We start from the raw sequence: 461,373 nt of genomic DNA on the forward strand, positions 1-461,373 counted from the left end.
TTTTGGATCAAGATTTTTTCGAAGTATTTTTTTCAAAAGGCCAAATGTGTCTTTCACCCGCCACCTTACCGAATGCACTCCCTCAAATTCCTGGATTCGATTTGCGATGGCGCTCCCATGCAATACTAATGATTTGCGTGCCGCCTCGTGACTCGTTGCGATAGCAAGGAGTTCATCCCAGTCGAGCGCCGACTGCGCCCATTCATTTTCCGTGTAACCGGCCTCAATAAGAAATTCTTCTAGGTTCATTTTGAAAGACATTGCTCGCTCCACTTTCAGATTGAATGGACTATAGAGCAGTTTTGAAACTTTATCGGGGTCGACTTCCATTATGAGCATTGCTGAATCTTCTCCTGCTGGAGAAAAAACCTTCGAAAAAGCACTTATCCCCCTCCCGCCAACGGGCCTTACGTACACTTTTTGTGCAAGTCGAAAATAGTGCAAACGATCCTCCAGCCCAAGCCAGCCGCGGGCGGGGAGGCATGCTTTCACATTTCACGGTTTGCAAATCTTGGAAGAAAGATGCAGCCAGCTTGCATAGCGGGTCCATGGATGGCCTTGGGCTGGCAGCCGCTGTAGCGCCCGGTTACGGCTGGGCCAGATAAAGCAAATCTAGATTTGAGCGAGTTTTCGATTTTTTGCTTGTTCCGGTTCGGGGCGTATGGACGGTTCTCCTGAGCCCGAGCAATCCAGCTGCAATACCCGGGAGCCGAGCGCTGCGGCCCTTCCCTGATGGTGGGAAGGCTTTCAAACAACTGCACTCGAATCGACCAGGTAAGCGGTCCTGATCCGGCATTAAAAAATTAGCTGAGCGGTCAGCGTTGTTTTTTCACGTACTCAACATGCCTATTTTCAGATGAGGGCTGGGAAAAAGGTAATTTTGGTAAGCGACGTATAGAAGCGGCCTGCAGCCCTTATGGCGCTTGGCTTTCCGTCATTACCTCAGAAGGTAATTTTAGGTAAGGCTGAAGGTAAGATTTTCTGAAGTGCCCGATTTTACTGGGTTTGACGCTGATGGAGGATTACCAAGTTGAAAGGTAATTTTCTAACCTATTCCTTACCTGATTATTACCTTTACTGAAACCTGCCAAAGCCGCTGCTTTAAAGGCTTCCAGCGGTTCCCAGTGCCCACATTACCAATATTACCTTTTTCCCATGGCTCAACATAAATCGCAAAAACGCCCGCTGCGAACCGTTTCTGCGCCCTGACGTGTTTTCTCTCTGGGACAGCCATGGGACAGATCTGGGACAGATTCTGGACAGGCGACCGGGCTGCAGCCCTTATAAACCGGGGGGGTAGGTTCGAAAAATCGAAAACGGGTAGTTTCGAATCTCTCCTTCACCGCCAAATTGAATAGCAAAAAACCCGACTTCGAAAGAAGTCGGGTTTTTTGTTTTCTGCGTGTTCGAAAATTGCTCGGGCATCATCTGCTGCGCGTCGATCGGCTCCGCGCGGGGGCCGGAATCCGGTTTTGTTGGCGTTGAACTATTGTACTGACCAGTTAGAATGGCCGCACTCATGGCTCTGCGTCACTCGCTGCATCAAAAAGGGTCGAGATTTATATTTCTGAGGTAGAGAGTAGTGGAACCGCTATTTGCAGTCGTTGCGACCACAGGATATTTGCTCCTCGTCGAGGTGCATTCCAGAAAAGTTATCCCGCTCGAGAACGAACGCACTGAATATTACGGCGTTTCATGGTTTCCGGGCGGCAAGGATTTTGTGCTCAGCCATTCTGGGCTGGATAACGTAAAGCTGAAGGATATCCAGACCTACGCTACCTCTGAAGTGGGATTTCTTTCGCACGGTAGTTTCCATTCCGAAACCTTCCTCTCGGAACCACACCAGTTGCTCTGCGCATCTGACGGTCGCGTGGTGTGTACCAACACCGGACGTAACGCGATCACTGTGGTCGACCTGGAAAAGCCCGGGCATTTTCAGGAAAAGCGGCTGAGCAACGTTCGCTGGGATCGTCTTTCACTGGAAGAAATCACCGGCGATCATCTGAATTCCGTATTCGAAAAAGATGGTCATCTTTATGTCATCGCTCACGGCCACCATAACGGTTCGTTAATGGCAGTACTGACTTATCCGGCGTTGGAGCTGGTCAGTGTCAAGCCCATTGAGCGACGTACGGGCCTGCACAATGTGTGGGTATCGGACGAGGGGCAGAAAATTGCCTGCCACAGCAATATCGGTGCGCTGATCGATCTGGAAAGCAATGAAGTTCTCTGGGAGTCAGGGAGTCCAATCTATACGCGAGGCCTGGCGGTCTCGTCCGATATCATGTTGGTGGGAGAAAGCCAGATGACCGGACGTGATTTGCGCCGCAGTTCCATGAGCGGTTTATGGGTTCTGGAACGGGGCACCTATAAAGCACTGGACTACATTTGCCTTGGTCCTTACGGCGCCGTCAACGAAGTCCGCCTGTTGAACGTAAAAGACTATGCACACCACGGTCATACTTTTCCGTTTGTATCGGAGTTGTTCGAGCGAAGTCTGTTCAACCGTAAGTCTGAAGAGCGTCTGGCTGCTTGCCAGCGTTCGAAAAACATTCAGCAGGAATGGGCGGGCGTCGAACTCGTCTATGGCGTGCCGAAGACACTTGAAGACGGCGGCAAAGAGGCCATCCTCGGTAACCTGTGTCTGATCAAGAAGATTGAAGACGTTTCGCAAGCACAACGTAGCCTGGCGTTCAGTTATTCGTTGGACACGCCATCTACCGATTCCCACGTTGCGGTGGTGACTTATCAGGGCAGTGGCGGTGACACGGATATGAACGCACTGCTGATACAGCCTATCAATGATGTCGAGGCCGGACTGGTACTTTGGACAAATGATGGCGCGCACTGGAATCCCGAGCCCGACGTGCAGATCACGGGACTTCCTCATAGCGGGGACATTCGCGTGGTAGCGAGTGAAGCAGGGCTGGAATTTTATCTGAATGACGAATGGCGTCTAACGGTAGACGCAGCCAGGCTGCCTTTTCTCGAGGGGTCATTGGGTATTCGCTGGATCGGTTCGACTGTCAGCCGGTTTATCGAATAACGGTCGATCATGATGTCTGGCCCGATCCATGGCTTTTGAGCGGCGAGTTGCCGCTGAAGACTAACGTGTTTGAACTCAGACTCTACGCGAGATGAGGATGCGTATGACAAGCGAAAAAAACAGCGTGCCTGAGAATGTCGTTTTGCACCCCACTCAAGTTGCTCCCAGTGATCGAGAGCGTGTCGTGGCGCAGAAGCCTTTTACCATTTGGTTTACCGGATTGAGTGGTTCAGGCAAATCGACGCTGGCGTTCGCTATTGAAAAAATGCTGATTGAAAGTGGCAAGCCTGCCTTCGTGCTGGATGGCGATAACGTTCGCCACGGACTTTGCAGCGACTTGGGTTTCAGTGCTGAGGATCGCTCCGAAAATATTCGCCGTATCGCTGAAGTAGCGCGTTTGATGAATGACGCGGGTATCACCGTGATGGTGGCATGTATCTCTCCGACCAGAGTGAGCCGTGAAAAAGCCCGATCCATCATTGGCGACGAGCGTTTTCTCGAGGTCTATCTGAATACGCCACTCGATGTATGTGAGCGGCTGGATCCGAAGGGGCTTTATCGCAAGGCCCGCGCTGGTCTGATCCCGGAGTTTACGGGGATCAGCGCACCCTACGAGGTGCCTGAATCTCCCGCATTGGTTCTCGATGCAAGCAAAATTTCAGTCTCGGCCTGCGTAGAGGAAATCGTCTCCAAAGCCAACGGTCTTGAGCGATAGGGCTCCAATTGTGTCACTGGGATGGGATCTTCCGCTCGTCGGAGATCATGCTTTGTGTACGGCTAGTCCCGGAATGACCGGCTAGTCTCAAAATCCTCGGAGGTCGATATTTTTTCAGGCAAAACAGTTTTGCCGGTATCGGCCCGGTTCCGCAGGGGAGAGGCTATGACAGGTCCGTATATCGAAGACGATGGCGCTGAGTTTTCATTCAACAACTGTGTGCGCTGCGGTCAGACGGAGTATCAGTCGGGTTTTGGCGAAGATCCGGTGAGCATCGGGAGAATCAAGTCCACAGCCCCTAAAGGGCCAAAAGCGAAATTCCTGCCCAAGGTCTCGGCAAGGGCGAGAAAGTGATTTCATCCCGTACCCCGTCACTGAACGGGGTTTTTTATGTGCGCAGGATTGCCTGCTGGAAATGCCTGCGGGGCGTTGACATTAATGTCGGTTTTTTTTCACAAACTTTTCACGTTGGTCAACGTAGGGTGAAGCCATCCGTTAGAAAGCAAGTCTCCAGCCCGTCTCCCCAGCGGGCTTTTTTTTGGCCGGCATAAAACCTTTTCCTTGATCGCGGTCCAATCGACGCTGTTGCCCGCGTCTGGACTTTCCTGCGCCGAGCGCATTAAATCCCGCTCCTTCTCGTCATCCCGTTTATTTGAGGTTTTCGTCATGCGTTTAACACTGCCTGCTCTGGTTCTTGGCCTTCTGGTTGCTCAAGGTGCGATGGCTGCCGGTGATGGCACCGCTGCGCTGGGCGGCGGCCTGGGTGGCGCGCTGGGCAACGTGGTCGGTCAGAAAATGGGCGGCAGCACCGGCGCCGTCATTGGTGCTGGCGTCGCGGGCGCAGCGGGCAGCGCAGTCGCCGCACGCAAGGGCAGTCGCACCAAAGCGGCGATCGGCGGCGGCGTCGGCGCGGCCGGTGGTTCGGTGATCGGCAACAGCCTGGGCGGCCGCAACGGCGCCACTATCGGCGCGGGCCTAGGCGGTGCAGCCGGCGGTGCCGTCGGCAGCAATCTGGGCAAAGGCCATAAGCGCCACTAATCCCGAACGCTGTCAGAAGAGGCCCGACTCGATATCGGGCTTTTTCATGGCTGAACGTTTCGTCCGAAATCATCTCCAATCTGCATACGCCCCGCTTGGGCGGACTGTCCCGATTCGGGAACTGCGAGGTTCATATGCGATTGTCATTATCTGCACTGTTTTTCGGCTTGGTCGTGGCGCAGGGCGCCATGGCGGCCGGAGATGGCACCGCTGCCGTAGGCGGTGGTCTCGGCGGTGCGCTGGGTAATGTGGTTGGTGGACAACTCGGCGGCAGCACGGGCGCCGCGGTCGGCGCGGGTGTCGGCGGCGCGGCCGGCAGTGCCGTCGGCGCGAACAAACGCAACCGCACCGAAGCCGCAATTGGTGGCGGTCTTGGCGCAGCAGGCGGTTCGGTCGTCGGCAATAGCCTCGGCGGCTCCACCGGTTCCGCTATCGGCGCGGGCCTGGGCGGCGCAGCGGGCGGGGCGGTGGGTAACAATCTGGGTGGCGATGACGATGGACATCATTCCGGGGGTCACAAGCACAAGAACAAACACAAAAATAAACATCGTTGATTGATCAACGAAAACCCGGCCTGGTGCCGGGTTTTTCGTGTCTGGCCGTCAGGAAGAGGAACGATTGGCGATAGGGCGTCTCGAACGTCATACATTCCATGCGATCAAGAGGTTCGCCATGACTCCTGAAACTGAAGGCAAAGAAGAGAAGGGCCCGAATGGGCTGCCGTTTATCAATGATCCAGGCAGTGAAGATCCTGGATCGGTGACGGATGATGCGAGGGTACCGTTGAATGATTCGGATGAGGCGGATATGGAGTATGAGGAGGATGGGGATGAGCAGTGAGAGGGGTTGAGTGTTTGAATGATGGTTTAAGGGCCTGACTCAGCAGGCCCTACAGAAAATCAGTTCCCCAGAACGGGACGTCGCTTCTTCGTGCTCTGATTTTTACAAAGTGATCATTGAGGTGCGGAAAATCGAAGTGGATATCTTGATCCGCAAATTCTTTCAGAGGTTCGAGAAGATCAGTGAGGTTTTTAAGAGTTGATCTGCGGCATAAAGGCCTGAGTCAGCAGGTGCTTAAGTCTCGTCTTAAGAGATTTTCCGGCGGGTCGATTAATACATAGAGGTCATCGGATGGCGACATTTTTTTGATTCTGCCTGAGCCTATATAACACTTGAACTCGCTCTCAAGAAAATTTATGTCAGTGTATTTTTTGTACTCTTCAGGCCTGTCGGCGGCGTACATATAAAGACGCCACACGTCAAAGCCGTCGATCATGTTGTTTGGACCGTAATCGAAATCTACTAACTCTGTGGGAAAATGGATAGCACTGTTGTAGCAGCATTGTTCCTTCTTCGACTTTGCTGAGGAAGCCTTTGATCAAGTCCTCAAGAGACAAAATGTCACCTGCAAAAAAGCTTTTGATTATTGAAAGCTCTAGAAAGGTGATTCTGTCAAGTACACACTTGGCTCTCTCAACCTTAATGATGATGTAGTGAATTTTAACTCTGACGACTTGGATGTGGCGTAAACAGAGTACCTATCCCCAATGAGTTGGATGGATAGGTTTAATGTTTCTTGCGTCGGGATGTTGGATGTTGTCAAACCTTTGACTTCACTGCACGTTATTCCGATCCGGCAAGCATTGTATCCTATGAGATTCCATTTCCTCGGAGGGGTATCTGGGATTTCCCTGATGTCAAATGCCAAGGTCAGCGTTGAAAGGTTATTGTCTATGTTCAGAGCGAATAACTTAATCTCTGAGATAGGTATATGTCTGCTGAATACCATATTAAAAAGTTTGCTGCCCTCTATTTCGTTCCAGTTTTTCACGGTGATCTCCTGAATGGGTAATGATCGCTTGTGTTTTTTACCTTGCCGTTCCGCCTGTCATCTGCAGGTCGCACATTTATGTGAGGGCCTTGATCTCCCCGGTTATTTATGTCCCCGTATTTATGGCCCGCGGAATGATCTTGGAGGATCAATATAAATCCATCCTCTCTGGTGTATTTATATTCTCTAGTTATGATTGGCATTCCACTACTGTCCAGGATGTTATTGCCTTTCCTATCCGTCATGTTGGCATAAGTAAATTGCTTCTGCTTGCCGCTGACCTCATCGATTTGAATGTCGGGCTGCTGCACTTTTGGTATTCCCGAATCAAGTTTTGCCTGCCTAAACGCGCCTCGCCGAGAAACCAGCGGGGGCTCGACTTCATTAGGTTTTGGACAGCCGATTGTTTTTCGGCCTTTTGAAGGGCAATTGGACGTCAACCCCAACGGATCCACCCACCCCGTCGGATTCGGCACGTACTGGTACTGGTTCAACCCGCCCGCGAGCTTCACCGGATCCGGCGTCAGGTACCGCCCCAACCTCGGGTCGTAATACCGATGGCGGTTGTAGTGCAGGCCGCTTTCAACATCGAAGTACTGCCCCTGAAAACGCAGCGGCTGGTCGAGGTAGTCTTCGCCGGCGAGGGTGACGGCGGCGACTTTGCCGTAGGCGTCGTATTGCGCGGACCAGACGATTTCGCCGCTGTAGTCGGTGAGTTCCTGCGGGGTGCCGAGGTGGTCGAGTTGGTAGTAGAACGGGCAGGCTTTTTTCGGGCCTTTGCCGTCGAGCAGCGCCAGTGGGCGAAAGGTGCCGGGTTCGTAGAGGAAGCTGCGGTATTGCGTCGCGCTGCTTTCGGCGACGAGGTGCTCGCCTTGCCAGAAGAACTCGGTGACTGCGCCATCGATGGTTTTGCGGATGCGCCGGCCGAAGGCGTCGTATTGGTAAGTGGCGGTCTGGCCGTCGGGACGGGTCAGGCCGATGAGGCGGTGCTGGCAGTCGTAGCGGTATTCGGTGACGAGGGTCTGGCCGTGGCCTCGGCGTTCGCGGATCAGGTTGCCGAAGGCGTCGTAGTCGTAGTGGCGATCGCCCTGCATCAGCAGGCGATTGCCTTTGATCTGCGCGAGGCCGGGGCGGTCCTGCATCAGCAGGTTGCCGGCCGGGTCGTGGGCGAAGGATTCGGGCAGTTCGTCGCGCGAATGGCGAACCCGAATCAATCGGTCAAGGGCGTCGTAGCCGTAGGTGCGCTGGCCGTGGCGGCTGTCGGCAATGTGCTCGAGATTGCCGTTGGCGCTGTAGGCATAATCGCGGCGGTACAGCGAGGCGCCGCGATGGCCTACGGCGTGGGCAAGTAAGCGGCCCTGATCGTCGTAGGCATATTCGCTGAGCAGCAGGCCTTGCTGACGTTGCTGCTCGCGACCGGACTGGTAGACATGGCGCGTGAGCGGCGTGCCGTTGAGGTCAATGGCCGACAGCGCACCGCCCTTGGCGTAGTGATAATCGAGCTTGCTGTTGTCCGGCAGGCGCAGGCGTTTGAGCTGACCGCAGGCGTCATAGGCGTAACGCAAGGTGCCCCAGCCCTGGTGCTCGGTGATCAAGCGGTCCTGACGGTCGAACTCGAAGGCCAGCGGATGGTTTTGCCCGTCATCGACGGCAACCAAGCGGCCGAGGCGGTCGTAGTCATAACGCACCTTGATCCCGTCGGGCAGGGTTTTGACGAGCAAACGTCCGGCCTTGTCGCGCTGGTAGTGGGTGATCAGCGATAAACCCTGCTCGCCGAACTCGGTCTTCTCCAGCAGGTGGCCATTGAGGTCGTAAACGTACGCGGTACGCCGCCCATCAAAACCGGTCTCCTGTCGGATCAATCCGGTCGGCGTGTAATCCAGGCGGTATTTTTCCCCCGACTCGTTTTCGATCTCGGTCAGCAGCAACCGCGCATGGTCATAGCGGTATTGCACGCGGGTGCCGTCGGGGTTGATGCGCCGCGAGACCAGGTGCAGGTCGTCGTCATATTCGTAGCGGGTGATGCGCCCGAGTTCGTCGCGTTCGGCGGTGATCTGGCCGTAGGCGCCGTAGCTGTAGGCCCGCGTGCTGCCCGTCGGAGAAGTCGTCAGGATCAGTCGGCCGGCCGCGTCCCACTGCTGACGGCTGACGACACCAAATTCGTCCTGGGTGGTAATCCGCCGGCCCAGCGCATCGTAGGAAAAACGCCGCACGCCGCCGTCCGGCAGGGTTTCTTCGATGAGCTGGCCGAGCTCGTTCCACACCCAGCGATGGCGGCTGCTGTCGGGGTAGCGCAGCGACAACAACTGGCCGCGCAGGTTGTAGTAGTAATGGGTGACCTGACCGTCAGGATCGACCGCTTCGGTGACCGCACCTTCGGCGTTGCGCCGATAGATCCACACCGCGTCGCCTCGGCAACGCTTGTAGAGAAAACCGTTGCGGTACTCGTAGGACGTTGGCGCCTCGTCCGGCGGAATCAGCGCGATCAGCCGTCCGACCTCGTCGTAGCGGTATTCGGTGACCGCGCCCAGAGCATCCTGCTCGGCGATCAAGCGGCCCTGCTCGTCATAGGCCTTGAGCTGCTCGCCGCCATCGGCCGCGACCTGACGCACCAGCCGTGCGCGCTCGTCGTGGACGTAGACTTCTTCGGTGCCGTCGACGTAATGCACGGTCACGCTGGCGTCGTCATCGTTCCAGACGTAGCGGGTGTTCATCTGCGAGAACGAGGCCCAGTGGCGCACGCAGCGCGCCGCCTTGCCCTCGCGTTGCCACTCCCAGAAAAAGCTCGCCCCACCGGTCAGCTGGCGCTGGAGGATGACGTGGTGGTCGTCGTAGTCGTAGCGCTCGCTGTCGCCCACCGCGTTGGTCGCGGTCAGCAGCCGTTGCCGGGCATCGAAGCGGTAGGTGGCGAGGTTCTGCTCGGTGCTCCACTCACCCTGCACGAACACCTGATAATCGACCGCCACCAGTTGCGCCCGGTCATAACGCAACAGCAATGAGCGCCCGGCGCCGTTGTCCAGACGCTGAATGCGGTCGGAGCGATCGCGTTGCAGCGTCAGACGATTGCCGTAGACGTCGCTGATCGCGGTCAGCCGGCCGGCGCGAAAGTGATAGAACCGTGCGCTGTCGCCGGCCATGGCGAGGAGCAGTTCTTCCGGTTCATCACCGAGAAAGATCGCCGCCCGCGACAGGCTGTTATGAATTGTTGGCCGTGCGACATTGGGCAGGGGAAAGCGGGTGCGGCGGTTCTCGTGGTCGATCCAGATCACGCCATCGCCGTCGAAGGCCAGCCGATGGGCCAGGGTATGGCTCCAGCCGAAACCCAGGCCGATGTCGATCTCGACGGCGCTGCTGCGGTACAAGCGGGTGAACTCGAAGGGCAGTACGCCATCGAGCACCGCGTCGGTCAGGGTCAGCAGTTCTTCGCCGGTGACCATCGACACCGGACAGCCGTTGGTGCAGGTGTTGGGAACACAGTCGGCGGCATCACCGTTGGGGTTTTTCGCCTGGTCGGGGGCGTCGTCGTGAGGCTCGTGGCGCTCAAGACGCGCCATGTTTCGGGATTTTTCCCGCGCGAGTGGCGCCGGGTTCGGCACGCTCAACATCACCGCGTCGGCTTGGCGAATGTTCAGCGGAATCGACGGGGTCGGCTTCAGCTGAACGTCCCGGGCATGAAACATCAGCGGCTTCAGCGTGCTCGCGTGCTGCTTGAGTTCCGGCGTCGAGGTCAGTTCAGCCAGGCGTAAAGCAGAAGCTGCGAGCCATTCCCGCGCCCGTGGCGACTTGATCCTGGCCAATACCTTGCTGCTCAGACTCAGCGATACGCCGGCACCGCCCGCCACGCGCATCAACAGGAAACTGATCAGCAACTCTGTGCGGACTTCGGCAACCACTTCGGCGAGGTATTGCGGCGGCAGCATCTTCAGCCAACTGGTGAACGCGGCCAGATGAATGAACAGCAACGGCTCGTCGCTGAGCATCAACAAGGCGTTGGCAATCGCCTCGCTGGAAGCCGCCAGCAGCGCCTCAAGCTCGACTTCGCTCAGGTATTCCAGGAGTTTTTCGCTGTGCGCCTGCAGATCGGCGAGGAGGGCAAACAGCTGTTGGATGTCATCCCAGACCCCGTTCAGGGCTTTTTCCAGACCGCGCCAGTCGGCCCGTTGCAATTGCCCGTAACGATCAAGAAAACCGGCGCTGGAAAACTCCATCCATGGCGGCTGGAAGCCTGTCCATTCGCCGCGCAGCCAGTTTTCCAGACCGGCGATGACACCTTCATAAGAGGCATACAGCGCGCGGACATGGGCGGTGGAAACATCGGGGAAGAAGGTGATGCGGTAGCGCTGGCCGCGCGTGCAATCGGTCACCTCGAGAATCCCGCTCGGGCCGATCGTATGGCGCAGTGGTTCGCCGAAGGTCTGCACGCCGTCGACTTCGCTGAGCAGCGGTTCGAGGGTTACCGGGGTGTCGCCGATCGGCACAAAGCGCGCCGCTTCAAACATGTGTACCAAGGTCAACGGCCCGTTGGCCGGACACATGACCACCGATGAACTGATGGGTGCGCGCGAGGTAATCGGCGCCCTCAGTTGCACGTCATTGCCAACCTTGAACACCTGCTCGATGTCCAGCGCCGTCCCGCTCCAGAACTGCTCGGCCCAGGTCTCGTAGGTGTTCCGGCACAGGCGGAACTCATCGATCAGCGCTTCGAAATCTGGCTGCTGGGGATTCAGGGCGGCCACCACCAGCAGTCCGATGCTGTTGTTCAGGGCCAGGAGCCGATCGGGTTGAAACATTCGCAGTCGCTCGCGCATAGGAAGAAACGGGAGCGCGGACTTTGCGGGGGATCAAAAATGAAAGAAGTCGGGGAAGTAGGCAGTGTCTGTAGGAGGTTTCGCTAAATGCGAAGAGCGCGTCGACGGGATTGCCCGTTGCTCAATGTCCATCGGCCTCGCTATGCTGCTGAACCCATTAATCAGATCCGCGTTGCGGCACGTTGCCTGTCGCCCGGGATGTCTTTGTTAACGGATCCGATGATGAATGCACCGCTGAAGACGTTCGGCCCGATCAAGGCCGTGATATTCGATATGGACGGTTTGCTGCTCGACACCGAGGGCATTTACACCGAGGTCACCTCGATGATTGTCGGGCGCTACGGGAAAACCTTTGACTGGAGCATCAAGCAGAACATCATTGGTCGCGGTGCCAATGACCTGGCCAATTACGTTGTGCAGGCGCTGGAGCTACCGATTACCCCGGAAGAATTCCTGCAGATCCGCGAGCCGCTGATGCGCGAGCGTTTCCCCAAGGCGCAGGCGATGCCGGGGGCCGAAGCGCTGGTGCGTCATCTCAAGGCGCATAACATCCCGATCGCGGTCGGCACCAGTTCGTCACGGCAGTCGTTCGGGCAGAAAACCACTTTGCACCGCGACTGGTTCGCGCTGTTCGATTTCATCGTCACGGCGGACGATCCGGAAGTCGGCGCGGCCAAACCGGCGCCGGACATCTTCCTCACCGCCGCCCGGCGACTGGGCGTTGCCCCCAGGGATTGTCTGGTGTTCGAGGATTCACCGTTTGGCGTCACTGCGGCGAAAGCGGCAGGCATGACCGCAATCGCCATCCCCGACGCCGCGATGGCCGATGAGAAATATGCTCACGCTGACGGCATTCTTCGCTCGCTGAAAGACTTCAGATCAAGCGCTTTTGGCCTGCCGACGCTGGAACTGGCCTGATCGCCCAGATAAAAACGCCGCCCTTCCTATAAAGAAGGGCGGCGTTTTTTCTTGCGGGTCTGTCAGGCGCCGAAACCGCCGTCGATGGTCAGGCTGGCACCGGTGATGTAGCCGGCTTCCGGCCCGGCGAGGTAGGCGACGAAGCTGGCGATTTCATCGGCAGTGCCGTAACGACCCACGGCCATCAGCGGGATCAGGCTCTCGGCGAAGTCGCCGTGGGCCGGGTTCATGTCGGTGTCGACTGGGCCAGGTTGCACGTTATTGATGGTGATGCCCCGTGGACCGAGGTCGCGGGCCAGACCTTTGGTCAGGCCGACCAGTGCCGATTTGCTCATCGCGTAGACGCCGCCACCGCCGAAGGGCATGCGGTCGGCGTTGGTGCTGCCGATGTTGATGATCCGCGAGCCTTCGCCCATGTGCTTCGCCGCTTCCTGCGAAGCGATGAACACGCTGCGCACGTTGATGGCCAGGGTCTGATCGAAGTCTTCCAGTTTGAAATCTTCCAGCGGCGCGATGGCCAGCACGCCGGCGTTGTTGACGAGAATGTCCAGACGCCCAAACGCTTCGACCGTGGCGCTGACTGCCTGGCGGATCGCGCCGGCATCGGCGCTGTCGGCCTTGATCGCCAAGGCCTTGCCGCCGTTGCCAGTGATGCTGTTCTGCAGTTCTTCGGCTTTTGCGGCGGAGCTGACATAAGTGAAAGCGACGGCGGCGCCTTCAGCGGCCAGACGTTTGACGATGGCCGCGCCGATGCCGCGCGAACCGCCTTGAATCAGAGCGACTTTGCCGCTGAGGTGTTGAGTGGTCATGTTCGATCTCCAAGTGTTCAAGGCGGAATGCCTTGGTGTTGGTGCCGAGTATCGGCGTGGCATCGACAACCGGGTAGACCATGATTGCTATAGTCTGTGTAAACCAGAAGTTTATAGTGGTGATCATGGAAACGTTCAGCAGTATCGAATGCTTTGTGCGCAGCGCCGAGGTCGGCAGCTTTGCCGAAGCCGCGCGGCGCTTGAGCCTCACCCCGGCGGCGGTAGGCAAAAGTGTGGCGAAACTGGAAGCGCGGCTTGGCGTGCGGCTGTTCCAGCGTAGTACACGCAGCCTGACGTTGACCGAAGCGGGGCAGCTGTTTTTGAGTGAGGTCAGCGCCAGCCTGACCACCATCCAGAATGCCGTGGCCAATCTGGCCAGCGCTGGAGGGCAGCCGGCCGGGACGCTGAAAGTGAGCATGGGCACGGTGTTCGGTCGTCTGTATATCGTGCCGCTGCTCGGCGAATTCTTGCGGCGTTATCCGGCGATCAACCCGGACTGGCATTTCGATAACCGTCAGGTTGACCTGATCGGGCAGGGCTTCGACGCGGCGATTGGCGGCGGCTTCGAACTGCCACAAGGCGTGGTTGCGCGCAGACTGACGCCGGCGCATCGGGTGCTGGTGGCGTCGCAAGGTTATCTGCAGAACCATGCGCGGATCGGCCATCCCGATGACCTCAACCTGCACGACGGCATCCTGATTCGCTCACCGCAGACCGGGCGTGTGCGCTCCTGGCAACTCACCCACCGCGATCAGCAACACAGCCCGCTGACGTTGCGGGCGCGGATGACCATGAGCGATTCCGAGGCGGCGTGCGCGACGGCGATGCAAGGTTTGGGCATTGCGCTGGTCAGCATGCCGTTTGCGGCCCTGTATCTTCAGGCAGGGACATTGCAGCGGGTGCTGCCGGACTGGTTTGTCGATGACGGCAACATTTCGATCTATTACGCCGAGCACAAATTGTTGCCGGGCAAGACCCGGGCGTTTGTTGATTTTGTGATTGAGCAGTTTGTTGAGCAGGGACTGGCGCGGCGGTTTAGTGCTGTCTGAGCCAGGCGTCAAACCGAGTTGCGGCTATCGCGAGCAGGCTCACTCCTACAATTGGAATGCGTTCCTCTGTAGGAGTGAGCCTGCTCGCGATGAACGATAACGCGGTCTATCGAGCAAACCGCTGCGCCCAGCCAATAATGTTTTTCGGCCGTGGCGTCGCATAAGTGCGCACCTTCGACGTGGACAACTTCAAGCGCACCAGCGATTCGGCGATCGTCACCGCCGCCGTAACCCCATCCACCACCGGCACGCCGGTGCGTCGGCGAATCTGCTCGTCCAGTCCGGCCATGCCGCCGCAGCCCAGGCAAATCACCTCGGCCTTATCCTGTGTAACCGCCAATTCCGCCTGCTGCACGATCGCTTCCAGTGCGCACTGCGGTTCATGTTCCAGCTCGAGAACCGCCAGACCACTGGCGCGCACCGAGGCGCAGCGATCCCACAGGCCGGACAATTTCAGCCTGTCCTCGATCAACGGCACGGTGCGATCCAGCGTGGTCACCACTGAATAGGCATGGCCGAGAAACATCGCTGTACTGGCCGCCGCATCGGTGATGTCCACCACCGGGACGTTGAGCAATTCCTGCAAGCCTTCGCGGCCATGCTCGCCGTAGCCGGCCTGGATCACGGCATCGAACGGTTGATCGTAGGCCATCACCCGGTCCATCACGGCGATGGCGGCCAGGTAGCTTTCGAAATTGCCTTCGATCGATTCGGCGCCGAAGTACGGCGTGAGGCCGACGATTTCGGTACCGGGGGAGGCGACGGCCTGCGCCGAGCGGGCGATGGCGTCGGTGATGGATTCGGTGGTGTTGACGTTGACCACGAGAATACGCATGGAAAATCCTTATTGCGGGCAGTGGTGCGGCCCGAAAACCGGGCCGCGAAGGGATCAGTGGCTGACGTTATCCACAGCGATGCATTCGCCGCTGACGTCGGCGTAATGCGTCTGGCGTTTGGCGATGATCAGGTAAAGCATGCCGGCGATTGCGGCACCGATCAGCCAGGAGAACGGCGAAACGCTGTGGAAACCGGGCACCAGCGCCAGGACGATGGCGATCAGCGCTGCAGGAATAAACGCCGCCACCGCGCGGAAATTGATGCCGCGGCTGTAGTAATAAGCGCCATCGGGGTCTTCGCTGTAGAGCTGCGGCACATTGATCCGGCCTTTGCGGATCAGCCAGTAGTCGACCATGATCACCCCGTACAGCGGGCCGAGCAGGGCGCCGAGGCCCGAGAGGAAGTAAACGATCACCAGCGGGCTGTTGTAGAGATTCCACGGCAGGATCAGCACGGCGATGGTCGCGCTGATCAGCCCGGCGCGGCGGAACGTCAGGTATTTCGGCGCGAGGTTGCTGAGGACGAACGCCGGGGCGACGAAGTTGGCCATGATGTTCACCGCGACGGTGACGATCAGAAAGGCCAGACAGCCGAGCACCAGAAAGAAGGTGTTGGGGATCGAGGCGATGATCTCGGTCGGGCTTTCGATGATTCGCCCGTTGATCTGGAACTGCGCGCCACAGAGCAGCACGGTAATCGCCGCGAAGACCAGAATGTTCACCGGCAAGCCCCAGAAATTTCCCACTTTGATGGTCTTGCGGCACGGCGAAGAACGGGCGAAGTCACAGAAGTTGAGGATCAGCGTGCCGTAGATCGCCAGCCACAACGCGCCGCCGGCAAAAATGTTGCGCCACATCTCGGCACCGGTCAGCGGCTCGCGGATCGACCAGGCGATGGTTGCATTGGCCTGGAAGTACATCCATGCGGCGAGCGCGGCGACCGTCAGCAGAATCACCGGCCCGGCAAACGCCTCGTAACGGCGCACCATCTCCATGCCGTAGGCGAGGATCGCCAGTTGCACCAGCCAGATCGCCACGAAGCACGCCCAGCCCAGGCTCGACAGGCCGAGAATCGAGTTGTGATCGTATTCGGCGAAGCCCGGATGCACGGCGGTCAGCAGGACGCGGAAGACCACTGAGGCGAGGTACGTCTGAATGCCGAACCAGGCGATGGCGATAACCGCCCTGATCAATGCAGGAATTTGCGCACCATGGATGCCGAAACTGATCCGGCTGATCACCGGAAACGGCACCCCGGTTTTCTGCCCCATGTAGCCGGACAGGTTCATGAAGAAGTACACCAACGCCGCGCCGATCCCCAGCGACAGCAGGATTTGCCAGCCGCCCAGGCCCAAGGCGTACAGGCCGATGGCGAACGAGTAGTTGGCAATGTTGTGCACGTCATTCGTCCACAGGGCGAAGATGCTGTACTGGCCCCAGCGCCGGCCCTCGGCTTTGGTCGGCGCCAGATCGCTGTTGTGCAGACGCGGGCTCAGTTGCAGAGGCTCGCTCAGTCCGTCGTGGGGCAACGGTCGGTCGAGCGTGGAGGAGGGCAGATTCAGCGCGATGTTATTCGAAAGACTTGTACGCATTCCGGCAGGCTCCTGACGTTCACCGCCGCGATGACTGTGCATGAGCACTCAGGCTCGACAAATCTTCGGCGCGGCGGTGAAACCATCACTAATTACGGGGCATCTGCAGCCTGTACGGGATAGGGCGCTTCAGGCTTGCGGATCGAAAGTGTGCATGTTCTGCAGTTTTGTATACAAAACATGTATGCGATAAAGCCAGATTTGTGCCAGATGCAGATCTAGCGGTAGCGCGGCTCATTTCGAATAGTTATCGATGGGTCATAAGTCGCTGAAAAAACGACGATATAAATTGATCGACTGGACAGGTATTTTTTTCAGGGGAGGGATTTTGCAGAAAGGCAGGCAGAGGGGATTCTGTTGGGGAATGTAACTTTTCAGGGCGTGAAAACTGAAAGTGCACACATAAATGGCACCGATGGTGACATTTCTGTGTACACATTTTTTCGAGTCGCATCAGATAACGGTAGGAGTGAGCCTGCTCGCGATAGCGGTGTGTCAGCCAATAAATTCTTCGACTGATATACCGCTATCGCGAGCAGGCTCACTCCTACAAGGGGACTTCATTCAGCAGGGGATCAAACCTTGCTCTTGCTGATGATATTCCCCGCATGCAGCCCGCATTCTTTCTGCGTGGCTTCTTCCCACCACCAGCGGCCTTCGCGCTCGTGCTGGTTCGGCAGCACCGGGCGGGTGCAGGGTTCGCAGCCGATGCTGATGAAACCGCGCTCGTGCAAGCTGTTGTAAGGCAGTTCGAGCATGCGGATGTAACCCCAGATCTCTTCGCTGGTCATCTGCGCCAGCGGGTTGAACTTGTACAGGGTGCGTTCCGGTGTCGAGAATGCCGTGTCGATTTCCAGTACCGCCACAGCGCTGCGAGTGCCCGGGCTCTGATCGCGGCGCTGGCCGGTGGCCCAGGCCTTGACGTCGGACAGCTTGCGCCGCAGCGGCTCGATCTTGCGGATGCCGCAGCATTCGCCATGGCCGTCCTTGTAGAAACTGAACAGGCCTTTTTCCTTCACGAACGGTTCGAGTTTCGTGTAGTCCGGCGAGACGATTTCGATGTCGATCTGGTAATGCTCGCGCACCTGCTCAATGAAGCGGTAGGTCTCCGGATGCAGGCGACCGGTGTCGAGGCTGAACACTTTGACGTTCTTGTTCAGCTTCCACGCCATGTCCACCAGCACCACGTCCTCGGCGCCGCTGAAAGATATCCACAAGTCATCGCCGAACTCGGCAAAGGCGAGTTTGAGGATGTCCTGCGCGGATTTGTTGGCATAGGTCGTGGCGAGTTCCACGACGTCGAACGTTGGGCTCATCAGGGCGGCTTCCTACAGGTCAGTGGCGCTCGGGCGCTCTATACGGGGCCGATGGTAACAAAAAGCTGCCGCGCCCGGGGCGTCCTCTGCGTTGCGCGCCTTATGTTCTAAGGCTAGAGTTCGGCCTCGCTCGACCCAATAATCACTACAAACGGGAGTGTCCTGTGGAAATTGCTTGCCTGGATCTTGAAGGGGTACTGGTACCGGAAATCTGGATCGCCTTCGCCGAAAAAACCGGGATCGACTCCCTCAAGGCCACCACCCGGGACATTCCCGATTACGACGTATTGATGAAGCAACGACTGCGCATCCTCGATGAGCACGGCTTGAAGCTCTCGGACATTCAGGAAGTGATCGCCACGCTGAAACCGCTGGACGGCGCGGTGGAGTTCGTCAATTGGTTGCGCGAACGTTTCCAGGTGGTGATTCTCTCGGACACTTTTTATGAGTTCTCGCAGCCGCTGATGCGCCAGCTGGGCTTCCCGACTCTGCTTTGCCATCGCTTGATCACTGACGAAACCGGGCGGGTGACCAGCTATCAGTTGCGTCAGAAAGATCCCAAGCGTCAGTCGGTGCTGGCGTTCAAGAGCCTGTATTACCGGGTGATTGCGGCGGGCGATTCGTACAACGACACGACGATGTTGGGCGAGGCGGATGCAGGGATTCTGTTTCACGCGCCGGACAACGTGATTCGCGAGTTCCCGCAGTTCCCGGCGGTGCATACGTTTGAAGAGCTGAAGCAGGAATTTCTCAAGGCTTCAAACCGCGACCTGAACTTGTAACCAATCCCTGTAGGAGCTGCCGAAGGCTGCGATCTCTGCTTTTAAAGATCAAAAGATCACAGCCTTCGGCAGCTCCTACAGGGGTTGTGTCATTCAGAGGTTTTGCAGGGTATCGAGCAGGATCCGCACTTTGGTCATCGACTCCTGATACTCCGCCTGCCAGTCCGAGTCGGCGACAATCCCGCCGCCGCCCCAGCAGCACACCTGTCCATCCTTGACCAGCAGACTGCGAATGGCGATGGAACTGTCCATCTCACCGCGCACGTCCAGGTACAGCAACGATCCGCAATACAAACCGCGCCGGGTCGGCTCCAGCTCGTCGATAATCTGCATCGCCCGAATCTTTGGTGCGCCGGTGATCGACCCGCCGGGGAAGCTGCCGGCGATCAGATCCAGCGCATCACGCTCTGCCGCCAGTTCACCGGTCACGCTGCTGACCAGGTGATGTACATTCGGATAGCTCTCCAGACTGAACAGCTCCGGCACGCGCACCGAGCCGATGCGGCAGGTGCGCCCGAGGTCGTTGCGCAGCAGGTCGACGATCATCAGGTTTTCCGCGCGATCCTTAGGGCTGGCCAACAGTTCGGCGGCGTTGGCGGCGTCTTCGGCTGGGGTCTGGCCGCGGGGGCGGGTGCCTTTGATCGGACGGGTTTCGACCTGGCGCTGGCTGACTCTGACGAAGCGCTCTGGTGACAGGCTAAGCACCGCGCCAGCGTCGGGCAGGCTCTGGAAACCGGAGAACGGCGTCGGGCAGGCTTGGCGTAATGCGCAATAAGCCAGCCAAGGATCGCCCTGGCATTCCGCGCGGAAGCGTTGCGCGAAATTGACCTGATAGCAGTCGCCAGCCTGGATGTAATTCTGAATACGCTCGAATGCCTGGCGGTAATTGTCAGCCGAGAGATCGGCCGTCATTGGCTGGTTGAGTTTGAACGGGGTCAACGTCTCAGCTGTGGGCCGGGTGAACAGAATCACCAGTCGTTGCCGTTCACTGTCAGCAAGCGATGGATGAAAGACCAATTGGCTGGTTTGCGCCTGGTGATCGCTGACCAGCGCCCATTCATACAAGCCGAAACGCGCATCGGGTAACTGCAGGTCATCCAGCGCCTCGCTTGGCAGGTTTTCCAGATGCCTGCCGAAGTCGTAGCTCAAATAACCGATCAGTCCGCCGGCGAACGGCAATTCGTACCCGGCAGGCAATTGTGCCTCACCCAAGCGGCTGAGGTTGTCGCGCAGGCGCTGGAGGAAGTGCGCACCGCTTTCGTCCGGCAATACCGCCAGTTGTTCCAGCGGCCAGGCGCTGAGCAAGTCATAACGCCCGCGTTCGGCGCTCGGCCGGCCGCTGTCGAGCAGCACGGCGCCGGGGGCGTTGCGGATGGCCGCGAAATAGTTGGCGGGATTGGCGCGGTAGGGCAGCGGATGTACGGAACAGGTCAACATGGGTGGGGCAGATCGGCCGTTGAGGCGGGGTGGGGATTGTAGTCCTCTGCGGGAATTGCTCCTAGAGGGGACGTCGGGTATTGGCAGATTGGCGGCAGGGTTGAGGCTAGTGTTGGCAGGAAGTCCGACTTCGCGAGCAGGCTCGCTCCCACAGGGTGGAATGCATTCCAATGTGGGAGCGAGCCTGCTCGCGAAGGCCGCGACCCGATTCTGGGTCAGCCCTCGACGGCAGGAATATGCCCAAACATCTCCTGAGTAAACGCCACCCGCTCCTCAGCCGATTCCGTCACGCCACGCGCCTTCAGCTCTTCCAGTCGCGCTTCCACCGCATGGGTGCGCAAAGTCAGTCCGCAATCGTTGGCAATCTGGATATTCAGCCCCGGCCGCGCATTCAGTTCGAGAATCAGCGGGCCTTTTTCCTGATCGAGCACCATGTCCACGCCGATGTAACCCAGTCCGCACAGCTCATAGCAGCCGGCGGCGAGTTTCATGAAACCATCCCAGTAGGGCAGTTGCACGCCGTCCACCGCGTTGGTGGTGTCGGGGTGTTTGGTGATGATGTTGTTCAACCAGGTGCCACGCAGCGTAAGGCCGGTCGCCAGATCCACACCAACGCCGATGGCGCCCTGGTGCAGGTTGGCCTTGCCGCCAGACTGGCGGGTCGGCAGACGCAACATCGCCATCACCGGGTAACCCATCAGCACGATGATGCGGATGTCCGGCACGCCTTCGTAGCTGATGCTTTTGAAGATCTGGTCCGGGGTCACGCGGTATTCGATCAGCGCGCGGTCGCGGTGACCGCCCAGCGAGTACAGGCCGGTGAGGATGCTCGAGATGTGGTGCTCCAGCTCTTCGTGGGCGAGGATCTTGCCCGACACCGTGCGGTAGCGACCTTCGAAACGGTCGGCGATGACGATGATGCCGTCGCCGCCTGCACCCTGGGCCGGTTTGATCACGAAGTCGCTGCGCCCGCCAATGATCTCGTCGAGCTTGTCGATTTCCTTCTCGGTGGAGATCACCCCGTACAGCTCCGGCACGTGAATGCCGGCGGCGATGGCGCGTTCCTTGGTGAGGATCTTGTCATCGACGATGGGGTACAGGCTGCGCTTGTTGTACTTGAGCACGTAATCCGCATTTCTGCGATTGATGCCCATGATGCCGCGCGCCTCGAGGGCCTTCCAGGTCTTCCAGAAACCGAACATCAGGCGTCAGCCTTCTTCAGGAAGGCCTTGAAACGCACCAGTTCGGTCAGGCGGTAGCCGCGATAGCGACCCATCGCCAGCATGAAGCCGACCAGAATCAGCAGGATCGCCGGGAACGTGAAGACGAAGTACACCAGCTCCGGCACGGTCATGATCAGGTGCGCCAGGGAGGCGGCGAACAGCGTACCGATCGCAACTTTCAGTGCATGGTTGGCGCCGCGTTCTTCCCAGGTGATCGACAGGCGTTCGATGGTCATGGTCAGAATCACCATCGGGAACAGCGCCACCGACAAGCCGCGTTCAAGCCCCAGCTTGTGGCTGAACAGACTGATCGCCGCGATCAACACCACGACAAAGGTCAGCACCACCGACAGGCGCGGCAGCATTTGCAGCTTCAGATGTTCGAGATACGAGCGCAGCGACAGGCCCAGCGCGGTGATCACCGTGAACAGCAGAATACCGAAGCCCAGCTGCGTTTCGCGGAAGGCGAGGGCGATCAGCACCGGGGTGAACGTGCCCAGGGTCTGCAGGCCGATCAGGTTGCGCAGGATCAGGATCACCAGCACGCCGATCGGGATCATCACCATGATCATGAAGGTTTGCTGGGTCTGCAGGGGCAAGCCGTACAGCGAGTAATCGAGGAAGTTGGCGTCAGTGTTTTCGTCGGTCAGCTTGGCCAGACGGATCGCGTTCATCTCGCTGTTGTTGAGGCTGAAGGTCACGTTGGCTTTCTTGCCGCCGTCGACGGTGATCAGGTTTTCGTCACCGGTCCACCACAGCAGGCGATCGGTCGGCAGGCCTTGCTCGCCGGTTTCCGGGTTGAAGTACAGCCAGTCGTTGCCGTTGAAGCTGCGCAGCCACAGTTCGGGTGTTTGTGGCTGATCGGCGACGAGGCGGATGGTGTGGACTTTCTCTACCGGGACGTGGGCAATGGACAACAGCAATTCAACAATTTTGGCTTTGTGCGAGGTCGACGGATCGCCGGCCAGCAGCAACTTCACATTATCGTCGTTGACGTTGTTGACCCGCTTGATCGCCTCGCCAATAAAGGTTTCGACGTCGGCCGAGTGTTGGCGGATCGGCGCGAGCAGGGCTTCGGCGGCGATTTTTTCCGGGCCTTCGATGACCATGCTGTCGCGGAAGGTCGGGCCTTTGACCTTGGATTTTTCTGCGGTATAGCGCTTGGTCAACACCAGGCGGTAATACAGGGTCTGGTTGCCCTTGGCACGCCGGGCCGACCAGGTCACCTTGCGGTTGCCGTCGACGCGGTTTACCGCGACTCCGTAGTTATTGGAAATGAAGCTTTCGTTGAGGCTGACGTAATCGCGGCTCAACGGCGGCACGAACATCTGGATTTTCACCGGATCCTTGGTGCTGGCAACGAACTCGACCTTGGCGTCGATGTTCCACAGGTCGTCGGTGGCGTCTTCGGTCACCGGGATGCCGAGCACGAAAATCTGATAGGCCGTAACCGAAACGCCCAGCAGCACCAGCACGGCGATCAGGATTTTCAGGTGGAAGGTTAGAGAACGCATGGAAATTACTCGGCGGTATGAGCGGCGATGGTGCAGGCAGGTTTGCCGGCAGCGTATTTAAGACTGGGGTCGACCAGCGCGTCGAAGCGTTTCAACGCCTCGGAGCCGATCAAGAGCGGGTATTGGAACGCACTTCGGTCGGTGAGGTTCACTTCGATGCTGCGCAATGCCGAGCCCATGCAGATATCCAGCTCGATCACCGGACGGGCGGTGTACTGCTTGCCTTCTTCCGGGTCGTAGTCGCCGGCGCGGCGCTTGATCTTGCTGACCCGCGCGAGCGGCCGTTCGATGGGGTGCGAATGCGCGGCATCGATCGCCAGGTAGAAACGTACCCAGGATTCACCGTTGCGTTTGAAGCGTTTGATGTCACGGGCGCTCAGCGAGGCGGTTTTCGCCCCGGTGTCGAGCTTGGCCGCGACTTCGAGATTGATGCCGTCAAGCGAAGCGTATTCGTTGAGGCCGTACACGGTTTTTTCCCCCGCGGCGGCGAGGCCGGGCAGGCAAAACAGAGCAAAAAAGGTGGGGAAAGGCTTGAGTCTCATAAATCCTGGTGCGCAGCGTTCCGTTATCGGTTCAGGTGCCCGCACAACCGTGCGCAAGCCCCCGCGTGTGCCTGGCAGCTTTTTATGGCAAGCCGTAGAAAGACCCGCAAATGCGGGCGGCATTCTAGCACGGTGGTTTTATGGCGCCAGCGCTTGGGGCAGCGTGTAGCAAGATCAAAGGATCGCAGCCTTCGGCAGCTCCTACAAAGGGGTGGCCTGCATTCTGTAGGAGCTGCCGAAGGCTGCGATCTTTTTAGGTTATTAGACGATTGTCGACAATACCTATTTATCCTTTGACTGATCACGCGATATTGGCTAGTTTTTGCCGCATTGGATTTAGAGGTGTCGACAATCATGCTGGATCAACTCGATCCCCCCGTCATCAGCGGCGACGATTCCGAGACGCTCTCGGAAAACGTTTTCCGGCGCATCCAGGCCGCTATCGTCAAAGGCGAAATCGCCCCCGGCAGCAAGATCTCCGAGCCGGAGCTGGCGCGCACCTATGGCATCAGCCGGGGGCCGTTGCGTGAGGCAATCCACCGTCTGGAAGGCCAGCGCCTGCTGGTGCGTGTGCCGCACGTGGGGGCGCGGGTGGTCTCGCTCAGCCATGCCGAATTGATCGAACTCTACGAGATCCGCGAATCCCTCGAAGGCATGGCCTGCCGCCTCGCTGCCGAGCGCATGAGCGTCGCGGAAATCGACGAGTTGCGCCGGGTTCTGGAAACCCACGAGCGCGATGCGGCGTTCCAGGCCGGCGTCGGTTATTACCAGCAGGAAGGCGATTTCGACTTTCATTACCGGATCATCCAGGGCAGCGGCAATCGCACGCTGACGCAGATGCTCTGCGGCGAGCTGTATCAACTGGTGCGCATGTACCGCATCCAGTTTTCCACCACGCCGAACCGCCCGCACCAGGCCTTCGCCGAACACCACCGCATTCTCGATGCCATCGCCGACCGTGACGGCGAGCTCGCGGAACTGTTGATGCGCCGCCACATCGGCGCCTCGAAACGCAACATCGCCCGTCACTACGAAGACGGCGCCCACAACCAGACAGCCACTGAACGAGGTGACTCATGAGTTCCAACCTGAACACGCCGGGCCAGCGCTTCCGCGATGCGGTCGCCAGCGAGCATCCTTTGCAAGTGGTCGGCGCGATCAACGCCAACCACGCGCTGCTGGCCAAACGCGCCGGTTTCAAGGCGATCTACCTGTCCGGTGGCGGTGTGGCCGCGGGATCTCTTGGCGTGCCGGACCTGGGCATTACCGGGCTGGATGACGTGCTGACCGACGTGCGGCGGATCACCGATGTCTGCGACCTGCCGCTGCTGGTGGACGTGGATACCGGCTTCGGTTCATCGGCGTTCAACGTGGCTCGAACGGTCAAGTCGATGATCAAGTTCGGCGCGGCGGCGATTCACATCGAGGATCAGGTCGGCGCCAAGCGTTGCGGCCATCGCCCCAATAAAGAAATTGTCAGCCAGCAGGAAATGGTCGATCGCATCAAGGCGGCAGTCGATGCGCGCACCGACGACAGCTTCGTGATCATGGCGCGTACCGATGCGCTGGCGGTGGAAGGGCTGGAGTCGGCGCTCGATCGCGCGGCTGCGTGCATCGAGGCCGGCGCTGACATGATTTTCCCGGAAGCCATCACCGAGCTGGACATGTACAAGCTGTTCGCCAACCGCGTGAAAGCGCCGATCCTCGCCAACATCACCGAGTTCGGTGCGACCCCGCTGTACACCACCGAGCAACTGGCCGGCGCCGACGTTTCCCTGGTGCTGTACCCGCTGTCGGCGTTCCGCGCGATGAACAAGGCAGCGGAAAATGTCTACACGGCGATCCGCCGCGATGGCACGCAACAGAATGTCATCGACACCATGCAGACTCGCATGGAGCTCTACGATCGTATCGATTACCACACGTTCGAGCAGAAGCTCGATGCGTTGTTTGCTGCGAAAAAATGATTGAAAGATCAAAAGATCGCAGCCTCGTTTCACTCGACAGCTCCTACAGGAACGCGGTCGATGTAGGAGCTGCCGAAGGCTGCGATCTTTTGCGAACAACACCGTAATTGCAGATTCCCTAACAAATTCAAAAAATTGGAGATAGCAATGGCCGAAGCAAAAGTACTCAGTGGCGCCGGACTCCGGGGCCAGGTTGCCGGGCAAACCGCTTTGTCCACCGTGGGCCAGGCCGGTGCCGGGCTGACCTACCGCGGCTACGACGTGCGTGAACTGGCCGCCGACGCGCAATTTGAAGAAGTCGCCTATCTGCTGCTGTACGGCGAGCTGCCGACCAAAGCGCAACTGGGCGACTACCAAAGCAAGCTGAGCAAGCTGCGCGATCTGCCGCAAGCGCTTAAAGAAGTGCTTGAACGCATCCCCGCCGACGCGCATCCGATGGATGTGATGCGCACCGGTTGCTCGTTCCTCGGCAACATCGAGCCAGAGAAAGACTTCTCCGAGCAGCGCGACAAGACCGACCGTCTGCTCGCCGCGTTCCCGGCGATCATGTGCTACTGGTATCGCTTCAGCCACGACGGCAAACGCATCGATTGCGTCAGCGACGAGCCGACCATTGGCGGCCACTTCCTGCATTTGCTGCACGACAGGAAACCGAGCGAACTGCACGTCAAAGTCATGAACGTGTCGCTGATCCTCTACGCCGAGCACGAATTCAACGCCTCGACGTTCACCGCGCGCGTTTGCGCCTCGACGCTGTCGGATCTGTACTCGTGCGTCACGGCGGCGATCGGTTCGCTGCGTGGTCCGTTGCACGGCGGCGCCAACGAAGCGGCGATGGAAATGATCGAGCGCTTCTCGTCGCCGGAAGAGGCGATCAAGGGCACCCTCGGCATGCTCGAGCGCAAAGACAAGATCATGGGCTTCGGCCACGCGATCTATAAGGACAGCGATCCGCGCAACGAGGTGATCAAGGGCTGGTCGAAAAAACTCGCCGACGAGGTCGGTGACAAGGTGCTGTTTGCGGTTTCCGAAGCCATCGACAAGACCATGTGGGAACAGAAGAAGCTGTTCCCGAATGCCGATTTCTACCATGCCTCGGCGTATCACTTCATGGGCATCCCGACCAAGCTGTTCACACCGATCTTCGTCTGCTCGCGCCTGACCGGCTGGGCTGCGCACGTGTTCGAACAGCGTGCCAACAACCGCATCATCCGTCCAAGCGCCGAGTACACCGGCGTCGAACAGCGCAAGTTCGTGCCAATCGAACGTCGCTGAGTGGTGAGCTGACCCGATCCTTGAAACCACCGCAAATCCCTGTAGGAGTGAGCCTGCTCGCGATGACGGACTGACATTCACCATCGATGTCGACTGATCCACCGCTATCGCGAGCAGGCTCACTCCTACAAGGAACGGTGCGATCTTGAGTCTGGCGTCAGCTCACCCTTTGAAATCACCGTGACCCGAGTCCTGACCCGATGAACACAGAATTCCGCAAAAACCTGCCCGGCACGCCGCTGGATTACTTCGACACCCGCGCGGCGGTCGAGGCGATTGCGCCCGGCAGCTATGACACCCTGCCGTACACCTCCCGCGTGCTGGCGGAAAACCTCGTGCGGCGCTGCGACCCGAGCACGCTGACCGCTTCGCTCAAGCAACTGATCGAGCGCAAGCGTGATCTCGATTTCCCGTGGTTTCCGGCGCGGGTGGTCTGCCATGACATCCTCGGCCAGACCGCACTGGTCGACCTCGCCGGCCTGCGTGACGCCATCGCTCTGCAGGGTGGTGATCCGGCGCAGGTCAACCCGGTGGTTCCGACGCAACTGATCGTCGACCACTCGCTGGCCGTCGAGGCGGGCGGTTTCGATGCCCAGGCCTTCGAGAAGAACCGCGCCATCGAAGACCGTCGCAACGAAGACCGTTTCCACTTCATCAACTGGACCAAAAAGGCCTTCAAGAACGTCGATGTGATCCCGCCGGGCAACGGCATCATGCACCAGATCAACCTGGAGAAAATGTCGCCGGTGATTCAGGTGCGCGAAGGCGTGGCGTTCCCCGACACGTGCGTCGGTACTGACAGCCACACCCCGCACGTCGATGCGCTGGGTGTGATCGCCATCGGTGTCGGCGGCCTCGAAGCCGAGAGCGTCATGCTCGGCCGCGCGTCGTGGATGCGTTTGCCGGAAAGTGTCGGCGTCGAACTGACCGGCAAGCTGCAACCGGGCATCACCGCCACCGACATGGTCCTGGCCCTGACCGAATACCTGCGCAAGCAGAAAGTCGTCGGCGCCTGGCTGGAATTCTTCGGCGAAGGCGCGGCGGCGCTGACCCTCGGCGACCGCGCGACCATCTCCAACATGGCCCCGGAATACGGCGCCACGGCGGCGATGTTCTACATCGATCAGCAGACCATCGATTACCTGAAACTGACCGGTCGTGAAGATCAGCAAGTGCAGCTGGTCGAGCAATACGCCAAATTGACCGGGCTGTGGGCCGACAGTCTGAAAGGCGCGCAATACGAGCGTGGTCTGAGCTTCGATTTGTCCTCGGTAGTGCGCAACATGGCCGGCCCGAGCAACCCGCACGCCCGCGTTGCGGTCTCGGAGCTGGCGGCCAAAGGCATCTCCGGGCAGTGGGATGACGTGCCGGGACAAATGCCTGACGGCGCGGTGATCATCGCCGCCATCACCAGTTGCACCAACACCAGCAACCCGCGCAACGTCATCGCCGCTGGCCTCTTGGCGCGCAACGCCAACAAGCTCGGCCTGACGCGCAAGCCGTGGGTCAAATCCTCGCTGGCGCCGGGTTCGAAAACCGTGGCGCTGTACCTCGATGAAGCGGGGCTGACCACTGAACTTGAACAGCTCGGTTTCGGCGTCGTGGCGTTTGCCTGCACCACTTGCAACGGCATGTCCGGCGCTCTGGATCCGGTGATCCAGCAAGAGATCATCGACCGCGATCTGTATGCAACCGCCGTGCTGTCCGGCAACCGCAATTTCGACGGGCGCATTCACCCGTACGCCAAACAGGCGTTTCTCGCCTCGCCGCCGCTGGTGGTTGCTTACGCGATCGCCGGGACCATCCGTTTCGATATCGAGAAGGATGTGCTGGGCGTGGTCGATGGTCGGGAAATTCGCCTCAAGGACATCTGGCCGAGCGACGAAGAAATCGATGCGGTGGTGAAGTCGTCGGTCAAGCCTGAGCAGTTCCGTCAGGTCTACATCCCGATGTTCGCCGTGCATGAAGACACCGGGCCGAAAGTCGCGCCGCTGTACGACTGGCGCGAGATGAGCACCTACATCCGCCGTCCGCCGTACTGGGAAGGCGCACTGGCCGGCGCCCGCCCATTGAAAGGCATGCGTCCGCTGGCGGTGCTGCCGGACAACATCACCACCGATCACCTGTCGCCATCCAACGCGATCATGCTCGACAGCGCTGCCGGCGAATACCTGGCGAAAATGGGCTTGCCGGAGGCGGACTTCAACTCCTACGCCACCCACCGTGGCGACCACTTGACGGCCCAGCGTGCGACGTTCGCCAACCCGAAACTGTTCAACGAAATGGTCGTGGAAAACGGCAAGGTCAAGCAGGGTTCGCTGGCCCGCGTCGAGCCGGAAGGCAAAGTGATGCGCATGTGGGAAGCCATCGAAACCTACATGGAACGCAAGCAGCCACTGATCATCATTGCCGGCGCCGATTACGGTCAGGGTTCGTCCCGCGACTGGGCGGCGAAGGGCGTACGTCTGGCCGGTGTCGAGGCGATTGCCGCCGAAGGGTTCGAGCGTATTCACCGCACCAACCTGGTGGGCATGGGCGTGTTGCCGCTGGAATTCAAACCAGGCACCAACCGCCACACCCTGGCCATCGATGGCAGCGAAACCTACGACGTGATCGGTGCGCGCAAACCGCGTGCGGACCTGACGCTGGTGATTCATCGCAAGAACGGCGAGCGCGTGGAAGTGCCGGTGACCTGCCGTCTCGATACCGCTGAAGAAGTGTCGATCTACGAGGCGGGCGGCGTGTTGCAGCGCTTCGCTCAGGACTTCCTCGAAGGGGCGGCGGTAGCCGTTTAAACAGGTTCAGCGGCCAATGTGTTCAGTCCCTTGGCCGCTTCAAAGGAGCAATCATGGCTCACGCACCACAGATCAAAATCCCTGCCACCTACATGCGCGGCGGCACCAGCAAAGGCGTGTTTTTCAGCCTCACTGTTCTGCCCGAAGCCGCGCAGGTGCCCGGCCCGGCCCGCGATGCGTTGCTGCTGCGGGTGATCGGCAGCCCCGACCCGTACGACAAGCAGATCGACGGCATGGGCGGCGCGACGTCCAGTACCAGCAAAACCGTAATCCTGTCGAAGAGCACCCGCGCCGATCACGACGTCGATTACCTGTTTGGCCAAGTGTCCATCGACAAGCCGTTCGTGGACTGGAGCGGCAACTGCGGCAACCTCTCGGCCGCGGTCGGCTCGTTCGCCATCAGCAACGGTCTGGTCGACGCCAGCCGCATTCCGCAAAACGGCGTGGCGGTGGTGCGCGTGTGGCAGGCCAACATCGGCAAGACCATCATCGCCCACGTGCCGATCACCAACGGCGAAGTGCAGGAAACCGGTGATTTCGAACTCGACGGCGTGACCTTTCCGGCGGCCGAAGTGCAGGTCGAATTCATGGATCCGGCGGCAGAGGAAGAGGGCGGCGGTGGCTCGATGTTCCCCACCGGCAATCTCGTCGATGAGCTGGAAGTGCCGGGTGTCGGCACGTTCAAGGCGACCATGATCAATGCCGGGATCCCGACAATTTTCGTCAACGCCGAAGACATCGGTTACACCGGCACCGAGCTGCAAGGCGCGATCAACGGCGATCCGAAAGCGCTGCTGATGTTCGAGACGATTCGTGCCTACGGTGCGTTGCGCATGGGCCTGATTTCCAATCTGGAAGAGGCAGCGAAACGGCAGCACACGCCGAAAGTCGCGTTTGTCGCCAAGCCTGCGGATTACGTGGCGTCGAGCGGTAAAGCGATTGCCGCGGGTGATGTGGATCTGCTGGTACGCGCATTGTCGATGGGCAAACTGCACCACGCGATGATGGGCACGGCCGCGGTGGCGATCGGCACAGCGGCGGCGATTTCCGGCACGTTGGTCAATCTTGCTGCGGGTGGGATTGAACGCACTGCCGTGCGTTTCGGCCATCCGTCGGGAACGCTGCGTGTGGGCGCTGAGGCGACGCTGGAAAACGGCGAGTGGGTGGTGAAGAAGGCCATCATGAGCCGCAGTGCCCGGGTGCTCATGGAAGGTTACGTCCGCGTGCCTGCTGACTCGTTCTGACTCGACATTTTACCCTCACCCCAGCCCTCTCCCAGAGGGAGAGGGGGCCGACCGAGGTGTCTTGCGTGGTACATCGACCTGAAAGACCGAGGCGATTATGGATTCAGCAGGGAATCGGCGATCTGGGGCGAGGAAGAAGTATCTACTGTGATTCGTCGACCACGCAGGTTGGCGATTATGGATTCAGCGATGGACTTTCAGGCCGGTGAACCTCCCCAGCATCCCCCAATCGGTCCCCTCTCCCTCGGGAGAGGGCTAGGGTGAGGGGCTACCCTCTGACACAACACAAAGAAACCAGACATCACCAACCATAAACCAGCCAAGCCCTTGAGGAAGACCCAACCACTCATTTCCCCGAACAGGAGAACCACCATGAGCGCCAACGTCGACCTGAACAACCGCCCCGACTACGACCATGTCCTGCAGGACATCGCCGATTACGTCCTCACCTTCAAGCCCGAATCCGCCGAAGCGCTGAACACCGCGCGCAACTGCCTGATCGACACGCTGGGCTGCGGTCTGCTGGCTCTGCGTTTTCCCGAATGCACCAAGCATCTTGGACCCATTGTCGAGGGCACGATCGTGCCGTTCGGTGCGCGAGTGCCCGGCACCAGTTACCGGCTCGACCCGGTCAAAGCCGCGTGGGACATCGGCTGCATCGTCCGCTGGCTCGATTACAACGACACCTGGCTCGCCGCCGAATGGGGCCATCCGTCGGACAACCTCGGCGCCATCCTCGCCGTGGCCGATCACCTGTCGCAGCAACGCATCGCCAACGGTGAAGCACCACTGACCCTTCGCGATGTGCTGGAAGCGATGATCATGGCCCACGAGATTCAAGGCGTGATCGCCCTGGAAAACTCTTTCAACCGCGTAGGACTCGATCACGTCATTCTGGTGAAAGTCGCTTCAACCGCCGTCAGCGCCAGACTGATGGGAGCCAATCGCGAGCAGCTGTTGGCGGCGCTGTCCCATGCCTTCGCCGACGGTCAGGCGCTACGCACCTATCGGCATGCGCCCAACGCCGGCTCGCGGAAATCCTGGGCGGCGGGGGATGCGGCGAGTCGCGGTGTAAGGCTGGCCGACATCGCCATGCGCGGTGAGATGGGCATTCCCGGGGTGCTGAGCGCGAAGCAGTGGGGCTTTTATGACGTATCGTTCAGCCACACCAACAACGATCTGGCGCTGAAGCCTGAGGGCAAACGCGCTTTCAGCTTTTCCCGGCCGTTCGGCAGTTACGTGATGGAAAACGTGCTGTTCAAGATCAGCTTCCCCGCCGAGTTCCATGCGCAGACCGCCTGCGAGGCGGCGGTAACCTTGCATCCGCAGGTGCGCAATCGCCTGCACGAGATCGACCGCATCGTCATCACCACCCACGAATCGGCGATCCGCATCATTTCCAAGGTCGGCCCGCTGGCCAACGCTGCCGACCGCGATCATTGTCTGCAATACATGACCGCCGTGCCGCTGGCATTTGGCAATCTGGTGGCCGAGCACTACGAAGACGACTTCCACAAGGCGCACCCGATCATTGATGTGTTGCGCGAGAAAATGGTCATCGTCGAAGAACCACGGTTTACCCGCGAATACCTCGAAGCCGACAAACGCTCGATTGCCAATGCCGTGCAGGTGTTTTTCAAGGACGGCAGCAGCACCGAAAACGTGGTGGTGGAATACCCGATCGGCCATCGCCGCCGTCGCGCCGAAGGCATTCCGTTGCTGGAGGACAAGTTCAAGACCAACCTCGCCACGCGTTTCGCTGGCCAGCGTTGCGCTGAGATTTTTGCGCTGTGCGAGGATCAGGCGCGGCTTGAAGCCACGCCGGTGCATCGATTCATCGACCTGTTTGTGCTCTGACAGACCGCGTTATCGTTCTTCGCGAGCAGGCTCGCTCCCACAGTCGTTACGATGCAGGTCCATTGTGGCAGCGAGCCTGCTCGCGAAGGCGCCAGATCAGGCGACGCCGGACTACTTGAACCGCCGCTCAACCCCTTTCTCCACGAGAATCTTCGCCGAAATCTCTTCCACGGAAAAATGCGTGGAATTGATGTGCGGGATGTTCTCGCGGCGGAACAGGTTTTCCACTTCGCGCACTTCGAATTCGCACTGGGCGTAGCTCGAATAGCGGCTGTTGGGCTTGCGCTCGTTGCGGATCGCGGTGAGGCGATCAGGGTCGATGGTCAGCCCGAACAGCTTGTGCTGGTGGGCGCGCAGGGCGGTTGGCAGGGTCAGGCGCTCCATGTCGTCTTCGGTGAGCGGATAGTTGGCCGCGCGGATGCCGAACTGCATGGCCATGTACAGACACGTCGGGGTTTTGCCGCATCGCGACACGCCCACTAGTATCAGATCGGCTTTGTCGTAATAGTGGGTGCGCGCGCCGTCATCGTTGTCGAGGGCGAAGTTCACCGCCTCGATGCGCTCCATGTAATTGGAGTTGTGCCCGATGGAGTGGGACTTGCCCACGGTGTAGGAAGAATGCTCGGTGAGCTCCTGTTCGAGCGGCGCGAGGAAGGTCGAGAAAATGTCGATCATGAAACCATTGGACGTTGCGAGAATCTCACGAATGTCCTGATTGACGATGGTGTCGAAGATGATCGGCCGAAAGCCGTCGGTTTCAGCGGCTTTGTTGATTTGTTGTACCATGGCCCGCGCTTTTTCCACGCTGTCGATGTAGGGCCGCGTGAACTTGCTGAAGGTAATGTTTTCGAACTGCGCCAAGAGGCTTTGACCCAGGGTTTCGGCGGTAATGCCGGTGCCATCGGAGATGAAGAAAGCAGATCGTTTCATTTGCACCTTGGGCCTTAGACTAATGAGCATTCTTGGATATGATAGGCGCGATTTGCCGGCCGCCATTGGCCCGCATTCTCACTTATTTTCCAGGTCCAGGCCATACAACCGGCCAAGGCTCCCCCGGGCCGCCGGTTTCTGAGCTTTTCCAACACAGTTAGTGGAGAGATCACCTTGGTAGAGTACGTAGTTTCCCTCGATAAGCTCGGCAAACACGATGTTGAGCATGTGGGGGGCAAGAACGCATCCCTGGGCGAGATGATCAGTAACCTGGCAGGCGCCGGTGTTTCGGTCCCCGGCGGCTTCGCCACGACGGCTCAGGCCTATCGTGACTTCCTCGAACTGAGCGGCCTGAACGATCAGATCCACAAGGCCCTCGACGCGCTCGACGTCGACGACGTCAATGCCCTGGCCAAGACCGGCGCACAGATCCGCCAATGGATCATGGACGCCGAGTTCCCGGAAAAACTCAACACCGAGATCCGCACCGCGTTCGCCGCGCTGTCGGCCGGCAACCCTGACGTGGCCGTGGCCGTGCGTTCTTCCGCCACCGCCGAAGACCTGCCGGACGCTTCCTTCGCCGGTCAGCAGGAAACCTTCCTGAACATCCGTGGTGTGGAAAACGTTATCCGCGCCGCCAAAGAGGTGTTCGCTTCGCTGTTCAACGACCGTGCGATTTCCTACCGCGTGCACCAGGGCTTCGACCATAAACTGGTCGCCCTGTCCGCTGGCGTGCAGCGCATGGTGCGTTCGGAAACCGGCACCGCCGGCGTAATGTTCACCCTCGATACCGAATCGGGTTTCCGTGACGTGGTGTTCATCACTGGCGCCTACGGCCTGGGCGAAACCGTCGTACAAGGCGCGGTCAACCCGGATGAATTCTATGTGCACAAGGGCACGCTGGAGGCCGGTCGTCCGGCCATCCTGCGGCGCAACCTGGGCAGCAAAGCCATCAAGATGATCTACGGCGACGAGGCCAAGGCCGGTCGTTCGGTCAAGACCGTCGACGTCGACAAGGCCGAACGCGCGCGTTTCTGCCTGACCGACGCCGAAGTCAGCGAGCTGGCCAAACAGGCGATGATCATCGAGAAGCACTACGGCTGCCCGATGGACATCGAGTGGGCCAAGGACGGTGACGACGGCAAGCTGTACATCGTCCAGGCGCGTCCGGAAACCGTGAAAAGCCGCACCCAGGCCAACGTCATGGAACGTTACCTGCTGAAAGAAACCGGCACTGTGCTGGTGGAAGGTCGCGCGATCGGCCAGCGCATCGGCGCCGGCAAAGTGCGGATCATCAAAGACGTTTCCGAGATGGACAAGGTCCAGCCGGGCGACGTGCTGGTCTCCGACATGACCGACCCGGACTGGGAACCAGTGATGAAGCGCGCCAGCGCCATCGTGACCAACCGTGGCGGGCGTACCTGCCACGCGGCGATCATCGCCCGTGAGCTGGGCATTCCGGCGGTGGTCGGTTGCGGTAACGCCACCCAGTTGCTGAAGGATGGCCAGGGCGTGACCGTATCCTGCGCCGAAGGCGACACCGGTTACATCTTCGAAGGCGAGTTGGGCTTCGACATCAAGAAGAACTCCGTCGATGCCATGCCGGAGCTGCCGTTCAAGATCATGATGAACGTCGGCAACCCGGATCGCGCTTTCGACTTCGCGCAGTTGCCGAACGCCGGCGTCGGTCTGGCGCGTCTGGAATTCATCATCAACCGCATGATCGGCGTGCACCCGAAAGCGCTGTTGAACTACGATGGCCTGCCGCAGGACATCAAGGACAGCGTCGACAAGCGCATCGCCGGTTACAGCGACCCGGTCGACTTCTATGTCGACAAACTGGTGGAAGGCATCAGCACCCTGGCTGCTGCGTTCACGCCGAAAAAAGTCATCGTGCGCTTGTCGGACTTCAAGTCCAACGAATACGCCAACCTGATCGGCGGCAAGCTCTACGAGCCGGAAGAAGAAAACCCGATGCTCGGCTTCCGTGGCGCTTCGCGTTACATCAGCGAATCGTTCCGCGACTGCTTCGAACTCGAATGCCGCGCGCTGAAGCGTGTGCGCAACGAGATGGGCCTGACCAACGTGGAAATCATGGTGCCGTTCGTCCGGACTCTCGGCGAAGCCAGCCAGGTGGTCGATCTGCTCGCCGAAAATGGCTTGAAGCGCGGCGAAAACGGTCTGCGCGTGATCATGATGTGCGAACTGCCATCCAACGCGATTCTGGCCGAGGAATTCCTCGAATTCTTCGACGGTTTCTCGATCGGCTCCAACGACCTGACCCAACTGACGCTGGGTCTGGATCGCGACTCGGGGATCATCGCTCACTTGTTCGACGAGCGTAATCCGGCGGTGAAGAAGCTGTTGGCCAACGCCATTCAGGCGTGCAACAAGGCCGGCAAGTACATCGGCATCTGCGGTCAGGGTCCTTCCGACCATCCGGATCTGGCCAAGTGGCTGATGGAACAGGGCATCGAAAGCGTGTCGCTGAACCCGGACACCGTGCTGGAAACCTGGTTCTTCCTCGCCGAAGGTCAGGCGCAGGCTTGATCAACATGTGAACGGGCCGCGTCCCCTGTAGGAGTGAGCCTGCTCGCGATAGCGTCATGACAGTCAGCAGTGATTCGAATGACACACCGCCATCGCGAGCAGGCTCACTCCTACAAGGGGCCGGGCCTTGAGATTGAAGTAGGGCGGGCTCCATCGGATGCCGCCCTTTTTTGTGCAAGAGCATTATGCAAAGCAGCAGCAACCTGTTTCCTGTCGCGCTGATCAGCGCCGAGCGGCGCGGCGATCTGAGCGAAGACGTCTATCGATTGAAACCCGGCAATAGTCCGGACTGGTCCGTGGAGATCGCTGTCACCCGCCTGGGCATGGCCGATGACTCGGCGCCACGCGGCGTGCCGGTGATCCTGTTGCATGGCAGCTTTTCCAATCGGCGTTTCTGGTTTTCCCCCAAAGGCCTCGGGCTCGGCGCGTATCTGACGCGGCTGGGCTTCGACGTGTGGATCCCGGAAATGCGCGGTCACGGCCTGTCTCAGCGTAACGAAGACTACCGGCGCAACCGCGTGGCCGATTATGCCCGCTACGATCTGCCGGCAATCGCCGCGTTTGTTCGCGAGCAGAGCGGACAGATCCCGCACTGGATCGGCCATTCTCTGGGTGGCATCACTCTGGCGGCCGCACTCGGTGGGGAATACCTTGGCGAACCGGCAGTGGCCTCGGCGGCGTTTTTCGGGACGCAGGTCAGCCGCACCTATTGGCCACTGAAGATTCCACCGGTGGAGTGGGGCGGGCGCTTTATTCTCAAGCGCTTCGCGCAATTGTCCGGCTCACGCCTCAAACGTGGCCCGGAAGATGAGCCGATCGGTCTGGCCATCGAAAGCATGCGCTGGTACGGCTTGTTCGGCCGCTTTGGCGACAAGGACAAGGATTGGTGGGCCGGGCTCGCCGAGGTTCAGGTGCCGGTGCTGGCCGTGACGGCAGCGGGGGATCATCAGGATCCGGCGTGGGCCTGCCGCAAGCTGTTCGAGCAGATCGGCTCCGAGCACAAGCAGTTCATCAACCTGGGCCGTGAGCAAGGCTTCTCGGATAATTTCGGCCACGTCGAAATGCTGGTAAGCAAAGCAGCGCAGGCTGAGGTGTGGCCGCTGGTGGCGCGCTGGCTGAGCGATCAGCAGACACCGTTGCCGGGGCAGGCAGCGAATCTGGCCGCTGCCGTCTGAGGGGCGTTCCGTTCGGCCTGGCTTGCGGCTAAGATATGACGCATTGTGCGGTTCCGGTCATATTTCGTGACTGTTTAGCGATTACGTTTCAGGGTTTGTTCAGGTTGCGTCAGCGACCATGGCATGGACTAAGGTAAACAGCGACCGCCGGAACTCGTCTCATCAGCATGCGGCATCCTTGATCGTCTTCCTTTTTACAGGAGTTTTTCGATGGAACATTACCTTACGCCTGATCTGTGCGACGCCTACCCGGAGCTGGTGCAGGTGCTGGAACCGATGTTCAGCAATTTCGGCGGCCGTGATTCCTTCGGCGGCGAAATCGTGACCATCAAGTGCTTCGAAGACAACTCGCTGGTCAAGGCGCAGGCCGATCTCAACGGTAAAGGCAAAGTGCTGGTGGTCGATGGCGGCGGTTCGCTGCGCCGCGCCCTGTTGGGCGACATGATCGCCGCCAAGGCCGCGCAGAACGGTTGGGAAGGGCTGGTCATCTACGGTTGCATCCGTGATGTCGACGTCATTGCGCAGACCGATCTCGGCGTGCAGGCGCTGGCCAGCCACCCGATGAAAACCGACAAGCGCGGCATTGGCGACCTCAACGTCCCGGTGACATTCGCCGGCGTGACGTTTCACCCGGGCCAGTACATTTATGCGGACAACAACGGCGTGATCGTTTCGCCGAGCCCGCTGAAAATGCCTGAATAAGATTTTCGACAAGGGATGCGGATGTTCGAGGAAGAAAACGCGCAGTGGGGGCTGGTGCATGCCCTGGTGCTGGACGGTAAGGGCGGTGCGCGTTCGATAGCCCGGACTGAACTCGACGATTTGCAACTGCAGGCCCATGAAAGCCTGTGGCTGCACTGGGATCGCAGCCATCCGCAGACCCGGACCTGGCTGCGCAAATCCAGCGGGCTCAATGAATTCACCTGTGATCTGCTGCTGGAAGAGAACACCCGGCCGCGGCTGTTGCCATTGCCGGACTCCGAGCTGCTGCTGTTTCTGCGCGGGGTCAATCTCAATCCAGGCGCCGAGCCGGAAGACATGGTCTCGGTGCGGATTTTCGCTGCTGCCCAACGCGTGATTTCCCTGCGTTTGCGCCCGTTGCGCGCAACCGATGAGTTGCTGGCGCTGCTGGGTGAGGGCAAAGGTCCTAAAACGTCCTCCGAATTGATGCTGTATCTGGCGCAGTTCCTCACCAACAAAGTGCAGGATCTGGTCACGTGCCTGTCGGAAGTGGTCGATGAAGAGGAAGAAAAACTCGACGCCGACGAACGGTACACTCCCGAGCATGGCGCCATTTTGCACATCCGTCGCAGAGCGGCCGGGCTGAAGCGTTTTCTCGCGCCGCAGCGGGATATTTTCGGACAGCTGACGCGGATAAAACTGCCGTGGTTCGTCGAAGACGATGCCGACTACTGGAACGAATTGAACAACAGTCTGACCCGCTATCTCGAGGAGCTCGAACTGACCCGAGAGCGCGTGGGGCTTGTGCTGGAGGCCGAAGACCGGCGTTTGAGCGTGCACATGAATCGCACCATGTACCGCTTCGGCATCATTACCTGCATCTTTTTGCCGATGAGTTTCATCACCGGTCTGCTGGGTATCAATGTCGGCGGTATTCCGTTTGCCGAAAGCCCTTATGGTTTCCTGATTGCCTGTCTGACGGTGCTCGCCCTGGCGTTCGGCCAGTGGTGGTTGTTCCGCCGTTTGCGCTGGGTGTGAACATGGCGCATGTGACCCGAGCAAATCTGCCCGCGTCTTTCACAGACATCACGAGAGGTGCGTATGCACGATCCGTTTGAACAGTCTCTACGCGACATGCTCAACGCCTCGCCGTCCAGCCGCGACGACGATGCGTGCCTGGGCCGCGTACTCAAAACCGCCAACCGCCAGGTCGGCGCCGGTGATCTGTTCAGCCTGCTGGGCCGCTGGCTGCCCGCGCTGATGATCGCCCTGAACAATGGCTCGGCGCATGTCTCGCCGGTTTCCCGTCTTCGTAAAACCACTGCTCGCACTGCTGATAAGGCTGATTGAATATGGAACTTGATCTCTGGACTCAGAGCCTCGTCACTGCAATGACTGCGTTGTGGACCAAAGTCGCTAATTTCATTCCGAACCTGTTCGGCGCACTGGTCGTGCTGCTGCTGGGTTTCGTCGTGGCCAAACTGCTCGACACCTTGCTCTCGAAATTGCTCGCCAAACTGGGCCTCGATCGGCTGATGGGCGGCACCGGATTGACCAAATTGATGTCGCGCGCCGGGCTGCAGGTGCCAATCTCGACATTGATCGGTAAAATCGTCTACTGGTTCGTTCTGCTGATTTTTCTGGTTTCCGCGGCAGAATCCCTTGGCCTTGAGCGAGTTTCAGCTACGCTGGACATGCTGGCGTTGTATCTGCCGAAGGTTTTCGGCGCCGCGCTGGTGCTGCTGGTCGGTGTCCTGCTGGCGCAATTGGCGAACGGACTGGTGCGCGGGGCGGCAGAAGGCGTAGGCCTGGACTACGCTTCCGGGCTGGGACGCATTGCGCAGGGGCTGGTGATCATCATCAGTATCTCGGTTGCGATCAGTCAGCTTGAGGTCAAGACTGACCTGCTGAACCATGTCATTGTCATCGTATTGATTACCGTTGGTCTGGCAGTTGCGCTGGCCATGGGATTGGGAAGCCGGGAAATCGCCGGTCAGATTCTTGCGGGAATCTATGTGCGTGAGCTGTACGAGGTTGGGCAACAAGTGCGTGTTGGCGAGGTCGAAGGCCAGATCGAAGAGATCGGCACGGTTAAAACCACATTGCTGACCGATGAGGGTGAGCTAGTCTCTCTCTCCAATCGGATCCTGCTGGAACAGCATGTGAGTAGCCGCTAAACCGGCAAACCCTGCTAATGTATGCCGCCGCAAAATGCCAGCCGAGGCTGGTTGTGGCGGACATTGACCTGACTGTCGGCACGACTTGTTTTGAATAAAGCCCAACCGCTATCCACGCGCTACGACCCCCGCGAGCTCTCTGATGAGGAGTTGGTCGCGCGCTCGCATACCGAGCTGTTTCACGTAACGCGCGCCTACGAAGAGTTGATGCGGCGTTACCAGCGAACATTATTTAACGTCTGCGCGAGATATCTTGGGAACGATCGCGACGCAGACGATGTCTGTCAGGAAGTGATGCTGAAGGTGCTGTACGGCCTGAAGAACTTCGAGGGGAAATCGAAGTTCAAAACCTGGCTTTACAGCATCACTTACAACGAATGCATCACGCAGTATCGGAAGGAACGGCGTAAGCGTCGCTTGATGGACGCTCTCAGTCTGGACCCTCTTGAAGAAGCGTCTGAAGAAAAGGCGCCGAAGCCGGAGGAGAAGGGTGGGCTTGATCGCTGGCTGGTGTATGTGAATCCGATTGACCGCGAAATTCTGGTGCTACGATTTGTCGCAGAGCTGGAGTTTCAGGAGATCGCAGACATCATGCACATGGGTTTGAGTGCGACAAAAATGCGTTACAAACGCGCTCTAGATAAATTGCGTGAGAAATTTGCAGGCATTGCTGAAACTTAGTTCAGCGCAAATATCTCTTACGTGTAGGCAAGTTCTGATAGACTTGCCGCCGAGTTGTCCCCCGGTTTGCGGGACTGCTTCACAATCACCAGATGGGGATTTAACGGATGAAACTGAAAAACACCTTGGGCTTGGCCATTGGTTCTCTGATTGCCGCCACTTCGTTCGGCGCTCTGGCACAAGGCCAAGGCGCAGTTGAAATCGAAGGCTTCGCTAAGAAAGAACAATTCGACAGCGCTCGTAACTTCAAGAACAACGGCAACCTGTTCGGCGGTTCGATCGGTTACTTCCTGACCGACGACGTTGAACTGCGTCTGGGCTACGACGAAGTGCACAACGTACGTGCCGACGATGGCAAGAACGTCAAAGGCGCTAACACCGCTCTGGACGCTCTGTACCACTTCAACAACCCAGGCGACATGATTCGTCCATACGTTTCGGCCGGTTTCTCTGACCAGAGCATCGACCAGAACGGTTCGAACGGTCGTAACCGTTCCACCTTCGCCAACGTTGGCGGCGGTGCCAAGCTGTACTTCACCGAGAACTTCTACGCCCGTGCCGGCGTTGAAGCTCAGTACAACATCGACCAGGGCGACACCGAGTGGGCTCCTAGCGTCGGTATCGGTGTGAACTTCGGTGGCGGCTCCAAACCAGCTGCTGCTCCAGTTCCAGCACCTGCTGAAGTCTGCTCCGACAGTGACAACGATGGCGTTTGCGACAACGTTGACAAGTGCCCGGACACCCCAGCCAACGTAACCGTTGACGCTGATGGCTGCCCAGCAGTTGCTGAAGTTGTTCGTGTTGAGCTGGACGTGAAATTCGACTTCGACAAGTCGGTAGTCAAGCCTAACAGCTACGGCGACATCAAAAACCTGGCTGACTTCATGAAGCAGTACCCATCCACCACCACTACTGTTGAAGGTCACACTGACTCCGTCGGTCCTGACGCTTACAACCAGAAACTGTCCGAGCGTCGTGCAAACGCCGTTAAGCAGGTTCTGACCAACCAGTACGGTGTTGAATCGTCCCGCGTTCAGTCTGTTGGCTACGGCGAATCCCGCCCAGTTGCTGACAACAAAACTGACGCTGGCCGCGCTGTAAACCGTCGCGTAGAAGCGCAGGTCGAAGCTCAAGCTAAGTAATTAGCTGCCGCTGATGGAAAAGCCCGGCTCAGGCCGGGCTTTTCTTTGTCCGCGATTTGGTTACGGAGCTTAAAGCGCTTGCACGCCGTACGCCGTGCAGGAGCTGCCGAAGGCTGCGATCTTTTGCTCTTGGGCAACAGCCGCCACTGCACCAATCACCAGAATCGCCGGGCTCTTCAACTCGAACGCTGAGGCATCCTCAGCCATCGCGCTCAGATCACTGCGACACTCCCGCTGATGCGCCAACGAGGCATTTTCGATCATTGCCACCGGCGTATCCGCCGCCATCCCTCCCGCCAACAGCTGGTCGCGAATCTCGCCCAGTTTGGCCACCCCCATATAGATCACCAGCGTCGTCCCGCCTTGCGCCAATGCCTGCCAGTTCAACTGGCTGTCATCCTGGGTGTGCGCGGTCACCAACGTCACCCCGCGCGCCACGCCCCGCAACGTCAGCGGAATATCGCACTGTGTCGCCCCGGCCAGCCCAGCGGTGATGCCGTTGACCAGTTCCACTTCAACACCGCGCTCGCGCAACCACTGCGCTTCTTCACCACCCCGACCGAAAATGCACGGGTCGCCGCCCTTGAGCCGCACCACGCATTTACCCTGACGGGCATAACGCAACATCAACCGATGGATAAATGCCTGCGGTGTCGAGCGGCAGCCGCCGCGTTTGCCGACGGCAATGACCCGTGCACCGGGGCAGTGCTCGAGCACGGCCTCGTTGACCAGATCATCGATCATCACCACAGCGGCTTCGCGCAGCGCGCGCACTGCCTTGAGCGTCAGCAATTCCGGATCGCCAGGGCCTGCGCCCACCAGCCAGACTTTCGCATTCATGGTGTTGTCCTCATTGAATGACCGCGACCGGCCGCGCTTCGGCAGCCAGCAGACGCTTGATTTCCGGCACGCAGGAACCGCATTGCGTACCGCATCGAAGAGTTTTTTTCAGGCCTTGCAGATCCAGGCCCTGGCGGATGCCGGCGCAGACTGCGTTGAGGCTGACGTTTTCGCAATTGCACAGCGTCTTGTCAGTCGCGATGGCGCCGACAGCGCCCGGCGGTGCGCTCATTGGCGCGAGGAGCCAGCGCCGCAGTTGCTGGTCGGCGCGGCCCTCCAGCCAAAGGCTCTGCAGCCAGTGCTGCGCCAGGGTTTCGCCGGCCAGGCGAATGGCGGTGATACGGCCATTTTCGATGCGCACCCGCTTGCCAATAGCGCGACGCGGATCGTCGTAAGCCAGAACCGGGCCATCCAGCAGCGACAGGCACCGGTCGATCTCGCCCAGTAACTGCGGATCCGGTGCCTCGGCGTGTGCCGCGCGTATCAACAACGCCGGCCGCTCCCGACCGACAAGGCTGAGGCTGACGTAGGAAAACGCCTCGCACAGCGGTCGTAGCGTCTCGAAATGCCGTTGAACATCACCCTCGATCAGAGCGAACAGTTGCCATGGCAGGTTGACTGCCTCCAGACGCACGCCGCTGTGCTTGAGCTCGGGTTGCTTGGACAGCGGATCGAATGCCGGCTGGGTCAGGTTGTTAACGCCGCCCTTGAGATAACGGTCACCCCAATGCATCGGCAGAAATGCCTGGCCCGGACGCACGCTGTCATCGCTGCCGACCGCGACAATCACAGCGCCACGACGGCTTTTCAGATTGATCAGATCGCCGGGCTGCAAACGATGCCGGCGCATCTCGTCCGGGTGCAGGCTCAGCACGGCTTCGCTGACGTGACCGAACAACTGCGCCGCGGTGCCAGTGCGGCTCATGCCGTGCCACTGGTCGCGCAGGCGCCCGGTGATCAGGGTCAGCGGGAAGCGCGCATCGCGTTGTTCCCTGGCGGCGCGATACGGCTCGGCAATGAACTGCGCGCGGCCATTGGCAGTGGGAAAAATGCCGTCGCCGTACAAGCGTGGCGTGCCTTGGCGGGCGCCGGCGGGGAAGGGCCATTGCTGCGGGCCGATCTCGTCGATCAACGCATGACTGATGCCGGAAAGGTCCATGTCGCGGCCTTGGGTCAGCCATTTGAATTCATCGAACAACTGCGAAGGCTGGTCGAAGGCGAACAGGCTCGGCTGCTGAGGACGCAGACGTTTCTCCAGACGCTGTGCGAAATCCACCGTGATCGCCCAGTCCGGCCGCGCTTCGCCCGGTGCGACAACCGCTTTGCGTACGTGGGAAATGCGCCGCTCGGAGTTGGTCACCGAGCCTTCCTTCTCGCCCCAACTGGCGGCGGGCAATAACAGGTCGGCGAACGCGGCGGTCTCGGTGGTGCGAAAGGCTTCCTGCAATACCACAAAGGGACAGGCCGCAAGCGCTGCGCGAACTGCGTTCTGATCCGGCATCGATTGCGCCGGGTTGGTACAGGCAATCCACAGCGCCTTGATCTTGCCGCTGCGCAGGTTTTCGAACAGTTCGATGGCGCTCAGCCCCGGCGCCTCAGGCAAGCTTTCCACGCCCCAATATGCCGCCACCTCGGCGCGATGTTCGGGGTTGGCGGCGTCGCGATGGCCCGGTAGCAGGTTGGACAGACTGCCGGTTTCCCGCCCACCCATGGCGTTTGGCTGACCGGTGAGAGAGAAAGGTCCTGCACCGGGACGGCCGATTTGCCCGGTGGCCAGGTGCAGGTTGATCAGCGCGCTGTTTTTCGCGCTGCCGGCGCTGGACTGGTTCAGGCCCATGCACCACAGCGACAGGAAGCTCGGCGCGGTGCCGACCCATTCCGCGCATTGCTGCAACTGCTCGATGCTGATGCCGCACAGCTGCGAAACCATCTGCGGGGTGTAGTCGCGCACCAGCGTTTTAAGTTCGCCGAGGCCTTCGGTGTGCGCCTTGATGAAATCGCGATCGACCCAGTCTTCCCACAGCAGCAGGTGCAAAATCCCATGGAACAAAGCGACATCGGTGCCCGGAAGAATCGCCAGATGCAGGTCAGCCAAATCGCATGTGTCGGTGCGACGCGGGTCAATGACGATGACTTTCATCTGCGGACGACGGGATTTGGCTTCCTCCAACCGGCGAAAAAGTACCGGATGGGCGTAGGCCATGTTACTGCCGACGATCATCACGCAGTCGCTCAGTTCTAGATCTTCATAGCTGCACGGCGGGGCGTCGGCGCCGAGACTGCGCTTGTAGCCGACTACCGCCGAGGACATGCACAGCCGCGAATTGCTGTCGATATTGTTGGTGCCGACCAGCGCCCGCGCGAGTTTGTTGAAGGCGTAGTAGTCCTCGGTGAGCAACTGCCCGGAAATGTAGAACGCCACGCTATCCGGGCCGTGCTCGGCGATGGTTTCGGCGAAGACGTTGGCGGCGTGTTCCAGTGCGCTGTCCCAGTCAGTACGGCTGCGCGCCAGGCCTTTGCCCAGACGCAGTTCCGGGTACAAGGCGCGGGCGGCGAGGTCGCCGGTCAGGTGCAGCGTCGAGCCTTTGCTGCACAGTTTGCCGAAGTTGGCCGGATGCGCCGGATCGCCGCTGACGCCGAGGATGCGCTCGCCGTCATGCTCGATCAGCACGCCGCAGCCGACCCCACAGTAACAGCAGGTCGAGGCGGTCGTCTGGCGGTTCATCAGACGGCGTCCCGCAGGGCCAGTTGCACCCGACCGTTCTCGACTCGCGCCGGATGGTGGTGGGCACAGCCGATATCCGGTGCCTGGGCTTCGCCGGTTTCGAGGTCGATCTGCCAGTTGTGCAGCGGACACGCCACACGTTTGCCGTAGATCAGGCCTTGCGATAGCGGCCCGCCCTTGTGCGGGCAGCGGTCATCAAGGGCGAAAACCTCATCGTCGCTTGTACGAAAAATCGCGATGTCACCTTTCGGCCCGGCAATGATCCGCGATCCGAGGGCGTTGATCTCTTCCAGCGCGCAGATATCGAGCCAGTTCATGCCGGCACCTCCAGGTTTTTCACAGGGATCACGTCGAATTCTTTCTTCAGTTGCGGCTGCGCCAGGCGTTCTTTCCATGGGTCCTGTTCGAACGACAGGGAGAATTGCAGGCGCTCGTTCAAGGCCTTGCGCCGCTCGGCGTCTTCGAGCACGTTTTTCTTGATGTGCTCCATGCCGACCCGTTGCAGGTAGTGCACGGTGCGCTCGAGGTAGAAGGCTTCTTCGCGGTAGAGCTGCAGGAACGCGCCGTTGTATTCGCGGACTTCTTCGGCGGTTTTCAGTTTGACGAAGAACTCGGCGACTTCGGTCTTGATCCCGCCGTTGCCACCGATGTACATCTCCCAGCCGGAGTCTACGCCGATAATTCCTACGTCCTTGATGCCCGCTTCCGAGCAGTTGCGTGGGCAACCGGACACCGCCAGCTTCACTTTGTGCGGCGACCACATGTTGAACAGGTCGTGCTCGAGCTCGATGCCCAGCTGCGTCGAGTTCTGTGTACCGAAGCGGCAGAATTCGCTGCCGACGCAGGTCTTCACCGTGCGGATGGATTTGCCGTAGGCGTGGCCGGACGGCATGTCGAGGTCTTTCCAGACGCCGGGCAGGTCCTGTTTCTTGATCCCCAGCAAGTCAATGCGCTGACCGCCGGTGACCTTGACCATCGGCACGTTGTACTTATCGGCCACATCAGCGATGCGCCGCAGTTCCGACGGGTTGGTCACGCCGCCCCACATCCGTGGCACCACCGAATAGGTGCCGTCCTTCTGGATGTTGGCGTGGGCGCGTTCGTTGATCAGGCGCGATTGCGGATCGTCCTTGGCTTCGCCGGGCCAGGTGGAAATCAGGTAATAGTTGAGCGCCGGGCGGCAGGTCGCGCAGCCGTTCGGCGTGCGCCAGTTGAGGTAGCTCATGGTCTCGGCGATGGTCAGCAGATGTTCCTGGCGGATCGCCTGGCGAATCTGCCCGTGGTTGAGATCGCTGCAACCGCAGATGGCTTTTTCGCTTTTCGGTTTGACGTCCGCCGCGCCACCCACGGTATTGATCAGGATCTGCTCGACCAGCCCGGCGCAGGAACCGCAGGAGCTGGCGGCCTTGGTGTGTTTTTTCACTTCATCGACGCTGAACAGACCGTGTTCCTGAATGGCCTTGACGATGGTGCCCTTGCACACACCATTGCAGCCGCAGACTTCGGCGCTGTCCGCCATGACCATGGCTTTGTCCTGGCCCTGATGTCCTACGTCGCCTAAAGCGTTTTCGCCGAACATCAAGTGATCGCGGATCTCACCGATGGCGTGATTCTCACGAATCTGCCGGAAATACCAACCGCCATCTGCCGTATCGCCGTACAGACAAGCGCCGACCAGCACGTCATCCTTGATCACCAGTTTTTTGTACACGCCGCCGATCGGGTCCGAGAGGGTGATGGTCTCGGTGCCTTCGCCGCCCATGAAGTCGCCGGCGGAAAACAGGTCGATACCGGTGACTTTCAATTTGGTCGAAGTCACCGAACCTTGATAGCGAGCGAAGCCGAGTTGAGCGAGGTGGTTGGCGCAGACCTTGGCCTGTTCGAACAACGGCGCAACCAGGCCGTAGGCGATGCCGCGATGGCTGGCGCATTCGCCGATCGCGTAGATGCGCGGGTCGTAGGTTTGCAGGGTGTCGTTGACCAGAATCCCGCGATTGCACGGGATGCCGGCCTTTTCCGCCAGTTCCGTGTTGGGGCGGATGCCAGCGGCCATCACCACCAGATCCGCAGGGATGATGTCGCCGTTCTTGAACTGCACCGAGCCGACCCGGCCATTGCCGGCGTCGTGCAGGGCCTGGGTCTGTTCGCACAGGCGGAAATGCAGGCCACGGGACTCCAACGCTGATTGCAGCAACTGGCCGCTGGTCTTGTCCAGTTGCCGCTCCAGCAGCCATTCGCCGAGGTGCACCACGGTGACGTGCATGCCGCGCAGCATCAGGCCGTTGGCCGCTTCGAGGCCGAGCAGGCCGCCGCCGATGACCACGGCGTGTTTGTGGGTCCTGGCGGTGTCGATCATGGCCTGGGTGTCGGCAATGTCGCGGTAGCCGATCACGCCCTGCAAAGTGTTGCCGGGGATTGGCAGAATGAACGGGGTCGAGCCGGTGGCGATCAGCAGGCGATCGTATTCGGCCTCGGTGCCGTCCTCGGCGATTACCCGGCGTTTGACCCGGTCGATCTCCACGACTTTGCGGTTGAGCAGCAACTTGATGTTGTTTTCCAGGTACCAGTCGAGGTCGTTGAGGACGATCTCTTCGAATGTCTGCTCCCCGGCCAGCACTGGCGACAGCAGAATGCGGTTGTAGTTGGTGTGCGGTTCGGCGCCGAAGACGGTGATGTCGTAGAGTTCGTCGCTCAGCTTGAGCAGTTCTTCCAGGGTACGCACCCCGGCCATGCCGTTGCCGATCATCACCAGTTTGAGTTTTTTCATCAGGTTCTCCGGGAGCTGCGGCTGGCCTCTGGTGGGCCGTCGGGCCTTGCTCGACAAATTTCGCGCAAACAAAAAAAGGCGTCCCGCTAGTTGCCTAGCGAGGACGCCTTTGTCCTGGTCCCGTTCTCTCGGGAAGCGCAGCCTTCGTCGTTGAAGGTTGGGCTTTATGTGTGGTGATTGGGGTAATGCAGTGGTTGTGCCAACTTGGGGATGCGCGGATTTATTGGGCTTTTCCTACAGCTCACGTACGTTTTCTGCACCGAATCGAGGCGTATTGCTCGTTCGTGGCGCGTTATCTATGGAGGGTTTGCGCTGCCAAGTCGGGCGCCATCGCGAGCAGGCTCACTCCTACAGGGGAACGCATTCCAAATTGTAGGAGTGAGCCTGCTCGCGATCGCCGCAACACGGTCTCAGCCATGAAACAACAAAACCAGCAGCACGATATTCCCCAGCAACGCCACCAAAGCCATGCTCCGCCAGACCTTCAACGGCTCCCGCTCCAGTAAAGGCCGGGGTCGCACGCTCAGGCTGCGGCGCTCACCCTGTTCCAGCACCAACAACCACTCTTCAGCGGTTTCAAAGCGTTGCTGCGGATCGGCTGCGACGCCGCGTTCCAGACTCTGCGCCAGCCATTCCGGCAAGTCCGGTCGATAGCGACTGGCACTGACCGGCACGCCAAACCGGGGCCGCTGGAAAGCTTCGATCTCGCCGTAGGGAAAATGCCCGGTGAGCAGGTAATAAAGGGTGACGCCAACTGAATACAAATCCTGCTGTGCATTCGGTGGTTCGCCGCGAAACGCTTCCGGAGCAATGAAGCTTGGCGTTCCCGGCAATGTCGCCGGCGCGTCTTCCGACAAGCCCGGGCAATAAGCCAGCCCGAAATCCAGCAAGCGCAGCTCGCCATCATCACCCAGCAGGAGGTTTTCCGGTTTGATATCGCGGTGCAGAATCTGCCGCCGATGCAACAGCCCCACCGCGCGCAGCAGGCGCTCGGCGATGTCCTGCCATTGCGCCAATGGCAGCGGGCCGCCGTGTTGAAACGCTACGGCCAACGTCGTCCCGGCATATTCGCGCATCACGTAGTACAAATGCTGACGCTGGGTGCAGGCATGGATTTGCGGAAAATGCCGGCCGGCCACGCGCTTGAGGAACCATTCCTCGGACAGCAGCGCTTGCCCGGCCTGTGGATCGTCGGCCAGGCGCGTCGGCAAGGTCTTCAACAGCCACCGCTGGCCGTGGCCATCGAGCACGCGATACAGCAGCGATTGCTGGCTCTGGCCGACGATGCTCTGCACCTGCCAGCCTTCGAACGCTTGTCCGGGTTTCAGCGCTGGCGGCAGCGGCCATTGCTGCAGTTGCACCAGCGCATCGCCGATGTTCGATTCGCCCAGCGCATCGACGCGCACCAGCAGGGCACTGGCGTTGTCCTGACTGCCGGCCAGATGCGCGGCGTTGACCAGAGTGTGCGCCGCGCTGTGCAGATCCGGCTGATCACGCAGAACCGCCGCGATTGCGGTATCGCCCAAGGTCGACCAGACGCCGTCGCTAAGCAGCACGAAGCTTTCGCCCTCACGCAGTTCGCCGTCGAGGAAGTCCAGCACCAGATGCTGATCGAGCCCGAGCGCACGTTTGAGCACATGCTGCATGCCCGGTTGCTCCCAGACGTGATCCTCGCTGATGCGCTGCAACCGCTCGGCATGCCAGCGATAGACCCGGCAATCGCCGACATGCGCGAGGGTGAAGCGCCGACCGCGCATCACCAGCGCGCTGACCGTGGTCAGCAGCGGTTGCCCGCCGCCATTGGCCTGCAGCCAGCGGTTTTGCGCGAGCAGCAATCGATCCAGCGCCTGGGCCACGCTCCAGGTTTCCGGCGTGGCGTAGTAGTCCAGCGCCAGCGCTTGCAAGGTCGAACGCGCGGCGAGGCCGCCGTCGGCGCATTGACTGACGCCGTCGGCGATGGCGAACAGAAAACCCTTGCTCAGCGCCAAGGCCGGCGCCGGTGTCACCGAACGCAGGGCGTCCTGATTGTCCGCGCGCGGGCCGATGGCGCTGGCTTCGGCGAAACTCAGTTGCAGGGCCATTGAAGCCTCAGACTCGCGCCGCCGTTACTGCCGCCGAACCCCAAGTGGTTCTCCAGCGACGCTTGACGCCGTGCAGGCCAAACCACGCCAACACACCGAGGCTGGCGAACAACCACAGCGCCAGTTGATAACTGCCGGTGCTTTGCTTGATCGCGCCCATGCCCGCCGCCAGGGCGAAGCCGCCAATACCGCCGGCCATACCGATCAGCCCGGTCATCACGCCGATCTCCAGACGAAAACGCTGCGGCACCAGTTGGAAAACCGCACCGTTGCCTGCGCCCAAACCGAGCATGGTGCAGACGAAAAGCGCCAGCGCCGCGTAGGAACTTGGCAGGTTGAAGCCGACGGCGGCGATGCAGATGGCGGCAACGGTGTACATCGCCAGCAAGGTGCGGATGCCACCGAAGCGATCGGCCAGCGCACCACCCAACGGCCGCATCAGGCTGCCGCCGAACACGCAGGCCGCGGTGTAGTAGCCGGCGGTCACCGGGCTCAGACCGTATTGATCGTTGAAGTAACCGGGCAGGGCGCTGGCCAGGCCGATGAAGCCGCCGAAGGTGACGCTGTAGAAAAACATGAACCACCAGCTGTCGCGATCACCGAGGGCCTTGAAGTAGTCGGCCATGGCTTTCGCTTTCGGCCGTTGCGGAGCGTTTTTCGCCAGCCAGGCAAACAGCACCAGAGTCAGGACCAGCGGGATCAGGGCAAATCCGAAAACGTTGCTCCAGCCGAACGCGGCGGCAATTACTGGGGCGAGCAGTGCGGCGAACACAGTGCCGGAGTTGCCCGCGCCGGCGATGCCCATGGCTTTGCCCTGATGTTCTGGCGGGTACCATTGCGACGCCAGCGGCAGGGCCACGGCAAACGACGCACCGGCCATGCCGAGGAACAGACCGAGGATCAGCGCCTGTTCATAACTGTGGATACCCAGTTTCCACGCGCCGAACAGTGCGCAGATGACGATGACCTGGCCGATCAGCCCGGCGGTCTTCGGCGACAGGCGATCGGCGAGCATGCCCATGGCAAAGCGCAACACCGCACCGGCCAGAATCGGCGTGGCGACGACGAGGCCGCGTTGCTGGGTGGTCAGGTGCAGATCGGCGGCAATTTGCACGGCCAGCGGGCCGAGCAGGTACCAGACCATGAAGCTCAGGTCGAAATACAGGAAGGCCGCGAACAGGGTCGGGGTATGGCCGGATTTCCAGAAGCTTGAATTCATCGCGCACCTCGGCTGAAAAGAGTCTCGAAAGGAGTCATGCACAGCAGGTGGAGCGCCTCACGGCCGCACCACCGGCCCCGTTCACTGGGGCCAAAACGCAAAAACGCCGCTACCTGATTCGCCGGAGGGCGAACGGGGTGAGCGACGTCTTTGTCGTAGGTGGGGCAACCGCCGTTGGTTACCTGTGCGGATTACATAGCGAGATTTGTGCCAAAAGCTGAAAAGCAAAAGCCCCTCACCCTAGCCCTCTCCCAGAGGGAGAGGGGACTGACCGAGGTGTCTGACGTCAAACATCGACCTGAACGACCGAGTCGATTATGGATTCACAAAAGAAATTGCAGGTCGGCGTATTTCCCGAGCATCCCCCAATCGGTTCCCTCTCCCTCCGGGAGAGGGCTAGGGTGAGGGGCTCTTCAGCGGTGAGAACGCCTCAGCCCAGCAACTCACTCATGGCAATAATCTGCTCCGCCACCTGAATCAGCTTCTGCTGCCGGCTCATGGCCTGGCGGCGCATCAGGGTGTAGGCCTCTTCTTCGTTGCAGTCCTTCATTTTCATCAACAAACCCTTGGCCAGTTCGATGCGCTTGCGCTCGGCCAGTTGCTGGTCACGGGCCTGCAATTGCGCGCGCAAGGCCTGGTCACTCTCGAAGCGTGCCATCGCCACATCGAGAATCGGCTGCAGACGCTGGGCGTGGATGCCTTCGACGATGTAGGCGCTGACCCCGGACTTGATCGCCTGACGCATCACGCCCGGGTCATGTTCGTCGGTAAACATCACGATCGGCCGTGGCTGGTCGCGGCTGACCAGCACCACTTGCTCCATGACATCACGGCTCGGTGACTCGGTATCGATCAGGATCACGTCCGGGCGCACCGTTTCGACGCGCGCCGGCAAGTCGATGGTCAGCCCTGACTCGTCGATCACCTCGAAGCCGGCCTCGGTCAGCGCCGCTTTCAGGCGGCCGACTTTTTTCGCAGTGTCGTTGATCAGCAGAATGCGCAACATGTTGGCGTCTCCTGTCAGCGCTGGGCGAGAAGGGGGGCGGCGTCGTTCAGGGCATGCAGTTTGAAACTGCGAGCATAGCCCGCCGGATCGCTGCCGTCCCAGACCTTGCCGTCGAGCAACTGGCTGCTGCGCAGGTCTGCATGGGCAGTTGCCACACCGACAGCGCTGGCGGCCTCGCGGTACAGATCCAGACGCTGAACCTTCCGGGCGACGGCCAGATAATCCGGATCCTCGCGCAGCAGACCCCAGCGGCGGAACTGGGTCATGAACCACATGCCGTCGGAGAGATAGGGCAGATTGACCTCGCCTGCGCCATGAAAGCGCAGCGCGTGCGGGTCCTGCCAGCGATTGCCGAGGCCGTCGGCGTAGTCACCCATGAAGCGCGGTTCGATGCACGCGGCCGGGGTGTCGAGGTATTCGGCGGCACTGAGCAATTGCGAGGTGCTGCGGCGATTCTCCGGGCTTTGTTCGATAAAGCGGCTGGCCTCAAGAATGGCCATGACCAGCGCCCGCGCTGTGTTCGGGTATTGCTCGACGAATTCACGGGTGCAGCCGAGGACTTTTTCCGGGTGGTCGGGCCAGATGCTCTGGCTGGTGGCTAAAGTGAAACCCAGATCCTGCTGCACCGCGCTGGCTGCCCACGGTTCGCCGACGCAAAAACCGTCGATGCGCCCGGCTTGCAGGTGCGCGACCATTTGCGGTGGCGGCACCACCACGCTGTCGACATCCTGCAACGGGTGAATGCCCTGGCTCGCCAGCCAGTAATAAAGCCACATCGCGTGGGTGCCGGTGGGGAAGGTCTGGGCGAAGGTCAGTTTTGCGCGGCTTTGGTGCACATGCCGATCCAGCGCTTCAGGACTGTTCACGCCAGCCTGCTGTAGACCATGCGAGAGGTTGAGACTCTGGCCATTCTGGTTCAGGCCCATCAGCACTGCCATGTCGGTCGGGGCGATCCCGCCGATGCCCAGGTGCACCGCATAAATCAGCCCGTACAGGCTGTGGGCGGCATCCAGTTCGCCGCTGACCAGTTGGTCGCGCAGGTTGGCCCACGACGCCTGCCGCTTGAGGTTCAGCGTCAGCCCGTAGGGCTGGGCGAAGCCCTGGGTGGCGGCGACCACCACCGAGGCGCAGTCGCTCAGTGCCATGAAGCCGAGATTGATCGCGCTCTTTTCCGGCGCATCGCTGCCATTGACCCAGGCCAGAGGCCCCATGGACGTTTCGTTCATACGCTACCTCAAAAAAAACGTCGTCCCGGATTCTGCGCAGGCAAAACCCGAGGACGACGCCATTGTCCTGGTCTGCGCGCCGTCATTGGTCGGCAGACTGATGAACAGGGCGGTGCAAGGCATATGCCAGTCACCTGATTCGTGCAGGCGCCTCGCGCCGGGGGACGATGCCCGGCTATAATCGCCGCCTCTTTTCGCCGCCCGAGTCATTGCCGCCCATGTACACCCTGGCCCGTCAGCTGTTGTTCAAACTTTCCCCGGAAACCTCCCACGATCTGTCGCTGGATCTGATCGGCGCGGGCGGACGTTTGGGTCTCAACGGCTTGCTGAGCAAGGCACCGGCGAAGATGCCGGTGACCGTCATGGGGCTCGAGTTCCCGAACCCGGTGGGGCTGGCGGCAGGTCTGGACAAGAATGGCGCGGCCATCGATGGCTTTGCGCAACTGGGTTTCGGTTTCGTCGAAATCGGCACCGTGACCCCGCGTCCGCAGCCGGGTAATCCGAAACCGCGGATCTTCCGCCTGCCGGAAGCCGAGGCGATCATCAACCGCATGGGTTTCAACAACCTCGGTGTGGATAACCTGCTGGCGCGGGTCGCTGCGGCGAAATACCAAGGCGTGCTGGGGATCAATATCGGCAAGAACTTCGACACCCCGGTCGAGCGTGCGGTCGACGACTACCTGATCTGCCTGGACAAGGTCTACGCCCACGCCAGCTACGTCACCGTCAACGTCAGCTCGCCGAACACTCCGGGCCTGCGCAGCCTGCAGTTCGGTGACTCGCTCAAGCAATTGCTTGCGGATCTGGCCACGCGCCGCGCCGAACTGGCGTTGCGTCACGGCAAGCATGTGCCGCTGGCGATCAAGATTGCGCCGGACATGACCGACGAAGAAACCGCGCAGGTGGCCCAGGCGCTGCTCGAAACCGGGATGGACGCGGTGATTGCCACCAACACCACCCTGAGCCGTGTCGGCGTCGAAGGCATGGAACATGGCGACGAGGCGGGCGGTCTGTCGGGGGCGCCGGTGCGTGAGAAGAGCACCCACACCGTGAAAGTGCTGTCGGGCGAGTTGGCCGGGCGCTTGCCGATCATTGCCGCGGGCGGGATTACCGAAGGCAAGCACGCGGCGGAGAAAATCACTGCTGGCGCGAGCCTGGTGCAGATCTATTCGGGCTTCATCTATAAAGGTCCGGCGCTGATTCGTGAATCGGTGGATGCGATCGCCGCATTGCGCTGATCCGTAGACACCACTGTTCCCTTGTAGGAGTGAGCCTGCTCGCGATGGCGGTCTGTCAGTCGCTGATGAAGTGACCGAAAGAAAGCTATCGCGAGCAGGCTCACTCCTACAGGTTTTGTGTATGGCACAAATAATGTAGCAGGCATAAAAAAGGGCTCCTCGAAGGAGCCCCTGGGCCGTAGCCCGCCGTCCGGGAGGGACGTGCGTGGTTAATTCAGTGCAGATTCAGATTGTCGTGTCGGAATAAATGCCCTGTGTCAGCCGACGGCGTGAAGTTCGTTGAGTCTGTGGATTCCCGCAGTGCCGGTCATACCGTCCCAGTTGTCGCCGCGTCCTTCTCGCCAGCCGTTGATCCAGGCTTGGCGTACCGACGGTAGAGTAAATGGGCAAAGCTCACGGGATTTGCCACCAACGCCATATTGATATCCGCGCAAAAATGCTCTTTCCAACGGATCACGCTTAAGTCTTCTCATAGGGTGTTTCCCTCACTTGTTGACTGTAGTGTCGCGTTGACCTCAATTGAGGTCTGGCAGAAAAAACCTGCCATCGTTCGGCTCGCTGCCGGCGTGGCGAGCCAAGGTGTTGACGCCGTTGCGACGTCAACCTGTGCTCAGTTCTAACCAATGAGTCACATCGAGGGAATGATCGTTTTGTCATAAGCACGTAACGGAAAGGATGCTATGGCGATAAGTAACCGCGTATTTATTCAACGATCAACGCGCAAACCCCGGTATGATCGGCGCCCCGCTGACCCGGCGGGTTAATCTTCAAGTGAGAATGACCCACGTTTGCGCTTGGGTACTATTCGACGAAGGGTCGCTTTCAGTCTTTTTGTTTCACCAACTTTTTTATCTGTCCCGGCATCTAAGCTCTTTTAACCCGAGCAGCGGGGATGGAACGGCACACCTTCGTGCCACGCGGGCGCTCTTTCAGAAAAGCGCCTGATTGAAAACCGGGTCGGCAATGCGTTGCCGGCCCACTAGCCAAAGGCTCTGGAATTACCATGTCCGATCGTTTCGAACTCTTCCTCACTTGCCCCAAAGGCCTTGAAGGCCTGCTCATCGAGGAAGCCGTCGGGCTTGGCCTTGAAGAAGCGCGCGAGCACACCTCCGCCGTGCGTGGCATGGCAACCATGGAAACCGCCTACCGCCTGTGCCTCTGGTCGCGCTTGGCCAACCGTGTGTTGCTGGTGCTCAAGCGTTTCCCGATGAAGGACGCCGAAGACCTCTACCACGGCGTGCTCGACATCGACTGGCAGGATCACATGCTCAGCGACGGCACCCTGGCCGTCGAATTCAGCGGCCACGGCTCGGGCATCGACAACACCCACTTCGGCGCGCTGAAAGTCAAAGATGCCATCGTCGACAAACTGCGCACCCCGCAGGGCGACCGTCCGTCGATCGACAAACTCAACCCGGACTTGCGCATCCACCTGCGCCTGGATCGCGGCGAAGCGATTCTCTCCCTCGACCTCTCCGGCCACAGCCTGCACCAGCGCGGCTACCGCTTGCAGCAGGGCGCGGCGCCGCTGAAGGAAAACCTCGCCGCCGCTATTCTGATTCGTTCCGGCTGGCCGCGTATTGCCGCCGAGGGCGGCGCGCTGGCTGACCCGATGTGCGGTGTCGGTACGTTTCTCGTTGAAGCCGGGATGATCGCCGCCGACATGGCGCCGAACCTGCGCCGCGAGCAGTGGGGCTTTACCGCGTGGCTCGGCCACGTGCCGGCGCTGTGGAAAAAACTTCACGAAGAAGCCGTCGAGCGCGCCGCTGCCGGTCTGGCCAAGCCACCGTTGTGGATTCGTGGTTATGAAGCGGATCCGCGACTGATTCAGCCGGGTCGCAACAACGTTGAGCGCGCCGGCCTTAGCGAGTGGATCAAGATCTACCAGGGCGAAGTGGCGACCTTCGAGCCGCGCCCGGATCAGAACCAGAAAGGTCTGGTGATCTGCAACCCGCCGTACGGCGAGCGTCTGGGTGATGAAGCCAGTCTGCTGTATCTCTACCAGAACCTCGGCGAGCGTCTGCGTCAGGCCTGCCTTAACTGGGAAGCGGCGGTGTTCACCGGTGCGCCGGATCTGGGCAAGCGCATGGGCATTCGCAGCCACAAACAGTATTCGTTCTGGAACGGCGCGCTGCCGTGCAAGCTGTTGCTGATCAAGGTCCTGCCGGATCAGTTCGTCACTGGCGAGCGGCGCACCCCGGAACAGCGTCAGGCCGAGCGCGAGCAAGCGGCCTACGACCAGACCCCGGACGAGCCGCAGGAACGCAAGTTCAACAAGAACGGCAACCCGATCAAGCCGACGCCAGCCCCGGCGCCGGTGATCGAGCAACCGCGCCTGAGCGAAGGCGGGCAGATGTTTGCCAACCGTCTGCAAAAGAATCTCAAGGCGATGGGCAAGTGGGTCAAGCGCGAAGGCATCGATTGCTACCGCGTTTACGATGCCGATATGCCGGAATACGCGATGGCCATCGACCTTTACCACGACTGGGTGCACGTTCAGGAATACGCCGCGCCGAAATCCATCGACCCGGAAAAAGCCTCGGCGCGTATGTTCGATGCGCTGGCGGCCATTCCGCAGGCGTTGAACGTCGACAAGAATCGCGTAGTGGTCAAGCGCCGCGAGCGGCAGAGCGGCACCAAGCAGTACGAGCGTCAGGCCGCCCAGGGCAAGTTCGTCGAGGTCAATGAAGGCGGCGTGAAGTTGCTGGTCAATCTCACCGACTACCTCGACACCGGCCTGTTCCTCGATCACCGTCCGATGCGCATGCGCATTCAGAAAGAGGCCGCCGGCAAGCGCTTTCTCAATCTGTTCTGCTACACCGCGACCGCCAGCGTGCACGCGGCCAAGGGCGGTGCGCGCAGCACCACCAGCGTCGATCTGTCGAAAACCTATCTGGACTGGGCTCGTCGCAACCTGTCGCTGAACGGGTTCTCGGACAAGAACCGCCTGGAGCAGGGCGATGTGATGGCCTGGCTGGAAAGCAGCCGCGACGAATACGACCTGATCTTCATCGACCCGCCAACGTTCTCCAACTCCAAGCGCATGGAGGGCATCTTCGACGTCCAGCGCGATCAGGTGCAGCTGATCGACCTGGCGATGGCGCGTCTGGCACCGGGTGGCGTGCTGTATTTCTCCAACAACTTCCGCAAGTTCCAGCTGGAAGAGAACCTCGCCGAGCGCTATGCGGTGGAAGAAATCAGCGCGCAGACCATTGATCCGGATTTCGCCCGCAATACCAAGATCCATCGCGCCTGGAAAATCACGGCTCGTTGACGTTTTGTCCCATTGGATCCACAGAGCCTTGATTTTTAAAGGCTCCGTGGATCCTGCGGTGCTGGCTAAATTAGTGGCTAATAGCTATAACTCACACACCGCCAATGGGGTTTTTCCCGGGAATCTGGCGTAGTGAGTTGTGCTTATGCCGTTGCACCCCGTGCGCCCGAAAATTCTCGGTTTTATCAGCGAAGACGTCTCAGCCTGGCTGGTCGCTTTGCTGGTATTGCTTGCCGGCGGGATTCTCACCGGGTTGCTTGCCTGGGGCACCCACAATCAGTTCCAGCAACAATCGCGTCAGCGCTTTCAGCTGCTGGCCAACGAACGCTACAGCCGCATCGCCGAACGCTTTCAGGACCAGGAGCAACGTCTCGATGGCCTGCGCCGGTTCTTCACCAACTCCGAATCGGTGTCCCGCGCCGAATTCGACGGTTACTCCCGACCTTTATTACTGCGCACCCAAGCCTATACCTACGCACCGAAAATCAGCGGCGCTGAGCGGGAGGCGTTCGAACAGCGTGTGCGTGACGAAGGCCTGAGCAATTTCACCATCCGCGAGCTGGACGCCAAGGGTGATCTGCAGCTGGCAGCACCACGCGACGCATACGTGCCGGTGCTGTACACCCAGACTCAGAGTCGACTGGCGCCGCCGCTGGGCTACGACTTGCTCGCCCAACCCTTGCGCCGTGAAACCCTTGAACGCGCCGACCGTCTCGGCAACCTGGTCGTGTCGCAACCGATGCATCTGGTCGGGATCGAGCCGGCCTATGCGCGTGGGGTGTTGTTGCTGGCGCCGGTCAATCGATCAGGCGAGTCACAGCCGTTCGGCTATGTGATGGCGGTGATCAGCATGCGCCAGTTGCTTGCCGACGGTCTACCCGATGCCCTGCACGATTACCTGTCGGTGCGCATTCTGGATCTGTCGACGCCTGATCAACATGAGGAGCTGTTCGAATCGACCAACGAGGCGGTGCCCGGCGATCTGGCGGCGACGCGTTTGCTGCGCATGGCCGATCACGACTATCAGGTCGATATCCTGCCAAGCTACGCGTTCATGCAGGCCAACCATTCTTCGGTGGGCAGTGTGATCATTCTGGGCGGCTTGCTCAGCGCGCTGCTCAGTGCCTTGCTATACGTGCTGGTCAGCCAGCGTCAGCGCGCGGTGCGTCTGGTCGAGGTGCGCACCCAGGAATTGCATGAGCGCGAGCAGGAACTGCGCGGCACCCATGGGCAGCTGCGCGGTGTGCTGAATGCCGCCACCCAGGTCGCGATCATCGCCACCGATCTGCGCGGAGTGATCAACACCTTCAACCCCGGCGCTGAACAGATGCTCGGCTACAGCAGCGCCGAAGTGGTCGGGCGCATGACCCTGGAAAACCTGCATTTGCCCCGAGAGCTGGCGGCGCGTTCGGCGGAGCTGAGCGCGCGCTACGGCAAAAGCATTCCGACCTGCCACGCGATGCTGGTCGAGGGCGGCGAAGTCGGCGGTCATGAAGCACGCGAATGGACGCTGGTGCGCAGCGATGGAAGTCATCTGCCAGTCAACATGCTCGCCACCCCGGTGCTCGACGAGCAGGGCTTGTGGGTCGGTCATCTGGCAATCTGTATCGACATCACCGAGCGCAAGCGCGTGCACGAAGTGCTGGCAGCACGCGACACGTTGCTGAAGAAGCTCAGCGCCCATGTTCCCGGTGGCATCTACCAATTCAAGATGGAATTCGATGGGCGCTTCAGTGTGATCTACGCCAGCGATGGCATCCGCGAGATCTATGAACTGGAGCCGGATGTCCTGCTGCTCGACTCCGAGGCGATCTTTAGCCGCATCCACCCGCAGGACGCGATTCGCGTGCGCTCATCGATCCGCGAATCGGCGGAGAATCTCAGCCCGTGGCGCGAGGAATACCGCGTGCAACTGCCTGAACGAGGCCTGCGCTGGGTGCGCGGCGAGGCGACACCGGAGGAGCTACCGGGTGGCGGGGTGCTGTGGCACGGCTACATCTCGGACATTTCCGACCTCAAGCGCGTGGAAGAAGAACTGCGTGCGTTGTCGATCACCGATTCGCTGACCGGCATTCACAACCGCCGCTATTTCCAGGAGCGCCTGACCACGGAAATGGCCCGGGTCGAGCGGGGCGGCGGCGAGTTGTCGGTGATCATGCTCGACATCGACCACTTCAAACGCATCAACGATCATTACGGCCACGCCGTCGGCGACCGGGTGCTGCAAGCGGTGTGCGAGCGCATTGGCCATCGCCTGCGCCGCACCGATGTGTTCTGCCGCTTGGGCGGCGAAGAGTTCATGGTGCTGTGCCCGGACATCGACGGCGAGCACGCGTACATGCTGGCAATGGAATTGTGGGAAGGCCTGCGCAGTACGCCGGTGGACGTGGTTGGCGTGGTCACCGCCAGTTTCGGCATCGCCAGCTGGCGCCCGGGGGAGGGTGCGGATGCGTTGCTGTTGCGCGCGGACTCAGGGGTTTATGCGGCCAAGCAGAATGGCCGGGATCGGGTTGAGCGGGAGATGACCTGAGCCGTCACATCGATCCCTTGTAGGAGTGAGCCTGCTCGCGATAGCGTCCGTCCAGACACATGTCAGCGTCTGATACACCGCTATCGCGAGCAGGCTCACTCCTACAGGGGTTTCAGCGTCGGTCAGAGGACCGAAGCGGTCTGCGGCAGTTTCGGCTGTTTGTACAGATCCAGCAGCACCTGATCGAGCACCGACGAGGCGCCAAACGGGGCCTTGTCGTTGAGGATCGCCACCACCGCCCAAGTATTGCCGTTGACGTCACGGCTGAAACCGGCGATTGCGCGCACGGTGTTCAGAGTACCGGTCTTGACGTGGGCTTCGCCGCGCATCGCCGTGGTTTTCAGACGTTTGCGCATGGTGCCGTCGGTACCGGCAATCGGCAGCGAGCTGATGTATTCGGCGGCGTACGGGCTGTGCCAGGCGGCCTGAAGCATATTGGCCATCTCACGCGCACTGACTCGCTCGGCCCGCGACAGACCAGAGCCGTTCTCCATCACCAGATGCGGGGCGGTGATGCCTTTCTTCGCCAGCCATTGACGGACCACGCGCTGCGCCGCCCGGGCGTCATCACCGTCGGCGTCGTTGCGGAAACGCTGGCCAAGGCTGAGGAACAGCTGCTGAGCCATGGTGTTGTTACTGTATTTATTGATGTCGCGGATGATCTCGGCCAGATCCGGCGAGTAAGCGCGGGCGAGCAACTTGGCGCTGCTCGGCGTCGGCGCCAGACGGTCCTTCCCCTGAATGCTGCCACCCAGCTCCTTCCAGATCGCGCGCACGGCGCCGGCGGTGTAGGTGGCGTGGTCGAGCAGCGACAGGTAGGTCTGCGAGCTGCAACCTTCACCCAATTGACCGCCAACGGTCACGGTCACGCTGCCATCGGCCTGCGGCACCGGGTTGTAGCGCACGCCGCCGGTGCATTGCTTGGAGGGCAGCGCCTTGACGGTGTTTTCGATACGAATGCTGGCAATCGGCGGCTCCACCGAAATCAACACGCGGCCACCGTCATTGCGTGCAACGAAGCGCAGGGCCTTGAGGTTGACCAGCAACGAATCGGGCTTGACCAGAAACGGCTTGTTATCGTCGTTGCCGTCATCGTTGAATTCCGGCAATTGCGGCTGCACGAAGAAGTTGCGGTCGAGGATCAGGTCGCCGGTGATCTGCGTGACGCCGTTGGCGCGCAGGTCGCGCATCAGCAGCCAGAGTTTCTCCATGTTCAGCTTCGGGTCACCGCCACCCTTGAGGTAGAGATTGCCGTTGAGAATGCCGCCGCTGAGGTCGCCGTCGGTGTAGAACTCGGTTTTCCACTGATGGTTGGGGCCGAGCATTTCCAGCGCCGCGTAGGTGGTGACCAGTTTCATCGTCGAGGCCGGGTTGACCGACACATCGGCGTTGAACACGGTCGGCGTGCCCGGACCGTCGAGCGGCACCATCACCAGCGACAGCGCAGTGGGCTGCAGCTTGCTGGCCTTGAGGGCTTTTTCGACGTTCGGGGTGAGGGAAGTGTTGATGGTGGCAGCGGAAACGGGCAGGGCCAAAGGCAGAAGAAGGCCAGCGAGAAACAGTGGACGCAACGATTTGATCATATGCAATAAAACCCTGCTGAAGAGGGGGAAAAAGACGAGGACATGGATGAAAAGGCCCTCAGTGGTCATGAAAGTGTCGGCATTATGCCCCAAGCTGTAACAGCTTGTGCCGTGTCAGGGCCGGCCAAGGGGTTATTTTTTTACAGGCGGTCGGCCGCAGCGGCCAGAGAGTCGGGCAATCGCCGGCTTAAACTGGTAAAGTGCCGGCCGTTATTACTTAAGAGGATTGTTCCAATGGCGACTAACCGTTCCCAGCGTCTGCGCAAAAAACTGTGCGTTGATGAATTTCAAGAGCTGGGTTTCGAACTGAACCTGGACTTCAAAGAAGACTTGTCCGAAGAAGCCATTGACGCTTTCCTCGAAGCATTCATCAAAGAAGCAATGGAAGCCAACGGTCTGGGTTATGTTGGCGGCGACGACTTCGGTCTGGTATGCCTGCAGAAGCGTGGCTCGGTCAACGAAGAGCAGCGCGCTGCCGTTGAAGCCTGGCTGAAAAACCGCTCCGAGCTGACCAAGTACGAAGTCAGCCCGCTGCTGGACGTGTGGTATCCGGAAAAGCCAATCAACGCGGCTAAGTGATACTGAAAAAACGGCGACCTTCGGGTCGCCGTTTTTTTTCGTCTGGGGTTTGGGTGTTCGACTTGGATTCAGTGGTGAATTCACCCCTCACCCCAGCCCTCTCCCGAGGGAGAGGGAGCCGATTTGTGGGCTTTTCAAGATATGAGTTCGACTCGGTACCTCATGTGGCGCACCTCTTCCAGACACCACGGTCAGTTCCCTCTCCCTCCGGGAGAGGGCTAGGGTGAGGGGCTTTTGATCTTAAGCTTTACGCCAATTCAAAATCACCAGCGTCACCACCCCCGCCACAATCCCCCAGAACGCCGAGCCAATGGAAAACAGCGTCAGCCCCGACGCGGTGACCATAAAGGTGATCAGTGCAGCTTCCCGTTCCTTCGCCTCGCTCATGGCGATGCTCAAACCATTGATGATCGAGCCGAACAGCGCCAGTGCGGCAATCGACAGCACCAGTTCTTTCGGCAATGCGGCAAACAGGGCCGCCAATGTGGCGCCGAACACCCCGGCAATCCCGTAGAACACCCCGCACCACACCGCGGCGGTGTAGCGTTTGTTGCGGTCTTCGTGGGCATGCGGGCCAGTGCAGATCGCCGCGCTGATCGCCGCGAGGTTGATGCCGTGGGAGCCGAACGGCGCCAGTAACAACGAGGCGATGCCGGTGGTGGTGATCAGTGGCGAGGCCGGGACGTTATAGCCATCGGCACGCAGCACCGCGATGCCGGGCATGTTCTGCGAGGTCATCGCCACCACGAACAGTGGAATGCCGATGCTGATGGTCGCCGCCAGAGAGAAATGCGGCGTAGTCCAGACTGGCGTCGCCACTTCCAGATGAAAGCCGCTGAAATCCAGCAGCCCCATGAAGCCCGACAGCGCGGTGCCGATCAGCAGCGCAGCGAGCACGGCATAACGCGGCGACAGGCGTTTGACCAGCAGATAGGTGAAGAACATCCCCAGCACCAGCCCGGTGCGGTGTTGCGCGGCGACAAAGATTTCGCTGCCGATCTTGAACAGAATCCCGGCGAGCAATGCCGCCGCCAGGGAAGCCGGGATCTTTTTCACCAGCCGTTCGAAGCTGCCGGTCAGGCCGCAAATCGTCACCAGTACCGCGCAGGTAATGTAGGCGCCGATCGCCTCGCCGTAGCTGACACCGCCCAGGCTAGTGATCAGCAACGCCGCGCCGGGGGTCGACCAGGCGATGGTGATCGGTGTGCGATAGCGCAGCGACAGACCGATCGAGCACACCGCCATGCCGATCGAGATCGCCCAGATCCACGAGGAAATCTGCCCGCTGCTCAGCCCGGCCGCTTGCCCGGCCTGGAACATCAGCACCAGCGAACTGGTGTAGCCGGTCATCATCGCGATGAAACCGGCGACGATGGCGGAAGGCGAAGTATCGGCCAGCGGGCGCAGGCGGGCGTGGGTGGCGTCGGTCATGACGGCGGTGTTCCTTATAACAATGGAGATGTCCCCTTCGACGCAATCCCCCTGTAGGAGTGAGCCTGCTCGCGATGGCGGTGTGTCAGTCGAATTATCGCTGAATGACACACCGCCATCGCGAGCAGGCTCACTCCTACAGGGGATAGTGCGTAGAAGGCGGATTCTGCGATCAAGCCTAAACTCAAACGTAACCTGCCGTTGCAATACAGCCGAAGTCGCAAACAGCCGTACAGTCGTGTTGCCACCATTCATTGTGTACAATCGCGCTGTTTTTTACGCGATACTTGCCAGCGACCTACTGTGCCGTATTACAGTCACGGTCTATTCGCCGCAGTTTTCCCGACTCGAGTGCCCATGAACGAACAGTTGCAACCCCTCAAGAAACAACCGCGAGCAGGCAAAGCCGGCCGCAGCGGGACCCAGGACGATATTGTCTACGCGCATATCTTCGAGGCCATCCTCGAACAGCGTCTGGCGCCCGGCACGAAATTGAGCGAAGAAGCGCTGGGGGAAATCTTCGGGGTCAGCCGCACCATCATTCGCCGCGCGCTGTCGCGTCTGGCCCATGAAGGCGTGGTGCTGTTGCGGCCAAACCGTGGCGCGGTGGTCGCCAGCCCGAGCGTTGAAGAGGCGCGTCAGGTTTTCCTCGCCCGGCGTCTGGTCGAACGCGCCATTACCGAATTGGCCGTGCAACACGCCACCGCCGAGCAGATCGCCGAACTGCGGCAGATGGTCAATGACGAACGCGACAGTTTCTCCCGTGGCGATCGCGGCGCCGGTATTCGTCTGTCAGGCGAATTCCACCTGAAACTGGCGGAAGCGGCGATGAACGCACCGTTGATCAGTTTCCAGCGCAGCCTGGTTTCGCAGACTTCGCTGATCATTGCCCAGTATGAAAGCGGCAACCGTTCGCACTGCTCGTACGACGAACACACTCAACTGATCGACGCGATCGAGAAGCGCGACGGCGAGTTGGCGGTGAACCTGATGATGCATCACATGGATCACATCGACAGCAAGCTCAATCTCGACGAGGAAGGTGCGTCGGATGACCTGCATGCGGTGTTCTCGCATTTGTTGCAGACCAAGAAGCCGGGTCGCTCGAGCGCCAAGCTCTGATCTGAAACCGAGTCGCGGCTTTCGCGAGCAGGCTCGCTCCCACAGGGGAATGCATTTCAAAGGTGGGAGCGAGCCCGCTCGCGAAGACAATCTGACCGCCAACAAAAATCCCCCGGGGCGTCCACCACCGGGGGATTTTTTATGCTTTGAAAAAACTCAGCGCTGATGCACCAACGCCCCCGCCGCATACGTCTGCGCAACCGTGCGGTCATCCCCCAGCGTCATCAACACGAACAACGTCTCGGCAATGTTCTTGGACTGCTTCAAGCGATAGCTGAGCAGCGGCGTGGCGTTGTAATCCAGCACCAGGAAGTCGGCATCGGAGCCCGGCCGCAGATTGCCGATCCTGTCTTCCAGGCGCAGCGCCCGCGCGCCACCCAGGGTCGCCAGATACAGCGACTTGAACGGACTCAATCGCGCGCCCTGCAGTTGCATCACCTTGTAGGCTTCGTTGAGGGTTTGCAGCAGCGAGAAACTGGTGCCGCCGCCGACGTCGGTGCCGAGGCCGACATTGAGCTTGTGCTTTTCGGCCATCGGCAGGTTGAACAGGCCGCTGCCGAGGAACAGGTTCGAGGTCGGGCAGAACGAGATTGCCGAGCCGGTTTCCGCCAGTCGCGCGCATTCGTCATCACACAGGTGCACGCCATGAGCGAACACCGAGCGCTCGCCGAGCAACTGGTAGTGATCGTAGACGTCGAGGTAGCCTTTGCGCTCCGGGAACAGCTCCTTGACCCATTCGATTTCCTTGAGGTTTTCGCTGATGTGGGTCTGCATGTACAGATCCGGATACTCCGTCAGCAGTTGCCCGGCGAGGGTCAGTTGTTCCGGGGTGCTGGTGGGGGCGAAGCGCGGCGTCACTGCGTAATGCAAACGGCCCTTGCCATGCCAGCGCTCAATCAGCGCCTTGCTGTCGACGTAGCTGGACTCGGCAGTGTCGACCAGATAGTCGGGGGCATTGCGGTCCATCATGACCTTGCCGGCGATCATGCGCAGGTCAAGCTTCTCGGCGGCCTCGAAAAACGAATTCACCGATTGCGGATGCACGCTGCCGAACACCAGCGCCGTGGTGGTTCCGTTGCGCAGCAGTTCCTTGATGAAGATGTCGGCGACTTCGTCGGCGTGGGCCTTGTCGCCAAACTGGCTTTCGCAGGGAAAGGTGTAGGTATTCAGCCAATCGAGCAATTGCTCGCCGTAGGAACCGACCATGCCGGTTTGCGGCAGATGGATGTGCGTATCGATGAAGCCCGGTGTAATCAACGCATCCTGATAATGGTTGATCTCGATATCCGCCGGCAGGGTTGGCAGCAGTTCGCTGGCGTGGCCGACGGCGCTGATCTTGCCGTCATCGACCACCAGCAGGCCATCCTCGAAATATTCATAGGAGGTTTCAATGCCGACCTCGGCAGGGTCGGCAATGCTGTGCAGGATGGCGGCGCGGTAGGCTTTGCGAGTCAGAGGCATGAGGGTTCTCTAATCAGTTTGAGGCTTTGAGTTTGGCCGCCTGACTGCGGCGCGAGGCGGGCAGCAGTCGGGCAATCGGTTCAGCGCGGGCACTGTGCTGGCCGAAATTGGCGTTGTAGGTGGCGATGATTTCGCCGGCGATGGAGATGGCGATTTCCACAGGCAATTTGCCTTTGACTTCGCCGATGCCCATCGGGCAACGCATGCGTTGCACTACGCTCGGGTCGAAACCCCGATCGCGCAGGCGGTGTTCGAATTTGGCGCGCTTGGTTTTCGAGCCGATCAGGCCGAACCAGGTGAAATCGTTGCGCTTGAGAATCGCCGCGGTCAGCTCCAGATCGAGCTGATGGTTGTGGGTCATGACGATGCAGTAGCTGCCGGCAGGCAGGTCATCGATTTCATCCACCGGCTCTTCGCTGACGATTTTACGCACGCCGTGGGGGATGTGTTCGGGGAACTCGGCCTCGCGCGAGTCAATCCAGCGCACCCGGCAGGGCAGGCTGGCGAGCAGCGGCACGAGGGCGCGGCCGACGTGGCCGGCGCCGAACACGGCAATCTGCGCCTGCACCTGGCCCATCGGTTCGAACAGCAACACCGTGGCGCCGCCGCAGCACTGGCCGAGGCTGGCGCCAAGGCTGAAGCGCTCCAGATGCGTGTCCTGCTTGCCGCTGGCGAGCATCTCGCGGGCGATCTGCATGGCTTTGAATTCCAGATGCCCGCCACCGATGGTGTCAAACAGGCGGTCGGCGCTGACGACCATTTTCGAGCCGGCGTTGCGTGGCGTCGAGCCGAGTTCTTCGATGATCGTCACCAGCACACAGGGCTCGCCCTGGTTCTGCAGGTCGGCGAGGGCGTCGATCCAGTTGTACATATGTCACCCCTACAACATCGTTGTCTGTTCGGGCCTCTTCGCGAGCAGGCTCGCTCCCACATTGGCAATGCATATCCCTGTGGGAGCGAGCCTGCTCGCGAATGGCCGCGCCTCGGTCCTAGAGCGGAGCCAGCTCGGTCTCGGCTTCTACAGCCTTTACCGCCTTCAACTGACGCATCTGCTCACACCCCCACAACACTCGCTCCGGCGTGGCCGGTGCGTCGATTTTCGGCTGATGCTGATAATCACCGAGGCTCGCCACCGCGTCCTTGATCGCGCACCACGCGGCGATGCCGAGCATGAACGGCGGTTCACCGACAGCCTTGGAATGGAACACCGTGTCTTCCGGGTTCTTGCGGTTTTCCACCAGCTTCACCCGTAGATCCAGCGGCATGTCCGCCACGGCCGGGATCTTGTAGCTGGCCGGGCCGTTGGTCATCAGCTTGCCTTTGTTGTTCCACACCAGCTCTTCCATGGTCAGCCAGCCCATGCCCTGGATGAAGCCACCCTCGACCTGACCGATATCGATCGACGGGTTCAGCGAGGCGCCGACGTCATGCAGGATGTCGGTGCGCAGCATCTTGTATTCGCCGGTCAGGGTGTCGACGATCACTTCGCAGCACGCTGCGCCGAAAGCGAAGTAGTAGAAGGGACGGCCACGGGCCTGACTGCGGTCGTAATAGATTTTCGGCGTCTTGTAGAACCCGGTGCTCGACAGCGAGACCTGATTGAAATACGCCTGCTGGATCAGCGCTTCGAACGTCAGGATCTGCTCGCGCACACGCACGTGGCCGTTGCGGAATTCGACGTCTTCTTCGCTGACCTTGTAGTGCCGCGCGGCGAACTCGATCAAGCGTTGCTTGATGGTCTGCGCTGCGTTCTGCGCAGCTTTGCCGTTCAGGTCGGCGCCGCTGGAGGCAGCGGTCGGCGAAGTGTTCGGCACCTTGTCGGTGTTGGTCGCGGTGATCTGCACACGGTCGATTTCCACCTGGAACACTTCCGCCACGACCTGGGCGACTTTGGTGTTCAGGCCTTGGCCCATTTCCGTGCCGCCATGATTCAGGTGGATGCTGCCGTCGGTGTAAATGTGGATCAGCGCACCGGCCTGATTGAGGAAACTCGCCGTGAAGGAAATCCCGAATTTCACCGGAGTCAGCGCCAGGCCTTTCTTCAGGATCGGGCTGTTGGCGTTGTAGCGACGGATCGCTTCGCGCCGCTCGGCGTACTGGCTGCTTTCTTCCAGTTCGGCGGTCATCTCTTCGAGCATGTTGTGCTCGACGGTCTGGTAGTAGTGGGTGACATTGCGCTCGGTCTTGCCGTAGTAGTTGGCCTTGCGCACCGCCAGCGGGTCCAGCTTCAAGTGCCGGGCAATCGCGTCCATCACTTCCTCGATGGCGACCATGCCCTGCGGGCCACCGAAGCCGCGATAAGCAGTGTTCGACGCGGTGTTGGTCTTGCAGCGATGGCCGTTGATGGTGGCATCGCCGAGGTAGTACGAGTTGTCCGAGTGGAACATCGCCCGGTCAACGATCGACGCGGACAGATCCGGCGAGCAGCCGCAGTTGCCGGCCAGCTCCATGTTGATCCCGTGCAGACGCCCGCTGCTGTCGAAACCAACGTCGTACTCGACGTAGAACGGGTGACGTTTGCCGGTCATCAGCATGTCTTCGACCCGTGGCAGACGCATTTTGGTCGGCTGGCCGGTGAGGTGCGCCACCACTGCGCACAGGCAGGCCGGGCTCGCGGCCTGGGTTTCCTTGCCGCCGAAACCACCGCCCATGCGGCGCATGTCGACGACAATTTTGTTCATCGACACGTCGAGCACTTCGGCGACCAGTTTCTGTACTTCGGTGGGGTTCTGCGTCGAGCAATAGACGATCATGCCGCCGTCTTCGGTGGGCATGACTGAGGAGATTTGCGTCTCCAGGTAGAAATGTTCCTGGCCGCCGATGTGCAGCGTGCCTTGAATGCGATGCTCTGCGGTGGCCAGCGCCGAGGCCGAATCGCCGCGCTGGTGGGTGTGGCTGTCGAGCACGAAGTGACGTTTGCGCAGGGCTTCGACGACATCCAGCACCGGTTCGAGATCTTCGTATTCGATGATCGCCGCCATCGCCGCTTTGCGGGCGGTCTCCAGGTCTTTCGCCGCGACCGCCAGCACCGGTTGGCCGACGAACTGCACGTCATCGATCGCCAGCAACGGATCGCCCGGCATCAGCGGGCCGATGTCTTTCAGGCCCGGCACGTCTTCGTGGGTGATGACAATGCGCACGCCTTCGAAGGCGTAGCACGGCTGCGTGTCGATGCTGAGGATTTTCGCGTGGGCGCGGTCCGACAGGCGTGCATACAGGTGCAACTGGTTGGGGAATTCCAGGCGGTCATCGATGTACTGCGCTTCACCGGACACATGCTTGGCGGCGCTGTCGTGCTTGACGCTGCGGCCGACACCGGTGGTCAGGTCCTGGGCGAACAATTCGGCCAGCTCAGCCTGGGTCTTCTCTACGACGTGATGGTTAGACATAAGCGGTCACCCGAGTCTCGATGTGCGGTGTTTGCAGTTCGATGAAGTATTTGCGCAGCAGATTCTGCGCGCTGAGCAGGCGATATTCCTTGCTGGCGCGGAAGTCCGAGAGCGGTGTGAAATCTTCGGCCAGCGCGGCGCAGGCACGCTCGATCACCGCGTTGGTGAAGGGCGCGCCTTGCAGCACGGCTTCGCAATGCGCGGCGCGTTTGGGGATCGCCGCCATGCCGCCGAAGGCCACGCGGGCGTCGGCGATCACCCCGTTTTCCACGCGCAGGTTGAACGCGGCGCAGACGGCGGAGATATCGTCGTCAAGACGCTTCGACACTTTATAGGCGCGGAACAACTGCTCGGCGCTGGCGCGCGGGACGATGATTTTTTCGATGAATTCGCTTTCCTGGCGCGCGGTGACGCGGTAGTCGATGAAGTAATCTTCCAGGTTCAAGGTGCGGCGGGTTTCGCCTTTGCACAGCACGATCTGCGCGCCGAGGGCAATCAGCAGCGGTGGCGAGTCACCGATCGGCGAGGCGTTGCCGATGTTGCCGCCGAGGGTGCCCTGGTTGCGGATCTGCAACGAGGCGAAGCGGTGCAGCAGTTCGCCAAAGTCCGGATACTCGGCGTTCAACGCTTCGTAGCAGTCGGAGAGGGCAGTGGCGGCGCCGATTTCGATGCGGTCGGCGAAGGTCTCGATGCGCTTCATTTCGGCGACGTTGCCGACGTAGATCATCACCGGCAGGGTGCGGTGGAACTGGGTGACTTCCAGCGCCAGATCGGTGCCGCCAGCGAGCAGCCGGGCTTGTGGGTAAGCATCATAGAGATCGGCCAGATCAGCGACGGTCAGCGGCACTAGGCAACGCTTGTCGCCGCTGTTGAGTTCTCCGATATCGGTCGGCGCGATGGACTTGAGGCGGGCGATGGTTTCGGCTTCACGGGCGTCGAACTGATCCGCTGGTTTGGCGCAGCAGGATTGTTCGGCGGCGGCGAGGATTGGCCGGTAGCCGGTGCAGCGGCAGAGGTTGCCGGCCAGCGCTTCGTGGGCCTTGGCCTGGTCCGGTGCATCGCTGTTCTTTTGCAGGGCGAACAGCGACATGACAAAGCCGGGGGTGCAGAAACCGCACTGCGAGCCGTGGCACTCGACCATGGCTTTCTGCACGCTGTGAAGTTCGCCCTTGTGCTTGAGGTCTTCGACGCTGATCAGTTGTTTGCCGTGCAAGGACGAGACGAAAGTCAGGCACGAATTGAGGCTGCGATAGCGGATGTGTTCACGTCCCGTGTCATCGGTCTGCAACTCGCCAACCACCACGGTGCAGGCGCCGCAGTCGCCGCTGGCGCAACCTTCTTTGGTGCCGGGCTTGCCCACGTGTTCGCGCAGGTAGTTGAGCACAGTCAGATTCGGGTCCAGGGCGTGCTCGCTACGGAGTTCCTGGTTAAGTAAAAACTGGATCACGGAAGGCCTCGCAGACTCATTATTGTTGTTAACCGACGTGGACCGAATTTAGCAGGTCTGACTTTTCGGTCAATGGTTTTCTGACTTAAAGGTCAGGAAAATCCGTTTCGTCGATCAACAGCGTGTCTATTCAGTATTGACCTTCATCGGTCACCGCGCTTTTTTGCGGGATTCGTGCCAAAAACCGCTGAGTGGGCACTCCGCCATGACCGTGCATTTGCGCTACACTGCGCCGCTTGTGCAGATCGATAGAGTTTGAAGGACAACCATGACGTTCAAGGCGCCGGACAGCCTCGCCGAGCAAATCGCTCACCACCTCGCCGAACGCATCATTCGTGGCGAAATGAAGCCGGGAGAGCGCATCCAGGAACAGAAGGTCACGCTGGCGCTCAACGTCAGCCGCGGTTCGGTCCGCGAAGCCTTGCTGATCCTTGAGCGCCGTCACCTGATCGCGATCCTGCCGCGTCGTGGCGCCCACGTTACCGAGCTGACGCCGCACAAGGTGCAGAGCCTGTGCACGCTGATGAGCGAGCTGTACATCCTGCTCGGCAATTCCGTGGCCAACGGCTGGCAAGTGCAGTCGGACATGGCGCCGTTCGTACAGATCCAGCAGCGCCTGACCGCCAATTACGAGCGCGGCGATATCCGCAGCTTCGTCGATGACAGCTTCGCGGTGATGCGCGCCGCCTATCCGTTTGCCAACAATCCGTATCTGCAGGAAACCGTCGAGAACCTCCAGCCGGCGATGAGCCGCGCCTACTTTCTCGCCCTCGAACAGCGCAAAGCGGAGATGAGCGAGTTCCTCGAGCTGTTCGAACGCTTGCTCGCTGCCGTGCTCGCCCGTGATTTGCCGCAGATCCGCATCGTGCTCACGGCGTACGCCCAGCGCAGCTGCGATCTGGTGGTGTCTGCGCTGACGGTTGCCTGAGCGTGCGGCTAAAGTGCATCAAACTGGCGGGGTTCAAGTCCTTCGTCGACCCGACCACGGTGAACTTCCCCAGTAACATGGCGGCGGTCGTCGGGCCGAACGGTTGCGGCAAGTCGAACATCATCGACGCCGTGCGCTGGGTGATGGGCGAAAGTTCGGCGAAGAACCTCCGTGGCGAGTCGATGACCGACGTCATCTTCAACGGCTCGACCAGCCGCAAACCGGTGAGTCAGGCGAGCATCGAGCTGGTGTTCGATAACTCCGACGGCACGCTGCTCGGCGAATACGCCGCCTACGCGGAAATTTCCATCCGCCGCAAAGTCACCCGCGACAGCCAGACCACTTATTACCTCAACGGCACCAAATGCCGTCGGCGCGACATCACCGATATCTTCCTCGGCACCGGCCTCGGCCCGCGCAGCTACTCGATCATCGAACAGGGGATGATCTCCAAGCTGATTGAGTCCAAGCCTGAAGACCTGCGTAACTTCATCGAAGAAGCCGCCGGCATCTCGAAATATAAAGAGCGCCGCCGCGAGACCGAGAACCGCATCCGCCGCACCCACGAGAACCTCGCACGCCTGACCGACCTGCGCGAAGAGCTGGAGCGCCAGCTCGAACGTCTGCACCGTCAGGCCGAGGCGGCGAAAAAGTATCAGGAACTCAAGGCCGAAGAGCGTCAGCTCAAGGCGCAACTGTCGGCCCTGCGCTGGCAGGATCTCAACGAGCAGGTCGGCCAGCGCGAGTCGATCATTGGCAACCAGGAAGTCAGCTTCGAAGCGTTGGTCGCCGAGCAGCGTAACGCTGATGCGGCCATCGAACGCCTGCGCGACGGTCACCACGATTTGTCCGAGCGCTTCAATCTGGTGCAGGGACGTTTCTATTCGGTCGGCGGTGACATCGCCCGGGTCGAGCAGAGCATTCAGCACGGCCAGCAGCGTCTGCGCCAGTTGCAGGACGATCTGAAAGAAGCCGAACGCGCGCGTCTGGAAACCGAATCGCACCTGGGCCACGACCGCACCTTGCTGCTGACTCTCGGTGAAGAGCTGGACATGCTCACCCCCGAGCAGGAAGTCACCAGCGCCGCCGCCGAAGAAGCCGCCGCTGCGCTTGAAGAAGCCGAAACCACCATGCACGGCTGGCAGGAGCAGTGGGACGCCTTCAACCTGACGGCTGCCGAACCGCGCCGTCAGGCCGAAGTGCAACAGTCGCGGATCCAGCAGCTGGAAAGCAGCATGGAGCGCTTGGCCGACCGGCAGAAACGCCTCGGCGAAGAACGTGCGTTGCTTTCAGCCGATCCGGAAGATGCGGCGATCATGGCGCTCAACGAGCAGCTCGCCGAGTCCGAAGCGACCCTGGAAGATTTGCAGACCAGCGAAGAAGCGCAGGTCGAAAAGCTCGAACAACTGCGTCAGGAATTGCAGCAGGCGTTGACCGCCCAGCAGCAGGCGCAGGGCGATCTGCAGCGGCTCAACGGGCGTTTGGCGTCGCTGGAAGCCTTGCAGCAGGCCGCGCTCGATCCCGGCACCGGCACTGCTGAGTGGTTGAAGGAACACAACCTCGCCGAGCGTCCGCGTCTGGCCGAAGGCCTGAAGGTCGAGGCCGGTTGGGAGCTGGCGGTGGAAACCGTGCTTGGTGCCGATCTGCAAGCGGTGCTGGTCGACGATTTCAGCGGCTTCGATCTGTCCGGTTTCACCCAAGGCGATTTGCGCCTGCTCAGCCCGGCCAGCGATGGCGTGCGGGTGGCGGGCAGCCTGCTGGATAAGGTAGAGGCGCAGATCGATCTGTCGCCGTGGCTTGGCCAGGTCCAACCGGTCGACAGCCTTGAGCAGGCGCTGGCGTTGCGCGGTCAGTTGAGCGCCGGGCAAAGCCTGATCAGCCGCGACGGCTATTGGGTGGGGCGACATTTTTTACGCGTTCGTCGCGCCAGCGAAGCGGAAAGCGGCATGCTCGCCCGCGGCCAGGAAATCGAAGACCTGCAACTGGAGCGCGAAGAGCGCGAAGCCACGGTCGAGGCCATGGAAACCCGTCTGCAAACCTTGCGTGCGCAACAGCGCCAGCAAGAAAACGGCCGCGAACATTTGCGTCGTTTGCTGCAAGACGAAGCGCGCCAGCAAGGCGAATTGAAAGCGCAGCTGTCCGCCGGCAAAGCCAAGGCCGAACAACTGACATTACGTCGAACCCGTCTTGATGAAGAACTGGTCGAGCTCGCCGAACAGCGCGAGCTTGAGCACGAGCAGGTCGGCGAAGCGCGCATGAATTTGCAGGAAGCGCTGGACGCCATGGCGCTCGACACCGAGCAGCGCGAGTTGCTGCTGGCCCAGCGCGACAGCCTGCGCGAACGCCTCGATCGCGTGCGTCAGGAAGCGCGGCAGCACAAGGATCATGCCCATCAACTGGCCGTGCGTCTCGGCTCGTTGCGCGCCCAGCATGACTCCACGCGGCAGGCGTTGGAGCGTCTGGAAATGCAGGCCGAACGCCTGACTGAAAAGCGCGAACAGTTGAGTCTGAATCTGGAGGAGGGCGAGGCGCCGCTGGAAGAGCTCCGCCTCAAACTCGAAGAGTTGCTCGACAAGCGCATGACCGTCGACGAAGAACTCAAGACTGCGCAGATCGCCCTGGAAGATGCCGATCGCGAATTGCGCGATGCGGAAAAACGCCGGACCCAGGCCGAACAGCAATCGCAGCTGATTCGCGGCCAGCTCGAACAGCAGCGCATGGAGTGGCAAGCCCTGACCGTGCGCCGCAAGGCCTTGCAGGACCAATTGCTTGAAGATGGCTACGATCTCAACGGCGTGCTCGCGACATTGACGGCGCAAGCCAGTGAACGCGAAGCCGAAGAAGAACTCGAACGCATCAACGCGCGGATTCAGCGCCTGGGCGCGATCAACCTCGCCGCCATCGATGAATACACGCAACAATCGGAGCGTAAACGTTATCTGGATGCGCAGGACGCCGATCTGGTCGAGGCGCTGGAGACCCTGGAAAACGTCATCCGCAAGATCGACAAGGAAACCCGCAACCGTTTCAAAGATACCTTTGATCAGATCAATGGCGGTTTACAGGCACTTTTTCCAAAAGTTTTCGGTGGTGGACGGGCGTATTTGGAACTGACGGGCGAAGATCTACTCGATACAGGGGTGACGATCATGGCGCAGCCGCCCGGGAAGAAGAACAGCACCATCCATTTGCTCTCCGGTGGCGAAAAAGCCCTGACTGCATTGGCCCTGGTTTTTGCCATCTTCAAGTTGAATCCGGCGCCGTTCTGCATGCTCGACGAGGTTGACGCGCCACTGGATGACGCTAACGTTGGACGCTACGCACGGCTGGTCAAAGAGATGTCGCAGACCGTGCAGTTCATCTACATCACCCACAACAAGATCGCCATGGAAATGGCCGAGCAGTTGATGGGCGTGACCATGCATGAACCGGGTTGTTCGCGGCTGGTGGCGGTGGATGTCGAGGAGGCGATGGCGATGGTGGACGCCTAGCGGCGGTGCTGCAGGTGACAAGCTCCAGGCTGCAGGTGGACGGCTTGTGGCTTGGCGCTTAAAGCTTGTAGCTGCGAAGCCTTTGATCGTGCTAGTTTAATGTCAATTTTTCGTATACGTGGGCAAAACGCCTGTCAGAACATAGAGTTGGCGCCACGTTTTAAAGCGGTTTACGCAGTGTAAACCCCTTATTTTTCAGCATTTTTTATAGAGGCACGGGATTACATGGAAATCGGTCTGCGCGAGTGGCTGATCGTCATCGGCATCATTGTGATAGCCGGTATTCTTTTCGATGGCTGGCGCCGTATGCGCGGCGGCAAGGGAAAGCTGAAATTCCGTCTCGACCGGAGCCTGTCCAATCTGCCGGACGAGGACACCAGCGCCGAGCTGTTGGGCCCGGCCCGCGTGCTGGACACGCACAAGGAGCCGCAACTGGACGAGCACGATCTGCCGTCGGTGAGCATGCCCAACCGCGAAGCCCGCGAGCCGCGTGAATCCGGTTCCAAACGTGGCAAGCGCGGCAGCAATGGCCCGGCGCAGGGCGACCTGAACCTCGACCTCGATCTGGACGGCGGTCCGAGCTTCAGCAGTCGTGATGACGATTTCGCCGAAGACAGCAAGCCTGCACCGGCCGTGGCGGAAAAAGATCAGCCGCAAGCCGAAGAGGTCCTGGTGATCAGCGTGATCTGCCGCGATCCGGCTGGCTTCAAGGGTCCGGCGCTGCTGCAGAACATTCTCGAAAGCGGTCTGCGTTTTGGCGAGATGGATATTTTCCACCGCCACGAAAGCATGGCCGGCAACGGTGAAGTGCTGTTCTCCATGGCCAACGCGGTCAAGCCGGGCATTTTCGATCTGGACGACATCGACCATTTCAGCACTCCGGCGGTGAGCTTCTTCCTCGGTCTGCCAGGCCCGCGTCATCCGAAACAGGCTTTCGACGTGATGGTCGCGGCAGCACGCAAGCTGTCCCAGGAGCTGAACGGCGAACTGAAAGATGACCAGCGCAGCGTGCTGACCGCACAGACGATCGAGCACTACCGTCAGCGCATCGTCGAGTTCGAACGCCGCGCGCTGACCCAGAAGCGCTAAGGCCAGAGCGCAGTTGTGGCGAGGGAGCAAGCTCCCTCGCCACAAGGTCTACCACCTTGAGCGACTATGATTAGACACTGGAGCAGCCTCGGCTGCTCTTTTGCTTTGTGAGAGAACACCCATGACCGCCGCCAAAACCCGCATTCTAGAGCTGCGCGCTGAGCTGGATCAGCACAACTATCGCTACCATGTTCTCGACGAACCGAGCATTCCGGACGCCGAGTACGACCGCTTGTTTCACGAGCTCAAAGCACTGGAAGCAGCCAACCCGGAACTGATCACCAGCGACTCGCCGACCCAGCGCGTCGGCAGCATGGCGCTGACTGCGTTCACTCAGGTGCGTCACGAAATCCCGATGCTCAGCCTCGGCAACGCCTTCGAAGAATCCGACATGCGCGAGTTCGATCGTCGCGTCAACGAAGGTCTCGACGTGCCGGCCGGCGATCTGTTCGGTGGTGGCGCGGCGGTGGAATACAGCTGCGAGCCGAAGCTCGATGGCCTGGCGGTCAGCCTGCTGTATCAGGACGGTCTGCTGGTACGTGGCGCCACCCGAGGCGATGGCACCACTGGCGAAGACATCAGTGTCAACGTGCGCACGGTGCGCAACATTCCTCTGAAGCTGCACGGCGAAGGCTGGCCGGCGACGCTGGAAGTGCGCGGTGAAGTGTTCATGTCCAAGGCCGGTTTCGAGCGACTCAACGCCTCGCAACTGGAGATCGGCGGCAAGACCTTCGCCAACCCGCGCAACGCTGCTGCGGGCAGTCTGCGCCAGCTCGATTCGAAGATCACCGCCAACCGGCCGCTGGAATTCTGCTGCTACGGCATCGGTCAGGTGTCCCACGACATTTCCGACACCCACATCGGCAACCTCAAGCAGTTGCAGAAGTGGGGCATGCCGATCAGTCACGAACTGAAGCTGGCCAAGGGCATCGACGAGTGCCTGGAGTACTACCACGACATCGGCGCACGGCGTAATGCACTCGCTTATGAAATCGACGGCGTGGTGTTCAAGGTCAACAGCATTGCCGACCAGCGTGAACTGGGCTTCCGCGCCCGCGAACCGCGCTGGGCGATCGCGCATAAATTCCCGGCGATGGAAGAACTCACCGAGCTGCTCGACGTTGAATTCCAGGTCGGCCGCACCGGTGCGGTGACTCCGGTGGCGCGTCTGAAACCGGTGAAAGTCGCCGGCGTCACCGTGGCCAACGCCACCTTGCACAACATGGACGAAGTGGCACGTCTGGGCCTGATGATCGGCGACACGGTGATCATTCGCCGCGCCGGCGATGTGATTCCGCAAGTGGTGCAGGTGGTCACCGAGCGTCGTCCTGATAACGCGCGCCCGGTCGCCATCCCTGAAAGCTGCCCGGTGTGCGGCTCGCATGTCGAACGCACGCAACTGGTCAAGCGCAGCAAGGGCAAGGAAACCTTCAGCGAAGGCGCGGTGTATCGCTGCGTCGGCCGGTTGGCCTGTGGCGCGCAACTCAAGCAGGCGATCATTCACTTCGTTTCGCGCCGGGCCATGGACATCGAAGGTCTGGGCGACAAGAGCGTCGAGCAACTGGTCGACGAAGGTCTGGTTAGTTCGCCAGCCGATCTGTATGCGCTGAAGTTCGATGACATCGTCGATCTGGAAGGCTTTGCCGAAGTCTCGAGCAACAAGCTGCTGAAAGCCATCGAAGACAGCAAGCAACCGAGCCTGGCACGTTTCATCTACGCCCTCGGCATTCCCGATGTCGGCGAAGAAACAGCCAAGGTGCTGGCACGTTCTCTGGGTTCGCTGGAGCGCGTGCAACAGGCCTTGCCGCACGTCCTGACCTACCTGCCGGATGTCGGTCTGGAAGTGGCGCACGAGATTCACAGCTTCTTCGAGGATGCGCACAACCAGCAGGTCATCAGCGAATTGCTCGGCCATGGTTTGCAGATTCAGGACCAAGGGGAGCTGGGCGCGGAGTTCGCCGCCAGTACCACGCTGGGCGGCTTGCTCGACAAGCTGCACATTCCTTTCGTCGGCCCCGGTGGTGCACAGAAACTGGCGGACCGCTTTGGCTCGCTGGAAGCGGTGATGAACGCTGACTGGCTGGACATGCGTCAGGCGCTGCCGGAGAAGCAGGCCAACTCGGTGCGCGAGTTCTTCGCCTCGCCCGAGAATCGCCAACTCGCCGAGCAGTCTGAGCAACAACTGCGCAATTTCGGCATGCATTGGCAGAGCGAGAAGAAAGTCGTTGAAGGTTTGCCATTGTCCGGCGAAACCTGGGTGCTGACCGGCAAGGTCGAACTGATGAGCCGGGATGTGGCCAAGGATCATCTGGAAAGCCTTGGTGCCAAGGTTGCCGGTTCCGTGTCGGCGAAAACCCATTGCGTGGTCGCAGGCCCCGGTGCCGGCTCGAAACTGACCAAGGCCAATGAACTCGGGGTCAAGGTCATGGACGAAGAAGCGTTTATCGCCTTCCTCAAAACCCACGGCGTCACCGTGTAAGGGATGCGCCGCTCTTGTGGCGAGGGAGCTTGCTCCCGCTGGGCTGCGGAGCAGCCCCAAACCCTTGCAGGCAAACCGCGGATGCTGGATTTGCGACCGAGCGGGAGCAAGCTCCCTCGCCACAACGGCGGTGTCATCGGGTAGCGCGCGGTATTCGGGAACGATGTTGTCTTGAGGATGATCTAGTCTTGGCCAGTCCCAGGGAGAGATCGCCATGCACCGCTTTTTCGAGCAGCTCAGTTCCCGCATCATCGCGCCGTTCGTGGCCGGATCCTCACGCAACAGCAAAGTCTGGCCGTGCCGTTGCGGCCAGTCGCTGTTCTTTCGCAACAGTCAGTGCCTGGCCTGTAACGCCTTGCTCGGTTATCAACCTGAACAAAGTCGCCTGACCTCGCTGCAGCCTGGGCCGGAAGAGGGCACCTGGACACTCGACGTCGATCCCGACGCCGGCCTGTTCCGCCGCTGCGCCAACCTCGACATGCCCGCCGCCTGCAACTGGCTGCTGCCGGCCAACGATCACGACACTTTGTGCATCGCTTGCAGCCTCAACCGCACCATCCCCGACCTGTCCGTCCCGGAAAACCCCGAGCGCTGGCGCAAGGTCGAGATCGCCAAGCGTCGACTGGTCGCGCAATTGATCACCCTCGGCCTGCCGGTGATCGCGAAAACCGTGGATGAAGAAACCGGGCTGGCGTTCGACTTCATCGGAGTCGACCTGCAAGGCAACGCACCAATGACCGGTCATGCCAACGGTCTGATCACTCTCGACATCCAGGAAGCCGACGATGCCCATCGCGAGCAGGTCAGGGCGCAGATGCACGAGCCCTATCGCACGCTGCTCGGGCATTTTCGCCATGAGGTCGGGCACTATTATTGGGATCGCCTGATCGCCAACGGCCCCTGGCTCGGCGCATTCCGCAACCTGTTCGGCGACGAGCGCGCCAGTTACGCCGAGGCGCTGGACCGGCATTATCAGCAAGGCGCACCGCTGGACTGGCCGCAGCATTACGTCAGCGCCTACGCGACCATGCACCCGTGGGAAGACTGGGCGGAAACCTGGGCGCATTACCTGCACATGATGGACGCCGTAGACACTGCGCTGGGTTTCGGCATGAGCGCGCGGGAAATGGACTTCGATTACCAGCCGTTTCCGACCAGCACCCTGTACGACCCGGAGCACCCCGGCGGGAGCGCGTTCCTGTCATTCGTCAACGCATGGATCGAACTGGCCGGCATGCTCAACGAACTGTCGCGCAGCATGGGCCAGCCGGATTTCTATCCGTTCGTACTGCCGGCCGCGGCGATCGCCAAGCTGCACTTCATTCATCTGGTGATCCAGCAGGCGGGCGGTCGTGCAGACGAAGTTCTGGCCCTGTAGGAGCTGCCGAAGGCTGCGATCTTTATGTCCTTGAACCCGTTCATGTTTTTAATCTGCAACCAACGGTTGTAACTTCATCTCAGACAGGTACAATGGCGCGGCTCGCCGACAGGCAAGCGTCGTTATGGTGACCCCATCGGTCCCCCCGCAACGATTACCCGTGAACCTGGTCAGATCCGGAAGGAAGCAGCCACAGCGGGAACATTGTGTGCCGGGGTGTGGCTGGTGGGGGCACCACCTTAACGAACCACCGAAGGCTTCAGACAGAACTGCATGGGTTTCGCCCACTGCGGTTTTTTTATGCCTGTGATTTGGCTTTTGGCGTTGATCTGCTATCAGAAACGCTCAGATCAGCAGCGCAGCGTCCCGTTGGCCGTGCGGCTGTCGAAGCTGAACAGTGGCATACTCCCTCGCCTGGCATCGAGAGGTAAGGCAAGTGGGTGAAATTGACGATCTGACTCGGGAAAAACTGCGCGAATGGCAGTTGCGTCGCCTGGAAGTCAAGGAACAGATGCAGGAACAGCCCGAGCGAACGCTGGAGCTGTCGCGCTTGCTCGACCTGATGGATGAAGAGCACGCCGCGATTCTGGCGGCTTCGACCGTGTTCAACGCGGTTGAAGAAACGGCGCAGCCGGTCGCGGTGCAGGACCAGCCCGCCGCTGAACCGAGGGCCGGCCAGTACGACCTGCAATTGCACGCCAGCGCTCAAAGCCCTGAACACTTGCGCAAACTGCTCGAAATGGCGCTCTACGAAGTGCAGGCACAGATCGATGCGGGCTCGATGACTGACTGCGCAGCTCGACGCGGCATGTCCGGCACGCTGGGCGACTACTCCTTCGAGCTGCGGATCCACCCCGAGGCCGGCAGTGAGGGATGCTTGCCGCCCACCCATGAACTGCGCGACGAGAATGACCAGGACTGATCTGGTGTTGTGTCAAAGCCCAGGCGGCGAGGTTGTATGCACCCGGAACATTTTGATTTGGCCACCCCGGTACTTCTACCGATTACCCATGATGCATGTACGGCGTTGTTGCAGCCCGAGGGTGAAGCGGCACTGGCCGATCTGACTGACCCGGAACTGGCGGCGGTGCTGGTTATCCAGAACCTCGCCCAGGCCACGGAGCAGGATTTGAGCGCCAGCGCGGCAGAGAAAATTCTCGCCAGACTCATTGACTGGTCCGTCACCTCCCGGCGCTCTGGATCGACGGGACTGATTTCAGAGGCGCGGCGATTGTTCGATTCGCGCAAACTGTATTTCGGCCTCAATGCGCTCAAAGGCTTGAACCTGCGGTTTCTCATGGCTGACGAAGTCACTGCGCAGGAATACCTGTTGCCTGACGGGCAATGGGATGTCGACTACAAGATTCGCCATCAGAAACAGAACAACCCGTTCAGTCAGCAAATGGTCACGCCTCGTGAGCGTGAGCACTGGTTAAGCGCCGCGCAGGACAAGCTGCTGCGGACCTTTCGCGCCAATCTCGACGAAGACCTGCACGTGCAGGGCTATGCGGGCATCGGCAAGAGTTACATGATCAGTACGCTGATCGAATGCCTGCGCTCGAAACGCACCCTGGTGCTGGCGCGCACCCCGGCGAAACTGGCGACGTTGCGCAAACACATCACGCAAGTGCACAACACCGAGATCGGTCAGACGTTTTTCGACTTTGCCCAGGCCCAGCTGCTTGGCCCACGGATGCACAGGGCCGGGACGCCAGCACGGATCCCGAGCAAGCAGGCGCTGGCGCAGGAACTGAATATTTTTGGTTTCCGCCACCATGATGGGCCGGGCACGCTCGAGGTCTGTCTGCGCGTGCTGGAGCTGTATTGCGCGTCAAGATACCACACGCTGTCCGCCAGGCATCTGCCACATTTCCAGCAGCCCTTGACCGCCGCAGACTCGCAGGCACTGCTGGAGTATTCCAGTCGCCTCTGGGTGTATCTGGAGGCCAACCCGGCCTGGGCCAGCCAGAGCGGTTTTCAGACGTTGTTGATGATCAAGCGCGCCAGTCTGGCCGGTTGCCGCGTCCCGCCGCGCTACACCCATGTGATCATCGACGAAAGCCAGGATGTGCCGGCGTCGCTGCTGCAGATTATCGAACGCGGGCAGCAGGTGCTGATCACCCTCGGCGATGAATATCAGCAGGCCAAGGGCGAGCCGCTCAAGCGCAAGCGTGAGGTCCGCCAGAGCGATATCTGCTATTCGGTGCGCTCGGGACGCAACGTCGAGCGCCTGGTCAACCCGCTGATTTCGCGCCACACGCAGAAGAGCAAAGTGCCGTTTGAAGGTGCTCGCCATGCGGACGTCGATATCGAGTACTACCCGCAAGCCTTCGTGCCGCCGGAGGGTTGCGTGGTGCTGACTGCGTCACCGTGGGACACGATGATGTGGGCCATCCACCTGCATGATTCCAGTTGCGCCTTTAGTTTTCCCGACAGGGAAGCGCAGGACGACATCAAGCATTTCATGACCACCGCCATCGAGCTGTTCCGCCGCGATTTCTACAGCGCCGGGTCCAGCGAGAAAGGGCCGCACCCGTTTTTCAGCGACATGGCCGACTGGCAGCAGGTGCGTGAGACCCATCGTTTCGACGAGGCGTTTTTGTGGATCGAAGCGCAACTGCAAGAAGGCTTCATGATTGCCGACCTGACTCGACTGAGCCAGAAGATCATCGACCCAGGCAAGGCCTGCCTGTTGATGATGGCCGAACGGGCCGGTGGCATGGAGTTCAAACGGGTGCTGTTGACGCGGGCCTTGCTCAGCAATGAGAAATTCAAGGACGCCTATGAGTTCGATCAGCGCATCTGTGCCGTCTACATCGCCATCTCCCGCGCCCGACAACAGCTGTACCTGCCTTACGACGTGGTCGAGTGGATCGACTTTCACGATTACCAGAAATTCCGCGAATCGCACGGCTATTGATATCCACCTGTAGGAGTGAGCCTGCTCGCGATAGCGTCCGGCCAGCCAATCATCATTTGACTGATACACCGCTATCGCGAGTAGGCTCACTCTCACAGGGTTATGGGGTGTGTTCGGAGGTGCCGGTGTAGAGCCGGATGATCTCGTCTATCTCGCCGGACATTTTCATCCGCAGCAACGTGCGCAGAATCCGCTGCACCGGCACCTTCGGGTCGTTCCTCACATAGCAGCCGATATGCTGTTCCTGCAGCACCGCGACCCCTCGCAACTGCTGCTCCGGCAGCAGGCGCTGATTGATCCAGTCCAGCGTCCACTGATTGCTCACCGCGTAGCGATAACGGCCGGCGAGGAGCTTTTCCAGCACCTGTTCCTGATTGCGCGCGTCTTCGCGTTGCAACCGGTCGGTGTTGAACAGTGGTTGCAGGGTCGGGTAGCTGTAACCGAGGACGGTGCCGATGGCCTGGCGCGGCAGATCGGCGGGATTGATCTGCGCCGATTGATCTTCGCGGCTCACCAGCAGGTCGCGCTGAAACCACAACGGCACGCTCCAGATGTAATCGCCGGACTGATTCGGCAGCCACGACTGTGCGGCATAGCAGCGCACGTCAATGTCGCCGTGTTCCATTGCGCTCTGGACCCGCGCGCGCGGCAGGACGATGAACTGCGCCGGCGCGCCGACCTGGGTCGCCAGGCTGAGGAGGATGTCGTGCAGGATGCCCTGGGTCGGCCTGCCGCTTTCCAGTTGCACCATCGGCATCGCCCAGCTGTCCGGCACGGCGAAGCGCAACGGCGCTTGCGCTGCCATCGCGTTGAGGCTGATTCCCAGCAATGCCCCCAGGGCCCACCGCATAAACGCTCCGGTCATTCGCCGTCCCGAGCCGATAAAAGCCTCTGCTGATGCAGCTTAGCCATATTAGACGAGGACACCGGATGCAATTTTGCCCTTGCTCCGCTAGCATTAGCCGCTTCTGCTTCCTTCGCTGCGACGGTTTTCGATGAGTTATCAGGTTCTTGCACGTAAATGGCGTCCGCGCTCGTTCCGCGAAATGGTCGGCCAGACCCATGTGCTCAAGGCTCTGATCAATGCCTTGGACAGCCAGCGGCTGCACCACGCCTATCTGTTCACCGGGACGCGCGGGGTCGGCAAGACCACCATCGCGCGGATCATTGCCAAGTGCCTGAACTGCGAGACCGGTATCACCTCCAGCCCCTGCGGCGAATGTTCGGTGTGCCGCGAGATCGACGAAGGCCGTTTCGTCGACCTGATCGAGATCGACGCCGCCAGCCGCACCAAGGTCGAAGACACCCGCGAACTGCTCGACAATGTGCAGTACGCGCCAAGCCGTGGGCGCTTCAAGGTCTACCTGATCGACGAAGTGCACATGCTTTCCAGCCATTCCTTCAATGCGCTGCTGAAAACCCTTGAAGAGCCGCCGCCCTACGTCAAGTTCATCCTGGCGACCACCGATCCGCAGAAACTTCCGGCAACGATTCTTTCGCGCTGCCTGCAGTTCTCCCTGAAGAACATGACGCCCGAGCGTGTTGTCGAGCATTTGACCCACGTGCTCACGGCGGAAAACGTACCGTTTGAAGACGATGCACTGTGGCTGCTTGGCCGCGCTGCTGACGGCTCGATGCGCGACGCCATGAGCCTGACCGATCAGGCCATTGCCTTCGGCGAAGGCAAGGTTCTGGCTACTGACGTACGGGCGATGCTCGGCACCCTGGATCACGGTCAGGTCTACGACGTCCTGCATTCATTGATCGAGGGTGACGCCAAGGCGCTGCTCGAAGCCGTGCGGCATCTGGCCGAGCAAGGTCCGGACTGGAACGGCGTGCTCTCGGAAATTCTCAACGTGCTGCACCGTGTGGCCATCGCTCAGGCGCTGCCGGAAGGCGTCGACAACGGCCACGGCGACCGTGATCGGGTGTTGGCTTTGGCCCAGGCGTTGCCGGCCGAGGACGTGCAGTTCTATTACCAGATGGGCCTGATTGGCCGCCGCGACTTGCCGCTGGCGCCGGACCCGCGCGGCGGTTTCGAAATGGTCCTGCTGCGAATGCTGGCGTTCCGCCCGGCGGATACGGCGGACGCGCCGAGGCAACCGCTAAAGCCAGTGGGGATCAGCCAGGCCACAGTTGATTCCGCAAACTCCGTGGCTGCCGCGCCGAAGCCTGCGCCGGTGGTCGCTGCGGTTGTTGCGCCAGCGCCCGTGGCTGAGCCTGCGCCGGTAACCGCGCCGACTGCCGAGCCGGAACCTGTTGCGCCGGTTGTCGCAGCGCAACCGGAGCCTGAGCCGGTCGCCGTCGAAGCCGTGGTCGATCTGCCGTGGAACGACCCGGTTGAAGCCGAGCCCGAGCCCGAGCCGGCGCCGGCACAGCAACCTGCCGTCGAGCCGGTGCTGGAAACCGCTGGCGAACAGCCCGAGCTGCCGCCAATGCCGTTGCCAACCCCGGACAGCGTGGTGCCGGACGCGCCGGAGTGGGCCGCCGCGCCGATTCCCGAGCCGTCCGTCGCTGACGTCGATGCCGCCACGCCAGGCATGGACATGGACGACGAACCGCCGCTGGACGAGGACTACATCGAGCCGGACATGGATTCGGCCTACAGCTATCTCGACGAACTGGCCAGCGAACACGCCGCCGATCCCGAACCTGAGCCCGAGCCGGAACCTGCCGCCGCGCCGGCAACCGGTCTGGCCCTTCAGTGGCTGGAGCTGTTCCCGAAACTGCCGATTTCCGGCATGACCGGCAGCATCGCCGCCAACTGCACCTTGATTGCGGTCGACGGCGATCATTGGCTGATGCACCTTGATCCGGCTCACAGCGCACTGTTCAACACTACGCAACAGCGTCGTCTCAACGACGCGTTGAACCAGTTCCACGGGCGCACGCTGACGCTGACCATCGAGCTGATCAAACCCGAACAGGAAACCCCGGCCCAGGCCGCTTCCCGTCGCCGCGCCAATCGGCAGCGCGAGGCGGAGGAATCGATCCATGGTGATCCGTTCATCCAGCAGATGGTTCAGCAGTTCGGTGCGGTGGTGCGAAGCGATACTATTGAACCTGTCGACGCCTTGGTCACCCAAGGCTAATAACTGAAGGCGCTCGGCCGCGATGGCCGGGCGCTGTTTTATCCAAGTACGTTTGAGGTGATTCCCATGATGAAAGGTGGCATGGCCGGCCTGATGAAGCAGGCGCAGCAGATGCAGGAAAAAATGGCCAAGATGCAGGAAGAACTGGCCAACGCCGAAGTCACCGGCAAGGCCGGCGGCGACATGGTCACCGTGGTGATGACCGGTCGTCACGACGTCAAGAGCGTGAGCATCGACCCGAGCCTGGTCGAAGGCCTGAGCGAAGACGACAAAGAGATGCTGGAAGCCGTGGTCGCCGCCGCCGTCAACGACGCCGTGCGCAAGATCGAAGCCAACAGCCAGGAAAAAATGGGCAGCATGACCGCCGGCATGAACCTGCCAGCGGGTATGAAACTGCCGTTCTGATTCGCCACTGCGCGGCAGATGAGCTACACAAAATGCCAGGCATCGCGCCTGGCATTTTTGTTTCTGCATGATGGGCATGTGCCGGCAGGACTGGCGCTTTCGCGAGCAGGCTCGCTCCCACACTTGGAAATGCAATCCCTGTGGGAGCGAGCCTGCTCGCGAAGGGCGCGCCTGGGTCAAAACTGAAGAAACATCGAACACACCACCGCCACCAAGGTCTGCTCCCTATACACCGAATTCCCCATTCACAGGAGACGCTGACATGTCCGACCCTCTCACCCTCAACCAACGCTTCGTCCTTGCCTCGCGCCCGACCGGTGCGCCGACTCCGGAAAACTTCCGTCTCGAGCGCGAGGCTTTGCCGGATCTGCAGGACGGTCAGGTCTTGCTGAAAACCCTGTACCTGTCGCTCGATCCGTACATGCGCGGACGCATGAGCGATGCACCGTCCTACGCCGCACCCGTGCAGATCGGCGAAGTCATGACCGGTGGCGCGGTCAGCCGGGTCGAGCAATCCAATCATCCAAAATTCCACACCGGCGATCTGGTAGTGGGTGCGACTGGCTGGCAGAGCCACAGCATCAGCGACGGCCGCAATATCATGCCGATTCCTGCCGGTCTGCCGAGTCCGTCGATGGCTCTCGGGGTGCTGGGCATGCCGGGCATGACCGCGTACATGGGCCTGATGGACATCGGTCAGCCGAAAGAAGGCGAAACCCTCGTGGTGGCCGCTGCGTCCGGCGCCGTCGGCTCGGTGGTCGGGCAAGTGGCGAAGATCAAAGGCCTGCGTGCAGTTGGCGTGGCTGGCGGTGCCGAGAAGTGCAAATACGTGGTCGAGGAGTTGGGTTTTGATGCCTGCATCGACCACAAGGCCGACGACTTCGCCGAGCAACTGGCCAAGGCCTGTCCCAACGGCATCGACATCTACTACGAGAATGTCGGCGGCCATGTATTCGACGCGGTCGTGCCATTGCTCAACCCCAAGGCGCGCATCCCGTTGTGCGGTCTGATCGCCGGCTACAACGCCGCCGAGGCACCCACCGGCCCGGATCGCCTGCCCATGCTGCAACGCACGCTATTGACCAAGCGTGTGCGCATTCAGGGCTTTATCGTCTTCGATGACTACGGTGATCGTCAGCCGGAATTCATCAGCCACATGGTGCCGTGGGTACGCGACGGCAAGGTGAAATTCCGCGAGGACGTGGTCGAAGGCCTGGAGCAGGCGCCCGAGGCGTTCATCGGTCTGCTGGAAGGGCGCAACTTCGGCAAACTGGTGGTCCGGGTCGCCCAGGACTGAGGATTTGACGCTGGCCAGAGGCGCGGGTATAAACCGCGTCTCGTTGTTTAGTCGGACTGTTTACCCATGAGCTTCAGCCCTTTGATTCGCCAACTGATCGACGCCCTGCGCACCTTGCCGGGCGTGGGTCAGAAAACCGCTCAGCGCATGGCGTTGCAGTTGCTCGAACGTGATCGCAGCGGTGGCACTCGTCTGGCGCAGGCCTTGAGCCAGGCCATGGAAGGCGTTGGCCACTGCCGCCAGTGCCGCACGCTGACCGAAGACGATCTGTGCCCGCAATGCGCCGACCCGCGCCGTGATGACACGCTGCTCTGCGTGGTCGAAGGGCCGATGGATGTCTATGCGGTGGAGCAGACCGGATTCCGTGGCCGCTATTTTGTTCTCAAGGGGCATTTGTCGCCGCTGGATGGTTTGGGGCCGGAGGCGATCGGCATTCCGCAATTGATGGCGCGGATTGAAGAGGCGGGGACGTTTACCGAAGTCATTCTCGCCACCAACCCGACGGTCGAAGGCGAGGCCACCGCCCATTACATTGCGCAGTTGTTGCAGAACAAAGGCCTGATCGCCTCGCGGATTGCCCACGGCGTACCGCTGGGCGGTGAGCTGGAGCTGGTTGATGGCGGCACGCTGGCGCATTCGTTTGCCGGGCGTAAACCGATTTCCCTCTGATTATGCGGTGTCTGTTTTGACGCCTTCGCGAGCAGGCTCGCTCCCACATTGGTTTTGTGTCGTTTACAAATCCCCTGTGGGAGCGAGCCTGCTCGCGAATGGCGCGCCGCGGTCTATCTGATTCACACAATTTCATTGAAAGCCAAGCAAGCGCTCGGTTAACGTCGGCGAACCCTTCCGTGGAGCTCGCCCATGCCTGCCTTTCAGGAATACTTCGACCCCAGCCACCAATTGGTCCGTGACAGCGTCAGACGTTTCGTCGAACGCGAGATCCTGCCGGACATCGATCAGTGGGAAGAAGCCGAAAGCTTTCCTCGCGAGCTTTACCTCAAGGCCGGAGCGGCGGGCATTCTCGGTATTGGTTATCCCGAAGCGCTCGGCGGTAGCCATGAAGGCGATCTGTTCGCCAAGGTCGCCGCCAGTGAGGAGTTGATGCGCTGTGGCTCTGGCGGCCTGGTAGCGGGCCTTGGCTCGCTGGATATCGGTCTGCCGCCGATCGTCAAATGGGCACGCCCGCAAGTCCGTGAGCGGGTCGTGCCGCAGGTGCTCAGTGGCGCGAAGATCAGCGCCTTGGCCGTGACCGAGCCCGGTGGCGGTTCCGACGTCGCCAACCTGCAAACACGCGCCGTGCGCGACGGCGATTGCTACCGGGTCACTGGCAGCAAAACCTTTATCACCAGCGGCGTGCGCGCGGATTTCTACACCGTCGCGGTGCGTACCGGTGCGCCGGGGTTTGGCGGCATCAGTTTGTTGCTGATCGAGAAGGGCACGCCAGGTTTCAGCGTCGGTCGGCAACTGAAGAAAATGGGTTGGTGGGCGTCGGATACCGCTGAATTGTTCTTCGACGATTGCCGCGTGCCTGTAGGCAATCTGATTGGCGCAGAGAACATGGGCTTCGCCTGCATCATGGGCAATTTTCAGAGCGAAAGGCTGGCGCTGGCGCTGATGGCCAACATGACCGCGCAATTGGCGCTGGAGGAGAGCCTGAAGTGGGCGCGCGAGCGTGAAGCGTTCGGCAAACCCATCGGCAAGTTTCAGGTGATCAAGCATCGCCTCGCCGAAATGGCCACAGCGCTGGAAGTGTCGCGGGAGTTCACTTACCGGCAAGCGGCGAAGATGGCGGCGGGGCAGAGTGTGATCAAGGAAATTTCCATGGCGAAAAACTTCGCCACCGACACCTCGGACCGGATTACGACGGAGGCGGTGCAGATTCTTGGCGGCCTCGGTTATATGCGCGAAAGCCTGGTGGAGCGGCTGTACCGGGATAATCGCATCCTGTCGATTGGTGGCGGGACGCGGGAGGTGATGAATGAAATCATCAGCAAGCAGATGGGGCTTTAAAGTCAAAAGATCGCAGCCTTCGGCAGCTCCTACAGGGAAACGCACATCCCAATGTAGGAGCTGCCGAAGGCTGCGATCTTTTGCTCTTGATTATTTATCAGTCAACGCAAACTGCGTCAGGCAGAAAGTCGGGATGCCCATATCCTCAAGACGCTGCGAACCTTGCAGCTCCGGCAAATCAATGATCGCCGCGGCCTCATGCACCCGCGCGCCCATGCGGCGAATCAGGTTGGCCGCCGCGATCAGCGTGCCGCCGGTGGCGATCAGGTCATCGAACATCACCACCGAATCGCCTTCACACAGGCTGTCGGCGTGCACTTCCAGAAACGCTTCGCCGTATTCAGTCGCATAACCTTCGGCGAGCACGTCCGCCGGCAGCTTGCCTTGCTTGCGGAACAGCACCAGCGGTTTGTTCAACTGATAGGCCAATACCGAACCGATCAGGAACCCACGGGCGTCCATTGCGCCGATGTGGGTGAAATCGGCTTCGACGTAGCGATGGGCAAAGCTGTCCATCACCAGGCGCAGGGCGGTCGGCGACTGGAACAACGGGGTGATGTCGCGAAAGATCACGCCCGGCTTGGGAAAGTCGATCACGGGGCGGATCAGGGATTTGATGTCGAAGGAGTCGAAGACCATCGGGGTGTCCTGGCAGGGCTGCAAACGGCGCAGTATACCCGCGGCTGAAACGATTCGCTCAACCGCGGGTCGTGATCAGCCTTCGATCGAACCGCCGGCCAGCGCGCACAGCTGGATCGGATCGAGAATGTGGATCTCCTTGCCCTCGGCGGCAATCAGCTCGTTCTGCTGGAAGCGCGTGAACACCCGCGACACGGTTTCCACCGCCAGGCCCAGGTAATTGCCGATTTCATTGCGCGACATGCTCAGGCGGAACTGGTTGGCCGAGAAGCCGCGAGCGCGGAAGCGTGCCGACAGGTTGACCAGGAAGGTGGCGATGCGCTCGTCAGCGGTCTTCTTCGACAGTAGCAGCATCATTTGCTGGTCGTCGCGGATCTCGCGGCTCATCACTCGCATCAACTGGCGGCGCAGTTGCGGCAATTGCAGGGCCAGTTCGTCGAGGCGTTCGAAGGGGATTTCGCAGACCGAAGTGGTTTCCAGCGCCTGGGCTGACACCGGGTGTTTCTCGGTGTCCATGCCCGACAGTCCAACCAGTTCGCTCGGCAGATGGAAACCAGTCAGTTGCTCTTCGCCGGCATCGCTCAGGCTGAAGGTTTTCAGGGCGCCGGAGCGAACTGCATAAACCGAATCGAAGGTGTCACCCTGGCGAAACAGAAACTCGCCTTTCTTCAACGGGCGGCCGCGTTTAACGATTTCGTCCAGCGCATCCATGTCTTCCAGATTCAGAGAAAGTGGCAGGCAGAGCGGGGCCAGGCTGCAATCCTTGCAGTGGGCCTGGTTGTGAGCGCGCAGTTTGACTGGCTCGGACATTTCTTCAATCCTTGTGGGAAAACACACATAAGACGTAAGGGTAACCCACCCAAGGACATTCAGGCCAGCACGCGGCGATGTTGTCCCACAGACATAAAGCCGCAGCACCGGCGGCCGATAAACAGCTATCAGCATTCATCCACGGAAGGTTCCTATGACCGCCATTGGCACGCTAGGCCCCGGTAGCAGCGGCGTTGCTGCCGCGCCGGAGTTAAACAATACCGACGCTGCGAGCGACCGCGTCGACGACCTGTCGATAACGGCAAGCCCGACCTTGGTCGAGGGCGTCAAAGTGTCGCTGTCCGGCGCGGCCATCGCCAAATCCGCCGCTGTCGGCGGCGAAAACAGCGACATCGACAACAGCGGCCTACCGGAGAACATCCAGGAATTGCTGAAGATGATCCGCAAAATCCAGAAAGAAATTATCGAAAAGAAAGCGCGCATGGCGGCGGTGATGTCCGACAAAACCCTCTCCAATGAAGAAAAGATCAACAAGCTCGCTGCGTTGCGTGGCGCCATCGCCGCCCTCAACAGCGGCCTGATCACCGCCAACCTGGCTTTGTCGAAAGTGATGAACCAGTCGGCGCTGAGCCCTGATCAGAACCTCAAGGTCGGCTCGTTGCTGACCAAGCCTTAGATCACCCGCGAGAAACGCTGGCGGTTCTGCTGCTCAAGGTACGCATCGAAGACCATGCACACCGAGCGCACCAGCAATCGGCCCGCTGGCAATACCTCGATCCCGTCGCGATCAATCCTGATCAGGCCATCCTCGGCCATGCCCTGCAATTGCGGCCACAGCGCGCCGAAATAGCCCTGGAAGTCGACATTGAACTGCTGCTCGATTTCAGCGAATTCGAGTTTGAAATTACAGATCAGATGCTGAATCACCGCGCGGCGCAAGCGATCGTCGGCGTTGCACATCAGGCCGCGACTGGTCGCCAGTTGCGCGCTGGCGAGGCTGTTCTGATAAGCAGCGAGGTCGCTGCTGTTCTGGCAGTACAAATCGCCAATCTGGCTGATCGCCGACACGCCCAGACCAATCAGATCGCAATGGCCGTGGGTGGTGTAACCCTGGAAATTGCGTTGCAGGGTCTGTTCCTCCTGGGCAATTGCCAGATCGTCATCGGGCAGGGCGAAGTGGTCCATGCCGATGTAGCGGTAACCGGCAGCGATCAGTTGTTCGATGGTGCGCTGCAGCATCTCCAGCTTGTGCGCGGGGCTGGGCAATTCGCTGCTGTTGATCCGCCGTTGCGGCATGAAACGTTCCGGCAAGTGCGCGTAGTTGAACACCGAGAGGCGATCCGGTTGCAGGCTGATCACTTCGTCGACGGTGCGGGCGAAATTGTCCGGGGTCTGCTTCGGCAGGCCGTAGATCAGATCGATGTTGATCGAGCGAAATTGCAGGGTCCGCGCCGCGTCGATCACCGCGCGGGTTTCCTCCAGACTTTGCAGGCGATTGACCGCGCGCTGCACCGCCGGATCAAGATCCTGCAGACCGATGCTGACCCGGTTGAAACCCAATTCGCGCAGCAGGCCCATGGTCGACCAGTCGGCCTCGCGCGGGTCGATTTCGATGCCGTAATCACCGGAGTCGTCATCGAGCAGATTGAAATGCTTGCGCAGGTGGGCCATCAGCTGGCGCAGTTCGTCGTGGCTGAGAAAGGTCGGCGTGCCGCCACCGAAATGCAGTTGCTCGACTTTTTGCGCCGGGTCGAGGTGGCAGGCGATCAACTGGATTTCCTGCTGGAGCCGTTGCAGATATGGCTGCGCGCGACCGCGATCCTTGGTGATGACCTTGTTGCAGGCGCAGTAGTAGCAAATGTTCGCGCAGAACGGCACATGCACGTACAGCGACAACGGCCGCTGGGCCTTGCGGCTGTCGCGCAGGGCGTGGAACAGGTCGAAGGTGCCGACCTGCCCGTGAAATTTCACGGCAGTCGGGTACGAGGTGTAGCGTGGCCCCGCCAGATCGTAGCGGCGGATCAGATCAGAGTCCCAACGAATGGCGTCGAGCATGCGGGCATTCCCCCGGATAGGCTGGCAGTGTGGCGAGTCTATCGGGGTGCGGCGATGGGGCTGTTGATTTGCATCAACAGCACAAGGTCAAAAGATCGCAGCCTTCGGCAGCTCCTACCTTGGAATGCGACCTCCTGTAGGAGCTGCCGAAGGCTGCGATCTTTTGCTTTTAATGGCCCATGAGCCAATGCTGATGCGGGCCGGGGAGGGTCCATAAGCCGAACAGAATCACCAACAACCCGCCGGCCATACGCACGCTGCGTTTGCGCAGGATCGCGGTGACCCGTTCAGCCGCCAGCCCGGTGGCGAGCAGCACCGGCCAGGTGCCGAGGCCAAACGCAAGCATCAACAGCGCACTGTCCAGCGCATTGCCCTGACTCGCGCTCCACAACAGCGTGCTGTAAACCAGTCCGCACGGCAGCCAGCCCCACAGCGCACCGAGCAGCAAGGCGCGCGGCAGGCTGGAAACCGGCAGCAAGTGGTTCGCCACCGGTTGAATGAAGCGCCACAAGCCACGCCCGAGCGCTTCGATACGGGTCAGCCCGCTCCACCAACCAGCCAGGTACAACCCCATGGCAATCAGCAGCAGCCCCGCCAGCACGCGCATGAACAGCGCCGCCGGGCTGTTGGCGACGGCCCAGCCGGCCAGGCCGATGAGCAATCCCGCCGTGGCGTAACTGAGAACCCGACCGAGGTTGTAAGCCAGCAACAGGCGAAAGCGCCGGCTGCGCTGTTCCTTGGGGATCGCCAGGGTCAGCGCGCCCATCAGACCGCCGCACATGCCCAGGCAATGGCCGCCACCGAGCAGGCCGAGGATCAGTGCCGAAACGAGCAGGGGCGCCAGCTCAAGCATGGGGTGGCGCCTTGTCGTCCGGTTTGCCGGCGTTGGCTTCATCCACCGCGGCGGTGTGGTTGGGGTCCTGATCGTCAAAGAGGATGCTGTGCGCGGGGCCGTCGAGGTCATCGTACTGACCGCTGTCCACCGCCCAGAAGAAGATGTACACGGCGATGGCGACGATCAGCAAGGCAGCGGGAATCATCACGTAGAGAGCTGGCATCGGTAACTCCAGGCCCGCGCGGCTCAGGCCGGCAGCGGGCGGGTGTGGGTCGGGCTGCTGGCGGCCGGCGCGCTCGGCAGGCGAGTCAGGCGCAGGGCGTTGAGCACCACGGTCAGCGAACTGATCGACATGCCGACCGCCGCCCACACCGGAGTGATCCAGCCGAGGGCGGCGAACGGCAACATGAGGCCATTGTACAGCGCCGCCCACAGCAGGTTTTCGATGATTACCCGGCGCGTACGTCGCGCCAGCGTGAAAGCTTGCACCAAGGCGCCGAGACGGTTGGACAGCAACACCGCATCGGCGCTGGTTTTTGCCAGATCGGTGGCCGAACCCATCGCCACGCTGATGTCGGCCGCGGCCAGCACCGGCACGTCGTTGACGCCGTCGCCGAGCATCAGCACCTTGCGACCTTCCTTGTGCAGTTGCTGCAGCACTTGCAGTTTGTCATCGGGGCGCAAACCGCCGCGGGCCTCGTCGATACCCAGTTCAGCGGCGACACTGGCGACCATCGGCGAACTGTCGCCGGACAACAGCAAGGTGCGCCAGCCCCGCGCTTTGCAGGCCGCGAGCAGGGCGGGGGCGTCGTCACGCAGGCGATCATCGAGGACCAGCCACGCCAGCGGGCCGTGGGTGTCGGCGAGCAGCAGCCATTGCCCGGCCTCGTCGGGCATCGACGGCAGTGCCGCGCCGCTCAGGGCACAGGCGAACTGCGCCTGACCGATACGCAAGCGTCGTTCACCGACCATTCCTTCAAGGCCCAGTCCCGGGCTGCTGTGCACCTCTTCAGCGGCCAATGGTGCGCGGCCGAAAGCCCGGGCAATCGGGTGTTCCGAACGGTTTTCCAGCGCGGCGGCGAGGCTCAGGCATTGCTCGCTGTCGAGCGCGCCGAGCGGGCGAATCGAACGCAGTACCAAGCGCCCTTCGGTGAGCGTGCCGGTCTTGTCGAAGATTACCGTGTCGATCTGGTTCAGCCCTTCCAGGACGTGGCCGCGGGTTAGCAGCAGCCCGAGTTTGTGCAGCGTGCCGGTGGCGGCGGTGAGTGCAGTCGGAGTCGCCAGCGACAGCGCACACGGACAGGTCGCCACCAGCATGGCGAGGACGATCCAGAACGCCCGCGATGAATCCAGCTGCCACCACAGCAGGCCGATCGCTGCCGCGGCGATCAGCGACAGCAGCAAAAACCACTGCGCGGCGCGGTCGGCGATTTCTGCCAGACGCGGCTTTTCCGCCTGAGCGCGATCGAGCAGGCGCACGATCGCGGAGAGCCGCGTGTCCTGCCCCAGCGCCTGCACTTCCACGGTCAATGCGCCTTCAACGTTGAGGGTACCGGCGGTGACCGCATCACCCAGCGCACGCGGTTGCGGCAGGTATTCGCCAGTCAGCAGCGATTCGTCGATGCTCGATTGGCCATCGATGATCTTGCCGTCAGCCGGCAGAATCGAACCGGGCGGCACCAGAATCCGCTCGCCGAGACGCAGCTCGCTGAGCAGGATGCGTTCGCTCTGACCGTTGCTATCCAGGCGCAGGCACGAGGCCGGCAACAGGTTCACCAGTTGCGCAGTGGCAGCGGCGGTGCGCTCGCGGGCGCGGCGTTCCAGATAACGCCCGGCGAGCAGAAACAGCGCGAACATGCCGACCGCATCGAAGTACAGCTCGCCGACCCCGGTGATCGACGTCCAGATCCCGGCGATATAAGCGCTGCCGATCGCCAGCGACACCGAGACGTCCATGGTCAGGTGGCGGGTACGCAAATCGCGCATCGCCCCTTTGAAGAACGGCGCGCAGCTGTAGAACACGATCGGCGTGGTCAGAAACAGCGCGACCCAGCGCAGGATCGTGTGCAGCTCGGGGCTGAGGTCAATATTGAATTCCGGCCAGGTGGCCATGGTCGCCATCATCGCCTGAAACCACAGCAGCCCGGCAACGCCGAGTTGGCGCAGGGCCAGGCGATTCTCGCTGGCCAGTTGTTCGCTGGCGCGATCGGCGTGATAGGGATGGGCGGCGTAACCGATGTGGCGCAGTTCAGCGAGGATCTGGCTCAGCGGCAGTTGAGCGTCGGCCCAGCGCACGTGCAGGCGATGGTTGGACAGGTTCAGCCGCACTTCGGCGACGCCGGGCAGGGTGCACAGGTGTTTCTCGATCAGCCAGCCGCAGGCGGCGCAACTGATGCCTTCCATCAACAAGGTGGTTTCGGCCAGATCGCCTTCGTGGCGGACGAAGGGTTGTTGCACGTCGGCGCGGTCGTACAGCGCCAGTTCATCGGTCAGTTGCACCGGCAGCGCTTCGGGATTGGCCGAGGCTTCGCTGCGATGCTGGTAATAACTTTCCAGCCCTGCGGCGACGATGGCCTCGGCCACCGCCTGACAGCCCGGGCAGCAGAACTCGCGGGCCTGCCCGAGGACGACGGCGGTGAAGCGACTGCCGGACGGGACGGGCAGGGCGCAGTGGTAGCAGGCAAGTGGGGTGGTCATGGCATCGTTGAGGGTGTGAGCCCTTGCATTGGGTGTATCCGCTTGCCCTCACCCCAGCCCTCTCCCGGAGGGAGAGGAAGCCGATCGGTGTGAGCCGGAAAAGCGGCTTCAGTCGCCGACATTGTCACTGTCATACGCCACGCTTCCAATCAGCCGAGATCAGTCCCCTCTCCCTCAGGGAGAGGGCTAGGGTGAGGGGCTCTAGACCTTGATTCACTTCTTCAGGTCTTCCGCACCCTGCAATGGCTCATCACCCAGCAGCAGTTCCTTGTCATGGCTGACCAGTTCTTCTTCAAACATGCGCCACACGTGTTCATCCTGGCTGCCGAGCAGCTCGACAAACCGCCGCCCCTCAACCTTGTCACTCAGTTGGCCAATGTAGCGGCCGGTATCGCTGTCACTGCGGGTCAGCACGATCTTGCGATCCTTCTCCGGTTGGGTCGGCGAGATCAGGTTCAATTCGAGGGTTTGCGGCTGGCTGTCTCCGCTCAGGCGCAGATCGACTTCGCCGGTCACGTCATCCAGATGCACCGCCGCACGCAGTTTCAGGGTTTGCGCCAGCAGTTCACGGTCCAGTGAGCGGTTGATGCCTTTGCCCGCTTCGTAATAGTTGTCGTTGACCAGATTGTCCGGGTTGTTCACCGCGATGGTCACCATGGACAGGGTCAAGGCCACCGAGCAGGCGAGGATGGCGATGATGATCCACGGCCAGAGGTGCTTGTACCAGGGACTTGCGGCGTTTGCAGCGGGCATGTTCAAAATTCTCTCAACGGATTTGTGGGCCGATGAATCGGCTCTTGGCTTCAACGTGGACGCTTTCGTCATCGGCGTCCTTGAGGATGAATTTCACCTCGTTGGTGCTCGATGGCAGTTGTTCCGGTGCGCTCGACAATTCGACCGGCATGCTGACGATATCCCCGGCAGCCACCTTAATCTCGCGCTTGCCTTGCAGGCGCAGGTCCGGCAGGCCCTCGGCTTGCAGCAGGTAAGTGTGATCGCGCTGATCCTTGTTCATGATCTTCAGGCTGTAGACGTTCTCGATCCGGCCTTCGGCGTTTTCGCGGTACAGCACGCGGTCCTTGCTGACATCGAAACCGACCAGCGAGCGCATGAAGAACGCGGCGACCAACAGGCTGATCATCGCCAACAGCACCACGGCGTAGCCGATCAGGCGCGGGCGCAGTTTATGGGTTTTCTGCCCGGAGAGGTTGTGTTCGGTGGTGTAGCTGATCAGCCCGCGCGGGTAATCCATCTTGTCCATGATGCTGTCGCAGGCGTCGATGCACGCGGCGCAGCCGATGCACTCGATCTGCAGACCATCGCGGATGTCGATGCCGGTGGGGCAGACCTGCACGCACATCGTGCAGTCGATGCAATCGCCCAGCCCCAGGGCCTTGTAGTCGATGCCTTTCTTGCGCGGCCCACGGCTCTCGCCACGGCGCGGGTCGTAGGAAACGATCAGCGTGTCCTTGTCGAACATTACGCTCTGGAAACGCGCATACGGGCACATGTAGATGCACACCTGCTCACGCAACCAACCGGCATTGCCGTACGTGGCGAGGGTGAAAAAACCGACCCAGAAATACGACCAGCCATCGGCCTGGCCGGTGAAGAATTCGATGACCAGTTCGCGGATCGGCGAAAAGTAGCCCACAAAAGTCATGCCGGTGACAAAACCGATCAGCAGCCACAGCGAGTGCTTGGCCAGTTTGCGCAGGAATTTGTTGGCGCTCATCGGCGCCTTGTCGAGTTTGATGCGCTGGTTGCGGTCGCCTTCGGTGACCTTTCCGCACCACATGAAAATCCACGTCCACACGCTCTGCGGGCAGGTGTAACCGCACCAGACGCGTCCGGCGTAGACCGTGATGAAGAACAGGCCGAACGCGGCAATGATCAACAGGCCCGAGAGCAGAATGAAATCCTGTGGCCAGAAGGTGGCGCCGAAGATGAAGAACTTGCGCTCCGGCAGGTTCCACCACACCGCCTGGTGCCCGCCCCAGTTCAGCCACACCGTACCGAAGTACAGCAGAAACAGCGCTGCACCGCCGAGCATCCGCAAATTGCGGAACAGGCCGGTGAAGGCGCGGGTGTAGATTTTTTCTCTTGAGGCATAAAGATCGACGCTGTTGTTCGCGTTCTTGTTCGGCGGCGTGACGTCGTGTACCGGAATCTGATTGCTCATCATTGCATCCCACGGCAGTGGAAAAATGCCCCGGTCGATACGTGCCAACCAAGGTCAAAAAGGGCTGTTGCAGTAGCGCGATGATACGCCTGCCGCTCTGGCTCAAGGGTGCGACCTTTGGTCGCGTTGGGTAAAAAATCCGAATGGTGTAGCGATTGCGGAAAAGCCTGACGCAGATCAATTGACTTGTTGAGTATGGACGGTTTTGCCGAAGCGGCTAGTTCATCTTTTTTAATCGCTTGTTCACACCACAGCCATTGATTCGGCAAGTTTGATTACAAGTAATCGGTGGGATTCTTTGACGGTGCCTGGCCCGGCACTAAGCGACAGGTTTCAGTTGATATGTATGTTGTAAGTTGTTTGGTCTGAAATATATTCACTTGATTGTTGTTTGCAAGAGCTTTGAAGTTTTCGTTGTGTTCGAATAAGTTGGCTCCTCGCGAAGCATGTTTCGCGTTTAAATAATCAATCTAAATGGAATTTAACGTATGGTTTTCAATAATCTTGTGCGCATTTATATAAGTGCTTGCTTGCTGGTTTCGGCTATTACCGCTCACGCGGCTACTGGCCTGCCCAAACACATGGTCTTTGCTTCGGATACCCAATATCCGTGGACAGACAAGACCGATAGCCGCGAACCGGAATCGGATTCGGAATTCAAGGAGCGCTCGAAATGGCTGGTTGAAAGCCAACTTGCGAGCATTGCCGAATTCAGAAACCAGCACGGCTCTCAAGCGCAGGTACCTCTGATGATCAATGGCGATATCACCGCTTTTGGTCATGGCTGGCAGCGGTCTTATATGAAGGCGGCATTGAACAAGTATTTCGGTGGTGACTACTTGTACGGGCTGGGCAATCACGACTATGAAAATAATGTCGATGACTGTTTCAGTAACAGCTGTGCAGCAGGCAGCATCGTCGAGTTCAAAGAACATCATGAAGGTAAAGTCGATAACTTCGACCTGGAGATTACTGGCGGCTTTCTGAGCAAAACGTATTCCGGCAGTCTCGCCTATTCGAAAAATGTCGGGGAAGTGCATTTGGTCCAGCTCAATAACGAGCCGACCTACACCACACGGATTGCCCATGCGCTGAACCCGACGACATTCGAAATCAACGACGCACTGGACTGGCTTGAGACAGATCTCAGGTTAGCGCGAGCTCAGGGCTATGCAATCATCATCAATATGCATAAGCCGCTGAGGCACAAGGGCAGCCCCGAGCAACTGAAGCGTTTCCGTGACATGGTCAACAAATACCAGGTGACGGCGATCTTTGCCGGCCATTTGCATACAGATGGCGGTGACGCCTACTGGCAGGGCAGTGTGCCGATGTACCTGAGCGGCAGTACGTCCCAGCAGACCTATCTGACTGCGAGCTTTACCGAGGATCGCAAGCAGTTGCAGATCTATCTGGTAGAGAACAACCAATGGCGTGAGCGGACTCTGATCGACACCACGCCAGTGCATTCGGTTTTTGCCCAACGCCCATGAAAAAGCCCCGCCGGTGATAGGGCGAATTCGATTTCAGCCGCATTCGGCATCGCCAGTAGCTCAACGATGCTGGTCTGGCAGCCGGTCAGTTTCTGGTACTCCTCAATGCTGAGCAATACGTGGGCAGGCCTGCCTCGGTCAGTAATGATTACTGGACCTTGATCTGTGGCTTTTTTGGCTGCACGGGTGTCGTGATTAAACTCGCGGCTGGAAATGTCCATCGAGCAAACGTTTCGAATCATGAATGCCACCATGAAAAAAGGCCCCGCCAATCTGATTGGCGGGGCCTTTTATGCTTCAAGCGTTGGACTTATTCAGCCTTTGCCTCCGGTGCTTTTTCACCGTGGGACAAGCTGTATACATACGCCGCCAGCAGGTGAACCTTGTCATTGCCCTGCAGTTGTTCCTGCGCCGGCATCTGGCCCTGACGGCCGTAACGGATGGTCTGTTGCAGTTGCGCGAAGCTCGAGCCGTAGATGAATGCGCCCGGGTGGGTCAGGTCTGGCGCGCCCATGGCCGGGGTGCCTTTGCCGGCAGGGCCGTGGCAGGCCACGCAGTTGGCGGCGAAGAGTTTGCCGCCATTGGCCGGGTCGGCCTTGGTGCCTTCCGGCAGTTTGCGCCCGTCGAGGTTGGTCACCACGAAGGCCGCCACGTCGGCCACGCCTTGCTCGCCGATCACTTCCGCCCAGGCCGGCATCACCGCGTGGCGGCCGCCCATGATGGTGGTCTTGATGGTTTCCGGCTCGCCGCCCCAGCGCCAGTCGGCGTCGGTCAGGTTGGGGAAGCCGTAGGCGCCCTTGGCGTCGGAACCGTGGCACACCGAGCAGTTGGAGGCGAACAGACGGCCACCCATCTTCAGTGCTTGCGGATCCTTGGCAACTTCTTCGATCGGCATCGCCGCGAACTTGGCGAAGATCGGACCGAAGCGAGCGTCGGAACGGGCCATCTCCTTTTCCCATTCGTGGACGCCGGTCCAGCCGGTCTGGCCATTGGCGAACGCGGTCTGCTTCTCGGTATCGAGATAGTTGTAGCCCGGCAGCAGACCTTTCCAGTTGCCCAGGCCGGGGTACAGCACCAGGTAACCCAGGGCGAACACGATGGTGCCGACGAACAGCATGAACCACCATTTCGGCAGCGGGTTGTCGTACTCCTCGATCCCGTCGAAGGAGTGGCCGACCGTCTCGTCCGTCTGTTCGCTGCGCTGGCCCTTGCGGGTCGACAGCAGCAGCCAGGTCAGTGCGAAGATCGTACCGAGACTGAGGACTGTGACGTACAGACTCCAGAATGTAGTCATTCTTTGTTACTCCTAGAAGCTTGCTCGACGTGCTTGATGGCTTCGGGATCATCTGCAAAAGGCAACATGGTCGCGTCGTCAAACTCCGACTTGCGCTTGGGGCTGAACACCCACAAGGCCAGACCGATGAAGGCCACCATCACGACAACGGTGCCCAGGCCTCGAATCATCCCGATATCCATCAGATTCACCGTTTGCTTTTGATGATGGTGCCCAGGCCTTGCAGGTAGGCCACCAGCGCGTCCATTTCGGTCTTGCCCTTCACGGCCTCCTGAGCACCGGCGATGTCTTCGTCGGTATAAGGCACGCCGAGGGTGCGCAATACTTCCATTTTCTTCGCGGTTTCCTTGCCGTCGAGCTTGTTTTCCACGAGGAACGGGTAAGCCGGCATTTTCGACTCGGGGACCACGTTGCGCGGGTTGTACAAGTGCGCACGTTGCCAGTCATCGGAGTAACGACCGCCCACACGGGCCAGGTCCGGACCGGTACGTTTGGAACCCCACAGGAACGGGTGGTCCCAGACGCTTTCACCGGCAACCGAATAGTGGCCATAGCGTTCGGTTTCAGCGCGGAACGGGCGGATCATCTGCGAGTGGCAGCCGACACAACCGTTGGCGATGTACACGTCGCGGCCTTCCAGCTCCAGCGCCGAGCGTGGCTTCATGCCCTCGACCGGCTTGTTGGTGACGTCCTGGAAGAACAGCGGAACAATTTGGGTCAGGCCACCGACGCTGACGGCGATGACCATGAAGAAGGCCAGCAGGCCAATATTCTTCTCGACAGCTTCATGCTTCATCAGTGAGCTCCAACGACGGCAATCTTGGCGGCGGCTTCGGCTTCAACCGGATCCGACGCACGAACGGTGCGGTACACGTTGTAAGCCATCAGCAGCATGCCGCTGGCAAAGAAAGCACCGCCCAGCGCACGGACGATGAAGCCCGGGTGGCTGGCCTGCAGCGCTTCGACGAACGAGTAGGTGAGGGTGCCGTCATCGTTGATTGCACGCCACATCAGGCCCTGGGTGATGCCGTTGACCCACATCGAGGCGATGTAGAGCACGGTGCCGATGGTCGCGAGCCAGAAGTGCGCGTTGATCAGCCCGATGCTGTGCATCTGCGCCCGGCCGAACAGTTTCGGGATCATGTGATAGATCGCGCCGATGGAAATCATCGCCACCCAGCCGAGTGCGCCGGCGTGTACGTGGCCGATGGTCCAGTCGGTGTAGTGCGAAAGCGAGTTGACGGTCTTGATCGCCATCATCGGCCCTTCGAAGGTCGACATGCCGTAGAACGCCAGCGATACCACCAGGAAGCGCAGGATCGGGTCGGTGCGCAATTTATGCCAGGCGCCCGACAGGGTCATCATGCCGTTGATCATGCCGCCCCAGCTCGGCGCCAGGAGAATGATCGACATCGCCATGCCCAGCGATTGTGCCCAGTCCGGCAGGGCGGTGTAGTGCAGGTGGTGCGGGCCGGCCCAGATGTACAGGGTGATCAGCGCCCAGAAGTGCACGATCGACAGGCGATAGGAATAGATCGGACGTTCGGCCTGTTTCGGCACGAAGTAGTACATCATCCCGAGGAAACCGGTGGTCAGGAAGAAACCCACCGCGTTGTGGCCGTACCACCACTGGATCATCGCGTCAGTGGCGCCGGAGTAGGCCGAGTACGATTTGAACAGGCTGACCGGCAACGACATGTGGTTGACGATGTGCAGCATCGCGGTGACGACGATGAACGCGCCGTAGAACCAGTTGCCGACATAGATGTGCTTGGTCTTGCGCTTGGCGATGGTGCCGAAGAACACCAGACCGTAGGTGACCCAGACAATGGCCAGCAAAATGGCGATCGGCCATTCCAGTTCGGCGTATTCCTTGGTGGTGGTGTAACCCAGCGGCAAGGTGATGATGGCGCCGACGATGACCGCTTGCCAGCCCCAGAAGGTGAAGGCTGCGAGGCTGTCGGAAATCAGTCGCGTCTGGCAGGTTCGCTGCACGACATAGTAGGAGGTGGCAAACAGTGCACAACCGCCGAAGGCGAAAATCACCAGGTTTGTGTGCAACGGGCGCAGGCGTCCAAAGCTCGTCCACGGCAGACCGAAGTTCAATTCCGGCCAGACCAGTTGCGAGGCAATGAAGACACCGAGCCCCATGCCAAGGATCCCCCAGACCACCGTCATGATGGCGAACTGGCGGACTACCTTATAGTTATAAGCAGTCGGACTGATTGCTGTGCTCATTCTAAGGTTCCACGGTTTGGGTGTTTTATTAGGATTGGAATCGGCCGCAAGTATGCAGAGAGCAGGGGGTCATTGCAACGCGCCATGACCTGGGTCAATGCTTTCCAGCGCTGATTCTGCGGCCTTTCCATGCGCCGTGTAGGGTCAAAACGGCCCCTGTCAAAATGTCGCTGTGAGTGAAGAAAACGCGGAGTTCGGATGGCCATCGACGGCGTCTTTTTCGACGTCATGATCGGGGGACGAAAGGCATTCGGCGCAACAGCCGTTATCTACCTGCCCTTGCGGCGAATCCGTCAGCCGGTTCAGCGGCCGCATCGCGCGGGAGTGATCTGAAACTGTCACGCACCAATCCGCTCTTGAACAAGCGTAGACCTGAATCAGGCGAACCGAAAGGTGAGGTGGGAAGGGGTGCGACAATGCGTCGCAATGGGGCGGGAAACTGCCGCAACGAAAAAGTCGCGGCAGTTGTGTACGCAGGTTTTATTTCTTTGCGTCTTCAATTGCCAGGATTTCTGTATTCAACCTGTGGCTCAGGCTGTACACGTAAGCGGCCAGCAATTGCACCTTATCATTGCCCAGCAACTCACTCTGCGCCGGCATGTGTCCTTGGCGGCCATGGCGAATGGTCTGTTCCAGTTGGGTCAGGCTGGTGCCGTAGATGAAGCCGGTCGGATGGGTAAGATTCGGTGCGCCCATCGCGGGAGTGCCTTGGCCAGTTGCGCCGTGGCACGCCACGCAAGTGGTGCTGAACGCTTGCTGCCCGGCTTGCAGATCCGCCTTGCTGTCGGCGGGTAGCGGCAGGCCGGCCAACGCGTGGCGCACGTAGGCTGCGACGTTTTTCACCCCGGCTTCACCGAGCACTTCGCCCCAGGCCGGCATCGCCGCCATCCGTCCGCCCAGGATGGTGGTCTTGATCGTCTCGGCCTCGCCGCCCCAGCGCCAGTCGCTGTCGGCGAGGTTAGGGAACCCGAATGCGCCCTTGGCGTCGGAGCCGTGGCACACCGAGCAGTTGGAGGCGAACAAGCGACCGCCCATTTTCAGCGCCTGCGGATCTTTGGCCACTTCTTCCACGGGCATGGCAGCGAATTTGGCGAAGATCGGCCCGAACCGGGCGTCCGCCTTGTTCATCTCCTTTTCCCACTCGTGCACGCCGGTCCAGCCATCCTCGTAACCGGGCAGGATGCCTTTCCAGTTGCCCAGGCCCGGATACAGAATCAGATAGCCCACCGAGAACACCAGTGTGCCGGCGAACAGCATGAACCACCACTGCGGCAGCGGATTGTCGTATTCCTCGATGCCGTCGAAGCTGTGGCCCATGGTCTGGTCGACGCTGCCCTTGGTTTCGCCCCGGCGCGTGCCGATCAGCAGCCAGGTCAGGCCGATCAGGCTGCCGAGGGTCAGGACGCAGATCCACGTACTCCAGAAGGTGGTCATGGCCGGGTACTCCTTGTTTCAGGGGCGGAAATGGTTTCGGGTTGAGGTTCGTCGGCGAACGGCAGCAGGCGTGCTTCGGCGAACTCGGCGGTGCGCTTGCGGTTGAACACCCACAGGGTCAAACCGACGAAAGCGACGAACACTACGACCGTGCCGAGGCCGCGGATCAGGCCTGCACTCATTTCAATGACCATGGCTCACCTCTTGCTCTTGATTGCAGTGCCGAGCACTTGCAGGTAGGAAACGAGGGCGTCCATTTCAGTCTTGCCCTTGAGGCTGGCGACCGCGCCGCTGATGTCGTCGTCGGTGTACGGCACGCCGAGGGTGCGCATGGTTTTCAGCTTGGTTTCGGTGTGGCTGCTGTCGACAGCCTGGGTGACCAGCCATGGATAAGCCGGCATCTTCGATTCCGGCACGACGTTGCGCGGGTTGTACAAGTGCGCGCGGTGCCAGTCATCCGAGTAGCGCGCGCCGACCCGGGCCAGATCCGGCCCGGTACGTTTCGAGCCCCACAGGAACGGGTGATCCCAAACGCTTTCGCCCGCTACCGAGTAGTGCCCGTAACGCTCGGTTTCGGCGCGGAACGGGCGGATCATCTGCGAGTGGCAACCGACGCAGCCTTCGCGGATATAGATGTCGCGGCCTTCCAGTTGCAGCGCGGTGTAGGGCTTCATGCCCTCCACCGGTTTGTTGGTGACGTCCTGGAAGAACAGCGGGACGATCTGGGTCAGGCCGCCGATGCTCACGGCGAACACCATCAGCAGCATCAGCAGGCCGACGTTCTTTTCAATGGTTTCGTGTTTCATGGCGGACTCCTCAGGCCATCTGCGCGGCAGCGACGACTTCAGCAGGCTGCGAGGCCCGCACGGTGCGCCAGGTGTTGTAAGCCATCAGCAACATGCCGCTGAGGAAAATCGCCCCACCGATCAGGCGCACGACAAAGCCCGGATGGCTGGCCACCAGGGTTTCGACGAAGGAATACGTCAGCGTGCCGTCCTCGTTGACCGCGCGCCACATCAAGCCCTGGGCGATGCCGTTGACCCACATCGAGGCGATGTAGAGCACGGTGCCGATGGTCGCGAGCCAGAAATGCGCGTTGATCAGGCCGACGCTGTGCATCTGCGTCTTGCCGAAGATTTTCGGGATCATGTGGTACAGCGCGCCGATGGAGATCATCGCCACCCAGCCGAGCGCGCCGGCGTGAACGTGGCCGATGGTCCAGTCGGTGTAGTGGGAGAGGGCGTTGACGGTCTTGATCGCCATCATCGGCCCTTCGAAGGTCGACATGCCGTAGAACGCCAGCGACACCACGAGGAAGCGCAGGATCGGGTCGCTGCGCAACTTATGCCAGGCGCCCGAGAGGGTCATCATGCCGTTGATCATGCCGCCCCAGCTCGGTGCCAGCAGGATCAGTGACATCACCATGCCCAGCGACTGCGCCCAGTCCGGCAGCGCGGTGTAGTGCAAGTGGTGCGGGCCGGCCCAGATGTACAGGGTGATCAGCGCCCAGAAGTGCACGATCGACAGGCGATACGAGTACACCGGACGCTCGGCCTGTTTCGGCACGAAGTAATACATCATGCCGAGGAAGCCGGCGGTGAGGAAAAAGCCCACAGCGTTGTGGCCGTACCACCATTGCACCATCGCGTCGGTGGCACCGGCGTAAACCGAATAGGACTTGGTGAAACTCACTGGCAACTCAAGGTTGTTGACGATGTGCAGAATCGCCACGGTGATGATGAACGCGCCGAAGAACCAATTGCCGACATAGATGTGTTTGGTCTTGCGCTGCATGATCGTGCCGAAGAACACAATGGCGTAGGCGACCCAGACGATGGTGATGAGGATGTCGATCGGCCATTCCAGCTCGGCGTATTCCTTGGAACTGGTGTAACCCAGCGGCAGGCTGATCGCTGCCAGCAGGATCACCAGTTGCCAGCCCCAGAAGCAGAACGCGGCGATTTTCGGCGCGAACAATTGCGTCTGGCAGGTGCGTTGCACCGAGTAGAAAGAGCTGGCGAACAGCGCGCAGCCACCGAAAGCGAAGATCACCGCGTTGGTGTGCAGCGGGCGCAGACGGCCGAAACTGGTCCATGGCAAATTGAAGTTGAGTTCCGGCCAGACCAATTGCGCCGCGAGAAAAACCCCGAGGCCCATGCCGACGATGCCCCACACCACCGTCATAATGGCGAATTGGCGGACCACCTTGTAGTTGTAGGCGGTACTGATAGAAGTGTTCATGGTTCCCCATCCACGGTTCAGCCGAAGTGAGCGCGCGCAAACGGCGCGAATCCTTCGCCTGGAGTTATAGGCAGACTAAAAGCGAGGCAAGCATGGACAAACAGCACAAGGCCAGTATTGACGGGGATCAATGGGCGCAATGTGTGCGTGATCATGGGTGGCTGTGGGATGCCGCTGGTGGCGAGGCTTTTGCGACTCTGATACTTGCGCATGGAGCGGGGGCGCCGATGGATAGTGACTGGATGAATGACATGGCTGGGCGCCTGGCGGGGCTTGGGGTGAATGTGTTGCGGTTTGAGTTTCCGTATATGGCGCAGCGGCGGGTGGATGGGGTGAAGCGGCCGCCGAATCCTGCTGGCAAGCTGCAGGAATGTTGGCGGGAGGTGTTTGCGGTGGTGCGGCGTCATGTCGCTGGGCCGTTGGCGATTGGCGGCAAGTCGATGGGCGGGCGGATGGCGAGTCTGGTGGCGGATGAGTTGGGGGCTGATGGGTTGGTGTGTCTGGGCTATCCGTTTTATGCGGCTGGGAAGCCGGAGAAACCGCGGGTGGAGCATTTGGCTTCGTTGCGCACGCGGACGCTGATTGTGCAGGGGGAGCGGGATGCTCTGGGTAATCGTGAAGCTGTCGAGGCTTACACTTTGTCACCGAGTATTGAGGTGATGTGGCTGGCGGCGGGGGATCATGATTTGAAGCCGCTCAAGGCTTCTGGCTTTACGCATTCCGATCATTTGGCGGGTGCTGCGCGGAAGGTGGCTGAATTTCTCCGTGACTGATTTTGAGCCGGGCCGGGATTTTGCGTTGCATGAAGATCTGCTCCCTTTCCCCCCTCGCCCCCTTGGGGGACAGGGTTGGGGTAGCTGTTGATCTTGCTTTTGGGGGCATATCCGTTGCTGCCGTAACGGCTCCTTAGGGTTCCGCCCTGACGGCGGGTCACTTTTTCCAAACGCCGAAAAAGTAACCAAAAAGGCTTGCTCCTGCGTTCGGCCCTCGCAGGCTCGGGTCCCTTCGCTGCGGGATCGATCCGGGCGCAGCGGCTCCGGTTTGCTTCGCTGCACCTCCTTCCGCTGTGTCTGGCTGCGCCAGACGGTCGCTGCGCTCCCACCCCCGGATCAATCCCTCCACTCAGCCTTCCGACGTCGCCCGTGGATCCAGATCAAGAGCAGGCGAGCTGACACTCGGCCTATTGAGTGGTGAAAAGCGTGGATGTTCGGCTTTTGATTTGTGTTGTTGCTGCCCCTCACCCCAGCCCTCTCCCGAGGGAGAGGGGGCCGATATGTGTGGTTTTCAAAGCCTGAGTTCAACGCGGTATTGCACGTCGGCGTAGCTCTCCCAAACACCTCGGTTCAGTCCCCTCTCCCTCCGGGAGAGGGTTAGGGTGAGGGGCGATTTCGCTGACACGATAAAGAGCCGGAAGCGTGCTCGGTCCGGCATTTCCTGTGTGTAAACATGATTTTGTTCGCGCGTTTAAACTACACGATCCGTTACGCCATCCCGGCTACAACTCCTTGCGCCGTTGCCTACGCGTACGCCAGAATCCGCCGGCTTACACGGCTAAGAGGTTGGCTATATCGTTTCTCGGTCACTGAAAAAAAGCAGTGATCGGGTTTGGTAGCCCGTCTCTAAGCGTCATGACGCCATAGGCAGTCTCTATAGAGACTCGATTTATGGTGGCCATGCGTGGGGCTCCTTCGGGAGCGCCGGGTTTCCTGCTTAGACCGGTCTACCAACCTGCGTATGGTCGCCACCCTCGTTTGGTAGCGAGAGTGATGACTCCTCATTTTCTAAGTAGGAGCTTCATCTATGTTCAAAGTAACCCCCAACCCGCCGATCCCCCACGACCCCGCACTCGATCCGCAAAAAGTCCAGGAAGCCACCGACCGCGCCCTCGACTACTACCTCAAACCCGAAGATCTGGCCGCTCCACCAAGCTCGCCAAAATATCGCCCCGTCTATGTTGTAGACCCCACGCTGGATGACGAAACCCTGCTGGTCGAGGCTTGCGAGTCGCTTTCCTACGCCCATGCCATGGCCGGTAACATCGCCAACTCGATAGGCGGCCCGGAACGCAAACCACTGCTGGCGCTGCAACAGGTAATCATGCTCAACGAGCTGTTGGTCAATCGACTGTTGGATAAGCTGAAGTTGCCTCAGTAATTTCGCCGGCTGTTATGGCCTCATCGCGAGCAGGCTCGCTCCTACAAGGGATTGTCGTTGGACACAAAAGCTGTGGTCACCGCAGATCCCCTGTAGGAGTGAGCCTGCTCGCGATGGCGGTCTGCCAGATGCCATTGATTTCACATAGGCAACAAAAAACCCGGAAGCTTTCGCCGTCCGGGCTTTGAAGATCAAAAGATCGCAGCCTTCGGCAGCTCCTACAGGAACATGCATTCCAATGTAGGAGCTGCCGAAGGCTGCGATCTTTTGCTTTTAGCGGTTAAACCGCTCCACCAACGAATATTGCGTATTCGCCGTCTTGGTCAGCTCTTCACTGAGCAACGCCGAGTTGTGCGCCTGTTCCGAGGTCTGATCCGCCAGTTCCGAGATATTGCTGATGTTGCGGCTGATTTCTTCAGCCACGGCACTTTGCTCTTCGGTCGCGGCAGCAATCTGTGTGGTCATGTCGGTGATGTTGGCCACCGCTTCACTGATCCCGACCAGGGCCTGATCCGCCTCCAGTACCCGAGCCACGCCTTCTTCGGCCTGACGATGTCCGGCTTCCATGGTTTGCACAGCGCTGGACGCGGTCTGTTGCAACTTGGCGATCAGCGCGTGAATCTGCCCGGTGGATTCGCTGGTACGTTGCGCCAGTTGACGAACTTCATCTGCCACCACGGCGAAACCGCGGCCCATCTCGCCGGCACGTGCAGCCTCGATGGCGGCGTTAAGGGCAAGCAGGTTGGTCTGGTCGGCGATGCCTTTGATCACGTCGACCACGCCGCCGATTTCGTCGCTGTCCTTGGCCAGTTGCGTCACGGTCAGGCCGGTTTCCCCAACAACCACGGACAAACGCTGAATGGCTTCGCGGGTTTCCCCGGCGATGTCGCGGCCACGGCCGGTCAGGCGGTTGGCTTCCTGGGTGGCGTCAGCGGTGCGTTGTACGTGGCTGGCGACTTCCTGGGTGGTGGCGGCCATCTGGTTGACGGCGGTGGCGACCTGTTCGGTTTCCACGCGCTGGCGTTCCAGGCCGGTCGAGCTGTTGTGCGCCAGGGCATCAGACTGCTTGGCCTGATCGGTCAGGTGTTCGGCGGTGTCCTGCAGACGGGTCAGGCAGGTTTTCAGGCGCGCTTCCTGGCTGAGGATCGACATCTCCAGACGCGCCTGGGCGCCACGGCTGTCGGTGTACATTTGCGCGATCAGCGGGTCGGAGGTGGTCTGCTCGGCGAGGCGCAGCAGGCGCTTGAGCCCGCGTTGCTGCCATTGCAGGCCCATCAGGCCCAGCGGCACCGACAGACCGGCGGCAAGGGCGAAGCCCCACTGCGAGTTCAGCGTCGCGCCGATCATGAAGCTCAACTGGCTGACCAGAATGAACGGCAACCAGTCCTGCAGGATCGGCAGCCATTTGTCCGTCGAAGGAATCGCCGACTTGCCCTGGTTGATGCGTTGGTAGAGCGCTTCGGCGCGGCGGATCTGTTCGGCGGTGGGTTTGACGCGCACCGACTCGTAACCGATTACCTGGCTGCCATCAAACACCGGCGTGACGTAGGCGTTAACCCAATAGTGGTCACCGGATTTGCAGCGATTCTTGACAATGCCCATCCATGGCAAGCCTTGTTTCAATGTGCCCCACATGTGCGAGAACACCGCCGACGGCACGTCAGGGTGACGGACCAGATTGTGCGGCGCCCGGATCAGCTCCTCCCGCGAAAACCCGCTGATTTCAACGAACGCGTCGTTGCAGTAGGTGATCACGCCCTTGGCATCGGTGGTGGAAATCAACCGTTGCTGAGCTGGAAAGGTCCGCTCGCGTTGTGTAATGGGCTGGTTGTTACGCATGGTTTTTCAATCCGCAAGGCTTTGAAAGGTTGTCGGCGCTGACAGGTTTTTATTGAAGTTTTTTTTCAGAATTAAGTACGGCGTCGCAAAACGGCGCTTGCGTCAACTGGCCAGCATCGGATAGGTGAACAGGCCGAAGTGCAACAGGTTCAAGCCGAAATGCGTGGCGATCGCCGCGCCCAGTCCGCCGAAACGGTAGGCCAGACCATAGCCGACCCCGGCCAGTCCCGCCAGCAACACCCAGGTCCAGCCGGCGCCGGCATGCACCAGACCGAACAACAGTGAGGCCGACAGCAGCGCGAGGTTGTCGCCATACGGCAAGTGCTTGAGACGACGGCTGAGTCCGCCCTGTATATAGCCGCGAAACAGCGCTTCCTCGACCAGCGTCACCAGCAGCAGATTGTTCAGCACCCAGAGCCAGGCCTGATCCGGCCACTTTGGCGCCCAGGCAATCACGCCGAGCAGCAGCGCACCGCCGAGGGCGAGAATCGCGCACAGCGTCAGGGCGAGGGCGGTGGCGTAGACCGTCAGTCGCAACGACCGCCGCGCAACGATCCACGGGCACACCAGCAGCAGCCAGAAACCCACCAGCGGTTTGTCGAGATTGAGGTACATCGCGAACGGCACGGCGTTTTCAGTGAAACGTTGTGGATTGATCGCGCGGCCGTTGGCGAAACCCGGCAGCCAGTGCAGCGCCAGTGCCAGGGCCAGGACGACAAACAGGCCGTGGCCGAGCCAGCGCGCGACCGGCACCTGTTGCTGGCGCACGGCGAACGCGGCGAACAGCAAAAGCCCCACGGAGATCAATGCCAGCCAACCGAGTTGGCCGTAGCTCAGGGCCAGTCCGTAACCGAGGCCGAGCAGCGCAAGATAGAGCCAGGGCAGCGCCTTCATCGAAAGTCCTTGTGCGAAATTCTGGAAGGGGCTTTCTACACGGGCGAGGGGGTGGGGACAAGTGAAGGGCAGCGAGAAAACCGCCGCTGATAATTTCACACCGACCTGTAGGAGCTGCCGAAGGCTGCGATCTTGAGGCTGTGGGACGCGGAGCGTCCCCGGCTGCATTCCCACGCAGAGCGTGGGAACGATCAGACATCACGGCAAACCCCGGATCCCCTGTAGGAGTGAGCCTGCTCGCGATAGCGGTGTGTCATTCCGCGCAGATGTTGGCTGATCGACCGCTATCGCGAGCAGGCTCACTCCTACAAGGGTTTTGCATTCGGCTGCAGATCAGCGCAGATTCAGTTTGGCCGCCGCGCGCTCGGTAATCTCGGTACGCAGCTTCAACGAAGGCGCCGCGCGCAACCGTGCTTCGTCGACAACTGCACTCGGTGCCACGTCCGGGCTGCCGGCATTGAACGGCGGCGCCGGGGCGTATTCCAGCTGCAACTGCACCAGCTGCGCGGTATCCGCATCAACCAATTCAGCGGCCAATACCAAGGCAAAATCGATCCCGGCGGTGATGCCGCCACCGGTAAACAGATTGCCGTCGCGCACCACCCGATCCTTCACCGCAATCGCCCCCAGCTTCGGCAGCAACTCGTGATACGCCCAATGGGTGGTCGCGCGTTTGCCTTGCAGCAGACCCGCCGCGCCAAGTACCAGCGAGCCGGTGCACACCGAGGTCACATAACGTGCCTGGGCGGCCTGGCGCCTGATGAAATCCAGCGTCTGCCGGTCTTCCATCAACGGCCCGACGCCGCCACCGCCGGGCACGCAGATCACGTCCAGATCCGGGCAATCGTCGAAGGTTATCGTCGGTTTCAGCAGCAGGCCGGTGCTGGACGTCACCGGCATCAGGTCCTTCCAGACCAGATGCACTTGCACGCCGGTCAACGAGGCGAGTACGTCGTAGGGGCCGGTCAGGTCGAGTTGCTGAACCTGCGGGAATAACAGAAAACCGATCTGCAGCGTCATCGTTTTTGCTCCGTTGAAAGAAGTGGACGACTGCACTGTAGGCGCGTAGGTTCTGGCGCATACGCCAATCACCCCACGAATTACGCCAAATGCCTAAAGCCATTCACGTCCTCGCGTTTGCCAACATGCAGATCCTTGATGTCACCGGACCGCTGCAGGTGTTTGCCTCGGCCAATGATCTCGCCCGCCAGCGCGGGTTGCCGACGCCCTACGCGCCGAGCGTGATCGCCAGCGGTGGCGGGGCGGTGCTGTCGTCGGCGGGGTTGGCGGTGCTCGCCGAACCGTTGCCGCAAACACCCAGCGACACATTGATCATCGCCGGTGGCTGGGGCATTTATGCGGCATCGGAAGATCGGCAACTGGTCGACTGGGTGCGTGAATATGCGCATGGCTGCCGGCGCGTGGCTTCGGTGTGCACCGGGGCCTTTCTGCTCGCGGCCAGCGGCTGGCTCGACGGCCGCCGCGTGGTCACGCACTGGACCCGCTGCGAACAATTGGCCGAGCAGCATCCCAATCTGCGCGTCGAAGCCAATCCGATCTTCATCAACGACGGCCCGGTGTGGACTTCCGCCGGGGTCACGGCGGGTATCGATCTGGCGCTGGCGATGGTCGAAGAAGACCTCGGTCGCGACATTGCCCTCGACGTGGCCCGGCATTTAGTGGTGTTCCTCAAACGCCCGGGCGGGCAGTCGCAATTCAGTGTGACGCTGTCGCTGCAACAGCAGGGCAACCGCTTCGATGAGCTGCACGCCTGGATCGCCGAGAACCTGACCTGTGATCTCGGCATCCCGACCCTCGCCGAACAGGCCGGCATGAGCGAACGCAGCTTCATCCGCCACTACCGCGCCGACACCGGCCAGACCCCGGCGCGGGCGATCGAATTGATCCGCGTCGAAACCGCCCGGCGACTGCTCAGCGATACCGGCCTGCCGGTCAAACGCATCGCCGCCAATTGCGGGTTTGGCAGTGAAGAGACACTGCGGCGCAGTTTTCTGCGGGCTATTGGCGTGACGCCACAGGCGTATCGCGAGCGGTTTTCAGTCAGCGCTGTAACAGATCCAGTATCGCCTTGAGGGTTTCCTGCGGCGCTTCCTCGGGAATGTCATGGCCGACACCCGCGAGCACCCGCCGCTCATAAAAGCCGCTGAAATGCTCGGCATCCTCATCAATCACCGGAGGCGGGCCGACGCCATCATCGGCGCCGCACAGCGAAATGCTCGGCACGCTGATCGCCGGCTGTCTGGCCAGCGCTTCTTCCATCCACTCCAGGGCCGGATCGCCCGAGGCATAGCCGAAACGATGCCGGTAGGAATGAATCACCACATCGACGAAATCAGGATTATCAAACGCGCCAGCGGTCAGCGGGTAGCGTTCGTCCCTTCGCGACCATGTCGGCGACCACAGCCGCCAGAGCAACTGACACAATGCCCGGCGATTTTGCCTCAAACCTTCGGCGCCACGCGGCGTGTGGAAGTAGTACTGATACCAGAGCCGATGCTCGGTCTCAGGGTCCAGTGGCTGAGTCGAATGGGGAATGTCTTGAAGGTTATAGCCATCGCCGGTCACCAACCCGCGTACCCGCGCCGGAAACAACGCCGCGACAATACACGCCGCCCGACCGCCCCAGTCGTAGCCACAAAGCGTCGCCTGTTCGATGCCCAACGCGTCCATCAGATCGAGCAGATCCTGCGCGAGCGCAGCTTGCTGGCCTGAGCGCGGCGTTTGCGGACTGTTGAACCGGGTCGGCCCATAACCGCGCAAATATGGCACGATAACGCGATAGCCTTGCGCGGCCAGCGCCGGGGCGACTTCGTCGAAGGCGCGGGGGGAATAGGGGAAGCCGTGGAGCAGAATTACCGGCGCGCCGTTGTCCGGGCCATGATTTTCGTAGGCGATGGTCAGGGTTGGGGTGAGGGCGGACTCGATCATGACTAACCACTCCGTTTGAAACGCATGCAGATACTCTGGACCCGCGCACGGACTGCCCGGCTCAACTCATCCGACGAGACGCATGCCTGGCGCGCCACTAGGCCTCAACTTCCGCCACCTGATTGAAATACTTCGTCCGGTCCGGGGTAAACGTCACCTTCATCATCGTCCGTGAGCACGTCAGCGAACGCTCCTGCACCAGATCAATATCCAGATCCTCGCCACGCAAGCCTTGCCACTGCGCGAGATATTTCAGCGAACCGTATTTCTCGTTTTTCTTCAGACTGCGGCTGACGCCACCCTTCCAGCCAAGCACCGGCAATTCACCGGCCAGGCAACGCTGCGCCAGTTCGGGGAAGCGTTCGGCGCGCTGGCGGCCGATTTCCCAGCATTTGATCAGGCCTTGGTCGGCAGCTTCCCAGAGCTGGGTGCGGCTCAGTCCGGTGCGAAGAGGGGAGTCGATGCTGCGCTGGACATGGTGAGGCATTCCGGTTCCTTGAATTCGGGGGTGGTTGGACAGCTCCGCTGTGCCCGTTGCGTTGGATGGTAGGTGTGGATGTAACGGCTGGCAACAAGGTATTTCGGCGTGTAAGCGTACGTTGCCGGGTAGGTCTGCGTAGGCTCTGTTTAACCAACACGGCAGCGGCCCACGCTTGAAACTGTGGCGAGGGAGCTTGCACCCGCTCGGCTGCGCAGCAGGCGCAAAGCCAGTGGCTGCGGGGGCTTTCAGTCAGTGGGCAGTCAAGTGACGGGTGCGCTTCGCGACCCGGCGGGAGCAAGCTCCCTCGCCACAGAGGCTGGGAGCAGTTGCCTGTTTGCGTGGCGTCAATTCCACAATTCGGCGTTGATCAGGGCTGTTTCCTACAGCCCCTGATGTCAATTACGGCTGCCAGGAACTCTTCTCGCCACTCAACTTGCGATCAAGAAAACTCGCTGCACTGATCAGCGCCAGATGCGTCAGCGCTTGTGGCGTATTGCCCAGATGGCGGCCATGGCTGTCGAACTCTTCGGCGTACAGCCCCAGCGGGTTTGCGTAACGCAGCAACTGCTCGAACTCCAGATGGGCTTTTTCCACCTGCCCGGCGCGCGCGAGGCATTCGACGTACCAGAACGAGCATGCAGCGAAGGCGCCTTCGGTGCCGTTGAGGCCATCGATGTTGGCGTCTTCGTTGCGATAGCGATAGACCATGCCGTCGCGCACCAGGGTTTTTTCGATCGCTTCCAGAGTCGAGAGCCAGCGCGGGTCCTTGGCGCTGACGAAACGCACCAGCGGCATCAGCAGCATCGAGCCGTCCAGCGCGGTGCCGCCCTTGTACTGAACGAAATGCCCGCGTTCTTCATCCCAGAAGTTGTCCCAGATGTCGGTGTAGATCGCTTGCCGGGTCTGATCCCAACGGGCGAACGGCGCCGGCAGCGAACGCTTGGAAGCCAGACGGATCGCGCGGTCCAGGGCCACCCAGCACATCAGCCGCGAGTGCAGGAAATGATGGGTCTCACCGCGCATTTCCCAGATGCCGACATCCTCGGTCTGCCAGTTCTCACAGACCTGATCGACCACTTCGCCGACGTGCCGCCAGCCTTCATGGGAAATCGCGTCACCGTATTTGTTGACCAGGTACACGGCGTCCATCAGTTCGCCGAAGATGTCCAGCTGGACCTGCTCGTAGGCACCGTTGCCGATGCGCACCGGTCGCGCGCCGCCGTGGCCGGCCAGGTGCGTGAGTTCGGTTTCCGGCAACTCCTGCTGGCCGTCGATGGCATAGAGGATGTTGAGCTTCATCGGTTTGCCGCAGCAATCGCTGACCCGTCCGCGCAACCATTGCATGTAGTGGTTGGCCTCGTCGACGAAGCCCAGGCGCATGAACGCATAAACCGTGAACGACGCATCGCGAATCCACGTGTAGCGATAATCCCAGTTGCGCTCGCCCCCGGGGGTTTCCGGCAGGCCAAAGGTGGCGGCGGCGAGGATCGCACCTTGGCGACGGGAGGTCAGCAGTTTCAGGGCAAGGGCGGAGCGATTGACCATTTCCCGCCACCGGCCGCGATAGTTGGATTGGCCGATCCAGCCGCGCCAGTATTTCAATGTGCGCTCCATGCACAGCTCGGCAGCGCCCTCGGTGAAACGCGGATCATCAATGCCGCCGAGCATGAACGCGGCGGTTTCATTGTGCTTGAGGGTGAATTGCGCGACGGCTGCCTGTGCGCCGACCTGCAGGGTTTGATCTGAAGCCAGGCGTAGCGACGGCTGGCCAGCGGCATGGAACGTTACGTCCTTTGCGTCCATCTCTGCCTGGGTTTCGGCGCGGCCGTAGTCATGGCGTACCGCACAACGCAGATTGAACGTCGCCGAGCCGCTGACTACTCGCACGCGGCGCATCAGCAACGGCAGGGAATCGACATCGTCACCTATTGGCAACAGATCGGTGATTTCCACCACGGCGTGTTCGCTCAGCCAACGGGTCTGCAAGACGTTGGTGTCGGGCAGATAAATCTGTTCCCGGCGTGCGTCTGGCAAGTCCGGCGCGAGCTGGAAAATGCCTGCTTCAGGGGTATCGAGCAGCGAGCAGAAAATCGTCGGGCTGTCGAACTCCGGCCAGCAGAAAAAATCCACGCTGCCCTTGTCGTTGACCAGCGCGGCGCTGCGCATGTCGCCGATGATTCCGTGAGCACCGATGGCGCTCTGTTGTTCCATTTCAGGCTCAGCCATTGCCACGAAACTCCGGATAGAGGCTCATCCCGCCATCGATGAACAGGGTGGTGCCGACGATGTAATCGGACAGGTCGGAAGCGAGGAAGACCACTGCATTGGCAACGTCCTCGACGTCACCAATGCGTCCGTAGGGAATCAGTTCGAGAAGCTTTTTGCCGGCTTCGCCTGCGGTGGCGTCAGCGTTGATCGCAGTGCTGATCGCACCGGGCGCGATGCTGTTGATGCGGATGCGCTGGTGGCTGACTTCCTGGGCGAGGCTCTGCATCAATTGATCGACGCCGCCTTTGGACGCCGCGTAGTTGACATGCCCGGCCCATGGGATGCGCTGGTGCACCGAGCTCATGTGAATGATCTTGCCCGCCGCGCGCGACACGCCTTCGCGCACGCCCTGACGCTGGAAAATCCGCAACGCTGCACGTGCGCAGAGGAACTGCCCGGTGAGGTTGACGCCGATCACCGTGTTCCAGTCGTCGAGCGTCATGTCCACGGCGGCAGCGTCTTTTTGCAGGCCGGAATTGGCCACCAGAATGTCCAGCGAGCCGAACGCGTCGACGGTCTCTTTGAACAGCCGCTCGACCTCGTCCTCTTTCGAGACGTCGGCACCGATAGCCAGTGCTTTACCGCCCTCGGCGTTGATTTGCGCGGCCAGTTCTTCAGCGGGTCCGGCGCTGCTGTTGTAGTTGATCACGACCGCAGCGCCGGCCGCGGCGAGTGCTTTCGCGGCGCCATGGCCGATGCCGGAGCTGGCGCCGGTGACCAGTGCCACCTGATGAGCGAGGGAGATCTGCATGACGATTCACGCCTTGGTTCCAGAGACTTAAGTAGCTGACTGATGGCCGGCGGCGAGAGTTCATCTGCAACCATGAAAAGTTCGCCAGCGTCAGACCTGATAGCGGCCACTGCTGCGATGCCATTCGACGTTGCCGGCCAACCAGCTCTTGATTCCGCGCAGGTAGCGTTTGAGTCGCGGCGAGGCGTGCGGCAACAATGCTCGTTCTGCCGACTCATACAGATGCATGATTTCATCGTGAACGGCAGCACTTTGTGCCATCGCCTGCGCGGGCGAGCAGCCCTGTTCGCGGATCAGCAACAAGGGCAGGTTGAAATCGCCGATACCCGCCTGCTGTTCCTTCAGCGCGGAAAACAGGTCATTGGCAATGATCGTGGCGCTGGCGGCCAGCGTCGTGACGCGCCTCACCGCGGATGAACAGTAGACATTGGCGGGCAATTCATACCCGCCGATGATGTCGATCAGCGCCAGGCACGGCAGGAAACTGTTGACCTGCCGTTGAGCCAGATATTCCCAGAGCGCGGGCGTGATTCCTTCGATACGCCAAGCCGCTTCGGCGGTCATGGTGACGAACATGGCAATGATTTCATGGCGTAGGCGGGCAACCTGCGCCGCTGTCGCGAATGCCTCGACCCGCGCCAGCCAGGCACGCAGGGCGACCAACACCGGATCACTGTTCAATGCCTGCTCAAGCCCCGGGCGAAATCGTTCGCTCAAGTGAACCGGCTCCAGAGCTGCCAGCGCCAGAGAGAGGCGCGGCCCGACCATGCTCGGCTCGGATCCGGTTCGCTCGTCGTCGCAGTAGTAATCGTCCACGGCAAACAGCGCGGCGAAACATTGTGCCGCCAGCAACAGCCGATCGGGCTCATCGGTGTCGGTATGACACAGCATGGCGAAGCGCCCGAAAGCCATGGCGCGGACCTTGTCGTGCCGCCCCGGAAAAATCCCCACCTGCTCGATCCACGGCATCAGCCGATCATCCACTGCAGCCGCCAGCGCGGCGTCGTTGCGAAAGGGTGCCAGTCCATACAGGGCGGGCACGGCCCACGGCGCCTTTTCCGCTTCGGGTAAGACGAGCATTGACGATTCGTCCATGGCCAGGCTCCTGAGTGTGGTTGCAGGGTTCCAAGGTGATACGTGAAGATCAACGGCCTCATCAGAGCGCAAACCACAAGGGAGCGCACCTGTCAGGTCTGACAGGTCAACGCGCATTTTCGACAAATGGGCATCGTCGTCAGTGCTGGAGAGATCAGCTGGCTTTCACACTCCACCAACAATTGCGCGCTTCCACGGCATTCAAGCCTATGGCAACTTGGCCGCCCCTGATGAGGCTGCAATCGATGGCAAACCCCTACCGCGAATTGTTCACCGCCCCCGGTGCCCGGGCTTTTGTAATGGCCGGGATGCTGGCGCGCATGCCGATTTCGATGACCGGCATCGGCCTGATCACCATGCTCGCGCAGTTGAACGGCGGCTATGCGCTGGCGGGTGCGGTGGCGGCGACGTTCGCCCTGGCCACGGCGTTTTGCGCGCCGCAGGTGTCACGGCTGGTGGACCGCTACGGTCAAGGGCGGGTTCTGCCAATCGCAGCGCTGACCGGTGGCGGCGGGTTGTTGATGTTGCTGCTGTGCACGCGTCTGCAGGCGCCGAACTGGACGTTGTTCGTGTTCGCCGCGCTGGCCGGTTGCATGCCGAGCATGTCGGCGATGGTGCGGGCGCGCTGGACCGAAATCTACCGGGGCCAGCCGCAGTTGCAGACGGCCTATGCGCTGGAGTCGGTGCTCGACGAAGTGTGTTTTATCGTCGGGCCGCCGCTATCGGTGGGCCTGTCCGTTGCAGTGTTTCCCGAGGCCGGGCCCTTGGCGGCGTTGTTGGCGCTGGCCGTCGGCGTGACGGCGTTTGTCGCCCAGCGCAGCACCGAGCCGCCGGTGCATGCGCAGGAGTCGCAGCATCAGGGCTCGATCATCCGCTCGACCGATGTGCAATGGCTGCTGGCCTTGATGCTGGCGATGGGCGTGATCGTCGGAGTCATCGACGTGGTCAGCGTCGCCTTCGCCCAGCATCAGGGCCAGCCGGCAGCGGCGAGTATTGTCTTGTCGGTATACGCGATCGGCTCATGCCTGGCCGGCATCGCCTTTGGTGCGATGCGCTCGAAATTGCCGCTGCCGCGCCTGTTTCTCTACGGCGGGCTGGCGACGGCGGTGACCACGCTGCCGCTGCTCTTGGCGAGCAATATTCTCGGTTTGTCGGTGGCGGTGTTCATCGCCGGCCTGTTCTTTTCGCCGACGCTGATCGTGGCGATGGCGCTGATCGAACGCATAGTGCCGCCGGCCAAACTCACCGAGGGCCTGACCTGGCTGGTGACCGGGCTGAGCATCGGCGTAGCGATCGGCGCCGCCGGTTCCGGCGCGCTGGTGGATGCGTTAGGCGCGCGCAGCGGGTTTTGGCTGGCGATCGCGGCGGGGGCGGTGGTGCTGGTTTCCGCGTTCCAGAGCTACCGCCACCTCCGGGTAGGAGCGTAGGAGCTGACGAGTGCAACGAGGCTGCGATCTTTTGACTTTGACTTTGGATTTTGAAGATCAAGATCAAGATCAGAAGATCGCAGCCTCGTTGCACTCGTCAGCTCCTACGCTCCTACAGGAAATCGGGTTACCAGCCTCGTCCTGAGTTGACCCAGAAGTTGACTGACAACGAGGTCGACACCGACTCCACCTGATGAAACCACCCCTCTGGCAAAAACAGCAGATCCCCAGCCTCCAGCGTCACGCGCAAAAATGTCACCTCCCGCGCTGCCGGGAAACGCTCGTAGTCCGGCGCATCCGGGTTGAAATCGCAGCCATCCAGACCACCCTTGGGCGCGGTCGACCAGGTGCCCAGCGCCTCGCGATGATGCGGTGCGGCGAGGGTGAATTTCTTCTGCCCCCAGACCTGGGCGAACAGGTTGTCGGTGTCATCGCGATGCAGCGGCGTCAGCGTGCCCTTGGGGCCGATCCAGATGCGCGGCGGGATGAACAGCGAGGTGTCGAAGTAGGGCGGGTACTGGATCTGTTGCAGCAATTGCGCGGGCAGAATGTTGTTGCCCATGTACGCCGGCGGCTCGCCGTCCGCGACCTTGACCGCCGGGCTGTCCAGCGAGGCGATGAACTCTGCCATCGAGGTCGAGCGGAAATCCCGCTCGGTGGAAAAGGTCTTCTTCACGTAATCGCCATGGCGGGTGATGCCTTGCAATTCGGCGAAATGCACCAGCGACTCTTCGCGGCTCAGGCTGAACAACGGCCAGTCGTGCAGGGCGTTGCTGATCACCAACGGAATGCCATTGGGCAGATAACGGGTTTCGAATTCATGTCGGCTCAATTCGGCGCGCGTGCGACGTTCGACGCTGGTCTGCCGAGGCAGTGCGGCAGTGAGCTTTTCACTGAAGCGCGGCGGGGTCGGGTAGCGCTTGTTCATGTCGACCTTTTCCACCGTGCCGCCTCCCTGGCGGGCGTGGTCGATGATCTGCGGCAGCATTGTCGCCAGGCCCATGTTGCCGCCGATCTTCAGCCGACCGCTGGCGAACAGTTCCTCGACATTGACCACTCCGGCCATGATCCCCAAAAAGTCCTTTTCTGCCACTTCGATGGTCACGTCCGGGCTTGGGTGGCGCCCGAGCTCCGTGCGCTGGCTGGTCTTGATGTCGTACCAGTACGCCTGTTGCGCACTGAAGATGAACTGGAAAACGCCCTCGATGCCGACCGCGCCGGCGTTGGCGAACAACTTGCCCAGAATGCTCTGCAGGTCCACGGTGATTCCCTCGCGATTGTTGTTTTTTTCCTGAACAGGCAACGAGCGGCCGGCGGGGGAATTTAGCGCTCGGTGACTAATTTGTCCGGTCATTGATCCGTCTTTCTTGCAGACACATTTTTCAAGGAAAGCGCGGTGACCAAGCTGACATTGCTGTGCCTGCCCTATTCGGGTGCCAGCGCCATGGTTTACAGCCGCTGGCGGCGTCAACTGCCGACGTGGCTGCAATTGCAACCGGTGGAACTGCCGGGGCGTGGCGCGCGGTTCGACGAACCTCTGCAAACCGACATGCGCGCGTTGGCGCGGCAACTGGCGCGCGAACACAAACCGGGTCTGCAAGGCCCGTATGCGTTGTTCGGGCATAGCCTCGGCGCGTTGCTCGCTTGCGAACTGGCCCATGCCTTTCGCGAGCTCGGCGCGCCGGAGCCGCTGGCGCTGTTCGCCTCCGGCACCGCTGCGCCGACCATGCGTAGCGACTACGACCGCGGCTTTGCCGAGCCGCGCAGCGATGAGGAGCTCATCGAACAGCTGCGCACCTTTCAAGGTACCAGCGAAGAAATTCTCGCCAATCAGGAATTGATGAGCCTGACCCTGCCGGTGCTGCGCGCCGATTTCATGATGTGCGGGCGCTTCACGCCTGCCGAGCGGCCCTTGCTCAATTGCCCGGTGCACGTGCTCGGCGGCAAGGAAGACCGCGCCACCACTGAACAACTGATCGGCTGGAGCAAAGAGACCCTGGGCAGTTTCTCGGTGGACATGATGACCGGTGGGCATTTCTTCATTCATGAACATGAAGCGCGGGTCATTCGCACGATCAAGAGCCATCTGGAAGTGCATCACCGGCGCCTTGCGCAGGCCGCGCAACCGGCGTTCTGAGAAGCGACTCATCCATCACGCATAGTCAGGAGGCCAGTCATGGCTGTTGCTTTGGGATTTTCCGTTCGGCCATTGCTGCCGCAGCGCGGACGCTTGCCGCTATTGATCGAGGCGAGCGATGCCGACACTGATCTGTTGGCGGTATTCGATGAATTGAAGGAGCTGGTCGACGAGCATCTGCTGCGCGACGGTGGTGTGCTGTTTCGCGGTTTCCGCCTCGATGGCTCCGAGCAGTTCCGCCAGTTCGCCGCAAGCTTCGGTCATCCGCTGCTGAACTACGAGTTCGGCTCGACCCCGCGTACCAACGTCACCCAAGGGGTGTACACCTCCACGGAATACCCGGCGCACCAGAGCATTCCGTTGCACAACGAACAGGCGTATTCCCGCGACTGGCCGATGAAAATCTGGTTCTACAGCATGATCGCGGCGAAGTCCGGCGGTGAGACGCCGATTGCCGACAGCCGCGAAGTCTACCGGCGCATTCCGGTGGCGATCCGTGAGCGTTTCGTCAGTAAAGGTCTGATGTATGTGCGCAACTTCGGCAACGGCCTCGATGTCGCCTGGGAAGACGTGTTCAACACCGAAGACCGCGAGGTCGTCGAGGCGTACTGCAAGGCCCACGGCATTGTCTGTGAATGGAAGGACGACGGCGAGCTGCGCACGCGGCAGACCTGTCAGGCGGTGGCGGTGCACCCGGTAACGGGCGATCACGTCTGGTTCAATCAGGCGCACCTGTTTCACATCTCCAACCTGCAAGCGGAAGTGCGCGAAAGCCTGCTCGACATCGTCGACGAAGAAGACCTGCCACGTAATGTCTACTACGGCGATGGTTCGCCGATCGAAGACGAAGTGCTGGCGCAGATTCGCGCGGTGCTCGATGACTGTGCGATCAGTTTTCCGTGGCAGGAGGGCGATGTGCTGATGCTCGATAACATGTTGTCAGCGCATGCTCGCTCACCGTTCGAAGGGCCGCGCAAAGTGATTGTGGCAATGGCCGAGGGGCATTCGCAGGACGCGCGCTGAGCGGATCGCAACGCTTCAATTTGAATGCCGAAGCCGGGCCTGTACCGGGCTTCGGCATTTGTCTGTCTGGCGTTCGTACCGTCGGGCTGCGATTGCCGCTGGCGCGCTAAATCGTTGCGCGGGCCATTCGTTCTTGTTGATACGACCGGGTCTCCAGGTCACGCCGCCGATCAGCAAGGACTCCACGCATGAATGCCGCAGACGCACAGAAACTAGCCCGCCGCTTTATCGAATTGCCCCAGGACAAACGTCGTTTGTTCCTCGCCGGCATGGCCCGCGAAGGCATCGATTTTGCGCAGCTTCCCATGACTGCCTGCGACGGCATCGCTGAGCGCGACGGCCTGTCTTACGCGCAGCAGCGCATGTGGTTTCTCTGGCAACTGGAGCCGACCAGCGCAGCCTACAACCTGCCGATGGCGGTGCGTCTGGATGGCGATCTGCAAGTCGAGGCACTGGAGCAGGCCTTCAGCCGTCTGGCGGCACGCCACGAATGTTTGCGCACCACCTTCGGCCAGGACGGCGAGCATGCCTTCCAGCGTGTGGCCGAGCCGCAGCCACTGAAGTTGCCCGTTACTGACCTGGGCGGGTTGCCCGAAGCACAGCGCTGGCCGCTCGCGCAGCAGCACATGATGGCCGAGGCGACCCAGGCCTTCGACCTGCAGAACGGCCCGCTGCTGAGTCTGCGTCTGTTGCGCCTGGCCGAGCGGGAACATGTGCTGCTGCTGACCCTGCATCACATCATCGCCGACGGCTGGTCGATGAACATTCTGATCGATGAGTTCATGCGCACCTACGATGCGCTGGTGGCCGGGCGCGAACCGACGCTGGCGCCGCTGACCGTGCACTATCGCGACTACGCGCTGTGGCAGCGCAGCTGGCTGGAGGCTGGCGAGCGTGAGCGGCAACTGGACTACTGGCGCACGCAACTGGGCGACGAGCATCCGGTGCTGGAATTGCCCACCGACCGCGCCTATCCGGCGCAATCCAGCCATCAGGGCGCGCGCCTGGAAACGGTGATCGATGCAGCCCTGCGTGAAGAGCTGAAAAGCCTTGCCCAGCGTCAGGGCGTGACGTTGTTCGTGGTGCTTTTGGCGGCGTTCAAAACCCTGCTGCATCGCTACAGCGGCCAGACCGATATTCGTGTCGGCGGACTGATCGCCAACCGCACCCGCAGTGAAACCGAAGGCCTGATCGGTTTCTTCGTCAACACGCAAATCCTGCGCAGCGCGGTCACTGCGCAGACGCCCTTCACTGAGCTGCTGCAGAGCCTGCGCCAGGCGGCACTAGGTGCTCAGGCCCATCAGGATCTGCCGTTCGACGCCCTGATCGAAGCCCTGCAACCGGCGCGCAGCCAGAGCCACAATCCGCTGTTTCAGGTGATGTTCAACCATCAGCCGCTGGTCACCGATTTGCATCAGGCGCAACTCGCTTCAGGCTTGCGCGTGGGCTATCTGAGCGAAGAACAACTGGCCGGCAGCGCTCGGCAACACGCGGCCACCAGTGACCTGATGCTCGACACCCGTGAGGAGGGCGAGCAACTGTTTGCCGCCTTCACTTACGCCACGGATATTTTCGACGCCGCGACCATCGCCGCGCTGGCCGGGCATTGGCGCAACATTCTCCAGTCCGTGTGCCGCGACCCGCAACAGTTGATCGGCGACGTGGCGATGCTCGCCGCTAGCGAACGGCAAGCTCTGATTCAGTCCACTGCGCCTGCGCCTCGTTTCACCAGCGTGCAAAGCCTGTTCGAAGCGCAGGTCGCGCGCACTGGGCAAGCGCCGGCGGTGCGGTTGGCCTCTGCGCCTGCGCCGGCATTCAGCTACGACGAACTCAACACTCGCAGCAATCGTCTGGCCCATCAGTTGCGCGCATGGGGTGTCGGTCCGGACGTGCTGGTCGGCGTCGCGCTGGGGCGCTCGCTGGAACTGGCGGTGGCGCTGCTGGCGGTGCTCAAGGCCGGTGGTGCCTACGTGCCGCTGGACCCGCAGACCCCGGCCGAACGCTTGCGCCATGTGCTCGATGACAGCGGTCTGAAACTGTTGCTCAGCGACCGGCAAAGCCTCGCCAGCCTGCCGCCCCTCGATGGTGTCGAGTGCCTGTGTCTGGAGCAATTGCCCGACAGTGAGCAGGCCGACAATCTGCCGGTCACGGTCGAAGCCGACAACCTCGCTTACGTGATCTACACCTCTGGATCCACCGGGCGGCCGAAAGGCGTGGCGGTCAGTCATGGCGCACTGAGCGAGTTCATCGCCCGCGCCATCGATTACAGCGATCTGCACGAAGGCGACCGGGTTCTGCAATTCGCCACCAGCAGTTTCGACGGTTTCGTCGAGCAGTTTTTCCCGCCGTTGTGCCATGGCGCCAGCGTGGTCATGCGCGACGCGCCGTTGTGGGACAGCGCGACGCTGCATCAGGTCATCATCGATCAGGGCGTCACTCTTGCCGACTTGCCGGCGGCCTACTGGTATTGGCTGGTGCAGGAATACGCGGCGAAACCGCCGGCAAGTTTCGCCGCGCTGCGCCAGGTTCACGTTGGCGGCGAAGCCATGGCGGTGGACGGCTTGCGCTTGTGGCAGCAGGCCGGGCTCGGCCATGTGCGCCTGCTCAACACCTACGGTCCGACCGAGGCCACGGTGGTCTCGACGATTCATGACTGCACCGGGCTGACCGCGCAGGACGTGTCGTGGCGCGGCATGCCGATCGGCAAGGGGCTGGCGGCGCGGCGCCTGTACGTGCTCGACGATGACCTGAACCTGCTGCCGCAAGGCGCGGTGGGCGAGTTGTACATCGGTGGGCCGGGACTGGCACGGGGTTATCACCGTCAGCCGAGCCTCAGCGCCGAGCGTTTCATTGCCGACCCGTTCGCCGACGGTCAGCGCCTGTACCGCACCGGCGATCGTGCGCGGCTGCGCGGCGATGGCGCGCTGGAGTACGTCGGCCGGGTCGATCATCAGGTGAAGATTCGCGGTTTCCGCATCGAACTGGGCGAGATCGAATCGCGCCTGCAGCAATGTCCCGGGGTTCGCGAAGCGGTGGTGCTGGCGGTGCCGTTCGCGGGCGGTACGCAACTGGTCGCCTACGTGGTGACCGAACCGGCAGCGCTCGCCAGTGCGGCGACGCAAGCGCTGTTCCGTCAGCAGACCCGCGCCGCGCTGCAAGCCAGTCTGCCGGATTACATGGTGCCGGGGCATCTGCTGTTGCTGGCGAACCTGCCGCTGACGCCGAGTGGCAAGCTCGACCGCAAGGCCTTGCCAGCGCCGGATCCGGCGCAGTTGCAGGGCGATTACCGTGCCCCGCAATCGGCGGCCGAGCAGTGCCTGGCGCAGGTATGGGCCGAGGTGCTGCAGGTGCCGCGTGTGGGGCTGGACGATCACTTTTTTGAACTGGGCGGCCATTCGTTGTTGGCCGCGCAGGTGATCGCGCGAATCAAGGAGCAGATGGGTGTGGTGCTGCCGCTGCGCAGCCTGTTCGAAAAACCGCTGCTGGCGGATCTCGCCGAGGTGCTCGGGCAACTGGCCGAGGCGAGCGGCGACGACGACTGGTCCGACATGGATCAGTTCATGAATGCTTTGCAAGGAGAAGAAGTATGAGCGGCACGATGGCGGAACGTATTGCGCAAAGATTCGTCGGCCTGCCGCTGGAACAGCGTCGGCTGTTTCTCGCCAGGCTGCGTGAGGAGGGCAAGGATTTCAGCCTGCTGCCGCTGCCGGTCAGCCGCCACGACTGCGCGTCGATTCCCCTGTCGTTCGCCCAGCAGCGCCTGCTGTTTCTCTGGCAACTGGAACCGCACAGTGCCGCGTACAACATGGCCGCCGGCTTGCGTCTGAAGGGGCTGCTGGACGAGTCGGCATTGAGCCGTTCGTTTGATCATCTGCTGGCGCGCCATGAAGTGTTGCGCACGGTGTTCCACACTGACGGCGATCAGCCCTATCAGGTGATTCTCGAGCAGCAAAGTATTGCCCTGGAACGCTTCGACCTGACGGGCATCGCGGCGCAAGAGCGCGAGCAAGTACTCGCGCAACACGTGCAGGACGTCACCGCGCAACCGTTCGATCTGCGCCATGGCCCGTTGTTGCGCGCCAGTCTGTTTGCCTTGGCCGACGAAGAGTTCGTGCTGGTGGTGAGCATGCATCACATCGTCTCCGACGGCTGGTCGATGGACGTCATGGTCAAGGAATTCTTCCAGTGCTATCAGGCTTTCAGTCTGCAGCGCGAGCCGCAGTTGCCGGCGTTGCCATTGCAGTACGCCGACTATGCGATCTGGCAGCGACGCTGGCTGGAAGCAGGCGAGGGCGAGCGCCAGCTCGACTACTGGCGTCAGCAACTGGGCGACGAGCATCCGCTGCTGGAAGTGGCGCCGGACTTTGCCCGACCGCTGACCCAGAGTTTTGCGGGGCAGACCCTGAGCTTCGATTTCGGTGCCGACCTGTCGCGCCAGCTCAATGCTTTTGCCCGCAGCCAGGGCATCAGCCTGTTCATGCTGGTGCTGGCCGGGTTCTCGCTGTTCCTCTCGCGTCTGGCCGGCGAGCGCGACATACGTGTTGGCGTGCCGAATGCCAACCGTGGCCGCGCCGAAGTCGAAGGGTTGATCGGTTTCTTCGTCAACACCCAAGTGCTGCGTTGCCAGGTCGATGAGCGCGGCAGTTTCGCGGATCTGCTGGCGCAGGTGCGGGAAGCGGCGTTCGGCGCGCAGGCGCATCAGGAATTGCCGTTCGAGCAACTGGTCGACGAATTGGTCGCCGAACGCACCCTCGGTCACAACCCGTTGTTCCAGGCCAAGTTCAACCAGAACGTCGGCATGCAGAAACAACGCTCGATGGCCTTGCCCGGTCTGACCGTCAGTGAATACCCGCTGGCCAAGGACGGCACGCATTTCGATCTGGCCCTGGACATCACCGACGACGGCGCGCTGATCCACGGTCAGATGACCTACGCCAGCGATCTCTATCGGGCGGAGACGGTCGCCGCTTTCGTGCCGATGTTGCTCGACCTGTTCAGCCAATTGCTCAATGCGCCGCAGGCGCCGCTGCACACGGTCGCCACGCAACGGCCTGCGGCGCTTGCCATTCAACGCGAGCCGGCGTTGACGGTGTTGCAGCACTGGACCCGTGAAGTGGCCCGCCAGCCGCAGGCGCTGGCCGCCCGCGATCTTCAGCAGACCATGACGTTCCAGGCACTGGATGAGCAAGCCAATCGTCTCGCCCATTATTTGCGTGCGCAGGGCGTCACCGTGGGCGAACCGGTGGCGGTGCTGCTGGAGCGTTCGCTGGACTGGCTGACTTGCGTGTTGGCGATTCTCAAGGCTGGCGCGGTGTACATGCCCCTCGACGTCAAGGCACCGAGCGCACGCCTGCAACAGATGCTCGGGGCTGCGCAGGCACGGGCTTTGATCGGTGCCGAAGGCGATGCGCGGGTCAGCGAACTGGCGGTCGAGAGCTGTCAGGGTCTTGAATTTGCCCCGGAGCAATGGCAGTCGCTGCCAGCGTCCGCGCCTGAGCTGACGCTACATGCACAATCGCCGGCCTATGTGATTCACACCTCCGGTTCCACCGGGCAACCCAAGGGCGTGCTGGTCAGCCACGGCGCGCTGGGCAGTTATGTGCGCGGCGTCCTCGAGCGTCTGGCGCCTGCGCCCGAGGCGAGCATGGCGCTGGTTTCGACCATCGCCGCCGACCTTGGCTTCACCGTGCTGTTCGGCGCGTTGTGCTCGGGTCGCCTGCTGCATGTGCTGCCGGAAGAGCTCGGTTTCGACCCGGACCGCTTTGCCGACTACATGGCCCGCCATCGCGTCGACGTGCTGAAAATCGTTCCCGGCCATCTCGCCGCGCTGTTGCAGGCGGCCCAGCCAGCCGACGTGCTGCCGGAACACGCATTGATCGTCGGCGGCGAAGCCTGTTCGCCGGCGCTGGTCGAGCGCGTGCAGCAACTGAAACCGGGCTGTCGCCTGATCAATCACTATGGCCCGAGCGAAACCACCGTAGGCGTGCTGACCCATGAGGTCGAAGCACTTGCCGCGCAAACGCGCAGCGTTCCGGTCGGCACGGCGTTGGCCGGTGCCCATGTCTATGTGCTCGACGATGTGCTCAACCCGGTGGCCGATCAGGTTGCCGGTGAGCTGTACATCGGCGGCGACAGCGTTGCCCTGGGTTACCTGAATCAGCCGGGGCTGACCGCCGAACGTTTCCTGCCCGACCCGTTCGGCGCAGCCGGCGCGCGGGTGTACCGCAGCGGCGACCGGGTCCGGCGCAACCGCGAGCAGGCGCTGGAATTCATCGGTCGTGCTGACGATCAAGTGAAAGTGCGCGGCTACCGCGTCGAGCCGGCGGAAGTCGCGCGGCTGTTGCTCAGCCTCGACGGCGTCAGCGAAGCCGCGGTGCTCGCGTTGCCACTGGATGACGATCCGGCGCGCCTGCAACTGCTGGCCTGGTGCGTGCCGCTAGCGGGTGCGAAGGTGCAGGCGCAGGCGCTGCGCGAGCAATTGCAGGCGCGGCTGCCGGACTACATGGTGCCGGCGCAGTTGCTGTTGCTGGAAAAGCTGCCGCTGACTGCCAACGGCAAACTCGACAAACGCGCCTTGCCCGTGCCCGGCGTGGTCAGCCAGCAGTTTGTCGCGCCGGTCGGTGAGATCGAAGAGAAACTGGCTGCAATCTGGGCCGAGGTGCTCAAGCTCGAGCGGGTCGGCAGCAGCGATAACTTCTTCGAACTGGGTGGCGACTCGATTCTCAGTCTGCAGATCATCGCCCGGGCCAAGCGCCAGGGAATCAAGCTCAGCCCCAAGCAGTTGTTCGAAAAACAGACCATCGGCCAACTGGCCGCCGTGGCCAAACTGATCGAGGCCAAACCGGCTGCCGCTGCCGCACCTGTGGCACGCGGGCCATTGCCGTTGCTGCCGATTCAAGAGCGTTTCTTCGAGACGCCGATTGCCCAGCGCCAGCATTGGAATCAGTCAGTGATGTTGCAACCGACCCTGGCGCTGGACGCCGTGCACCTGCGCAAGGCGCTGGCGACGTTGGTCGAACAGCACGAAGCACTGGCCTTGAGCTTTGTGCAGTCGGGCGATCGCTGGCAGGCATTGCCGCAGTCGCAGGGTGATACCGAATTGCTCTGGGTCCGCGAGCTGGACAGTCTCCACGCCTTGCCAGCGCTGGTCGACGCGGCGCAGCGCAGCCTGGATCTGCAACGCGGGCATTTGTTGCGCGCGGTGCTGGTCAATCTGCCGAATGCCGAGCAACGTCTGCTGCTGGTGATCCATCACCTGGTGGTCGATGGCGTGTCGTGGCGCATTCTGCTGGAGGACTTGCAGCAGGCCTATCACGCCCTGGCGGCGGGAACGGCGCTCGCGTTGCCGGGCAAAAGCAGTTCGCTGCACGACTGGGCCGGGCAGTTGCATCGTTATGCACAGAGCGAAACGTTGGCGGCCGAAAGCGCTTATTGGCGCCAGACCCTTGAGGCCGACAACGCGGCCCTGCCACGGGATTTTGCCGAGGACAGCCAGACCCGCGCCGAGGCCGCCCGCGCCAGTACGCGCCTGAGCCAGACACTGACCGACAAGCTGCTGAAAGTCGCCCCGGCGGCGTATCGCACGCAGATCAATGATCTGTTGCTGACTGCATTGGCGCGGGTGCTGTGTGACTGGAGCGAGCAGCCTTCGGTGTTGATCCAGCTCGAAGGTCATGGTCGTGAAGACCTGTTCGACGACATCGACCTGAGCCGCACAGTCGGCTGGTTCAGCAGCCTGTTCCCGGTGCGCCTGACCCCGCAGACGAACCCGGCTGCGTCGCTGTGCGCGATCAAGGAGCAACTGCGTGCGGTGCCGGGCAAGGGCATCGGGTATGGCGTGCTGCGTTACCTCACGCGTTCTGCCGAGTTGCAGGCGCTGGCGCAACCCCGGGTGACCTTCAATTATCTCGGCCAGTTCGACGGCGCGTTCAGCGTTGAGCAAGGCGCGTTGTTCGTGCCAAGCGCTGACAGCACCGGAGCCAATCAGGATGAGCAGGCGCCGCTGGGCAATTGGCTGAGTGTCGACGGTCAGGTCTTCGGCGGTGAGCTGGAATTGACCTGGACCTTCGGCACCGGCATGTACCGCACCGCGACCATCGAGGCGTTGGCCGAGGCCTATCGCGTCGAGCTGGAGCGCCTGATCGAACATTGCTGCGAGAGCGGTGCCGGTGGCGTGACACCCTCGGACTTCAACCTCGCCAACCTCACGCAGGCGCAGCTGTCGGCGCTGCCGATCGCGCCGCGTGACATCGTTGATCTGTACCCGCTGTCGCCGATGCAGCAAGGCATTCTGTTCCACAGCCGCAACGAGCCGGACAGCCCGGCCTATACCAATCAACTGCGGGTCGACGTGGAACAACTCGACGCCGAGCGCTTCCGCCAGGCCTGGCAGCAGACCCTCGAAGCCCACGATATCCTGCGTACCGCGTTCGTCTGGCCGCAGGATGCCGCCGCGCCGGTGCAGGTGGTGCGCAGCCGTGTGCAGATGCCGTGGCAGGTGCAGGACTGGCGCGGTCGCGATGGCCTCGATTCAGCGCTTGATCATCTGGCCACTGAAGATCTGCACAACGGTTTCGATCTGCTCGAAGCACCGCTGTTGCGCGTGACGCTGGTGCGCACCGATGAGAACACTCATCACCTGATCTACACCTGTCATCACATCCTCATGGACGGCTGGAGCACTTCGCAGTTGTTCGGCGAAGTGCTGCAACGCTACGCCGGCATCACGCCGAGCGCAGGGCAGGGGCGCTATCGCGATTACATCGAATGGCTTGGCCAGCGCGATCAGCAGGCCAGTCGGCAATTCTGGAGCGCGGCGCTGGCGGAACTCGCAGAGCCGACGCGACTGGCCAGCGCCATGCCGGTCCGGCAGCGCGACGCAAGCGGTTATGCCGATCATGAGCATGTGTTCAGCGAACAGCTGACGGCCGAACTGAACCGCTTCGCCCGCGAACAGAAAGTCACGCTCAACACGCTGGTGCAAGCGGCGTGGCTGCTGCTGTTGCAGCGCTATACCGGGCAGGATCACGTGGCGTTTGGTGCAACCGTGGCTGGGCGGCCGACGGATTTGCCGGGCGTCGAGCAGCAAATCGGCCTGTTCATCAATACCTTGCCGGTGGTGGCGGCGCCATCGCCGGAGATCGGCGTCAGCCAATGGCTGCAACAGGTACAAGACCTCAACCTGGCGTTGCGCGAGCACGAACACACGCCGCTGTATGACATTCAGCGCTGGGCCGGCACGGGTGCCGGGGCGTTGTTCGACAGTATTCTGGTGTTCGAAAACTATCCGATGGCTGAAGCGCTGGCGCAGGGCCCTGAGACGGGCCTGAAGTTCTCGGCAATCCGCCGGCAGGAGCAGACCAACTATCCGCTGACGCTGGTCGCGGTTACCGGCCGCGAGCTGAGTCTGGGCGTGAGTTACGATCAGGCCAGTTTCGACGCTCCAGCGATCAGTGTGTTGAGTGCGCAGTTGCAAGGTCTGCTCGAGCAGTTCCTCGCCGACGCCACCCAGCCGCTGGGTGCGCTGCAACTGCTCGCCGAGCCACAACGGCAACAAGCGATCGCGTGGGGCAAGGCGCCGGTGACCGCGCCGGATCAACGCACGGTGCTGGCGCACATCGCCGCGCAGGTGCAGCGACAGCCACAAGCGAGCGCGGTGCGGTTCGCTGAGCAGTCCATCGATTACCAAAGCCTCGATACCCGGGCCAATCGTCTGGCGCACAAGCTGCAAGGCATGGGCGTCGGGCCGGAGGTGCGCGTCGGCGTGTGCATGCGCCGCACGCCGGACATGCTGGTCGCACTGTTGGCGATCCTCAAGGCCGGTGGCGCCTACGTGCCGCTGGACCCGGATTATCCGCAGGAGCGCTTGCTGCACATGCTGGACGACAGTCGCGCCGCCGTGCTGCTCACCGAACCGGCGGCGTTGGCGATGCTGCCCGACACCTTGAGTGCGAAGGTGCTGCTGGTGGACGCGAGCGTCGCCAGCGAATGCCCGGTCACTGCGCCGCTGGTTAACCTCGCTGCAGACAATCTGGCGTACGTGATCTACACCTCCGGCTCCACCGGCAAACCGAAAGGCGTGGCGATCAGTCACGGCAATCTGTCGGCACTGATTCAATGGTCGGCGGGGGGCTATCGCGAAGAGCAATTGCGCGGCGTGCTGGCCTCTACCTCAATCTGCTTCGATCTGTCGGTGTGGGAAATCTTCGTCACGCTGGCCTGCGGTGGCTGTCTGGTGCTGGCCGACAACGCCCTGGCGCTGGCCGATTTGCCGGCGCGCGAGCAGGTCACCCTGATCAACAGCGTGCCGTCGGCGATTGCCGCGTTGCAACGGGCCGGGCAGATTCCGGCTTCGGTCGGCACCATCAATCTGGCCGGCGAACCGCTCAAGCAGAGTCTGGTCGACAGCCTCTATGCCAGCACCCGGGTGCAGCAGGTCTACGACCTCTACGGGCCGTCGGAGGACACCACCTATTCGACCTTCACCCTGCGCACGCCGCAGGGGCGGGCGAACATTGGCCGGCCGCTGGACAACACCGTCGCCTACCTGCTCGACAGTCAGTTACAGGTGCTGCCCGCAGGCGTGCCGGCCGACCTGTACCTCGCGGGCGCCGGAGTAACCCGCGGCTATCTGCGCCGCGCCGCGCTGACCGCCGAACGCTTTGTGCCGAATCCTTACGCGAGCAATGGCGAGCGTCTGTACCGCACCGGCGATCTGGTGCGCGAGGGCGACGACGGCAATATCGAGTACATCGGTCGCGCCGACCATCAGGTGAAGATTCGCGGTTTCCGTATCGAACTCAGCGAGATCGAAGCGCGCCTGCTGGAGCTCGACGATATCGGCGAAGCGGTGGTGCTGGCGCAGGACGATGCCGCTGGCAAACACCTGCATGCCTATCTCGTCGCCGCGCCGGACAGCGAGCGGTCGACCCTGACCGAGCGGGTGCGCAGTGCGCTGGTCAGCCGCTTGCCGGCGCACATGGTCCCGGGGCATTTGCACCTGATCGACGCGATCCCGCTGACGCCCAACGGCAAGCTCGATCGCAAGACGCTGATGGCGTTGGCCGAGAGCCCGATGCAGGAGCAATACCAGGCGCCGCAAAGCGACCTGCAGTGGGAGGTCGCAACGATCTGGCAGGAGGTGCTGGAGGTCGAGCGGGTAGGGCTGGCGGACAACTTCTTCCAGCTTGGCGGGCATTCGCTGCTGGCGACGCTGGTGGTGACCCGGGTGCAGGAGCGCCTCGGCGACAAGGTGCCGCTCAAGGCGCTGTTCGAAACCGACACGCTCAAGGAGTTCTGCGCGCGGATCGAAGCGCTGCGCGTCGAAATGTCGCCCGTTCAGGATGAATTGGCTAAATCACTGGAGGCCCTCAAACGTCTATCCCTCGATGATCTGGAAAAACTGATTTCTTGAGAGGGAAAAACGCGTGCAAGAGTTAATCGAGTCGGTAGGACAACTTTCGGCTAAGCAAAGAAAGGCTCTGGCGGTTCTGCTCAAGCAGAAAGGCGTCAACCTCTTTGACATTGCCCCGGTTTTCAAGCGCACGGCTGAAGAGCCGTTGCTGCTGTCCTACGCTCAGCAGCGCCAGTGGTTCCTCTGGCAGTGGGCACCGCACAGCGCGGCCTACAACATTCCGACGGCCCTGCGCTTGCAGGGCCCGCTGGATGTGCCGGCACTGGAACGCAGCATCGCGGCGCTGATCGAACGCCACGAAACCTTGCGCACGGTATTCACTCAAGACAGTGCACAACCCTTGCAAGTGGTCCTGCCCGCAGGACCTTTTGCGTTGGAGATTCATCACCTGAGCGCTGATCTGGCGAACGACCCGGACAGCTCGATCCAGGCCTTCGTCCAGACCCAGAGCCAGAAGACTTTCGACCTGCAGCACGGCCCGTTGCTGCGTGCCGCACTGCTCCAGGTCAGCCCCGTTGAGCATGTGCTGGTGCTGACCCTGCACCACATCGTTTCCGATGGCTGGTCGCTGCAAGTGATGATCGAGGAACTGGTGCAGCTCTACGCCGGTTTCAACCTCGGTCACGACGCCGGTTTGCCCGCGCTGCCGATCCAGTACGCCGATTACGCCTTGTGGCAGCGCCAGTGGATGGAAGCCGGGGAGCAGGAGCGCCAACTGGCCTACTGGCAGGAAAAGCTCGGCGGCGAACAGCCGGTACTGGAGCTGCCGCTGGATCGCCCGCGCGCGGTCGAGCAGAGCTTCGCCGGCGCCAGCCATAACCTGATTCTTGACCCGGTGCTGAGCAATGCCCTCAAGGCCTTCGCCCGGCAGGAAAACGTCACGCTGTTCGTGTTGCTGCTGGCTTCGTTTCAGGCCTTGTTGCATCGCTACAGCGGGCAAAGCGATATCCGTGTCGGCGTGCCGGTGGCCAACCGTGGCCGGGTGGAAATCGAGCGCCTGATCGGCTTCTTCGTCAATACCCAGGTGCTCAAGGCGGATGTCGACGCAGAGCTGCCATTTGTCGAGCTGCTGCGTCAGGTCAAACAGACCGCGCAGGAGGCGCAGGCGCATCAGGACTTGCCCTTCGAGCAACTGGTCGAAGCGCTGGAACCGGGCCGCAGCCTCAGTCACAGTCCGCTGTTCCAGGTCATGTTCAACCACCAGGCCGAGCGCCGTGCGAGCGTTGCGACGCGCCTGAACGGTCTGAACATCGCGCCGCTGGAATGGCAGAGCCAGACCGCGCAATTCGACCTGACCCTCAACACCACCGAACAGGCCCACGGCATCGAAGCGGTGCTCAAGTACGCCACCGACCTGTTCGACGCGGCGACTATCGAGCGTCTTGCGCAACACTGGACTGCGCTGTTGCAGGCGATCGTCGCCGAGCCGACCCAGCGCATCGGCCAATTGCCGATACTCGACGCCGGCCAGCAGCAACAGCTGTTGGCGCAATGGAATCCGCCGCGGGTCGAACAACCGCTGACCCAGTGCATCCAGCAAGCCATCGAAGCCCAGGCCGCGCGGCATGCCGACGCGGTGGCCGTGACCTTTGCCGGGCAATGCCTGACCTACGCTGAACTCAATCGCCGCGCCAACCAATGGGCGCATACGCTGATCGAGCGGGGTGTCGGCCCGGACGTGCGCGTCGGCGTTGCAGTCGAGCGTTCGCTGGACATGATCGTCGCCATTCTCGCGGTGCTGAAGGCCGGCGGTGCCTATGTGCCGCTGGACCCGAGCTACCCGGATGATCGCTTGAGCTACATGATCGACGACAGCGGCATTCAATTGCTGTGGACCCAGGGTCATTTGCTCGGGCAGTTGCCGATTCCGTCGGGGCTGGTCTGCCTCGATCTGGATCAGGCGCCGGAACATAGCATCGAAAGCAACCCGCCATGCCTGATCACGCCGGACAATCTGGCCTACGTCATCTACACCTCCGGTTCCACCGGTAAACCCAAAGGCGCGTTGCTGCCGCACGGCAACGTCATGCGCCTGTTCAGCGCCACCGAGCAGTGGTTCGATTTCGGCCCGCAGGACAGCTGGACGCTGTTCCATTCCTACGCGTTCGACTTTTCGGTGTGGGAGATTTTCGGCGCGCTGTTGTATGGCGGCAAACTGGTGGTCGTGCCCCACGATGTCAGCCGTTCGCCGGAGGATTTCTACACGCTGCTCTGCGATGAAAATGTCACGGTGTTGAACCAGACGCCGTCGGCGTTCAAGCCGTTGATGCAGGTCGCCTGTGACTCTGCGCGCAGTAATGCCCTGCGTTACGTGGTGTTCGGTGGCGAGGCGCTGGAAGTGCAGAACCTGCGCCCGTGGTTCGAACGTTTTGGCGACCGCGCGCCGACGCTGATCAACATGTACGGCATCACCGAAACGACCGTGCACGTGACTTACCGGCCGTTGTCGCTGGCGGATCTGCACAGCAACCACAGCAGCCCGATTGGCGCGCCGATAGTCGACCTGTCGTGGTACTTGCTCGATGGCTCGCTCAACCTGGTGCCGCAAGGCTGCATCGGCGAGTTGTACATCGCCGGTGCCGGTCTGGCCCGTGGTTATCTGAATCAGTCCGGCATGAGCGCCACCCGCTTCGTGCCCGACCCGTTCAATCGCAAGGCAGGCGAGCGCCTGTACCGTACCGGCGACCTTGCACGGCTGCGCGGCGACGGGGTGATCGAGTACATCGGCCGTATCGACCACCAAGTGAAGATCCGTGGCTTCCGCATCGAACTGGGCGAAATCGAAGCGCAACTGCTCAAGCATCCGCAGGTGCGCGAAGCGGTGGTGCTGGCGGTGGACGGCCTCAGCGGCCAGCAACTGGCAACCTGGGTCGTACCCGTCGAGGCAGTGAACGCGGACGAGCAGGGCGCGCTGCGCGATTCGATCAAGGCGCACCTGCGCGAAACCCTGCCGGATTACATGGTCCCGGTCAGTTGGGCGTTCCTTGAGCTGCTGCCACTGACCGCCAACGGCAAACTCGATCGCAAGCAGCTGCCGCAGCCGGACGTCGCCCAGGTGCAGGAGGCGTACGCCGCACCGCGCAGTGAACTGGAACAGCGTCTGGCCGAGATCTGGCAAGACGTGCTCAAGGTCGAACGGGTAGGGCTGCACGACAACTTCTTCGAACTGGGCGGCGATTCGATCATCTCGATTCAGGTAGTCAGTCGCGCGCGGCAGGCCGGCATTCGCTTCACGCCCAAGGACATTTTCCAGCACCAGACCGTGCAGCGTCTGGCCACCGTCGCGCAACAGAGCGACGCCGTGCAAACGGAGCAGGGCGAGGTGCTCGGCGACGCGCCGCTGACGCCGATCCAGCATTACTTCTTCCACAGCGACATCCCGGCGCGCCATCACTGGAACCAGTCGATCCTGCTGACCCCGGCAAAAACCCTGCAAGCCGCTGCGCTGCAACAGGCCTTGGCACAAGTGCAAAAACAGCACGACGCCTTGCGTCTGCGTTATCGCCAAACCGAACAGGGCTGGCAGCAAAGCCATGGCGCGGCGGATCAGCCACACGACTTGTTGTGCAGCTTTACGCTGGACGACAGCGCGGCCTTGCCAGCGCTGTGCCTGGACCTGCAGCGCAGCCTCGACCTGCAAAACGGCCCGCTGATCCGCGCGGCGCTGGTCGACTTGCCAAACGCCAGTCAGCGTCTGCTGTTGGTCATCCATCACCTGGTGGTCGACGGCGTGTCGTGGCGAATCCTGCTGGAAGACCTGCAAAGCGCCTATCAGCAGATCAGCAGCGGACAGAGCGTGCACCTGCCGGCGAAGACCAGCGCGTTCAAAGACTGGGGCTTGCGCCTGCAAGAGCATGCGCGCAGCGCGGCGCTGGACAGTGAACTGGCCTACTGGCGCGAGCAGTTGCGCGACGCCCCGCTCGGTTTGCCGCTGGACAATCCGCAGGGCCAGTTGAACAACCGCTTCGAGCGCAGCGTCGACACGCGGCTGGACGCCGAACGGACCCGCCAGTTGCTGCAACAGGCCCCGGCGGTCTACCGCACCCAGGTCAACGACTTGCTACTGACCGCACTGGCGCGAGTGTTGTGTGAGTGGACCGCCAGCGACAGCGCGCTGGTGCAGCTCGAAGGGCACGGCCGCGAAGACCTCTTCGACGACATCGACCTGAGCCGCACCGTGGGCTGGTTCACCAGCATGTTCCCGGTGCGCCTGACGCCAAACGCCAGTCTGGAAACCTCGATCAAAGGCATCAAGGAGCAACTGCGCGCGATCCCCAACAAGGGCATCGGCTACGGTTTGCTGCGTTATCTCGGCACGCCCGACGCACAAGCGGCGTTGCATGAACTGGCGCAACCGCAGGTCACGTTCAACTACCTCGGGCAGTTCGATAACAACTTCGACGAAGACGCTTTGTGGCGGCCGGCCACCGAAGACAAGGGCGCCGGTCAGGACGAAAACGCGCCGATGGCCAATTGGCTGACCATCGATGGCCGGGTTTATCAGGGCCAGTTGAGCCTGACCTGGACCTACAGCAGCGACGTCTTCGAAGAGGCGACCATTGCCGCTCTGGCCCGCGCTTACGAAGTGGCGCTGAGCGAGTTGATCGACCACTGTCTCAGCCACTCGGGTGGCCTCACGCCGTCCGACGTGCCGCTGGCCGGTTTGTCCCAGGCGCATCTGGACAGCCTGCCGATCGCCGCCCAGCGCATCGAGGACATCTATCCGCTGGCGCCGATGCAGCAAGGCATTCTGTTCCACAGCCTGTACGACGCGGACTCCAGCGCCTACGTCTATCAGATGCTGCTGGACATCGACGGCCTCGACGTCGCGCGGTTCCAGCAAGCCTGGCAGCGCGTGGTCGATCGCCATGAAGTGCTGCGCGCCGGTTTCATCTGGGGCCGCGATGGCCTCGACGCGCCGTTGCAGGTGATCAACCGCCAACTGACCCTGGAAATGCCGGAAATCGATGTGCGCGATGTCGCCGATCTGCCGGCGGTGCTTGAAGCACGGGCGCAGGCTGACCGTGAACGCGGCTTCGATCTGCAGAATCCACCGCTGTTGCGCCTGTGCCTGCTGCGCACCGCCGACGATCGCCATCGGCTGATTTTCACCTGCCACCACATCCTCATGGATGGCTGGAGCAACTCGCGGATGTTCGGCGAAGTGCTGCAGGATTACGCCGGCCAGCCTGTGCCGAGCGCGCAGGGCCGCTATCGGGACTTTCTGGTGTGGCTGCAGGGCCAGGACAAGGTGGCCGCGCAGGATTTCTGGCGCGGGCAATTGGCCGAACTCGACGAGCCGACCCGACTGGCGTCGGCCTGCCACGGACGCACCGTGCCGGGGCCGGGCAAGCAGATGCATCGTCTGCACTTCGACGAAGCGTTCACTCAGCGTCTGAACAACTTTTCCCGCCAGCAACAGGTAACGCTCAACAGTCTGGTGCAGGCGGCATGGCTGCTGGTGTTGCAACGCTACACCGGTCAGGCCACCGTGGCGTTTGGCGCCACCGTGTCCGGGCGTCCGGTGGAGCTGCCGGGCATCGAGGAACAACTGGGGCTGTTCATCAACACCTTGCCGGTGATCGCCAGCCCGCAGGCCACCCTCAGTGTGGGTGACTGGGTGCGCAGCGTGCAGGACAAGAACCTGCTGCTACGCGATTACGAACAGACGCCGCTGCAGGACATTCAGCGTCTGGCCGCCTTGAGCGGCGAGGCGTTGTTCGACACCTTGCTGGTGTTCGAGAACTACCCGGTCTCCGAAGCGCTGGAGGCCAATCCGGGCGGGCTGCGTTTCTCCGGCCTGGAACATCGCGAGCAGACCAACTACGGTCTGACCCTGATCGCCGGCGCCAGCGAAGTGCTCAACCTCGATTTCAACTACCTCACCGAGCATTTTGCCGAACGCAGCGTGCTCGGTCTGGCCGGGCATTTGCGCGAAGTGCTCGAGCAATTTATCCAGGCCCCGCAGCGGGCACTCGGCGAGATCGGTCTGCTGCCGCTGGCCGAGCGTCAGACGCTGGCGCAGTGGAACGACAATCACGCGGCTTATCCGGCCGAGCGCCTGATCTCGCAGAGCTTTGAAGCGCGGGTGGCGGCACATCCGCAGGCACTGGCGTTGAGTCATGCCGGCGTGGCCTTGAGCTACGGCGAACTGAATCGGCGTGCAAACCAGTTGGCCCGACACTTGTTGACACTCGGCGTGACGGCCGAGGTGCGCGTCGGCGTGGCACTGCCGCGTTCGGCGGAACTGGTGATCGCCCTGATGGCAGTGCTCAAGGCCGGGGGCACCTATGTGCCGCTGGACCCTGACTACCCGGCCGACCGCGTGGCCTACATGCTCGACGACAGCCAGGCGAAAGTCCTGCTGACCCAGCAAGCGTTGCTGGCGCAATTGCCGTCGACAGAAGCGCAGGTGGTGCTGGTCGAGGCCGGCGGCGAGGCGTTTGCCGCGCAGGCACCGGACAACCTGCCGGCGCGCGCTGACTCGGCCAATCTTGCCTATGTGATCTACACCTCCGGTTCCACCGGCAAACCGAAAGGCGTGGCCATCGCCCATCGCAACGTGCAGGCACTGATTCACTGGTCCGCCGAGGTCTACAGCGAAGACGACCTGCAAGGCGTGCTGGCCTCGACGTCGGTGTGTTTCGACCTGTCGGTCTGGGAGATTTTCGTCACCCTGGCGCGTGGCGGATCCATGGTCATAGCGCGCAATGCCCTGGAGCTGCCGGACTTGCCCGAGCGTGATCAGGTGCGCCTGATCAACACCGTGCCGTCGGCGATTGCCGCGCTGCAACGCATCGGCCAGATCCCGCCGGGCGTGCGCATCATCAATCTGGCGGGCGAGCCGCTGAAGCAGGCGCTGGTCGACACGCTGTACCGCGAGACCTCGGTCGCCCACGTCTACGATCTGTACGGGCCTTCCGAAGACACCACGTATTCGACCTGGACGCGCCGCGAACCCGGCGGTCAGGCCAACATCGGCCGGCCATTGCGCAACACCACTGCGTACCTGCTCGACGAGCAATTGCAGGCAGCCCCAATCGGCATCGCCGCGGAGCTGTATCTGGCCGGCGACGGCATCACCCGTGGCTATCTGTTGCGCCCGGGCCTGACCGCCGAGCGCTTCGTGCCCAATCCGTTGGCGAGCAACGGCGAGCGCATGTACCGCACTGGCGACCTGACGCGCTGGCTGGATGACGGCCGAATCGAATACGTCGGCCGCATCGACCATCAGGTCAAGGTGCGCGGCTTCCGTATCGAACTGGGGGAAATCGAAGCGCGTCTGCTGGCCCAGGCCAGCGTGCGCGAAGGCGTGGTGCTGGCGGTGGACGGCGTTGGCGGCCAGCAACTGGTGGCTTATGTGGTGCCGGCCGAAGCCGATCAAAGCCTCGCGCAACTGGACGCGCTGAGTGCTGAGTTGCAAACCGCGCTAAAGGCGGATCTGCCGGACTACATGGTGCCGGCGCAGTGGCTGTTCCTCGAGCAATTGCCGCTGACACCCAACGGCAAACTCGATCGCAAGGCCTTGCCGGCAGCGGATGCCAGTCAGGCGCAACGCGATTACGTGGCACCGTCGACGCCGCTGGAGCAGCAACTGACTGAGGTCTGGCAGGACATTCTGAAGATCGAGCGGGTCGGCGTGACCGACAATTTCTTCGCCCTCGGCGGCGATTCGATCATCTCGATTCAACTGGTCAGCCGCGCGCGGCAGCAGGGCATTTGCTTCACCCCCAAGGACCTGTTCCAGCAGCAGACGGTGCAGAAACTGGCCGCAGTGGTTTCGCTTGAAGACGCGCAATCTGCCAGCGCTGCCGATTACCCGTTGGCGCAGCTGGATCAAGCGCAGCTCGATGCCTTGCCGGTGCCGGCGGAGCTGATCGAAGACGTCTACCCGCTGTCGCCGATGCAGGAAGGCATGCTGTTCCATACGCTGTCGGATAACGGCAGCAGCCTTTACGTGCAACAGGTCAGCCTGCCGATCAAGGGTCTCGACGTGGAGCGTTTCCGCCGGGCCTGGGAATTCGTCATCGTCCGGCAGGCGATCCTGCGCACCAGTTTCCATTGGCAGGATGGGTTGGCCAAGCCGTTGCAGGTCGTGCATCGCCATGCGCCGCTGCAGATGCAGGTGCTCGATTGGCGTGGGCAGGACTGCAGCGAGGCGGCGATTGCCGATTTCGCCAGCGCCGACCGCGCATTGGGTTTTGATTTGTCCGAAGCGCGTTTGCAGCGCGTGACCTTGCTGCATCTGGGCGACGAGCAGTACCAGATGATCTGGACCAGCCACCATATTCTGATGGACGGCTGGAGCAGTTCGCGGCTGTTCGGCGAGGTCTTGCAGTATTACTCCACGGGCCAGGTGACTGGCGAAAATGGCCGCTATCGCGACTTCATTGCCTGGTTGCAGGCACAGGATCAGGACGCCCAGGAGCTGTTCTGGAAAGCACGTCTGGCGGTGGTCAACGAACCGACCGCGCTGAGTCAGGCGATGCACCCGCGCCACAGCGCCGACGTTACCGGCCACGATGCGCTCTATTCGAATTGGGACAAGGCGCAGACCGCGCGTCTGCTGGAGTTCTGCCGTGATCTGCGCATCACCCCCAACACGCTGATCCAGGGTGCGTGGCTGCTGCTGTTGCAGCGCTACACCGGCCAGCAAACGGTGACCTTCGGTGCCACCGTGTCGGGGCGTCCGGAAAATCTGCCGAATGTCGGCAACATGCTCGGCCTGTTCATCAACACCTTGCCGATCATTCAGACCCCACAGGCCGATCAGCGTCTGGCCGACTGGCTGGGCGAAGTGCAGGCCTACAACCTCGACATTCGCGACTACTCCCAGGCACCGCTGGCGGATGTGCAGCGCTGGTCGAACCTCGGGGGGCAGGCGCTGTTCGACAGCATCGTGGTGTTCGAAAACTTCCCGATCGACGAGCGCTTGCAGGAAGAAACCGACACCGAGCTGACCTTCGGCAAATCCATCGGCCATGGCGTGACCAACGTGCCGATGGACCTTGCGGTGATGCTCGGCGACGAGTTGTCGATCGAATACCTGTACCTGCGCAGCCACTTCAGCGCCGAGGCGGTGCAAGGCATTCGCCTGACTCTGGAAAACACCCTCGCGGCGATGATGGCCGCGCCGTATGAGCGATTGGGTAATCTGCAGCGTCTGTCCGCCGAACAATGGCACGCGGCGCAGGCCTGGAGTGCCGAGCCTTCCCACCGCCACGCGCCGCAGTTGCTGCCGGAGCTGATCAGTCGTCATGCGCAACAGCAACCCGACGCGATCGCCGTGCAATGCGCTGGCGAAAGCCTGAGCTACGCTGAACTTGAGCGTCAGGCCAACCGACTGGCGCAGTGCCTGACTGCCCACGGTGCCGGGCCGGAAGTGGTGATCGGCGTGGCGTTGCCGCGTTCGCTGGAAATGCTGGTGAGCTTCCTTGCCGTGCTCAAGAGCGGCGCCGCGTACGTGCCGCTGGATATCGATTATCCGCCAGAGCGCCTGGCCTACATGATCGAAGATTCGCGCATGGCTTTGCTGCTGACGCAAACCAGCCTGCGCGCGACGATGCCGACGCCGCAGGGCGTGCTGCGTCTGGAAATCGATCAGCTCGATCGCAGCCTCTACAGCGACGCTGCTCCGGTTTGCGATGTTCATGAGCAGAGCCTGGCCTATCTGGTTTACACCTCCGGTTCCACCGGGCGGCCGAAAGGCGTGGCCGTCACCCAGGGCCCGCTGAGCATGCACTGCCAAGCCATCGCCGAGCTGTACGAAATGGACGCCAGCAGTTGCGAGCTGCACTTCATGTCGTTCGCTTTCGACGGCGCTCATGAACGGTGGCTGAGTACGTTGTACAGCGGCGGTCGTCTGGTGATCCGCGACGGTTGCCTATGGACCCCGGAGCAGACCTATCAGGCCCTGCACGATTACGGCGTGACCATCGCCTGCTTCCCGCCGGCCTACCTCAAGCAACTGGCCGAGTACGCGGCAGCCAGCGGCATCGCGCCGCCAGCGGTGCGCATCTACTGCTTCGGTGGCGATGCGGTGCCGGAGCAGACCTTCGAACAGGTCAAAGCCGCTTTGCGTCCGCAGTACTTCACCAACGGCTACGGCCCGACCGAAACCGTGGTCACGCCGATGCTATGGAAAGTCGCCATCAGCCAGCACTGCGAAGCGGCGTACGCGCCGATCGGCCGCGCCGTCGGTGCGCGTTCGCTGTACGTGCTCGACGACGATCTGAATCCGCTGCCGCCAGGTTTTGCCGGTGAGTTGTACATCGGCGGTTACGGTATTGCTCGCGGTTATTACGGGCGCCCCGATCTGAGCGCCGAGCGCTTCGTGCCCAACCCGTTTGCCCCGGGCGAACGCCTGTACCGCAGCGGCGATCTGGTGCGCCGCCGCCCGGACGGTGTGGTCGATTACGTCGGGCGCATCGACCATCAGGTCAAGGTGCGCGGCTTCCGTATCGAGCTGGGTGAAGTCGAGGCCAGCCTGCGTCAATTACCAACGGTCAGTGATGCTTTGGTCATCGCTCGGGACAATGCGTCCGGCAAGCAACTGATCGGTTACGTGGTCACCGCCAGCGGTGAAGACATCGGCGATGAACTCAAGGCCGGGCTGCGCGCCTCGCTGCCGGAATACATGGTGCCGGCGCAGATCGTCTGCCTCAGCGCATTCCCGGTCACGCCCAACGGCAAACTCGATCGCAAGGCACTGCCTGAACCGCAATTCAAAAGCGACGAATACCTTGCCCCCCGCACTGAGCAGGAAAGCCTGCTGGCGCAAATCTGGGCGCAGGTGCTGCAGGTCGAGCAGGTGGGTATCAGCGACAACTTCTTTGAACTGGGCGGCGACTCGATCCTCAGCCTGCAAGTGATCTCGCGGGTGAGAAACCATCCGACCCTGCAGATGGAGCTGAAGCTGCGCGATCTGATGCGCTATCAGACCATCGCCGGCATCGTCGAGCAGCAAGTGGCGAAGGAGGGCGCTGGGCAAGCGCTGCCGGACCTGACCCAGGTGGCCGCAGAAGGCGCGTTCAATCTCCTGCCGATCCAGGAATGGTTCTTCGCCGAAGGCATGGCCGAGGCGCATCACTACAACCAGTCGTTGCTGCTCAGCGCACGTCAGCCACTGGATCTCGATGCTCTGGAACAGGCACTGGGCTTGATCGAACAACATCACGATTCGCTGCGTTTGCGCTTTTCCAAGGACGGCGGGCGCTGGTTGCAGCGCTACAGCACCAGCGCATCCGACGAGGCTGTGCTGTGGCGCCGTGAAGCGCAGAACAGCGACGAGGTCGAAGCCCTGGCCAACCTTGCGCAGCGCAGCCTCAAACTTGATGACGGACCGGTCTGGCGGGTCATGCATGTGGCCTTGCCGGACGGTCAGGCACGCTTGCTGGTGGTGATTCATCACTTGGTGGTCGACACCGTGTCGTGGCGGATTCTGCTCGACGATCTGAAAGTCGCTTATGAGGCATGCGTGCAGGGGCTGGCGCCGCAACTGCCGATTCGCACCAGCAGTTATCGTTCGTTTGCCGAGGCATTGCAGGCGCAGGCGCCGGTGATTGCCGAGCAGGAATTGAGCTATTGGCTGGAGCAACTGGATCAACCGGGCGTCGATCTGCCGTGCGACAACCCGCGCGGCAAGAACCTTGTGCGGCAACAGGCGCAGGCACGGCTCAAGCTGTCCCGCGAGCACACCGAACAACTGCTCAAACAAGCCCCGGCGGTGTACGGCACGCAGATCAACGACCTGCTGCTGTCAGCGCTCAGCCGCGCCCTGTGCCGCTGGAGCCAGCAACCGTCGGCGCTGATTCTGCTTGAAGGGCACGGTCGCGAAGACCTCTTCGAATCGATCGACCTGAGCCGCAGCCTCGGCTGGTTCACCAGCATGTTCCCGGTGCGTTTGCGCCCGGACAGTGACGACATCGGCCGGTCGATCATCGATGTGCAGGCGCAACTGGCAGGTGTACCGCAGAAGGGCATCGGCTACGGCGTGCTGCGTCATCTGGCCGGCCCGGACATCTGCGCGCAACTCGCCGGTTTGCCGCAGGCGCGGGTGACGTTCAACTACCTCGGGCAGTTCGACCAGAGCTTCGATGAACAGGCGTTGCTGGTGCCGGCACTGGAAGAAACCGGCGACAACTACAGCCTCAAGGCGAACCTGGGCAACTGGCTGGAAATCGTCGGCCAGGTCTATGACGGGCAACTGGCCTTGCGCTGCATCTACAGCAACCAGCGTTACCGCGCCGGCACCATGGATGCGCTGATGAGCGATTACCAGCGTGAGCTTGAAGCGTTGATCGAGCACTGCATGGCACGGGCGGGTTGATCGCTCTTTTGTGCGGGCGCTGCCGAGGCGCGCCCGGTTTTTTTGCGGATAAAGGATCTTATCGATGTCGTTGCACCCTGATCTGGAAGCGTTTCTCGACCTGGCTCAAGACAGCCAGGACGCCGGCCTGCCGGCCATGCACCAACTGACCCCGGGCGAGGCCCGCGGCACATTCGAACAGACCACCGCGCAGTTGCGCTGGCCGGCGCCGCAAGACCTTGAAGTCAGCGAGATTGCAACACTGACCCGGGACGGCGCGGCGCTGGCCTTGCGGTTGTATCGGCCCAACGGTGTTGCTTCACCGCTGCCGGTGCTGGTGTATTTCCACGGTGGCGGGTTTGTGGTCGGCAGTCTGGATTCCCACGACGGTGTCTGCCGTGAGTTTTGCCAGCGCACGCCGTATGCGGTGCTCTCGGTCGGTTATCGGCTGGCGCCGGAGCATCGCTTTCCGACGGCGCTGGAGGATGGCGAGGACGCGTTGGCGTGGCTGGCCGAACAGGCTGCGAGCCTCGGCCTGGATTGTTCGCGGGTAGCCTTTGGCGGCGACAGCGCGGGCGCCACGCTGGCGACGGTGCTGGCGATTCAGGCGGTGCGGCAGCCGCACACGGTGGCCATCGCACCCAAGGCGCAGTTGTTGTGTTATCCGGTGACCGACGCTTCGCGAGTGCATGATTCGCGGCTGTTGTTTGGCGAGGGGTATTTGCTGGAGAACGACACGCTGGACTGGTTTTATCAGCACTATGCGCGTGGGCCGGAGGATTATCTGGATTGGCGTTTTTCGCCGTTGCTGGCGGAGGATTTGCGCGGGGTTGCGCCGGCCATTGTGGTATTGGCCGGGTTTGATCCGTTGCTGGATGAGGGGCAGGCTTATGTCGACAGGCTGCGTGGGCAGGGGGTTGAGGTTGAGGTCGAGGTTTGTGGTGGGTTGACCCATGATTTGTTGCGGTTGGGGTCGGTGGTGCCTGGGGTTCTGGAGGTTTATGCGCGGGTTGGTGGGGCGCTTGCGCGGGTTCTGGTTTAGTGTGCATATCCGTTGCTGCGGGGGTTGCTGATTACGGTTCCGCCCTTACGGCGGGTCACTTTTTCCAAACGCCGAAAAAGTAACCAAAAAGGCTTGCTCCTGCGTTCGGCCCTCGCAGGCTCGGGTTCCTTCGCTGCGGGATCGATCCGGGCGCAGCGGCTCCGGTTTGCTTCGCTGCACCTCCTTCCGCTGTGTCTGGCTGCGCCAGACGGTCGCTGCGCTCCCACGCCCGGATCAGTCCCTCCACTCAGCCTTCCGAAGTCGCCCGGGGATCAAGATCAAAAGCAGGCGAGCTGACACTCGGCCTATTGAGTGGTGAAAAGCGTGCGCTTGGCTTGAGTCTTGTATTGGATTCGCCCCTCACCCCAGCCCTCTCCCGAGGGAGAGGGAGCCGATTTGCGGGCTTTTCAGAATCTGCATTCGACTCGGTATCGCAAGTCGGCGTACCTTGCCCAAACACCTCGGTCAGTCCCCTCTCCCTCCGGGAGAGGGTTAGGGTGAGGGGCTTTTGATCTGATTCAGGATCTGAGTTCGCCTCGGTATTTCAGGTCGGCATAGCCCAGCCAAACAACCCGTTTTAGTCCCCTCTCCCTCTGGGAGAGGGCTAGGGTGAGGGGCTTTTGATCTGGCTTTTGCTTCTGCTTCTGCTTTTGCTCTGGCTTTTGATCTTTTGCCCCTTCGGCAGGCTTCGTTACGGGATCGATCCGGGCGTGGGAGCGCAGCGACCGTACGACGCAGTCGTACACAGCGAGTGTAGGTGCAGCGAAGCCAACCGGAGCCGCTGCGCCCGGATCGATCCCGTAACGAAGGTACCCCGAGCCCCAGCGAGCGGGCCGTACGCCGGGGCAAAGCCTTTTGCTTACTTTTCGGCGTTTGGAAAAGTGAGTCGCTGTAAGAGCGAAACCGCCAGCGGCAGCACCCGCAGCAACGGATATGCCCCCAACCCCAAAAACAAAAAGCCCCGCCAAAGCGGGGCTTCCACACAACTAAGACCAATCAGAAATCAGCCTTCACTGACATCACAAAATTCCGCGGTTCGCCGTAGAAGTTACCGAACCCCTCGGTCCCGATGGTCGCGTAATAACGCTTGTCAAACAGGTTGTTGCCGTTCAACGCCACCGACCAGGTGTCATCAATCCGATAACCAATGCGACCGTTCCAGACCGCATAACCCGCGCCATCGACATTGTCCCCGCCCAGAGGCGAAACCCGGTAGGTGCCCGTCTGCGCATTGACACCCGCACCAATCGTCACCCGATCCAGCGGCCCGCTCAGGGCGTAATCACCCCACACACGCAACAGATGACGCGGAACGTAAGAGTTGTAGACCGCGCCATCCTGAGTCGCATCGGCATCTTCCAGCACCTTGGTCTGGGTGTAGGTATAACCGGCCAGCAATTGCAGGCGCTCGATCACTTCACCGCTGACTTCAGCTTCAAAGCCCTGGGCGCGGACCTTGCCCGAGTTGATCTGGCACGAACTGTCTTCGCAGCGCAGGTCATCCTGGGCCGCATCTTTCTGAATGGTGCGGAACAGGTTGAACGTGGTGTTCAGACGACCGTCGAACCACTCACCCTTGATCCCCAGTTCGTAGCTCTGGCCAATCAGCGGCTTGAGCGTGCTGCCATCGATGGTCTTGTACGAGCCTTGCGGGGTGAAGATGTCGGTGTAGCTGGCGTAGGCGGTCAGGTTGTCGTTGAGGTCGTAGAGCAGGCCGGCGAACGGCGTGACCTGGCCGGTTTCGGTGGACTTGGTGTTGACGTCGGTGCCTTCGCCGCGGAAGTACTGCACCGAGTCAGTGTCGGATTTGTACCAACTGACCCGGCTGCCCAGCACCAGTGTCATCGGGTCGGCGAGTTTCAGGCGGGCGATCGAGTAAGCGCCGTATTGCTTGATGTGCATGTCCACCGGGCCGCCACGGGAGGCGTTGGCCAGGTAGTAGCTTTCATCCGGCTGCGGGATGTTGTGGTTCGGGTTGAAGACGTTCTGGCGCTGTGGCAATGCCGCCACCGCGTAGAAGTCATCCTTGTGCGAACGGCTGGCGTTGGCGCCGACGATCAGTTCGTGCTGCTGGCCGAAAGCGTCGAATTTGCCGTCGACGTAGGCATCGAAACCGTAATCGCGCTGGTCGTAGTCATAGGTACTGCCGAGCATCAGCGTATTGGTGGCGGTGGCGCCCAATGGCACGGTGCCGCTCGGGAAGGAATATTCCATGTCCTGGGTGTTGCGCGAGTAGACACCGGCGACTTTCAGCGACCAGTCGTCGTTGAACTGGTGTTTGACGTCGGCGAAGTAGGTGGCGCGTTTGCTGCGCTGGTTGTTCCACGAGGTGTTCAGGCAAGTGGAGCGTTTCAGGTGCAAGTCGGAGCCGTCGGCGTAGCGCGGCAGGCCGCCCCAGCACGGGGTGGCGTCGACGTCTTCATAGGCCATGCCCAGACCGAGGGTGGTGTCGGGGCTGAGATCGAAGTCCAGCGCACCGTAGTAGATCTGGTCGCGGCGTTCAGCTACATCGTAGAAATACTGCCGGGTCTGCTGGGTGACGACGGCGCGACCACGCACGGTGCCGGCGTCGTTCAGCGGGCCGCCGGTGTCGACCTGGCCGCGGTAGTTGTCCCAGGTGCCCGCCGACAGCGACAGCTGCGTGTGCGGGGTGTCCTGGCCGCGCTTGCGCACGAAGTTGACGCCGCCGGCGGTGCCGCCCGCGCCCTTCATCATGCCGGCCGCGCCGCGAAGGATTTCCACGCGGTCATAGATGGCCATGTCGCTGTTGAAGCTGTCCGCCTGCACGTAGCTGCTGCCGATGTCCAGCGGCACGCCGTCGTACTGGTACTGGCCGGTCATGCGGAAACCGCGCGAGTAGAAATACTTGCCGCCCATGGGCGAGTCGTAAACGGTGATGCCCGGGGTCTTCTCCATCACCTGTTCGATGGTGTTGAGGTTCTGGTCGTCGAGCATCTTGCGGGTCATCACCGTGACCGACTGCGGTGTTTCCTTGAGCGAATGCACGCCCTTGCCGATGGTTACGCCGCCGGTGGTGTAGGAGTTGCTGCCCTCGGTGGTGGCGCCGAGGCGGTTGGCGTTGACGTTGGTCGGGGCCAGTTCCATCGCACTGCCGCTGGTGGCCGGGCCGAGCACGGTGACGGTGTTGCCGTCACGCTGATAACGGATACCGGTGCCGCTGAGCATCGCCTTGAGTGACTCGTCGTCCTGATAGCGGCCGTTGAGGGCGCTGGAACGCAGGCCTTGCAGGCTCTCCGGGCTGTAGACGATTTGCAGGCTGGTTTGCTGACCGAGGGTCTGCAGGGCCTGGGCCAGCGGTTGGGCAGGGATGTTCAGGGTCCATTCCTGCGCCTGGACATAGGGCGCCGCCGCGAGGGTCAGTGCCAGACCCAGGCCGCTACCGGCCAGGCGAGTGCGGGTCGCGCCGTGCATCAGCAGGGCTCGAGTCAGAGGGCGAAGCATGAAACGGGATGCGGACATGAGGTTAAGACCTTGGCAGGTATAGTTGTTAATGGTTCTTATTCATCTCATTAAGACGAGGAAGCCGCGGCAAACCGGAAAAGTTTTTTCTCCGGCTCGTTCGCGGCTGCCTCGATCAGGCGGGTTGCAGTTCGCTTTTGACCTTGCCGGCCTCCATGCGCACGAGCTGATCAGCGACGTCGAAGTAACGGTCGTCGTGGGAAATCACAATGATGGTTTTGCCCAAGCGCTTGAGGTCGGGCAGCAGCTCGGTATAGAAGATCCGCCGGAACGTCGGATCCTGATCCGCGGCCCATTCGTCGAACACCAGCACCGGGCGCTCTTCGAGCCAGGCATTGACCAGTGCCAGGCGTTTGCGTTGGCCGGTGGACAGGTCGGTAGTGCTGAAGGCGCCATCGCGCACGCTGACTTTGTGCGCGATCTCCAGGCGCTCGAGGTAGCGGGTGGCATCCTGTGGCACTTCACGATCGCCCTGAATCAGGTCATCGAACAGGTAGTAGTCGGCGAAAATCGTCGTGAAGTTCTGGCGGTAATCATCGCGGTTGACCGCGGTGATCGGCTTGTCGTTGACGCGGATTTCGCCCTCGGTCGGCGCATACAGGCCCAGCAGCAATTTGATCAGTGTGGTTTTGCCGCAGCCGTTCTCACCGACGATGAACACGATGTCGCCCTGTTCGATGCGCAGGTTTACCGGGCCAAGGCGAAACGGTTCGCTGCCTTCCACGGCCGGGAAGGCGTAGCGTACGTTGCGCAGTTCCAGGCTCTCGACGGCGGCAGGCTTGTTGCCCTGGTCCAGCAGCAACAGGTGCGGCTCCGGCGAGGAGAACTGTTCGCTGAGTTCGGCGATGCGGCGGAAGGCAATCTGCGCGCGGCTGATGATCGGCAGGGTGCTGATCAGGTGTTCCAGCGGCCCCTTCATGTACAGCAGGACCAGAACAAAGCCGCTCATCACCGCTTTGTCGGCGCTCGGCCACAGCGATTGCAGGGCCAGAGCCATGCCGATGACCACGAAGAACAGCATCGAGCCAAACGACTTGGCGATGACAAACGTGTTGATCGATTTGATCTGGGTGTCGCAGATCTTTTCCGCGGTTTTCTGAATGCCGGCGACGAACATGCGCTGGCGGCGCGGGCGGTGGATGCGCAGTTCCTTGGCGCCTTCGGCGATCGCGTTGTAGTGCTTCTGCAGTTCGTCTTCGGAGTCGCGGGCGGCATAGAAACCGCGCATGCCCTTGGCCCGCGCAATCGCCTGAATGGTGGTGCCGATGGCGATAGCGACCAGCATCATCAGGAACATCGGCCACGACAGCATGGCCAGATAGCCGAGGCAGCCAAGGGTCACGGTCATCGAGATCGCCAGCGGCGCGAAGGCGAAGGCGAAGTCGCTGATGGTGTCGACGTCGTGGGTCAGCACCGGAATCAGGCGATGGCTGCGGTAGCGTTCGATCTGGTCGATCGGCGCCGAGAGGACTTTCTCCCCGAGCTCTTTGCGCAGTTTGGCGATGATGTGCTGGCCGACATAGTTGGTGCCGATGTCCGAGAGGATCGTCGTCAGCAGGGCGAGGGCACAGAGTCCGGCGAAGATCATCACTACCGTGCGGGTCAGGCCGTCATCGGAGTGCAGGGCGTTGTTGATGGTCGCCAGCAGCACGGTGACGCTCAGGCCGCCGAGCATGCCGAGCACGATGGACGCCGAAACGATCAGGCGGAAGGGCTTGAGCAGGGCGAACAATTCGTTGATCGCCCCACGCGTAGGCTTGGTCATGGAGGATTCCTGCTTCGATGCGGAGGGAGTGCCGGTACTTAAGGAAAACGAATGGTCGCGGAGTTTCTTTAAACGAGCGCAGACGGGCTGCGCTCGTCGAGGGCAGTGTCAGAGGTCGCGCACTACGCGAAAGCCCAGCCAGTCGCCCTTGCTGGTCGGCCAGCTGCTGTTGCGGTTGCCGGAGCGGGAGAAGATCGGCGCCTCGCCCCAGTCGTTGCCGCGCATGACCTGGCGCTCGCAGTTTTCCTGGGTCCACGGGCGACCGTCGGCGGGCACGCCGGAGTAGTCCGGGTGGTAGCAGTCGGCGGTCCATTCGTAGACGTTGCCGTGGGCGTCGAACACACCAAACGCGTTGGCCGGGAAGGTGCCGGCCGGCGAGGTGAAGTTGTAGCCGTCGGCCGCGCCGTAGGTGTTGGCGTGTTTGGCGATCTGGTAATCCTTGCCCTCGTCGAACGGGAACGGGAAGGGCCCGGTGCTGCCGCCCCGGGCGGCATATTCGCGGATCGATTCGCTTTGCAGGCGATAGGCGTGGCCGGTCTTTTTCGACAGCCAGTCGATGTAGCCCTGAGCCTCAGCGACGTTCATGCACACCGCCGGGTCGCGGGGCGTCTGTTTGAATTCGGGCTTGCCGGCGGTGCAGCGGCGGCCAGGGCGGTCATCGAAGTCGTAGGGCTTGTTGCCGGTCTCGCGCACATAGGCGTCCCATTCGCCCACCAGCACCTGCGAGCGGCTGATGGCGAACGGTTTGCTGAAGGTCACCGTGTGCAACGGGCCTTCATCGGGCTGACGGCCGACTTCATCGTCCGGCGTGCCCATGGTGTAGCTGCCGGTCGGCAGCACGACCATTTCCGGGCAGTCCTTGCAGTCCTTGAACACTTTGCCCGCTGCGGGCGCGGTCGCCGCCAGCGCAGTGCCGGGCATCAGTGCGCCGCAGAGCGCGCTCAGCGCCAGTGCGGGCAGGGCTTTGGAGAGGAGTGACGCGTGAGGCTTTTTCATGGGTCGTCTCTTTGAAAGGAAAACGGCAGTCGAGGATCAGGCGCGCAGCTTGTTGCCGAGGATGTTCATGAAGCGATCCACCTCGGCCTCACTGTTGAGCAAGCCCGGCGCGGTACGAATCACCGGCCCGACGTCGCGGCTGACCGCGTCGCAGATCACCCGGTTCTGCATCAGCCAGGCAGCCACTGCATCGCTGTCCTGGTCCTTGATCCGGAAGAAGGTGAAACCGGCGGAAAACTGCGGATCGAGCGGGGTCACCAGTTCGATGTTGCGGTGCTCCTGCAGACGTTGCTTGAGGTAGCTGTTGAGCTGGTGAATGCGCATCTGCACCTCGGCCTTGCCCAGTTGCAGGTGCAACTTGAAGGCTTCGTCCAGCGCCCAGCGATGCTCGAAGGCGTGATAGCCGCCCGGGGTCATGATGGTCGAGAAGGCTGTGGCCTCGGAGAAGGTCGGCACGCTGGGGCTGACGTATTTCAGTTCTTCGGTGCGGCTGCAGACGATGCCGGTGCCACGCGGGCCGAACATCCACTTGTGGGTGCCGGCGATGAAAAAGTCGCAGTTCATCTGCGGGAAACTCAGGTCGTCGACGCCGAAACCGTGCACGCCATCGACCACATAGATCAGCCTGTCCTTGTCGTCGCGCTGACGGTTGTGCTCGTCGACCAGATGTGAGATCTCGCTGATCGGCAGCTTCACACCGCTGCCTGAATGCACCCAGGTCATGCCCAGCACGCGGGTCTCGGGGCGGATATTGCGGTTGATCGTGTCGAGCACCTGATCCAGAGAAATGCTCTGCGGGGTGTCGAACAGCTTGAGTTTGCGCACCTGGGTGCCGTCACGACGGCTACGGAAATCGAGGATGTTGCGCGTCGAGTAATGCTCGTGAACCGTGGTGAGAATTTCCTGATCCGCGCGCACCTGCACGCTGCCGTAGATCATTGCCAGACCTTCGGTGGTGCTGCCGGTCAGGGCGATCTGCCCCGGTTTGGCTTGCAGGTACTGGCCGGCCCAGTGGCGCACGTTTTCTTCGCGTTTCTCGGTGACGCCCAGATCCCAATCCATCGCCAGACCCGGATTCAGATCCAGCGCCGCGCGATGGCGTTCGATGGCTTCGCGCACCGGTTTGGGGTGCGAGGTGACGAGGAAATTGGCGAAGTGAATCGCCTGGGGATCCTGATCGAACAACTGACGCAACTGCGCCCATTTATCCCGCGGCGCAGCGGCCGGCGCAGCGATTGCCGCCGGCGCAGTGAGGCTGGCGCCCAGGGGCAGGGCGGCGGCGAGCAGGCCGGCGTGTTTCAGAAAAGTGCGGCGATCAGTCATGGCCGGGCCACCTCCTGGCGCGACGCCAGTGCCGGTTTCGCGGCTTGCTGCACCTGATCCCAGACGCGCATGAAGTTGCCGCCCCAGAGCTTGGCAATGTCCGCTTCGGAGTAGCCGCGCTGCAGCAGTTCGGCGGTGACGTTGCGAATTTCACCGACGTTTTCCCAGCCTTTGATCCCGCCACCGTCGTTGAAGTCCGAAGCGATGCCGACGTGGTCGATACCGATCTTGCGCACCGTGTAATCGATGGCGTCGCCGAAGTCCTTGAGGGTGGCTTTCGGCTCTTCTTCGAGGATCGCGTAAAGACCGCTGGCGTACTGGCCGAGCTTCTGTTCCGACCAGGCAGTGATGATCGGATCGCCGGGCATCAGCGCCATGGCCAGATTGGGCAGCGGCGGCAGATCGAAACGCGCACGCAACGCATTGAGTTTGTCCTGGGTGCCTTGGGTCAGCGGTTTCAGGTACTGCGAGAAGGCGACGACCTGCACCACGCCGCCACTGTTCTTGATCAGTTGCAGCTCTTTGTCGCTGAGGTTGCGCGGAATGTCTACGGCCGCCCGGGGCGCCGAGTGCGAAGCCACCAGCGGAGTGCGGCTGAGTCCGGCGACTTGCTCGAGGGCTTTGGTCGACATCTGCGAAACGTCGATGATCACGCCCAGATCGTTCAAACGTTGCACCGCTTGTTTGCCGATCTCAGAGAGCCCGTCGAGGGCGTCGGGCGAGTCATTGAAAAACGGCAGCGGTCGCGACGAGTCGGCCCAGCTGTTGTTGCCGATGTAACTGAAACCGAACATGCGCATGCCGCGCCCGGCCCACAGGTCGAGCTTGCTCAGGTCGTTGCCCAGCGGGTAGGCGTTGAGCATGCTGATGAAAATCGCAAACTTGCCCTCGCCGTGCAGCCGGCGGAAATCATCCGGCGTGTAGGCGATGCCGGCCTGATTGGGGAAGTCGCGAACGATCCCGGAGATGATCTTGTAGCGCACTTCCTGCTGGTTGCGCGCCTCTTCGACAAAACCCTCGGTCGGGCGATGCGGGGCGTTCGGGCCGTTCCACATTTCCGGCCAGCCGAACACCGTCAGCGCCGCACCGGACAGGCGCCCGCGATTGGCCTTGACCAGGTCGAACTGGCCCGAGCCATCCTTGTCGGCTTCGTGGTCGTGGCTGCCGAAACTCAGCGGCACGGTGATGTGGCTGTCGAACGACAGCAGGCGATCCTGCAATTCGGTCGCCTGTTTCATCACCTTCACCGGGTAGCCGGGGTTGTTCCAGTAATCCCAGGCCAGAAATCCTGCGCCGGCGCTGATCGCCAGGGCCAGTGGCAGGCCGATGAATAGAGCCTTTTTCCAACGCGGTTTTGTCATTGCCATCTCATTCAGGTTCGCCGTCGAGGTACAGGCGCAGGGGCCTTTGCTATCTGGGAAGAACGAGTGGCCGGGTGGCTAATTTAGGCGGCGTTACAAATGCCCGGCGCCGCCGTCGCGATGTTTTGCCGGCAGCGTAAATTTCCCCGTCGAGCAAACGTTCTAGCTTGGATAAAGCCTGCTTCATGGCTGACACAGGTAGGGCAATGACGATCTCTCGACGCTGGTTCATGGCGGGCATGGCACTCACGGGCGCCGCGCTGCCTGCCGCTTTTTATGCACATCGTGAACTGACTCGCGAGGAGTTTCCGATCACCCCGGGCGAGGCCACGGTCGATCTGGCGGACACCGCCGGGCAACAACTGGCGGACAATCTGCGCGGGGTCTGGGACATTCGCTTTACCGGTGCGGCGGCCGGGCTCGATGGCTTGCCGGCGCAAGGCCTGGAGCTGTTTCTCGACATCGCTCACCGTGGCCGTGGGCTGCGCGGTTATCTCGACACCGGGACCAATCTGCGTGCCGAGGGGCCTGCGCGTTATCAAGTGATCGGTGATCTGGCGCCGGGCAACGGCGCCGAGATGTATTGGCGCCTGCTGCGCACCGATGCGCCGTTAGCGCCACCGGTGTATGAGTTCAAAGTCAAACTGGATGAAGTCTGGGCGGCATTCGGCAATGCCGGCAGCGCCACGTTCACCGGGCAGGTCTTGCGCCTGGATCGGCCGTTGGCGTTGCCCGAGCTGGACAATCAGTTCATCGCCATCAAGCGACGCTTTCCCGAAGCCCGCGAACGCACCGGGCTCAGTCCGCAACTGTTGGCCTGGCTGGTGGCGCCCGAACATCGGTTGTTCCATCAGCTCTGGCACGCCACCCGCGACAAGTGGCACAAGCTCTCGGAGAAAAAACGCGAAGCGCTACGCGGTATCGGCTGGCAGCCCGGGCCGCGTGACAAGGAGCGCGATGCCCGTGGCCCACGCAAGGATCGCAATGGCTCCGGCGTGGACTTTTTCTTCATGCATCGGCACATGCTCGGCATCGCCCGGTCGATGCAGGATTTGCCGTCGTGGCCAGCGTTCCCGCAGCCGCAGCCAGAGCTGGAACGTGACCGACAGGGCTTCGCCCGCTATTTCGACAATCACGACGGCAACTCACTGCCGCCGACCTGGCTGGCCGAGGGCGATGACGAATACACCAAATGGGTCAGCGACATCAAAGCGGCGGAGACTTTCCAGAGCAATTTTCTGGTCTGGGAATCGCAGTACCGTGATCCACGTTATTTATCGAAATTGACCCTCGGCCAGTTCGGTTCTGAAGTCGAATTGGGCCTGCACGACTGGCTGCACATGCGCTGGGCTTCGGTGGCGCGTGATCCGTCCAACGACATTCCGGTGCCGATGGCACGCGATCAGGCGGATTTCGCCGCGCGCTGGTATGCACCGGAAAACGACTTTCTCGGCGACCCGTTTTCCTCCCATGTGAACCCGGTGTTCTGGCGTTTCCACGGCTGGATCGATGATCGCCTGGAAGACTGGTTCCGCGCCCACGAGCGCTTTCATCCGGGTGAGGTGACCCGTCTGCAGGTCAATGGCGTGCCGTGGTTTGCACCGGGGCGCTGGGTGGAAGTCGCCGACCCCTGGCTCGGCCCCGACACCCACGGTTGCAGCACCGTGCCCGGCCTGCAAGTCGGGCGCTCGGTGGAGATGGACCCGGAAACCATGAAACTGGCGCTGCGCATCACCTTCGGCGACGAAGACAACATGACCGAACTGTTCCGCAAAGTCCCCCGGCGACCGTGGTATGCACGGCATCTGAAGGTCAAGGGCCGACAGCTCTAGATCGGTTCAACACATACTCTGAATTGATCGCAATCCCTTGTAGGAGTGAGCCTGCTCGCGAAGGCGTCAGTCCAGTCGCCGCGTCGCTCTCAGATCTCTTCCCAGCCCCCCCCCCAGCGCGTTGTACAGCGCAAGCACCGCATTCAGCGTGCCCTGGATTTGCACACGGTGGACACGATATCCGTGTAGGAGCTGCCGAAGGCTGCGATCTTTTGCTCTTGCATTTAAGGATCAAGATCAAAAGATCGCAGCCTCGTTGCACTCGTCAGCTCCTACCAGTCACCCCCCAACGCTTTGTACAGCGCAATGCTCGCCTGCAGCCGCGACTGGCGCAGTTGCACGTTCAGATCCTGCGCGGCATACAGCGTGCGCTGGGTTTGCAGGACGGTGAGCAGGTCTTCGGCGCCGGCCTGGTAGCGGCTCTGGGCGATGTCGAAGGCGGTTTGTGCCTGGGTCAGTTCTTCGCTTTGCCATTGCCGCTGTGCGTCGAGGCCGCGGATGCTGCTGAGGGCTTTTTCGACGTCGGCGAAACCGTTGATGATCGCCCCGCGATAGGACTCCAGCAGTTCGTCCTGGCGGGCCTTGGCCTTGTCGCGTTCGGCGCTGAGGCGGCCGTTGTTGAAGATCGGCGCGGTCAGTCCTGTCGACAGGTTGTAGAACGTCGTGCGCAGCAGGTCGGCGGCCAGATCGGCGCCGCTGCCGAGGCTCGCCGTCAGGGTGATTTTCGGCAGCATCGCGGCGCGGGCAACAGTGACATCAGCCTGCGCCGCTGCCAGTCTGGCTTCAGCGCTGGCAATGTCCGGGCGGCGGCTCAGCAAGTCGCTCGGCACGCCACTGGCGATGTCCGGCCAGTGCAATTGGGCGAAGGATTGCTCGGGCAACCGCAACGCCTGCACCGGCTGGCCGAGCAGGGCGGCGAGGCTGATCTGTGCTTCGCGGGCCTGCTGCTGCACCAGCGGCAGGCGACGTTGTTGTTCGGCCACCAGACTTTTCTGCTGGGCCAGTTCCAGCGCGGTGGCGCTGCCGGCGTCGAAACGGGTCTGCACCAGATGCAGCACGTTCTGCGCATTTTTCAGATTGAGTTCGGCAATGCGCGCCTGCTCACGCAAGGCGAGGGCCTGGGTGTAGCTGTTGGCGACGCCGCTGAGCAAGGTCAGTTCGACGGTGGCGCGGTCGAACTCGCTGGCCTGCACAGCGAACACGGCACTGTCGCGCGCGGCACGATTGCCGCCCCAGAAATCGATTTCGTAACTGGCGCTGAGCTCGGCATCGTAATAATCCAGCGAACGATTTTCCGGGCTGACATCCAGTTGGCTGTAGCCCTTGCCGTGGATCAGTTTCTGCCGGTTGGCATTCAATCCGGCCTTGAGTTCCGGCAGCAGCGGCGCGCCGGCGATGGTTGCGCTGGCCTGGGCCTGTCGGACCCGCGCCATCGCGGCGGCGAGGTCGTAGCTGCCCAGCCGCGCCTGTTCCACCAGCCGCTCCAGTTCAGGGCTGCCGAACTGCGTCCACCATTGCCGATTGCTTTGCAACGCGCCGTGGCTGTCGGCGGACTGCCACGCGCTTGGTGGCTGCACGCCGCTGTCGAGGCGCGGCGCCGGGCTGCTGCAGGCCGCCAGCAACAGGCTGGCGGCGAGAAACGTCAGTCGCACTTTCATAGGTCGATCATTCACTGGTAAGGGCCGTGACCGGGTCGAGCCGGGCAGCTTTGCGGGCCGGCATGAAGCCGAAAATGACACCGATGACCAGCGCACAGGCAAACGCGCCGATCACCGCCAGCGCTTGAAAGGCAACCGACACACCGCTGAGCAACAACACGCCGCCGACCAGCAGCGCCAGGCCGATCCCGGCAATACCGCCGACCACCGAGAGCATCACCGCTTCAGTGAGGAACTGGCGCAGGATGTCGCGCTGGCGTGCGCCAGTGGCCATGCGAATACCGATCTCCCGCGTACGTTCGCGCACGGTCATGAGCATGATGTTCATCACGCCGATGCCGCCGACCAGCAGGGAAATCGCCGCAATCGCACCCAGCATCAGCGACAGCGTGCCTTGCGTGCGCGCCTCGGCCTGGATCATGGCGGCATTGTTGGTCAGCTCGAAATCCTTCTTGCCATGGTGCCGCCGCAGCATCGCCTGCTCGATCGCCTGTTCGGCGTCCTTGACCTTGCGCGCATCCTTGGCGGCGATCACCACGTATTGCGGATTGCGACTGCCGAACAGGCGCATGCTCGCCGCCGAATAGGGCACGGCGATGCGGTTGTCACTATCCGAGTCGCCAGAGCTGGCGCCTTTTTCCGCGAGCACGCCGAGGATCTGGAACGGCACGTTTTCGATGAGGATGTATTGACCGATCGGGTTGGCGACATCCTTGAGCAACTTGTCGCGGACCTTGGTGCCGATCACCGCGACAGCGGCGGCGCTGTCTTCATCGGCCTGGGTGAAATAGCTGCCCTGGATCACCGGCCAATTGAAAATCACCGGGAAATTGGTGTCATTGCCGCCGACGTAACTGCTGTGGTCGGCATTGCCAAACCGCACGCCGGCGGTCGAGCCGTTGACCGGCATGATCCGCTCCACCTGGGGCAGGGCGGACAGTTCGGCGACGTCGTCGAGGGTGATGATGCCCTCGGGCGTGCGCGGGTTCGGTGCCGAGCCGCTGAGGTAAATGATGTTGGAGCCGAACGCACCCATTTGCGCCATGACCTGGCGCTTGCTGCCTTCGCCAACGGCGAGCATCACTACCACTGAGGCCACACCAATAACGATGCCCAGCAGTGTCAGCGCCGTGCGAAAACGGTTGATCCACATCACTCGCCACGCGGCTTGCACGGCGTCGACCAGTTCACCTTTCCAGGCGCCGGTCTGGCTGCTGCCACAGCTCAGGCGCTGGCGCAGGTCGACCGCTTGCAGCGCGCCGGGATTGGCCGAAGAGGGCGTGGATGCATGCCCGGCGCTGTCACTGATGATCAGACCGTCGCGGATTTCGATGATGCGCTTGGCCCGTTGCGCCACTTCGCGGTCGTGGGTGATGAGGATGACGACGTGGCCCTGATCGGCGAGTTCGTCGAGCAGGGTCATGACCTCGGCGCCGCTGTGGCTGTCGAGAGCGCCGGTCGGCTCGTCGGCGAGGATGATGTGGCCGCCGTTCATCAGCGCACGGGCAATCGACACCCGCTGTTGCTGACCGCCGGAAAGCTGATGCGGACGGTTGCCGGTGCGACTGCCGAGGCCAAGACGTTCCAGTAGCGCAAAAGCGCGGGCATGCCGCTCGGCGGCCGGGGTGCCGGCGTAGATGGCCGGCATCTCGACGTTTTCCTGCGCCGAGCCGGAGGGGATCAGGTGATAGCCCTGAAAGACAAATCCGAATGCTTCGCGGCGCAGCCAGGCCAGTTCATCGCTGTCCAGCTGAGCGACATTTTCCCCGGCGAAGCGATATTCGCCGCTGGTAGGCCGGTCAAGGCAACCGAGGATGTTCATCAGCGTCGACTTGCCCGAACCGGAGGCGCCGACAATGGCGACGAACTCGCCGGCGTGGATCGACAGATCGATCCCGCGCAGCACTTCCACCAGCGGGCTGTCATCGCCGCCGTAGGCTTTGCGGATCTGTCGCAGGTCGATCAGAGGCGTGTGCATTCAGCCCCCATGACCGCTGGCCGGCGCGCTGAGAATATGTTCGCCCTCGGCAAGACCTTCCAGGACTTGGGTGCGCAGGCGATCGCTGATACCGGTGCGCACTTCCCGCGCCTGAATATCACCGTTGGCGGCGACGATCTGCGCCCGTTGCCACTGTGGACGCGAGCCCGGTTGCAGGGCGGCGCTCGGCACGGTCAGGGTGTCCTGCGCCTGTTGCGCGACGAAGAACACCTGGGCGGTCATGTCGGTCATCAGGCTGTGATCGGCGTTATCGACGTCGAGCAGCACGGTATACAGAACCACGCGTTCGCTGCCGCTGCGGCCACTGGTGGGACTGCCGCCCTGATTCTGTTCGAGCGGGCGCGGCGGCACCGGCAGGATCTGCCGCACGGTGCTGCTCCAGCGTCGGTTGCCGCCGCTGAGAGTAGTGAAATAGGCGGTCATGCCCGGTTTGACATGGCCGATGTCGGCCTCTGAAACCTCGGCCCACACCGTCATCGGTGAAAGCCTGGCGATGCGCAGGATCAGCGGGGTCTGTTGCTGGGCGTTGAGGGTCTGGCCTTCGCGCGCACCAATGGCCACCACGGTTCCGCTCATCGGTGCGTAGATGCGCGTGTAGCCGAGCTCCGCCTCGTCGCTGCGCAGGCTGGCCTGGGCCTGACGGATTTGTGCCTGGAACATGTCGATGCGCGCCTGGGTCGCTCGGACCTCGGCGCGGGCGGTCTGCACGTCTTCCTCGCGGGTGGCGCCACCGGCGGCCAGTTTCTGCTGGCGCTGGTATTTCTGCTGCGCCAGATCGTGCTGGGCACGTTGCTCCTGCAGCTGCGCCTTGAGATTTTCGATGGAGAAGCGTCCGGCATCGAGCTTGGCTTTCTGCGTTGAGGGGTCGATTTCCACCAGCAGTTGGCCTTCCTTGACCGTGTCGCCGGCCTCGACGTGAATCTTCTGAATCTGCCCTGAGGCCTGCGCGCCGACATCCACGTAGCGGCGCGGCTGCAGGGTGCCCAACGCCGTCACGCTGTTTTCGATATCGCCCCGGCTGACCTGCACGGTGGCAACGGCGTCGCGACCGGGCGGCAAGACCTGCCAGGCAGCAACGGCGATCACGGGAATCAGACAGAGGGCGGCGAACAGCGCGCGACGGGCGGAGCGGGGACGATTCATGCAGGGTTCCGGCCAGTGGTTGCGGCCCGTCGCAAGGCACGACAGACACAGGGGCTGTCCTGTAAACGAGGCATGGGCCATGGAATTTAGCCGCGGACACATCGCGTTGCCGCGCGCCGGACTACCACTATTTGTCCGGTATATGGAATCAGCTCTTTAAATCTATATGAGAATTACTATAAATTACGCACTTCAAGTTGCCACTATCTTGCTACTGCGTTATCCGCAGGCCGGATCAGTGCGCTCAAGGACAGAAACGGCATCGATGCGGTCGGGAGTCATGTTGGAAAACTACTATCGTGAGCTGGTGTGTTTCCTCAACGCCAGACTGGGCAACCGTCAGGTCGCCGAGGATGTGGTGCATGACGCCTATGTACGCGTGCTGGAACGCTCCAGCGAAGTGCCGATCGAACAACCGCGGGCCTTCCTTTATCGCACCGCGCTGAACCTGGTTATCGACGATCACCGCCGCAACGCGCTGCGCCAGGTTGAATCGCTGGACGTGCTGGATAACGAAGAGCGCTATTTCACTCCCTCGCCTCATGGCACCCTCGATCATGGTCAGCGTCTGGAAATGCTCCAGCGCGCGCTGGCCGAATTGCCGCCGCTGTGTCGCGACAGTTTTCTGCTGCGCAAGATCGAAGGCCTGTCCCACCCGGAAATCGCCCAGACCCTCGGCATCTCCCGGGCGCTGGTGGAAAAACACATCGTCAACGCCATGAAGCATTGCCGCTTGCGCATCCAGCAATGGGATGGCCAGTGATCCGCGCCGGTTAAATTTCCTCTCATCGTCCTCGTTCCTACTCAACAGACGACCTGCTGACCTGATTCAGGCCGGTCAGGCCACCCAGGCTTTTTTCCCCGCGTTGAGGGGTTCATCCAGAGGACACTGGAAATGACACAGGCAAATGCATCGCCCATCGTTCACGACCTGATCGGCGTCGGTTTCGGCCCTTCGAACCTGGCACTGGCCATCGCCTTGCAGGAACGCGGCGCGACCCAGGGCGAACTGGATGTGCTGTTCCTCGACAAGCAGGCCAATTACAGCTGGCACGGCAATACGTTGTCGACGCAGAGCGAATTGCAGATTTCCTTCCTCAAGGACCTGGTGACCCTGCGCAATCCCACCAGCCCGTATTCCTTCGTCAACTACCTCAAGCACCACGGACGGCTGGTCGATTTCATCAACCTCGGCACCTTCTATCCATGCCGCATGGAGTACAACGACTACCTGCGCTGGGTCGCCGGGCAGTTCACCGAGCAGAGCCGTTACGGTGAAGAAGTGCAGTTCATCGAACCGGTCCTGCATAACCAGCAGGTGGAAGCCTTGCGCGTGATTTCCCGCGGCAGCGACGGCCAGCAGTTCGTGCGCACCACGCGTTCGGTGGTGGTCAGCGCCGGCGGCACACCACGTATTCCGGAGGCATTCAAGGCGCTCAAGGGCGATCACCGGGTGTTCCACCATTCGCAATACCTGTCGCAAATGGCCCGCCAGCCCTGTGTGAACAATCAACCGATGAGCATCGCGATCATCGGTGGCGGGCAGAGCGCGGCGGAAGCCTTCATTGACCTCAATGATTCGTTCCCTTCGGTGCAGGTCGACATGATCCTGCGCGGCTCGGCCTTGAAGCCTGCGGACGACAGCCCGTTCGTCAACGAAGTGTTTTCGCCGGAGTTCACCGACCTGGTGTTCCAGCAGAACAGCGTCGAGCGCGAACGGCTGGTCAACGAGTACCACAACACCAACTATTCGGTGGTCGACATCGACCTGATCGAACGCATCTACGGCATCTTCTACCGGCAGAAGGTTTCCGGGATTGCCCGCCATGCCTTCCGCACCCTGACCACCGTCGAGAGCGCCACTGCCACGGCAAACGGCATCGAGCTGGCGGTGCGCAACAACGCCACAGGCGAGCTCACGGTGCGCATTTATGACGCCGTGGTGCTCGCCACCGGTTACGAGCGGCAGATGCACCGCAAATTGCTCGCGCCGCTGGAGGAGTACCTCGGCGAATTCGAAGTCGATCGCAATTACAAATTGATCACCGACGAGCGCTGCAAGGCTGGCATTTATATGCAGGGCTTCTGCCAGGCCAGCCATGGCCTGAGCGATACGCTGCTGTCGGTGCTGCCGATCCGCGCCGACGAAATCGCCGGCTCGCTGTATGAGCATGGCAAACAGCGCGGGCATAGTCGCTCGGTGGCGGAGTTGCTGTTGGCGACTGCCAGCTGAGTTCTGCGTCGCCTGTCACACCGCTATCGCGAGCAGGCTCACTCCTACAAGGATCTGCGTACGCAGGACAAATGTAGGAGTGAGCCTGCTCGCGAAGGAGCCTTTGCCAGCACCGCAAAGCTGAATCCTGAACCCTTCCTGAACACCCGCCACATTCCCCGCCAACACCTCTTCCAGCCATTTCGCTGCGGGCGTAAGCTGCGCGCGTTTTCATCAATTGCGGAGACCCACAGTGGGTACTTGTTCGAGTGACAGTTGTCGGCCGGTCTTGAACACCGGCAGATTCTCGGCAAGATAACGCGCAGTCTTTCCCTGCCGTTGTCTCGCCGTAACAGCGAGCAGCGGCATCCCGTGCATGGCCAGTCCTGGGCCATGTCTCGACGTCCCTCTCATCGACACTGAACCAAGCGTGCTGACGACCTCAGTCGTCATCGCCGCCTATCGACGCGCCTGTCATTGCCGACCGGCGCGCCACGCCTTGCCGTGCCGGTTTGTCCCGGTGCCGGGGCGTGGCGGTACCTGCTCGACGGTTTCCCGGCTGACCACAGGGGACACAGCCATGAAACTGAAGCTCAAGGAATTTTTCGCAGGCTTTCTGCGCAGCCGCCATATCGCCCGACACTTTCGTCGTCTGGCGCTGCTGGACTCGATCAACGACACCACGGTCAGCCGTGAAGTGCCGCCGACGCTCGCCAGTAAGCTGGTCGCTGCCGCCCATGAGGATAGCGCTGCGTTGCTGTCGTCACTGGGCACCCACGGCGAGGGGCTCATCGATGTCGAGGCCGATGCACTGCGCGCGCGACATGGCCTCAATGAGGTTGAACACGAGCAACCGCTGCCGTGGTGGACCCATCTGTGGTACTGCTACAAAAACCCGTTCAACCTGCTGCTGACCTTGCTCGCGGTGATCTCCTGGCTGACCGAAGACCTCAAGGCGGCCGTGGTGATTTTCTCCATGGTGGTGCTGTCGACGCTGCTGCGCTTCTGGCAGGAGAGCAAATCCAATCAGGCCGCCGATGCGCTCAAAGCCATGGTCAGCAACACCGCCACGGTACTGCGCCGGGATGGCCCACGCCGGGAAGTGCCGATCAGGCAACTGGTGCCCGGCGATCTCATCGTCCTGTCGGCCGGCGACATGATTCCCGCCGATTGCCGCGTGCTCAGCGCCAAGGACCTGTTCGTCAGTCAGGCTGCGATGACCGGCGAATCGATGCCGGTGGAGAAATTCATTCATCAGGCGGATTGCGACACGCGCAATCCGCTGGAGCTGGACAACCTTCTGTTCATGGGCACCAACGTCGTCTCCGGCAGTGCTGTTGCGCTGATTCTCACCACCGGCAACAGCACCTATTTCGGCGCGCTGGCACAACGGGTCGGCGCGACGGACCGGGCGGTGACCTCGTTCCAGCAGGGCGTCAACAAGGTCAGCTGGCTGCTGATCCGCTTCATGTTCGTCATGGCGCCGCTGGTGCTGTTCATCAACGGTTTCACCAAGGGCGACTGGACCGAAGCGCTGCTGTTCGCGCTGTCGATCGCCGTCGGCCTGACCCCGGAAATGCTGCCGATGATCGTCACCTCGACCCTGGCCAAAGGCGCCGTGTTTCTGTCGCGCAAAAAGGTCATCGTCAAACGCCTTGATGCGATCCAGAATTTCGGCGCCATGGACGTGCTGTGCACCGACAAGACCGGCACGCTGACTCAGGACAAGATCTTTCTCGCGCGCAACGTCGACGTCTGGGGCGAAGACAGCGACGAAGTGCTGGAACTGGCCTACCTCAACAGCTACTACCAGACCGGCCTGAAAAACCTGCTGGATGTAGCGGTGCTGGAACACGTGGAAATCCACCGTGAACTGAAAGTCGGCACGGCGTTTCGCAAGGTCGACGAGATCCCGTTCGACTTCAATCGCCGGCGTATGTCGGTCGTCGTGGAGGGCCGCGATCAGCCACATCAGCTGATCTGCAAAGGCGCGGTCGAGGAAGTGCTGGCGGTGTGCAGCCGCGTGCGTCATGGCGAAGTCAATGAAGCCTTGAGCGATGAATTGCTGACCCGGATTCGTCAGGTCACCGCAGCATTCAACGCTGAAGGCTTGCGCGTGGTGGCCGTGGCCGCCCGCTCGATGTCCGAAGGTCGCGACACTTACAGCCTGGCTGATGAAAATGAACTGACCCTGATCGGTTACGTGGCGTTCCTCGATCCACCGAAGGACAGCACCGCGCCGGCGCTCAAGGCCTTGGCCGAGCATGGCGTAGCGGTGAAGGTGCTGACCGGCGACAACGAACTGGTCACGGCGAAGATCTGCCGCGAGGTCGGCCTCGCCCAACAGCGGTTGCTGCTGGGCAACGACCTCGAGCGCATGAGCGATGCCGAACTGGCCGTGGCGGTCGAGAGCACCAATGTCTTCGCCAGACTCACGCCGTCGCACAAGGAGCGCATCGTCCGTGTGCTCAAGGGCAACGGCCATGTGGTCGGGTTCATGGGTGATGGCATCAACGACGCGCCGGCGCTGCGCACCGCCGATATCGGCATTTCCGTCGACAGCGCGGTGGACATCGCCAAGGAAGCGGCGGACATCATTCTGTTGGAAAAAAGCCTGATGGTGCTGGAGGAGGGCGTGCTCGAAGGGCGGCGCACCTTCGCCAACATGCTCAAGTACATCAAGATGACCGCCAGTTCCAACTTCGGCAATGTGTTCTCGGTGCTGGTCGCCAGTGCGTTCATCCCGTTCCTGCCGATGCTGCCGATGCACCTGCTGGTACAGAATCTGCTCTACGACATTTCGCAGATCGCCATTCCGTTCGACAACGTCGATGAGCAGATGCTGAAACAACCGCAACGCTGGCAACCGGGGGACGTCGGGCGCTTCATGCTGTTCTTCGGCCCGATCAGTTCGATTTTCGACATCACCACGTTCGCTTTTATGTGGTACGTGTTCGATGCCAACACCGCGGATCACCAGACGCTGTTCCAGTCCGGCTGGTTCGTGGTCGGGTTGCTGACCCAGACGCTGATCGTGCACATGATCCGCACGCCGAAGATTGCGTTCCTGCAAAGCCGTGCAGCCATGCCGTTGATGGTCATGACCGGGATCATCATGGCGGTGGGAGTTTTACTGCCGATGGGACCGCTGGCGCACTACTTCAAATTGCAGGCGCTGCCGCCGCTGTATTTCCTGTTTCTGCCGCTGATCCTGCTGGCGTACATGGCGCTGACCCAGGCGGTGAAGGGCTTCTACATCCGTCGGTTCGGCTGGCAATAATGCTGCCCCCTGTAGGAGTGAGCCTGCTCGCGATAGCGGTATTGCAGTGACATTGAAGTTGACTGACACACCGCCATCGCGAGCAGGCTCACTCCTACAGGAGTACCGGTGCGTCCGTCAGTGCGGGGATGCCCGGATGAATGGCCGGATTTTTAGGAAAAGTCCTACAGAGCTAGCCTCGGCGCTTGCGTAGTCTTGCCCTCCCCAAACCTCACCGGGAGAATGACCATGAGCAACAAAGCGTTGCGCATCCTGATCGCCGACCCGCAGCATTTTCATCGAATGAAAATCGAGCGCCTGTTCAATGAGCTCGGCTACTACCGCGTGGCCCCGGTGCAGAATCTCGGCGAATTGTTGACCCTGGTCGACTACGGCTGCGAGCCGTTCGATGTACTGGTGATCAATGCAGAACTGGCGGCAGGCTCCCTGGACCTGCTGGGCTTTCTGCTCGATAACCCACAGGTTCGCCACGCTCTGATCTACAACGAACAGTCAGCACCGTTGCAGGCACTGGCAGGCTTCGCTCAGGAAAACGTGCAGATCAGCCCGGCGCCACTGCCCAATTCACAGCTCGTCGGGCAGGTGATGGCAAGGGTCGAAGCAGCCGGCGAACGCCGGCAAGCACCTGACTCACACTGGTTGTTGCGCCATGCCAATGCATAAAAATCCAGACTGCACAACTGTCAGACCTGACAGGTGATTCCCTTGTCCATCCATGTAACAGTGCCGGCGCAGCCACCGACTCCGAAACGGTCTGGTGCGGTGTCTTTTACGATTGTGCAGGAGTGCCAATGAAGTCAGCGCTGATCGTTGATGATCACCCCGTAGTGCGCGCGGCTATCCGAATCGTCCTGCAGGCTCAAGGTTTCACCCAGATTCATGAAGCGTCCAACGGCAATGAAGTCGTGCCGTTGATCCGCGAGCATGATCCGCAACTGGTGGTGCTCGATCTGGGGCTGGGCTCCATGGACGGGCTGGAAGTGCTGACGCGCATCCAGATCAAGGCGCCGACGGCGCGCTGCCGGGTCCTGGTGTTCAGCATGCATGAGCCCACGCATTATCAAGAGCGCTGTTTGCGTGCCGGGGCGATGGGCTACGTGACCAAGAGCAATCAGTTGACCCTGCTGCACGAAGCCATCAAGGCACTGATGTCCGGCCATACCTATTTCTCCGCGTTGCCTAATACCAGCGGTCTGTACAACGCTGTGCAACGCACTGAAAAGGAGATGATCGATCAACTGTCCGATCGAGAGTTATGTATTTTCGTGCAATTGGCGCTGGGCAAGCCGAACAAGGCCATTGCCCAGGAAATGCACTTGAGCCACAAGACCGTCAGCACCTATAAAACCCGCATGATGGCGAAACTCTGTCTGGGGTCACTGGTGCTCCTGCGCGAATTTGCCAAGCGCAATCACTTGATCTGAGTGTCCGACATGACGCAGGGACTGCGGATTCTATGGCTGTGTCTGGGACTTGTAACATCGGTCTGCGCCGGTGCACCGCCGCAGATACTGGAGGTGCTGGCCCGCCCCGAACCGGGCAACGTCCAGGTTCGCCTCGACGAGCGGGAACGCCAGTGGCTGCGTGAGCATCCGCTGTTGCGCATGGGCATTTCAGGGCGGGACTATCCGCCGTTCGAGATCACCCGCAATCGGCACGAGCTGGAGGGGCTCACCGCCGATTACGCCGCTCTGGTGGCGCAACTGCTCGGCGTCGAACTCCAGGTGCAGCGCTTCTCCGATCGCCCTGCGGTCATGGCCGCACTCAAGCGCGGCGAGATCGATCTGCTGGGCACATCGAACAGTTTTGAAGTGGCTGACCCGGCTTTTATCCTCTCGCGCCCTTACGCTGAAGATCAGCCGATGCTGGTCACCCGCCACGACGAAAAACTGCCCGCCGATCTGGCGGCCAAACGCATCGCCCTAGTCGAAGATTACCTGCCACTGGCTGCTGTTCAGGCGTTCTACCCCGACGCACAGGTGCAACTTTATGCCTCGGCAATGGATGCACTCGGCGCGGTCGCTTTCGGTGCCGACGATGCCTATCTGGGCGACTTCATAAGTGCCAACTACCTGATCAACAACAATTACCGCAACGACCTGCAATTGGCCGGGCCGTCGGGGCTTGACGCCAATCCCTTCGCTTTTGCGTTGTTGCGCAGCGACGTGGTGCTCAAGCGCCTCGTCGACAAGGCATTGCAGGCCGTGCCCATGGAGCGCCGGCATCTGATCGAACAGCGCTGGAGTGTCGGCCTCGCCGAAATGGCCGAACAGTCCCGGGTGCAGCTCAGCGCCGCCGAGCAGCAGTGGCTGGAACAGCATCCGACGGTGCGGGTGGGCGCTGTCGAGGACTTTGCGCCCCTGGCGTTTTTCGGTGCCGACGGGCGTTTCAGCGGATTGTCGGCGCAGTTATTGAGCCTGATTGCGCAGCGCAGCGGGCTGAATTTCGAGATCGTGCGCGGCGCTTCACTGAACGATCAGTTCGAACAACTCCAGGCCGGTGAGCTCGATGTATTGCCAGTGGTGACGCCCAGCACCGAGCGTGAAGCGCAGCTGCAATTCACCCGCGCCTATCTGAACAATCCGTTCGTGCTGGTCAGCGCTGCGCATGGGCCGCATCCACTGCCGCTGGAGGCGCTGGCGGGCAAACGCCTGGCCATCTATCGCGGCCACCCATTGCGCGATTACCTGCTGCAACGCGTGCCCGGTCTGCGTCTGGTCGAGGTCAAGAGCCCCGCCGAAGGCATGGCGCTGATTGCCAGAGGACAGGTCGACGTGACGGTGAGCTCATTACTGGTGGCGCGTTTTCTGATCGCCCGGCAGTACCGCGACCGCCTGCGGATCACCGGCACCGTTGGCGACCAGCCGGCGCGCATCGCTTTGGCCACGGCGCCGCAATCGGCGTTGCTGCATTCGATTCTGAACAAGGCGTTGCTGAGCATCGCGCCGCAGCAGATGGATGAACTGGTCGAGCGCTGGAGCCACGATGTGGTGGTCGAGGACAGCTACTGGCTGCGCCACCGTCAGGAGATTCTGCTGGGTTTCGCCGGCGCAGCGGCCTTGCTCCTGCTGGCAATGCTCTGGATCGGCTGGCAGCGTCGGCAGATTCACCAGCGTCAACAGTGGTTGCTGCAGCTGCAACAGGCCAAGGATGTCGCAGACGAGGCCAATCGGGCCAAGAGTACCTTTCTGGCGACCATGAGCCATGAGATCCGCACACCAATGAACGCGTTGATCGGCATGCTCGAACTGGCCCTCAAGCGTGCGGAGGAGGGCGTGACTGACCGCTTGGCGATTCAAGTGGCCTCGAATGCCGGCCAGCAACTGTTGGCGCTAATTGGCGATATTCTCGACATCGCCCGCATCGAGTCGGGGCATTTGTCCCTCGCCCCCGAGCGGGCCAATCTGCGCGAGACCGTTTCATCGGTGTGCCGGGTGTTCGAGGGGCTGGCGCGGCAGAAGCGTTTGTTGTGGCGCATCAAACTCGATCCGCGCACCGACATGGACGTGCTGATCGATCCGACGCGCTTCAAGCAGGTGCTGTCGAATCTGCTGAGCAATGCGATCAAGTTCACCGAGGCTGGCGAGGTCAGCCTGCAACTGCAGATCGGTGCGATATTGGACGAGCAGGTGAATGTGCGAGTGCTTATCGAAGACAGCGGCATCGGTATCAGTGCCGCCGATCAAAAGCGCCTGTTCAATCCCTTCGTTCAAGCAGGCAATAGTCCACAAGCGGCGCGCAGCGGGTCCGGTCTGGGGCTGGTGATCAGTCGCAACCTTTGCGAAATGATGGGCGGCACGTTGCGTCTGGACAGCGATCCCGGGCAAGGCACACGCGTGGAAATCAACCTGCAGTTGCCACTGCTGACCGCGATGGCGACCACCGCGGCAACCCCCGACGCGGCGGCCGCCACCTGTGTATTGAACGTGCTGGTGGTGGACGATCACCCGGTCAACCGCTTGCTGATGTGCTGGCAACTGAGCGAACTCGGGCATCGCACGGTAGACGTCGGCGATGGTGAACAGGGGCTGGATCGATGGCGAACCCAGGCCTTCGATGTGCTAATCACCGACTGCAACATGCCGCGACGCAATGGCTATGAACTGGCCCAGGCGATTCGCGACGAAGAAGCCGCCACCGGACGCAGGCGCTGCCTGATTCTCGGTTTTACCGCCAACGCGCAGATCGAAGAGCGCCTGCGGTGTCTGGATGCCGGCATGGACGGCTGCCTGTTCAAACCGATTCGCTTGCACGATCTGGCGCAAGCCCTGAGCGGCGCCCACTCTTGCGAGCCGCACAAAGATCACCCGCCCGCCGCCGAGCCTGTCGAGATCGATCTGAGTGCCCTGGAACAGATGGCCGGTGCCGACCACTCGTTGATCGAACGCTTGCGCAAGGAAGTCGGCAACAGCCTGCGCGACGATCTCCAGGCTCTGGATCAATTGCAAGCGAGCGACCGCGAAGACTTGCGCGAGTTGGCCCATCGCATCAGGGGCGGGGCGCAGATGGTCGGGGCTGCGCGGGTTGTTGCGGCGTGTGTCGAGCTGGAAACGGCTTGCCGAGACAGGGATAACGGGGTCATCGACCGCACCATCGACAGGTTGCGCGAAGCCATGCACAGCCTGGCGCGCTGTCTCTGAGCCCATGCCGCCTCCTGTAGGAGCAAGCCTGCTCGCGAAAGGCGCTACCGGGCCATTGTTCTGTCTATGGAACACTCAGGCCGATTTGCACCCTCTAGTCGAATATTCGATATGCCTTTAGGCTGAATCCAATGCAATGACACATTGGAGACCCCATGAAAAACATCATCGGCATCTACACCAGCCCGCGCGGCCATTGGGTCGGCGATGGTTTCCCGGTGCGCACGCTGTTTTCCTACGACAACCTGGGTAAGCACATCAGCCCGTTTCTGTTGCTCGATCACGCCGGACCCGCCGAATTCACCCCGACCACAGAACAGCGTGGCGTCGGCCAGCACCCGCACCGTGGGTTCGAAACCGTGACCATCGTTTATGACGGTGAAGTGCAGCACCGCGACTCCACTGGCAGTGGCGGCACCATCTGCCCGGGTGACGTACAGTGGATGACCGCAGCGTCCGGCATCCTCCATGAAGAGTTTCATTCGGAGAACTTCGCCAGAACCGGCGGCAAGCTGGAAATGGTCCAGCTGTGGGTCAACCTGCCGGCCAAGGACAAAATGGCCGCGCCGGGTTACCAGACCATTCTCGATCGGGATATTCCGAACATCGCGCTCAAGGACGACGCCGGCAGCCTGCGTCTGATCGCCGGTGAATTCGCCGGGCACACCGGCCCGTCGCGGACGTTCACGCCCATCGACGTCTGGGATCTGCGCCTCAATGCCGGCAAGTTGCTGACGCTTGATTTGCACGAAGGACGCAACACCGCGCTGGTGGTGTTGAAGGGCGCGGTGCAGGTCAACGGCGCGGAATCGGTGGGAGTGGGACAGTTGGCGCTGTTCGAACGCGACGGTGATCGACTCACCCTGCAAGCCAGCGAAGACGCTGTGGTATTGCTGCTCAGCGGCGAGCCGATCGACGAACCGATCGTCGGCCATGGCCCGTTCGTGATGAACACCGAGCAGGAAATCCACCAGGCCTTTGCCGACTTCCAGTCCGGGCGCTTTGGCCAGATGCACGCCTGACGCTGAGCTTTACTGGCAACTGAAACGCCCCTGTGGGAGCGAGCCTGCTCGCGAATGCTCTGATTCAGTCTAAGGGGTAGTGACTGACAGGACGCCTTCGCGAGCAGGCTCGCTCCCACAGGTTTTTCAGCGTTTTCGAGACGCTGGTCATTCGCCGAAATCAATTGCTCCTACACTGTGCCAATCTGTGCGATCTTCTCGCGATTGGCCTTTGTCGGAGTTGTTTGATGCTGTCTCTGCTGACCGAACATCCGTTGTTTTGCGCATTGATCCTGATCCTGCTCGATCTGGGCCTGTGGCGGCTGATCAGCTCTCGCGGCAGCGAATGGAAACTGCTGGTGCGGGTGCTGATTTTCGCCCTGTTCAGCATTGTTCTGTTCAACGAAGGCCTCAACCCGATGGAGCCGGCGCCGTGGGCCGACAACGTGCCGTTGCATCTGGCGGCGACCGGGTTGCAGATCGGTTGGTGGCTGTTCGGCGCGCGCACCCTGACGGTGTTGATCGGTGCGGTGATGATGCAACGGGTCGGCCACACCGGCCGATTGTTGCAGGACTTGCTCGGCGCGGTGATTTTCCTCATCGCGATCATTGCGGCGCTGGCATACGTGCTCGATCTGCCGGTCAAAGGCGTGCTGGCGACCTCCGGGGCGTTGGCGATCATTGTCGGTCTGGCCTTGCAGAGCACCTTGAGCGACGTGTTCTCCGGGATCGTCCTCAACACCACCAAGCCCTATCAACTCGACGACTGGATCTCGATCGACGGCACCGAGGGCCGCGTCACCGACATCGACTGGCGCGCCACGCGTTTACAGACCAGCCAGGGCAGCATGGCAGTGATTCCCAACTCGCTGGCGGCCAAAGCCAAGATCATCAACTTCAGTCGCCCAAGCAACATGTTCGGTGTTTCGGTCAGCGTGCCTGTCAGCCCCCATGCCCGGCCCAGCTCGGTGATCGACGCGCTGGAGCGGGCGATGCAGGGCTGCCGGCAATTGCTCGACACACCCGCGCCCAGCGTGGCGCTGAAAAGCTCAGCCAGCGGTGGCGCGGAATACGAGATCAGCGGGTTCGTCGCCTCGATGGGCGAGAAGCGCGTGGTGCGCAATCAGCTGTTCGACCTCGCTTACCGACATTTGCAGGCGTCCGGGGTCAATCTGCTGTCGAGCACCGAAACCAGCGCCGCGCCGCATTTGTCGCGGCCAAGGGCGCTGCTGGAAAGCTCGCCGATCTTCTCGACCCTGCGCGAAGAAGAGAAAGACACCTTCAGCCAGAACATGACCCTGCAAACTTTCCGCGCCGGCGAGACGATTCTGGCGGGCGGGGAGGTCAGCGATCATTTATTCATCATTGAATCCGGCGTGGTTTCCGTGACGCTCAAACGCCACGGCGCGCCACTGGAGTCCGGACGCATGGGGCCGGGCGAGGTGATCGGCGAGGCCGGGATCCTCTCGGACACCGCGCTGCCGGCGGATTTTTCCGCGAAGACTTTCTGCGCCCTGTATCGCATCGAGAAGTCCTACCTGAAACCCTGCCTGGACGCGCGCCACGACATCCACGATGCCATGCAGGCATTGCTCGATTTCCGCCTGCACAAGGCGCAATCGCTGACCGAGGAAGCGCCCGTAGTCGCGCCAAAAAGAGGCTTTCTGCAGTGGTTGCGTAATCGCGTGTGAGCTATCTCTGCGTCATTCGATGCAACCTGGGCGGCGCTCGCGGGGTCACAATTTTCAATCCCACCGGGCAGGAGTTGCGGACGATGAAAAACCTGCGAATCGCCACCTTCAACGTCAACGGCATGCGTGCGCGGCTGCCGAATCTGCTGGAATGGCTCGAGCGCGAGCAGCCGGATATCGCCTGTCTGCAAGAACTGAAATCGGTGGACAGCGCGTTTCCCGCCGCAGAACTGGAAGCCGCCGGTTACGGGGCGATCTGGCAAGGCCAGGCGTCATGGAATGGCGTGGCGATTCTGGCGCGGGATGCGCAACCTCTGGAAAGTCGGCGTGGTTTGCCCGGCGATCCCGATGACACCCACAGCCGCTATATCGAAGCGGCAGTGCATGGTGTGTTGGTCGGTTGCCTGTATCTGCCCAATGGCAACCCGCAGCCGGGGCCGAAATTCGATTACAAACTGGCCTGGTTCGAACGCCTGATCAGATACGCCAAAGACTTGCAGAGCAGCGATCATCCGGTGGTGCTGGCCGGTGACTTCAATGTCGTGCCCACCGACATGGACATCTACAACACCCGCTCGTGGCTCAAGGATGCCTTGTTGCAACCGGAAAGCCGCGAGTGCTACCAGCGGCTGCTGGATCAGGGCTGGACCGATTCCCTGCGCCACGTGTATCCCGAAGAACGCATCTACACCTTCTGGGATTACTTCCGCAATCATTGGCAAACCAACTCCGGCCTGCGCATCGATCATTTGCTGCTCAACCCGGCATTGGCTCCGTATCTGCATGACGCCGGCGTCGACGCCTGGGTGCGCAACGAGTCGCACGCCAGTGACCATGCACCGACATGGATTCGTATTGGCTCGCGGAAAAAACGCTGAGCGGGCGATTGGCGAAATCAATTGTCGCAAGCCGTGCTCGATCCCGTATACAGGGCAACATTCACGCAGTGTTCTGCGGCCCCATGCATAAGGACTGAGCAATGAGTGCGCCACGGCTGACCAATACCAATCTGTACTTGCAACGCCTGGGATTCGACACAGCGCCGCCGCCGACGCTGGACACGTTGCGTCAATTGCAGCTGCGCCATACCGCTGAGTTTGTTTTCGAAAATCTGGCAACCATCAGCGGAGTGCCGGTGTTGATCGACCTGGTCTCTATCGAAGACAAGGTGCTACGGCAAGGGCGGGGCGGCTACTGTTATGAACTCAACCATTTGTTCTATGCGCTGCTGCTTGAACTGGGTTTTGAAGCGCGCGGCATCAGCGGTCGCGTGGTGATGAATCAACCGGAAGGCAGTTGCACGGCGCGCACGCATCGTTTGAGCCTGGTCACCATCGACGACACTCGCTATATCGCCGACGTCGGCTTCGGCGGCATGGTGCCAACGGCACCGCTGCTGCTCGACAGCGAAGATGAGCAATCCACTGCGCACGAACCCTACCGCATCGACAAGCAGACCGATGGCTACTTGCTGCGCGCCAAGGTGGCAGGAGAGTGGCGACCTATGTACCTGTTTGATCTGCAACGCCAGGAAGACATCGATTACACCGTCGGCAACTGGTACGTCTCGACCCATCCAGAATCACCTTTCGCCCAGCGCCTGATGGTCGCGCGTACCGGCGATGGCTGGCGCAAGACCCTGAACAACGGCAGTTTTGCCATTCACCCGATGGGGGCAGAAAGCCAGCGGCGCGAAGTGGCGGACGTCGACGAGTTGATGGGGTTGTTGCGGCATGAGTTTGATCTTCAGTTGCCTGAATCACCCGGCGTGCGCCAAGCGCTGGCTCGGGTAATCGCGCCAGTACCGGTCTAGGGCTTCACGTCAGGCTCCAGCACGCGACGGATTTCGCCGATGGCTGCCGAGAGCTTTCGCTGGAGACTCTTGAGATCGGTAGCGGTGATGCCTTTCTTGAATTGCCCCGTTAAACCTGAATCGTCAGCGCGCTCCGGCTGGCGTGCGCCATCAAGCAGAGCATGGCGAAGGGTATTGTTGATCACAGTCTGGTAGCCAAAGCCTTCGGTTTCTGCGGCGGTGCGCGCCGCTTCGATCACCGCGTCATCAAGCATGATGGTGATGCGCGTCTTGCCCTTGCTCGGCGCTACTGCGCCGCGTTTGCCTGCAGAAAAGTCATATTCGTCTTTCATCGGTCAAGCCTCCTTAACTCCCGTCGTTAATAAATCCCACTGATTTCACTATGCATACATTATATGCATAAAAAAGAGCGCGACTTTACCGTCGGTCGCCGTGAACACTTCAGCCTGGTGGGCACTGGCGCGAACGCAGCGTGGATGTGTTGCCGGGTTTGTGGGGGCGAAAGCCGCGGGCCAGAAGCTTGGGTGGCTACCTAACCATTATGTGACCGATAAGTTGTATACAACTCTATGGACATTTGTCCTGATGATTGAATACAGTGTGCGCATAACAAAAACCAGGGAACCCCCCACCATGAAAACGCCCCATGTTTCACACCAACGGCCCGAGGACGAAAACCTCGGGGTCGGCGCGAATATGGCTTACGGCCTGCAACATGTTCTGACCATGTACGGCGGTATCGTTGCGGTGCCACTGATCATTGGCCAGGCGGCCGGTCTGTCGCCGGCGGACATTGGTCTGTTGATTGCTGCTTCATTGTTTGCGGGGGGGCTGGCGACATTGCTGCAAACCCTGGGTCTGCCGTTTTTTGGCTGTCAGCTGCCGCTGGTTCAGGGCGTGTCGTTCTCCGGCGTGGCGACCATGGTCGCGATTGTCAGCAGCGGCGGGGAGGGCGGTTTCCAATCGGTGCTGGGCGCGGTGATTGCCGCTTCGTTGATCGGCTTGCTGATCACGCCGGTGTTCTCGCGTATCACCAAGTTCTTCCCGCCGCTGGTCACCGGCATCGTGATCACCACCATCGGCCTGACGCTGATGCCCGTTGCCGCACGCTGGGCAATGGGTGGCAACAGCCACGCGCCGGACTTCGGCAGCATGCAGAACATCGGCCTGGCGGCGGTAACGCTGGTGCTGGTGTTGCTGCTGAGCAAGGTCGGCAGTTCGACCATTTCGCGGTTGTCGATCCTCCTGGCCATGGTCATCGGCACGGTGCTGGCGGTGTTCCTCGGCATGGCGGATTTCTCCAGTGTCACCACCGGCCCGATGTTCGGCTTCCCGACGCCGTTCCACTTCGGCATGCCAACCTTCCATTTCGCCGCGATTCTGTCGATGTGCATTGTGGTCATGGTGACCCTGGTGGAGACCTCGGCGGACATCCTCGCCGTGGGTGAAATCATCGGCACAAAGGTCGACTCGAAACGCTTGGGCAACGGCCTGCGTGCCGACATGCTGTCGAGCATGTTTGCGCCGATCTTCGGTTCGTTCACGCAAAGTGCTTTCGCGCAGAACGTCGGGCTGGTGGCGGTGACCGGGATCAAGAGCCGTTTCGTGGTCGCCACCGGCGGCGTGTTCCTGGTGGTCCTCGGCCTGCTGCCGTTCATGGGCCGGGTGATTGCCGCTGTGCCGACGTCGGTACTCGGCGGCGCGGGAATCGTGCTGTTCGGCACCGTGGCCGCGAGCGGCATCCGCACGTTGTCGAAGGTGGATTACCGCAACAACGTGAACCTGATCATCGTTGCCACCTCGATCGGTTTCGGCATGATCCCGATCGCCGCGCCGAACTTCTACGATCATTTCCCGAGCTGGTTCGCGACGATTTTCCATTCGGGCATCAGCTCGTCGGCAATCATGGCGATCCTGCTCAACCTGGCGTTCAACCACTTTACGGCTGGCAACTCGGATCAGCAGTCGGTGTTTGCCGCAGCGGAAGAGCGCACCCTGCGTTATCGCGATCTGGCCGCGCTGCGCGAAGGCGACTACTTCAGCGACGGCAAGCTGCATGATTGCGATGGCAAGGAGGTACCGGTGATCGAGCCGGATGACCACGACCATGGGCATGGCGCGCCGAAGGTGCAGGTGAAAAGCAGCGAACATGTCTGACTGCTGCTGAAGACAGAAGGGCCGATCTGGTTGTACAGATCGGCCTTTTAGTTTGCAGATTAAAAGATCGCAGCCTTCGGCAGTTCCTACATCGGGATCAGCGTTTCCCTGTAGGAGCCGCCGAAGGCTGCGATCTTTTGATCTTTTCAGGCGCCCACAAAAAAGCCCCTGAACCTTGCGATTCAGGGGCTTTGCTATTTGGCTCCACAACCTGGACTCGAACCAGGGACCCAGTGATTAACAGTCACTTGCTCTACCAACTGAGCTATTGCGGAATTAGTGCGTATGTTACTGATTCAAAAAGAGAAGTCAAGCGTCGCCTGGCGTTTTTTGCGTTTCGCCTGGACAGACGGTGTTTTGTCAGCGATTGGCGGTTACCAGAATGGCCTCAGAGGTCTACCATGGCAGCCCGGAAGTGGTCACACGCGCTGCCGGCCATTCGCCGCAAAGGTACGCGCCAATGATTCAAATCACTCGCAACACCGAGGTGCTCGCATGAGTACCGCACAGATCAGCCTGCCCAAAGGCATCGGCCCGCACGCCGAGAAACTTTTCGATGCCATCACCGGCGCCAGCACCGCCGAAGAATTGAATCGTGCCGGCGGCAAGGCCGAGGGTTTCGTGCTCGGCCTCGAAAGCAGCAAGGCCATCAAGAGCCAGATCGCGGAATCCCTGTATGTGATTTACGACGCCGCCGCCGCTCAGCGCTCGGCCGAACTGGCTTAACTGCCGAAGGTGATCGTGCCGAGCATCAGCTTGGCATAGGCTGCCGTCGCCGCCAGTTGCACCAGCCACAGGGCCAGGCCGCCGAGGAATACCCCAGTGGCCACTTGCAGCACCAGGCTCTTCTCACGCTTGGCCGGGGCGCGCGGGATGAAATCATCCAGATCGTCACGGTCAGCGCGCAGGTCGTCGTTTTTCATGTGGGTTCTCTCAAAATTCTCGGGTGTACACAAAACCGGTAGGAGCTGCGGAACGCTGCGATCTTTTGATCTTGATCTTGATCTTAAAAAACAAGATCAAAAGATCGCAGCCTCGTTTCACTCGTCAGCTCCTACGAGCTCCTACAGTCTGATTTGTGTGCAGTCTAGAGGGTGTGGACATCATTCCGGGACAAATAAAAACGGGAAGCCGTTCAAGGCTTCCCGTTTTTTGATCACGCGGCGAAATCAGATGACCTGCACGATCGCGTCCGTCACAGCCTTGATGTTGCTCTGGTTCAGTGCGGCCACGCAGATGCGGCCAGTGTCCAGGGCGTAGATGCCGAACTCGTTACGCAGGCGATGCACCTGTTCGGTGGTCAGGCCGGAGTAGGAGAACATGCCGCGCTGACGACCGACGAAGCTGAAATCGCGGCCCGGGGCTTTCTCTGCCAGCAGGGCAACCATCTGCTCGCGCATGCCGCGAATGCGCAGACGCATCTCGGCCAGCTCGGCTTCCCACTGCGCACGCAGTTCCGGGCTGTTCAGCACCGCAGCAACGATGCTGGCGCCGTGGGTCGGCGGGTTGGAGTAGTTGGTGCGGATCACGCGTTTGACCTGCGACAGCACGCGCGCGCTTTCTTCATTCGATTCGCTGATGATTGACAGTGCGCCAACACGTTCGCCGTACAGCGAGAACGACTTGGAGAACGAGCTCGAGACGAAGAAGGTCAGACCGGATTCGGCGAACAGGCGCACAGCGCCGGCGTCTTCATCGATGCCGTCGCCGAAACCTTGGTAAGCCATATCGAGGAACGGTACGTGTCCCTTGGCCTTGACAACGTCCAGCACGTTTTTCCAGTCCGCCGGGGTCAGGTCGACGCCGGTCGGGTTGTGGCAGCAAGCGTGCAGGACAACGATCGAGCCGTTCGGCAGGGCGTTGAGGTCGTCGAGCATGCCGGCACGATTTACGTCGTGGGTGGCAGCGTCGTAATAACGGTAGTTCTGCACCGGGAAACCAGCGGTTTCGAACAGCGCGCGGTGGTTTTCCCAGCTTGGATCGCTGATCGCCACGACAGCGTTTGGCAGCAGTTGCTTGAGGAAGTCGGCACCGATTTTCAGTGCGCCAGTCCCGCCGACCGCCTGAGTAGTGATGACGCGACCGGAGCTGATCAGCGGCGAGTCGTTGCCGAACAGCAGTTTTTGCACGGCCTGGTCGTAGGCAGCGATGCCATCGATCGGCAGGTAACCGCGCGAAGCGTGTTGAGCGACGCGAATCGTCTCGGCTTCGATCACCGCGCGCAGCAGTGGAATTCGCCCCTCTTCGTTGCAGTACACGCCCACGCCCAGGTTGACCTTGGTGGTTCGGGTATCGGCGTTGAATGCTTCGTTGAGGCCCAGGATTGGATCGCGGGGTGCCATTTCGACAGCGGAGAACAGGCTCATTATTACGGCGGCTCTGAATGGAGAGTGGAGGGACGTGTCGCGCTCCAGCCGAATGCACTAGAGCGGTGCACAAACGGGGAGCTAGTATAGAGGCCATCACCGCGCGATGGCGACAGGCGAATCGGCTTTTGCGGTAAGTTTTTCCGATTATTTCTTGACCGTTAGTCGATTGACTTTGTCAGAGTCTTTACCGGATGTAGGACGTTTGCCTTGAAAGGTCAGGCAATCGCCACCACATTAAGCACAATCCAGGTTTTTTCTTGCGCGACATCGGTCGTTTGCGGTCGTCCTCGTGGTGCTCCGTCTGACGCGGAACGCCACGATTCCAGAGGTGTGTATGTCGGAATTCCAGCTAGTCACCCGCTTCGAGCCTGCCGGCGATCAGCCGGAAGCCATTCGCCAGTTGGTTGAGGGCATTGATGCCGGGCTGGCGCACCAGACACTGCTCGGTGTGACCGGCTCGGGCAAGACCTTCAGCATCGCCAACGTCATCTCGCAGGTACAGCGTCCGACGCTGGTGCTGGCGCCGAACAAGACCCTGGCCGCGCAGCTGTACGGGGAGTTCAAGGCGTTCTTCCCGAACAACGCGGTGGAATATTTCGTTTCCTACTACGACTACTATCAGCCCGAAGCGTATGTGCCGTCGTCCGACACCTTCATCGAGAAGGATGCGTCGATCAACGACCACATCGAGCAGATGCGGCTGTCCGCGACCAAAGCGTTGCTGGAGCGCAAGGACGCGATCATCGTCACCACGGTGTCGTGCATCTATGGTCTGGGCAGCCCGGAAACCTATCTGAAAATGGTCTTGCACGTTGATCGTGGCGACAAGCTCGATCAGCGTGCGCTGCTGCGGCGCCTGGCGGATCTGCAATACACCCGCAACGACATGGATTTCGCCCGGGCGACGTTCCGCGTGCGTGGCGACGTCATCGATATCTTCCCGGCGGAATCCGATCTGGAAGCGATCCGCATCGAGCTGTTCGATGACGAGGTCGAGAGCATTTCCGCGTTCGATCCGCTGACCGGCGAAGTCATTCGCAAGATGCCGCGCTTCACCTTTTATCCGAAGAGTCACTACGTGACACCTCGTGAAACCCTGCTCGACGCCATCGAAGGCATCAAGGTCGAACTGCAGGAGCGTCTCGAATATCTGCGCAGCAACAACAAATTGGTAGAGGCCCAGCGCCTGGAGCAGCGTACCCGTTTCGACCTCGAGATGATTCTCGAACTGGGTTACTGCAACGGCATCGAGAACTACTCGCGCTACCTGTCCGGGCGGCCATCCGGCGCGGCGCCGCCCACGCTTTACGACTACTTGCCCGCCGACGCGCTGTTGGTAATCGACGAATCTCACGTCAGCGTGCCGCAGGTTGGCGCGATGTATAAGGGCGACCGTTCGCGCAAGGAAACCCTGGTCGAGTACGGTTTCCGCCTGCCGTCGGCGCTGGACAACCGGCCAATGCGTTTCGACGAATGGGAAGGGGTCAGCCCGCAGACCATTTTCGTATCCGCAACCCCCGGCAACTACGAAGCCGAGCACGCCGGGCGCGTGGTGGAGCAGGTGGTACGGCCGACCGGTCTGGTCGACCCGCAGGTTGAAGTACGGCCGGCGCTGACCCAGGTCGACGACTTGCTCTCGGAAATCACCAAGCGTGTGGCGATCGAAGAGCGCGTGCTGGTCACCACGCTGACCAAGCGCATGGCCGAAGACTTGACTGATTACCTCGCCGACCACGGCGTGCGCGTGCGTTACCTGCACTCGGACATCGACACTGTCGAACGCGTCGAGATCATCCGCGATTTGCGCCTTGGCGTGTTCGATGTGCTGGTCGGGATCAACCTGCTACGTGAAGGCCTCGACATGCCGGAAGTGTCGCTGGTAGCGATTCTCGATGCCGACAAGGAAGGCTTCCTGCGTTCCGAGCGCTCGCTGATCCAGACCATCGGCCGCGCGGCGCGTAACCTCAATGGCCGGGCGATTCTCTACGCTGATCGCATGACCGGGTCGATGGAGCGGGCGATTGGCGAGACCGAGCGCCGTCGTGAGAAGCAGATCGCCTTCAACCTGGAAAACGGCATTACTCCGAAAGGCGTGTTCAAGGACGTCGCCGACATCATGGAAGGCGCCACGGTACCGGGCTCGCGCAGCAAGAAGCGCAAAGGCATGGCCAAGGCCGCCGAAGAGAACGCCAAGTACGAAGCCGAACTGCGCTCGCCCAGCGAAATCACCAAACGCATCCGCGCACTGGAAGAGAAGATGTATCAGCTGGCGCGGGATCTGGAGTTCGAAGCGGCAGCGCAGATGCGCGACGAGATTGCCAAACTGCGCGAACGATTGCTCACCGTTTGATTTTCATCGCCTGACCGGCCTCTTCGCGAGCACGCTCGCTCCCACAGAGCAATTGCCTGTCCCTGTGGGAGCGAGCCTGCTCGCGAATGGCCTTTACACAATCGCAAGGCCTTGGGGCATCTGGCTTAAATACCCTGCCCGCTGGAGCGGGGCCGGTGTCGCCTGTTACCATTCGCCGCTTGATTGTTCTGCTCTTCATTTTTTCGAGACATGCCATGACCACCGTCCGCACTCGCATCGCGCCATCGCCTACCGGGGACCCCCACGTAGGTACCGCTTACATCGCATTGTTCAACTACTGCTTTGCCAAGCAGCACGGCGGTGAATTCATCCTGCGCATCGAAGACACCGATCAGTTGCGCTCGACCCGCGAGTCCGAACAGCAGATCTTCGACGCCCTGCGCTGGCTTGGCATCGACTGGAGCGAAGGCCCGGATGTCGGCGGCCCGCACGGCCCATACCGGCAGAGCGAGCGCGGCGATATCTATCAGAAGTACTGCCAGCAACTGGTCGACATGGGCCATGCGTTCCCGTGCTTCTGCACCGCTGAAGAACTCGATCAGATGCGCGCCGAGCAAATGGCTCGCGGCGAAACCCCGCGCTACGACGGCCGCGCACTGCTGCTGTCGAAAGAAGAAGTCGCCGCGCGCCTGGCTGCTGGCGAACCGCACGTGATACGCATGAAAGTGCCGAGCGAAGGCGTCTGCGTGGTGCCGGACATGCTCCGTGGCGACGTCGAGATCCCGTGGGATCGCATGGACATGCAAGTGCTGATGAAGACCGACGGCCTGCCGACGTACTTCCTCGCCAACGTCGTCGATGACCATCTGATGGGCATCACCCACGTCCTGCGTGGCGAAGAATGGCTGCCATCGGCGCCAAAACTGATCCTGCTTTACGAATACTTCGGCTGGGAACAACCAGAGCTGTGCTACATGCCGCTGCTGCGTAACCCGGACAAGAGCAAGCTGTCCAAGCGCAAGAACCCGACCTCGGTCACGTTCTACGAGCGCATGGGCTTCATGCCCGAAGCCATGCTCAACTACCTCGGCCGCATGGGCTGGTCGATGCCGGACGAGCGCGAGAAGTTCTCGCTGCAGGAAATGGTCGACAATTTCGATCTCAAGCGCGTTTCCCTCGGCGGGCCGATCTTCGATATCGAGAAATTGTCGTGGCTCAACGGTCAGTGGCTGCGCGATCTGCCGGTTGAAGAGTTTGCCGCCCGCGTGCAGAAGTGGGCGTTCAATTCCGAATACATGATGAAAATCGCGCCCCACGTCCAGGGTCGCGTCGAAACCTTCAGCCAGGTCGCACCGCTGGCGGGATTCTTCTTTGCCGGCGGCGTTAACCCGGATGCCAAGCTGTTTGAATCGAAAAAGCTCTCCGGCGATCAGGTTCGCCAGTTGATGCAGCTGATCCTGTGGAAGCTGGAAAGCCTGCGTCAGTGGGAGAAGGACAGCATCACCGCGACGATCCAGGCGGTGGTGGAATCCCTCGAATTGAAACTGCGCGACGCGATGCCTCTGATGTTTGCCGCGATCACCGGCCAGGCCAGTTCGGTGTCGGTGCTTGATGCGATGGAAATCCTTGGCCCGGACCTGACCCGTTTCCGCTTGCGCCAGGCGATTGACCTGCTGGGTGGCGTGTCGAAGAAAGAAAACAAAGAGTGGGAAAAGCTTCTGGGCGCCATCGCTTGATTGCTTTTGCTTCTCTGTAGGAGCTGCCGAAGGCTGCGATCTTTTGATCCTGCCTTCGGCGTTTCTCCCGAATTTACGGGGGAGGGCGGTAAGTGATTGTTATCCCGACAAAAAATTTTGAAATTTTTCAAAAATAAGTTTGACAGGCTTTCGATACGCCCTTAAGATTCGCCCCGTCCTCAGCGATGAGGGGCTATAGCTCAGCTGGGAGAGCGCTTGCATGGCATGCAAGAGGTCGACGGTTCGATCCCGTCTAGCTCCACCAATTTACACTTCGAGGTCTGGCCACACCGGCCTTGAAGCGATCAACACTCAGCGTTGATCAGTTGTATAGAAGGGTTTGCGTCCCCTTCGTCTAGTGGCCTAGGACACCGCCCTTTCACGGCGGTAACAGGGGTTCGAGTCCCCTAGGGGACGCCAGTTTTACAGAAGTGATGTTGCAAGAGATCACTCCGCCGCGAGGCGAAAAATCCGGGGCTATAGCTCAGCTGGGAGAGCGCCTGCATGGCATGCAGGAGGTCAGCGGTTCGATCCCGCTTAGCTCCACCAATTTTACAGTTCAAGGTCTGGCCACACCGGCCTTGAATCGATCAGCTCTCAGCACTGATCAGTTGTATAGAAGGGTTTGTGTCCCCTTCGTCTAGTGGCCTAGGACACCGCCCTTTCACGGCGGTAACAGGGGTTCGAGTCCCCTAGGGGACGCCACGATTACCCGCTCTGCGGGATTTTATAAGGGTCATTCAATTATTGAATGGCCCTTTTGTTTGTCTGGCGTTTGGCCAACTCTCCATTTTCCTTACACTGTGCTTCAGACCAGCGGTCATATTCATGACTTGCGGAATATTATTATGCGAATAATATTCTAGTCGTAATATTCGGAGGCAACGATGAACGATAAAAAAGCTCAAACCCGCGAACGCATCCTCAAGGCTGCCAGCGCCGCACTGATCCAGCGTGGCCCGGCCGACCCGAGCGTGGGCGAAGTGATGGGTGCAGCCGGCCTGACCGTCGGTGGCTTCTACGCGCACTTCGAAAGCAAGGACGCAATGATGCTCGAAGCGTTCAAGCAGTTGCTGGGCCGGCGTCGCGATCTGATCGCCGACATGGATGCCGACCTGACCGGCGAAGAACGTCGCGCCTTGGTGGCTGCGTTCTACCTGTCGCGCAAACACCGGGATTCCAGCGATGCGGCGTGCCCGATTCCGGCCTCGATCGGCGAACTGGGGCGTTTGCCGGAATCGTTCCGCATTGCGCTGAACGAGCATCTGGAGCTGATGGTGGCGCAACTGGCTGCCAGTCCTGAAGACACCGACAAGGCCCTGGCCGATGTCGCGCTGATGGTAGGTGGTCTTGCGCTGGCAAGAGCGCTGGGTCCGGGAGAGTTATCCGATCGACTGCTGCGCGCTGCCAAGTCGGCGGTGCGTTGACCTGAAGGCAACAAGCCTGAGGAGAGAGCGATGAACGCGTTGAAGTGGGTTCGTGGCGTTAACGGTACCTTGGGCTGGTTTGCACCGAAACTGGTGGCGAGCAAAATGCGCCTGGCGTTCATGACGCCCCGCGCGCTTCCGCTGCGGGACTGGGAGCTGCCGCTGCTGGCGAGTTCCGAGCGCATCACTTTGCGCTTCGGCCTGTCGGCGCTGCGTTGGGGGCAAGGCCCTACGGTGTTGCTCATGCATGGTTGGGAAGGGCGGCCAACGCAGTTTGCTTCGCTGATCAATGCGCTGGTCGACGCCGGTTATACGGTCGTCGCACTCGACGGCCCGGCCCATGGTCGTTCGCCCGGGCGCGAAGCCAACGTGGTGCTGTTCGCACGCGCCATGCTTGAAGCCGCTGCCGAATTGCCGCCGCTGCAAGCGGTGATCGGTCACTCCATGGGCGGCGCCAGCGCGATGCTCGCCGTGCAATTGGGGTTGCGCACCGAAACCCTGGTCAGCATCGCCGCACCGTCGCGCATTCTCGGCGTACTGCGCGGATTCGCGCGCATGGTCGGCATGCCGCCGCGTGCGCGCTCGGCGTTCATTCGTCAGGTCGAGCAGGACGTCGGCATGCGCGCCGCGACGCTTGACGTTGCCCACTATCAACTGGATATGCCCGGCCTGATCGTGCACGCCGAGGACGATAACTTCGTCTCGGTCAAGGAATCGCAACTGATTCACGAGGCCTGGTTCGACAGCCGTCTGCTGCGCCTGGAGAGTGGTGGCCATCAGCGGGTGCTGGCCGACCCTCGAGTGATTGATGGCGTGTTATCACTGCTCGCCGGTCGCAGCCTTCAGGCGCGCCAATCGGCCTGAGCTCCGTTACACTGCCCCGGTTGAAAACTTTGACCGGGAGTGGGGCATGGGCTGGGATCGGGCAACGCCGTTTACCATTGATCTGCAAGTAGGCGCCGAGGACATTGACGGGCTCGGGCACGCCAATAACGCCGTGTACGTGACCTGGCTTGAGCGCTGCGCCTGGCGCCACTCGCAGCGCCTCGGCCTGGACCTGGTCGAATACCGGCGTCTGGATCGAGCAATGGCTGTTGTCCGCCATGAAATCGATTATCTGGCCGCAGCCTATGAGGGTGATGAACTGCAACTGGCGACCTGGATCGTCGATTGGGATCAGCGCCTGAAAATGACCCGGCATTTCCAGCTCAAACGCCCCAGCGACAACGCCACCCTGTTGCGCGCGCAGACCACGTTCGTCTGCATCGAGCTGTCGACCGGCAAGCCCAAGCGGATGCCGGCCGAGTTCATCGAAGGTTATGGCCCGGCAATCCATATCCCGGAATCTGCTCAAATCTAACCTGTAGGAGTGAGCCTGCTCGCGATGGCGGTGTATCCGCCACGTATGCATCGCCTGGCACACCGCTATCGCGAGCAGGCTCACTCCTACAAGGGATCTGCGGTTTTGCGCGTAATCCAGTAAACTGCCGCACGTTTTTTCCTCAAGTAGTGTTTCCCCATGCAAATTGCTCTGGCGCCCATGGAGGGGTTGGTCGACGACATCCTGCGCGACGTGCTGACCCGCGTTGGCGGCATCGATTGGTGCGTGACCGAATTCATTCGGGTCAACGACCAGTTGCTCACCCCGGCGTACTTTCACAAGTTCGGCCCCGAGCTGCTCAACGGCGCCCGCACCGCGTCTGGCGTGCCGCTGCGCGTGCAGTTGCTTGGTTCCGATCCGGTGTGCCTGGCGGAAAACGCCGCGCTGGCCTGCGAACTCGGTTCTGAAGTGATCGACCTCAACTTCGGCTGCCCGGCCAAGACCGTCAACAAATCCCGCGGCGGTGCCGTGCTGCTGAAAGAGCCGGAGCTGCTCAATCAGATCGTCGAGCACGTGCGTCGCGCCGTACCGGCGCACATCCCGGTCACCGCAAAAATGCGCCTGGGTTTCGACAGTCCCGACGGGTCGCTGGTCTGCGCCACGGCGCTGGCCGAAGGCGGGGCGGAGCACATCGTCGTACATGCGCGGACGAAAATGGACGGCTACAAACCGCCGGCACATTGGGAGTGGATCCCGCGCGTACAAGACGTGGTCAAAGTGCCGGTGTTCGCCAACGGTGATATCTGGAGCGTCGAAGACTGGCGCCGTTGCCGCGAAATCAGTGGCGTCGAAGACATCATGCTCGGTCGTGGTCTGGTCTCCCGCCCGGATCTGGCCCGGCAGATCGCTGCCGCCCGCGCCGGCGAAGAAGTCGTCGAGATGACCTGGGCCGAGCTGATGCCGCTGATTCAGGACTTCTGGCTGCAGGCCAAAGCGCAGATGACCGCGCGCCAATCGCCCGGTCGCCTCAAGCAATGGCTGGCCATGCTGACGCGCAACTACCCGGAAGCCGCCGAGCTTTTCACCGTTCTGCGCCGCGAAACCGAGCCTGATCACGTCTCGCGTTTGCTCGGATTGCCGCTCGTCGATGCCGCGTAAAAAATCTGAAAATAATCTCTTGAAATCAAAACAGCGGTCCCTATCTAAGGGGTACGCGATGCCGAATTCGGGTCGCGGAGACAAAAAACCTTGCTGATTGTTTTCAGGAGATTTGAATCATGAGTACTGCATTTTCCCTCGCGCCACTGTTCCGTTCCTCGGTAGGTTTCGACCGTTTCAACGACCTGTTCGAAACCGCGCTGCGTAACGAGCCAGGCAGCAGCTACCCACCCTACAACGTCGAAAAACACGGTGATGACCAATACCGTATCGTCGTTGCGGCCGCCGGTTTCCAGGAAGAAGACCTGGACCTGCAAGTCGAGAAGGGTGTGCTGACTATCAGTGGCGGCAAGCGCGACACCGACGAGAACGTCACGTTCTTGCACCAGGGCATCGCTCAGCGAGCCTTCAAGCTGTCGTTCCGTCTGGCCGATCACATCGAGATCAAGGACGCTGCCCTGCGCAACGGCCTGCTGAGCATCGACCTGCTCCGTGTGATCCCGGAAGAAGCGAAAGCCAAGCGCATCCCGATCAATGGAGCGCAACAGCCTGTCCTGCAATAACGTCGGGCAACAAAAAGGGCGCCAGTGATGGCGCCCTTTTTTGTGTCCGCTATTCGAGCAGTTTTTTCAGATCCTCCAACCCTACCGGCCGGCTGTGCAGATAGCCCTGATACAAATGGCAGTCCAGCCCCTGCAAAAACGCCAGTTGGGCCGACGTCTCCACGCCTTCGGCAATGACTTCCAGCTCGAGACTGCGGGCCATCGCGACAATTGCGCGAATGATCTCCGCGACATTGGAGTCGGTGGTCGCATCGCGGATGAACGACTGATCGATTTTCAGCGTGTCGACCGGCAGGCGTTTCAGGTACGTCAGCGATGAATAACCGGTGCCGAAATCGTCCATGGCGAAGCTCACGCCAAGTTTTTTCAAACGGCGCATTTTGCTGATGGTGTCGTCCAGATTCTGGATGACGATGCCTTCGGTGATTTCCAGTTTCAGCAGCGAACAGGGCAGGCCGTGGCTGGTCATGCTGTGTTCGATGCGTTCGACGAAATCGTTCTGGCGGAACTGCCGCGGACTGATGTTCACGCACAGGCTGAAGTTGAGCGGGTCGACGAGTTTCAGCGCGATCAGTTGTTTGAAGGCGTTGCAGGCTTCATCGAGAATCCAGGTGCCGACTTCAAGGATCAGGCCGCTGTCTTCCAGCACCTTGATGAACTCGGTGGGCGATTGCGCGCCGAGTTCGGGATGGTTCCAGCGCACCAAGGCTTCGGCGCCGATGATGCGGTTGTCGCGGGCATCGACCTGCGGCTGAAAATGCACATTGAACTCGCCGCGTGACAGCGCCAGACGCAGGTCGGTCTCCATGCGCAGGCGTTCGCTGGCCGCTTTCTGCATGGTGTTGTGGTACATCTGCGTGGTGTTGCGCCCGGAATCCTTGGCCCGGTACAGGGCGATGTCGGCGCGTTTGAGCAGGTCGGTCGGGGTCGAACCGTGATCGGGAATCAGTGCCACGCCGATACTCGGTGTCACTTGCAGGCGCTGGCCGTCGAGGAACATCGGCTCCGAGAGCAATTCGCGAATGGTGTCGGCCAGCGCGCGGACCTGCTCGCTGACTTCACTGCGCGAACCTTCGAGGCCGCTGAGCAACACCACGAACTCATCGCCTCCGAGGCGCGCCACGGTGTCTTCCATGCGCACGCTGGCTTCGAGCCGCGCGGTGATGATTTTCAGCACGGTGTCGCCGACCGGGTGGCCGAGGGAATCGTTGATGTGCTTGAAATGATCGAGATCGAGAAACAGCAAGGCGCCACGCAGATTGTGGCGCTTGAGCAGGGCGATCTGCTGACTCAGGCGATCCATCAGCAGCGCGCGGTTGGGCAGGTTGGTCAGCGGGTCGTGATAGGCCAAATGACGGATCTGCGCTTCGGCGTTCTTCAGCAGGCTGACGTCGCGCGCCGTAAGCAGCAGGCACGCGGTTTCGTTAAGGGTGATCGGTTCGACCGAAACCTCTACCGTGAGCAATTCGCCGCGCTTGTTGCGCCCGAGCATTTCCTGATGATGCACGCGGCCCTTGATCTGCAGTTCGGCGAGTAGCGTCGAGCGCTGTTTTTCTTCGGCCCAGATCCCTACTTGATAAACGGTTTTGCCCACCACTTCGTCGGCGCGGTAGCCGGTGAGGCGACAGAAGCCGTCGTTGACCTCCAGATAACGCCCGGTGTCGCGCTCGGTGATGGTGATGGCGTCGGGGCTGGAGTGAAATGCCTTGGCGAACTTTTCTTCACTGGCCTTCAGCGCCGCTTCCGAGCGCTGTTGTTGGGTGATGTCACGCAGGGTGGTGACGATGCACGGCTGATCGCCGACGCTGATCTGCCGGCTGGAAATCACGCAGGTCAGCGACTGGCCGTCCTTGTGCTGAACCAGAATCGCCACGTTGCTCAGGCCTTGTTCACGAATCACCCGTTCGATGCGTTGCAGGCTTTTGGCCGAGGCGTCCCACAGGCCGATTTCTTCGGCAGTGTGGCCGATGACGTCGGCGGCGCTCCAGCCAAAGGTCTGGCTGAAGCTGGAGTTGATCTCGATGAATTCCCCGGTTTCCTGGCGCGTGACGCAGATCGGATCAGGGCTGACCTGAAACAGTGTGGCGAATTTCTCTTCCGAAGCCACCAGGCGCTGTTCGCGCTCGACCTGATCGGTGATGTCCAGCAGCGTGCCGGCCATGCGCAGCGGCGCGCCATTGTCGTCGCGATACAGGCGCGCGCGGCTTTCCAGATAGCGCGAGCTGCCATCGGGCAATTGCACGCGATAGGTCAGTTGATAGTTGCCGGCCGGACCTTCGCGCAGGCTGCGGTAGGCGTCGCGCATGGTGTCGCGTTCCTCACCGGGTACCCCTTCGAAAAACTCCTCGAATGATTCATGGAATGGAATCGGCTCCAGCCCGTGCAATTGCGCGGCGCGCGCCGAGCCGTAGAGCATGCCGCTGGGGATGTGCCAGTCCCAGGTGCCGAGTTGCGCCGAGTCCAGCGCCAGGTCGAGGCGTTCCTGGCTGTCCTTCAAGGCCAGTTCGGCGGCTTTGCGTTCAGTGGTGTCGAGGAACGTGCTGAGCAGATAGGGCTGGCCTTCGAGCTCGACCTTCTGCGCGCTGAGGATGCCGTCATGCACCTGACCGTTGCTGGCGCGGAACTGCACTTCCATGCTGATCAGCTCGCCTTTGGCCTTGGTTTTTTTCACCAGTTCGGCGCGTTGTTCGGGATGCACCCACAAGCCCAGTTCCAGCGTGGTGCGGCCGATCGCGCTTTGCACCGGCCAGCCGAACAGGCTTTCGAAATACTGATTGGCTTCGCTGATCAGACCGTCCTCCTGACGGGTCAGCAGAACCATGTTAGGGCACAGGTGGAAAAGTGTAGCGAAACGTTTCTCCGAGCTGCTCAGGGCCTGCTCGCGCTGGCGTTGGTGGGTGATTTCGCGAATCACCCCGATCATTCGGGGCCGGCCGTTCTTGTCCGGCAACAGGCTGCCGCTGATTTCCAGCCAATGCAGGCTGCCGTCGGGCCAGCGAATGCGGTGATGCATCGCCTGTTCCAGCGGGGCGCCGGCGATCACCGCGTGGAAGGCGCGCACGGTTTTCGCGCGGTCTTCCGGCGGCAACAGGTCGAGGTATTCCAGATCGGCGGGTAATGGCTGCCGTGGATCAAACCCGAACAATGCCTGAGTGCCCCGCGACCAGCTGATCTGCCCGCGCTCGATGTCCCAATACCAGGCACCGAGCCGCGCGCCGTTGAGCGCGGCGAGCAATTGCGGCGCGCTTTCCCAGCTCTGCTCGGAATGGCGCGGATCAACAGCCTGGATTCGCGGCATCGGCGGAATTCGGTCAACAGATTTCGGCATTGTCAGCGGGCCTTGAGCTGAGTGGCGTTAGGCACAGGGGGCGGCTCTATAGGATTAGCACAAGTCAGGCCGGAGTCCCTGGCCGATCGATTTGTGCATCCAGCAGGGCCATGAAGGCTCTTGCTGCATTCGATAGCGTCCGTTCGGTGTGCAAGATATAGCCTAGCTGGCGAGTGAGCTGTATGCCCGGCAATGCGATGCTTGCCACTTGCTCATCGAGCATGGTGCGCGGCAGCACGCTCCAGGCCAGGCCAATGGAGACCATCATCTTGATGGTTTCCAGGTAGTTGGTGCTCATGGCGATGTTCGGCGTCAGGCCCTGGGCTTCGAACAAGCGCTGGACGATGTGATGGGTAAACGTGTTGCCACCGGGGAAAACCGCCGGATGGCCGGCAATGTCCGCCAGGCTGGCGGCGCCATTGTTGATCAGCGAGTGCTCCGGGGCCACGACGAAATCCAGCGGGTCGTCCCACACCGGCGTGGCTTTGACCAGGGTGTGCGGCTCCGGCGCCAGGGTGATGACCGCCAGTTCCGCGCGGCCGTGGAGAATTTCCTCGTAGGCCACTTCCGAATCGAGGAACTGAATATCCAGCGCAACCTGTGGGTAGCGGCGAGTGAACTCCCTTAAGAGAGGAGGCAAGCGGTGCAGGCCGATGTGGTGACTGGTGGCCAGGGTCAGGCGGCCGCTGACCTCGCCGGTCAGGTTGGTCAGGGCGCGGCGGGTGTCGTCGAGCACATTGAGAATCTGATAGGCCCTTGGCAGCAGGGCGCGACCCGCCTCGGTCAGACCGACTTCGCGACCCAGTCGATCAAACAGGCGTACCTTCAATTGCTGCTCAAGCCCGGCGATGCGCTTGCTGATCGCCGGTTGTGTCAGATGAAGGCGTTCGCCGGCGCCGGAGAAGCTGCCGGTCTCGGCGATGGCAATAAATGCATTGAGGTTAGCCAGGTCCATGTCGCATTCCAGTTGGTTATCCAAAGCATGAAAAATATGAATTTGAGTTATTTAATCTAACCCCATAGGATCGACCTCACAAGCCAAAGGGTCATTGATAAGCCCAAGGCATAGAAACAAGCTGATGAGGAACCGTCTGATGGCCGGCAAAACGCTCTACGACAAGCTCTGGGATTCGCATTTGGTCAAGCAGCGCGACGATGGCTCGGCGCTGATCTATATCGATCGTCACATCATTCACGAAGTGACTTCGCCGCAAGCCTTCGAAGGCCTGCGTCTGGCCGGGCGCAAGCCTTGGCGCATCGATGCCAACATCGCCACCCCGGACCACAACGTACCGACCACCCCGGAGCGCAAGGGCGGCATCGAAGCCATTGCCGACCAAGTCTCGCGTTTGCAGGTACAGACCCTCGACGACAACTGCGATGAATACCGCATTGTCGAGTTCAAGATGAACGACGTTCGCCAAGGCATCGTCCACGTCATCAGCCCGGAGCAGGGCGCGACCTTGCCAGGCATGACCGTAGTCTGCGGCGACTCGCACACCTCGACCCATGGCGCATTCGGTGCATTGGCCCACGGCATCGGCACTTCCGAGGTCGAGCACGTGCTCGCCACGCAATGCCTGGTGGCGAAGAAAATGAAAAACATGCTGGTGCGCGTCGAAGGCCAACTGCCGTTCGGCGTGACCGCCAAGGACATCGTCCTCGCCGTGATCGGCAAGATCGGCACTGCCGGCGGTAACGGCCATGCCATCGAGTTTGCCGGCAGCGCGATCCGTGATCTGTCCGTCGAAGGCCGCATGACCATCTGCAACATGTCCATCGAAGCCGGCGCCCGTGTCGGCCTGGTGGCGGCGGATCAGAAGACCATCGATTACGTCAAAGGTCGTCCATTCGCGCCGAAGGGCGAGCAGTGGGACATGGCCGTCGAAGCCTGGAAAGATCTGGTCTCCGACGCCGATGCCAAGTTCGACACCGTGGTCGAGTTGGACGCCGCGCAGATCAAGCCGCAAGTCAGCTGGGGCACTTCCCCGGAAATGGTTTTGGCTGTTGATCAGAACGTGCCGGACCCGGCGAAGGAAATGGATCTGGTCAAGCGCGACTCAATCGTCCGCGCCCTGAAATACATGGGTTTGACCGCCAATCAGGCGATCACCGACATTCAGCTTGATCGCGTGTTCATCGGTTCCTGCACCAACTCGCGCATCGAAGACTTGCGCGCGGCTGCGGTCATCGCCAAGGGTCGCAAGGTCGCCTCGACCATCAAACAGGCGATCGTCGTGCCGGGCTCGGGTCTGGTCAAGGCGCAGGCGGAAGCCGAAGGACTCGACAAGATTTTCCTCGAAGCCGGTTTCGAGTGGCGTGAGCCGGGTTGCTCGATGTGCCTGGCGATGAACCCGGACCGTTTGGAATCCGGCGAGCATTGCGCATCGACTTCCAACCGTAACTTCGAAGGCCGTCAGGGCGCCGGTGGCCGTACCCACCTCGTCAGCCCGGCCATGGCGGCGGCAGCAGCGGTGAACGGCCGTTTCATCGACGTTCGTGAATTGATCCAAGGAGCACAGTAAAGATGAAGGCATTTACCCAGCACACTGGTCTTGTCGCGCCTCTGGATCGTGCCAACGTCGACACCGATCAGATCATTCCCAAGCAGTTCTTGAAGTCGATCAAGCGCACCGGTTTCGGTCCGAACCTGTTCGACGAGTGGCGTTATCTGGATGTTGGCCAGCCATATCAGGACAACTCCAAGCGCCCGTTGAACAAGGATTTCGTCCTCAACGCCGAGCGTTTTCAGGGGGCCAGCGTGTTGCTCGCCCGCGAGAACTTCGGCTGCGGTTCGAGCCGTGAACACGCGCCCTGGGCGCTGGAAGAGTATGGTTTTCGCAGCATCATCGCGCCCAGTTATGCCGACATCTTCTTCAACAACAGTTTCAAGAACGGTCTGCTGCCGATCATCCTCAGCGATGCAGAAGTTGATGAACTGTTTAAGCAGGTTGAAGCCGAGCCGGGTTATCAATTGCAGATCGATCTGCAAGCGCAGACCGTGACCCGCCCGGATGGCAAAATCTACAGCTTCGAGATCGACGCGTTTCGCAAGCATTGCCTGCTCAATGGTCTGGACGATATCGGCCTGACCCTGCAGGACGGCGATGCGATTGCGACGTTCGAGGCGAAGCATCGGGTTAGCCAGCCGTGGTTGTTTCGCGACGCCTGATTTGCGTATGGCGAATGGCGCTATCGCGAGCAGGCTCACTCCTACATTTGAAATGCGTTCCCCTGTAGGAGTGAGCCTGCTCGCGATGGGGCCCTCCAAAGCAACACAAAATTGAACAGGATGTCCCCATGACCAGCACCACCCAGCACTCCCAGGTCGTCCAGACACAATTCGGCGAACAGGCCGCCGCTTACCTGAGCAGCGCCGTTCACGCCCAAGGCAGTGAATTCGCACTGCTGCAGGCCGAGCTGGCCGGGCAGGGCGCGGCGCGGGTGCTGGATCTGGGTTGTGGCGCCGGGCATGTCAGTTTTCATGTCGCACCGCTGGTCAGGGAGGTTGTGGCTTACGACCTGTCGCAGCAAATGCTTGATGTGGTTGCCGGCGCTGCCGTCGATCGCGGCTTGAGCAATATCGTCACGGTCAATGGCGCTGCCGAGCGCCTGCCATTCGCCGAGGGCGAGTTCGATTTTGTGTTCAGCCGCTATTCGGCGCATCACTGGAGCGACCTCGGTCTGGCCCTGCGCGAGGTGCGCCGGGTGCTCAAGCCGGGCGGGGTGGCGGCGTTCGTCGATGTGTTGTCACCGGGCAGTCCCTTGTTCGACACTTACCTGCAAAGCGTTGAAGTACTGCGCGATACCAGTCACGTCCGCGACTACTCCGCCGCCGAGTGGCTGCGCCAGGTCAGCGAGGCCGGTCTGCATGTGCGCAGCACCACCCGGCAGCGCCTGCGTCTGGAGTACAGCAGCTGGGTCGAGCGCATGCGCACGCCTGAAGTGCTGCGCGCGGCGATTCGCCAGTTGCAGCAGTCGATGGGCAGCGAAGTGCGTGAATATTTTGAAATTGATGCCGACGGCTCGTTCAGTACCGATGTGATCGTACTGATGGCTGAGCGATAAGCATTTTTCCGGGCGCGCCGTTCAGTGGCGCACCGCTTGAAGACACGAGGAAAGCATGAGCAAGCAGATTCTGATTCTCCCGGGTGACGGTATTGGTCCGGAAATCATGGCCGAAGCGGTCAAGGTGCTGGAACTGGCCAATGACAAGTACAGCCTGGGCTTCGAGCTGAGCCACGACGTCATCGGTGGCGCGGCCATCGACAAGCACGGCGTGCCGCTGGCCGATGAAACCCTCGATCGCGCCCGTGCTGCCGATGCCGTGCTGCTGGGCGCGGTCGGTGGCCCGAAATGGGACACCATCGAGCGTGACATCCGCCCTGAGCGTGGTCTGCTGAAAATCCGTGCGCAACTGGGTCTGTTCGGCAACCTGCGCCCGGCAATCCTGTATCCGCAACTGGCCGACGCGTCGAGCCTGAAGCCGGAAATCGTCGCCGGCCTGGACATTCTCATCGTCCGTGAGCTGACTGGCGGCATCTACTTCGGCGCGCCGCGTGGCACCCGTACGCTGGACAACGGCGAGCGTCAGTCCTACGACACGCTGCCGTACAGCGAAAGCGAAATCCGCCGCATCGCCCGTGTCGGTTTCGACATGGCCATGGTCCGTGGCAAGAAGCTCTGCTCGGTGGACAAGGCCAACGTCCTGGCGTCCAGCCAGTTGTGGCGTGAAGTGGTAGAGCAGGTTGCAAAGGATTACCCGGAAGTCGAACTGAGCCACATGTACGTCGACAACGCCGCCATGCAACTGGTGCGTGCGCCGAAGCAGTTCGACGTGATCGTCACCGACAACCTGTTCGGCGACATCCTCTCCGACGAAGCGTCGATGCTCACCGGCTCGATCGGCATGCTGCCGTCGGCCTCGCTGGACTCCAACAACAAGGGCATGTACGAGCCGTGCCACGGTTCGGCCCCGGACATTGCCGGTAAAGGCATTGCCAACCCGCTGGCGACGATCCTGTCGGTGTCGATGATGCTGCGTTACAGCTTCAATCTGCACGATGCTGCCGATGCCATCGAAAAAGCCGTCAGCGTCGTGCTCGATCAGGGCTTGCGCACCGGCGACATTCATTCCGCCGGTTGTACCAAAGTCGGTACGCAGGAAATGGGCGACGCAGTAGTCGCCGCGCTGCGGAATCTGTAATCTCTCGGGCCCGCTGCGAAATTCAATACAAAGCAGCGGCCCACTTTTCAAGAAGGTGTAGTTGCGATGAAACGTGTAGGTCTGATCGGTTGGCGCGGGATGGTCGGTTCCGTGCTCATGCAGCGGATGCTGGAAGAGCAGGATTTCGATCTAATCGAGCCGGTGTTTTTCACCACGTCCAATGTCGGTGGCCAGGGCCCGTCCGTGGGCAAGGACATTGCTCCGCTCAAGGACGCTTACAGCATTGACGAGCTGAAGACCCTCGACGTGATCCTGACCTGCCAGGGCGGCGACTACACCAGCGAAGTATTCCCCAAGCTGCGCGAAGCCGGCTGGCAGGGTTACTGGATCGATGCGGCGTCGAGCCTGCGCATGAACGATGACGCGGTGATCATTCTTGACCCGGTCAACCGCAAGGTCATCGACCAGCAGCTGGACGCGGGTACCAAGAACTACATCGGCGGCAACTGCACCGTCAGCCTGATGCTGATGGGCCTGGGCGGTCTGTTCGAGGCCGGTCTGGTCGAGTGGATGAGCGCCATGACCTATCAGGCGGCCTCCGGTGCCGGCGCGCAGAACATGCGTGAACTGATCAAGCAGATGGGTGCGACCCATGCCGCTGTTGCCGATCAACTGGCCGACCCGGCCAGCGCGATCCTCGACATCGACCGCCGCGTGGCCGAAGCCATGCGCAGTGATGCGTACCCGACCGAAAACTTCGGCGTACCGCTGGCCGGCAGCCTGATCCCGTGGATCGACAAGGAACTGCCGAACGGCCAGAGCCGCGAAGAATGGAAGGCCCAGGCCGAGACCAACAAGATCCTCGGTCGCTTCAAGAGCCCGATTCCGGTCGACGGCATCTGCGTGCGCATCGGTGCCATGCGTTGCCATAGCCAGGCGTTGACCATCAAGCTGAACAAAGACGTGCCGATCGCCGATATCGAAGGGCTGATCAGCCAGCACAACCCTTGGGTCAAACTGGTGCCGAACCAGCGCGAAATCAGCATGCAGGAGCTGAGCCCGACCAAGGTCACCGGCACCCTGAACGTCCCGGTCGGCCGTCTGCGCAAGCTGAACATGGGTTCGCAATTCGTTGGTGCCTTCACCGTCGGCGACCAGCTGCTGTGGGGCGCGGCTGAACCGCTGCGCCGCATGCTGCGGATTCTGCTGGAGCGTTGATCGCTTGAGGCGATGAAAGAGCCCGCGCCTTGCAAGAGGTGCGGGTTTTTTTATGCCTGAAGATGCGGTGCCTTGCCTGGCATCTTCGCGAGCAGGCTCGCTCCCACCTTTGAAATGCATTCTCCCTGTGGGAGCGAACCTGCTCGCGAAGAGGGCGGTACAGGCACCCCCGAATTGCCTGCATGGCAGTCAGCCGGTAAAGTGCCGCTCCCCCCGTTTTGCCAGAGGTAGCTCCATGACCCAGACTTTCGATATCGCCGTTGTCGGCGCCACCGGTACTGTCGGCGAAACCCTCGTACAGATTCTCGAAGAGCGCGACTTTCCGGTCGGCAACCTGCACCTGTTGGCCAGCAGTGAATCGGCTGGCAGTTCGGTGCTGTTCCGCAACAAGAACGTGCGCGTGCGTGAGGTCGACGAGTTCGATTTCAGCAAGGTCAGACTGGTGTTCTTCGCCGCCGGCGCTGCGGTGTCCCTGAGCTACGCGGCGCGCGCCCATGCCGCCGGTTGCTCGTTGATCGACCTGTCCGGCGCCTTGCCGGCGGATCAGGCGCCGCAGGTGGTGCCGGAGGCCAATGCCGAAGTCCTCGCCAGTCTGAAAAGCCCGTTCCAGGTCAGCAGCCCAAGTCCGTCGGCCACGACCCTTGCGGTGGTGTTGGCGCCGCTGCTCGATCTGATCGACCTGCAGTACGTCAACGTCACCGCCAATCTGGCGGTTTCTGCGCAAGGTCGTGAGGCGGTCACCGAACTCGCGCGGCAGACCGCCGAACTGCTGAACATGCGTCCGCTGGAGCCGACGTTCTTTGATCGGCAGATGGCGTTCAACCTGCTGGCCCAGGTCGGCACGCCGGATGCGCAGGGCCATACGCTGCTGGAAAAACGCCTGGTACGTGAGCTGCGGCAGGTACTGGCGAAACCTTTATTGAAGATTTCTGCCACTTGCGTTCAAGCCCCGGTGTTTTTTGGCGATAGCTTTAGCGTGACCTTGCAGTCAGGTAGTGCTGTTGACCTGGAAAAGGTCAACGCAGCGCTCGAAGCTGCGCCGGGCATCGAGCTGGTTGATGCCGGCGATTATCCGACCGCTGTCGGCGACGCAGTGGGGCAGGACGTGGTCTATGTCGGGCGCGTGCGCAGCGGCGTCGACGACCCGGCGGAACTAAATCTTTGGCTGACGTCAGATAACGTACGCAAAGGCGCGGCGCTCAATGCCGTGCAACTGGCTGAGTTGTTGATAAAAGACCTGCTGTAAAAGATACTTGGCAACAATTTGTCGACTGATTCTAGGTGCGCGCTATGCTTGCCCGAAGCGATCGATGACGAGTCACTCTCCGGGACTTTCCGGGGCAGCACAGAAATGATCGCGCGCGGCGACTTCCGTCGTCGCGCGCAATGCCTTACGGCAGCGGTATTCAAAAGCTTCTCGCTGGCCGAGGAACGTTCAAACAAAGGATGAGGCTATGGTTCAAGTTCGCAAACTGGTGTTAGCAATAGCGGCCGCCTCGGCGCTGTCCTCCGGTATGGCGCATGCCCTCGGGCTCGGGGAGCTGACCCTGAAGTCGACCCTGAACCAGCCGTTGGTGGCTGAAATCGAGCTGCTCGACGTCAAGGATCTCACCGCCGCCGAGGTGGTGCCGAGCCTGGCTTCACCCGAAGATTTCGCCAAGGCCGGCGTCGACCGCCAGGCGTTTCTCAATGATCTGACCTTCACCCCGGTGCTCAACGCCAACGGCAAAAGCGTGTTGCGCGTCACCTCGAGCCAACCGTTGTCGGAACCGATGGTGAAGTTCCTCGTGCAAGTGATGTGGCCCAATGGCCGCTTGCTGCGTGATTACAGCGTGCTGCTGGATCCGTCGAAGTTCTCGCCGCAGACCGCTGACGCTGCCGCGCAACCAGCGCCGTCGCAAACCATCACTGCGCCAACCACTGGCGCCACCCATCGCAATCAATACACCACCACACCGCGCGACACCCTGTGGGAAATCGCCGCGAAGGCGCGCAATGGCGGCTCGGTGCAGCAGACCATGCTGGCGATTCAGGCACTCAATCCGAATGCCTTTATCGACGGCAACATCAACCGTCTGAAAACCGGTCAGGTGCTGCGTCTGCCGGACTCGGTACAAAGCACGGCGCTGCCACAGTCAGCAGCCATCGCTGAAGTGGCGGCGCAGAACGAAGCCTGGCGTCAGGGCCGTCGTTACGTGGCCAAGCCAGGCACCGGTCAGCAGCAACTCGACGCGACCAATCGCGGCCGTGGCAACACGGGGGCTGCGCCCAACACCCAGGACAACCTGAGCCTGGTCTCGGCGGAAAACGCCAAGCCCGGGGCGAAAGGCCCGGCAGGTGATGCCAAGGCGCTGAGCAACAAGCTGGCGATCACTCAGGAAAACCTCGACACGACCCGTCGTGACAACGAGGAACTGAAAAGCCGCATGGCTGATCTGCAAAGTCAGCTGGACAAGCTGCAGAAGCTGATTGAGCTGAAGAACAATCAATTGGCGAAGATGCAGGCCGATGGTGCCGGTGTCGCGCCGGGCGCTGCGCCTGGCGCCAACGGTGCTGTGCCGCCGGTGCCGGCGATTACCGCCGAACTGGCCGCGACTCCGCCGGCGACTCCGGCGGACGCCGCAGCGGCTTCGCCCACCCCGGAGTCGGCCATTGCGCCGCCGGCGGAAACGCCAGTGGAGCCGGTTGTAGAACCGGTGGTCGAAACCACACCGGCTGCTGCTGACGATGACAAGGCCTTCAACGACCTGCTGACCAATCCGATCCTGCTCGGCCTGATCGGTGGCGGTGCGGTGGTTCTGCTGCTTCTGTTGTTGCTGCTGGCGCGTCGTCGCAAAGCCCAGCAGGAAGCTGAAAAGCATCTGCGCATGGCCCGCGCCCTGGCTGAAGAACAAGAGTTTTCCGCCGAGCATGATTTGCCGGAAAGCAGCTTCTCTGGCCTGGAAACTCCCGCGGCGAGCGTCAAGCTCAACACGCCTGCTCCGGCACCTGCGCCAACGCCCGCACCGGTTGTCACTCCGGTGGTGATGGCTGCGCCGATCGCCGCGCCGCTGGTGGCCCCGGCCGGCGAGCGCTCGGATGACGTGCTCGACAAGGCGCAATCGCACATCAATGCCGGTCGCCTGAACCAGGCCGCCGCGCTGCTGGAAGAGGGCGTCAGCCTCGAGCCGGAACGCAGTGATCTGCGCCTGAAACTGATGGAAGTCTACGGCCAGCAGGGCGACCGCGATGCGTTCGTCGCGCAAGAGCGTCAACTGGTGGCCAATGGCGATAACTTCGCCAAGGTCGAAGCACTGAAAAGCCGCTTCCCGGCCATGGCCGTGGTCGCTGCCGGTGGGCTGGCGGCGGCGGCCGTTGCTGCCGAACTGGACGCGCAATACGTCAAGGATCTGTTGCAGGACGAGCCGCAAGCGCCTGAGCCTGCGACTGATGATCTGGACACGGCGTTCGATTTGAGCCTGGATGATCTCGACAACATCACTCCGGTCGACCCTGCACCAGCGGTTGAGCCAGAAGCGCCGGTCGAGCTGGATGAATTCCCGGCTGAAGACGATTTGAGCTTCGCCTCGGTGCTGCAAGAGCAGACCGAGATGAAAGACAATCTCGACGATCTGTCGGACTTCGATCTGGACATGGACCTTGGCGCCGAACCATCGCCGGCCACTTTGGCTGAAGATGACTTCTTGCTGGATCTGGACGAAGGCGTGAAAGATCTGCCTGCGGTCGAGACGCCGGCAGTGGCTGAGGTGCCGCAGGATGATCTGGAGTTGCCAGCCGATTTCGACCTGTCACTGGCCGACGAAATGGACACCAATCCAGCCGCCGAGCCGGATGCGTTCGCGGCTGAACTGGACGACGTCAATGCCGAGCTCGATCGCCTGTCGCAAAGCATGGCCGAACCGACCTTTACCGAAGCGGACGCAGCGCTGGGTGATGACCTGGGCGAAGATGATTTCGACTTCCTCGCCGGTACCGACGAAGCGGCGACCAAACTCGATCTGGCCCAGGCTTACATCGACATGGGCGACGCCGACGGTGCGCGTGACATCCTCAACGAAGTGTTGACCGAGGGTGACGAGAAGCAGCGGGGCGAGGCCAAGGAAATGCTTTCCAACCTGGTCTGAGTTCAGCAACAAACAAAAACGGCAGCCCGGTGAGGCTGCCGTTTTTGTTTGTGCCCGTTTCTGCGGTGTTCAGAAAATCGCTATCGCGAGCAGGCTCACTCCTACAGTTGAAATGCGTACCCCTTGTAGGAGTGAGCCTGCTCGCGATTGGGGCCGAACTGGCGACAGAGAACTCTGGCATCCCCGGCCCGCCGCCTTATAATGCCCGCCTTTGCAAATCAGCAGGCTGTCCCACCTTGGCAAACATAGATAACCCGGTCGCCGAAATGGCGCCCGACGGCTTTTACCGCGTCGCGCTGGGCGTTGAGTACAAAGGCTCGCGCTACAGCGGCTGGCAGCGGCAGTTGACCGGCGTGGCGACGGTGCAGGAAGAGCTTGAAAAAGCCTTGTCGAAAGTCGCCGATTCGCCGGTGTCACTGCAATGCGCCGGGCGTACCGACGCTGGCGTGCATGCCTGCGGCCAGGTAGTGCACTTCGACACTCAGGTTGATCGCTCGCTGAAAGCCTGGGTCATGGGTGCCAACATCAATCTGCCCCACGATATCAGCGTCAGTTGGGCGAGGGTCATGCCCGCGCATTTTCACGCCCGCTTCAAAGCCATCGCCCGGCGTTATCGCTATGTGATCTACAACGATCAGATTCGCCCGGCGCACCTCAACGAAGAAATCACCTGGAACCACCGTCCGCTCGACGTAGAACGCATGGCCGAGGCCGCGCAGTACCTGATTGGTACCCACGACTTCAGCGCGTTCCGGGCTGGTCAGTGCCAGGCCAAGTCGCCGATCAAGAAGATGCATCACCTGCGCGTAACCCGTCACGGCAAGATGATCGTGCTCGATATTCGTGCCAACGCGTTCCTGCACCACATGGTGCGCAATATTGCCGGTGTGCTGATGACCATCGGTGCCGGTGAGCGCCCCGTGGAGTGGATGAAGGAAGTGCTGGAAAGTCGCGAGCGTCGCTCGGGCGGGGTCACGGCGCATCCCTACGGGTTGTATCTGGTGCAGGTCGAGTATCACGACGAATTTCCGTTGCCCGAGCGCTTTATCGGGCCACATTTCCTTACGGGTTTCTCCGAACTTGACGGCTGACGCCCTCGAACGCTTTTGTTACCATCCGGGACGTTTTCGGATTTTGCCTTGAGGTTTTCCTGACATGTCAGCCGTTCGCAGCAAGATCTGCGGCATTACCCGCATCGAAGATGCGCTGGCCGCCGTCGAAGCCGGTGCCGACGCGATCGGCCTGGTGTTTTACGCCAAGAGCCCGCGGGCGGTGAACGTGCAGCAGGCGCGGGCGATCATCCAGGCACTGCCGCCATTCGTTACCACCGTGGGGCTGTTCGTCAATGCCAGCCGTTGCGAGCTCGGAGAAATCCTCGATGCGGTGCCGCTGGATCTGCTGCAGTTCCATGGCGACGAAAGCGCGCAGGAGTGCGAAGGCTGGCATCGTCCGTACATCAAAGCGCTGCGGGTCAAGGCGGGTGATGACATTGCTGCTGCCTGCGATGCCTTTCCCGGCGCCAGTGGCGTGCTGCTCGACACCTATGTCGAAGGGGTGCCCGGTGGAACCGGCGAGGCGTTTGACTGGTCACTGATTCCGCAACGCCTGAGCAAACCGCTGATTCTGGCCGGAGGCCTGACGCCGGAGAACGTGGCGGACGCGATAGCGCGGGTCAAACCTTATGCGGTGGATGTCAGCGGCGGGGTAGAGGCGAGCAAAGGCATCAAGGATCACCACAAGATTCGCGCATTCATCAACGCGGTGCGCGGCAATACATCGTCGATGTGACGGCTGGCAGTCTGCCGCCGTCCATCAATGCACTTGCACAAAGCAGGCGCGGCTGAGGGTTGCTGAATCGTATGCGAGTCATGTTTCGCGCTGACCGCGACCGTTCCCCAATCATCGCCACACACATGAATTTAGCTCAAGGGCATACGCGGGGCTGCGAACCAGAGCGTTCGGGCCGCCGGTACTGGAGAAAGAAAGCATGAGCAACTGGTTAGTAGACAAACTGATCCCTTCGATCATGCGCTCGGAGGTCAAGAAGAGCTCGGTGCCTGAAGGTCTGTGGCACAAATGCCCGTCCTGCGAGGCGGTGTTGTACCGTCCAGAGCTGGAAAAGACCCTGGACGTTTGCCCCAAGTGCAACCATCACATGCGCATCGGCGCACGTGCGCGTATCGACATTTTTCTCGATCCGGAAGGCCGCAACGAACTGGGCGCGGACCTGGAGCCGGTTGACCGCCTGAAATTCCGCGACGGCAAGAAGTACAAGGATCGTCTGGTTGCCGCGCAGAAGCAGACCGGCGAAAAAGACGCGCTGATCTCGGTCAGCGGTACCTTGCTGGGCATGCCGGTGGTGGTTTCGGCATTCGAATTCAACTTCATGGGCGGTTCCATGGGCGCCATCGTCGGTGAGCGCTTCGTTCGCGCTGCCAACTACGCACTGGAAAACCGCTGCCCGATGATCTGCTTCGCCGCTTCCGGTGGCGCGCGCATGCAGGAAGCGCTGATCTCGCTGATGCAGATGGCCAAGACTTCGGCCGTGCTGGCGCGTCTGCGTGAAGAAGGCATTCCGTTTATCTCCGTACTGACCGACCCGGTCTACGGTGGTGTTTCTGCCAGTCTGGCGATGCTCGGCGATGTCATCGTTGGCGAGCCGAAGGCCCTGATCGGCTTCGCCGGCCCGCGTGTGATCGAGCAGACCGTGCGCGAGAAACTGCCGGAAGGCTTCCAGCGCAGCGAATTCCTGCTGGAGCACGGCGCGATCGACATGATCATTCACCGTCAGGAGCTGCGCCCGCGTCTGGGTAACCTGCTGGCGCAGATGACCGGCAAGCCGACGCCGAAGTTCGTTGCCGCGCCGATCGAGCCGATCGTGGTGCCGCCGGTGCCTGCCAACGTATGACCCAGCGCACCCTTGGTGAATGGCTCGCCTACCTCGAGCAGTTGCATCCGTCGGCCATCGACATGGGCCTGGAGCGTTCGCAACAGGTCGCGTCCCGCATGGGGCTGGGCCAGCCCGCACCTCGGGTGATTACGGTCACCGGCACCAACGGCAAAGGTTCGACCTGTGCGTTCGTGGCTTCGTTGCTGCGCGCGCAGGGCCTGAGCGTTGGGGTCTACAATTCTCCGCACCTGCTGCGTTACAACGAGCGGGTGCAGCTCAACGGCGTCGAAGCCACTGACGCCCAGCTGTGCGAAGCCTTTGCTGCGGTCGAGGCTGGCCGCGGCGACACTTCTCTGACTTACTTCGAAATGGGTACCCTGGCGGCGTTCTGGCTGTTCCAGCAGTCCGCGCTTGACGCTGTGGTGCTTGAGGTGGGGCTGGGCGGACGTCTGGATACCGTCAATGTGGTCGATGCCGATATCGCACTGGTCACCAGCATTGGCGTCGATCACGCCGATTATCTGGGCGATACCCGCGAATCCGTGGCTTTCGAGAAGGCCGGCATCTTCCGGCAAGGGAAACCGGCCCTGTGTGGCGATCTGAATCCCCCGCAACCACTGCTGGATAAAGCCCGCGAGCTGGCTTGCCCGTTTTTCCTGCGTGGACGCGATTTCGATCTCGGCATCACCGAGCAGCATTGGCAGTGGCGCGGTACCGATGCACAGGGCCAAGCGGTCGAACTGCGCGACTTACCACTGCTCGATCTGCCGATGGAAAACGCCGCGCTGGCGCTGCAAGCCTATCTGCTGACGGGGTTGCCATGGAATGCCGAACAGATTGTCGCTGCATTGCAGGCGACGCGCGTGGTCGGACGCCTTGATCGTCGTTCATTCGAGTGGAATGGCAAGCGTCTGAATCTGTTGCTGGACGTCGGTCACAACCCGCATGCCGCCGAATACCTTGCGCGGCGTCTGGCCGCACGGCCGCCGGTTGGCAAGCGCCTGGCGGTGTTCGGCCTGCTGGGTGACAAGGATCTCGATGGTGTTGTTGGCGAATTGAATGCTAGTGTCGCGCATTGGGCTGTCGCGCCGCTGGATTCGCCACGCGCGCGCCCGGTCGCAGAGTTGCAGGCAGCGCTGCAGAACCTTGGCGCTGCGGTCGCGTCCTACGACAGCGTCGCCGCTGCTCTGGAAGGCCAGTGCGCGGTAGCGACCAGTGATGACGAGATTCTGTTGTTCGGATCATTTTATTGTGTCGCCGAGGCCCTTGAATGGCTGGCCCGGCGCTCCACGGAGGAAGCGGCAAATGGCTTTGCTGGATAAAGCGTACAAGCAGCGCATGGTTGGCGCGCTGGTGCTGGTGGCGCTGGCGGTGATCTTCCTGCCGATGCTGTTTTCCCGCCAGGACGAGCAGCGTCAGGTGACGGTCGAGGCCCCGGCGGCGCCGCAAGCTCCGACGATGCCGCAAGTGCAAATGGATCCGGTCGCCGTGCCTGAACCGCAAGCCCTGCCGCAAGAGCCGGTGCCGACGGACGAAGAAGTCGCTGAAGAAGCCGCCCCGGCTGCTCCGGCAGCCCCGGCTGCGCCAGCACCGACCATCCCTGCGCAGATTGCCCGCCCGGCAACGCCGCCACCGGTGGCCAAGCCGATCCCGGCGCCGGCCCAGCCGATCACCTCGGCAACGAGCAAGCCCGATACCACGCAGAGCCGCGTCGATGCCAACGGTCTGTCGGTGAGCTGGTCGGTGCAGCTGGCCAGTCTGTCGAGCCGCGCCAGCGCCGAAAGCCTGCAGAAAAACCTGCGCAGCCAGGGCTACAACGCCTATATCCGTTCGGCTGATGGCAAGAACCGGGTGTTCGTCGGTCCGCTGATCGAGCGTGCCGAAGCCGATCGCTTGCGCGATCTGCTGAGTCGCCAGCAGAACCTCAAAGGCTTCGTTGTCCGTTTTCAGCCTGAACGTGGCTGAAATCTATCACCTCGATTGAAAACCACTGACAATCGCAGCTTACCGACAGCCATGCGCTCTGCTAAAATGCGCCGCCTTATCCGTCTGTAGGCTGCACTGTGCCATTTACCTGGGTTGACTGGGCGATCGTTGCAATCATCGCCATCTCCGCTTTGATCAGTCTGAGCCGCGGCTTCGTAAAAGAAGCTTTATCGCTGCTGACCTGGATCATCGCAGGAGCGGTTGCCTGGATGTTTGGTGGCTCACTGTCCGAGTACCTCGCCGGATACATCGAAACCCCATCGGCTCGCGTGATCGCGGGCTGTGCCATCATGTTTGTCGCCACACTGATCGTGGGCGCAATGATCAATTATCTTATCGGCGAGTTGGTTCGCGTCACCGGGTTGTCCGGAACCGATCGATTCCTCGGCATGGCCTTCGGTGCAGCGCGTGGCGTGTTGCTGGTGGTCGTGGCGGTCGGGCTGTTGAGCCTGGGGCCGGTACAGCAGGACGGGTGGTGGAAAGAATCACAGCTCGTGCCCAAGTTTCTATTGGTCGCCGACTGGTCCAAGAACCTGATATTGGGGTGGAGCAGTCAGTGGCTTGCCAGCGGAATCAGCGTACCCGCTGAGATTCCGTTCAAGGAGCAGCTCTTGCCGACGGCGAAAACGCCTCAGTGAGTGTTGTTCAGTTCAGATCCATTAAGTAGGGGTTGCGTCGCATGTGTGGCATCGTCGGTATCGTCGGTAAGTCGAACGTCAATCAGGCGCTGTATGACGCGCTAACCGTGCTCCAGCACCGCGGCCAGGACGCTGCCGGTATCGTGACCAGCCATGATGGCCGGTTGTTCCTGCGCAAGGATAATGGCCTGGTGCGTGACGTGTTCCAGCAGCGTCACATGCAGCGTCTGGTCGGCCACATGGGTATCGGCCACGTCCGTTACCCGACTGCCGGCAGCTCGACGTCGGCCGAAGCCCAGCCGTTCTACGTCAACTCGCCGTACGGCATCACCCTGGCGCACAACGGTAACCTGACCAACGTTGAACAGTTGGCCAAAGAGATCTACGAATCCGATCTGCGTCACGTCAACACCAGTTCCGACTCGGAAGTGCTGCTCAACGTGTTCGCCCACGAGCTGGCCCAGCGCGGCAAGCTGCAGCCGACCGAAGAAGACGTGTTCGCCGCCGTGACCGATGTGCACAATCGTTGCGTTGGCGGTTACGCCGTTGTGGCGATGATCACCGGTTACGGCATCGTCGGTTTCCGCGACCCGCACGGCATTCGTCCAATCGTGTTCGGCCAGCGTCACACTGACGAAGGCGTGGAGTACATGATTGCCTCGGAAAGCGTTTCGCTGGACGTGCTCGGTTTTACCCTGATCCGCGACCTCGCACCGGGCGAAGCGGTGTACATCACCGAAGACGGCAAGCTGCACACCCGTCAGTGCGCGACCAATCCGTCGCTGACCCCGTGCATTTTCGAACACGTCTACCTGGCGCGTCCGGACTCGATCATCGACGGCGTATCGGTGTACAAGGCGCGTCTGCGCATGGGCGAGAAACTCGCCGAAAAGATCCTGCGCGAGCGTCCTGAGCACGACATCGACGTGGTCATCCCGATTCCCGATACCAGCCGTACCGCGGCGCTGGAACTGGCTAATCACCTGGGTGTGAAGTTCCGCGAAGGCTTCGTCAAGAACCGTTACATCGGTCGTACCTTCATCATGCCCGGCCAGGCTGCGCGCAAGAAATCGGTACGCCAGAAGCTCAATGCCATCGAGCTGGAGTTCCGCGGCAAGAACGTGATGCTGGTCGACGACTCGATCGTACGCGGCACCACCTGCAAGCAGATCATCCAGATGGCTCGCGAAGCCGGTGCGAAGAACGTCTATTTCTGCTCGGCGGCACCCGCGGTGCGCTTCCCGAACGTCTACGGTATCGATATGCCGAGCGCGCACGAACTGATCGCGCACAACCGTTCGACCCAGGACGTGGCTGATCTCATCGGCGCCGACTGGCTGATCTATCAGGACTTGCCTGACTTGATCGAAGCGGTCGGCGGCGGCAAGATCAAGATCGAAAACTTCGATTGCGCGGTATTCGATGGCAAGTACGTGACCGGTGATGTCGACGAGGCTTACCTGGACAAGATCGAACAGGCGCGCAACGATGCCTCGAAGGTCAAGACCCAGGCAGTCAGTGCGATCATCGATCTGTACAACAACTGAGTTTCCACCGGCCCTGAGGGGCCGGTTTTGTATCTGACATTTTTTCGAGAACACAGCAAGGAGAGACAGCATGAGTCAGGAATGGGATGCCGGTCGGCTGGACAGCGACCTCGAAGGCGTAGCGTTCGATACCCTGGCCGTCCGTGCCGGTCAGCACCGCACGCCGGAAGGCGAGCACGGTGATCCGATGTTCTTCACCTCCAGCTACGTGTTCCGCACCGCTGCCGATGCGGCGGCGCGGTTTGCCGGCGAAGTGCCGGGCAACGTTTATTCGCGTTACACCAACCCGACCGTGCGCGCGTTCGAAGAGCGCATCGCCGCGCTGGAGGGCGCCGAGCAAGCCGTCGCCACGGCAACCGGCATGGCCGCGATCATGGCGGTGGTGATGAGTCTGTGCAGTGCTGGCGATCATGTGCTGGTGTCGCGCAGTGTGTTCGGCTCGACCATCAGCCTGTTCGAAAAGTACTTCAAACGCTTCGGCGTCGAAGTTGATTACGTGCCGCTGGCCGATCTGTCGGCATGGGATGCGGCGATCAAATCCAACACCAGACTGCTTTTCGTCGAGTCGCCGTCCAACCCGTTGGCCGAGCTGGTGGATATCGCCGCGCTGGCAGAAATCGCCCATGCCAAGGGCGCACAACTGGTGGTCGACAATTGCTTCTGCACCCCGGCGCTGCAACAGCCGCTGAAGCTCGGCGCGGACATTGTCGTGCACTCGGCGACCAAGTTCATCGACGGTCAGGGCCGTTGCATGGGCGGCGTTGTCGCCGGTCGCGGCGAACAGATGAAGGAAGTGGTCGGTTTCCTGCGGACCGCCGGGCCGACCCTCAGCCCGTTCAACGCGTGGATCTTCCTCAAAGGTCTCGAGACGCTGAACCTGCGCATGAAAGCTCACTGCGCCAACGCCCAGGCGCTGGCCGAATGGCTGGAGCAGCAGGACGGCATCGAGAAAGTCCATTACGCCGGTCTCAAGAGCCATCCGCAGCACGAGTTGGCTCAGCGCCAGCAGAAGGGCTTCGGTGCCGTGGTCAGCTTCGAGGTCAAGGGCGGCAAAGAGGGCGCGTGGCGCTTTATCGATGCCACGCGGTTGATTTCGATCACTGCCAACCTCGGCGACAGCAAAACCACTATCACCCATCCGAGCACCACCTCCCACGGCCGTCTGGCGCCCCATGAGCGTGAAGCAGCAGGCATTCGCGACAGCCTTATCCGCGTCGCGGTCGGTCTGGAGGATGTGGCTGACCTGCAAGCTGATCTGGCGCGCGGTCTGGCGGCATTGTGATCGAGTTGTCCACACCGGCGGCCAGTACCCATGGCCGCGTGGCGCTGGTCACCGGCGCTGCACGCGGGATCGGTCTGGGCATCGCCGCCTGGCTGATCAGCGAAGGCTGGCAGGTGGTGCTGACCGATCTCGATCGGGCGCGTGGTTCGAAAGTGGCGAAGGTGCTCGGCGAGAACGCCTGGTTCATCGCCATGGACGTCGCAGACGAAAATCAGGTCGCGCTGGGCGTGGCCGAGGTGCTGGGGCAGTTCGGTCGCCTGGATGCCCTGGTCTGCAACGCAGCGGTGGCCGATCCGCACAACATCACCCTGGAAAGCCTTGATCTTGCCTATTGGAATCGGGTGCTGGCGGTGAACCTGAGCGGGCCGATGTTGCTCGCCAAGCACTGTGCGCCCTATCTGCGTGCGCACAACGGTTCGATCGTCAATCTGGCCTCGACCCGCGCCGCGCAGTCGGAACCGGATACCGAGGCTTACGCTGCAAGCAAGGGCGGGTTGCTGGCGCTGACCCATGCGCTGGCAATCAGCCTCGGGCCGGAAATTCGTGTGAATGCTGTCAGCCCGGGCTGGATCGATGCGCGTGATCCCTCGGTGCGTCGCGCCGAACCATTGGCCGACGCCGATCATGCTCAGCATCCGGCGGGCAGGGTGGGGACCGTCGAGGACGTGGCGGCGATGGTCGCTTGGCTGCTGTCGCGCAATGCCGGGTTTGTCACCGGCCAGGAATTCGTCGTCGATGGCGGTATGACGAAAAAGATGATCTACAGCGAATAACAAGCGAAGCCGCGTCCTGTGGGAGCGAGCCTGCTCGCGAATGCGGTCTATGGGTCGATGGCTTCTTCAGGAATGAAGCAATTTTGTCTTTTTCAGAAAAACTCCAATCCTGCTATTGACTTAGCTTCGCCACCTGCGTAAATTTCGCGGCCTCGGAGATGCAAACGGGTGATTAGCTCAGCTGGGAGAGCGTCTGCCTTACAAGCAGAATGTCGGCGGTTCGATCCCGTCATCACCCACCACTCCCGAGAAGCTTGCGCAAGCAAGAGAGTAGGCTGAAAGTGCCTGCACCGACGCGCAGCGGTAGTTCAGTCGGTTAGAATACCGGCCTGTCACGCCGGGGGTCGCGGGTTCGAGTCCCGTCCGCTGCGCCATATTTTACGAGTCAGATTTATCTGATTCGCGATTGCCAGGCACCGAAGCCTGCGATCAACACGAGTTACTTGAGCGCAAGCTCAAAGCGATACGCAGCGGTAGTTCAGTCGGTTAGAATACCGGCCTGTCACGCCGGGGGTCGCGGGTTCGAGTCCCGTCCGCTGCGCCATATCTGCCTCAAGGACCACTGAACGCCTTGAAGCGCCGAAACCAGCCACAGGCTGAATCGGATCGATAGCAAAGACCCTGGTCGAAAGACCGGGGTTTTTTGTGTCTGAAATTTGGCTATCCCTCTCTCGAACTCCTGCACAAATCCTTCCGTAGGAGTGAGCCTGCTCGCGATAGCTATATTCCAGTCGCCGGTATCCGCAACTGACACACCGCCATCGCGAGCAGGCTCACTCCTACAAGGATTTGATTCCAAACCAAATTGCTGCGATCCCACGTCGCATTGATTTTTTTGATTATTTAGTCAGGTTTTTGTAACTGGTTGTTTGCTGCGGGCGCGGAAACCTTTAAAGTTAACCTTTCGGTCAGCTTTGCACTGTCAACACAGCTCTTTGCTTCGCCAGAAAGAGCTTCTGCACGACTCGAGATCCCCAGTAGATAACCACAAGGGCGGACCTATAACCGCCCAGAGGATGATCCATGTCCAACCGTGAAATATCCCGGCGCTCGTTCCTCCAGGGCGGGCTGGTGGCGGGTGTGAGCGTTACGCTTACGCCGCTCAGCAGTCAGGCGCTGGCTGCCTTGATGGAAAACAGCGTCACCGTGCCGTCCGAGAAATGGCTCGGCAACAATGGCAAGGCGCGGCAACGCAACGACGCCCTGTCCAAGGTCTGCGGCAGCAAAGTCTTCGCCCGTGACATCCGTGCCAAGGACATGCCCGGCTGGCCTGAGCAACAGGGCCACGCGATGCTGCTGAAAACCATCAAGGCCGACCGCATCTATGCAGGCTACGACCTGTCGTGGCTCGGCGCCGAGCTGCAGCCGGATCGCATCGTCACCGCTGCCGATCTGGACAAGGACGGCATCGTCTTCCCCGAAGAGCACGCTCCCGATCCATTGCTTCCCGAAGGCAAAGTGCCGATGTTCATCGGTCACCCGGTGGCCATCCTGATCTGGAACGATTTCGAGCGTTTTCGTCAGGCCAAGAACCAACTGAAATTCAATGACAAAGCGATTCGTTACGGCGCCAAAGTGCCGTTCTACGAAGGCGATCCCTACGGCAGCTTCCGCTACGTGCGCGTCGGCGGCGCGACCTCGGCGGACGAAGACGAATTCGCCAGCCTGAAGGATTCGATCCTGTTCCCGATGCTGAAGAACCGCCGTCCGGTGTGGAATGCCTCGCCGAACCTGCACGGCAACCTCACCGAGCGCGGGCTGTTCTACGCCGACCGCATGAAGCAGGAGATCGACACGCCGCCAGACAACTGGCTGGTGTTCGATGAGCGCTACAAAACGCCGTCGATCGAACCGGCCGCACTCGAGCCCGATAACGGCAACGGCTGGTACGACCCGAAAACCAAAACCCTGCATTTCGTCGTGGCGACGCAGTGCCCGCTGGAAGTCGCGACCGAGACTGCGAAAATGATCGGGCCGTCGCGTTTCGGCCTGGCCAACCTGAACATGCACCCAGGCTATACCGTTGGCTATGGCTCCAAAGACCACAACATTTTTGTCTACTACGCAGCCTTGGCCGTGCTGTACGGCGGCGGTGTGCCGGTGCGTCTGGCCAACGACCGCTACGAGCAGTTCCAGAGCGGCATCAAGCGTCACCCGTTCGACATCCGCTACCAGTTGGCCGTGGACAAGAACGACTACACCTTCAAGATTTTCCGCGCCGAGATGAGCGTCGACGGCGGTGGCCGGGTCAATTACAGCCCATCTGTGGCAGCAGTGGGCGCCACCGCAGCGCAGTCGATCTACTACATGCCACAGAACGATCTGCAAGTCACCGCGTATCACTCGCGGGCGGTAGAGGCAGGTTCGATGCGTGGTTACGGCACCCTGCAAAGCATGGCGGCGACCGAAATGATGGTCGACGAGATCGCCAATCGTCTGGGTGTCGACGCGATCGATTTGCGCCGCAGAAATGCGTTGCGTTCCGGCATGAAAAACACCCAGGGTGCGATTCCGGCCGGTGCGTTGCGTCTGCACGAAATTCTCGACAAGGCCTCGGTGCACGAGGTCTGGAAAAACCGCGACACGATCAAGCAGCAACGTGAAGCGGCCGACCCGGATAACTGGTACGGCGTCGGTTTCGCCATCTGCCAGAAAGACTTCGGCACCGGCTCCGAAGCGCCGATGGCCAGCATCGAATTCACCGCGGACGGGCGCATCACCCTGCGCCACATCGGTATCGAAATCGGCACCGGCATGTCCACTTCGCAAGCCTTGGTCGTCGCCGATTTCCTCGGCAGCCCGGCGCACGATGTGAAGACCGGCGAAACCGAATGGCAGGAAATGCAGCTGATCACCAGCGGCAACCCGTACATCATGAGCCAGGCCGAGCAGGACAATCTGCTGCGCAACCCGCGCTGGGTCGGCAAGCTGGCCTCAGCGTCGTCGGCGACCAACTCCGCCTATTACTTCAGCCATGCAACCCGGGAAGCGGCGCGCGTGCTGTTCAACCACGGTTTATGGCCGGCGGCACTGGAGATCTGGCGCCAGGGTCCGTACGGCGGCCAGGCCAACCCTTACGTAGTGCGCCGGGAAGATGCGCATTGGGTCGACGGCAAGCTGACCGCCAACGGCATGCAGCCGCTGAGCTTCGAGGAACTGGCCAAACGCGCCCACGAACGCGGTCTGGTGACGGGCGCCACGGTGCATGGTTTCAACCGCTGGAGCTGGGCCGAGGCCGAGTACAGCATCGACGGCGTGCGCGAGCGCCTGCCGCTCGACGGTCTGGCGGTGAAGTACGGTGATGGCGCGCCGCAAGCGAAGAAGGCGCAGATGAACAGCGCTGGCTTCCACCTGCTCGATCGGCAGAACGTCAATTACCCGGTGGTGCAGTTGAACAACGCCGCCGTGACCTATTACAGCCCGGTCGCCACTCTGGTCGAGCTGAAGGTCAACAAAGGCTCGGCGGAAGTCGAAGTGCTCAATCACCATTCGTGGATCGAGTGCGGCCGCGTGCTGGTGGAAGAATTGGTCAAGGGCCAGCTCGAAGGTGGCATCGCCATGGGTATTGGTCATGCGCTGATGGAAGAGATGCCGTTGTATGAAGGCGGTCCGGGGGAGGGTGACTGGAACTTCAACCGTTACCGTCTGCCGATGGCTCGTCACGTTGCGGTGTGGAAGCAGACCGCGGAAATCCTGCCGCCGCTGTCGCCGAGCGATCCGTCCAAAGGCATCGCCGAAGTGGTGATGATCCCGATCGTCGGTGCCATCGGTAACGCCGTGGCGCATGCCATCGGTAACCGTGTTCGTGACCTGCCTATCACCGCTGCGCGCATCAAGGAGGCCCTCAATGGCTAACCGTCCGCTTCAACTGACCCTCAATGGTCAATCCGTCGGTCCGGTGGACATCCCTGATGACCTGCCGATGATCGACTACCTGCACGAATACAAAAACCTCACCGGCTCGCGTCTGGGCTGCGGCCAGGGCATCTGCCACGCCTGCGTGGTGATCGTCGATAACCCCGACGGCACCAGCGAAGAGGTGCGCACCTGCATTACCGGCGCGCATTACTTCGAGGGCAAGAAAGTCCGTACGATCGAAGGCCACGCCAAACGCGACGAGCAGGGCCAAGTCACTGAGCTGAACCCGATCCAGCAGCGCTTCGTCGACGAGTTCGCCTTCCAGTGCAGCTACTGCGCGCCAGGCTTCGTCAACGCCGCGACGGTGTTGGTCGAGAAGCTGCAACGTCAGCCGATCGTCAAAAGTCAGCTTGAACAGGTGATCGAGGACAGTCTTGGCCACCACGTCTGCCGCTGCACCGGGTACGTGCGTTATTACAACGCCACGCGCAACGTGCTGAGCGATCTCGGCCTGGTCAAGGAGGGTTGAGCATGAAGCGTTTACTGACCCGCATGGCCCTAGCGGTTGGCGTCGCTGCGCCAGCGTTTTTTGCCCACGCCGACGATCAGGTCAAGCGCGGCGAATACCTCGCTCGCGCCGCCGATTGCATGGCGTGCCACACCGCACCGGGTGGCGCGCCCTATGCCGGCGGCCTGCCGATCGTTTCGCCATTCGGCACGATCTACGGCACCAACATCACCCCGAGCAAAGAGCACGGCATCGGTCTGTACAGCGATGACGAGTTCTTCGCTGCCTTGACCGAAGGCAAGCGTCGCGACGGCGCCAATCTCTATCCGGCGATGCCGTACACCTCGTATCACCTGATGCCGCGCGCCGATTCCGACGCGATTCACGCGTATCTGAAAACCATCGCGCCGATCGAACGCGCAGCACCGGTAACCAGCCTGAGCTTTCCGTTCAACGTGCGTCTGGGCCTGACCGGCTGGAACATGCTCTATGGCAAAGACGTCAAGCTTGAGCCCGCCGAAGGCAAAAGTGAGGCTTGGAAGCGCGGCCAATATATGGTCGATGTCCTCGGTCACTGCGGTGAATGTCACACGCCACGCGGCCTGCCCGGCGCGATGCAAATGGACAAGCGCATGACCGGAGGCATCCTCAATGGTTATCTGGCGCCGAGCCTGTTGGCCACTGACCTGGCCGCGCGCGGCTGGAATCAGCAGGATCTGAGCACGTTTCTCAAGCACGGCATGAGCGCGCAAGGAACGATGTTCAACGAAATGTTCCCGGTGTTTCACAACAGCACTCAGGGTTTGAGCGATGCTGATCTGGCGGCAATGGCGACGTTCCTGCTTGGCGAACAACCGCCGGCAGCCAAAGAGCTCGTCGAAGTGCCGCTGGACAAGCTCAGCCCGAGTGCCCAGCGCGGCCGTCAGGAATACCTCAACGTCTGCGCCGGTTGCCACGCGGCTGGCGGTGAGGGCAAGCCGCACATCGCAGTGGCCATGCGCGGTAACACCACGTTGCGTCTGGACGATCCGCGTAACCTGTTGCGAGTGATCGAAGATGGCATTGGCGAACAGAAGTTCTCCGGGTTCGAGCACATGCAGCCGATGCCGGGTTTCGCCGACAAGCTCAGTCCTGAGCAACTGACCGATCTGCTCAACTACCTGCGTCAAGGCTGGGGTGGTCAGAGTGGTGAGCTGGCGGTGAGTGACGTGCAGAAGCTGCAAGCCGACGCGCCGAGCGTCGAGCACAAGGCCCACTGATATGCAGCATCTCGATCTGCAAGTGGTGCGCCGGGCGCTGGAATGGTCGGTGGCCGGGCAGCGAATCTGGCTGTGCACGGTGCTGAGCACTTACGGCTCGGCACCGCGCGCGCCGGGTTCGCTGCTGGCGGTGAACGACGGCGGGCAGTGGATCGGCTCGCTGTCGGGAGGTTGCGTCGAGGAGGATTTTCTTCAGCGCGTCGCCGAAGGTGCGTTTCTCGAGGCGGTCAGCGTCGTGCGCTACGGCGAAGGCAACGATCCACGATCGCGGGTCAGCCTGCCTTGTGGTGGCATTCTCGATGTGTTGGTAGAGAAACTTGACGCCGACTGCGAGGTGCAGGCGCATCTGCGTGAACTGGAATCGGCGCTGCTGGGGCAGCGTCGTCTGCTTCGCGAAGTCGATCTGACCAGCGGTGCGCGTACTCTGTTTGCTGACCGTGAGCAGGGCGCGCGGATCGAGCGTGAGATCGACCGGGTGCGCATTCGTATCGGCGCAGCACAGCGCTTGTTGCTCGCTGGCTATTCCAGTGTGGCTCAGGCCTGTGCCGGGTTCGCGGTAGGGCTTGGCTTCGAAGTGATTCTCTGCGATCCGCGCGATGAAGTGCTCGAAGGTGTCGTGCTCGATGGCGTGGAGATCCGTCGGCAGTTGCCTTCGGTGTTCATTGCCGACGGTGGCTCTCATCGCGACACCGCGGTGGTGGCGCTGACCCACGATCCGCGTATCGACGATCTGGCGATGATGGAAGCGGTGCGCACCGAGGCGTTCTACATCGGTGTAATGGGGTCTCTGCAAACATCGCAGAAACGCTTCGAGCGCTTACGCCGCATTGGCGGTCTGGGGGAGGTGGAGCTGGCGCGGATTCACGCGCCGATCGGCCTGAACCTCGGCAGCAAGACGCCGGCGGAAATCGCTTTGGCGGTGCTCGCGGATATCCTGAGGATTCGCAGCGGAATTGCTCGGGATCAGCTCTGAGTTCCGTGTGTAAATGAAAAGGGCCGCACTACGCGGCCCTTTTTTACCTCCCGAATTTATCGCGCAGCCCGTAGTACCACGCGCCCAGCGCGGCAAACGGTGTGCGCAGCAGTTGCCCGCCGGGGAAGGGGTAGTGCGGCAGGTCGGCAAAGGCATCGAAACGCTCGGCCTGACCGCGCAACGCTTCGGCGAGGACCTTGCCCGCTAAGTGCGTGTAGGTGACACCGTGACCGCTGCAACCCTGCGAGTAATAGATGTTGTCGCCCAAGCGTCCGACCTGCGGCAGGCGGGACAGGGTCAGCAGGAAGTTGCCGGTCCAGGCGTAATCGATCTTGACGTTCTTGAGTTGAGGGAAAGCCTTGAGCATCTTCGGGCGAATGATCGCCTCGATGTTCGCCGGATCGCGAGCGCCATAAACCACGCCGCCGCCGAAGATCAAGCGCTTGTCGGCGGTCAGGCGATAGTAGTCGAGGAGATAGTTGCAGTCCTCCACGCAGTAATCCTGCGGCAAAAGCGCCTTCGCCAGCTCATCGCCCAAAGGCTCGGTGGTGATCACCTGAGTGCCACACGGCATTGATTTGGCCGCCAGTTCCGGCACCAGATTACCGAGGTAGGCATTGCCAGCAACGATGATGAACCTGGCCCTGACCTTGCCTTGCGGCGTATGCACGACCGGATTGGCGCCGCGCTCGATGCGCACGGCGGGAGATTGCTCGTAGATGGTGCCGCCGAGAGACTCGACCGCCGCCGCTTCACCGAGCGCCAGATTCAGCGGATGGATGTGGCCGCCACTCATATCGAGCATGCCACCAACGTATTGATCGCAACCGACGACTTCGCGGATGCGGCGTTGGTCCATCAGCTCCAGCTGCGTGTGTCCGAAGCGTTCCCACAGGCGTTTCTGCGATTCAAGGTGACCCATCTGTTTGGCGGAGAGGGCGGCGAACACACCGCCGTCCTTCAGGTCGCACTGGATGTTGTATTTCGCCACGCGCTCGCGAATGATCCGGCCGCCTTCAAAGGCCATTTCACCGAGCAGTTGCGCTTGCCTGGGGCCGACGCTGCGCTCGATGACATCAATGTCGCGGCTGTAGCTGTTGACGATCTGCCCACCATTGCGCCCCGAGGCACCGAAACCGACCTTGGCGGCTTCCAGTACGGTTACGCGAAAACCGTTCTCCAGCAGGAACAAGGCGGAAGACAGCCCGGTATACCCGGCACCGATCACACAGACGTCCGTCTCCACATCATCCTGCAGCACAGGACGTGGCGGTACGGCAGTGGCCGACGCGGCGTAATAAGACTCTGGGTGTTCGCCATCCTGCCGCCTCTGTTTAATATATTTTACGAGTGCGTCGATCCTACCCGAGTTGAAAAACCTCCGCCAGCCACCGGAAATCTTCGTTGCTAAGCCGAAATTAAATATTTTGCATATTCATAGGGTTAGGTGAAAAAAAGGTGTTGACACCCCTCCGGAATTCCGTAGAATGCCGCCTCACAGCAGGCACGTAGCTCAGTTGGTTAGAGCACCACCTTGACATGGTGGGGGTCGTTGGTTCGAGTCCAATCGCGCCTACCAAACAAAATCCGCTCTGCTGGGCGGTCTGAAAGGGCTCACCGAAAGGTGAGCCCTTTTTTGTTGTCTGGGATTTGCGCAACGCTTGCTTCTGGTAATCTCGCCTCGCTTTGTTCAATTCCGCCTCATTAGTGTTTCCGCAAAACGATCAAGCGCCATTCTGGTGCGCTCCGCTTCCGATCCGTCGTGGAAAAACGCCTGCATATTTAAAGGCTTACAGCTTTTTTCCTGCAACCGGCTATCGAAAAAACCTTGTTGGTGATTGTGAATTTAAGTAACATCCATTCCGCGTTCACCACCACGGTTTATGCATTTTTAAATCCCAAGCTTCCATCAGCTGCTTGGGATTTTTTTTGCCTGCGATTTGGCATTTGGCTCCTGTCCCTCCCTGACCTCCAGGCGAGGCCCCGCTTTTTCGTCTACTACTGACTGGCCGATATTCAACTCTTTGTAAGGGAGTGCGTCGATGCTGAGTCAGTGGGTTCTTGCGGCTGTTCATCTATTCGCGTTTGCCCTGGCTGTCTGGGCGGTGCTGACGCGCGGCAGAGCGTTCAGCCAGCTCGCAGCGGGTAATGAACACGTTACGCGGGTTCTGCTCGCGGATAACCTGTGGGGACTTGCGGCTTTGACACTGCTGGTCACGGGCGGGATGCGTGCGTTTGGCGGTTACGAGAAGGGCTCTGACTATTACCTGCATCAGCCACTGTTTCATCTAAAGATGACGCTGTTTGTGCTGATCCTTCTCATGGAGCTTGCACCGATGATAACCCTGATCAAATGGCGCATCGCATCCTCGCGCGGCGCAGCGCTTGATACCGGACGGGCGAGGTTGTACGCGCGGATCAGTCACGTTGAAGCGCTGCTTCTGGTTTTGATGATGGTCGCGGCCACAGGCATGGCTCGTGGGGTGATATTCGCTTAGAGGGCGAAATTCTCCGCTCTGTATCGGAAACGTCCGACAGCCAGCTCCAGGAGTGAAAGGTAATATCGGCGCAAGGGAGTTAGAGGGGGCAAATCAAGACAGTCAGCATGCTTCAGGCGCCGTGCCCAGCGGGGGGAAATGCGGATGGCTAAACGGCGCGTGAATCTTTAGCCAGTCTTGCGCGGCGGCAAAGGGACTGGCTACGTGATGCAGTGTGGCTCAGGGCGTTTGCGGCTTGTCCGGAGCGGTCAGGCCAGCCTGGATGCGTTGGTAAATTTCTTCACGGTGCACTGCCACGTTTTTCGGAGCGTTGATGCCGATGCGAACCTGTTGGCCGCTGACTCCGAGGATGGTGATCGTGATGTCATCACCAATGTTTATGCTTTCACCGACTTTGCGGGTGAGTATCAGCATGGTCTTCTCCTTGATTGCTTTGTAGGGCACCTGATTCAGACAGTGCAGAGGTCGGTGGTATCTATAGATTAGTGCGAAGTCTCACGGTTTGGGTGCCTCTTTCTGACGCGCAGATGCGGCATTAATTCCCAGGGCGTAACTATACAGAGGCTGCAATCATCATTCTCGTTGTTTTGTGCCCATTTTGCGGGGCTCGCGAAGTATTTATGAATGATAAGATCGCCGCTTTACGAATTCCGAGGACAGCGTTGTGCGCAAATTGGTTTGGCTGGTAGCGGCACTGGCATTGGCAGGCTGCGGTGAAGGCAAAAATGTAGATGCGCCGAAGCCCGAGACGAAGGTTGCAACTGCGCCGGCGGCTGCCGCGCCACAGTGGGATCTGGAAGTGCGTGGCGAAACGCCTCAGGCCGTCAGTGACCTGAGCGGCTGGTTGATCGAGCACGCTTTCGTTCCGACGGTCGTCAAGGATGGCAGCGGTAAAACACGAATCCTGATCGGTCCGTTCAACTCTCAGGCCGAGGCCGAGGCGCGCAAGGTGCAGGTGGATGCAGCGTTGGTAAAAGCCAAGAAACAAAATATTGAATCGGTGGTGATTGAGCATCCGCTCACGCCATAAGCGAAGCGCTTTCAACCCAGGTAAAACGCCGGACATGAAAAAGGCCTCGAGCATAACGCTCGAGGCCTTTTTTATTCGCGCTGCGATCAGCCGCAGGCTTTCAGATTTACCGAGCCGACAAATTCATTGCCGCGTCCCATCACGCACGCCACGCTCTGGTTGCGCTGACGTTCCCAGTCCTGTACCGGGTAAGTCTTGTCCCACGCCTCGTACAACTGCCGATCCTGCTTCGACAATCGCAGTCCGTATTGTTTGCTCATATAAAAATAGGTGCGGGCGATCATGCCGCGAATCGAAGGGCGGGGCATGACCTTCTTCGCCTTGAAATCGACCTGGGTCAGGCAGGATCCGTACTGGCCGGACTGTACCGGCAACCAGCCATAGCTGAAGTTGCTGCGGTCACCGTTTACATTCTTATCCGATTGGGCCCTATATTGACATTTTGAGTTATTTTTCAAAAAAGCCTTTATAATCAATATGATATATGATTTTTTATATTCGATAAGCCCTAGAAAATCGTGTCAACGTTGACATTTTCGGTAGTCAGAAAAGGTTGGATTTTTCCCGACGAACGGTATGTGCTTTGATAGCTTTTGTAAGCGCAAAAACTCAGGCGCCTCACCTCCATCACTTTCAAACAGCCTCAGTTGCTTCGAGAGCTGATCTTCTCGATGGCCTTCACATTCTCTCCGCCTGTTTGCCCCGCAGCTTGTTCATTCCCCATCTAGGCAGTGATTGACACGTCATCCAAATACTGGCTGCTTGCCAGCCTTTACGTATATGCTCCGATCACTGCATCTCTACCAATCCTACGTTTTCGGGCATGGATTCGGCCTCTGCAAGGCTGCAACGGATGCGGCACTGCCGCCTCTATACCTGCTGAGGCGAGCCACTTCTCCTACCGTATAGGAGGGAGCTACGACATGGAGATTGCATGAGCTTTTTTTCGGACGAAGAAATCGATTCACTCAAGATCACTCGGATGATCCTGCACGTGGTGGGTACCAAGAACTTCGAGGCACTGCCGGAGCGTGCGCTGGAGGAGGAAGCGTTCTTTATCGGTAAAATTGTGGATATGGCTGCTGCGCCAGTGTTCATGTTCAAGGCTGTCTCCACGACGCGGAATGAAATTGAAGCGATTGCAGTCGGGGCCACGTCGTTTGTGATAGGTGCTCAGAGCCTGGCTGCTAGCTTCAATCGGGCTCACGTCCTCGGTAGTGCTGACGGGGTGTTGTTGATGTTCGAGCTGTCGGTCAAAGACCCCAGCGTGAAGATCTATAGCTTGATCAAGTACGACTACAAGCTGGCGCTGGAGCAAAACGACGGAGCTCCGGGCAATAAGCTGCGCCGAATCGTGAACGCCTTGGTAGACGAAAAGAAAGCTATCCAGAAGACGGCGCTCGTCCGTGTGGTTAATGGTGTTGCAGACAAGAATGTTTCGGCCACTGATCGTACGAAGCATGGCGTAGATCTGGCAGATTACTTCACCGACTTTCTGTCGGTGACTAGGGATGTCTCCGACACGGAGTTGAGCGAGCTTACCCGTAAAGTGCTCAAAGGGGCGCTTCAAGCCTGTATCGAGCACCTTCCTGGCAAAAATGTGGCCAAGGCCCTAAAGAAAGCACAAGCAAGCCTTGGGAATCGGGCTCTGATCGATGAAGATGCGATCGTGGAGGCGGTGATGCTGGCTGCTGGTCACCCAGGGGATGACAAGATTGCTGGTCGCCTTGAGAAAGAGACTCGCACGCGCGTTAGAAAAAGCAAGTTGCATGAGCTCAGCTTCAAGCCTGATCGCAAGATCCTCCGGCAGCCGTATATGCGCAAGATCGTTACGACCGAAGGCGTCACCATCCTATTCCCCGACAGGGCTGAAAACCCGAACGTAAAGGTCGTGGAGCTGGAAGGGGGCAAGGTGCAAATCATCGTGGATACCGACAGAGTCACGGAGGACAGCGTTGTCACACCAAAAGCTGGCCAACCTACTTAACGACCTATCGCGTAAAGGTCAGGCGCTGATCACTGAGGGTAATGCAGCCCTTATCGTGTCTAACCTGTCTGCTGATGCTGCTCGGTCGATCGTTCAAGTTGCCTCTGCCGCCTGGTCGATCACCACGTACGACAGCGCCGGTGGCGAAACCGAGGTTGAAGAGGGGGATGAGGCTTTCGGGCCATTTCGTGCGGAGCTCTTAAAACCGTTACCAGAGCAGCACGATCAGACTGCGGCTTTGTACATAGCCACAGAGGCAGGGTTTAAGGCTTTCCTCGACAACGGTCATTCCGCATCACGATGGCACATCCTGGGACTGCAGAAGCCCTTCAACACTCGTGCTCGCGCGTATAGCGACTGGGGCTTAGACGAGCCCTATGTCGAATCTCAAGCGACAAAGTCGCCCCGGCTTTTAGTAAAAGAGTCAGCCGACGTCCGCACCGTGCCCGAGGATGTTCGCCACTGGTTGCTTGCAGATGGTCATGAGCTCGATGAGACTGACCCGCTGCACATTGTCTGGGCAACCAAAGCCTTTGACGCCCTAAGCCGGTGTTTCGCGAACGAGATTGATGCGACCGGGAGCAAGCTCAGTTTCAGAGGGCCACCTAAGCTAAACCTCACACTCCCGAAAGCGATCAATGGCGCCCCGCAGATCACGCTGAACGACTTCAAGGTTGTACAGGACGCTGCGGTTTGGGTGTTCGACAATGCGCGCGAAGCCGAAGTGAAGCACATCCTGCTGTCTGCTGAGATCGCTCGATCGGGTAGGGCGGATGGAGAGGCACTTCAGTACTTCAGAGATAACCTTTCTGCGGCGCTGGATTGCGGAAAGATCGCCTATCAGATGGCTGTCTCGGAGATCACCAAGGATACCCTCAAATCCCTAGGAGACCTTCGCAAGGCAGTCACTGAAGAAACTTCCAAAGCGACAGATGCGACCCGTCAGGCGATCGCAGCGATTTCGACAGCGCTGACTGTGGGCCTGGGCTTGATCGCTGCGCGACTAACTCTGCAGATCAACCCATACCTTATTTCACTCGTGATGGCGGTTGCATTCGGCTACACGACGCTGAACGTGATGTCGGGTCGTAAATTCATAAATATTCAGCGGCAGTTACGCCAGGATTGGCAATCGAAACTGTATCGTTTCCTCTCGGAGTCCGAATACAAGAAGATGGTCGGCGATCCTATTGAACAGGCCGAGAGCTTTTTTTTCAGGATCAGTTACCAAGGTCTTACGATGCTCGGGGCTGCAGCGATGGGTATTGCAGTCTTCGCCTTCCTTTACGCCACGCCTCCTTTGGCATCGCCGGTAGCAACTCTGGCGCCCCCTATTTCAGCGCCCGTACCTGCAAACCCGCCACCAACAATTAGCGAGCCGATATCCCAGCCTAAGCTAATGCCAGAACATTCAGCTCCGACGAATCCAGCTGAAAAATAAGAAGCGACTATTCGAGCGTTGACCGAAAGATTTTTGCTCTGGCCCCAGTGATAAGCGAGGCGTGAGTGCTGGAGTGGCGAGGTTTCTAGCGCGATAGGTTTTGCAAGATTTCCTGGGTTTCTTGAAATTGACACCGTCCCTCCTGGTCAAGCGCTTATGCAGAATGACGGGATCCCTCATGTCTACTGATGCATCATTTTCGACTACGAGGTGATGCCATCTGAATGACCCTCTTCGTTCAGATCGATATCGCGTCCGTACATCGGATGAACCTTCTCCAGTTTTTATTTTTTCGGCAATCGGCCAGCCTAAGTGCATCGCTGTGTATAACGGAGTTTGTTAAGTCCGGGAGCACGTGCGAAAGGATTGGGGTGACCAATGCGAAGTTTGAGCATGATACAGACGATATTGGGCCAACCGCTCAGCCACTTCAGTTCTGCTGGCAGTATGCTACCTTTGGCTTCTCTCACGGATGGCGAGGACGAAAGCAATGGTCATAGGCAAGTCAATCAACAGCGTCAACAGAATCATCGCGCACTCGCATGGTGCTCGCGAGATGCTGTTTGTGATTGAGCGAGACAAAGTCGATCCAGTCGTTCAGGCGCGGCTGGCGATTGCTCACCTCGAAAAAGACGGTGATTCGATCCTTCCTTCGGTGATTGGAAAAATCAGCGAATTCAATGCTCGCGGCAAGGAGATTAAACGGCGAGATCTCCCGCTAATCAAAAAATCAGTCCCGCAATACCGGAGCTGGAAAGACTGGCATGGTCAAGAGCACAGCGGTGTGCAAATTCGAACAATGGATGTGTATCCCGTCGACTTTGTTCGCCCGCCCATGGAGCATCTTTCTCTCGGCGTCATCGATGGGAAGGAGTACATCGTGACTCGCCGGGTGGAAGTCGATGAGCCGCCCGCAGCGCTTGTTCACCTGGCCAACCTCATGCTCGAGTTTTTCCAGGAATTTGAAATCTTCGACGTTGAGCGTCAGCGTATCGCTAAGGTGCACGCACGACAGTTGCAGTGGGATTTGCTCCCCCCTGGGAAATACCCTTGGAAGAGCGCTGAAGCCATCGTAAAACCCTATCTGGCCGGTCTGCGGGCGTCAGAGCAGGGAGTGATCGAACACAGGATCAGAGAGATCACTCGGTTCGAGCCTGATTTCTTCGCGACGGGCCGAGGGGGATATCAAGGCTACTTCGTCTTTGGTTTTTCCAAGCGTGGGATTTATCTCCTTGAGAGCTCACATTTGGATAACGCCACCTATAAGTTTGGTGAGGATTGGGAAGTCCTATCGACCCTGACCAAGGACGAGATCATTAATGGCGATCACGACCATCAACGTTTCATCCACGATAAAACCTGGGGGCGCAAGATCCGCCAGATGCTCGCATACGCTTAGCGGCAGACGAACTTTTGTCATGTCCCACAAAGAAAAAGCCCCCGAGCCGTCGTAATGGCCTCGGGGCCATTGGCCGCTGTATGTGCTCAATCGTATCTGTACTACTTGCGCGATCGCGCTCGCAATGTCCCGCTGGATCGATTGAGCGTCTGATTGCGACTGGAGCGTAGTTCCTCCCGCACCGCTGGCCCCACAAGGAAAGGATTCTAATTTGAAGCTTCAGTTTGTTCGCATCTGTGGTTTTCAGTCGTTTGGTGCGGAACCAGTCACCGTTGATTTGGCCGACCTCACATTTCTGATCGGGCCCAACGGCTCCGGCAAAACAGCGACTCTCCAAGCGCTTTGTCGTCTCTTTTCGTTTGACCCCAATCAGCGGCGATTGCGTAAATCGGATTTCTTCGTCCCGCACGATGAAGTAGAGGCTCCAGATCAGCGAGCGCTTTGGATTGAGGTTGAGTTCATCTTCCCCGAGCTTAGTGACGACGAGAACGAACACCCGACAATTCCTAGTCATTTTGGGCATATGCGCCTTGATACCCCTGATGGTGTGCCCCGCGTGAGGTATCGTCTGGATGCAACGATTGGCATTGACGATGAAATCGAGCAAAGCCTTGTGTACGTTTTAGATGTTGATGAAGATGACGTTCCGGTCGACATCGCCCCGGTGCCCAGAGACGAGCGAAACTTTATTCAGGTTCACTACCTTCCAGCTCGCCGGGATCCGGCTGACCACATCGCCTATGGTGCAAACGCCTTGCTCGGGCGTTTGCTTCGAGCTGTGAACTGGACTGAGCAGCGCGAGACGATCCAGCAGCTCACTACGGATATTTCCCAGAGCCTGACTCAAAATGAATCAGTGCTCAGCCTCAGTGCCGGCTTGACCAAGACTTGGAAAGAGCTCCACAAGGGACAGTTTTTCACGCAGCCTAGCGTTACATTCATGGCCAACGAAATTGAGTCGCTGTTGCGTCATCTTTCGGTGTCGTTCTCCCCTGGTCATGGCGAGCAGTTGGTCGATTTTTCAAGACTCAGCGATGGCCAAAAGTCGATGCTTTACCTCTCGCTGGTTTTGTCGTCCCAGGCTGTCGGGCGAGCGGTGCTGCATGGCAATGACGACTCCTTTGACGCTGAGAAACTTCGCCCTGCGGTGTTCACCATCGTTGCCCTGGAAGAGCCAGAGAACAGCCTGTCGCCTCATTATCTGGGGCGAATTGTGTCATCCCTCAAAGGGTTGGTCGGTGACGCCAAATACGCCGATTCCCAAGCTCTGATTGCGACACATGCGCCTTCGATGCTTCGCCGCGTAGAACCTTCAGCCGTTAGGTATCTGAGGTTGGACGAGTCGCGCTGCACCGTGGTGACGAAGATACTGATGCCACCGAATGAGAAGGGCGAGGCATACAAGTTTGTGAGGGAGGCAGTGCAGGCCTATCCAGAGGTTTATTTTTCTCGCCTGGTGATCTTGGGGGAGGGCGACAGTGAGGAAATAGTCCTGCCCCGGCTGCTCGCAGCAAAGAAGCTCGAAGTCGATGAGGCAGCTATTACCATTGCCCCGCTAGGTGGTCGTCATATCAACCACTTCTGGAGGCTACTCAGTGGCCTCAAGATCCCTTACGTCACCCTCTTGGATTTGGATGTGGCGCGCTTCGGTGGGGGATGGGGACGCATCAAATACGTCGCGACAGAGATGAAAAAGCATCGCCCAGGCGATCTTTACCTGACTGACGATGAGCTCAAAAATCTACCTGCATGGAATGATCAGACCCACAAACTTCTGCAGATTGAGAAGGATCCGAAATACAAATCCTGCATAGCGAATTTGGAGCCGCTGGGCGTATTTTTTTCAGCGCCAATGGATCTGGATTTTTCCATGCTTAGGGCTTATCCCGCTGCGTACGGGGTAGCCTCTGAAGATCTGGTTGTTCCGAAACTGAGCCAAACCAAGTCCGTGCTGGGCGATAGTCATCACGATCGTTTCCAATACTCATTGATCGAGCGAAAGCACTTTGTCGCCTACCACAAGCGCTTCAAGCTCGATAGCAAGCCCAAGTCGCATATCGAAGCGCTTTCCAAGCTTACTGACGATCAGTTGATAACCAAGATGCCCGCATCTCTTAATCGTCTAGCAGACTTCGTCATCGCCAAGATCGAAGGGCTTTCGGAATGACCTCTCCGGAAAATTGGAAACCCTCCGAAGGCATTATTTTGGAGCCAAATGCGGAGGTAGCGGTCAGGGAGGTCAAACGGTGCGTGGCGTTGACTGCAGGCCCGGGCGCCGGTAAGTCTGAGCTGCTTGCCCAGCGTGCTGACTTTCTGCTGACCACGGGGGCATGCCGTTATCCAAGGAGGATATTGGCCATTGCCTTCAAGGTGGATGCGAGCAATAACCTCAAAGAGCGGGTATGGCGGCGATGCGGGCCCGACTACGCCAGCCGGTTCGACAGCTACACATTCCATGGCTTCGCGAAGCGAATTATCGAACGATTTCGGCCTGTTCTCACCGGCGACGATGCGCTAGACGCGGGTTTTCGAGTGGTGCCCAAAGGGAAGGCGCACCCTGTCCAGACCGAGTTCGGACTTCTGATCCCGTTGGCTCTGAAGATCCTCGACGTCTATCCCATGGCAGCTAATGCCATCAGGCAAACCTACAGTGATGTGTTTCTCGATGAGTTTCAGGACTGCACGGACGAGCAGTACGCGCTGGTCAGCAAGATTTTTGGTGGTACGGCGCGCCGGATCACTGCGGTCGGGGATGTGAAACAGAAAATCATGGGCTGGGCCGGCGCGCTTGACGGCATATTCGGAAAGTTTGAAGCGGATTTTGCAGCCAATCATCTAAACATCTACCGCAATTTTCGCTCTCAACCTCAGCTTCTTAGGCTGCAGAACGACCTCATCAAAGTGCTCGATCCCGGTTCTGAAATGCCCGCAGAGCTTTTGGGTGGCGAGGGCGGTGAGATCCTGCTTCAATCTTTCAAGGACTGCACCGACGAGGCCTTCAGTCTTGCCCATCAGATCAACACTTGGATCAACGTCGAGGGTGTGGCACCCTCCGAAATTGCGGTGTTGGTCAGGAGTTATCCTGAGGCCTACACCGTCCGATTGACCTCTGCGCTTGATGGGCTGGGTATCGCCTATCGCAACGAAAATCAAATGCAGGACATCACCACCGAGCCCATTGCCTTGGTCGTCGTGGACTTCCTGCTGTGCCTTTATGGTTCGCGGGAGCCAAAAGCCTGGACGCGGTTGTTGAGGCGGATCATTCCAGCCGATGATGACGACTATGGGGGCTCCGTGCGAAACGATTGGAACAGGTTCATCAAGGAAGCACGCAAGACTGCTGCCGAAGATCTCGCCGCAAAAAACTATGCCCAGAGGTGGACGCTACTAAAAGAGTTTCTGTCCATGGTGGGTGTGAGCCTGCTGACGGGCCTTTCCCATGATTACGAGTCGCGTGATCGTTTGAAGGAGGTCATCCGTGATCTCAAGAAGCATATTGATGCTGCACTAGACCAGGAGCCTGACCTGCACAAGGCCCTTGCCCAGCTGTCTGATGACCAGTCAATTCGCATCCTGACCGTTCACAAGAGCAAGGGCCTTGAGTTTGATTCGGTCATATTGCTAGGTCTGGAGAAAGAGGCCTATTGGGGCAATGACACCCATGAGGTTCGATGCACTTTCTTCGTGGGTATTTCCCGCGCCAAGAGGCGTCTTGTGGTCACAACGGCTAAGACAAGAGACAAGCTTGCCGACATAAGCAGCTGGAAAACCGTGCGTAAGTCACATGAAGAGTTTCTTGGCTACGTTGAGAAATGGCAAGCACCTGCGGGGTGACTGCGAAGTACACACGAGAAATGGAGCCCCCAGTTCAAACGTCTTCAAGTGAAAAATATGACCCGCTGCGAGAGCCCACTCTGGATTAGATACTCATCTCCTACAAGTTACGGATAATAGCTCAGGTGCCCCGGAAAGTCGGCAGGGTGTCCTGCGACCGCTCGACCTTTGAGGTAAGGCATGTCGAGCAAGGTGCCGAGCGTTGTTAGCAGTGTGAAATCCAAGACTTCATAAGTTGGCAACGTAAGCCGGGCATGTAGATTGATATGTCCGAGTGGCTGCTTGTTCCTAATCAACCGTTTCAGTTCCGCTACCTCCGTGTGAAAGATGGGCCCTTTTCCGTCTTCCTGTACATATCCCAAAGTGTAGAACAAAGGAACGGCAAGCAGTTCTTGGAGAGGCTCCTGCAGGCTACTTGTGACCTCGAAGCACTTCTGGGAGAAGTCCTCATAGCCACAGCCGTCTAGCTCAGAAATCCCACACTCTTGAATCAGGGGCATCACATCTTCGATCCCAGTGGGAATTCCGTTCGGCTGCGTCGAAACATTTGAGGGTGTAAACCTACTTTTTGATCTGTAAACCACAGCGGTTAACAGTTAATAAAAGTGGTTAACAGGGGCACCCATGCTGTTTAGTTGTGAGCGTTTCAGTCGCCTCGTCGTGGCTTGCTCGACTTGGTGGCCACGCCCGAAATGCCTTTTTGACTGACTCCGGGTATGAGACTTTGCAGGAGTTGCTGGAGCAGCGGGAGGAGGGTGACCGTCTGGTGACGTCATCATCCCGCATCAGCGTCGCGGTTTTCTGCGATTCATCGATAGCCTATCTGAATTTCCGAACTATCGCTGGGCTGCCAGTCACGGAGCGCGATGTGGAGGAGAGAGTTGCCACCGCCGTCGAGATCTTCCTGACGGGAATAACTTGTGAGTAATGAGGTTTTGGCGGGCCTGCGCATCCGACAAGAAGATCGTAACCTAATAGTCAATAGTCTGAGCTACCGAGTTGTCCTAATCTCGTTGTTTACGCCGACCAGCGCGTCAAAGATTGCGCTCATCGGAGCTCAGATTCCGGCTGAAGAACTGGGCCTGTCGGGCGCAAGCAGCTCAGCCTGACGGATACAGCCGCGCCCCCTTTTAGGCTCAAATTGAGCCGAAGCTCATCCCGGCAATCCCCTCTTCGCGTGATCTGTGTTCGGTTACCCGCGTCAACCTTGACTAACAAAATTAACAATACGTTCACTAATATAAAACTAGGGGAATAAATGTCGGCTGGAGGAATGCGAAGTCCTCTAGATTAATCCAATTGGAATCCGTGTCTAAAAGATGGATTTGCCCAATTTGATACTACAGCAATCGGTTTTTTGAGATCTATTTTTTTTGATAATTTCAAGGCGACTTTAGTCGCACAGCTATATTCAGAGATATTGGCGTAGCTTTAATTAGCGAGCCGTTCAGTGGCTCTAGACTGCGTCGTGTTCTTAGACCGCCGCAGATTGTTTGCTGGCGAGTATCTAAGGAAGACGCTTGTATGCGGAAAAAGTTTTCAGCAGAAATTGAAATTTTTATTCGTCGGTACGTTCGGGATTTGAATGAGGGTGTTGCCGCAGTCTTCGCGGGGGCCGGGCTTTCTCGGGACAGCGGCTATGTGAACTGGCCAGAGCTGATGCGAGAAGTGGCGGAAGAACTAGGGCTTTCGGTTGACAAAGAGCACGACTTGGTCTCGCTCGCCCAGTTTCACGTTAACGAGCGCAGCGGATCAGGTGGACTGGCGCGTCGCATCATTGATGAGTTCTCCGAGCATGCGGAGCCCTCGCAATCGCACCAAATTCTGGCCCGGTTGCCGATCAGAACATACTGGACGACCAACTACGACCAGCTTATTGAAGGCACGCTGCGTAAAAATCAGCGGGTTCCGGATGTAAAGCATCAGGTTTCTGACCTTTTGACCACGCGGCCGAAACGTGATGCCGTGGTTTACAAAATGCACGGCGATGCCCTGTCTCCCAACCAAGCCATTCTTCATAAATCTCAGTACGAGCAGTACTACAAGACGCATGAAGCATTTGTCACCGCTTTGAGCGGTGATTTGATCTCCAAGACCTTCCTGTTCATTGGCTTCAGCTTCACCGATCCGAACCTTGACTATGTATTGAGTCGACTGCACGTGCCACCGCATGCGCGGCGGGAGCACTACTGCTTCTTGCGCCGCGAGCCCTCCACTCCGTATGAAAAGGAAGATGCTGAGGCAGTCCGCTACCGCCGGCGCAAGCAGGAATTGCACATCCAAGACCTAAAGCGTTTTGGAATCCAAACGCTCCTGGTCGAGGAGTACGACGACATCCCCAAGATTCTGAGAGCCATTGAGGAGCAGTTCCTCAAGAAAACTATCTTTATTGCGGGTAGCGCGGAAGAATACGGTGATTGGGAAAAGAATGATGCGCTGAACTTCATCCACACACTCTCATCCAGCCTCGTTCGAGCCGGTTACCGGGTGGTGAATGGATTTGGTTGGGGGGTCGGAAGCGCCGTGATCAACGGTGCCTTGGACGCCATCTACTCAAATCCAGAGAAGTATTCAGAAGATCAGTTGGTCATGAGGCCGTTTCCCCAAGTGGCATCGCAAGGCCAGGATTTGGGGGTGTTATGGCAACAGTACCGCGAGCGCATGATCTCGCTGTCAGGCATTGCGTTGTTTGTCTTTGGCAATAAGGTTGGCCAAAACGGCATCGAAAACGCCGGGGGTGTCCAAAAGGAATTTGACATCGCCGTTGCCCAGGGCGTCGTTCCGGTACCTATTGGCGTGACTGGCTATATGGCGAAGGAATTGGCCGAGAAGGTGATTGCAGACCCCGCTACATATGTGCCTGAAGATCTTTGGCTGGCTGATGAATTGAAGAAACTAAACGATCGTTCGACTGGTGCCAAAGCTATCGAGGATACAGTGCTCAGAATCGTCAAGAAACTGGAGGGGGCGTGAACCATGAAACGTAATATTTTTTACAGCTTTCATTTTGGCAAGGATGTATTGCGCGTCCAGCAGATTCGTAATATGGGTGTTATCGATGGAGATGAACCGGTCAGCCCAAACCGCTGGGAAGAAATCAAGCGTTCGGATGAGGGAGTGAAGCGTTGGATCACCGAGAATCTCCAACGTAAGACCTGTCTGGTGGTTTTGATCGGAGCGGAAACCGCGAGCCGTAAGTGGGTGCGATACGAAATCATGAGGGCTTGGGAGCTCGGTATTCCAGTGCTAGGTATTCGTATCCATAACCTCAAATGCCCGAACGCTGGCATCGGGGTATATGGAACTAATCCCTTCAGCACCTTGACTCTGAAGCGGGCCAACGGAACCGTCTATACACCTAAGGTGTACGATCCAAGCTCAAATGACGCCTACGGGGTCATCAAAGCAAATCTGCCTACCTGGATCGAGACGGCTATCAATGAGTGCGCGTGAGCGCACCCCCTCATTCTTAAGAGGTGTTAGATGGCTTTCTTCACCAAAGAGCAGGCGAGGGCTGCTGCACGCCGCTCGGAAAAGCCGCTCGACCAAGTCGCAGGACTTGAGTCCTACTCGGATGAGCGGTTCGACGTGTTTTTGTCCCATTCGATGCTGGATCAAGATCTGGTAAAAGGCGTGGCAACGCTGCTTAAAGAGCAGGGGTACAGCGTTTACATTGATTGGGTTGAAGATGAAGAGCTGGATCGAGAGCGTGTCGACAAGAAAACGGCGGAGCGCTTGCGTCAGCGCATGCGCAACTCCTCAAGCTTAGTCTACATAGCGACTGACCGATCTGGGCTTTCAAAATGGATGCCTTGGGAGCTGGGCTATTTTGACGGCTACAAGAAAGGTGGTGTCGCTATCCTTCCCTTGGTAGATGCTGTGAGTTCCGGATTCGATGGGCAGGAATACTTAGGTTTGTATCCCGTGATCAATCAGCTGGATCAGCGATTGTACGTAGAGGGTTCATCTGAAGATCGCTCAGATTTTTGGGCTTTTGTAAATGAACCGTATCGATAGGGGGCTTACCCCGACCTCTGGAACCGTTAGTAAGCAATTAATGGCTGAGTAAAATGGCTCGCAATGTCACCAGAACCGAATTAAAAAATATAGCTGCCAATGCTTCTCGGAGCCGCCATTTCACGAAATCTTTGGCTGCATCAGCGCACAACCTGACATTTATTTCACATTCCAGCAAAGACGGGGAGTTAGTGGAAGGGGCCATCGAGGTTATCGCTAACCACGGGGGGCTACCTTATATCGATGAGGTAGACCCGGCTATGCCGAGTCACACGTCGGAAGAGACGGCCCAGTTATTAAAGAAGCGGATTTTTGAGTGCAAACGATTCGTGCTCCTCACAAGTCCCAATAGTAAAGATAGCCGATGGGTTCCGTGGGAGTTGGGCGTCGCCGATGGAAAAAAGGGGATTCACGCAATCGCCATTTTCGGTGCTTCTGATTCTGCGGGTGATGATGGCTGGTCATCTTGGGAATACATGGGTTTGTATCAAAGAATCATTTGGGGAAGGCTTGGGGGCTACGCAAATGAGCTATGGATGGTTTATTCACAAAAAACGAATTCAGCCGTAACTCTTGAGTCTTGGCTGTGCAGTTGAGTTCCAGCCCTATAGCTGGTGTTCGAATTCTCGTGAAAAAGATAGAGGGCAATATGTATCTCGGTTTTGAACTTGAACACTACGAGCCGTTCGAGATGATCAGTAATGCGGCTATTGAAAGTTACCGTAAGCAGGCCCGCAACGCAACGGTCAATGACTTGGCTGACTATATAATAGGTCAGATTGATAAAAAGGACGTGATCGACGCGAAGAAGCTCGCTAAAAAAATATTCCCACAACAGCAAGCTCATGTGTTCCTGTCGCATTCTCATCGCGATGAGCGTGAAGCCATCGAGTTTGCGCTCTCCCTGGAGAAACGAGGTGTTGAAGTCTTCGTAGACTCCTGCGTGTGGGGCTATGTGGGCGATTTGCTATTGAAGATCAATGCTCATTACTCGGACAAGGAAGAGGCGGGCGGCGTTACTAACTTCTCCTACGATAAATGCAATGAGGTGGCGGCGTCTCTGTTTTTGATGCTAAATGAGGAGTTGCATCGAATGATTGATGCAACGGAGTGTTTCATCTTTTTCAACACTCAAAATTCCGTGAGTATCAAAGGGCATGAGGGGTTCGCTGAAGGAGATCGCACGCTTTCTCCCTGGATTTATTCAGAGTTGGCTTTTAGTGCTAAGACGCGATACCAGTTGGAGCCTCGCGAGCGCCTGCCGAGAGGCATTGTAGGTGCGATGGAGTCACATAAAGTGCAAAAGGCGATGGCATCTGCATCTTTCGCATTCGAGATCATAAATTTACACTTGCCTAAGCTCAGCGGTAACGATATGAAATCGTTGGCTGATAAGACGCCCCATTCTGGGTTTTTCTGGCTAGATGCGCTGTATTACGAGCATGATTTGGAGAGTGAGTTCATTAATAGATGTCATACCGCTGTTCTAAAAAGCTAACTATGATTTCCCGCTGCAGGTGGTCGAACCAGGAACTGACTCGACTTACTCTGTTTAGCAGCACAAAGGTTGGATGGATAATTGATCAGGGAATAAAGGTAGGTTATGGGAGCAACAGGCAGTATTTCGGGTAATCAGTACTCCGAAGCAGATATCTTAACTGAACGCTATCTCAGGATGAGGGAGGAGCCACTCTTCAACGCTGACGACGAGTTGGTAGTGCCAGTTAGAAACATCAATCGCCCGCATTTTCGTCGGGTGGGACGAGCATCATTTGGCGCGAGAGTTGGAAGGAGTGAAAATAATCCAACTCATAATGAATGCGTGGATCTTATTTTTGAGCGCTTATCAAACAATGACCGCGCCAATCGCTTGATTACTTATGTGTTTGCGCCTAATACTCCGCGCTCGGAGCAGGTTTTTTTCGCTCCGGGTGTTACAAGCGATTATCGCTGGTATAAGGAAAGTGACGCGCGCATCGCCTTCGATGACGGTACGTATATTCAGCCAGATCTGGCTGGTCGAGACGCTAATCGGTTCTTTCCACGCGCTAATTGTCCCAACATCATCATTGAGGTAGTACGTACACACGCGCCTGAGGTAGAAACATTCCGGCGGCTGTACGAGGTGTCCTTGGCGAATACGATCGTGGTGTTTTATTTCGTCGCCCAAGACAAGGTCAGTGGGATTTTAAATCACATGACGGTGACCGAAGCGCTTTTCACCTTGCGAGTTTCCCATTACATGATGGGCGGGCAGCTGTACAACAATGGCGAACCAGCTTGTGCCCGTCGTGAGGATGAGGAGTTAGGGCATTGGTTCCGCTACCTGCAAGGAGCGTACTTTGAGCCAGCAATGCGTAAGGCCTAGAAGGCCGTAGCATCCGGGCTACATGGCATCGCCAATCCACTAGCTATCAATGGCCACGGTGGCTCTGTTAATTCGACATCCTCATCGCGAATGTGCGAGCGACACTCGGTAACAGCCCTGATGATTGTTTCCAACTTGTGGAGGAGGTGCTTACAAGGGTGGAAGTCCCTGCTCCGGTTGCTACCTTAAAAGCGGCTCTAGGCTATCTATGGCTCGTTTCACGTTTCTTGCGATGGTTGCTCTGTGTTTCGCCGACCCCTCCCAAAACCCTCGGAGATGCGCAATCGAAAGCGCCACTTCGACGTCCCCTCCGTCTAACGCGGTACGAAGTTTGGACTCGGCGAATTCGGTATGTCTAAGAAATTCCTTTTCAGCAGCTTCCAAGGCATCAGCATAGCTTCTATGAATGCCAGATTCGCAGAGGTCTTCTATGAGGAAACACCATTGATTTGGAGACACTTGGCCGATCTCAGCGTTTCTATGCTCCTCGACGGAGATGAAAGGTAGGGTCGGGTGGGGAAGTCTGTGCCTGGTCATACGCTGCCTTTTATTTTTCTTGTTCGATTTCCTTCAGTATTCATGCTGAGCACGATGGCGTGCAAGGCTCCGTATGATGTCAGTCCGACAAGTGCCGGGTTAACTTTCCTTCGGGCAAGCGTTGTCCCCATGGTCGGTAACAAGTCCTGCTTGCGTGATCAGCTGCAACTACTAACTCCTCAATTTCTTTCAAAAGCCCTGGCAATTGAGTCGTCATGCCAGGGCCGAGAAGTAGTCGAGCCGTTACGTCTCGCGACCCAGAAGGCAGATGGTGGTAAATGTAGGGGCCAGCAGAACTGTGATCTAGCGCCATTTACTGGGCGTGGATTCGAACCGTTGGCGATAGTCGAGACGTTACTCGCAGCTAAGGTGGTTCAGCACCTACTCCACCGGAGTTCGTGATGGAAAGAGCACGGCGACCCTCAAGAGGCCTAAAAAGAACGTGTTGCATCCCAACGAACAGAATGCCCGCTCGCTTTCAGGTTTTGCAGACAAAGTTTTCGACAGGCACACGTACACCCCGTCTCAAATTGCAGATCATATTGCAGGATGTGTGGCAAACTTCCGACTTAGTCATGCTTGGAGTTGGCCAGGGCCGCAATGGATCGGGGTGACTATCGAGCGGCGTTGCAGTCGTCACGGCAGACGCTGAAAATGCTAACACTGAAAGCCCGTAAGTGGCCCTGCATGCAATCAGTGTGTTTTCACCGCCCAACTTGCCAGGATGGTGATCACCCCAAAACTGAGCAACCTCTGCGGTTCTATTTTGTGCGAAGCTTCGTGGAACCAACACATTCGAGCATGCGGACAAACAGTCGCTGATCGATGCTCTGGCCCGGATTCTTGGATTTGGCCGGCATACCTTGGTCTGACGGTTCTTTAATCAGAGACTGGCCTTCGGGTTGGTAAACCACAAGAAGATTTCCTCTAGCTATTGGGTAGTCGATTTGAAATTAAGTACTGATGGCCTGACGTTAAGTCGCTATGAGACGAGAATTATTAGAACGTGTTGCGGTTGTAGCAGGGAATACCGCATCCATGATTATAAGGGAATGAGCGAGCGGCATTTTTACAGGCCAACCAACTATAAGAATGGTTGTGAGCGGAACTGTCTGGAGTGCTGGTTGGGTGTCTCTGACCTGGAAGATGCACTCTTATCAAAGAGTGAAAGCTTGGCGATCGAGGTCGAAGCGGTTCGTGACCATAGGCATTGGTATGATGTATCAATTTGTCAAGCGACTGATCAGGGCGACCTCTCTGCGACTTACAGCCCATACTTCAATAAGGGCTGTCATTTAGCGATACTTCCGCTGTCGCGACTGGTTACTGATCGCTCGGTTTTTCTACCCTATGGCGTCATGATCTACCCCCAGGGCCGATTGAATTTGGATGCTATAAATCTCAATAATAAGCAGTTGACCAAGCCAGCCTCATCTCAGGTCGGTGCTTCTGGAGTAAGCCTTCAGGAATTCAATAAATATCCTCTTCTGGTGGTGCCATTAAGGTTTTCTTGGGATTCGCTCGTACTCGGGAATCACCAAAGTCACATGGAGTTGATAGTAAGCATATCCGAAATCGTAGATGCCTTGTCTTTCGACATGATCAATTACATGTACTGCAAGCTGGAGCACCTATCCTCTGAAACCATGCCGGCGTCCCCTGGACAGTTATCGTCCAAGCCAATGATGTCGGGTGCTGTGCTGGTGAAGTCTGGTGGGATGGATTCCGTTCTCCTAGCAGGGGCGGCTTTCACCCATACCATAACCAAGGGCCTCGGGCTTGACCTACGGCCGCCTGAGTGGGATAGATTCCCTGTGGGTGGAGACGTCGGCATTATTGCAGCACATGCGTTGTCGTTGTACTCCCAAATGCTTAAGGTGCAATCTGCAACTTCGAAGTTTGTGCAAGCACTCAGTTTGATCGAGTTTTTAGCCTACCCCAAAGAATATCAGCCCTTCAAAAAGATAAAAACTGTGGTATCGAGGTACGTGGCTGATAGCATGGGAGAGCGTAAACGAGTACTTGACAGATTCGAAGTGCTGACCAGTAAAGTAGATGAAGTTACGGGGGAGCAAATAGGCCTTCGTACAAGGATCGTTCACATTGGTTCGCGACTTGAGCAGTTGGTTAAAAGTCGTCGTGAGCGAGAGAAAATATTTGCTGAACTCGATAGTTACATTCGGAAGATGATTGACCACATGATCGAGCACTCTCGTATGACTTGGGATGAATACGAGGCTGTTAAGGCATCCATGTGAGGCCTTCGCGTCAGTAGGGCACGGTGCTTGCTGGGTGATCGCAACCACGCTGGCATCCAGCCGAACAGGTTCCCAGATTGGTAGGGATCTGAACTCTAGTTGAGGCCAAGGACAAGTGGCATTTGGTGACGCCAGTCTTGTCGCAATGTCTGGTGAGTCGCTTAAGTGCCAAGCTCCGGCGTAAGCGTCCGCTGAATACGCATTGCGTATCAGCAACTATTGCTTCAGCCCACTGATACCAGCATTCCCCTGACAACTGTATCCCCATGCTGCTTGGCAAGCGCCTGGAGGTCGGGGGCATAAGGACTGGCTAAACCGAACATTTCTTGAAATAGCGCGCCGGCAACCATGGGGCCCAGCACTGAAAAAGCGTACAGGGTCGGGTCACCAGGCCGAACCTCACCGCGCTGCTGCGCTTCGGCGATGATTCCGGTCATCAACCGCAGCATCTGTGCAACAACATTGTCGTGCCAAATCGTCGCCAGATCAGGAAAGGTTCGACTTTCGCCTATGACGAGTCGGGCAAGAGCTGGAACTCGACTATCCCCCATCCGACCGGCTGCAGCGTTGAGGATCAAAGGTACCAGTTCACGAAGCGTCCCCCGAAAACCGGTAGCTATCAGTTCGATACTTTGCAGGTTGATTGAAACGGCGTGCTGGACGACTGCGCGAAACAGGTCTTCTTTCGTGTCAAAATAGCGGTAAAGCGTACCTTTTACCACGCCCGCTCTCTTCGCCACATCGCCCAACTTGGCAGCAGCGAAACCACTTTCCGAAAATATATCCAAGGCCGCCTCGATTATCTCAGCAGGCCGCGCCTCCTTGCGCCGGTTCCATTTGGGTTTGGTATCTGTAGAGTCCATCGACTAGCCTGATCTCTTAAATTCGCACGCCCATTTTCCACGGATATGACGCTCGACAGTGAAGACGCCCGGTGTGTAGTCGAGTTTTCGCTGGCATCTTCGCCAATACGTTTGATGGCACAGCCACATTGGCAGTGGCTGTTGTCCGACTCGTGATGGATCAGCGTGCGTGGAAATTGCGGTGGCAGTGGTACGCGCTTGGGTTGCTGACGAACTTTGGTTTCGACAGCTGCTGGTTGCAGCGCCTCAAGCTGCGCTTGGATAGCCGCGATATCGGTGTCGATCAAATCGTCGAGCAAGCTGGCCTGATCCGGACTTAGCTGCTCGCTGCGCTTGGCAAATTTGAAGCGCTTTAGAAGCGCGATCTCGTGAGCCAGTTTCTCGTTGACCGACTTGTGGTGGGTACCCACATGTGACGAGCACCGCCATTGGCTTTTGCCTGGTTCATGAGTTGGCTGTCGATTGTCACAAGCGCCATGCGGTACTGCTGGCAACCTCCAGAAGGCGCGTGTGGGCTGTCTGAGCCATGAACTGCTTCCGCTTGAAGATGTGCGCCGAAGCCCCGTCAAAAGTGAATGATGCAAGTAAATCCCCCTGCAGCACTGAACTACCGTCAGGAAATATTTTCTTTCCTACGGCGCGATCACCCTCGATTTTTTGCAGGATACGCTCAGCATTGCGTCCTTGTTCGGTCAGCTGAGTACGCTGGTCAATCAAAGTCGTATGGCCTCGGCGAACAGCACCGGCACATTATGCTTGATGCGGATCTTCGTGATGATGTCGGGGTACGCAAGGGAGCACTCCGGCATCAATCAACACCTTCTGAATTTTCGGTTCCGTCATAAGGCCCAAAGCATGTCGAGATCACCAAGGTGAATCAGACTCTGAGCTCCCAACGAAATAGCTACATGCCAGAACTTTTTTGTGGTGGCTAAGTGATTCTAGGTGCCACAGGCTTTGCGATCTTTCCTGATATGGTTATCAGGTCGCGCATCTGCCAACTGCTTCTTCTCGCTTACTTCTTAGGCTTGGTATGCCCTAGCGTGTTGCAAGCCTCCCGCTGAGTCAGCCTTCAACTGGTACCGACCGTTCCCAAAGAAACCCCACGGTTGATCGACTCATCCCCAGCCTTCTGGCGGTCTCTGCCTTGCTCAAGCCAATCTCTTTGCACTCCAGCACATTTTTCAGCTTGATCAGATTCACCGGTCGAGCGGCAGGCCGCTTCACTAGATCAAATCCAGCAAGATGCGCGGCGATGTCAGCATCACTGACGCGTTCTTGGAGGGTTTCCAATTCCTCGGCGGCTTTTGCGAGCAAAGTAGAGGAGGGCGTCTTGTTATGAGTCGAGAGAATTAGTGCCATGAAAGCCAAAGGGCTCATGCCAAGAGCCTCGGCAAGTTCTACAAATTTATCAATAGTGGGGCTGCTTTCGGCGTTCTCGATTTTGCTCAGGTATGTGCGCGATGCTGCATGGGCAAGATTTTCCTGAGTGAAGCCTAGATTCCCTCGAACTGCTCGAACGACCGCTGCCAGTGCTGGCTTCAACAAGATGATGTCCTCAAAAAAGAGGATGTAGCCATGTTGCCGTGTACAGTTACACGTCATATGATGTATAAAACTGGACGACGTGCTGGCGGTGATCTCGCTTGCGCTGGCCGGCGCACCAATCAGCAGCGTGGTAGGACACGGCGGGCTCAGCATCCACAGCCTTGGGTACAGTTTGCGTACGCAGCGTGACTGCGGTTGGAGGCTCACTCAATTCCTCCAATTATTTACTAAATCGCACTGGGTACTGGGGGTCTACTGGAAGGCAGGTCGGAGTAATCGCTCGTCGTTCGTATAGTTTCATCAATTGTCGAGAATCAAGCAGATGTTCAATTGTGATTGTGCGCGAGACCGCTGGATGGCCGAGGAACACCAGAGCGCTTTACAAGGCTTGCCTCCAGAAGTCGTCCGGGCTCAGCACGTCGACTGGTCGGTCGGTGTCGACGCATTCCTATTCGGCGCCGCGAGAGTGGGGGAGCGCTATGTCGCGCTTGTCTACAGCGACCAATCGGGAGTGTCGAAAAACGGTATGACAATCGCGACACCTCCCGTGCGGTGTATCGTCGAGAAGGACGGCTTCAAGCTGGTTCGCAGTGTCGGAGGAGATCATTACGTGATCACAAGCGAGCACGATTGTTGAAGCCTAAAGGCCCCGACTGTCTTCAGCCCGATCGGAGACGAAAAGGACAGTAACCCCAACTTCGTTTTCAAACATGTGCCGCTTGAACGACGCCATCACGAAGCGTTTGATGGGTATTCATATAGCCGCGCCTGCCGAAAACCGATGCGCTTAAGGATGAAAAATGGCTGACCTCGAAAAAATAACCGTGACTATCAAGAATTATGACGTCCAAGCGCAAGGCGATCTTGATGCTCTTTACAGTCGAGTGAGACTTGAAGATGTAAATGGAGAAACATTCTATTTTAAACAGGTGGTTGTTCCGAAATACCTGAAAATTCACGGTGCGATGGCGACCGAGACTCCACGAACCTGGTATTTCAAAAGAATCTCCAAAAAGACCATTGTGGTGCTCGCTTTTGAAAACAAAGCCGGAAAAGTTGAATACGATCTGGATGACATCCGATTGATCGCTAGATCGACAATATTGAAAGGTGTTGTGTTCTCGCTAGGCTCAATTCCTGCCGCCATTATTGCTGCTACGGCCACATTTGGGCTTGGGTTAGTGATCATGCCTATGGGCCTCTGGTACGGATACAGGAACATTTTCAAGCTACCTGCAATGCTGAGTCGCAAGACACTCCTTAACGATTTTGCGCAGCACGGAATAATAGTTCGTTAATTTCCAGGAATGTCGTTTGGACATGCGTTTCTGCTGCGGTAGTCGAGAGGCTGCTAACTTATGAAGCTGAACTCCCTGTCTCCCGTCCGACCTTCGCTTGGGTGGCGTAGCCTGGGCTTGCAATCTATGGATAAGGCTAACGGACAACTGCGCAGCACCCACTCAACTAACCATGAGTACTTACGTGCTCTCAGGGCGTCGTAATGAGTGATATCTGGTTACGAGAACGGGAACGAAGGAAGGCGCTATGGCAGCTCGCTGAACTGGTACCAGGTGATCAAAGCGCACGATCGATCCTGAAACGATTGGATGAGCTTGAACGACTTGATCATGAAGTTCCATTGAGCGCCTGCCATCTTGACCACGCTGAACTGGTTCGGCTGCCTAGGGAGGCTCATCCCGTAGGGTGCTGGATTATTCGGGACGCGGACATCCCAGAACCTTGGAGATCCCGCTTCGCGGTGGCTCTGGGGCCAGCAGGTCGCGTGGAGGCAGGATTCTACTGGCATGATTGGACTGATTTTCTAGAGGCTTGGGCGCGCGAAGTCGCGCACGTGGAACAACATCGATTGGCACTCGATGACGAGTAACAGCAATTTCCTGAATGCCCGCGATGTTGCTCCAGTGGATCAGAGTGGTCTCTTGAACGTGGGAAGCGGGAAACTAGTCCGCAGGCGGAGAATGATGGAGCAGCACGTAAGAACGCTGGGCCGTGACAACCTGTCAGACCTCGAATCTGTTGAACGACTAGTAGCGTCAATCGGGCCAGCGGCGTTCGAGGCCGATGTACGTTTTTTATCGAGCCTGCACACCGTCGATACCGAGTCAGCTATCCAATCGATCAACCGCCTCACCCATCCCTCCCTAATCGGGATGAGCGAGACACCCTTCCGAATTTTCCAACGGCTGTGTGACGAACTGGTGTTACGAGCGCCGGCGTTGCTTCAACGCCCAAGTTACCGTTGCAGAAATGGTGATACTACTGCAGTCCCTTTCGAGCTCTGGTTGGCTATCGTCCGGCATGCCCGAGAGTTTTTTGACCCAGCAGGGTTGGATGCGGATTTTATGGTCGCGAGGATGCGGGAGGGACGTTCGAGCGAGGAGGCCTTCGATGCCCTTATTGCTTCGAAACGCCTCAAGTGATGGCAGACATCGACACCAAGCGATAAGCCCCCGATGCGCGTCTCGCCTCCACTCCATCACCAAGCCTCTGTGGTTGATCAGGAAAGGTTATCTCTCGCGTTGCAATGGCGTGATGACGATTCCCCAGAGTGCCTCCGCAGCACCTTCTTGAGACAGCTTCTGGTCGTGTCCGGAAAAGTGGGACATGCCCAGAGTTTTCAAGTACAGGGTCTGATCATCAGCGTTTACCGAAAGTGACTCGTTGTAGCTGTTGCCCGCGAACGAATCGCCTTGGCTGTAAAAAATCCCGGCACCCAGCTGACCTCCCGTAAACACCGTCCCCCTAGCGACGTCCCGTCCGTCCTTATAGATGACCGCAGAAAAGCGATTGGCGTCGATTCTACGATACACACCTTCATAGCCAGGATTACGAGCTTGAAGCTCTTGCAGGGAGTTCTCGAAGTAGCGAGCGATGTATTCGAAGGTGTCCAGCAAGAACTGATCTTTGTCCCGCTGGGTGAAGCTCTTGGCAACTCTAAGGTACTCGACCGGGGGCCAGTGGCCGGTAGCGGGGAGGGCGGCTGTGGAATAGTTGGCGCCGAGCGCGCGATTTGCGGTGCAGGAATGGGCACATCCTTGCGGCATCGTTCTGCAGCTTTGCGTACTGCCTGCGCTACTTGCAGGAAAGCTACATCGCGGTCAGGCCACAGGGTGACGGGTTTACCATCCTCAGGCGTGGCAAGCAGCTTACCGAACGGAGCATGATGCCAATCACACGCGCGCAAAATCACAGGGATCACGATCGCTTCCTTCGCGACGTGGCGCTCCATGGCGCGAGTCATCTCGATGTTGTAGCAATAATCAGAGGCGATGAAGTCCGGGCTGACCAGGAGAAGGATGATTTCGTCGCTGTTGATATGGTTGTCGATGGCCGCATCGATTTCTTGACCAGCGCCGATCCTGCGGTCATGCCAAGTGTCGATAACGCCCTGGCGCTTGAGCATCGATAGCTGCTTTTCCAGCTGATCACGAAGCGCCTCATCGGCATGGCAGTATGAAAAAAATACGCTTGGCAAGATCGGCGCTCCATGGATTGGTGGCGGCTTAGATCTTATGGGTTGTCCGATGCTTAAGTACAGGCTTTAACTTTCCCGTGTAGGACAACGTGCAGTGTGTCGTGCGATTCATAAAGCGCAAATTTTCATAGCTCTGGGAATCGATATTGGCAGGGATTCTTAGTCACTTCGGTGCGTTAGCTTCGAGTAGCGCTTCTTTTAGAGCTGCGAGAGCGCACTCCAAACGGCGATCTTCCCTAGGGTCGCAGCTTGCAGGTTTGTGCGATTGACAGTGGTGTAAGAGGGCCTCAAGGTCGTTTTGGTTAAGGTCGAATTCGATTTGCATCAGCTTGCTCTCTATAAGTGAAGGGCGACGGGTTGAAAGCTGGGCAGTGCCCAAGGAAATTAATGAGATTAGCGTGCAGGATGAAGTAGCGAAGCTGCTTTGGGAACAGTCGTGGCAGGTCTTCGGCGAATCTCTGAGCAAGGTATTAAGTGAGGCCTTTGCTAGCTACAAGCGCAGCGCCGGCTACGATTAGATGCAGCGCGTGTACCCGCGCGCGGTAGGTGACGAGGCTTTTCAAGTTTTGAGACAAGCGCTAATACAGCAGTGGCCCAAGGGCAATGGTGAGAGCTCGCACGCTTATGTTGAATTGCGTGGTCTTCAGAGTCTCCATTCGTGCCTTCATGCCGAGGCGAAACAGCTTTTGTTGGCAAGGAATAGTCATGAAATCATCCGTGACAGGTGGAGAGTAACCAGCGTTCGGCTACAGTTCATCGACCGCAGGGAGTGACGTATGAACTGTTCAATTTGTGGGGCGTCGGCTCGGGTGCTTGAAACCAACTTTCATGGTGCGATAGTTGATTGCGTTGAGTGTGGTAGCTACGTTGTCAGCGCCGAGGTTCTCAAAAAGAAGGAATTCTCGGGCAAGGTAGTAGCTGTCCAGGCGACTAGGCTGTGGCTCGTTAGTCAGAGGCTAGGGCACAACTATAGGCCGGTAATTACTGCCGATACCGTTCGCTGGGAAAAATAATTCCTACCGAAGACGCTCTCGTTTTGATATTGCTGATGGCTATCTTTTCTGCTTGGCCACTTCAGGCCAACAATGGCCCGGTCAGCACGAAAGCGTTGCCAGCTACAGCGCTTGTCTGAACTCAAGATTGCTCATATCGGTGGTTGTAAACCGATCACAAGGCTGGGAGGCTGGCGTGACATTTACCATAAGGGACATGCCGAAATGAGCTCAAGGAAAATCCTCGTCACAGGTGCGGCAGGAACGATCGGCACTGCTTTTTGGCAAGAGCGCGACGATAAATCCGATTTGCGTTTGGCCGATCTAGACGTAACTCACCTTCCGGACTCGGCACAGCGTTTCGCTCTGGATGTCAGGGATCAAGCCAGTTGCCTTCGAGCTTGCGAAGGTATCCATACCGTCATCCATCTTGCCGCTGACCCTGACCCAGATGCCGATTTCATGGACTCATTGCTTCAAGTGAACATCGTGGGCACTTACAACATGCTTTTCGCCGCAAAGGCACAAGGTTGCAAGCGCTTCATATTTGCAAGCAGTGCCCAAGTGATTGAGGGATATCCAACGGATGTTCAGATCCAGGAATGCATGGCACCTAAACCTGGCAATCTCTACGGAGTCAGCAAGGCGTTCGGAGAAGCTTTGGCTTCGATGTATGCAAACGATGGACAGATGACGACCATCGCAGTCCGTATTGCCAACGTAGCCAAATTTCAACAAGGGCAAACCCACAGTCCCAGAGACGTTGCGGCCTTTATCAGTTTTAGAGATGTTGTCGCACTTCTCAAGAATTGCGTTGAAGCCGAGCTGAAGGGTTTTCACGTTATCCATGGGGTCTCAGATAACCGATATAAGCGTCTCTCTATTGATCAGAGCAGAAAAGTTGTCGGGTATGCCCCCGTTGATGACGGGTTTCAGATATTGGAAGGAGGAGCTCAATCTGATTGAACGCAAATTACTCCTAACCCGTTACAAGGGACGGACTGTACCGGTGAAGTTAGGCGTTTTGCTCGGAGCCGTTCTATTTTTTGAGTGACTGCTTCTGGCCGAAAGCTGACGGCCACGCCTGACCGTCTTATGGCCGATTGCTGCCTGCAAAGGCAATATTAGGACTGCCGTATCCGCATAATCGCATCTGTGATTGCTTTTGCATTTGTGTCTAAGGTCTCTATTGCCATCACAGCGTTATCTGCAACCACCTCCACGCCAGTGGCTGAAAGCCAAACGGCGACCTCCTCGATTGCCGCCGCCAGTGCATGCTGGTTGTGCAGAAGCAATGTCAGCGCGTCCGCAGTGGCGATATTGGAAGCCGAGTTACTTGGCATGCTATCCATCCTGTAAATGGGGGTTTGCAAAGCCTAACTCATGCGGCCGCAGTTGAGTGGTTTAGATTTGCATCATTGGAGCCAGCAGCCGTTTTCGACCCTTAGCGGCCGCTCGGATATCACAGAATGCAGATTGTTAGTGGCTTAACGACCTCAGCACGTCGAATAGCCAGTTTCGTTTACCATTGTCAAGGCCTTCCTAGCCAAATCACATAATCCAAGGGGTTAACCCTTGGTTCATTTATTTCCTCGATCTCTACAGCTCCTAACTCAATTAGAACATTGGTATTTGCTGTGTTGGCCGTTGACGGATTTTTAATGTGGGCTGGTGGTAAAAATCCAGCCATTAAGAATGCGCCATAATCAAGCGGCGAGTTATAACCTAGTGGAAGCGGCTCTTCTCTTGTTGCTCTCAATACGAGTTCGAGGTGCTCAGTTATAAGTACAGAATCAATGGAAGGAAAAGTTACAGGGTTTCCGGTCACGTCTTTGTAGTATGAGTTCGCTGTTAACAGTCCAGACATTCCATTTATAAGGGGGGAGGTTGCTTCAAATAGGTGTTCCGTCCAAGCGATAATTAAGATGGAGGTGATTGATGGATCAACCGCTTTGAATGGAGAGAATTTTGATTCTGCACTAACGAGAAAATCTTTTATTTTGTTGTCTAGTGGTCTTGTTGCTTTGCCGGAATTTGCGAGTTTATCAAAAAAATCTATTTCGCCTAGCCTGGCGCCTAACTGTGTGTCATTGTTCTGTGCGTCTTTCATGTGCTTAAATATGGATGGGCACTTTATCTCGATGAGAGTTTTCCATTCGCCGCCCTCTAATAAAAGCTCAGGGTTTTTTTCTGAGGATTGCGTTACAGGCTCCCACTTGAAAGTTACATTGCTCGCGAGAAAGCCTTCAGCAAGTCTGTAGAAAATCACGACTTCTACCAGTAACTGAATAATCTGCTCGTAATGTGGTTCGTATTTTTCTCTTCCGGAATAGGATGCAAGCCGATTAATCGTCTCTTCGGAAAATCCTGGGATTTTGTATTCAATAAGAGCCAGCTTGTTAAGAAAGTCAAAAGAAAACTCAGTATGTTTTCCATTAGGAAGACCACGAAAGTGATACTGTAGCCAGTGCCATTGGCTGAATATCCTTGAGTTCAGAATTTGGTCAATATGTTTGGACATGGAGTGGTTAATCCTAATTATTAATTTTGTGCCAATTTTTTTATCTAATACAGACCCTCGCCATTTGTCAATCCTTGTACGGCTTGGGTGTCGTGTCAAATTATTATTGAGGAGAGGTAAAAAGAGCATGAGTGGCGTACATTACCGGAAGCATTAACTGGGTGTCCATGGACTACTTTTGACCGATCCCGGACTATCGTGAAGGGCCCAGATCGGCCCGAAACATGCGCTACGGGCCGATTCGTACCCCCGAGATCTGACAAGCCTCCACCCCTAGTACGCTTTCTATGTATGCCTCGACATCGATAATTTGGTCGTAGTTGTCGGAGTTTTAAAATTAGATACTATCTAACATGAAGCGCCCTCATTCCTTTGACAATATAGAACGTGCGCCACATTATCAGCTTTTAGCTGACAAACAACGTTTACCAGTGTCCGCTGTTGGCCGAACTGCCCCATTCGTGGAGAGCAGAAAAAGGCCAATAGGGGACAAGGTATTTAATACAATGTAGCATTCAGATGTCGAAAAAGACGGGCCGGTATGGTTAGTCCGGCCGTTCCCTCGGCAACTCTGTGTTGGCATCAGTCCAACCCCACGACCTTCACCTGACTTCACGGGCTCAGGATGGTGGTCGTGTTTCCACTGCACAGCGATCCCGTTTGGTGATGTTCAGTCCTTTTAAATTGGAGAACGTCATGCAAGCTAGAATTTCTGTTCTTACCCTCGGCGTACGAGATCTTGAGCGCTCCGTCAGGTTCTACCGCGACGGGCTTGGCCTTGTCACGGAAGGCATTATTGGTACTGAGTTCGAGAACGGTGCCGTCGCACTTTTTGATCTGCACGGTGGAATCAAACTCGCCTTGTGGCCGACGAAAAGCATTGCCTCGGATACTGGAATACCGTTTCTGGACGGGAATGTTTGCTCAACCATAGGGCACAACGTTTCTTCCAAGGATGAAGTCGATACGGTTCTAGAAGAAGCGAGGAAAGCCGGAGCGCGGATTGTCAAGCTGGCGGCAGAGACGTTCTACGGAGGGTATGCGGCCTATTTCGCTGACCCGGATGGGCACTTGTGGGAGATCGTGTTCAATCCGCAAATGCTTCCAATGCTGTAGTAGGTTGGCTGCTGAGTGGGACAAGTTCACCACTCATTACGAAGTGGAGATCGTCGTTCGTCCATGTGCGATTCGGATCGAAAACGGCCACTTATGAACCGCTGCTTCTGGCTGATTGCTGCCCGCTACGACAGGCAGAAATCGGCCAAAAGCAGAAATATAAAGAGTCTACTAAACGTGGGGCGATTCAGTCCGGCAGAGCACACATACCAGAACTCTCATTTTTTGTAGTCTACGTACAGCGTAGATGACAGTGGATTTTTGCCGATCTCGTAATCGGGATTCAGTGTCGCGAGGTTGTGAGCGGCGATGCCAACACCGGCCACCAGACCTACGGCAAGCGCTCCTAGCGCCACTGGTGCACCGACAATGCTCGCTCCGGCAAAACCTGCAAAACTCCCCATCGAGAGGTTGCGAGCCATCATATAAATCCTGACAGACATGCCTTCTGATTCAATAGCGTTCTCCAGCCACGTCAAAGTGTTTGAGTACCTGTTGAATTCGCCGCACTCAAGAACAAAACTCTGATGTGACTTTATTTTATTTAAGACAAAATCATTAGTCACATCTTCAATTTTATAAACATTAACATCCATGACGCTTTCTCCAGGTTAACACTACAGCTCGCTATCGGCAGAGTCCAGCAAAGCTTTAGAGCTAGCGTTTAAATACTGCATGAATGGTTTATGAACTAGTAACTAAGAACGATGAATATTTTGAATCACTCCTGATTCTTTAGAGCATTGAATGACTGCTTTTGGCCGTAAGCAGCCGTTCAAGGCTGCTCATTTCTGCAGCGGTAAGTGCCCGTCTCGTGGTCGCTACTTGGCTCTCACCGTCCACAACTGATCTAGTTTTGTTGTGTAGCTCTGGCTCATCAACTCCCGACGCATCGCCCAACCAGGTGCCGCCGAAACGCTGGCTAATCGAAGAACTCCCTTTCCCCAGCGACCATTAATCTCATCCAGCACACCCATCACCTTGTCTGCCATCGCCGGCTGGGATTGCGCGAACAGGTCATCAGTGAATTCGCCATGCTGCCGCAGATCCATCAGCAGGACTTCCGCCTTGCTGTACTTGTAGCCGGGACGAAAGAGACGATTGACCGCTTCGGTCGCAGCCTTCGTCATCAGCCGCACGTCGTTGGTCGGGTACGGTAACTCGACCAGCGCTCCATTCGCATACTTCGCTTCTTCAGGGTTGAACATGCCGGTGCGAATGCTCACGCGGATTTTCTTGCAAAGCGAGTTTTGTGCTCGGAGTTTTTCTGCCGCACGTTGGGTGTAGGTGGCGACCGCCTCCTTGATCGGCTCAATCTGCGTGAGTCGCGTGCCGAACATTCGGCTGCAGCAAATCTCCTGCTTCGGTGGATCAGCTTCCACCAGTTCCAAGCATGGGGTACCGGCCAGCTCGCGAGCAGTCTTCTCAATCACCACGCTGAATTTCTGGCGAAGCATCCACGGATCGGCTTTCGCTAAGTCCATGGCGGTCTTGATGCCCATTGTTTCCAGGTGTGCCTTCATGCCCTTGCCAATGCCCCAGACTTCGCCGACGTCGGTGTTGCGCAGCGTCCAGTCGCGTTTGAACGGATCGCACAGATCCACTACGCCGCCGGTGATATCGAGCAGCCGTTTGGCTGTGTGGTTGGCGAGTTTGGCCAGCGTCTTCGTGCGCGCGATCCCCACCCCGACTGGAATGCCTGTGCGCTTGAGAAGGGTGGAGCGCATGTGCCTGCCAAGCGCGGACAGATCTCCAGGCATGCCAGTCAAATCAGCAAATGCTTCATCGATGCTGTAGACCTCAAGTGCCGGAACCATCGATTCGATGGTCGTCATGACGCGTTCGCTCATGTCTCCGTACAGAGCGTAGTTACTGCTGAAAGCCACGATCCCATGCCGGCGTAGATGGTCTTTGATCTGGAAGTACGGCTGGCCCATTTTCACGAAAGGCTTGGCGTCATAGCTGCGCGCAATCACACAGCCATCGTTGTTGGACAGCACCACGATGGGCGTCTTGGCGAGGTCGGGTCGGAAGACGCGCTCACAGCTCGCGTAAAACGAGTTGCAGTCGATCAGGGCGAAGACAGGCTCACGTATTGTCATGATCGCGGACGCTGTATTTCACGACTCCCCAGATCACCAGCTCGTCACCTTCCATGACATGTCTCGCCGGGTATTTCGGGTTTTCCGATAGGAGAATCACGGCGTTCTCGCGCAGAAGCAGGCGCTTGCAGAACGGTTCCGAATTCAAAGCGGCGATAACGATATCGCCACTGACCGCTTCGATGCTCCGATCGACGATCACCATATCCCCGGAATAGATACCCGCGCCTTGCATGCTGTCTCCATCAATCTTTACCAGGTACACGTGCGGAGCTCGGATATCAAACAGCTCATCCAGGGAAATGTGCTTTTCGATGTGATCAGCCGCAGGAGAGGGGAAGCCCGCCGGTACCTTGGATGAATAAAGTGGCAGCTTCTTACCGCCAGTAGCGAGTGGGCCGAGGAGGGTAATGCTCATGATGCAAGCCTTACAAGGTTAACTGTACATGCATACAGTTAACGATTTGGTTCGCTTGCGGTCAATCTCATAGGTACGACAATTCGACGGATGACAGCATGTGCGGACGCTACTCGATCTACGAATCGATGGATCACTACCTCAAAGAGCTTGCGCCAAAGCAGTTGGTGATCAATGGCTATGACCTCTGGCCAGTCGAGCGGTACAACGTCGCACCGTCAACGCGGGTGGAAATCATCCGGCCGGTGGAAGAGGGCCTGAGCATTGATAAGGTCAAATGGGGATGGGCGCCATTCTGGGCGAAGGGAAAGCGTCCTGACCCGATCAACGCGAGAGTCGAGACCGTCATCACCGGCAAGTTCTTCAATCAGCTCTGGCCAAACGGACGCGTACTCGCGCCAGCGAATGGCTGGTTCGAATGGGTCAAGGACGAAGATGATCCGAAGAAAAAGCAACCGTATTTCATTACTCTGAAAGAGCAAATTCCGATGTTCTTCGCAGGGTTGGCCGAGGTGCACGAAGGTATGGAGCCGGATGATCGCGACGGCTTTGTTATCATCACCGCTGCGAGTGACGAAGGCATGGTCGATATCCACGATCGCAAACCCCTGGTTTTATCGCCTGAGCGTGCCCGTGAATGGGTCGATCCCGACACTTCACCTGAACGAGCTCGCGAACTCGCAATGGAGCACTGCAGGCCTGCTACGGATTTTCACTGGTACAAGGTTGGCAAGGATGTGGGGAATGTTCGTAATCAGGGCGCGCACCTAATTCAGCCGCTATCTCCGGCTTCGGATGTTGACGACTGACTAAAACCGAGAGTCGACAGTATTCGTCGGCGGAACGACGAGCTCTCCACAATTATTTGGAATTATGGTCGAGCTATCATTATCGCTAGTTAAGAATTTTCCCTAGCCCGGTTACGAAGCGGGCACGAAATGCAGAACTGCAATACACTCTTAATCACCTATCTAATCGAGACCTGTCATGTCCAAACTCGCCGAATTCCGCCAACTCGAAAAACACCTCGCCGAACAGCTTCAGGCTCTGGAAGCCCTCAAGGGCGACGCGGGCCTCAAGAAAGAAATTGAGTTCGAAACAAAACTGCGTGATTTGCTCGCAAAATACGGCTACAGCTTGAAGGACGTGATCAATCTCCTAGATCCGCAAACTGGTCGTCGCGCTCCAGCTGTCGAGCCCAAAGCGGGCAGCCGCAAGCCTCGCCAATTGAAGGTTTATAAAAATCCTGAAACGGGCGAAGTCGTAGAGACCAAGGGCGGGAATCACAAAACGCTCAAGGAATGGAAAACAAAGCACGGCGCCGCGACAGTTGAGTCCTGGCTGAGTAACTAATTACCTTCGAGAGAAGGCCCTTATAGGGCCTTTTTGCTCATCTTGGTACGTGCGGAACAGCTTCATCGCTCGCTGGATAGTCAGAGTAGTCAGGCTGATATGGTTATAGAAGACCTGAAAATCAGATGGTTGACTTAAATCTTTGGCGATACTCATTCGGGGTCACGCCAAAAAACTTACAAAATTTCCGTATCAAGCTTGCTTCATGTCCTAAACCGGTCAGGTACGCAATTTCCTTAAGAGGGCATTCCGTGCTCACAAGCAGGTGACGCACCGCATCAATTCTTAATTTTTCGACCATCTTGCTCGGAGTCTGGCCTGTAGTAGTCTTATACCTTCTTACGAATGTACGCTCGCTCATGTTCATTCTCTTAGCGAGAGTGGGAATTGATAGATCTTCTACAAGATTTTCATTCATCCACGCGTGCAGATCTGAAAAAGTTGAGCTTCTGGTTTGCATGTCTAAGCTAGAACTGAATTGATTTTGATCGCCAGGCCTCTTCAAGAAAACAACCAAGTGCTTGGCCACTTTCAAAGCAAGGGCGTGTCCTAAATCAGATTCAACGAGTGCTAATGCTAAGTCGATACCCGAGGTGACGCCGGCTGATGTCCAGATACGTCCGTCGTTGACAAATATTGGCCCACGATTGAGTAAAACATCGGGATGGTTTCGCTCAAGCTCATCATACGCAGACCAGTGCGTCGTCACCTCACAGCCTGAAAGCCCTCCCGTTGCGGCTAAGGCGAACACCCCGGTGCATACGGAGACCAGTCGTGTAGCTCTTCCAGCGTGTCTCTTAAACACAGTATCGAAGCGCGGATTTTTGCAGAAGTCATATATCCCTAACCCACCCGGGACAATCAATGTGTGCGGGGCAGGTGTGTTCTGATCTAAAGGTATTGAGTGGAGGTGCGTGCCAGGAAGGACAGTCGAGATACTATCGAGCGAAGCTATCGATAGATTGTAAGGTAGGGCTTTCGGATCCGAAAAATAGTTTGCTGTTAAAAATACTTCAAGGGGCCCTGCGAGGTCGATTAGGTTCGCATTAGAAAATGCCATGAACTGAATCGTTTTAGTAAGCATTCAGCGTCCCCTGCACGCATTAATGTAGGGCGTATGTATTCATTTTTGGCGTAAATCGTCAACCTATTGTCATTTATTTTAGACGAAATGATAGCGTAATATCATCACGCCGGCGATTTCTCGCTGCCGATTAAACATCGGAATATCTGATAGTTTTGACAGTGTTGATTCACTTTCGCAGGCAGTCCTGGATCGAGCGTAGGTATACCTCGGAAGCGAAGGAGACTAGGCAAAGCAGTTCTGGCTCAGCTTTAGTGTGCTCATCGTAATGGAATACAAAAACAATAATTCCATAACAGCTAACGAACATTGCTGGTCTACTATTATGTCAAAATTATATAACTATGTTGAAGCAACTAAGAAATGCGAAGAGCTCACCATGCAAATGGTGGAAGACGTTGGCGGCATTGTTTTCTCAGTGAGAGCACTGGAACACACCTTCTTGCTTGCTAACCTTGAGGTTGAAAAAGCCGCGCAAATTGATGTTAGTGACTCCGGCAAAGCTACATCTCTGCCGTCTTATATGCTTGCTAGGGAATTAAAAAAGCTTAACTTTTCTCTAGAGGCTTTGAAGACGACAATCAAGCGTAACATTGGCGAAAGTCTCAGTTATCTAAACTCCGTCACAACTAGTCTCGAAATTGATATCCATGAAGATCCGGATGATCCACTTTCAGAGGCGTTTTGTGAGTATAAGAGAGTGTTGATTAAAAGTATTCGTACTTTGAAGAAGCTTGATGATGAATTGTTCAATGCAGAGATTAGTCTCGTAGATAATAAGCAGTGATCAGTTTGCAGGCTTTATTCGTGGCGAGCAGATATCAGCTTTTGAAAAAGTTGTGCTTCGCATTACCAAATAATATTTCTATGAAAAGTCATCCGCATCCTGAGTGTTTCGCTCGCGATGAAAAACGACTGTCGGAGTCACTATGTATTTCAGAAATTTAAGTATCTCTAAAAAAGCTACTCTATGCTTTGGGATTATCACTGCTATTCTAATCGCGCTGGGTGGGTTTTCTTATATTCAGTTATCACATCTGCGGGCCGCTGGACAGCAGTTGGCAGAGAATGCGCTTCCAAGCACGCAAACTATTGATGATATCCAAATCTCTTTGCTAAATGCTCGCTTGGAAAGCATCAGAATGCTCGCGAATTCAACGAACGTAGCGGGAAAGCTGGCGGCAGAGTCTAAAGTCCAAAATGCTGTGCAAACTTTAGAGGCTCGAAGTGAATATTATCGAAAGAACCTAATTTCCGACGATCAAGACTTGGCTCGTTTTGACGCCGCAGACCAAGCAATGAGGATTTACATTGCAGGACTCGAACAATTAACTAAGCTTGATTCATCTGAGCATGAGCGCGCGCTAGCTTTCGCCAATACTACTCAAGCGGATAATGCCAATTTATTTCAGGATAAACTAAACGTAATTAGGCAGTTCAATGCAGAGCAAGCTAAAGCCCTGGGTGTCGAAGCTGGCGAGGTTTATGAAAAGAGTGTTGAAGTACTTGCTGCTGTTGTTCTTGTATCTTTGTTGCTCACGGTCGTATTAGCTATAGGGTTGACACGTAGCATTGTAAGACCAATAGGAGATTCGCTCAGGTTGGCAGAAGAAATTGCATCAGGAGATCTGACCCGTCGCCTTGAGATTTCAGGATCGGATGAAGTGTCTAGGCTTATGGTCGCACTCAATTTAATGTCAAAAAATCTCCAAGGGACAGTTTTGGAAATTTCAGAAGCCTCCATGCAGTTAAGTTCAGCCGCCGTCGAAATGACGTCTATAACCGAGGCTGCGGATCGACTTCTTCAACAACAAAATAGCGAAATCGAACAGGCTGCTACGGCTGTCACAGAAATGACTTCAGCGGTGGAAGAAGTTGCTCGTAATGCCACCTCAACCTCACAAGCTGCCCAAGAGTCTAGTGAGTCAGCTAAGCGCGGTAACCTCCGTGTTTCTGAGACCTTGAGCGCCGTTGAAACCCTGACAGATCTCGTAGAAAGTTCGTCTTCTCAGGTGGTTAAGCTGGCAGCGCAGGCGGAAGATATAAGTCAGGTTGTGGGAGTTATCCGAAGTATAGCGGAGCAAACCAACTTGTTGGCCTTGAATGCAGCTATCGAAGCCGCGCGCGCAGGCGAACAAGGGAGGGGGTTCGCTGTTGTCGCTGATGAAGTCAGAGCACTTGCTCATCGAACTCAAATTTCCACTTTGGAAATTGAAAAAATGATAGCAGCCATCCAGAGTGGGTCATCAACTACTGTCGAGTCTATCCGTAAGAGCACTGAGGAGGTTTATAACACCAAACGGACAGCTGAGGGCGCGGGCCAGTCTCTGCAGCAAATCACTGACTCCGTTCTTCAAATCAACGAGCGTAATTTGCAGATCGCGGTGGCGTCAGAGCAACAAGCTAATGTCGCGAGGGACGTTGATAGGAGTTTGATCAGCATTCGATCTTTAGCCATCCAAAGCAGCGAGGGTGCGAATCAAACAATCACCGCAAGTAATGAACTAAGTCGGCTTGCGGTTAACTTGAACAGCCTCGTTCAAAAATTCAAAGTTTGACATGAGTGCCAGATACATCAACAGGCCTTAGCTTCCCTTCACAGCTTGCTTTTTGTAATGCGCAGAGGAATTGTACGGATGCTGATCAAAAATTCGATCAAGTCTCGCATGCTTATAATGGTGGGGGCGTGCCTTGGCTTGATAGTCGTATCTCTCGTTACGATTGCTATCTATAGAGCTGACGTTAATACACGCTTAGTTAGCGCGGAGGCCCAAGGTCTTCTAAAGGACGCAGCCGACAAAATATTGGTGGCTGAAGCTGGGCTTCAAAGCGCAGCTGTTCAGAAATATTTCCAGGGCGCGTATCAGAGCGGGCTCGACATTTCGACCAGTGCGGTTCAAGTCCGCAAAATGATAAGGGATGGAAGTCTGGAGTCGCTAACGGGAAGGATTGAACTAATAAATTTAGTTTCGGATAATCTAAAGTCGCACCCTGAACTGCTCAGTTTTTATATCATTTTCGAGCCTAACTCACTCGATGGGAATGACAAGTTATTTATGGGAAGGGATGACCTTGGGAGCAACGAGGTCGGTCGATTTTCGTTCTATGCGGCGCAGCAGGACGGACGCCTTGTTGTTCAGGCGACACCTGAGTCTGTTATCTCTGATACGGCCCTGACACTTGATGGTACTGAGTTCAATCGTTGGTATACCTGTCCCCAAACATCCGCTAAGCCGTGTTTGTTATCTCCTTATTTTGACGACTCGTCGGGTCGGAAAACATTGATCACCACGCTTTCGTTTCCTCTTTTGGATGGTCAAAAGGTACTTGGAGTGGTTGGTATGGATATTAGCTTGGAGTCGGTGCAACAGTTGGTACAGGAAGGTAACACGAAGCTTTTCGAAGGAACGGGGCAAGTGAGTATATTCAGCCCAACCGGACTCTTGGCGGGCCACAGTGCAGATTCAAAAAAACTGGGATTGCCCTTGGTTAAGGCCGGCATTGATGATGCGATGGAGCTACTGAACTCCGTTAGAGGCGGCTCGACGTCTGTCGCTTTGCTGCATGGCAACCAGCGGGTGTCTCTCCCGGTGCAGCCTATTCCAGACTCCGCTAATTGGGGCGTTGTGCTAGACGTTCCTAATCACGTTGTAATGCAGCCAGCCCATGCTTTGACGGCGAAATTGGTTGAGCGCAATTTCTCTGATGCAGTTTGGTCAACACTTTATGGAGCCGTCGCTCTAAGTTTGGGATTATTGATAGTTTTCTTGATTGCTCGAAGAATCGTAACTCCGATCCACCAAGTTTCGGAAATGCTTAAAGAGGTTGCAGGTAGTGGGGGTGATCTTACAAAACGACTGCACTATTCCCGTAAGGATGAACTAGGCGTTCTGATGATGTGGTTCAACACATTCCTCGGTAAGCTTCAGCCAATGATGTCCGATTTGAAGCGACTGGTATTAGAGGCGCATAGCAATGCCGATAGATCAGCAACCATCTCGGATAAAATCAGCGCTGAAATGCAGCAGCAATACCGGGAGATTGACCAAGCGGCTACCGCGTCGAATGAAATGAGCTCTTCAGCTCAAGAAGTGGCACATAGCGCGACCAGGGCAGCCGATGCTACAGGTGAAGCTGGAGTCGCAACGCAGGATGGGCAGCGAATTATCAAGGCGACATGTGACACGATTGAGGGTTTGGCGAAGGAAATATCGACGGCCATGTTAAAGATCGAAGGGCTAGCCGGCAGTAGCGATCGTATCGGCAGCGTACTCGAGGTGATCCAGGCAGTAGCTGAGCAGACTAACCTTCTCGCTTTGAATGCGGCTATTGAGGCTGCAAGAGCGGGAGAGGCGGGCCGGGGCTTTGCAGTTGTGGCTGAGGAGGTTCGCAACCTCGCGAGCAACACCAGTGATTCCATTGAAGAAATTCGCGACGTGATCCAGCAATTGCAGAGAAATACGCTCGAAACAGTCAGCGCAATGAAAAAAGGGGTAGCCCAGGCTCAAGTAGCAGTAACGCATGTGGGCGATGCTTCAAAAGCATTTGATCGGATTAATGAGTCTGTGGGCGTCATTAACGATATGAATTTTCAGATTGCCTCTGCAGTTGAGGAGCAGAGCAGAGTGGCAGGCGAGGTTAGCCAAAACGTGATCACAATTCGGGATGTTACGGAATCGCTTTCAACGCAGGCGCGAGAGTCTCAAGAAGTCAGCAGAGCAATTAATTCGTTGGCCATTCAGCAACAGGCACTGGCCAACCAGTTTGTTACGTAACTAGCCAGGGTGGCACCTAGCGACGCCGATAATGTTGTCGTTTCGTCTCACAATACAATTAGAACTGTCTCTTTTGATGCTAATAACAAGACGGCTTGCGTGTCTACACTGTTCACGCAAGCCGTTATTTTTTAAGCGTAAATCAGACGAATGATGTCCTTGGTGGTTTCAATGTAGCCGTTGACGTCCTCGTCTGTCATCGGGAGTGTGAGACCCACTTGGCCCCGGTGTACCGGGTAGTAGCCCCGAGTCGCCATTTCGAGTGCGTAGATACCCATGCTGTTTTCATCGATTTTATGCCAATAGTCACGATGTGTGTTGATAGTCTGGCCAAGCTCTTTTGTGAATGCGTATGCGAATACCGAAAAGGAGCCGAAAACGGTAAATGGATATTCGGACTCTTTGGCCCAATCATTCAGTTCGGATTTGATCTTCGCTGCCATTTCGTTGAGTCGTCGATAAGCATGCTCATCCATGGCTTTAAGGCAGGCAATGCCAGCAGCACAGGCCAATGGATGCCCATGGTGGGTGCCAGAAATCATAACCTGGTTTTCCTCGATAACGCGGAAGACCTCTTTGCTGCCGCCAACTGCTCCGATGGGTAGGCCACCACCGATCATTTTCCCGAGGACTGTCAAGTCCGGCTTAATTTGATACTCGCTTTGCAGCCCTTTGAAATTCGCACGGAGTGTAATCGTTTCATCAGCGATGAGAAGGATGCCCAGCTCTTCAGTAAGAGCTCTAAGCTTTTGTACGAAGTTTTTATCTAGCTCTACAATTCCGCCCGCACAAGTTTGTAATTCCATGATCAAACATGCAATTTCGTCTGCGTTGCCACGAAGAACTTTTTCGCAAGACTCGAAATCATTTTGAGTCAGAACGATTACGTTGTCGCTTTTGTAGGCAGGAATTCCGTCGGAATCTGGAAGCGCTTTTGGATTTGAGTCGGGGCCGGGAAAATTGTTTGGATTAGGGTGGGCGGAAATGGCCAAGTCATCCGAAAAACCGTGATATCCCCCCTCAAATTTGGCAATTTTTTTACGGGCTGTATAGCCTCTGGCGATACGGACGGCACTCAAGCATGCCTCGCTAGCGGAGCAAAAAAACTTTACTTGCTCAACGGAATCGATGCGCTCACAAATCAGCTTTGCCAGATCGAGTTCATGATTGGTAGGATTACCGAATGAGAAACCATTGGGTAGTGTTTCTTGGATTGCATTTATTATCGCTGGGTGATTATGGCCCAGTACATTGGTTGCAAAATTATTATTGAGGTCGAGAAGTTTTTTACCTTCGATGGTATGAAGATACTGAGCTTCGCCTTTATCTACGAAAATTGCATGCGGGCCATAGCCAAATGTGCGCCTGCTAAAACCTCCTGGAATATATTCCTTTCCTTTCGAGGTTTCTTCTTTGGAAAGAGAAAAGGCTTCAGAGAAATTTTTAAGCGATTGCTGGTAATTAAGCTTCATGGCTATTTCCAAATGTACTTAAATTATGGTTGTTTTGAATTATCTCAGACTTTGCCAATATTTTTATGCACATTACGAATTAGATCTCGACACCAGAGTTGACGCTCATGAGGGTTCGTAGTCTCCTCATTGATACAGCTTCGGCTTCTGTGCACTTGACGAAAGCTAAGGTCATATTATTTTCACAATAAGTATGGGAGCAATGGGGGTTTATAGATCGTTTGATCAGCATTTGTGATTGCTGATTTTTTTCAAAAACTGCGAGTTCTATGTAGATTGGCCTTTCAAATCCATACGCAGTGAGATCCATTGTTCAGACTCGAATGGAATATGGCCGCCAAATGAAAAGCATGGCACCCTACATGGTTGAATAGTAAGGGCCGGAATCGCAGTATTTTAAAGTGTTACCTCTCAAAGCGATTGTTACGGTCTGCGCCCTGGCTGCCCGCTATCAGGCGGGTTTTTCGTTGAGTCGCCGAGCATTCGCAGCTTTTGGGAAATAAGCTACAGGGTCGCTGTGTGAACTGGGGGGACTACAAGCTTCATCCAGATCCTGTATTGACATAAATTTGAGCGTTCTGCACTGATTGGGTGCATCATTCAATCAGCCAGCCGAGGCGGGATCCGCAGGTCGGGTAGAGCTTCGATGCTTTTTCGCGAATGCAGTAATTTGCATGATATTTGCAAGGGATAGCTCTTCCACACGCTCCGTGAGTAGCAGGTACCCAGCAATGGACACAAAACAGCTTCTCTTGGCAACCCGGCTTGCTGAGACCCTCCATTTTGGTAAGGCAGCCGAGATCGAGAACATTGCCCAATCGGGCTTGAGTGCTCAAATTGCTAAGCTTGAGAGTGAGTTGGGATTCAGATTATTTGAACGTACCAGTCATCGCGTTTCCCTGACTGAGGCAGGTCAGACATTCATAGATCAGGCTCGCACGCTCTTGGGGAGCATGAACAATACGATCCTAGAATGCCGAGCCCTGGCTGAAAATAGTCGTGGTGTCCTGAAGTTAGGTTTTTTTGGAGATGCTGCGGGTGAGCTTACCCACCTTATTTTCACGCTCTATCAACAAAGCAATCCTGGTATTCGGTTGGTGTTTACTGAGCTGTCTATGACAAATCAGGTGCAAGCGCTCATTTCTGGCAAAGTAGATGCTGCGCTCGTTAGATTACCGATTTGCGATCCGCGTCTTGAGCTCGATGTGATGTTTGATGAGCCACGAGTCGCTGCCGTACCGGCGAACCATGAAATGGCACATGCCTCGATCCTCTCTATTTCAGACTTGATCGAGCAACCTTTCGCGGTAGCGGGTGAGGGGGCTCCCATAGAGTGGGCTGATTATTGGAGTTTGGGATCGGAGCGGCATGAGGCGTGCCGGATAGGAGCGTATGTCCAGTCGATTCCTGAGAGCTTGGCTGCTGTCGCCTATGGTGGTGCGTTTGACACGTTCCCGCTGACAGCCACTCGCTTATTCAGTCACCCAGGAGTGCGCTACGTACCCCTAGCTGACGCTCCACGCAGCTCATTGGCTTTGGCAACACTTGCTGGTAACAGATCGCCATTGGTTCGATCGCTTCGACGCTGTGTGGCAGAGACACTGGAGAGCTCCCTTTCTTGCATTCCTGAGGCTCGTCGCAGCGAAGTTGCCTAATTGCTCGCGAGCCCCAAGAGTGTGCGCTTACCCCTCCAGCCAGTTGGCAAACTGGAGGGTGTGTGCTTAGAAGGGATAGTGCCGGGGGTGCCGCTGAACGGATACCCATTGAGTGGTTGTGAACTCATCAATTGCCCAGTCGCCATTGAATCTGCCTAGGCCCGAGTTCTTCTCCCCGCCAAAGGGGACGTTAGGCGCATCTGCAACCGGCATGTCATTCACGTGGGCCATACCAGAATGAATGCGTCGAGCAAATTGTACCCCGCGTTCGATGTCACCCGAAAAAACCGCAGCGGATAATCCAAAACGGGTAGCGTTAGCCAGCTCCAGTGCGTGATCGGCATCACGCGCACGCATTATCCCAGCGATAGGCCCGAAAATTTCTTCGTAAGCCAATTCCATGTCGGATGTCACTTCAGTGAAAACGTGAGGTGCGAATACGAGTCCTGCAGATTCGCCAGCATAAGCCAATGTTGCGCCATCCGCTTTGGCCTGTTCAACCTTATCGACTAAGCCGGCAAACTGTTTGCGATTGATCACAGGCCCAACGGAGGTTGCCGGGTTCTTAGGATCACCGATAACTAAGTTACTAACGCGCTGAATGAACAAGGAAACAAATGAATCGTAAATCGGCTCCTCCACAATGATTCTATTGATAGCCATACAAATTTGGCCTTGGTGCAGAAATTTGCCTACAACAGCCGCGTGAACTGCTTGCTTGAGATCCGCATCAGCTAGCACCACAAAAGGGTTGTTACCGCCTAATTCCAACGCCACATGTTTCAAATAGTCGCCGCTACCAGCTTGGCGGGCGATATTTTGGCCAATCGGGGTTGATCCTGTAAAGGAGATAAAGCTTGGCGCAGGATGGAGAACGAAGTCATCGCCAATCTCAGATCCAGCGCCCACTACCACGCTGAGAACTCCTTCTGGCAGTCCTGCTTCTTCGAAAATGCGCGCAAGCAGTAAGCCTCCAGTGACCGGAGTGTCGCTGGCAGGTTTTACAACTACCGCGTTGCCAAGAGCCAACGCCGGTGCCAGCGACCGCTGGGTAAGATGGAATGGGAAATTCCACGGGCTTATCACCCCAACAACGCCGAGTGGGCGTCGGTAAACACGGCTTTCTTTATCAGGGACATCGGATTCCACGATTCGGCCATGAACTCGACTCGGAAATGAAGCTGCCTCCAGAGTGATAGCTTTAGCTGACGCCCACTCGATCTCTGCTTTAATCCGCGTGCTCCCTGACTCGGAAATGATCCACTCAACTAACTCGTCATGGCGATCATCAAAAATCTGAGCAGCTCTTAGGAGCACTTTCGCTCTCGTAGATGGCCCTATTGCTGCCCAACCGGGCTGTGCCGCTTTCGCTTTAGCATAAGCTTCATTCAAGTCGTCCTTATTAGCCAACGCAATTTCAAGCAGCGTTTGCTGGGTGAAGGGGTCGCTGACAGTCATCGAACGCCCTGTCCGACCTTCGCGCCAAACTCCGCCAATGAGCTGCAGGTTAAGGTCGCTGTAAGGATGATTATTGTGCACATTATTCTCCGAATTTATGACGACCGTACCTTGGATTCTGGGTCGCTTGCCATACCGGGGCGGCACCACAATTGAGCACCACCCGTCTATAATTTCAATGTTTGCTAGTGGGCAGGTAGTCGCTTCAGGAAATCGCCGGTGTCACAGGGATATCCCGTTTGGCTCGGAATCCATTAATGACCCCAAGTAAAGCTGCTATTACAACCAACCAGGGAAGAAGCGTTGCGATACCTTCCTTCGCACCAGTCAGTTCGTCAAAATTCGCTACCGCAAGGACAACGGCAGTTGCCAGTCCACATCCGCCTAGGGTTGGAGCGATTACGCCCTGCCATTTGCTGCACTTATTAGTCTTGAAAGTGAATCCAACGACAGCTGCAGCACCCAAGGTCTGTAGGGCTAGGACTGCTAGGGTGCCAAGCCCAACCATCCACAGATAGAGATGCTGTATCGGGTCGGCATTGGTGAGCATGAAGACTCCGACCGCGATGACGGTCGTGATCGAGAGCGCAACGCTTGCAACATGTGGGCTAGCGTGTTTCGGATGTACTTGGCTGAGCTTTCGAGGTAGGAAGCTGCTGCGAGCCAGTGCGAAAGTATAACGACTCAGGGCATTGTGGAAAGAAAGTAAAACCGCGAATACACTTGTGACTACTAAGACTTTCATTATTTCTGTGGAAAGCGCGCCAACATACTTCGTGTTGGCATTGAACACGAAGTTGATCATGTCAGCGCCGGCGACACTCTGAACATCGCTATTCGCATATGCCAGGCCGAGGCACCACGTCGTAAGCGTGTAAAAAATACCGATGATTGCGATGGCGACATATGTAGCCAGGGGAACGGTGCGACTTGGATTCTTAGCTTCTTCCCCATAAATGGTTGTGGACTCAAACCCTACAAAACAGCAAAACGCGAACATCAGTGCAACCCCAAGACCAGGAGTGAATATCTGAGAAGGCATGAAGCCATTCCAAGAGAAATTCTTAGCATTCGTTTGCGCGAAGACCGCAATGTCAAAGATAAGAAGGATTAGGATCTCGAAGATCATCAGCACGCCTAGCACCTTGGCTGATATCTTAACGTCCATATAGCCGAAAATTCCTACCAACCCAATGATGAGGAGGGCAATGACGCGCCAGTCCACATGCAATCCTGCCATCGAAAGAGCCAAGTCTGCTCCGAATGCGGCGAATTGACCGTAAATTCCCGTCAACATGGCGATATACGCAAGCAGCGCAATTCCGCCAGCTGCATTGCCGGCTGCTCGTCCTAATCCGTGGGTCACTAGCTCAGCGAAGCCCCCAGCGCTGATCACGTGACGACTCATCGCTGCAAAGCCAATAGCGAAAAGGAGCAACACAAGAGAGGCGATCAGATAGATGCCTGGTGCGCCCGCACCTCCCATAGCGAAAACCACAGGGCCTGCGCCGAGGGTAGCACCAAGCGGGGCCGCAGCTGCAATTACAAAAAAGACGATGTCTGAGACACCTAAGGATTTGGGCTTAAGCCCTTGTTGTGTCGGCTCAATTTGCATATAGGCCTCCCCTTACAGCAAGACGGGATTTGAATTGTTATTGGTAACTCGATTTTTCTCCCAGCGGTTCAGCCTGGCAATCCTCAAACGCTGATCGTTCGATCATAGCCGGTGATTGAACCAACGCTTTCCGGCTTATTCATGGGCGGGTGCACGCGGGCGACGGATGTTTTTTGAGTTGGCGCCCCTTGATCGGAAGTAGCGATTGTTCGATCAGTAAAACGCCATTGCCAAAAATATCTTGAGTGCAAAAAATCATCCTCCTGAAGTTGAGTTGGTGGCCGATCGGTTCTGGCAATGTTATGCGCTACCTACCGTATAGCCGCGATTTGGGAAATATGGTCGGCAGTGTTTTAGTATTGATTTTTCGTAAATTCCGATAATAAATATAAAATTAGGGATTAATTATGTTGATTAAATATGAAGCTCAAAAATTTGGATACACGTCGATAGCTTTCGCCGTGGGTGTATTGACATTTTCTTTAGAATCCCGGGCTTACGAACTCTACAATCAGCATTGCCAGATACTTAACGCAAAGGTCGACGCAGTATTTGCCTCGATGCACAGTGACGAGAATTACGCAACAACTGGTACGAAGGATTCAGGTTCTTCAAACTGGCGAGAGGGTTTCATCAAATATGGTCTAAATGGAAGCAGCAAATTTCAAAATCATTCAAGTCTATACGGTGCCTTCAGCCTCCTAAGTTCAGGGACGTGGGGTGATGGGGATGCAGCGGGCTTTACAAAAGGCTCCGAGCGGCGGACTGCCGTCGAAGATGCCTATCTTGGCTGGCGTTCTGGAAACCTTTTTTCTGGTCTTGGCGAAAACGGTATTGAAATTTCTGCCGGTCGCCAAGAGGTAGTCGTTGGGGATGGTTTTTTAATTAAGGGTGATGCACTTAGTCTAGGCGATGTCGATCTTGGTAATAACTTTGATCGGGGCGGCGCTTATTATTTGGCTCCTCGCAAAGCATTTGATGGAACTGCTGTGCTCCGTATTGGTGGAGAAAAAGGTTGGAGGGGTGACCTGATGTGGCTGGGCTCAGATAATCGAGCTCAAGCCGAAACAAAGTTAGCTGTCGCTACTTTAGAGCGTGTGGCCGATGAGGGGACTTTAGGCCTCACATATATTAAAGGTCTGGATGTAAATGAACGTTTTGCTACTCCATTCCAATCAGAGCGTGACGGTATGCAAACCGTTAGCCTACGAGGTGCAGGTTCTTTAGGAATAGAGAATTTTAATCTAGCTGTCGAGTACGCGATTCAAGACAGAAGCAGTGGTCGTGAAAAGGCGTGGTATATGGAGGGCAGTTGGACTTTTGCATCTGTTCCATGGTCACCCAAAGCCACATATCGTTACAGTCGCTTTTCTGAATATTTTGACCCACTGTTCTATGGCAACAGCCGAGGATATGGCACTTGGTTTCAGGGCGAAGTGGCATCTAATTACGCAGGCCCTTTCAATAGTAATACTCGTGTTCACCACGTCGGGTTGAAGGTCTCTCCACGCGAAAACCTCACAATAGGAGCGCTTTACTTTGACTTTGATCCAATTGATCGCAGCCTAGCTAACCTCGGTGGAAGAGAGGTCGATATATATGCTGAGGTGGCGGTTACGGATCATGTCTTCATCAGTCCGGTATTGGGGTTCTATAAACCAGAGAAAGCTGCCAGCCAAGGAGGTTCGCAGTTAGGTAGTGAAAATACTAATACTTACGTACAGCTCATCGTGGGTACTTCCTTCTAGATTGTCTCGTTTAAACGCGTCTAGTTTGATGAGTTGCTTTATGTGAGTTCGGCATAAAGCATTTTACAGAACTGAAATAAGAAGAATCGCCATGGTGGCATTCACCCGCTTAGGACAAAAAAGATGAGAACAAAAGTTGCAATCATCGGAGCTGGCCCTTCTGGTCTCTTGCTTGGTCAACTGCTCCTAAAGGCTGGCATTGATAATGTCATTATCGAACGGCAGACCCCTGATTATGTCCTTGGGCGTATTCGTGCGGGCGTGCTTGAGCAAGGGACTGTCGATTTGCTGCGACAAGCGGGTGTTGCCGAACGAATGGATCGCGAAGGTCTCGTTCATGACGGATTTGAATTAGCGTTCGATGGGCGTAGTGAGCATATAGACCTTAAGGGTTTGACCAATGGTAAAACTGTAATGGTTTACGGTCAGACCGAAGTTACTAGGGATCTAATGCAGGCTAGAAGCTCCAGCGCAGGTATTACTTACTACAACGCCACGAACGTACAGCCGAAAGATATAAAATCCACGGCGCCTTACATCACCTTCGATCATGATGGATCGACTGTTCGCTTGGACTGTGACTACATCGCAGGCTGCGATGGATTCCATGGTGTGTCGCGAAAGACTATCCCGGATGGGGTTCTTAAGGAGTTTGAGCGTGTCTATCCATTCGGCTGGTTAGGGGTGTTAGCGGATACACCTCCCGTGAGTGCTGAACTCATCTATGCCAGCCATGAACGCGGTTTCGCTTTATGCAGTATGCGATCACCTACTCGCACCCGCTATTACATTCAGGTACCTAGCGATGAAAAAGTCGCAGCTTGGTCTGACGATCGTTTCTGGCAGGAGTTGAAAAAGCGGCTCCCTGCAGAAACCGCTGACAGGCTCATAACTGGCCCGTCTATTGAAAAGAGTATCGCTCCACTTCGCAGTTTTGTCGTTGAGCCTATGCAGTACGGAGCCCTTTTTCTGCTGGGTGATGCGGCGCATATTGTGCCTCCAACCGGCGCAAAAGGCCTTAACCTTGCGGCCAGCGATGTGAGCACACTCAGCCGCATTCTTGTGAAGGTTTATCAAGAAGGCCGTACAGATCTTCTCGAACGCTATTCTGAAGTTTGTTTGCGTCGAATCTGGAAGGCTGTGCGTTTCTCATGGTGGATGACTTCAATACTGCATCGCTTCCCAGGAAATGATGATTTTGGGCAGCGAATTAAGCAGGCCGAGCTCGACTATTTTGTACGCTCTGAGGCGGGGCGTCGGACTATCGCAGAAAATTACGTGGGACTCCCTTACGAGGCTATTGAGTAAGTAAAGAAAGTCTGAGGTATCCCAAGTCACCCGCTTCATTTGTTGGGATAAAACTGGACGATCGTGAACTACCCTCGTGAGCTTGGAGTGTACAAGGCATCAAAGTGAGTCGAATATTGGTTATCAGTACTTTTGACCAGATACGCTACGCTCACGTTTTGGCAGTAACGCCATCGCGACACCTCCCAGTACGATGCCTGAGATCAACAATAGGTGCAGCGATATAGGCTCATTCAAAACCAGTATACCTCCAAGCGAAGCGATTATCGGAACGCTTAACTGGAGAGTGGCGGCCTGTTGAGAGCTAATGTGCTTGATTGTGCTGTACCAGAGCGCGTAACCGCAGCCTGATGCCAAGACACCTGAAGCAAGTGCATACATCACTCCAGGAGCGCTGATCTGAAGGGCGCTTCCATACAACATGGCTGTACCAAGTATGAGCATGAATGGAAGACACCTCACAAAGTTGCCGGTGGTCTGGGCAAGTGGATTCGCAGCTCCCTTTCCCAGCAGCGAATAGGCACCCCATGCCACACCGGAAATTGTCATTAGCAGCGCACCATCCCAAGGAGGGGAGCTGGTGCCAGGTAGCAACAACATGAGCAAACCGGAAGAAGCAATCAGCATGCCGATCACCACCCTCTTATGAAAGCGTTCTCCTTGAATCCACGAGAAAATAAACATTGTTACCTGCACTGCACCGAACAAAATCAGAGCGCCCATACCTGCACCTAACTGAACGTAAGCGATTGAGAAGAGATAGGCATATACGAAAAGGGACAGGCCTCCCTTCCAACTTCCACCGACAGTTAATCTAGAACTGCGAATCTTGGTTAGCATCAGCAAAAAAATCCCACCGCTGAGCAATCGAATCATCGTAAATGACTCAGGGTCAATCTGCCCCTCCATCAATGCTTGTCTGCAGAATACTGAGTTTGCCGCGAATGCCACTAAGCACAGTATTACTTGAATCACCCAGCGAGGATTATTCACACGGTCTCCTATTATTTTTTCTAGTTACTTTTATTGCGTCCAGACCTACTTGATGGGAAATCGGACGTGTCTCTTAATGCCATTAGAAAGGGGATGAGCTCTGCGCAGTGTTAAAATTCATTGCTTGCCCCATACGCGTCTGGGCTCCTTGCATTCCAAAATCGATAGGAGGAGGGAATCCTTCGTTTAATCTCGCGTAGTACTGTAGGAAACGACAAGGGGCCCTAGGGCCCCAAGACTTACAGTCGCCTAGTCAGGCCAATAGATACTCGTCCACTGACTGAACAGTGGCGTAGCCGAACTCGAACGCGGCCATTATTGCCGCATGCGCCAGGGGGGCAGGTACGGAAACACCACGAAAGGTGAGATCCAATGTGGCGCACGCATCATGCAACACAGTCACCTGATAACCCATGTCCGCAGCTGCACGTACCACCGCGTCAATGCACATGTGGCTCATCGCACCTATGACCACGATTTCTTGGACATCAGCCGCTTCTAATTGCTGCTTCAGATCCGTTTCCCTGAATGCGTTGATATGTTTTTTTACGATTACAGGTTCGTTACCTTGCGGAACTACGTCTGGTTGAGTTTCCGCACCAGTCGATCCCTTGGCGAAGATCGGAGCATCATCAGCGGACTCATGCCGAATGTGAAAAACAGGAACACCCGTATCGCGCGCGTGGCTGATGACCCGGATAGCATTCTCTACAGCTGCGTCGATGCCGGTTAAAGGCAACTTTCCGGTTGGTAGATATTCGTTTTGTAGGTCAACTACTACAAGGCCTCGTTTCATGAGGGTCTCCCGTCGATTATCCAATGATTTGAATATTGAGCTGGGATCGCGCTTAAAGAGCTTTAATCCCGACGCAAGAGGGTTTAAGTCAAAATTTCAGCGAAGCGCCGTCCTCTGGAATATCTACGCGATTTTCGATTCCTTGCTCCTTGACGTAGGTTCGTAGTGCTTCACGTGTCAGCGAGGTATGGTTGATTGCATTCATATGCACGGCGACTATCTTCGCTGTTGCCGCCGCTTGGGACGCATGCAGGACGTCGTCTTCACCCATGATGATCGCACCATCGAATCCATTCACCTTTGCTTTACCTGTATTGAGCACGATGACTTCTGGATGGAATTTCTGAATGGTCTGATCAACCTCCTTACGCCAAATGGTGTCACCGGCAAGGTAGACGGTCTTGTAGCCAGGGGCTTGAAAAACAACGCCCATGGCCTCACCCAAAAGCTTTGCGAGTGGGGGCACTGCATACATTTCGTCTGTACCGTGCTGTCCGCCTGCCTTGGTGAGTTTCACTCCACCGAATTCAGTTTCATCCTTCAGTACCTTCACATTTGTGAAGCCTTGGGAACGAACCAGCTTGGCATCGTCTTCGTGTTGCGTGAACAGCGGGATGTCTTTAGGCAGCGCTTTCTGCGCAGCTTCATCCCAATGATCGAGATGGGTATGGGTGAGGATGACCGCATCTACACCAGCGATAACTTCGGCTGGCGATTCGGTGAGATCGACCATTGGATTACGGAGATTGCTACGGTAGGTATTTTCAAATCCTGGGTAGGCTCCTTTTTTTGCAAGCATCGGATCGACTAGAAACGTGGTGTCCCCATAAGTGATTTTGACCGTTGCGTTACGAATTTGCTGCAAGTCCACTTTGTGGGCTGTGATTGGTGCTGATGAGACATCTGTATTGGCGAATGCCCATGTGCCGGCGGTAGCGCAAGCGAAGCTGAGGACAAGGGGAAGTTTTCTTAAAATCATTGGACTGATCCTATTAATGCATCGAGAGATTCATTCTTGCCGACTGCGAAGGATCACAACAGTGGCCTGAATGACATATTCCGATATAATTGGGCCAGCCGATCAGCGAAGACGTAAGATGCGGCGAATGAAGCGCTTGCTGCTCGAATGCGCGCTTATTTAGGCGGTCAACCTAAGGCTATTTTATGCAATCCATACGCGTTGCTGTTCTGGCTTTTGAAGGCGTCAGCCTGTTCCATCTTTCCGTTCCTGGAATGGTGCTGGGCACTGCTCAATCCGCACCTGGTGAGCCTCAGTACGTAATAAATTATTTCGCTGAGAGCACGGGAATGGTGACTAGCGACCAAGGCATTGACCTTGCTGTCACTTATGGATTGGAACTGATGGAGGAATCTGACGTAATCGTCGTTCCAGCATGGGGCGATCAATTAGAAACTGCATCCGCGCAACTCGTGAGGGCGCTCCAGCGCGCCAGTTCCCGAGGCAAGCTGATAGTCGGTTTATGTTTGGGCTCATTTGTCCTTGGAGATGCCGGTTTGCTTGATGGCAAGGAAGCAACCACCCACTGGGCCGCCCGAGAAGAGTTTGCGCGACGTTTCCCTGAAGTGCGCTTTAGACCTGAGGTTCTATATGTCAGTGCCGATAACATCATCACCTCGGCGGGTACCGTGGCAGCAATTGATTGCTGCCTTCATCTGATACGGCAGCGGCTCGGTGCTGACGTAGCGAATCGTACGGCGAAGATGCTTGTGACTCCGCCGCATAGGCAGGGAGGCCAAGCGCAGTATGTTGAGCACCCAGTGCCCCAACTATCTAGCGAGGCGCATCTGTCTGACGTGATGGTGTGGGCCCGAGCGAACCTCTCTAATGATCTGTCACTCGACGTATTGGCTGACATGGCCAAGATGAGTAGGCGCACATTTACTCGGCGGTTCAGGGAGGCGACCGGCAGCACCGTCACCAAATGGTTGAACGCTCAGCGGGTTGCCAGAGCACAGGAGCTATTGGAAACCACTGACCTGCCTGTCGAATGTATTGCCGGTGAAGCTGGATTTGGTACGCCGTTATCGTTTAGGCAACAATTCAGCATTCAACTCGGCACGTCGCCTTCTGAGTATCGGCGAACATTTTCCGCGAGATGAATTTGGATCTAAAAGAATTTCAACGAGGACGCAACCGAGCTTTTGCTGTGGAACTATTGGGAGATAATTTTCTCGCTCGCAGTTATCAGGTAAGGACACTCACCTCCCGATATCCCACTCTGTTGTCTGACTCGGCGAACGCCGAGGCGGCTTTTCCAAAATTCAGTTATGAGTATTTAGCGCTCAAATGATATCCAAGGGGAGGTTAAATATCCCCCCGGACGTCTCGGCGACTCAGCGAATGCTCGCCCGGACTTTTTCTCTGAAACTGTTCTCGATCCCATCCTGGATTTTCAGTTTCTCAGCGAGCGATGGAACCAAATGGCGGCTGATGACGATAATTCCGTCTCTATCCCCCAGAATGGCATCGCCTGGATTACACACAACGTTGCCGCACGCTACTGGTGCACCGACTTGGCCTGGGCCATATTTGGACGGGCCGGCTGGATTCACGGAGCGCGCATAGGTCGGAAGCCCCATAGCAGTCAGCTCCTCCACATCTCGAACCGCGCCGTCTATGACCACCGCTGCAACCTTGCGGGCCAGACATACTTCACCCAGCAGATCGCCAAAGACCGCACGGTTAGTTTCACCGTTGCCGTTGATGACTAGAACATCACCTGGCTTCGCATCATCCAACGCCCTGTGAATGGCCAAGTTGTCACCCTCCCAAGTGAGGATAGGCAGCACCGTTCCGTAGAACGAAGCTTTACCTGCCACATGGTGGATAGCGGAGGCCATCATTCCCAGGCGCTGCAGGACATCGCCGATCAATGCGACTGGGTAATGCGATATCTCTTCAATTTGTTTAAGGGACGCGCGCTCCCAATCTCCGCTCACGGTGATGCTTTCATCAGATACATTGATAAACATGGTGACCTCGGCGTGAATCCGTTTAAAGCGCTATTAGTTGAACGTCTTGGATACAGGTTTGTTGACTGGGTGCAGTGGAGCTTCGCCGCGCAAGACTGCGGAGATCGCCTCTACCGCGCTCATGCCAACGCGCAGCAACGACTCATTGGTTTGCCCGGCAACATGGGGCGTCACGAGCAGGTTAGGTAAGTCGGAAACGGGGAATGTGTTGCAACTGAAAGGTGTGATCATGTCGATGTTTTCCGCCGCCAGCACATCCACACCTGCCCCCCCCAGCTTGCCGCTGCGAAGCGCTTCGGCAACCGCCGCTTCATCGATCACTCCACCACGGCTGGTGTTGATCAAGATGGCACCTGTTTTCATTTTCTCGATTTCAGCCCCGCCAATGAGGTTCTCAGTGCCTAGCTGCAGAGGCACGTGGAGGCTGACCACGTCTGCATGTTCTAACAAGGTATCGAGATCAACCAACCGTTTATCGAAGCTCGAATCATAGGCAGGGTCAGTCGCAAGAACCTTCATACCGAAAGCTTCCGCAACTGGCGCAACGTGCCGGCCAATGTCGCCAAATCCAATCAAACCTAAGGTTCGGCCTTCGAGCTCTATACCAGTGAGAGACAGTCGATCTGCCGCCCAAATATTATTTCGAGTCTGATCAGTTGCTAGTTGAATCTTGCGGCTGATACCCAGCAGTAATGCAAACACGTGCTCGACGACGCTTCTTCTGTTTGCGCCTGGTGTATTGGTCACCCAGACCCCCAATTCGGCGGCTGCTTTATAGTCAACGTTGTCGTATCCCGCGCCGTGTCGGGCGACGATGCGCAGCTTCGGGGAGTCGGCAATCATTTCCGCAGAGATGTGGCCACCGCGCAAAAATACGGCATCTACCTGTTGTTGGATTTCGGCATAGGAAACTGCATTCGGGCCGTAGCCGAGTCGGACTTCACCAAGAGGTGAAAGGGCTTCCAGTACGTCTGGATGGATCGGGCTTGTCACATAAATCAAAGGCATGATCATCACCTTAGGAGAATTGATGGGTGTTGGCGTCATCGCCCGCCGCCGGTGCATTTTTACGAACGGTCGAGATAACGATCAGACCCAAGAGACCTGAAACGCACAAAATGAATGCGGGCGTGGATTGATTACCGGTCGCGCCGATCAGCCAGGTGGCTAGGAACGGGCCGGAACCCCCGCCAATAACAGCGCCTACGCTGTGGCCAAATGCGACGCCAGTGTGGCGAATATGCATCGGGAAAAATTCAGGCATCACCGAATAAGTACCCGCTTGGCAGAGGGCGTACGGAATCATTCCGAGTGCGAGCCCTACCATCGCCAGATTTACCGAGCCTTGCTGCATCAGCATGAAGGACGGTATCGACACGACGGCGTAGGCCAGGTAGGAGTAGCGGAGAATGGACTTTCCGCCGCGATAAGACCCGAGTTGGCCGGCGAGAGGGATCAGGAATGCAGCAAGAATTACGGCAATTAGAACGATGGTGGAGGCTTCGCCTTTCGAGTACCCCAGAATTGAACTGAAATACGCCGCGATGAACACGGTGCCGATGTACGTGCCGATGTTCTGAACCATCGCAATCATGATCACTTTGACCAAAGGCATGCGGTAGTCACGAATCAACTCGGCGAAGGGCTGGCCTTTTTTGACCTCGGCATCGTTTTTCTTAGAAGCGAACTCCGGGCTGTCTTCAATGCTTAGGCGCATGTAAAGACCAATAATCCCGAGCGGCAATGCCAGCAGGAATGGAATACGCCAGCCCCAGGACAGCATCTCTGGATCGGTGAGCGACGCTGCAGCTAAACCTGCAATCGCAGCTGCCAAACCTTTACCGAATTGAGCAATCGAGGGCAGGAAGGAGATGTACAAGGCGCGGCGTTTAGGCGGAGCCCACTCGCGAATGTAGCTTGCAGCGCCACCAATTTCGCCACCAGCGGAAAAGCCCTGCAGCATGCGTAGTACGACAAGAAGTATCGGCGCCCAGACACCAATCTGTGCATAGCCGGGCAACAGACCAATGAGCGTGGCAGCAGCCCCCATCAAGGTAATGCTCGCGATCAGACTGAAGCGTCTGCCTACCTTGTCGCCGAGCCAGCCGAAGGCAATGGCGCCGAGCGGTCTCACCAAGAAAGCAGAGCCGAACACAAGGAAAGTGTTCAGCAGGCCGGTCGTTGCATCATCTGAAGGAAAGAACACCATGGCGAGGGTTGCAGCGACATACCCGTAAACGCTGAAGTCGTAATACTCGACAAAGGTTCCAAATACAGCGGCCCTCGTGGCTTTCTTGGCTTTCCTCGTCTGCTCCGTCTCTTCAACGGTCTGAACGATAGGCTCGGCCATAACGTTATTGTTGTTCATGGGCACCTCGGGTTGGCGGACGTTCGCCCCATCAAAAAATGGGACGGCGTCCTGCTTTTGTTTTGTCTAGCTTCTAGAACGCCGGGGTGGTTGTCAACAGCTTGGTATGATTTGCCGTTGGCCAACGTTTGACCCCAGAATGGAGGCCCGAACCAACCGATCTGACTTGTGATGCCTCAGTCAAACCGCTCTAGCACAACACCTCCCACTACCGTCCCTGCGTCCAGCCACACCCGGATGATTCAGGTGATGGACGCGCTTGTGAGCCGAGCCGGTGCCGAGCCTTGGGGGGTTCGAGAGCTCGCGGCAGAGCTTTCAGAGAGCCGAAGTACCGTTAATCGGATTCTTGTTTCCTTGGTTGAGATCGGTCTGGCTAGCGAAGTCGGGGTCGGTAAATACAGCATAGGGCCGAGAATTGATGTACTTACACAAACGCTCACTGACTCAAGTGTGCTTCTGGGCCGCAGTGGTGAATCGCTCAGTGAACTTGCCGACGCCTCAAAGTGCACAGCGCTCGTTTCTGTTTACTGCCCGCGTATCAACGGCTATTTCATCGCGGCCTGCATCGAAGCCAAGGCAACACTGACGTTCAGGCCTGAGCTGGGGCTGGTCTATCCACTCACATTTGGAGACATCGGACGCAAGTTTGCGGAATTTATTGGCGCTAATACTTCAAGGCTGAGAACGTCAGTCGCGGTAGGGGGTGATGACTTTATCTTCCCCGATCATGATTCCCTTGGCCTTATGTCGGAGTCGGAATTTCCCAGCGCTCTATCGATAGTTGTGAGCGAAATAAAAAGTGGGCTTCTCGTTTCTGTCTCTTTTCACTCAGCTGGAAGTTCAGGCCATAATAGCCTTTGTCATTTAGATAAAGACATCCAACGCGTTATTGAAAAGTTGCAGGCTGATATAGAGCCCAAGAGCGTTGACAGGCTTCAGGTTATTAATAGTGTCTGCGCACAAGATACCAAATCCACAGTCAGTCGCCTTGAACGACTGCTGCTATTAGCCTGCGTTTTTCCGCAGGGTATAAAAAACTCTAAAGGGTTGCACGATCAGCTTTTGTGCAATGCAGCCACGGCCAAACGACTTATAGAATCCGGGATTCAGGCGGAGCTTGTAAGGGTGGTTGAAACTACCTTGTATCCAGGCCCAAGACTCTATAAATGGGCCGCGCGAGTTAACTCAGCCCATCGCGACCTCGCCGATATTACCCGTAAAATCCTGTCGTCTTTAGTCCAGGAAACCGGTGAGACGATAGCCCTCCTTTCGTACGATGAAACCACTCAGAGGGCTGAATTTCTTGATGTGATACAAGGTTGGAGGCCTATCCAATACAAGCTTCAGGTGAACGTAGATGTTCCTCTGTATGCCGGTGCCGCAGGCAAGGCTGTATTGGCCTATTGTGATCCACAATTGGTCGACTCGCTCAAGCTTGAACGAATTACTGAGGCGACAATCACTTCTCGTAACTTGCTTAAAGAAGATCTGAAAGAGATCAAGGGACGCGGGTGGGCGACTGGTGAGGGCGAACGGGTATTAGGGGCGTTTGGTTTGGCAGTCCCTTTTTTTGTCGACGGTAAAATTAGGGGGTCAATATCGGCGACGATTCCCCAGTATCGTAAAAATGAACGTGACTTACCGACGTTATCTGCACTTATGCGTGAAGCTACTGAAAAAATAGAGCGTCTTTTATCTTTAGGTATTAAGTTCGAATAATTTTACAGTCAGCTGTAATAAGTTAATAACTACATAGCGCCAGGGCCACGCGGCCCCGGCAACTATTTGGATCAGAAGTCGAAAGTAACTCCGGTATAAAGCGCCCGGCCATCACCTGGAGAATGCAGTGATGATTGGGCGCCGTCAGGGTCGTACCAGACATATTCGTAATATCGATTCGTGAGATTCTTCAGCTGCAAGTCGATACTTACTGATTGCGTCACCTTATAGGTTGCGCCAAGGTTCATTAGCACGTAACCGCCGTAAGTACCTTTCGTATTTTCCCGCTCCAGATAATAGTTAGTTTGGCCGTTCATCCAAGCGGTCAGCTGTAATGCGGGTGTCGCGTCATAGCTGATGCCGGCGTTATACAGGTGATGCGGGATGTGATCGATTTCCTGACCTTTGCTGTTAGGCAGCGCGGCGCTCGGCTTGAGAATTTTCGAATACTGCCAAGAGTAAGCCATCCATATAATGGTGCATTCATTCGGATACAGATTCATCTGCAAGTCGTAACCCCAACGCCGTGTTTCACCGACATTATCGGATTCGCCGCTCGGGTCGTTCAGCCGGCGACTGACTTCCCCCGAGGCCTCTTGCTGCCAATAGGCGACGCGTCCATCCACCCAGTCAGCCGGCGTGAACTTGATGCCTGTTTCCCAGCCCTCGTTGATCGAAGGGGCTAGGTCAGTATCTCTGGGTGGAATCTTGTAAGCCGCTGCCCCGGTGCCCACTTGAAAGGTACGCCCCCAGTTCGCATAGAAGCTGGCAACGTCCCACGGAGAGTAGACAACGCTGATCTTCGGCTGCTTGATCAGCCCGTAGTCGTTGATGTCGTAATCTGTGCCGGTCATTTCGTTAGTAAAGTCGCCTTGGATCTTGTCGACCCGGTAGGCCGGTACGATCTTCAGTGATTCGAAAGGTTTGATTTCGGCCTGGACGTAAGTGCCGTAGGTGTCGAAGTCGAACTGCTGGTCGCGGGTGGTAGCTAGACGCATACGGTCTCTAGTGCGATAGCGCTCACTTTTGTTTTGCTGCTTTTGTACGTCTGCACCACCTTCCAAGGCGAAGTCGTAAAGCCAGCTGACTTCCGGTCGCCAGGTCAAGGAGGTGAGGGCGCCATATTGCGTCTCGTAGGCGTCGCGTTCCTGCTGAGCGCTTGTACTCCAGTATTGTGTCCAGCGCCTGTCATCGAAGGTGTTGACGTAGGTCTTCGCTGACCAAGCGAGGGTATCAGCCAAGTCTGTATCGAAATGCAGACTGACCTGGTTCATACGACGCGTACCCTTGTCAGTAGCGTTGAAGCTGTTGGTCATTTCCGGATGATGACGTCCATCTTCTTCACTTAGATAACCTGGCTCCTGAGCCTCTGTTTCATAGTGACGAGCAATAAGGCCGATACGATAGCTGTCATCGTCCGGCGTGTAGAACCATTTGCCCGACATCGAGAACTTGTCTGCTTCGGCATGATCCCGGTAGCCATCGGATTCTTGATAGGCGAAGAAGTAACTCTGAGTCCAGTTGCTGCTCTCAATGCCCTTGGCAAGTTGTGCTTCTTGGGTATTGAAGCTGCCATAACGCAGCCGCGCCTTGTTGTAGTTGCCACCCGTACGGGTCAACATATTGACGTTGCCGGCAATGTTGTTCAGGCCATAGCGAGCATCACTGGTACCACGTACGACCTCGATGCTGTCCAGCTCGAGGGGGAAAATCATGTCCATGTACGGCATGTTGCCGTCGTTGCTGTTGCTTGGTATTCCGTCGATCAGCAATTTGACAGCATTCACTTCTCCTTCGCCGTTGAAGCCTCGGAAGGAAATTTTGCCGGAGGTGGTGCCTTGGTTGAACTCCGTGAGCATCACTCCGGGGGCTCGGCTGAACAGTTCCCAACTGTAGTTGACCGGCATCTTTTCGAGGATATCTCCTCCCAGGATATCCACCGAGCTGAGTACGCTGCTGGTTCTTAAAGGGCCACTGGCCGTTCCCTGCACATTTACCGTGCCGAGGGTCAAAACCGAGTCTTCAACTTTAGAAGCGTCGGCCAATGCAGAGCACAAAGGGCTCATTGCGAAGACACCAGCCGACACCAGTGGCCACATGGAGCGGGACACAGATAAGCGCTTTGCAAGACGCAAAGTAATTAGAGCAGGCATAGCATGCACTTCCTGATGATCAAGAAACTTTAAGGGCGTTCAGCGTCCCGTCGCAGGTCGCTAAAAGAATTTAAAGAGGGCAGCACCGCAGGTTTTCAGCAGTGTTGTGATCAGGCGAAAGGAGAGGCGCGTGGACTTAGACTGGGCCAACGAATCCTTGGATGCAGCGTCGGTAGTTGAGAGTTTTCGAGGGCGGTATCGGGTGTGTATTGCGGTAGGAAATGGCGATAGTAATCAGAGGGTAATGCTGCCAATCCTGCATGCCCACAGCAGCAGTCGCCGTGTTGCATGACAGGTTTCGATTGGGGTGACCGCAAGGCATCAACCACCTTGCCGAGATCTTTAGGAACGGCACTCGAGTTCCCTCCCGAACAGAACCCGCCCCAAAGCATCAGGCTAACGTCCGGCGTCTGCATCGCACGACTCAGCGGCATGGCGAACAGGTTCAGCAAGACGGCCAGGCAGGCAATCCAGGGGCGGATGCGTTTCAACGAACTCATAAATGAAGTCGCCGCGAAGGGGCGGCTATTTAGCCCGCTTTAAAGAGTGAAGTAAATTTCCACGGGGTGCGCTATTTCGTCACAGGTCATATTGGATCGCAGGGAAGATGTCTGCGTCCGAACAAGACGCCTGCACCAACTGGTAAGCTCGCTCATCAACTTGTTGGATGATGGCTATGTCTCTACGCGCACTTCGAACACTGCTTGCTATTGCCCAACACGGTTCTTTCGTCAGAGCAGCGGACGCCGTGCATCTCACCCAGTCAGCGGTCAGCCTGCATGTTCGGTCATTGGAGGAGGATTTCAACGCGCTCCTGTTTGACCGTTCACGACGGTTGCCGGTGCTAACGGATGCGGGCCATATCGCCGTGGAGCGCGCGAGAGAAATTCTAGCCTTGTACGACGGCATCTCCTCTGAGATCGGCGGCGACAGCGAGTTACGCGGCAGGCTTAGAATCGGGGCCATCCAAACAGCACTGGCAGGTGTTTTGCCCCTCGCACTGTCTGCATTGCGCGCCCAACATCCGCACCTGCGCATCACTGTTGCGTCGGGCATGTCTGCTGAGTTGGCCACGCGCGTGGAAGCGGGCGAGCTTGATGTTGCTATCACCACAGAACCGGTAAAACCACACCCTTATGGCCTGGCGAGCGCGGTGCTTTACGAGGAAGGATTCTGGATTATCGCGCCGGTGTCCCTCGCGCATGAGGACTTGCAGCTTCTTCTCAAAAGTCAGCCGTTCATTCGCTTTGATCGTCGTGCCTGGGCGGGTCGAACCATTGAGCGAGAGCTTCGCACTATGCGGATGCGGGTGCAGACCAGCATGGAGCTTGATAGCCAAGATGCGATTATCCAGATGGTTTCAAGCGGACTTGGAGTATCCATCATTCCTCTCGCTCAGCAACAAGTCGAAAGCCTGACAACACTCGCCTTTGAGCCGTTCGGCACACCTCAAAAAACCAGGCGCGTGGTATTGCTGGAGCGCGAAGACCGTCCGCTTGGGCGACTGGCTTCAGCCCTGGCGAACGCCGTGAAAGCTTATTCTCCGCACGGCGACCCATGAGTGATACTTGTTGTTTGCTGAATTTTAAATCGTTTTTATTTTAGCGTCAGAATTCTTATCGTGGTGCCCATCCAGACGATTTCTCAAGGGCGACATGAGCACTCCACCTACCGCAGACAATATCCTGCAGTCTCCTATCCTGATCATGGCAAAGCGAGCGGCGTTGATGCGAGCGCAGGGCAGGGATGTCATCGATCTGACATTGGGCGAGCCGGACTTCAACGCGCCGCCACACGTTCTTGAAGCTGCGCACGCTGCGCTCAGCGGTCGCCTGACCTACTCACCGTCGAACGGTATTGAGCCACTTCGTCACGCGATCCGCATGCGCATGAAAGACATTCGAAACCTCGATTACGCCGATGGCCAAGTTACCGTCGGCTGTGGCGCCAAACAAATCATCTACAACGCTTTTCAAGCGACCCTCAAAAGTGGCGACGAGGTGATCGTGCCTGCGCCGTATTGGGCGAGTTATCCCGCCATGATAAAGATGTGCGGCGCGCGACCGCTGATCGTGTCGACCACGAGAGAGGAAGGTTTTCGCCTCACCGCAGAGCATTTGGAGGCAGCGCTTCGACTGGCAAAGTCGCCCAAGTGGGTCGTCTTGAATGCGCCGGGCAATCCTTCCGGTTCGCTCTACTCGCGCAAGCAACTGTTGGCCATCGCCGAAGTGCTGCGTCGATACCCAGGGGTGATGGTGCTATCAGATGACATCTATTCAGAAATTCGTTACACGAATGATCCCTATCAGACATTGGCGGCGGTGGCGCCTGATTTGAGAGACCGTATTCTGATCGTGGATGGCGTGTCTAAAGTTTACGCAATGACCGGCTGGCGGGTGGGGTGGGGGTGTGGGCCAACGCCTCTGATCACGGCGATTAGCTCAGTTCAGTCACAGAACTGTACTCAGACCAGCACCCTGAGCCAGTTGGCGGCGGTGGCTGCGTTGAATGGGTCTCAGGCACTGGTGAAAGAGAGAAATGCTATTTATCGCCAGCGGCGTGATTCCGCTCTAAGCGTCTTGGGGGCCTGCGAAGCGATTGATGTCGCATGCCCGGAGGGTGCGTTTTACCTGCTGCCTCGAATTAGAACGATCAAAGATGATCAAGCTTTCGCGCTCATCCTACTCGAAGCAGGCGTAGCCACGGTTCCAGGTAGCGCTTTCGGGATTCCTGGTCATCTCAGGCTTTCATTCGCCACTGATGAGTCAATCCTGATCGCGGGCTGTGAACGGCTGGTGCAGAAAATCAAGGCAAGTGTATGACCCTCTCTTTGTTGACGGCCTTGTTGCCCATCGCATTATTGATAGTGCTGGGCGCATGGCTCAAACGTCGTCAATTTCTGGCGGATGACTTTTGGGCGCAGGCAGAGCGCTTGGCATATTACGTACTGCTTCCTTCTCTTTTTTTTCACGGACTGGCGACCGCCAAGCTAGATGGGGTGCCCTATCAAAGCATGGTCTCGGTGCTCGTCGTGTCGACTGTTGTGGTATCGCTGATGCTGTTGAGCGCGAGAACGTTGATCACTCAGGACAATGCAGCATTCACTTCGGTTTTTCAGGGTGGCATACGCTTCAACAATTACGTCGGCGTTTCTGCAGCGGCGGGCTTGTTTGGAGTGCACGGCATAGCCCTGGCCGCCGTCGCGAACGCGGCGATAGTGCCAACAGTGAACATCCTTTGCGTGCTGGTTTTCGCGAAGTACGGATCAGGCGGCAGGATGCCTTTCAGCAAAGTCCTCAAGCAGTTGGCACTGAACCCGCTTTTACTGGCGTGCTTCGCCGGCGGCCTCATGCGAGTCTTGGGATGGGGACTACCTGCTGGTATTGAGCCGATGTTGCGAGCCTTGGGCCAAGCGTCACTGCCGCTCGGCCTATTGTGCGTTGGTGCCGCGCTTGAGTTCGGAAGCATAAAGCAATGGCTTTGCCCGGTTGGTTACTCGTCGATGGTCAAGTTCTTAATCATGCCGATCGTTACGCTCCTAGCCTGCCATCTGTTTGAGCTCGAAGGAAAGGCCGCTGTTGCAGCGCTCCTATTCCAGACGCTGCCCACAGCCTCGTCCTCCTACATCATGGCGAGGCAGTTAGGTGGAGATGCACCGCTTATGGCAGGGATCATCGCTTGCCAGACCTTGTTGGCGGGCGTCGCACTTCCCGCTGTTGTCCTTGCATTGTCCCGGTGGGTTTGAATTTTGTTAATCACGCAAAGTGTTCGGGCTGATGTTTCCTAGCCGTAGGCATTGATTCTCTACAGACATTAGGCCGTAATCGGGTTCTTCGACTGGGCGCGGGGCTACTCCAAACGGGATAGTCGTCATCTACAGCGCGGTGTTGTGAGCGCAATTGACCAGATGTCGTGGTTACACCGAGGGCAGTCTGCTCGTTGAGCCTCCGAAATGTGCTGAGAGAACCCGCAATTTACACAGCAATACAGTGCCGACGCAGGCGCAGTTTCAAACTCAGCACGATGCTCTAATGGTAGGACGGACAGCCCAGGGCGGAGGTCTTTCTGCTCGAAAAAATAAAGGCTGACGTCGCCGTCGGTCTCAACTAGACCGAGCCTTACTTGTCCGAGATGTTCAACCCCTTGCTGTCGTAACTCCATCAGCAATTCGTTAGATGAGATGTTCAGCGTTTCTAAAGATCTGAGCTCATAAAGCCCGTCGCGGATGACGGTTACCGGAAGCCCATCCATCCAGGCTTCGAACTTTTTGCTCTTTGTCATCACCATGACGGTGAGGCGGTAAAGAAGCAGGAGCGTGAGAAATACTACGGCGACCGGGAGTAGGGGAACGTCATGGTAGAAGGACACATCTCCTGCTGCTGAGCCCAATGTCAGAATCACGACCAGCTCAAAAAGTGAAAGCTGTCTGATCCCTCGTCGACCGCTGGATTTCAAAAAAAGAAACACTGCGAGGAACGCGAAAGTGGCCCTGAAACCTACCTCCAGCAAAAACGTTAAGGGAAATTCGTCTATCAGCATCCGCTGGATATCGAAAGGCGACATCGTGACCTCGATTGTATTTTCAGAGTGGACGACGGATCGAATCAGCGTTGGTTTCAAAAGCTGATGTCGGAATATTCAGCGGATAATCGGACTTTGTGGGCGGTTACGACATGAAGCGGATTCATCAATAGCCCGCGCCATACCACGCACTGCTACGTTGAGCTGGCTCGCCAGGTGACATCGGTAATGCCAAATCTTTCGGCTTGAGGTTTGGACACCATCTTCAGCGGCGGGCGACCAGGTCTGGGAATGGGTGCTACACCCGCATCGCAACTAGCCCAGTGCCAGGCATCAGCGTTTTGCATCGATTTGCTACGGATGATGAAGGACTTGGGCGCACCGTGAAGCTTGTAATTGATGACGAATAGATTGTTTTCCATGACTTACTCCGTCTGCTCTGATCTAACGGAGTCATCGATCGCGGAAAAATTCAAAAAATTCAGGGACTTCACCCCTTGTATTGATTCAGGGCAGTGGAGATCCACCTTCATCCGCTGAGCACCAACCAAATCCGGCATGGCCTCACGATTTCAAAGCCAGGCTTAGCGTTTACTTATGGGGTTTCCGGGCTGCAGAAGCTCCGCCACTGCCACCACCATCTCATCCAGCGACCAGGGCTTGTGAAGGTAAATAGTTTGAGCTGGCACTGCGGTGCTCTCGATCAGATAACCCGAGGTAAGTATCGCAGCGATGTGAGGCCACCTGCCTTTGACCATCTCTATGAACTCGATGCCTTGGACTTGCCCGGGGACGCCGTGATCGGCGATCACTAGGACGCATTCACCATGTGCTTCGAGCAGGTAGGTCAACGCATCATCCGCTGTCGCGAACGGGACAGTCTTCGCACCAATCTCATCCATGATATCGGTCATGAGCGACTGCAGAGTTGGGTCGTCCTCAATGACGATGACCTCGCCGCGAATCGGCAGCAATCCTTCCCAATTTACGTTCAAACAATCCTCCTCTAAACAGAGAGCCCGACCGCCCAAACAAACGGAACGGTGCATGAGTGTAAGCGAAAATGCCGCGTGTGCCGTGAAAACGCGTGGAGCTCCCGGGACGCTCGACGCAGGTCAAGTCCCCACAGATGTCCTCGCAGCGTATTGAAAGAGCGTGTGGCGCCTCGCTTTCTGATCTCCCGCGCTAGCATGGAATTCATCTCCAGTTGTGCGCTTGAGGCTATGAATGCTGCGTAGCAATCCCTTGATCTAGATCAAACATTGCTCAGTTTTTCGAACCTTCCTTCAGAGGTATCTATCGAAACTAGGAACAGGGTAAGCGCATCACCGAGGAAGATCGGCAAGCACTTATCGCGAATTAGTTGAGGCAGATGAGTCAAATTCGAGCGTGCAACAGCTAGCAACCAGGATCGATCCATGCAGCAAGAAAACCACAACCACCCAGTTATAGTCATCGGAACGTCCAGCGGCGGACTCGCTGCACTGCGTGAGTTTCTTGCCGAGCTTCCGTCTGATTTTAATGCGGCTGTCTTCGTCACGATGCACATCGGAGACCAACCTAGTGCTCTCCCTAGCCTTCTAATCCAGTCGAGCCAATTGCCCGTCGGCTTCGCTTTGAGCCAAGAGCAGGTAGTGACGGGTCGTGTATACATAGCCCCTCCCGATAAGCATCTCCTTGTCAAAAAAGGAGCTATTCAGATCACTCGAAGCGCCAAGGAGAACCACTCGCGGCCTGCGATTGATCCGATGTTTAGATCGGCTGCCATTAGTTATGGAAGTAATGCCATAGGGGTGTTGATGACCGGCGAGCTTGATGACGGTGTAGTGGGGCTTCAGGCGATAAAGGCATATGGCGGACTGGCCTTCGTACAAGATCCTGAGACTGCCGAAGCGCCCTCAATGCCGACGAATGCTCTCCGGCATGTGAGTGTGGACGGATGCCTGCCGCTTACTGAGTTGGCGAAGAGGCTAGTGCAGATCATCAATCAACGTACAGCGGAGACGACAGCACCTTCTGCATCAAACCGTATCGAGCCATTCGCTACGGAGAATGATCTGGCTGAGGATTTCAGTAAAGGTGGTTCCTACGCGCTAAATGAGATCGGCCAGGTCGCAGGCATGTCCTGTCCGGAATGCGGAGGCGCTCTGTGGGAAGTAGCCGCATCCTCTCCACGGTTTCGCTGCCATACCGGTCATGCCTATACCGCCGCCGCATTGTTCCATGCCCAGAATGAAACGATTGAGGAGGCACTCTGGGTGGCCATTAGAGCCTTGCATGAAAAGCAGTTGCTCCTGGCGCGGCTCATGCAGAGCAGCAAAGATGCCGGGCGCCAGGGCGCGTTACGAGAATACGAACTTGCAAGCGATGGACTCGAAAGTCATAAGGCTACTCTTCGAGCATTGCTTACCTCGTTACGTCCGACTTGAGAAAAGAAGCCGAATTGCGTTCGTCTTCTCGCATCGCTCAGACACTTCAGCGGCTGCGTTTGAGGGTACGCTGGTGAGCTGACCCCTTTGATTGCAAAGCGCCGGAAGCGATGCTACTTGATCCCGTGCCATTTCAACGCCAATGCTCGGAAACGTGGGGCATATCCAATTGCTTCAGGAGTTGCTCCGTTTTGAGCGATCCAGCTAAATACTACCCCGCAGCAAGAGGCGGTTTGTTGGTTCAGACCATAAAGGTCAGCGAAATCAAAACCGCCATTTTCGGGTGCGCTCTACCAAGCCAAGAGAAAATTTGCCACCTTGCTCGATTGCGTGGTGTCCCGCTCAGCCAATGCCAGCAGATGTTCCAACGCCGACCGGGTGGCCATATCCATAGCCGGATTAGAATCCGCACTTTTTGCGAAGGGATGGATGGGAGCTGCAGAGCCTAGTTCTGGAAGGGCACGCAGGCGTTTGTCCGCTGAGTCACCCCATAACCGTCCGGCATCAACCGAATCCTCTGGGCTTATAAGCCCTCGGGCGCTGAGCTCACGAAGGAAGTTGAGGCCCAAGTCCAACGCCTCGAACAACCTGTGCCGATTAGGCGCATTTTGAATTTCATTCAAATGTGAAAGTGATTGCGAGAAATAAGGTTCAGGTAGGTCTCGGAAGCAGGGTGCGCCGGACATGAATAACGCCTCGGGTTGATCGTCAATGAAGTCTTTATACGGTCGATTTCAGCGCCTGGCATTGGTATGCGCGAGCCTGAACAACCTTGTGTAGCAACCTTCCGAGAACATCAGGCTTGAGTGATGGTCTGGTAGATTATTGCAGAACATGCTGGTGCAAGGATGCACTTTCAAAATGCGGAGCGCACATGGATTACATCGATTTGATTCAGTGGCCAGCGATGGGTGTCACAGTCGTCTCAGCCTGGTTCATCGGCTCGCAACGAGCTTACCGCCGGATGATCGCTTTTTGGGGGTTCATCCTCAGCAATGCGCTTTGGGTGACTTGGGGACTTCATGCCGAGGCCTATGCGCTGATTGTTCTTGAATGCGTGCTGTTGGGCATGAATGCCCGAGGATTCAAAAAAAACTTCGACGGGCAGCGTCATTCTTAACTCTGCCGTGGTTAGCTCTTCAAATTTTTCCTCAATCCACGAAGGTTCATCAGAAAAAGGCAAATCTGCAATATGATCAATGCATAAGCGCCCGCGTAGGCGCCCCAGATGACCCACAACACGTTGCTCACGCTGAAGCACACAAACCCTGTCATTCGCCTTTTTGGTCGCTGCGATCCGATGAGCCATGCGGCCAGAACGGTGACGACCATCGCTGGCCACTGAATCCAATCCCAATAAGACAAATTATCCTCTCAATACAATATCGTGAGCCGGAGTGCTGTTTGGATGCCAGGCTGATCAGTCAGGCTTCTCATCGTGGGATAGGGGTTTCGATTTGCCGAGAACGTAGCAGGGATGGAGCTGACACATTAGGATGTGTTGTCACAACAACAGATATTAGTGACCACCCCTCAGCGAGCTTAACGTTTACTTCATTGGTCGAAAGCGCTTCCATGATTTGCGTTGCCTCGGACATATGCATTTTATCTTTCTCATACTGAGGAGTTCATCTCTTAGGCGCCCGTCCCGGATGAGGGTTCCTCTAGCTAAGATCCTGGCCCTGAATTGCCTGATCACCAAGCGTTTGAACCTTTATCAGAATGTGTTGGGCCTAGACAAACATTGAGGGGTTAGGAGGACAGGCGGTGGTTCGAGAGCCTCATAACTGCTCGTCTACACTGCTTCACGGATGACGGAGGAGGAGTCCATGCCGAGCCGAAAGATGACCGTTAAAGACTTGCAGGTGAATGTCTCAATCGCCGGCCAAGGCCCACCGTTACTCCTACTCAACGGTCTGGGAGGTTTGATCAAAACCTTCGATGCTTTGCGCAACGAACTAGGCGACTACACGACGATCACGTTGGACGTGCCTGGTGTCGGCAAATCGCAAATGCCCCGCTGGCCGATGCGATTGCCAAGTCATGCCGATCTGATCGCCGAAATGCTCACACAATTGGGTTTCGACCATGTTGATGTATTCGGCGTGAGCTGGGGCGGTGCATTGGCGCAAGAGTTGGCTCTTCGTCATCCCACCATGGTAAGAAGGCTTATCTTGGCGGCGACCTCTGCGGGCCCGGTTCTACTGGTGAAGCCCGCTGACATCCTGGAGTTCATTAGAGGGAGCGCAGGCGCCAAACAGCGGAAACGAGATGGTTCAGTCAATTCGACACAGGCGCTGCTGCGTTTCGGTGTTGTAAAGCGAATGCTAACCGTACGCCTGCGAACCTATCATCACCAGCTAGCCGCTTTGGTAGGCTGGACAAGTCTACTGCGGTTATTCCGTCTGCATTCGCGCACGCTTATTCTGATCGGCGACCGTGACACCCTGGTTCAGCCTTATAACGCGCATATCCTGCGACGCTCAATTCCACAAGCTGAACTACGCGTGCTCAAGGGCGAGGGGCATTTTTTCGTAGTGACCAGTGCCCGGCGAACTGCTGCCTTGATACGCGAATTTCTTTGTAGGCAGCAGAACGGTGAAGGCCCAGTGCCGGAGATCGCTAACCGCGCTGGTAAGCAACGCTTGCAGCGAGCTAAGACTGTTTAGCTTTGCCATGCTAAAGCTCTTACTGCTGTGTAGCGGCTACAGCCCCATGCTTCGGGCGTTTGGCCCACGTCCCGAGGAAACTCAGAGGATTTCCGTAAGCATCCAGAATGCCGCCAATCCTTTCAAACTCTTCGGGTTTCCTACGGTCAACCTGACAGGTATTGATCGTCATGTCAGAGGTGAGCTAATGGATAACTATCACATCAAAAAAGCGGAAAAACTCTGGGAGCTCGTCAAAGAGGGCGCGCAACGCGCCTCCAAGACCGCATCTACCAAAGCAGAAATCACCGAGATAGCGAGCGAATTTCTTCAGGGCAAGACAGCCTCTCTCAAAATCCACAAAGAGGACGGCACGATCCAAGAGGAGCGTACATTTCCTCGTTCAGCGGATCCTAGACAAACGAAAGGTTAAACAGATCATTTGCCCAGAGAGGTGCGGTGCCCATTGCGCCGCAATGCTGTGAACGCGGCCGACCGGAGGTCTCGCCGCATTTCAAGTGACTTCATTTCTAACTCAGGTACAGATCATGGTAATCGCATGTCTCGGATGGGGATCACTAATTTGGAAGCCGGACACCTTACCGCTCGCAAGCGAGTGGTTTATGGACGGCCCCGTGTTACCCATCGAGTTCGCGCGGGTCAGTGATAACGGAGACCTCACGACAGCTATCTGCGCAAACGCACCTGGGTGCAAAGTGCTTTGGGCGGTATTGGATCTGGACAACCTTGATGAGGCACGCGAGGCTCTTAGAGTTCGGGAGGGGGTTCCTCAAGACCGGGAGGATGGCATTGGTAGTTTTGTGGTCGGCACGAACGCAGCGGGAATAATCGCTGAATGGGCGATCGCCCGCCGATTGGACGCGGTAGTTTGGACTGGACTGCCACCAAGATTGGGAGGCGTTGAGGGACTCCTCCCCGCAGCAGAGGACGCTATTGCCTATCTCGCCGGCTTAAGCGGAGAAACACTTGAGAGCGCGCGCGACTACATCAATCAAGTGCCGTCGCAGATCGATACGCCTTACCGGCGAGAAATCATTTCAAGGTTAGGGTGGCAGTGACCTGTGCTGAAAGCCTGGAACGATTCCCGCAATCATGCTCATCCGTGGGTTTGCGTTATCCAAGACGGTGATCCTCCTATGATGAAGAACGTGGGAGTCGCTGCGATTCGCAGTCTTCAATCGATAGGTTTATGAAGCATCTAGGTGTGTAGGTGGGAATCTGCGGTGGGGTATGTGAAGAAATAACGCCCGCCTACGCAGAGTTTTCAGAGATTCCGAAGCTGCGGGTGAACGCTTTAATTTCCATGCCGGTATAAAAATTGCTCGCTTAAGCCCACCGCTAATTTGAAGACGTATATATGACGCTCTCCTTACCGATCTACGCAAGGCTGACACCTAAAGCGCTGTCCCTTTCGCTGATTGGTTTCGTTCTTCTAGTTTGTTTATCGTTGTTCCTTGCTACTGCTTGGCAGATTGTGCAGTCGTCCGGTGAGCGAGTAGAAGCGGCCAAAATAACTGTTTCGAACATTGTACTTGCCGCTGAACAGCAGGCCCGTGACACGATGCTGCAGGCCGACAATACCTTGCGAGATCTTGCTGAGCGTGTGGCGCACGATGGAAGCGGCCCTGATCAACAGGAGCGGTTGGCGAAGCTGATGGCCCGCCAGGTTAACGACATTGAAGGCGTTCAGGGCCTATTCATCTTCGATGCTCAAGGCAATTGGATGGCCAATTCGTTTTCCGAAGGTTTGCAAACCAAAAACAACGGCGACAGAGCTTACTTTCGATATCACCGTGAGCACGATGACCAGTCCATCCATGTTGGCTCGATAGTGGAAAGTCGAACGACAGGGGATATGGTGATCCCTATAAGTCGGCGTATCCAAACAGCCGATGGAGCGTTTGCGGGGGTTGCGTTAGCCACGGTTCCGGTTTCATATTTTCAAAGCTTTTTCAAACGTATGGCCGTGGACGACGAAGGGGTAATTTTCCTAGCACTCGATAACGGCGAACTCCTCGCGCGACGCCCGACCGTCGCAGCATTGATGACAACTAATCTTTCCAAAGGCGAAATTTTTAGCCGGTATCTACCTGAGAGCGATAGCGGGACTGCAGTCATAAAATCTATCGTGGATGGTATCGAGCGGATTTACGCCTATCGTCGTCTGGCTGGGCTGCCTATCGTCGCAGCAGCTGGCGTGTCGTACGAGCATGTATTTGCCCCTTGGTGGTCATATGTTTACCAATCGGTTGCACTGGTAGGTACCATCATACTGGCGTTGGCAATTTTAGGTAGCTTGCTATATCGCCAGATCCAACAGCTGCTAGTTGCAGAGTACGAGCTAAAAATAATCCGAAAAGAGTTAGAAGTGATAGCCCATACAGATAGTCTTACTTCTCTAGCCAATAGGAGAAGCTTTGACTTGGCTATGGATAAAGAATGGAAGCGTGCCACGAGAAATCAGACAAGCATATCCGTAATCCTTTTGGATATAGATCTGTTTAAACAATATAATGACCGTTACGGTCATCTTAGCGGCGATGATTGCCTTGTACGCGTAGCGAGCATTATTGCAGCCAACGTCAACAGGCCAGGTGACTTCGCTGCACGCTACGGTGGGGAAGAGTTTATAGTTCTGCTTCCGGATACTGAACTTGCAGGTGCGGTCATGGTTGCAGAAAACATAAGGCTTTCCCTGTTGAATGCAAACATTCAACATTCAGCGAGTCCATTCGGGATTGTCACGATAAGCTCAGGTGTTGTCTCGACCTCTGAAACATTAGGGGAGAGTCCAAAAGAATTTCTGATCAAAGCTGACCGTTTGCTGTACGCGGCGAAATCTAAAGGGCGGAATAGGGTAGAGTTTTAGTTTCGTGATTTGAGCGTGCATTGATCACATCCGGCTTGGGCGGGCACGCCTGTCCCCGTTGATTTTAAAAGGATTCGCTTACAATATCTGAAAACATCATCAGCGTGCCGGCTAAGAAGATTGCGCTACCCAATAAAAATGTAGGTCGATGTTGCGTCACTTCCGAGTCCCCACATTTGTCCCGGTGCTAGCCATTGCGTCGTGTCTCGTGCTGTTGGGTCAGCAGAATTGGGAAACGTGGATGCGGGCAGGTGTATTGATCATCGTAGGGATGCTGCTGCACGGATGGTCTCGTCTCAACCTCTCGCCCATGAGCAAGCCTGGCTAGCGCACCGCACCTACCACGCTGGGCTTACTGGTAGCTAAGAGCTTCAGAAACCGTTTGTCTGAAGCACGACCGCCAAGTCGAAATAAATGAAACGGCTCCTGTTTCCTTACCCTCCAACATACATGCCTGCCACGGCATTGCAGGCTGCTCATGTAAATTCTCCTTTTGCCCGCACGCTGTGCGGGCTTTTTAACTCTTCCGCGCGAGTGAGTTCTTGTTTGCGGACGTGTTGGGAGGCAAGGTGCGCGATGAGGCCCGCAACCGAACTGAACGAATCAGCGAATAAGTGTATCCACCCGTATATCCGCAAGGGGTATTACCTCGGGATACCAAGTGACGTTTATGCGTGCGTGATTTGTGGTGAGCAACGCCTGCAAACTGCTGGGATGAGTTTGAGCGACGCCGAACGCCGCCTGGTGGCCTGCTCAATAAGAAATAGCCGTTCGCCGATATTTTATACGCCGTAACGCTTGTTCCCGCCTGAGGTGATGCAATATCTACCACCTCTTGGGCCTATGCAGACGTTCCCGGAAGAGCATGGACAAGAAGAACTATATTCAGTGGCAGGTCGATATGCAGGTTGTGGCGCGGGTCGTAGTCGCTTCGGCTGGGATTTGACGTAGCAGTTCGATCCGCTGCAAAGACTTTTAGAGGAAAGCCATCTAGCCGGCTGGCCATCAATGCTTATGCGTACCCACTCGTTTCGTTTTTCAAAGACCTGCACCTTATCTCCGCGCTGAAGCTTCGAAATGACTTTTCCGCCGGGTTGATCCCGGATGTTGAGCTTGTCGGTGCTCACGTACTGGTCGGCTGGTGCAGCTATTGGCGAGGTAGATGCAGCCGGTGCGGATGTCGATTTACCCGGTGTGCTGAGGGCTGCGGGCTGAGTCTGAGATGTAGGAGTTTCCTTTTTCCCGATGGCCCACAGCACGGCGAACAGGATCAAAAGCGGGACAAACCAAGATCGAGGTTTCTTGCGCATATCCATTGCTCTCAGAGGAAACGATACATCAGGTATTTTGCCATGGGACTAATTCTAGCGACCCACCGTGAGCTTAGACGTGTCTTCGTTATTTGCTTCAAATATTGACTGGCAAACTGTATTTCGATCGTCGAATTACCCAGAGCAATTATTTCAGGCGCTCAGTCAATAATTTTTATCGATCGGCTGCAAAACGCTTTCGCCTAGGGTCAACGGGAGCGCAGCGGCTATCGTTGCTCGTCGTTCCTTCGGGCACGGCCCGGCTCAAGACTCTTTTTACGCTCTTCAACGCACGCAGCTAGGTGCAACGTTTCAGCGGAGTAAGCCCTGAAACTCCTTGTCGAATAATGGCTCTAGGAATCTTTGACTCCTGCCCCATTTAGGCAACAATCAAGGCACATCGCTCCTAGGAAGACCACCATGATCTCCGCTCTTGAGCTCCGACACATTATTGAGTGTGGCTTCCTGCCGCTCTCCTGCTCATGCACGTTAAACGTGGATGGTTCATTGATGATAAAAGTAATTGAGCCTTCTACAGGCAGCGTGGAGCTGTTGGTCACAGGAGTGTCGACGACGCAGCTGACTTCGAGTCGTGCGATTGCCAATCTGATAGGCGAACTTCGGAGTGAAATGGCTTCCCGCAAAACCGACTTTGAACCGAGTAGAAGTAGGGCACAAGGGTAGTGAAGGGTAGGAAACGAGGACTCAGCCTGAAGGGGCTTCGATCTCAAACTGATATCGGCTCATGCTGCGGTTTCATTGTCATGGAGCAGGGCACGTGTCCTCAGATACAGCATTGACCACAGGTACCTGCTGCCGGGAGTAGCCAAGTTGCCTCCAACCTACAGGGCGTCCCCGCTCCCATGAATCACGTTTTCACAGTCCCGACACCAGAGCGAACCCATAGATTAGTCATGTACGCCATGGTCTACGATCCTGGCCCGAGCATAAATGCGCGTTGAAGACGGTGATGGGAATTTGGAGTCGTGAAGCGGGCATTACTCTGACTCACAATGGGAGTCTGGTGGACTGCTCGCCAGCTTTCGAGCTCCACTCTCATCAGTATCACGTCAAAAGCTCTTCCTGGATTCACTGCTAGCAAACGCTTGCTAATTTTGTATCGACCACAGCCCAGACAAACGATGTCCTCCCAGTCGCCATAAGTCCCAAGCAACCAAGCATCACCCCAGCAGATCCGACATGCACACTTCATGTATTGACTCCCACTTTGCATCATTGATGCGAGGTTTAAGGGGGAGTTCAGACATAGCTGAGCTATGCCGACCAAGGGACAGCGTCGCCAAATCAACTAATGGATTACTGAGAGGCTAGCCATGCTTCGAGTCTTTGCAGGCGACCAAGCTCGAGTAGTTTTTGTTTCCCCAGGCTCAAAAGTGCGAAGAGTCGCTGTCGGTCAGCATGCGTGGGAAACCAATCAGCTATTTCAACATTGCAACATGTCGAATCGCTGAGAGCCCATTTGATAATCATGTCACCGGCGGCGCGGTAATGGTCTGCGATGAAGACGTGCCTGCCCTCCAGTTCCCATCCACGCACTGAAAGCTCGTCGGTAACGTCGATGATCCAGCGTCTCCAAAAAATTCGGCGGTATCTGGATAGTGGATGCCTGCCAACGACACTTTCGCTACACCCGTATCCCGGTCGAAGTAGGACAGAAAATGCCACCCACCAGTGGTGCTTTCGGGGTGCGGGAAGTTGATGGCTGCTTTTCCAGTTATGTAATGCTCAAACGAAACGCGTTTGAGATCAAAATCAAAGAGCGGCTGCTTCATGGGAGCTTTTTGAGCCGGGCTAACTCCTGCTTGATGTGCCCAGCATTCTCACCAATTGCCCACAAAGCACCTCGGACGTTATCCCCGACTTCAGCACTTCCCTGGGCTTCGACATGGAGCGTTAACTCCATCAGCGCCGCCTCCAGGGCGAGCTGATTTTGGTACATCCTCTCCAGCACATCTGATAACTAGTATTCGCCTGCCATTTTCCTTTTCCTCTCCTTGGATTCACCTGAGCATAGCCCTCTGCAGCATCCTACGGATCAACCGCATCTTAAGTAATCTGTCGAAGGCCGCCCAATTGTTGTTTCGCCACCTGCCGCGCGTCCGTTATATCGGTGAGTCTGTCCCACTGCACCTTTGTTCTCGGAAACACAAAAGGGCGATTGGTTTGTTTGCAAATCGAGGCATAGACGGCGAGGGCGGTTGCCATGTTCATCATGTTGCCCACGTCAGCTCCAGTGACGGTAGGGCCTTCCCTGTGTTCTAGGGAGGGTGGACTCCAAACTCTTGGATTCGCAGACGTTTTCCTGGGCGGGGGGTATTCTAGCTAATGGCCATCCCTGACGCAGTGATTGCTCCTTCTGGGCTCCATGTCAACGCCATGGCATTGGGGGGCTCTCGGTGGGGCTCAGAAAGAACTAATCCCCTGGAATGAACATGCCATCAGGGCGGAGGGGGTGGTTGGCATCCAGGGTCTGGGGAAGAGGCCTTTGCTCTGGCTTGAGCATTGGCGTGGTGAGGGTTTCTCACCGCTCGTCGACGGCATGAACATCTCGGAGGAGCGGCGTTGTGCTCGCTGGAAACAGGCGTAGATTGATGAGCTCACAATGAGCTATTGAGGAGAACTGGCCATGACTCAGAACCTAGATCTTCGCATCTTCACCCCCGATCAGCTGCAAGCCCACGATTTGAACATCGCCACGAAGGTACACCAAGCGACCGTCGCTAGCGTCATTCGCAAAGTGAACGTTATGAACCCGGGACAGGTTCTGAACGCCTCTAGGGAAAACGGTAAAGAGCTCCTTTGGCCAAAGGAGAAGTTGGAGCAGGTACTCAAGCACATTGAAGAGTCGTAATCGCAGGCACCAGTGCGGAACTGGCTCGACTAGTCGAACTGGAGGCATTGAGAAGGGCTCGTAGCCTGAGATGCGAGCCCTGCTCATTGTGCAATTTACTTCAGTCGAGGACGGCTATAGGACGGCTCGGGGCTGAGGAATGTGGGCACCTCCGAGAGCATCAGATCACACTCCACCAACGCAGAGCCGTGCCAGAACAGTGTCCAGCGTTTGTAGTCTTCCTTCGTCTCGATCATGTATAGCGTTTCTTCTCTGGTCTCCCTGAAGACACGGATGAACCATGCGGGGTTGATCTGAGAGGGAACCCGGAGCTCATAGCCGTCATCCGACCACCCAACCCAATGGCTAAAGAAGCTGCGCTCAAAGAAATCGTGCAACTGGACAAAGTAGTAGGATTTGCTTTCGTCGGCTGACGCCGCTGCGCAGCGGTCTTTACCGTGGTCGCGCCACGATTTGAAAGCATTCTTGAAGGCCTCGAAGCAGTTTTTCCACGACTCAAAGCCGTAGCGGCGCGCGACGATCGATAAGCAAGCTTTATGTCGCAAAGCCTTCTGGCTGTTCCGTTTCAAGATCTTGGCCTCGCGCTTAATCTGCTGAAGAAGCTCGGGGGTGAGGGGCTGTGTGGGGGTAAGAGATTTGGACATAGCTATCCCATAAATCCAATACGGAGCTCTGGCCCGCTCAGGCCCAAGATTTGTGGGTAGTCGTCAGATTTTTGCTATCAGTGTTCTCACTTGGGCCAGCGGGCGGCTCAGGCACCTGTAGTCGTACCTATAGCCGAAATGGTGCGGTAACTCTTGCGAAGCTGTCAAGGCGTCGGTCGTTCTGGTCATCTCCATCTGTGTTCTCTGCAACGCGTTTTCGCGTCCATGTACGTACCCCGGTGGCCCTTCACATGGGCGTGAAGCTCAGCGTCTTCTGGTGCTCTCTACCAGATTGTTGAGGTCGCATCAGGGAGAGGCGCTTGATACTCTTGGATGACCTGATCAGTCATGGGCAGCATGCCTCTAAAGGTTGGCCAGGCTGGAGTCATGGTGCTCTTCCTGGCTGCATGACCTTCCGTGATCACAGAACAGACCAGGCTCGCACGATGATGGCGAGCTCGGAAGTGCGAGGTGGCGTGTGCAAAATTTAGATGCGGTGTGGCAGAAAGCTGAGCAAGTTTTTGGCGACAAGGCCAAAGCCTCAGCATGGCTGTCGACGCCTAGTCAGTTATTCGGTGCCGAGGCACCTATCGACTTTGTGAAAGACCAACAAGGCTTGGAGCGGGTGATTGAGGTGCTGACTCAGATCGAGCATGGGTTTGCTTGTTGAAAGCTGAATTCACTGCAGGTGGGGAAGGACTGATCACTCGTCAATTTGGGTGCTGCTTGGCTCAGGTCGGGTGCTTGGCACTGACCGCTGTTAGGACATACAGTAGTCCCCTAAGGCAGTCAGTAGGCGACAGTTTGGGGGATCATTATGAAGGTGTTCGTGAGCTCCGTTGTCGGAGGGTTCGAGCAGTACCGGGCTGCAGCTAGGAAGGCGATCACACTGCTGGGGCACACTCCAGTCATGTGCGAGGACTTCGGTGCACGTCCTTACTCTTCGCAGCATGCATGCATGACGGAGATCGAACAAGCTGATGTCGTGGTACTGATCCTTGGCGCGAATTTCGGCTACGAAACTGCCACTGGTGAGTCAGTCACTCAACAGGAGTTTCGGCGAGCGAAGACGACCGGCAAGCCTATCCTGGCTTTTCTCGAAACTGTGGAGATGGAAGAGCGCCAGAAGGCATTTTCCTGGGAGGTATCGGACTACCTTGATGGCCTGTTCCGGCTGACATTCTCCGATCAGTATGAGCTTTCAGACGGCATCGTTCAGGGCCTGAATCAACTCTCCGTGAGTCGTAAGGCTATCTCGGAGCAAGAGTTCGTACAGCGCTTGCAGCAGAAAGATGGCAATGGCCGGCGGGGTGGCTATGACCACGAAGCTCGCCTGGAGGTAGCGTTCTTGCCGCAGCCTGAAGCCCTCGGCACTTTGCGCGCCGCCCATGCTCAACATGATCCGTTCTTTCTCAAGCTGTGCCAGGCAGGGCTTGGCTCGATCAAAAGCGGCTACAAAGACTTCAATAGCGCCGATCAGACGGGAATTGATACCCCGGACGTGAAGTGGCGACACCATGAGAGTGGTTTGTGCTGGTTGTCGATTTCACTGGCCAACGCTTCGACGTCGCGAGGCATCATGGATTCGTATTACCTATCGCCATCCAGGGTCAGGGCAGGCGCTGATGCTGCGTTCGGGCTGCTGTGCGAAGGGAAGAGTGGGTGGTTCCAGATCAGCCTGACTGGGGTTGACCACAAGCTCTTCGCTGAGCCCCCGGCGTCATCTTCCAGCAGCATCTCGTTGCCGTTCCGATCTGAGCAGAAGCTGGAAGAGCGGAGCTTGTTGATTCCTGCCACGCCGGCTGCGTACCGTCATTGGTTGGACGAGGTGATGTTTAGGTTTGAGCGCAAAATGTCCATGTGATGATGTACATGGGCCAATGAGTGCAAACGAGCCTATAAGGCAGGCCGTCTGGTTTATTCATCGTGGGACGCGGGCGGTCGCGTCGATACCACCACCAAGGAGAGCTTCGCCGCTCACGACCCTGTAAACCTTTTTTTTGATGTGTAAACCGCGTTGGTTAATAGGTCAAAAATTTAGTTTACAGGCCGAGGTCGAGGGCGACTAGATGGAGAAGGAAGACCAAACGAATGCTCATTTTTCTTCGTCAGTACTGTTCATATCAGAGGTTGGGGCTGTATCAATTATCAATGCCGCTCGGTGGCAGGCGCTTGGGCATGTCACACTCCGAGCCGAACTGACGCACCTGATGTCAGGCGCAGGTCGGGCAGGGCGTTGGCTATCAATAGATGGCCGCGAGCGTCGATGCAGGCTGGCTACAGTTGCGACCATGGCTTGAAGTCTATGCATTCGTCGGGCACACCGAAATCGATGAGGCACGCTGCTTTGCTCGTGTTCTCATTGAGCGACCTGACCGCCACCGTCCAACGCGGGCTAGCCTGCAAGGCTTCAACGAGCGCCAGGAAATACGCCTCATCCACCTTGGAAAGGGAATGGCCGAGGACGACGACCTGAGTGATCGATTTCAGTCCTTCGAAGTAAAGCTTTTGCTGCTCGATGATCTTGACGCTCGGTTTGAAAGTCTTCTCGAACTAGTCATCCAGGATGCCCATCGCCTCCGCAAGCCGGGTATCAGTGTTCTCGTCCACTCCGTCTTGGAGCGACGAGCGATCAGCGACTGCCCGTGCATGACCAAGCACCAGGTCAGAGCTTTCGTCTTCGCCCTCACCATGGATGTGCAGAATGTTCTCTGGAGCAATGTCGTACAGTTTCGTCAGCGTGCTGGTGTAGTTGAATGTCAGGTAGGCGGCATCCTTGTCCAGGGAGGTCAGCAGTTGGGGAACCTGATCGCGGCCAGGCATCGGGATGGATCTGATCCAGTTCGCAAAGTGTTGCTGCAACCCAGCCGACAAACCGGTCGCGACCTTTTCCACTTCGTACTGAAAGTCGTGATGGCCAGCATCGCTCCAATCCTCAGCCGAGTAGGGAACGAGGAAGCCCTCCAGTTCGGTGACAATGTCCTCGGTGTCCAGGTCGGCAAGCGAAAGTTCAAGCTCCGCCCAGTCTTCGTCGATGGCGATATAGCTTTCGACCCAGTCGAACACCTCACGATCCACTTTTTCCAAGTAGTTCTTGAATTGCCAGTACTGCGTCGGAAGGCGATGGTGAAGATCAAAGCCGTTGCCAATGATGTAAAGGGTATTACTGGTCATGAGGGTTCCTGATGCATGCGTACGTTGGCTTTTGCGGCGCCCTCTGTGCCGTGAAGGTCATTGATCGATTTTGGAAACTTGAGCCTTCAGAACTAGGTTCAAGGTCAATCTGCGCTTGGCGAGGGTTTTGAAGCGTCCCTGTCTGGGCGATTTCTCGGGTGCGGTACTGGAGTGCTTCCACATGCCCAAGACGACGATCTCATCGTCCTTCTCAATGCCTTTAATCCAAGCCGGATCTTTGGCCCGAATGCTGACCTCAAGGCCGATGCCATTTTCAGAGTCGTCGGGGTCGGCCCGGAATTTGTTCATTTGCAGATTGATGACGTTCTTGGATTTTTCACCTCTGATTTCAGTCCTTACGCTGCTCACGGCGCCCTGAATCGCGATGGGGTGTTGAACGGTGTTGTGCGACACTGCGTAATACGCCTCTGCGTGACGCTCAGTCTCGAAATAGAATTGATTCCAGGCGACCTTCACGTTGCCTTCAAACACCAGCTCTAGGTGCTGTTCGATGTCTTGGTCATTGTCACAGAGCGCGCGAAGCTTCAGGGCTCGCTTGGCGGAGTTGATGTACGCAGGTAGGAGGCCGGGGTTGTGCGTGTAAGTTCTACCGGCTGTCGCACGGGCACCGCCGTCATTGCCAGAGGGGCGTCCGGCTTTCTCCAGGGCTTCCTTGATCATGACCAACCGCATCCGGTAACGGTTGTGCTGGATGCTTTCGATTAAGTCTTCAGAAGTGCTGGCAATTTCATTGATCTCCTCATCCACTCCGAAGCGACAGTTCGCGGCGTGAGCGCCCTTAGGATAGAGACGAAAATAGCCCTGGACGAAAACCGGCTTGTCATACATCTCTTTGGTGTAGGGAGGATTGTGAGCGACTGGAGTGCCGCATTGGCACTGTAGAGGTTCGGCGCCAGTTCCCTTCGTGTACGTGTCAGCTTCCCAACGATCGCCATTCTGGTCGAAGGCGTGATCCATCTTGATGCCCATGCAAACCCCTCATATCAAAGGTGGATTAAATCCAATCCTCATATCGGGCATGAAACCACGGTCATCCTGCCGACGACTGCGTGGTAGCCGATACGGTTGCGCTCCATATGTTACGGACAGCTCTAGCGTTCTGGTTTATAGCTATGGGCCATCAGTCTACCAATCGAGGGCTGGCCTACAAGCATGGGGGTTCCTTATACCGAGCCGCTTTACACCCCGGCAACCCTCGGTTCGATGGCGTCACGTTGGGGGCCGCGTTCGGGAATGTTTTTTCGGCCTGCTGGTTTTCCAGTCGCACCAGTCTCGCCTCGCACTGCGGCCCCTGATGACTTTCGGCCTCTGATAAACTCCCTGTTTTTTGCGGTGTGGTTGGCGGATGACAATGGAATGGCGACCTTCTTTTCTATCGCGTCTTTTCAGAAGGGCGGCCTCTTGGCGTCTGACCATCGAAAATGATGAGCTGAGCGTCACGCTGGGCAACCAAACGTATCCGATAGCTCTCGAAGCGTTCTCCTCACTGCGCTTTCATCAGCGCCTGCTGTGGACGAACGTGACTGTCTGGATTGGTCATGAAGTTCATCTTGTTGGTTTGCCTCACGCAGCCCGTAGCACCCTGGATCACCAGCTTCTAGCGGTAACGAGCAAGCAGCACTTTCGGGCTTATTACGCCAAGATCACGGGCTGGCTGAAAGAGGTCGAACGGGTCGCGGCTACAGCAGATGCAGAGCATCGCTGGCTGACACACGACATGCAGCAGGAGCTTCTCTCCAAAAAGGGTGCCCTGGGGATCGATGCTGCAAAGCTCAAGGCGTTGTTTGATTCTCCAGTCATCCAGGCAGCGATGGAAGATAACCAGTCGCGCGTGCAGGGACGGTTGCGTCAGTGGTCTCAGGACTGGACTGAGCATTGGAAAGCTCGTAATCACGTACACATGATCCGAGAGCTCGATGCTTGCTCAGATCTTCTGGATAATGTCGAGTCACGAGAGCTCAATGATGAGCAAGCAAAAGCCGTTGTTTGCTTCGACAACCGGGTTCAGCTTATTGCCTCCGCCGGCTCCGGCAAGACTTCTACGATGGTTGCCAAGGCGATTTACGCGGTTCATCGCGGTTTCGTGGCCCCATCCGAGATCATCATGCTGGCCTTCAACAAGGATGCTGCACAAGAGCTGCAGGAAAGGGGCGCTCAGTCTCTCGCACGGCTAGGTATGGCCGGTGTCACGATCAATGCGCTCACGTTTCACTCACTGGGCCTCAAAATCATTGGCGGCGCTACAGGCAAAAAACCAAGCGTCCCGAAGTGGGCTACCAAGGCGGATCTCGGGCTGGAGAAGCTTGGGGTGATTGTCGATACGCTTAAAGACCGGTCAGATGAGTTCCGCACCAAGTGGGATCTTTTCCGTCTGGTCTTTGGACGAGATCACTCCGCTGCGCCGCTAAGAGATGTAGCGGAGGCCTTCGACAGGGAAGGGGAGGCTCGGCTAATCACACTCAATGGCGAACATGTCGCGAGCCAGGAAGAGCGTTTGATCGCCAACTGGCTCTTCTACAATGGTGTTGAGTACGCCTATGAGCGACCCTACGAACACGACACTGCAACCGCCGATCACCGTCAGTATGTGCCCGACTTTTACTATCCGCAGCTGAATCTCTATCACGAGCATTTTGCCTTCGATGCAGAGGGTCAGGCACCCGCGCATTTCGTGAATTATGCGGAAGGAGCCGATTGGAAGCGGAAGACGCATGCCAGCTACGGCACGCAGCTGATCGAGTCCACTTCACACCAATTGCGGACGGGTGAGATCTTCGCTTTTCTGTCCCACGAGCTGACGTCGCGGGGCGTGGAGCTAGATCCAAACCCCGACCGTCCGATCCCGGACTCCGGCCTGGTACCGCTGGATCATATTGATCTGGTGAAGGTGCTCCGATCGTTCATCTCTCATTACAAAAGTAATAGCCTGACGGCGACGATGCTGTACGAACGGTACGATGCTCTTCCGATCAGCGTCTTCAAGTTCCGGTACAAAATGTTCCTGGAACTCGCGATCCCGGTGATCGAAGGGTGGGATGCCGCCCTGAAAGAAGACCGTGGGATCGATTTTGAGGACATGATCAACCTGGCCGCAGATTGTCTTGAACGTGGTTACCCGTCGCCTTATCGCTTGGTCATGGCTGATGAGTACCAAGACGCCTCGCGCGCGCGTGCGAGGCTATGCCGGGCGTTGGTTCAAGAGCCTCACAGTCACCTGTTCGCTGTGGGAGATGACTGGCAGTCGATCAACCGGTTCGCAGGCGCCGATGTGAGCGTAATGACTGGCTTCGTGGAATGGTATGGTCACGGAGAGGTATTCCGGCTTGAGAAAACTTACCGGTGTCCACAGGCCATCTGTGATGCCTCCAGCCAGTTTGTGGCTAAAAACCCGGCTCAATTGCAGAAGACTGTGATCTCTGTGACGGAGCCCATCGGCCCTGCATTCCAGGCGTTTCAACTGTCCAGTAGGGATCAGGTTCGGGATGGCTTGCGGCAGTACCTGGACGACCTTTACCAGCAGTTGTCGACCGGCGTCACCCCAGGAGCCAGCGGTAGGTTGATATCGGTCTTCGTCCTTGGGCGCTACAAATCCGATGCTCAGTTCATCCCCCAGGGATGGGAGCAGCGCTACGGCGACAAGCTTGATCTCAAATTCAAAACCATCCACACCTCAAAGGGCGACCAAGCCGACTACGTATTGCTGCCAGGGATGATGGTTGGAGGGTTCCCTAGCCTGAAAGGAAATGATCCTGTCTTTAACCTGGTGATGCCGGAGGGTGACACTTACCTGCATGGAGAGGAGCGGCGGCTTTTCTACGTTGCGTTGACTCGAGCGCGCAGGTCGGTCGCCATGTTCACCGTGACAGCCAGAAATTCGCCGTTCTTGGCCGAACTGGTGAAAGACGGTGTGGTTATGGTTACGGACATGAAGGGCGAACCGATCCAAGAGGAACGATGCCCCGTCTGTCAGCAAGGGGTCGTGCTTCAGCGCACGGGTAAGTTCGGTGATTTCAAATCCTGCTCGGGCTTTCCTCGTTGCAAATACAAGCCTGAGAAGCCGAGACGGCAGGGAGCCCAACAGCCAAAGTTGACCCGTCGCCGGTATTGATTCCGTCGGCTGGATCTTGGCTCGACCGCGTCCAGGGTCAAAAATGGGGACATACATAAGCGTCGCTCTGGACGTTCTGAACAAGGCAGCACTTTTTGCTGGGTGGCAGGCATCTGCATGCTCGCCCTGTTTAACCTCGTCATGGTTGATTTGATTGTAAGAAGAGCTGATCGTCCCGCGCTTCGAGCGATTCTTGGTAACAGAGAAGCAAGTTGATGCAATGCCCATTACCCATGAAGGGGCAGGCTCAGGGCGCGATATATCGAGCGTTCATGGGGCGTAACCCTATAGGCGGATAACTGGAGGGGAAAGATCGTGGTAGACGACTCTCACGATTTTGGCGAGATAGCTGCTCAATTGGATCACCTCACAAACACTGATCCCCATGAGGCATTGAAGCAGGCGAGAACGCTGAGCCTTCAGGGGCGGAATCGGCTCAACAGCATGCAGTTGCGCGCAGCCACATTAGTCAACGCTGGAGTGCAATGCCAGCAGCAAGATGCGGTCGATGACGGGCTAGCGCTCTATCGTGAGCTCCATAGCCAGCACCCTACACCGGATACCATCTTCAACTTAGGTACTGCGATTGTCAGCTCGATTGGCTATTCGCCCAACGGTAACGGGTGGTTGGATCATAAGGAAGACACGAGACACCTGCGCTCAGAGGCCAGAGCATGTTTTTGGAGTGTGGCTCAGGATGCTGAAGCGAGCGCTTCAGCACGAAGTCAGAGCTGGACGAATCTCGCTAATCAATTGGCAGATAGCCAGCGTTTGAGCGAGTGTCACGACGCGCGACTTGCAGCTTTAGCGCTAGATCCAAAAAACGGCGTTGCTGCTCACGCAGCAGCTCAGTACCTGATTTACAGCTACCAAATAGGCCTATGTTCGGATCTGGCCGTACTAGAGGCCGCTGCGCATGCCAAGGTGGGACGAGAAAACCGAGATCGAATCATTGAGTACGCAGGACTGCAGGCAGCGGATGGCATGCTTGGCTTCCTCAATCGCTTCCAAGAGCCTCCACCCAGGGCGCCGCACAATGACCCCTTCGTTGCTTGGGTTGAGAAAGAGCGACTGACTCTTGGCCCGTCCGTTGAGCTTGTAGATCCGGAAATGGGCAAGCTTGATTGGTTGCGGCTGCCGGGCATTCTGGAGAGAGAGGCTGGAAAAGGATCAACGCCCCCGCCGATATTCGCGATGTTCAACCAGATGAAAGGCGATTTCATCCTGGCCCGTGATTTGGCCTGGCGCTCTCGGGATGAAGCGGGGTGGCCTACCTCAGGATGCTTCGATGACACCCTTGATTACGCCCTATACGGCCCGGCTACGTCTGCATTGATCCTTGCGCACCGCACAGCCATCGACCTTTTGGACAAGGTCGCCGCCGCCGCGAATCACTATTTCGAACTTGGCCTGAAACCCCAAGACATCTTTTTCGGAAAAATCTGGCGCGTGCGACCAAACAAGGCAGGTGAAACCCCACTGACTCCCAAGGTCGAATCCATAGTGCGCCAGGGTGTGCATGCTATTTACGGTTTAGTCGAGCTTGCCGATGACTATGAGGCCAGAAGCGGAATTCTCCGCCCCCTGAAAAACCTGCGAAACGCCGGCACGCACCGCTTCGTGGTCTTGCATGATCTAGGCGATATCACCCAGTGCAGAGAGGCTGCTGAAGTCGAGCATCACGACTTTGATAGATTTACTGCAACGGCCCTGGCTGCGCTTCGTGTAGCCAGGTCAGCCATTCAGATGCTTGCGCTTGCAGTCAGTGAGAAAGAAGAGCTGTTGAAGAAGTCGAAGAAGGGACTCATTGGCACCTTGGAGGTGTTTGATCATAATTGGATTCGAGGACGGGATGAAGATTTCGAGTCGGACGATTCTGGTGAGATCGATGAGATTGATGAGCCTCCTAGCCTCGATGACTAGGGGCCATCTAGTGAGCAATGCTACGGGCTATTTCACATTAGCATTGCTCGGCAACCCATCTTTGCCGGACAAGGCTGTGAAGGCCTCTAAGTGCCATTCTCCGCATCGGTGTCGATTCAAGGTGCGGCGCTCGCGCTGGACACTGTGTTGGCTTGGATAGGTGGCAAATCTTGGCCATTGCTCTCCATTAGGCTGATAGATTGCAGCTACCTGCCAGCAACCCCAGACCGCTCGCCACTGCCGCACGTTGGGTGCCCAGCATGCCGCACTTAGCGACCTGGGTTGTTCCTGGTAATCACAGTTGGTGTATCTGCATGAGCAACCGCTAGAGGTGTTCAGACGGTACATCCAGGTGGGGTTTGACTCAAAGGAGGCGGGTGGAATTTTACTTGGCCATGTGCGTGGCGAGCATTTAGAGATCATCGAAGCAACTGAGCCCTCTTTCTGCGACAGGCGATTCAAATTCCTTTTTGAGCGCACGCCTATTTTCACTACGAGCACGCCATAAGGCGTTGGAAAGAAAGCCAAGGCTTGATGCGATATGTTGGAGAGAGACATACCCATCCGCAAAATCATCCAACGCCGTCTTGGAGCGACCTGAGTGAGTGGAAGATGATGGCTGCTAACCGGCGCGACCCCCGCCTCCTACTGGCCTTGATCGTTGGGTGCAAAGGGCTGAACGTTGAGACATGTTCAGCACTAGAAAGCGATGTATCCTCGCGCAGATAAATATGCATACTGTACTTGGGTGATTGATCGGTGGAGTCGCCTTAGCTTCGTAGACACCTGGAAACCTGCCTGTGATGAATATGCTGGAGCAGTTAGATCATGGATCTTTATCTTTAAATTCCGACAGGTAGCTATGGCTCACTCTATACTTTGCTGGCTGATTCTCGCCATTTGAAATGGACTTTAAGAAAATGACCAATAACGCACTTTATTTTCCTTTTATCAGCCTTCCTCACGATGCTTGGAGCGTACGAGCATTACTTTACTGGGACGAGCTATCAACAATCGTTCCGATGATGACTCTGGAAGAACCGGACGAACTTAGTTTTTTTATGCAGGGGCTTCTATCTGAAGGGCTCGTACGGCCTGTTGTTCCTGGGCACTATCTACATCGGTGCCCTAATTTTTCGGAAAACTTCATCACTTATATTGACAAAAAATACATGGGTGGTTATTTCGCAAGTCAGACCCCTCAACTCGGATACAAACGTGTTCATGCGGAAAAGCTGGAGGATGTGCCTAATTTTCTCTGTAAGCAAGGGCTCGCTTTTGAGGTTGATCGGGGATGGTATGATCTGCGGGAAGACATTGCTGACGATTTCATGTTTTATCTTGCAGGCTGTTTGGGCGCAATGAAGGGAGTGGATGCAATACCACTGACGGACGGTAAAGGATTCGCTCGACGCAATTGGAGCAATCCTTCAACCGATGCAACTCCTCATCTCAATAAGGCGCGGCAGGTCATTTTGAATAACATTTTACCCGCTCCTGCTGAGAGTGTAACCGTCGAGCAATTATTAAGATTTAGACAAAAGCATGGTCATCTTTTGCCAAAGTTTCGCTACGCTGTGGAGAAACATTGCATTGATGTAGCTGGCATGTCGAACGCTTCTTTACGTGCGGCAAGTACAGTGAGTTTTATAGAAGAGTGCAAGTTTGACTTAAAAGAAATTGAAGAGGCGATGAAGCCGTCCTTTGGGAAGATAGTGTTCACTTCACTACTTCCTCTCCTCTCAGCAGGTGTCTGCTTCAATGGTGAAGGTGGGGCTCGCGATTATGCAGCGGGGGTAATGACATTAGCCACGGCGATTTACGGAACTGTCTCTGTCGTGAAAGAAGCTAGGAAGCTCAGTCCTTTGCAGCCACTCGCGTACGTTGCGAACGCCCGTGAATTTTTTGAAAATCGATCTTACGTTCCAACCTAGGTGAGTCACCCCTGATTTCCATTCATTCTTGATGCTCGCGGTGTGGTGCTTTTCAAGCTCTACGGGTGACAGCTATTGTTGAAATGTGACGACGCCTTATCAGAAAGTTGTGCTTGGCCCGTTGGCCATTCTCAACTCTGATATAGCGCAGATTGGCCGGATACTTGAGAGCCAGATGGCTCGGAGAGGAGCATCATTCACCGGCGGTCAGACCAAGTGCTGGAGCGCCTTCGCATCGATGTTCAAGGATGATGGTGTACTGCCCGCTGACCTGTGTGGTGAATGGGGCTTCGTCATGTCGTAGTCCAATACCGTTTAACTCAACGGCTGGCCTTCGCCCTTTGCCCCTAAGGGCTGCCCGGCCTGAATCTCGCGATCACGGGCCGAGAGTTTTCTTAAGATATAGTGGTCAGCTCTAACTCGTCCATTGCATGGGCGGTGGCACTGGGCCTGCGAACCCGAATGACGCGAAGCTCCTGTGTCCTGATTGACCTTTGGCGGGTCTTAAAATTTAAGCTGCCTCAAGTACGTTAGCATTTAACTCACATTTCTTGATCGGGAAACCGCTCACACAGCCGGGCATCACGTTTTCTTGCAGTTACCCGCCAAGCGAAAATTCTGATTAACCGCATCTGCTTCACTATCGAAAGACACGCGGTTTTTTTCTGACACCGCATCATATGACGGGCAATCCGGGCGGTGATAAACCAAGGTTTTCCGGTTGCCAATAATGGCGACATTGACTGATTTTTTGTTTGTCCCAGCTTGAACTGGCGTAGCGCTGATCTCTACCTGGCGGGTTGTAATTGACGTCGAGCCTTTGCCTCCCTTGCTGAGGTCGGCATTTAGAAAAATGGGTGCATGATCAGATACGCTGCGTCGACCCTGAGTATGGGTCAGGCCCAAGTGCTTTGGATAGTCGAACACCTGCACCGAATTGACCTTCATTGTAGAGTCCTTGCTGACAAAAATGTTGTCATAGAGATTGGCGAATTTTCCGTCCGTGGTGGAAAGGGTGGTTGCGCCATTCAGTACAAGTGGTCTTGCGCTTGAGTCCAATCTATCCCAGGCAGGGGAGGTAGGCGGGGTGTTGAAATCACCCATCAGCATGATCTGGCTGTTGCCTGGGTAGGTATCTTTCAGCCACGACCAATAATTCGAGAGCGCCACTATCTCTGAGGCACGGTCGGCTTGGCTTTTGCCGTAGAGAATGTGGACTGTGGCAACGACGAAATAGGAATTGTCAGTGAGCGATTTAAATCGAGCAGAGTAAGGCTCTCGTTCAAATGTATCCTTTCGATCGAGATAGGTCACAGCCCCGTCTTCATACGCGATAGCCTCATCCTTCCACACGAAGCCGTACATTTCTTTGTAGGTCGATCGACCCACAGCGTGCGAAGCCATGAAGCTCCATTGCTTGCCGGTTTGTCTGGTCAGTTCCTTGGCCAATGCGGCGAGAGCCTCTTCACTCATCAATTCCTGAACGGCAAGAAAATCGACTTTCTTTGCAACCTTCGCTATTGCGACAAAATCCTTCGTGTCCCGGATGCTGAGATGTTCGAGGTTCCAGGTACCTATGCTTGTAGCCGCGAGGGCGTTGGTGCAGCAAAGTAAAAGACAAACAGCGATGTAGCGGAAAAACTTAAGCATTAGGAACTCTATGGCAAAATTTGGTAGGCATCAGTTTTTGATGGCCTTCATCATCTGGCGAAGCTGCTTACTCAGTTCACTATTACGCAACTGAAGCTCGGCGTTCTCAGCTTTAAGATACTCGATGGTGCTTACGAGGCTTCTATGGCTATCGACCATCTGGTTTCCAATGGCCGCAGTGAGCGCCTCCGAAAGACGAAGATTGGTTAGGCGTTCGATTTCAGCTGTTTGGGAACGAAGCTCGTTCTGTATGACCGCCTTCGTGCGCTTTATTCTCGGTCGGTATTGGGTGGCTGAAAGGCTTTTCCACAGTTCTTCAAGTTCAGCATTCTTTTGGAGGATCAACTCATTGAGTTCAGGCTGACGGCGTTTGTTCAGCAAGCTGTCATGGACACCACTGTCTTTGGCAATGTTGCGAGCTACGATTCTTCTTTCTTTGACACTGAGTTTTTCGCCCGCCTCCATGGACGCCTTGATGCGATCAAAAGCCTTACATACGTGCAAGTAAAGGTTCCGCTTCGTGGTGGAAGTCACCCATGCAGGTTCTTCAAGGGCTTCAGGAACATTGGAATACTGACCAAGGCTGAATTTCATGTCGTTACCTTCTCTTCCAGTCGGCGCTCGATTTTCCGAACGACTTCTCCACTCATATTCCCGAGAGCCTTGAGAGGATGATTTTCTGCAATGAATTGGTGTGAGATCGCTGTGCGCTCAAGCGCTTCTGCAGGTTATTGTTCATACTGTGAGGGCATCCGGCGCAGACTTCCGGCGTGCTGCGTTGATCTACGTTCGGCGTACCAGTCTTAGGGTCATGGCACTTCGCGATATGCTGCTCATTAGCGCGCAGTGCGCAATAGCCCCATTCGAATGCGGTAAACCGCTCAAATTCATTAGCCAAGGCACTGAGGCGCTCATCGAATTCATCTCCTGTGAGCACGGAAATTTCTGCCATTTCTTTGTCAATGCGTTTGGCCGCTGGCCCATAGAAGCGATCGTCCAATTTGCCATGTGCAATCCGGCCCATCACTTCTTTGGCGTAGTCGCGCTCCATGCTGATACGAACAGACTCGCTCAGTTTCTCGCGGGTATAGCGCCTGGTATGGAAAGAGCCATATGAATGGCGGAAATGCTCCCGGATCTTTTCCATGACATTCCCATCAAATCTGCGCAGTGCAAACTCTGCAAAGGTATGACGGGCTTGGTGAGGCGAGACCTCACTATGAATCTTGCCAGCATCGGGGTACTTTTCTGCGACATGAGTCTTATAGAAAGACTTGAACCAACCCCTCAATGCGAATAGACCGTAGCCTGCGTCTGCCAACCATTGCTCATCGCTAAATTTGCCAGTGCCACGGGCGACAAGAAAAGCTTCTGACCTGTAAGCTCTATGGAGTAACGGCAGGTTGAACTTCTCCGTATCCACCGCCGACAGGTTTTTCATGAGTGTTGCTGCTTCTGCGGCAAGTCCGTGTAACGATCTTGGGTGCGCGAGCCCTGATTCTGATTTGTAGTTTTCGGATGTAAACCACCAAGAACCGTCCGGTTCTTGCTCGTAATCTGCAAGTCGCATTCCATTGATTTCCGAAATGCGAAATCCGCTCAATAATGTGATGACGGTCAAGGCTGCCTTAGTAAGCTCACAACAAAAATCACTGAGCGCGCCTTGGTTTTTCCATGGCAAAGATGCGTGGTGCCCTATGGTTGCTGCATCGATTGCGTTACCAAGCTTTATCGCAGACGGCGCCCAGTCTCGTTCAAAACGTGACAATACGTATCCCGGCGTCTGTATCCTTCTGTAAAGGGCGAGGCGATCCTTTTCACCAAACCAGCTTGTGATTTTCGTCTTTTCGCTACGCCATTGAGTAAAAAATATAGCCGCGATTTTTGCTTCATCTGATTCTATTTGGGTGATCGCTTCAGCGAGCATCAACGAAGCACAAGTCATAGGGATTGAGCCGTAGCTCCCGCCTTTACGCCATACCGCGTATTCTACTTCCAGATGTTTAAGCAAGGGCTCCATTGTGCTTTTTTTGAAAGCTCCGGTCATTCGGTGCACGACACCGTCTACGAGCTTTCCGGAATGGAGCATGGTATAAGTTTGTTCTAGGATCTTACAGAACATTGTCATTGTGGAGGGGCCAAGAATGAGGTCGCCGTCCTGATTATTCTCCTTTTTTACCATTAAAGCGCGGAGCATTGTTTGTATCTCAAGCCTAGACAGAGATTGGAGCGCTCGATCTGCAAAGTTTATCTCCCAGTACTCACAAAAGTCGCGTAAGTAAGCGATTTCTTGGCGTGCACTTGAAAGACTACTTACAACGATGCGTCCTTTCTCGTCTGCATGGCCCCGTGAAATATCCCCTTTCAGGAAACACATCTGTGCATAGAGCCTTTTTTGCATGGAGCATTTCCAGGCAAAATTGATTATGTAGAAAAGGCCTGTAATAGGATCCTGAATCTGGAAAGAATCATCACCAAGTTTATTCGCGATGGTTGGCGACTCAGGTGACATGGTAAACAGAGCGGATGGGCTTGGATTGATTTGCATGGCTTGTTTACCTTACGACAGGAACGGGGAAGGTGTAATTCTTAAGTATGTCCTTGCCTTGAATAATGGTTTTTTGGTCAAACTTCTCGAGTGCGTCCTCTATGTATGCCGCTTGCATTGCAATTGCAACGGCTTTTAACTCATCTTCGACGGAGAAATACTTTAGCTGGTTAATGCACTCGTTGCGGTAGCTCAGAAGTAGGGCGGCTGTAATGCCGTTGGTAATGATGAATTTTTTACTTTCTTTCTCAAGCTGTCCAAATGGAGAAATAGTGAAGCCTGCTCGTTGAGCAGATAATAGCAACTCATCAAATTCTTCCAATTCGGCAGTGTCGGATTTTGTCTGCGACCAACCCAGCATCAACTTTAGGTCTGCCACACTAATCATTACTTCATCACGAATAGCCGCTTGCACCTTGCGCGCGTCCTCTACCATGAGGTGGCCAACGTTAGATGCAAACAATGCTCTTTTTTTCAAGCGATACTTTGTCTCGCTCGCGTGCATATATACAACTTCTTTTACGCTTGGAGAGTGCGCGGTCGCATCTGCTCCAACAACCTCTTGTGAATATTTTTCAAACGCTTCATTGCCTGGATTGCCGCCGTCGGTGTCTATGATCGCCCGCGATTGGGCAATGGCGGTAACGCTAATTGTTTGACGTTTTACTGGGGTAGGGCTTTGGCCCGTGATACCGAGCGCCGCATTTTCGCGCCGTCGCTTTTTATTGTTCCAGATGGGGCGATTATTCAAAGCGACACGGCGGATGATGTCGGCGAAGGTTTCAATGTTAGTATCCGCATCATAGAGCGCTTGGTATTGCAGTGTGCTTTGGAAAGCGGCCATTACCAATGGCCGATACAACACGCTGTCTACACTCTGAAGGTTACCAGTGACGGGTAAGTTGAACAGCAGATCACCAGTCTCAGGAAAGCGTTTGTAGAAGCTATTTTTCAGATCCTCAAAATCAGCATATGCGCGGTATTGCAGAGACTTTGAGTAATGCATCGGTACCTCGCGAATTGGTTGCTCGCTTCGGTTTTTAGTGTAAATGGGGGAAGCAACGCTTGAGGTTATTCTTAGATCCCCCTGCCGCATATCCAAAATTCCGGATAATTGAACCCTGTCAGTAGCCAGCAGCCAAGCAAACGCCACCTCTTCGCTAGGTGTGTGCTTTAGAAGGTATAGGTAATCAATATTATGGAAGTAAAGTTTGTGGTCGCTATTCTCGGGGTAAATATCCAATGCTCCCGAGTCACGAAGGCCTGCGCGAATTAGGCGGTTTGCCTCATCAATCGTCAAAGGCGAGGAGCTTTCGATCTGGGCGTAAGCAAAGTCAGCACTGTTGTGGAGGAGTCGCTCCTTCAATCGCAGGTTTTCGCTTTTGAGTATGGCCCCTGCGAGTGCTTTGTAAACAGTACTACGATCTGTCTTGCTGGTGCTATATCTAAGCTGTTCGTAATCTCCTTTACACTTTTCAAGCAGGTTAGCGACTTGTTGCTTCACACCTTCATCACGGAGTAACTCTAAGCGCTGCTCATTCATTTCCTTGAGAAATTGACAGCAAAAACGTATTGTCGATCTCACAATCTTCAGTTCGTCTTTTTCGGGCTGGTTAGTGATTTGCCCTAAACTCGGAGTTGCCTGGCCAGACCGATTGGCAACGGATGGGATGAACGCCAAAGCTTCTCGAACAGCTGCAGCCGCGTCGGCTAGTGCGGGCTTGCCATATGCTTGGTTGAGAAAGCCGTCGAATGCCGTCCGATATACTGACATATAAACGCATACGGTATTCAGCTTAGACTTCTTTTCAGTGCGTAGATAGCGCGTGAAGTCTTCCATTACCGCCGCTGGTAATAATTGCGCGTGCGGATATTCTGTGATTGCCCAGTCTGCAAGAGCGTTGAACCGTAAAATCCTTGTATAGGCATCAATTAGCGAATTGTTTTTACATTCTGCACTGTTGAAATATCGCAATAGAGCGCGAAAGATTGGGCATTTATGATATTGCACTGGTATTTCAACGCGGCGCTGCTCGACTTTGCTACCCTTATTGACTTGCATCGAAACAATGGCGAAAGTATCTGATGGGCTGAAGTTGTGGATAGGGGTTGGTGCAAGCGTGGACAAGCTCGCAGGGGCGTCCGCAACAGCATCAGTAGTATCAGTCATCATGATCATCGTTCAAAGCACGCCTAATTTTTTCACGACGGTGAAGTTTTCCGTCGAAAATCACATATTTTTTAGTGGTGGCTTCATCTTCATGCCCCATTTGCTCGGGAACATATTGCCACGGGTCGTATCCGTGTTTGTAACAGAAATCAACTAGGTTGGTGGCATAGGTGTGTCTTAATGCATGGAAGGTTAAATTGAGAAAGCTGGACTTTGTCACAAAGTGTAAGTGCGGATTTTTCTCATGAAGTTTAGCTATTATTTGAGCAATATTGATTGCGGCTGCGGCGCGTGCTGCGTTGAATGTATTAGTTGCATGCCCCTCGAACATGGCTGTTCCACGACGGGTGCATATCAACGGCCCGTCCGAAATAGACTTCCGCCTTCCTTCCAAAAAGTTTTTTATTTTTTTGAAAGCTTTGGGCGGGATGTCGACTTGCCGGAGCTTCTCGCCCTTACCAGTAATCGGTACTGTTATTGTTTGGTCATTGGCCTTTTCGGCCTGAGCTATGCGTTTTCTTAAATCACTCGTTTGTAGATTTCTGGAATCGGTCACCTCGGCAGAGCGTAGGCCGCAGTAGTAACCAAGATGCAGAACTAGCTCGTCTCGTTCTTTTTCAAATGCGGATTGGGACTTGATGCCGCCCAGTAGCGTCTCGAAGATGTCTCTCTCGACGTACCTGTTGTACAAGTCAAAGTTGACTCGCTTCTTCCCCTCACCCTGTTTCTTTTGCTCATCCGAAATGTAGTGGTAGGTGAAGGATACGGGAGCATCAAGCATCCCAATTTGCCAGGCATGCGCGTAGAACAATTTGAGCGTAGAGATGTGGCGATTGATCGACTTGTTGGAACACGACCTAGCCATTTTTAGGTGGCCATACAGATAGCCCGACATGTCTGCGTCTGTGAGCAGCCTCCAGTCCTGTGCGTGTGCTCGCAGTGCCTCGAAGAAGCTTCGTAGGTCATGGGCGCAGGAGCGAATGGAATTTGGCTGCTGGCCTTCTTGGGCGAGGTGTATCAGGAAGAGAGTGGGCGCTGGAACGATGCTCTGTTCTGCGAGTTGGCCGTCATCGAGGATGGCGTAGGTGCTGAGGGGGCCGCCTGACCAGTTGATCTCCTTCACATATTTGATTTTCACCGCTTAGCGTCCCGATCTCGTGAAGCACCATTCGCTTCATAAAGCCAAGCTAATCAACAGGTTATCTTGCTGTCAATGTGCCATTGGAAAGAATGTCAACGTTTCTGAAAAACGGGACTCTCTCGGATAAACCTCTCCAATGCTCGGCACCAGATTGTGTAAATCAGCTTCGGCCTTTTGATAAACCGGGTCGTAGCGTGTGCAATTCTTGCGTCCGCCTTGCTGCCAGCATTGTCGCTGGTGACCGATCTGCCAGGCCGGCACGATGTGCTCCCATTCGATTCTCGATGCACGCTTGGCGTTCTTGCGCGGCACGTAACCGCAAGCCTTCAGATCGACCTTGTTGCCGGTGTACTTGCAGCCGCAGTAAAACTCCGTGGACTGCGGTGCGTAGAGTTTCCACGCCGCTTTCTTGGCTTCCGAAAAGGTGCGTGGGGCGCCAGCCTGGGCGCCCACGGCAAAAAATAACAACAGCAAAGCAACACAGCGGACACTCATTGAATCAATCTTCCTTCGGCACAACCCAAAAAATCTGCACGCCACCGTCATCGCGATAGGCGAGGGTAACGTTGTCGTTCTCGTCGATTTCCTCGAGCAAACGCTCCCAGTCATCCATCGGCTCATCCGGCAAACGGAAAATCAGTGCGGCTTTGGCTTTTTGTGCGGTAGGGGAATTGATGATTTTCTGAACGCGCATACCCATGCGTTCGTAGGCGTCAGGAGCAGCAGGAGAGGTGGCCACGAGGTTATCCTTATTAAGCTGTACGTGCATACAGTATTTAACTGTAAGCGATTTCGCAACTGCTTAAAATTCAAGAAAATCCTCTGACAGCAGGTTTCCGATTTTGGTGTAAGGCTCGTCGAGTTTTTTGTGGGAAGAATGCTTGAAGCGTGTGAGGGAGCCACCACCCGCCGAGTCCGGCAGGTGGTGAGCAATTGCCTGATCGAGAGCTGATCAGGCGAAGGTCAATCAATATTCCCAGAACATCCGCTGCAGTTCTTTGCTGTCGTTGGTCTTGGTCAGTGCGACCATCGCCAGGATGCGGGCTTTTTGCGGGTTCAGGTCGTGAGCGACAACCCAGTCATATTTGTCGTCAGGCTGTTCGGCGTTTCGCAGGACAAAACCGCCGGCATTGACATGGGACGAACGAATGATCTGCACGCCATCCTTGCGCAAGGCTTGCAGGGAAGGGACCACGCGAGAGGATACCGAACCGTTGCCAGTGCCGGCGTGGATGATTGCTTTGGCACCGGATTGGGCGAGTGCCTTGTAGGCGGTATCGCTGACGTTGCCGTAGGAGTAGGCGATTTCGACGTCAGGCAGGCTCTTGATGTTCTTGATATCGAATTCCGAATCCATGGTGTGACGCTTGGCCGGCAGGCGGAACCAGTAGGATTTTCCTTCGACGACCATGCCCAGCGGGCCCCAGGCACTTTTGAATGCTTCGGTCTTGATGTTGATCATTTTGCTGACGTCGCGACCGGACTGGATCTCGTCGTTCATGGTGACCAGCACGCCTTTGCCGTGCGCTTCCTTGCTGCTCGCCACGGCTACAGCGTTGTACAGGTTGAGCATGCCGTCTGCCGACATCGCGGTGCCCGGACGCATCGAGCCGACGACGATGATTGGCTTGTCGGTCTTCTCGACGAGGTTCAGGAAGTACGCGGTTTCTTCCAGGGTGTCGGTGCCGTGGGTAATGACGATGCCGTCGACGTCCTTGCTGTCCGCCAGTTCGGAAACGCGACGGCCCAATTGCAGCAGGTTGTCGTTGGTGATGCTTTCCGATGCGATCTGCATGACTTGTTCGCCACGCACGTTAGCCAGTTTGCTCAACTCGGGAATGCCGGCGATCAGTTGTTCGATACCGACTTTCGCTGCCTGATAGGTGGCGCTGTTTGCGGCGCTCGCACCGGCGCCGGCGATCGTGCCGCCCGTAGCGAGGACAACGACGTTGGCCAGTTTGGTCTGGGTTTCGACTTCTTTTGCCTGAAGGGCAGTGGGCAGGAGCAGCAGTAGGGCCAATGCGCCCGGAACCAAGGTATTGAAAGCAGATTTCATTATTTTTCTCTCTAGTCGTGAGACGGTGCTGATGCAGGTTCATCTAGATGCGCCCCAAGCCGATCTGAATGCTTGGGGTGCAGGGAGGGGAGCAGGATTCATACCATGGGTAATGTGCCCGCGGAAAATGTTTAACCCGATGATTTAAATCAATATTTGTCGAGAGACGGAATGTTCTTGCGGACTGTTCCATCCGGGATTCCGAACGACGGACGGATTCGTGTTCGGCTCACCGATAGGCAATCGCTTAACGCCTGCTGAATAGCAAATACCCGCTAAAGAAATGTGCTCTCAGGCCGATGCGTCCTCAAGGAAACCAAATCTTAGGAGTTCACATGTCACTGACGGTCGGTTTTGCCAATCCCGCTGCAGTCACCATCGGCGGTAAAACTGCAGCGACGATCAACACCCTGAACGACGCGACCAATGAGGCAGCGGCGCAGGCGCTGGGTACCGAGAAGACCGAAACAAATCAGGTCAGAACCGGTGGCGGTCCTGTACAGCAAGAGAGCAAAACCGAGAGCGGCGGCAACCAGAGCGTCACCGTCAAGACGTTGCTCAAGCGCATGCAGGAGTTGCAGAAGCAGCTTCAGGAACAGCAGCAGCAATTGGCCGCAGCGCAGGCTGCGAGTTATCCAACGCCCGAAGCCAAGTCCCAGGCCATCATGTCCATTCAGGGGCAGATCGCGCAGACCAGCGCGGCAATGACGGAAGTCGCCGGTGCACTGGTCAAGGAAATGTCCAAGGGCGCCAGTGGTGGCTTGGTCAACACCACCGCGTAATGTGTCGTAGGGGCGAGTCAGCGATTCGCCCTACAACAAATGACGATTTCTGATTGTTGACAAAAGTCGGCGGGATTCTCATAGTTCGGTCTACGCAAACGTTTGCGCGGCTTCAACAGGGCTGATGCACACTGCCGTGATGTAGCTTACGTCAGCGCAAACGTTGCTCACAATAATCATAAGATCGGAGTGAACCCATGAAGCTGCCCTTCGCCGCACGTCTTCTTGCTGTCGCTATGCTGGCTACTACCGCCGCTGCACTACCTGTCTCTTCGGCGTTCGCCGAATCTGCGGAAAAACCAAAGGTCGCGCTGGTCATGAAATCCCTGGCCAATGAATTCTTCCTGACCATGGAAGACGGCGCCAAGGCCTATCAGAAAGAACACTCCGCCGATTTCGATCTGATTTCCAACGGAATCAAGGACGAAACCGACACCGCCGGGCAGACCCGCATCGTCGAACAAATGATCCTCGCCAAGGTGAACGCACTGGTGATCGCGCCTTCTGACTCCAAAGCCATGGTGCCGGTGATCAAGAAGGCTGTAGACGCCGGTATCACCGTAATCAACATCGACAATCAGCTCGATCCCGCCGTGGTAAAAAGCAAAAACATCACCGTGCCGTTCGTAGGGCCGGACAATCGCAAGGGTGCGCGTCTGGTTGGCGAATACCTGGCCAAACAACTGAAGGCGGGCGACCAGGTCGGCATCATCGAAGGCGTGTCCACCACCACCAACGCGCAGGCGCGCACGGCCGGTTTCAAGGACGCGATGGAAGCCGCGCAGATCAAAGTGGTCTCGCTGCAATCCGGTGATTGGGAGATCGACAAGGGCAACAAGGTTGCGGCTTCGATCCTCAGCGAATACCCGGACGTCAAAGCGCTGCTGGCCGGTAACGACAGCATGGCGGTCGGCGCCGTTTCCGCGGTCCGTGCCGCCGGCAAGGCGGGCCAGGTTCAGGTCGTCGGTTACGACAACATCAACGCGATCAAGCCAATGCTCAAGGACGGTCGCGTGCTGGCTACGGCTGACCAGTTTGCTGCCAAGCAAGCCGTGTTCGGCATCGAAACCGCGCTGAAGATCATCAAGGGCGAAAAAGTCGACAGCGGTGCCAACGGCGTGATCGAAACACCGGTCGAGCTGGTCACCAAGTAAGTCATCTGGCGATACAACGGCGCTCGTCCGTCCGGGCGAGCGCGTGGAGATTCCTATGTCAGTTTCCGCTCCGAACGCTGTCCTCTCGGTCAGCGGTATCGGTAAGACCTATGCGCAACCGGTGCTCACCGGCATCGATCTGACGCTGATGCGCGGTGAAGTACTGGCGCTGACCGGCGAAAATGGTGCCGGCAAAAGTACCCTGTCGAAAATCATTGGTGGTCTGGTCACGCCCACCACTGGCCAGATGCAATTCCAGGGCAAGGACTACCGTCCGGGCAGCCGTACCCAGGCTGAAGAGCTTGGCGTGCGCATGGTCATGCAAGAACTCAATCTGTTGCCGACGCTGTCGGTCGCGGAAAACCTCTTTCTGGATAATCTGCCGAGCAGCGCTGGCTGGATCAGCCGCAAGCAGTTGCGCAAGGCGGCGATCGAAGCCATGGCGCAGGTCGGCCTCGATGCGATCGATCCGGACACGCTGGTCGGCGAACTCGGTATCGGTCACCAGCAGATGGTCGAAATCGCGCGCAACCTGATCGGCGACTGCCACGTGCTGATCCTCGATGAGCCGACCGCTATGCTCACGGCGCGAGAAGTCGAAATGCTCTTCGAGCAGATCACCCGATTGCAGGCCCGTGGCGTTTCCATCATTTATATTTCCCACCGCCTCGAAGAACTGGCGCGGGTGGCACAGCGCATTGCTGTGCTGCGTGATGGCAATCTGGTCTGCGTCGAGCCGATGGCCAACTACAACAGCGAGCAACTGGTCACCTTGATGGTCGGTCGCGAACTGGGCGAACACATCGACATGGGGCCGCGCAAGATCGGTGCTCCGGCGTTGACGGTCACCGGCCTGACGCGTTCGGACAAAGTCCGTGACGTCTCCTTCGAAGTGCGTGCCGGAGAGATTTATGGCATTTCCGGGTTGATCGGGGCAGGGCGCACGGAATTGCTGCGGCTGATCTTCGGTGCCGACACGGCCGACAGCGGAACCATCGCGCTCGGCTCCCCGGCCAAAGTTGTGAGTGTTCGCTCGCCAGTGGATGCCGTGCGCAATGGCATTGCCCTGATCACCGAAGATCGCAAGGGCGAAGGGCTGCTGCTCAGTCAATCGATCAGCGCCAACATTGCCTTGGGCAACATGCCGGAAATTTCCAGTGGCGGGTTCATCAACGACGGCGACGAAATCTCCCTGGCACAGCGTCAGATCGAGGCCATGCGCATCCGCAGTTCGAGCCCGACGCAATTGGTCTCGGAACTGTCGGGCGGCAATCAGCAGAAGGTCGTGATCGGCCGCTGGCTGGAACGCGACTGCTCAGTGCTGCTGTTCGACGAGCCCACTCGCGGTATCGACGTCGGCGCCAAGTTCGACATTTACGGTTTGCTCGGCGAACTGACCCGTCAGGGCAAAGCGCTGGTCGTGGTGTCCAGTGACTTGCGCGAGTTGATGTTGATCTGCGACCGGATCGGCGTGCTCTCGGCGGGGCGCCTGATCGACACCTTCGAGCGCGACAGCTGGACCCAGGATGATTTGCTTGCCGCCGCATTCGCCGGCTACCAAAAACGTGATGCGTTGCTCAACGAAGCAGCGCCTAGGGATCTCCCATGAAAACTGCATCCTCTGCCAGTAAACGTAGTGGCAATTTTTTCGGCCTGGGTACTTACCTGGGCCTGGCCGGTGCCTTGCTGGCGATGATTGCGCTGTTCTCGGTCCTGAGCAGCCATTTCCTCTCGTACAACACGTTCAGCACCCTGGCCAACCAGATTCCCGACCTGATGGTGCTGGCAGTGGGCATGACCTTCGTGCTGATCATCGGCGGCATCGACCTGTCGGTTGGCTCGGTGCTGGCGCTGGCTGCATCTACGGTCAGCGTTGCGATTCTCGGTTGGGGCTGGAGCGTTTTACCGGCAGCCCTGCTCGGCATGGCCGTAGCGGCTCTGGCCGGGACCATCACGGGCTCGATCACCGTGGCCTGGCGGATTCCGTCGTTCATCGTCTCCCTCGGCGTGCTGGAGATGGCCCGCGGGGTGGCCTATCAGATGACCGGCTCGCGTACCGCTTACATTGGTGATGCGTTTGCCTGGCTGTCGAATCCGATCGCGTTCGGTATTTCCCCCTCGTTCATCATCGCCTTGCTTGTGATTTTCATCGCGCAGGCGGTTTTGACCCGCACCGTTTTCGGTCGCTACCTGATCGGCATCGGCACCAACGAAGAGGCGGTGCGTCTGGCCGGGATCAATCCCAAGCCCTACAAGATTCTGGTGTTCAGCCTGATGGGTTTGCTGGCGGGCATCGCTGCGCTGTTTCAGATTTCGCGTCTGGAAGCGGCTGACCCGAACGCAGGTTCGGGCCTGGAGTTGCAAGTGATCGCGGCCGTGGTCATCGGCGGCACCAGCCTGATGGGTGGTCGCGGTTCGGTGATCAGCACTTTCTTTGGCGTGTTGATCATTTCCGTCCTCGCTGCCGGACTCGCACAGATTGGTGCGACGGAGCCGACCAAGCGCATTATTACCGGTGCGGTGATCGTCATCGCCGTGGTGCTCGACACCTATCGCAGTCAACGCGCCAGTCGCCGGGGCTGAACCATGGCAACGATCAAGGATGTAGCGGCACTCGCGGGCATTTCCTACACGACCGTGTCGCACGTGGTAAACAACACCCGCCCGGTGAGTCAGGAAGTGCGGCGCAAAGTGGAGGCGGCGATCAAGAGCCTCGACTACGTACCCAGTGCCGTGGCGCGCTCGCTGAAAGCCAAAACCACGGCGACCATCGGCCTGCTGGTGCCCAACAGCCTCAACCCGTACTTCGCCGAATTGGCGCGGGGAATCGAGGATTATTGCGAGCGTAATGGCTACTGCGTGATCCTCTGCAACTCCGACGACAACCCGGAAAAGCAGCGCAGTTATTTGCGCGTGTTGCTGGAAAAGCGCATCGACGGCTTGATCGTTGCCTCCGCCGGCGGTGACAGCGGTCTGGCAGAAGGGCTGGCGGGCGTGAAGACGCCGATGGTGATCGTCGACCGTGGCCTGGAGGGTGTGAATGCCGATCTGGTGCGCATCGATCACGAATACGGCGCTTATCTGGCGACGCGCCACCTGCTTGAGTTGGGGCATCGCGACATCGCCACCATCGGTGGTCCGGCGAGTACCAGCGTGGCGCAGATGCGTCAGGCCGGTTATTGCCGGGCGCTGCAAGAGGCGGGAATCGAGGCGCGCGCGGAGCGCATGCTTGAGAGCGACTTCACCAGCACCGGTGGTTACAACGCCGCCGCACGGCTGCTTGAAAGCAATCCGCCGAGTGCGATTTTCGCCGGTAACGACATGATTGGCATCGGTGTGCTGCGTGCAGCGGCCGAACGTAACGTGCGAGTGCCGGCCGAGTTATCGGTGATCGGCTTCGATGACATTCAAATGAGTCGTTATGTCTATCCGGCGCTGACCACGGTCGGCCAGTCGATCCTGCAACTCGGCGAAATGGCTGCCGAAGTGCTCTTGCGAAGAATTGCTGCGCCTGATTCTGGTACCGATCAACGCATCGTGACTCCCAGCATTGTCCTGCGCGAATCGACCGCGCCGCTGTCCGGCGTGTTCACCGAATATCGCTGAAACCGAATTGATGAGTAGTGATGTATGCCAGCAAATGTAGTGGTAATAGGCAGTCTGAACATGGACCTGGTCACCCGGGCGCCACGGCTGCCTCGCGGCGGTGAAACACTGATCGGTCATACCTTCGCCACGGTTTCCGGCGGCAAGGGCGCCAATCAGGCAGTTGCCGCAGCGCGCCTGGGCGCGCAGGTGGCGATGATCGGTTGCGTCGGAAATGACGACTACGGTGTGCGGTTGCGCGATGCGTTACTGGCCGAGCACATCGATTGCCAGGCTGTCAGCGTCGTGGAGGATTCCAGTGGCGTAGCGCTGATTGTGGTCGATGACAACAGCCAGAACGCCATCGTGATTGTCGCCGGTGCCAACGGCGCGATGACCCCGGCAGTGATCGACCGTTTTGATGCGGTGTTGCAGGCCGCCGATGTGGTGATCTGCCAGCTCGAGATTCCCGATGCGACGGTCGGACATGCGCTCAAGCGTGCGCGTGAACTGGGCAAAACCGTAATCCTCAACCCGGCGCCGGCCAGTCGCCCGTTGCCGGCAGACTGGTTCGCCGCCATCGACTATCTGATTCCCAATGAGAGCGAAGCAGCCGCATTGAGCGGTCTCTCTGTCGACTCGCTGCAGTCGGCAGAAACGGCCGCCACTCAATTGATTGCCATGGGCGCGGGCAAAGTCATCGTCACGTTAGGCGCGCAGGGTTCGTTGTTCGCCGATGGCAAAGGCTTCGAACATTTTCCCGCACCGACCGTGAAGGCGGTGGACACCACGGCGGCGGGCGACACCTTTGTCGGTGGTTTCGCTGCAGCGCTGGCCAATGGCAAGTCTGAGGCGGAGGCGATTCGCTATGGCCAGATTGCTGCTGCACTGTCGGTCACCCGTGCCGGTGCGCAACCCTCCATTCCAACCATGTCCGAAGTACAGGCGTTCAGACCCGCATGAAAAAGACTCCTTTGCTCAACGTCGCGCTGTCGCGACTGATCGCATCTCTTGGCCACGGTGACATGGTCGTGATTGGCGACGCCGGTTTGCCGGTGCCGCCGGGTGTCGAATTGATCGATCTGGCGCTGACCCATGGCATCCCTGATTTTGTCAGCACACTGAAAGTCGTGCTCAGCGAAATGCAGGTGGAAAGCCATGTGCTGGCCAAGGAGATCTTCGACAAGCAACCGACGGCACTGGCGGATCTGGACGCATTGAACGAAGAGGGTGCCCTGGGCCGTAGGGATCTGCTCACCCACGAACAGTTCAAGGTGCTGAGCCGACAGGCCAGGGCGATCATTCGTACAGGAGAATGTCAGCCGTACTGCAACATCGTTCTGGTCGCCGGGGTTACATTCTGATTTCCGATTCACCTGCACAAGGAATGCGCCATGCAACGCTATGCTGAAAAACTTCACCAACTGATCCGGAGCCTGCTGCTTGTGTCCGTGCTAACTGCGACCGGCGCTCAGGCGGCGGAAAAGATCGACCTGATCATCGACACCGATCCTGGCGCTGACGACGTGGTCGCCTTGCTGTTCGCTCTGGCGTCGCCGGATGAATTGAATATTCGCGCGCTGACGACGGTGGCCGGCAATGTGCGCCTGGACAAGACTTCGCGTAACGCGCGATTGGCTCGCGAATGGGCGGGGCGCGAAGACGTACCGGTTTACGCCGGCGCGCCGAAACCGCTGATGCGCACGCCGATCTACGCCGAGAACATTCATGGCAAGGAAGGCTTGTCGGGCGTTACGGTTCACGAACCGAAAAAAGGCCTGGCGAAAGGCAATGCGGTCAATTATCTGATCGACACCCTTAAATCGGCCAAGCCACACAGCATCACCATCGCCATGCTCGGTCCGCAGACCAATCTGGCGCTGGCGCTGATCCAGGAGCCCGAGATCGTTCAGGGCATCAAGGAAGTGGTGATCATGGGCGGGGCGCATTTCAACGGTGGCAACATCACCCCCGTCGCCGAATTCAACCTGTTCGCTGATCCACAGGCTGCCGAGGTGGTGCTCAAGAGCGGGGTGAAGCTGACGTATCTGCCGCTGGACGTGACGCACAAGATCCTCACCAGTGATGCACGCCTGAAGCAGATTGCCGCGCTGAACAACAATGCAAGCAAGATTGTCGGCGACATTCTCAACGAATACATCAAGGGCGATATGGAGCACTACGGCATTCCCGGCGGCCCGGTGCATGACGCGACTGTGGTGGCGTACCTGCTCAAGCCTGAGCTGTTTACCGGTCGGGCGGTCAATGTCGTGGTGGATAGTCGGGAAGGTCCGACATTCGGCCAGACCATTGTCGACTGGTACGACGGTCTGAAAGCACCGAAGAATGCGTTCTGGGTCGAAAATGGCGACGCCCAGGGATTCTTTGATCTGCTGACCGAGCGCCTGAAGCGCCTCAAATAAGTCCGCTGACCCGCAGGCCCCTGCCTGCGGGTTTCACTGGGCGTGTTCGGCCGATACGGTCGGGTATCGTTCGAATACCTGATTGATGAATTGCTGCGCCGCCTCGATTCCCAGCTCCTTGACCAACAGGTCGATGCCGATCAGCGCCAGCTCTTCCGTCGTACCAGGACTGTAAGAGCTGTGTCCGTCTGCCCATTTGGCTTTTATGTCGGCGTCGATGCTGAGGCTGGTCATGAGAAGGCTCGAAGGTCAGGGTGTCTGTTTTTCGAGTTAACCATTTTGCGCGGCGTTTGGCACTGCGACTTAGGCATGAGCGGAGTGCTATGCGACACTTGGTCTTTTACGGCCTACCAAGGACCCTGTTGTGCAGATCGATCTGAATACCCCTGACGGCCTCACGCTCGACGCTGTGCGCCAATTGCTCGCCGCGGGCAGCGACGACGAACATACTCAATTGCGCGTGACCAAGGGCGGCATCGCCTATTTGTCCAGCGTGACTGGCGGGCAGGATATCGACGGTCTGCTGTTTCGTCTTGAAACCTGGGCGAAGGGCTCGGGCTATGTCGGCAAGGTCGCGGCCAGCGATGAAGTCTGGGTCATGCAGATTTTCAACGCGCTCAGGGACAACTGGCCGAATCCGCCCTTTGACTACATCGACGTTTATTAAGCGTCGTTAATATTCAGTCACGATTGTTTGATGAGCCGGGCAGGGCAGCTCAGGCACACTCGGCATTTTTCCGCTCGTGGGGCAGGGCATGGCTCTGGCCGTGAAACCAAACGCCGAGATGGCGGTCGCACGATCTCTGCTTAAACATTTGAAAACAAGGAGGCTTCATGCCTTTGAAGTTCGCGACACTGGGTGCACTTATGGCCGCTGCTCTATTGGCCGGTTGCAGCACAACCTCCAGCGAGTCGGCAAAGGAGCCCGTGGCGGCTGAGTCCGGAAATAGCCGCTGCGAAGCATCGGCAGCACAATTTGCCGTTGGCAAGAAAGCATCTCCTGAGCTGCTGGATCAGGCGCGTGCCAAGGCTGGAGCGCAAAATGCGCGTTTCCTCAAGCCGAACGACATGATCACGCTGGAATATCGCTCCGACCGCCTGAACCTGAACACTGACAACAACCTGGTGGTTACCCGCGTCAACTGCGGCTGAGTGCTTTTGTGTCAGGCATAAAAAACCCCGTCACCTGGACGGGGTTTTTTTAGTGCGCCGAGAAATTACTCTGGGCGAACCTGTGCAGCTTGCATACCCTTTTGGCCTTTCTCAGCCACGAAAGAGACGGTCTGGCCTTCTTTCAGGCTTTTGAAACCGTCGGATTCGATAGCTTTGAAGTGTACGAACAGGTCGTCACCGCCACCTTGAGGAGTGATGAAGCCGAAGCCTTTTTCATCGTTGAACCATTTAACGGTGCCGGTTTGGCGATTAGACATGGTGTATCTCCAAGAAACATATATTTTCAGTAGTACTGTGCTGCTCAGGCCAACTGGGCACACCCGGGTATCATAGTCGAAATGTTCGCTTTGGTAGCCCCCCGGACGTGCTGTTTGCCAATCAGTCGTGTTTTCTTTACCGCCTGTTTCTGCTGAAAGCCCCGGTTTGAAAGGCTTGCAGCGAAACGTAAAGACGATAAAAAAACCTGTAAAACCTGCATAAATCGTCCAAAAAGGCTCATTTCCAACACTTTTTTCGGCCTTTCAAGCGATCAGGATGCTCGGTTTTGTTATTTTTTCGCCGGGGTATTTGCCTTGCATTTGGCGATCTGACCAAGGGCTTTCTGCTGCAGTTCCGGAGCCGCCTTGTTGTCCATCAATGCCTGAATATCGCGGGCAGGATAGGACTTGATTGCGTCAGCACCGCAAGCGCAGTGCGATTTCGCTGCAGCAGCACCGATTTGTGGGGTGGCAGCCTGGGTGCACTGGGCCATGTACTTCTCGCGCTCGCCCTTCGGCCAGTCGGCATGGGCGCTCAGTGGCAGCAGCAGAACGACGGGGGCGACGGCGGCGAATAAGCTTTTCAGACGCATCGAGGATGCTCCTTGTGGGTCAATGTCTTGTTATCTGAGGGCGCAAAGGCCGATCAAGTTCAGCACTCTGGCATAAAAACGGACATTTGGCCTTCTGCCAAATCAGGGCGTGAGCGACCGCTCATCTGTGCTAGCATGCCGGGCTCAAGCGTTCTCAGGCTTCGGATGACCTTCAGTCCCGAAGCGGTCGGCGTGCGAATTTTTCCGATTTGAATCCCAGTCACTCTGGTTCGGTTTTCCGGTTGGCCGCAAGGCTCCTGCCGCTGTAAGGCAGGCGTTCGTCATTGAATGGCCTGGATCGGATCTTGTACTGGCTCATCCCAACCCACGTGACCTTTGGTAGGGGTCACCACTAGGAGAGGAGGCGCCATGCCAACTATTACTCTTCCCGACGGCAGTCAACGTTCATTCGATCACCCGGTTTCCGTAGCCGAGGTCGCCGCATCCATTGGTGCAGGCCTGGCCAAAGCCACGCTCGCCGGCAAGGTCAATGGCCAACTGGTCGACGCCAGCGACATCATCAGCAGCGACGCGACCCTGCAAATCATTACGCCAAAGGATGAAGAGGGGCTGGAGATCATTCGCCACTCTTGCGCGCACCTGGTCGGCCACGCGGTCAAGCAGCTGTACCCGACCGCGAAAATGGTCATCGGCCCGGTCATCGACGAAGGCTTCTATTACGACATCGCCTACGAGCGTCCTTTCACGCCGGAAGACATGGCGGCCATCGAACAGCGCATGCAGCAGCTGATCGAGAAGGATTACGACGTCATCAAGAAAGTCACTCCGCGCGCCGAAGTGATCGAAGTGTTCAAGGCTCGCGGCGAAGACTACAAGCTGCGCCTGGTCGAAGACATGCCGAACGAACAGACCATGGGTCTGTACTATCACGAAGAATACGTCGACATGTGCCGCGGTCCGCACGTGCCGAACACGCGCTTCCTGAAATCCTTCAAGCTGACCAAGCTGTCGGGTGCCTACTGGCGCGGCGACGCCAAGAACGAGCAATTGCAGCGCGTTTACGGCACCGCCTGGGCTGACAAGAAGCAGCTGGCAGCTTACATCCAGCGCATCGAAGAAGCCGAGAAGCGCGATCACCGCAAGATCGGCAAGCGCCTGGGCCTGTTCCACACCCAGGAAGAGTCTCCGGGCATGGTGTTCTGGCACCCGAACGGCTGGACTTTGTATCAGGTGCTCGAGCAGTACATGCGTAAGATCCAGCGTGACAACGGCTACCTTGAGATCAAGACCCCTCAAGTCGTTGACCGCAGCCTGTGGGAGAAATCCGGGCACTGGGCCAACTACGCCGACAACATGTTCACCACTCAGTCGGAAAACCGCGACTACGCGATCAAGCCGATGAACTGCCCGTGCCACGTGCAGGTGTTCAATCAGGGCCTGAAGAGCTACCGCGAGTTGCCGATGCGCCTGGCCGAGTTCGGTGCCTGCCACCGTAACGAGCCGTCGGGTGCGTTGCACGGCATCATGCGCGTGCGAGCGTTCACTCAGGACGACGCGCACATCTTCTGCACTGAAGAGCAGATGCAGGCCGAGTCCGCTGCGTTCATCAAGCTGACCATGGACGTCTATCGCGATTTCGGCTTTACCGAAGTCGAGATGAAACTGTCCACTCGTCCGGAAAAACGCGTTGGTTCCGACGAACTGTGGGATCGCGCTGAGGCCGCATTGGCTGCAGCCCTTGATTCCGCTGGCTTGCCGTACGATCTGCAGCCGGGCGAGGGTGCTTTCTACGGTCCGAAGATCGAATTTTCGCTGAAAGATTGTCTCGGTCGCGTGTGGCAGTGTGGTACCTTGCAGCTCGATTTTAACCTGCCTGTCCGTTTGGGCGCTGAATACGTCTCCGAAGACAACAGCCGCAAACACCCTGTGATGCTGCACCGGGCGATCCTCGGCTCGTTCGAGCGTTTCGTCGGGATTCTGATCGAGCACTACGAAGGTGCTTTCCCTGCGTGGCTCGCGCCAACCCAGGCGGTGATCATGAATATCACTGATAAACAGGCAGATTTTGTTGCAGAGGTTGAAAAAACTCTCAACGAAAGCGGATTTCGTGCCAAGTCCGACTTGAGAAATGAAAAGATCGGCTTTAAAATCCGCGAGCATACTTTGCTCAAGGTTCCCTATCTTTTGGTTATCGGAGATAAGGAAGTCGAGATGCAGACTGTCGCTGTGCGTACTCGTGAAGGTGCTGACCTGGGCTCGATGCCCGTCGCCCGGTTCGCTGAGTTTCTCGCGCAAGCGGTTTCCCGGCGTGGTCGCCCAGATTCGGAGTAATTATTATTAAGCGTGAAATGAGACAAGATAAACGAGCTGCACCGAAAGCCCCGATCAACGAGAATATCTCGGCACGCGAGGTTCGGTTAATTGGCGCTGATGGCGAGCAGATTGGCATCGTCTCGATTGATGAAGCGCTTCGTATCGCTGAAGAAGCAAAGCTTGATCTGGTGGAAATTTCCGCAGACGCAGTCCCGCCTGTTTGCCGGGTGATGGACTACGGCAAGTCGATCTTCGAGAAGAAGAAGCAGATTGCCGCGGCGAAGAAAAACCAGAAGCAGATTCAGGTTAAAGAAATCAAGTTTCGTCCAGGGACGGAGGAAGGGGATTACCAGGTAAAACTGCGCAACCTGGTACGTTTCCTGAGTGACGGGGACAGGGCCAAGGTATCCTTGCGATTCCGCGGCCGTGAGATGGCCCACCAGGAGCTGGGGATGGAACTTCTCAAGCGGGTTGAACAAGACCTGCTCGAGTACGGTTCGGTCGAACAGCATCCTAAGATGGAAGGACGCCAGCTGATCATGGTCATCGCCCCGAAAAAGAAGAAGTAATCAACAGGGCACGGCAGGCCTTCTGATTATGTTTATCAACTGAATGCGGAGTATCCGAACATGCCAAAAATGAAAACCAAAAGTGGTGCTGCCAAGCGGTTTCTGAAAACTGCTAACGGCATCAAGCACAAGCACGCTTTCAAGAGCCACATCCTGACTAAAATGTCGACCAAGCGTAAGCGTCAACTGCGCGGTAGCAGCTTGCTGCATCCGTCTGACGTGGCAAAAGTCGAGCGCATGCTGCGCCTTCGTTAATTTAGTCAAGAATAGAGGAAGTAACTCATGGCTCGTGTAAAGCGTGGCGTCATTGCCCGTAAGCGTCACAAAAAAATTCTGAAACTTGCTAAAGGCTACTACGGCGCACGCTCCCGCGTATTCCGTGTTGCCAAGCAAGCGGTAATCAAGGCAGGCCAATACGCCTACCGTGACCGTCGTCAGAAAAAACGTCAGTTCCGCGCTCTGTGGATCGCTCGTATCAACGCTGGTGCTCGTGTTAACGGTCTGTCCTACAGCCGTTTCATCGCTGGCCTGAAAAAAGCGTCCATCGAGATCGACCGCAAGGTTCTGGCTGATCTGGCAGTGAACGAAAAAGCGGCGTTTGCTGCGATTGTCGAGAAAGCTAAAGCCACCTTGGCTTAAGTACCCCCGACAGTCACCCGGCCTCACCTCTGTGGGGCCAGGTGTTAAACGTCATAAATAGGGGAAGAGCCTTCAAGCTCTTCCCCTATTTTGTATCTGGAGTCTGTACATGGAAAACCTGGATGCGCTGGTCTCTCAAGCACTAGAGGCTGTGCAAAGCGCTGAAGATATCAATGCCCTGGAGCAAATCCGGGTTCAATACCTTGGCAAGAAGGGCGAATTGACTCAGGTGATGAAGACCCTGGGGAATCTGCCGGCCGAAGAGCGTCCGCAAGTCGGTGCGCTGATCAACGTTGCCAAGGAACGTGTTACAGGCGTTCTCAATGCGCGCATGGCCCTGTTTGAAGAAGCCGAACTGGCTGCCAAACTGTCCGCCGAATCCATCGACGTGACATTGCCGGGCCGTGGCCAGACCTCTGGTGGTCTGCATCCGGTCACCCGGACTCTGGAGCGTGTCGAGCAGTTCTTCACCCGCATCGGCTACGGCATCGCCGAAGGCCCAGAGGTCGAAGACGACTATCACAACTTCGAAGCGCTCAACATCCCAGGCCATCACCCGGCCCGGTCGATGCATGACACCTTCTATTTCAATGCCAACATGTTGCTGCGCACCCATACCTCGCCGGTACAGGTCCGCACCATGGAATCGAAGCAGCCGCCGATCCGCATCGTCTGCCCTGGCCGCGTATATCGCAGCGACTCCGATATCACCCATTCGCCGATGTTCCACCAGGTCGAAGGCCTGCTGGTTGATCGCGACATCAATTTCGCCGATCTCAAAGGCACCATCGAAGAATTCCTGCGGGTGTTCTTCGAGAAAGAACTGGCCGTACGTTTCCGTCCTTCGTACTTCCCGTTCACCGAGCCATCCGCCGAAGTCGATATGGAATGCGTGATGTGCAGCGGTAAAGGCTGCCGCGTCTGCAAGCAGACCGGCTGGCTGGAAGTGATGGGCTGCGGCATGGTTCACCCGAACGTGCTGCGCATGTCCGGCATCGACCCGGAAGAATTCTCCGGCTTTGCCTTCGGCATGGGCGTCGAGCGTCTGGCCATGCTCCGTTACGGCGTGAACGACTTGCGTCTGTTCTTCGACAACGACTTGCGGTTCCTCGCGCAATTTCGCTAGTCGTAACGAATTCTTAGGAGAGCAGGATGAAATTCAGTGAACAATGGCTGCGTGGCTGGGTTAGCCCGCAGGTAGATCGCGACGAGCTGGTTGCCCGTCTGTCGATGGCCGGTCTTGAGGTCGATAGTGTTACTCCGGCCGCCGGTGTATTCAGTGGTGTCGTGGTGGGCGAGGTGCTGAGCACCGAACAGCACCCGGACGCCGACAAGTTGCGCGTGTGCCAGGTCAGCAATGGCGTAGAAACCTTTCAGGTTGTGTGCGGAGCGCCAAATGTGCGCCCGGGCCTGAAGATTCCATTCGCCATGATCGGCGCAGAACTGCCGGGCGACTTCAAGATCAAGAAAGCCAAGCTGCGCGGCGTCGAGTCCAACGGCATGCTGTGCTCGCAAGCCGAGTTGCAGGTCGGTGAAGGCAACGACGGTCTGATGGAGCTGCCGGCCGACGCGCCAGTGGGCGAAGACTTCCGTGTGTACCTGGATCTGGAAGACGCCAGCATCGAGGTCGACCTGACCCCGAACCGCGGCGATTGCCTGTCCCTGGCCGGTCTGGCCCGTGAAGTCGGCGCGCTGTACGCCGTGCCGGTAAGCCGCCCTGCGGTGGCTGCGGTTGCAGCGGTGCACGACGAAGTGCGTTCGGTCGAGGTGCTGGCGCCAGCCGCCTGTCCACGTTACTTGGGGCGGGTCATCCGTAACGTCGACCTGTCGAAGCCAACCCCGCTGTGGATGGTTGAGCGTCTGCGTCGCGCTGACGTACGCAGCATCGACGCTGCGGTCGACATCACCAACTATGTGATGCTCGAACTGGGTCAGCCGCTACACGCCTTCGATCTCGCCGAAATCAATGGCGGCATTCGTGTGCGCATGGCGGAAGAGGGCGAGAAACTGGTGCTGCTCGACGGGCAGGAAGTCAGCCTGCGTAGCGATACGCTGGTGATCGCCGACCACACTCGTGCGCTGGCGATCGCTGGTGTCATGGGTGGCGAGCACAGCGGCGTTTCCGCAACCACGCGTGATGTGTTCCTCGAATCTGCGTTCTTCGATCAGATTGCAGTGGCTGGCAAGGCACGTTCCTACGGCCTGCACACCGACGCGTCGCATCGTTACGAGCGCGGGGTTGACTGGCAGCTGGCCCGTGAGGCCATGGAACGAGCCACTGGCCTGCTGCTGGAAATCACCGGCGGCGAAGCTGGCCCGATCATCGAGGCCGTCAGCGAGCAGCATCTGCCGTCGATCGCGCCGATTACTCTGCGTGCCCAGCGCATCACTCAGATGCTCGGCATGGAAATGGATTCGGCACAGGTCGAGCGTCTGCTCAGCGCCCTGGGCCTGAACATTACCGCTGACGGAGAAGGGCAGTGGCGCGTCGAAGTGCCAAGCCATCGCTTCGATATCAGTCTCGAAGTCGACCTGATCGAAGAGCTGGCTCGTCTGTACGGCTACAATCGTCTGCCGGTTCGCTACCCGCAAGCGCGTCTTGCGCCACAAGCCAAGGCCGAAGCGCGTAGCGATCTGCCTGAGCTGCGCCGGTTGCTGGTCGCCCGTGGTTATCAGGAAGCGATCACCTACAGCTTCATCGATCCGAAGCAGTTCGAGCTGTTCAATCCAGGCGTCGAGCCGCTTTTGCTGGCCAATCCGATCTCCAACGACATGGCTGCCATGCGTTCGTCGCTGTGGCCAGGTCTGGTCAAGGCTCTGCAGCACAACCTCAACCGCCAGCAGGACCGTGTGCGTCTGTTCGAGAGCGGCCTGCGCTTCGTCGGTCAGCTTGAAGGCTTGAAGCAGGAGCCGATGCTATCCGGGGTTGTCTGCGGTAGCCGCTTGCCGGAAGGCTGGGCGCAGGGTCGCGATACCGTCGACTTCTTCGATGTGAAGGCCGATGTTGAAGCGGTACTGGGTTTCGCCGGTGCCCTGGACTCGTTCACCTTCGCACCGGGCAAACACCCGGCGCTGCATCCGGGTCAGACTGCGCGCATCGAGCGTGACGGTCGTGAAGTAGGCTTTATCGGTGCTATTCACCCTGAGCTGTCGAAAACACTGGGTCTGGATCGTCCGGTATTTGTCTTCGAGCTGGTTCTGGCGGAAGTGGCGCTCGGTAAAATGCCGAAATTCCACGAGTTGTCGCGCTTTCCTGAAGTGCGTCGTGACCTTGCACTGATCGCGCACAAAGACGTCGCGGCCTCGGCTGTGCTGGACGTAATCCGTGAAAATGCAGGCGAATGGCTCACAGAGCTCAGGCTGTTTGACGTGTATCAGGGTAAAGGTATTGATCCTGATAGAAAAAGCCTTGCAGTCGGCTTGACCTGGCAGCATCCATCGCGCACTCTTAATGACGATGAGGTGAATTCGACGACGCAAAATATCCTCACCTCGCTCGAACAAAGGTTGAACGCCACGTTAAGGAAGTGACGTATGGGGGCTTTGACGAAAGCTGAGATGGCGGAACGTCTGTATGAAGAGCTGGGCCTGAACAAGCGGGAAGCCAAGGAATTGGTTGAGCTGTTTTTCGAGGAAATCAGGCACGCTCTTGAAGACAACGAGCAGGTCAAATTGTCCGGTTTCGGCAATTTCGACCTTCGGGACAAACGCCAGCGGCCTGGCCGCAACCCGAAAACGGGGGAAGAAATCCCGATCACGGCTCGCCGTGTGGTCACCTTTCGTCCAGGGCAGAAGTTGAAGGCCCGAGTTGAGGCTTATGCTGGAACCAAGTCATAACGACGAACTACCCGTCATCCCGGGCAAGCGCTACTTCACCATCGGTGAAGTCAGCGAGCTGTGTGCCGTAAAGCCACACGTGCTGCGCTATTGGGAGCAGGAGTTTCCTCAGCTCAACCCCGTCAAACGCCGCGGAAACCGCCGGTATTATCAGCGCCAGGACGTGCTGATGATCCGGCAGATCCGCGCGCTCCTTTACGATCAGGGTTTCACCATCGGCGGCGCGCGTCTGCGCCTCTCCGGCGACGAAGCCAAAGACGACACCACCCAGTACAAACAGATGATTCGGCAGATGATTGCCGAACTGGAAGATGTGCTTGTGGTGCTCAAGAAATAAAAAGCTGCGTTTGAATACTTCCAGTTTTCAAAAGCTTGCGATATATTCTTGAGCGTTCTTCGAGATGAAGAACGAAATGCAACATCAGTCGGGGCGTAGCGCAGTCCGGTAGCGCACTAGCATGGGGTGCTAGGGGTCGAGTGTTCGAATCACTCCGTCCCGACCATATTTTTCAATGACTTAGGCCAATGTTCAAAGCATTGGCCTTTTTCATGTGCGTGAGATTTGCGAATGGAGTCGAGTCATGGATAAGGCGTTCAAACAGCCAATGTTTGTTGTTGGGCTGCCACTTGCAATTTGCGGCTTTGTTTTCGGCCTTAATGGTCTTCTCGTCAGCGGAACCTTTGCGTACGTCGCGCCGGGCCTATTGATACCTGGCTTGGCTTTCATGTTGATAGGTTGGCTGCAACGGAATAAATGATTTATCGGACACTCGGCCTCGTTGTTGCACGGGGCTTTTTCATGTCCGCTCGTCGAGCAGATCGCACGCCGAATCCGCGCACCTCCTCTCAACAATAAGCGCAACCCCTGCGCCACTGACGGGAGAGAATGATGATCGACGACAACAACGGCCCGGAAGCGCCATATCCGGGACCAGGCGAGCAAACACCTGACTCTGGCGAGGGTCATGACTCCGGTCTGGAGCAAGCTGACTCTGAGCCAAAGCAGGGTACCGACGAACGACCAGAGGACTGGAATCCGCCACCCGGAAATCCTGGCTCTGATCAAGATGCCCAGACAGGCCGAAATAACGGCGGTGCGAAATAGCCGCCATCGATCGATATCGACCCGGCCATGGTGCCGGGTTTTTATTGCCATCGAACATGCTACCAACGTAGCCGGGATGGATAGGGAGAAGGTCATCTAGGCGTCAGGGGCGAATGCGAGCGGCGCCGGCGGCTGGATGCTTCGATCCAGGCGCCGGCAACAAGCATGTTCACTCTACGATGCAAATCCAGCGGTGGTTGTATCGGTAAGGTGCGCGGGTGAAATGGACGTCTGAGACCATCTTCATGCCGCGCTCTTGAAGCGCTTCGGTCAGTTGTACGAGTGTCTCTGCCTGGATAGTCATTGCTGTCACCTCGTCAGATTTACTACGTTCATAATTCTTGACCGAGAGATCAGCCGGCTAATTCATTTTTTCTACGGTGATCATTTAACGTGTGTGATCAGAGGCGCTGTGCTTCTTCGTGCCTGCGATCTCAGCCCATTCAAGCCCGAAGCGCCCCAAATACTTCCTCAGCCGATCAGCATCATTGGGCTGCGCTTTGATCTGCCGGGAAACACCGAACAGCTGTCGACCGGCATCCGACAGACTATTTGCCTGTCGGCACACCTCAAGAACTGCCTTCAGTTGCAAACGGTCGAACAAGTCCATCTGCTCGCCATCTCCCGGCAACTCGTCTGACACCGCAGTGGGTTGCGCCAGGCCCCACGCAAACCGCAATCGATCAATCTCATCGTCCACCTGCTCTTCATTGATGCGCCCGCTGTCGGCCAAAGTCGCCATCCGCGTGATCGATGCGGACAGTTCGCGAAAGTTGCCCAGCCAGGCTGCTTCGCGTGAACTGGCGAAGTCCAGGTAGCGTCGGCGCGCTTCGAGATTGAAACGCACCCGTTGTCCATGTTCGCGAGCGTGGCGTTCCAGTTCGAAGTCGATGTTCGGCTCGATATCTTCGCGGCGGCCGGCGAGGCCGGGCAGGTCGAACGTCCACAGGTTGATCCGAGCGTACAGGTCTTCGCGAAACATTCCCTCGGCGACTCGGCTGCGCAAGTCGCGGTGGGTGCCGGCGATGATCAGGAAATCACTCTCCACTTCCTTGTCCGAACCCAGCGGGAAGAAGCGTTTCTCTTCGATGGCCTTCAACAGCATTGCTTGTTCGTCTGCGCCAAGCTCGCCGATCTCGTCGAGAAACAACATTCCACCATTGGCAGCGCGCAGCAGGCCTTCGCGAGCGTTCTGTGCCCCGGTGAAGGCACCTTTGACGTGACCAAACAAGGCAGACATTGCGCCGTCGCCCCGCAGGGTGGCGCAATTGACTTCGACAAAGCGTCCCTGCATCTGATGGCGATTGCGTTTGAGTTCGTAGATGCGTCGGGCCAGGAAGGATTTGCCGGCGCCGGTCGGGCCAATCAGCAACATCGGTGCTCTGGAGCGCACCGCTACGCGCTCGATCTGCTCAATGGAGCGGTTAAATGCAGCGTTGCGCGTGGCGATACCGGACTTTAAAAACTCTAGGCCTTCGAGGCGCTTGCTGGCGAAGCGTGAGGCGATGCGATCATAGCGCGACAGGTCGAGATCGATCAGCGCATGGGTGCCGCAGGCGGGCTCGTTATCGCTGTTGCGCTTGGCGGGGGAGGTCTGGATCAGTCGGGCCGGCAGATAGCGCGCTTCGGTGAGCAGGAACCAGCAGATCTGCGCGACGTGGGTGCCGGTGGTGATGTGTACAAGGTAATCCTCGGTCTCAGTGTCGAAGCTGTAAGCAGTGGTGAAATCGTGCAGGGCGCCGTAGACCTCCTCGAAATCCCAGGGATCGCGCAGCGACATTGGATGCAGGCGCACTTCGGTGCCTGGAGATGTCTGCTGAATATCAACAGTAATGCGCTCCGCGAGGCTCACGTCGCGGGCATCGAGGCCGTGGATCAGCTCAAGTCGATGAATCGGCAGATCTGTTTGCTGGCACAGGCCTACTGTGGGGCGCCAGTGGGTCCAGCGGTTGCCAGCTTTGCTGACGCGATCGAGGGTAGTTCCGATAAATCCAATGGCCACCGTGCGTTTGCTGGACATGCTTATCTCATAAGATAAATGACGATATTCAATGATAATTTTCCAAGGCGTGTTTGTCTCTGATGGGTTTCAAGTCGCCAGTTACAATTCAGATAAACCGTTCAAAAACATAGACTTAGAAAAAATGTAGAGAGAAAGTCATGAGCTGGCACAGCGGCTGCAATGCTGATGGAAACGAACAGGACAACAAAACATGAAAGATCAGAGCTACCAGCTTCTAGAAGTTGCCAACGGCAAACCAATCAAACTCTGGACCGAAGGCGTCCCGGTTGAAAACGAAGCCCGCGCACAGTTGATGAACACGGCGAAAATGCCGTTCATCTTCAAGCATCTGGCAGTGATGCCGGACGTGCACCTGGGCAAGGGATCAACCATCGGCAGCGTAATTCCAACGGTTGGCGCGATCATTCCGGCTGCCGTGGGCGTCGACATTGGTTGCGGCATGATCGCCGCGCGCACGTCGCTGACCGCAGCCGATTTGCCTGACAACCTGCACGGGTTGCGCAGTGCCATTGAACAGGCGGTTCCCCATGGCCGCAGTTTGAGTCGTTCGCGGCGAGACAAAGGCGCTTGGGACGAGATTCCGCAGCAAGCCGATCAGGCTTGGGCGGGCTTGCAGCCGCGCTTCAAATTGATCACCGACAAGTATCCGAAACTGGCCCACACCAACAACCGTGGGCACTTGGGAACTCTCGGTAGCGGCAACCACTTCATCGAAGTGTGCCTGGATGAAGCCAACCGGGTGTGGTTCATGTTGCACAGTGGTTCGCGTGGTGTCGGCAACGCCATCGGCAACCTGTTCATCCAGATGGCCCAAGCAGATATGCGTCAGCACATCGCCAACCTGCCGGACCGTGACCTGGCCTATTTCGAAGAAGGCAGCCGACATTTTGATGACTATGTGGAGGCGGTGGGCTGGGCGCAGGATTTCGCCAGACAGAACCGCGAACTGATGATGTGCGCGGTGATCCAGGCCACGCGGCAGATTATCCGCAAGCCGTTTGAAGTCGCGCTGGAGGCGGTCAACTGCCATCACAACTACGTGCAGAAGGAGCGGCATTTTGGTCATGACGTACTGATCACGCGCAAGGGCGCGGTGTCGGCGAAGAAAGGTGAACTGGGGATTATTCCGGGCTCGATGGGCGCGAAGAGCTTCATTGTCCGCGGTCTCGGCAATGAAGAATCGTTCAGTTCCTGCAGCCACGGCGCCGGACGCACCATGAGCCGCACCAAGGCCAAGAGCACGTTCACTGTCGCCGATCAGATTCGCGCCACCGCCCACGTGGAGTGCCGCAAGGACGAAGCGGTCATCGACGAGATTCCGATGGCCTACAAGGACATCGACAAAGTCATGCACGCCCAGCGCGAGCTGGTGGAAGTGCTGCACACCCTGCGTCAAGTGGTCTGCGTCAAAGGATAAGGGACTGCAGTGCTGGTGAGAGCGCTTACCGATGGCATCGTGCGGCACTGCACTGGTTTATCGCGGGCGAACCGAGCCGCGAAGTACCAACATTACTCAGAACTCAGAAAGACTCGCGGCGGCTGGATCGGTACCTCAGGGACACTGTCGTGCTGTACGCGTAAGGAAGTGCAATGACACAGGATGTAATTGAACTGGACGGCGCGATCGGCGGCGGCCAAGTGTTGCGCAGTGCGCTGAGCCTGTCGATGGTGACAGGCCGGGCGTTTCGCATTAGACAGATACGCGCCAGACGCAGCCGTCCGGGACTGTTGCGGCAGCATCTGACAGCCGTAATGGCGGCGGCGGAGGTTTGTGGTGCACGGATCTGCGGGGCGCATTTGGATTCGCAGGCCTTGAGCTTCGAACCGGGCGTAATCCGCGCAGGCGATTTCAAGTTCGCCATCGGCACGGCGGGCAGTTGCACGCTGGTTCTGCAGACGTTGCTGCCAGCCCTGATGCGGGCACCGCAGGCCAGTCGAGTGACGATCTCCGGTGGCACGCACAATCCGCTGGCGCCCCCGACTGATTTCCTCTCGCGCAGTTGGCTACCGCTGCTGCGGCGCATGGGCGGCGATGTCGAGCTGGACTTGCTGCTTCATGGTTTTGTCCCGGCCGGCGGTGGTGAGATTGCAGTTCGAGTGCAGCCTTCGAACCTGATGCGACTGGATCTGTGTGAGCGCGGGGAGGCGATTTCACGACAGGCTTTGGCGCTGACTGCCGGACTTGCGCCTACCGTTGCTCAGCGCGAACTCAGTCATGTGGCCAAGCGTTTGAACTGGCCATCGGATGCGCTGCAACACGTGACAATTGATCCGGCACGCGGTCCGGGAAATGTGTTGTTGTTGGAATATGCTTTTGAGCACGTGACTGAAGTGTTCAGCGCGTTTGGCCGGGTGTCGTTGCGTGCCGAGAAGGTAGCCGATGCCGCGATCAATCAGGCAGCCGATTGGTTGCGCAGTGATGCCGCGGTAGCTGAACATCTCGCCGATCAGTTGTTGTTGCCAATGGCGCTGGCCGGCGGCGGATCGTTCACCACGCCGCGTATGACGGATCATCTGCGCAGCAACATTGAAGTCATCCAGCTGTTTTTGCCGGTGCGTATCGATTGCCAGGAGGAGGGCAGTGATCGCTTGCGCCTGGAGATTTCACCAACCGCTTAGCAGCGCCCTGCAATCCTGAAGGCATTTGCAAACGTTGACCGAGAGCGCCGCTAGCCTTCAGCCATTAGCACATCCGACCTAATTGCCCCAGTTCCGGCTCGACTTTAAAGTCGTTTCGCTTGGCAGCTTATTGCCAGAATTTCTCCGGTATGAAAATCAAAAAGGTCGATCTGCAATGAACTCATCAAGGACTATCCCGGTTCTCGCTTTATTCGCAACATTGGCGCTCGCGGTCACTGGATGCCAGACCGTCAAGCCGGGGGAGAGCGATCTCAAGAATCGAGCACAGACCACCATCGGCAAACCCGTTATCAAGGTTTCCAACATTCGCAGCGACTTCAATACGACCTTCTACACCGCTCAAACCGAAGGTGGTGAATACACGTGCGAGCTGCCAAGCGGCCCGATGGTTGCTCTGGGTTCCATGGGCATGGGGCTGGGCGCTCAATGCACCAAGCAATGACGAAGCAGTTCTCTCAGAACTGAAATAAAAAGGCCAGTGTCGATGACATTGGCCTTTTCGTTTATCGAAGACTCTACTGAGCGGTTTTTTTCTCAAGATCTTCGGAGTCGCTCGACGTCGCCGCATCCTTTTCCGTCTCATGCGGCTCTGAGCCCGCGTTGGCGCCTGACGACTCTTCGCCTTTCTTGTTTGCCTTCTCATCATGATCGCGAGAGCTTTCTGCGTGATTGACGCCGGGCAGGGCGGTGGCAGGGGTGGAGGCGCCCGCTGTCGTTTCGGCTGCCCAGCCATGGAGCGGACCGATCAAGCACAGGCTGAAGAACGACAGGGCGAGAATTTTCTTGTTCATCTCGTGGGCCTTCTACTCGGGGATGTACTGCTTTGGATAGGCCCGCCTGCCAAAGGTGCGCGGTAGTGGACGAGCGGCGATGCCTGTTTTGTGCTCTCCCTGATAAAAAATCTCTCGACAGCAGGCAAATTGCTGGCCCCCAGAGGTAATTCGCCCCGGCAAAATCGCCTTTTTTCAAAAGGTTAGGTTGGCTATATGCGGACGATTGTCATCACCGTTGCGGCGCTTTCCCTGGCTTTGATCGCTTCGGGAGTGCAGGCGAGAGAGTTGAGCAAGGGCCATCGCTTTGCCTGCACCTGGGGCTCGGACATTGCTGCCGGTGCGCAGCAATCCAAGCTGTCCGGCGTTTCGCTGTACGGCGCTCGCAAGCAATTGCAGGTTCGCCGATTTCAGCAGCCCTGGATGCGCATGACGGCAATGGGGATTACCGAGCAGACCTATAACAGCAGCTCGAAGCTCAAACCGGCAGCGGTCAAGCAGACCTATTATGAACAATGCGTGCGCCACGAATTGGCCCGGCGCTGATGCTGTTTTACCGAAGCTGTTTACATGATTCAGGAGTCGCGAGAACCCTTGCCCAGCGCCGGTCCCGCAATCCGCGGCAACGGTTTGGTCTGCATCAACGTATCCAGAGCCTTGCGATAACCCTGGCCACCCAGGGCCATGCTGTTGTTGTGCGTCGCCCCGGGCACCAGGAGCAGGCGTTTGGGCTGCTCAGCGGCATTGAACAATTGTTCGCTGAAGCGCGGCGGCACAAAGGCATCAGCCATGCCATGCACCACCAGCAGCGGCATGTGAATATCGGCAATCTTGTCGATGGAGTCGAATTTCTGCGACAGCAACCAGCGCACCGGTAGCGAGGTCTTCGCCACGGCGGCGGCCACATCGGCCAGCGAGGTGAAGGTCGATTCAATGACCAGCCCGCGCACCGGCAGAGGCGTGTGGTTGCGCGCGGCATTCTTCCCAAGCTCAGCGGCCAGATCGATCGCCACTGCGCCACCGAGGGAATGGCCGTAGATCAGGCGCTTGTTCGGATCGGGTTGCAGCAGCTGGAAGCGCTCCCAAGCTACGCGGGCATCTTCATAAACACTGCTTTCGGATGGTAAATCGCCCTTGCTCTGGCCGAACCCGCGATAGTCGATAGCCAACACCGAATAACCCGCCGCGCGCAGCTGTTCGATGCGAAACAATTGCCCGGTCAGGTTCCAGCGCACGCCATGCAAATAAAGGATTGCCGGGGCATTGGCACGTTCCGCCGGCCACCACCAGGCATGGATGTTCTGCCCGGCCTTGAAGCTTTTCGGTTGCAGATCGAGTTCCTGAACGCTGCCGGGCAGACCACGATACCAGCCCGCGGTGCCGGGTTCGATGCGGAACAGCAGTTTGCGCTCAGTGTGTTCCAGCACGGCACAACTCGTCGGCACGCCAACGATCAGCGCAGCCATCAAGGCAAACACCAGACGGCGGCGTCGCAGACGAGTCAGGAAGGACAGGGACATTAATCGTTTCACCACGGCGCAGACAAAGAACGCTTTTTACCAGATGCCTCGGTCTGCGCGTGACTGTTTTTCGACCACCGTGCATGCGCAACGATTACAAGATGCTGCAATCGCTCACGCCACCTGCAGCACGATCTTGCCGATATGGTCGCCGCCCTCCATGCGGGCATGGGCCTTGGCCGCTTCAGCGAGCGGGTAAACCTTGTCGATGATCGGCAGGCAGCGCCCGGCGGCGAGGGCAGGCCACACCTGGTCGCGCAATTGATCGGCGATTGCGGCTTTCTCCGCAGCGGTACGCGCGCGCAGCAGCGATCCGGTGACCACCGCGCGTTTGCCGAGGATCGCCAACAAATCAACGTCATTGGCGCGGGCGCCGCCGAGGAAGCCGAGCATTACCAGACGCCCGTCCATTGCCAAGGCGCTGATGTTGCCGTTCAGATACGAGCCACCCATGATGTCGAGAATCACGTTCACGCCCTGATCTGCCGTCTTCTCGGCAATGACCTTGGCGAAATCTTCTTCCCGATAGTTGATCGGTTGTCCGCCCAGCTGACTGATTGCCGCGCATTTTTCAGCGCTGCCAGCGGTAGCGAACGCCTCGATGCCGAATTCACGACAGAGCATCAGCGCGGTGGTGCCGATGCCGCTGGTTCCGCCGTGAATCAGCACGCGCTGGCCGGCCTTGGCACCGCCGAGGCCGAACAGGTTGGCCCATACGGTGAAAAAGGTTTCCGGAATCGCGGCGGCCTGGACCCAATCGATTCCGTCCGGCACGGGAAGCGTTTGCCCCGCTGGAACCGCGCAATATTCGGCGTAGCCGCCGCCATTGGTCAGCGCGCAGACGCGATCGCCGACTGCGAACCGCGTTACTCCGGCCCCCAGTGCAACCACTTCGCCAGCCACTTCCAGGCCGGGAATCGGGTCCATGCCGGGTTTCATCGGATACTTGCCGGCACGCTGCAGGGCGTCCGGGCGATTGATACCGGCGGCGTGAACGCGGATCAGCACCTGGCCTTCGGCAACGGTTGGCAGAGGCACGCGCCTGGCTTGCAATACGTCAGGGCCGCCTGGTTCAGTGATTTCGATACGGGTCATTTCATTGGGCAGTGACATGTCGATTCCTGTGAAAAAGGTCGTGTAGATGGGAGCGCCGGCAGTGCGCAATGATTCCCTTCAGTTTGCCGCGCAACGGGTTTCAGTCGCAGAGGGCAGCCAGCGCATGGCTTGCTCCAGCAGCAGAGCCACTGCTATTGCGCCTGCTGCGATCACAAACAGCAGCTTGTGCTGCCCACCCGAAGCGTTGAACAGTGCGGAGTAGGCAAACCCGGCCAGCGCCTGAAAGGTGGCGAACGACACGGTGGCGCGGCTCCAGGCAATCTGCTGGCGGTGATGGGATGGCACCAGTTCATGCACCCGGGCCAAGGCCAGCGGCACAATGCCCGGCGGGAACGAGCCGAGAATCACCGCTAGTAAAGCCAGTGCCAGAAACGAATGGCAGACGGCCAGCAAACCGAGGGCAATGGCTTGCACTACCAGCACCACGCGAATGCCAGTGCGTGCGCCAAGCTGGTCGGCCAGAAAACCGTAAGTCACTGGCCCGACAATCGCCCCCAGCCCATACATGACCCAGACCATTGCGCCGGTATGTGCCCCCGCGCCCAGTCCGCGAGCCACATAATCCACCAGAAACACCATGGCGGGCACGAGGCCGGCCGCCATGAACGCGTATTGAGCGAACAACAGGTACACGCCCGGCGGTGTCGGCTCATCAGCCGACGTTATGTGCGCAGCCACCGGATGCGCGGTATCCGCAGGCCAGCCGAACCAGCTCAACGCGGTCAGCAACAGCGCCAACGCGCCCAGTCCCAGCCAGGTGGCCTGCAAGCCGAGGCTCAGCAGCGGCGGCACGAGGGTTCCCGAGCCGGCAATCCCGAGGCCGATGCCAAGGAAGATTGCGCCACTGGCCAAACCTCTGCGCGCCGCCGGAACGTGGGGCAGCACGGTTGCCGCCACCAGCACCATGATCGCGCCACCGGCAACGCCGGACAGCAAACGCCAGCCGAAGAACCAGCTCACCGACAGCGGATAAGCACAGGCAAAAAATGCTCCCGTGACCGCCAGCATCATCAAGCGCAAGGCATTGCGATTACCCAAACGATGAGCCATGGGCCGCCCGAGCAGGGCGCCGATCAAGTAGCCGACCAGATTGGCCGCGCCGAGGTAGACGACATCGTTGGCCGAAAACCACTGCGCCTGAATCAGCGAAGGGATCAATGGCGTGTAAGCGAAACGCGCCAGGCCAATGCTGACCAGACTGGCGCAAAGTCCGGCGAAGATCGGCAGCCAGATGCCGGAAGAGTTTGCAGTACGCATGATAGCGATCTCATCAGAGGTGTATGGCGCTCAGCTTATCGGCTATCGTTGCTGCGTATACGCAGCGATTAAGCGGCAGAGTGATGCAAAAATGCTTCTGGGAGAGCCGGCATGAATTGGGATGATGCGCGAGTATTTCTGGCGGTCTGCAGGGAGTCGACCTTGCGCGGTGCGGCGCGTGTTCTGGGCGTTGACCAAGCCACTGTTGGACGGCGCATCACCGCGCTCGAAAAGTCTTTGAGCGCGACGCTGTTCCTGCGCACGTCTGACGGCTATGCGTTGACGGCCGTAGGTGAAGCTGCACTCAAAAGCGTGGAAAAAATGGAGCATTCGGCACTGGAACTGGAGCGGCACATCCACGGGCTGGATGACCGGCTGACCGGTAATGTACGGATCAGCACCACTGACTCGCTGGCCATCGACTTCATTATCCCGGCGATGGCACGCCTGCATGATCAGCATCCGGATGTGCAGATCCAGCTGGATGCGTCGACGCAGATTCTCAGTCTGGCCAAGCGCGAGGCGGATATCGCGGTGCGCAATACCCGGCCGGATAACCCGGATCTCATCGCCCGGCGAATCGCCCGTTGGCCTGTAGGACTTTTCGCTGCGCAGGCCTATGTTGATCGCAACGGCGAACCGCAGCCCGGCAGTGCTTTCGAAGGCCACGATCTGGTGGTCTATCAGCCTTATTTACAGAGCAAAAAAGACCTCACGCTGGTCTCCGAGCCGTTAGGCCGAGGGCGCATTGTTGCCACGCTCAGTTCCAGCCTTTTGGTGCGTCGCTCCCTTGCTGCCGGCCTCGGCGTAGGGGAGATCCCGGTGTACATGGGCGAGCGCGACCGCCTGGTCAGACTCTGGCCGGAGCGGACCCGGCCGTTGCCGTATGAAGTGTGGCTGGTCACCCACGCCGACCTCCGTCACACCGCGCGAGTACGTGCGGTCATCGAGCAAATCGTTGAGGCTTTTGCGCTGGAAAACCAATAGTGGATTCAGGGTTTTGCCGAGGCTACAACGTCTGACGAAACAGCCTACGTCCGAGGCAGAATGGGCCGGCTTGTCGTCGCCAGTGATGAATTCTATTGTGACTGCAGTTCGATGCAGACCTCAGGCCTGCATCGAAACGAAGCGCCAGGGAAGGCCTCGGTAGCCACACAAAGGTGTCGAATTGAAAATCAGGGAAGTGAATCAATATGCAGTCACGGACAGATCGGACGCAGGTCGGGACAGGCAAATCATGAGCACCTTAAGCCGCGAAGAATTCGATGCCAGGATAGAAACCATCGAGACGAGAATGGACGGTCGCGTAGCAGAAATGCGCGCCGACATTCGCGGGTTCCTCGCTGCTCAGGCAGAGCAGAACAAGGTCTATCTTGAACGGGACAGGGCCCTACAGGAACGGGACAAGCGTTATGACCTGATGTGGATGGGCGTGCAGAAAATTGCCGACGAATCGCGGGAAGCGATCAGGCAGGCATCAACGGTAAAGGCCAACTATTGGGCTGCCACCACCGTGCATTTCCTCGGCGTGGCTTCGTTGCTGGTAGGCGCGCATTTCGCCAATCAGGCGGCGGTGTTGACCACAATACAAACCACGCTGGCGGCGATTCAGATTGGCAAGGAGGTGTCCGTCCCCCAACCAGTCGCACGACCCACAACGGTGCCGCCGCAATGAAAAACGGCCTTCATTGGAAGGCCGTTCTGCATCGCGCCAAATCATGGCATTTCAGGCAACTCCTGTGGGCGCAGGTCGAACACCAGCACTTCGGCATCGACACCGTTGCTCAACGTAAGCAGCTGTTCTTCACGAACCCGCACACCGTCGCCTTCCTGCAGGGACTGGCCGTTGAGTTCGACGCTGCCGCGCGCAACGTGCACGTAGGCGTAACGATTGGCCGGCAATTTCAGCGTGGCACTTTCCTTGCCGTCGAATAACCCGGCATAGACCCGCGCATCCTGGCGGACCTTCAGAGAGCCGTTGTTACCGTCCGGCGAGATGATCAGTTGCAGGCGACCGCGTTTTTTCTCCGCGCTGAAGTGCTCCTGCTGATAGCGCGGTTTGGCGCCACTGACATCCGGCACGATCCATATTTGCAAAAAGTGTACGGGCTTGGCGGCTGAGTGGTTGAACTCACTGTGCGCCACGCCACTGCCAGCACTCATCAATTGCACATCGCCGGGGCGGATCACCGAGCCAGTACCGAGGGTGTCCTTGTGTTCCAGCGCGCCTTCGAGCACATAGGAAAAGATTTCCATGTCGCGGTGCGGATGCTGGCCAAAACCTTTGCCGGCGGCGACCCGGTCATCGTTGATCACCAGCAGGTCGGAAAACCCTTGTTCACGCGGGTTGCGGTAACTGGCGAAAGAGAAGGTGTGAAACGACTTCAACCAGCCGTGATTGGCGAGGCCGCGATCGGAGGCTTTGCGAAGAGTCAGCATCATGAAATCTCCTGGCGGGACGTGAATTCGTCCGAGTGAGGAGAAGGTTACTGGTTACCGGACAAGGCAATAAGTAGATGGAAATTGAAAGACTGTCCGGCTCAGGTTGACAGTTTTGCGTTATGGTTCACCCATTCGTGTGCGCTGATTACGCCTGAGTTGGCCATAATGCCCGGGTTGCAGCGTGCGTATTTACCCCTGAAATGTGTGATGCCTCCCATGAAAACCGTGGCAATGGTGCTGTTTCCTGACTTTCTGATGCTCGACATGGCCGGGCCGCTGGAAGTGTTTTCAGTCGCCAACCGTTATCTGAAACCGGATTTGCATTATCAACTGACGACGTTAGGCACGGAGCGCGGGTTGCTGAGGGCGTCCAATGGCGTGCAGGTTCAGGCTGATTTGCACATCGACCAAGCCGCCGAGCGCTATGACCTGCTATTGGTGCCCGGCGGACCCGGCGCTTACAACCAGAGATTTCCGGAGCTGTTCACCTGGTTGAAAAACGCCGTGCCGCGCGCCGAACGCTATGGTTCGATTTGCACTGGCGCATTCATCCTCGGTCATGCCTGTCTGCTGGACGGTTATCGCGTCACCACGCACTGGAATTACACCGAGCGGCTGATCAAGGCCTTTCCGAAAACCACGGTGACCACCGATCAGATCTACGTCGAGGATCGTAACCTCATCACTTCGGGAGGCGTTACCGCCGGCATCGACCTGGCACTGGCGGTGGTTGCCCAGGATCACGGCAAGAAAATCGCCCAGGACGTGGCCAAGGTCTTGTTGGTGGTCATGAAGCGCCAAGGCGGACAAGCGCAGTTCAGCCCTTTGATGGCGGCAGTCTCTCCGCAAGAGACGCCCATCACCCGCGCGCAGAATTACGTGCTTGAACACCTGGAAGAAGCTTTCACCGTCGAGCGCATGGCCGGTTTGGCGAACATGAGCGCACGCCACTTCGCGCGTCTGTTTACTCGTGACGTCAACATGACGCCGATGGAGTTCCTGCAGAACGCCCGCATTGACTGCGCGCGAAACCTGTTGGAAACCAGCGATCTGCCCCTCAAAACCATTGCCTATAAAAGTGGCTTCGGCAGTGTCCGGCACATGCGCTCGCTGTTCGCCGAAAAGCTCGGTCTTACACCGTTAAAATACCGGGAACAGTTCAGCTAGAGCGGTTCTGTCCGTCTGGCGCAGCCGGATGTCCGTACTGTGTCGGCTGTGGCGGTTGTATCGTCACGCAAGGGTGCCAAGATGTCTGGCATGAATAATCACAACGACACAAACCAGGGTTCGGTGCTGCGTTTTGGCCCCTACGCCTTTCATGTGCGCCAGCGTCTGGTCCTTGAAGGAGAGCAGCCGCTGCGCATGGGCGGGCGCGCCATGGACATTCTGCAGGTGCTGCTCGATAACGCGGGCGAGGTTGTCAGCAAAGAGCAATTGATTGCTCAAGTGTGGCCGACGTCGATCGTCGAAGAGATCAATCTTCGGGTGCACATTGCGGCATTGCGGCGCGCACTGCGCGACGGCACCAACGGGCAGCGTTACATCGTTCACGTGGCGCAATGCGGCTACAGTTTTGTCGCCCCGGTGCAGCGGCACACAAGTGATGCGCTGCCCACGCCCGTCGCCGCGCTCACGCCTGTGCACAATCTTCCGGCACGACTGACGCCAGTCAGCGGGCGCGATGCCTTGGTCGGTAGTCTGGTTCGACAAATGCCGGTGTGCCGCTTGATGACAATTACCGGTGCGCCGGGAGTGGGCAAAACCACTGTGGCATTGCGCGTGGCGGAATTGCTGCTGCAGTACTTTCGCGATGGCGCCTGGTGGGTCGACCTTGCCGGCGTCGAAGATGACATTCCATTGCTCGAGCACCTGTTGCGCACCCTGAACACGGACTTTTTCACCCTGACCGGCCGGCACGCCTTGTTAATAATGGATAACTGCGACCACCAGCGCGACAGCTGCGCGGCTCTGGTAGAAACCCTGTTGCATGCTGCGCCCGGCCTGTCGATTCTGGTCAGCGCCCGCGAAGCCTTGCACGTCGCTCAGGAGACCGTGCATTACGTCCCGCTGTTGGCGATTCCCAAGCGCTCGGCATTGAACACCGTCGAAGAAGCCATGGGCTATCCGGCGGTGCAGTTGTTCGTCAATCGCGCGCGGGCGCGGCAGCATGGCTTCACTTTGCGTGTACAGGATTTGCCAGGCGTGCGCGAGATCTGCCGTCAACTGGACGGTCTGCCGCTGGCGATCGAACTTGCGGCGGCGCAGATCGATGCGTTGGGCTTGATCGGCTTACAGGCCCAGGTTGAAAACGGTCTGCAGTTGCTTGGCCAAGGCCGGCGCACCGCGGAACCGCGCCATCAGTCGATGGCTGCTGCTATCGATTGGAGCTATCAATGCCTGACAGAAATGGAGCAGCAAGTGCTGCTGCGTCTGTCGGTGTTCAGCACGGGCTTTACTCTGGAGGCCGCACTGAGCGTGATCAGCAGCGTGGATCTGGCCGGCTCCAGGCTGAGCGCGATAATCGAAGGGTTGGCACGCAAATCGTTGCTGATCCAGCAACCGATCCATGCAACGGTCCGCTATTGGATGCTCAACACCGTGCGTCGCTATGCTCGTGATCAATTCGAGCGCAGCGACGACAAGCTCGAACTGGACCATCGCCATGCGCGCTATCTCAGCCGAACGCGCAATGCGTCAGGCCGGGCACTGGTCGCGCAGGCGGTCGAGTAGCCGGCGTACTTTGCACAAGTCCGGAGTGGCGTAGCCTTCGGTGAAGCGCTGGTAGATCGGGTTAAGCAGATCCAGGGCATCGCGGTAGCGCGACTGGCGGTGCCATAACTCTGCGAGGTCCGTGGCGCTGCGCAGTTCCCAGGCCAGCGCGCCTTGGCTTCTGGCGATGGTCAAGGCTTGTTGCAGGGTTTGTTCGGCTTCTCGGGTTTCAGCGGTGTCCGAGAGGGCCGATTCGCGAGCCCGCTCGCGAAGGGGCTTCTCTGAACCCATCAACAGTGCCGCCGCGCGCGCGCGCAATATCTCTGCCGCACTCCAACCCGCATCGCCATTGCGCGCTCGCTCAACCAATGCGTCATCCACGAAACGTTCATCCAGCGTAACCATCACCTCCCGGATCAGCCCGCTGCTTTGCGCTGACACGGGCGCGGCATTGTCAGGATCAATGACCTGCGCGTAATGCCGGCCCCAATTATTGAACAGCAACACCGAATGCTTCTGCGACTGCTCCAGCAGCAGCTGCAGCAGCGCGCGGGCGCTTTCGCGGTCGCCGTTGTAATGAGCGATCAGGCAACTGGCCAGTGCCAGGGTGTAGCAGATCGAGGTGCCGTGGTTGATCTGCACGGCGATGTCCAGCGCCTGCCGTGCCGCGCGCCATGCCTGTTCGGGCAGACCTTGCAGCCACAGCACCCGTGCCAGCACCGTCAACGAGGCTACGCTCTGGTCGTATTGCACGCCGAAACCATGAGTGAAACGATTGAGATGGCCGCTGTGGGCCATGCGTTGCAGCACTTGCTCGGCATGCGCGCGCGCCTGCGGTTGGTCGCCGGCGTAATGCAGGGCCAGCACGCGCAAGCGATGTGTGCTCAGCGAGAGCAGTGGCTCGCCGTGTACGCCGATGCGGTCGAATTGCTCACTCTGGGCCAACGCCATGCGGTAATGCCCGCAACTCAGATTGACCGCCATGTGCCCCGATATCGCACGCAACTGACCAGCCAGATCGCCCTGTTCTTCGGCCAATTGGCAGGCATCGATGAAGGCCTGGATGGTTTGTGGCGTACCGCCCCAGGTGTGATAGCTGGCACTGCCGAGCGCCAGTTTCAAGGCGATTTGCAGGCGAGGGCAGGGCGCGGTCGTTTCCTCAAGCAGGCTTAGTGCGCGGCGCACATAGCGGCTGTAATCGCGCAGCAGCGACAGTTCCTGCCACAACGGCGCCGAAGCGGCTGCCAGTTGAACGCCCAGCTCATCCGGTCCCGGCCCATTGAGGCTCCAGTCCAGCGCCGCACGCAAATCTTCCAGACCCCGGGCATAGCGCTCCAGCCACAGCACGGTCGGGGTGTTGTCCCAATCCGCTTGTGCCTGCTGCATCAAGGTCAGGCAACGCTCGGCGTGGCGTCGGCGGGTTGCACTGAGCTCATCGGCCTGTTCGAGTTTTTCCAGTGCATAGTGGCGGGTGGTGTCGAGCAAGCGGTAGAAAACATCTTCGTCGCCCACTTCGACGCTAAGCAGGGATTTGGCCACCAATTGCGTGATTGCGTTGAATACTGCGCCGGGATCGATCTGTTGGCCGATGACCACTGCCGCCGCTGAGGCGAGAGTGAAGCTGCCGCGGAAAATGCCCAGACGGCGCAGACAGGTTTGCTCACAGACGTTGAGCAGGTTGAAACTCCAGTCCATTGTTGCGCGCAGGGTCAGGTGGCGCTCGGCGCTGCTGTGGTGGCTGGCTGAGAGCGGCGGCAAACCCTCGCGCAACTGTTTGAGCAATCCGTCCATGCCCAATTCGCTGACCTGCGCGGCGGCGAGTTCCAGTGCCAGCGGAATACCGTCCAGGCGCTGGCAGATCTCGATCGCTTGCGGCAGCTCGGCGTGGCTCAGTTGAAAGCTTTCCCGCGCCGCCGTGGCGCGTTCGACGAACAATTGCAGCGCAGCAAAGCCCAGCGCCTGGGCCGGCTCCATCGCGGTCGACATGGACGGGCATTCGAGTGATTCCAGACGCTGCACGAACTCGCCCTCGGCACGCAGGCTCTCGCGGCTGGTCGCGAGGATATGCACCCTGGGCGCGCCACGCAGAATCTGCTCGCTGAGCGATGCGACCGCATCGATCAGGTGCTCGCAGTTGTCGATCACCAGCAGCATCTGCCGTTCACGCAGGCCATCGACCAGGCAAGCCTGCGCATCGCCTTCAGGCGCGGACAGATCGAGCAGCGTCGCCAGATGCGAGCCGATCAGTGCGGGATCGGCGATGGGCGCCAGATCTACCAGGCGGATGCCGTCGCGATACTGGCCGATCAATTGTTCGGCGACACGCAGGGCGACGGTGGTCTTGCCAATGCCGCCGGGGCCGACCAGGGTGATGCAGCGTCGGCGCGGCAGTTGCGCAATCAAATGATCGACCACGGGCTGGCGGCCGATCATTCGCGTGCGACGCAGCGGCAGGTTGTGCCTGGCGACGGGCATTGCAGGCTTTTGTTCGATGCTGTCGAGCACAATCGGTGCGACAAAGCTGTAGCCGCGCTGCGCCACGGTGACGATGTAGCGCTGTCCGTTCTGTCCGTCGCCCAGCGCCTTGCGCAGCGCCGCCATGTGCACGCGCAGGTTGATGTCTTCAACGACACTGTCTGGCCAGACGCCAGCCATCAGTTGCTGTTTGCTCACCACTTCGCCGGCGTGGGCCAGCAAAATCAGGAGGATGTCCATCGCCCGCCGTCCCAGGCGCAAAGGCTGTTGGCCTTCAATCAGCAGTCGTTGCCCGGGATGAATCCGATAGGGGCCAAACGCAATGGCCTGATTCGGGGAAAAGCTCAACAGCGCGCTCCTGCGGTAATGCGGCGAACAGGGCGAACCAGTGCCTGGCGCGTGCGCAGGCCGTCTGATCCGGGGTGTCCGGGCATAATCCTCAGGTTTGAGCATCAGTGCAACGGGTGGCGTAACGGCAGCAGTCAAAACACCGCAGGCTGCGCTGCGTTGTTTTTCGGTTTGCCCATGACTCGACAGCGCCAGGCGAACGGATTGATCCCCTCGCTGCGGGTGAACATGTGGCAGAAGTGTGCCTGATCGCAGAACCCGCATTCCAGGCTGATTTGCGTCAGGCTGAGGTCGGTGTGCTGGATCAGCAGCTTGGCCCGGGCCAGACGCTGGGCGCGAATCCAGTCCTGTGGCGACAGGCCGGTGCTGCACTTGAACGCGCGGGAGAAATGACTGCGTGACAGCGAACAGGCGCGGGCCAGTTCAGCTACTTCGAGACTTTCGCCCAAGCGATCGAGAATCAACTGTTTGATCTGGCGTTCGCGCTGTGGACTGAGTCCGCCAGTCGCGTTTTTACGCGGTTCGCAGGCAGGGGCGAGGGCGACGGTTTGCTGTGGATAAGCCATGGCCTAGGTCCGTGTCGGTGGGGAAGGCACGGTCGGCGCATTCCCTCAGGTCAAAAAAGCAACGCTGCGCAGAGGACTTCATTGTTGGGCGAGGGCGTAAGCCTGACGAGTTAATCGTTGTTAATTTCATGGCTCGGGCTGGAACTCAGCACATCCTTGCAAGTCAGCGCCTGGCACTTTGCGCGACGATGTCGATAAAGCGCGGCCGCCGTCGGCCAGGTTCAAGGGGAATGCAATGAAAGTCTTGGTGAAAGCAGCGACGACCGTGGCGGTCATGCTGGCGATGTCCGGCGCGATGGCGCAGGCGCCGCAGGTGGGCACTCAAGCGCCGGGTTACTTCCGGCTGGCCGTGGGCGATTACGAAGTCACCGCGTTGTTCGACGGTTACAACGATTTGTCGCCGAAGTTGTTGCAGGGCATGAGCCAGAGCCAGATTCGCGCGCTCCTCGCCCGCCGTTCGATTGAAACCCCAGGGGTGCAGACCGCGTTCAATGCGTTCCTGGTCAACACCGGCAGACAGCTGATTCTGGTGGATACCGGCGCCGGGCAGTGCATCGGCGCCACCGCCGGGCAGCTTTCGGCCAACATGCAGGCCGCCGGCTACAAGCCTGAGCAGGTCGACACGATTCTCTTGACGCACCTGCACCTCGATCACGTCTGTGGTCTGGTCGATGCAGAGAAAAAACCGCTGTTCGCCAACGCCACCGTGTATGCGGCCAAGGCCGAGGCCGATTACTGGCTTGATCCTGCTGCACTGGCCAAGGCTCCGGCCGGCGCCAAGGAGTTTTTCAAAATCGCCCAGGATTCCACCGCAGCCTACGTTGCTGCCGGTCGCTTCAAGACTTTCGCCCCCGGGCAGTCGCCGCTGCCAGGCTTGGTCGAAGCCACCCTCGAAGCCGGGCACACGCCGGGCAGCACGACGTACCGCTTCACCTCGCAGCAGCAGAGCATCGTGTTCATGGGCGATCTGGTGCACAACCTGGCGGTGCAGTTTTTGCACCCGGAAGTGTCGATCGGTTTTGACGTCAACAGTCAGCAAGCGATCAGCAGTCGTCAGGCCGTGTTCAGTGCCGCGGCAGCAAGCAAGACCTGGGTGACCGCAGCACATCTGCCGTTTCCGGGCATCGGCCACATCACCGCCGAGGGCAAACATTTCCAGTGGGTACCGGTGGAGTACGGCCCGTACAAACGCGCGGCGAAAGTGCCATTGATCGAGTAAAGTGCCCAGCGCCAGTGGCAAAAAGCGTCTGACACCGATAAGGAAACCACGCCCATGAACCGTAACGATCTGCGCCGCGTCGACATGAACCTACTGGTGATTTTCGAAGCGCTGATGTTCGAAAAGAACCTGACCCGCGTTGCCGAAAAACTGTTCATGGGCCAGCCCGCGGTCAGTGCGGCGCTGGGGCGCTTGCGCGATCTGTTCGACGACCCGTTGCTGCTGCGCAACGGTCGCGGCATGGAGCCGACGGCGCGGGCGCTGGCGATCCTCAAGGAGCTGCAACCGGCGATGGACGTGATTTCCGGTGCGGTCAGCCGCGCCAAGGAATTCGAACCGGCGAGCAGTTGCGACGTGTTCCGCATCGGTCTGTCGGACGACGCCGAGTTCGGTCTGTTTCCACCGCTGTTGCGCCAGCTCCAGCAGGAGGCGCCGGGAATTGTCGTGGTGGTGCGCCGCGCCAACTATCTGTTGATGCCGGCGTTGTTGGCTTCGGGGGAAATCTCCGTGGGTGTCAGCTACACCACGGATCTGCCCGCCAACGCCAAGCGCAAGAAGCTGCGCGACATCCCCTGCAAAGTGCTGCGCGGCGATGATCGTCCGGGGCCGCTGACGCTGGACGAATATTGCGAGCGTCCGCACGCGATGGTGTCGTTCTCGGGTGACCTGAGCGGCAATATCGACCTCGATCTGGCGAAGATCGGCCGCTGCCGCCGGGTGGTTCTCGGTGTGCCGCAATTCAGTGGCTTGCGTGCCTTGCTCGCCGGTACCGAGATGATCGCCACCGTGCCGGATTACGCGGCCTGTGCACTGGTCGAAGGCTGCGCCCTGCGTGCCGAAGATCCGCCATTCCCGATTGATGCCGCGCAGTTGTCGATGGCGTGGAGCGGGGTGCACGACAACGACCCGGCGGAGAAGTGGCTACGCTCGCGCATCAGCCAGTTCATGGCGGCACCGCTGGACATACCGTCACCTTGAGCCCTCCGTTCGTCGGAAACTGCTCTGCACCTGTCAGATGTGACAGGTGACGATTTACTGTTTCTGGCTGTTAATCACTCCGTCGCCTAATCCCTCGGCAGGAGTGTTTTGTCATGCTTTTGAAACTCAAGAAACACGTCGCAACGCTGGCACTTCCTGAGCCGGATATCACCGGTCGCATGCTTCCCATCCTTCCCTCGGGAGAGTGGGGGATCAATCGGGCCGCGGCGCAAGGGGTCTATCCGGACGATGGATTGCAGGTCTACCTCAGCCCATGGACGACCAAGAATAAAGGCGACCTGGTGGTGCTCAGGAAAGGCTCTGTCGAGGTGGATCGGTACATCATTCGTGATCAATCAGAATCTGATCAGCGTGCGACCCTGTTCGTTGCTCCACGGCATCTTGCTTCGGGATCCCATGAAATCGACTATTGGGTAAAGCGTTTAGGCCTGGATCCCGCCGAGACGTATGCGCCGCCATTGAAAATATTCGTCAAGCTGGAAATTCCCGGCGGACAGGATACGGAGGAGGGGCCGGGGCATTCCAATCTATACATGTTCATCCCGCCGGAGTTCGTCTCTGGTGGAGTTGACAGCGGGAACGCTCCGCCGAAGGAGGATCCGGATGATCCGGATCCGACAGTAGGTTTGCCTATCGTCATTCGAAACGCATCCGGTAGCGGCGAACCCTATCCTGGTATTGCGGTGGGCGACCAAGCTGAGCTCAGTTGGGGGGGCATTCTGATCTTGTCCGACCCGGTGACGGCGGAGCAAATCAGTGATCCGGTGAAGAATCCCATCACTGTTTACGTCAAGCGGGCAGTTATAGAAAAGGCAGGTGATACCGATGAGGTGGGCCTGGCCGTGAGCTTTCGCGTGCGGGATATCGTCCACAATTATTCGGAGGACTGGTGTAGAGAAACCCGGATCAGGGTTTCGCTCAACACCAATCGGCTGGTTGCCCCTATTGCCAAGGATGCGCTCAACAATGTCCTGGACCTTGACCGGTTGGGTGATAAAAACGTCGTTGTTCAGGTCTGGGCAACTTCGAGCGAATTCAAACATCAGGACTGGATTGAAGTAAAAGTCAGCGGTACCACAGTGGACAGTCAAACCGTCACGTTCACTGCGCCCAGGCAGGAGGTCGACAATCTTCCCCACACCTATGAATTCGATTTCGAAAATGCCGATCTGCGCAGGCTTGTCGGAACCCAGGTGATTTTTTCTTATGAGGTCAAGCGTGAAGGAACTTCCGATCTGCAATCCAAAGGTCAGTTCGTGCAAGTCAACGGTGAGGCCACGCGCCTGGATGCCCCTGTTGCTGAGGATGAAAACCAGGGTGCCATTGAACCTGACCTGGCATATACCCGGGTTCTGATTCGCTCTGATTCGCTGTTCAACTATGGCGATGCGTTTGAACTGGTGTGGTTCGGTAAACGTTCGGAAGGCAGCGTCTATGTCCCGGAATTCGAAAGGTATATACCGAGCCGGGAGGAAATCGCCGACCCGATCGGTTTTTTCCTCACTGTCGAAGGCTTGCACTTGAAGTCCATTGAGGGCGGAACACTGGTGTTGTCATATGTCCATCTGAGTGTGGATGGGAACGGCGCCATTGTCAGGCGTGTGTCACGTCCCGCGGCAACGCTGAGCGTGGGCGAGCCAAAATTCGAGCTGGTTAAACCGATCGTGCTCGGAGAAAGCAATGGCTCACTGGAGCCTGCTGATTTACCCAACGGCGTTGGTCAGCTGACTGTTCCCAAACCCATCGTCACACCGACGAAACGCGGCGATAAGGTGACTTACAAATGGGATGGGGAACAATCAGGCAAGACCGGCGACTCCATCGACATTACTGCGCTCAACGAGAACAGCGACGTGCCATTCCGGCTCAGCGACAAGTTTGTGGCCGAGCATATCGAGCCCAATCGCGGTGCCACGATCACGGCCAGTTACGAAATCTGGCGCAAAGAAACTGACACGATCAGTTATTCCAACCCCCTCGTGTTCTCCGTCGGCGAGTCCACGCAATTGCTGGATCCGGCCCGCGTTGTGCAGGCGGCCGATGACATACTCGATCCGGCCAATACTCCAGACGGAGCGACAGTCGAGATACCGGCCAATGATCCCGAGAATGCCGGCGATCACTTCTATATGACCTGGACATCATCGGATGGAGTGGTCAATCACACCGATGACAAAGCGGTCAGTGGCAACAACAAGGGCAAGCCGATCGAGTTCACTGTTGACCTGTCCGTTGTGCAGGCCAGCTTGAACAAAAAAGTGACTATCGATTATCGGGTCGAGTTGTTTGACGGCGGCGAGGCCGACGGCAAACCTTATGACTTCAACGTGCAAGCGCAAGAGATCCGGCTACCGGTTGCCACCTTCAGGGAAGCCACGGGGGCGCAGAAGGATCAGTTGAACCCGGACGATGTCTACCCCAGCGGCGCGACGGTGGTGATCCCGGCCACCGCGCAATTGAAGACCGACGATGAAGTTACCGTGACCGTGGTCGGTAAAACCACCACTCCTTACACCCACAGGGTTCTGGCAGCAGAGGCCGACAAAGAACTCAGCGTGGTCAAGGTGGCCCATACGGTCATCAGCGCCAACCTCGATGACAGCATCGCGTTGAGTTATGAGGTCAAGCGCAAGGCGGGAGGGACCGATGGCCCGTCGACGCCGACGGTTTACGATGTCCGCCGGGTTATTGGCAGCGGTACCTTGAAGATCATGGGCGCGCGCTATAACCGCAGTACTTATCGCGCGTCCAGTGCCACGCGTGTGCTGAGCGCATTCAACGCCACCACGGGGCAGCCGCTGCAAGCGCAGTGGAAGTACGCTTCGGACACAGAGTGGATGACCGCTGCCATCTGGCGCGACACCGCACCGCAGCAGCTGCTGCAGGTGCGCACTGCCGATGATCTGGTCACGCTCAACTCGGCGAATATCATTGGCAACGGGATCGACACCACGGTCACTGGTTTCGCTGCCTTCGTCGCTCACCGGGATGTCGGGGATGTCGCCGGTTGGGGCAACGCTGCTTACGGCGCCGATATTCCTCCGACCATTATCACCATGGATGACATCGTTGAGGTGAGCTGCACGCGCAGCGCTTATGCGGCTCGCCGCGCCAATAGTGCAGTTGTCGCCTGGGGAACCGCCGCCGAGGGCGGAAGCATGAGCGGTATAGATCCGCTGGGTTTTGTCGAAGTCATCGGTAATGCGACTGCGTTCACCGGGTTGAAGACGACCGGGCAGGTGGTTGCCTGGGGCACACCTGACGATGGAGGTAGTATTCCCATAGAGATCAGCGCGCTGACGGATATTGTACGAGTGGTGGCGGCGGGTCAGGCTTTTGCAGCAAAACGATCCGCCGGGAATGTTGTGGCTTGGGGCTTGGCGGCAAATGGTGGGGTGGTTCCCGGTGAAATTGCAGGCCTCACCGATATCGACAATCTGATCGGCAGCTATGGTGCCTTTGCCGCGCATCGTGGCAATGGGCGACTTGTCGGCTGGGGCGACGCCACCTATGGCGGCGTTGTGCCGGCTGAAATTGCATCTCTGACCGACATCATCGAATTGAGCTGCGCCAATGCGCAGGCCTTCGCTGCAAGGCGTGCCACCGGGCAGGTGGTGGCGTGGGGAACGGCCGCGTATGGCGGGACGATCGACGCGCTGATTGGCGGGCTCACGGACATTGTCGAGGTCAGTTCCACTTGGCGCGCATTCGCAGCGCGCCGAGGCAACGGTCATGTAGTGGCATGGGGCACTCCCGCGGAGGGTGGTCTGGTGCCTGCCGAAATCGCGGCGCTCGATGACATTGTTCAGGTGTGTGGTTCCTCCATGGCTTTCGCCGCGTTGCGCAAGAACGGCACAGTGGTCGCCTGGGGGGATGCGACCGTAGGTGGCGACACCTCGACGGTTGTCACCGAGCTGACTCAGGTACAAGCGCTATACGACAACACTCATGGATTTACTGCGCTCACCGCTGACGGCCGCGTCGTGACCTGGGGACATGCCGATGGCGGCGGGGACAGCAGCGCCGTACAGGAGCGGCTGAGGGGCAAGGTTTCTTATCACGCTACACCGACCTCCAGAGGCCGGGCACTTCTGGCCAGTCGCTGGGCCGAGCTGAATACCGAGCGATGAACGCTTGCCCCTGAGCCTTGCTTCAACCCGGGAACACGGCGCTCGACCGAGCGCCGTGTGAGGTCTCACCATGCACAAAACAACAAACATCCCGCTCAAACCGTCAGTAGACGAAGCGGAGAACGATGTACTCGATCCTGCAAATATTCCGGCCAAAGGCGTGACTGTCAGAATCAAACCTTATGACGGCATGGCCTACCGTGATTATGTGTAAAGGACACGTATTGGCAGGGCCTCGGGGTTAGCGCGACTCAAGTGAAGCGGTGCGTCATTCAAAGTATTTTTTGACTGACCTGACGCCTTCGCGAGCAGGCTCGCTCCCACCTTTGTTTGTCGTTGGCGGCAGACGATCTGGGCATGGAAAGCAACTAAGCACACCCATCCAATTTCTCCCGCCCCGGCCTTGGCATCATTCCCTCAATGACATTCAAAGGGTCGGGTCATGATTGCTACGAGGGATGAACAGGCACGCGACATCGGGTTGCTGTTCCTGCGGGTCAGCGGCGGGTTGTTTCTGTTGTGGGTACACGGCTTGCCCAAGCTGCTGGACTTCACCGCGCAACTGCAACTGATCGAAGATCCGTTCCACCTCGGCGCCCACCTGACCCTGATCCTGGCGATCTTCGCCGAAGTCCTCTGCCCCCTACTGATCGTCGCCGGCGTGCTGGCGCGATTGGCCTGCTTGCCTATTCTCTTTGTGCTGCTGGTGGCGTTGCTGGTCGTACATCCGCAATGGAGTGTGGCTGAAGGGCAGTTCGGCTGGTTGCTGTTGATTCTTTTCACCACTGTATTGATCGCCGGGCCTGGACGGCTGGCGATTCCTGTTCGTTTGCCCGGAGTGCTGCGTTATGCCTGAAGTCCTTAATCAACAAGCACCGGGGGCCGATGAGACTGTCACGTTGATCATCAAACACTCGGTCAAGGCCGGTTTCGAATCAGCGTATGAAGCGTGGCTGCGCAACATCGTGCGCGTTGCCGGGCAGCGCGAAGGGCATCTGGGTGTGGACGTGGTGCGTGGCAAGCGCGGGCGTCTGGATTTTTACACCTGCGTGCTGCGCTTCAGCTCCACCGAGGCCATGCAGGGTTGGCTGGAATCCTCCGAGCGTCAGGCGCTGGTCGCCGAAGCTGCGCCGATGCTGGCCGACGGTGATCAGACTGAAGTCGCCCCGGTCAACGAGTTCTGGTTCTCCCCCCTGGCCGATGCCGCTTCGCCGCCGCCGCGCTGGAAGCAGGCCGTGGTTTCGCTGCTGGTGATTCTGCCGCACACCTTGCTGGTGCCGCTGATCTGGGGGCCGCTGCTGGCGCTGCATCCGCTTCTGTCCAACTACGTGGTCGCCACGTTCCTGATCACCCTGACCATCGTCCTCTCGGTGGTGTACGTGGTAATGCCGCCGGTCACCCGATTGTTCACCCCGTGGCTGGAAGCCAGCCAGGCCCATGAACACCTCGATTCCCAAGAAACCTCGCCGCGTTGAGCGGGGTTTGCTTCTTTTCACTTTTGCTTGAGGAACTGCGATGAGCGCCGATCTGATTTTATTCAATGGCCAATTTCATACCGTAGACCGGGAAAAACCACTGGCCAGCGCCGTGGCAATCAAGGACGGCCGCTTCGTTGCCGTCGGTAACGATGCCGAGGCCATGGCCCTCAAGGGCAGCGCCACGCAAGTGGTCGACATGAAAGGCCGCTGCGTCATCCCTGGCCTCAACGACTCGCACTTGCACCTGATTCGCGGCGGTTTGAATTACAACCTCGAACTGCGCTGGGAAGGCGTGCCGTCGCTGGCCGACGCGCTGCGCATGCTCAAGGATCAGGCCGATCGCACACCGACCCCGCAGTGGGTGCGCGTGGTCGGTGGCTGGAACGAATTCCAGTTCGCCGAAAAACGCATGCCGACCCTGGAAGAAATCAACCAGGCGGCGCCGGATACCCCGGTGTTCATCCTGCACCTCTACGACCGTGCGCTGCTCAACCGCGCCGCTCTGCGCGTGGCCGGTTACACCCGCGACACGCCGAACCCGCCAGGTGGCGAGATCGTCCGTGACAGCAACGGCAACCCGACCGGCATGCTGGTTGCGCGGCCGAACGCGATGATTCTCTACTCGACACTGGCCAAGGGGCCGAAGCTGCCGCTGGAATATCAGGTCAACTCGACCCGCCAGTTCATGCGCGAACTCAATCGCCTCGGCCTGACCAGTGCGATCGACGCCGGCGGTGGTTTCCAGAACTATCCGGACGATTACCAAGTGATCGAGCAACTGGCCAAAGACGACCAGTTGACCGTGCGCATCGCCTACAACCTGTTCACCCAGAAGCCGAAAGAAGAGCTGACCGACTTCCAGAACTGGACCGGCAGCGTCAAATTGCATCAGGGCGACGACTACCTGCGTCACAACGGTGCCGGCGAGATGCTGGTGTTCTCCGCCGCCGACTTCGAAGACTTCCTCGAACCGCGCCCGGACCTGCCACAGACCATGGAGCAGGAGCTGGAGCCGGTGGTGCGCCACTTGGTCGAGCAGCGCTGGCCGTTCCGTCTGCACGCCACGTACAACGAATCGATCAGCCGCATGCTCGACGTGTTCGAGAAGGTCAATCGCGACATTCCGTTCAATGGTCTGCCGTGGTTTTTCGACCACGCCGAAACCATCACCCCGCAAAACATCGAGCGCGTGAAGGCGCTGGGCGGCGGCATCGCGATTCAGGATCGCATGGCGTTCCAGGGCGAATACTTCGTCGATCGCTACGGCAAAAAAGCCGCGGAAGCCACGCCACCGATCAAGCGCATGCTCGCTGAAGGCGTGCCGGTTGGCGCCGGCACCGACGCCACGCGCGTATCGAGCTACAACCCGTGGACCTCGCTGTACTGGATGGTCAGCGGCCGCACTGTTGGCGGTCTGGCCCTGTATGAAGAAGGTCTGCCACGCAGCACCGCGCTGGAACTGTTCACCCACGGCAGCGCCTGGTTCTCTTCGGAGCAGGGCAAGAAGGGCCAGATCCGCGTCGGTCAACTGGCTGACCTGGCGGCGCTGAGCGCGGACTTCTTCAGCGTCGAAGAAGAAGCGATCAAGTGGATCGAGTCGGTGATGACCGTGGTCGGCGGCAAGATTGTCTACGCCGCCGGCGACTTCGAAGACCTTGGCCCGCGTTCGATTCCGGTGCTGCCGGACTGGTCGCCGGTGGTCAAGGTTCCGGGCCACTGGCGCCCGAACTCGCCACTCCAGGCGCAGGTTCACCAGTGCAGCGGGCCGTGCGCCGTGCACACCCACAGCCATGAAAAAGCGCGGATGTCGAATGCACCGGTCAGCGACTTCGCCGGTTTCTGGGGCGCGTTCGGCTGTTCCTGCTTCGCGTTCTGAGTTCGAAAAAAGCGCCGGTCATCAGGGCCGGCGCTTCACGCAACAACCATCCATCCAGGAGTTTTGCCATGAGCGTTCCTTACAAGCGTCTGAACAAAGATGATGCCGTCGTCCTGCTGGTCGATCACCAGACCGGTCTGATCTCGCTGGTGCAGGATTTCTCGCCGAACGAGTTCAAGAACAACGTGCTGGCACTGGGTGACATCGCCAAGTTCTTCAAGCTGCCGACCATTCTGACCACCAGCTTCGACGCAGGTCCGAACGGCCCGATCGTGCCTGAGCTGCTCGAGCAATTCCCCGACGCGCCGTTCATCCAGCGCCCAGGCCAGATCAACGCCTGGGACAACGAAGACTTCGTCAAAGCGATCAAGGCCACCGGCCGCAAGCAACTGATCATCGCTGGTGTCGTGACCGACGTCTGCGTAGCTTTCCCGACCCTGTCGGCGATTGCTGAAGGCTTCGAAGTGTTCGTCGTGACCGATTCGTCGGGTACCTTCAATACCACCGTGCAACAAGCGGCGTGGGCGCGGATGTCCGCCGCCGGTGCCCACCTGATGAACTGGTTCGCTGTGGCTTGCGAGCTGCAGGGCGACTGGCGCAACGACATGGAAGGCCTGGCGCACCTGCTGTCCGAGCGTCTGCCTAACTATCGCAACCTGATCAACAGCTACACCAAGTTCACCGCCAAGTAATTTGGTCGAACGTCAAAAGCCCCTCACCCTAGCCCTCTCCCGGAGGGAGAGGGGACTGACGGCGTTGTTTGCTAGAGTTGCATGGACCTGCGATACCGAGCCGAGCTCCGCTCTTGAAACGCATGGAGATCGGCTCCCTTTCCCCCTCGCCCCCCTTGGGGGGAGAGGGCTGGGGTGAGGGGGGTAAGCTCTTGATTTTCAAGCCCTCGAATCAGCGCTTCTGCAACCAACCCAAGAACCCGCCTTTTTTCACCGCCACCGGTTTGGCCATCAACGCGAGGCGACTGTTCTGCTGACGTACCGCCTGCAACTTGTTCAAGGCCCGGCCGACTTCGCTGCGCTTGTCCATGCACTCACGGGTCAACTGCTTGTCGAGGCGATAGATGATGCTCGACGTCAGCGCCGTGAACGTCGCCTGCGACGGCGTATCGGCAAGGATGCTCTGCTCACCCATGACTTCGCTCGGCCCCATGCGGCCGGCCTCGGTCTGACCATTGCCGTCCGGCACCGTCGCGCTGACCACGCCCGTGGCAATCACGAACAGGCTGTCCGGCACTTCGTCCAGATCCAGCACCACCTGACCCGCCGTGTACTGTTGCGCAACCATCGACTCAGCGAGGCGATCGCGTTCTTCACTGCTCAGCGAGCGGAAAATCTTCACTTCATCCAGCAACGCACGAGCACGGCTCGACGGTTCGATTACGCCGTCGGGATGGCGCGAAATGCCCGCCGCTTCGAGATGGCGGTGGGCGAGATCGAACAGCTGATTGCGCACTTCGCTCTTCTTGCCCAGCTCGGCAATGAAACCGCTGGCGACGTACTCGGACATGGTTTCGCCCGCGTCTTTGAGCACGGCTTTCGGCGCTGGGCTGAGCAACAGCGAACTGCTGCCCTGCAAGGTGCGATCGAGGGCATCGAGCACCCGTCGCGGGCGAATGTGGTTGGGCACCTGGATGCTGATCGACACGCCGTGCATGTTGCTCGGCCGACTGAGGTTGACGATCTTCGCCTTGGCCGCCACCGAGTTCGGTACCACCGCCATGGTGCCGGCGCTGGTCAGCAGGTGCGTGGCGCGCCAGTCGATATCGAAGACCTTGCCTTCGACGCCGTCGATCATCACCAGATCGTCCACCTGATAGGGCTTGGTGGTGTTGAGGACGATGCCGGAAAACACATCGGCGAGAGTGCTCTGCAGGGCCAGACCGACAACGATGGCGACCACCCCGGAGGTGGCCAGCAGGCCTTTGACTGGCAGCTCCAGCACGTAGCCGGCCGCCGCAACAATGGCGACCAGAAACACCAGCGCGCCGATGACGTCCTGCAGCAAGCGACCGCTGTGACCGATGCGGCGCATCAGCGCCAGGCCAATCACTTCGGTCAGCACCCGTGCTGCGTACAGCCACCAGAGAATCCCCAGCGCCGTCGCTCCCAGTTGTGCCACACGATCATCAGCGAATATCGGAGCCTGCAACGGGCTGACACCGGCATTGATCACCAGCGCGCTGAATGCCAGAAACAGCGCCAGACGCACACCGACTCGCGGCGCGCGATGGGTGAAGGGCGAGAAATGCCAGAGTGCCGCGTCGAGCAGCAACAGGACGGCACTCCAGGACAGCAGGTGGGCGTAGAAAAGAGTCATGACCGGTACTCCGCGACGCTAGTGAGAAAAAAGATCGCAGCCTGCGGCAGCTCCTACCGGAAATGGTATTCCAGGGTAGGCGCTGCCGAAGGCTGCGATCTTTTGCGGTTAAGGCTGCAAGTGGGTTTTAAGTTCAGCCGCAGCCTGACGCACCGCCGCTTTGACTTCCGCAATCTCGCTCAGCGGATTGAGCAGGCCGAAGTCATGAATCATCCCGTTGTAACGCACCGAGGTCACCGGCACACCGGCTGCATCCAGATGCCGCGCATAGCCTTCCCCTTCGTCACGCAGCACGTCGAACTCGGCGGTCTGCACCAGCGCAGCGGGCAGGCCCTTGAGCTGTTCGGCGCTGGCGTTGAGCGGCGAGGCGTGGATCTGCGCACGCTCGGCCGGGTTGGTGGTGTAGTTGTCCCAGAACCACTGCATCATGCCCTTGGTGAGGAAGTGACCCTCGGCAAATTGCTGGTACGAGCCGTCGTCGAATTGCGCGTTGGTCACCGGCCACATCAGCAGTTGGAAGCGCAGCGCCGGGGCTTTCTGTTCCTTGGCCATCAACGCCACGACCGCCGCCATGTTGCCGCCGACGCTGTTGCCGGCCACCGCCAGACGCTTGCCATCGACACCGATGTCCTTGCCGTGTTCGGCCACCCATTTCGTCGCGGCGTATGCCTGATTGATCGCGGTCGGGTACTGCGCTTCCGGCGACGGCGTGTAATCGACATACACCGCCACAGCGCCGGAGCCGACCACCAGATCCCGGATCAAACGCTGATGCGTCGGGAAGTCACCCAGCACCCAGCCGCCACCGTGGAAGAACATGAACACCGGCAACTCACCTTTGACCTTGGCCGGGCGCACCACTTTCAGATTGATGGTCTGGCCGTCGACCTTGATAGCTTTGTCGCTGACTTCCACACCGGACAGATCAACCTTCACCGAAGCCTGCGCACCGGTCAGGACTGCACGGGCGTCCTTTGGGCTCAGCTGTTCCAGCGGGCGACCACCGCCAGCGGCGAGGGCGTCGAGGAATGCCTGAGTGTTGTGTTCGACGCCGGGACTGCCAGCGGCAAAAGCGCTGCTGACCGACAGGGCGAGGAGGGAGGCGGCGAGGGTTTTCTTGACGATGTTCATAGGTGGAAATCCTTTTGAATAATTTTGATTGTTTGCCTGAGTTTCGGGCTGCTGTGGCACTGGGTTTGCGGCCTCAGCAACACCGTGAGCACAGATTAATGGGCTGCTGAAAAGCGAAAAAGCGGCTATAAAGCGTTTAACTGTCCACCAGAGAGTGACAATGAACCCGTTTGAAGACATGCGTATTTTTTGCCAGGTCATGGACTCCGGCAGCTTTACCGCTGCGGCCGATCAGTTGGGCCTGTCCAAGCAGTTCGTCAGCCGCCGTCTGATGCAACTGGAAGAGCGCCTCGGGGTGCGCTTGTTGAATCGCTCGACCCGCCGCCTCGACGTCACGCCGCTGGGGCAGAGCTATTACGAATCGGCGCTGCGCCTGCTGGGTGAGGTGGAGCAGGTCGAGCAGGGCATCGCCGGCGAAACTGCCGAGCCGCGCGGCACGATCCGCCTGAGCGCGCCGCTGTCGTTTGCCGTGGCGCATCTGGGTTGTCTGTTGCCGTTGTTCTTGCAGCGGTACCGCGAGGTTACCGTCGAAGTCGACTTGAGTGATCGCCCGGTCGACTTGCTCGGCGAGGGCTACGACCTCGCCCTGCGCATCGGCGTGCTGGAAGACTCGACACTGATCGCCCGACGCATTGCCAGCATCGAACGGGTGTACTGCGCCAGCCCGGCGTACCTTGCCGAACGCGGCACGCCACTCAAACCCGAAGACCTGCACAGCCACGACTGCCTGCCTTACGGCCACGGGCGCTCAGTGCAATGGCGCTTCAACGAAGCACCGGGCAAACCGCTGCTGATCAACGTCACCGGGCGCATGCGGGTGAACAACGGCGAACTGCTGCGGGACGCGGCGGTGCAGGGGATGGGGATTACTTATCTACCGACCTTCATCGTCGGCGCAGCGCTGAAGGACGGGCGGCTGGTGCCGGTGCTGGATGATCTACGCCCGGAGCCACTGACCTTGTCGGCGGTTTATCCGCAGCATCGCCAGGCTTCGCGGCCGGTGCAGGCGCTGGTGGAGTTTTTGCGCGAGCGGCTTAACCAGAGTCATGTGAATCTTTGATAGTGGGGCCTCCTAGGCAAACGGCGTGTTATCGATCGGGCGACGTCACACCGTTTTTTCCTGCGATGTCTTTATGGATATTCCTGTCGGGTATGCAAAACGCTAAGAATCTCGATTCGATCCGTCACCTCATGAATCACTACGTAATTAGGATGTCCAACGATTTCCCGGGTGCCGGGAGATCGACCTTTACGGTAGAGATGGGGATGAACGGAGAGTGAGGTTGTGGATTCTTCGATGGATTTCGAGAGACTCACTGCGGCTGCAAAGTTTCTCTCGCCAATGTATCTGAGGATGTTTGATAGCTTTATTGCGACGGCTGGCCTAATCGCGAGCAGGCTCGCTCCCACATTGGTTTCGCGTACGGCGACTGTCCAGTGTGGGAGCGAGCCTTGCGACCGCTACAAAATTCAGGTAGCGGCGTGATTGACTACGTGCCCCGGCTGCGCATAAAGATCAATGCCCAACGCATGAATCACCTTCAACACTGTGTCAAAGCGCGGCTTCGCTCCGGGAGCAAAAGCTTTGTACAAACTTTCACGACCCATGCCTGAATTCTTGGCGATCTGCGTCATTCCTCGCGCTCTTAAAACGTAACCGATTGCGCGAAGGAATTCTTCGCTGTCTCCGTCTGCAAGCACCTGTGACAGGTACTCACTGATGGCTTCATCACTGTCGAGCAGCGCGACCATGTCGAAATTCGTCAAAGTCTGGCTCATGGTTAAACCTCCTTTGCCATTTTTTGTGCGCGTCGGATGTCTGCGCTTTGTGAGGATTTGTCGCCTCCGGCAAGCAGAATGATTACTGCGCCATTGCGGATTGTGAAATACACCCGGTAGCCCGCGCCAACATCCAGACGCATCTCAGAGACTCCATCGCCCACCGATTTGGCGTCGCCGAGATTACCTGTTGACGCCCGATCAATACGCCGGGCGATAGCCACTTTGGCGCGCAAGTCTCTAATCGAACGGTGCCAAGCGTGGAATATTGCGGTTTGCTGGATAAGATAAGTCATTAGTCGACTGTATCCAAGTGGATACAGACAAACAGTCGGCCAAGTCTTTTCCGAATGTTGGAAGTGTCGTCACAGTTTGTAGGCAACCAGCCAATCGCTTGTGAGAGCTGCGGGTGCAGCTACTGGCCTAATCGCAAGCAGGCTCGCTCCCACAGGGACGCATTCCCGGTAGGAGCGAGCCTGCTCGCGAAGGCGGCATCAAAACCGCCGCAAATATCCAGAGCGGATCAAGCCTGTGCCGGCGCAATGACCACCGGTCTTTCCGGCTTGCGCAGTGCCTCCAGCCTTGACTCGCTGTAGCGCGTTTCGCGGAAGAAGCGCCAGTGGCCGAACAGGTCGTAAACATGGGTGATCCGCCCTTGTTCCTTGTAGCCCAGGCGCACATGCATCTTCAGGGCCGGGATATTGGCGTTGTCGCAGATATCCACCACTTTTTTGTACCCCCGGGCGTCCATGACTTGCCAAAGTGCGGTCTGTGCGTCGACGGTCAAGGTGCTGCCGAAATAGGGCCGGGCAATTTCGGCACCGAACTGGAAGTACTCACCGGGCTGGATCGTGAACGTGTAGCGGTAGAAGTGGCGGTCGTAATAGTCGCGAGTGCTGGCCCAGACGAACCCGACGGTGTGACCTTCCTGGTCCAGGTACATGTGCCCGGTGTGCCCTTCAACGGCCAACTCGGCCATGGTCTGCACACGGTCACCAAAGTACTTGCTGAAAGCCTTGGCATTGTCCTCGGTGATGTCGACTCTGTGTAAACCTTCACAGGGGCGCAGTTTGTTCGGCGCTATCGGCGTGACCAGATCGCGCTCCATCCACAGCAATTCACGGTGAGCGAAGACGTAACGTTTGCCGAAAGCGCCAACGGTGCGGCGCAGGCCTTTTTGTTTGATGCGCAGAAGCAGTTTGTCGATGACGTTCATGATGCTCTCCGAGGCCCTAGCCCAGGTGTGGTGGATGATGTTGCCGGTTGATTTACGGATGTAATTGCCGCTGTCGGTCTGCCGGCACGCTGTGCGCGCCATTTCTGCAAGGCCGGTTTGACGCAGTACCAAAGACGTAGCCCCAGGCCCAGCAGCAAGCCACTGGGGCGCCATGAATAGAAGCTCCAGCGCCAGTGTTCCAGTTGCCCGGTCATGCGCTCGTGCAGTTGATGGCTGGAGTTTTCCAGGCTGACCCGCGATGCATCGATCCAGTGCCATTGCTCGTCCAGGCCCCAGCGAATCCATTCCTCCAGCAGTACGCGGCCGCTGCCCAGATCGGCATGCTGCGGCAGAAATGCAAGGTTGTAGTCGTAGAGTCGGCCCTGTTCGAGCAGGCCCAGCCGATAGCTGATGCAGCGGCCGTCCAGCTCCAGCGTCACGACCCGCACCAGCCCTTGAGCGGCGAGGGCGGTGAACGCGCTTTCTATCCACTGACGACTGCGATCGGTGGCGAAAATCCCGACGCCCTCGTCACCTTTCCAACTGACCGACTCGACTGCCTGCAGCGCTTGTAAAATCGTAGGCATCGACTGCGCGTCGGGGGTGATTCGCCTTACCTGGGCACCGCACGCGGCAATCCGTTTGCGCGCCCGACGCAGTTTGTAGCGCGGGTCGCCGGAAACTTCCTGATGGTCGGCGTCGCTGATCAGATGCACCGGCACCCGGCAACTCAGGCGTCGCTCAGCCGTGGAACTGCGCGCCATCCATTCAGTGAGCGCACTTTCTTCGCCGGCAGGTTCCGACAGTTCATTGAGTTGCAGCAGCGCATGGGGCAAGTGCTGGCGGATCAGCAGCAGCGCCTTGTGCATGTCTTCACTGTCGAGCAATGACAGCAGGGCCAGCCGATCGGCCAGCGGATAACCCAAGTGGCGCAAGACGCGAAATGGCACGCCGGCGTAGCGTTCGGGGCCGGCCACCATGGGCAGGCACAGTCGCAGTGATTCTGCTTCCCAGCCGAGCAGAATGTGCAGACGCTGATCCTCGCCCAGCGCCTGTTCCGCCGCGCACAACCAGCCGAGGTTGTTGAACGGCGTGTGATCGGTCACGCGCAGGCGCAGTGCCTCATAGGCCTCTGCCGGGAAGTCGGCAGCGCGCAGCGACGTGCGCCATTCGAATCGCATCGCCATAGGTTCAGGCCGCCGTTGCTGGGACAGGTGGACGGGAAGCTTTGCGTAGCGCTGACAGGCGCGAACCGCTGTAACGGGTTTCGCGGTAGAAGCGCCAGCGGCCAAACAGCGTGTAGATATGAGTGATCCGCTGTTGTTCGGTATAGCCCATGCGCAGGTGCAGCTTGAGCGCCGGGATGTTGCTGGAGTCGCAGACATCGACCACTTTGCTACAGCCTTGCACGGCCATGGCTTTCCACAGGCGCACTTGCACATCGACTGACAATTCGGTGCCCCAGTAGGCGCGGGCCATTTCGCCACCGAACTCGAAGAACTCGCCGGGTTTCACCGGGAACCGGCAACCGTAGTAATGCCTGTCGAAATAATCGCGCGGCGTGCCCCAGATAAACGCCACGGCATCGCCGTGCTCGTCGACATGCATATGCCCGGTGTGACCTTCATTGGCCAGCTCGGCCATGACGCCAACACGGTCGCCAAAGTAACGGGTGAAGGCGCTGGCGTTGTCTGCGGTGATCTTCAATACGCGCAATGGCGGGTACGGTTTGAGGTTGTGCGGCGGCACGGGGCTGACCAGATCCCGCTCCATCCACAGCAGTTGCCGATGGGAAAAAATGTACATTCTGCGGATCTTCGCCAAGGTCGCTCGCAGGCCTTTGCGACGGATATGTCCGCTGAGTTTTTGCAAAATATCCATGGTCTCTTCTCCTGATGAAGGTGCCGCGCGCAGCATGACGCTCGCAGGGCAGAAGGGCGGTTCATGAAGCGTTCCAGTTCAGGGCAAACAGGGTTTGCCCGGGTAATTCGAAACGCACGCGCCCGTTTTCGCAGGCAAACGGTGCGTCGCGGGCGCGATTGTCAGCGCCGAAGAAATGCAGGGCGCCTTGCTCAAGCGGGCACTTGGCGCCGTTCAGATCGACGCGTTGCAGGCGGGTGCCTTTGTTCACCCCAAGCAAAGTGCGCTGCTCGTCGCCGGCCATCGCCAGCACATCCACTTCGAAAGCGTCGTTGTCCAGTTGCAGGACTTGCGGCAGCCAATGCCGAGCGATGAATTGCTGGGCCAGACCCACCGGTTTCAGTTCGAAACGATCGCCGCCCAATACGCGCACCATGCCCTTGGCATAGGGGGGCTCGTCGGCTGCCTGAAACCAGTTGAGCATGCTCAGCACGCCGTCCTGAGAAGCATTGATGACCACCGAGGCCCACCACAGCGCGGCGTAGTGAGTGTCCTGGTCGTACGGGCTCAGGCTCGAGCCGCTGGACAGGTTGGTCTGATCGAGCAGCAAGGCCTTGCGCGGCTGACCCTCGGCGTCGAGGCCGACCAGTTGCGCGGCGCGGCGCACGCTGTCGCGGTAGACGCGGGTGGCGAGCAGGTCGCGGATCATCCATTCGTGCCAGGCCAGCGCGTCAATCTGATCGGGCGATTCACTGAGCAGACGCCGGGCCCAGTCGATGCCGCGCTTGCCCGCCGCGTTGCGTGTGAATGGCCCGTTGACCAAGCGTGAACTGGCCGGCATGGCGATGCGCACGCCGGCCTTGGCATTGGCCGGATCGCTGCGTACCTGGCGGGCCATGCTGACAAAAATCGCCTGGTAATCCTCGTAGCTCGAATAGTTGAGGTTGGGCTCGTCGGCGAAGCCGATGTAATGCGTACCTTGACCACCCAGTGCGCGCGTGCTGGCGAGCCAGGCATCGAGGCCGTTGCTGCTTTGCACGTCAGCGCGCAGATTGGCCTGACGCCCGGTGCCGGCGAGCAGGGTGATGTCCTGGCGGATGCCGAAGCGCGTCTGGTAGAGCTGACGAACCGGGTCTTCGAAACGGGCATTTTTCGAAGCGACGTCAACGTAGCTGTAATAACTCGCCGCCCCCGGTTTCAACGCATCCAGTGCGGCATGACTGCTCGCGGGTGGCATCAGATTGGGCAGCGCGATGCCAAGATCCGGGGTGCGCCCGAGCACCTTGTCGTGCAGGGTCAGGCGGACCTCACCCGACTCTTCACGCAACGGCTGGAGCTGCTGGGGATTCTGCGCAAACAGGTTGGCCGTGCCGTCGAGCCAGAACGCCGCTTTGCCGCTGCCCTGCAGGCGCAAGCGCCAGATCTGGGCCCGGTCGCTGACCGGCAAGGCGACTTGATCGAATTGCCAATAAGCGCGGTAGGGCTTGAGGGCCAGCGACAGCTGTTGTCCATCGTCCACACGCTGTGCTTGCAGTGCGTTGACGCCGCCGTGATATTTGCCGTTCAGCACTGCGTGTTCCCCAGGTGCGACCTGGAAAAACAGCTCATCGCCCTTGCGGCTTTCGACACTGAAATGCACCTTGGCCGGACTGAACAGCGCCACGGTTTTATCGTCATGCTGGACGCGGTAGCTGCGGAAGCTGTAGCCGGGAATCTCCAGGCGATAACCGGCAGTTCCCGGCAGCAGCGGCCAGCTTTGCGAACCGCGGACTTCACTGGCCTTGATGAAGCGGTCACCTTGCAAGCGGCCATGGCCGTCGAGCAGATAGATATGCTCTTCATTGGCCTCGGCCTGCCACGCCGGATCCCAGCGCACGGTGACGGTATCCGGGCGATCGGCTTGCAGATACAGGCTGCCGTCGCGGATGTCGCCCCACTGCATGGGCGCAGCGAAGACGTTCAGCGTCAGGCCGAGTCCGCACAGCAGGGCCAGGCGCTTCATGCGGCTTTCCTGCGCTGCAGCATCAGCCACATCGGGCTGAGGTCACCGGGCAGAATGAACAGCGTCTGCCAGAACGGTACGCCGCTGAGTCTGCAGTAAAGCACCAGCATCGCCAGGGTCACTGCCAGATAGGCAATCGAGGATGCCGCTGCTGCGCCGACGATGCCGTAGCTTGGGATCAGCAGCAGGTTCAGGGCCAGATTGAGCAACGCCCCCACCCCCATCATCAGCGAGACGGTTGCAGGGCGATTCTTGCCGATCAGGTCCAGGCGCAGAATGCTTGCGTAGCACAGGCCCAACAGCCCCGGCAGCAAAGCCAGCAGCGCCGGGTAGGCCGGTTGGTAGGCGACGCCGAACAGGGTGACGATCAGCCATTCGCCGATCAGCGCCATTGTGACGCAGGCGCCGAGCATCACCGTGGCGGTCAGGCGCAGCGCCAGCGGCGTGACCTTGTCCATGCCCTTGTCCTGTTGCAGCAGGCGTTTCATCAGCGGTGTGGTGACTGCTTCCGGCACGATCAGCAACAGTTCGGCGGCGGCGCTGGCCATGGCGTAATGGCCGAGCGCGCTGCTGCCCAGCAGGGCGCCGATAAACAGGTAATCGGAGCGCAGAATCACTTGTTGGAACAGCAGGTCCGGATGACTGCGCGCGCTGAATTTCAGCAACTCCTTCTGGCTCGCACGATCCCATTGCAGTTGCAGCGGCTGTGCACGTTTGAGCCACATCCAGCCCACCAGCACCACCAGGCTGATACCGGCCAGCCAACTGATCAGTGCCGCTTCGAGTGCCGCCTCTTTCCACATCCAGAACAGCGCAACAAACAGCAGCAGTGGTGCCAGCGATTCGATCAGGCGCAGGACATTGAAGGCGACTACGCCGCCCGACGCGTTGTGCAAGGTCAGCAGGCCGCTTTTGAGCACGGTCAGCGGTACCGCCAGCAGCAACAGCCAGGCCAGCAGACCGAGCTGCAGGGTGACATCGAGTTCGCTGCCAAATTCTCGCGCCAGCGCCACCACCAGCAACGTCAGCAGCCCGGCCAGAAGACAGCCGAACACCAACACCTGAGCGAGCAACACCCCCATCGGCCGCTGGTTGGCCGCCTGATAACCGACCGCTGAATTCAAGCCGCCGCTGGTGGCCGCACTGATCAGATCCGGCAGGGTGCTGAGCAGGGCGAACAGACCGCGTTCGCTCGGCCCGAGAATCCGCGCCAGCAACACATTGCGCAGCAGGCGCAAGGCGATCATCGCCAGTTTGGTGCCCATGCTCAGGGCCAGATGCCGGATGTAGCTGCCGCGACTCATGGCCGTGCCCCGCGAAAGATCCGTAACGACAGCAGTTCCGGATTGCGCGCGGTGCGTTGGCTGACGCCGAAGCGCGGCAGGTTCAGAGGATCGCCGGCACCGCGATAGAGTCCGGTGGCCGTGCCAAGCGCAAACGGGTAATCGTGATTGGCGACCTGCTCGCGCACGCGCTCATCGTTGTCGCCGTTGGGGTAGCAATACACCGGCAAGGGCCGATTGCAGCCGTTGTGCAGGGCGTCGCGGCTGCGGCTGATTTCCTCGTGCAAGCGCACATCATCCAGGCCGGTGAGGATCGCATGACTGGCGCCGTGGGGGCCGAAGCGCACCAGACCGGACGCTTCCATGGCGCGCACCTGATGCCAGTCGAGAGCTTGCGGCAGGGAATCCGGCGGACACTCATTGGTCAGACGTTCGAGTTCCTGCGGATCGAGGCTCTTCAACCCTTGCAGGTAATGCAGCAGCGCCAGGCTGCGCCGGTCGACATCGATATCGTCGAGCAGCACCGGCAGCGGATGGCCGGTGATGCGCAGGTGTTCGATCAGGTGCATGCGCGCCTTTTCGCCATGGCTGCCCCACAGCGTCTCACCGACGCTTTCCCACCAGAAGCGTTGCCGGCTGCCAATGAAATCGGTGGAAAGAAAAATGCTCGCCGGCACCTGATATTTCTGCAGCAGCGGATAAGCATTGACCGCGTTGTCACGCCAACCGTCATCGAAGGTCAGGGCCACTCGCGGGCGCTCGGTGCGCAGGGCGTTGGGCTGCAACAACTCCATCAGCGGCACGCAATCGAAATGCTTGCGCAGCCACATCAGCAAGTGTTCGAACGCCTGAGGGCCGACGCACAGTTCGTTGCGGTGCGGCAGATTGGCGGCCCGGTCGTTGGCCAGCACCCGGTGGAGCATCAGGATGACCCCGGCCCCGTGCAACTGGTTACGCCCTACGGACGAGTTGAGATAGAGCCAGCCGCTGGTGCGTTTTATCAATTGTTTGATCGCCATGGCATGCGTCCTCTCAACGATTCTGATCAGGATTCCACTGTGCGTAACGTTGCCCGCGCAGGAACTGCCACAGTCCGACGCTCATGCCTGCCAGTGTCACCAGCAGGAATGCCGCGAGGCGGAACGGTTTGGGCAAACGGTGTTGCGAATCCAGCAGGCCGGCGGTGGCAATCGAGTAACCGAGCAATTGCGCGACCAGACTCAGGCGATAGAAACCGTGTTCGTTCCACAGCCAGAAATTGCTCAGCAGCAGCGGCAGCAACAGCACCGGCGCCAGTCGACGAATCAGCTTGTGGCTGATCAGCGCGATCGAATACAGGCCGTGCTTGAAGGGGTTGAGCAGTTCACGGCGTTGCGCCAGGCTCTGCAGGCCACCGACGGTCACCCGCTGGCGGCGACGCCATTGCTTGTCCGCTTCGTCGACACCCTGATCGATCACCTGCGCCTCGGGCACATAAACGATGCGTTTGTGCGCCACCGGTGCGCAGGTACTGATGAAGAAATCGTCGTTGACCTCGGCCGGCACGTTCTGGAACAGTTCGCGGCGCAAGGCGAGCAGGGCGCCGTCGGCGGAGACCATGCAGCCGGTGCGATTCTCGACCCGGCGCAACCAGCCTTCGTAATGCCGATACAGACTGTCGCCGATGCTCAGGCCGCCACCGGTGACTGGTATCACCATGTGCCCGGCGCAGGCGCCGACCTGCGGATCGCTCAGCGGCGCGAGCAAGTGGCCGAGGGTATCGCGCGACCATTGGTTGTCGGCATCGGTGAACACCAGAATGTCGCCGGTACTCAGGGCGGCGCCGGCATTTAACGTGGCGGCTTTGCCCTGACGCGGCAGGTCGAGGACGGTGATGCGCGGATCAATCACTTTGTGCGCGCAGGCCACGGTGTCATCGGTCGAGCCGTCGCTGGCCAGAATGATTTGCAGCGCGGCGGGCTGATAATCCTGGGCCAGCAGGGTGCGCAATTTGTGCTCGATGTGCCGCGCCTCATTGTGTGCAGCAATGACGATGCTGACGTTCAGTGGCGGCGCGGGGGTATGTCGCCAGGCCGGGAACAGTGGCGCGAGCAAAGTCAGCAGCAGCGGATAGCCGATGTAGGCGTACGCCGGCAGCAGCAGGCACAGGCAAAAAATGAGTTCAGCCACGGGCAGGCCTCCTTGCATTCCAATGACACAGACCGAGAATCAATGCCGCGCTGGCCAGGTGCAGGCGCACCCAGTGCAGGCCCCAGAGTTGCAAGGTCAGGCTGAGGTCATGCTGGCGAATGCTTTGCCGCACGCTGAGCAGCAGACTGGGCAGCAGGCCCGCCATCAGCAGCATCAGCGCCTGCTGCGCGTGGCCGCCCAGCAATGCGACGATCGCCAGGACATCGAGCAACCACACCAGCAATGACAGCAGCGGAAACCGCAGCAGGCGCAGGCTCATGCCGTGGGCGCGGAGCAATTGCAGGTGACTGCCCTGACGCCACAGTTCCTTGCCGATCCATTCGCGCCAGCTCATTTCGTAGCCCCAATGCAGGGCAACGCTGGTATTGACCGACAGCAGGCGAGCCCCGTGTCTGTGCAGACGCAGGGTGTATTCCTTGTCCTCGCCGGTGCGCAGGGTTTCGTTGAAACCGCCAACCTTGTCGAACCACTGTTTGCGCATCAGCAGGTTGGCACTGGGCAGCCATTGCACGGTGCGTGTGGCGCGGCCCGAGGGGCGCAAGGAGCGGCGCTGCCACGCGGCGGCGAACCATGGCGCGGCAGCAGGGGTGTGCAGGTCGAGTCCAAAAACGTCGCCCTGGTCGCCTGCTGCTAAGGCAAACATCTGCTTCAGCCAGTCTTCCGGCATCTCGATATCGGCATCGATGAACGCCAGCCATTCACCGCGAGCAACCGTTGCGCCACGATTGCGCAAGGCGCCGATCAGCAGCCCGGGCGCCAGCAGAACCTGCGCGCCGAATGCGCGGGCGATCTGTGGCCCCTCGTCGCTGGAGCCGTTGTCGACCACGATCAGTTCACAGTCGATGTCGGCTGCGTGCGCGGCTTTGCTCGCCGCCAGCAGCGTGCGACCGATGTGCCGGGCTTCGTTGTACATCGGAATGACAATGCTGATCCGGCTCATACTTTGGCCTCCGTCAGCGGTGCCTGCTCGGCTTTCAGGCGCAGCACCCAGGTCAGCGCCAGCATGATCCACAGGTACTTCAGGTTCGGCGCGCTGAGGAACATCAGGAACAACGTCAATGACAGAAAGCTCATGCCCAGATGGGTAACCATGCCTGCGTGCTGCCATTCGCGCCGTTGCAGCCACGTGCGTCGTGCGCGGATCAGGTTGTAGAAACCCTGCACCAGCATGCCGACAAACAGCAGGCCGGCGGGAATCCCCAGTTCGCTGAAGATCTCCAGATAAGTGTTATGCGCCCGGCGATACAGGTCGCCGATTTTGCGGTTGGCGGAAAACGCCTTGGCGTAACCGGTGGTCGCGTAGTGCAGCGGGAAAGTGCCCGGGCCGGAGCCGAGCAGCGGATGCTCGCGGATGATCTGGCTGCCGACGACAATGTAGGAGGCGCGACGGCCGAGGGATTCGTCCTGGGCCTTGGCCCCGGCGCTGAGAATGCTCAGGGACTGGATGCGTGCCAGATAACCGGCCGGCATCGCGTAGATCGCCAAGGGCAGGATGATCGCAGCGCCGAGCATGGCGAAGCCGAAGTGCCGTGGACGAATGCGGGTCAGCTGCTGGCGGTAGTGCCAGACCCCGATTGCCAGACTCAAGGCCAGTACCACCAGCCCTGAGCGCGACTCGGTTTTGGTCATGCCGCCGAGCAGTAACAGGCAGCAGCCAGCCCAGAACAAGCGGTGCAGCAGGTTCGGGCTGCGAATCACCAGCAGCAGGCCCATCGGCACGGCGAAGGCGATCAGCAGGGCAAAGGCGTTGGGGTCTTCGAGCAGGCCGGCGGCGCGGCCCTTGTCCTGGAATCTGCTGGAAAACATCGCCATGGCGCAGGTCGCACTGACGCTGAGCGTGACCAGTCGGGCGAACAGATCAAGATTCAACTCACGGCCGATCAACAGGGTGATCACGAACAGCACCAGACCCACGCTCAGTTCACGCAGATGAGTTTGCGACATGCCCAGATTGTCGCTGGCGAACAGGCTCAGCAGGTACAGGGCCATGAAGCCGATCAGGTAGCGCCACAGGTTGCTGCGCAGGCGTTCGGACGGAATCTGATGCAGCGCCAGTTGCAACATCACGATCACCGCCAGCGAGGCGCCGAGCAACTTGCTCCCGGACACAGAACTGTCCTTGAAGAATCCTTCGAACGGCACCAGCGCGGCAATGCCGAGCAGGCCCCAGGTCGGCTTGCGGTACAGGACGGTGAAACCGACCAGGCCAATCACTGCCCCCGGCGCCAGATACGGCCAGGGACTGGCCAGCAAACCGAGGCTCACCAAAGCGAACAGACTGACGATCGAGAGCGGGAAAATCATGTGCGTGCCTCCCGTGCCGTGTGGATGTACAGCTGCGACCAGCGTTCGGCCAAAGCCTTGAGGTCGTAGCGTTCCTGTTGTGTACGTCTGGCGTTGTCGCGCAACTGCGCTGCCAGTTTCGGTTCGGCCAGCAGTGTGTCGAGCTGGCGGGCGAGGGCGGCGGTATCCGTCGGCGCGGCGAGCAGGCCGTTGTGGCGGTCCTGCAGGACATCGGGAATGCCGCCGACCGCGAACGCCACCACCGGCACCCCGGCCTGCATTGCTTCGAGCAGAATCATCGGCGTGCCCTCGGTGCGCGAGCTGATCACCAGCGCATCGAGTTGCTGCCACCAGCCTCGCATCGCGGTCTGATAGCCCGGCAGGCGAATCCGCGGCTGCAAACCGGCAGCATCGATGCGCGCCTGCAAGGCCTCGCGTTCCGGGCCGTCACCGAGCATCACCGCGTCCAGTTGCGGATGCTGGTGACACAGGCCGATCAGCGCATCGAGAAACAGGTCCGGGCCTTTTTCACTGCTCAAACGACCGACGTACCCAACCAGCCAGCGTTGCCGGTCTGCCACCGACTGCATCGCCGGCGCGGCTGGCAAACCGTTGGGTATCACCTGCAACTTCTCCGCGCGGACGTTGGCCTGGAGGTGCAGCGTGGCGATGCTTTGCGCCACGCAGACCACCTGCTTCACCGACGCCGTGCGGCACAGTTGCAGGCTGAGCCAGGTGTAGAACTTCTGCTTGCGACTGCGCGGGGTGAAGCCGTGCTGAGTGATCACCAGCGGCAGGCGCAACAGCGTTGCGCCGATCCAGCCGAACAGCAGCCCTTTGAAGTTGTGGGTGTTGAGCAATGGTTTGTCGCCACGGCGCTGACGCAAGTGCCGCAGCAGTCCGCCGAGCCCGGCACAAGCGCGAGCGTCCACCCCGGCCTCGCGAAAGCGCGCGATCAATTCTGGCGGCGCGTCGAGAAACAGCACCTGGTGCTGTCCCGGCGTTGCCAGGCAATGATCCAGCAACATCCGCTCGGCCCCGTAGAAGCCGCCGCTGCTGAGCAAGTGAATGATCGGCAGGGCGACGATTGGGGTGGACACCGCGTTCAATTGCGCACCCAGTGAACCAGGCTTGGCATGGTCCAGTTCCTGTGTGGATTGCCCGCCTGCGGCGTTTCTTCGTTGAGCACCAACAACACGGGCACGCCCAGCTCATGGCTGATTTGCGCCGGGTGCTTGAAGCGATGGTCGAAGAACTCACGTACGTAGACGAACGCGATCGCTAGCAGCAGCCCGGTGAACAGCCCGAACGGAATGATCAGCATCGGCTTGGGAAAAGCCGCCTCGGTCGGCTCGAACGGTGGGCTCAATACCCGGGCGTTGGACAGGTCGTTGTCCAGCGCGCGTGTCGTGCTGCTTTCGGCAAAGCGTTGCGCGTAGGTGGAAAACGCTGCGTGCAACGCGCCGATCTCGGTGTCCATCTGGCGCAGCTTGCTTTGGGTCTGCTGCAGCTGATGGATGCGATTCTTGAACTCGGCAATGCGCGCGGTTTTCTGTTCGATGACCTGGCTCACCACCGACAGGTCGGTTGTACGTTCCTGAATGCGGTTGTTGACCACTTTGAGGAACTGCTGGCGGGTGCGGGCAATTTGCTCGCGGGCCAGCAACATCGGCTCGCTACCGGGCTGAAATACCGCCAGGTCATTCATGTAGCGACTGACCTGAGTGGTCAGCGCCTCGCCCATCTGCCTGATCTCGCGGTCTTCGAACGCGATGTTGTCCACCGTCGTGGTGAAGGTGAACGGGAAGGTGTAGTCGTTAAGCTTGTTGGTGTTGGCGGCGGCCAGGCTGGTTTTCAGGTAATCAAGCCAGCGCTGGCTTTGCAGCAAGCGATCGCGATACAGGTTGAGTGCCTGCTCTTCGGTGTTGATCGCGTTGAGGCGAAAGGTGATTTCCTCTTTCGGATCGGAAGAACCGACGCTTTCCAGCAGGCTCAGCCGCGCGCCTTCCAGACCATCGAGCCGCACCTGATACTGATGCTTCTTGGTCTCGTAGAACGAGTGCGGCAGCTCGATCGATTGCAACGCCTGACGATCGACCAGATAGTTCTGCAGCAACGCGGCAACGAACGTTGTGCCCTGGGCCGGATCGGGGAAGCTGTAGACGATCGAGATCACGTTGGAACCCGGCAGGGTTTCGATCTTCAGATTGTCGATGGCGTCTTGGGTCAAGCCGTCCAGTGCCGTGTCGCGCACCGGATCGGTTTGCATGCCCAGCGCGTCACGCAGCGGATTGATCACGTATTCGCGCAGTGGCGTGCTGACGTAACGCTTGAACGGTTCGCCGGCCAGCTTGCTGAGCATCCCCGGCGGCGGGTTGTACTGGCCCTGGTCGCGCAGTTCGCTGATGGTCTGACGGATCAGTGCCGGCGAACGGAGGATATTGCTTTCGGTTTCCATGTCCGCCAGCGATGGCGGAATGAAAGTGGCGTTGTCCTGGGTCAGCGAGGTGGTCGCGTCGCCCTGAGACAGCTTTTTCGACTGCACGATGACCTGCGCGGTGATATCGAAGCTCTGTTTGAGCAGCAACGGCAGGAGTAGGGCGATCACTGCAAAGGTCAGAAAGATGCGCTTCACCGTTTGCTTGTTGGCGAAGAAAATCCTGAAGAACTCGTGCAGGTAATTTTCTTTTGGGTTCATGTCGGTCACCTGAGAGTCAGTTGTCACTGCCTTTGTTGTCGACGCGGTAGCCGAAGCTGAAACCGACGCCCTGGAACAGCACCACATCGGCCAGTTGGCGGGCGAGTTCGCCGGCGCTGGCCAGTTTGGTTTTTGGCACGTAGAGCATGTCGTCCGGCTGCAGATAGGCGATTTGTGGCGCGTCACCGGACAAGGCCTTTTCGACGTCGTAGTTCATCGCCTGCACCTGATTGCCGTTGCGCCGCATGATCACCACCGAATCCAGCCGCGCCTTGACGTTGGTGCCGCGCGCCAGGGTCAGCGCCTCAAGCACCGACACTGGCCGGCGGATCGGGTACGAGCCCGGTTGCGCGACTTCGCCGAGCACGTAGATCTCGTTGCCGGCGGTGGACTTGAGCAGCACGTCCACGGTCATCCGCCCCGGCAGTTGCGCGTACTTCTGGTTGAGGAAAGTCTCCAGTTGATTGACGGTCATGCCTTGCAGCGGCACGGCGCCGATTTCCGGAAAACTCGCGTAGCCGTCGGTGCCGACGGTGATCTCGCGGCTCATGCCGGTGGCTGGGTGGTTCAACGCGCTCTTGAGGTTCTGCTCGTTGCTCAGCGGGCTGAGAATCTGCACGGCGAGCTGATTGCGGTTGGGCTGGAACAGTTGTTTGCGCTCATACGCACGCTGGATTTCCTGGCGCGCTTCTTCGCTGGTCAGCCCGGCAATTTTCACCGAGGTGTTAGCGCCCGGCAGTTCGATGGTGCCGTCGGGCAGCACCAGTTGCGTACCGTTGAGCTGGCTGGCGGCGGTAAAATTCAGGCCGATCTGGTCACCTGATTGCACGCGGTAAGCGTCCGAACCGCTGGTGCTGATGTGGAAAATCACATCCAGCACATCTTTCGGGCGCAGGGTCTGCTCGACCCGCGGCATGTCGGTGGCCTGGGCGTTGGCCGGTGTGGCGGTGAGAATATTCACCGGCATGTTGCGGGTGTCGGAATTGCTGGAGCAGCCCGCAAGCGGCAGCAACAGCAGGACAAGCATTCTGGCGTTCATGGCGTCATCCTTTGCGTTCGCTTACAGGTTTTTGTAAAGCCATTTGGGCATGTAGTACTTGCGCCGGTTGAACACGCTGCCGACCACGTTCGCTCCGGCCTGAGTCAGGCGTTGCACAGCGGCCTGGGCGACTTCCCAGCGGGTGTCTTCGGCGCGGACGACAAACACCACGCCGTCGACCTGAGTGCTGATGACCAGGGTGTCGGCGGCGGAGTACACCGCGTCGCCATCGATCACCACGAAGCGGTACTGGCTGCCCAACTGGTCGAGCAACGGGCTCAGGCGCTCGGCAGTCAGATGCTCCAGCGTGCGGATCGGCCGGCCGTTGGGCAGCACATGGAAAGGCAGGCTCGACACCTGCACCACGCAGTCCTGCAACAACGGCGGGTTGTCCGGGTTGAAGAGCAGGTCGCGCAGGCCGCGCTCCTTGCCGAGGTTCATCTGCTGGGTGAGGTTGTCCGCCGACTGGCTGGCGTCCACCAGCAGCACCTGGCCGCTGCTCATCTGCGCCAGTTGACTGGCCAGTGCCAGCGCGCTGGTGGTGGTGCCGGCGCCGGGATTGGCGGCGGTCAGGAACAGGATCCGCAGATCGAGATCCAGCACGGTCGACGTCAGATTCGATTCGCTGGGGCTGGCGATGCTCAGGCTTTTATTGGTTGAACCGTCCATTAGCTTGCTCCGTGGCCGCTGAATACTTTAAAGGGGGTTTTCAACAGAATCTTCAGATCAAGCAGAAGGCTCTGCTCGGCGATGTAGCTGAGGTCCAACTCAACGCGCTGGTCGAAGTCGATGTTGCTGCGTCCGGAGATCTGCCACAGACCGGTCATGCCGGGGTAGATCGCCAGACGCGCGAGGTGATTGTCCTTGTAGCGGTAGGCATTGAACGAGGTCGGACGAGGGCCGACCAGGCGCATGTCGCCGGTCACCACGTTGATCAGGTTCGGCAGTTCGTCGAGGCTGGTACGGCGCAGAAAGCTGCCGATGCCGGTGACCCGCGGGTCCTTGTCGATCTTGAAATCGATGGCGTCAGCGCCGTGCTTGTTCAGGTGACGCAGCGACTCTTTGAGTTCTTCGGCGTTGCTGACCATGGTGCGAAACTTGAACATGCCGAACTTGCGCCCGCGATAACCGGTGCGCTTTTGGACGAACAGCACCGGCCCCGGGCTGGTGAATTTGATCACCAGCGCCAGGCCCAACAGCAAGGGCGAGATCAGCAGCAGAATGGTCAGCGCACCGAGGCAGGCGACCACTCGATTGGTCCGCGACAGCTGCCATGGGCGGCCACCATCGCGGCCGCTGAGCCAGCCGCGACCCTGGCGATGAATCGCTGCGTCGAGACGCATGCGATGTTCGGGGTCGACGCGCTTGTCAGGGCGCATCTGTGCAATCGACACACTTTTTTCATGTCCAGTCATGGCGTCCTCCGCATTCATTCAGCCGCAAGCGGCGCACGGGCAGTGGGGTAGTAGTCGCGGAACCAGGCAATGAAGCGGCCCAGTCCTTCATCCAGTTCTATCCGGGGCTGGAATCCGGTGGCCTGGGCCAGATCGCTGGCTTCGGCGCAGGTGTTGAGCACGTCGCCCGGTTGCAGGGGCAGCAGCTCGACAATGGCTTTCTGGTCGAGGTGTTTTTCCATCAGCGCGAGGTAGGTTTTCAGCGCGACCGGCTGCTGCCCGCCGATGTTGAACAGGCGCCACGGCGCCATGCTGCTGGCGGGGTCGGGCTGCTCGCGATCCCACTGCGGGTTGGCCTGCGGTGGCTGATTGATCAGGCGGGCAATGCTTTCGATGATGTCGTCGATGTAGGTGAAATCGCGCTGATGCTCGCCGTAATTGAACAGCTTCAGCGGCTCGCCTTCGCTGATCGCCCGGGCGAACTGGATCGGCGACATGTCTGGCCGGCCCCAAGGCCCATAGACGGTGAAAAAGCGCAGGCCGGTGCAGGGAATGCCGAACAGATGGCTGTAGCTGTGCGCCATCAGCTCGTTGGCTTTCTTGGTCGCGGCATACAGCGACAGCGGATGGTTGACGCCATCCTTGACCGAGTAAGGCGTGTGCTGGTTGGCGCCGTACACCGAACTCGACGAGGCGTAGATCAGGTGTTCGACCGGGTGATGCCGGCAGCTCTCGAGAATGTTCAGGAAACCGTTGAGGTTGCTGTCCAGATAGGCCCGGGGATTGTCCAGGGAATACCGCACCCCGGCTTGCGCGGCCAGATGAATCACCACTTGCGGCTGCTCGCGGGCAAACAATGCGTCGATGGCTGAAGCGTGAGCCAGATCCACAGTGGCGAGCTGAAAATCGCCAACCTGCTCGCGCACCCACTGCACGCGGTCATGCTTGAGTTGCGGGTCGTAGTAGTGATTGAAATTGTCCAGGCCAACCACCGAATGCCCGTCGCGCAGCAAGCGCAGGACGCAATGGGCACCAATGAAACCGGCGGCACCGGTCACCAGAATCTTCATGGCCGTTGCCCTTCAGGGGCAATGTGGCGCAGGCCGATGCCGCTGTAATGCAGACCGGCGGCAGCCACTTGTTCCGGGTTGTAGAGGTTGCGGCCGTCGATGATCACCTTCGAACGCAGCTTCTCGGCGAGCAGCTCGAAATCGACCACGCGGAAGTTTTTCCACTCGGTGCAGATCACCAGTGCGTCGGCGTCTTCGAGGGTGTCGTCGCGGGTGGCGCACAGGTGCAGGTCGTTGCGGTAGCCATAGAGGCGCCGGCATTCGGACATGGCTTCCGGATCATAGGCCTGCACACTGGCGCCTTCGGCCCACAACGCGTCCATCAGATAACGGCTGGGGGCTTCGCGCATATCATCGGTGTTCGGTTTGAACGCCAGGCCCCAGACCGCAATGGATTTGCCGGCCAGGCCCTGCGGAAACTGCGCGCGCAATTTGCTGAAGAGGATGTGCCGCTGGCTGTCGTTGACGTCGGTGACGCTGCGCAGCAGTTTCAACGGCATGCCGTTGTGTTCGGCGGTGTGCAGCAGCGCCCGCAGGTCCTTGGGAAAGCACGAGCCACCGAAGCCGCAGCCCGGATAAATGAAGTGGTAGCCGATGCGCGGATCGGAGCCGATGCCTTTGCGCACCGCCTCGATATCGGCGCCGAGCAGTTCGGTGAGGTTGGCCAGTTCGTTCATGAAACTGATGCGGGTGGCGAGCATCGCGTTGGCCGCGTACTTGGTCAGTTCGGCGCTGCGGTTGTCCATGAACATCAGTTTTTCGTGGTTGCGGCAGAACGGCGCGTACAGCTCGCTCATCTGCTCGCGGGCAGCGTCGTCGCGGGTGCCGATGATGATCCGGTCCGGGCGCATGCAGTCGGCGAGGGCGCTGCCTTCCTTGAGGAATTCCGGGTTCGACACCACGCGTACCTGCAGCTCGGTTTTGCCCCGTTGCAGCAATTCGCTGGTGGCTGCGGCCAGAACCTGATCGGCAGTACCGACCGGCACGGTGGATTTGATGATCAGCGTGCGATCGGCTTCCATCAGTCCGGCAATCTGCCGGGCGACGTTGAGCACATGGCTGAGATCGGCGGAGCCATCCTCGTCCGCCGGAGTGCCGACGGCGATGAAGATCAGCTCGGCGTGAGTCACCGCATCGCTGGCCTGGGTGCTGAACGACAGGCGCCCGGCCTTGATGTTTTCTTCAAGTGTTGCGGACAGGCCTGGCTCACTGATGGGCGGCACCGCTTGTTGCAGTTGTTTGATCTTGTTCGGATCAATATCAATGCATAAAACCCGATGGCCGACATCGGCAAGTGCGGCGGCTTGTATAAGTCCGACATAGCCAGTGCCAAATACGCTCACGTCCATCTGCGCACCTCAAATAAAACCAGAAAAGTTAACTACGGGATGAGATTGTTAAAGGGGTATAGCGCAGGGTTGGAAAAGCGTGTCAGCAAAATGACATGTTGCACGGGTATAACACTTGAGGGCTTTTTGGCGATTGGCCATCAAGTCATTGCTGCGATTGAATTTGTTGTATTTTTGCAGATTTGTTCAGATTTAAAGTAACCGACAAGCGGTCGAAAGTATTGGTTTTAAAGGGGTTTCCAGATTTTGTGTGTCAGATTTGAGGCACCGTTTTTTTGACGGTCAATCCGGCTATCAGTCAATTCTTGCGCTTTTAGGGGTGGGTGCTAGTGTCAGGGTCTGACCGACAAAGCTTTGACATCCAGCCATTTCTGCCCGCCCGGTATCGCCATGTTCAGATATGCCAAAGAACTCCTTTTAGTTGTCTTTTTGCTGTTGTATTCCGACTATTACCTGGAGCGGTTAAATGCTATCGGGTGGAGTTTGAATGCACTTGTTTTTGGCGCGATGTTTTTGGCGCTGACTTTAGCGTTATATTTGGCTGCCTATATAAGGCAAGCTCTCGTTCGACATGCATTCGCATTAACGATGTTTGCGGCGGCGGTTTTTTTCGATGTCTATACCCGGGTCACTGCGGATTACCTGAGGTACAGCGATTTTGTCTCGCTGGTGTATTCCGGTGGCTTCATTCAGGAAGCCGCCTATCAGTATCGCGACGCGATCCTGCGCGCGGTGCTCAGCGGCTTGCTGCTGTTGTTCGGCATCGGGCTCAAGCCGCGTCATCCACTGGTCGTACCGAACACGTTGCGGATCGCGGCGCCCATCGTCGGTGTGTTGATGCTCAGCGCTCTGTTGTTTTTACGTGCGGGAGAGGGCGCCCGGGGCCTGCCGATCATGTACACGCCTTTGGCCTATTTGAATCTGTTTGCCTATGAAGCGCTGCACGACACTGTCGGCCCGCGTGAGACGGTCACACTGGCGCGCGCCGCGCCTGCCGTCGGCTACGACATCGTGCTGATCATCGATGAAAGCATTTCCGGCAATTACCTCGACATCAACGCGCCGTTCGGCGTGCACAGCAACCTCAAGCAGGCGCCGGCCGGGGTCGATGTCTTCAACTTTGGCTACGCCGCGTCCATTGCCAATTGCAGCGCCGATACCAATGTCACCTTGCGCTACGGCGGCACTCGCGCCGATTACAGGCGCATCAACAGCACGCAGCCGTCGATCTGGCAGTACGCGAAAAAGGCCGGGCTCGGCACGGTGTACATCGACGCCCAGCGCACCGCCGGCAACCTGCAGAACCTGATGACCGCCGCCGAGAAAAACGACATCGACAGCTTTGTGCAGTTCGACCAGACCAGCGTCCGTGATCGCGACATGGCGGCAGCGGCGAAGCTGATCGAATTGCTCAACGACGAGCGTCCCGAGCTGATCGTGATCAACAAGGTCGGGGCGCATTTTCCGGTGCACGACAAATACCCGGACGCGTTCATGGCTTACCGGCCAACGCTGCCACGCGGGCAGTTCACCGAAGTCGCCGACACCGGGGAACGTGCCGGTTTCAACGGCCAGCCGGATGACTGGGTGCTGTATCGCAACGCCTACAAGAACACGCTGTTGTGGAATGTCGGCGAGTTCTTCGCCCGGGTCTTTGCCCAGGCTAATCTGCGCAACGCGCTGCTGATCTACACCTCCGATCATGGCCAGGATCTGCATGAACGCGGCAACCCGGGTTTGAATACCCATTGCGGCGGCGACCCGGTGGAAGAGGAGGGGCTGGTGCCGTTGGTGGTGATTCAGGGAAGTGGGCTGCAGACGCCGGACTGGGCGGCGAATCTGCCGGCCAACAAGGACCGCTCCAGCCACTACAACATTTTCCCGACGCTGTTGCAGGTGATGGGTTACGACCTGGCGGGGATTGAAGCGCTGTATGGCAAACCGCTGAGCGTACCGACGGCGGATGAGTTCACTTTCAACTACCGCTTCAATGCGCGGTTGGGGGCCAAGCCTGAGTGGAAGCATATTGATCTGAGCAGCATCGTTACCCCGGAGCGGGCGCCTGCCACTGTGGCTTCGGGGCAGTGAGTTTCAGGTCACTCGGGCGGGTCTCTTCGCGAGCCTGCTCGCGAACAAAAACAGCACAGCCAGCGAGAATCTCAACCCTTGATGAACCGCGCCCGATATACGCCCGGCGCGCACCCCAGCCAGCGCAGACACGCCCGGTTGAATCCCTGCACATCGCTGTAACCCAACCGATCCGCCACTTCCACCAATTCCAACGCCCCGGCCTGCAACAGGTCCTCGGCCCGGTAGTGGCGATACTCATCAAGCAGTTCGCTGAAGGTCCAGCCCAACGCCTTCAGGCGCCGTGCTGCCGTGCGCTCGAGCACATGCTGCGTTGCGCAGAATTGCTGCCAGTGCGCCGTCGCCAGATCCTCGATCAGGTAATCGCTGAGCTGTTCCAGCAAGGTCGGTTCACTGTGACGGCGGGTCTGCTCCAGCAAATCGATCAAGGTTGCTTCCAGCGCCGGATTGCCCGGCGTCAACGGCATTGCGAACAGCTGCGGATCCAGTTGAATCGCGGCGCATGACTGCTCTGCGCTCACCGGGGCGCGGAACGCTGTTTCGTGTTGTTCGCGGCTTGCCGACACCAGCGCCACACCCAGCACCGGGTCACCCTTCAAACCGCTGGCGAGCAACTTGCGCCGCACCAGGCTGCACAGGCTGACAAGGATGTAATCGGTCAGCGCTGCCGGAGCACCGAGACTGCCCGTCTCGAGCAGACGCAGCGTGACCCCACGGTGTTCACGCATGATCTCCATGCGCAAATGCCCGTTGAAAAACGCAAAATACTCGGCGAAAAACTCGCAGGCACGTTCCAGCGACACGGCGACATCGAACAGATAGGTCAAACCGTTGGTGGCGGTCGAAACAAAGCGTTTACCCGCCGCCAGACCGATCGACGGATCTCCGCTCTGCTCCACGGCGAACGCCCAGAAACGCCGCGACATCAGCAGCGGCATGCGCATGAATGGCGTGCGCAGATCAGACAGGCTGCGGCGCAGTTGGGCTTCGATTGCAGCTTGGGTAATGCCGCGCGCGAGCAATTCTTCAATGGCCGGCAACAGGGTCGGCGCGTAAAAGGCATTGGCGGCGAACGGCGTGAATTTGCTCATCGTGCGCAGGCTCTTGCGGTCATTGATTGGCGGTCAGCAAACGTTGATCGACGCTAAGGATCGCCTCGATCATCGCCCGCGCGGCAGGCGTCAGGGTATAGCCGGCGCGGCTGACGATGCCGTAACCCAATTGCAGTGCCGCCTCGTCGTGCGGTACGTCGACAAAATCGAGCAACTCGATCAGGCCCTCGTCGAGCTGTTCACGCAAGGCCTCAAGCGTCGCCAGACCCACGGCATCAGAGCGCAGGACCACACGCTGGATGGCGTCGAACTGTGCACACTCCACGCTCGGCGTGAAGTCGGACTCACCGAGGATATCGGCGAGCACCTTGCGGATCATCGGTGGAATGCGCGTGCCGACGATCGGGTAATCGAGCAGGGCGCGCAAGCGCAGGTCTGCCTGCGCGACCAGCGGATGCCCGGCGCGACAGAAAAACCGGCCCGGCCGCCTCCGCAACTGGTGCACCTGATACTGCGGATCACTGACGAAGTGCCGCGCGTCCGCGACGAAAAACTCGATCTGCTGCTCACGCAACCACAGCGACAATTGCTGCCAGTCGCCTTGATGAAAGCGTGTGCGAATCGCCGGATGCGCCTGAATGAAATCGGCCAGCGCTTCGGGCACCAGCACTTGCGCCGGATACGGGCCGCAACCGAATTGCAGTTCGCCGCCGGTGAGGCCGTTGTATTGCGTCAATTCATTGTGCAGTGCCTGACTGCGGGCGAGCAGGCGCCGCGCGTGCTGCAGCACCAGTTCGCCTTGCCCGGTCAGGCGGAATTCACGGCTGCTGCGCTCGACCAGCGCGCAATCGAGGTCGCGCTCAAGCGTCTGGATGCTGCGGCTGAACGCCGGTTGGCTCAAGTTGATCGCCTCGGCGGCGCGGCCGAAATTGCGACAGTCTGCGAGGGCGACCAAGTGGCGAAGCTGGCGAAGGTCCATCATGCGTCTCCTGCATTTTGCGGATACTTTTAATGCATTGGATCGATAGCACGTCCGCTGGCATAAGTACACGCCTGGTCTTCCATGGCACGCCTTCATGTCCCAGCCTGTGTTCGCTTCCAGCGCTTTTGTCCGCACGATTCTCGCTCATGCTCGGCAGTCCGGACTGTGCCCGCAACACTTGATGGCGCGCGCCGGGATTTGCCCGTCAGTGCTCGCTGGGGCGCATCAATTGATCGCCGCACGATCGGTTGAACAGTTGTGGCGTGAGTGTGAGTGGGCGGGGGTGGCGCCGACGTTCGGCTGTGAACTGGCCGACGGGATGGCGACCGATTGCCTGCAGGGACTGAATATTCTCCTCGACTCGGCGGCGACCTTGCGCGCCAGTCTGAAGTGCTTCATCGACTGCTTGCCACGGGTGATCAACTACGTCGCGGTGGAGTTGGTCGAGGCGGGCGACGTTGCTCATTTGCGCCTGCGTTCGCTGCAGGGGCCGCTCCATCATTTCGCTCTGGATGCGGCGGCGGTAACGCTGGTGCGCAATATTGCCCGGCGGTCGGGCAGGGCGCCGGGAGATTTGTTTGTGAATGTCAGCTTGCGCGCTGCGCAAATGGCCGGAAGCTGGCTGCGTGAAAGTGGTGTTGCGGTGGAGCAGGGCGAGCACCTGCGCCTGTCCTTGCCGCGCTCATGTCTCGATCAGGCCTTGCTTGGCGCCAATCCGTTTTTGCACCAAAGCGTGCTGCGCCACTGGCACGCTGAAGCCTGCGCACCTGCGCGCCAGGACAATCTGACAATGGCGAGCCACTGGCTGACGGCGGGCGATCAGCCGATCGAGCGCATAGCCGAACGGCTGGGCTATCGGCAGCCCAGTAACTTTATCCGCGCGTTCCGCAAACAGTTCGGGACTACGCCGAAGCAGTTTCGGCTGAACACCGGGCAGGTCTGTTGAACGCAGGATCGAGGTGTTTGATCGTCATTGAGGGTGTCAGCAAGATTTCCCCCCTCACCCCAGCCCTCTCCCCCAAAGGGGGCGAGGGGGAAAGGGAGCCGATTTGCGTGTTATTCATAATTGAATTCAACTCGGTATCCCAAGTTGGCGTACCTCGTCCATGCAACTCGGTCGGTCCTCTCTCCCTCCGGGAAGGGGGCTTATGACTCATGGGAGCCGATCTGCGTGTTATTCAAAATTGCATCAACTCGTTATCCCACGTCGGCGTAGCTCGTACATGCAACTCGGTCGGTCCTCTCCCTCCGGGAAGGGGGCTTATGACTCATGGGAGCCGATCTGCGTGTTATTCAAAATTGCATCAACTCGTTATCCCACGTCGGCGTACCTCGTACATGCAACTCGGTCGGTCCCCTCTCCCTTCGGGAGAGGGCTAGGGTGAGGGGCTTTTGACTTACGGCGTGACGATATTGAACTGCGGTCCGAATGTATCCAGGCTGCCCATCAACAGCCCGAATTTCTGACCATTGCCCTGCAACTTCACCAGTCCTTTCTGCATCGCCGTCGGGAAGTCCAGTTGCTTGAGGCTGATCTTTTCCAGCGTATCGCGGCTGAGGCTGACACTGGCATCCGCCGCCGGATTCAGGCCGGCGCGGTGAGTCAGCACGCCGTTGCGCAAGGTCAGGGTGAAATCCCTTTGCACATCGTCGAACGTCCAGTTCAGCGTCAGGTCATTGGCCACGGCTTTGTCGCTGTCCAGGCGTACCGCGAGGTAGTCGAAGAACATTTCCGGACTCATCGCCCGCACCATGTCCGCCGACACGGAATTGGCTGATCGCGGCGGCACGCCGTCGCGCAGTTCCATCGCCCCGGTCAGGTACATGTTGCGCCAGGTGGCGTTTTCGCTTTGATAACCCAGCTGCTCCAGGGTCTCGGCCTGAGCCTTGCGTGCATCCGCGTTGTCCGGATCGGCGAACAGCAACTGGTTGCCCAACTGCGCGGCCCATCGGTAGTCAGCGCTGGCCATCGCACTGCGCATTTTTTCCAGCACCGACGTGGCACCGCCCATGGCCTCGACCGAGCGTTTAGCCGCATCGACCGGCGGCAGCGGGTTGAGGTTGGCCGGGTTGCCGTCGTAGAAACCCATGTAACGCTGATACACCGCGCGCGTATTGAAACTCAGCGAGCCGTAATAACCACGGGTGTACCACTTTTGATCGAGCGAGCCGGGCAGTTTTTTGATTGCTTCGGCAATTTCCAGCGGCGTCAGGCCCTGGTTGAGCAAGTGCAGAGTGCGGTCGTTGATGAAGGCGTACATGTCGCGCTGATCGGCAAGCAGAGTTCGAATTCGCTCGCCGCCCCAGGTCGGCCAGTTGTGCTGAGCGAACAGCACGTCGGCTTTGTCACCATAGCGCGCCAGGCTGTCATCGAGGTATTGCGACCAGGCCTTGGCATCACGCACTTGCGCGCCGCGCGGAGTGAGGATGTTGTGCATCATCTGCGTGGCGTTTTCGGCCATGCACAAGGCTTTCAACTCGGGGAGATACAGGTTCATCTCCGCCGGCGCTTCGGTGCCCGGGGTCAGTTGAAATTCAACTTGCAGGCCAGCGATGGTGCGAGTTTCCAGCGGCTCGGCGATCAGGTCGGTGGGCGCGATCAGCGTGACCGTCCCGCCGCTGGGCGCGCTCTTGCCAAGGCCAGCGTCGACCTGACCTTTTTCACTGCGCGGCAACAGACTGCCGAACTGGTACTGCGCGCGGCGGCTCATGGCATTGCCGGCCATGACGTTCTCGCTCATCACGTGTTCCATGAAACCGACCGGCGCATAAACCTTGACCTTGCCGGCCTTGACGTCGGCCTCATTGATCACCCCGCGCACCCCGCCGAAGTGGTCGACATGAGTGTGACTGTAGATCACCGCTACGACTGGTTTGCGCGGTCGGTTGGCGTAGTACAGATCCAGCGCAGCCCTGGCGGTTTCGGCGATGGTCAGCGGATCGATGATGATCAGCCCGTCGTCACCTTCGATGATGGTCATGTTGGCCAGGTCGAGGCCGCGCACTTGATACAGCTTGGGGCTGACCTCGAACAGACCGGCGTGGGCATTGAGCCGGGCCAGTCGCCACAGGCTCGGATTGACCGATTCCGGCGCCTTTTCTTCAGCGAGGAAGTCATAGGCGTTGACGTTCCAGATGACTTTGCCGGCTGCATCCTTGATCTGGCCCGTGAACGGTGCGATTAAACCTTTGCTGACGGATTCGAAATCGGTGCGGTCGCTGAACGGCAGGGTGTTCAGGACGCCAGCGTTGCTCGCGGCGGTTTGCGCGCTGGGCGCAACCGGGCTGTCAGCGGCGAGCAGCGACTGACTCAGGCAAGCGGTGATCAGGCAGGTCAGCAGGCCGCGCGGGCTCAAAGTGAAACGGGGCATGGGTGTCTCCGGTTTTTTATCGTTATGGCCGAACAACCGGCAGCGTAGGACGCGGCGCAAGGTTGGCGATGATCATCAGCGGACAAAAAACATTCAGGGCCGCTATCCTAGGTCCAGGTTCACTGATCGGGTTTGCCCATGCTTGAGGTTCGCGACGTTTTCAAAAGCTATGCCACGCCACAGGGAGTGTTGCCGGTACTGCAAGGCGTCGACCTGACGCTGGCGGCCGGTGGCAGCCTGGCGCTGATGGGCGAATCGGGCAGTGGCAAAAGCACGCTGCTGCATCTGGTGGCGGGGCTGGACAAGGTCGACAGCGGCAGCATCCGCAGCGGCGAACATCGCCTGGAAGCCATGAGCGAAGCGCAACTGGCCAATTGGCGCCGCACGGAAATCGGTCTGGTATTTCAGCAGTTCAACCTGATCGGCAGTTTGCGCGTGGAAGACAATCTGGCCTTTCAGGCGCGCCTGGCCGGGCGCCATGAGCCGCGCTGGCAGGCGCATCTGGTGCAGCGTCTGGGTCTGGGCGATTTGCTCTCGCGGTATCCCGAGCAACTTTCCGGCGGCCAGCAGCAACGGGTGGCGCTGGGCCGGGCATTGGCTTCACAGCCGAAATTGCTGCTGGCCGATGAACCCACCGGCAGCCTCGATGAAGCGACCAGCGATGAAGTGCTACGGCTGTTGCTGGAATTGCTCGATGACACGCCGACGACCTTGTTGATGGTCACCCACAGTCAGCGCGTCGCGGCGCGATTGGCCCAGCGTGTGGTGTTGTCGAACGGGCGGGTCGCCTGATGATCTGGCGGCAAACCCTGCGCGCGCTGCTCAGCCACTGGCGGCGCCATCCCGTGCAGTTTTTCAGTGTGCTGACCGGACTGTGGCTGGCCACCAGCCTGCTCACCGGCGTCGAGGCGCTGAACAGCCAGGCGCGCGACAGCTATGCGCGGGCCAGCCAGATGATCGGCGGCGAACCGCAAGCCAGCCTGAGCACGCCGAACGGTGCGCCGTTTCCCCAGCGCTGGTTCATCGAGCTGCGCCGTCAGGGCTGGCCGGTGTCGCCGGTGCTGCAGGGCCGGCTGACACTCAAGGGCCACGAAGACCAACGCATTCAGCTGATGGGCATCGAGCCGGTGTCGCTGCCGACAGACTCCGCAGTGGCCGGGCAGGCGATGCCGATCGAGCGGATCGTCGAATTCTTCAGTCCGCCGGGCAGCACCTGGATTTCTCCGGACACCCTGCAAATGCTCGGCTTGCACGAAGGTGATACACCGCAAACCGTAAACGGCCAAACCCTGCCGCCGCTGCTCGCGCAGAAGGACATGGCGCCGGGCCTGTTACTGGTCGACATCGGCGTAGCGCAAAGACTGCTCGACCAACCCGAGCAACTGTCGCGATTGCTGCTGCCCAAGGACTTTCATCAAGATTTACCGGCCAGTTTCAGCGATCGCTTGCAGCTCAAAAGCAGCGGTGAAGAAAACAATCTGGCGCGGCTGACCGAAAGCTTTCACCTCAATCTCGATGCCTTGGGATTTCTGTCGTTTCTGGTCGGTTTGTTCATCGTCCACGCCGCCATCGGCCTCGCTCTGGAACAGCGCCGAGGCCTGCTGCGCACATTGCGCGCCTGTGGTGTCAGTGCGCGAACGCTGATCGCGTGTCTGGTGGTTGAACTGGGCGGGCTGGCACTGATCGGTGGGCTGCTCGGTGTGATCAGCGGCTATTGGCTGGCCAGCGTGCTGCTGCCGGACGTCGCCGCCAGCCTGCGCGGTTTATATGGCGCGGAAGTGGCGGGGCAGTTGCGTTTGAGTCCCTGGTGGTGGTTCAGCGGCATCGGTTTGAGCCTGTTCGGCGCGTTGCTGGCCGGGGCCAACAGTCTGCTGCGGGCGGCGCGTCTGCCGTTGCTGGCGGTGGCTGATCCGCAGGCCTGGCATCAACAGTATTCGCGCTGGTTGCGTCGGCAGGGTTGGCTGGCGACAGCGCTGCTGGCGATTGCGCTGGCCGCGCTGATCTGGGGTGACAGCCTGAGCAGCGGTTTCGTGCTCATGGCCGGGCTGTTGCTCGGTGCCGCGCTGGCCTTGCCGGTGCTGCTCAGCGCGTTGTTGAACCCGTTGCTCGGGCGTAGTCGGTCGGTGCTCGGCCAGTGGTTTCTCGCCGACTGCCGCCAGCAACTGCCAGCCCTGAGTCTGGCGCTGATGGCGCTGCTGTTGGCGCTCGCCGCCAATATCGGCGCCGGCAGCATGACCGCCGGTTTTCGCCAGACCTTCAACGACTGGCTCGAACAACGCCTGAGCGCCGAGTTGTACATCAACCCGGCCAACCCGGCGCAGGCCCGCGAGATGCACAGTTGGCTCAAGCAGCAGCCCAACGTGACCGCTGTGCTGCCCAACTGGCAGGTTTCGGTGACGCTGCAAGGCTGGCCGGCCGATGTCTACGGCATCATCGACCACCCGCACTATCGCCAGCACTGGCCGCTGCTCGACAGCAGTGGCGGAGATCCGTGGGGAAAACTGGCCACGGATGATGCAGTGATGCTCAGCGAACAACTGGCGCGACGCCTGAAACTCAAAGCGGGCGAGCATCTGCGCATCCCCACGCCAAACGGCACGTGGTCGCCGCGCATCGTCGGCATCTACGCTGACTATGGCAATCCGAAAGGGCATGTGCTGATCAGCAGCGATCACCTGCTGCGAGGCTGGCCGCAACTCACGCCGAACCGCTTCAATCTGCGTATCGATCCAGCGCAGATTCCGGCGCTGCTCAACGTCTTGCAGGCGCGCTTTGAGCTGGATGACAACCGCATCATCGATCAGGCGCGGCTCAAGGGCTGGTCGGTGCAAGTCTTCGAACGCACCTTTGCCGCGACGGCGGCGTTGAACAGCCTGACGTTGGCCGTGGCTGGCGTGGCGCTGTTCATCAGTCTGCTGACCCAGAGCCAGAGTCGGCTCAGTCAACTTGCACCGCTGTGGGCATTGGGCGTGACACGTAAACAACTGATGCTGCTCAACCTCGGTCAGACCTGGCTGTTGGCGATACTGACTTTGTTGCTGGCATTACCGCTGGGTATCGCGCTGGCATGGTGCCTGGATGCGGTAATCAATGTGCAAGCGTTCGGCTGGCGACTGCCGTTGCGGGTGTTCCCGTTGCAGTTGTTGCAACTGATGGGCCTGGCGTTGCTTGCGACTTTACTGGCCTCGGCATGGCCGCTGTATTCGTTGTATCGCACGCAACCGGCGGATTTGCTGAGGGCGTTTGCCCATGAGGATTAACGGCGTCGTGCTGATGCTCGTGTTGCTGCTCGGTGGTTGCGATCAGCCCGCGCCCGAGGAGAAAGGCTTCGCCGGCATGGGCGATCAGGCGCAATCGTTCACCCCGGTGGTGCCCGGTCGGGTGTTCAGTTTCCCTGCCGATCACGGCGCGCATGATGGTTTCCGCATCGAGTGGTGGTACGTCACCGCTAATCTCAAGGATCAGCAGGGCAATGATTTCGGCGTGCAATGGACGCTGTTTCGCAGCGCCCTGAAACCGCTCGCCGAGCAGGCCGGGTGGGGCAATCAGACGATCTGGCTTGGTCATGCGGCGGTCACCTCGCGTTCGGTTCATCACGCCGCCGAGCGCTACGCCCGCGGCGGAGTAGGGCAGGCCGGGGTGCGGCTGGCGCCGTTCGAGGCGTGGATCGATGACTGGATGTTTGCCAGTCAAGCGCAGGATCCGCTGAGCGATATGCAGCTCAGCGCCCGCGATAAAAATTTCGCCTATCAACTGCGCCTCACCTCCAGCCGCCCGCTGGTGCTGCAGGGCGACAGCGGCTTCAGCCAGAAATCCGAAGAAGGCCAGGCCTCGTACTACTACAGCCAACCTTTTTTCCAGGCCAGCGGCACGCTGCAGATCGACGGCCAGACATACACCGTCAGTGGCCCGGCATGGCTTGATCGCGAGTGGAGCAGCCAACCGCTGACTGCCAACCAGACTGGCTGGGACTGGTTCTCCCTGCACCTGGACAGCGGCGAACACGTGATGCTTTATCGCATGCGGCAGAAGGACGGCGCACCGTACCTGACCGGCACCTGGATCGCCGCTGATGGCCAGATCCAGACGCTGCGCAGCGAGCAGATCAGCCTTGTGCCGCAGGACACGGCCAAGGTTGCTGATCGGCCGATGCCGGTGAAATGGTCTATCCGTATTCCCGATAAGAAGCTGGACATCAGCGTCGATGCAGTCAATCGCAATGCCTGGATGGATTTGCGTATTCCCTATTGGGAAGGGCCGGTGAAGATCAATGGCAGCCATCCCGGCCAGGGCTATCTGGAAATGACCGGGTATTAACGGCAGACGCTGTCTCATTGTGGGAGCGAGCCTGCTCGCGAAGGCTTTTTGTCGGGTGCTGAGGATTTTTGGCTGAGTACATATCCGTTGCTGCGGTAACGGCTGCTTAGGGTTCCGCCCTTACGGCGGGTCACCTTTTTCAAACGCCAAAAAGGTAACCCAAAAGGCTTGCTCCTGCGTTCGGCCCTCGCAGGCTCGGGTTCCTTCGCTGCGGGATCGATCCGGGCGCAGCGGCTCCGGTTTGCTTCGCTGCACCTACACTCGCTGTGTACGACTGCGTCGTACGGTCGCTGCGCTCCCACGCCCGGATCAATCCCTCCGCTCAGCCTTCCGACGTCGCCGGTGGATCAAGATCAAAAGCAGGCGAGCTGACACTCGGCCCAAGGGCGAACGCTCATCATGTAGGAGCTGCCGAAGGCTGCGATCTTTTGATCTTGCTCTTGCTCTTGCTCTTGTAGGAGTGAGCCTGCTCGCGATAGCTATCTCAAAGACACCGATGAATAGCAGAGTTACCCAATCCCTGTGGGAGCTGGCTTGCCAGCGATGGCGTCCGTGCCTTCACCGCTGAGCGAACTGACTGGAACTCTCACCGGCGCCCACCGCTCTACCAGAAACCCGCCATTTTCGGACTTAACCATGAGCGACGACCTGCAACTCCCAGACCTCGAAACCTGGCAGCGCCTGTTCGACGATCAGACCCTTTGGCAGCAATCGCCTGACGCTCACTATTTCGATCTGCAGCGCACCGCCGATGACCTGCTCGGCCAAGGGGCGATTGACCTTGAGCAATGGCAGTTGCTGCGCGCCAAAGCCGACGATTTGCACAAGCAAACGCCCGAGGTCAACGTCGCCCGCGAACTCGACGATCCTGAAGCCTGAGGAACACTGCCGTGAATACAACCGTCAACCAAAACGACAATCCCGATGAGCCACGCCCGGCCGGCGAAACCGAACGCGACAATGACGCACTGCGCCCGACCGATCCCAAGCAGCGGCAGGACAGCGGCAAAGGTACAGCGAGCGGCGAATCCACCGCCCAGGAGACCGCCAAGCCACACACTCGCGGGCCACAAACCCAAGTCAAGCCCTGAACAGCGTCTATGCTCACTGGCACGCCCGCCGCTGAAGTCGATTCGGCAGCGGGCGTCGCCACTTCATCACAGGGAAAGTAATGCATATGAAGCTCGACGCTCTGGCCAAGGCCATCACCCTCGCAACCCTCCTTTCGGTCTCCAGCTTCGGCGCTATGGCTGCCGATATCCCATTGTCTGCCACCGTTGAGGCCGATTCCGTTACCACTAAGGTGCTCGCCGTCGACCCGGCCAACCACCAGGTTGTGCTGGAAGGCCGCGAGGGCCGTCAGGTCCATGTGCAGCTCAGCGAGAAAGCGAAAAACCTTGCCAATCTCAAGGTCGGCGATCTGGTGAAGATCGAAGTGCAGCGTTCAGTTGCCGCTTATCTCGACACGGATGTGGATAAAGGTCTGCCAGGCACCACCGAACGCACCGGCGAACTGCGCAAGGCCCCGGGTAGCGACAACCCTGGCGGCGAGGCCTATCGCCAGGTTCAGGTGCAGCTGAAAATCAGCAAAATTGATTTGAAGACCCACCAGGTCACCCTCGAGAATCCATCCGGACAATCGAAGACGCTCGATGTGAAGAAGCCGGAGATTCAGGCCAGGTTGAAAGATCTGAAAGTAGGGCAGAGCGTAATTGTCACTTACACCGATATCCTGAAAGTGACCAGTCAACACGATAGTTGAGTATTAGCTCTACAGCTTTCTTGCTCTTGTACAACTTTATGTATGAGAGCAATCATATAAAAGTTTCTGTCGGAGAATTCTGGGGAAATATCGGAAAGGACGGTCTTTAACTTTTCAGTACAAAAATTTCATATTTCTACCTGACGACATATTCACAGGATTGAATTAAAATCCTCGGCGTTCGCCCAGTGTCAGGGCTCTTTACCGGTGCATGGATTGCCAGGCCGTAACACTGGGCGAACTCCAACGACGGTAGTTGTATACAAAAGTTAAGAACAAAAAAGGGCGACTTTGAAGTCGCCCTTTTTGTTGCCTGGACTCAAGCCGAAGCCTGCATGCCAGACTTGTCTCGCTGCCCCCGTAAGCGCTTGAGCGTTGCCTGATACATCTTCGTGCGGCGATGGTCCTTGCCATACGTGCCTGCCGCCGCGACGGTGCCGGCCTGGATGTGATCCAGATAGCGGAAAATCGTCCGTGGCGAGAGAAACCTGACGCCATAGCCCAACTTGATCATTCGATCCTGCAGCGTATAACCCGGCACCCTATCATCCATACAGAAGTGCAAACCTTGCGACTTCATCAAACGCACATTCCACAGCGTACAAAAACTTTTAAGATGCGTTTCTTTATACGGGCGTGGCGGTTTCGAACGCAGCCCGAAATGAACTTTGAGCCGGCGAACATGGTGTTTGCAGAATCTCGAAGTCAACCGCCAGGTATCTCGCAATAACCCACGATCAAGTTGCTCCACACAACCGACCGCCGCCATGTCTGCACTTTTCGTGCACTCGCGCATCATCATCCCGAACACTTCCATGTCGTAGACAAAGGTGTCGGTGTGCAGCAGAAACAAGTAGTCGGTCTCGACTTTAGCCAAGGCCAGATCCAGCGCCTTGCCATGGGCAATATGACCCGCTTCCTTGCCTGGCGACGGCCGCTCGATCAGATTGATCCAGTCCAGCGAACGCAAGTAATCAAGGCTGGCATCCGCCGAATCGTTATCCACCACCCACACTGGAATGCCCTGCGCCTGAACATGCTCGCGCAACAGCTCCAGGCACATGCGGGTGATATCCGGGGTTTTGTAATTGACCAGCGCGAGGCTGAAGTTGGATTGCGGCTGGGAGGGTAGATCGAAAGCTTTCATGTCGGAGGGACTCATCCACGGCTCAAGACGACGGGGTTCATGGGCCGGGATGCTAGCGGGGGAAGCTTAGGTGAAGCTTAATTTGCGGATCAGATTGGTTGATCAAATCAAGCGGGGTTATTCAGATCCGACATTGCTTTCCGATACATGCTGCGACCAATTGGTTTTGTCGTGTGCCCAGAACTCCGGTCATCCGCAAAACCTGTGGGAGCGAGCCTGCTCGCGAAGGCGGCTGTTCAGGCAAATCATTGGCGACTGACAGACCGCTATCGCGAGCAGGCTCACTCCTACAGGAGAGCGGCGCAAAGCTCAGGTCAGGTTGATACCCAAAGTTTCGGCACATTCTTCAAGCGAACGCCGCTGCGTCTCGGCATACAACTCCAACTCATCAATGGTCGAGCGCCCCAGCGCCTGTTCGAATGCCTGGCGATTGGAATGTTCGGCGTAATGCGTCTGCGCAGAATCACCAAGGTTCGACTGAAAAATCCCCGCCGCGCTCACCGGCAGGAAATCTTCGTACACCAGCGGCTCCGCTTTCACGTAGCCATCGCGCAGCAAGTCCTCCAAGGACGACTCACCAAGTCCTCCAGCGGCCAAACCCTTTTCCGTGGCGAAATAACGAAAGTACGCCAGCCCCTGTTCGCGCATGCCCTCGACGCTGTCAGGAAATTCCGCAAAGTGTTGAGTCATCAGCGCGTTGTAACGTGCAGCATTGGCTTCGTTGGGAAAATCGCCCAGTTCATCGCGGGCGGCGTTCAGCAGGCGGTCATACAGCGCGCGCCCCTTGGGCGTCAGGGCAGCGCCGCGTTGTTCGATTTCGCCGAACCGGGCGCTGTGGCTGCCAAGGGTTTCAGGCTGGTCGGTGAAGGCGATCGGCTCGTCCAGCGCCTTGAAGCTGGTCTGGCGCAGCAGGATCGGGCACTTGCGGCGCGGTGGGCCTTCAATCACCGCTTTGGGTGTGATGCCATGGGCGGGCATCTGCTCCTGCACGGTGTCGATGTCCAGCGTACGTGGCGTAAGGTGATTGATGTGCGGGCCCTTGAACGCCACGACGTCGGCGACCAAACGGTGCTGGGCGCTGAGTTTCTGGTACTGCGCGCCAGTGACGGTGGCGCTGTGGTGCCAGCGAAAAGTCTCCAGTACCTGTCGGACAAATTCTGCGGCGTCAGCTTCGTTCAGCCCGCCCGCTGTTTCCGCCTGTTCAATCAGGCGCAACGCGGAGTCGGTAAAAATCGAACGACGGGCCAGCACCGACTCGGCAAAAGAACGCAGTTCAGGGGCTTCAATCAGCTCCAGGCGCAGCAACGAGGTGAACACACGAAACGGGCTGATTCGCAGCGCCTCTTCATGCACCGCGCGAAACGCCGTCGAATGCACCGGCACGCCCGCCGGCGTCAGGTCGTAATAACCCACCGGCTGCATGCCCATCACCGCGAACAGGCGGGCGAGGGTGGCCAGTTCGCTCGCCGTGCCGACGCGAATGGCACCGTGGCGTTCCATGTCCAGCCGCTCGATTTCGCCGGTGCGCCTGAGGTGCCCGGCAATCTCAGGCTGACGTGCCAGCACGTCGCGGTTGGTGTTCTCTACCAGTTCCATCAGCGCGCCGTACAGCGGCACCTCTTCACGGTACATGTCGGACATCGCTCGGGAGAAGCGTTGGCGGATCAGGTCGGGGTTGACGAACGGCTGCACGGTCATGAAAAAAATTCCTGCCACGGTCACGGAATGGATGCCGGAAAAGATCGCAGCCTTCGCCCACGCGGGCAAACGAAGAATCCTACGAACCTCATTCTGCCAACGACTGATCCACCAGCTCGATCCAATGCTTGACCGGCGTGCGCCCGGCGCTGGCCAGATGGCTCTGGCAGCCGACGTTGGACGTGACGATCAATTCCGGCCGGCCACTTTCGAGCGCGTTGAGGCGCTGGTCGCGCAGTTGCCGCGCCAGCACGGGTTGGGTCAGCGAGTACGTTCCCGCCGAGCCGCAGCACAAATGGCCGTCCGCTACCTGAGTGAGGTTGAAACCGAGTCGGGTCAGCACTGCTTCCACCGCGCCGCCGAGTTTCAGTGCGTGCTGCAAAGTGCACGGGCAATGCACGGCGATGCGCCGTTCGCTGGCGGCGCACACCTGTTCCAGCGGTTCCGCCGCGATGACTTGCACCAGATCCCGAGTCATTTCGCTGATCCGCCGTGCTTTCAACGCATAGACGGGATCGCCCGCCAGCAAATGCCCGTAATCCTTGATGAACGCGCCACAACCACTGGCTGTCTGCACGATGGCTTCGGCACCGTTCTGCAGATGCGGCCACCAGGCATCGATGTTCTGTCGAGCGCGGTCGAGGCCCTTGGCCTGGGCGTCGAGGTGATAGTCGAGTGCGCCGCAACAACCGGCCTCGCTCACCGGCGTCACGCTGATGCCCAAGCGATCGAGGACCCGCGCCGTCGCGTCATTGGTGTTCGGCGACAGCCCCGGTTGCACGCAACCTTCAAGCAACAACACCCGGCGCGCATGCCGTGGAGCGGGGCGTGTACTCGTAATGGCGGCGTGCTGCGGCAGTTTGCTTTCCAGCAGGCGCGGCAGCAGCGGTCGAAAGGTCGCGCCCATTCGCAGCAATCCCTTGAACAAACCCGGATTCGGCGCCAGCGCGCGCAAGCTTTCGCGCAGCAAGCGCTGGGCTGCCGGGCGCGGCACCGCGTGATCAACCACCGCGCGGCCAATGTCGAGCAGGTTGTGATAATCGACCCCGGACGGGCAGGTGGTTTCACAGTTGCGGCACGACAGGCAGCGATCCAGATGCAGCTGCGTCTGCTCGGTGGCCGGCGCGCCTTCCAGCACTTGCTTGATCAGATAAATGCGCCCGCGCGGCCCGTCGAGCTCATCGCCGAGCAATTGATAGGTCGGGCACGTCGCGTTGCAGAAGCCGCAATGCACGCAGGTGCGCAGGATTTTTTCCGCCTCGGCGGCGCGGGGTAATTGGCGCGATTGCTCGCTGAGCGTGGTTTGCATGGCTAGACCTCCGCGTACATTCGCCCGGGGTTGAACAGCCCTTGCGGGTCGAGTTGTGCCTTGAGTTGCCGGTGGTAGCGGAGCAAGGTCGGCGCCAAAGGTTGAAACGGCGAATCGGTGGCGCCGTGCGTAAAGCACGTCGCATGACCGCCAAAGGACTGGGCGAGGGCGTGAATCTCGGTGCTATCGGATTTGAGCCAGCGTTGTGCGCCCGCCCAGTCGATCAGTTGCTCGCCGGGCAGCTCGAGCGGGCCGAGATTGTTTGGCAATGACAGGCGCCACAGCGGCAAGCCTTCGTCGAAAAACCTCAGGCGCTGTTCGTTGAGATCGCGCCAGAACACCGAATCCAGCGGTTCGCCGCCGAGGCGTTGATGCGCCGCTGTCACCGATCCTTCGCCACCTTCCAGGCGCAAATACAGACTTTGGCCGTCGTGACACGCGGCGCTGATCGGCAGCGGTTGCTGACCCCACTCGGCGAGTTTGCTCAAAGCGCGGACACAATCGATGTCGAGGCGAATGCTCAGGCACTGGCGTGGTTTCGGCAGTACTTTCAGCGACACTTCGGTCAGCACGCCGAGGCAGCCGAAACTCCCGGCCATCAGTCGCGACAGGTCGTAACCGGCGACGTTTTTCATCACTTCGCCACCGAAGCGCAAATGCTGACCGAGACCGGTGATCACCCGCGTGCCGAGGACGAAATCGCGTACCGAACCGGACCACGGCCGGCGTGGCCCGGACAAACCTGCGGCGATCATGCCGCCGACCGTGGCACTGTCAGCGAAGGACGGCGGTTCGCAGGGCAGCATTTGCCCGGCGTCATCCAGCGCCGCGAGCAGCTCGGACAATGGCGTGCCGGCGCGCACCGTGACCACCAGTTCCGTCGGATCGTACTGGACGATGCCGCGATGGGCGCGGCTGTCGAGCACTTCGCCGGCCACCTCGCGACCAAGAAACGCCTTGCTGTTGCCGCCCTGAATCTTCAACGGCATGGCATTGGCCCGCGCAGCATTCACTTGGTCGAGCAGGGCCTCGGCGGCATCGAAATCAGCCATCAGAATCGCTCCAGCTCGGGGAAGGGCAGTTGCCCGGCGTGGATGTGCATGGCGCCGAATTCGGCGCAGCGGTGCAGGGTCGGAATGTTCTTGCCGGGGTTGAGCAGGCCCTGCGGGTCGAATGCGGCTTTGACCGCGTGAAACAGCAGCAACTCGTCGCTGTTGAACTGCGCGCACATCTGATTGATTTTCTCGCGCCCGACGCCGTGCTCACCGGTAATGCTGCCGCCGACCTTCACGCACAGTTCGAGGATCTTGCCGCCCAATGCCTCGGCGCGATGCAGCTCGCCCGGCTGGTTGGCGTCGAACAGGATCAGCGGGTGCATGTTGCCGTCACCGGCGTGGAAAACGTTGGCCACGCGCAGGCCAAATTCCTCGCCGAGGCTGGCGATACCTTGCAGCACAGCGGGCAATTCGCGGCGCGGGATGGTGCCGTCCATGCAGTAATAATCCGGCGACAACCGACCGATCGCCGGGAAGGCATTTTTGCGCCCGGCCCAGAAACGCACGCGTTCGGCCTCGTCCTGAGCCTGGCGCACCTCAGTGGCCCCGGCTGCTGTCATCACTTCGCGCACGCGCTGGCAATCGTCGTGCACGTCGGCTTCGACGCCGTCGAGTTCGCACAGCAGAATCGCCTCGGCATTGACCGGGTAACCGGCGTGGATAAAGTCTTCAGCGGCGCGAATGGCCAGGTTGTCCATCATTTCCAGACCACCGGGGATGATCCCGGCGGCGATGATTTCGGCGACCGCGCGGCCGGCCTTTTCCACTGAATCGAAACTGCCAAGCAAAACCTTGGCGACTTGCGGTTTGGGCAATAACTTCACCGTGACTTCGGTGATGATGCCCAGCAATCCCTCGGAGCCAGTGAACAAGGCGAGCAGGTCAAAACCGGCTGAATCGAGCGCCTCGGAGCCCAGTGTCAGGCGTTCGCCCTCGATGGTCAGCACTTCGATTTTCAGTACGTTGTGCACGGTCAGGCCGTACTTGAGGCAATGCACGCCACCTGCGTTTTCCGCGACGTTGCCGCCGATCGAACAGGCGATCTGCGATGACGGATCGGGCGCGTAATACAGGCCGAACGGAGCTGCGGCCTGGGAGATGGCGAGGTTGCGCACGCCGGGTTGAACCCGCGCGATACGTGCGGCGGGGTCGATATGCAGGATGTTGTTGAAGCGCGCCATCACCAGCAGCAGGCCTTTTTCCAGTGGCAGCGCGCCGCCAGACAATCCCGTGCCGGCACCCCGGGCGACCACCGGCACATTGTTCCGATGGCAGAGTTTGAGCAGGGTTTGCACTTGCTCGATTCGCCGGGGCAGGGCGACCAGCATGGGCGTGGTGCGGTAGGCGGAGAGGCCGTCGCATTCGTAGGGCTTGAGTTCATCCTCGCGCCAGAGAATGTCCAGATCCGGCAGGGCCTGCTGCAGGGCCTTGAGCAGTTCGGCCTTGTCCACTTCGGGCAATGGACCGTCGAGGCGTTCGTCGTAAAGGATGTTCATCGCCCACCGCCGATGTCTTGGGGTTGAAATACCCACCTGTGGCGAGGGAGCTTGCTCCCGCTGGGGCGCGAAGCGGCCCCTCTGCTACCAATGCGCGTCTGATTCAACGCGCCGGGATTGGGTCTGCTGCGCAGCCCAGCGGGAGCAAGCTGCCTCGCCACGAGGTAAGCGTTCATTTTTGCGATCCCAGGAATTGCTGATACCGCCGCGCCGTGTTCGCCGGCTGTTCGACCATCGGCATGTGCCCGACGTGATCCCACACATCCACTTCAAGGTTGGCAATGCCCTTGCTCCAGACCGGCACGCTGCTGACGTCGATCAAGCGATCCTTGCGCCCCCACAGCAGCAGCGCCGGACATTGGATGTCGGCCAGTTTCGGCTCCATCGGCGGGCTGGCATGGAAGTCGCGGAAGATTTCTTCGAGCTCGTCACGTTGTTGCTCGTAGCGCTGGGCGACGGCGTCCAGCACCAGTTTCGGCACCCACGGCGGCGACTCCATGGTCATGGCGTAGAAACGCTGGAATTCTTCACGGGAGTTGATCAGGAACGGATTGTGCCCGCGTGCCAGGTGGCGCTCCATGTCGCTCGGCTCTGGTGCGGTGACGCCGGCCGGGTCGATCAAGGCCAGCGAAGCGATCCGCTCGGGATAGCTCGCCGCGAGCCACGCAGCGATGTAGCCGCCCATGGAGTTGCCGATCACATGGACTTTTTCCACGCCGCAGACATCGAGTAGCTGAATCATGCGTTTGGCCTGAACAGCAATGTCATAACCGCCGCCGGCCTTGAAGCCGGTTTCGCCGTGGCCGGCCAGATCCGGGATGATCACCCGATACTCGCGTACGAAATGCCGGGCGCAGCGCAGCCAGAGATTTTTGTCGGCGCTGAAGCCGTGCAACATCAGAATCGCGCTGGACGCCTCGTATGGCCCGCCTTGCCAGGTCGACACGGTCATCTCGGCGATCGGCACTTCGATCTTGTGCAGTTTGTACAACCTGGCCTCGATGGCCATGGCCAGGTCGTACAGCCAATGGCCGACCGCTGGGTAACTCAACCAGCTCCAGGCCACAAAAACCGCGAGGGCGACAAACAGCAAAAGCATCGACGTCTTCCTTATACGTGTTCAGGACAAAATATGGTCGGCCGGTTTCAGCGCTCGGGTCAGCAGGTGATAGCTGAAACTGAAGCCGGGAAACATCGCGATCACATGGCCGCTCTTGCTCTGGTACCAACTGTGGCAACCGCCGGACTTCCACACGGTGCGCTGCATTTCCCGGTGGATCATTGCAGTGTAGGTACGTTCCGCGTCATGACGCACTTCGATGCTGCGCAGGCCTTTGGCCTGCACGGTGCGAATGCAGTCAAGGATGTAGTTCATCTGCGATTCGATGATGAACAGCGCCGAAGTGTGGCCAATACCGGTGTTCGGCCCGGTGACGATAAACAGGTTGGGGAAATCCGGCAGGCTGGTGCCCAGGTAGGCGCGCGGATATTCGGCCCAGACATCTCTGAGTTGCACCGCGTTCTTGCCGCTGACCGGGTAGGAAATCACCCCGTCAGTGGCGTCGTAACCGGTCGACCAGACGATCAGATCAACATCGACATGCTCGCCGTCCACCGTGTTGATCCCGCTTTCGTCGATCGAAGCGATGCCATGCTCGCGACTGTGCAGCGTGACGTTGGCGCGGCTCAGCGCCGGGTAATACGTGCTGGAGACCAGCACCCGCTTGCAGCCGATGGTGAAATCCGGGGTGAGTTGCTGCCGCAGCACCGGGTCTGGAACCTGGCGCTTGAGGAACCGCAGCGCATGTTGCTGGACCAGGTGAATCGCCGGTTTCGAGTATTTGAAGGCGATCACCCGGGTTTCGAATTGCCAGTAGATCAGCCAGCGCAGCAGCTTGTACGCCGGCTTCAAGCCGAGCAGCCAACGCTGGAAGCGGCCGAATTTGCGATCGGCACGTGGCAGCACCCAATGCGGCGTGCGCTGGAACACATGCAGGTGTTCGACCTGGGGTGCAATTGCCGGAATCACCTGGGCCGCGCTGGCACCGCTGCCGACAATCGCCACGCGTTTACCGCGATAGTCGTAGCTGTGATCCCAATGGTTTGTATGAAACGTCTTGCCTTGAAAGCGATCCATCCCGGGGAAGTGTGGGATGACCGGCTGACTTAACGGCCCGGAGGCGTTGATCAGGAACTGCGCGTGAAAGATGCCTTTGGCACGGGTGTACACCGTCCAGCATTTATCCGCTTCGTCCCATTCGACGCGCACGACATCGGCTTGCAGCTCCACGCGGTCGCGCAAACCGAACTGCTCGATCACCTGCTCGGTGTAGCGCTGCAGTTCTGCCTGTTCGGCAAACATCTGTGACCAGCGGTAGGGTGCGAACGAGAGCGAATACAGCGGCGACGGCACGTCCACCGCTGCCCCGGGGTAGGTGTTCTGGCACCAGGTGCCGCCGAAAAAGTCGCGTCGCTCCAGTATGCGAAAGTCATCGATCCCGGCCTTGAGCAGGTTGACCGCCGCGCACTGGCCGCCGAAACCGCTGCCGATGATCAACACATGGTAGGTGTGCATGGGCCCCCTTTTTATAGTTGTTTTTCCTTTTCCCCTGTTTCATTTATAGCCAACTCTGGGCTTCGTGTGCGGCGCTGATAGCGCTCTATTCAGGACGCTGGCCGGTGATGGCTATTTAGCGGCGCCCTGATAGACTCCGAACACATCCGTGTTGGGGTGAAACCATTGCAGCGCGCGGTCGAGGCCCTTATGGGAAATACGCGGGGAAAGGGACTTTCACTGGCCAGGAGGCTGTACAGGTCGCGGGTGTTCGGGCTGCTGCTCGGGCTCATGTGCGTCAGCGTGGCGATGTATTCCCTCGATCCGCCGCTGTGGGTGTGGGGCCTGATGCTGTTCAATGGCCTGATCTGGCCGCATCTGGCGTTTCAATGGGCGCGCCGCTCGAGCGTGCCGTTCCGCGCCGAACACCGCAACTTGCTGATCGATGCATTCATGGGTGGCTTCTGGGTCGCTGCCATGCAGTTCAATCCGCTGCCCAGCGCAACCACGATTTCGATGATGGCGATGAACAATGTCGCCATTGGCGGTGGCCGATTCCTGCTCGCCGGGACGGCGGCACAGTTATTGGGTATCGGCGTCGGGCTGGTGGTGTTCGCACCAGCGTTCATCCCGCCGACTTCGCCATTGCAGCTTTACGCCTGTTTGCCTTTGTTGTTGCTGTATCCGCTGGCGCTCGGCTGGATCTGCTTTCGTCAGGCCTCCACCCTCGGCCGGCACAAGCGTGAGCTGTTGGCGTTGAGTCGCACCGACAGCCTGACCGGGCTGCTCAATCACGGCGCGTGGAAGGATCAACTGAACCTCGCATTCCAGCGCTGTAAACTCCAGCAGCAAGGCGCGGCGATTGCGTTGATCGACATCGATCACTTCAAGGCGATCAATGACACCTACGGCCATGTCGCCGGCGATATCGTCCTGCGCCAGTTGAGCAAACTGCTCAAGCAGAATCTGCGCGCCACCGATGTCGCCGGGCGCTACGGCGGGGATGAGTTCTGCGTGATTCTGCCGGAACTGCCGCTGTTCAATGCCGCTCAGGCCATGGAAGCCTTGCGCGAACGCTTCGTGACGCTGGGCTATGAGCAGAATCCGGCGTTGAAGGTCAGTCTGAGCATTGGCCTGGCCGCGTATGACCCGAGCCATGCCGACGCCACGCGTTGGCTGGACGATGCCGATCAGGCCTTGTACGAAGCCAAGGCGGGTGGGCGCAATCGGGTGATCTGTAACAGCGACAACAAGCCGAGGCAGGCGCTGCTGGATTCGGTCTGAGGGACACCCCGCCGATTGAAGCTGTAGGAGTGAGCCTGCTCGCGATAGCAATCTGTCAGTGATTTAAATGCTGACTGATACAACGCTATCGCGAGCAGGCTCACTCCTACAGGTTTGTTCGGTGTCGGTCTGGAGAGTGTCGCATTCGCTATAGAGCCTTGCGTCAATGTCGGTTACGGTTGAATCCCTCCGACACGAAACAAGGACTGCTTCATGACGTTCTCATTTCCCCGCTCTCTGCTGGCCGCCAGCCTCGGTCTGTCCCTCGCATTCTCGGCCGCAAACGCCGCCGAACCGCACAAACAAGTGCTCGCCGATGCCGAGCAGTATCAGCCCGAAGCCCTGAAATTGTTGGAGCAGCTGGTCAATATCGACTCCGGCTCAGGTTATGAGCCGGGCCTGAAACAGGTCAGCGACATTGCCATCGATGAACTGAAAAAACTCGGCGCCACCATCGAACTGGTGCCCAACACCCCGGAAAAATCCAGCCACGTGCTGGCCACGCTCAAAGGCACCGGCAAAGCGAAGATCCTCCTGATGGCGCACATGGACACGGTGTTCAAGGAAGGCTCCGCCGCCGAGCGGCCTTTCCACATCAAGGACGGCCGCGCCTACGGGCCGGGTGTAATGGACGACAAGGGCGGCATCGTCGTCGGCATCTACGCATTGAAAGTGCTGAAGAACCTCGACTTCAAGGATTACGCGCAGATCACCTTCCTGCTGGATGCCAGCGAAGAAACCGGCTCGGACGTCGCCACCGACCTGATCAAGAAAAACCGCCAAGCAGCACGACGTCACCCTCAACCTCGAACCGGGGCGCCCGGCCGATGGTCTGGTGGTGTGGCGCAAGGGCAGTGCGACGGCGCTGGTCGAAGTCAAAGGCAAAGCCGCCCACGCCGGGGTCGCGCCAGAATTGGGTCGGAACGCGGCGATGGAAGCGGCGCACCAGATTCTGCAACTGGGCAAGCTTGGCGATGAGGCGAAGAAGACCACCATCAACTTTACCGTGCTCAAGGCCGGTGATCGCACCAACGTAATCCCGGACCAGGCCACGGCCAAGGCTGACGTGCGCGCGGCGGTGCCGGAAGAGTTCGATCGCATCGAGAAGGATCTGGCGCGGGTCTCGCAGGACAAGTTGATTGCCGAGACCGAAGTGAAAACCTCCTTGCAGCGCGGTTTGCCGCCGATGCCGCAGACGGCCGAGTCGGATCGCCTGATGGCCATGGCTCAGGGGATTTACGGTGAGATTGGCCGCAAGCTGACCGAGGAGGGCAGCGGTGGCGCGGCGGATGCCAGTCTGTCCGCAGGCGTTGGCACGCCGACGCTGGATGGCTTCGGGATCGTCGGCGGCAATATTCACACGCCCGAGGAATACGCCGAAGTGGCGAGCGTGGCGCCGCGGATTTATCTGTTGTCGCGGATGATCATGGAGTTGGCGAAGCCGCGGTGATGGGATTGGTGGTGTGAATGTTTGGGGCGGGGTGTCAGTTGACTCACCCCTCACCCTAGCCCTCTCCCCCAGGAGAGGGGACTGACCGTGTTGTTTATAGTCAATGCGCCAAGCTTGAGATTTTCTGCTGAATTCAATTTCGCATTCAACACGGTCCACCACGTCGGCGCAGATCCTGAGCATCCCCCAATCGGTTCCCTCTCCCTCCGGGAGAGGGCTAGGGTGAGGGGCTTTTATAGTCTCGGTTCGCAGATAACTCTGCGACGATCTTGGCCGGTCGAATACAGAACCTGACCTTCCTGGAGTGAACTCGGGCCGCCTGTGCGATGCACCGGTTTGTGGTCGTGCGCGATCTGGCCGATACCTTTGCCAGCCTTAACCTCAAGGGCATTTCCGATTGTGATTCAGGCGCGGGCGGCGCAGCGGGAGGAGGGGTATAAGACGCCGGTTTAGCGGTGCCGCAATAGACGCTTTCGCGAGCAGGCTCGCTCCCACAGGGGACCCCATTTTAACTGTGGGAGCGAGCCTGCTCGCGAAGGGGCCGGTGCAGCGTGTGCATCACTCCTTGACGCTCATGTACTCCTTGGCCCAGAGAATGTATTCCTCCGGCTGGGTATAGGTGTGCGTCAATTCGGTCGCGCTCAGGTCGGCGGCCTGGGTGAAGATCTGCCGCTGTTCGCGCAGGCTGTCGTAAGTCGCTTTGATCGCAGCGAAGTAAGCGCCGTGGCCGTCGATGGTCACGCGTACGCCGAGTTCGGCCAGGCGTTTGTCGTCGCGCAGGGCCGGGTTGCCGTAAGTGACCAGCATCAGCGGCACGGTGAGATGCTCGGCGATCTGTTCCAGTTGATCGAAGTCCTGCACGCCGACCATGCAGATACCGTCAGCGCCCGCCGCCTGATATTGGCGGGTGCGGCTGATGATTTCCTGGTTCGGCAGAATGCCGGCGTTGGTGCGGGCGATGATCGCCATTTCCGTGTCGACCCGCGCTTCCAGCGCCGCGCGGATCTTGCCGACGCCTTCGGCGACGGTGATCAGGTCGGTGGATTTGCGCCCGAATTGTGCGGGCAGCAGGGTGTCTTCGATGGTCAGTGCCGCGACGCCGGCGCGTTCCAGTTCGACGATGGTGCGCATGACGTTAAGAGCGTTACCGTAGCCGTGATCGGCGTCGGCGATCACTGGCAATTGGGCGACGCGGCCGATGCGCGTGGCCTGTTCGGCGAATTCGCTGAGGGTGATCAGGGCGAAGTCCGGGGCGCCGAGCACCTGCAGGGAGGCCACGGAACCGCCGAGGATACCCACTTCAAAACCCAGGTCAGCGGCGATGCGGGCGGACATCGGGTCGAACACCGAAGCCGTGTGATAGCAGGTGTCGGAGGCCAGCAACTGACGGAAATTACGGCGCAAATCTTGATGGGAAAGCCTGGTCATACGAGTTCCACCAATACATAAGGAATGGAGAGGCTTGAGCAAAGGTGTCAACGCCGAAGAATGAAAAGGCTATCACGCGAATGGGTCAGGAATCATGACGAATTTGCGCGGCAGGACTGGCGGCTGAAAGGTTTAATCTCTCGCGCCGGGCATATCAGGCCGCCACGGCGTGTTGCTGTTGATGGGGCAGGAGCACCGCACGCACCGAATTACCCGGCTGAAGTTGCAGGCGCTTGGCGGTGAGACGATCGACCATCAGGCTGTTGCCCACCAGTCGACCGGGCGCCACGGTGATGCGGCAGTTTTCCAGGCGACGGTTGTGAATCAGCCACAGCGGCGCCTGCTCGTCCGGGATGCCGAGGCTCAGGGTCAGTTCGAGACTGTCACGCACCGTGCGAATGCTGCGGATCGGCGCTTCGATGACCGGGCCACCGTCGAAAATGTCGATGTAACCCTGGTGCGCAAAACCTTCAGCCTGAAGGATTTTCAATGCCGGTTGGGTGTTCGGGTGAGTCTGGCCGATCGCCGCCTGTGCCTGTTCGGTCAGAAGGCAGGTGTACAGCGGCTGACGTGGCATCAGTTCGGCGATAAAGGCTTTGTTGCCCAGCCCCGACAAGTGATCGGCGTGGGTGAAATCCATCTGGAAAAAGTGTCGGCCAAGGCTGTCCCAGAACGGCGAGCAACCGTTTTCATCGGCACTGCCGCGCAGTTCGGCGATCATCTTCTCGCCAAACAGATGCGGAAACTCGGCGACAAACAGCAGGCGCCCCAGCGACAACAGGCGGCCATTGCTGCCGCTGCGCTGGTCATGGCGCAGAAACAGCGAGCACAGTTCTGATTGTCCGGTCAGTTCATTGTTGAGGAACAACGTCGGAATCTGCCGCTGAATGCCCAGGTCCGGCGCCGAACTGACGGTCACGCCGAGCCGGTAGTTGTACCAGGGTTCGCGCAGGCCAACGGCGCCAGCCATCGCGCTGACACCGACCACGCGCTGCTCATCATCCTCGAGGACAAACAGATAATCGGCATCGGCCCGTTCCACCTGTTCGGCGAACGCCCGTTGCGCCCAACGCACCCGGTGCGCGAGGCGGTCCTCGTTGGCAGGAAGGGTGGTGAAGCCCGGCCCGGCCTGTTCGACGAGAGTCATCAAGGCAGGCAGGTCGCTGACTTTTACCGGACGGACAATCATGCTCCTACTCCTTCTGCGTACCGATTCAGGCACCAACGGCGAATGCGCCTCACAGAGCGACCAACCGTATCGGGCTGCCCTCGCTGACCTTCAGTGCCGCGCAGAGAGCGGGCGTCAGGGGCAGCGGTTGATCGGGCTGGTAGTCGAGCTCGGTGACAATGGCGCGGTAGTCATGCAAGGCGTCGTTGCTCACCAGGTAACGGCCTCGGGCGTCTGTCGACGCCTGTTGCCGGACAGTGGCAGTCTGGCTGCCAACGATCGAGCGAATGTTTGCGGTACGCGCATACAACGTAGGGCCGGCGTCGAACAGGTCGATGTAGCTGTTGGTTTCGAAGCCTTCACGCTCGAGGATGTCGAACGCCTCCTGGCCGTCCGGGTGCACGCGGCCGATGCAGTCCTGCGCCGCTTGCGGCAGCATCGGTACGTATATCGGATATTGCGGCATCAGTTCGGCGAGGAACGTGCGGCTCTGCAACCCGCACAGACGCTCGGCTTCAGCGTAGGGCAGGTCGAAGAAATGCTTGCCCAGTGCATCCCAGAATGGCGAGTGGCCGTGCTCATCGCTGTAGCCGACGATCTCGGTAATCACCGCCTCGGAGAACCGCTGCGCATGGGCGGCAATGAACAGCAGGCGCGCCCGCGACAACAGTTCGGAAAACGGCGTGCGCACCAGCGTGGCGTCGATGTGGAACCCGCGCAGCAGGGTATGCCCGCTAAGGTCATGGCACAGCGACAACGCCGGCACGCCATGCTCGATGTTTAACTCCCGCGAGGCGCTGGTGAAATGGCGATTGCGCAAGCTGTAGAACGGTTCCTTGAAACCGGCGGTGGCAAGAATTTCCGAGCAACCGAGCAGTTGCTGGCGTTCGAGGTCTTCCAGCACAAAGAAATAGTTCTCCGGCCCCTGCGCCGTGGCGGCGCTGTCGAACGAGGCGCGCGACCCGGCGATTTTCTCGCGCAGGTGCTCGCTGTCATCCGGCAGCGAGGTCACGCCGATCAGGCTCTCGCGGGCCAGGCGCTGTAGCTGGGGCAGATCATTCTGCTCGACTGGGCGTAAGACCAGCATGGATGTACTCCTGTATCAAAAGGTTCGGCCCGTTCGCCGAACCTGACTATCACTGTCGGTTTCCACGCGTTAAATCGGCGGTCGCCTGATTTGTTGTCAGACGCCGCTCTTTTTCTTGTCAGCCATTGCTCGGATCGGGCAACACCGTGCTGGCGCCGAGCTTGTTGAGGAAGAACAGATAAACCAGACCCAGGGCAATCCAGATCAGGCCGAGTTTCTGCGCATCGACGCCCATGTTGTACATGATGGCCGCGACGATGATGAAGCCGATCACCGGGCAGAGCAGATGGCGCACAACCTGTCCCGACTTCTGCCGACGCCAGTAGTGGTTGATCACGGTCAGGTGCAGGAGCATGAATCCGCTCAGGGCGCCGAAGTTGATCAGCGAGGTGAGGATGTCGACCGCCTCGATGAACAGGTAGCAGATCAGCAGCGACAGCACCGCCACCAGATAGATGCTCAGGTACGGCGTGTTGTGTTTCGGATGGACCTTGGCCAGCACCTTCGGCAATTTGCCGTCGCGGGCCATGCCGAACAGCAGGCGCGACACGGCGGCCTGCGAGGTGATCGCCACGGCCACGCCCCAGGCCAGCGCCGTCGCCACTGCGGTCAGGGTCGCGAGCCAGCTGCCGGCGGCGATTTCAGCGATTTCATAGAACGCGGTGTCGGCGGACTTGAAGCCCATGCCCGCTGCCAGATCGGTGGCGATCCACGTCTGCACCACGAAAATCGTGCCCATCACCGCCAGGGTGATCAGCGCCGCTCTGCCGACGCTGCGGCCCGGGTCTTCCTTGATTTCTTCGGCAAGGGTCGAGATCGCATCGAAGCCGAGGAACGACAGCACGGCGATCGACACCGCTTGCATCAACAAGGCGAAGTTGAAGGTCTCGGGGTGATACAGCGGCGCCAGTGTCAGCTCGCCGTTGCCGCCGCCGTTGTGCAAGGCATTCCAGGCGTAGAACAGGAAGATGCCCAGTACCACCAGTTGCGCCAGCAGGAACAGGATGTTCATCCGCGCGGTAAAGGTGATGCCGCGCAGGTTGACGAACGTTGCGCTGACCAGGAATGCCAGGATGAAGCCAACCTTGGGAATATCCGGGTACAAATGGTTGAGCGCCATCGCCGCATACAGGTACAGCAGCGGCGGAATCAGCAGGTAGTCGAGCAGCATCAGCCAGCCAGCGATGAAACCGACGTGTTGATTAAGGCCGCGTTGCGCGTAGGAATACACCGAACCGGCGATCGGAAACGCCTTGGCCATGCTGCCGTAACTCAGCGCGGTGAACAGCATCGCCACCATGCCGATGATGTAGGCCAGCGGCACCATTCCGGGTGCCTCGGCGTTGACATAGCCATACACACCGAACGGGGCGATGGGGATCATGAAAATCATCCCGTATACCACCAGATCGGTCAGCGTCAGGCTACGTTTCAACTCTTGCTTGTAGCCGAATTCTTCAATTTCCATGAAGCGCAACTCCTTGTCAGCCATCGGTCGTTTTAGTTGTTCTGTCGGTCGATCATTTACCGCGATTCTTACAGCAAAGGTGCCAGGTAGCCGGCCCAGCGCGAAACCGCTTCGGGGCTGCGCAGCAAGTCATTGCGCACTTCGATCAGTACGGCCTCGAGGCCTCGGGCATCGCCGTGCACCGGTACGGTCATGTCGCCCAGCGGATCGATTCTGTACGGCTGGTTGCCCGCGACTTTCAAAGGATGCGCTTGCAATCCGTCGAGCAGGCGCTGGGCATAGGCTTTGGCCTGGCCGAACAACACGCCGATTTCCAGTGGTCGCGGCTGGCCGTAGTACACCGGCGTAAAACTGTGAATGCCGACCACGCGCACCGCTTGGCCCTGGGCAATACGCTCGTCGATCAGCGTCTGCAAACGTGCATGAAACGGCTTGAACAGGGTCTGCCGACGATACTCGCGAGCCGCCTCATCCAGCTCGCGGTTGCCGGGAATCTGGTAGATCTCGCTTTGCACCGGGATGCTGTCCGGCGCATGGCGCGGGCGGTTGAGATCGATCAACAGCCGTGAGTAATTGGCGCTGAGCAGGGTGGCACCGAGTTGTTCCGACAATTGTTCGGCCAGTTGCAGCGCGCCGATGTCCCAAGCGATGTGTTCGCGCGCGGCAGTCTCGTCCAGGCCCAGGTTGTTCAGGGCATCGGGGATGTAACGACTGGCGTGTTCGCACACGAGGATCAACGGATTCGTCGAGTCCTCGCGGCTCAGGTTATAGACCGGGCGGTTGAACAACCCCAGTTCGGCGGATTCAGTACAGGCGTGCATAGTGCTCACACAGGTCAGCGGGCGAGAGCTGTTCCGTCAGCGCCAGTTCCTCGGTTTTCAGGGCGTACCAGGTGTCGAGCAGCGGCTTGGGCAGCCATTCATTGAAGGCTGCACTGTCGCGCAGGCAATCCAGCGCCTGCGCCAGCGAGGCGGGCAGGGCGACAATGCCCCGGGCCTTGCGTTGCTCGTCATTGAGTGAATCGGGAATTTCATCGGTGATCGCGTTCAGCGCCAGACGCTGTTCGATGCCCAGTCGCCCGGCGATCAGCAGCGCCGCCATCGCCAGGTGTGGCGAGGCGGTGGCGTCCATGGCGCGGAATTCCAGGTTGAACTGCTGCGCGGCAGACTTGCCGCCCAGGGTCACGGTCGGGCAGATGCGCAGCGCCGCTTCACGATTCTGCTGCCCCAGGCACGCATAGGACGCGCTCCAGTGGTGCGGCTGCAAACGCTGGTACGAGAGCGGCGTCGGCGCAGTGAACGCGCAGAGTGCCGGCAGATAGTGCAGGACTCCGGCAGCCCAGTGCTGGCCGATACTCGACAGGCCGTTGCTGGTGCCGGCGTCATACAGCATGGGCTGGCCGGCCAGATCGAGCAGGCTGACGTGCAGATGCACACCGTTGCACACCGCCTCGGGAGCGGTCTTCGGCGCGAAACTCAGCGCCAAGCCCATCTGCCGGGCGATTTCCCGGGTGATTTCACGCACATTGACCGCACGATCCGCCGCCGCCACGCCAAGGGTCGGGCGGCAGGTGATTTCGTATTGGTGCTTGCCGTATTCCGGCAGGAACATTTCCGGCTCGACCCCGCCGGCGCGCAGGGCGCTGAGCAGCCAGCCGGCGAATTCGGCGCCCTGACGCTGCGCTTCGAGAGAGAACGCTGCATGTTCGGCCTCGCCAGCGTGCAGGTTGAATTCATGTTCGAACGCGGCATTGACCTGCAAACCGAGCTCATCGTGATAGCGCTCGATTTCATCACGCAGCAATGTGCGTGGGCAGGCGCCCCACGCCTGGCCGTCGGTCTCGCGGATATCGGCGTGGATGAAATCCAGCGCCGGCGCGTTCGCGTCCGGGCCGTTGCCGACGGTGACGCGGCTGTTCAGATCGGGGATCAGCCGCAGGTCGCCGTACGCGCCCCACGGATTGCTCGAGGCGATGATGTCTTGTGGCGTCAGCGCGCTGTTGGCCGGGACCCAGCCGCAACCCGCTGCCTGATAGTGCTCAAGCTCGTCGGTAGGGAACGAGCGGCCACGGGTGATGCCGATCAGGTCAGTGGTCACCAGAGTGGTCATCGGCAGAGGCGTCAGGCGTGCGCTCATGGCTGCATCTCCTGCAAACGACCGAGCACGGTGTCGGTGTCGGTGATCCAGCAGTAACCCTTGATTGCATTGAGGCAGGCGTGGTGGCGTTCGGCTGTATAAGTGGCGCAGGCGTCCTCCACCAGCGTCACCAGATAGCCCCGGTCGGCGGCATCGCGCACGGCCATGTCCACGCACTGATCGGTGACGATGCCAGCGATGATCAGATGACGGGTCTGCAAGTTGCGCAGCACGTAGTCGATGTTGGTCGAGTTGAATACCCCGGAGGAGGTCTTAGGCAGCACGATTTCGTTCTCGGCCGGGGTCAGTTCAGCAATCACCTGAGCTTGCGCGCTGCCCTTGGGCAGGTGCATGTCGGACAGCTTGTGATCCAGCGAGCGGTCGCGACCGTCGGCGGTCAGGCTTTCGATGATCGTGTGCAGCACGTTTTGCCGGGCCTGACGAAAGGCGCCAAGCAGCCGTTGCTGATTGGGCACCACCTGGCTGCGCGCACGCTGGAGGAAATACTCGGCATCCGGACCGCTCAGGTGCGGGTCGAATTGCGGCTCGAGCCAGGCGCGCTGCATGTCCACCAGCAACAATGCGGTGTGATCGAACACAAACGGCAGGTCCCGTGGCGAGCGGTGGGGAAGGCTGAACATCCTTATTTTTCCTCCAGCAGGTGAGTCGCAAAGTCGTTGCGCAGGGCATCGATGCCTTCCAGGCGATCGGCAGGGTCGGGCACGCGCAAGGTCAGGCAGGCGATAAGCGCCTCGACCTGCGCCAGCGCCGGCACCATGGTGTCGAACGGCGACGCCGATTCCACCGGGGCGCTGATGATCAGGTCGGCCATCTCGCGCAGCGGCGAGGCGTAGACATCCGTGAACAGCACCACCCGCGCGTTGTTGTTCTTCGCCGCGGTGGCGACGCGCAGGGCTTGGGTCTGGTAGCGCCGATAGTCGAACACCAGCACCACGTCCTGGCGTTGCAGATCGTACAGACGGTCAGGCAACAGGGCGTTGTCTTCCAGGGCGAAGCAGCCGGGGCGCAGCAGGCGCAGGTGGTTAAGCAGGTAATTGGCCAGCAGGATGCTGAAACGGCCTCCGAAGCAGTAGATCTGATGGCGGCTGTCGAGCAGCCATTCCACGAGGATCCGTACGTCTTCGGGTTGGGTCAGCGCTTGAGTGTCAACCAGCAAGCGATGGCTGTCGGCCAGATAATGGGCCCAGGCATCGTTCTTGTTCTGCTGCGAGCGCGGCTGCAATAGCGTGCGTGGTGAACGCAGGCGATGATCCATGTCGCTGAGCAGGGCTTCCTGGAAATCGGCGTAACCGCCAAAACCGAGCTTTTTCACCAGACGCACGATGGTCGGATCGCTGACACCCGCATGTTCGGCCAGGCGCGCCATCGGCCCCAGACCGTTGCGGGGATACTGATCGAGCAGGGCGCGGACGACTTTGCGCTCTGACGGCGTCAGATCCAGGCCGGGGTCAGTGATCAGGTCTCTGAGAGGGGGCATCCGGGCTCCTGCTGGATGGGGGTGTCGAATTCATTTCACAATCCGTTAAAAGAGTATTTATGTAATGTGTGCTACATGTCTAGCGAATTTTTGTACAGGTTTGCCAGGCACCAAAAGTGTGCAAGGCGTCCGTGTAACAAGGGCTACGCTGAAGTAGCGTCGGCTTGTAGTCCTTTGCCTGTCACAGTGTCAGACATTGCCTATCCAAGGTTCAGCGGCTGGCGGGCGGGCAATCCTGAAAAATCCGGTTTTACGGCACAATGGGCCGCTAACGAATTTCGAACCGTTGCTTTTGATATCTTTCGTCCGAGTACCTGCCTGTGCCAAGTAGCCGTTTGATACTGGTTTGCCATGCGCGAACCATCGCACAAAAATTGGCGCGTTTTCCTACGAACGAGCCTGTTGAAGAGTTGCCCGTGGCGTCTGACGCCATCCGGTCGCGATTCCCGGCGACGCGGCGCCTGGTATGCGGGCCGGAGCTGCGAACCCGGCAGACAGCAGCGTGGTTGGGTGCCGATGGCGAAATCGACCCGGCCCTGCGCGACTGTGACTGGGGGCGCTGGCACGGCCAGTCGATCAAGGATTTGCAAGCCCACCACGCCGACGCGTTGTCAGCCTGGCTGGCTGCTCCAGACGCGGCGCCCCATGGCGGCGAATCGGTCGGCCAACTGACACAACGGGTGGCGCAGTGGCTGGCTACAGTCGCCGCGACGCCCGGGCATGTGGTGGCAGTCACCCATCCGTTTGTCATGCGTGCTGCATTGATGCAGGTGCTGCACGGCAACGCGTTCAATGCGATCGATGTCGAGCCGCTGTCGGTGATCGAGCTGCGCTTCAACGGCATCTGGCGTCTACGCTTGCCGGGCATGGACCTTGAAGAGGAATTCTGATGAAACAGCTGCTGGTCATCGGCATTGGCGCCGGCAATCCGGACTACATCACGATGCAGGCAGTGAAAGCGCTGAATCGGGTCGATGTGTTCTTTCTGCTGGATAAAGGCCAGAGCAAACAGACGCTGATCGATCTGCGCCGCGAGATCTGTGAGCGCTACATCACCGATCACGCTTATCGCTTTATCGAAGCCAGCAGTCCTGAGCGCGAGCGGGGCGATGTCGACTACACGGCAAGCGTCGATGCACTGAACCGCGCCAAGCAGCAGACCTTCGAGCGGCTGATCAATGAGGAATTGTCCGACGGTCAGTGCGGCGGTTTCCTGGTGTGGGGCGATCCGGCGTTGTACGACAGCACGCTGCGCATCCTTCAGGCGATTCAGTCATCAGGCCGCTGTGAATTTGAGTACGAAGTGATACCGGGGATTACCAGCGTTCAGGCCCTGGCTGCGCAGCACAAGATACCGCTGAACACGATCGGCCGTTCGGTGGAAATCACCACGGGACGGCGATTGGCGGCAGGGCAGGTGAGTGAAGCGGACAGTCTGGTGGTGATGCTCGATGCCGAGGATTCGTACCAGCAGGTGACGGATCGCCAGACCGAGATTTTCTGGGGCGCTTACCTGGGCACACCGGATGAGATTCTGCTCAGCGGAAGACTGGCGGATGTCGCCGATGACATCGAACGGGTGCGCAAAGCGGCGCGGGCGGAGCATGGGTGGATTATGGATACCTATCTGCTGCGCAAGCCTTGAACGGTTGGCGCCTGAACAGGCCCCCTTCGCGAGCAGGCTCGCTCCCACATTTGGAATGCGTCCCCCCTGTAGGAGTGAGCCTGCTCGCGATGACGGTGGTACATCCAATACGAATTTCGGACAGGCAAAAAGAAACCCGGTACACCGCAAGGCGCACCGGGTTTTTTGTTGCCGGCCAACGGCGGATGTCGTGGATCCGCCGTCAACCTTGAACTCCGTATCAGGCGCGTTCCAGCGCCAGCGCTACACCCTGGCCGCCGCCAATGCACAAGGTCGCCAGACCTTTTTTCGCATCGCGCTTGAGCATTTCGTGCAGCAATGTCACCAGCACGCGGCAACCCGATGCGCCGATCGGGTGACCAAGAGCGATGGCGCCGCCGTTGACGTTGACCTTGTCCAGGTCCCATTGCAGGTCCTTGGCGACGGCCAGCGATTGCGCGGCGAACGCTTCGTTGGCTTCGATCAGGTCGAGCTGGTCGATGCTCCAGCCGGCCTTGTCGAGGCAGCGGCGGGTGGCAGATACCGGGCCGATGCCCATGATCGCCGGATCGACGCCCGCGTTGGCGTAGGCAGCGATTCTGGCCAGAACCGGCAGGCCCAGGGCTTTGGCTTTCTCGCCACTCATCAGAATCACGGCGGCGGCACCGTCGTTCAGCGATGAAGCGTTGCCAGCGGTGACGCTGCCGTCCTTTTTGAACGCCGGGCGCAGCTTCGCCAGGGATTCGGCGCTGGTGTCGCCGCGTGGCTGCTCGTCGATCTTGAAGGCGACCGGATCGCCCTTGCGCTGGGGAATCAGGATCGGGGTGATTTCATCGACGAAGCGCCCGGCTTCAATGGCGGCGGCAGCTTTCTGCTGGGAAGCGGCTGCGAAGGCGTCCTGCTGTTCGCGGGTGATCTGGTATTTATCGACCAGATTTTCTGCGGTGATGCCCATGTGGTAATCGTTGAACGCATCCCACAGTCCGTCGCTGATCATGGTGTCGACGATTTGCGCGTGACCCATGCGCAGACCGGTGCGGGCGCCCGGCATGATGTAGTTGGACAGGCTCATGTTTTCCTGGCCGCCGGCAATGATCACCTCGGCGTCGCCACAGCGGATTGCCTGCGCACCCAGATGCAGAGCCTTGAGGCCGGAACCGCAGACCTTGTTCAGGGTCATCGCCGGTACCGCGTGGGGCAGGCCGGCCTTGATCGCGGCCTGACGCGCCGGGTTCTGTCCGGCGCCGGCGGTCAACACCTGGCCCATGATCACTTCATCGACCTGCGCACCGTCCAGGCCGGTCTGCTCGAGCAACTGGCGGATCACCGCCGCGCCCAGATCGACCGCGGATACGTTGGCCAGGGAGCCCTGAAAACTGCCGATCGCGGTACGCGTGGCGGCAACAATGACGACGTCTTGCATTTTCGAATTCCTCACTCGGCAGCGAACTGCATTTCCGGTACGTGATCCGGGACGATCAGTTTACCAGCGGTTTTGGCAACGATTTCTTCAACGCTGACGCCAGGTGCGCGTTCCTTGAGGACAAAAGCGCCATTTTCGATTTCCAGATAGGCGAGGTCGGTCAGCACGCGCTTGATGCAGCCGGCGCCGGTCAGCGGCAGGCTGCATTTGGCGAGCAGCTTGGATTCACCGTCCTTGGACGCGTGGGTCATGATGACAATGATGTTGTCGGCACCGGCCACCAGGTCCATGGCGCCGCCCATGCCCTTGACCAGTTTGCCGGGGATCATCCACGAGGCAATATTGCCTTCGACGTCGACTTCGAACGCGCCGAGCACGGTCAGGTCGACATGGCCGCCGCGGATCATCGCAAAGGATTCGGCGGAGTTGAAAATCGATGCACCGATCCGCGCGGTCACCGTTTGTTTGCCGGCGTTGATCATGTCGGCATCGATGGTTTCTTCGGTCGGAAAAGGTCCCATGCCGAGCAGGCCGTTTTCCGATTGCAGCATGACTTCCATGCCTTCGGGGATGTAGTTGGCGACCAGGGTCGGAATGCCGATACCGAGGTTGACGTAGTAGCCGTCCTGCATTTCGCGGGCGACGCGCTGAGCCATTTGTTCGCGGGTAAGTGCCATGTTGTTGTTCTCCGTAGGCCTGAATTATTTGCGGATGGTGCGTTGTTCGATGCGTTTTTCGAACGTGCCGCAAATGACCCGGTCGACGTAGATGCCCGGGGTGTGGATCTGCGTCGGGTCGAGTTCGCCGGGTTCGACGATTTCTTCGACTTCGACCACGGTGATCTTGCCGGCGGTGGCCGCCAGCGGGTTGAAGTTCTGCGCGGTGTGGCGGTAAACGACGTTGCCGAAATGGTCGGCCTTCCAGCCTTTGACGATGGCGAAGTCGCCAGTGATGGATTCTTCCATCAGGTACTTGCGACCTTTGAATTCACGCACTTCCTTGCCCTCGGCGACTGGGGTGCCGACGCCGGTGGCGGTGAAGAATGCCGGAATGCCGGCGCCGCCCGCGCGCATCTTCTCGGCGAGGGTGCCTTGCGGGGTGAGGATGACTTCGATGTCGCCCTTGAGCAGTTGCTCTTCGAACAGTTTGTTTTCGCCGACGTACGAGGCGATGACTTTGCTGATCTGGCGGTCGGTGAGCAGCACGCCAAGGCCGAATCCGTCGACGCCGCAGTTGTTGGAGACGACAGTGAGGTCGCGGGTGCCCTTGCGCTTGATCTCGGCGATCAGGTTTTCCGGAATGCCGCACAGACCGAAGCCACCGGCGATGACGGTCATGCCGTCTTCCAGTCCGGCCATCGCTTCCTCGTAGGAACTCACACGCTTGTCGAAACCTGCCATAGGCACCTCTTTTATTATTTGCGGGCGGCTGGCTAGCCGAATGACTGGAGTGTCTCTCCGTGGAATATATTTGTTAAGTTGATTTTTACGGTTGATTGATTGATAAACATCAATAATCAATGTTTCGGCGATCTCCTGCAGAGGGCATCACATCACGGCTTGCAGCTTGCAGCTTGCAGCTCGCCGCTCGCAACTGGAGCAAAGCGACCATGACCATCAAACAGATTCGTGCCTTTCTCGCCGTGGCCCATAGCCTGAGTTTCGCCGTTGCATGCGAGCGCCTGCACCTGTCCCAGTCGGCGTTGAGCCTGACCATCAAGGCGCTGGAGGAGGGCCTGGGCGGGCGGCTGTTCAGCCGCAATACCCGGAATGTCGCGCTGACCCCGGAGGGCGAATCCCTGCTGCCGCTGGCGCGCCGGTTGATCGCCGACTGGGACAACGCTGAAGACGAGATGCGTCAGCGTTTCAGCCTGCAACGCGGGCGCGTGACGCTGGCGGCGATGCCGTCGTTTGCCGGCAATCTGCTGCCGCCGATTCTCAAGAGCTTTCGCGCCCGCTATCCGAACGTCAACGTCACGGTCAACGACGTGATCAACGAGCAAGTGCTGGAAATGGTCCGCGACCGGCAGGTGGAACTCGGCGTGGCGTTCGCGCCGATGCAGAGCACGTCGATGACGTTCACGCCTCTGTATGTCGATCGCTTTGTCGCCGTGGTGCCAGCGGATTCAGCGCTGGCCGGCCGCGCCGACATCGATTGGCAGACCTTGCTGGAGCAACCGTTCATCACCCTGCAACGGCCGTCGACGGTACGGGTGATGCTCGAAGAGCATTTGCACGCGCGCGGGATGAAGTTGCCAGTGGAGTTCGAGAGCCATCAATTGGCGACGGTCGGCCGCATGGTCGCCAGCGGGCTCGGGGTCAGTGCGGTGCCGGCGTTGTGTGCGGGGCAAATGCGCGAGCTGGGTGCACATTGCCTGACCTTGAACGATTCGGTCGAGCGGGCAATCGGTGTGCTGACCGAGCCGGGCAATGAACTGTCGGCGGCGGCGCAGGCGTTGTTCGAGATTCTCAAGGCTGAAGATCTGCAGCGCCAGTTCGATCTCCCCCTCAGCCCGGAAGCGCGGGAATAGAGCGTCGAACACTGATTCAGTGTGGGAGCGAGCCTGCTCGCGAAAAACGATAACGCGGTCTAGACCTTGGCCACCCGCCACAGATACCAGGCGGCCACTGTCCGATACGGGCTCCACGTCCGGCCGATCTCGATCATCTGTTTGCGCGTCGGTTGCACGTCCAGCCCCTTCAAACGCCGGTAACCCTCACGCACACCGAAGTCATCAGCCGGCAGGATGTCCATGCGTTCCAGGCTGTAGATCAGCAGCATCTCCACGGTCCAGCGACCGACGCCGCGCAGGCTGGTCAGACGTTCGATCAGGGTTTCATCGTCCATGGCCTGCGCAGTCGGGTAATCCGGCACCACGCCGTCCAGCGTCGCCTGGGCAATCCCCTGGATCGTCGCGATCTTGCTGGCTGAAAATCCGCAAGCGCGCAGTCGCTCGACCTCAGTCGCCAGAATCTGTTCCGGACGCGGAAATGCCTGTCCGGGAAACAACCCCACCAGACGTCCGAGAATCGCATCGCCAGCCTTGGCGTGCAGTTGCTGATAGGCAATCGCGCGCACCAGCGACTCATACGGATCGCGCGCCGGGTGCGGCTGATGCAGGCAGGGGCCGACGGCGCGGATATGGCGCTGCCAGTCAGCGTCTATTACGGCCAGAAAGGCGCTGGCCGCGTCGTACACGTCAGTCATGCGGCCGTGAGTCGAGCGTAATCATCGAAATCCCTTCTCGCTGGATGAGTTGCATGTTTCAGAAAGCCAATTGTTGAGTCATTTGCAGCGCAGCGTTCTCCAACCGCAGCAGAAACGCCTTGCGCGGTTGCCCGCCACCATAACCGGTCAGCGAACCGTCTGCGCCGATCACTCGGTGGCAGGGCACTACGATCGATAGCCGATTGTGCCCGTTGGCCAGACCCACCGCACGACTGGCGCCGGGTTTGCCCAGTCCCGCGGCGATGGCGCCGTAGGTGCTGGTGTGGCCGTAGGGGATTTGCAGCAGCGCCGCCCACACCTCGCGGGCAAAAGCGCTGCCGGGCAGGTGCAGCGGCACGCTGAACTGAGTGAGTCTGCCGGCAAAGTACTCCGCCAGTTGCACCTCGATCTGCTGTAAGTGCGCGTTGTGTCCCGGCGCGACGGCGTAGCCATAACGGTTCTGCAGCGCTTCGACTTCACGGGTCAGTGCCGGGCGATCAAGGAACTCCAACAGCACCAGCCCACGGCGCTCGGCCATGGCGATCATTGGCCCCAGCGGCGTGGTCAGGCGGGTGAACAGCAGCGGCTCACTGTTGGCGGCGCGGCCCGGGGTAATGTGGAAGGATTTCTGAAAAGCGTCGCGAAAACCGCTGAGCGACTCGTAGCCGGAGTCGAACGCGGCGTGATCGATCGACGCGCCTTGCCTGATTCCTCCCAGGGCCATGCCGAGGCGACGGGTGCGCAGCCAGGCATGGAAAGTCATGCCGAAATGCTGTTTGAACCAGCGCCGCAGCTTCAATGGTTCGATGCCTTCAGCGAGCAATTGTGCATCGCTCCAGCGCCGTTCGGGATCGGCGTCTACCGCGTTGAGCAGGCGCTGCACCCAGTCCGGGGCGATCGCCGCGGCGTCCAGCGGTTTGCAGCGCAGGCAGGCGCGGTAACCGGCGCACAGGCATTCGTCGGCATGGGCGAAAAATTCGACGTTCTCCGGTTTCGGCTTGCGCGCCGTGCAACTGGGGCGGCAGAAGATCCCGGTGGTTTTCACCGCCGTGAAGAACACGCCTTCATAGGCAGTGTCGCGTTCGAGCATGGCGCGAACCATTTCGGCGTGGGGTGGCAGGACAGCGGCTGGTATGTTCATGGGCTGAGAGTAAATCCGCTTTGTCGATGGCTCCACCGAAAAATCGACAGTGAATTTTTTCGCTGGTGCAGCACAATGAGCGGGTCGCCGCTTTCAAGGAAGCTCACCCATGCATCCGTTTTCCATTCAGCGCATCGATCATGTCGTCCTGCGCGTAGCCGACCTGCAACGCAGCATCGATTTCTACGGCAAAGTGTTCGGCGCCGAAGTGGTCAGGCATAACCAGCCGCTGGGGCTGGTGCATTTGCGGGCCGGCACCTCGATGATCGATCTGGTCGACCTGGCGGGCGAACTCGGGCGCAAGGGCGGCGGCGCGGCGCAGGCGCAGAAACGCAATGTCGACCACTTTTGCCTGCGCATCGAGCCGTTCGATGAAGCGGCGCTTGTCGCTCATCTGGAATCGTTTGGTTTGATGGTGGAGCAAGCCGCCAGACGTTTCGGCGCCGAGGGCTACGGCCTGTCGCTGTACTGTTTCGACCCGGACGGCAATCAGGTCGAACTAAAAGGCCCGTCCGAAGGCGCTCAGCCAGACGTTTCCTGAAGCAACAGTTCGGTCACTTGCGCCAGCGCCAGTTGGCCGTTTTGCGGTTGCTCAGAGGCCAGGTTGAACAGCGCCAGTTGCCGATCGGCGCTGTTGCCGCTGTCAATGATCGCCCGCGCACGTTCGAACAACTGCGCCGCGCCCAACGCCTGCGCGGTCTCGGCAAAACGCTGCTCGGCAAGTTCAAGCCACTGCGCGATCGAACAGTCGCCGTCGATGCCCTCGACCAGAAAGCGCGCATGAGTGCCCTGGCGTTTGGCGCGCCAGCGGTTCTCTTCCAGCATCGAGCGCGCGGTCTGGTCATACAGCAGACCGGGGCGCCGCTGTGCACTGGCATGAGCCACCAATACGCGAAAAAACGCCGCGAGCGTCAGCGCATCATCGACCCGAGGGCAGGCGTCAGTCATGCGCAGCTCGAGCGTCGGAAAGCGCGCCGCCGGGCGCACACCCCACCAACACTCGCTCGGCTCAGTGATCGCGCCGATGCGCGTGAGAAACGCCAGGTGATCGTCGTAATGGCGCTGATCGGCAAACAGCGGCGGGATACCCATGCGTGGCCACTCGTCACACGCTGTCTGCCGGTAACTCATGAAGCCGCTGGCGGCGCCATCCCAGATTGGCGACGAACAGCTCAGCGCCAGCAGGAGGGGCGTCCACGGCAGCACTTCGTTCATCACCGCAATACGATCCCGCGGCTCGATCACTTCGACGTGCACATGCAGGCCTGACAGCACGCTGCGCCGCGCGACATGGCCGTAGCGTTGGAACAGATATTGGAAATGTTCCTCGTCGGTCGGCACCTGCTCGCGCCAGTCGGCCAGCGGATGGCTGCCGGCGCTGAGCAGGGCCAGGCCAAACGGTTCGAGGGCTGCCCCCAGGGCCTGACGGCTGCCGCGGAGAAAATCGCCGGCGTGCAGAAAGTCGCTGAACACCGGCGAGGCCACCTCGATCTGCCCTTGAAACATCTCTGTGGCAAACCACACGCCCAGCGCCGCCCGGCATGCCTCGATCGCCTGGGGTGGCGGGCTGCCGACCATGCTCAAGGTCTGCCGATCAGTGAGGAAATACTCTTCCTCGATACCGAATCGCGGATGGCTCATGGCGGTGCTCGAGTGAGTGTTTCTCTTCAGAACCCCCCGCAGCAATGGTGGTTCAAGCGAGGCGACCAGTGCCGCGAATGCACCGTTGGTCTTGTCCATTGCACTTGGGCGGCGAGGGCGTTTCCAAACAAGTCCGATCAACGTTTTCTGGAGGCAGACATGAGCAACCCATCCAGCAACGACAAGGCTCTCAATGAGACCGGCAATCCCAACGACGACGGCTTCGCCATCGGCACGGCCGGGCGTGATGAAGATCCCAACGCCACCACCGACTGGGACGTCAGCCGTGACAGCGAAGATGTCATGACAGCGGACGATACTCGTGGTTTGCCCGGTTACCCTGGCGCCGAACACAGTAACCCGTCAAAACGCGTTCCCGACACCAGTGTGCCAGCCAACGGTGATCCATCCGTGCAGAACGACAGCGGCGCTGACTGAGGCGGTCGAGGATGGCAGGATAATGGCGTCGGTCGAACTTTTTCGATCCGGCGCCACTCTGAACGTGTCATAGGGTCGAGGTTCGGCAGAAAAAAACGCTTCGGCAGTCAGAAAAAGCTGCGTGGCGTGATAAATTCCCACTCCACGCCGTGCCCACCCAGAATGGCCCCTGCCGGGTCCCACCAAGAGCGATCTACATGCAAGCAAAGGCCCGTGAGGTTTATGTGCCACCGGTGCTGCAAGATCTGCGGGCCGGTACAGCCGAACTGCACATCGCACTGGAAAAACGCCTTCCTTTTTTCTCCGACTCCCTCGATAACCGCGCTTTCGAACGCTTGATGGCGGCCTATTACGGTTTCTATCAGCCGCTGGAACGGGCGTTGCTGGCCAGCGGGGCGGTGCCGGACGATTTCAATCTGACGCCTCGTCTGAAGGCCGACACCTTGCACGCCGACCTGCGCGCGCTGGGCGCGAGCGCCAATGACTTGCCGCTGTGCGAGGACTTGCCGGTGATCGACTCCAGCGCTGCCAGCCTTGGCGTTCTGTACGTGCTCGAAGGCGCCACCCTTGGCGGGCAGATCCTGCGCCGGGAAATCGCCGCGCGGCTGAATCTGGATGCCGACAACGGCGCTGCGTTCCTGGATGTCTATGGCGCTGCCACCGGGCGGCGCTGGCGCGAGTTCATCGAATACCTGAGCAACCGGCCCATGGATGCCAGCGAACGCGCGGCCGTGGTCAGCGCAGCACAAACCACATTCAGCTGTTTCGAGCAGTGGCTCGAGCGCCAGGAGGTACTGGCATGAACCTGCAAGACCAACAAGCCTTTGAAGAACTGCTGGCCAACTGTGCCGACGAGCCGATCCGCTTTCCCGGCGCGATTCAGCCCCATGGTTTGCTGCTGACCCTGAGCGAGCCGGCGCTGCAGATCATTCAGGTCAGCGCCAACGTCGAAACCCTGCTGGCCCGCGCGCCGGAATCGTTGATCGGCCAGCCGCTGCACAGCCTGATCGGCGCCGAACACACCGCGCAAGTGCAGGAAACCTTGCAGCAGGCGACGTTCTCCGAGGCGCCGCCGCTGCGTTTCGAGCTCAACGGCACCTCGTTCGAAGGTTTGCTGCATCGCCATCAGGGTGTGCTGATTCTTGAGCTTGAGATCCACGTCAAGAATTTCCAGCCGCGCAACGTTGCCGGGGTCAACACCCATCTGGGTCGCATGCTCCAGCGCCTGCAAGCGGCGACCACGCTGCAGGCCTTGTACGACATCAGCGTCAAGGAAATCCAGGCGATGACCGGTTACGACCGGGTGCTGATCTACCGCTTCGAGGAGGAGGGCCACGGCCAGGTCATCGCCGAGGCGTCCGACCCGTCGATGGAAGTGTTCAATGGTCTGTTCTTCCCGGCGTCGGACATCCCCGAGCAGGCGCGCGAGCTGTATCGCACCAACTGGCTGCGGATCATCCCCAACGCCGATTACCAGCCGGTGCCGCTGGTGCCGAAGTTGCGCCCCGACACGCAAACGCCGCTGGACCTGAGTTTCGCCACCCTGCGCAGCGTCTCGCCGATCCACTGCCAGTACATGAAGAACATGGGCGTGCTGTCGTCGATGAGCATTTCGCTGCTCAAGGGCGACAAGCTCTGGGGCCTGATCAGTTGCGGCAATCGCCAGCCGCTGCACGTGCCGCATGAGTTGCGCATGGCTTGCCAGACCATCGGTCAGGTCCTGTCGTTGCAGATCAGTGCGATGGAAACCCTGGAACTGACTCGCCAGCGCGAGGAGAAGGTCGAAGCGCTGGCGCGGCTCAACCAGGCGATGATCGATTCGCCGCAAAACGTGTTCGACGGCCTCGCCCAGCAGCCGGCGACGCTGATGGCGCTGGTCAATGCCGGCGGCATCGCGATCATCGAAGACAAGCAATTGCACCGTTACGGCAACTGCCCGGCGCCGGAAGAAATTCGCGCCCTGCACAAATGGCTGCAGGAGCGCGGCGAGCCGGTGTTCGCCAGTCATCATCTGTCCAGTGTTTATCCGCCGGCGGCGCAGTATCAGTCGGTGGCCAGCGGTGTGCTCGCCATGAGCCTGCCCAAACCGGTGGACAATGGCGTGCTGTGGTTCCGTCCGGAAGTGAAGGAAAACATCAACTGGAGCGGCGACCCGCGCAAACCGCTGGACCTGGAAAACTCCGACGCCGGCCTGCGCCTGCGTCCGCGCACCTCGTTCGAGATCTGGAAAGTCGAGATGGCCGGGATCTCCACCAAGTGGAGCCACGGTGATCGGTTTGCTGCCAATGATCTGCGTCGCTCGGCGCTGGAAAACGATCTGGCCCGCCAGGTACGGCGCGAGCAGGAGGCCGTGCGGGCGCGGGACGAACTGGTAGCGGTGGTCTCCCACGATCTGCGCAACCCGATGACTGTGATCTCCATGCTGTGCGGCATGATGCAGAAAGCCTTCAGCTCTGAGGGGGCGCACACCTCGCGGCGCATTTCCACGGCGATCGATACCATGCAACAGGCCACGGCACGCATGAACACGCTGCTCGAAGACCTGCTCGACACCTCGAAAATCGACGCCGGGCGCTATTCCATTACCCCGCAGGCGCTGGACGTCGGGCTTATCTTCGAAGAAGCGCAATCGCTGCTGTCGCCGCTGGCCCATGACAAGGACATCAGCATTTCCTTCCAGGCCGATCCTGACCTGCGCATCCACGCCGACCCTGAACGGCTGTTTCAGGTGCTGTCCAACCTGGTCGGCAACGCAATCAAATTCACCCCGCGCATGGGCACCGTTGGTGTGCACGCCAAGTCGGTGGGCGATGAGATTGTGTTCATCGTGCGTGACAGCGGCGAAGGCATTCCCAAGGAACATTTGCCGCATGTGTTTGATCGCTACTGGACAGTGAAGGAAGGCAATCCGACCGGTACCGGCCTTGGTTTGTACATCACCCAAGGCATCGTCGAAGCCCACGGCGGACAGATCGTCGCCGAGAGCGAGCCGGGGCAGGGTAGCGAGTTCCGTTTCACCGTGCCGCGCCTGGCCTGATCGCCCTGTAGGAGTGAGCCTGCTCGCGATGGCGTCCGTCCCGTCAGCGCTGTTCTGACTGATCCACCGTTATCGCGAGCAGGCTCACTCCTACAGGTCTTGCGGTGGGCTCTGCAATTTGATTTCACACAAAACCCTGTGGGAGCGAGTCTGCTCGCGAAGCCGTCAGCCCAGCCAACACTGGGCTGACTGAACCACCGCTCCTACAGAAGATTCGTATCCTCAGGGTCATTTTCTTCAATACCGCAAACCCCGTGCTCGCTACCGTAGCCACCTCGTTCCTCGATTTGAAGCAGGTGTGCAATGAGTCTGATTCTTTCCATGGCGGCGTTTGCCCTGGCCGCTTCCATCACCCCCGGGCCTGTCAATATCGTCGCCTTGAGCTCTGGCGCGCAGTACGGCTTTCGTGCCAGCCAGCGACATGTTGCAGGGGCGACGCTGGGGTTTGTGCTGTTGCTGGTGCTGATGGGTCTGGGACTGCATGAAGTCCTGCAGTTGTGGCCGTTCATGACTCGCGTGGTGCAGTGGGCCGGGGTGGCGTTTCTGCTGTTCATGGCCTGGAAACTCGCCAGCGATGACGGCCAGTTGCACGCCAGCGAGTCCGGCCGCGCGCCGTCGATGCTCTATGGCGCGGTGATGCAATGGCTTAATCCCAAGGCCTGGCTTGCTTGCGTGGCCGGGATGGGCGCCTTTGTCGCCGACGGCGAGGCGCGGCTGGTCTGGCAATTTGCGGCGGTGTATCTGGTGATCTGCTATCTGTCGGTGGGGTGCTGGGTGTATGCCGGGACGTTCTTGCGTGGCTATCTGAGCAACGCGGCGGGGATGCGCTGGTTCAATCGGCTGATGGCGTTGTTGCTGGCGTTGAGCGCGGTTTATCTCCTGATCACCTGATTTCCTGACCGCATTCCCCGTGTAGGAGCTGACGAGTGCAACGAGGCTGCGATCTTTTGATCTTGCTTTTAAGGATCAGGATCAAAAGATCGCAGCCTCGTTGCACTCGTCAGCTCCTACAGGGGATTTGTGTGTTAGCAGAGATTGGGTTCAGCCGCGATACTGGCCCGGCGTTGCCGCCAGATGCTGTTTGAACGCTCGCTGAAAATGCGCCTGATCGGCAAATCCGGCCTGGAGCGCGACATCGGCAATCAACTGGCCGCGGCGCAAGCGTTCGCGAGCGAACTGGATGCGCTGATTGACCAAAAAGGCATGGGGCGTCATTCCGTAACGCTGCTTGAACGCGCGAATCAGGTACGACGGCGACAACTGCGCCGCCGCGCAAATCGCCTCGAGGCTGAGCACTTCGGTGCAATGTGCACGAATGAAATCAGCGGCGCGTTCCAGCTTGAAGTTCGGCTCACGTACAGGCTGATCAGCCGGATTCAGGCGCAGTTGCAAATCACCGAAAAACTCCACCGCCGCGCTGTGTTTCGCCAGCGCCTCCAACTGTTCGTCGATCAACACCTCATACAACCCCATCAACCTGCCGAACAGCTCGGCATCAGCCAGGTGCGTGTCCGAAAAACGCCGGAATTCCAGCTCCGCCGCAAACCCCAACTGGTGCTGCAAATCCGTCAGCCACGGCGTTTCGACATACAACATCACATAAGACCACGGCTGATCGTCGATCGGATTACAGGCATGCACATCGCCGGGATTCATCAGCACCACGGTGCCGGCCGCCACCGCAAACTGCGCTTGCTCATGCACATAGGTGCTGCGCCCGGCGGTGATCGCGCCGATGGAAAAGTGCGCGTGGGAATGCCGCGCATAACAGACCTCGCGACCATCAGCGATGGCTCGCGCCTCAATGAAAGGCAGGGCGTCGTCGCGCCAGAAACGCGGGGCTTTCTCGGGGTTCTTCGCAGCAGCGTGTTTCATCGTGATCGTCCCGGCAGGTCAGCGCTTGAGTGTATTAGCTCTGGCCGGCGAATGCCCGTCGCGATTTGCGCGTTGTGCGGATCTTGCGACATCTGCAGCAATCCCCCTCGGCAGGTCGAAAGCAATGATGCAAGCTGCAATAGGCTGCATGGCGTAACACTGCGGTTCTTCGAAGCCTATCTGGATTGTGTTTATCAAAGTGCGAAGGAGCTAAACCATGAAGACATTCACTGGCGGCTGCCTGTGCGGCGCTGTGCGTTTTCAGGTCACGGGCGAGCCTTATCGCGTCGGGCTGTGCCATTGCCTTGACTGTCGCAAGGTGCACGGCGCGTTGTTTCATGCCTCGGCGATTTTTCCTCAAGACGCGGTGACGATTACCGGCGCAACCCATGACTACCAAGGGCGGCACTTTTGCCCGCGCTGTGGCTCGTCGGTGTTCAATCGCAGTGGTGATGAGGTCGAGGTCAACCTCGGCGCGCTGGATGCGCCGGATCAGTTAAAGCCGACCTATGAGAGCTGGATTGTGCGGCGTGAATCATGGCTGCCGGATTTTCCGTTGGCCAAGCATTACCGTGGTGATCGTGAAGGCAAGGGGCGCGGAGAGGGGTAGAGGACTTATCCCCATCTCGCGCACACCGACGATCCCTGTAGGAGTGAGCCTGCTCGCGATAGCGGTATGCCAGTCACTCTTGTATTGACTGATCCACCGCTATCGCGAGCAGGCTCACTCCTACAGGGGATCGCGTACGTTCGTGATATTACCCGCGGATAAACGCCAGCAAATCCGCATTGATGGTCTCAGCCTGCGTCGTCGGCATGCCATGCGGAAAACCCGGATACGACTTCAGTGTGCCGTTGGGCAGCAGTTTCGCCGACAACGGTCCGGAGTTGGCATAAGGCACGATCTGGTCGTCCTCGCCATGCATCACCAGAACCGGCACCGTGACTTTTTTCAGATCCTCGGTGAAGTCGGTTTGCGAAAAGGCGACGATGCCGTCGTAGTGCGCCTTGGCGCCGCCGATCATGCCTTGCCGCCACCAGTTGGCGATGATCCCTTCCGACGGCTCGGCGCCGGGGCGGTTATAGCCATAAAAAGGCCCGCTCGGCACATCGCGATAAAACTGCGCGCGATTCGCCGCCAACTGTGCCTGAAAGCCGTCGAACACCGATTTCGGCAAGCCACCCGGGTTGCTTTCGGTCTGCACCATCAATGGTGGCACCGCGCTGATCAACACCGCTTTGCTGACCTTGTCCTGACCATGCCGGGCGATGTAATGGATGACCTCGCCGCCCCCGGTGGAATGGCCGACGTGGACAACGTTGCTCGTACCCAGATGATTGACCACCGCCAGCACATCGTCGGCGTAGTGGTCCATGTCGTGGCCGTCCCAGACCTGACTTGAGCGCCCGTGTCCACGCCGATCATGGGCAATCACCCGAAAGCCCTGCGCGAGAAAAAACAGCATCTGCGCGTCCCAGTCGTCCGAGCTGAGCGGCCAGCCATGGTGGAAGTGGATCACCGGGGCGTCGCGCGGGCCCCAGTCCTTGTAGAAGATGTCGACGCCGTCTCGAGTGGTGACAAAGCCCATATTCGTTACTCCTGACCTGTGATGGACAACCGCGAGGCTCGCGGACCGGTTGCGCAGAGATACGACGACTCAGTGCGAGCCGTTATCAACTGTAGGAGCAACGCCACGGTCTGCATGACCGCTGGTCACAACGTCTGGCTTCAAGCGTAATTTAGGCTTTGCTGAAAGGGATAAGCGCGGGCGTGCGTAGTTTCTGCCGCCACAGCGACGCCCCTGCGCAACACCGTAAGCCTGAGGAAATCACCCGATGCTGACCCTGAATATCAATGGTAAGGATCAGGAACTCGATGTCCCCGCCGACATGCCGCTGCTCTGGGTTCTGCGCGATGTCGCGCACCTGACCGGCACCAAGTTCGGCTGTGGCATGGCCCAGTGCGGCGCATGCACCGTGCACGTTGACGGCGCGCCATTACGCTCCTGTATCACCCCGGCGACTGCCGTCGCCCACGGGCAGAAAATCCTCACCATCGAAGGCTTGTCCACCGATGGTTCGCACCCGGTGCAGCAGGCCTGGGCGGAACTCGACGTGGTCCAGTGCGGTTACTGCCAGTCCGGGCAGATCATGTCCGCCGCCGCGTTGCTGGCGAAAATTCCCAACCCCACCGACAGCGATATCGATCAGGCGCTCTCCGGCAATATCTGCCGCTGCGGCACCTATCCGCGCATTCGCGCAGCGGTCAAACGCGCCGCCGAAATCGGCTGATTCATTCTGTGGGAGATAGACGATGAACAGTCCGGTATCGCGTCGGGGGTTTCTCAAGGGCAGTGCCGTGTTGGGTGGCGGCCTGATGGTGGCGTTTGTGGTGCCCGGGGCCAACCGCTTTGCCCGGGCGGCAGAAAATGAAAACAAGACGTTCGCACCCAACGCGTTTTTGCGCATCGCGGCGGACAACAGTGTCACTGTCCTGCTCGGTCATTCGGAAATGGGCCAGGGCATCTGGACCGGCCTGACCATGCTGATTGCCGAGGAACTGGACGCCGATTGGTCGAAAATCCGCGTCGAGCACTCGCCAGCCTCGGCGGCGGATTACGGTTTGCCGGCGTTTGGCGGCATGCAGATCACCGGTGGCTCAACCTCGACCTGGATGGAATTCGACCGTTACCGACTGGCCGGGGCGACGGCGCGGCAGATGCTGGTGGAAGCGGCGGCGAAACGCTTCGACGTCGCGCCTTCGACGATTCGCACTGAGTCCGGCGTGGTGATCGCCGGGGACCAGCGCGCGACCTACGGCGAACTGGCCGATGTCGCCGGGCAACTGCCGGTGCCGGATCCGAAAACCATCACCTTCAAGGAGGCCAAGGACTGGAAAGTCATCGGTAAACCGACCAAGCGGCTCGACACCCCGGAGAAAATCACCGGCCGCGCCAAGTTCGGCATGGATGTGCAGTTCGAGGGCCTGATGACCGCGATGGTCGCCCGCGCGCCGGTGTTCGGCGCCACGGTCAAATCCTTCGAAGGCGCCGCAGCGCTGGCGATTCCCGGTGTGCACAAGGTGCTGCAGGTGCCCAGCGGGGTGGCGGTGGTGGCCGAGCATTTCTGGGCGGCGAAGCTGGGGCGCGATGCGCTGAAGGTCAATTGGGATTTGGGCCCGCTGGCCGACATGAGCAGCGAAAAACTGCTGGAAAGCTTCCGCAAACTGGCGGCGACCCCGGGCACTTCCGCCACGCAGGCGGGGGACGCCAAGGCCAATTTCGCCAAGGCAGCGAAGAAAATCGAGGTCGAGTACAGCGTGCCGTATCTGGCCCACGCGCCGATGGAACCGCTCAATTGCACGGTGAAGATCAGCGCCGGCAAATGCGAAATCTGGACCGGCACGCAGTTCCAGACCCTCGACCAGATGGTCGCCAGCAAGATCACCGGGCTCAAGCCTGAGCAGGTCGAGATTCACACGGAATTCCTCGGCGGTGGCTTCGGTCGCCGCGCCAATCCGACCTCGGACTTCGTCGCCGAAGCCGTGCAAGTCGCGAAAGCGGCAGGCCTGCCGGTGAAAACCGTGTGGGCGCGCGAGGATGACATTCGCGGCGGCTATTACCGCTCGATGTACTTGCACAAGGCTCAGGTCGGGCTGGGTGCCGATGGCCTGCCGCTGAGCTGGCAGCATGTGCTGGTCGGGCAATCGATCATGACCGGAACGATGCTCGAGGCGGCAATGGTCAAGAATGGCATCGATGCGACCTCGGTCGAGGGTGTGGCTGACAGTCCGTACATCAAGGATCTGCCTCATCACCAGGTCGACCTGCATTCGCCGCAGACCGGCATCAACGTGCTGTGGCTGCGTTCGGTGGGCCACACCCACACGGGGTTCGTCATGGAATCGCTGATCGATGAACTGGCCACGGCGGCAGGCAAGGATCCGGTGGAGTACCGGCGAACGCTGCTCAAGGCGCATCCGCGGCATCTCGGCGTGCTCAACCTGGCGGTGGAGAAGGCCAACTGGGGCGCGGCGCTACCCGCCGGGCATGCCCTCGGCGTGGCGGTGCACGAGTCGTTCGGCAGCTACGTGGCGCAGGTTGCCGAGGTGTCGCAGGACAATCTGGCGATCCGCGTGCATCGGGTGGTGTGTGCGGTGGACTGCGGCATTGCGGTAAACCCGCAGAGCATCACTGCGCAGATGGAATCGTGCATCACCTTCGGCCTCGGCATGGCCCTGCACAGCAAGCTCACCGTGAAGGACGGCGGCGTCGTGCAGTCCAACTACCACGATTATCAGGTGTTGCGGCTCAACGAAATGCCGGTGGTCGAAGTGCACATCGTCCCCAGCAGCGAAAAACCCGGTGGCATCGGCGAGCCCGGCGTGCCACCGACCGCGCCGGCGGTGGCCAACGCGGTGTTTGCCCTGACCGGGCAACGTCTGCGCGAACTGCCACTGCAACTGTCGGGGGTGTGAGATGAAACGACATCTGGTATTGGGCACCGTCGTTTTGCTGGGCTTTGGTGGCTATGCCTCGGACCTGTTTGCCGAGGATCAGCAGGCATTGAAAGCGTTCGGCACGGTGCGGAAAGTCTTCCAGAGCCCGCGCTGCCAGAACTGTCACATTCCCGGCGATTCGCCGTTGCAGTTCGACGCCGGTATCCCTCACGCGATGAATGTGGTGCGCGGCATGGACGGCAAGGGCGCCGCCGGTTTGCCTTGCGCCACCTGCCATGCCGAAAGCAATCCGCCGGCCAGTTACGGCCCCCATGCGCCGCCAGGCGCGCCGCACTGGAGCCTGCCACCGGCGGCACACAAAATGGCCTGGATTGGCCTGCCCTCGGACAAGCTCTGCGCGATGATCAAGGACCGCGCGAGCAACGGCGATCGCGATTTCGCCGCCCTGTTAAAACACGTCAGCGAAGACAAACTGGTGCTCTGGGGCTGGAATCCCGGAGCAGGGCGCGCACCGGTGCCGGTGCCGCACGATATTTTCGTCGAGCAATTCAAGCTCTGGGCCGATGCCGGCGGACCGTGTCCGGTGGCGGGCGGCTGACGCTGAGCGGTGTCGCCCGGTACAGGGGTACGCAACCTGCGAGTTTAGTCCCGCAATCATCCGTTCGCACCTGTCATATCTGACAGGTGCGAACGCCCGGATTTTGCGGTTTCATGGCTTCCGCATTCCCCCAGTCCCGGAGCCTGCCCATGAACACCCTCGTGACGACAGACGAAACGCAATCGCAACCCGTCGAACCGCTGGCGCTGAGGCCACCGGTTTTTTCCAGCATCCGGACGCCCGTCGAGGGCTACGACGGGGGCTTCGGTGTAGGAGCGGTCGAAGGCGGCTTGCGTTTTGCGATCAATCCTTGGGGCGTCATGACGGCGGGGGATGAAGTCAGGGTTTACTGGGGCAATCCGACTGATGAGGTGTGGAGCCACACGCTGTTGACCGGCGAGGAGAACAAGCCGTTGCACGGCCGCATTCCCAGCGGTCATGTGGTACGGGGTGACGTTTACCCGTTGTTTTATTCGATCAAGCGGCTTCATCAGGACTGGGAAGATTCCACCCCGAAACTGAAGGTGCTGGTCAAGCTCGACCGTCCCGGCGGGTTTGATGATGACTACAACGAGGACGGTCATTCACACCTGCTGTACTCCATTCCGCAAGCCATCATCGACCATGGTATCGGCCCGGTCGAAGCGGATGCGGGGGTGAATGTCACCATCCTGCCGTATCCTTTCATGCAGATGAATGACTCCATCCACCTTATCTATGGCTCCAAGCGCCTTATCGAGCGCGTCACGCGCGAGCACCTTGAAGACCCGATCAATCATCCACTGATCGTACACATTGACAAGGCGAGCATTGGAGAAGTCGGCGATGGCACGCGGATCAGCGTGCACTATCAGGTGGTCGACGAGGTTGGCAACTATCCTGACGAGCGCTCACCCTGGTCGGCTACCACCTATTTGCTGGTTGATCTCAAACAGAACCGGCTAGGCGCGCCCATCGTGCTGGAGGCTGACCCGGTGACGGGTGAAATCAAGCTGGAAACATTGGGAGAAAAGGATGTCACCGTGCTGGTCAACACTTCGGAAGACCATTTCAGGACTGGGGATATAGTCGTGATGACCTGGACGGGGACCCCGTCCGAAGGATCGCAGGTGGTCCACGGGCCGATCGAATTGCCCGTCGTTCGCGTCGGCCTGCAAGTTGTCTTTCTGATTCCCAACGCCAAGGTCAAGGCCATCGCCATGGGGTCGGCATTGGTGGCGTATACCTTGAAACGTGATGGCGTCCCTGACCGCCCCTCGAAAAACGCGAGTGCCAGTGTCAAGGGCGAGATCAGCAGTTTGCAGGCTCCACAAGTGGTTGAGGCTTCCGGCGGCCACCTGCCCGCGGACGCGCCACGCGCTTCGGTGTCGGTGCCGTATTACCAGGCGCGCCGCCCGGGCGATCTGATCACGGTGCACTGGGAGGGCAAACGTCTCGGCGGCGGCGATACGTATTACCCGATCCGCATCATCGTCGCTGACGAACCGGAAGGCACAGCTATCGTACGCGAGGTGCCGGCGAAGGAAATCCTGCTACTGGACGGTGGTACGGTGAAAGTCCGCTACACCGTTGCCAATGACGATGTGATGCTCAACAGCGTGCGTAACTCGCTGCCGCTGAACCTCACTGTTGGGGATGCCCTGCCCGATCTGCAAAAACCGGATGTGGCTCAGGCGGACGACGAGGACATCCTGCTGCCGGAAGACGCGCCCAATGGCGCTGACGTGACCGCACCATTTGTCGATACGATGAAGGACGACATCGTCGGTCTGCGGTGGGTCGGCTCCACCAGCGGACCCCACCCCAAATATGAAATTCCACTGAGCACGCACAGTGCCGGTTACCCCGTGCCGTTTCACGTGCACCTCGCGCACATCGAGGCCAATCGCAATGGCAAGGTGGACGTGAGCTACTACGTCATTTTTGCCTCGGGTCAGCCGACGCGCTACTCGCAGACCCGCACCCTGAGCATCGGCGAGCCGAAACCGCAATGGGACGCGCCCACCGTGCTGGAAGCCCTCGGCGGACAACTCGACCCCAATGCCCATCAAGGCGGGTTCACTGTAAGGGTCGACACCACCGCGATGCACGACGGCGATGGCATCGATCTGATCATTGAAGGGCGTGCAGGGGAGGGATCAGTTCGGCCGGAGCGGCGATATGTCACGGGAGCAACGCCCATCGACTTTCCGATTGCTGCCTTGATTACCGCCGCAAATCTCGAGAGAGAAGTGAGTATTTGTTATGACGTGGTACGCGGCAGCGGGCCGACGCCTTCCAAAATCTTGCCGTTACGCATCGGCTCATTGCAGAACTTGCCGATGCCGCAACTGGAAGCTATCGATGGCGACTCGTTCAATCCTGCATCCATTCGCGACACCACCCGTGTGATGTGCAACCAATGGCCGTTTCAGTTGTATGGCGCGCTTGTGTGGGTGAGTTACATCGAACAGCTTAGCGATGGGACAACGCGGCAGTACATACCATCTGCGGGCACGCCGAACAATCAGGTCGATGGACTGGCCATGGCGGCCGAAGTGCAGTGGTTGCGGGAGTGCCAGGAAGGTTCAACCCTGAGAGTCGAGCTGAGAGTCGGACTGTTCAAGGCTGCCACGCTAGCGGACGCTGTGAATTGTCCGGTGCGGGTATATGCGGTGAAAAATTTGTTTGATGATTTGACGACGTTTACTCGATCAGAACGAAATGGCTGGTGCGACACAGATCCAAAATACTATCTAAGTAAAATTACTGAAGGAGGTGGTGATTATTATCTGGAATATATTGAATCTCCCGTTATAACTATTTTAAAGAAATTCGTTGGGCTCGCGGTTGGTCAATGCTTTGAACTAAGCTTTGACTATTTTATAAATGGTCAATCCAATATAAGAATAACGAGGTCCGAGTATCCCGATCTGAAAACTGTAGTTTCTCCAACGGGTGGTTGGGAGAGTTTTAAGCTCGAATATGTAAATAGCACGGCGAGCCCAAGCATTAACATATATATAGGGGGTGGACACCCGAAACTTGATAATATCCGTATGAGACAGCTTTCATGACGATTTACATCTATTACCAAAGCTCCATTGCACCCAGCCAACAACCTGTTTCGGGCAGTTAGTGGCGTTGAGGGTGAGCCATCGCGCATTTAGCGCTACTCTAAAGGCGATTGATGCCAATGGAGCATGTGATGCTGGTACCCGGAAAACCTGCCAATGAAGCTGCACGGATCGACGCGCTGCACGGCCTCAACCTCGACGCGGCGCCTGAAGAGCGTTTCGATCGCCTGACGCGTCTGGCCAAGCGCTTGTTCAATGTGCCGATTGCTCTGGTCACGCTGATCGACAAGGATCGCCAGTGGTTCAAGTCCTGTGTGGGGCTGGATGTCAGCGAGACGTCGCGCGATGTCTCGTTCTGCGGCCATGCGATTTTGCAGAACGAACTGATGCTGGTGCCCGATGCGCGGGAAGATCTGCGTTTTCATGACAATCCGCTGGTCACCGGCGCGCCGAATATTCGCTTTTACGCCGGTTATCCGCTGACCGTGCCGGACGGCAACAAGTTGGGCACGTTGTGCCTGATCGATACCAAACCCCGCAACCTCGACGACGAGGAGCGCGCCTTGTTGCGCGACCTCGCGGAGATGGCCGAGCAAGAGCTGACGGCGGTGCAAATGGCGAGCATGGATGAGTTGACGTTGCTGTCCAATCGCCGCGGTTTCAAGCAACTGGCCCAGCATGCGCTGGATGCCTGTGTGCGTCTGAACCGGCCGGCGACGCTGCTGTTTTTCGACCTTAATGACTTCAAGCAGATCAATGACCTGTATGGCCATGCCGAAGGCGACAGCGCGCTGAAAACCTTCGCCGATGTGTTGCGCATTGCCTTTCGCGAAAGCGATGTGGTCGGGCGCCTGGGTGGCGATGAGTTCGTCGCGTTGCTGACCGGATCGAGTCACGTCGAAACCACGCGCATCATGGCGCGGCTCAAGGAAATCCTCGAAGAGCGCAACGCCACGCTGCACCGCGGTTATGCGATTCGCTTCAGCGTCGGCCAGATCGAATACGATCCCGCGCGACACGAAACCGTGGACCGGCTGCTGGCCGATGCGGATGGCGCGATGTATGCGCACAAGCAGGCGTTGAAAGGCTGTTAGCGCGGGCGCAATTCATCTGTCGGAGGGAGCCTGCTCGCGATAGCGGTGTGCCAGGCAGCGTGTGCAGTCACAGACAGAACGCTATCGCGAGCGGCCTCACTCCTACAGGATTTGCCGGTGTTGAGTTCCCGCAATGCGCGCCAGGACTCAGCGTTTCGGTGGGCTCAGCTTCTGATAAAACCCCAGCCATTTCTCGTGGCAGGCTTCAGCATCCTTGAGATCAGGTGCAACGAGCGCCTCTTGCAAGGCTTTCGCTTCATAAGCTTCGAACAGGTGACGTACTGCCGTCCTGGCGATGGCGTCGACCTTGTTCGACGAAAACGTATCGGGCACTGCGGTGCGTGGTTGTTCCTCCAGCGGTGCGCCTTGGATATCGAGGCGGGTGAGAAATGCTTTGCAGGTGGCGTTTGCGCGGGGCAGGGTACCGTGCCGGTAGGCTTCGGCATCGAGGGCCAGCGATTTCGCCGCTTCTTTTGCCAGCGATGGCTTGAGAAGGGTGATATCGATATCACGGCGCAACACCACTTCATCCCTGCAGGTGAAGATCTCGAATACCCTGGCTGGCCGGCCATGCAGCAGCGCCAGCACGCCGAACGCTGCGGTTTTGGCGACATCAGGCTTGTCCGTGGCTGCCGATACCGGCCGCACGGCAAGCAATTCCAGCTCATGGTCCTCGACGTCGACTCGTTGCGCGAACGGTAAACGACAGAACGCCTCCTTCAGAAACGCGATATGCGCATCCTTCATTTGCTTCAAGCGCGCAGTCAGTGCCGCATGGAAGAAGCTGGCTACGTTGTGCAGCCTGGGCAACGACGCAATCATGGGCGCCAATTGCAGCTGCTTATTGCTCGATTGCCATCCCTGCATGTCGCCTGTCAGCTTGCCGGCGATATGCAGATCGCTCAGGGAGTAATGCGTTACCGATGTTTCAGCGTTCAAAGCGGGGACGAACAGCACCTTCGCGGTCAGGTGTGGGTTATCAGCGAAGGCCTTGCGCAGATCCGTCAGGGCAATAGTGGCGGGCGTAGGCGGTGACGACAGGAAGGCCCGGCGATAAAAACCCGATAGCAGACGATTGTGATTGCGAAAGACCACATCGGCCTGCTTCAGCGTTGCGCTGTCATAAACGGTCACTGCGCATTCCTCATCACGCTGGATCGCACCTCTTGCGACCGCCCAGTCGACAAGGACCGAGGCACAGGAGTCCTCGCGCAGAAACGTGTAGAAGTCCGCCGGTGCCGGGCCTTTCGTCAGTTGGCTCAGTTGCTCGTAGGTCATCAAGCGTGCCACGCCCGGCAGCCGGCTTTCGATATACAGCACGACTTGCTTGAACCTTACCCATTCAAGACAACTCATGTAAGAAAGTGACCCCGGAATGTCACGTATCAGAAACTCCGGTGCTATCCCGGACAGTAACAGGTGGGTCGCCAGTGTCTTGTTCTTGACCCCGACGAGTTGGGGCTGGCGATCGATGAACCGGCGCACTTCCTCATAACTGTCGCCCCAGAAATCATGGCCTTCCAGACGCTGGGCGACGATTCGGTTCAAGTCCTCGCCGGCGCTCGGCTCCAGGCTGAGAATCAATGCTGCGAGCAACAGACGGTCGCGGTTGGTGGCCAGAAGGCGTTTCTTGTGCGCCGCTGCCCCCAGGCTCTTTACTAATTGATTGCCCAGCGTCCGGGCGCGTGGCGTGATCAGGATGCAACCGATCAAGTAGTCGGCTTTTGCCTTGAGCGTATTGAGCGGCAGATCGGTGTCGATTCCCTCACTGAGGTAATCGATCAACGGCGGCGAGCCCTCGGGCAAATACGATTGCGTGGTGTCGATGATGCTTTGACGTTGTTGCGCGGTGAACCGCTCCGTTTGAGTCCAGGGCTGACCTAACAGGTACCAGTGGTTCATAAGCCCGGGACTCATGTGCAGATTGACTCTGTACCATTTCGCCAGGGCGAGGGCTTGCTCGACAGTTTTCGGCAAAGGGAGATCGTAGAAGCGCAGCATCTGCCCGAGCGTGACGTTGCCGTCCGAGCGCAAGACCCCGCCAGCTTTGCTTGCCTTGGCTTTAAGCTGGTCGCGATAGAGTTTCAGATCCGAGTGCTTTTCCACCTGTGCGGTCAGCGTTACCCAGCCTTGCGGGCTGGCCGTGCCGACGTGACCGGATTCGCTCAAGAGCAGTGGACTGTCGATGGGCAGGCCTTGCTGCCGCAGGATGGCCTGAAAATCAGGGTTGGCACTCAAGACCTGCAATCCACGCTGGCCGAGCGCAATCCACTCTGCCAGCGCAGAGTCCGGATGGGGCTCGCTGAATTCCTCGTAATCGATTCGGGCCGTGGGTGCCTTGTTCCAGCTCAGCGCTATCAGGCGCCGAACGATATGCCTGCCGTCTTCGAGATCGGCAAAGCTTTCGCGATAGCTGCGAATGGGGTCGCCGGTCTGCACATAATCACTGACATAGGGCAACGCGGGCCATGTGTGCCGGCGCAAATCCTGCGCCAGTGAGCGGGCGTCGGCCGCATTCTCCGGAACTGGCATGCCATAGCGCGTCAACAGCTCGCCGATTTTGAGCGCCGCACCGGCGGAGGTAGAGGAAGCGGAGGAGGACTTGAGCGATACCAGCGCATCGGCAAGACCTCGTTGCTCGAACGGATCGCTGTCGGTTACCACCTCATCGATTTTCTTCGCGATGCGCTGGAAATCCTCCAGTTGCCCGTTGCGTTCGCTGACAACCGCTGAGGTGGTAAGGCCTTGCTCATCCATTGCGGGCAAGCCACGGGTCTTCAACTCGGCGACGATCACTTTTGCCTGCGCCTGGTTCTGCGGTTCCGGATAGCCGTAAAACGCCAGGACCACTTCACGAGGGAATCGGTAGAGCGGGTTGGCAGACTTGCCACCTATGTAAGGCAGACCCAGGCCTGACGAATCGATGCGCTGTGAGATCGACAGCAGCAATGGCGCCATTTGCCACCAGCCGGAATCATCGTCCAGGGTGAATGTACGCACGCGGGTGGCGCCGTTCGATTGCGTGCTCGCCTGCAGTGTGTCGCCCTTCAGACGCAGCGTATCCAGATCGATGTGGAAACGGCTGGCCCAGTCGAGAAATTCCGGGCGTTCGAGGGCTGTCCAGTACAGCTCCATCCATTCGCGCAGCAGGCAGCCGCGGGGGACTTCGAGGGTGCGCGACGGGGTCTCGGGCGTGACCACCGGGACTTCGGTCAACTCGGCAATAAGGTTCTGGATCAGCGTCTGTACATGTACCGGTGTGTCGTTCATCTGCGCCTCCCAGGCGGTTGATAAGCATCAAGCGACGAGTATTGAAGGAGGGGCGCGGTGGCTGGCGGTAGATATGTAGTGCGATGAGTTTTTCCGCGGGCATAAAAAAACCCGCCGGATGCGGCGGGTTTTTCCTGACTACATGAAGATCACTCTTCGATGTTGCCCATGGCGGTGGTGTTGAAACCGCCGTCGACGTACATGATTTCACCGCTGATGCCCGACGCCAGGTCGGAGCACAGGAAGGCGCCGGCGTTGCCGACTTCTTCGATGGTGACGTTGCGGCGCAGCGGAGTCTGCGCTTCGTTGGCGGCCAGCATCTTGCGGAAGTTCTTGATGCCGGAAGCGGCCAGGGTGCGGATCGGGCCAGCCGACACGCAGTTGACGCGGGTGCCGTCCGGGCCCAGGGAACCGGCCAGGTAACGGACGCCGGCTTCCAGCGAAGCCTTGGCCATGCCCATCACGTTGTAGTTCGGCATGGTGCGCTCGGCGCCCAGGTACGACAGGGTCAGCAGGCTGCCGTTGCGGCCTTTCATCATTTCGCGACCGGCCTTGGCCAGCGCCACGAAGCTGTAGGCGCTGATGTCGTGAGCGATGCGGAAACCTTCACGGGTGGTGGCTTCGGTGAAGTCGCCGTCCAGTTGGTCGCCCGGTGCGAAGCCGACGGAATGCACGATGCAGTCCAGGCCGTCCCACTTCTTGCTCAGTTCTTCGAAGACCTTGGCGATTTCTTCATCGCTGGCCACGTCGCACGGGAAGCACAGCTCAGGGCTCGAACCCCAGCCTTGTGCGAATTCTTCGACGCGACCCTTGAGTTTGTCGTTCTGATAAGTGAAGGCAAGCTCAGCGCCCTCGCGATGCATGGCGGCAGCGATGCCGGATGCGATGGACAGCTTGCTGGCGACACCGACGATCAGTACGCGCTTACCGGCGAGAAAACCCATGTGTTGCTCCTCTTTCAGGTTATTGCGCAGTGGCTGGTGCCAGAAAAGCGGCTTCCAGCAACTGCTGTGTATACGGATGTCGGGGGGCGGCAAAGATACTTTGCGCGTCTCCCTGTTCGACCACTTGGCCATGCTTGACCACCATCAGTTGGTGGCTCAGCGCTTTGACGACAGCCAGATCATGGCTGATGAACAAATACGTCAGGTTGTACTTGGCTTGCAGTGAACGCAACAGCTCCACCACTTGCCGCTGCACCGTCCGGTCGAGCGCCGAAGTCGGCTCGTCCAGCAGGATCAGCGCCGGTTTCAGCACCAAAGCCCGGGCAATGGCGATTCGCTGCCGTTGCCCACCGGAAAATTCGTGGGGGTAGCGGTGCCGGGTTTCCGGATCCAGACCTACCTCCTTCAATGCCGCGATGATCGCCGCTTCCTGTTCGGCGGCGGTGCCCATCTTGTGTATCCGCAGGCCTTCGCCAACGATGTCATTGACGCACATGCGTGGGCTCAGGCTGCCAAACGGGTCCTGAAACACCACCTGCATTTCCCGGCGCAGCGGACGAACCTCGCTTTGCGTCAGGCAGTCTAGCTGCTTGCCTTCAAAGCGGATCGCGCCCTGGCTGCCGATCAGGCGCAAAATTGCCAGACCGAGGGTGGATTTGCCGGAACCGCTTTCGCCGACAATCCCCAGGGTCTGACCCTGAGGCAGGCTGAAATTGATGCCGTCCACTGCCTTGACGTAATCCACCGTGCGCTTGAGCAGGCCTTTCTTGATCGGGAACCAGACTTTCAGGTCCTCGACTTCGAGCAGCGGCGCACCGATTGCATTGGTTGCCGGGCCGCCGCTGGGCTCCGCGCCGAGCAATTCCCGAGTGTACGGATGCTGCGGCGAACGGAACAGCTCTGCGCACGATGCCTGTTCGACGATGCAACCGCGCTGCATGACACATACGCGATGCGCAATTCTTCGCACCAGATTCAAATCGTGACTGATCAGGAGCAGCGACATGCCCAATCGAGCCTGAAGATCCTTGAGCAAATCGAGGATTTTCAGCTGAACGGTCACATCCAGCGCGGTGGTCGGTTCGTCGGCAATCAGCAATTCCGGCTCATTGGCCAGGGCCATGGCGATCATCACGCGCTGGCGCTGGCCGCCGGACAATTCATGGGGCAGGGCCTTGAGGCGCTTGTGCGGCTCGGGAATGCCGACCATTTCCAGCAGCTCAAGGGTGCGTCTGGTCGCAACTTTGCCGCTCAGGCCCTTGTGAATGCCGAGAATCTCGTTGATCTGCTTCTCGATCGAATGCAGCGGATTCAGCGAGGTCATCGGTTCCTGAAAAATCATCGCGATGCGGTTGCCACGAATGTGGCGGATGGTCTTTTCGCTCAGATCCAGCAGATTCTGCCCTGCATAGTTGATGCTGCCGGCCGGATGCCGCGCCATGGGGTAGGGCAGCAGGCGCAGGATCGAGTGTGCGGTCACCGATTTGCCCGAGCCCGATTCGCCGACCAGCGCCAGGGTTTCGCCACGCTTGATGTCGAAGCTCACGCCCTCGACCACACGATGCACCCGCTCGCCGAAACCGAATTCGACGGCGAGGTCGCGCACTTCGATCAGATTGTCCTGATTCATTTCACTTCCTCGGGTCGAAGGCATCGCGAGCGGACTCGCCGATGAACACCAGCAAACTCAACATCAATGCCAGCACGGCAAACGCGCTCATGCCCAGCCACGGCGCCTGCAGGTTGGATTTGCCCTGGGCGACCAGTTCGCCCAGCGACGGGCTGCCCGCCGGCAAGCCGAAACCGAGGAAATCCAGTGCGGTGAGGGTGCCGATAGCGCCGGTGAGAATGAACGGCATGAAGGTCATGGTCGAGACCATGGCGTTGGGCAGGATGTGGCGGAACATGATCGCGCCGTTCTGCATGCCCAGCGCCCGCGCGGCGCGCACGTACTCCAGATTGCGCCCGCGCAGGAACTCGGCGCGCACCACGTCGACCAGGCTCATCCACGAGAACAGCAGCATGATCCCCAGCAGCCACCAGAAATTCGGCTGGACGAAACTGGCGAGGATGATCAGCAGGTACAGCACCGGCAGCCCCGACCAGATTTCCAGGAAACGCTGGCCGGCCAGATCCACCCAGCCGCCATAAAAACCCTGCAGTGCCCCGGCAATCACGCCGATGATCGAGCTCAGCACGGTCAACGTCAGCGCAAACAGCACGGAGATGCGGAAACCGTAGATCACCCGCGCCAACACGTCGCGGCCCTGATCGTCGGTGCCCAGCAGGTTGTCCGCCGAGGGCGGCGCCGGCGCCGGGACTTTCAGGTCGTAGTTGATGCTCTGGTAGCTGTAGGGGATCGGTGCCCACAGAATCCACGCGTCCCTGGCCTTGAGCAGCTCACGGATGTACGGGCTCTTGTAGTTGGCTTCCAGCGGGAATTCGCCACCGAAGGCGGTTTCCGGGTAGCGCTTGATCGCCGGGAAGTACCAGTTGTTGTCGTAATGCACGACCAGCGGTTTGTCGTTGGCAATCAGCTCGGCGCCCAGACTCAGGCCGAACAGGATCAGAAACAGCCATAGCGACCACCAGCCACGCTTGTTGGCCTTGAACAGTTCGAAGCGCCGACGGTTGAGAGGGGACAGGTTCATCTCAATGCTCCCGGCTTGCGAAGTCGATGCGCGGATCGACAAAGGTGTAGGTCAGGTCGCCGATCAGTTTCACCACCAGCCCGAGCAAGGTGAAGATGAACAGCGTGCCGAACACCACCGGGTAATCACGGTTGATCGCCGCTTCGAAACTCATCAGGCCGAGGCCGTCGAGGGAGAAAATCACTTCCACCAGCAGGGAGCCGGTGAAGAAGATGCCGATGAACGCCGACGGGAAACCGGCAATCACCAACAGCATGGCGTTGCGGAACACGTGGCCGTAGAGCACGCGATGGCGAGTCAGGCCCTTGGCCTTGGCGGTGACCACGTACTGTTTGTTGATTTCATCGAGGAAGCTGTTTTTGGTCAGCAGGGTCATGGTCGCGAAGTTGCCGATCACCAGCGCGGTTACCGGCAATGCCAGGTGCCAGAAATAATCGAGGATCTTGCCACCCAGGCTCAGCTCATCGAAGTTGTTCGACGTCAGGCCGCGCAGGGGAAACCAGTCGAGATAACTGCCGCCGGCGAACACCACGATCAGCAGGATCGCAAACAGAAATGCCGGGATCGCATAGCCGACGATGATCGCCGAACTGGTCCAGACGTCAAAGTGGCTGCCGTGCCGCGTGGCCTTGGCGATGCCCAGCGGAATCGACACCAGGTACATGATCAGCGTGCTCCACAGCCCCAGCGAGATCGACACCGGCATCTTTTCCTTGATCAGGTCGATGACCTTGGCGTCGCGGAAGAAACTGTCGCCGAAATCCAGCTGCGCGTAGTTCTTGACCATGATCCACAGACGTTCCGGGGCCGATTTGTCGAACCCGTACATGTGCTCGATTTCCTTGATCAGCGCCGGATCCAGCCCCTGCGCGCCACGGTAGGACGAGCCGGCCACCGCCACTTCGGCACCGCCGCCGGCAATCCGGCTGGTGGCGCCTTCGAAACCTTCGAGCTTGGCGATCATCTGCTCGACCGGCCCGCCGGGCGCGGCCTGGATGATCACGAAGTTGATCAGCAGGATGCCGAACAGGGTCGGAATGATCAGCAGCAGTCGCCGAAAGATATACGCCAGCATCTGATTACTCCGTGCCCGCAGGGTCGGCTTGCAGTTGGGTTTCGACTTCTACGGCCGGTTTGGCGTCAGGCTTGACCCACCAGGTGTTGATGCCGATGTCGTACTTGGGCGAGGTTTTCGGGTGGCCGATGTGGTTCCAGTAGGCCACGCGCCAGCTCTTGATGTGCCAGTTCGGCACCACGTAGTAGCCCCATTGCAGTACGCGATCCAGCGCGCGGGCGTGGGCCACCAGGCTTTTGCGCGAGTCGGCGTTGATCAGGCTTTCCACCAGTTGGTCAACGGTCGCATCCTTCAGGCCCATGCTGTTGCGGCTGCTCGGTTTGTCGGCGGCGGCGCTCATCCAGTACTCGCGCTGTTCATTGCCCGGCGAGTTGGACTGCGGAAAGCTGCCGACCATCATGTCGAAGTCCCGCGAACGCACGCGGTTGATGTACTGCGAGACGTCGACGCGGCGGATCACCAGGTCGATGCCGAGGTCGCTGAGGTTGCGCTTGAACGGCAGCAGCACGCGTTCGAACTCGGTCTGGGCGAGGAGGAATTCGATCACCACCGGTTTGCCGGTGGCGTCGACCATTTTGTCGTCAACGATCTTCCAGCCCGCCTCTTGCAACAGTTGATACGCCTCGCGCTGCTGGGTGCGGATCATGCCGCTGGCGTCGGTCTGCGGATTTTCAAAGGCTTCGCTGAACACCTGGGCCGGCAGTTTGCTGCGGAACGGTTCGAGGACGGCCCGCTGATCGGCATCGGGCAGACCGGTGGCGGCCATTTCCGAGTTTTCGAAATAACTGCGGGTGCGCACGTAGGCGCCGTTGAACAGTTGCTTGTTGGTCCATTCGAAGTCGAACAGCAGCCCGAGCGCCTGACGCACGCGCACATCCTGGAACAGTGGGCGGCGCAGGTTGAAGACGAAGCCCTGCATGCCGGTCGGGTTGCTGTTGGGGATCAGTTCCTTGATCAAACGGCCCTCGGTGACCGCCGGAACGTTATAGGCGCTGGCCCAGTTCTTCGCGGTCATCTCCAGCCAGTAATCGAATTGCCCGGCCTTCAGCGCTTCGAGGGCGACGGTGTTGTCGCGGTAGTAATCGGTGGTCATCGTGTCGAAGTTGTAGAAGCCCCGGTTGACCGGCAGGTCCTTGCCCCAGTAATCCTTGACCCGCTCGTAACGTACCGAGCGTCCGGCCTTCACTTGGGTGACCTTGTACGGGCCGCTGCCCAGCGGGATTTCCAGATTGCCCTTGTTGAAGTCGCGACTGGCCCACCAGTGTTTCGGCAGGACCGGCAATTGGCCGAGGATCAGCGGCAGTTCGCGGTTGTTGCTGTGTTTGAACTTGAACAGCACTTTCAACGGGTCTTCGACGATGGCTTCGGCGACGTCGTTGTAATAGCCGCGAAACATCGGCGAGCCTTCCTTGGTCAGCGTCTCGAAGCTGAACACCACGTCTTCGGCGCGTACCGGGTGGCCGTCGTGGAAACGCGCTTCCGGGCGCAGATAGAAGCGCACCCAGCTGTTGTCGTCGGCTTTTTCGATCTTGCTGGCAATCAGGCCATACTCGGTGAACGGCTCGTCGAGGCTGTGTTTGGTCAGGGTGTCGTAGATCTGCCCGATGTCATCGGCGGGCACGCCTTTGTTGATGAACGGGTTGAGGCTGTCGAAGCCGCCGAAACCGGCCTGACGAAACACGCCGCCCTTGGGCGCATCGGGGTTCACGTAGTCGAAGTGCTTGAAGTCGGCCGGATATTTCGGCGGCTCGTTGTACAGGGTCACGGCGTGTTGCGGGGCAGCACAGGCCAGCCCGGCGAACAGCAAGCCGCTGGCCTGCACGAGCAGGGTGCGAACAGGGTTCATCGATCTTTCTCCGAAGACTTCAGCCACCATGCGCTCAGGCCCAGGGTGTAGGGCGGCGTGGTGACAAAGGCCAACCGGTTGCGGTAGGCCAGACGGTGATAATTGAGGTACCAGTTGGGAATGCTGTAGTGCTGCCAGAGCAGCACGCGGTCGAGCGCCTTGCCGGCGGCGACCTGCTCGTCGCGGGTGCGCGCGGCGAGCAATTGTTCAAGCAGATGATCGACCACCGGATTGGCGATGCCCGCGTAATTCTTGCTGCCCTTGACGTTCACCTGGCTGGAGTGGAAGTACTGCCACTGCTCGAGGCCCGGGCTCAAGGTCTGGCCCAGTGTCATCGAGATCATGTCGAAATCGAATTGATCGAGGCGCTGTTTGTACTGCGCGCGATCGACGGTGCGCAGGCGCGCGTCGATGCCGATACTGTTGAGGTTCTCGATATACGGCTGGTAGAGACGCTCCAGGCTCGGATTGACCAGCAGCAGTTCGAAGCGCAGCGGTTGGCCTTGGGCGTTCTGCAAGCGCTGACCATTGAGCTTCCAGCCGGCGTCCGCGAGCAATGCCAATGCCTTGCGCATGGTTTCCCGGGGAATGCCGCGACCGTCGGTTTGCGGCAGGGTGAATGGCTCGGTGAACAGCCTTGCCGGAAGCTGATCCTTGTACGGTTTGAGCATCAGCCACTCGTGCCCGACTGGCAGGCCCGAGGCAGTGAATTCGCTGTTGGG

The 461,373-nt window shown here is 59.0% G+C and carries 369 protein-coding genes, 10 tRNA genes, 1 other RNA gene and 13 pseudogenes (2 of these 393 cut by a window edge); 212 read left to right on the top strand and 181 right to left on the bottom strand.

Going from position 1 to position 461,373, the window contains the following annotated elements:
* A protein-coding gene (locus LIS66_RS08730) for a RelA/SpoT domain-containing protein (protein ID WP_227974012.1) crosses the window boundary here: on the bottom strand, positions 1-339 show its 5' end (the start). 1,209 nt of this gene lie to the left of the window's left edge; 339 of the gene's 1,548 nt are visible here — the first part of the coding sequence; it begins with the start codon at positions 337-339; its stop codon lies beyond the left edge, outside the window.
* A 942-nt stretch (positions 340-1,281) separates the two neighbouring features.
* Complete coding sequence (locus LIS66_RS08735) at positions 1,282-1,521, bottom strand: hypothetical protein (protein WP_227974013.1); 240 nt, start codon at positions 1,519-1,521, stop codon at positions 1,282-1,284.
* A 61-nt stretch (positions 1,522-1,582) separates the two neighbouring features.
* On the opposite strand from LIS66_RS08735, the gene LIS66_RS08740 reads away from it, so the two are divergent.
* The 6 genes from LIS66_RS08740 to LIS66_RS08765 all read left to right on the top strand — a co-directional run bounded on the left by LIS66_RS08740 (position 1,583) and on the right by LIS66_RS08765 (position 5,639).
* A complete protein-coding gene (locus LIS66_RS08740) occupies positions 1,583-3,046 on the top strand; it encodes a hypothetical protein (RefSeq protein ID WP_155400898.1) in 1,464 nt (487 codons plus the stop codon).
* A 103-nt stretch (positions 3,047-3,149) separates the two neighbouring features.
* A complete protein-coding gene (gene cysC / locus LIS66_RS08745) occupies positions 3,150-3,761 on the top strand; it encodes an adenylyl-sulfate kinase (RefSeq protein ID WP_227974014.1) in 612 nt (203 codons plus the stop codon).
* 165 nt (positions 3,762-3,926) lie between these two features.
* Positions 3,927-4,115, top strand: a complete 189-nt coding sequence (locus tag LIS66_RS08750) for a hypothetical protein (RefSeq protein WP_080902490.1) — start codon at positions 3,927-3,929, stop codon at positions 4,113-4,115.
* A 312-nt stretch (positions 4,116-4,427) separates the two neighbouring features.
* Positions 4,428-4,799, top strand: coding sequence for a bacteriocin (locus LIS66_RS08755; protein WP_123418714.1), 372 nt, complete (start codon positions 4,428-4,430; stop codon positions 4,797-4,799).
* Positions 4,800-4,933: 134 nt separating this feature from the next.
* Complete coding sequence (locus LIS66_RS08760; protein ID WP_042608469.1) at positions 4,934-5,353, top strand: YMGG-like glycine zipper-containing protein; 420 nt, start codon at positions 4,934-4,936, stop codon at positions 5,351-5,353.
* Positions 5,354-5,471: 118 nt separating this feature from the next.
* Positions 5,472-5,639 carry a hypothetical protein gene (locus LIS66_RS08765; protein ID WP_227974015.1) on the top strand — a complete coding sequence of 56 codons (168 nt, stop codon included), beginning with the start codon at positions 5,472-5,474 and terminating at the stop codon, positions 5,637-5,639.
* 223 nt (positions 5,640-5,862) lie between these two features.
* Here the strand turns inward: LIS66_RS08765 and LIS66_RS27910 are convergent, their stop codons facing one another.
* From LIS66_RS27910 to LIS66_RS27920, 3 genes are all read right to left on the bottom strand, one after another.
* Positions 5,863-6,075 carry a DUF6896 domain-containing protein gene (locus LIS66_RS27910; protein ID WP_416220745.1) on the bottom strand — a complete coding sequence of 71 codons (213 nt, stop codon included), beginning with the start codon at positions 6,073-6,075 and terminating at the stop codon, positions 5,863-5,865.
* A gap of 159 nt (positions 6,076-6,234) precedes the next feature.
* Positions 6,235-6,588 (bottom strand): Imm50 family immunity protein, encoded by a 354-nt coding sequence (locus LIS66_RS27915; RefSeq protein ID WP_227974497.1) that lies wholly within the window; start codon positions 6,586-6,588, stop codon positions 6,235-6,237.
* A gap of 38 nt (positions 6,589-6,626) precedes the next feature.
* Positions 6,627-11,420: an RHS repeat-associated core domain-containing protein gene (locus LIS66_RS27920; protein ID WP_227974016.1), complete on the bottom strand. Its 4,794-nt coding sequence runs from the start codon at positions 11,418-11,420 to the stop codon at positions 6,627-6,629.
* 240 nt (positions 11,421-11,660) lie between these two features.
* Here LIS66_RS27920 and LIS66_RS08780 point away from each other — a divergent pair, with 240 nt between their 5' ends.
* Positions 11,661-12,356, top strand: coding sequence for an HAD-IA family hydrolase (locus LIS66_RS08780; RefSeq protein ID WP_227974017.1), 696 nt, complete (start codon positions 11,661-11,663; stop codon positions 12,354-12,356).
* A gap of 62 nt (positions 12,357-12,418) precedes the next feature.
* On the opposite strand, the gene LIS66_RS08785 is transcribed toward LIS66_RS08780, so the two are convergent.
* Complete coding sequence (locus tag LIS66_RS08785; protein WP_064362882.1) at positions 12,419-13,165, bottom strand: 3-oxoacyl-ACP reductase family protein; 747 nt, start codon at positions 13,163-13,165, stop codon at positions 12,419-12,421.
* Between the two features lie 125 nt (positions 13,166-13,290).
* Here LIS66_RS08785 and LIS66_RS08790 point away from each other — a divergent pair, with 125 nt between their 5' ends.
* Positions 13,291-14,214 carry a LysR family transcriptional regulator gene (locus tag LIS66_RS08790; RefSeq protein WP_227974018.1) on the top strand — a complete coding sequence of 308 codons (924 nt, stop codon included), beginning with the start codon at positions 13,291-13,293 and terminating at the stop codon, positions 14,212-14,214.
* Between the two features lie 106 nt (positions 14,215-14,320).
* Here the strand turns inward: LIS66_RS08790 and LIS66_RS08795 are convergent, their stop codons facing one another.
* The 3 genes from LIS66_RS08795 to LIS66_RS08805 form a co-directional block, all read right to left on the bottom strand.
* The gene (locus LIS66_RS08795; protein WP_227974019.1) at positions 14,321-15,049 is read right to left on the bottom strand and encodes an aspartate/glutamate racemase family protein; all 729 of its coding nucleotides are present in this window, start codon (positions 15,047-15,049) and stop codon (positions 14,321-14,323) included.
* A gap of 54 nt (positions 15,050-15,103) precedes the next feature.
* Positions 15,104-16,642 (bottom strand): NCS1 family nucleobase:cation symporter-1, encoded by a 1,539-nt coding sequence (locus tag LIS66_RS08800; protein ID WP_116659127.1) that lies wholly within the window; start codon positions 16,640-16,642, stop codon positions 15,104-15,106.
* A 575-nt stretch (positions 16,643-17,217) separates the two neighbouring features.
* Complete coding sequence (locus LIS66_RS08805) at positions 17,218-17,958, bottom strand: phosphoadenylyl-sulfate reductase (protein ID WP_073473953.1); 741 nt, start codon at positions 17,956-17,958, stop codon at positions 17,218-17,220.
* A 164-nt stretch (positions 17,959-18,122) separates the two neighbouring features.
* Between LIS66_RS08805 and thrH the strand changes: the two genes are divergently transcribed.
* On the top strand, positions 18,123-18,740 hold the full coding sequence (gene thrH, locus LIS66_RS08810; protein ID WP_064362875.1) for a bifunctional phosphoserine phosphatase/homoserine phosphotransferase ThrH: 618 nt from the start codon (positions 18,123-18,125) through the stop codon (positions 18,738-18,740).
* A 93-nt stretch (positions 18,741-18,833) separates the two neighbouring features.
* Here the strand turns inward: thrH and pabB are convergent, their stop codons facing one another.
* The 4 genes from pabB to LIS66_RS08830 form a co-directional block, all read right to left on the bottom strand.
* A complete protein-coding gene (gene pabB, locus LIS66_RS08815; protein ID WP_227974020.1) occupies positions 18,834-20,177 on the bottom strand; it encodes an aminodeoxychorismate synthase component I in 1,344 nt (447 codons plus the stop codon).
* Positions 20,178-20,392: 215 nt separating this feature from the next.
* Complete coding sequence (locus tag LIS66_RS08820) at positions 20,393-21,379, bottom strand: alpha-L-glutamate ligase-like protein (protein WP_042608458.1); 987 nt, start codon at positions 21,377-21,379, stop codon at positions 20,393-20,395.
* Positions 21,379-22,914, bottom strand: coding sequence for an inactive transglutaminase family protein (locus tag LIS66_RS08825; RefSeq protein WP_116659146.1), 1,536 nt, complete (start codon positions 22,912-22,914; stop codon positions 21,379-21,381). Before LIS66_RS08825 ends, LIS66_RS08820 begins: the two co-directional genes overlap by 1 nt.
* A 5-nt stretch (positions 22,915-22,919) precedes the next feature.
* Complete coding sequence (locus LIS66_RS08830) at positions 22,920-23,456, bottom strand: ATP-dependent zinc protease (protein WP_039762988.1); 537 nt, start codon at positions 23,454-23,456, stop codon at positions 22,920-22,922.
* 357 nt (positions 23,457-23,813) lie between these two features.
* Here LIS66_RS08830 and LIS66_RS08835 point away from each other — a divergent pair, with 357 nt between their 5' ends.
* The 6 genes from LIS66_RS08835 (at position 23,814) to prpD (ending at position 32,594) form a co-directional block, all read left to right on the top strand.
* Positions 23,814-24,536 carry a GntR family transcriptional regulator gene (locus LIS66_RS08835; RefSeq protein WP_172667900.1) on the top strand — a complete coding sequence of 241 codons (723 nt, stop codon included), beginning with the start codon at positions 23,814-23,816 and terminating at the stop codon, positions 24,534-24,536.
* Positions 24,533-25,423, top strand: a complete 891-nt coding sequence (gene prpB, locus LIS66_RS08840; protein WP_042608455.1) for a methylisocitrate lyase — start codon at positions 24,533-24,535, stop codon at positions 25,421-25,423. Before LIS66_RS08835 ends, prpB begins: the two co-directional genes overlap by 4 nt.
* Positions 25,424-25,570: 147 nt before the next feature.
* A complete protein-coding gene (gene prpC / locus LIS66_RS08845; RefSeq protein WP_083353231.1) occupies positions 25,571-26,698 on the top strand; it encodes a 2-methylcitrate synthase in 1,128 nt (375 codons plus the stop codon).
* A gap of 200 nt (positions 26,699-26,898) precedes the next feature.
* On the top strand, positions 26,899-29,493 hold the full coding sequence (gene acnD / locus LIS66_RS08850; RefSeq protein WP_227974021.1) for a Fe/S-dependent 2-methylisocitrate dehydratase AcnD: 2,595 nt from the start codon (positions 26,899-26,901) through the stop codon (positions 29,491-29,493).
* 53 nt (positions 29,494-29,546) lie between these two features.
* Complete coding sequence (gene prpF / locus LIS66_RS08855) at positions 29,547-30,737, top strand: 2-methylaconitate cis-trans isomerase PrpF (protein ID WP_227974022.1); 1,191 nt, start codon at positions 29,547-29,549, stop codon at positions 30,735-30,737.
* A gap of 372 nt (positions 30,738-31,109) precedes the next feature.
* Positions 31,110-32,594, top strand: a complete 1,485-nt coding sequence (gene prpD / locus LIS66_RS08860) for a 2-methylcitrate dehydratase (RefSeq protein WP_227974023.1) — start codon at positions 31,110-31,112, stop codon at positions 32,592-32,594.
* 111 nt (positions 32,595-32,705) lie between these two features.
* Here prpD and LIS66_RS08865 read toward each other — a convergent pair whose 3' ends face one another.
* On the bottom strand, positions 32,706-33,524 hold the full coding sequence (locus LIS66_RS08865) for a pyruvate, water dikinase regulatory protein (RefSeq protein ID WP_016773826.1): 819 nt from the start codon (positions 33,522-33,524) through the stop codon (positions 32,706-32,708).
* Between the two features lie 174 nt (positions 33,525-33,698).
* On the opposite strand from LIS66_RS08865, the gene ppsA reads away from it, so the two are divergent.
* The 8 genes from ppsA to LIS66_RS08905 all read left to right on the top strand — a co-directional run bounded on the left by ppsA (position 33,699) and on the right by LIS66_RS08905 (position 41,930).
* A complete protein-coding gene (gene ppsA / locus LIS66_RS08870) occupies positions 33,699-36,074 on the top strand; it encodes a phosphoenolpyruvate synthase (protein WP_227974024.1) in 2,376 nt (791 codons plus the stop codon).
* 185 nt (positions 36,075-36,259) lie between these two features.
* Entirely contained in the window at positions 36,260-37,249 is a 990-nt protein-coding gene (locus LIS66_RS08875; RefSeq protein ID WP_065614907.1) for an alpha/beta fold hydrolase, read from the top strand.
* Between the two features lie 210 nt (positions 37,250-37,459).
* Positions 37,460-37,951 carry a ribonuclease E activity regulator RraA gene (gene rraA / locus LIS66_RS08880; RefSeq protein ID WP_227974025.1) on the top strand — a complete coding sequence of 164 codons (492 nt, stop codon included), beginning with the start codon at positions 37,460-37,462 and terminating at the stop codon, positions 37,949-37,951.
* 21 nt (positions 37,952-37,972) lie between these two features.
* Positions 37,973-38,968, top strand: coding sequence for a zinc transporter ZntB (locus LIS66_RS08885; RefSeq protein ID WP_064362858.1), 996 nt, complete (start codon positions 37,973-37,975; stop codon positions 38,966-38,968).
* Between the two features lie 63 nt (positions 38,969-39,031).
* Positions 39,032-39,280, top strand: coding sequence for a hypothetical protein (locus tag LIS66_RS08890; RefSeq protein WP_003223293.1), 249 nt, complete (start codon positions 39,032-39,034; stop codon positions 39,278-39,280).
* 2 nt (positions 39,281-39,282) lie between these two features.
* Complete coding sequence (locus LIS66_RS08895; protein ID WP_016773831.1) at positions 39,283-40,107, top strand: mechanosensitive ion channel family protein; 825 nt, start codon at positions 39,283-39,285, stop codon at positions 40,105-40,107.
* 90 nt (positions 40,108-40,197) lie between these two features.
* The gene (gene sigX, locus LIS66_RS08900) at positions 40,198-40,788 is read left to right on the top strand and encodes an RNA polymerase sigma factor SigX (RefSeq protein WP_016773832.1); all 591 of its coding nucleotides are present in this window, start codon (positions 40,198-40,200) and stop codon (positions 40,786-40,788) included.
* 107 nt (positions 40,789-40,895) lie between these two features.
* On the top strand, positions 40,896-41,930 hold the full coding sequence (locus tag LIS66_RS08905; protein WP_016773833.1) for an OmpA family protein: 1,035 nt from the start codon (positions 40,896-40,898) through the stop codon (positions 41,928-41,930).
* A 69-nt stretch (positions 41,931-41,999) separates the two neighbouring features.
* Here the strand turns inward: LIS66_RS08905 and cobA are convergent, their stop codons facing one another.
* The 8 genes from cobA to LIS66_RS08945 form a co-directional block, all read right to left on the bottom strand.
* Positions 42,000-42,770 (bottom strand): uroporphyrinogen-III C-methyltransferase, encoded by a 771-nt coding sequence (gene cobA, locus LIS66_RS08910; protein WP_227974026.1) that lies wholly within the window; start codon positions 42,768-42,770, stop codon positions 42,000-42,002.
* A 10-nt stretch (positions 42,771-42,780) separates the two neighbouring features.
* Complete coding sequence (locus tag LIS66_RS08915) at positions 42,781-45,495, bottom strand: nitrate reductase (RefSeq protein ID WP_227974027.1); 2,715 nt, start codon at positions 45,493-45,495, stop codon at positions 42,781-42,783.
* Entirely contained in the window at positions 45,495-45,812 is a 318-nt protein-coding gene (gene nirD, locus LIS66_RS08920; protein WP_042608444.1) for a nitrite reductase small subunit NirD, read from the bottom strand. The genes LIS66_RS08915 and nirD overlap by 1 nt, the downstream gene beginning before the upstream one ends.
* On the bottom strand, positions 45,809-48,262 hold the full coding sequence (gene nirB / locus LIS66_RS08925) for a nitrite reductase large subunit NirB (protein ID WP_016773837.1): 2,454 nt from the start codon (positions 48,260-48,262) through the stop codon (positions 45,809-45,811). Before nirB ends, nirD begins: the two co-directional genes overlap by 4 nt.
* A gap of 410 nt (positions 48,263-48,672) precedes the next feature.
* Positions 48,673-50,343, bottom strand: a complete 1,671-nt coding sequence (locus tag LIS66_RS08930) for a bifunctional protein-serine/threonine kinase/phosphatase (protein WP_227974028.1) — start codon at positions 50,341-50,343, stop codon at positions 48,673-48,675.
* A gap of 7 nt (positions 50,344-50,350) precedes the next feature.
* Positions 50,351-51,562 (bottom strand): nitrate/nitrite transporter, encoded by a 1,212-nt coding sequence (locus tag LIS66_RS08935; RefSeq protein ID WP_065614911.1) that lies wholly within the window; start codon positions 51,560-51,562, stop codon positions 50,351-50,353.
* A 430-nt stretch (positions 51,563-51,992) separates the two neighbouring features.
* Entirely contained in the window at positions 51,993-52,568 is a 576-nt protein-coding gene (locus LIS66_RS08940; protein ID WP_007916390.1) for an ANTAR domain-containing response regulator, read from the bottom strand.
* Positions 52,569-52,582: 14 nt separating this feature from the next.
* Entirely contained in the window at positions 52,583-53,794 is a 1,212-nt protein-coding gene (locus tag LIS66_RS08945; protein WP_227974029.1) for a CmpA/NrtA family ABC transporter substrate-binding protein, read from the bottom strand.
* Positions 53,795-54,012: 218 nt separating this feature from the next.
* Between LIS66_RS08945 and LIS66_RS08950 the strand changes: the two genes are divergently transcribed.
* Positions 54,013-55,032 (top strand): quinone-dependent dihydroorotate dehydrogenase, encoded by a 1,020-nt coding sequence (locus LIS66_RS08950; protein ID WP_042608439.1) that lies wholly within the window; start codon positions 54,013-54,015, stop codon positions 55,030-55,032.
* A 257-nt stretch (positions 55,033-55,289) separates the two neighbouring features.
* On the opposite strand, the gene rmf is transcribed toward LIS66_RS08950, so the two are convergent.
* Positions 55,290-55,505 carry a ribosome modulation factor gene (gene rmf, locus LIS66_RS08955; RefSeq protein ID WP_003223300.1) on the bottom strand — a complete coding sequence of 72 codons (216 nt, stop codon included), beginning with the start codon at positions 55,503-55,505 and terminating at the stop codon, positions 55,290-55,292.
* Between the two features lie 530 nt (positions 55,506-56,035).
* On the opposite strand from rmf, the gene rlmKL reads away from it, so the two are divergent.
* Both rlmKL and LIS66_RS08965 read left to right on the top strand, forming a co-directional pair.
* Positions 56,036-58,306 carry a bifunctional 23S rRNA (guanine(2069)-N(7))-methyltransferase RlmK/23S rRNA (guanine(2445)-N(2))-methyltransferase RlmL gene (rlmKL, locus tag LIS66_RS08960; protein WP_024012311.1) on the top strand — a complete coding sequence of 757 codons (2,271 nt, stop codon included), beginning with the start codon at positions 56,036-56,038 and terminating at the stop codon, positions 58,304-58,306.
* Between the two features lie 145 nt (positions 58,307-58,451).
* A complete protein-coding gene (locus LIS66_RS08965; RefSeq protein ID WP_083353220.1) occupies positions 58,452-60,836 on the top strand; it encodes a diguanylate cyclase in 2,385 nt (794 codons plus the stop codon).
* Positions 60,837-60,958: 122 nt separating this feature from the next.
* Here the strand turns inward: LIS66_RS08965 and dacB are convergent, their stop codons facing one another.
* A complete protein-coding gene (gene dacB / locus LIS66_RS08970) occupies positions 60,959-62,419 on the bottom strand; it encodes a D-alanyl-D-alanine carboxypeptidase/D-alanyl-D-alanine-endopeptidase (protein WP_039763007.1) in 1,461 nt (486 codons plus the stop codon).
* Positions 62,420-62,653: 234 nt separating this feature from the next.
* On the opposite strand from dacB, the gene LIS66_RS08975 reads away from it, so the two are divergent.
* The gene (locus LIS66_RS08975) at positions 62,654-62,998 is read left to right on the top strand and encodes a YggL family protein (protein WP_016773843.1); all 345 of its coding nucleotides are present in this window, start codon (positions 62,654-62,656) and stop codon (positions 62,996-62,998) included.
* A gap of 240 nt (positions 62,999-63,238) precedes the next feature.
* Here LIS66_RS08975 and LIS66_RS08980 read toward each other — a convergent pair whose 3' ends face one another.
* On the bottom strand, positions 63,239-64,429 hold the full coding sequence (locus LIS66_RS08980) for a benzoate/H(+) symporter BenE family transporter (protein WP_042608437.1): 1,191 nt from the start codon (positions 64,427-64,429) through the stop codon (positions 63,239-63,241).
* A 357-nt stretch (positions 64,430-64,786) separates the two neighbouring features.
* Here LIS66_RS08980 and LIS66_RS08985 point away from each other — a divergent pair, with 357 nt between their 5' ends.
* Positions 64,787-65,551 (top strand): GntR family transcriptional regulator, encoded by a 765-nt coding sequence (locus LIS66_RS08985; RefSeq protein ID WP_039763010.1) that lies wholly within the window; start codon positions 64,787-64,789, stop codon positions 65,549-65,551.
* Between the two features lie 156 nt (positions 65,552-65,707).
* Here the strand turns inward: LIS66_RS08985 and guaD are convergent, their stop codons facing one another.
* The 4 genes from guaD to xdhA form a co-directional block, all read right to left on the bottom strand.
* Entirely contained in the window at positions 65,708-67,012 is a 1,305-nt protein-coding gene (gene guaD, locus LIS66_RS08990; protein WP_227974030.1) for a guanine deaminase, read from the bottom strand.
* Between the two features lie 13 nt (positions 67,013-67,025).
* Positions 67,026-67,883, bottom strand: a complete 858-nt coding sequence (gene xdhC, locus LIS66_RS08995) for a xanthine dehydrogenase accessory protein XdhC (protein WP_227974031.1) — start codon at positions 67,881-67,883, stop codon at positions 67,026-67,028.
* A gap of 118 nt (positions 67,884-68,001) precedes the next feature.
* The gene (xdhB, locus tag LIS66_RS09000; protein ID WP_227974032.1) at positions 68,002-70,401 is read right to left on the bottom strand and encodes a xanthine dehydrogenase molybdopterin binding subunit; all 2,400 of its coding nucleotides are present in this window, start codon (positions 70,399-70,401) and stop codon (positions 68,002-68,004) included.
* Positions 70,394-71,848, bottom strand: a complete 1,455-nt coding sequence (xdhA, locus tag LIS66_RS09005) for a xanthine dehydrogenase small subunit (RefSeq protein ID WP_064362834.1) — start codon at positions 71,846-71,848, stop codon at positions 70,394-70,396. Before xdhA ends, xdhB begins: the two co-directional genes overlap by 8 nt.
* Positions 71,849-72,116: 268 nt before the next feature.
* Between xdhA and LIS66_RS09010 the strand changes: the two genes are divergently transcribed.
* From LIS66_RS09010 to LIS66_RS09045, 8 genes are all read left to right on the top strand, one after another.
* Positions 72,117-72,776, top strand: a complete 660-nt coding sequence (locus LIS66_RS09010) for a GntR family transcriptional regulator (RefSeq protein ID WP_039763015.1) — start codon at positions 72,117-72,119, stop codon at positions 72,774-72,776.
* 2 nt (positions 72,777-72,778) lie between these two features.
* A complete protein-coding gene (gene smc / locus LIS66_RS09015) occupies positions 72,779-76,267 on the top strand; it encodes a chromosome segregation protein SMC (protein ID WP_227974033.1) in 3,489 nt (1,162 codons plus the stop codon).
* Between the two features lie 225 nt (positions 76,268-76,492).
* Entirely contained in the window at positions 76,493-77,356 is an 864-nt protein-coding gene (zipA, locus tag LIS66_RS09020) for a cell division protein ZipA (protein WP_041479106.1), read from the top strand.
* A gap of 121 nt (positions 77,357-77,477) precedes the next feature.
* Positions 77,478-79,835: an NAD-dependent DNA ligase LigA gene (gene ligA / locus LIS66_RS09025; protein ID WP_042608431.1), complete on the top strand. Its 2,358-nt coding sequence runs from the start codon at positions 77,478-77,480 to the stop codon at positions 79,833-79,835.
* Between the two features lie 214 nt (positions 79,836-80,049).
* Positions 80,050-81,213, top strand: a complete 1,164-nt coding sequence (locus LIS66_RS09030; RefSeq protein WP_042608430.1) for a zinc-binding metallopeptidase family protein — start codon at positions 80,050-80,052, stop codon at positions 81,211-81,213.
* A 134-nt stretch (positions 81,214-81,347) separates the two neighbouring features.
* An RNA gene (ffs, locus tag LIS66_RS09035) (signal recognition particle sRNA small type) lies at positions 81,348-81,444 on the top strand.
* A gap of 205 nt (positions 81,445-81,649) precedes the next feature.
* Positions 81,650-82,135: a hypothetical protein gene (locus LIS66_RS09040; protein WP_227974034.1), complete on the top strand. Its 486-nt coding sequence runs from the start codon at positions 81,650-81,652 to the stop codon at positions 82,133-82,135.
* A 36-nt stretch (positions 82,136-82,171) separates the two neighbouring features.
* A complete protein-coding gene (locus LIS66_RS09045) occupies positions 82,172-84,133 on the top strand; it encodes a hypothetical protein (protein WP_227974035.1) in 1,962 nt (653 codons plus the stop codon).
* A 100-nt stretch (positions 84,134-84,233) separates the two neighbouring features.
* Here LIS66_RS09045 and LIS66_RS09050 read toward each other — a convergent pair whose 3' ends face one another.
* Positions 84,234-84,983 carry a substrate-binding periplasmic protein gene (locus tag LIS66_RS09050; RefSeq protein ID WP_227974036.1) on the bottom strand — a complete coding sequence of 250 codons (750 nt, stop codon included), beginning with the start codon at positions 84,981-84,983 and terminating at the stop codon, positions 84,234-84,236.
* A 145-nt stretch (positions 84,984-85,128) separates the two neighbouring features.
* Between LIS66_RS09050 and dnaX the strand changes: the two genes are divergently transcribed.
* The 5 genes from dnaX (at position 85,129) to LIS66_RS09075 (ending at position 90,937) form a co-directional block, all read left to right on the top strand.
* Entirely contained in the window at positions 85,129-87,225 is a 2,097-nt protein-coding gene (gene dnaX, locus LIS66_RS09055) for a DNA polymerase III subunit gamma/tau (RefSeq protein WP_227974037.1), read from the top strand.
* Between the two features lie 66 nt (positions 87,226-87,291).
* Complete coding sequence (locus tag LIS66_RS09060; protein ID WP_003223337.1) at positions 87,292-87,630, top strand: YbaB/EbfC family nucleoid-associated protein; 339 nt, start codon at positions 87,292-87,294, stop codon at positions 87,628-87,630.
* Positions 87,631-87,892: 262 nt separating this feature from the next.
* Entirely contained in the window at positions 87,893-88,927 is a 1,035-nt protein-coding gene (locus LIS66_RS09065; RefSeq protein ID WP_016773860.1) for an NADP-dependent oxidoreductase, read from the top strand.
* 66 nt (positions 88,928-88,993) lie between these two features.
* The gene (gene recR / locus LIS66_RS09070) at positions 88,994-89,596 is read left to right on the top strand and encodes a recombination mediator RecR (protein ID WP_064363871.1); all 603 of its coding nucleotides are present in this window, start codon (positions 88,994-88,996) and stop codon (positions 89,594-89,596) included.
* A 192-nt stretch (positions 89,597-89,788) separates the two neighbouring features.
* Positions 89,789-90,937, top strand: a complete 1,149-nt coding sequence (locus tag LIS66_RS09075) for an acyl-CoA dehydrogenase family protein (RefSeq protein ID WP_042608424.1) — start codon at positions 89,789-89,791, stop codon at positions 90,935-90,937.
* 90 nt (positions 90,938-91,027) lie between these two features.
* Here the strand turns inward: LIS66_RS09075 and LIS66_RS09080 are convergent, their stop codons facing one another.
* Together LIS66_RS09080 and fnr are read right to left on the bottom strand one after the other, a co-directional pair.
* The gene (locus LIS66_RS09080) at positions 91,028-91,576 is read right to left on the bottom strand and encodes an adenine phosphoribosyltransferase (protein WP_007918333.1); all 549 of its coding nucleotides are present in this window, start codon (positions 91,574-91,576) and stop codon (positions 91,028-91,030) included.
* Between the two features lie 75 nt (positions 91,577-91,651).
* Positions 91,652-92,386: a fumarate/nitrate reduction transcriptional regulator Fnr gene (gene fnr, locus LIS66_RS09085; RefSeq protein WP_016773865.1), complete on the bottom strand. Its 735-nt coding sequence runs from the start codon at positions 92,384-92,386 to the stop codon at positions 91,652-91,654.
* A gap of 154 nt (positions 92,387-92,540) precedes the next feature.
* Here fnr and LIS66_RS09090 point away from each other — a divergent pair, with 154 nt between their 5' ends.
* Positions 92,541-93,023 carry a hypothetical protein gene (locus tag LIS66_RS09090; RefSeq protein WP_042608422.1) on the top strand — a complete coding sequence of 161 codons (483 nt, stop codon included), beginning with the start codon at positions 92,541-92,543 and terminating at the stop codon, positions 93,021-93,023.
* Here LIS66_RS09090 and hemN read toward each other — a convergent pair.
* From hemN to LIS66_RS09125, 7 genes are all read right to left on the bottom strand, one after another.
* A complete protein-coding gene (gene hemN, locus LIS66_RS09095) occupies positions 93,020-94,402 on the bottom strand; it encodes an oxygen-independent coproporphyrinogen III oxidase (protein WP_042608421.1) in 1,383 nt (460 codons plus the stop codon). The genes LIS66_RS09090 and hemN overlap by 4 nt on opposite strands.
* A gap of 169 nt (positions 94,403-94,571) precedes the next feature.
* Positions 94,572-95,255: a sulfite exporter TauE/SafE family protein gene (locus LIS66_RS09100; protein WP_227974038.1), complete on the bottom strand. Its 684-nt coding sequence runs from the start codon at positions 95,253-95,255 to the stop codon at positions 94,572-94,574.
* The gene (gene ccoS / locus LIS66_RS09105; RefSeq protein ID WP_039763029.1) at positions 95,248-95,460 is read right to left on the bottom strand and encodes a cbb3-type cytochrome oxidase assembly protein CcoS; all 213 of its coding nucleotides are present in this window, start codon (positions 95,458-95,460) and stop codon (positions 95,248-95,250) included. Before ccoS ends, LIS66_RS09100 begins: the two co-directional genes overlap by 8 nt.
* 23 nt (positions 95,461-95,483) lie before the next feature.
* Positions 95,484-97,934 (bottom strand): heavy metal translocating P-type ATPase, encoded by a 2,451-nt coding sequence (locus tag LIS66_RS09110; RefSeq protein ID WP_227974039.1) that lies wholly within the window; start codon positions 97,932-97,934, stop codon positions 95,484-95,486.
* Between the two features lie 213 nt (positions 97,935-98,147).
* Positions 98,148-98,687, bottom strand: a complete 540-nt coding sequence (locus LIS66_RS09115; protein ID WP_227974040.1) for a FixH family protein — start codon at positions 98,685-98,687, stop codon at positions 98,148-98,150.
* 13 nt (positions 98,688-98,700) lie between these two features.
* The gene (ccoG, locus tag LIS66_RS09120) at positions 98,701-100,116 is read right to left on the bottom strand and encodes a cytochrome c oxidase accessory protein CcoG (protein ID WP_227974041.1); all 1,416 of its coding nucleotides are present in this window, start codon (positions 100,114-100,116) and stop codon (positions 98,701-98,703) included.
* On the bottom strand, positions 100,116-100,385 hold the full coding sequence (locus tag LIS66_RS09125) for a hypothetical protein (RefSeq protein WP_227974042.1): 270 nt from the start codon (positions 100,383-100,385) through the stop codon (positions 100,116-100,118). The genes ccoG and LIS66_RS09125 overlap by 1 nt, the downstream gene beginning before the upstream one ends.
* A gap of 219 nt (positions 100,386-100,604) precedes the next feature.
* On the opposite strand from LIS66_RS09125, the gene LIS66_RS09130 reads away from it, so the two are divergent.
* On the top strand, positions 100,605-101,609 hold the full coding sequence (locus LIS66_RS09130) for a metallophosphoesterase family protein (protein ID WP_042608415.1): 1,005 nt from the start codon (positions 100,605-100,607) through the stop codon (positions 101,607-101,609).
* Positions 101,610-101,632: 23 nt separating this feature from the next.
* Here the strand turns inward: LIS66_RS09130 and LIS66_RS09135 are convergent.
* From LIS66_RS09135 to ccoN (LIS66_RS09155), 5 genes and pseudogenes are all read right to left on the bottom strand, one after another.
* Positions 101,633-101,830 (bottom strand): annotated as a pseudogene (locus LIS66_RS09135) (type II toxin-antitoxin system Phd/YefM family antitoxin); the annotation flags it as partial.
* 89 nt (positions 101,831-101,919) lie between these two features.
* Positions 101,920-102,903: a cytochrome-c oxidase, cbb3-type subunit III gene (gene ccoP / locus LIS66_RS09140; RefSeq protein ID WP_042608414.1), complete on the bottom strand. Its 984-nt coding sequence runs from the start codon at positions 102,901-102,903 to the stop codon at positions 101,920-101,922.
* Positions 102,900-103,085, bottom strand: a complete 186-nt coding sequence (locus LIS66_RS09145) for a CcoQ/FixQ family Cbb3-type cytochrome c oxidase assembly chaperone (protein WP_016775513.1) — start codon at positions 103,083-103,085, stop codon at positions 102,900-102,902. The genes ccoP (LIS66_RS09140) and LIS66_RS09145 overlap by 4 nt, the downstream gene beginning before the upstream one ends.
* Before the next feature lie 5 nt (positions 103,086-103,090).
* Positions 103,091-103,699: a cytochrome-c oxidase, cbb3-type subunit II gene (gene ccoO / locus LIS66_RS09150; RefSeq protein WP_042608413.1), complete on the bottom strand. Its 609-nt coding sequence runs from the start codon at positions 103,697-103,699 to the stop codon at positions 103,091-103,093.
* Entirely contained in the window at positions 103,699-105,141 is a 1,443-nt protein-coding gene (gene ccoN, locus LIS66_RS09155) for a cytochrome-c oxidase, cbb3-type subunit I (RefSeq protein ID WP_227974043.1), read from the bottom strand. The genes ccoO (LIS66_RS09150) and ccoN (LIS66_RS09155) overlap by 1 nt, the downstream gene beginning before the upstream one ends.
* Positions 105,142-105,339: 198 nt before the next feature.
* Between ccoN (LIS66_RS09155) and LIS66_RS27730 the strand changes: the two genes are divergently transcribed.
* Entirely contained in the window at positions 105,340-105,474 is a 135-nt protein-coding gene (locus tag LIS66_RS27730; RefSeq protein WP_265583222.1) for a hypothetical protein, read from the top strand.
* Between the two features lie 147 nt (positions 105,475-105,621).
* Here the strand turns inward: LIS66_RS27730 and ccoP (LIS66_RS09160) are convergent, their stop codons facing one another.
* Genes ccoP (LIS66_RS09160) through ccoN (LIS66_RS09175) form a run of 4 tightly spaced genes read right to left on the bottom strand, consistent with a single transcriptional unit; the run spans position 105,622 to position 108,816 of the window.
* Positions 105,622-106,575 carry a cytochrome-c oxidase, cbb3-type subunit III gene (ccoP, locus tag LIS66_RS09160; protein ID WP_227974044.1) on the bottom strand — a complete coding sequence of 318 codons (954 nt, stop codon included), beginning with the start codon at positions 106,573-106,575 and terminating at the stop codon, positions 105,622-105,624.
* Complete coding sequence (locus LIS66_RS09165) at positions 106,572-106,769, bottom strand: cbb3-type cytochrome oxidase subunit 3 (RefSeq protein ID WP_227974045.1); 198 nt, start codon at positions 106,767-106,769, stop codon at positions 106,572-106,574. Before LIS66_RS09165 ends, ccoP (LIS66_RS09160) begins: the two co-directional genes overlap by 4 nt.
* A gap of 3 nt (positions 106,770-106,772) precedes the next feature.
* Positions 106,773-107,381: a cytochrome-c oxidase, cbb3-type subunit II gene (ccoO, locus tag LIS66_RS09170; RefSeq protein ID WP_003223389.1), complete on the bottom strand. Its 609-nt coding sequence runs from the start codon at positions 107,379-107,381 to the stop codon at positions 106,773-106,775.
* Between the two features lie 10 nt (positions 107,382-107,391).
* A complete protein-coding gene (gene ccoN, locus LIS66_RS09175; RefSeq protein WP_042608409.1) occupies positions 107,392-108,816 on the bottom strand; it encodes a cytochrome-c oxidase, cbb3-type subunit I in 1,425 nt (474 codons plus the stop codon).
* 92 nt (positions 108,817-108,908) lie between these two features.
* Between ccoN (LIS66_RS09175) and LIS66_RS09180 the strand changes: the two genes are divergently transcribed.
* Positions 108,909-109,589: an alpha/beta family hydrolase gene (locus LIS66_RS09180; protein ID WP_227974046.1), complete on the top strand. Its 681-nt coding sequence runs from the start codon at positions 108,909-108,911 to the stop codon at positions 109,587-109,589.
* Between the two features lie 1,027 nt (positions 109,590-110,616).
* Positions 110,617-110,970, top strand: coding sequence for a DUF6124 family protein (locus LIS66_RS09185; protein WP_042608407.1), 354 nt, complete (start codon positions 110,617-110,619; stop codon positions 110,968-110,970).
* Positions 110,971-111,243: 273 nt separating this feature from the next.
* On the opposite strand, the gene LIS66_RS09190 is transcribed toward LIS66_RS09185, so the two are convergent.
* From LIS66_RS09190 to inhA, 3 genes are all read right to left on the bottom strand, one after another.
* A complete protein-coding gene (locus LIS66_RS09190) occupies positions 111,244-112,809 on the bottom strand; it encodes a methyl-accepting chemotaxis protein (RefSeq protein ID WP_042608406.1) in 1,566 nt (521 codons plus the stop codon).
* Between the two features lie 102 nt (positions 112,810-112,911).
* A complete protein-coding gene (locus tag LIS66_RS09195) occupies positions 112,912-113,703 on the bottom strand; it encodes a CPBP family intramembrane glutamic endopeptidase (RefSeq protein WP_042608405.1) in 792 nt (263 codons plus the stop codon).
* A gap of 333 nt (positions 113,704-114,036) precedes the next feature.
* The gene (gene inhA, locus LIS66_RS09200) at positions 114,037-114,723 is read right to left on the bottom strand and encodes an isonitrile hydratase (RefSeq protein WP_227974047.1); all 687 of its coding nucleotides are present in this window, start codon (positions 114,721-114,723) and stop codon (positions 114,037-114,039) included.
* Between the two features lie 89 nt (positions 114,724-114,812).
* Here inhA and LIS66_RS09205 point away from each other — a divergent pair, with 89 nt between their 5' ends.
* The gene (locus LIS66_RS09205; protein ID WP_227974048.1) at positions 114,813-115,796 is read left to right on the top strand and encodes a GlxA family transcriptional regulator; all 984 of its coding nucleotides are present in this window, start codon (positions 114,813-114,815) and stop codon (positions 115,794-115,796) included.
* On the opposite strand, the gene LIS66_RS09210 is transcribed toward LIS66_RS09205, so the two are convergent.
* The 5 genes from LIS66_RS09210 to LIS66_RS09230 all read right to left on the bottom strand — a co-directional run bounded on the left by LIS66_RS09210 (position 115,765) and on the right by LIS66_RS09230 (position 121,247).
* Positions 115,765-116,652 (bottom strand): alpha/beta fold hydrolase, encoded by an 888-nt coding sequence (locus LIS66_RS09210; RefSeq protein ID WP_227974049.1) that lies wholly within the window; start codon positions 116,650-116,652, stop codon positions 115,765-115,767. The two genes, LIS66_RS09205 and LIS66_RS09210, sit on opposite strands and share 32 nt — an antisense overlap.
* 97 nt (positions 116,653-116,749) lie before the next feature.
* Positions 116,750-117,139, bottom strand: coding sequence for a hypothetical protein (locus tag LIS66_RS09215; RefSeq protein WP_227974050.1), 390 nt, complete (start codon positions 117,137-117,139; stop codon positions 116,750-116,752).
* 393 nt (positions 117,140-117,532) lie between these two features.
* Positions 117,533-119,359 (bottom strand): glycoside hydrolase family 15 protein, encoded by a 1,827-nt coding sequence (locus LIS66_RS09220; RefSeq protein WP_227974051.1) that lies wholly within the window; start codon positions 119,357-119,359, stop codon positions 117,533-117,535.
* Positions 119,352-120,152 (bottom strand): SDR family oxidoreductase, encoded by an 801-nt coding sequence (locus tag LIS66_RS09225; RefSeq protein ID WP_227974052.1) that lies wholly within the window; start codon positions 120,150-120,152, stop codon positions 119,352-119,354. Before LIS66_RS09225 ends, LIS66_RS09220 begins: the two co-directional genes overlap by 8 nt.
* Before the next feature lie 90 nt (positions 120,153-120,242).
* Positions 120,243-121,247 carry a family 2 encapsulin nanocompartment cargo protein terpene cyclase gene (locus LIS66_RS09230; protein WP_123418665.1) on the bottom strand — a complete coding sequence of 335 codons (1,005 nt, stop codon included), beginning with the start codon at positions 121,245-121,247 and terminating at the stop codon, positions 120,243-120,245.
* 245 nt (positions 121,248-121,492) lie between these two features.
* On the opposite strand from LIS66_RS09230, the gene LIS66_RS09235 reads away from it, so the two are divergent.
* A complete protein-coding gene (locus LIS66_RS09235; protein WP_227974053.1) occupies positions 121,493-122,674 on the top strand; it encodes an MFS transporter in 1,182 nt (393 codons plus the stop codon).
* 127 nt (positions 122,675-122,801) lie between these two features.
* Here the strand turns inward: LIS66_RS09235 and LIS66_RS09240 are convergent, their stop codons facing one another.
* Positions 122,802-123,935, bottom strand: coding sequence for a cupin-like domain-containing protein (locus tag LIS66_RS09240; RefSeq protein WP_042608397.1), 1,134 nt, complete (start codon positions 123,933-123,935; stop codon positions 122,802-122,804).
* Positions 123,936-124,070: 135 nt separating this feature from the next.
* Here LIS66_RS09240 and LIS66_RS09245 point away from each other — a divergent pair, with 135 nt between their 5' ends.
* From LIS66_RS09245 to LIS66_RS09270, 6 genes are all read left to right on the top strand, one after another.
* Positions 124,071-124,811 carry a thioesterase II family protein gene (locus tag LIS66_RS09245; RefSeq protein ID WP_042608396.1) on the top strand — a complete coding sequence of 247 codons (741 nt, stop codon included), beginning with the start codon at positions 124,071-124,073 and terminating at the stop codon, positions 124,809-124,811.
* Positions 124,812-124,850: 39 nt separating this feature from the next.
* Positions 124,851-125,834, top strand: a complete 984-nt coding sequence (locus LIS66_RS09250; RefSeq protein WP_227974054.1) for a TauD/TfdA family dioxygenase — start codon at positions 124,851-124,853, stop codon at positions 125,832-125,834.
* A gap of 188 nt (positions 125,835-126,022) precedes the next feature.
* Positions 126,023-129,424: a non-ribosomal peptide synthetase gene (locus LIS66_RS09255; protein WP_227974055.1), complete on the top strand. Its 3,402-nt coding sequence runs from the start codon at positions 126,023-126,025 to the stop codon at positions 129,422-129,424.
* Positions 129,421-137,247 (top strand): non-ribosomal peptide synthetase, encoded by a 7,827-nt coding sequence (locus LIS66_RS09260; RefSeq protein ID WP_227974056.1) that lies wholly within the window; start codon positions 129,421-129,423, stop codon positions 137,245-137,247. The genes LIS66_RS09255 and LIS66_RS09260 overlap by 4 nt, the downstream gene beginning before the upstream one ends.
* A 13-nt stretch (positions 137,248-137,260) precedes the next feature.
* On the top strand, positions 137,261-149,575 hold the full coding sequence (locus LIS66_RS09265) for a non-ribosomal peptide synthase/polyketide synthase (protein WP_227974057.1): 12,315 nt from the start codon (positions 137,261-137,263) through the stop codon (positions 149,573-149,575).
* Between the two features lie 64 nt (positions 149,576-149,639).
* A complete protein-coding gene (locus tag LIS66_RS09270; RefSeq protein WP_227974058.1) occupies positions 149,640-150,596 on the top strand; it encodes an alpha/beta hydrolase in 957 nt (318 codons plus the stop codon).
* Positions 150,597-151,592: 996 nt separating this feature from the next.
* On the opposite strand, the gene LIS66_RS09275 is transcribed toward LIS66_RS09270, so the two are convergent.
* From LIS66_RS09275 to pvdM, 5 genes are all read right to left on the bottom strand, one after another.
* Positions 151,593-154,076, bottom strand: coding sequence for a TonB-dependent siderophore receptor (locus LIS66_RS09275; protein ID WP_173867339.1), 2,484 nt, complete (start codon positions 154,074-154,076; stop codon positions 151,593-151,595).
* Between the two features lie 115 nt (positions 154,077-154,191).
* The gene (locus LIS66_RS09280) at positions 154,192-155,841 is read right to left on the bottom strand and encodes a cyclic peptide export ABC transporter (RefSeq protein WP_227974059.1); all 1,650 of its coding nucleotides are present in this window, start codon (positions 155,839-155,841) and stop codon (positions 154,192-154,194) included.
* A 108-nt stretch (positions 155,842-155,949) separates the two neighbouring features.
* Positions 155,950-156,837 carry a formylglycine-generating enzyme family protein gene (locus LIS66_RS09285; protein ID WP_227974060.1) on the bottom strand — a complete coding sequence of 296 codons (888 nt, stop codon included), beginning with the start codon at positions 156,835-156,837 and terminating at the stop codon, positions 155,950-155,952.
* Between the two features lie 36 nt (positions 156,838-156,873).
* A complete protein-coding gene (locus tag LIS66_RS09290) occupies positions 156,874-158,160 on the bottom strand; it encodes an aminotransferase class V-fold PLP-dependent enzyme (protein WP_227974061.1) in 1,287 nt (428 codons plus the stop codon).
* Positions 158,157-159,521, bottom strand: coding sequence for a pyoverdine-tailoring dipeptidase-like protein PvdM (gene pvdM, locus LIS66_RS09295; RefSeq protein WP_227974062.1), 1,365 nt, complete (start codon positions 159,519-159,521; stop codon positions 158,157-158,159). The genes LIS66_RS09290 and pvdM overlap by 4 nt, the downstream gene beginning before the upstream one ends.
* Positions 159,522-159,727: 206 nt before the next feature.
* On the opposite strand from pvdM, the gene LIS66_RS09300 reads away from it, so the two are divergent.
* Positions 159,728-161,353: a PvdJ/PvdD/PvdP-like protein gene (locus tag LIS66_RS09300; protein ID WP_123418655.1), complete on the top strand. Its 1,626-nt coding sequence runs from the start codon at positions 159,728-159,730 to the stop codon at positions 161,351-161,353.
* A gap of 272 nt (positions 161,354-161,625) precedes the next feature.
* Here LIS66_RS09300 and LIS66_RS09305 read toward each other — a convergent pair whose 3' ends face one another.
* The 3 genes from LIS66_RS09305 to LIS66_RS09315 are packed head-to-tail and all read right to left on the bottom strand — an operon-like array spanning position 161,626 to position 166,153.
* Positions 161,626-163,011, bottom strand: coding sequence for an efflux transporter outer membrane subunit (locus LIS66_RS09305; RefSeq protein ID WP_227974063.1), 1,386 nt, complete (start codon positions 163,009-163,011; stop codon positions 161,626-161,628).
* Positions 163,012-163,018: 7 nt separating this feature from the next.
* Positions 163,019-164,989 carry a MacB family efflux pump subunit gene (locus LIS66_RS09310; protein WP_227974064.1) on the bottom strand — a complete coding sequence of 657 codons (1,971 nt, stop codon included), beginning with the start codon at positions 164,987-164,989 and terminating at the stop codon, positions 163,019-163,021.
* Positions 164,990-166,153 (bottom strand): efflux RND transporter periplasmic adaptor subunit, encoded by a 1,164-nt coding sequence (locus LIS66_RS09315; protein WP_227974065.1) that lies wholly within the window; start codon positions 166,151-166,153, stop codon positions 164,990-164,992.
* Between the two features lie 280 nt (positions 166,154-166,433).
* Here LIS66_RS09315 and LIS66_RS09320 point away from each other — a divergent pair, with 280 nt between their 5' ends.
* From LIS66_RS09320 to LIS66_RS09365, 10 genes are all read left to right on the top strand, one after another.
* On the top strand, positions 166,434-166,916 hold the full coding sequence (locus LIS66_RS09320; RefSeq protein ID WP_041478511.1) for a sigma-70 family RNA polymerase sigma factor: 483 nt from the start codon (positions 166,434-166,436) through the stop codon (positions 166,914-166,916).
* A gap of 132 nt (positions 166,917-167,048) precedes the next feature.
* On the top strand, positions 167,049-168,386 hold the full coding sequence (locus tag LIS66_RS09325; RefSeq protein ID WP_064363905.1) for a lysine N(6)-hydroxylase/L-ornithine N(5)-oxygenase family protein: 1,338 nt from the start codon (positions 167,049-167,051) through the stop codon (positions 168,384-168,386).
* 559 nt (positions 168,387-168,945) lie between these two features.
* The gene (gene mgtA / locus LIS66_RS09330; RefSeq protein WP_227974066.1) at positions 168,946-171,645 is read left to right on the top strand and encodes a magnesium-translocating P-type ATPase; all 2,700 of its coding nucleotides are present in this window, start codon (positions 168,946-168,948) and stop codon (positions 171,643-171,645) included.
* Positions 171,646-171,873: 228 nt separating this feature from the next.
* Positions 171,874-172,308: a hypothetical protein gene (locus LIS66_RS09335; RefSeq protein ID WP_042609407.1), complete on the top strand. Its 435-nt coding sequence runs from the start codon at positions 171,874-171,876 to the stop codon at positions 172,306-172,308.
* 128 nt (positions 172,309-172,436) lie between these two features.
* Complete coding sequence (locus tag LIS66_RS09340; RefSeq protein ID WP_042609408.1) at positions 172,437-173,069, top strand: response regulator transcription factor; 633 nt, start codon at positions 172,437-172,439, stop codon at positions 173,067-173,069.
* A 9-nt stretch (positions 173,070-173,078) separates the two neighbouring features.
* Positions 173,079-176,285 carry a transporter substrate-binding domain-containing protein gene (locus LIS66_RS09345; RefSeq protein ID WP_227974067.1) on the top strand — a complete coding sequence of 1,069 codons (3,207 nt, stop codon included), beginning with the start codon at positions 173,079-173,081 and terminating at the stop codon, positions 176,283-176,285.
* Positions 176,286-176,440: 155 nt separating this feature from the next.
* A complete protein-coding gene (locus LIS66_RS09350; protein ID WP_227974068.1) occupies positions 176,441-177,307 on the top strand; it encodes a pirin family protein in 867 nt (288 codons plus the stop codon).
* Between the two features lie 227 nt (positions 177,308-177,534).
* On the top strand, positions 177,535-178,977 hold the full coding sequence (locus LIS66_RS09355) for a mechanosensitive ion channel family protein (RefSeq protein ID WP_227974069.1): 1,443 nt from the start codon (positions 177,535-177,537) through the stop codon (positions 178,975-178,977).
* Positions 178,978-179,060: 83 nt separating this feature from the next.
* Complete coding sequence (xth, locus tag LIS66_RS09360) at positions 179,061-179,855, top strand: exodeoxyribonuclease III (RefSeq protein WP_227974070.1); 795 nt, start codon at positions 179,061-179,063, stop codon at positions 179,853-179,855.
* A gap of 101 nt (positions 179,856-179,956) precedes the next feature.
* Entirely contained in the window at positions 179,957-180,790 is an 834-nt protein-coding gene (locus LIS66_RS09365; protein ID WP_227974071.1) for an arylamine N-acetyltransferase family protein, read from the top strand.
* Here the strand turns inward: LIS66_RS09365 and LIS66_RS09370 are convergent.
* Positions 180,787-181,122 (bottom strand): BrnA antitoxin family protein, encoded by a 336-nt coding sequence (locus LIS66_RS09370; protein ID WP_227974072.1) that lies wholly within the window; start codon positions 181,120-181,122, stop codon positions 180,787-180,789. The genes LIS66_RS09365 and LIS66_RS09370 overlap by 4 nt on opposite strands.
* Positions 181,123-181,423: 301 nt before the next feature.
* Here LIS66_RS09370 and LIS66_RS09375 point away from each other — a divergent pair, with 301 nt between their 5' ends.
* On the top strand, positions 181,424-182,947 hold the full coding sequence (locus LIS66_RS09375; RefSeq protein WP_042609415.1) for a nucleobase:cation symporter-2 family protein: 1,524 nt from the start codon (positions 181,424-181,426) through the stop codon (positions 182,945-182,947).
* 199 nt (positions 182,948-183,146) lie between these two features.
* On the opposite strand, the gene LIS66_RS09380 is transcribed toward LIS66_RS09375, so the two are convergent.
* A tRNA-Asn gene (locus LIS66_RS09380) sits at positions 183,147-183,222 on the bottom strand.
* Positions 183,223-183,442: 220 nt separating this feature from the next.
* On the opposite strand from LIS66_RS09380, the gene LIS66_RS09385 reads away from it, so the two are divergent.
* Positions 183,443-183,673 (top strand): hypothetical protein, encoded by a 231-nt coding sequence (locus tag LIS66_RS09385; protein ID WP_227974073.1) that lies wholly within the window; start codon positions 183,443-183,445, stop codon positions 183,671-183,673.
* On the opposite strand, the gene LIS66_RS09390 is transcribed toward LIS66_RS09385, so the two are convergent.
* Positions 183,670-183,870, bottom strand: a complete 201-nt coding sequence (locus LIS66_RS09390) for a hypothetical protein (protein ID WP_227974074.1) — start codon at positions 183,868-183,870, stop codon at positions 183,670-183,672. The genes LIS66_RS09385 and LIS66_RS09390 overlap by 4 nt on opposite strands.
* Positions 183,871-184,116: 246 nt before the next feature.
* A complete protein-coding gene (locus tag LIS66_RS09395; protein WP_227974075.1) occupies positions 184,117-185,313 on the bottom strand; it encodes an amino acid aminotransferase in 1,197 nt (398 codons plus the stop codon).
* Positions 185,314-185,650: 337 nt separating this feature from the next.
* Here LIS66_RS09395 and uvrB point away from each other — a divergent pair, with 337 nt between their 5' ends.
* The 11 genes from uvrB (at position 185,651) to LIS66_RS09450 (ending at position 193,832) form a co-directional block, all read left to right on the top strand.
* A complete protein-coding gene (gene uvrB / locus LIS66_RS09400) occupies positions 185,651-187,666 on the top strand; it encodes an excinuclease ABC subunit UvrB (protein WP_042609418.1) in 2,016 nt (671 codons plus the stop codon).
* 215 nt (positions 187,667-187,881) lie between these two features.
* On the top strand, positions 187,882-189,363 hold the full coding sequence (gene gltX, locus LIS66_RS09405) for a glutamate--tRNA ligase (protein ID WP_016773920.1): 1,482 nt from the start codon (positions 187,882-187,884) through the stop codon (positions 189,361-189,363).
* Positions 189,364-189,552: 189 nt separating this feature from the next.
* Positions 189,553-189,628 (top strand) — tRNA-Ala (locus tag LIS66_RS09410).
* 79 nt (positions 189,629-189,707) lie between these two features.
* Positions 189,708-189,783: transfer RNA gene (locus tag LIS66_RS09415), tRNA-Glu, on the top strand.
* 53 nt (positions 189,784-189,836) lie between these two features.
* Positions 189,837-189,912, top strand: a tRNA-Ala gene (locus LIS66_RS09420).
* An 80-nt stretch (positions 189,913-189,992) separates the two neighbouring features.
* Positions 189,993-190,068: transfer RNA gene (locus LIS66_RS09425), tRNA-Glu, on the top strand.
* Between the two features lie 182 nt (positions 190,069-190,250).
* Positions 190,251-190,790 (top strand): TetR/AcrR family transcriptional regulator, encoded by a 540-nt coding sequence (locus LIS66_RS09430; RefSeq protein ID WP_039762033.1) that lies wholly within the window; start codon positions 190,251-190,253, stop codon positions 190,788-190,790.
* 30 nt (positions 190,791-190,820) lie between these two features.
* A complete protein-coding gene (locus LIS66_RS09435; protein ID WP_016773922.1) occupies positions 190,821-191,654 on the top strand; it encodes an alpha/beta fold hydrolase in 834 nt (277 codons plus the stop codon).
* A 46-nt stretch (positions 191,655-191,700) separates the two neighbouring features.
* Positions 191,701-192,150, top strand: coding sequence for an acyl-CoA thioesterase (locus LIS66_RS09440; RefSeq protein WP_042609420.1), 450 nt, complete (start codon positions 191,701-191,703; stop codon positions 192,148-192,150).
* Positions 192,151-192,309: 159 nt separating this feature from the next.
* Positions 192,310-193,269: a tRNA dihydrouridine synthase gene (locus LIS66_RS09445; protein ID WP_227974076.1), complete on the top strand. Its 960-nt coding sequence runs from the start codon at positions 192,310-192,312 to the stop codon at positions 193,267-193,269.
* A 119-nt stretch (positions 193,270-193,388) separates the two neighbouring features.
* Positions 193,389-193,832 (top strand): Hsp20 family protein, encoded by a 444-nt coding sequence (locus LIS66_RS09450; protein ID WP_042609422.1) that lies wholly within the window; start codon positions 193,389-193,391, stop codon positions 193,830-193,832.
* Positions 193,833-193,881: 49 nt separating this feature from the next.
* Here the strand turns inward: LIS66_RS09450 and LIS66_RS09455 are convergent, their stop codons facing one another.
* Positions 193,882-197,160, bottom strand: a complete 3,279-nt coding sequence (locus LIS66_RS09455) for a PAS domain S-box protein (RefSeq protein ID WP_227974077.1) — start codon at positions 197,158-197,160, stop codon at positions 193,882-193,884.
* Between the two features lie 64 nt (positions 197,161-197,224).
* A complete protein-coding gene (locus tag LIS66_RS09460; protein WP_116657800.1) occupies positions 197,225-198,115 on the bottom strand; it encodes a LysR family transcriptional regulator in 891 nt (296 codons plus the stop codon).
* Between the two features lie 139 nt (positions 198,116-198,254).
* Between LIS66_RS09460 and leuC the strand changes: the two genes are divergently transcribed.
* The 23 genes from leuC to LIS66_RS09575 all read left to right on the top strand — a co-directional run bounded on the left by leuC (position 198,255) and on the right by LIS66_RS09575 (position 223,383).
* Complete coding sequence (leuC, locus tag LIS66_RS09465) at positions 198,255-199,685, top strand: 3-isopropylmalate dehydratase large subunit (RefSeq protein ID WP_227974078.1); 1,431 nt, start codon at positions 198,255-198,257, stop codon at positions 199,683-199,685.
* A 2-nt stretch (positions 199,686-199,687) separates the two neighbouring features.
* Entirely contained in the window at positions 199,688-200,332 is a 645-nt protein-coding gene (gene leuD, locus LIS66_RS09470; protein ID WP_227974079.1) for a 3-isopropylmalate dehydratase small subunit, read from the top strand.
* Positions 200,333-200,460: 128 nt separating this feature from the next.
* Entirely contained in the window at positions 200,461-201,228 is a 768-nt protein-coding gene (locus LIS66_RS09475) for a class I SAM-dependent methyltransferase (RefSeq protein WP_227974080.1), read from the top strand.
* A gap of 55 nt (positions 201,229-201,283) precedes the next feature.
* Positions 201,284-202,366 (top strand): 3-isopropylmalate dehydrogenase, encoded by a 1,083-nt coding sequence (leuB, locus tag LIS66_RS09480; RefSeq protein ID WP_042609427.1) that lies wholly within the window; start codon positions 201,284-201,286, stop codon positions 202,364-202,366.
* 66 nt (positions 202,367-202,432) lie between these two features.
* A complete protein-coding gene (gene asd, locus LIS66_RS09485) occupies positions 202,433-203,545 on the top strand; it encodes an aspartate-semialdehyde dehydrogenase (RefSeq protein ID WP_064363920.1) in 1,113 nt (370 codons plus the stop codon).
* 235 nt (positions 203,546-203,780) lie between these two features.
* The gene (locus tag LIS66_RS09490; RefSeq protein WP_042609429.1) at positions 203,781-204,791 is read left to right on the top strand and encodes an aspartate-semialdehyde dehydrogenase; all 1,011 of its coding nucleotides are present in this window, start codon (positions 203,781-203,783) and stop codon (positions 204,789-204,791) included.
* 208 nt (positions 204,792-204,999) lie between these two features.
* Entirely contained in the window at positions 205,000-207,669 is a 2,670-nt protein-coding gene (locus tag LIS66_RS09495; RefSeq protein WP_227974081.1) for a FimV/HubP family polar landmark protein, read from the top strand.
* Between the two features lie 266 nt (positions 207,670-207,935).
* Complete coding sequence (gene truA, locus LIS66_RS09500) at positions 207,936-208,760, top strand: tRNA pseudouridine(38-40) synthase TruA (RefSeq protein ID WP_042609431.1); 825 nt, start codon at positions 207,936-207,938, stop codon at positions 208,758-208,760.
* A 64-nt stretch (positions 208,761-208,824) separates the two neighbouring features.
* Positions 208,825-209,457, top strand: coding sequence for a phosphoribosylanthranilate isomerase (locus LIS66_RS09505; protein WP_227974082.1), 633 nt, complete (start codon positions 208,825-208,827; stop codon positions 209,455-209,457).
* Between the two features lie 199 nt (positions 209,458-209,656).
* Positions 209,657-210,577 carry an acetyl-CoA carboxylase, carboxyltransferase subunit beta gene (accD, locus tag LIS66_RS09510; protein ID WP_016773939.1) on the top strand — a complete coding sequence of 307 codons (921 nt, stop codon included), beginning with the start codon at positions 209,657-209,659 and terminating at the stop codon, positions 210,575-210,577.
* Positions 210,574-211,881: a bifunctional tetrahydrofolate synthase/dihydrofolate synthase gene (gene folC / locus LIS66_RS09515; RefSeq protein ID WP_227974083.1), complete on the top strand. Its 1,308-nt coding sequence runs from the start codon at positions 210,574-210,576 to the stop codon at positions 211,879-211,881. The genes accD and folC overlap by 4 nt, the downstream gene beginning before the upstream one ends.
* Positions 211,865-212,524, top strand: a complete 660-nt coding sequence (locus tag LIS66_RS09520; protein WP_064363925.1) for an SPOR domain-containing protein — start codon at positions 211,865-211,867, stop codon at positions 212,522-212,524. Before folC ends, LIS66_RS09520 begins: the two co-directional genes overlap by 17 nt.
* 98 nt (positions 212,525-212,622) lie before the next feature.
* Positions 212,623-213,183, top strand: a complete 561-nt coding sequence (locus LIS66_RS09525; protein WP_016773942.1) for a CvpA family protein — start codon at positions 212,623-212,625, stop codon at positions 213,181-213,183.
* A gap of 41 nt (positions 213,184-213,224) precedes the next feature.
* Positions 213,225-214,730 carry an amidophosphoribosyltransferase gene (gene purF, locus LIS66_RS09530; protein ID WP_003226416.1) on the top strand — a complete coding sequence of 502 codons (1,506 nt, stop codon included), beginning with the start codon at positions 213,225-213,227 and terminating at the stop codon, positions 214,728-214,730.
* Between the two features lie 70 nt (positions 214,731-214,800).
* Positions 214,801-216,012: an O-succinylhomoserine sulfhydrylase gene (locus LIS66_RS09535; RefSeq protein WP_227974084.1), complete on the top strand. Its 1,212-nt coding sequence runs from the start codon at positions 214,801-214,803 to the stop codon at positions 216,010-216,012.
* Positions 216,009-216,785, top strand: coding sequence for an SDR family oxidoreductase (locus LIS66_RS09540; RefSeq protein ID WP_042609436.1), 777 nt, complete (start codon positions 216,009-216,011; stop codon positions 216,783-216,785). Before LIS66_RS09535 ends, LIS66_RS09540 begins: the two co-directional genes overlap by 4 nt.
* Before the next feature lie 166 nt (positions 216,786-216,951).
* Positions 216,952-217,027 (top strand) — tRNA-Val (locus LIS66_RS09545).
* 55 nt (positions 217,028-217,082) lie between these two features.
* Positions 217,083-217,159 (top strand) — tRNA-Asp (locus tag LIS66_RS09550).
* A 93-nt stretch (positions 217,160-217,252) separates the two neighbouring features.
* Positions 217,253-217,329, top strand: a tRNA-Asp gene (locus LIS66_RS09555).
* A gap of 479 nt (positions 217,330-217,808) precedes the next feature.
* The gene (locus tag LIS66_RS09560; RefSeq protein WP_227974085.1) at positions 217,809-220,640 is read left to right on the top strand and encodes a xanthine dehydrogenase family protein molybdopterin-binding subunit; all 2,832 of its coding nucleotides are present in this window, start codon (positions 217,809-217,811) and stop codon (positions 220,638-220,640) included.
* Complete coding sequence (locus LIS66_RS09565; protein ID WP_065615018.1) at positions 220,633-221,172, top strand: (2Fe-2S)-binding protein; 540 nt, start codon at positions 220,633-220,635, stop codon at positions 221,170-221,172. The genes LIS66_RS09560 and LIS66_RS09565 overlap by 8 nt, the downstream gene beginning before the upstream one ends.
* Before the next feature lie 2 nt (positions 221,173-221,174).
* Positions 221,175-222,410: a c-type cytochrome gene (locus LIS66_RS09570; protein WP_227974086.1), complete on the top strand. Its 1,236-nt coding sequence runs from the start codon at positions 221,175-221,177 to the stop codon at positions 222,408-222,410.
* A gap of 1 nt (position 222,411) precedes the next feature.
* Positions 222,412-223,383: an XdhC family protein gene (locus LIS66_RS09575; protein WP_227974087.1), complete on the top strand. Its 972-nt coding sequence runs from the start codon at positions 222,412-222,414 to the stop codon at positions 223,381-223,383.
* Between the two features lie 43 nt (positions 223,384-223,426).
* Here LIS66_RS09575 and LIS66_RS09580 read toward each other — a convergent pair whose 3' ends face one another.
* Positions 223,427-224,722 carry an NAD(P)/FAD-dependent oxidoreductase gene (locus tag LIS66_RS09580; protein ID WP_227974498.1) on the bottom strand — a complete coding sequence of 432 codons (1,296 nt, stop codon included), beginning with the start codon at positions 224,720-224,722 and terminating at the stop codon, positions 223,427-223,429.
* A 163-nt stretch (positions 224,723-224,885) separates the two neighbouring features.
* On the opposite strand from LIS66_RS09580, the gene LIS66_RS09585 reads away from it, so the two are divergent.
* Positions 224,886-224,962, top strand: a tRNA-Val gene (locus tag LIS66_RS09585).
* A 463-nt stretch (positions 224,963-225,425) separates the two neighbouring features.
* Complete coding sequence (locus LIS66_RS09590) at positions 225,426-225,881, top strand: DUF2214 family protein (protein ID WP_064363932.1); 456 nt, start codon at positions 225,426-225,428, stop codon at positions 225,879-225,881.
* Between the two features lie 219 nt (positions 225,882-226,100).
* On the opposite strand, the gene csrA is transcribed toward LIS66_RS09590, so the two are convergent.
* Positions 226,101-226,295 (bottom strand): carbon storage regulator CsrA, encoded by a 195-nt coding sequence (gene csrA / locus LIS66_RS09595; protein ID WP_003179932.1) that lies wholly within the window; start codon positions 226,293-226,295, stop codon positions 226,101-226,103.
* 250 nt (positions 226,296-226,545) lie between these two features.
* Between csrA and LIS66_RS09600 the strand changes: the two genes are divergently transcribed.
* Positions 226,546-226,911: an SPOR domain-containing protein gene (locus tag LIS66_RS09600; RefSeq protein WP_083353158.1), complete on the top strand. Its 366-nt coding sequence runs from the start codon at positions 226,546-226,548 to the stop codon at positions 226,909-226,911.
* Positions 226,912-226,997: 86 nt separating this feature from the next.
* Here LIS66_RS09600 and LIS66_RS09605 read toward each other — a convergent pair.
* Positions 226,998-227,321: pseudogene (locus LIS66_RS09605) on the bottom strand (endonuclease); the annotation flags it as partial.
* A gap of 524 nt (positions 227,322-227,845) precedes the next feature.
* On the opposite strand from LIS66_RS09605, the gene LIS66_RS09610 reads away from it, so the two are divergent.
* The 5 genes from LIS66_RS09610 (at position 227,846) to LIS66_RS09630 (ending at position 235,572) form a co-directional block, all read left to right on the top strand.
* Entirely contained in the window at positions 227,846-228,898 is a 1,053-nt protein-coding gene (locus tag LIS66_RS09610) for a hypothetical protein (protein WP_227974088.1), read from the top strand.
* On the top strand, positions 228,867-230,339 hold the full coding sequence (locus LIS66_RS09615) for a hypothetical protein (protein ID WP_227974089.1): 1,473 nt from the start codon (positions 228,867-228,869) through the stop codon (positions 230,337-230,339). The genes LIS66_RS09610 and LIS66_RS09615 overlap by 32 nt, the downstream gene beginning before the upstream one ends.
* 490 nt (positions 230,340-230,829) lie before the next feature.
* A complete protein-coding gene (locus tag LIS66_RS09620) occupies positions 230,830-231,738 on the top strand; it encodes a hypothetical protein (RefSeq protein WP_227974090.1) in 909 nt (302 codons plus the stop codon).
* A 211-nt stretch (positions 231,739-231,949) separates the two neighbouring features.
* Positions 231,950-233,905 carry an ATP-dependent nuclease gene (locus tag LIS66_RS09625; protein WP_227974091.1) on the top strand — a complete coding sequence of 652 codons (1,956 nt, stop codon included), beginning with the start codon at positions 231,950-231,952 and terminating at the stop codon, positions 233,903-233,905.
* Positions 233,902-235,572 carry a UvrD-helicase domain-containing protein gene (locus LIS66_RS09630; protein WP_227974092.1) on the top strand — a complete coding sequence of 557 codons (1,671 nt, stop codon included), beginning with the start codon at positions 233,902-233,904 and terminating at the stop codon, positions 235,570-235,572. The genes LIS66_RS09625 and LIS66_RS09630 overlap by 4 nt, the downstream gene beginning before the upstream one ends.
* Before the next feature lie 107 nt (positions 235,573-235,679).
* Here LIS66_RS09630 and LIS66_RS09635 read toward each other — a convergent pair whose 3' ends face one another.
* A complete protein-coding gene (locus LIS66_RS09635) occupies positions 235,680-236,072 on the bottom strand; it encodes a hypothetical protein (protein ID WP_227974093.1) in 393 nt (130 codons plus the stop codon).
* Positions 236,073-237,096: 1,024 nt separating this feature from the next.
* On the opposite strand from LIS66_RS09635, the gene LIS66_RS09640 reads away from it, so the two are divergent.
* The 7 genes from LIS66_RS09640 (at position 237,097) to LIS66_RS09670 (ending at position 244,752) form a co-directional block, all read left to right on the top strand.
* Positions 237,097-238,545, top strand: coding sequence for an SIR2 family protein (locus LIS66_RS09640; RefSeq protein ID WP_227974094.1), 1,449 nt, complete (start codon positions 237,097-237,099; stop codon positions 238,543-238,545).
* Positions 238,546-238,548: 3 nt separating this feature from the next.
* On the top strand, positions 238,549-239,025 hold the full coding sequence (locus tag LIS66_RS09645) for a TIR domain-containing protein (protein WP_227974095.1): 477 nt from the start codon (positions 238,549-238,551) through the stop codon (positions 239,023-239,025).
* A gap of 30 nt (positions 239,026-239,055) precedes the next feature.
* On the top strand, positions 239,056-239,589 hold the full coding sequence (locus tag LIS66_RS09650) for a toll/interleukin-1 receptor domain-containing protein (protein WP_227974096.1): 534 nt from the start codon (positions 239,056-239,058) through the stop codon (positions 239,587-239,589).
* Between the two features lie 53 nt (positions 239,590-239,642).
* On the top strand, positions 239,643-240,185 hold the full coding sequence (locus LIS66_RS09655) for a toll/interleukin-1 receptor domain-containing protein (protein WP_227974097.1): 543 nt from the start codon (positions 239,643-239,645) through the stop codon (positions 240,183-240,185).
* Between the two features lie 32 nt (positions 240,186-240,217).
* On the top strand, positions 240,218-241,087 hold the full coding sequence (locus LIS66_RS09660; RefSeq protein WP_227974098.1) for a toll/interleukin-1 receptor domain-containing protein: 870 nt from the start codon (positions 240,218-240,220) through the stop codon (positions 241,085-241,087).
* Positions 241,088-241,192: 105 nt separating this feature from the next.
* Complete coding sequence (locus LIS66_RS09665) at positions 241,193-241,957, top strand: hypothetical protein (protein ID WP_227974099.1); 765 nt, start codon at positions 241,193-241,195, stop codon at positions 241,955-241,957.
* A 1,661-nt stretch (positions 241,958-243,618) separates the two neighbouring features.
* Positions 243,619-244,752 (top strand): hypothetical protein, encoded by a 1,134-nt coding sequence (locus tag LIS66_RS09670; protein ID WP_227974100.1) that lies wholly within the window; start codon positions 243,619-243,621, stop codon positions 244,750-244,752.
* A 224-nt stretch (positions 244,753-244,976) separates the two neighbouring features.
* On the opposite strand, the gene LIS66_RS09675 is transcribed toward LIS66_RS09670, so the two are convergent.
* The 4 genes and pseudogenes from LIS66_RS09675 to LIS66_RS09690 all read right to left on the bottom strand — a co-directional run bounded on the left by LIS66_RS09675 (position 244,977) and on the right by LIS66_RS09690 (position 247,316).
* Positions 244,977-245,615, bottom strand: coding sequence for a TetR/AcrR family transcriptional regulator (locus LIS66_RS09675; RefSeq protein WP_227974101.1), 639 nt, complete (start codon positions 245,613-245,615; stop codon positions 244,977-244,979).
* A gap of 24 nt (positions 245,616-245,639) precedes the next feature.
* A pseudogene (locus LIS66_RS09680) lies at positions 245,640-245,998 on the bottom strand (IS66 family transposase zinc-finger binding domain-containing protein); the annotation flags it as partial.
* An 82-nt stretch (positions 245,999-246,080) separates the two neighbouring features.
* The gene (locus LIS66_RS09685) at positions 246,081-246,332 is read right to left on the bottom strand and encodes a hypothetical protein (RefSeq protein WP_227974102.1); all 252 of its coding nucleotides are present in this window, start codon (positions 246,330-246,332) and stop codon (positions 246,081-246,083) included.
* A 348-nt stretch (positions 246,333-246,680) separates the two neighbouring features.
* The gene (locus tag LIS66_RS09690; RefSeq protein WP_227974103.1) at positions 246,681-247,316 is read right to left on the bottom strand and encodes a helix-turn-helix domain-containing protein; all 636 of its coding nucleotides are present in this window, start codon (positions 247,314-247,316) and stop codon (positions 246,681-246,683) included.
* A 202-nt stretch (positions 247,317-247,518) separates the two neighbouring features.
* Here LIS66_RS09690 and LIS66_RS09695 point away from each other — a divergent pair, with 202 nt between their 5' ends.
* From LIS66_RS09695 to LIS66_RS09705, 3 genes are all read left to right on the top strand, one after another.
* Positions 247,519-247,800: a hypothetical protein gene (locus tag LIS66_RS09695; RefSeq protein WP_227974104.1), complete on the top strand. Its 282-nt coding sequence runs from the start codon at positions 247,519-247,521 to the stop codon at positions 247,798-247,800.
* Positions 247,801-247,963: 163 nt separating this feature from the next.
* Entirely contained in the window at positions 247,964-248,461 is a 498-nt protein-coding gene (locus LIS66_RS09700; RefSeq protein ID WP_227974105.1) for a hypothetical protein, read from the top strand.
* A gap of 684 nt (positions 248,462-249,145) precedes the next feature.
* On the top strand, positions 249,146-249,604 hold the full coding sequence (locus tag LIS66_RS09705; protein WP_227974106.1) for a hypothetical protein: 459 nt from the start codon (positions 249,146-249,148) through the stop codon (positions 249,602-249,604).
* A gap of 87 nt (positions 249,605-249,691) precedes the next feature.
* Here LIS66_RS09705 and LIS66_RS09710 read toward each other — a convergent pair whose 3' ends face one another.
* Positions 249,692-250,078: a hypothetical protein gene (locus LIS66_RS09710; protein WP_227974553.1), complete on the bottom strand. Its 387-nt coding sequence runs from the start codon at positions 250,076-250,078 to the stop codon at positions 249,692-249,694.
* Between the two features lie 317 nt (positions 250,079-250,395).
* Positions 250,396-250,659: pseudogene (locus tag LIS66_RS09715) on the bottom strand (toll/interleukin-1 receptor domain-containing protein); the annotation flags it as partial.
* Between the two features lie 1,217 nt (positions 250,660-251,876).
* Between LIS66_RS09715 and LIS66_RS09720 the strand changes: the two are divergent.
* Entirely contained in the window at positions 251,877-252,617 is a 741-nt protein-coding gene (locus LIS66_RS09720; RefSeq protein WP_322746243.1) for an SDR family oxidoreductase, read from the top strand.
* Positions 252,618-252,775: 158 nt separating this feature from the next.
* Here LIS66_RS09720 and LIS66_RS09725 read toward each other — a convergent pair whose 3' ends face one another.
* Both LIS66_RS09725 and LIS66_RS09730 read right to left on the bottom strand, forming a co-directional pair.
* A complete protein-coding gene (locus LIS66_RS09725; protein WP_227974108.1) occupies positions 252,776-252,994 on the bottom strand; it encodes a hypothetical protein in 219 nt (72 codons plus the stop codon).
* A 188-nt stretch (positions 252,995-253,182) separates the two neighbouring features.
* Positions 253,183-254,172, bottom strand: coding sequence for a hypothetical protein (locus LIS66_RS09730; protein WP_227974109.1), 990 nt, complete (start codon positions 254,170-254,172; stop codon positions 253,183-253,185).
* 696 nt (positions 254,173-254,868) lie between these two features.
* Between LIS66_RS09730 and LIS66_RS09735 the strand changes: the two genes are divergently transcribed.
* On the top strand, positions 254,869-255,288 hold the full coding sequence (locus tag LIS66_RS09735) for a VOC family protein (protein WP_227974110.1): 420 nt from the start codon (positions 254,869-254,871) through the stop codon (positions 255,286-255,288).
* A 218-nt stretch (positions 255,289-255,506) separates the two neighbouring features.
* Here LIS66_RS09735 and LIS66_RS09740 read toward each other — a convergent pair whose 3' ends face one another.
* The 3 genes from LIS66_RS09740 to LIS66_RS09750 all read right to left on the bottom strand — a co-directional run bounded on the left by LIS66_RS09740 (position 255,507) and on the right by LIS66_RS09750 (position 257,808).
* Entirely contained in the window at positions 255,507-255,884 is a 378-nt protein-coding gene (locus LIS66_RS09740; RefSeq protein ID WP_227974111.1) for a hypothetical protein, read from the bottom strand.
* A 225-nt stretch (positions 255,885-256,109) separates the two neighbouring features.
* Positions 256,110-257,390: a translesion error-prone DNA polymerase V subunit UmuC gene (umuC, locus tag LIS66_RS09745; RefSeq protein WP_227974112.1), complete on the bottom strand. Its 1,281-nt coding sequence runs from the start codon at positions 257,388-257,390 to the stop codon at positions 256,110-256,112.
* On the bottom strand, positions 257,377-257,808 hold the full coding sequence (locus tag LIS66_RS09750; RefSeq protein ID WP_227974113.1) for a LexA family protein: 432 nt from the start codon (positions 257,806-257,808) through the stop codon (positions 257,377-257,379). Before LIS66_RS09750 ends, umuC begins: the two co-directional genes overlap by 14 nt.
* Before the next feature lie 98 nt (positions 257,809-257,906).
* Between LIS66_RS09750 and LIS66_RS09755 the strand changes: the two genes are divergently transcribed.
* Both LIS66_RS09755 and LIS66_RS09760 read left to right on the top strand, forming a co-directional pair.
* The gene (locus LIS66_RS09755; RefSeq protein WP_227974114.1) at positions 257,907-258,617 is read left to right on the top strand and encodes an SOS response-associated peptidase family protein; all 711 of its coding nucleotides are present in this window, start codon (positions 257,907-257,909) and stop codon (positions 258,615-258,617) included.
* 178 nt (positions 258,618-258,795) lie between these two features.
* Complete coding sequence (locus LIS66_RS09760; protein WP_227974115.1) at positions 258,796-259,161, top strand: histone-like nucleoid-structuring protein, MvaT/MvaU family; 366 nt, start codon at positions 258,796-258,798, stop codon at positions 259,159-259,161.
* Positions 259,162-259,282: 121 nt separating this feature from the next.
* Here LIS66_RS09760 and LIS66_RS09765 read toward each other — a convergent pair whose 3' ends face one another.
* The gene (locus tag LIS66_RS09765; RefSeq protein ID WP_227974116.1) at positions 259,283-260,245 is read right to left on the bottom strand and encodes a GlxA family transcriptional regulator; all 963 of its coding nucleotides are present in this window, start codon (positions 260,243-260,245) and stop codon (positions 259,283-259,285) included.
* A gap of 268 nt (positions 260,246-260,513) precedes the next feature.
* Here LIS66_RS09765 and LIS66_RS09770 point away from each other — a divergent pair, with 268 nt between their 5' ends.
* From LIS66_RS09770 to LIS66_RS27940, 5 genes and pseudogenes are all read left to right on the top strand, one after another.
* Complete coding sequence (locus LIS66_RS09770) at positions 260,514-261,032, top strand: hypothetical protein (protein ID WP_227974117.1); 519 nt, start codon at positions 260,514-260,516, stop codon at positions 261,030-261,032.
* A gap of 142 nt (positions 261,033-261,174) precedes the next feature.
* Positions 261,175-261,897 (top strand): annotated as a pseudogene (locus LIS66_RS27925) (MCP four helix bundle domain-containing protein); the annotation flags it as partial.
* A 306-nt stretch (positions 261,898-262,203) separates the two neighbouring features.
* Positions 262,204-262,803: pseudogene (locus LIS66_RS27930) on the top strand (methyl-accepting chemotaxis protein); the annotation flags it as partial.
* 351 nt (positions 262,804-263,154) lie between these two features.
* Positions 263,155-264,114, top strand: a pseudogene (locus LIS66_RS27935) (chemotaxis protein); the annotation flags it as partial.
* A 390-nt stretch (positions 264,115-264,504) separates the two neighbouring features.
* Positions 264,505-265,020, top strand: a pseudogene (locus LIS66_RS27940) (methyl-accepting chemotaxis protein); the annotation flags it as partial.
* Between the two features lie 131 nt (positions 265,021-265,151).
* Here LIS66_RS27940 and LIS66_RS09785 read toward each other — a convergent pair.
* The gene (locus LIS66_RS09785) at positions 265,152-266,492 is read right to left on the bottom strand and encodes an aspartate aminotransferase family protein (RefSeq protein ID WP_227974120.1); all 1,341 of its coding nucleotides are present in this window, start codon (positions 266,490-266,492) and stop codon (positions 265,152-265,154) included.
* A gap of 731 nt (positions 266,493-267,223) precedes the next feature.
* On the opposite strand from LIS66_RS09785, the gene LIS66_RS09790 reads away from it, so the two are divergent.
* Complete coding sequence (locus LIS66_RS09790; protein ID WP_227974121.1) at positions 267,224-268,147, top strand: LysR family transcriptional regulator; 924 nt, start codon at positions 267,224-267,226, stop codon at positions 268,145-268,147.
* A gap of 66 nt (positions 268,148-268,213) precedes the next feature.
* Here LIS66_RS09790 and LIS66_RS09795 read toward each other — a convergent pair whose 3' ends face one another.
* Positions 268,214-269,686, bottom strand: coding sequence for an aldehyde dehydrogenase family protein (locus tag LIS66_RS09795; protein WP_227974122.1), 1,473 nt, complete (start codon positions 269,684-269,686; stop codon positions 268,214-268,216).
* Between the two features lie 124 nt (positions 269,687-269,810).
* Positions 269,811-271,220, bottom strand: coding sequence for an APC family permease (locus LIS66_RS09800; protein ID WP_227974123.1), 1,410 nt, complete (start codon positions 271,218-271,220; stop codon positions 269,811-269,813).
* A gap of 407 nt (positions 271,221-271,627) precedes the next feature.
* Between LIS66_RS09800 and LIS66_RS09805 the strand changes: the two genes are divergently transcribed.
* Positions 271,628-272,968: an alginate export family protein gene (locus tag LIS66_RS09805; protein ID WP_227974124.1), complete on the top strand. Its 1,341-nt coding sequence runs from the start codon at positions 271,628-271,630 to the stop codon at positions 272,966-272,968.
* A gap of 123 nt (positions 272,969-273,091) precedes the next feature.
* On the top strand, positions 273,092-274,276 hold the full coding sequence (gene pobA, locus LIS66_RS09810) for a 4-hydroxybenzoate 3-monooxygenase (RefSeq protein ID WP_227974125.1): 1,185 nt from the start codon (positions 273,092-273,094) through the stop codon (positions 274,274-274,276).
* Positions 274,277-274,399: 123 nt separating this feature from the next.
* Here the strand turns inward: pobA and LIS66_RS09815 are convergent, their stop codons facing one another.
* From LIS66_RS09815 to LIS66_RS09825, 3 genes are all read right to left on the bottom strand, one after another.
* Positions 274,400-275,269: a DMT family transporter gene (locus LIS66_RS09815; RefSeq protein ID WP_227974126.1), complete on the bottom strand. Its 870-nt coding sequence runs from the start codon at positions 275,267-275,269 to the stop codon at positions 274,400-274,402.
* A gap of 253 nt (positions 275,270-275,522) precedes the next feature.
* On the bottom strand, positions 275,523-276,065 hold the full coding sequence (locus LIS66_RS09820; protein WP_227974127.1) for a cysteine hydrolase family protein: 543 nt from the start codon (positions 276,063-276,065) through the stop codon (positions 275,523-275,525).
* An 88-nt stretch (positions 276,066-276,153) separates the two neighbouring features.
* Positions 276,154-277,044, bottom strand: coding sequence for an MBL fold metallo-hydrolase (locus LIS66_RS09825; RefSeq protein WP_227974128.1), 891 nt, complete (start codon positions 277,042-277,044; stop codon positions 276,154-276,156).
* Positions 277,045-277,229: 185 nt separating this feature from the next.
* Between LIS66_RS09825 and LIS66_RS09830 the strand changes: the two genes are divergently transcribed.
* Positions 277,230-278,186: a GlxA family transcriptional regulator gene (locus LIS66_RS09830; protein ID WP_227974129.1), complete on the top strand. Its 957-nt coding sequence runs from the start codon at positions 277,230-277,232 to the stop codon at positions 278,184-278,186.
* 234 nt (positions 278,187-278,420) lie between these two features.
* On the opposite strand, the gene LIS66_RS09835 is transcribed toward LIS66_RS09830, so the two are convergent.
* The 3 genes from LIS66_RS09835 to LIS66_RS09845 are packed head-to-tail and all read right to left on the bottom strand — an operon-like array spanning position 278,421 to position 281,427.
* Complete coding sequence (locus tag LIS66_RS09835) at positions 278,421-279,059, bottom strand: RraA family protein (RefSeq protein ID WP_227974130.1); 639 nt, start codon at positions 279,057-279,059, stop codon at positions 278,421-278,423.
* Positions 279,060-279,092: 33 nt separating this feature from the next.
* Positions 279,093-280,067: a hydroxyacid dehydrogenase gene (locus tag LIS66_RS09840; RefSeq protein ID WP_227974131.1), complete on the bottom strand. Its 975-nt coding sequence runs from the start codon at positions 280,065-280,067 to the stop codon at positions 279,093-279,095.
* A gap of 10 nt (positions 280,068-280,077) precedes the next feature.
* Complete coding sequence (locus tag LIS66_RS09845) at positions 280,078-281,427, bottom strand: MFS transporter (protein ID WP_227974132.1); 1,350 nt, start codon at positions 281,425-281,427, stop codon at positions 280,078-280,080.
* Between the two features lie 249 nt (positions 281,428-281,676).
* Here LIS66_RS09845 and LIS66_RS09850 point away from each other — a divergent pair, with 249 nt between their 5' ends.
* A complete protein-coding gene (locus LIS66_RS09850; protein WP_265583224.1) occupies positions 281,677-283,146 on the top strand; it encodes an IclR family transcriptional regulator domain-containing protein in 1,470 nt (489 codons plus the stop codon).
* Positions 283,147-283,217: 71 nt separating this feature from the next.
* Here the strand turns inward: LIS66_RS09850 and LIS66_RS09855 are convergent, their stop codons facing one another.
* Positions 283,218-285,212: a TonB-dependent receptor gene (locus LIS66_RS09855; RefSeq protein WP_227974499.1), complete on the bottom strand. Its 1,995-nt coding sequence runs from the start codon at positions 285,210-285,212 to the stop codon at positions 283,218-283,220.
* A 197-nt stretch (positions 285,213-285,409) separates the two neighbouring features.
* Entirely contained in the window at positions 285,410-285,799 is a 390-nt protein-coding gene (locus LIS66_RS09860; RefSeq protein ID WP_227974134.1) for a DUF2946 domain-containing protein, read from the bottom strand.
* 176 nt (positions 285,800-285,975) lie between these two features.
* Here LIS66_RS09860 and LIS66_RS09865 point away from each other — a divergent pair, with 176 nt between their 5' ends.
* The 3 genes from LIS66_RS09865 to LIS66_RS09875 all read left to right on the top strand — a co-directional run bounded on the left by LIS66_RS09865 (position 285,976) and on the right by LIS66_RS09875 (position 289,044).
* Positions 285,976-286,860, top strand: coding sequence for a LysR family transcriptional regulator (locus LIS66_RS09865; protein ID WP_217864083.1), 885 nt, complete (start codon positions 285,976-285,978; stop codon positions 286,858-286,860).
* 94 nt (positions 286,861-286,954) lie between these two features.
* Positions 286,955-288,121, top strand: a complete 1,167-nt coding sequence (locus LIS66_RS09870) for a pyridoxal phosphate-dependent aminotransferase (protein ID WP_227974135.1) — start codon at positions 286,955-286,957, stop codon at positions 288,119-288,121.
* Positions 288,118-289,044, top strand: coding sequence for an AEC family transporter (locus LIS66_RS09875; RefSeq protein WP_217864081.1), 927 nt, complete (start codon positions 288,118-288,120; stop codon positions 289,042-289,044). The genes LIS66_RS09870 and LIS66_RS09875 overlap by 4 nt, the downstream gene beginning before the upstream one ends.
* 125 nt (positions 289,045-289,169) lie before the next feature.
* Here LIS66_RS09875 and LIS66_RS09880 read toward each other — a convergent pair whose 3' ends face one another.
* The 3 genes from LIS66_RS09880 to LIS66_RS09890 all read right to left on the bottom strand — a co-directional run bounded on the left by LIS66_RS09880 (position 289,170) and on the right by LIS66_RS09890 (position 290,815).
* A complete protein-coding gene (locus tag LIS66_RS09880; protein WP_227974136.1) occupies positions 289,170-289,862 on the bottom strand; it encodes a DUF421 domain-containing protein in 693 nt (230 codons plus the stop codon).
* A gap of 152 nt (positions 289,863-290,014) precedes the next feature.
* A complete protein-coding gene (locus tag LIS66_RS09885) occupies positions 290,015-290,242 on the bottom strand; it encodes a DUF6555 family protein (protein WP_227974137.1) in 228 nt (75 codons plus the stop codon).
* A 162-nt stretch (positions 290,243-290,404) separates the two neighbouring features.
* The gene (locus LIS66_RS09890; RefSeq protein ID WP_227974138.1) at positions 290,405-290,815 is read right to left on the bottom strand and encodes a response regulator; all 411 of its coding nucleotides are present in this window, start codon (positions 290,813-290,815) and stop codon (positions 290,405-290,407) included.
* Between the two features lie 423 nt (positions 290,816-291,238).
* Between LIS66_RS09890 and LIS66_RS09895 the strand changes: the two genes are divergently transcribed.
* On the top strand, positions 291,239-292,249 hold the full coding sequence (locus LIS66_RS09895; RefSeq protein WP_227974139.1) for a chemotaxis protein CheB: 1,011 nt from the start codon (positions 291,239-291,241) through the stop codon (positions 292,247-292,249).
* Positions 292,250-293,123: 874 nt separating this feature from the next.
* Positions 293,124-293,369, top strand: coding sequence for a hypothetical protein (locus LIS66_RS09900; protein WP_227974140.1), 246 nt, complete (start codon positions 293,124-293,126; stop codon positions 293,367-293,369).
* A gap of 11 nt (positions 293,370-293,380) precedes the next feature.
* Here the strand turns inward: LIS66_RS09900 and LIS66_RS09905 are convergent, their stop codons facing one another.
* Positions 293,381-293,581 carry a hypothetical protein gene (locus LIS66_RS09905; protein WP_416220746.1) on the bottom strand — a complete coding sequence of 67 codons (201 nt, stop codon included), beginning with the start codon at positions 293,579-293,581 and terminating at the stop codon, positions 293,381-293,383.
* Between the two features lie 512 nt (positions 293,582-294,093).
* Here LIS66_RS09905 and LIS66_RS09910 point away from each other — a divergent pair.
* The 5 genes from LIS66_RS09910 to LIS66_RS09930 all read left to right on the top strand — a co-directional run bounded on the left by LIS66_RS09910 (position 294,094) and on the right by LIS66_RS09930 (position 298,115).
* The gene (locus LIS66_RS09910) at positions 294,094-294,918 is read left to right on the top strand and encodes an alpha/beta fold hydrolase (protein WP_227974142.1); all 825 of its coding nucleotides are present in this window, start codon (positions 294,094-294,096) and stop codon (positions 294,916-294,918) included.
* 187 nt (positions 294,919-295,105) lie between these two features.
* Complete coding sequence (locus tag LIS66_RS09915) at positions 295,106-295,330, top strand: DUF2188 domain-containing protein (protein WP_227974143.1); 225 nt, start codon at positions 295,106-295,108, stop codon at positions 295,328-295,330.
* A gap of 190 nt (positions 295,331-295,520) precedes the next feature.
* Positions 295,521-295,976 carry a hypothetical protein gene (locus LIS66_RS09920; protein ID WP_227974144.1) on the top strand — a complete coding sequence of 152 codons (456 nt, stop codon included), beginning with the start codon at positions 295,521-295,523 and terminating at the stop codon, positions 295,974-295,976.
* Positions 295,977-296,275: 299 nt separating this feature from the next.
* Positions 296,276-297,787 (top strand): diguanylate cyclase, encoded by a 1,512-nt coding sequence (locus tag LIS66_RS09925; RefSeq protein ID WP_227974145.1) that lies wholly within the window; start codon positions 296,276-296,278, stop codon positions 297,785-297,787.
* Between the two features lie 148 nt (positions 297,788-297,935).
* Positions 297,936-298,115, top strand: a complete 180-nt coding sequence (locus LIS66_RS09930) for an amino acid permease C-terminal domain-containing protein (RefSeq protein WP_227974146.1) — start codon at positions 297,936-297,938, stop codon at positions 298,113-298,115.
* Between the two features lie 454 nt (positions 298,116-298,569).
* Here LIS66_RS09930 and LIS66_RS09935 read toward each other — a convergent pair whose 3' ends face one another.
* A complete protein-coding gene (locus LIS66_RS09935; RefSeq protein ID WP_322746237.1) occupies positions 298,570-299,103 on the bottom strand; it encodes an SH3 domain-containing protein in 534 nt (177 codons plus the stop codon).
* Between the two features lie 414 nt (positions 299,104-299,517).
* Here LIS66_RS09935 and LIS66_RS09940 point away from each other — a divergent pair, with 414 nt between their 5' ends.
* Positions 299,518-299,781 carry a DUF1652 domain-containing protein gene (locus LIS66_RS09940; protein ID WP_227974148.1) on the top strand — a complete coding sequence of 88 codons (264 nt, stop codon included), beginning with the start codon at positions 299,518-299,520 and terminating at the stop codon, positions 299,779-299,781.
* Positions 299,782-300,414: 633 nt separating this feature from the next.
* Here LIS66_RS09940 and LIS66_RS09945 read toward each other — a convergent pair.
* Both LIS66_RS09945 and LIS66_RS09950 read right to left on the bottom strand, forming a co-directional pair.
* A pseudogene (locus tag LIS66_RS09945) lies at positions 300,415-300,890 on the bottom strand (hypothetical protein).
* A 298-nt stretch (positions 300,891-301,188) separates the two neighbouring features.
* Positions 301,189-301,359, bottom strand: a pseudogene (locus tag LIS66_RS09950) (NAD-dependent dehydratase); the annotation flags it as partial.
* Positions 301,360-301,744: 385 nt separating this feature from the next.
* On the opposite strand from LIS66_RS09950, the gene LIS66_RS09955 reads away from it, so the two are divergent.
* Positions 301,745-301,969 (top strand): hypothetical protein, encoded by a 225-nt coding sequence (locus LIS66_RS09955; RefSeq protein ID WP_227974149.1) that lies wholly within the window; start codon positions 301,745-301,747, stop codon positions 301,967-301,969.
* A gap of 95 nt (positions 301,970-302,064) precedes the next feature.
* On the opposite strand, the gene LIS66_RS09960 is transcribed toward LIS66_RS09955, so the two are convergent.
* Positions 302,065-302,613: a hypothetical protein gene (locus tag LIS66_RS09960; RefSeq protein ID WP_227974150.1), complete on the bottom strand. Its 549-nt coding sequence runs from the start codon at positions 302,611-302,613 to the stop codon at positions 302,065-302,067.
* A 478-nt stretch (positions 302,614-303,091) separates the two neighbouring features.
* On the opposite strand from LIS66_RS09960, the gene LIS66_RS09965 reads away from it, so the two are divergent.
* Positions 303,092-303,283, top strand: coding sequence for an MbcA/ParS/Xre antitoxin family protein (locus LIS66_RS09965; RefSeq protein WP_227974151.1), 192 nt, complete (start codon positions 303,092-303,094; stop codon positions 303,281-303,283).
* A gap of 147 nt (positions 303,284-303,430) precedes the next feature.
* On the top strand, positions 303,431-304,477 hold the full coding sequence (locus LIS66_RS09970) for a DUF4062 domain-containing protein (protein ID WP_227974152.1): 1,047 nt from the start codon (positions 303,431-303,433) through the stop codon (positions 304,475-304,477).
* 413 nt (positions 304,478-304,890) lie between these two features.
* On the opposite strand, the pseudogene LIS66_RS09975 reads toward LIS66_RS09970, so the two are convergent.
* Together LIS66_RS09975 and LIS66_RS09980 are read right to left on the bottom strand one after the other, a co-directional pair.
* A pseudogene (locus tag LIS66_RS09975) lies at positions 304,891-305,787 on the bottom strand (bacteriophage abortive infection AbiH family protein).
* A 57-nt stretch (positions 305,788-305,844) separates the two neighbouring features.
* Positions 305,845-306,777 carry a hypothetical protein gene (locus LIS66_RS09980; RefSeq protein WP_227974153.1) on the bottom strand — a complete coding sequence of 311 codons (933 nt, stop codon included), beginning with the start codon at positions 306,775-306,777 and terminating at the stop codon, positions 305,845-305,847.
* A gap of 382 nt (positions 306,778-307,159) precedes the next feature.
* On the opposite strand from LIS66_RS09980, the gene LIS66_RS09985 reads away from it, so the two are divergent.
* The 4 genes from LIS66_RS09985 to LIS66_RS10000 all read left to right on the top strand — a co-directional run bounded on the left by LIS66_RS09985 (position 307,160) and on the right by LIS66_RS10000 (position 313,773).
* The gene (locus tag LIS66_RS09985) at positions 307,160-309,916 is read left to right on the top strand and encodes a UvrD-helicase domain-containing protein (RefSeq protein WP_227974154.1); all 2,757 of its coding nucleotides are present in this window, start codon (positions 307,160-307,162) and stop codon (positions 309,914-309,916) included.
* Between the two features lie 315 nt (positions 309,917-310,231).
* Positions 310,232-311,839 (top strand): LA2681 family HEPN domain-containing protein, encoded by a 1,608-nt coding sequence (locus tag LIS66_RS09990; protein ID WP_227974155.1) that lies wholly within the window; start codon positions 310,232-310,234, stop codon positions 311,837-311,839.
* Positions 311,840-312,373: 534 nt separating this feature from the next.
* On the top strand, positions 312,374-312,568 hold the full coding sequence (locus tag LIS66_RS09995) for a Mov34/MPN/PAD-1 family protein (RefSeq protein WP_265583242.1): 195 nt from the start codon (positions 312,374-312,376) through the stop codon (positions 312,566-312,568).
* A gap of 191 nt (positions 312,569-312,759) precedes the next feature.
* On the top strand, positions 312,760-313,773 hold the full coding sequence (locus LIS66_RS10000) for a hypothetical protein (protein ID WP_227974157.1): 1,014 nt from the start codon (positions 312,760-312,762) through the stop codon (positions 313,771-313,773).
* A 582-nt stretch (positions 313,774-314,355) separates the two neighbouring features.
* Here the strand turns inward: LIS66_RS10000 and LIS66_RS10005 are convergent.
* The 8 genes and pseudogenes from LIS66_RS10005 to LIS66_RS10040 form a co-directional block, all read right to left on the bottom strand.
* Complete coding sequence (locus tag LIS66_RS10005) at positions 314,356-315,423, bottom strand: endonuclease/exonuclease/phosphatase family protein (RefSeq protein WP_227974158.1); 1,068 nt, start codon at positions 315,421-315,423, stop codon at positions 314,356-314,358.
* 30 nt (positions 315,424-315,453) lie between these two features.
* Positions 315,454-316,017: a hypothetical protein gene (locus tag LIS66_RS10010; protein WP_227974159.1), complete on the bottom strand. Its 564-nt coding sequence runs from the start codon at positions 316,015-316,017 to the stop codon at positions 315,454-315,456.
* Positions 316,018-316,069: 52 nt separating this feature from the next.
* Positions 316,070-317,971: a hypothetical protein gene (locus LIS66_RS10015; protein ID WP_227974160.1), complete on the bottom strand. Its 1,902-nt coding sequence runs from the start codon at positions 317,969-317,971 to the stop codon at positions 316,070-316,072.
* Between the two features lie 7 nt (positions 317,972-317,978).
* Positions 317,979-320,141, bottom strand: a complete 2,163-nt coding sequence (locus LIS66_RS10020; protein ID WP_227974161.1) for a hypothetical protein — start codon at positions 320,139-320,141, stop codon at positions 317,979-317,981.
* Positions 320,134-321,279 (bottom strand): tyrosine-type recombinase/integrase, encoded by a 1,146-nt coding sequence (locus LIS66_RS10025; RefSeq protein ID WP_227974162.1) that lies wholly within the window; start codon positions 321,277-321,279, stop codon positions 320,134-320,136. The genes LIS66_RS10020 and LIS66_RS10025 overlap by 8 nt, the downstream gene beginning before the upstream one ends.
* Before the next feature lie 105 nt (positions 321,280-321,384).
* A pseudogene (locus tag LIS66_RS10030) lies at positions 321,385-321,777 on the bottom strand (endonuclease); the annotation flags it as partial.
* 4 nt (positions 321,778-321,781) lie between these two features.
* Positions 321,782-322,051, bottom strand: a complete 270-nt coding sequence (locus LIS66_RS10035; protein WP_016774035.1) for a DUF1654 domain-containing protein — start codon at positions 322,049-322,051, stop codon at positions 321,782-321,784.
* 198 nt (positions 322,052-322,249) lie between these two features.
* Entirely contained in the window at positions 322,250-323,338 is a 1,089-nt protein-coding gene (locus tag LIS66_RS10040) for an asparaginase (RefSeq protein WP_039762072.1), read from the bottom strand.
* 335 nt (positions 323,339-323,673) lie between these two features.
* Here LIS66_RS10040 and LIS66_RS10045 point away from each other — a divergent pair, with 335 nt between their 5' ends.
* The 8 genes from LIS66_RS10045 (at position 323,674) to LIS66_RS10080 (ending at position 331,282) form a co-directional block, all read left to right on the top strand.
* A complete protein-coding gene (locus LIS66_RS10045) occupies positions 323,674-324,120 on the top strand; it encodes a hypothetical protein (RefSeq protein WP_042609445.1) in 447 nt (148 codons plus the stop codon).
* 197 nt (positions 324,121-324,317) lie between these two features.
* On the top strand, positions 324,318-325,274 hold the full coding sequence (locus LIS66_RS10050) for a sugar ABC transporter substrate-binding protein (protein WP_064363934.1): 957 nt from the start codon (positions 324,318-324,320) through the stop codon (positions 325,272-325,274).
* A gap of 55 nt (positions 325,275-325,329) precedes the next feature.
* Positions 325,330-326,883: a sugar ABC transporter ATP-binding protein gene (locus LIS66_RS10055; RefSeq protein ID WP_042609447.1), complete on the top strand. Its 1,554-nt coding sequence runs from the start codon at positions 325,330-325,332 to the stop codon at positions 326,881-326,883.
* Positions 326,880-327,857: an ABC transporter permease gene (locus LIS66_RS10060; RefSeq protein WP_016774040.1), complete on the top strand. Its 978-nt coding sequence runs from the start codon at positions 326,880-326,882 to the stop codon at positions 327,855-327,857. Before LIS66_RS10055 ends, LIS66_RS10060 begins: the two co-directional genes overlap by 4 nt.
* 3 nt (positions 327,858-327,860) lie before the next feature.
* Complete coding sequence (locus tag LIS66_RS10065; RefSeq protein ID WP_227974163.1) at positions 327,861-328,880, top strand: LacI family DNA-binding transcriptional regulator; 1,020 nt, start codon at positions 327,861-327,863, stop codon at positions 328,878-328,880.
* Between the two features lie 24 nt (positions 328,881-328,904).
* Positions 328,905-329,822 carry a ribokinase gene (gene rbsK / locus LIS66_RS10070; protein ID WP_042609449.1) on the top strand — a complete coding sequence of 306 codons (918 nt, stop codon included), beginning with the start codon at positions 328,905-328,907 and terminating at the stop codon, positions 329,820-329,822.
* Positions 329,819-330,223, top strand: coding sequence for a D-ribose pyranase (gene rbsD / locus LIS66_RS10075; protein WP_041478553.1), 405 nt, complete (start codon positions 329,819-329,821; stop codon positions 330,221-330,223). The genes rbsK and rbsD overlap by 4 nt, the downstream gene beginning before the upstream one ends.
* Positions 330,224-330,253: 30 nt before the next feature.
* Complete coding sequence (locus tag LIS66_RS10080) at positions 330,254-331,282, top strand: nucleoside hydrolase (RefSeq protein WP_064363937.1); 1,029 nt, start codon at positions 330,254-330,256, stop codon at positions 331,280-331,282.
* A 33-nt stretch (positions 331,283-331,315) separates the two neighbouring features.
* On the opposite strand, the gene LIS66_RS10085 is transcribed toward LIS66_RS10080, so the two are convergent.
* The gene (locus tag LIS66_RS10085; RefSeq protein ID WP_042609451.1) at positions 331,316-331,516 is read right to left on the bottom strand and encodes a hypothetical protein; all 201 of its coding nucleotides are present in this window, start codon (positions 331,514-331,516) and stop codon (positions 331,316-331,318) included.
* Positions 331,517-331,646: 130 nt separating this feature from the next.
* On the opposite strand from LIS66_RS10085, the gene LIS66_RS10090 reads away from it, so the two are divergent.
* Positions 331,647-331,949 carry a hypothetical protein gene (locus tag LIS66_RS10090; protein WP_042609452.1) on the top strand — a complete coding sequence of 101 codons (303 nt, stop codon included), beginning with the start codon at positions 331,647-331,649 and terminating at the stop codon, positions 331,947-331,949.
* A gap of 167 nt (positions 331,950-332,116) precedes the next feature.
* Positions 332,117-332,434: an I78 family peptidase inhibitor gene (locus LIS66_RS10095; RefSeq protein WP_065615026.1), complete on the top strand. Its 318-nt coding sequence runs from the start codon at positions 332,117-332,119 to the stop codon at positions 332,432-332,434.
* 65 nt (positions 332,435-332,499) lie between these two features.
* On the opposite strand, the gene LIS66_RS10100 is transcribed toward LIS66_RS10095, so the two are convergent.
* Positions 332,500-332,712, bottom strand: coding sequence for a cold-shock protein (locus LIS66_RS10100; RefSeq protein WP_003179963.1), 213 nt, complete (start codon positions 332,710-332,712; stop codon positions 332,500-332,502).
* A gap of 290 nt (positions 332,713-333,002) precedes the next feature.
* Entirely contained in the window at positions 333,003-333,305 is a 303-nt protein-coding gene (locus tag LIS66_RS10105; protein WP_227974164.1) for a hypothetical protein, read from the bottom strand.
* A gap of 369 nt (positions 333,306-333,674) precedes the next feature.
* On the opposite strand from LIS66_RS10105, the gene thrS reads away from it, so the two are divergent.
* The 10 genes from thrS (at position 333,675) to LIS66_RS10155 (ending at position 341,382) form a co-directional block, all read left to right on the top strand.
* The gene (gene thrS, locus LIS66_RS10110; protein WP_042609455.1) at positions 333,675-335,597 is read left to right on the top strand and encodes a threonine--tRNA ligase; all 1,923 of its coding nucleotides are present in this window, start codon (positions 333,675-333,677) and stop codon (positions 335,595-335,597) included.
* Positions 335,597-336,148: a translation initiation factor IF-3 gene (gene infC, locus LIS66_RS10115; protein ID WP_169432615.1), complete on the top strand. Its 552-nt coding sequence runs from the start codon at positions 335,597-335,599 to the stop codon at positions 336,146-336,148. Before thrS ends, infC begins: the two co-directional genes overlap by 1 nt.
* Positions 336,149-336,208: 60 nt before the next feature.
* Positions 336,209-336,403, top strand: coding sequence for a 50S ribosomal protein L35 (gene rpmI, locus LIS66_RS10120; RefSeq protein ID WP_002553160.1), 195 nt, complete (start codon positions 336,209-336,211; stop codon positions 336,401-336,403).
* Between the two features lie 27 nt (positions 336,404-336,430).
* Positions 336,431-336,787: a 50S ribosomal protein L20 gene (rplT, locus tag LIS66_RS10125; protein ID WP_002553161.1), complete on the top strand. Its 357-nt coding sequence runs from the start codon at positions 336,431-336,433 to the stop codon at positions 336,785-336,787.
* Positions 336,788-336,896: 109 nt separating this feature from the next.
* The gene (gene pheS, locus LIS66_RS10130) at positions 336,897-337,913 is read left to right on the top strand and encodes a phenylalanine--tRNA ligase subunit alpha (protein WP_003226365.1); all 1,017 of its coding nucleotides are present in this window, start codon (positions 336,897-336,899) and stop codon (positions 337,911-337,913) included.
* 26 nt (positions 337,914-337,939) lie between these two features.
* Positions 337,940-340,318 (top strand): phenylalanine--tRNA ligase subunit beta, encoded by a 2,379-nt coding sequence (pheT, locus tag LIS66_RS10135; protein ID WP_116657266.1) that lies wholly within the window; start codon positions 337,940-337,942, stop codon positions 340,316-340,318.
* A 3-nt stretch (positions 340,319-340,321) separates the two neighbouring features.
* Complete coding sequence (gene ihfA / locus LIS66_RS10140; RefSeq protein ID WP_002553164.1) at positions 340,322-340,624, top strand: integration host factor subunit alpha; 303 nt, start codon at positions 340,322-340,324, stop codon at positions 340,622-340,624.
* Positions 340,605-340,961 carry a MerR family transcriptional regulator gene (locus LIS66_RS10145; protein WP_003179985.1) on the top strand — a complete coding sequence of 119 codons (357 nt, stop codon included), beginning with the start codon at positions 340,605-340,607 and terminating at the stop codon, positions 340,959-340,961. The genes ihfA and LIS66_RS10145 overlap by 20 nt, the downstream gene beginning before the upstream one ends.
* Positions 340,962-341,050: 89 nt before the next feature.
* A tRNA-Pro gene (locus tag LIS66_RS10150) sits at positions 341,051-341,127 on the top strand.
* A 78-nt stretch (positions 341,128-341,205) separates the two neighbouring features.
* Complete coding sequence (locus LIS66_RS10155; protein ID WP_165839172.1) at positions 341,206-341,382, top strand: hypothetical protein; 177 nt, start codon at positions 341,206-341,208, stop codon at positions 341,380-341,382.
* 735 nt (positions 341,383-342,117) lie between these two features.
* Here the strand turns inward: LIS66_RS10155 and rtcR are convergent.
* Entirely contained in the window at positions 342,118-343,749 is a 1,632-nt protein-coding gene (rtcR, locus tag LIS66_RS10160) for an RNA repair transcriptional activator RtcR (protein WP_227974165.1), read from the bottom strand.
* A gap of 193 nt (positions 343,750-343,942) precedes the next feature.
* Between rtcR and LIS66_RS10165 the strand changes: the two genes are divergently transcribed.
* The 3 genes from LIS66_RS10165 (at position 343,943) to LIS66_RS10175 (ending at position 346,834) form a co-directional block, all read left to right on the top strand.
* On the top strand, positions 343,943-345,169 hold the full coding sequence (locus tag LIS66_RS10165; protein ID WP_042609460.1) for an RtcB family protein: 1,227 nt from the start codon (positions 343,943-343,945) through the stop codon (positions 345,167-345,169).
* A gap of 173 nt (positions 345,170-345,342) precedes the next feature.
* Complete coding sequence (gene rtcA, locus LIS66_RS10170; RefSeq protein ID WP_227974166.1) at positions 345,343-346,371, top strand: RNA 3'-terminal phosphate cyclase; 1,029 nt, start codon at positions 345,343-345,345, stop codon at positions 346,369-346,371.
* 175 nt (positions 346,372-346,546) lie between these two features.
* Positions 346,547-346,834 carry a hypothetical protein gene (locus LIS66_RS10175; protein WP_042609462.1) on the top strand — a complete coding sequence of 96 codons (288 nt, stop codon included), beginning with the start codon at positions 346,547-346,549 and terminating at the stop codon, positions 346,832-346,834.
* Between the two features lie 73 nt (positions 346,835-346,907).
* Here the strand turns inward: LIS66_RS10175 and LIS66_RS10180 are convergent, their stop codons facing one another.
* Positions 346,908-347,183: a hypothetical protein gene (locus tag LIS66_RS10180; protein WP_227974167.1), complete on the bottom strand. Its 276-nt coding sequence runs from the start codon at positions 347,181-347,183 to the stop codon at positions 346,908-346,910.
* A 195-nt stretch (positions 347,184-347,378) separates the two neighbouring features.
* Between LIS66_RS10180 and LIS66_RS10185 the strand changes: the two genes are divergently transcribed.
* Positions 347,379-347,708 carry a hypothetical protein gene (locus tag LIS66_RS10185; protein WP_042609464.1) on the top strand — a complete coding sequence of 110 codons (330 nt, stop codon included), beginning with the start codon at positions 347,379-347,381 and terminating at the stop codon, positions 347,706-347,708.
* Positions 347,709-347,737: 29 nt separating this feature from the next.
* On the opposite strand, the gene LIS66_RS10190 is transcribed toward LIS66_RS10185, so the two are convergent.
* The 3 genes from LIS66_RS10190 to LIS66_RS10200 form a co-directional block, all read right to left on the bottom strand.
* A complete protein-coding gene (locus tag LIS66_RS10190) occupies positions 347,738-348,682 on the bottom strand; it encodes an alpha/beta hydrolase (RefSeq protein ID WP_042609465.1) in 945 nt (314 codons plus the stop codon).
* A 114-nt stretch (positions 348,683-348,796) separates the two neighbouring features.
* Entirely contained in the window at positions 348,797-349,795 is a 999-nt protein-coding gene (locus LIS66_RS10195) for an NAD(P)H-quinone oxidoreductase (protein ID WP_042609466.1), read from the bottom strand.
* A 60-nt stretch (positions 349,796-349,855) separates the two neighbouring features.
* Positions 349,856-351,055, bottom strand: coding sequence for a YbfB/YjiJ family MFS transporter (locus LIS66_RS10200; protein ID WP_227974168.1), 1,200 nt, complete (start codon positions 351,053-351,055; stop codon positions 349,856-349,858).
* Positions 351,056-351,166: 111 nt separating this feature from the next.
* On the opposite strand from LIS66_RS10200, the gene LIS66_RS10205 reads away from it, so the two are divergent.
* Together LIS66_RS10205 and LIS66_RS10210 are read left to right on the top strand one after the other, a co-directional pair.
* Positions 351,167-352,042 (top strand): LysR family transcriptional regulator, encoded by an 876-nt coding sequence (locus LIS66_RS10205; protein ID WP_227974169.1) that lies wholly within the window; start codon positions 351,167-351,169, stop codon positions 352,040-352,042.
* A gap of 250 nt (positions 352,043-352,292) precedes the next feature.
* Positions 352,293-352,730, top strand: a complete 438-nt coding sequence (locus LIS66_RS10210; protein WP_042609665.1) for a hypothetical protein — start codon at positions 352,293-352,295, stop codon at positions 352,728-352,730.
* Between the two features lie 41 nt (positions 352,731-352,771).
* Here LIS66_RS10210 and LIS66_RS10215 read toward each other — a convergent pair whose 3' ends face one another.
* Complete coding sequence (locus tag LIS66_RS10215) at positions 352,772-353,494, bottom strand: pirin family protein (protein WP_042609469.1); 723 nt, start codon at positions 353,492-353,494, stop codon at positions 352,772-352,774.
* Between the two features lie 219 nt (positions 353,495-353,713).
* Between LIS66_RS10215 and LIS66_RS10220 the strand changes: the two genes are divergently transcribed.
* Together LIS66_RS10220 and LIS66_RS10225 are read left to right on the top strand one after the other, a co-directional pair.
* Positions 353,714-354,664 carry a GlxA family transcriptional regulator gene (locus LIS66_RS10220; protein ID WP_227974500.1) on the top strand — a complete coding sequence of 317 codons (951 nt, stop codon included), beginning with the start codon at positions 353,714-353,716 and terminating at the stop codon, positions 354,662-354,664.
* Between the two features lie 90 nt (positions 354,665-354,754).
* Positions 354,755-356,227 carry an ATP-binding protein gene (locus tag LIS66_RS10225; RefSeq protein ID WP_227974171.1) on the top strand — a complete coding sequence of 491 codons (1,473 nt, stop codon included), beginning with the start codon at positions 354,755-354,757 and terminating at the stop codon, positions 356,225-356,227.
* Here the strand turns inward: LIS66_RS10225 and LIS66_RS10230 are convergent.
* Together LIS66_RS10230 and LIS66_RS10235 are read right to left on the bottom strand one after the other, a co-directional pair.
* On the bottom strand, positions 356,192-359,029 hold the full coding sequence (locus LIS66_RS10230) for an ATP-binding protein (protein ID WP_227974172.1): 2,838 nt from the start codon (positions 359,027-359,029) through the stop codon (positions 356,192-356,194). The two genes, LIS66_RS10225 and LIS66_RS10230, sit on opposite strands and share 36 nt — an antisense overlap.
* 134 nt (positions 359,030-359,163) lie before the next feature.
* Entirely contained in the window at positions 359,164-359,595 is a 432-nt protein-coding gene (locus tag LIS66_RS10235) for a helix-turn-helix domain-containing protein (protein ID WP_042609473.1), read from the bottom strand.
* Positions 359,596-359,830: 235 nt separating this feature from the next.
* On the opposite strand from LIS66_RS10235, the gene LIS66_RS10240 reads away from it, so the two are divergent.
* The 8 genes from LIS66_RS10240 (at position 359,831) to ycaC (ending at position 369,989) form a co-directional block, all read left to right on the top strand.
* Entirely contained in the window at positions 359,831-360,814 is a 984-nt protein-coding gene (locus tag LIS66_RS10240; RefSeq protein ID WP_416220747.1) for an MBL fold metallo-hydrolase, read from the top strand.
* A gap of 54 nt (positions 360,815-360,868) precedes the next feature.
* A complete protein-coding gene (locus LIS66_RS10245) occupies positions 360,869-361,792 on the top strand; it encodes a LysR family transcriptional regulator (protein ID WP_042609475.1) in 924 nt (307 codons plus the stop codon).
* A 113-nt stretch (positions 361,793-361,905) separates the two neighbouring features.
* Positions 361,906-365,943 (top strand): hypothetical protein, encoded by a 4,038-nt coding sequence (locus tag LIS66_RS10250; RefSeq protein ID WP_227974173.1) that lies wholly within the window; start codon positions 361,906-361,908, stop codon positions 365,941-365,943.
* Positions 365,944-366,013: 70 nt separating this feature from the next.
* Complete coding sequence (locus LIS66_RS10255) at positions 366,014-366,157, top strand: hypothetical protein (protein ID WP_227974174.1); 144 nt, start codon at positions 366,014-366,016, stop codon at positions 366,155-366,157.
* A 228-nt stretch (positions 366,158-366,385) separates the two neighbouring features.
* On the top strand, positions 366,386-366,799 hold the full coding sequence (locus tag LIS66_RS10260; protein ID WP_024012430.1) for a DoxX family protein: 414 nt from the start codon (positions 366,386-366,388) through the stop codon (positions 366,797-366,799).
* Entirely contained in the window at positions 366,792-367,418 is a 627-nt protein-coding gene (locus tag LIS66_RS10265; protein ID WP_027611590.1) for an antibiotic biosynthesis monooxygenase, read from the top strand. Before LIS66_RS10260 ends, LIS66_RS10265 begins: the two co-directional genes overlap by 8 nt.
* Positions 367,419-367,458: 40 nt before the next feature.
* On the top strand, positions 367,459-369,297 hold the full coding sequence (locus tag LIS66_RS10270) for an amidohydrolase (protein WP_227974175.1): 1,839 nt from the start codon (positions 367,459-367,461) through the stop codon (positions 369,295-369,297).
* Positions 369,298-369,365: 68 nt separating this feature from the next.
* Positions 369,366-369,989, top strand: coding sequence for an isochorismate family cysteine hydrolase YcaC (ycaC, locus tag LIS66_RS10275; protein ID WP_016774080.1), 624 nt, complete (start codon positions 369,366-369,368; stop codon positions 369,987-369,989).
* A gap of 211 nt (positions 369,990-370,200) precedes the next feature.
* Here ycaC and LIS66_RS10280 read toward each other — a convergent pair whose 3' ends face one another.
* Positions 370,201-371,628: a mechanosensitive ion channel family protein gene (locus LIS66_RS10280; RefSeq protein WP_227974176.1), complete on the bottom strand. Its 1,428-nt coding sequence runs from the start codon at positions 371,626-371,628 to the stop codon at positions 370,201-370,203.
* A gap of 108 nt (positions 371,629-371,736) precedes the next feature.
* The gene (locus LIS66_RS10285; protein ID WP_227974177.1) at positions 371,737-372,759 is read right to left on the bottom strand and encodes an alpha/beta hydrolase; all 1,023 of its coding nucleotides are present in this window, start codon (positions 372,757-372,759) and stop codon (positions 371,737-371,739) included.
* Between the two features lie 160 nt (positions 372,760-372,919).
* On the opposite strand from LIS66_RS10285, the gene LIS66_RS10290 reads away from it, so the two are divergent.
* Complete coding sequence (locus LIS66_RS10290) at positions 372,920-373,819, top strand: LysR family transcriptional regulator (protein WP_024012435.1); 900 nt, start codon at positions 372,920-372,922, stop codon at positions 373,817-373,819.
* Positions 373,820-373,890: 71 nt separating this feature from the next.
* On the opposite strand, the gene LIS66_RS10295 is transcribed toward LIS66_RS10290, so the two are convergent.
* From LIS66_RS10295 to LIS66_RS10385, 19 genes are all read right to left on the bottom strand, one after another.
* Positions 373,891-374,169 (bottom strand): type II toxin-antitoxin system RelE/ParE family toxin, encoded by a 279-nt coding sequence (locus LIS66_RS10295; protein ID WP_416220748.1) that lies wholly within the window; start codon positions 374,167-374,169, stop codon positions 373,891-373,893.
* A gap of 60 nt (positions 374,170-374,229) precedes the next feature.
* The gene (locus LIS66_RS10300) at positions 374,230-374,538 is read right to left on the bottom strand and encodes an addiction module antidote protein (RefSeq protein WP_042609482.1); all 309 of its coding nucleotides are present in this window, start codon (positions 374,536-374,538) and stop codon (positions 374,230-374,232) included.
* A gap of 2 nt (positions 374,539-374,540) precedes the next feature.
* Positions 374,541-374,834 (bottom strand): type II toxin-antitoxin system RelE/ParE family toxin, encoded by a 294-nt coding sequence (locus tag LIS66_RS10305; protein WP_042609483.1) that lies wholly within the window; start codon positions 374,832-374,834, stop codon positions 374,541-374,543.
* 227 nt (positions 374,835-375,061) lie between these two features.
* Entirely contained in the window at positions 375,062-375,754 is a 693-nt protein-coding gene (locus LIS66_RS10310) for an N-acetyltransferase (RefSeq protein ID WP_227974178.1), read from the bottom strand.
* Positions 375,751-376,941: a GNAT family N-acetyltransferase gene (locus LIS66_RS10315; RefSeq protein WP_227974179.1), complete on the bottom strand. Its 1,191-nt coding sequence runs from the start codon at positions 376,939-376,941 to the stop codon at positions 375,751-375,753. The genes LIS66_RS10310 and LIS66_RS10315 overlap by 4 nt, the downstream gene beginning before the upstream one ends.
* 4 nt (positions 376,942-376,945) lie before the next feature.
* Positions 376,946-377,635, bottom strand: coding sequence for an N-acetyltransferase (locus LIS66_RS10320; RefSeq protein ID WP_227974180.1), 690 nt, complete (start codon positions 377,633-377,635; stop codon positions 376,946-376,948).
* 61 nt (positions 377,636-377,696) lie between these two features.
* Positions 377,697-379,616 carry a hypothetical protein gene (locus tag LIS66_RS10325; protein ID WP_042609487.1) on the bottom strand — a complete coding sequence of 640 codons (1,920 nt, stop codon included), beginning with the start codon at positions 379,614-379,616 and terminating at the stop codon, positions 377,697-377,699.
* The gene (locus LIS66_RS10330) at positions 379,613-380,920 is read right to left on the bottom strand and encodes an oligosaccharide flippase family protein (RefSeq protein ID WP_227974181.1); all 1,308 of its coding nucleotides are present in this window, start codon (positions 380,918-380,920) and stop codon (positions 379,613-379,615) included. The genes LIS66_RS10325 and LIS66_RS10330 overlap by 4 nt, the downstream gene beginning before the upstream one ends.
* Positions 380,917-381,918 (bottom strand): polysaccharide deacetylase family protein, encoded by a 1,002-nt coding sequence (locus LIS66_RS10335; RefSeq protein ID WP_227974182.1) that lies wholly within the window; start codon positions 381,916-381,918, stop codon positions 380,917-380,919. The genes LIS66_RS10330 and LIS66_RS10335 overlap by 4 nt, the downstream gene beginning before the upstream one ends.
* 13 nt (positions 381,919-381,931) lie before the next feature.
* Positions 381,932-383,068 (bottom strand): glycosyltransferase, encoded by a 1,137-nt coding sequence (locus LIS66_RS10340; RefSeq protein ID WP_227974183.1) that lies wholly within the window; start codon positions 383,066-383,068, stop codon positions 381,932-381,934.
* Positions 383,061-384,029: a glycosyltransferase gene (locus tag LIS66_RS10345; protein WP_227974184.1), complete on the bottom strand. Its 969-nt coding sequence runs from the start codon at positions 384,027-384,029 to the stop codon at positions 383,061-383,063. The genes LIS66_RS10340 and LIS66_RS10345 overlap by 8 nt, the downstream gene beginning before the upstream one ends.
* Complete coding sequence (locus tag LIS66_RS10350; protein WP_227974185.1) at positions 384,026-385,393, bottom strand: O-antigen ligase family protein; 1,368 nt, start codon at positions 385,391-385,393, stop codon at positions 384,026-384,028. The genes LIS66_RS10345 and LIS66_RS10350 overlap by 4 nt, the downstream gene beginning before the upstream one ends.
* On the bottom strand, positions 385,390-386,481 hold the full coding sequence (locus tag LIS66_RS10355; RefSeq protein ID WP_227974186.1) for a glycosyltransferase family 4 protein: 1,092 nt from the start codon (positions 386,479-386,481) through the stop codon (positions 385,390-385,392). Before LIS66_RS10355 ends, LIS66_RS10350 begins: the two co-directional genes overlap by 4 nt.
* Positions 386,478-388,070 carry a GumC family protein gene (locus tag LIS66_RS10360; RefSeq protein WP_042609494.1) on the bottom strand — a complete coding sequence of 531 codons (1,593 nt, stop codon included), beginning with the start codon at positions 388,068-388,070 and terminating at the stop codon, positions 386,478-386,480. Before LIS66_RS10360 ends, LIS66_RS10355 begins: the two co-directional genes overlap by 4 nt.
* A gap of 16 nt (positions 388,071-388,086) precedes the next feature.
* Entirely contained in the window at positions 388,087-389,109 is a 1,023-nt protein-coding gene (locus LIS66_RS10365) for a polysaccharide biosynthesis/export family protein (RefSeq protein ID WP_042609495.1), read from the bottom strand.
* A 21-nt stretch (positions 389,110-389,130) separates the two neighbouring features.
* Entirely contained in the window at positions 389,131-389,778 is a 648-nt protein-coding gene (locus LIS66_RS10370; RefSeq protein ID WP_042609496.1) for a CpsD/CapB family tyrosine-protein kinase, read from the bottom strand.
* Positions 389,778-390,524, bottom strand: coding sequence for a sugar transferase (locus LIS66_RS10375; RefSeq protein WP_042609497.1), 747 nt, complete (start codon positions 390,522-390,524; stop codon positions 389,778-389,780). Before LIS66_RS10375 ends, LIS66_RS10370 begins: the two co-directional genes overlap by 1 nt.
* A 14-nt stretch (positions 390,525-390,538) precedes the next feature.
* Positions 390,539-391,573, bottom strand: coding sequence for an NAD-dependent epimerase (locus tag LIS66_RS10380; RefSeq protein ID WP_227974187.1), 1,035 nt, complete (start codon positions 391,571-391,573; stop codon positions 390,539-390,541).
* On the bottom strand, positions 391,570-392,922 hold the full coding sequence (locus tag LIS66_RS10385; protein WP_042609499.1) for a UDP-glucose dehydrogenase family protein: 1,353 nt from the start codon (positions 392,920-392,922) through the stop codon (positions 391,570-391,572). Before LIS66_RS10385 ends, LIS66_RS10380 begins: the two co-directional genes overlap by 4 nt.
* Before the next feature lie 390 nt (positions 392,923-393,312).
* Here LIS66_RS10385 and LIS66_RS10390 point away from each other — a divergent pair, with 390 nt between their 5' ends.
* Positions 393,313-395,010, top strand: a complete 1,698-nt coding sequence (locus LIS66_RS10390) for a sulfatase-like hydrolase/transferase (RefSeq protein WP_227974188.1) — start codon at positions 393,313-393,315, stop codon at positions 395,008-395,010.
* Between the two features lie 71 nt (positions 395,011-395,081).
* Here LIS66_RS10390 and LIS66_RS10395 read toward each other — a convergent pair whose 3' ends face one another.
* Both LIS66_RS10395 and LIS66_RS10400 read right to left on the bottom strand, forming a co-directional pair.
* Complete coding sequence (locus LIS66_RS10395; protein WP_227974189.1) at positions 395,082-396,101, bottom strand: AraC family transcriptional regulator; 1,020 nt, start codon at positions 396,099-396,101, stop codon at positions 395,082-395,084.
* Between the two features lie 19 nt (positions 396,102-396,120).
* A complete protein-coding gene (locus tag LIS66_RS10400; RefSeq protein WP_227974190.1) occupies positions 396,121-397,041 on the bottom strand; it encodes a LysR family transcriptional regulator in 921 nt (306 codons plus the stop codon).
* 97 nt (positions 397,042-397,138) lie between these two features.
* On the opposite strand from LIS66_RS10400, the gene LIS66_RS10405 reads away from it, so the two are divergent.
* Entirely contained in the window at positions 397,139-397,990 is an 852-nt protein-coding gene (locus tag LIS66_RS10405; protein WP_227974191.1) for a helix-turn-helix domain-containing protein, read from the top strand.
* Positions 397,991-398,441: 451 nt separating this feature from the next.
* On the opposite strand, the gene LIS66_RS10410 is transcribed toward LIS66_RS10405, so the two are convergent.
* Positions 398,442-400,415, bottom strand: a complete 1,974-nt coding sequence (locus tag LIS66_RS10410; RefSeq protein ID WP_227974192.1) for an alkyl/aryl-sulfatase — start codon at positions 400,413-400,415, stop codon at positions 398,442-398,444.
* Between the two features lie 138 nt (positions 400,416-400,553).
* Between LIS66_RS10410 and LIS66_RS10415 the strand changes: the two genes are divergently transcribed.
* The 6 genes from LIS66_RS10415 (at position 400,554) to LIS66_RS10440 (ending at position 406,494) form a co-directional block, all read left to right on the top strand.
* Complete coding sequence (locus LIS66_RS10415; protein ID WP_042609505.1) at positions 400,554-401,207, top strand: ABC transporter ATP-binding protein; 654 nt, start codon at positions 400,554-400,556, stop codon at positions 401,205-401,207.
* On the top strand, positions 401,207-403,675 hold the full coding sequence (locus LIS66_RS10420; protein WP_416220749.1) for an FtsX-like permease family protein: 2,469 nt from the start codon (positions 401,207-401,209) through the stop codon (positions 403,673-403,675). Before LIS66_RS10415 ends, LIS66_RS10420 begins: the two co-directional genes overlap by 1 nt.
* A complete protein-coding gene (locus tag LIS66_RS10425; RefSeq protein ID WP_042609507.1) occupies positions 403,665-404,732 on the top strand; it encodes a lipocalin-like domain-containing protein in 1,068 nt (355 codons plus the stop codon). The genes LIS66_RS10420 and LIS66_RS10425 overlap by 11 nt, the downstream gene beginning before the upstream one ends.
* Positions 404,733-405,368: 636 nt before the next feature.
* Complete coding sequence (locus tag LIS66_RS10430; RefSeq protein WP_042609508.1) at positions 405,369-405,611, top strand: hypothetical protein; 243 nt, start codon at positions 405,369-405,371, stop codon at positions 405,609-405,611.
* 11 nt (positions 405,612-405,622) lie between these two features.
* On the top strand, positions 405,623-405,823 hold the full coding sequence (locus tag LIS66_RS10435; protein WP_042609509.1) for a hypothetical protein: 201 nt from the start codon (positions 405,623-405,625) through the stop codon (positions 405,821-405,823).
* 86 nt (positions 405,824-405,909) lie between these two features.
* Positions 405,910-406,494, top strand: a complete 585-nt coding sequence (locus LIS66_RS10440) for a hypothetical protein (RefSeq protein ID WP_042609510.1) — start codon at positions 405,910-405,912, stop codon at positions 406,492-406,494.
* Positions 406,495-406,813: 319 nt separating this feature from the next.
* On the opposite strand, the gene LIS66_RS10445 is transcribed toward LIS66_RS10440, so the two are convergent.
* The 7 genes from LIS66_RS10445 to LIS66_RS10475 form a co-directional block, all read right to left on the bottom strand.
* Positions 406,814-407,641, bottom strand: coding sequence for a glycosyltransferase family 2 protein (locus tag LIS66_RS10445; protein WP_042609511.1), 828 nt, complete (start codon positions 407,639-407,641; stop codon positions 406,814-406,816).
* Between the two features lie 309 nt (positions 407,642-407,950).
* On the bottom strand, positions 407,951-409,339 hold the full coding sequence (locus LIS66_RS10450; protein WP_227974193.1) for a VOC family protein: 1,389 nt from the start codon (positions 409,337-409,339) through the stop codon (positions 407,951-407,953).
* 88 nt (positions 409,340-409,427) lie between these two features.
* Entirely contained in the window at positions 409,428-410,648 is a 1,221-nt protein-coding gene (gene glcF, locus LIS66_RS10455) for a glycolate oxidase subunit GlcF (protein ID WP_227974194.1), read from the bottom strand.
* A 2-nt stretch (positions 410,649-410,650) separates the two neighbouring features.
* Complete coding sequence (gene glcE / locus LIS66_RS10460) at positions 410,651-411,700, bottom strand: glycolate oxidase subunit GlcE (protein ID WP_227974195.1); 1,050 nt, start codon at positions 411,698-411,700, stop codon at positions 410,651-410,653.
* Positions 411,700-413,199 (bottom strand): glycolate oxidase subunit GlcD, encoded by a 1,500-nt coding sequence (gene glcD, locus LIS66_RS10465; protein WP_227974196.1) that lies wholly within the window; start codon positions 413,197-413,199, stop codon positions 411,700-411,702. Before glcD ends, glcE begins: the two co-directional genes overlap by 1 nt.
* Positions 413,200-413,371: 172 nt before the next feature.
* Positions 413,372-414,298: an alpha/beta fold hydrolase gene (locus LIS66_RS10470; protein ID WP_227974197.1), complete on the bottom strand. Its 927-nt coding sequence runs from the start codon at positions 414,296-414,298 to the stop codon at positions 413,372-413,374.
* Positions 414,299-414,319: 21 nt separating this feature from the next.
* Entirely contained in the window at positions 414,320-415,774 is a 1,455-nt protein-coding gene (locus LIS66_RS10475) for a flavin-containing monooxygenase (RefSeq protein WP_227974198.1), read from the bottom strand.
* 189 nt (positions 415,775-415,963) lie between these two features.
* On the opposite strand from LIS66_RS10475, the gene LIS66_RS10480 reads away from it, so the two are divergent.
* Positions 415,964-417,037, top strand: a complete 1,074-nt coding sequence (locus LIS66_RS10480; protein WP_227974199.1) for a diguanylate cyclase — start codon at positions 415,964-415,966, stop codon at positions 417,035-417,037.
* Positions 417,038-417,250: 213 nt separating this feature from the next.
* Positions 417,251-418,487, top strand: a pseudogene (locus LIS66_RS10485) (M20/M25/M40 family metallo-hydrolase).
* Between the two features lie 558 nt (positions 418,488-419,045).
* Here LIS66_RS10485 and LIS66_RS10490 read toward each other — a convergent pair.
* From LIS66_RS10490 to LIS66_RS10525, 8 genes are all read right to left on the bottom strand, one after another.
* On the bottom strand, positions 419,046-419,915 hold the full coding sequence (locus tag LIS66_RS10490; RefSeq protein ID WP_024012471.1) for an isocitrate lyase/PEP mutase family protein: 870 nt from the start codon (positions 419,913-419,915) through the stop codon (positions 419,046-419,048).
* Positions 419,916-420,069: 154 nt separating this feature from the next.
* Positions 420,070-421,104 carry an arginine N-succinyltransferase gene (gene astA, locus LIS66_RS10495; RefSeq protein ID WP_042609520.1) on the bottom strand — a complete coding sequence of 345 codons (1,035 nt, stop codon included), beginning with the start codon at positions 421,102-421,104 and terminating at the stop codon, positions 420,070-420,072.
* A 49-nt stretch (positions 421,105-421,153) separates the two neighbouring features.
* Positions 421,154-422,170 carry an arginine N-succinyltransferase gene (locus tag LIS66_RS10500; RefSeq protein WP_064362027.1) on the bottom strand — a complete coding sequence of 339 codons (1,017 nt, stop codon included), beginning with the start codon at positions 422,168-422,170 and terminating at the stop codon, positions 421,154-421,156.
* Positions 422,171-422,288: 118 nt separating this feature from the next.
* On the bottom strand, positions 422,289-423,638 hold the full coding sequence (locus LIS66_RS10505; RefSeq protein WP_042609522.1) for an APC family permease: 1,350 nt from the start codon (positions 423,636-423,638) through the stop codon (positions 422,289-422,291).
* 68 nt (positions 423,639-423,706) lie between these two features.
* Positions 423,707-424,459 (bottom strand): N-formylglutamate amidohydrolase, encoded by a 753-nt coding sequence (locus LIS66_RS10510; RefSeq protein ID WP_227974200.1) that lies wholly within the window; start codon positions 424,457-424,459, stop codon positions 423,707-423,709.
* Positions 424,443-425,774, bottom strand: coding sequence for a glutamine synthetase (locus LIS66_RS10515; protein ID WP_083353112.1), 1,332 nt, complete (start codon positions 425,772-425,774; stop codon positions 424,443-424,445). Before LIS66_RS10515 ends, LIS66_RS10510 begins: the two co-directional genes overlap by 17 nt.
* Positions 425,771-426,415, bottom strand: a complete 645-nt coding sequence (locus tag LIS66_RS10520; protein ID WP_064362024.1) for an isochorismatase family cysteine hydrolase — start codon at positions 426,413-426,415, stop codon at positions 425,771-425,773. Before LIS66_RS10520 ends, LIS66_RS10515 begins: the two co-directional genes overlap by 4 nt.
* Before the next feature lie 2 nt (positions 426,416-426,417).
* The gene (locus LIS66_RS10525) at positions 426,418-427,272 is read right to left on the bottom strand and encodes a MurR/RpiR family transcriptional regulator (RefSeq protein ID WP_042609526.1); all 855 of its coding nucleotides are present in this window, start codon (positions 427,270-427,272) and stop codon (positions 426,418-426,420) included.
* A 320-nt stretch (positions 427,273-427,592) separates the two neighbouring features.
* Here LIS66_RS10525 and LIS66_RS10530 point away from each other — a divergent pair, with 320 nt between their 5' ends.
* Both LIS66_RS10530 and cobF read left to right on the top strand, forming a co-directional pair.
* On the top strand, positions 427,593-428,162 hold the full coding sequence (locus tag LIS66_RS10530) for a histidine phosphatase family protein (RefSeq protein WP_227974201.1): 570 nt from the start codon (positions 427,593-427,595) through the stop codon (positions 428,160-428,162).
* Positions 428,162-428,917 (top strand): precorrin-6A synthase (deacetylating), encoded by a 756-nt coding sequence (gene cobF / locus LIS66_RS10535; protein WP_227974202.1) that lies wholly within the window; start codon positions 428,162-428,164, stop codon positions 428,915-428,917. Before LIS66_RS10530 ends, cobF begins: the two co-directional genes overlap by 1 nt.
* 220 nt (positions 428,918-429,137) lie before the next feature.
* On the opposite strand, the gene LIS66_RS10540 is transcribed toward cobF, so the two are convergent.
* The 3 genes from LIS66_RS10540 to LIS66_RS10550 are packed head-to-tail and all read right to left on the bottom strand — an operon-like array spanning position 429,138 to position 431,719.
* Positions 429,138-430,319, bottom strand: a complete 1,182-nt coding sequence (locus tag LIS66_RS10540) for an acetyl-CoA C-acetyltransferase (protein WP_042609529.1) — start codon at positions 430,317-430,319, stop codon at positions 429,138-429,140.
* A gap of 11 nt (positions 430,320-430,330) precedes the next feature.
* A complete protein-coding gene (locus LIS66_RS10545; protein ID WP_039762320.1) occupies positions 430,331-430,996 on the bottom strand; it encodes a CoA transferase subunit B in 666 nt (221 codons plus the stop codon).
* Positions 430,997-431,020: 24 nt separating this feature from the next.
* Positions 431,021-431,719, bottom strand: a complete 699-nt coding sequence (locus LIS66_RS10550) for a CoA transferase subunit A (RefSeq protein WP_042609530.1) — start codon at positions 431,717-431,719, stop codon at positions 431,021-431,023.
* Positions 431,720-431,928: 209 nt separating this feature from the next.
* Here LIS66_RS10550 and LIS66_RS10555 point away from each other — a divergent pair, with 209 nt between their 5' ends.
* Positions 431,929-432,849, top strand: coding sequence for a LysR family transcriptional regulator (locus LIS66_RS10555; protein ID WP_083353107.1), 921 nt, complete (start codon positions 431,929-431,931; stop codon positions 432,847-432,849).
* Between the two features lie 59 nt (positions 432,850-432,908).
* Here the strand turns inward: LIS66_RS10555 and LIS66_RS10560 are convergent, their stop codons facing one another.
* Positions 432,909-433,526, bottom strand: a complete 618-nt coding sequence (locus tag LIS66_RS10560; RefSeq protein WP_227974203.1) for a DNA-3-methyladenine glycosylase family protein — start codon at positions 433,524-433,526, stop codon at positions 432,909-432,911.
* A 58-nt stretch (positions 433,527-433,584) separates the two neighbouring features.
* Positions 433,585-434,667, bottom strand: coding sequence for a bifunctional transcriptional activator/DNA repair enzyme AdaA (locus LIS66_RS10565; protein WP_042609533.1), 1,083 nt, complete (start codon positions 434,665-434,667; stop codon positions 433,585-433,587).
* A gap of 109 nt (positions 434,668-434,776) precedes the next feature.
* Here LIS66_RS10565 and LIS66_RS10570 point away from each other — a divergent pair, with 109 nt between their 5' ends.
* Positions 434,777-435,208 carry a VOC family protein gene (locus LIS66_RS10570; RefSeq protein WP_042609534.1) on the top strand — a complete coding sequence of 144 codons (432 nt, stop codon included), beginning with the start codon at positions 434,777-434,779 and terminating at the stop codon, positions 435,206-435,208.
* Here LIS66_RS10570 and LIS66_RS10575 read toward each other — a convergent pair.
* Positions 435,190-436,308 carry a carboxylate-amine ligase gene (locus LIS66_RS10575; protein ID WP_227974204.1) on the bottom strand — a complete coding sequence of 373 codons (1,119 nt, stop codon included), beginning with the start codon at positions 436,306-436,308 and terminating at the stop codon, positions 435,190-435,192. The two genes, LIS66_RS10570 and LIS66_RS10575, sit on opposite strands and share 19 nt — an antisense overlap.
* A gap of 159 nt (positions 436,309-436,467) precedes the next feature.
* Between LIS66_RS10575 and LIS66_RS10580 the strand changes: the two genes are divergently transcribed.
* The 4 genes from LIS66_RS10580 (at position 436,468) to LIS66_RS10595 (ending at position 440,674) form a co-directional block, all read left to right on the top strand.
* Positions 436,468-436,746 (top strand): hypothetical protein, encoded by a 279-nt coding sequence (locus LIS66_RS10580; RefSeq protein WP_042609535.1) that lies wholly within the window; start codon positions 436,468-436,470, stop codon positions 436,744-436,746.
* A gap of 197 nt (positions 436,747-436,943) precedes the next feature.
* The gene (locus LIS66_RS10585) at positions 436,944-437,549 is read left to right on the top strand and encodes a biliverdin-producing heme oxygenase (protein WP_042609536.1); all 606 of its coding nucleotides are present in this window, start codon (positions 436,944-436,946) and stop codon (positions 437,547-437,549) included.
* Positions 437,546-439,783 carry an ATP-binding protein gene (locus tag LIS66_RS10590; protein WP_227974205.1) on the top strand — a complete coding sequence of 746 codons (2,238 nt, stop codon included), beginning with the start codon at positions 437,546-437,548 and terminating at the stop codon, positions 439,781-439,783. The genes LIS66_RS10585 and LIS66_RS10590 overlap by 4 nt, the downstream gene beginning before the upstream one ends.
* A gap of 303 nt (positions 439,784-440,086) precedes the next feature.
* The gene (locus LIS66_RS10595) at positions 440,087-440,674 is read left to right on the top strand and encodes a LysE family translocator (protein WP_064362016.1); all 588 of its coding nucleotides are present in this window, start codon (positions 440,087-440,089) and stop codon (positions 440,672-440,674) included.
* Between the two features lie 150 nt (positions 440,675-440,824).
* Here LIS66_RS10595 and LIS66_RS10600 read toward each other — a convergent pair whose 3' ends face one another.
* On the bottom strand, positions 440,825-441,658 hold the full coding sequence (locus tag LIS66_RS10600; RefSeq protein ID WP_227974206.1) for a helix-turn-helix transcriptional regulator: 834 nt from the start codon (positions 441,656-441,658) through the stop codon (positions 440,825-440,827).
* Positions 441,659-441,875: 217 nt separating this feature from the next.
* Here LIS66_RS10600 and LIS66_RS10605 point away from each other — a divergent pair, with 217 nt between their 5' ends.
* Positions 441,876-442,268, top strand: a complete 393-nt coding sequence (locus tag LIS66_RS10605) for a GFA family protein (RefSeq protein ID WP_227974207.1) — start codon at positions 441,876-441,878, stop codon at positions 442,266-442,268.
* A 148-nt stretch (positions 442,269-442,416) separates the two neighbouring features.
* On the opposite strand, the gene LIS66_RS10610 is transcribed toward LIS66_RS10605, so the two are convergent.
* On the bottom strand, positions 442,417-443,247 hold the full coding sequence (locus LIS66_RS10610; RefSeq protein WP_039763251.1) for an alpha/beta fold hydrolase: 831 nt from the start codon (positions 443,245-443,247) through the stop codon (positions 442,417-442,419).
* Between the two features lie 247 nt (positions 443,248-443,494).
* On the opposite strand from LIS66_RS10610, the gene LIS66_RS10615 reads away from it, so the two are divergent.
* From LIS66_RS10615 to LIS66_RS10635, 5 genes are all read left to right on the top strand, one after another.
* On the top strand, positions 443,495-443,950 hold the full coding sequence (locus LIS66_RS10615) for a (2Fe-2S)-binding protein (RefSeq protein WP_042609542.1): 456 nt from the start codon (positions 443,495-443,497) through the stop codon (positions 443,948-443,950).
* Between the two features lie 22 nt (positions 443,951-443,972).
* Positions 443,973-446,135, top strand: coding sequence for a xanthine dehydrogenase family protein molybdopterin-binding subunit (locus LIS66_RS10620; protein ID WP_227974208.1), 2,163 nt, complete (start codon positions 443,973-443,975; stop codon positions 446,133-446,135).
* 1 nt (position 446,136) lies between these two features.
* Positions 446,137-446,715: a hypothetical protein gene (locus LIS66_RS10625; RefSeq protein WP_227974209.1), complete on the top strand. Its 579-nt coding sequence runs from the start codon at positions 446,137-446,139 to the stop codon at positions 446,713-446,715.
* A 149-nt stretch (positions 446,716-446,864) separates the two neighbouring features.
* On the top strand, positions 446,865-449,771 hold the full coding sequence (locus tag LIS66_RS10630) for a hypothetical protein (RefSeq protein WP_227974210.1): 2,907 nt from the start codon (positions 446,865-446,867) through the stop codon (positions 449,769-449,771).
* Between the two features lie 131 nt (positions 449,772-449,902).
* Positions 449,903-450,865: a sensor domain-containing diguanylate cyclase gene (locus LIS66_RS10635; RefSeq protein WP_064362011.1), complete on the top strand. Its 963-nt coding sequence runs from the start codon at positions 449,903-449,905 to the stop codon at positions 450,863-450,865.
* Positions 450,866-451,012: 147 nt separating this feature from the next.
* Here LIS66_RS10635 and LIS66_RS10640 read toward each other — a convergent pair whose 3' ends face one another.
* From LIS66_RS10640 to LIS66_RS10670, 7 genes are all read right to left on the bottom strand, one after another.
* Positions 451,013-453,823, bottom strand: a complete 2,811-nt coding sequence (locus LIS66_RS10640; RefSeq protein ID WP_227974211.1) for a hypothetical protein — start codon at positions 453,821-453,823, stop codon at positions 451,013-451,015.
* Positions 453,824-454,284: 461 nt separating this feature from the next.
* Positions 454,285-455,079, bottom strand: coding sequence for an enoyl-ACP reductase FabI (gene fabI, locus LIS66_RS10645; RefSeq protein ID WP_003202751.1), 795 nt, complete (start codon positions 455,077-455,079; stop codon positions 454,285-454,287).
* Between the two features lie 19 nt (positions 455,080-455,098).
* Positions 455,099-456,709, bottom strand: a complete 1,611-nt coding sequence (locus tag LIS66_RS10650; RefSeq protein WP_042609547.1) for an ABC transporter ATP-binding protein — start codon at positions 456,707-456,709, stop codon at positions 455,099-455,101.
* A 1-nt stretch (position 456,710) separates the two neighbouring features.
* Complete coding sequence (locus LIS66_RS10655) at positions 456,711-457,730, bottom strand: ABC transporter permease (protein ID WP_042609548.1); 1,020 nt, start codon at positions 457,728-457,730, stop codon at positions 456,711-456,713.
* Between the two features lies 1 nt (position 457,731).
* Positions 457,732-458,805, bottom strand: coding sequence for a microcin C ABC transporter permease YejB (locus LIS66_RS10660; protein ID WP_016774154.1), 1,074 nt, complete (start codon positions 458,803-458,805; stop codon positions 457,732-457,734).
* A gap of 4 nt (positions 458,806-458,809) precedes the next feature.
* Complete coding sequence (locus LIS66_RS10665) at positions 458,810-460,651, bottom strand: extracellular solute-binding protein (protein WP_227974212.1); 1,842 nt, start codon at positions 460,649-460,651, stop codon at positions 458,810-458,812.
* On the bottom strand, positions 460,648-461,373 hold the 3' portion of the coding sequence (locus tag LIS66_RS10670; RefSeq protein WP_227974213.1) for an extracellular solute-binding protein. 1,107 nt of this gene lie beyond the right edge of the window; the window shows 726 of its 1,833 coding nt (coding positions 1,108-1,833); the start codon falls outside the window, past its right edge; the stop codon is at positions 460,648-460,650. Before LIS66_RS10670 ends, LIS66_RS10665 begins: the two co-directional genes overlap by 4 nt.

The organism is Pseudomonas sp. HN2, assembly GCF_020736465.1.
Classification (GTDB): domain Bacteria; phylum Pseudomonadota; class Gammaproteobacteria; order Pseudomonadales; family Pseudomonadaceae; genus Aquipseudomonas; species Aquipseudomonas moraviensis_A.

Excerpts from the sequence above, each read along its gene's own strand:
- LIS66_RS08735 (WP_227974013.1), bottom strand. The coding sequence starts at position 1,521 with ATGAGTGCGGCCATTCTAACTGGTCAGTACAATAGTTCAACGCCAACA.
- cysC (WP_227974014.1), top strand. The coding sequence starts at position 3,150 with ATGACAAGCGAAAAAAACAGCGTGCCTGAGAATGTCGTTTTGCACCCC.
- LIS66_RS08750 (WP_080902490.1), top strand. The coding sequence starts at position 3,927 with ATGACAGGTCCGTATATCGAAGACGATGGCGCTGAGTTTTCATTCAAC.
- LIS66_RS08755 (WP_123418714.1), top strand. The coding sequence starts at position 4,428 with ATGCGTTTAACACTGCCTGCTCTGGTTCTTGGCCTTCTGGTTGCTCAA.
- LIS66_RS08760 (WP_042608469.1), top strand. The coding sequence starts at position 4,934 with ATGCGATTGTCATTATCTGCACTGTTTTTCGGCTTGGTCGTGGCGCAG.
- LIS66_RS08765 (WP_227974015.1), top strand. The coding sequence starts at position 5,472 with ATGACTCCTGAAACTGAAGGCAAAGAAGAGAAGGGCCCGAATGGGCTG.
- LIS66_RS27910 (WP_416220745.1), bottom strand. The coding sequence starts at position 6,075 with ATGATCGACGGCTTTGACGTGTGGCGTCTTTATATGTACGCCGCCGAC.
- LIS66_RS27915 (WP_227974497.1), bottom strand. The coding sequence starts at position 6,588 with ATGGTATTCAGCAGACATATACCTATCTCAGAGATTAAGTTATTCGCT.
- LIS66_RS27920 (WP_227974016.1), bottom strand. The coding sequence starts at position 11,420 with ATGTTTCAACCCGATCGGCTCCTGGCCCTGAACAACAGCATCGGACTG.
- LIS66_RS08780 (WP_227974017.1), top strand. The coding sequence starts at position 11,661 with ATGAATGCACCGCTGAAGACGTTCGGCCCGATCAAGGCCGTGATATTC.
- LIS66_RS08785 (WP_064362882.1), bottom strand. The coding sequence starts at position 13,165 with ATGACCACTCAACACCTCAGCGGCAAAGTCGCTCTGATTCAAGGCGGT.
- LIS66_RS08790 (WP_227974018.1), top strand. The coding sequence starts at position 13,291 with ATGGAAACGTTCAGCAGTATCGAATGCTTTGTGCGCAGCGCCGAGGTC.
- LIS66_RS08795 (WP_227974019.1), bottom strand. The coding sequence starts at position 15,049 with ATGCGTATTCTCGTGGTCAACGTCAACACCACCGAATCCATCACCGAC.
- LIS66_RS08800 (WP_116659127.1), bottom strand. The coding sequence starts at position 16,642 with ATGCGTACAAGTCTTTCGAATAACATCGCGCTGAATCTGCCCTCCTCC.
- LIS66_RS08805 (WP_073473953.1), bottom strand. The coding sequence starts at position 17,958 with ATGAGCCCAACGTTCGACGTCGTGGAACTCGCCACGACCTATGCCAAC.
- pabB (WP_227974020.1), bottom strand. The coding sequence starts at position 20,177 with ATGTTGACCTGTTCCGTACATCCGCTGCCCTACCGCGCCAATCCCGCC.
- LIS66_RS08820 (WP_042608458.1), bottom strand. The coding sequence starts at position 21,379 with ATGTTCGGTTTCTGGAAGACCTGGAAGGCCCTCGAGGCGCGCGGCATC.
- LIS66_RS08825 (WP_116659146.1), bottom strand. The coding sequence starts at position 22,914 with ATGCGTTCTCTAACCTTCCACCTGAAAATCCTGATCGCCGTGCTGGTG.
- LIS66_RS08830 (WP_039762988.1), bottom strand. The coding sequence starts at position 23,456 with ATGAGACTCAAGCCTTTCCCCACCTTTTTTGCTCTGTTTTGCCTGCCC.
- prpB (WP_042608455.1), top strand. The coding sequence starts at position 24,533 with ATGAGTTCCAACCTGAACACGCCGGGCCAGCGCTTCCGCGATGCGGTC.
- prpC (WP_083353231.1), top strand. The coding sequence starts at position 25,571 with ATGGCCGAAGCAAAAGTACTCAGTGGCGCCGGACTCCGGGGCCAGGTT.
- acnD (WP_227974021.1), top strand. The coding sequence starts at position 26,899 with ATGAACACAGAATTCCGCAAAAACCTGCCCGGCACGCCGCTGGATTAC.
- prpF (WP_227974022.1), top strand. The coding sequence starts at position 29,547 with ATGGCTCACGCACCACAGATCAAAATCCCTGCCACCTACATGCGCGGC.
- prpD (WP_227974023.1), top strand. The coding sequence starts at position 31,110 with ATGAGCGCCAACGTCGACCTGAACAACCGCCCCGACTACGACCATGTC.
- LIS66_RS08865 (WP_016773826.1), bottom strand. The coding sequence starts at position 33,524 with ATGAAACGATCTGCTTTCTTCATCTCCGATGGCACCGGCATTACCGCC.
- LIS66_RS08875 (WP_065614907.1), top strand. The coding sequence starts at position 36,260 with ATGCAAAGCAGCAGCAACCTGTTTCCTGTCGCGCTGATCAGCGCCGAG.
- rraA (WP_227974025.1), top strand. The coding sequence starts at position 37,460 with ATGGAACATTACCTTACGCCTGATCTGTGCGACGCCTACCCGGAGCTG.
- LIS66_RS08885 (WP_064362858.1), top strand. The coding sequence starts at position 37,973 with ATGTTCGAGGAAGAAAACGCGCAGTGGGGGCTGGTGCATGCCCTGGTG.
- LIS66_RS08890 (WP_003223293.1), top strand. The coding sequence starts at position 39,032 with ATGCACGATCCGTTTGAACAGTCTCTACGCGACATGCTCAACGCCTCG.
- LIS66_RS08895 (WP_016773831.1), top strand. The coding sequence starts at position 39,283 with ATGGAACTTGATCTCTGGACTCAGAGCCTCGTCACTGCAATGACTGCG.
- LIS66_RS08905 (WP_016773833.1), top strand. The coding sequence starts at position 40,896 with ATGAAACTGAAAAACACCTTGGGCTTGGCCATTGGTTCTCTGATTGCC.
- cobA (WP_227974026.1), bottom strand. The coding sequence starts at position 42,770 with ATGAATGCGAAAGTCTGGCTGGTGGGCGCAGGCCCTGGCGATCCGGAA.
- LIS66_RS08915 (WP_227974027.1), bottom strand. The coding sequence starts at position 45,495 with ATGAACCGCCAGACGACCGCCTCGACCTGCTGTTACTGTGGGGTCGGC.
- nirD (WP_042608444.1), bottom strand. The coding sequence starts at position 45,812 with ATGAACTGGCTCGATATCTGCGCGCTGGAAGAGATCAACGCCCTCGGA.
- nirB (WP_016773837.1), bottom strand. The coding sequence starts at position 48,262 with ATGAAAAAACTCAAACTGGTGATGATCGGCAACGGCATGGCCGGGGTG.
- LIS66_RS08930 (WP_227974028.1), bottom strand. The coding sequence starts at position 50,343 with ATGGCCCTGCAACTGAGTTTCGCCGAAGCCAGCGCCATCGGCCCGCGC.
- LIS66_RS08935 (WP_065614911.1), bottom strand. The coding sequence starts at position 51,562 with ATGAATTCAAGCTTCTGGAAATCCGGCCATACCCCGACCCTGTTCGCG.
- LIS66_RS08940 (WP_007916390.1), bottom strand. The coding sequence starts at position 52,568 with ATGTTGCGCATTCTGCTGATCAACGACACTGCGAAAAAAGTCGGCCGC.
- LIS66_RS08945 (WP_227974029.1), bottom strand. The coding sequence starts at position 53,794 with ATGAACGAAACGTCCATGGGGCCTCTGGCCTGGGTCAATGGCAGCGAT.
- LIS66_RS08950 (WP_042608439.1), top strand. The coding sequence starts at position 54,013 with ATGTACACCCTGGCCCGTCAGCTGTTGTTCAAACTTTCCCCGGAAACC.
- rmf (WP_003223300.1), bottom strand. The coding sequence starts at position 55,505 with ATGAGAAGACTTAAGCGTGATCCGTTGGAAAGAGCATTTTTGCGCGGA.
- rlmKL (WP_024012311.1), top strand. The coding sequence starts at position 56,036 with ATGTCCGATCGTTTCGAACTCTTCCTCACTTGCCCCAAAGGCCTTGAA.
- LIS66_RS08965 (WP_083353220.1), top strand. The coding sequence starts at position 58,452 with ATGCCGTTGCACCCCGTGCGCCCGAAAATTCTCGGTTTTATCAGCGAA.
- dacB (WP_039763007.1), bottom strand. The coding sequence starts at position 62,419 with ATGATCAAATCGTTGCGTCCACTGTTTCTCGCTGGCCTTCTTCTGCCT.
- LIS66_RS08975 (WP_016773843.1), top strand. The coding sequence starts at position 62,654 with ATGGCGACTAACCGTTCCCAGCGTCTGCGCAAAAAACTGTGCGTTGAT.
- LIS66_RS08980 (WP_042608437.1), bottom strand. The coding sequence starts at position 64,429 with ATGACCGACGCCACCCACGCCCGCCTGCGCCCGCTGGCCGATACTTCG.
- LIS66_RS08985 (WP_039763010.1), top strand. The coding sequence starts at position 64,787 with ATGAACGAACAGTTGCAACCCCTCAAGAAACAACCGCGAGCAGGCAAA.
- guaD (WP_227974030.1), bottom strand. The coding sequence starts at position 67,012 with ATGCCTCTGACTCGCAAAGCCTACCGCGCCGCCATCCTGCACAGCATT.
- xdhC (WP_227974031.1), bottom strand. The coding sequence starts at position 67,883 with ATGTACAACTGGATCGACGCCCTCGCCGACCTGCAGAACCAGGGCGAG.
- xdhB (WP_227974032.1), bottom strand. The coding sequence starts at position 70,401 with ATGTCTAACCATCACGTCGTAGAGAAGACCCAGGCTGAGCTGGCCGAA.
- LIS66_RS09010 (WP_039763015.1), top strand. The coding sequence starts at position 72,117 with ATGACGTTCAAGGCGCCGGACAGCCTCGCCGAGCAAATCGCTCACCAC.
- zipA (WP_041479106.1), top strand. The coding sequence starts at position 76,493 with ATGGAAATCGGTCTGCGCGAGTGGCTGATCGTCATCGGCATCATTGTG.
- ligA (WP_042608431.1), top strand. The coding sequence starts at position 77,478 with ATGACCGCCGCCAAAACCCGCATTCTAGAGCTGCGCGCTGAGCTGGAT.
- LIS66_RS09030 (WP_042608430.1), top strand. The coding sequence starts at position 80,050 with ATGCACCGCTTTTTCGAGCAGCTCAGTTCCCGCATCATCGCGCCGTTC.
- LIS66_RS09045 (WP_227974035.1), top strand. The coding sequence starts at position 82,172 with ATGCACCCGGAACATTTTGATTTGGCCACCCCGGTACTTCTACCGATT.
- LIS66_RS09050 (WP_227974036.1), bottom strand. The coding sequence starts at position 84,983 with ATGCGGTGGGCCCTGGGGGCATTGCTGGGAATCAGCCTCAACGCGATG.
- dnaX (WP_227974037.1), top strand. The coding sequence starts at position 85,129 with ATGAGTTATCAGGTTCTTGCACGTAAATGGCGTCCGCGCTCGTTCCGC.
- LIS66_RS09060 (WP_003223337.1), top strand. The coding sequence starts at position 87,292 with ATGATGAAAGGTGGCATGGCCGGCCTGATGAAGCAGGCGCAGCAGATG.
- LIS66_RS09065 (WP_016773860.1), top strand. The coding sequence starts at position 87,893 with ATGTCCGACCCTCTCACCCTCAACCAACGCTTCGTCCTTGCCTCGCGC.
- recR (WP_064363871.1), top strand. The coding sequence starts at position 88,994 with ATGAGCTTCAGCCCTTTGATTCGCCAACTGATCGACGCCCTGCGCACC.
- LIS66_RS09075 (WP_042608424.1), top strand. The coding sequence starts at position 89,789 with ATGCCTGCCTTTCAGGAATACTTCGACCCCAGCCACCAATTGGTCCGT.
- LIS66_RS09080 (WP_007918333.1), bottom strand. The coding sequence starts at position 91,576 with ATGGTCTTCGACTCCTTCGACATCAAATCCCTGATCCGCCCCGTGATC.
- fnr (WP_016773865.1), bottom strand. The coding sequence starts at position 92,386 with ATGTCCGAGCCAGTCAAACTGCGCGCTCACAACCAGGCCCACTGCAAG.
- LIS66_RS09090 (WP_042608422.1), top strand. The coding sequence starts at position 92,541 with ATGACCGCCATTGGCACGCTAGGCCCCGGTAGCAGCGGCGTTGCTGCC.
- hemN (WP_042608421.1), bottom strand. The coding sequence starts at position 94,402 with ATGCTCGACGCCATTCGTTGGGACTCTGATCTGATCCGCCGCTACGAT.
- LIS66_RS09100 (WP_227974038.1), bottom strand. The coding sequence starts at position 95,255 with ATGCTTGAGCTGGCGCCCCTGCTCGTTTCGGCACTGATCCTCGGCCTG.
- ccoS (WP_039763029.1), bottom strand. The coding sequence starts at position 95,460 with ATGCCAGCTCTCTACGTGATGATTCCCGCTGCCTTGCTGATCGTCGCC.
- LIS66_RS09110 (WP_227974039.1), bottom strand. The coding sequence starts at position 97,934 with ATGACCACCCCACTTGCCTGCTACCACTGCGCCCTGCCCGTCCCGTCC.
- LIS66_RS09115 (WP_227974040.1), bottom strand. The coding sequence starts at position 98,687 with ATGCCCGCTGCAAACGCCGCAAGTCCCTGGTACAAGCACCTCTGGCCG.
- ccoG (WP_227974041.1), bottom strand. The coding sequence starts at position 100,116 with ATGAGCAATCAGATTCCGGTACACGACGTCACGCCGCCGAACAAGAAC.
- LIS66_RS09130 (WP_042608415.1), top strand. The coding sequence starts at position 100,605 with ATGGTTTTCAATAATCTTGTGCGCATTTATATAAGTGCTTGCTTGCTG.
- ccoP (WP_042608414.1), bottom strand. The coding sequence starts at position 102,903 with ATGACTACATTCTGGAGTCTGTACGTCACAGTCCTCAGTCTCGGTACG.
- LIS66_RS09145 (WP_016775513.1), bottom strand. The coding sequence starts at position 103,085 with ATGGATATCGGGATGATTCGAGGCCTGGGCACCGTTGTCGTGATGGTG.
- ccoO (WP_042608413.1), bottom strand. The coding sequence starts at position 103,699 with ATGAAGCATGAAGCTGTCGAGAAGAATATTGGCCTGCTGGCCTTCTTC.
- ccoN (WP_227974043.1), bottom strand. The coding sequence starts at position 105,141 with ATGAGCACAGCAATCAGTCCGACTGCTTATAACTATAAGGTAGTCCGC.
- LIS66_RS27730 (WP_265583222.1), top strand. The coding sequence starts at position 105,340 with ATGGCCATCGACGGCGTCTTTTTCGACGTCATGATCGGGGGACGAAAG.
- ccoP (WP_227974044.1), bottom strand. The coding sequence starts at position 106,575 with ATGACCACCTTCTGGAGTACGTGGATCTGCGTCCTGACCCTCGGCAGC.
- LIS66_RS09165 (WP_227974045.1), bottom strand. The coding sequence starts at position 106,769 with ATGGTCATTGAAATGAGTGCAGGCCTGATCCGCGGCCTCGGCACGGTC.
- ccoO (WP_003223389.1), bottom strand. The coding sequence starts at position 107,381 with ATGAAACACGAAACCATTGAAAAGAACGTCGGCCTGCTGATGCTGCTG.
- ccoN (WP_042608409.1), bottom strand. The coding sequence starts at position 108,816 with ATGAACACTTCTATCAGTACCGCCTACAACTACAAGGTGGTCCGCCAA.
- LIS66_RS09180 (WP_227974046.1), top strand. The coding sequence starts at position 108,909 with ATGGACAAACAGCACAAGGCCAGTATTGACGGGGATCAATGGGCGCAA.
- LIS66_RS09185 (WP_042608407.1), top strand. The coding sequence starts at position 110,617 with ATGTTCAAAGTAACCCCCAACCCGCCGATCCCCCACGACCCCGCACTC.
- LIS66_RS09190 (WP_042608406.1), bottom strand. The coding sequence starts at position 112,809 with ATGCGTAACAACCAGCCCATTACACAACGCGAGCGGACCTTTCCAGCT.
- LIS66_RS09195 (WP_042608405.1), bottom strand. The coding sequence starts at position 113,703 with ATGAAGGCGCTGCCCTGGCTCTATCTTGCGCTGCTCGGCCTCGGTTAC.
- inhA (WP_227974047.1), bottom strand. The coding sequence starts at position 114,723 with ATGACGCTGCAGATCGGTTTTCTGTTATTCCCGCAGGTTCAGCAACTC.
- LIS66_RS09205 (WP_227974048.1), top strand. The coding sequence starts at position 114,813 with ATGCCTAAAGCCATTCACGTCCTCGCGTTTGCCAACATGCAGATCCTT.
- LIS66_RS09210 (WP_227974049.1), bottom strand. The coding sequence starts at position 116,652 with ATGATCGAGTCCGCCCTCACCCCAACCCTGACCATCGCCTACGAAAAT.
- LIS66_RS09215 (WP_227974050.1), bottom strand. The coding sequence starts at position 117,139 with ATGCCTCACCATGTCCAGCGCAGCATCGACTCCCCTCTTCGCACCGGA.
- LIS66_RS09220 (WP_227974051.1), bottom strand. The coding sequence starts at position 119,359 with ATGGCTGAGCCTGAAATGGAACAACAGAGCGCCATCGGTGCTCACGGA.
- LIS66_RS09225 (WP_227974052.1), bottom strand. The coding sequence starts at position 120,152 with ATGCAGATCTCCCTCGCTCATCAGGTGGCACTGGTCACCGGCGCCAGC.
- LIS66_RS09230 (WP_123418665.1), bottom strand. The coding sequence starts at position 121,247 with ATGGACGAATCGTCAATGCTCGTCTTACCCGAAGCGGAAAAGGCGCCG.
- LIS66_RS09235 (WP_227974053.1), top strand. The coding sequence starts at position 121,493 with ATGGCAAACCCCTACCGCGAATTGTTCACCGCCCCCGGTGCCCGGGCT.
- LIS66_RS09250 (WP_227974054.1), top strand. The coding sequence starts at position 124,851 with ATGGCTGTTGCTTTGGGATTTTCCGTTCGGCCATTGCTGCCGCAGCGC.
- LIS66_RS09255 (WP_227974055.1), top strand. The coding sequence starts at position 126,023 with ATGAATGCCGCAGACGCACAGAAACTAGCCCGCCGCTTTATCGAATTG.
- LIS66_RS09260 (WP_227974056.1), top strand. The coding sequence starts at position 129,421 with ATGAGCGGCACGATGGCGGAACGTATTGCGCAAAGATTCGTCGGCCTG.
- LIS66_RS09270 (WP_227974058.1), top strand. The coding sequence starts at position 149,640 with ATGTCGTTGCACCCTGATCTGGAAGCGTTTCTCGACCTGGCTCAAGAC.
- LIS66_RS09275 (WP_173867339.1), bottom strand. The coding sequence starts at position 154,076 with ATGTCCGCATCCCGTTTCATGCTTCGCCCTCTGACTCGAGCCCTGCTG.
- LIS66_RS09280 (WP_227974059.1), bottom strand. The coding sequence starts at position 155,841 with ATGACCAAGCCTACGCGTGGGGCGATCAACGAATTGTTCGCCCTGCTC.
- LIS66_RS09285 (WP_227974060.1), bottom strand. The coding sequence starts at position 156,837 with ATGAAAAAGCCTCACGCGTCACTCCTCTCCAAAGCCCTGCCCGCACTG.
- LIS66_RS09290 (WP_227974061.1), bottom strand. The coding sequence starts at position 158,160 with ATGACTGATCGCCGCACTTTTCTGAAACACGCCGGCCTGCTCGCCGCC.
- pvdM (WP_227974062.1), bottom strand. The coding sequence starts at position 159,521 with ATGACAAAACCGCGTTGGAAAAAGGCTCTATTCATCGGCCTGCCACTG.
- LIS66_RS09300 (WP_123418655.1), top strand. The coding sequence starts at position 159,728 with ATGACGATCTCTCGACGCTGGTTCATGGCGGGCATGGCACTCACGGGC.
- LIS66_RS09305 (WP_227974063.1), bottom strand. The coding sequence starts at position 163,011 with ATGAAAGTGCGACTGACGTTTCTCGCCGCCAGCCTGTTGCTGGCGGCC.
- LIS66_RS09310 (WP_227974064.1), bottom strand. The coding sequence starts at position 164,989 with ATGCACACGCCTCTGATCGACCTGCGACAGATCCGCAAAGCCTACGGC.
- LIS66_RS09315 (WP_227974065.1), bottom strand. The coding sequence starts at position 166,153 with ATGAATCGTCCCCGCTCCGCCCGTCGCGCGCTGTTCGCCGCCCTCTGT.
- LIS66_RS09320 (WP_041478511.1), top strand. The coding sequence starts at position 166,434 with ATGTTGGAAAACTACTATCGTGAGCTGGTGTGTTTCCTCAACGCCAGA.
- LIS66_RS09325 (WP_064363905.1), top strand. The coding sequence starts at position 167,049 with ATGACACAGGCAAATGCATCGCCCATCGTTCACGACCTGATCGGCGTC.
- mgtA (WP_227974066.1), top strand. The coding sequence starts at position 168,946 with ATGAAACTGAAGCTCAAGGAATTTTTCGCAGGCTTTCTGCGCAGCCGC.
- LIS66_RS09335 (WP_042609407.1), top strand. The coding sequence starts at position 171,874 with ATGAGCAACAAAGCGTTGCGCATCCTGATCGCCGACCCGCAGCATTTT.
- LIS66_RS09340 (WP_042609408.1), top strand. The coding sequence starts at position 172,437 with ATGAAGTCAGCGCTGATCGTTGATGATCACCCCGTAGTGCGCGCGGCT.
- LIS66_RS09345 (WP_227974067.1), top strand. The coding sequence starts at position 173,079 with ATGACGCAGGGACTGCGGATTCTATGGCTGTGTCTGGGACTTGTAACA.
- LIS66_RS09350 (WP_227974068.1), top strand. The coding sequence starts at position 176,441 with ATGAAAAACATCATCGGCATCTACACCAGCCCGCGCGGCCATTGGGTC.
- LIS66_RS09355 (WP_227974069.1), top strand. The coding sequence starts at position 177,535 with ATGCTGTCTCTGCTGACCGAACATCCGTTGTTTTGCGCATTGATCCTG.
- xth (WP_227974070.1), top strand. The coding sequence starts at position 179,061 with ATGAAAAACCTGCGAATCGCCACCTTCAACGTCAACGGCATGCGTGCG.
- LIS66_RS09365 (WP_227974071.1), top strand. The coding sequence starts at position 179,957 with ATGAGTGCGCCACGGCTGACCAATACCAATCTGTACTTGCAACGCCTG.
- LIS66_RS09370 (WP_227974072.1), bottom strand. The coding sequence starts at position 181,122 with ATGAAAGACGAATATGACTTTTCTGCAGGCAAACGCGGCGCAGTAGCG.
- LIS66_RS09375 (WP_042609415.1), top strand. The coding sequence starts at position 181,424 with ATGAAAACGCCCCATGTTTCACACCAACGGCCCGAGGACGAAAACCTC.
- LIS66_RS09385 (WP_227974073.1), top strand. The coding sequence starts at position 183,443 with ATGAGTACCGCACAGATCAGCCTGCCCAAAGGCATCGGCCCGCACGCC.
- LIS66_RS09390 (WP_227974074.1), bottom strand. The coding sequence starts at position 183,870 with ATGAAAAACGACGACCTGCGCGCTGACCGTGACGATCTGGATGATTTC.
- LIS66_RS09395 (WP_227974075.1), bottom strand. The coding sequence starts at position 185,313 with ATGAGCCTGTTCTCCGCTGTCGAAATGGCACCCCGCGATCCAATCCTG.
- uvrB (WP_042609418.1), top strand. The coding sequence starts at position 185,651 with ATGTCGGAATTCCAGCTAGTCACCCGCTTCGAGCCTGCCGGCGATCAG.
- gltX (WP_016773920.1), top strand. The coding sequence starts at position 187,882 with ATGACCACCGTCCGCACTCGCATCGCGCCATCGCCTACCGGGGACCCC.
- LIS66_RS09430 (WP_039762033.1), top strand. The coding sequence starts at position 190,251 with ATGAACGATAAAAAAGCTCAAACCCGCGAACGCATCCTCAAGGCTGCC.
- LIS66_RS09435 (WP_016773922.1), top strand. The coding sequence starts at position 190,821 with ATGAACGCGTTGAAGTGGGTTCGTGGCGTTAACGGTACCTTGGGCTGG.
- LIS66_RS09440 (WP_042609420.1), top strand. The coding sequence starts at position 191,701 with ATGGGCTGGGATCGGGCAACGCCGTTTACCATTGATCTGCAAGTAGGC.
- LIS66_RS09445 (WP_227974076.1), top strand. The coding sequence starts at position 192,310 with ATGCAAATTGCTCTGGCGCCCATGGAGGGGTTGGTCGACGACATCCTG.
- LIS66_RS09450 (WP_042609422.1), top strand. The coding sequence starts at position 193,389 with ATGAGTACTGCATTTTCCCTCGCGCCACTGTTCCGTTCCTCGGTAGGT.
- LIS66_RS09455 (WP_227974077.1), bottom strand. The coding sequence starts at position 197,160 with ATGCCGAAATCTGTTGACCGAATTCCGCCGATGCCGCGAATCCAGGCT.
- LIS66_RS09460 (WP_116657800.1), bottom strand. The coding sequence starts at position 198,115 with ATGGACCTGGCTAACCTCAATGCATTTATTGCCATCGCCGAGACCGGC.
- leuC (WP_227974078.1), top strand. The coding sequence starts at position 198,255 with ATGGCCGGCAAAACGCTCTACGACAAGCTCTGGGATTCGCATTTGGTC.
- leuD (WP_227974079.1), top strand. The coding sequence starts at position 199,688 with ATGAAGGCATTTACCCAGCACACTGGTCTTGTCGCGCCTCTGGATCGT.
- LIS66_RS09475 (WP_227974080.1), top strand. The coding sequence starts at position 200,461 with ATGACCAGCACCACCCAGCACTCCCAGGTCGTCCAGACACAATTCGGC.
- leuB (WP_042609427.1), top strand. The coding sequence starts at position 201,284 with ATGAGCAAGCAGATTCTGATTCTCCCGGGTGACGGTATTGGTCCGGAA.
- asd (WP_064363920.1), top strand. The coding sequence starts at position 202,433 with ATGAAACGTGTAGGTCTGATCGGTTGGCGCGGGATGGTCGGTTCCGTG.
- LIS66_RS09490 (WP_042609429.1), top strand. The coding sequence starts at position 203,781 with ATGACCCAGACTTTCGATATCGCCGTTGTCGGCGCCACCGGTACTGTC.
- LIS66_RS09495 (WP_227974081.1), top strand. The coding sequence starts at position 205,000 with ATGGTTCAAGTTCGCAAACTGGTGTTAGCAATAGCGGCCGCCTCGGCG.
- truA (WP_042609431.1), top strand. The coding sequence starts at position 207,936 with ATGGCGCCCGACGGCTTTTACCGCGTCGCGCTGGGCGTTGAGTACAAA.
- LIS66_RS09505 (WP_227974082.1), top strand. The coding sequence starts at position 208,825 with ATGTCAGCCGTTCGCAGCAAGATCTGCGGCATTACCCGCATCGAAGAT.
- accD (WP_016773939.1), top strand. The coding sequence starts at position 209,657 with ATGAGCAACTGGTTAGTAGACAAACTGATCCCTTCGATCATGCGCTCG.
- folC (WP_227974083.1), top strand. The coding sequence starts at position 210,574 with ATGACCCAGCGCACCCTTGGTGAATGGCTCGCCTACCTCGAGCAGTTG.
- LIS66_RS09520 (WP_064363925.1), top strand. The coding sequence starts at position 211,865 with ATGGCTTTGCTGGATAAAGCGTACAAGCAGCGCATGGTTGGCGCGCTG.
- purF (WP_003226416.1), top strand. The coding sequence starts at position 213,225 with ATGTGTGGCATCGTCGGTATCGTCGGTAAGTCGAACGTCAATCAGGCG.
- LIS66_RS09535 (WP_227974084.1), top strand. The coding sequence starts at position 214,801 with ATGAGTCAGGAATGGGATGCCGGTCGGCTGGACAGCGACCTCGAAGGC.
- LIS66_RS09560 (WP_227974085.1), top strand. The coding sequence starts at position 217,809 with ATGTCCAACCGTGAAATATCCCGGCGCTCGTTCCTCCAGGGCGGGCTG.
- LIS66_RS09565 (WP_065615018.1), top strand. The coding sequence starts at position 220,633 with ATGGCTAACCGTCCGCTTCAACTGACCCTCAATGGTCAATCCGTCGGT.
- LIS66_RS09570 (WP_227974086.1), top strand. The coding sequence starts at position 221,175 with ATGAAGCGTTTACTGACCCGCATGGCCCTAGCGGTTGGCGTCGCTGCG.
- LIS66_RS09575 (WP_227974087.1), top strand. The coding sequence starts at position 222,412 with ATGCAGCATCTCGATCTGCAAGTGGTGCGCCGGGCGCTGGAATGGTCG.
- LIS66_RS09590 (WP_064363932.1), top strand. The coding sequence starts at position 225,426 with ATGCTGAGTCAGTGGGTTCTTGCGGCTGTTCATCTATTCGCGTTTGCC.
- csrA (WP_003179932.1), bottom strand. The coding sequence starts at position 226,295 with ATGCTGATACTCACCCGCAAAGTCGGTGAAAGCATAAACATTGGTGAT.
- LIS66_RS09610 (WP_227974088.1), top strand. The coding sequence starts at position 227,846 with ATGAGCTTTTTTTCGGACGAAGAAATCGATTCACTCAAGATCACTCGG.
- LIS66_RS09620 (WP_227974090.1), top strand. The coding sequence starts at position 230,830 with ATGGTCATAGGCAAGTCAATCAACAGCGTCAACAGAATCATCGCGCAC.
- LIS66_RS09630 (WP_227974092.1), top strand. The coding sequence starts at position 233,902 with ATGACCTCTCCGGAAAATTGGAAACCCTCCGAAGGCATTATTTTGGAG.
- LIS66_RS09635 (WP_227974093.1), bottom strand. The coding sequence starts at position 236,072 with ATGCCCCTGATTCAAGAGTGTGGGATTTCTGAGCTAGACGGCTGTGGC.
- LIS66_RS09640 (WP_227974094.1), top strand. The coding sequence starts at position 237,097 with ATGCGGAAAAAGTTTTCAGCAGAAATTGAAATTTTTATTCGTCGGTAC.
- LIS66_RS09645 (WP_227974095.1), top strand. The coding sequence starts at position 238,549 with ATGAAACGTAATATTTTTTACAGCTTTCATTTTGGCAAGGATGTATTG.
- LIS66_RS09650 (WP_227974096.1), top strand. The coding sequence starts at position 239,056 with ATGGCTTTCTTCACCAAAGAGCAGGCGAGGGCTGCTGCACGCCGCTCG.
- LIS66_RS09655 (WP_227974097.1), top strand. The coding sequence starts at position 239,643 with ATGGCTCGCAATGTCACCAGAACCGAATTAAAAAATATAGCTGCCAAT.
- LIS66_RS09665 (WP_227974099.1), top strand. The coding sequence starts at position 241,193 with ATGGGAGCAACAGGCAGTATTTCGGGTAATCAGTACTCCGAAGCAGAT.
- LIS66_RS09675 (WP_227974101.1), bottom strand. The coding sequence starts at position 245,615 with ATGGACTCTACAGATACCAAACCCAAATGGAACCGGCGCAAGGAGGCG.
- LIS66_RS09690 (WP_227974103.1), bottom strand. The coding sequence starts at position 247,316 with ATGCTGAGCCCGCCGTGTCCTACCACGCTGCTGATTGGTGCGCCGGCC.
- LIS66_RS09695 (WP_227974104.1), top strand. The coding sequence starts at position 247,519 with ATGGCCGAGGAACACCAGAGCGCTTTACAAGGCTTGCCTCCAGAAGTC.
- LIS66_RS09700 (WP_227974105.1), top strand. The coding sequence starts at position 247,964 with ATGGCTGACCTCGAAAAAATAACCGTGACTATCAAGAATTATGACGTC.
- LIS66_RS09705 (WP_227974106.1), top strand. The coding sequence starts at position 249,146 with ATGGAGCAGCACGTAAGAACGCTGGGCCGTGACAACCTGTCAGACCTC.
- LIS66_RS09720 (WP_322746243.1), top strand. The coding sequence starts at position 251,877 with ATGAGCTCAAGGAAAATCCTCGTCACAGGTGCGGCAGGAACGATCGGC.
- LIS66_RS09725 (WP_227974108.1), bottom strand. The coding sequence starts at position 252,994 with ATGCCAAGTAACTCGGCTTCCAATATCGCCACTGCGGACGCGCTGACA.
- LIS66_RS09730 (WP_227974109.1), bottom strand. The coding sequence starts at position 254,172 with ATGTCCAAACATATTGACCAAATTCTGAACTCAAGGATATTCAGCCAA.
- LIS66_RS09735 (WP_227974110.1), top strand. The coding sequence starts at position 254,869 with ATGCAAGCTAGAATTTCTGTTCTTACCCTCGGCGTACGAGATCTTGAG.
- LIS66_RS09740 (WP_227974111.1), bottom strand. The coding sequence starts at position 255,884 with ATGGATGTTAATGTTTATAAAATTGAAGATGTGACTAATGATTTTGTC.
- umuC (WP_227974112.1), bottom strand. The coding sequence starts at position 257,390 with ATGACAATACGTGAGCCTGTCTTCGCCCTGATCGACTGCAACTCGTTT.
- LIS66_RS09750 (WP_227974113.1), bottom strand. The coding sequence starts at position 257,808 with ATGAGCATTACCCTCCTCGGCCCACTCGCTACTGGCGGTAAGAAGCTG.
- LIS66_RS09755 (WP_227974114.1), top strand. The coding sequence starts at position 257,907 with ATGTGCGGACGCTACTCGATCTACGAATCGATGGATCACTACCTCAAA.
- LIS66_RS09760 (WP_227974115.1), top strand. The coding sequence starts at position 258,796 with ATGTCCAAACTCGCCGAATTCCGCCAACTCGAAAAACACCTCGCCGAA.
- LIS66_RS09765 (WP_227974116.1), bottom strand. The coding sequence starts at position 260,245 with ATGCTTACTAAAACGATTCAGTTCATGGCATTTTCTAATGCGAACCTA.
- LIS66_RS09770 (WP_227974117.1), top strand. The coding sequence starts at position 260,514 with ATGGAATACAAAAACAATAATTCCATAACAGCTAACGAACATTGCTGG.
- LIS66_RS09785 (WP_227974120.1), bottom strand. The coding sequence starts at position 266,492 with ATGAAGCTTAATTACCAGCAATCGCTTAAAAATTTCTCTGAAGCCTTT.
- LIS66_RS09790 (WP_227974121.1), top strand. The coding sequence starts at position 267,224 with ATGGACACAAAACAGCTTCTCTTGGCAACCCGGCTTGCTGAGACCCTC.
- LIS66_RS09800 (WP_227974123.1), bottom strand. The coding sequence starts at position 271,220 with ATGCAAATTGAGCCGACACAACAAGGGCTTAAGCCCAAATCCTTAGGT.
- LIS66_RS09805 (WP_227974124.1), top strand. The coding sequence starts at position 271,628 with ATGTTGATTAAATATGAAGCTCAAAAATTTGGATACACGTCGATAGCT.
- pobA (WP_227974125.1), top strand. The coding sequence starts at position 273,092 with ATGAGAACAAAAGTTGCAATCATCGGAGCTGGCCCTTCTGGTCTCTTG.
- LIS66_RS09820 (WP_227974127.1), bottom strand. The coding sequence starts at position 276,065 with ATGAAACGAGGCCTTGTAGTAGTTGACCTACAAAACGAATATCTACCA.
- LIS66_RS09825 (WP_227974128.1), bottom strand. The coding sequence starts at position 277,044 with ATGATTTTAAGAAAACTTCCCCTTGTCCTCAGCTTCGCTTGCGCTACC.
- LIS66_RS09830 (WP_227974129.1), top strand. The coding sequence starts at position 277,230 with ATGCAATCCATACGCGTTGCTGTTCTGGCTTTTGAAGGCGTCAGCCTG.
- LIS66_RS09835 (WP_227974130.1), bottom strand. The coding sequence starts at position 279,059 with ATGTTTATCAATGTATCTGATGAAAGCATCACCGTGAGCGGAGATTGG.
- LIS66_RS09840 (WP_227974131.1), bottom strand. The coding sequence starts at position 280,067 with ATGCCTTTGATTTATGTGACAAGCCCGATCCATCCAGACGTACTGGAA.
- LIS66_RS09845 (WP_227974132.1), bottom strand. The coding sequence starts at position 281,427 with ATGAACAACAATAACGTTATGGCCGAGCCTATCGTTCAGACCGTTGAA.
- LIS66_RS09850 (WP_265583224.1), top strand. The coding sequence starts at position 281,677 with ATGGACGCGCTTGTGAGCCGAGCCGGTGCCGAGCCTTGGGGGGTTCGA.
- LIS66_RS09855 (WP_227974499.1), bottom strand. The coding sequence starts at position 285,212 with ATGAGCCCTTTGTGCTCTGCATTGGCCGACGCTTCTAAAGTTGAAGAC.
- LIS66_RS09860 (WP_227974134.1), bottom strand. The coding sequence starts at position 285,799 with ATGAGTTCGTTGAAACGCATCCGCCCCTGGATTGCCTGCCTGGCCGTC.
- LIS66_RS09865 (WP_217864083.1), top strand. The coding sequence starts at position 285,976 with ATGTCTCTACGCGCACTTCGAACACTGCTTGCTATTGCCCAACACGGT.
- LIS66_RS09870 (WP_227974135.1), top strand. The coding sequence starts at position 286,955 with ATGAGCACTCCACCTACCGCAGACAATATCCTGCAGTCTCCTATCCTG.
- LIS66_RS09875 (WP_217864081.1), top strand. The coding sequence starts at position 288,118 with ATGACCCTCTCTTTGTTGACGGCCTTGTTGCCCATCGCATTATTGATA.
- LIS66_RS09880 (WP_227974136.1), bottom strand. The coding sequence starts at position 289,862 with ATGTCGCCTTTCGATATCCAGCGGATGCTGATAGACGAATTTCCCTTA.
- LIS66_RS09885 (WP_227974137.1), bottom strand. The coding sequence starts at position 290,242 with ATGGAAAACAATCTATTCGTCATCAATTACAAGCTTCACGGTGCGCCC.
- LIS66_RS09895 (WP_227974139.1), top strand. The coding sequence starts at position 291,239 with ATGCAGCAAGAAAACCACAACCACCCAGTTATAGTCATCGGAACGTCC.
- LIS66_RS09900 (WP_227974140.1), top strand. The coding sequence starts at position 293,124 with ATGGATTACATCGATTTGATTCAGTGGCCAGCGATGGGTGTCACAGTC.
- LIS66_RS09905 (WP_416220746.1), bottom strand. The coding sequence starts at position 293,581 with ATGGTCGTCACCGTTCTGGCCGCATGGCTCATCGGATCGCAGCGACCA.
- LIS66_RS09910 (WP_227974142.1), top strand. The coding sequence starts at position 294,094 with ATGACCGTTAAAGACTTGCAGGTGAATGTCTCAATCGCCGGCCAAGGC.
- LIS66_RS09915 (WP_227974143.1), top strand. The coding sequence starts at position 295,106 with ATGGATAACTATCACATCAAAAAAGCGGAAAAACTCTGGGAGCTCGTC.
- LIS66_RS09920 (WP_227974144.1), top strand. The coding sequence starts at position 295,521 with ATGGACGGCCCCGTGTTACCCATCGAGTTCGCGCGGGTCAGTGATAAC.
- LIS66_RS09925 (WP_227974145.1), top strand. The coding sequence starts at position 296,276 with ATGACGCTCTCCTTACCGATCTACGCAAGGCTGACACCTAAAGCGCTG.
- LIS66_RS09930 (WP_227974146.1), top strand. The coding sequence starts at position 297,936 with ATGTTGCGTCACTTCCGAGTCCCCACATTTGTCCCGGTGCTAGCCATT.
- LIS66_RS09935 (WP_322746237.1), bottom strand. The coding sequence starts at position 299,103 with ATGGATATGCGCAAGAAACCTCGATCTTGGTTTGTCCCGCTTTTGATC.
- LIS66_RS09940 (WP_227974148.1), top strand. The coding sequence starts at position 299,518 with ATGATCTCCGCTCTTGAGCTCCGACACATTATTGAGTGTGGCTTCCTG.
- LIS66_RS09955 (WP_227974149.1), top strand. The coding sequence starts at position 301,745 with ATGACTCAGAACCTAGATCTTCGCATCTTCACCCCCGATCAGCTGCAA.
- LIS66_RS09960 (WP_227974150.1), bottom strand. The coding sequence starts at position 302,613 with ATGTCCAAATCTCTTACCCCCACACAGCCCCTCACCCCCGAGCTTCTT.
- LIS66_RS09970 (WP_227974152.1), top strand. The coding sequence starts at position 303,431 with ATGAAGGTGTTCGTGAGCTCCGTTGTCGGAGGGTTCGAGCAGTACCGG.
- LIS66_RS09980 (WP_227974153.1), bottom strand. The coding sequence starts at position 306,777 with ATGGGCATCAAGATGGATCACGCCTTCGACCAGAATGGCGATCGTTGG.
- LIS66_RS09985 (WP_227974154.1), top strand. The coding sequence starts at position 307,160 with ATGGAATGGCGACCTTCTTTTCTATCGCGTCTTTTCAGAAGGGCGGCC.
- LIS66_RS09995 (WP_265583242.1), top strand. The coding sequence starts at position 312,374 with ATGCGATATGTTGGAGAGAGACATACCCATCCGCAAAATCATCCAACG.
- LIS66_RS10000 (WP_227974157.1), top strand. The coding sequence starts at position 312,760 with ATGACCAATAACGCACTTTATTTTCCTTTTATCAGCCTTCCTCACGAT.
- LIS66_RS10005 (WP_227974158.1), bottom strand. The coding sequence starts at position 315,423 with ATGCTTAAGTTTTTCCGCTACATCGCTGTTTGTCTTTTACTTTGCTGC.
- LIS66_RS10010 (WP_227974159.1), bottom strand. The coding sequence starts at position 316,017 with ATGAAATTCAGCCTTGGTCAGTATTCCAATGTTCCTGAAGCCCTTGAA.
- LIS66_RS10015 (WP_227974160.1), bottom strand. The coding sequence starts at position 317,971 with ATGCAAATCAATCCAAGCCCATCCGCTCTGTTTACCATGTCACCTGAG.
- LIS66_RS10020 (WP_227974161.1), bottom strand. The coding sequence starts at position 320,141 with ATGACTGATACTACTGATGCTGTTGCGGACGCCCCTGCGAGCTTGTCC.
- LIS66_RS10035 (WP_016774035.1), bottom strand. The coding sequence starts at position 322,051 with ATGCACGTACAGCTTAATAAGGATAACCTCGTGGCCACCTCTCCTGCT.
- LIS66_RS10040 (WP_039762072.1), bottom strand. The coding sequence starts at position 323,338 with ATGAAATCTGCTTTCAATACCTTGGTTCCGGGCGCATTGGCCCTACTG.
- LIS66_RS10045 (WP_042609445.1), top strand. The coding sequence starts at position 323,674 with ATGTCACTGACGGTCGGTTTTGCCAATCCCGCTGCAGTCACCATCGGC.
- LIS66_RS10050 (WP_064363934.1), top strand. The coding sequence starts at position 324,318 with ATGAAGCTGCCCTTCGCCGCACGTCTTCTTGCTGTCGCTATGCTGGCT.
- LIS66_RS10055 (WP_042609447.1), top strand. The coding sequence starts at position 325,330 with ATGTCAGTTTCCGCTCCGAACGCTGTCCTCTCGGTCAGCGGTATCGGT.
- LIS66_RS10060 (WP_016774040.1), top strand. The coding sequence starts at position 326,880 with ATGAAAACTGCATCCTCTGCCAGTAAACGTAGTGGCAATTTTTTCGGC.
- LIS66_RS10065 (WP_227974163.1), top strand. The coding sequence starts at position 327,861 with ATGGCAACGATCAAGGATGTAGCGGCACTCGCGGGCATTTCCTACACG.
- rbsK (WP_042609449.1), top strand. The coding sequence starts at position 328,905 with ATGCCAGCAAATGTAGTGGTAATAGGCAGTCTGAACATGGACCTGGTC.
- rbsD (WP_041478553.1), top strand. The coding sequence starts at position 329,819 with ATGAAAAAGACTCCTTTGCTCAACGTCGCGCTGTCGCGACTGATCGCA.
- LIS66_RS10080 (WP_064363937.1), top strand. The coding sequence starts at position 330,254 with ATGCAACGCTATGCTGAAAAACTTCACCAACTGATCCGGAGCCTGCTG.
- LIS66_RS10085 (WP_042609451.1), bottom strand. The coding sequence starts at position 331,516 with ATGACCAGCCTCAGCATCGACGCCGACATAAAAGCCAAATGGGCAGAC.
- LIS66_RS10095 (WP_065615026.1), top strand. The coding sequence starts at position 332,117 with ATGCCTTTGAAGTTCGCGACACTGGGTGCACTTATGGCCGCTGCTCTA.
- LIS66_RS10100 (WP_003179963.1), bottom strand. The coding sequence starts at position 332,712 with ATGTCTAATCGCCAAACCGGCACCGTTAAATGGTTCAACGATGAAAAA.
- LIS66_RS10105 (WP_227974164.1), bottom strand. The coding sequence starts at position 333,305 with ATGCGTCTGAAAAGCTTATTCGCCGCCGTCGCCCCCGTCGTTCTGCTG.
- thrS (WP_042609455.1), top strand. The coding sequence starts at position 333,675 with ATGCCAACTATTACTCTTCCCGACGGCAGTCAACGTTCATTCGATCAC.
- rpmI (WP_002553160.1), top strand. The coding sequence starts at position 336,209 with ATGCCAAAAATGAAAACCAAAAGTGGTGCTGCCAAGCGGTTTCTGAAA.
- rplT (WP_002553161.1), top strand. The coding sequence starts at position 336,431 with ATGGCTCGTGTAAAGCGTGGCGTCATTGCCCGTAAGCGTCACAAAAAA.
- pheS (WP_003226365.1), top strand. The coding sequence starts at position 336,897 with ATGGAAAACCTGGATGCGCTGGTCTCTCAAGCACTAGAGGCTGTGCAA.
- pheT (WP_116657266.1), top strand. The coding sequence starts at position 337,940 with ATGAAATTCAGTGAACAATGGCTGCGTGGCTGGGTTAGCCCGCAGGTA.
- ihfA (WP_002553164.1), top strand. The coding sequence starts at position 340,322 with ATGGGGGCTTTGACGAAAGCTGAGATGGCGGAACGTCTGTATGAAGAG.
- LIS66_RS10145 (WP_003179985.1), top strand. The coding sequence starts at position 340,605 with ATGCTGGAACCAAGTCATAACGACGAACTACCCGTCATCCCGGGCAAG.
- LIS66_RS10155 (WP_165839172.1), top strand. The coding sequence starts at position 341,206 with ATGGATAAGGCGTTCAAACAGCCAATGTTTGTTGTTGGGCTGCCACTT.
- rtcR (WP_227974165.1), bottom strand. The coding sequence starts at position 343,749 with ATGTCCAGCAAACGCACGGTGGCCATTGGATTTATCGGAACTACCCTC.
- LIS66_RS10165 (WP_042609460.1), top strand. The coding sequence starts at position 343,943 with ATGAAAGATCAGAGCTACCAGCTTCTAGAAGTTGCCAACGGCAAACCA.
- rtcA (WP_227974166.1), top strand. The coding sequence starts at position 345,343 with ATGACACAGGATGTAATTGAACTGGACGGCGCGATCGGCGGCGGCCAA.
- LIS66_RS10175 (WP_042609462.1), top strand. The coding sequence starts at position 346,547 with ATGAACTCATCAAGGACTATCCCGGTTCTCGCTTTATTCGCAACATTG.
- LIS66_RS10180 (WP_227974167.1), bottom strand. The coding sequence starts at position 347,183 with ATGAACAAGAAAATTCTCGCCCTGTCGTTCTTCAGCCTGTGCTTGATC.
- LIS66_RS10185 (WP_042609464.1), top strand. The coding sequence starts at position 347,379 with ATGCGGACGATTGTCATCACCGTTGCGGCGCTTTCCCTGGCTTTGATC.
- LIS66_RS10190 (WP_042609465.1), bottom strand. The coding sequence starts at position 348,682 with ATGTCCCTGTCCTTCCTGACTCGTCTGCGACGCCGCCGTCTGGTGTTT.
- LIS66_RS10195 (WP_042609466.1), bottom strand. The coding sequence starts at position 349,795 with ATGTCACTGCCCAATGAAATGACCCGTATCGAAATCACTGAACCAGGC.
- LIS66_RS10200 (WP_227974168.1), bottom strand. The coding sequence starts at position 351,055 with ATGCGTACTGCAAACTCTTCCGGCATCTGGCTGCCGATCTTCGCCGGA.
- LIS66_RS10205 (WP_227974169.1), top strand. The coding sequence starts at position 351,167 with ATGAATTGGGATGATGCGCGAGTATTTCTGGCGGTCTGCAGGGAGTCG.
- LIS66_RS10210 (WP_042609665.1), top strand. The coding sequence starts at position 352,293 with ATGAGCACCTTAAGCCGCGAAGAATTCGATGCCAGGATAGAAACCATC.
- LIS66_RS10215 (WP_042609469.1), bottom strand. The coding sequence starts at position 353,494 with ATGCTGACTCTTCGCAAAGCCTCCGATCGCGGCCTCGCCAATCACGGC.
- LIS66_RS10220 (WP_227974500.1), top strand. The coding sequence starts at position 353,714 with ATGAAAACCGTGGCAATGGTGCTGTTTCCTGACTTTCTGATGCTCGAC.
- LIS66_RS10225 (WP_227974171.1), top strand. The coding sequence starts at position 354,755 with ATGAATAATCACAACGACACAAACCAGGGTTCGGTGCTGCGTTTTGGC.
- LIS66_RS10235 (WP_042609473.1), bottom strand. The coding sequence starts at position 359,595 with ATGGCTTATCCACAGCAAACCGTCGCCCTCGCCCCTGCCTGCGAACCG.
- LIS66_RS10240 (WP_416220747.1), top strand. The coding sequence starts at position 359,831 with ATGAAAGTCTTGGTGAAAGCAGCGACGACCGTGGCGGTCATGCTGGCG.
- LIS66_RS10245 (WP_042609475.1), top strand. The coding sequence starts at position 360,869 with ATGAACCGTAACGATCTGCGCCGCGTCGACATGAACCTACTGGTGATT.
- LIS66_RS10250 (WP_227974173.1), top strand. The coding sequence starts at position 361,906 with ATGCTTTTGAAACTCAAGAAACACGTCGCAACGCTGGCACTTCCTGAG.
- LIS66_RS10255 (WP_227974174.1), top strand. The coding sequence starts at position 366,014 with ATGCACAAAACAACAAACATCCCGCTCAAACCGTCAGTAGACGAAGCG.
- LIS66_RS10260 (WP_024012430.1), top strand. The coding sequence starts at position 366,386 with ATGATTGCTACGAGGGATGAACAGGCACGCGACATCGGGTTGCTGTTC.
- LIS66_RS10265 (WP_027611590.1), top strand. The coding sequence starts at position 366,792 with ATGCCTGAAGTCCTTAATCAACAAGCACCGGGGGCCGATGAGACTGTC.
- LIS66_RS10270 (WP_227974175.1), top strand. The coding sequence starts at position 367,459 with ATGAGCGCCGATCTGATTTTATTCAATGGCCAATTTCATACCGTAGAC.
- ycaC (WP_016774080.1), top strand. The coding sequence starts at position 369,366 with ATGAGCGTTCCTTACAAGCGTCTGAACAAAGATGATGCCGTCGTCCTG.
- LIS66_RS10280 (WP_227974176.1), bottom strand. The coding sequence starts at position 371,628 with ATGACTCTTTTCTACGCCCACCTGCTGTCCTGGAGTGCCGTCCTGTTG.
- LIS66_RS10285 (WP_227974177.1), bottom strand. The coding sequence starts at position 372,759 with ATGAACATCGTCAAGAAAACCCTCGCCGCCTCCCTCCTCGCCCTGTCG.
- LIS66_RS10290 (WP_024012435.1), top strand. The coding sequence starts at position 372,920 with ATGAACCCGTTTGAAGACATGCGTATTTTTTGCCAGGTCATGGACTCC.
- LIS66_RS10300 (WP_042609482.1), bottom strand. The coding sequence starts at position 374,538 with ATGAGCCAGACTTTGACGAATTTCGACATGGTCGCGCTGCTCGACAGT.
- LIS66_RS10305 (WP_042609483.1), bottom strand. The coding sequence starts at position 374,834 with ATGACTTATCTTATCCAGCAAACCGCAATATTCCACGCTTGGCACCGT.
- LIS66_RS10310 (WP_227974178.1), bottom strand. The coding sequence starts at position 375,754 with ATGAACGTCATCGACAAACTGCTTCTGCGCATCAAACAAAAAGGCCTG.
- LIS66_RS10315 (WP_227974179.1), bottom strand. The coding sequence starts at position 376,941 with ATGGCGATGCGATTCGAATGGCGCACGTCGCTGCGCGCTGCCGACTTC.
- LIS66_RS10320 (WP_227974180.1), bottom strand. The coding sequence starts at position 377,635 with ATGGATATTTTGCAAAAACTCAGCGGACATATCCGTCGCAAAGGCCTG.
- LIS66_RS10325 (WP_042609487.1), bottom strand. The coding sequence starts at position 379,616 with ATGAAGCGCCTGGCCCTGCTGTGCGGACTCGGCCTGACGCTGAACGTC.
- LIS66_RS10330 (WP_227974181.1), bottom strand. The coding sequence starts at position 380,920 with ATGAGTCGCGGCAGCTACATCCGGCATCTGGCCCTGAGCATGGGCACC.
- LIS66_RS10335 (WP_227974182.1), bottom strand. The coding sequence starts at position 381,918 with ATGGCGATCAAACAATTGATAAAACGCACCAGCGGCTGGCTCTATCTC.
- LIS66_RS10345 (WP_227974184.1), bottom strand. The coding sequence starts at position 384,029 with ATGAGCCGGATCAGCATTGTCATTCCGATGTACAACGAAGCCCGGCAC.
- LIS66_RS10350 (WP_227974185.1), bottom strand. The coding sequence starts at position 385,393 with ATGATTTTCCCGCTCTCGATCGTCAGTCTGTTCGCTTTGGTGAGCCTC.
- LIS66_RS10360 (WP_042609494.1), bottom strand. The coding sequence starts at position 388,070 with ATGAACCCAAAAGAAAATTACCTGCACGAGTTCTTCAGGATTTTCTTC.
- LIS66_RS10365 (WP_042609495.1), bottom strand. The coding sequence starts at position 389,109 with ATGAACGCCAGAATGCTTGTCCTGCTGTTGCTGCCGCTTGCGGGCTGC.
- LIS66_RS10370 (WP_042609496.1), bottom strand. The coding sequence starts at position 389,778 with ATGGACGGTTCAACCAATAAAAGCCTGAGCATCGCCAGCCCCAGCGAA.
- LIS66_RS10375 (WP_042609497.1), bottom strand. The coding sequence starts at position 390,524 with ATGACTGGACATGAAAAAAGTGTGTCGATTGCACAGATGCGCCCTGAC.
- LIS66_RS10380 (WP_227974187.1), bottom strand. The coding sequence starts at position 391,573 with ATGAAGATTCTGGTGACCGGTGCCGCCGGTTTCATTGGTGCCCATTGC.
- LIS66_RS10385 (WP_042609499.1), bottom strand. The coding sequence starts at position 392,922 with ATGGACGTGAGCGTATTTGGCACTGGCTATGTCGGACTTATACAAGCC.
- LIS66_RS10390 (WP_227974188.1), top strand. The coding sequence starts at position 393,313 with ATGTTCAGATATGCCAAAGAACTCCTTTTAGTTGTCTTTTTGCTGTTG.
- LIS66_RS10395 (WP_227974189.1), bottom strand. The coding sequence starts at position 396,101 with ATGAGCAAATTCACGCCGTTCGCCGCCAATGCCTTTTACGCGCCGACC.
- LIS66_RS10400 (WP_227974190.1), bottom strand. The coding sequence starts at position 397,041 with ATGGACCTTCGCCAGCTTCGCCACTTGGTCGCCCTCGCAGACTGTCGC.
- LIS66_RS10405 (WP_227974191.1), top strand. The coding sequence starts at position 397,139 with ATGTCCCAGCCTGTGTTCGCTTCCAGCGCTTTTGTCCGCACGATTCTC.
- LIS66_RS10410 (WP_227974192.1), bottom strand. The coding sequence starts at position 400,415 with ATGCCCCGTTTCACTTTGAGCCCGCGCGGCCTGCTGACCTGCCTGATC.
- LIS66_RS10415 (WP_042609505.1), top strand. The coding sequence starts at position 400,554 with ATGCTTGAGGTTCGCGACGTTTTCAAAAGCTATGCCACGCCACAGGGA.
- LIS66_RS10420 (WP_416220749.1), top strand. The coding sequence starts at position 401,207 with ATGATCTGGCGGCAAACCCTGCGCGCGCTGCTCAGCCACTGGCGGCGC.
- LIS66_RS10425 (WP_042609507.1), top strand. The coding sequence starts at position 403,665 with ATGAGGATTAACGGCGTCGTGCTGATGCTCGTGTTGCTGCTCGGTGGT.
- LIS66_RS10430 (WP_042609508.1), top strand. The coding sequence starts at position 405,369 with ATGAGCGACGACCTGCAACTCCCAGACCTCGAAACCTGGCAGCGCCTG.
- LIS66_RS10440 (WP_042609510.1), top strand. The coding sequence starts at position 405,910 with ATGAAGCTCGACGCTCTGGCCAAGGCCATCACCCTCGCAACCCTCCTT.
- LIS66_RS10445 (WP_042609511.1), bottom strand. The coding sequence starts at position 407,641 with ATGAAAGCTTTCGATCTACCCTCCCAGCCGCAATCCAACTTCAGCCTC.
- LIS66_RS10450 (WP_227974193.1), bottom strand. The coding sequence starts at position 409,339 with ATGACCGTGCAGCCGTTCGTCAACCCCGACCTGATCCGCCAACGCTTC.
- glcF (WP_227974194.1), bottom strand. The coding sequence starts at position 410,648 with ATGCAAACCACGCTCAGCGAGCAATCGCGCCAATTACCCCGCGCCGCC.
- glcE (WP_227974195.1), bottom strand. The coding sequence starts at position 411,700 with ATGGCTGATTTCGATGCCGCCGAGGCCCTGCTCGACCAAGTGAATGCT.
- glcD (WP_227974196.1), bottom strand. The coding sequence starts at position 413,199 with ATGAACATCCTTTACGACGAACGCCTCGACGGTCCATTGCCCGAAGTG.
- LIS66_RS10470 (WP_227974197.1), bottom strand. The coding sequence starts at position 414,298 with ATGCTTTTGCTGTTTGTCGCCCTCGCGGTTTTTGTGGCCTGGAGCTGG.
- LIS66_RS10475 (WP_227974198.1), bottom strand. The coding sequence starts at position 415,774 with ATGCACACCTACCATGTGTTGATCATCGGCAGCGGTTTCGGCGGCCAG.
- LIS66_RS10480 (WP_227974199.1), top strand. The coding sequence starts at position 415,964 with ATGGGAAATACGCGGGGAAAGGGACTTTCACTGGCCAGGAGGCTGTAC.
- LIS66_RS10490 (WP_024012471.1), bottom strand. The coding sequence starts at position 419,915 with ATGACCAGGCTTTCCCATCAAGATTTGCGCCGTAATTTCCGTCAGTTG.
- astA (WP_042609520.1), bottom strand. The coding sequence starts at position 421,104 with ATGATTGTCCGTCCGGTAAAAGTCAGCGACCTGCCTGCCTTGATGACT.
- LIS66_RS10500 (WP_064362027.1), bottom strand. The coding sequence starts at position 422,170 with ATGCTGGTCTTACGCCCAGTCGAGCAGAATGATCTGCCCCAGCTACAG.
- LIS66_RS10505 (WP_042609522.1), bottom strand. The coding sequence starts at position 423,638 with ATGGAAATTGAAGAATTCGGCTACAAGCAAGAGTTGAAACGTAGCCTG.
- LIS66_RS10510 (WP_227974200.1), bottom strand. The coding sequence starts at position 424,459 with ATGCACGCCTGTACTGAATCCGCCGAACTGGGGTTGTTCAACCGCCCG.
- LIS66_RS10515 (WP_083353112.1), bottom strand. The coding sequence starts at position 425,774 with ATGAGCGCACGCCTGACGCCTCTGCCGATGACCACTCTGGTGACCACT.
- LIS66_RS10520 (WP_064362024.1), bottom strand. The coding sequence starts at position 426,415 with ATGTTCAGCCTTCCCCACCGCTCGCCACGGGACCTGCCGTTTGTGTTC.
- LIS66_RS10525 (WP_042609526.1), bottom strand. The coding sequence starts at position 427,272 with ATGCCCCCTCTCAGAGACCTGATCACTGACCCCGGCCTGGATCTGACG.
- cobF (WP_227974202.1), top strand. The coding sequence starts at position 428,162 with ATGAAACAGCTGCTGGTCATCGGCATTGGCGCCGGCAATCCGGACTAC.
- LIS66_RS10540 (WP_042609529.1), bottom strand. The coding sequence starts at position 430,319 with ATGCAAGACGTCGTCATTGTTGCCGCCACGCGTACCGCGATCGGCAGT.
- LIS66_RS10545 (WP_039762320.1), bottom strand. The coding sequence starts at position 430,996 with ATGGCACTTACCCGCGAACAAATGGCTCAGCGCGTCGCCCGCGAAATG.
- LIS66_RS10550 (WP_042609530.1), bottom strand. The coding sequence starts at position 431,719 with ATGGCAGGTTTCGACAAGCGTGTGAGTTCCTACGAGGAAGCGATGGCC.
- LIS66_RS10555 (WP_083353107.1), top strand. The coding sequence starts at position 431,929 with ATGACCATCAAACAGATTCGTGCCTTTCTCGCCGTGGCCCATAGCCTG.
- LIS66_RS10560 (WP_227974203.1), bottom strand. The coding sequence starts at position 433,526 with ATGACTGACGTGTACGACGCGGCCAGCGCCTTTCTGGCCGTAATAGAC.
- LIS66_RS10565 (WP_042609533.1), bottom strand. The coding sequence starts at position 434,667 with ATGAACATACCAGCCGCTGTCCTGCCACCCCACGCCGAAATGGTTCGC.
- LIS66_RS10570 (WP_042609534.1), top strand. The coding sequence starts at position 434,777 with ATGCATCCGTTTTCCATTCAGCGCATCGATCATGTCGTCCTGCGCGTA.
- LIS66_RS10575 (WP_227974204.1), bottom strand. The coding sequence starts at position 436,308 with ATGAGCCATCCGCGATTCGGTATCGAGGAAGAGTATTTCCTCACTGAT.
- LIS66_RS10580 (WP_042609535.1), top strand. The coding sequence starts at position 436,468 with ATGAGCAACCCATCCAGCAACGACAAGGCTCTCAATGAGACCGGCAAT.
- LIS66_RS10585 (WP_042609536.1), top strand. The coding sequence starts at position 436,944 with ATGCAAGCAAAGGCCCGTGAGGTTTATGTGCCACCGGTGCTGCAAGAT.
- LIS66_RS10590 (WP_227974205.1), top strand. The coding sequence starts at position 437,546 with ATGAACCTGCAAGACCAACAAGCCTTTGAAGAACTGCTGGCCAACTGT.
- LIS66_RS10595 (WP_064362016.1), top strand. The coding sequence starts at position 440,087 with ATGAGTCTGATTCTTTCCATGGCGGCGTTTGCCCTGGCCGCTTCCATC.
- LIS66_RS10600 (WP_227974206.1), bottom strand. The coding sequence starts at position 441,658 with ATGAAACACGCTGCTGCGAAGAACCCCGAGAAAGCCCCGCGTTTCTGG.
- LIS66_RS10605 (WP_227974207.1), top strand. The coding sequence starts at position 441,876 with ATGAAGACATTCACTGGCGGCTGCCTGTGCGGCGCTGTGCGTTTTCAG.
- LIS66_RS10610 (WP_039763251.1), bottom strand. The coding sequence starts at position 443,247 with ATGGGCTTTGTCACCACTCGAGACGGCGTCGACATCTTCTACAAGGAC.
- LIS66_RS10615 (WP_042609542.1), top strand. The coding sequence starts at position 443,495 with ATGCTGACCCTGAATATCAATGGTAAGGATCAGGAACTCGATGTCCCC.
- LIS66_RS10620 (WP_227974208.1), top strand. The coding sequence starts at position 443,973 with ATGAACAGTCCGGTATCGCGTCGGGGGTTTCTCAAGGGCAGTGCCGTG.
- LIS66_RS10625 (WP_227974209.1), top strand. The coding sequence starts at position 446,137 with ATGAAACGACATCTGGTATTGGGCACCGTCGTTTTGCTGGGCTTTGGT.
- LIS66_RS10630 (WP_227974210.1), top strand. The coding sequence starts at position 446,865 with ATGAACACCCTCGTGACGACAGACGAAACGCAATCGCAACCCGTCGAA.
- LIS66_RS10635 (WP_064362011.1), top strand. The coding sequence starts at position 449,903 with ATGCTGGTACCCGGAAAACCTGCCAATGAAGCTGCACGGATCGACGCG.
- LIS66_RS10640 (WP_227974211.1), bottom strand. The coding sequence starts at position 453,823 with ATGGCGCCATTGCTGCTGTCGATCTCACAGCGCATCGATTCGTCAGGC.
- fabI (WP_003202751.1), bottom strand. The coding sequence starts at position 455,079 with ATGGGTTTTCTCGCCGGTAAGCGCGTACTGATCGTCGGTGTCGCCAGC.
- LIS66_RS10650 (WP_042609547.1), bottom strand. The coding sequence starts at position 456,709 with ATGAATCAGGACAATCTGATCGAAGTGCGCGACCTCGCCGTCGAATTC.
- LIS66_RS10655 (WP_042609548.1), bottom strand. The coding sequence starts at position 457,730 with ATGAACCTGTCCCCTCTCAACCGTCGGCGCTTCGAACTGTTCAAGGCC.
- LIS66_RS10660 (WP_016774154.1), bottom strand. The coding sequence starts at position 458,805 with ATGCTGGCGTATATCTTTCGGCGACTGCTGCTGATCATTCCGACCCTG.
- LIS66_RS10665 (WP_227974212.1), bottom strand. The coding sequence starts at position 460,651 with ATGAACCCTGTTCGCACCCTGCTCGTGCAGGCCAGCGGCTTGCTGTTC.